The organism is Streptomyces sp. NPDC107471 (assembly GCF_055582845.1).
In genome coordinates this window covers 55,483-469,886 of the sequence record NZ_JBVJPC010000009.1, presented here as the reverse complement: position 1 = coordinate 469,886, position 414,404 = coordinate 55,483, and the positions used below count along the sequence as shown (strand labels likewise).

Sequence of the window (414,404 nt, the reverse complement as noted above, 5' to 3'; positions counted from 1 at the left end):
ACGGCTCGATCACCGCCCACGACTCATCAGTCAGCTCATGACGACGCACCACGAACAGACCAACGACACGGGCACTTTGCGGACACGACCTAGGGGATGTGGGGTTAACCCCACCCTCCGCCCCGTCCCGTCGGCCCCGGCGTCGGGCCCGGGGGCGGGTGACCGGGGTCAGGGCGAGGCGATCGTGGCGATGATCGCGATGACGACGAAGATGGCGAAGAACGAGCCGAAGACCAGCAGCATCTTCTTCTGGCCGTTCTGGGGGTTCGGATCGAGCACTGGCATACGGCCAGTCTCGCACCCCGGTCCCCTGCCGGGGCGACCAGGGTGGCTCTCCTGCCGAGACGCCGAGGCCACCGAGGTGACCCTCCTGCCGAGGCTCCCGGAGACGCCTCAGCGGGCGGCCTCCTCCTCCACCGTACGGTCGCGGCCCGCGAGCACGCCGACGGCCATCTGCGGGACCATCAGGCCGATCATGAGCGCGATGGGCAGGCCCCAGCCGCCGCTGTGCTGGTAGAGCACGCCCACCAGGAGCGGCCCCGGGATGGAGATCAGGTAGCCGGTGCTCTGCGCGAACGCGGAGAGCTGGGCGACGCCCGCGCCGGTCTTGGCGCGCATCCCGACCATGGTGAGGGCGAGCGGGAAGGCGCAGTTGGAGATGCCGAGCAGGACGGCCCAGGCCCAGGCGCCGGAGGCGGGGGCGAGGTAGAGGCCCGCGTATCCGGCGAGACCGCAGACGCCGAGGGCGATGACGATGGGGCCCTGGTGCGGCAGCCGGGTGGCCACGCGCGGGATGACGAAGGCGAGCGGGACGCCCATCACCATCGTGACGGCCAGCAGCAGCCCCGCGGTGCCCGCGGGCACGCCCGCGTCCCGGAAGATCTGCGCCATCCAGCCCATGGTGATGTAGGCGGCGGTGGCCTGGAGCCCGAAGAAGACGGCGAGGGCCCAGGCGGTCCGACTGCGGGTGATCCGCAGCGGGGCGTGGTCCTGGCGCGCGTGCACGTGCCGGACGGGTCCGGCGCCCTCCACGCGCGTGTGCACGTTCTGGACCACCTTCGGCTCCGCCGGCGCGGGCCCCCGGTCGCGCACGAGCGGGATCCACGGCACCACGGCGGCCGCGGCGAGGACCGCCCACACGGTCAGCCCGGACTGCCAGCTCCCGCCCAGCGCCTCGGTCACCGGGACGGTCACGGCGGCCGCCGCGGAGGTGCCGAGGGCCAGGGCCATCGAGTACAGGCCGGTCATGGAGCCGACCCGGTCCGGGAACCAGCGCTTGACGATGACCGGCATCAGGACGTTGCTGACGGCGATGCCCATGAGGGCGAGGGCGCTGGCGGCCAGGAAGCCCGCGGTGGAGCCCGTGTACGGCCGTATGAGCAGGCCTGTGGTGATGGCGACCATGCCCGCGCAGACCACCGCGCCCGCGCCGAAGCGGCGGGCCAGGCGGGGGGCCATGACGCCGAAGACGGCGAAGCACAACGGGGGCACCGAGGTGAGCAGGCCGGCCACGCTGCCGCTCATGCCGAGTCCGTCGCGCACCTCTTCGAGGAGGGCGCCGAGACTGGTGATGGCGGGGCGGAGGTTGAGGGCGGACAGCACGATGCCGACGACGACCAGGCGCACCGCCCACGCGCGCGGGGCGGGCACCGCGGCTCCCTCCTGCGGGCCGGGCGCGGAACCCTCCGCGATCGCGGAAGGGCGTGCCGTCGCGGGCTTCACGGTCCGGGTTTCCTCGCTTGCCATGTCCCCCATCATAGAATCATGGGATGATTGGTTGTCCATTCCCGGGGCGCCCGCTGTCGTCCCGGCCGTGCGAAGGTGTGCCATGCCCCTGAGCCATCCCCGCCGTTCGGCGCTGTCCGAGCAGGTCATCGCCGCGTTGCGCAACCAGATCACCTCGGGCGAGTGGCCGGTCGGCTCCCGGATCCCGACCGAGCCGGAGCTGGTCGAGCAGCTCGGGGTGGCCCGCAACACCGTCCGCGAGGCCGTCCGCGCGCTCGCCCACAACGGCCTGCTGGACATCCGCCAGGGCTCGGGGACGTACGTCGTGGCCACCAGTGAGCTGGCCGGCGTGATGCACCGCAGGTTCGCCGACGCGGATCCCCGGCACGTCGCCGAGCTGCGCTCCACCCTGGAGTCGTCCGCGGCACGGCTGGCCGCCGAGCGGCGTACCGAGAAGGACCTCAAGCAGCTCGACGCGCTCCTGGTGCGGCGCGAGGAGGCGTGGGCGTCGGGTGACGCGGAGGCCTTCGTGACGGCGGACACCACGTTCCACCTGGCCGTGATGGCCGCCTCGCACAACGACGTGATGACCGAGATGTACGCGGACCTCGGCGAGGTGGTGCGGGACTGGCTGCGCGAGGACGTCGGCGAGGAGCTGACGCCGGAGACGTACATGGACCACACCCGGCTCGTGGACGCGATCCGCGCGGGTGATGCGACGGCGGCCGCCGAGGAGGCGGCCGGCTACCCGTTCCTGTGCCGTCCGGGACGGTTCAGCGCGCCAGCTTCCGGTGGCTGACCCACACCGAGCGGACCTCTTTCCAGCACCGGCCGGTCAGCCGCACGGTCTGCGCGGGCCCGGCCTCGACCTCGGGGCCGTCGGTGTCGAGGTCCCACCAGCGGTCGCACTCGATGTGCAGACGGACGCCGTCGGTGCGCGGATAGGGGTTGTGGCAGTAGGTGGTCACCCGCGAGCCGGTGATCCTGCTGCGGCAGGAGGCGCCGAACAGCTCCGCGGGAGCGGCTCCGGGCTCCTCCACGCGTGTGTGCGACATCGCTTCGTACGACAGGGACATCACGAGACAGACGGCTGCGGTCGCTGAGGCCAGGCTGCGGGACAGGCGCACAAGGGGACCTCCTCGGCCGTACGGGGGAGGGAATCACGGGTGAACGCGTGATCCAGCGTGCCCAGTTGTGGCCGGTGGCCGCCCGACCTGGTGGGCCGAACGGGTGAGGGCCCGCGTCGACGAGGACACGGGCCCGGGCACCGGGAGGAGGGCGCGGCGTCAGGCGCCGATCGCGTGCAGGCCGCCGTCCACGTGGATGATCTCGCCCGTGGTCTTCGGGAACCAGTCGCTCAGCAGGGCGACGATGCCCTTGCCGGCCGGCTCCGGGTCCTTGAGGTCCCACTCCAGCGGGGAGCGGTTGTCCCAGACCGCGGCCAGGTCGCTGAAGCCCGGGATGGACTTGGCGGCCATGGAGGCGAGCGGGCCCGCGGAGATCAGGTTGCAGCGGATGTTCTGCTTGCCGAGGTCGCGCGCGACGTAGCGGCTGGTGGCCTCCAGGGCGGCCTTCGCCGGGCCCATCCAGTCGTACTGCGGCCACGCGTACTGCGCGTCGAAGGTCAGGCCGACGACCGAGCCGCCGTTCTGCATGAGCGGCAGGCAGGCCATGGTGAGCGACTTCAGGGAGTACGCCGAGACGTGCATGGCGGTGGCCACGGACTCGAACGGCGTGTTCAGGAAGTTGCCGCCGAGCGCGTCCTGGGGCGCGAAGCCGATCGAGTGCACGACACCGTCGAGGCCGCCGAGCTCCTCGCCCACGACGTCGGCCAGCCGGCCGAGGTGCTCGTCGTTGGTCACGTCGAGCTCGATGACCTTGGTGGGCTTGGGGAGCTTCCTGGCGATGCGCTCGGTCAGCGTGGGCCGCGGGAACGCGGTCAGGATGATCTCCGCGCCCTGCTCCTGGGCCAGCTTCGCGGCGTGGAAGGCGATGGAGGACTCCATCAGCACACCGGTGATCAGGACGCGCTTGCCCTCGAGAATTCCGCTCATGGTGTTCAGTGACCCATTCCCAGTCCGCCGTCAACGGGGATGACGGCTCCAGTGATGTACGAGGCGTCGTCCGAGGCGAGGAACCGCACCGTCGCGGCGACCTCCTCGGGCTGCGCGTAACGACCGAGCGGCACCTGCTTCACGATGCCCTCACGCTGCTCGTCGGTGAGCACCTTGGTCATGTCGGTGTCGACGAAGCCGGGCGCGACGACGTTGAAGGTGATGTTGCGCGAGCCCAGCTCACGGGCGAGCGAGCGGGCGAAGCCGACCAGGGCGGCCTTGGAGGCGGCGTAGTTGGCCTGGCCGGGGCCGCCGTAGAGGCCGACGACCGAGGAGATCAGGACGACGCGGCCCTTCTTGGCGCGCAGCATGCCGCGGTTGGCGCGCTTGACCACGCGGAAGGTGCCGGTGAGGTTGGTGTCGACGACCGAGGTGAAGTCCTCCTCGGACATGCGCATCAGGAGCTGGTCCTTGGTGATGCCGGCGTTGGCGATCAGGACCTCGACCGGGCCGTGCTGGGCCTCGATCTCCTTGTAGGCCTGCTCCACCTGCTCGGTGTCGGTGATGTCGCACTTGACGGCCAGGCAGCCCAATTCGGTCAGGGCGGCCGGCGGCTCACCCGAACGGTACGTGATGGCGACCTTGTCGCCGGCATCGGCGAACGCGCGGGCGATGGCGAGGCCGATGCCCCGGTTGCCTCCGGTGACGAGAACCGAGCGGCTCAACGGATCACCCTTTCCATTGGTCTGACACACCCGCCCGAACACCTGGATGACAGGCGGCTTCTCCGAAAACCTATCGGGCCGCTCCCGCCGAGGGACATTCGGGCACCGACAGTGGCTTACGGGACTCGCTGTCGGGTCCCTACAGAAAGATGCCGACAGCGGGCACAAACGTGTGGTCGGCACACGGGTCGCCGCGACATGATCGGGGCTACCGTCGCCCACCCCCGTGCCGACATGCCAACAGAAAGAGACCCAGGTGCCTCATACCATCGACGAAGCCTTCACAGCGCTTCCGCTACGCGCCCTCGCCGACGCCGCGCTGGCACGCGCGCGTGCGCTCGGCGCCGAGCACGCGGACTTCCGGTTCGAGCGGGTGCGCAGCGCGTCCTGGCGGCTGCGGGACGCCAAGCCGTCCGGGTCCTCGGACACCACCGACCTCGGGTACGCGGTGCGGGTCGTGCACGGCGGCACCTGGGGCTTCGCGTCGGGCGTGGACCTGACGATGGACGCCGCCGCCAGGGTCGCCTCGCAGGCCGTGGCGATGGCGAAGCTCTCCGCCCAGGTGATCCGCGCGGCCGGGTCGGACGAGCGGGTGGAGCTGGCCGACGAACCGGTGCACTCCGACCGTACGTGGATCTCGTCGTACGAGATCGACCCGTTCTCGGTGCCCGACGAGGAGAAGGCCGCGCTGCTCGCGGACTGGAGCGCCCGGCTGCTGGGCGCGAACGGCGTCAACCACGTCGACGCCTCGCTGCTCACCGTGCACGAGAACAAGTTCTACGCCGACACCGCGGGCACCGTGACCACGCAGCAGCGGGTCCGGTTGCACCCGTCCCTGACGGCCGTGTCGGTCGACGAGTCCAGCGGCGAGTTCGACTCCATGCGGACCGTCGCGCCGCCGGTCGGACGCGGCTGGGAGTACCTCACGGGCACCGGCTGGGACTGGGAGAGCGAGCTGGAGCAGATCCCCGAGCTGCTCGCCGAGAAGATGCGCGCGCCCAGCGTCGAGGCCGGCCTGTACGACCTCGTCGTCGACCCGTCCAACCTCTGGCTGACCATCCACGAGTCCATCGGACACGCCACCGAACTGGACCGGGCGCTCGGCTACGAGGCCGCCTACGCCGGCACCTCCTTCGCCACCTTCGACCAGTTGGGCAAGCTGCGCTACGGCTCCGAGCTGATGAACGTCACCGGTGACCGCACCGCCGAGCACGGCCTCGCGACCATCGGCTACGACGACGAGGGCGTCGCGGGCCAGTCCTGGGACCTGGTGAAGGACGGCACCCTGGTCGGCTACCAGCTCGACCGGCGGATCGCGAGACTGACCGGGTTCGAGCGGTCCAACGGCTGCGCCTACGCCGACTCCCCCGCCCACGTCCCGGTGCAGCGCATGGCCAACGTGTCGCTCCAGCCGGACCCGGCGGGCATGTCGACGGAGGACCTCGTCGGCAGCGTGGACCGCGGCATCTATGTCGTCGGGGACCGGTCCTGGTCGATCGACATGCAGCGCTACAACTTCCAGTTCACCGGCCAGCGGTTCTTCAGGATCGAGAACGGGCGGATCACCGGGCAGTTGCGGGACGTCGCCTACCAGGCCACCACCACCGACTTCTGGGGCTCGATGGCCGCGGTGGGCGGCCCGCAGACCTACGTCCTCGGGGGCGCCTTCAACTGCGGCAAGGCCCAGCCGGGGCAGGTCGCGGCCGTGTCGCACGGCTGCCCGTCGGCCCTCTTCAAGGGCGTCAACATTCTGAACACCACGCAGGAGGCCGGTCGATGAGCGCCCGCACCCACAAGCCGCACGAGATCGTCGAGCGGGCCCTCGCGCTGTCGCGGGCGGACGGCTGTGTCGTGATCGCCGACGAGCAGTCGACCGCCAACCTGCGCTGGGCGGGCAACGCGCTCACCACGAACGGCGTCACGCGCGGGCGCACCCTCACCGTCGTCGCGACCGTCGACGGCAAGGAGGGCACCGCCACCGGGGTGGTCTCCCGGTCCGCGGTCACCGCGGACGAGCTGGAGCCGCTGGTGCGGGCCGCGGAGGCCGCCGCGCGCGGTGCCGGGCCCGCCGAGGACGCCCAGCCGCTGGTCACGGGCGTACCGGAGTCCCCGGACTTCACGGACGCGCCCGCCGAGACCTCCTCGGCCGTCTTCGCCGACTTCGCGCCGGCGCTAGGCGAGTCCTTCGCACGCGCGCGTGCGGGCGGCCGGGAACTGTACGGCTTCGCCAACCACGAGCTCGTGTCGACGTACCTGGGCACCTCCACGGGGCTGCGGCTGCGCCACGACCAGCCCAACGGCACCCTGGAGCTGAACGCCAAGTCGCCGGACCGGACCCGCTCGGCCTGGGCCGGCCGCTCCACTCGGGACTTCAAGGACGTCGACCCGGCGGCGCTGGACGCCGAGCTCGCCGTACGCCTGGGATGGGCCGAGCGGCGGGTCGGGCTGCCCGCGGGGCGGTACGAGACGCTGCTGCCGCCGACCGCCGTGGCGGACCTGCTGATCTACCAGTTGTGGTCGGCGTCGGGCCGGGACGCGGCCGAGGGGCGGACGGTGTTCTCCAAGCCGGGCGGTGGCACCCGCGTCGGCGAGAGGCTGAGCGAGCTGCCGCTGACCCTGCGCAGCGACCCGCACGAGCCGGGTCTTGAGTCGGCGCCCTTCGTGGTCGCGCACTCCTCCGGAGGGGACCAGTCGGTGTTCGACAACGGTCTGCCGGTCGCCGCCACCGACTGGGTCCGGGAGGGGGAGCTCGCCCACCTGCTGACCACGCGGCACAGCGCGGGGTTGACGGGGCTGCCCGTCGCGCCGGCGGCCGGCAACCTCGTCCTCGACGGCGGCCAGGACATCTCCCTGGAGGAGATGGTCGCGAACACCACGCGCGGGCTGCTGCTGACCTGCCTCTGGTACATCCGCGAGGTCGACCCGGCCACGCTGCTGCTGACCGGGCTGACCCGGGACGGGGTGTACCTGGTCGAGAACGGCGAGGTCACCGGCGAGGTCAACAACTTCCGGTTCAACGAGTCGCCGGTCGGTCTGCTGGGGCGGGCCACGGAGGCGGGGCGGACCGAGAAGACGCTGCCGCGGGAGTGGAGCGACTACTTCACCAGGGCCGCGATGCCGGCGCTGCGGGTGCCGGATTTCAATATGAGTTCTGTCAGCCAGGGCGTATAACCTCGTAGCCGACAGTCACCCGACTGCCCGAGGACCTTTCGAGGAGATACGAGAACCGTGACGGACATCGTCGACGAGCTGAAGTGGCGGGGGCTGTGGGCCCTGTCCACTGACGAGGACGCTTTGCGCAAGGCGCTCGCGGACGGTCCCGTCACGTTCTATTGCGGTTTCGACCCCACCGCGGCCAGCCTGCACGTCGGGCACCTGGTGCAGGTCCTCACCATGCGCCGGCTCCAGCAGGCGGGCCTGCGCCCGCTGGCGCTGGTGGGTGGGGCGACCGGCCAGATCGGCGACCCGCGCCCCACGGCCGAGCGCACGCTGAACGACCCGGAGACGGTCGCGAACTGGGTGAGCCGGCTGCGCGCGCAGATCGAGCCGTTCCTGTCCTTCGAGGGCGAGAACGCCGCGGTGATGGTGAACAACCTGGACTGGACGGCCGGGATGTCGGCCATCGAGTTCCTGCGGGACATCGGCAAGCACTTCCGCGTCAACAAGATGCTCACCAAGGACTCGGTCGCGCGCCGGCTGGAGTCCCAGGAGGGCATCAGCTACACGGAGTTCAGCTACCAGCTCCTGCAGGGCATGGACTTCCTGGAGCTGTACCGGCGCTACGGCTGCACGCTCCAGCAGGGCGGCAGCGACCAGTGGGGCAACCTCACCGCGGGGCTCGACCTGATCCACCGGCTGGAGCCCGACGCCTCGGTGCACTGCCTGGCGACACCGCTGATGGTCAAGGCGGACGGCACCAAGTTCGGCAAGACCGAGGGCGGCGCCGTCTGGCTCGACCCGGAGATGACGACACCGTACGCGTTCTACCAGTTCTGGCTGAACGTGGACGACCGGGACATCTCGACGTACCTGCGCATCCTGTCCTTCCGGTCCCGTGCGGAGCTGGAGGAGCTGGAGAAGCAGACCGAGGAGCGGCCGCAGGCCCGGGCCGCGCAGCGGGCGCTGGCGGAGGAGCTGACGACGCTGGTGCACGGCGCCGACCAGACGGCCGCGGTGATCGCCGCTTCGAAGGCTCTCTTCGGGCAGGGCGAGCTGGCGGGTCTCGACGAGCGGACGCTGACGGCGGCGCTCTCGGAGGTGCCGCACATCCGGGTCGCCGAGCTCGGTGCCGTGGTGGACCTGTTCGCCGAGGTCGGGCTCGTGGCCAGCAAGTCGGCCGCGCGGCGCACGGTGAAGGAGGGCGGGGCCTACGTGAACAACGTCAAGGTCGCGGCCGAGGACGCGGTGCCCGCCGAGGCGGACCTGCTGCACGGTCGCTGGCTGGTGCTGCGCCGGGGCAAGAAGAACCTGGCCGCGGTCGAGGTCGCGTCCGCGTAGTCTCCTGGCACGTCGGAAGGGGGCGCTCTCCTCACGGAGGGCGCCCCCTTCGTCGTACGGCTGTCAGATCCGCCGTTTCCGCTTGCCCAGGGTCGCCATGTAGAGCATGTCGCCGACGGCGACGATGATGATCGCGGCGATGAGCTGGAAGACGTGTCGGCTCCAGTCGATGCCGGGGGTCTCGTCCACGCCGAACCCGCGCGCCATGGCGTTGCCGGCGATGGCGCCGAGCATGCCGAAGATGGTCGTCAGCCAGAGGGGACTGTGCTGCTTGCCGGGGATGATCGCCTTCGCGATGAGGCCCAGCACGAATCCCACGATGATCGCCCACAACCAGCCCATGGCTGCCTCCTCGTACGGCTCTACGTGAGCATTACGGCCAGTGTCGGTCCGTTCGCACTACGCCGCATGTCGGGTACGGCTGTACGTGCCGGGGGTGAGGTGGCCGGCCCCGGTGGGAGGTGCCCCGGTCTCGTAGGCGGCGCAGGCGCGGCGTACCGTGGAAGCTGTCCCGGCCCGGTGCTTCCACCGGGCGCGGAGCGGATGCGGGGCCGGAGAAGTCCGATGCGGGCGGATGGTGGAATGTGATGCGGAAGCAGCATGCCGGCGGCGGCGCCCAGGTGTTCCGGATCACCGGAGCCCGGACGAGCCTCCAGGAGGACGTGCGTGGACGTCAGCGCCGGTACGTCATCTCGATGACGGTCCGTACGCTGTCGGTGGTGCTCGCGGCCACGCTGTGGAACGTCGAACGGCACGTCGCGATCGTGGCGCTGGTGCTGGGGGCGGTTCTGCCCTACATCGCCGTCGTCATCGCCAACGCGGGGCGGGAGAACGCGCCCTCGCTGCCGTCGACCTTCGTGACCGTCCCGGTCCGGCCGATGATCATGCCGCCGCGGGCCGAGGACGAGGCCGCGGAACCCGCGCCGGAGGGCGGCACGGGCGGTGCCGCGTCGGGCGTCCGGGGGGAACCGCGCGAGCGGACATGACAGGTGTTCCCGGCATCAAGCTCAAGAAAAGCTCAGATCAATCATGTTGTTCCAGTGCCGGGCCAAGGGTCACCCGTGACATACTTCGTACGCGCTCCGCATCCCCCGTCGGAGCGACAGACCGACGCCGGGCAGCTCCCCCCGTGGCTGCTCGGCGTCGCCTTTTCCACCTCGCTTGTGAGACGAAATCCGTGAGTGACGAGACCCCGATCTGCTCCGCGAAGGGCTGCCGCGTCGACGCCGTGTGGGTGCTCGCGTGGAACAACCCGAAGATCCACACGCCGGAGCGCCGGAAGACGTGGCTGGCCTGTGAGGAGCACCGCGAGCACCTGTCGCAGTTCCTCGGGGTGCGGGGCTTCCTCAAGGACGTCGTGAGGTTCGAGGAGTGGCGGGCGCCCGAAGGGGCCTAGCCGCCGATCGCGGACATCGGCCGGTCCGGCTGGACGAACGTCGGGTCGTCGAGGCCCGCGCCGGCCTTCTTGCCCCACATCGCCTCGCGCCAGATCCGGGCGACCTCCTCGTCGCCGGCGTCGGAGCGCAGGGCCGCCCGCAGGTCCGTCTCCTCGCGGGCGAACAGGCAGGTGCGTATCTGGCCGTCGGCCGTGAGGCGGGTGCGGTCGCAGGCCGCGCAGAAGGGCCGGGTGACCGAGGCGATGACGCCCACCACATGGGGGCCGCCGTCGACGATCCAGCGCTCCGCGGGGGCCGATCCGCGCTTCTCCGCCCCTTCCTCGGTGAGGTCGAAGCGGGTGCGCAGGGAGGTCAGGATGTCCCCCGCGGTGATCATGCCGTCGCGCTTCCAGCCGTGCTGGGCGTCCAGGGGCATCTGCTCGATGAAGCGCAGTTCGTAGTCGTGCTCCACCGCCCAGGCGAGGAGGTCGGGGGCCTCGTCGTCGTTGAGCCCGGGCATCAGGACGGAGTTGACCTTGACCGGGGTCAGGCCCGCCTCGCGCGCGGCGTCCAGGCCGTCCAGGACGTCCTGGTGGCGGTCCCGGCGGGTGAGGGTCTTGAAGACGTCGGGACGCAGGGTGTCCAGCGAGACGTTGACCCGGTCCAGGCCGGCCGCCTTCAGGGCCTTCGCCGTGCGCTTGAGGCCGATGCCGTTGGTGGTGAGGGACATCTGGGGGCGCGGGTCCAGGGCCGCGACGCGCTCGACGATGCCGACGAGACCGGGGCGCAGCAGGGGCTCACCACCGGTGAAGCGGACCTCCTCGATGCCGAGGGAGGTGACGGCGATGTCGATCAGGCGGACGATCTCGTCGTCGGTGAGCAGATCGGGCTTGGCCAGCCACTGCAGGCCCTCTTCCGGCATGCAGTACGTGCACCGCAGGTTGCAGCGGTCGGTCAGCGAGACGCGCAGGTCGGTGGCGACCCGGCCATAGGTGTCGATGAGCACGTGGGCCCCCTCCCTCGTCGCGGATCAGTGCCGAGTCCATCGGTTTCCGTCACTTGAGAGCCTACGTGACGTCTCTGACAACGACAGTGCCCGATCCCACGACGTACGAAGCGGCCGCGTCGTAGGGATCTACGAGGCGGCCGCTCCGAAGGGGTGGGTCAGTGGGCGCCGGTGCCGGTCAGGGACCGGACCTCCAGCTCCGCGTACTTGCCCTTGTCGGGCTCCTCCTTGGAGAGGTAGGTGCCGATGATGCCGAGCAGGAAACCGACCGGGATCGAGATGAGGCCCGGGTTCTCCAGCGGGAACCAGTGGAAGTCGACGTCCGGGAACATCGAGGTGGGCTTGCCGGAGACGACCGGCGAGAACAGCACCAGGCCGACCGCGGTGACGAGGCCGCCGTAGATCGACCACAGGGCTCCGGAGGTGGTGAACCGCTTCCAGAAGAGGCTGTAGATGATCGTCGGCAGGTTCGCCGAGGCGGCGACCGCGAAGGCGAGGGCGACGAGGCCGGCGACGTTCAGGTCACGGGCGAGGGCGCCCAGCAGGATGGAGACCGCGCCGATGCCGACGGTGGCCCAGCGGGCCGCGCTCATCTCCTGCTTCTCGGTGGCCTGACCGCGCTTGATGACGTTGGCGTAGATGTCGTGCGCGAAGGACGACGACGAGGCCAGGGTCAGGCCGGCCACGACCGCGAGGATGGTGGCGAAGGCGACCGCCGAGATGGTGGCCAGCAGGATCGCGCCCCAGTTGGAGTCGACGCCGCCCAGATGCAGTGCCAGCAGGGGCGCCGCGGTGTTGCCCGCCTTGTTGGAGGCGATGATCTCGTCCGGCTTGATGAGGGCCGCCGCGCCGAAGCCGAGGGCGAGGGTCATCAGGTAGAAGGCGCCGATGAGGCCGATGGCCCAGATGACCGACTTACGGGCGGCCTTGGCGGTGGGCACCGTGTAGAAGCGGATCAGGATGTGCGGCAGACCGGCGGTGCCGAGGACCAGGGCGATGCCGAGCGAGATGAAGTCCAGCTTGGTGGTGCCCGTGGCGCCGTACTTCAGGCCCGGCTCCAGGAAGGCCGCGCCCTTGCCGCTGTTGTCGGCGGCGGAGCCCAGCAGGTCGGAGAGGTTGAAGTCGAACTTCAGCAGCACCAGGAAGGTCAGCAGCAGGGCGCCCGCGATCAGGAGGACGGCCTTGACCATCTGGACCCAGGTGGTGCCCTTCATGCCGCCGATGGTGACGTACACGATCATCAGGACGCCGACCAGGGCGACGACGCCGATCTTGCCGGCGTCGCTGGTGATGCCGAGCAGCAGCGAGACCAGGACGCCCGCGCCCGCCATCTGGGCCAGCAGGTAGAAGATCGAGACGACGATGGTGGAGGTGCCGGCCGCGGTACGGACCGGGCGCTGGCGCATCCGGTACGCGAGGACGTCACCCATCGTGTAGCGGCCGGAGTTGCGCAGCGGTTCGGCGACCAGGAGCAGGGCGACGAGCCAGGCGACCAGGAAGCCCACCGAGTAGAGGAAGCCGTCGTAGCCGAAGAGGGCGATGGCGCCCGCGATGCCGAGGAAGGACGCGGCGGACATGTAGTCGCCGGAGACGGCGAGGCCGTTCTGGAAACCCGTGAACTGCCGTCCGCCCGCGTAGAAGTCGGAGGCGTCCTTGGTCTGGCGTCCGGCCCAGACCGTGATGACCAGGGTCGCGACGACGAAGACCGCGAACAGGCTGATGATCAGCGGCCGGTGCTCGCTGGCCTCGCCGGCCGCCAAAGTGATCGCGGGGCTCATGCGCCGCCCTCCATCCGGGACTTGATCGCCTCGGCCTTGGGGTCGAACTTGGCGGCGGCCACGCGCGAGTACCACCAGGCGATGAGGAACGTGGTCAGGAACTGCGCGAGGCCCAGGACGAGGGCCACGTTGATGTTGCCGAAGAGCTTGGTGCCCATGAAGTCGCCCGCGTAGTTGGACAGCAGGACGTACAGCAGGTACCAGGCGATGAAGCCGACCGTCAGCGGAAAGGCGAAGGAGCGGTAGGAGCGGCGCAGTTCACCGAACTCCGCGCTCTCCTGCACCTCGGTGAACTGCTCGGTGGTGGGGAGTTGGTGCGTCTCTTTCGAGGGTGGCGGTGCGTCGGTGGCCACGGACTCTCCTCGTGGTGCGGGTGCGGTTGTGACGGGGATCGGGGGCGAGTGTCCTCGCGTTCCCTGTTCAAGGTCACGGCGCCGCGCTGGCGGCGGTTCAACGCACTTTGCTTCTTTCCGAACTCACCTTGGGGAAGTCATTGCTGGCCAGCGACTGCGGGAGATAGCTTCGGCCTGCACCACCCCGTCATGTACCTGCCCGAGCGACACCTGTGTCTCGGGCCGGTTTCGTTTCCGGATGATGTGGAGACCCCATGTCCCAGCCGCGTTCCAGACGTTCGAGACGCAGCCTGGCGCTCGCCGTGCCCGTCGCGCTGTCCCTGACGGCCTCGCTGGGCTTCGTGCCCGCGGCTGCCTCGGCCGCGACCTCCGCACCGGCCTCGGCGCGGGCGGCGGACGCGACGAACCTGTCGTACGTCGTCAACACCAAGGTGGACCACCGCACGATCGCCGCGGTGAAGAAGGCGATACCGACGGCCGGCGGCACCGCCGTGATCGCGTACGAGAGGATCGGCGTGATCGTCGTCCACTCCTCCGCCCCGGACTTCGCCCAGAAGATCCGCAAGGTGCGCGGGGTGCAGTCGGCCGGCGCCACCCGCACCGCTCCGCTGGCCCCCGCGGGCTCGACGGAGGAGGGCGCGGTCCAGGTCCTGTCGGACGCGCAGGCCGCGCAGGTCGCCAAGGCCTCGGCCGCCGCGCCGGACAGCGAGCCCCTCGAGGCGGACCAGTGGGACCTGCGGGCGATAGGCGCCGACAAGGCCGCCAAGATCAACCCGGGCAGCCGCAGGGTGACCGTCGCCGTGATCGACACCGGCGTCGACGACACCCACCCGGACATCGCGCCGAACTTCTCCGCCTCGCAGTCGGCGAACTGCGACGGCGGTGTCCCGGACACCAGCGCGGGCGCCTGGCGGCCGTACACCGCGGACGACTACCACGGCACCCATGTGGCCGGTGAGATCGCCGCGGCCCGCAACGGCATCGGCGTGGCCGGGGTCGCGCCCGGCGTCAAGGTGTCGGCCATCAATGTGACCGACCGGAACAACGGCCTCTTCTACCCCGAGAGCGTCGTCTGCGCGTTCGTGTTCGCGGCCGACCACGGCGTCGAGATCACGAACAACAGCTACTACGTTGATCCGTGGCTGTACAACTGCATGGACGATCCAGATCAGCGGGCCATTGTTGACGCGGTCAACAGGGCGCAGTTGTACGCCCAGAAGAAGGGCACGCTCAGCCTGGCGTCGGCGGGCAACTCCAACGACGACCTGGACTCCGACGCCCTCGTCGACGACTCGAGCCCCGACGACTCGACCCCGGTGCCGCGGACCGTCGACCCGCACGAGTGCTTCGACGTGCCGACGCAGCTCCCGGGTGTCGTCACGGTCAGCGCGACGGGCGTCAAGAACCTCAAGTCGTACTACTCCTCCTACGGCAAGGGCGTCATCGACGTCGCCGCCCCGGGCGGTGACCGGCTCTACCAGATCCCGGACACGCCCTCGCAGAACGGCCGCATCCTGTCGACCCTGCCGAACGGCGAGTACGGCTTCCTTCAGGGCACCTCGATGGCCTCGCCGCACGCCGCGGGCGTCGCCGCGCTGCTGAAGTCGACGCACCCCAAGGCGAGCCCGGCGCAGTTGCAGGCGCTGCTGAAGGCGCAGGCCGACGCCACGAGCTGCCCGGCCTCGTACGACCAGGACGGCGACGGCACGCAGGACGCGGTGTGCGAGGGCGGCACCCGGGCCAACGGGTTCTACGGCTTCGGCATCGTCAACGCGCTGCGCGCGGTCAAGTGACCCGCCCGCTCCGACACTTCGCCCGACCCGGCACCACCCGCACGGACCGCTTGTACCGAGAACGAACTGGAGAGATTCTCATCATGACTGGGGCTCACTCGCGCTACCGGCGCACGATCGCGATCCCGCTCGGCATGGCCATCGCCACGGCCATGGCGTTCCTGCCGGGCGCCACGGCGTCCGCGACCGGCCTGTCCGGCACCTCCGCCGGTGCCGTCAGCGACGTCCTCGCCGCCACCGCCACGGACGGGACGGCGCTCAGCTACGTCGTCAACGTCCGTCCCGGGCACGGTCCTTCCGCCCAGGTGAAGAAGGCCATCGCGAGGGCCGGCGGCACGATCGTGACGTCGTACGACCAGATCGGCGTGATCGTCGTCCACTCGTCGAACCCCGACTTCGCGAAGACGATCCGCAAGGTCCGCGGCGTCGAGTCGGCGGGCAACACGCGCAACGCGCCGCTGCCCGCGCAGTCGACGACCGACGAGGGGACGCCGAAGGCGCTCAGCTCGGCGCAGATGTCCGCCGCGCAGGCCGCCGCCGACGCCGGCCAGGACCCCCTGGAGTCCCTGCAGTGGGACCTGCCCGCCATCAAGGCGGACAAGGCGCACGAGAAGTCGCTCGGCAGCAGCAAGGTGACCGTCGCCGTCATCGACACCGGCGTCGACGACACCCACCCGGACCTGGCGCCGAACTTCGACCGGGCCGCCTCGGTCAACTGCGTGACGGGCAAGCCGGACACCACCGACGGGGCGTGGCGGCCGAGCGCCGAGGAGAGCCCGCACGGCACGCACGTGGCCGGTGAGATCGCGGCCGCCAAGAACGGCGTCGGCATGACGGGTGTGGCGCCCGGGGTGAAGGTCGCGGGCATCAAGGTGTCGACCACCGCCGGCTACTTCTACACGGAGGCCGTGGTCTGCGGCTTCATGTGGGCGGCCACGCACGGCGTCGACGTCACCAACAACAGCTATTACACCGACCCGTGGTACTTCAACTGCACCGACGACCCGGACCAGAAGGCCCTCGTGGACGCGGTCACCCGGGCCTCGCGGTACGCGGAGAAGCGGGGCGTGGTCAACGTCGCCGCGGCCGGCAACGAGAACTACGACCTCGCGTCCGACGAGATCACCGACCCGGTCTCGCCGAACGACGGCACGCCCTCGGACCGGGTGATCGACCCGTCGGAGTGCTTCGACATACCGACCCAGCTCCCGGGCGTGGTGACCGTCGCGGCGACCGGCGCCAAGGGCATCAAGTCGTCCTTCTCCAACTACGGCCTGGGCGTCATCGACGTCGCCGCGCCCGGCGGCGACTCGACGGCCTACCAGACACCCGCGCCGCCCGCGACCAGCGGTCTGATCCTGGGCACGCTGCCCGGCGGCAAGTGGGGCTACATGGCCGGTACGTCGATGGCCTCGCCGCACGCCGCGGCCGTGGCCGCCCTGATCAAGTCGACGCACCCGTACGCCCCGCCGGCCCTGGTGAAGGCGCTGCTGTACGCGGAGGCCGACGCCACGCCGTGCACGGACCCCTACGACATCAACGGCGACGGCAAGGTCGACGCGGTCTGCGAGGGCTCCAAGAACCGCAACGGCTTCTACGGCTGGGGCACGGTGGACGCACTGGACGCGGTGACGAAGTAGGGCTTCAGGACGATCAAGGGTCGTCCATGTATTGATTCGGTCAATACTGCATAGTGCAGTCATGACTGGAATCAAGTTGGTAGCGCGGGACGGCGTTCTTCAGGGGCGCCTTCCCGTGCTGCACCTGGCGCGAGCCTGCGTGGGCGAGTGCGCACGCGCCGCCGCCGCACTCGGGGCGCGACGGGCCGGGCTCGCCGAGGTGCCGTCGGTGCGCGTGGACGACGGGGCGGTCGCCACCGCCTTCCGGAGCGAGCGTCACCTGTTGATCGACGGCCGCGCTCCGGTCGGCTTCGCACCGCTGTCCCGGTTCTGGCGGACTGCGGACGGGTGGGTGCGGACACACGCCAACTACCCGCACCACCGGGCCCGACTGCTCGACGCGCTGGGCGTGCCGGACGACACGGCGGCCGTCGGGGCGGCGCTGGCCGAGCGGTCCGCCCTGGACGTCGAGGAGGCCGTGTACGCGGCCGGGGGACTCGCCGTCGCCCTGCGCTCCCCCGCACAGTGGGCCGCACATCCGCAGGCGGCCGAGGTGGCGACACGGCCCCTGGTCGAGCGAGGGCGGCTGGACTCGGCACGCGTGCGTGCGTTCCCCGCTGTCGGCCCCTCTCCCCTGCTGCCGGCCGCCGGTCTGCGCGTCCTGGACCTGACACGGGTGCTCGCGGGCCCGGTCGCCACCCGCACGCTCGCCCTGCTCGGCGCGGACGTCCTGCGCCTGGACGCGCCTGAGCTCCCCGAACTGCCGGACCAGCACGCCGACACCGGTCTCGGGAAGCGCTCGGCGACGCTCGACCTGGCCACCGACCGGCAGACCTTCGAGGAGCTGCTCGCGGCGGCGGACGTGGTCGTCACCGGGTACCGCCCGGGCGCGCTGGACCGCTTCGGACTGTCCGCCGAGGCCCTGGCGGAACGGCGGCCCGGCGTGGTCGTCGCCCAGTTGTCGGCGTGGGGCACCTACGGGCCCTGGCGTACGCGGCGGGGCTTCGACAGCCTCGTGCAGGCGGCCACCGGGATCGCGGTGCTGGAGGGGTCGGCGGAGCGGCCGGGCGCACTGCCCGCGCAGGCCCTCGACCACGGGACGGGCTATCTGCTCGCGGCAGCCGTGCTGCGGGCCCTGCACGAGCAGTCGTACGACGGCGGGAGCCGTCTCGTGCGGCTGGCGCTCGCGCGGACGGCCCAGTGGCTGACGGACGGCGTGGAGAGCACGGACGGCGTGGACGGCATGGTCGGCACGGGTGTGGTCGCGGAGGACGCCGAGGACGGTCCCTACGACGGTCCCGGGCCATGGCTGGCGGAGACGGACAGCGCGCTCGGACTGCTGCGGTACGCGCTGCCGCCGGTCTCCTTCGAGGGTGGCCCGGTGGACTGGCGCCGGCCGCCCGTGCCGTGGGGGACGGACACCGCGCGCTGGGAGTGAGCGGCCCCGGACCTACGGCGGCACCACGGAGACGGCTTTGGGTGGAATGCCGTACCACCACTTGTTTCCCGGCAGTTGCCCGGTTCTGTCCTTTGTCGCCAGGATCGTACGGTGACCCTGACAAGACCCGCCTCCGAGGTGGCCGACGTGACCGGTCACCCACGGCGTCCCGGCACCGGCCGGGCGGTCGCCGTCCTCGTTCTCGCGGTACTGGCCCTGGCGATACCGCCGCTCGGTCCGTCCGCGGCGCTGCACGGCACCGGGGAGGCCGCCGCGCCCGGGGCCGGCGGGGTGGCGCTGCTGCGGGCCGTGCTGTTCGCGGCGTTGTGCGTGCCGCTGGGCGAGCTGTTCGTGGGCCGACTGGCCCGCTCGGTGCCCGGCGCTCCCCCGGACGTGCCGCGCTCCTGGGCTGCGTACACGGCCGCCGCCGGGTTCCTCGCCGCCCTGGGCCTTGCGTCGGTCGTGGCGACCGGCAATCTGGTGCCCCGCACCCTCTCCGCGATCGATCTCGGCGGCCTGTACGCCTCGCGGGACGGGAAGTTGGCCCTGCTGGAGGTCAACGCGTTCCTGGTGGCCGGGCTGTGCGCCCGTTCGGGCCGCCCGGCCACCCAGGTGTGGCCCCTGTCCGCGGTGGCGGCGGCGGAGGCCCTGCGCGCGCATCCCGAGACCGAGCCCAGCCCGCTGGCCGGCTCCGCGCTGACGCTGGTTCACCTCGCGTGCGCGGCGCTGTGGGCGGGCGGGCTGCTGCACGTGCTGCGGACGCAGCGGCACTGGAGCCTTACGGCGCCGGGCGCGGCGCTGCTCGGGCTCTACGCGCGCGTGGCCGCCGTTCTGCTCGCCGCCGTCTCCGCGACCGGTGTGGCGAGTTCGCTGCGCCGCCTGCCGCCCGGCGCCGTCCTGGACGGCCTGACGGACACGGCCTACGGGCGTGTCCTGCTCGCCAAAGTGCTTCTGGTGGTGGTCGTCGCCGTGCTCGCCCTGGGGGCCAGGAACCGGCTGCGCCGCGCCCCCGACCCGCTGACCGCCTGCGCGCCCGCGCGCGCGGAGGTCGCCGCCCTGGGCCTGGTGGTCGTGGTGTCGGGACTGCTGACGGCGCTGCCGCTGCCGATCCACTGGTAGAGCGGAGCCGCGCGGGGACCTGGCCGCCGGCCGGTGACCGATGACTGGCGACCGGCGACTGGCAACCGCCGCGCGGAGACGGCCGGTTGGTGACGTCCAGTAGGTGACAGCCAGCCGGTGACCGCTAGTTGGTGACGAGGACCTTGAGTGCCGTGCGCTCGTCCATCGCCTTGTAGCCGTCGGGGACGCCCTCCAGGCCGACGGTCATGTCGAAGACGGGTGAGGCGTCGACGGTGCCGTCAAGGACGTCGGGGAGCAGTTCGGGGATGTAGGCCCGGACCGGTGCGACGCCGCCGCGCAGGGCGATGTTCCGGTCGAACATGACGCCGAGGTCGATGCCGGTGCCGCTGCCGTGCGGGACGCCGACGAAGCCGATGGCGCCCCCGTCCCGGGTGATGTTGACCGCCGTGCTCATGGACTGCTCGGTGCCGACGGCCTCCACGACGGCGTGCGCGCCCTGGCCGCGGGTGAGTTCGCGGACGGCTTCGACGGCGGCGTCCCCGCGCTCGGCGACCACGTCGGTGGCGCCGAAACGGCGGGCGATATCAGTGCGCACCTGGTGGCGGCCCAGGGCGATGATGCGTTCGGCGCCGAGCCGCTTGGCGGCGAGCACCGCGCACAGGCCGACGGCACCGTCGCCGACGACGGCGACCGTGGCACCCGGGCGAGCGCCGGCGCCGAGAGCCGCGTGGTGGCCCGTGCCGAGCACGTCGGAGAGGGTCAACAGGGACGACAGCAGACGGTCGTCGGAGGCCGCTTCCTTGGGCAGCCGTACGAGGGTGCCGTCGGCGTAGGGGACGCGGACGGCCTCGCCCTGGCCGCCGTCGTAGCCGACGGAACCCCAGAAGCCGCCGTGCTCGCAGGAGGTCGTCAGGCCCTCGCGGCAGTAGTCGCAGACACCGTCGGACCACATGAAGGGCGCGACGACGAGGTCGCCCCGCTTGAGGGTGCGGACCTCGGAGCCGGTCTCCTCGACGACGCCGAGGAACTCGTGGCCGATCCGCTGTCCCGGCCGGCGGGCCGCCTCACCGCGGTAGGCCCACAGGTCGCTGCCGCAGATGCAGGCGCGCAGCACCCGGAGCACGGCGTCGGTGGGCAGTTGCACCACGGGCTCGGGCACGTCCTCCACGCGCATGTCGTAGGGGGCGTGGATGGTGGTGGCGCGCATGGCGAGGGTCCTTCTCGTGCGAGGTCGTGACGGCGCTCAGGGGGTGGTCGAGCGCATCTCACCGTACGTCGCCGTGGGGCCCGGGCGCGCTTCGAGGGCTCGTCGTGTGCCGCCTGCCAGCAGGAACTGCGCGGCGACGTACGTGAGCATGATCCAGAAATCGGGTCGCGGGAGCTGGGGCCAGTCGGCGACGCCGGTCGCGATGAGGGTGTCCGAGAGGACGAAGAGGGCACCGCCGAGTCCGGTGGCGAGGCCGAGCCGGGCGGCGGTGTACGCCATGGCCACGAGCAGGGTGCTGTAGCCGGCCACGGGGACGCGGAGGTCCGCCGGCAGGTCCGGCCACAGGAGGGCGACCAGGGTGACGAGCGAGAGGGCGTAGGCGGGGGCCGGGAGGAGCGCACGCGCGCGTGACGTGCCGCGGCGCACGAAGAGCACGAGGTAGCAGACGTGTCCGGCGGCGAAGCAGGCCATGCCGGCGAGGAAGGCCGGGTCGCTGTCGGACAGCAGCAGGACGTCGCCGCCCCAGCCGCACAGGAGCGCGGCGACGAGGAGGCGTGGTGCGCCGCTGACCCCTGCCCAGGCGGCGAGGAGCGGCATGAGCAGGGGCTTGGCGACGGTGTGGCCGCCGTCGAGACCGACGGCCAGGGAGACCAGGTCGGTGAGGGTGGCGGCGGCGAGGCAGGCGAGCAGGAGGGCGGCGGCGGAACGCGTGCGCGGGGACGGTCCGGCAGGGGCCGTGGACGCCCGCCGCCCGGGGCGGCCTCTCACGCGGCCGCGCTTCCCTCGGCCGCAGCCGGTTCCGGTGACGCGGGCGGAGCCGTTTCCGGTGCCGTCGGCGTGGCCGATGCCGGCGGCGCCGACGGCTGCCAGCCCGGGCCGCCGAACACCCGCCCGGCCCGCTCACTCCAACTCCGGGCGTTCTTGACGTCCTTGACGATCGCCACGTACTCGTTCGTGGCCACCTTGATCGGGTTGAACGTGTTGATGTTCTTGGTCAACCCGTAGACGGGCCGTTCGGTCTCGGCGACGAACGAGCCGAAGAGCCGGTCCCAGACGATGAGGATCCCGCCGAAGTTGCGGTCCAGGTAACCGCCCTGGGAGGCGTGGTGGACACGGTGGTGGGACGGGGTGTTGAAGACGAACTCGAACCATCGGGGCATCTTGTCGATGCGTTCGGTGTGGATCCAGAACTGGTAGACGAGGTTCGCGGAGGAGCAGAAGGCGAGCGCGGCCGGGTGGACCCCCAGGGCGACGAGCGGGACGTAGAACGGCCAGACGGTCAGGCTCGTCCAGGGCTGGCGCAGCGCGGTGGTGAGGTTGAACTTCCGGCTGGAGTGGTGGACGACGTGACAGGCCCACAGGATGCGGATGACGTGGTGGCCGCGGTGGGACCAGTAGTAGAAGAAGTCCTGCCCGAGCAGCATCAGGGGGACCGTCCACCACAGGACGGGGACGCGGAGCGGGGTGAGTTCGTACAGGGCCGTGTAGAGGGCGACGATCGGGATCTTCCACAGGAAGTCGAAGAAGAGGCTGCCGAGTCCCATGCCGACGCTGGTGGCGGCGTCCTTGGCCTCGTAACCGGCGGCGTCCTCGTCGGGATGGACCCGGACGCTGATCATCTCGATGACGGTGAGCAGCACGAAAGCGGGAATGGACCAGACCACGACGTCGGGGAGGTTCGGCATGCGTGCACCGTAGAACCGCAGCGCGGGCGCGGCTAGACGTTGTTACTGACAAGTATTACCGGTGGTACGCGCTTGCTTCTTGGCGATCTCCGCCAAGGGGCGTCGGCGGCCGGGCAGAAGGGGGCGACGGCTGAACAGACCGCCGCCGCACCGGGCCATCAACCGACCCCGACCGCCGCCACGCCAGGACGTCAACCGACCCCGACCGCCGCCACGCCAGGACATCAACCGACCCCGGCCGCTCCCAGCAGCACTCCCACCGCGTAGGTGACCCCCATCGCCAGTACGCCGCCTCCCACGTTCCGCACCACCGCCCGCCCCGCGGCCGCCGCCCCCAGCCGGGCACTGCTCCACCCGGTCAGCACCAGCGCCGCCACCACCGACACCACGGTCACCGGCACCCGCCACCCCGCCGGGGGCAGCACGATGGCGAGCAGCGGCAGCAACGCCCCCGCCGTGAACGCCAGGAAGCTCGCCCAGGCCGCGTGCCAGGGGTTGGTCAGTTCGTCCGGGTCGATTCCGAGCTCCACGCGCGCGTGCGCCCGCAGCGCGTCCCGTTCCGTGAGTTGCTCCGCCGCCTCGCGGGCCACGTCACGGGACAGGCCCCGCTCCTCCAGAAGCTCCGTCAACTCCTCCAGCTCGGCCTCGGGCTGTTCGCGCAGTTCCCGCTTCTCCAGGGCCAGCGCGGCCATCTCGGAGTCGCGCTGGGTCGACACCGACACGTACTCCCCGGCCGCCATGGACATCGAGCCGGCCAGCAGGCCCGCCAGACCCGCCGTCAGCAGTGCCGCGCGGTCGCTCGTCGCGCCGGCCACGCCGACGACGAGGCCCGCCGTGGAGACGATGCCGTCGTTCGCGCCGAGCACGGCCGCCCGCAGCCAGTTGAGCCGGGCGCCCAGCCCACCGCCGTGCGCCTCGCCGTGCTCCGGTCCACCCACACCCTCTTCGGTCATCCCCGGAGGATCGCACCCAGCTCGCCGCGAGCCGCGTACCGACGCCACCGTGAGGGACTGTCAGTCGTGGCCCGTATCCTCGTGAACCATGCTCGAAGACCAGACGACCGCAGCGTCCTCCCCCACAGCGTGGCCGGCCGCGTATCCGCAGGGATACGCGGTCGTCGACGTGGAGACCACCGGCCTGGCCCGCGACGACCGGATAATCTCCGCCGCGGTCTACCGACTTGACGCCCTCGGCGAGGTCGAGGACCACTGGTACACACTGGTCAATCCGGAGCGCGACCCGGGTCCCGTGTGGATCCACGGGCTGACGAGCGAGGCGCTCGAAGGCGCCCCTCTCTTCCAGGACATCGCCGACGAGTTCTCCACCCGGCTCGACGGCCGCGTGCTCGTCGCGCACAACGCCGTCTTCGACTGGCAGATGATCGCCCGCGAGTACGCCCGCGCGGGCCGGGTGGCACCGGTGACGCAGCGGCTGTGCACCATCGTCCTGTCGAAGGAGCTCGGCCTGCCGCTGCCCAACCACAAACTGGAGTCGCTGGCGGCCCACTTCGGCGTCGTGCAGCAGCGGGCGCACCACGCCCTCGACGACGCGCGCGTGCTCGCGGAGGCGTTCCGGCCGAGCCTGCGGGCCGCCGCCGCGCGCAGCGTACGGCTGCCGCTGCACGAGTGCCGGCCGCTGACCGAGTGGACGGACCGGGCGGTGCCCCGGCAGTCGTCGTCGGCCTACGGCGGTTACCGGGCGACCAGTTGGCGGCCCGCGCGCAAGCGTCCCGCGTGCCCCTACCCCAACCCGGGGCGGTACGAGGACGGCAAACCACTCAAACAGGGCATGCGGATCGCCTTTTCCGGGGACACCTCGACCGAGCGCGATCTCCTGGAGGACCGGGCGATCGAGGCCGGGCTGCATGTCGCCACGAGCATCTCGCGACTGACCAGTCTGCTCGTCACCAACGACCCGGACTCGGGCACGTCCAAGGTGGTCAAGGCCCGGCAGTTCGGCACGCCGGTCGTCGACGAGGCGGCCTTCGGGCAGCTTCTCCGGGACGTGGCGCCGGCGTCGGAGGGCTGACCGCACGCACCCGGCGCCGGGTGCGCCGGGCCGGTCAGGCGAGGGCGATGCCGTCCAGTTTGCCCGACTTGGCCTCCGTCACCAGCGAGGCGAACTGCTCGGCGCTCATCTGGACTCGTTGACCGAAGTCGTCGGTGAGCAGGACCCGGCGCTCGGCCGGCGCGCTCGGGTCGACGAACAACTGCGGGCAGCCGCAGTCGCAGTCGCCGCAGAAGGTCGCCACCGGCTCCAGGGCGTGGCGGTGCAGCGGGGTGATGCCCGGTGCACCGGCACCCGGCGAGGTGGTGCCCGGTGCGGTGGTGCCCAGTGCGTCGGTGTCGCTCATCGTGGACTGCCTTTCACGGGGGACCGGACGTCGGCCCGCCAGGTGGGCGGGCGCGGCCAAGGCATACCCCGCGTGCGGGACGTGACGCGCCCGCGCGGGGACCGGCGGGAGCACGGCCCGGGCGGTCGTGCGCCGACGCACACCCGGTGCTTCCGCCCGCCCGCGAGCCGCGGGAACCAACGCGTTCGCCGCCCCGACTACGTGAGGGGGCCCGCTTCCGTTGAGGGGCCCCTCTTCCACGAGCGTGCCGGGGTCGGTCACACGGCGGAGCCGACCTTGTCCACGATGCCGACCTTGCCCTCCGCGCGGGCGCAGTGCGCGCCGCAGAACCAGTGGCCGTCCACCTCGACGCCCTGGCCGATGATCTGCACCCGGCAGTGCTCGCAGATGGGGGCCATGCGGTGGATCGCGCAGGCGAACGAGTCGAAGACGTGGCGGGCCCCGTCCTTGGTCTCGACGGTGAACGCCAGCTCGTAGTCGTTCCCACACACTTCGCAACGTGTCATAAGCCGAATCGTCAGGCGCGGGGCCGGCACCCGCAAGCCGACAGCGCTCCATCGGGTGCCCCGGCCCCCGGGGCCCGACCACACCCCTGTGCGAGCGTCCGGCGGTCCGAGTTGTACGGTCGTGGGGTGTACCGCTTCCTGTTGTCCCGGCAGTGGGTGATCCTCACGCTGGTCGCCCTCCTCCTCATCCCCACGATGATCAGGCTGGGCATCTGGCAGATGCACCGCTACGAGATGCGCACCGCCCGCAACCAGCTCGTCTCCGAGGCGCTGTCCGCGAAGCCGGTGCCCGTGGAGCGGATGACCTCGCCCGGACACACGGTCACCACCCACGACCGGTACCGCAGCGTGACCGCGAAGGGGCACTTCGACACCGCCGACGAGGTCGTCGTCCGGCGCCGCACCAACTCCGACGACGAGGTCGGCTACCACGTCCTGACCCCCTTCGTCCTCGACGACGGCAAGGTGCTGCTGGTCAACCGGGGCTGGATCCCCGCGAACGGTGCCAGCCAGACGGAGTTCCCCAGGATCCCCGCGCCCACGAAGGGCGAGATCACCGTCACCGGGCGGCTGATGCCCGACGAGACGACCGCGGCGAGCGGCATCAAGAACCTCAAGGGGCTCCCCGACCGGCAGATCATGCTGATCAACAGCGAGCAGGAGGCCGAGCGGCTGGGCGCCACGGTGCTCGGCGGCTACATCGCCCAGACGGCCCCCGAGCCGAAGGGGGACAGCCCGGAACTGATCGGCGCCAACCCCGGCAAGGAGGACGCAGCGCTGAACTACGCCTACGCCATCCAGTGGTGGCTGTTCTCCGCGGGCGTGCCGATCGGCTGGGTCGTCCTGGTCCGGCGTGAACTGCGTGACCGCCGCGAGAAGGCGGCCCAGGAAGCCACGGCGAAGGCGGAACCGGCGGCGGTGTGACCGGCGGGCGAGGCCGGCCCCGGCGCGCACGGACTCCGCGGCCACCGTCGTAGGACACTGCCGACCCGCCCGGCGTCACTCCCCCGGCCCCACCCCTGATTGCCCTCACGGCCCGCCGGGAAACCGCACTGCGTGCACCCCCGTATCGAGGACTACGCCCTCATCGGCGACGAACAGACGGCCGCGCTGATCGGCATGGACGGTTCCGTGGACTGGCTGTGCCTGCCCCGCTTCGACTCGGCGGCCTGCTTCGCCCGGCTGCTCGGGGACGAGGAGAACGGCCACTGGCGGATCGCCCCCGAGGGCGCGGACCGCTGCACGCGCCGCGCCTACCGCCCCGGCACCCTCGTCCTGGACACCGAGTGGGAGACCGACGACGGCGCCGTGCGGGTCACCGACCTGATGCCGCAGCGCGACGTGGCCCCCGACGTCGTACGGATCGTGGAGGGGCTCCGCGGCCGCGTCACCGTGCGCAGCACGCTCCGGCTGCGCTTCGAGTACGGCTCGGTCGTGCCGTGGGTGCGCAGGGCCGACGGGCACCGGGTGGCCGTCGCGGGCCCCGACTCGACGTGGCTGCGCAGCGTGCCCCCGGTGCGCACCTGGGGCGAACACTTCGGCACGCACTCGGAGTTCACCGTCGAGGCCGGCGAGAGGGTGGCGTTCGTCCTCACCTGGCACCCCTCGCACGAGCCGCGCCCCCCGCTGACCGACCCCTTCGAGGCGCTGGAGAGCAGCGTGGCCGACTGGCAGGCGTGGGCGGCGCGCTGCCGCTACGACGGTCCGCACCGGGACGCCGTGGTCCGTTCCCTGATCACCCTGAAGGCGCTCACCTACCGGCCGACCGGGGGCATCGTGGCCGCGGCCACCACCTCGCTGCCGGAGGAGATGGGCGGGGTGCGCAACTGGGACTACCGCTACTGCTGGCTGCGCGACTCCACCCTCACCCTGGCCGCCCTCGTGCAGTGCGGCTATCTGGAGGAGGCCGAGGCCTGGCGGAACTGGCTGCTGCGCGCGGTCGCCGGCGACCCGGCGGACCTCCAGATCATGTACGGCGTCGCGGGCGAGCGGCGGCTGCCCGAGTTCGAGCTGCCCTGGCTGTCCGGCTTCGGCGGCTCCCGGCCGGTGCGCATCGGCAACGAGGCCGTGAAACAGCTCCAGCTCGACGTGTACGGCGAGGTCATGGACTCGCTGTCGCTGGCCCGGCGCGCGGGTCTGCTCGCCAAGCCGCACATGTGGTCCCTGCAGCGGGTCCTGCTGGACTTCCTGCGGTCCTCCTGGCGGCAGCCGGACGAGGGGATCTGGGAGGTGCGCGGCGGCCGCCGCGACTTCGTCCACTCGAAGGTCATGGTGTGGGTGGCCGCCGACCGCGCGGTGCGCACCCTGGAGGCCTTCCCGGACCTGACCGGTGACCTGGAGGGCTGGCGCGCGCTGCGCGACGAGGTGCACCGCGAGGTCTGCGAGAAGGGCTTCGACCCCGACCGCAACACCTTCACCCAGTACTACGGCTCCCGCGAACTCGACGCGTCCCTGCTGCTGATCCCGCGCACCGGCTTCCTGCCGCCGGACGACCCCCGGGTGGTCGGCACCATCGACGCGATCCGCGCGGAGCTGGACCACGACGGGCTGGTGCGGCGGTACAGCGCCGAGGAGACCCCCGTCGACGGGCTGCCCGGCGGCGAGGGCACGTTCCTGGTGTGCTCGTTCTGGCTCGCCGACGCGCTGCACATGACCGACCGCAGGAAGGAGGCGCGGGACCTCTTCGAACGACTGCTGGGCCTCGCCAACGACGTGGGGCTGCTGTCCGAGGAGTACGACCCGGTGGCCGGCGCCCAGCTCGGCAACTTCCCGCAGGCGTTCAGCCACATCGGTCTGGTGAACACCGCCCTCACCCTGTTCGGGGGCGAGGAGGCAGGATAGGAGCCATGGATCTTGGACTGAAGGACCGTGTGTACGTCGTCACCGGAGCGACCCGCGGGCTCGGCAACGCGGCCGCGCGCGAGCTGGTCGCCGACGGGGCGAAGGTGGTGGTGACCGGACGCGAGGAGGAGCGGGCGGTCGCCGCGGCCGCGGAGCTGGGGCCGAACGCCGTGGGCGTGGCCGTCGACAACGCCGACCCGTCGGCGCCCGAGCGGCTGATCGCCACCGCGCGTGAGCACTTCGGCGGGTTCGACGGAGTGCTCATCAGTGTCGGCGGGCCCCCGCCCGGCTTCGTCGCCGACAACACGGACGAACAGTGGCAGGCCGCGTTCGAGTCCGTGTTCCTCGGGGCGGTCCGGCTGGCCCGGGCTGCCGCGGCGGAGCTGGAGGGCGGGGGCGTGATCGGGTTCGTGCTGTCGGCGTCCGTGCACGAGCCGCTCCCGGGGCTGACCATCTCGAACGGACTGCGTCCCGGTCTCGCCGGGTTCGCGAAGTCGCTCGCGGACGAACTCGGGCCGCGCGGAATCCGGGTCGTCGGCCTGCTGCCCTCGCGCATCGACACGGACCGGGTGCGCGAGCTGGACGGGATGTCGGCTGATCCTGAGGCAACCCGGGTTGCGAACGAGTCGCGGATTCCGTTGCGGCGGTACGGGACCCCTGAGGAGTTCGGGCGCGTGTCGGCGTTCTTGCTGTCGCCGGCTGCTTCCTATCTGACCGGGGTCATGCTGCCGGTTGATGGGGGCATGAGGCACGGCTTCTAGAGTGCCGGCCGATGGGGGCTGATCGCGCAGTTCCCCGCGCCCCCGAAAAGCTCAACTGACCCGTTCCGCCTTGTGCCTGACGCCGGTCATGCGCACCTCGGCCGGAAGCGAGTCGAGCCCCGCCGAGTTGCGGGCGTGGGCGAGCGCCTCGGTCGTCAGGTGGTGCAGGGCCGTCCCCGGATCCACATGGGGTTCCAGCAGGAGCCGCACGCGGGTCCCGGGGGCGTCCGGGCGGCCGGTCAGGTGGGCGTGCGCCCGGTGGACACCGTCCAGCCCGGCCGCGTCCCCTTCGAGTACGCCCTCCAGGGCCCGGCCCCGCAGGAGCGCGCCCTCGCCGTCACCGGTGTCGACGCGTACCTCCGTGAGGCGGCGCCTGCGCAGTACCGCCGTCAGCCACCACAGGGTCAGGAGCACCACGAGCGCCAGTGCGGCGATGACCGTGGGCCACCACCAGCCCTCGCCGTCCCAGCGGGTGCGCTCCGCGTCGCTCAGCAGGACGTCCTTCCTGCCGTCGTGGATCCACCAGGAGGGCGGCTGGAGGCCGAGGCCCACGGCGAGCACCGAGCCGCCGACGACGAGCAGGACCAGGCCCACCAGGCCGATAAGTACGCGGTTGACGGTCCTCAGCATCGGCCTCAGCCCTTCTTCCCGGTGGTCCGCACGACGTGCACCGACAGGGCGGGGGGCCGGGCCAGACCCAGTCCCCTGACCGCCTCGCCGAGGTTCGCGTCCAGGTCGGCGCGCACGTCGTCCTGTTCGCGGAAGTGCGAGACCGCGCGGACGTCGGCCTTGCGCCGCCTCATCCGTACCCGGGCGGACTGGACGCCGGCCACCTCCATGGCCCGGTCGCGCAGGACCATGGCGGCCGCGTCCCGGTGCAGACCCGCGCGGACGTCGGGGTGGGTGCGGCTCATCGGCAGGATGCCGCGCAGCCCCGGTGTGAGGGCCAGGACGAGCAGCCACAGGCCCAGGGCGGCGGCGACACCGGCGCCGGCCAGGACCCAGGTGTCGTCCAGGGGGCGGGCGGCGAGCTGCCGGGAGAGTTCGCGGCGCCAGTGCATGGCCGGCCGGTCGGCCCGGACGGCCGCGATGTCGTACAGGAAGATCCCGGCGACGAGCAGGAGCAGCAGGGCGACGAGGCCGGCCGGAACCCTGCGCGCCGACCAGAAGCGGTGTGCGCCGCCGCCCGCCTCGGCCACCGGGGCGGGTGGTGGCCCGTAGGCGGCCGTCGACGCGGAGTCGTCGCTCCGGTCCGGTTCCGCCTCCCGCTCGATGACCGGCAGTCGTTGTGTCGTGCCCTCGGAGCCCTGGGGCTCGCTCATCGCGTCCTCCCCTGTGCCGCGCCGTGTCCCTGTGCCGGGTACAGCCGCTCCACCTGGACCGCGACCTCCGGCACCTCCATGCCCACCAACGCGACTACCCGCTCGACCACTTGCTGACGCACCTCGCGGCAACGCGTGCCGATGTCGCCCGGGTAGCCCAGTTCGAGGTGCATGCGGATGCGGGCCACGTCGTGGTGGACGACGACGGTGGCGTACGGCGGCTCGGCATCGGCGGGAAGCTTCCCGAGCGCCTCGCGGGCCGCCTGTCCGGCGACCTTCGCGACCACCCGGTCGGCGATCCTCGTGGCCCCTCGGTCACCGGGGGGAACGGCGGTCGGGGTCAGGGGTCTGCGGAGCTCGTCCGCCGCACCGGCCGCACTGCTCACGGACGTCATCTCCGCCGGTCGTCACGGGTACGGAAGAAGTCGCCGATCTCCAGGTCCCCTTCCAGGAACCGGCCGACGACGAAGCCGATGGCGCCCAGCGCCGCCACCAGCAGAAAAGCGCCGAACCCGCCGAAATATCCCGCGAAGCCCAACGCCATGCCGGCGATCAAGCCGACCACGGCCATGCTCATCCTGCGCTCCCTCAAGGTCCCTGGGGCTGAGTGCGGTCACTGGATCCGGGGCTCCGGCTCCTCGTCCTCCTCGTCGGGCAGCTTCACGTCGCTCACCGCGATGTTGACCTCGACGACTTCGAGGCCGGTCATCCGCTCCACCGCGGTCACGACGTTCTCCCGCACGGCCTTGGCCACGTCCGCGATCGAGACGCCGTAGTCGACGACGATCTCCAGGTCGAGCGCGGTCTGCACCTCGCCGACCTCGGCCTTGACCCCGCGGGTGGCCGACTTCGAACCGCCGGGCACCCGGTCCCGTACGGCGCCGAAGGTGCGGCTGAGTCCGCTGCCCATGGCGTGGACGCCGAGGACGTCCCGGGCCGCGAGCCCGGCGATCTTCTCCACGACCCCGTCGGCGATGGTGGTCCGCCCTCGGGTCGCCGGGTCACCGCCGCCGCGCTTGACGGTCTTGCGCGCCTGCGACTCCACCTCGGTGTTCTGCGTCGTCTCGGTCATCGCCGTCACCCCTTTCGGTCGTCCTCCTTCGACCACCGTAAGCGCGGTTGCGCGAACGCGCGCCGGAGATGCGGCAGGCTGGAGGAATGACGGCGGAGCAGTGGGCACGGACGGTGCGGCGGCAGCTCGGGCTGGGCAGGCTGCTGCCGCTGGGCGGGCCGCGTGACGGCGCGTGGATCTCCGAGGAGGCGGCCCGGCAGGCGCTGCGGGCGGCCGCCGGGGGCCTTTCGGGCGTACGGCTGGGCGCGGTACGCATCGGGCTCGCCCGTCCGGAGGAGACGTACGAACCCGCCGTACCGCCGCCCCAGAGCGCGCTGCCGCCCGGACCGCTGCGGCTCTCGGCGGAGTTCGAGGCCACGCCGGCCGAGCCGCTGCCGGTGACCGCGGAGCGGCTGCGCGGCGTGCTCGCGGGGGCGGCAGCCGGGCGGCTGGGGCTGGAACTCGGCGAGGTGGACCTGCGGGTGACGGCCCTGCTGGAGGAGGACGCGGAGCGTTCCGCCGAACGGGCGCCGGAGCCGCCGCGTCCCGCGGAGGCGGGGCCGGGCGACGAGACCCTCGTGGCGGTCGCCGCGCTGGCGGTGCCCGGTGTGGACCGGCTGACCGGGATGCTGGGCCGGCCGGTGCACATCGAGGACCGGGAGTCCGGGGCCGGTGCGCTGCCGCGCCGCCATGTCCGCGTCGAACTGGCGGTGGGCGCGGACCGCCGGGCCCTCGACGTGGCCCGGGAGGTCCGTGCCGCGGTGGGCGCGGCGCTGCCGGACGGTCCGACGGTGGCCGTGCTGGTGACGGCCGTGCCGATTCCGGCCCTGCCCTAGTCGCCGACGCCGGCGAGGTCCCGCAGCCGGCGGGTCTGGGCCGCGCGCTCGGCGCCGCGCTGCTCGTCGTAGGTGCGGTCCTGGGCGCCGCGCAGCAGCGTCTTGGTCTCGATGACCGCGTCGCGGGGGGCGGCCAGGAGTGCGGCCGCCAGGTCCCGCACCGCGCCGTCGAGCTGGTCGAGCGGTACGGCGATGTTGGCGAGGCCGGTGCTCACGGCCTCCTCGGCCGTCACGAAGCGCCCGGTCGCGCAGATCTCCAGCGCCCGGGCGTATCCGACGAGGCCCACCAGGGGGTGGGTGCCGGTCAGGTCGGGAACCAGGCCGAGGCTGGTCTCGCGCATGGCGAACTGCACGTCGTCGGCGACGACGCGCAGGTCACAGGCGAGGGCGAGCTGGAAGCCCGCGCCGATGGCATGGCCCTGCACGGCGGCGACGGACACGAGGTCATTGCGCCGCCACCAGGTGAAGCCCTCCTGGAACTCCGCGATGGCGGCGTCGAGTTCGGCGTCACCACTGCGGGCGAGGTCGATGAACGACGGCTCGCCCTCGATCCCCTCGGGGGTGAACATCTGCCGGTCGAGGCCGGCGGAGAAGGACTTGCCCTCGCCACGCAGCACCACGACGCGGACGGAGCCCGGCACCAGCCGGCCCGCCTCGGCGAGCGCGCGCCACAGAGCGGGGCTCTGGGCGTTGCGCTTGGCGGGGTTGGTCAGCGTCACCGTGGCGAGGGTGTCCTCGACGGTGAGCCGTACGCCGTCCTTGTCGAGCAGGGGAACGAGTTCCTGGCCGTCCTGGCTGGGCGAAGCCATGGGGCGCCTCCGATGAGTGCGGTCATCCTCCGTGCCGCGGGACGGCACAGCTAAGTGACTGCACAGTAACCACCCGGCCAGTCGACCGACCGACCGGGTGGTCACCATCGAAGCCGATGGGCCGCCCGGTTCAGGACGAAGCGGCCTTCTTGCCCCGCGTCGCTCCGCCACGCCCACGAAGCGTGACGCCCGATTCGCTGAGCATCCGGTGCACGAAGCCATACGAGCGGCCGGTTTCCTCGGCCAGCGCCCGAATGCTCGCACCGGAGTCGTACTTCTTCTTCAGGTCTGCCGCGAGCTTGTCGCGCGCGGCGCCGGTTACCCGGCTGCCCTTCTTCAGAGTCTCGGCCACCCGTGCCTCCTCATGGGAAGTGCGCTCTGGTTCTCTCATGATCACCCCTCCGGGCGTTCATGGCCACCCATTCGGCAAGGTCCGTAAGACATGGTTTTGACGACAGGAGCGGGTCCCCACATACGGAATCCCTGATTCCATGCGGGCGCGTTCGTACCGCCGAACGGGTTCCTTTGTGAAGTGCCAGGTCAGAGACGCGCGACGGCCGAGCCCTTGTCGATAAAGGACTCGGCCGTGAAATCGATGTAGGACACACCTCGGTACGAGGAGATCTCACACAGATGGTGGATCACCGGTGGGCCGAATGATCCATACGCCGTTGATCACGCATTCGATCAAGCGGCACCGGCGGTCAGGCGAGGGCGACGAGATCCGCGTAGTCCGCGCCCCACAGGTCCTCGACGCCGTCCGGCAGCAGGATGATCCGCTCCGGCTGGAGCGCCTCGACGGCGCCCTCGTCGTGGGTGACCAGGACGACCGCGCCCTTGTAGGTGCGCAGCGCGCCGAGGATCTCCTCGCGGCTCGCGGGGTCGAGGTTGTTGGTGGGCTCGTCGAGCAGCAGGACGTTCGCCGAGGAGACGACCAGGGTGGCGAGGGCGAGGCGGGTCTTCTCACCGCCGGAGAGGACCCCGGCCGGCTTGTCCACGTCGTCGCCGGAGAACAGGAAGGAACCGAGCGTCTTGCGCACCTCGACGAGGTCGAGGTCGGGGGCCGCGGAGCGCATGTTCTCCAGGACCGTGCGCTCCGGGTCGAGGGTCTCGTGCTCCTGGGCGTAGTAGCCGAGCTTGAGGCCGTGGCCGGGCACGACCGCGCCGGTGTCCGGCTGCTCGGTCCCGGCGAGCAGGCGCAGCAGGGTCGTCTTGCCCGCGCCGTTGAGGCCGAGGATGACCACGCGCGAGCCCTTGTCGATGGCCAGGTCGACGTCGGTGAAGATCTCCAGCGAGCCGTAGGACTTCGAGAGGCCCTCCGCCATCAGCGGGGTCTTGCCGCAGGGCGCGGGCTCGGGGAAGCGCAGCTTGGCGACCTTGTCCTGCTGGCGGACCGCCTCCAGGCCGGAGAGGAGCTTGTCGGCACGCTTGGCCATGTTCTGCGCTGCGACCGTCTTGGTGGCCTTGGCGCGCATCTTGTCGGCCTGCGAGTGCAGGGCCGCGGCCTTCTTCTCGGCGTTCTGCCGCTCGCGCTTCCTGCGCTTCTCGTCGGCCTCGCGTTGCTGCTGGTAGAGCTTCCAGCCCATGTTGTAGACGTCGATCTGGGCGCGGTTGGCGTCCAGGTAGAACACCTTGTTGACGACCGTCTCGACCAGGTCGACGTCGTGGGAGATCACGATGAAGCCGCCGCGGTACGTCTTGAGGTAGTCACGCAGCCAGATGATCGAGTCGGCGTCGAGGTGGTTGGTCGGCTCGTCGAGGAGCAGGGTGTCGGCGTCCGAGAAGAGGATCCGGGCCAGCTCGATACGGCGGCGCTGACCACCGGAGAGGGTGTGCAGGGGCTGGCCCAGCACCCGGTCGGGGAGGTTCAGCGCGGCGGCGATGGTGGCCGCCTCGGCCTCCGCGGCGTACCCGCCCTTGGTGAGGAACTCCGTCTCCTGGCGCTCGTACTGCCGCATGGCCTTCTCGCGGGTGGCGCCCTGGCCGTTGGCGATGCGCTGTTCGTTGTCGCGCATCTTCTTCAGCAGGACGTCGAGGCCGCGCGCGGAGAGGATGCGGTCGCGGGCGAGCACGTCGAGGTCGCCGGTGCGGGGGTCCTGGGGGAGGTAGCCGACCTCGCCGGAGCGGGTGATCTGGCCCGCGGCCGGGATGCCCTCGCCGGCCAGGCACTTGGTGAGGGTGGTCTTCCCCGCGCCGTTGCGGCCGACCAGGCCGATGCGGTCGCCCTTGGCGACTCGGAAGGTGGCGGACTCGATGAGGACTCGGGCGCCGGCGCGCAGCTCGATACCGGAGGCGGAGATCACGGACAGACTCCAGGGCGGATTCAGGATTGACGGATGGGCGGCTGAGGACGTTCCCGCCGTCTAATGCGCGAGGAGAATGGCCATGGGCCAAGTCTAACGGGGCCGTGCAAGCACTTTTTCTGGGTTCGGGTGTTCGGTCGGTCTCGCTCCGGGTATCCGGTCGGTCCCGTCGCCGTCCCTCGTTCGGATGTCCGTCGAGGCCGGGGAGGGCCCGCCGGGCGAGGATGCCCTGCGGGGGCCGGTGAGCGCAGAGGGCGGTGTCCGCATGCAGTTCGACGACGACGCCAGGTTGGACACCTCCGAGGTGCAGGACGTGCGCGGCAGTCGCATCCCGGGCGGCCGGGCGACCGTCGGCGGTGGCATCGCCGGGGTGATCGCCCTGCTTCTCGGGCTCTTCCTCGGCGTCGGCCCCGACCAGCTCGGGCTCACCGACAGCGGCGCACAGCCCGCGGCCCCGGCCTCCGGCCTCGCCGAGGTCGAGCGGAGCTGCCGGACCGGGCAGGACGCGAACACCCGCGACGACTGCCGGACCGTGGCCGTGGTCAACAGCGTGCAGGACTACTGGGACCAGGAGTTCGAGCGGCGCGGCAGCACCTACACCAGCTCCCCCACGGTCCTCTTCGGCGAGCAGGTCGGCACGGCGTGCGGGTCGGCGACCTCGGCGGTCGGGCCGTTCTACTGCCCCGGCGACCGGAAGGTCTACCTCGACCTCGGGTTCTTCGACGAGCTGCACTCGAAGTTCGGGGCCACCGGCGGGCCGTTCGCGCAGGCGTATGTCGTGGCGCACGAGTACGGGCATCACGTGCAGGACCTGATGGGCACGCTGAGCCGGTCGCAGGACGGGCGCACGGGCGCCGACAGCAACGCGGTGCGGGTGGAGCTCCAGGCGGACTGCTACGCCGGGGTGTGGGCGCGCCACGCGACCACGACGAAGGACGAGTCGACGGGCCGCCCGCTCATCACGAGCCTCACCGACGCGGACATCGCCGACGGCCTGGACGCGGCGGCGGCCGTGGGCGACGACCGGATCCAGGAGCGGTTCCAGGGCCGGGTGACACCCGAGTCGTGGACGCACGGGTCGGCGCAGCAGCGGCAGAGCTGGTTCCGGCAGGGCTACGAGTCCGGCGACATGGCGCGCTGCGACACCTTCCGCTGAGGGCCCGGCCCGCCCGGGCGGGCGGTCCGGAGGGCCGCTGTCAGTGGTCGCTGCCAGACTGGACGGCAGAGAGATCCACGGCTACTGGTCACAAGGGAGTGATCGGCATGGCGGGCACGAGTGACGGACGTCCGAGCATCTTTCCGGCGCTGCTGTACGCGGACGCGAAGGCGGCGATCAAGCAGCTCACGGAAGCCTTCGGCTTCACCGAGCTCGCGGTGTACGAGGGCGAGGACGGCCTGGTGGCGCACGCCGAGCTGGTGCAGGGCAACGGCGCGGTGATGCTGGGCTCCAAGGGCACCGGCAGCGCCTACGACAAGCTGATGAAGGACGCGGGCCCGGCCGGGACGTACGTGGTCGTGGACGACGTCGACGCGCACCACCGCCGCGCCGTGGAGCACGGCGCGGAGATCCTGATGCCCCCGACGGACCAGGAGTACGGCTCCCGGGACTACATGGCCCGGGACGCCGAGGGCAATGTGTGGAGCTTCGGGACCTACGCGCCGCAGACCCGCCCCTGACTCAGCCGCCGGTGTGCACCTGGAAGGCGGCGCGGCGGACGGCCTTTGCGAGGGCCGGGTCGGGGTGCGCGGCGGCCAGCGCGACCAGGACCTGCACGGTGCGCGGGTGGCCCACGGCCCGTACCTCGTCGAGCAGTTGGGGCACGGTCGGCTGGAGGGCGGACTCCAGGTGCCGCACCAGCATCGGGGCCTCACCGTGGTCGGCGACGGCGGCAGCCGTGTCGACCCACAGCCAGGTGGCCTCCTCGCGGGTGAGGACCTCGTGGGCGTCCTCCGGGTCGATCCCGTCGTGCTCGGCCAGCCACAGCAGGGCGTACGGCCGCAGGGTGGGCTCGTCGGCCACCGAGCGCACGTCGGGCTCGGCGGGGGCGCCGACCACCCGCAGCGCCTCGAAGGCGAGGCCGCGCAGCAGGGCGTCGTCGCCGCGGGCGGCCCCGAGCAGCTCGGTGACGGCACTGCCGACGGGGCGGGCGGCGAGCCAGGCGCGGTACTCGGCGCGGGCCGCGTTGGGTCGGAGCTGGGCGCAGCCGCGCAGCATCTCCTCGGCGGCGACCTCGATGTTGCCGGCGGGGCTCTGGGCGGCCACGCAGATCTGCTCCAGCTTGACCCACACCGCCCAGTTGCCGAGCGGGGTGAGGGTGGCCTGGCCGTCGCCGTAGGTCAGGGCGCCGACGGAGGCGAGGGCGCGCAGGGCCCAGTCGAGGAGGGGGGCGAGGGGCGCGTCGGCCGTCTCCGGCTCCTCCACGGGCTCCGGCTGCGGGCCGTAGGGGATCTCGCAGCGCTCGGTGCGCAGTTCGGTGACGCGCTGCTCCAGGAGGTCCAGGAGCTGCTCGACGGGGACGGGACCGGCGGACAACTGGAGGAAGGAGAGCACCTGGGGCATGGCCGAGACGACCTCGGCGACGGTGGCGGGCTCCCGGTCGGCGGGTTCCGGGAAGGCGAGCGACCAGGCGTCGAAGAGCGCGACCCAGCCCCGCAGGACGGCGCTGTCGTCGCGGTCCCACGCGCGCAGCCGCCAGCCCGGGCGGGCGTTGTCGCCGTGCACCTCGACGAGGCCGGCGAGGCGGGCGGTGTCCCAGTCGGCGCGGACCTGGGCCGCGGTCAGGCCGAGGTCCGCGGCCGCGCGGGCGGCGGTCTCGTCGGAGAGCGTGCCGCTGCCGTCGGAGCCCGCGCCGTCCCGGCCGGGTCCCAGGGCGCCGTCGGCCCAGTGTGCGACGCGGGCCGCGGCGGCAAGACCCCTGCGCGCCATTCTGGCCAGCTCCGCGGGGGCCGGTGTGCCCTCCGGAGGGCGGGGCGCGGGGCGCCGTGGGCGCCGTTGGTTCACGGCTGTGGGGGCGGCGGCCAGGGGTCGCGGGCGGACGAGTCGAAGCCTGGAGTCGCGCGGGATACGGGACGTCACGGGTGCAGTCTTCCGGTTGACGGTCCGAAAACCCAAACGGAATGCCACGGCGGGCCCCGGGCGGGGCCCGCGCCGGGGCCGCGCTGCGGGGCATACGCCGAGATCAGGCCAGTGGTACGGGCTTAAACGGAAGCTCCGGGACCGGGGCGCCCGGAGGTCACATCAGCGGGGTGAGGAAACGGCGCAGTGCCTCTTCGTAGGCGCTCGGGTCGGCGTTCCACATCGCCGCGTGCGGGGCCTGACGGACCGTGTGGAGGGCGATCCGGTCGGGGTGGGCGTCGGCGAGCCGGCGGGAGAGCTCCCAGGGCGCGATCGTGTCGCTGGGGCCGTGCAGGATCAGGGTCGGCGGCGGGGGCCGGTCGGGGCCCATGTCGTCGGTCCGGTCCTCGTGGTCCTCGTAGGGGACGGTGCGGTCGGCGTACAGGCCGGAGTGGTCGCTGGGCAGGCCGGTGCGGCCCTGGGCCGCGCGCACCGCGAGCGGGAGGAGCACGCCGGGGGTGCGGCGGGCCGCGGCGAGGGCACGCAGGGTCAGCTCCCAACTGAGGACCGGGGAGTCCAGGACGAGCCCTTTGACGCGGTCGCGCACCCCGGAGTGCGCGGCGGCACGCAGGGCCATGGTGGCGCCGGTGGACCAGCCGAGCAGCACGAGTTGGCGGGCGCCGGCGCTGACGGCGTAGCGCATCGCCGCGTCCAGGTCGCGCCACTCGGTCTCGCCGAAGTGGTTCAGGCCGTCCGGCGGGCGGGGCGCGCCGACGTCGCCGCGGTGGACTGGGGCGAGCACCGGGAAGCGCTGGCGATGCAGGAACTCCATGACGTTCAGGGCCTGTTCGCGGGTCGTGCCGAGGCCGTGGACCGCGATGACCCAGGTGTCGCGCACCCCGGGGACGAACCAGGCGGGCAGGGTGCCGAGTTCGCCGGGGATCTCGACGTCGGTGTGGTCGAGGCCGAGGGCCGACCCCGGGTCGCCGACGTACGCGTTCGGGGTGAGCCACACCTTGTCGCCGGGGGCCAGGGTGCCGTGCGTGACGCGTTCCAGGCGGCGCACGACGGTGTCGGCGGAGTGCGGTTCCGCGGCGAGGACGGGCCCCACGACGGCGTGGGAGCCGTCGCCGGCGAGGCCGTAGGTGCCGGGACGCAGGGAGGCGAGGTCGCGGGTGAGGGTGATGCGGCCGGCGGCGGTGGAATGGACGGTGAGCCGCGGTTCGCCGGGCAGCGGGCGGCCCGCGGGCGCCCTCAGTCCGGCGTCGCTGGCGATCCGCCCGGCGACGATTCCGGCGGCGCCGGCGGCCAGGGCTGCGGTGACGGCAGCGGCCGTCGCTTTGACAGTGCGCACGACTCCCAGTCTCCTGTCGAACGCGCTGTCAGGCCAGTGGACGGGATACCTGCGGCGGCTGGGCGGGTTCAGGTGCGGGTGCGGGTTCGGTGGGGGCGGGGGATTTTGCGCAGTTCCCCGCACCCCTGAAGGCTTGCGGCTCGGTGGGGGCGGGCGTCTTCGCGCAGTTCCCCGCGCCCCTGAATGCCTGCGGCGGCTGGACGTACGTTCACCGTTCCCACCAGGGGCGCGGGGAACTGCGCGATCGGCCACAGCCTGCCCGCACCCGTCCGACGACCGAACCCGGCACCCCCCGCAAGGCCCGCTAGGCGCGCTGTCCGTACCCCCGCAACCGCTCCCCCACCTCCGCGAGCTGTTCCGGCGTCAGCAGGGTCGGGGTCAGGTCCGGGACCGAGCGGGCCGTCAGCCACAGGCGGCACATCCACTCCAGTTGGGCCGTGCGGTCGTAGGCCTGGGCGAGGGTGCCGCCGTAGGCGATCGTGCCGTGGTTCTGGAGGAGGCAGGCGGACCGGTCGGCGAGGGCGTGGAGCATGTTCCGGGCCAACTCGTCGGTGCCGTAGGTGGCGTAGGGGGCGACCCGGACGGGGCCGCCGAGGGCGCTGGTCATGTAGTGGATCGAGGGGAGCTCGGGGACGAGCGTGGAGACGGCCGTGGCGTGCACCGCGTGGGTGTGGACGACCGCGCGGGCGTCGGTGCTGCGGTAGACCGCGAGGTGCATGGGGAGTTCGCTCGTCGGCACCAGGGTGCCGAGGACCTGACGGCCCGCCAGGTCGACACCCGTCACGTCCTCCGGTCCGAGGCGGTCGTAGGGGACGCCCGACGGGGTGACCAGGACCGTGTCCCCGACGCGTACCGAGACGTTGCCGGAGGTGCCGACGACCAGTCCGTCGGTGACCGTCCGGCGGGCCGTGTCGACCAACTCGCCCCAGGCGTCCGCCTCCTCGGCCCGCACCTCGCGCGCGCCGCCCCCGGCACCCCGTACCTCTTGATCCTGCCGTCGCTCAGCCATGCCGTGATCCTGCCAGGGGGTGCCGGGGCGTCGCGAGGGCGGGACTTCGTCCTCCTTGTGCGTCTTGGCCGGAGATCATCCGTAATCCGGGGATCTTCCAGTATCCTCTGGGCTTTGTTCGCACGACGCCGTCCCGGGGGGACACATGGCCCGTGACCGCAGGACCGCCCGTCACCGCATCCGCGCCCTGGCCCTGTCCGTGGCCGTTCTCGCCGTGGGAGGCGCGGCGCTCGCCGGGACGCCCGCCCCGGCGGCGGGCCTGCCCAGGGGACACGACGTCTCCTCGCACCAGAAGACCGTCGACTGGCGCGGGGCCAGGGCCCAGGGCGCCCGGTTCGTCTACGTCAAGGCGACCGAGTCGACCGACTACCGCAACCCGCACTTCGGGCGGCAGTACGACGGGGCGCGGGCCGCCGGGATCCTTCGCGGGGCGTACCACTTCGCGCTGCCGGACAGGTCCTCGGGCCGGGCGCAGGCCGCGTACTTCGTGCGCAACGGCGGCGCCTGGTCGGCGGACGGCCGGACGCTGCCGCCCGCGCTCGACGTCGAGTACAACCCGTACGACAGGAAGCACCGGTGCTACGGCCTGAGCAGGGCGCGAATGGTCGGCTGGATCAGGTCGTTCAGCGACGAGGTCGAGCGGCGCACCGGGCGCCGGCCGGTGATCTACACGACCGCCCATTGGTGGAACGCCTGCACGGGCGGCAGCGGCGCCTTCGCCGCGGACCACGCGCTGTGGGTGGCCCGGTACGCGGCGGACGTGGGTGCGCTGCCCGGCGGGTGGTCGTACTGGACCATCTGGCAGTACGACCACAGCGGCAGCCTGCCGGGTGACCAGAATCTCTTCAACGGGTCCCTGCGGCAGCTCGAGAGGTTCGCCGCCGGGACCTAGCCGTGGGGCGCATGGGTCGAAAGGGGGCAGCGGTGTTCGGCAAAGCCATAGCCGAAGACTCCGGTCACCGAGCGGCCCGCCCCAGTTCACCTTCCGTTCATCCAGGTTACCTACCTTCAACGTGCCAATGACCTCGAACGATTGCCTGGGTAAATGGAAAACTTCTCGCTGATCCTCGCGATTGTGGTGGTAACCGCACTCGCGTTCGATTTCACGAACGGTTTTCACGACACCGCCAACGCGATGGCCACCACCATCTCGACCGGTGCGCTCAAGCCCAAGGTCGCGGTGGCCATGTCCGCCGTGCTGAACCTTGTGGGCGCCTTCCTCTCGGTGGAGGTCGCCAACACGATCTCCAAGGGTCTCGTCGACGAGACCGGCATCCGTCCCGAGGTCATCTTCGCCGCCCTGGTCGGCGCGATCCTCTGGAACCTGCTGACCTGGCTGGTGGGACTGCCCTCCAGCTCCTCGCACGCCCTCATGGGCGGTCTGATCGGCGCCACCATCGCCTCGGCCGGCTTCGGCGCCGTCCACGGCGACGCGCTCGTCACCAAGGTCCTGATCCCGGCGGTCGCCGCGCCGATCGTCGCGGGCGTCGCCGCCATGCTGGCCACCCGGCTCTCCTACTCACTGGGCAAGAAGGCCGACGGCAAGGCCGCCGCCAAGGGCTACCGCACCGGCCAGATCGCCTCGGCCGGCCTGGTCTCGCTCGCCCACGGCACCAACGACGCGCAGAAGACGATGGGCATCATCACCCTCGCCCTGGTCGCCGGCGGCGCCGTCGCCCCCGACTCCGACCCGCCCACCTGGGTCATCCTCTCCGCGGGTCTCGCCATCGCGCTCGGCACCTACCTCGGCGGCTGGCGCATCATCCGCACCATGGGCAAGGGCCTGACCGACCTCCAGCCGCAGCAGGGCTTCGCCGCCCAGACCAGCGCGGCCACGGTCATCCTGGCCTCCTCGCACCTCGGCTTCTCCCTGTCCACCACGCACTCCGTCTCCGGTTCGGTGATGGGCGCGGGCCTCGGCCGCAAGGGCGGGGTCGTGCGCTGGTCGACGGCCACCCGGATGTTCGTGGCCTGGGGCCTCACGCTCCCGGCGGCGGCCCTGGTGGGCGCGCTGGCCGAGTCGGTCACCGACCTCGGCGACTGGGGCACGGCGGTCGTGGCGGTCTTCCTCATCGCCTCCAGCGCGGCGATCTGGAAGATCTCGCGGCGCGAGGTCGTGGACGCGTCGAACGTCAACGCGACCGACGAGCCGGCCGGCGTGGTGACCACGGCCATCGCCGCCGTGATCCCGCCGCCCGCGGGTCCCGTGGCCGAGGAACTCACGGCCACGATCCCGGCCCCGCCCGCCACGACGGAACCGGCCGCCCCGCCGGCCGCCGTCTGAGCCCGCAGTCCTAAGGAAGCCTCACCATGCAGATCGACTGGGAAGCACTCGGTTCCGTCTTCGGCGTCAGCCTCGTCGTCACCGTGGGCCTCGTGGCCCTGTTCACCCTCGGCATCATGGGCCTCTCCCGTCAGGAGCGGGCCACGGCACAGGGCGGCTCGGCCGCCCTCGCGGTCACCGGCGCCTACGCCTGCTTCGCGGCGTGCACGGCGGCGGTGGCGTACGGGATCTATCTGATCGTGGCCTGACGGCACTCCCGTCACTCGACGGCCGGGCGGGCACGGAACCTCGGTTTCCGTGCCCGCCCGGCCGTCTTCCATGACCGGCGATGTGGGGTTCTGCACACTCCCCCGCCGCAGGTCAACAGCAAGTTGACGGGTCTCGAAGGCCCGTGGTGGACTGCCGGAGCCATATACGGCGGCAGAAGAGGAAGCCGGTGCGAATCCGGCGCGGTCCCGCCACTGTCACCGGGGTAGACACCCCCGGGAGCCAGGAACTCTCGCCGCCGGACTCGTCGAACCAGGGCGTGGACACCCTGAGTGAGGACATGACGCGATGCTCGCCTGCCGATCGACCAGCAGTACCAGGCACTTGAACGACCCCGCGATCGGCTGACCCGATGCGAGCCGATCGCGTTTTCGCGTACGGCGCTGCCGCCGGTCTGATCGGTGACCTCCTGCTCGGCGACCCCCGTCGCGGGCATCCGGTCGCCGCGTTCGGGCGGGCCGCCGGGGCCGTGGAGCGGGTGCTGTGGCGGGACCACCGGGGCTGGGGCGCGCTGCACACCGCCGTGTGCGTGGGCGGCGCGGTCGCCCTCGGCGCCGCCGCGGAGCACGCCGTACGTCCGTCCCGTGCCGCCTCCGTCGTGCTCACCGGCGCCGCCACCTGGGCCGTCGTGGGCGGGACTTCGCTGGTGCGGGAGGCCCGGCACATCGGACGGGCGCTGGCGGCCGGGGACGTCGAGGCGGCCCGGGCCCGGCTGCCCCATCTGTGCGGGCGGGACCCGCAGGCCCTGGACGCCGACGGGATCGCGCGGGCGGTCGTGGAGTCCGTTGCCGAGAACACCTCCGACGCCGTCGTGGGGGCCCTGGTGTGGGGGGCCGTCGGCGGGGTGCCGGGGCTGCTCGGGTTCCGGGCCGTGAACACGCTGGACGCCATGGTGGGTCACAAGTCGCCCCGGTACCGGCGTTTCGGGTGGGCCTCGGCCCGGCTCGACGACCTCGCCGGGTGGCCGGGGGCGCGGCTGACCGCCGTGCTCGCCACGCTCGCCGGAGACGATCCGCGGGGTGCCGTGCGGGCCTGGCGGGAGGACGCGCACCGGCATCCGAGCCCCAACGCCGGTCCGGTGGAAGCCTCGTTCGCGGGGGCGCTGGGCGTCAGGCTCGGGGGGACCCTCTCGTACGCGGGGCGGGTCGAGCACCGGCCGGTGCTGCACCGGGAGGGGCGTGCCGTCGCCCCGTACGACATCGAGCGCGCGGCGCGGTTGTCGCGGCGGGTCGGGCTGCTCGCGCTCGGCGTCGGTGCCGTGGCGCGGGCCTTGGTGAAGGGGCGCAGCGCATGACGGGTGGAGGGCTTCTCGTCGCCGGTACCACCTCCGATGCCGGCAAGAGCGTGGTCACCGCCGGGATCTGCCGGTGGCTCGTGCGGCAGGGGGTGAAGGTCGCGCCGTTCAAGGCGCAGAACATGTCCCTCAACTCCTTCGTCACGCGCGAGGGCGCCGAGATCGGGCGGGCCCAGGCCATGCAGGCGCAGGCCTGCCGGGTCGAGCCGACCGCGCTGATGAACCCCGTGCTGCTCAAGCCCGGTGGCGAGCAGAGCAGTCAGGTCGTGCTGCTCGGGAAGCCGGTGGGAGAGATGAGTGCCCGCGGGTATCACGGCGGGCGGCAGCAGAAGCTGCTCGGGACGGTGCTCGACTGTCTCGCGGAGTTGCGGGGCACGTATGACGCGGTGATCTGCGAGGGGGCCGGGAGCCCGGCCGAGATCAACCTGCGGCGGACCGACATCGTCAACATGGGCATCGCCCGCAATGCCCGCCTTCCGGTGCTCGTCGTCGGTGACATCGACCGCGGTGGGGTCTTCGCCTCGTTCTTCGGGACCGTCGCGCTGCTCAGTCCCGAGGATCAGGCGCTCGTCGCCGGGTTCCTCGTCAACAAGTTCCGGGGTGACGTCTCGTTGCTGGAGCCGGGGCTGGACATGCTCCAGGGCCTCACCGGGCGGTCCACGTACGGTGTTCTGCCCTTCCGGCACGGCCTCGGGATCGACGAGGAGGACGGACTGAGAGTGTCCCTGCGCGGGACGGTCCGGGAGTCCGCGGTGAGCCCTCCCGTGGGTGAGGACGTGCTGCGGGTCGCCGTCTGCGCGATCCCGCTGATGTCCAACTTCACTGACGTCGACGCCCTGGCCGCCGAACCGGGTGTCGTGGTGCGGTTCGTGGACCGGCCGGAGGAGCTGGCCGACGCCGACCTCGTCGTGATCCCCGGAACCCGCGGGACCGTCCGCGCGCTGGAGTGGCTGCGGGAGCGGGGGCTCGCGGACGCCATCGGACGCCGGGTCGCCGAGCGGCGGCCCGTCCTCGGCATCTGCGGCGGCTTCCAGATCCTCGGCGAGCACATCGAGGACGAGGTCGAATCGCGCGTCGGCGCGGTCGACGGACTCGGAGTCCTGCCCGTGCGGGTGCGGTTCGCACGGGAGAAGACCCTCACCCGGCCGGTGGGGGAAGCCCTCGGCGAGCGGGTCGAGGGGTACGAGATCCATCACGGGGTCGCCGAGGTCGGCGGCGGTGTCCCCTTCCTCGACGGCTGCCGCGTCGGCCAGACCTGGGGCACGCACTGGCACGGCTCGCTGGAGTCGGACGGCTTCCGGCGGGCCTTCCTGCGGGAGGTGGCGGCCGCCGCGGGCCGCCGGTTCGCACCGGCCCCCGACACGTCGTTCGCCGGGCTGCGCGAGGAGCAGCTCGACCGGCTCGGCGACCTGATCGAACAGCACGCGGACACGGACGCGCTGTGGCGGCTCATCGAGTCCGGCGCGCCGCAAGGACTGCCTTTCATTCCACCGGGAGCGCCCGCATGAGCACAGTGTTGTTGTTGTCGACCGCCGACACGGACCTGTTGGCGGCCCGGGCCGCTTCCGGTGCCTCGTACCGGATCGGGAACCCGACCCGGGTCGACGTCGCGCAGGAGCTGCCGGCGCTGATCGAGGGCGCGGACATCGCCGTCGTACGGCTGCTCGGCGGCAAGCGGGCCTGGGAGGACGGGCTCGCCGCGCTGCGGGCCTCCGGCATCCCGACCGTCCTGCTCGGGGGCGAGACCGTGCCGGACGCCGAGTTGATGGCCGAGTCGTCCGTGCCGGCCGGTGTCGTGGCCGAGGCGCTCAGGTACCTCGTCGAGGGCGGGCCCGCCAACCTGGCGGAACTCGCCCGGTTCCTGTCCGACACCGTGCTGCTGACCGGTGAGGGCTTCGTCGAGCCGCGGAAGATGCCGGAGTACGGCGTCCACGGCTCCCCCGTGCGGGACGACGGCCGCCCCACCGTCGGTGTGCTCTTCTACCGGGCCCACGAACTGAGCGGCAACACCGGCTTCGTGGACACGCTGTGCGAGGCCATCGAGGCGAAGGGCGCCAACGCCCTTCCGGTGTACTGCGGTTCACTGCGCGGGGCCGACCCCGGGCTCTACGAGATCCTCGCCGGGGCCGACGCCCTCGTGGCCACCGTCCTCGCCGCCGGCGGCACCCACGCCTCGCAGGCCTCGGCCGGTGGTGACGAGGAGGCGTGGGACATCGGAGCCCTGGCCGACCTCGACGTGCCGGTGCTGCAGGGGCTCTGCCTGACGACGTCCAGGGCGGCCTGGGACGAGTCCGACGCGGCCCTGTCCCCCATGGACGCGGCGATGCAGGTCGCCATCCCGGAGTTCGACGGACGCCTGATCACCGTGCCGTTCTCCTTCAAGGAGCAGGGCCCGGACGACGTGCCGGTGTACGTGGCCGACCCGGAGCGGGCCGCGCGGGTCGCCGGGATCGCCGTACGGCACGCGGTGTTGCGGCACAAGCCGAACGCCGAGAAGAAGCTCGCGCTGGTCTTCACCGCGTATCCGACCAAGCACTCACGGGTCGGCAACGCGGTGGGTCTCGACACGCCGGCCTCCGCGGTGCGGGTGCTGGACGCGCTCCGGGACGCCGGGTACCTCGTGGAGGGGTACCCCGACAACGGCGACGAGCTCATCCACCGGCTCATCGAGGCCGGCGGTCACGACGTCGAGTGGCTCACCGAGGACCAGTTGGCCGCCGCGCCCGCTCGGGTGCCGCTCGCCGACTACCGGGCGTGGTTCGACCGGCTGGACCCGTCGTTGCGGGACGCGATGCTGGAGGCGTGGGGCGAGCCGCCGGGCTCGCTGTACGTCGACGGGGACGACATCGTGCTGGCCTCCCTCCAGTTCGGGAACGTCGTCGTGATGATCCAGCCGCCGCGCGGCTTCGGGGAGAACCCGATCGCGATCTACCACGACCCGGACATGCCGCCGTCGCACCACTACATGGCCGCCTACCGGTGGCTGGACCACTCGTTCGGCGCCGACGCGGTCGTCCACATGGGCAAGCACGGCACGATGGAGTGGCTGCCGGGCAAGGGGCTCGGTCTGAGCGGGAGTTGCGCGCCGGACGCGGTGCTCGGTGAGCTGCCGCTGATCTACCCGTTCATCGTCAACGACCCCGGCGAGGGCACCCAGGCCAAGCGGCGCGGTCACGCCACCGTCGTCGACCACCTGGTGCCGCCGATGGCGCGCGCCGACACCTACGGCGACCTCGCCAAGCTGGAGCAACTGCTCGACGAGTACGCGCTCGTCTCCGACCTCGACCCGACCAAGGCCCCGGCCGTGCGCGCCCAGATCTGGACGCTGGTCAAGGCGGCCGAGCTCCACCACGACCTGCATGTCGACGAGCAGCCGGACGACGCGGCGTTCGACGAGTTCGTCATGCACATCGACGGCTATCTGTGCGAGATCAAGGACGTGCAGATCCGGGACGGCCTGCACGTCCTCGGTGGCGGCCCGGTCGACGAGGCCCGGGTCAACCTGGTGCTGGCCGTGCTGCGCGCCTCGCAGGTGTGGGGCGGCCGGGCGAACGCGCTGCCGGGGCTGCGGGCCTCCTTCGCCGCCCATTTCGGGCTGGTGGAGAAGGAGTTGCTCGCGGAGCCGGGTGCACCGGTGAAGGTGCCGGTCGAGCTGTCCGACCTCGTCGAGGGGCCCGCCCGTACGGCCGCCGACGCGATCGACCTGCTGGAGCAGCTCTGCCGGCGGGTCGCGGAGGGCATGGAGGCGGTGTCCTGGGACGCGGCGGCCGTGCCGGGTCTCGTCCGTGACGTCCTCGGCACCGAACTCCCCGAGGCCGTCGCCGTGCTGGAGTTCGCCTGCACCGAGGTCGTGCCGCGTCTCGCCCGTACGACCGACGAGATCGGGCACATCCTCAAGGCCCTGGACGGCGGGTACGTGCCGGCCGGGCCGTCCGGCTCCCCGACCCGCGGCCTGGTCAACGTCCTGCCGACCGGCCGGAACTTCTACTCGGTCGACCCCAAGGCCATCCCGTCCAGGCTCAGTTGGGAGGTCGGGCAGGCGCTCGCCGACTCGCTGGTGCAGCGGTACCTCCAGGACACGGGCGAGTACCCGAAGTCCGTCGGCCTGACGGTGTGGGGCACGTCCGCGATGCGCACGCAGGGCGACGACATCGCCGAGATCCTGGCGCTGCTCGGCTGCCGTCCGGTGTGGGACGAGGCCTCGCGGCGGGTCACCGGCTTCGAGGTGATCGGCCTGGCGGAGCTCGGCCGGCCGCGCATCGACGTCACCGTCCGGATCTCCGGGTTCTTCCGGGACGCGTTCCCGCACGTGGTCGGGCTGATCGACGACGCGGTGAGCACGGTGGCGGAGCTGGACGAGCCGGCCGACCGCAACTTCGTGAAGGCGCACGCCGACGAGGACACCGTCGAGCACGGTGACCGGCGGCGCGCGACCGCCCGGATCTTCGGGTCCAAGCCGGGGGCCTACGGCGCCGGGCTGCTGCCCCTGATCGACGCCCGCAACTGGCGCTCGGACGCCGACCTCGCCGAGGTGTACGCGGTGTGGGGCGGTTACGCCTACGGGCGCGGGCTCGACGGGCGGGCGGCGCGCGGGGACATGGAGACCGCGTTCAAGCGGATCAACGTGGCCGCGAAGAACGTCGACACCCGCGAGCACGACCTGGTCGACGCCGACGACTACTTCCAGTACCACGGCGGCATGGTCGCCATGGTCCGCCACCTCACGGGCGTCAACCCCGAGGCGTACGTGGGCGATTCGGCCACGCCCGACCAGGTGAAGACCCGGACGCTCGGCGAAGAGACCCACCGGGTCTTCCGGGCCCGGGTGGTCAACCCGCGCTGGATGGCGGCCATGCGGCGGCACGGCTACAAGGGCGCCTTCGAGATGGCGGCGACCGTCGACTACCTCTTCGGCTACGACGCCACCGCGGGCGTGGTCGACGACTGGATGTACGAGAAGCTCAGCGCGGAGTACGTCTTCGACGCGGAGAACCGGGACTTCATGAAGAAGTCCAACCCCTGGGCGCTGCGGGGCATCACGGAACGGCTCCTGGAGGCCGCCGACCGCGGACTGTGGGCCGAGCCGGACGCGGACACGCTGGAGCGGCTGCGGGCCACGTACCTGGAGCTCGAGGGCGACTTGGAGGGTGACGAGAAGTGAGTACCCCGTTTCCGTTCACGGCCGTCGTCGGCCAGGACGACCTGCGGCTCGCGCTGCTGCTGAACGCCGTCTCGCCGCAGGTCGGCGGAGTGCTGGTGCGCGGCGAGAAGGGCACCGCCAAGTCGACGGCGGTGCGCGCCCTGTCGGCGCTGCTGCCCGAGGTCGCGGTCGTCCCCGGCTGCCGGTTCTCCTGCGACCCGGCCGCTGCCGACCCCGCGTGCCCGGACGGCCCCCACGAACCGGGGCCGGGCACCTCGCGGGCGTCCCGCATGGTCGAACTCCCCGTCGGCGCCTCCGAGGACCGGCTCGTCGGCGCCCTCGACATCGAGCGGGCGCTCGCGGAGGGCGTGAAGGCCTTCGAGCCGGGACTCCTCGCCGACGCGCACCGCGGGATCCTCTACGTCGACGAGGTCAACCTCCTCCACGACCACCTGGTCGACCTGCTCCTCGACGCCGCCGCGATGGGGGCGTCGTACGTCGAGCGCGAGGGCGTCTCGGTGCGGCACGCCTCGAAGTTCCTCCTCGTCGGCACCATGAACCCCGAGGAGGGCGAGCTGCGGCCGCAGTTGCTCGACCGGTTCGGGCTGACCGTCGAGGTCGCGGCCTCGCGGGAGCCGGACCAGCGGGTGGAGGTCGTACGGCGACGGCTCGCCTACGACGACGACCCGGCCGGGTTCGCCGCGCGCTGGGCGGACGAGGAGGCGGTCGTACGGCAGCGGATCGTCGCCGCGCGGGAGTTGTTGCCGTCGGTGCGGCTGGGCGACGGGGCGCTGCGGCAGATCGCGGCGACCTGTGCCGCGTTCGAGGTGGACGGCATGCGGGCCGACATCGTGATGGCCCGCACCGCGACGGCGCTGGCCGCGTGGGCCGGGCGGACCGACGTGCTCGCGGAGGACGTGCGGCAGGCCGCGCTGCTCGCGCTGCCGCACCGCAGGCGCCGTAACCCCTTCGACGCGCCGGGGCTCGACGAGGACAAGCTCGACGAGACGCTGGAGGAGTTCAGCGGCTCCGGGGACTCCGGGGACTCAGAGGACGACGACGAGCCGGACCCGGACGGGTCCGGCGGGGGTGGTGGGCAGCCGCCCTCCTCCGACGGGCCGCGGGCCGACGGGGGCTCCGGCGCGCAGCCGGAGGCCGGCGACGGCGGCGAGCCGCAGCCGTCCGGCGCCGGGGAACAGGCCGCCGCACGGGCCTCCGAGCCCTTTCGCACCAAGGTGCTCAGCGTGCCGGGACTCGGCGACGGTGCCGCCGGGCGGCGGTCGCGGGCGCGGACCGAGTACGGGCGGACGACAGGGGCCCGGCGGCCCCGAGGGGCCCTGACCAAGCTGCACCTGGCGGCCACCGTGCAGGCGGCCGCGCCCCATCAGCGGGCGCGGGGGCGGTCGGGACGCGGTCTCGTGGTCAGGCGTGACGACCTGCGGCAGGCCACGCGTGAGGGGCGCGAGGGCAACCTCGTGCTGTTCGTCGTCGACGCCTCGGGGTCGATGGCGGCGCGGCAGCGGATGAGCGCGGTGAAGGGGGCCGTGCTGTCGCTGCTCCTGGACGCCTACCAGCGCCGGGACAAGGTGGGGCTGGTGACCTTCCGGGGGTCGGCGGCGGAGGTCGCGCTGCCGCCGACGTCGTCCGTGGACGCGGCGGCGGCCCGGCTGGAGACGCTGCCGACGGGTGGGCGCACCCCGCTCGCGGCCGGGCTGCTGCGCGCCCACGAGGTGCTGCGGGTGGAGCGGCTGCGGGATCCGGCGCGGCGGGCGCTGGTCGTGCTGGTGACGGACGGCAGGGCCACCGGTGGGCCCGAGCCGGTCGCCCTCGCGGGGCGTGCGGCCCGGCTGTTCGCCGCGGAGGGCGTCGCCTCGGTGGTCGTGGACTGCGAGTCCGGTCCGGTGCGGCTGGGGCTCGCCGGGCAGCTCGCCGGTGAACTGGGCGGGACCGCGGTGACGCTGGACGAGTTGCGGGCCGACTCGATCACCGGACTGGTGAAGGACGTACAGAGGAGGGCCGCGTAATGCCGCAGGGACAGCCGAGTGTGGTGCCGGACGACGGACTGACGACCCGTCAGCGACGGAACCGGCCGTTGGTCGTCGTGCACACCGGGGTCGGCAAGGGGAAGTCCACCGCGGCTTTCGGGCTCGCGCTGCGGGCCTGGAACCAGGGGTGGCCCATCGGGGTGTTCCAGTTCGTCAAGTCGGCGAAGTGGAAGGTCGGCGAGGAGAACGCGCTGCGGGTGCTCGGGGCGTCCGGCGAGGGCGGGTCCGTCGGCTGGCACAAGATGGGCGAGGGCTGGTCCTGGGTGCAGCGGGACCAGCAGATGGACAACGAGGAGAAGGCCCGGGAGGGCTGGGAGCAGGTCAAGCGGGACCTCGCCGCCGAGACGTACAGGCTGTACGTGCTCGACGAGTTCGCCTACCCGATGCACTGGGGGTGGGTGGACACGGACGAGGTCGTGGACGTGCTGCGGAACCGGCCCGGTACCCAGCATGTCGTGATCACCGGGCGGAACGCGCCCGAGAAGCTCGTCGACCTCGCCGATCTCGTCACCGACATGTCCAAGGTCAAGCACCCGATGGACGCCGGGCAGAAGGGGCAGAGGGGCATCGAGTGGTGACGTCCTCCGTCCCCCGGCTGGTCATCGCCGCGCCCTCCTCGGGCAGCGGCAAGACCACCGTCGCCACGGGGCTGATGGCCGCGTTCGCCGCGCGGGGGCTCACCGTGTCCCCGCACAAGGTCGGGCCGGACTACATCGACCCCGGGTATCACGCGCTCGCGAGCGGGCGGGTGGGGCGGAATCTCGACGCGTACCTGTGCGGTCCGGAGCTGGTGGCTCCGCTGTTCCTGCACGGGGCGCGGGGGGCCGACATCGCCGTCGTCGAGGGGGTGATGGGGATGTTCGACGGAGCCGCGGGCGAGGGTGAACTCGCGTCCACCGCCCATGTCGCCAAGCTGCTGCGGGCGCCCGTGGTGCTGGTGGTCGACGCGTCCTCGCAGTCCCGGTCGGTGGCCGCTCTGGTGCACGGGTTCGCCTCGTGGGATCCCGAGGTGCGGGTCGGGGGCGTGATCCTCAACAAGGTCGCCTCCGATCGGCACGAGGAGCTGTTGCGGGAGGCGTTGGACTCGGCCGGGGTGCCGGTGTTCGGGGTGCTGCGGCGGGTGGGACAGGTGGACACGCCGTCCCGGCATCTGGGGCTGGTGCCGGTCGCCGAGCGGCGGGCGGCCGCGGTGGACGCGGTGGCGGCGATGGCGGAGCAGGTTGCTCGAGGGTGCGATCTGGAGGCGTTGGTCGGGCTGGCGCGGGGTGCCGGTGCGCTGCCGTGTGCGGCCTGGGATGCGGCCGAGGTCCTGGGGGCCGCGCCCCCAGACCCCCATCGGCCCGAAGGGCCTCGTCCTCAAACGCCGGACGGGCTGGAAGATACGACCAGGTGGGCACGTCAGGGGCGCGGGGAACTGCGCGACCAGCCCCCACCGGACCCGCGGCCGAGCTCTCCCCTGGTTGCGGTGGCCGGCGGTCCCGCCTTCACCTTCTCCTACGCCGAGCACTCCGAACTGCTCACCGCCGCCGGAGCCGAGGTGGTCACCTTCGACCCTTTGCACGACGAGCAACTGCCCGACGGGACCGCCGGGTTGGTCATCGGGGGCGGGTTCCCCGAGGTCTACGCCGCCGAGCTGTCCGCCAACGAACCCTTGCGGAAGGCGGTCTCCGCCCTCGCGGAGACCGGCGCTCCCGTCGCCGCCGAGTGCGCCGGGCTGCTGTACCTGTGCCGGGAGTTGGACGGGCAGCCCATGTGCGGGGTCCTCGATGCCGACGCGCGGATGACGGAGAGGCTCACGCTCGGGTACCGCGACGCCGTGGCCGTCAGCGACAGTTCGCTGGCCGTCGCCGGGACCCGGATGCGCGGGCACGAGTTCCACCGGACCGTGGTGGAGCCTGGGGCGGGGGACGCGGCTGCCTGGGGTGTACGGGTGCCCCGGCGGCGCCTCGAGGGTTTTGTACAGCGTGGTGTGCACGCGAGTTATCTGCACACGCACTGGGCGTCCGAGCCCGGTGTCGCCCGTCGGTTCGTGGAGAGGTGCCGGACGTCATGAGCAGCAAGTTGATCGGGGTCGGGGTCGGGCCCGGGGACCCGGAGCTGGTGACCGTCAAGGGCGTCAACGCCCTGCGCGCCGCCGACGTGGTCGTGGTGCCGGTCATGGACACCGGAGAGCGGGGCCGGGCCGAGGCGACCGTGCTGCACTACGTGCCGCAGGAGAAGGTCGTACGGGTCGTCTTCGCCCTCAACGAGCGCACCGATCACGGTCGGCGCGAGGCCGCCTGGGACGCCGCCGGGGAGCGGGTGGCCCAGTTGCTCACCGCGCACCCGTCCGTCGCCTTCGCGACCATCGGCGACCCCAACGTCTACTCCACCTTCACCTATCTCGCCCACACCATCGGCGCGCTCGTGCCCGGTGTCGTCGTCGAGACCGTGCCCGGCATCACCGCCATGCAGGATCTCGCGGCGCGTTCCGGGGCCGTGCTGACCGAGGGCACCGAGCCGCTCACGCTGGTGCCCGTGACCGCCGGTTCGGCCGTGCTCAAGGACGCGCTCGCCGGGCCCGGGACCGTGGTGGCGTACAAGTTCGGGCGGCAGGCCGCCGAGGTGGCCGAGGTGCTCAGGGAGACCGGGCGGATCGAGGACGCCGTGTGGGGGTCGGCGCTGGGTCTCGAGGGCGAGTCCATCCGGTCCGCCGCCGAACTCGACGGGGCTCCCCTGCCGTACCTCTCCACGCTGATCGCGCCCGCGCGGCGGGACGGCACCCGGGGCGGCAAGTTGTGACCCCCTCGGCGAAACCCTCCGGGGCGGCCGGGTCAGCCGGCCAGGCCCACCACCAGCCAGATGAAGCCGACGCCCGCGACCGTGCACAGCAGAGTCGAGCGGGCGGGGTGTTCGTGGTGGGCCTCGGGGAGGATCTCGGCCGCCGCGAGGTAGAGGAGCGCGCCGCCGAAGAGGCCCAGATAGCCGCCGAGCAGGCCCTCCGGGATGGTCACGAACGTCGTCGAGGCGGCGCCCAGCACCGGGGCCACCGCGTCCGCGAACAGCATGGTCAGGGCTTTGCGGCGGGCGTTGCCGTACAGGCTCGTGATCGTGTACGTGTTGAAGCCGTCCGCGAAGTCGTGGGCCACGACTGCCAGCGCGACCGCCGTGCCCATGCCGCCGCCCACCTGGAAGGCCGCGCCGATGGCCACGCCGTCCATGGCGCTGTGGCCGACCATCGCGGCGGCCGCCGTGAGGCCGACCTCGGGCACCCGGCCGTCGTGCTCCTCCCCGCCGTGCGCGGCCTGGCGGGCGGCCAGCAGGCGTTCCACCAGATGGGCCAGCAGGAAGCCGGCCACGAACAGGAGCAGGGCCGCGGGCACGCCGAAGACCTCGTCGCCGGCCGCGTGCAGTGCCTCCGGCAGCAGGTCCAGGCCGACCACGCCGAGCATCAGTCCGCCGGCCAGGCCGAGGACCAGATGACGGCGGTCGGTCACCCGCTGTGCCGTCCAGCCGCCGGCCAGCGTCATCAGGAACGCGCCGAGCGCGACGAAGACCGCCATAGGGCCTTGGTATCCGATCAACCCCCGTTCGCGCACATCCGGCCACCGCGCCGACCCCAGCCGTAAGACCTTTTAAGACCTTTTGTGATGAGAGGACCGATTTCCATGGCCGATGCCCCCACCGGCAAGGTGACCTTCGTCGGTGCCGGCCCCGGCGCCGCCGATCTGCTGACGTTCCGGGCCGCGCGCGTCATCGCCGAGGCCGACGTCGTGATCTGGGCCGCGAGCCTGGTGCAGGCGGAGGTCCTCGAGCACGCGCGCGAGGACGCGGAGATCCTCGACTCGGCGACCATGTCGCTGGAGGACGTGGTCGCGGTGTACGAGCGGGCACGCGAGGAGGGTCTCCAGGTGGCCCGTATCCACTCCGGCGACCCCGCCCTGTGGGGCGGCACGCAGGAGCAGCTCGACCGGTGTGCCCGGATGGGCATCGCCACCGAGGTCGTGCCCGGCGTCTCCGCCTTCTCGGCGGTCGCCGCGCTCGCGCAGCGCGAGCTGACCATCCCCGAGGTCGCGCAGTCCGTGGTGCTCACCCGGCTCGGCGGCGGCAAGACGCCGATGCCGCCCGGCGAGGAGGTGCGGGAGTTCGCCAAGCACGGCACCACCATGGCGATCTTCCTGTCCGCCGCGCGCAGCGGGCAGTTGGTGCGGGAGCTGCTGGAGGGCGGCTACCCGACGGCCACGCCGGTCGTGGTCGCCTACCAGGCGACCTGGCCCGAGGAGCTGGTCGTGCGCTGCACGATCGAGACGCTGGAGGAGACCGTCAAGGAGCACAAGCTGTGGAAGCACACGCTGTTCCTGGTCGGTCCCGCGCTGGACGCCGAGGGCACCCGGTCGCACCTCTACCACCCCGGCCACTTCCACGGGTACCGCAAGGCCGACCCGGAGGCCCGGCGGGCGCTGCGGGCGTCGAAGGGCGCCGGAACATGATCACGGTCGTGGGTACGGGGACGGGGGCGGCGCCCGCGGAGTCCCTGGCCGGGGCCGAGCTGGTCGTGGGCGGGCGGCGGCACCTGGACGCGGCGGCGGTCCCCGCGGACGCCGAGCGGGTCGTCCTCGGTCCGCTGGCACCGGCGCTGGACGTCATCGGACGGCATCACGACAAGGGCAGCCGGATCGTCGTGCTGGCCTCCGGCGACCCCGGGTTCTTCGGGATCGTGCGGGTGCTGGCGGAGCGGTTCGGTGCGGCCGCGCTGGACGTCCGTCCCGGTGTGTCCTCCGTGGCCGCCGCGTTCGCCCGGGCCGGGGTGCCGTGGGACGACGCGGTGGTGGTCAGTGCGCACGGGCGGGATCTGCGGACGGCGGTGAACGTGTGCCGGGCCCGTCCGAAGGTGGCGGTGCTGACCGGGCCGGGGGCCGGGCCTGCGGAGCTGGGAGCGGCGCTCGCGGCGAGCGGCGCCGAGGAAGGTCGTCGGGCGGGTGCGGCGCTGTTGGGGCTGGCCGCGCAGTTCCCCGCGCCCCTGGAACGCGTACTCCTGGTTGCCTCCGCACTCGGTACCCGCGACGAACGTGTCGAACGCGTCACCCCCGCCGAAGCCGCCGCCCGGGACTGGGGTACGGCCGTGAGTGTCGTCCTCTGTCTTGACGAGCAGCGGGCCCTCGGTGCCGTGCGCACCGTCGCCGGGCCTGCCCCACTCCCGTCCCGATGGGCCCTGGAAGAAAGCGAGTTCGCGCACCGTGACTCGATGATCACCAAGTTCGAGGTGCGGGCGCTGGCGCTGGCCCGGCTCGGGCCGCGGCTCGGGGAACTGGTCTGGGACGTCGGTGCCGGGTCCGGGTCCGTGGCCGTGGAGTGCGCGCGGCTCGGGGCCGCTGTCGTGGCGGTCGAGAAGTCGGCCGACGGGGTCGAGCGGATCCGCGCCAACGCGGCCGCGCACGGGGTCGACGTACAGGTCGTGCACGGGTCCGCGCCGGACGCGCTCGCCGAACTGGACGATCCCGACGCCGTGTTCGTCGGCGGCGGCGGACGCGAGCTGCCGGAGATCGTCGCCGCCTGTGCCCGCCGGGCCCGGCGGAGCGTCGTCGTCGCCCTGGCCGCGCTCGACCGGGTGCCGGCCGTGCGCGCGGCCCTCACCGACGCCGGGTTCGACGGCGACGGCGTACTGCTCCAGTCGTCCCGGCTGGCGCCGCTGCCCGGGGACGTGACCCGGCTCGCGGCGACCAATCCGGTATTCCTGCTGTGGGGCCTCAGAAACCCCGTGTATCGAGAGGGAGTTGCTCAGTGATCGGCCTCATTTCCGCCACCGCGGCGGGGGCGGCGGCACGTGACCGGCTGGCCGCGGCCCGGCCGGACCGCACGCGCGTGTACGACGGACCCGTGGGGGACGCCGTGCGCCGGGCGTTCGCGGAGTGCGAGCAGCTCGTGTGCTTCCTGGCCACGGGGGCGGTGGTCCGCCTGATCGCGCCGCTGCTCGGCGACAAGGCGTCCGACCCGGGTGTGGTGTGCGTCGACGAGGGCGGCCGGTTCGCCGTGTCCCTGGTCGGCGGACACGGCGGCGGTGCCAATGAACTCGCCCGGGAGGTCGGCGAGTTGCTCGGCGCCGAGCCCGTGGTGACCACGGCGACCGACGCGGTGGGGGTGCCGGGGCTCGACACGCTCGGGCTGCCCGTGGAGGGAGCGGTGGCGGCCGTATCGCGGGCGCTGCTGGACGGCGAACCGGTCGCCCTGCACAACGAGTCGGGCTGGCCGCTGCCCCCGCTGCCGATCGCCGCCGAGGGGCCCTACGGCATCCGGGTCACGGACCGGCTCGTCGAGCCCTCCGGCCGGGAGGTCGTGCTGCGTCCGCCCACGCTCGTGGTCGGGGTGGGCGCCTCCAGGGGCGCGCCCGCCGAGGAGGTGCTGGAGCTGATCGAGGGGTCGTTGCGGGAGGCCGGGCTGTCCCCTCGTAGCGTCGCCGCGCTCGCCACCGTGGACGCCAAGGCCGAGGAGCCCGGGATCGTGGCGGCGGCCGAGGCGCTCGGCGTGCCCCTGGTCACCCACGCGGCGGCGGAGTTGGCCGCCGTCGAGGTGCCCAACCCCTCGGACGCTCCCCTGGCCGCCGTCGGCACACCCTCGGTCGCGGAGGCCGCGGCGCTCGTCCATGGCGGCGAACTCCTCGTCCCCAAGCGGAAGTCGGCCGCGACACCCGCAATGGCGACCTGCGCGGTCGTACGGCGTCCCGCGCGCGGCCGGCTCGCGGTCGTCGGGCTCGGTCCCGGCGCCCGGGACCTGCTCACACCCCGCGCGAAGGCGGAGCTCCAGCGGGCCGCGGTGCTGGTCGGGCTCGACCAGTACGTCGACCAGATCCGTGATCTGCTGCGGCCCGGGACCCGGGTCCTGGAGTCCGGCCTCGGGGCGGAGGAGGAGCGGGCGCGCACGGCCGTCGAGGAGGCCCGCAAGGGTCAGGCGGTCGCGCTCATCGGCAGCGGGGACGCCGGCGTGTACGCCATGGCCTCCCCCGCGCTCGCCGAGGCCTCCGACGACATCGACGTGGTCGGCGTCCCCGGGGTGACCGCGGCCCTCGCGGCCGCCGCGATCCTCGGCGCCCCCCTCGGGCACGACCACGTGTCCATCAGCCTGTCCGACCTGCACACCCCGTGGGAGGTCATCGAGCGACGGGTGCGGGCGGCGGCCGAGGCGGACATCGTGGTCACCTTCTACAACCCCCGCTCCCGGGGCCGGGACTGGCAGTTGCCCAAGGCGCTCGCGATCCTCGCCGAGCACCGGGAGCCGGCCACGCCGGTCGGGGTGGTGCGGAACGCGTCGCGGCCGGACGAGTCCGGCCGGCTGACGACACTGGCGGCGCTCGACCCGGCGACGGTCGACATGATGACGGTCGTGACCGTGGGCAACACCGCGACCCGTGACATCGCGGGGCGCATGGTGACCCCGCGCGGCTACCGCTGGCAGACGTCGGAGGAGGGCTCGAAGTGAACCGTGTCGTCCACCCCATCGAGGTGGAGTCCTACCGGCGGATGCGCGCCCGCCTGGACACCTCGCACCTCCCGCCGCTGACCCGGGCGGTGGTGGAGCGGGTCGTCCACTCCGCCGCCGACCTGGAGTACGCGACCGATCTCGTCATGGACGAGGGCGAGTTGGAGAGGGCGCACGCCGCGCTGCACGCCGGCGCGCCCGTCGTCACCGACGTGGAGATGGTCGCGGCCGGGATCACCCGCCGGGAGACCGTCTGCCGGCTGCGGGACGCCGAGTCGGGTCCCGGGCTGACCCGTTCGGCCCACGCGATCCGCCTCGCCCACGAGCAGGTCGGCGCGGGCGCGATCTGGGTGATCGGCAACGCGCCCACCGCGCTGGAGGAGTTGCTGACCCTGGACGCGGACCCGGCGCTCGTCATCGGGCTGCCCGTCGGCTTCGTCGGCGCGGTCGAGTCCAAGGCCGCGTTGCGCGAGAGCGGGCTGCCCGCCGTGAGCAACGTGTCCGAGAAGGGCGGTTCGGCGGTGGCCTCCGCCGCGCTGAACGCCCTGCTGTACCACCCCACCCACCCCTCTGAGGAGACATCGTGACCACCCCGCCGCCCGCCCTGCTCATCGCCGGTCATGGCACCCGGGACGAGGCCGGAGCCGAGGCGTTCCGCGACTTCGTCCGGGAGCTGGGGGCCCGCCATCCCGAACTGCCCGTCGCGGGCGGCTTCATCGAGCTGTCCCCGCCGCCGCTGGGCGATGCGGTGGCCGAACTGGTGGAGCGCGGTGTCCGCCGGTTCGCGGCCGTGCCGCTGATGCTGGTGTCCGCCGGGCACGCCAAGGGCGACATTCCGGCGGCGCTGTCCCGCGAGAAGGAGCGCCACCCCGGGATCTCGTACACCTACGGTCGCCCGCTGGGCCCGCACCCGGCGCTGCTGAACGTCCTGGAGCGGCGTCTGGACGAGGCGCTGGGCGCCATCGGGGGGCGCACCCCGCTGGACCGGGCGGACGTGACCGTGCTGCTCGTCGGCCGCGGCTCCACCGACCCGGACGCCAACGCCGAGGTGTACAAGGCGGCCCGGCTGCTGTGGGAGGGGCGCGGCTACGCGGGCGTGGAGACGGCGTTCGTGTCGCTGGCGGCCCCGGACGTGCCGAGCGGGCTGGACCGGTGTGCGGCGCTGGGGGCGCGCAGGATCGTCGTGCTGCCGTACTTCCTGTTCACCGGGATCCTGCCGGACCGGGTCAGGCAGCAGACCGAGGGCTGGGCAGCCGCGCACCCGGAGGTCGAGGTGCGGTCCGCGGACGTCATCGGTCCGGAGCCGGAGCTGCTGGACCTGGTGATGGAGCGGTACCGGGAGGCGGTCAAGGGCGATCTGCGGATGAACTGCGACTCGTGCGTGTACCGCATCGCGCTGCCGGGCTTCGAGGACAAGGTGGGCCAGGCCCAGCAGCCGCACTTCCACCCCGACGACGACGGCCACCATCACCACCACGGCCACCACCACGGCTCCCACAGCCATGCGCACTGACAGCACCCGCAGCGGCGAGGATCACGACCTGCGGCACCACGGCGACGCCGAGGTGCGGGACGCCGGTGCGCGGCTGACGGACCTCGCCGTGAACGTCCGCGCCGACACGCCCCCGGCCTGGCTGCGGGAGCGCGTCGCCGGCTCGCTGACCGGGCTCGCCGCCTACCCCGACGGGCGCGCGGCGCGGGCCGCGGTGGCGGCCCGGCACGAGGTGCCCGTGGAGCGGGTGCTGCTGACCGCGGGGGCCGCCGAGGCGTTCGTCCTGCTCGCCCGCGCCCTGACGATCCGTCACGCGGTGGTGGTGCACCCGCAGTTCACCGAGCCGGAGGCGGCCCTGCGGGACGCCGGGCACGCGGTCGACCGGGTGCTGCTGCGGGAGGAGGACGGTTTCCGGCTCGACCCGGCGGCCGTTCCCGAGGACGCCGACCTGGTGGTCGTGGGCAACCCCACCAACCCGACGTCGGTGCTGCATCCGGCCGCCACCATCGCGGCACTGGCCCGCCCCGGGCGGACGCTGGTGGTGGACGAGGCGTTCCTGGACGCGGTGCCGGGCGAGCGCGAGGCCCTGGCCGGGCGGACGGACGTCCCCGGACTCGTCGTGCTGCGCAGTCTGACGAAGACGTGGGGCCTGGCGGGGCTACGGATCGGTTACGTCCTCGCCGCCCCGGAGACCGTCACCGACCTGGAACGGGCCCAGCCCCTGTGGCCGGTGTCCACTCCGGCCCTCGCGGCGGCCGAGGCGTGCATGGAGCCGCGGGCTCTGGCGGAGGCCGCCCACGCGGCCCACCGCGTCGCCACCGACCGGGCCCATCTCGTCGCCGGACTGCGGGAGTTCGCTCCGGACGGGCTCCGGTTGGTCGAACCTGCCGAGGGTCCCTTCGTCCTCGTACGGCTGCCGCGGGCCGCGGAGGTACGACGGCACCTGCGCGACCTGGGCTTCGCGGTGCGGCGCGGGGACACGTTCCCGGGGCTCGGCGAGGAGTGGCTGCGGCTCGCCGTACGGGACCGGGCGACGGTCAACTCCTTCCTCCAGGCACTGGACCAGGCGGTGACGCTGGGCCAGGGCTGAGGCGGGTGCCGTCGCGCCGGCCGGGACGGCACCGCGACCGGGTCCGGATCCGTGCGGCACCGGGGCTCCCCCTCCGTGCCCCGGTCACCCGCGCTCATGCGGCACGGCTTCCCGGAGCCACCGCCTGCCCCGGTCACCCGCGCTCATGCGGCACGGCGTCCCGAGCCACCGCGTGATGCGGGCAGACCCGGCGCGGGTGCCACGTCCGCCGCCTGAAGCGAGGCACCCCACCTCCGCCCGGCCCGAGGGGCACTGCGGCCGGGGTCCGGATCAGCTTCGGCGGCGGGACACCGCCACTGCTCCCCCGCCTGCCACCAGCAGGGCGATCGCGCCGGTCATGAGGTACGACGTCATGGAGCTGGTGCCCGTCTCGGCGAGGCCCGCCTCCTTGGCGGGGCCGCCCTGGGGCTTGACCTCGGGTGCGGGGGTGTCCGGCGTGGCGGGGGCGGGCGGGGCCTCGCAGGTTGCCTTCGCGAGGGTCAGGGTGCCCTCGACCTGGGCGACTCCCAGCTTCAACGGGTCGACGGAGACGGTGAGTTCGAGCGCGGTGGCGGCGGCTGTGCGCGAGGTGGTCACGTTCTTCGACAGGTCGAGGCGGACCTCGCCGACCCCGGGCACCTTCACGTCGGTCGGGCCGCCGGTGGTCACCGTGACCTTCTTGCCGAGCACCGTGACCGCGCCGAGGAGGTTCGAGGAGGCGGTCGGGGTCCGGCCCGCCGCGCAGGTCGCCCGGGAGGTGACGCCCTCGATCTCGATGAGGGACAGCAGCGGAAGGCCCGGGACGTGGAGCCGGGCGTGGGTGAGACGGGTGGACGCCTCGGCCTTCCCGTCGGTGACGGTCGCCCCGGCGTCGGCCACCTCCGCGGCGAGCACGCTGAACGGCCGCCCCCCGTCCACGCCGTCCAAGGTCGCCGTCAGCGTGGTCTGCCGGGCACTGCGGGGCGCCTGGACCTCGTTGAGGGTGACCGCGAGGGGCACGTCGACGGTCTTGTCGAGCAGGCTGACGTCCAGCCCGGTGCGCAGGACGACGGCGCTCGCGCGCCCCTGGTCGCCGGTCGCGTGCGCGGCGCCCGCGCCGGCCAGCGCCACGGGACCGGCGGCGAGGACGGTGGCCGCCGCCACGGTGGCGAGACGGCGTGCGGGCATGCGGAAGTCGGTGCTGTTCAAGGTGGTGGGACCCCCAGAGAGGACTGGCTCGGGACCTCGAAAGGATGTCGCACCACCGGCCGTTCGACAGCGATCCGCGGGGAGTTCACACGATCGTGGCGCACCCGCGCACGCTTTCGAGCTCACCCCGCCGTCCGGGTCACTCGGCCCTACTGCACGACCCGGCCGTTCAGCACGACCCGGGCCGGGTCCGCGAGCACGCGCACGTCCGCGCGGGGGTCCTGGGCGTACACCACGAGGTCCGCGGTGGCGCCCTCCTCCAGCCCCGGCCGGCCCAGCCACTCCCGGGCCGCCCACGTCGTCGCCGACAGCGCGTCCAGCGGCGGGATCCCGGCCGTGACCAGCTCCGCGACCTCCGCCGCGACCAGGCCGTGCGGGAGGGTGCCGCCCGCGTCCGTGCCGACGTAGACCGGGATGCCGGCGTCGTAGGCGCCCCGGACGGTGTCGTAGCGGCGGGCGTGGAGTCGGCGCATGTGGGCCGACCAGCCGGGGAACTTGGACTCGCCGCCGTCCGCCAGCTTCGGGAAGGTCGCGATGTTGACCAGGGTGGGGACGATCGCGACACCGCGTTCGGCGAAGAGGGGGATCAGCTCGTCGGTGAGGCCCGTGGCGTGCTCGACGCAGTCGATGCCCGCCTCGACCAGGTCCGGCAGGGAGTTCTCGGCGAAGCAGTGCGCGGTGACGCGGGCGCCGAGGCGGTGGGCCTCCGCGATGGCCGCCTCGACCGCCCTCCGGGGCCAACTGGGCGCGAGGTCGCCCACCTCCCGGTCGATCCAGTCGCCGACCAGCTTGACCCAGCCGTCCCCCCGCCGGGCTTCCCGGGCGACGTACGCGACGAGGTCCTCGGGCTCGATCTCCCAGGCGTAGCCCCTGATGTAGCGGCGGGTGCGGGCGATGTGCCGGCCCGCCCTGATGATCTTCGGGAGGTCCTCGCGGTCGTCCACCCAGCGGGTGTCGGAGGGCGAGCCGGCGTCCCGGATCAGCAGGGTGCCGGCCTCGCGGTCGGCCAGCGCCTGCTTCTCGGCCACGTCCTGGTCGACCGGCCCGTGCGCGCCGAGGCCCACATGGCAGTGCGCGTCGACCAGGCCGGGCAGCGCCCAGCCGGACACCGTGCGGACGTCACGGGCGGCGACGGGACGGTCGTAGGAGATCCGCCCGTCGACCACCCACAGTTCGTCCCGGACGTCCTCGGGGCCGGCCAGGATCCGCCCCTTCACGTGCAGCACCGTGCGATCGTTCATGACCGCACCCTAGCCAGGCCGGGGTCACTGCTCCCAGGGCGGTGGTCCCTCGAAGGCGAGCTGGTGGACGTCGAACAGGACCGCCGCCTCGACGCCGAGCGCGGGGCCGCCCCGGCGGGCCGCCCAGGTCAGGAAGGGGCGCGGTTCGAAGGCTCCGGCGCCGAGGCCCTTGGTGTACTCGGCGTGCGCGTTGAGGGAGGCGATGCCGCGCTCCAGGGGTTCGCCGGAGACGTCGACGCCGTGGGTGGGGCGGTCGGTGCCGGCGACGGCCACGAAGCGGACCCCGCCCCAGGGTTCGAGGCCCTCGTCGGCGAGTTCGGGGAAGATCCAGCGGTTGCCGGCGTCGCGTGCCGCGTCGAGCGCGGCCAGGCCCACCACGCGGTGGTCGGCCTGGTTGACCACCCCGGCGACCATCCGCACGGTGTACGCGCCCGTCACCACGACCTCGGGCCGGTGCCGCCGGATCGCCCGCACGATGTCGCGGCGCAGGGCCGGCCCCTCCTCGATCATGCCGTCGCGGTGGTCGAGGAACTCCACCGTGTCCACGCCCACTTCGCGCGCGCCCGCCCGCTCCTCGCCCTCGCGCAGCGGGCCCGCCTGGTCCGGGTGCAGTCCGTCGATGCCGGCCTCGCCGCGGGTGGCCAGCAGGTACGTGACCCGCTTGCCCTGGGTGGTCCAGCGGGCCACCGCGGAGGCCGTGCCGTACTCGATGTCGTCCGGGTGCGCGGCCACGGCCAGGCAGCGCTCCCAGTCCTCCGGCAGCGGGGGCAGTGTGCCGCCCACCGCGAAGCCGCCCGTGTCGTCATGAGTCGTCATGCCCGAATGATGACGGTTGTCGGCCTCTGCGGGACAGAGGAACGTACGTCCCGTTTCAGGTGTCCTCTCAGGTGTCCTTCCCGAGGTTCCGTGCCGTGCCGTTCGCGGCGCCGTCCTCCTCCACGTCGGCCATCGCCGGGTCGAGGAGACGGGAGAGGAAGTGGCGGGTGCGCTCGTGGCTCGGGGCGCCGATGACCCGGTCCGGGGTGCCGTCCTCGACGATCGTCCCGTCGTCCATGAAGACGACCCGGTCGGCGACCTCGCGGGCGAAGGTCATCTCGTGGGTGACGACCATCATCGTCATGCCCTCCCGGGCCAGCATCCGCATGACCGCGAGCACGTCGCCCACCAGCTCCGGGTCGAGGGCCGAGGTCGGCTCGTCGAAGAGCATCACCTCGGGGCCCATGGACAGGGACCGGGCGATCGCGACGCGCTGCTGCTGTCCGCCGGAGAGGGAGGCGGGGTAGGCGTCGGCCTTCTCGGCGAGCCCCACCCGCTCCAGGTTCTCCGCGGCCACCTTCGCCGCCTCCGCCTTGCCCCGCCTGAGGACCCTGCGCTGCGGCAGCGTGAGGTTCTCGGTCACCGTGAGGTGCGGGAACAGGTTGAACTGCTGGAAGACCATGCCGATGCGGCGGCGTACGGCGTCGATGTCGACGTCGGGGTCCGTCAGCTCGGTGCCGCCGACGAAGACCTGCCCCCCGGTCGGCTCCTCCAGGAGGTTCACGCACCGCAGCAGCGTCGACTTGCCCGAGCCCGAGGGGCCGATCACACAGACGACCTCGCCCTGGCCGATCTCCAGGTCGATGCCCTTGAGGACCTCGTTGGCGCCGAACGACTTGCGCAGACCGCGTACTTCGATCTCGGGACGGCTGTCCGCAACGCTCATTTCACGGCCTCCTGGGCCTTGGCCTCCATACGGCGGACCACGAACCCGAGCGGGATCGTCACCAGCAGGTAGCACAGGCCCGCGACGAGGATCGGCGTGGAGTTGGCGGTCGTGCTGGCCAGGTCACGGCCGTACTTGGACAGTTCGCGCTCCTCCAGGGTGACGCCGAGGAACAGCACCAGGGAGGAGTCCTTGAAGAGCAGGACGAGTTCGTTGGTCAGCGGCGGGAGGATGATCCGGAACGCCTGCGGGATGATGATCGAGACCATCGCGCGGGCCGGTGAGAAGCCCAGTGAACGGGCCGCCTCCATCTGCCCCTTGGGCACCGCCTGGATGCCCGCGCGGATCGTCTCCGCCATGTAGGCCGCCGCCACCAGGCCGAGCGCGAGGGCGACCTTGCCGTAGGTGCCGCCGATGATCTCCGTGCCGGGGAACGCGAGCGGTACGGCCACGCCGATGAAGATGAAGATCAGCAGCGCGGGCAGACCGCGGAAGATCTCGATGTAGACACCGGCGAACCAGCGGTACGGGCCCACCGACGACAGCCGCATCAGCGCGATGACCATGCCGAGGACGAGTCCGACGACGAAGCCGGACAGCGTGTAGAGCACGGTGTTCTTCAGCGCCAGCGTGATGACGTCGGGGAACATCTGGCCGGCGATGTCCGCCTGCGCGAACTGGTTCTTCAGCCGCCCCCAGTCCGCCGAGACCGCGAAGGCGATCACGGCGGCGACGAAGACGACGTACTGGATGCCGCGGGACAGACTGCGCTTCTGACGTCGCGTCAGGCCCTTTTTGCGAGGCTGGAGTTGCGTGTCCGCCGCGGTCATGAGGCGGCGGGAGACGCGACCGACTCGTCGTACGGGCCGATCCACTTCTCGTAGAGCTTCTTGTAGGTGCCGTCCGCCTTGGCGTCCGAGAGCGCCTTGTTGATGGCGGTGCGCAGCTTGGTGTTGCCCTTCTTCACCGTGAAGCCGTACTGCTCACCGGTGTTGATGTTGTCGGCGACCTGGAAGGCGTCGGCGTTGGCCTTGTCCTTGAGCCAGCCCTGGACGACCGGGTAGTCGATGACGACGGCCTTGACCTGTCCGGAGCGCAGGCCGTTGAGGACGGCGTCGGAGGACTCGAAGGAGACCGGGTCGAAGCCCTGGCTCTTGACGTAGTCCTCGCCGGTGGTCTGCGCCTGGGCGCCGAGCTTCACCTTCTTCGCCTTGGCGTCGGCGAGCGAGGAGATCCCGCTGCCCTTGGCGACCAGGAGGGCCTGGGTGGCGTCGAAGTAGGGGTCCGAAAAGTCGACGTTCTTCTTGCGCTCGTCGGTGATGGTCATGCCGGCCGCGGCCAGGTCGCACTCGCCGGAGTTGAGGAACGCGCCGGTCTTGAAGTTCTCGAAGGGGGTGTCGAGGATCTCCTGCTTCACGCCCAGGTCCTTGGCGACCAGGTCGATGAGCGAGACGTCGAAGCCCTGGACCTTGCCGTCGATCTCGGACTGGAACGGCGGGTAGGGCAGGTGGGTGCAGGTGGTGAGCTGTCCGCCCTTGACCAGTTCGACCCCGCCCGCGGCGGTCTTCGAACCGCTGCCGCCGTCGTCGCTGGAGGTGCAGGCAGCGACGAGCAGGAGCCCGGCCGTCGCGGTGGTGGCGGCCAGGACGCGGGTCCGGCGCCCGGAGAGGGTGTTCACGGGAGGCCTCCTGTGGGGGAACTGAGAGTTCCGATTATAAGGAAAGGTTTGAGTGTCTCAAACCAAACCGATGGTCGCGAGGCCGTTCAGCCTAGGAAGTCGCCGGTCGTCGGGGGTTGATCGGAAACGGTTACGCTCGTTCACGTCTACCCCAGTGAGCGAAGAGAGCACCGTCGTGACGCACCCCTTCCTGGACCTGGCCCCGCTCGGCGCGGCGCAGTTCGCCTCGATCGAGGACCGTGTGGCGCGGCTGCTGCGCACCGAGCAGGACGTCGTGATCATGCAGGGCGAGGCGCTGCTGCCACTGGAGGGGGCGATCCGGGGGACCGCGGGTCCGGGCACGACCGCACTGAACGTCATCACCGGCCCGTACGGACAGACCTTCGGGAACTGGCTGCGGGACTGCGGCGCGACGGTGATCGACCTCGCGGTGCCGTTCCACACCGCGGTGACGGCGGAGCGGATCGCCGCGGCCTTCGAGGAGCACCCGGCGATCGACTTCGTGTCGCTGGTGCACGCGGAGGCGGCGACCGGCAACACCAACCCGGTCGCACGGATCGCGGAGGTCGTACGGCGGCAGGGAGCCCTCTTCTACCTGGACGCGGTCGCCTCCGTGGGGGCCGAGCCGGTGCTGCCGGACGCGTGGGGCGTGGACCTGTGCGTGATCGGGGCGCAGAAGGCGATGGGCGGTCCCGCGGGCGTGTCGGCGGTGTCGGTGAGCGAGCGGGCGTGGGCGCGGATGGCGGCGAACCCGGCGGCGCCGCGCCGGTCGTACCTCTCCCTCCTCGACTGGAAGGAGCGCTGGATCGACGGCGGCCGCAAGACCCTGCTGCACGCTCCGGCGCAGTTGGAGATGCTGGCGCTGGAGGCGTGCGTCGAGCGGATCGAGACGGATGGGCTGGAGACGGTGATGATCCGGCACCGGGCCGCGGCGGCGGCGACCCGGGCGGGTGCGCGGGCACTGGGCGGCGGCCTGGAGCCCTATGTGCACGAGGACCACGAGGCCGCACCGGTCGCCACGACACTGCGTTCCCTGTCCGGCACGGTGGCCTCGGAGCTCGTCGCCCGGGCGCTGTCCTGCGACCCCGCGCTGCCCCTGGCCGCGGGCGGGGGCACCCTGGCGGCGGAGATGGTCCGGGTCAACCACTACGGCGTGGACGCGACGTCCGGGGCCGTCCGGGCGAGCCTGGCCGCACTGGGGGCGGCGCTGACCGAGAAGGGGCTCGCGGTCGACGTGCCGGGCGCGCTGCGAACGGCCGAGGAGACCTTTGACCGGTTCATGAATGCACGCGGCACCGATGCATAATTCATAAAGACAATTCCGGGGTTTATCGAGAATAGCTTCCCGTATTCTTCTGCCCGCTTTCCCTCGACCTAAACGCAAAGATTCTGCGAACGCGAACGGGCGGAATTCGAGTAGATCCCGTGGTGGTCACCTGCTTGTGACGCGTTACACAACGTGATCAATTTGCCCCTTATTTGCTGGGCGTAATCGTACATAACGGTCACCGCTTGCGCGGTGGCGCGCGCCCGCGTGATAACACACGGAGCGCTCCGACGTAACCCCGTCCGGCGATGCAATTTTGAATTTCGCTCGGTAAATTCAATTCGCATGACTGCCGCACAAGCAGACCTGCACATCGACCGGCCGACGGTCGCGGACGGAGCCGCACTGTGGCGGATCGCCCGCGACTCCGAGGTTCTCGACCTGAACTCGTCGTACAGCTATCTGCTGTGGTGCCGCGACTTCGCCGCCACATCGGCGGTGGCACGGAACGACCGCGGGGAGGCGATCGGCTTCGTCACCGGGTACGTCCGCCCGGACCGGCCCGACACCCTCCTCGTCTGGCAGGTGGCCGTGGACTCGGCCCACCGCGGCCGCGGTCTCGCCGCCGCCCTGCTCGACGGACTGACCGCGCGCCTCGCCGCCGAACGCGGGACGACCACCGTCGAGACCACGATCACGCCGGGCAACACCGCCTCCGAGCGGCTGTTCACGTCGTTCGCCGAACGCCGTGGCGCCCGCCTGGAGCGCGAGGTGCTGTTCGACACCGGCCTGTTCCCCGACGGGCCGCACGACCCCGAGGTCCTCTACCGGATCGGGCCCCTCGCCCCCGGTTCCCCCACCCGCACCGCCTGACCCCCCACGCACCCCGAGGAGCGATTCGTCGTGACCATCACCCAGCCCGACCTCAGCGTCTTCGAGACCCTCGAATCCGAGGTGCGCAGCTACTGCCGCGGCTGGCCCACCGTCTTCGACCGCGCGCAGGGCAGCCGCATGTACGACGAGGACGGCCACGCGTACCTGGACTTCTTCGCCGGTGCCGGCTCGCTGAACTACGGCCACAACAACCCCGTGCTGAAACGGGCGCTGATCGACTACCTGGAGCGTGACGGCGTCACGCACGGCCTCGACATGTCGACCACCGCCAAGCGCACCTTCCTCCAGACCTTCCAGGACCTGGTGCTGCGCCCGCGCGACCTGCCGTACAAGGTCATGTTCCCGGGCCCGACGGGCACCAACGCCGTGGAGTCCGCGCTCAAGCTGGCCCGCAAGGTCAAGGGCCGCGAGGCCATCGTGTCCTTCACCAACGCCTTCCACGGCATGTCCCTCGGGTCGCTGGCCGTGACCGGCAACGCCTTCAAGCGGGCCGGCGCCGGCATCCCCCTCGTCCACGGCACCCCCATGCCGTTCGACAACTACTTCGACGGCACCGTCGAGGACTTCCTGTGGTTCGAGCGGCTCCTGGAGGACCAGGGCTCCGGCCTCAACAAGCCGGCCGCCGTGATCGTGGAGACCGTGCAGGGCGAGGGCGGCATCAACGTGGCCCGCAGGGAGTGGCTCCAGGCGCTCGCCGCGCTGTGCGAGCGGCAGGACATGCTGCTCATCGTCGACGACATCCAGATGGGCTGCGGACGCACCGGCGCCTTCTTCTCGTTCGAGGAGGCGGGCATCACGCCGGACATCGTCACCGTCTCCAAGTCCATCAGCGGCTACGGCCTGCCGATGTCCCTGTGCCTGTTCAAGCCGGAGCTGGACATCTGGGAGCCGGGCGAGCACAACGGCACCTTCCGCGGCAACAACCCGGCCTTCGTCACCGCCACCGCCGCCCTGGAGCAGTACTGGGCGGACGGTTCCGCGATGGAGAAGCAGACCCGCGGGCGCGGCGAGCAGCTCGAGCAGGGGCTCATCTCCATCACCGAGGAGAACCTGGCCGACATCAAGGAGTACCGCGGCCGCGGGCTGGTGTGGGGACTGGAGTTCCACGACAAGGAGCGCGCCGGACGGGTGGCGCACCGGGCCTTCGAGCTCGGGCTGCTCATCGAGACGTCGGGCCCCGAGAGCGAGGTCGTGAAGCTGCTTCCGGCGCTCACGATCACCCCGGACGAACTGGACGAGGGGCTCAGCATCCTCGCCCGCGCCGTCCGGGAAACCGTCTGAGCACCCGTCTCAGCAGACCGTCTAACTAGGAGGCATCGCAACACCGTGATCGTCCGTTCGTTCAAGGACATCGAAGGCACCGACCGCCATGTGAAGGCCGCCACCGGCACCTGGGAGAGCAAACGCATCGTGCTCGCCAAGGAGCGGGTCGGCTTCTCGCTGCACGAGACGATCCTGTACGCGGGCACGGAGACGTCGATGTGGTACGCGAACCACATCGAGGCCGTCGTCTGCGTCGAGGGCGAGGCCGAGCTGACCGACCACGAGAGCGGGCAGACGCACTCGATCACGCCGGGGACCATGTACCTCCTGGACGGTCACGAGCGGCACACACTGCGGGTCAAGGAGGACTTCCGCTGCATCTGTGTGTTCAACCCGCCCGTGACCGGCCGGGAGGACCACGACGAGAACGGCGTCTACCCGCTGCTCACCGAACCCGAGGAGGTGTGACCGCATGACCACCGTCACCGATCTCTACCCCAGCCGCGGCGCCACCGAGGTGTCCGTCCCGCGCAAGGACCCGGTCGTCTGGTCGGCGCCCGGCACGCCGGGACCGTTCGCCACGGCCGACCTGGAGTCGTTCGAGCGCGACGGCTTCCTCGCCGTCGACCAGCTCATCGGTCCGGACGAAGTCCCGGTCTACCAGCGCGAGTTGGAGCGGCTCATCACGGCTCCGGAGATCCGCGCGGACGAGCGCTCGATCATCGAGCCGCAGTCCAAGGAGATCCGCTCGGTCTTCGAGGTGCACAGGATCAGCGAGGTCTTCGCGAACCTGGTGCGCGACGAGCGGGTGGTCGGCCGGGCCCGGCAGATCCTCGGCTCGGACGTCTACGTCCACCAGTCGCGGATCAACGTCAAGCCCGGTTTCGGGGCCAGCGGCTTCTACTGGCACTCCGACTTCGAGACCTGGCACGCCGAGGACGGCCTGCCCAACATGCGCACGGTGTCCGTCTCGATCGCGCTGACCGAGAACCACGACACCAACGGCGGCCTCATGATCATGCCGGGGTCCCACCGCACCTTCCTCGGGTGCGCGGGCGAGACCCCGAAGGACAACTACAAGAAGTCCCTCCAGATGCAGGACGCGGGCACGCCCTCGGACGAGGCGCTGACGGAGATGGCCTCGGAGTACGGCATCAGGCTGTTCACCGGCAAGGCCGGTTCGGCGACCTGGTTCGACTGCAACGCCATGCACGGCTCCGGCGACAACATCACGCCGTTCCCGCGCAGCAACGTGTTCATCGTGTTCAACAGCGTGGAGAACCAGGCCGTGGAGCCGTTCGCGGCGCCCGTCCGGCGGCCGGAGTTCATCGGCGCGAGGGACTTCACCCCGGTGAGGTGACCCGGCGCAGTGACCCGGTGCAGTGACCCGGTGAGCTGATCTCACAGCCACGACAGCGACGCGGCCCGCTCCAGTACGTTCCGTACGGCGGCCGCGTCGCCCGTCGTGGTCCGGGGCACGGTGTCCGGGGCGTGCCGGCCCCCGACGAGCAGGCAGAAGTCCACCGGGTCCAGGGTGAGTTCGGCGGCGACGGGCTCGCTCTGCGAACCGAGGACCCACTGCTCGCCGCCCCTGACGGCGAACAGCACCGGCGCCGCCTCGGCCCCGAGGACCCCGCCGAGGATGCGCACGGCCAGCCCGACCAGCCGCCCCAGGTGCTCCTCGGGCGGCGGCGGCACGGCCAGGCCCAGGGCGCGGCCGAGGTCGTCGGTGTGGATCCAGGTCTCGAAGGCGCGCACCAGGAAGTGCTCGGTGACGGGCAGCCGGACGCCCATCGACAGCGTGGTCCGGGCGGCGAGTTCGGGGTCACGGGCATGCGCGGTGCCGAGCAGTCCGGCCGCCTGGGCGGACCAGTCGGCGACGGTCTCCCCGGGCGTACGGCCGTACTCGTGGGCGATGACCTCGGCGGTGCGGCGCTCCCAGGCCCGCGTCCAGTCCGCGTCCTCGTCGATCCGGGCACCCGGCACCCGGGCGGCGATCCCGAGCCGCAGGGCCAGGTGTTCGTCGGCGGCGAGCAGATGGGCGACGGTGGCGTGCACGTCCCAGTCGTGGACGACGGGGGTGGACCAGCGGCCCTCCAGCTCGGGCCGCAGCGCCTCGAACCCGGCGACCGCGGCCGCGTAGGGCGCGGCGTGCCGGGCCACCCGGGCCGGCGCGGCGCGGGCGCGGAGGGCTCCGGCCAGGACGGCGTCGAGGGCGGGCGGCGGCTCGTCGAGCGTCGGCCCGTCCAGCAGGCGTACGGTCGCGCGCAGGCGTTCCGCCTCCGCAGCGCAGCTCGCGCACTCGGTCAGGTGCGGGGCGACCAGCCGCTCCTCGGCCGGTTCCAGGGCGCCGCAGGCCCAGGCGGCCAGCAGGTCGCGCACGTCCTCGTGATCGGTCACCGCTCGCCCCCCTCCCTGTGTTCCCCTGCCGCCATCATGCGCCCTTCTCCCACGCCGGGTCGGGCGGGTCGGCCAAAGTCTCCGCCAAGGTGCGCAGCGCGGTGCGCAGCCGGGTCTTCGCGGTGCCCTCGGGGATGCCGAGCTCGACGGCGGCCTGCCGGTAGGTGCGGCCCGCGAAGTAGGCGAGGTGCACCACCTCCCGCTGGGGTTCGGGGAGTTCGGCGAGGGCGGTGTGCAGCAGGAGGGAGCGCTCCCGGTCGACGACCGCCTCGGCGGGGCCGGGTGAGGCGTCCGGGATGCCGTGCAGGGCGAGGTCGTCGGCGCGGACGTCCTTGCGGTGCCGGGCCTCGCCGCGCACCCAGTCCACGGCCCGCCGGTGGGCGAGCACCGACAGCCAGGTGCGCAGGCTGCCCCGGGCCGCGTCGAAGGCGTACGGCCTGCTCCACAGGTGGGCGAAGACCTCCTGCGCGACGTCCTCGGCCGCGCCCCGGCTGCGGGTCACGCGCAGGGCGACCGCCCGCACCAGCCCGCCGTACGCCCCGTACGCCTCGGCCAGCGCGGACTCGTCGCCGTACACCAGCCGCCGGTGCAGCTCCGCGTCTGCGGGTCGCTGCACGGACGTCGTCCCGTCCGTGGACTCCACGGCACCACCACCCCTTGGTGCCCTTCCTAGCGTCCCGGACGGCGCGGCGCCAGCGGTTCAGTCAGACAGGGCGTCCAGAAGCCGGTCGACATCCGCCGCCGTGTTGTAGAGGTGGAAGGAGGCGCGCAGGTTGCCGACGCGGTCGGACACCTCGATGCCCGCCGCGCTCAACTCGGGCTGCCGCCCGCCGAGTCGGGGCACGGACACGATCGGCGAGCCGGGCGCGGGCAGCGGTTCGTGGCCGAGGGCGGCGAGCCCGGCGCGGAAGCGGTCGGCGAGGGCGAGGTCGTGGGCGCGCACGGCGTCCACCCCGAGTTCCGCCAGGAGTTCGAGGGAGCGGCGGGTGCCCGCGTAGGTGAACAGGGCCGGGCTGACGTCGAACCGCCGGGCGGAGTGGGCCAGTTCGGCTACGGGGCCGTAGCAACTGTCCCAGGGGTTCTCCCCCGCGACCCAGCCGGCGAGCACCGGCCTCAGGTCGCCGAAGTCCTCCGGCACGACGAGGAAGGCCGCGCCGTGCGGGCCGAGCAGCCACTTGAAGGTGGTGGCGACGGTGTAGTCGTACGACCCCGCGTCCACCGGGAGCCAGCCCGCGGCCTGCGAGAAGTCGACGTAGGTGCGGGCCCCGTGGGTCTGCGCCGCCTCGCGCAGGGCGGGCAGGTCGGCGATCCGGCCGTCGGCCGACTGGGCGGCGCTGACGGCGACGAGGGCGGTGCCGGGGCGGACGGAGTCGGCGAGCCGCTCCAGCGGCACGGCGCGCACCTTGAGGTCGCCGCGGGTGTGGAAGGGGTTCACCACGGAGGTGAAGTCGTCCTCGGCGGTGAGGACTTCGGCACCCGGCGGCAGCGAGGCGGCGACCAGGCCGGAGTGGGTGGACACGGACGCGCCCGCCGCGACCCGGGCGACCGGGACGCCGGCGAGCTCGGCGAACGCGGCACGGGCCGCCTCCACGTCCGCGAACAGCGGATCCAGCGGCCTGCCCTCCGCCCGGATCAGCGCGGCCTCCTGGAGGGCGCTCACGGTGCGGGCCGGGAGCAGACCGCTGCTCGCGGTGTTGAGGAAGGTGTTCTTCGGGGCGAACTCGGCACGGACGAGGCTCTCGAAGGTCTCCATGGGTCCACTGTGGGGCCGCGAGACCTCCCGGTCCATTGCGATTTTCTACGTGGTTCCGCCAAGGAACGCTTATACGTCCGCCCCGACCTGCGCGTTCTCAGCCCTGCTGGGGTACCGCGCACCCGTCGGGGCCGCACACCTCCGCACCGGCGCCGCCCTGGTCGACCAGTCGCAGCGGGGAGCGGTCGCCCCAGGCCTTGGTGAGGGCCTGGGTGAAGACCTCGGCGGGCTGGGCGCCGGAGACGCCGTAGGTGCGGTCCAGGACGAAGAAGGGGACGCCGTTGGCGCCGAGCTCGGCGGCCTCGCGCTCGTCGGCGCGGACCTCGTCGGCGTAGGCGGTGGGGTCGGCGAGGACCGTGCGGACCTCGTCGGCGTCGAGCCCTGCCTCCACGGCGAGCTCGACGAGGCGCTCGTCGCCCTCGGTGAACAGGGACCGCTCCTCGGCGAAGTTGGCCCGGTAGAAGATCTGGACGAGCTCGTCCTGCCTGCCGTGCTCCTTGGCGAGGTGGAGGAGGCGGTGCAGGTCGAAGGTGTTGCCGTGGTCGCGGTCGCGGGTCCGGTAGGCGAGGCCCTCGGCGGCGGCCTGGGCGCCGAGGTTCTCCTCGCCGGCCTGGGCCTGGGCCTCGCTCATGCCGTACTTCTTGCTGAGCATGGCGAGGACCGGCTGGACGTCGTCCTTGGCCCGCCCGGGATCCAGCTCGAACGACCGGTGGACCACCTCGACCGCGTCACGGTGCGGGAAGGCCTCCAGCGCCTTCTCGAAGCGGGCCTTGCCCACGTAGCACCAGGGGCAGGCGATGTCGCTCCAGATCTCGACGCGCATGTGTACGGCTCTCTCCAGCTCGGACGGCGACGGAGACACCCTCCGCCTTATTGAATGAACGTTCAAGCAGAGGGTTCCATTCCCGTCGCCGCCCCTGTCTCACCTGCCGTCGCGCAGGTCGGCCGGCCAGTCGGGCCTGAACGCGAGGTGGTCGTACGTCACCACACAGCCCTCGCCCATCGGGGACTGCGCCATGAAGCCGACCAGGGCCGCGCCGGTCTCCTTCTCGTCGCCGAGGGTGAAGAGGCGGACGAAGGTCCAGCGGCTGCCGTCGCGGGAGGCGTGGAAGGCGAAGGCGCGGCCGGTGCGGCTGACCCGCAGCCACACCGAGGTGCCGTCCACGGTGAAGGAGTTGCAGTCGTCGGAGTGGCCCCGGGTGACCACCGTGCAGACGGTGGGCACGTCCGGGGAGTTCTCCAGGCAGAGCTTGGCCCAGGCCCGCTCACCGACGTGGACGTACAGCACGCCCGCGTCGAACGAGCCGTTGAAGCCGACGGTGACGCGGGCTATGAGCTGGAAGTCCCCCTCGGGGGCACCGAGCAGTCGCGGCGCGTCGGCGGCGGGGTCGAGGGACTCCCCGGTGGGCGGCACGAAGCGGTCCTGCCGCGGGCCGGCCCAGCCGGAGAGGATGCCGTCCTCGTAGGCCCAGTGCCCGTCGGGGCCGTAGGTGCGCAGGGAGAAGGGGAGTTCGGGAAGTTCGACGTCCATCGCCCGATTGTTTCAGGTCCGGTGGACATCCTCAGGGGTGCGGGGAACCGCGCGGCCGGCCACCCGCGACCGGCACCCCGCGGACGGCCCGCGCCCCTTCGGCGCTATCGCTCCAGCCGGCCGTTGAACCGACGGGGCAGCCCGAGCGGGTTCTCGTCCCGCAGCTCCGGCGGCAGCAGGGCCTCCGGCGCGTTCTGGTACGCCACCGGCCGCAGCCAGCGCTCGATCGCCGTGCCGCCGACGGACGTCGACGTGGACGTCGTCGCCGGGTAGGGGCCGCCGTGGTGCTGGGCCGGGGCCACCGCGACACCGGTCGGCCAGCCGTTGACCAGCACCCGTCCGGCCAGCGGGGTCAGCTCGGCGAGGATCTCCGCGCCGCGTCCCCGGCCGGCCGCCTCCTCGGTGGACAGGTGGACGGTCGCCGTGAGATTGCCGGGCAGCCGGGACAGCACGGTCCGCGCCTGCTCGTCGTCGTCGTAGCGGACCACCACGGTCACCGGGCCGAAGCACTCCTCCAGGAGCAGGTCGTACGCCCCCTCCTCGGTTAGCTTCTCCGCCGCCACCGTGAGGAAGCCCGGGCTGACGGTGTGCTCGCCGCCCGCGCCGGGCGTCACCGGCGATTCGACCTCGGGCAACTGCGCGCGCTCGGCGACGCCGGCGACGAAGTTGTCCCGCATGCGGTGGTCCAGGAGGACGCCCGCGTCGGTGTCGCTGACGGCGTCGGTCAGGGACTTCACCAGGCCGTCGCCCGCCGCGCCCGACGGCACGAGGACCAGACCCGGCTTCACGCAGAACTGGCCGACGCCGAGGGTCATGGAGCCGGCGAGCCCGGCGCCGATGGCCTCCGCGCGCTCGGCCGCGGCCTCCTCGGTGATCACGACGGGGTTCAGGGAGCCCAGCTCGCCGTGGAACGGGATCGGCACCGGACGCGCGGCCGCCGCGTCGAACAGGGCACGGCCGCCCTTCACGGAACCGGTGAAGCCGGCGGCGGCGACCAGCGGGTGCCTGATCAGCTCGATGCCGGCGTCGAAGCCGTGCACGAGACCGAGCACACCGGCGGGGATGCCGTGCTCGGCGGCGGCCCGGCGCAGCACGGACGCGACCAGCTCGGACAGGCCCGGGTGGTCGGGGTGGGACTTGACGACGACCGGGTTGCCGGCCGCCAGCGCGCTCGCGGTGTCGCCGCCCGCGACCGAGAAGGCGAAGGGGAAGTTGGAGGCCGAGTAGACGGCGACGACGCCCAGCGGCACCTTGTAGCGGCGCAGGTCCGGGATCGGCGGGGTCGCGGTGTCGTCGGGGTGGTTGATCACGACGCCGAGGAACTCGCCCTCGTCGACGATGTCGGCGAAGGCGCGCAACTGGTAGCAGGTGCGGGCGAGCTCGCCGGTCAGCCGGACCGGGCCGAGCGCGGTCTCGGCGTCCGCGGCCTCGACGAGGTGCTCCTTGGAGTCCTCCAGCCTGGCGGCGGCGGTGCGCAGGAAGGCCGCGCGGACGGTGCGGTCGGCGAGGGACGCGCGCGCGTCGTGCGCGGCGCGGACGGCGGCGTCCACCTCCTGGGCTGTGGCCTCCACCGCAACCTGCTCGCGCTGCTTCCCGGTTCGGGGGTCGACACTCCAGACTGGTGCTGCTGCCACCGCGGGTCCCTCCACGTGTATCAGGGTCATCCACCAGGACCGTTCGATATACTGAACGCTGTCCCTGATGGTGAATATGCTGTTGGAGACTATTTCCCGTCGAACGAAGGGGTCAAGGGCGATGTCGGCTGGCGAGACGGGCGGCGGGTCACAGGTCAAGTCCGCGGTACGGACGGTTGAACTGCTCGAATACTTCGCCGGACGTCCCGGCATGCACTCCCTCGCGGCGGTCCAGGAGGCCGTCGGATACCCCAAGTCGAGTCTCTACATGTTGCTGCGCACGCTGGTCGAGCTGGGCTGGGTGGAGACGGACGCGACGGGCACGCGGTACGGCATCGGGGTGCGGGCGCTGCTCGTCGGCACCTCCTACATCGACGGCGACGAGGTGGTCGCGGCGGCCCGGCCGACCCTGGACCGGCTCTCCGACGACACCACCGAGACCATCCACCTGGCCCGCCTCGACGGCACGAACGTCGTCTACCTCGCCACCCGGCAGTCCCAGCACTACCTGCGCCCCTTCACCCGGGTCGGCCGCCGCCTCCCGGCGCACTCCACCTCCCTGGGCAAGGCGCTGCTGAGCACCTACTCCGACGAGCAGGTCCGCAAGATGCTGCCGGAGACCCTGCCGGCGCTCACCGAGCACACCATCACCGACCGCGAGAAGCTCATCGAGGAGCTGCACCAGATCCGGGAGCAGGGCTTCTCGGTGGACCGCGAGGAGAACACGCTGGGGCTGCGCTGCTTCGGCGTCGCGATCCCGTACCGCACGCCCGCGCGGGACGCCATCAGTTGCTCGGTGCCGGTGGCACGGCTGACCCCGGCGCACGAGCAGATGGTGAAGGACGCGCTGTTCGACGCGCGGGACCGGCTGACACTGGCCACCCGTAGGCTCTGAGGCATGCAGATCGTTCTCCGCGAAGTCCACGACAGCGATCTGCCGGTCTTCTTCCGGCAGATGAACGACCCCGAGGCCCTGCACATGGCGGCCTTCACCCCGAAGGACCCGGCCGACCGGGACGCCTTCGACGCCCACTGGGTACGCATCCGCGCCACCGACGCCGTGCACCGCACGATCCTGGCGGACGGTGACGTGGTGGGCAGCGCCGCGGTGTACGGCGAGCCGGGCGAGCGCGAGGTGACGTACTGGGTCGACCGCGCCTACTGGGGGCGCGGCATCGCCACGGCGGCCCTGCGCGAGCTGGTCGCCCAGGTGCCCGAGCGCCCTCTGTACGCCCGCGCGGCGGCCGACAACACCGGCTCGCTGCGCGTCCTGGAGAAGTGCGGGTTCCGGGTGACGGCCCAGGCCTCCGGGTACGCCAACGCGCGCGGCGCGGAGATCGACGAGCTGGTGCTCGCGCTGGACGCGTGAGCCCGCCGCGGATGAACGTCCGATGAGAAAAGCGGACGCATGGGAACGATTCGCTCCCGCCTGATCGTCTTCTCGGTGGGATGAACAAGACGATCAGGCGCGCATCGGTCTTCGCGCTGCTCCTGGTGTTCGCTCTGCTGATCAGGGCGACCTGGGTGCAGTTCTACGAGGGCCAGGCACTCGCGGACGACAACGACAACCGGCGGAACGCGATCGAGACGTACTCCTCGCCGCTCGGGAACATCATCGTGGCCGGAAGGGCCGTGACGGGTTCCGCGAGGACTACGGACAGCGACCTCGCGTACAGACGCACGTACACGGACGGCAAGTTGTACGCGGCGGTGACGGGGTACGCCTCGCAGGCCTACGCCCCGACCCAACTGGAGGGCATCTACGCCGACCTCCTCAACGGCACGGACAGCCGGCTCAGGACCGTCATGGACACCGTCACCAACCAGCGGGCCGAGCCCGGTGATGTGATCACGACGATCGACCCGTCCGTGCAGAAGGCGGCGTACGACGCGCTCGGCGACAAGAAGGGCGCGGCCGTCGCGATCGACCCGGCGACCGGCAAGATCCTCGCCGTCGTGTCGACGCCGTCGTACGACCCGTCCTCGCTGACCGACGCCAACACCGCGGGCAGCGCCTGGAAGCAGCTCACCGCGGACTCCGACAAGCCGCTCACCAACCGCGCGCTGCGCCAGCCGCTGCCGCCCGGCTCGACGTTCAAGCTGGTGGTGGCCGCGGCCGCGCTGGAGGACGGCCTCTACTCCTCGGTGGACGAGAAGACCGTCAGCCCGGACCCGTACACCCTGCCGGGCACGGTGACCGAGCTGGGGAACGAAAGCGCCTCGGCGCCCTGTGAGAACGCCTCGATCCGGGTCGCGCTCGAGTACTCCTGCAACACCGTCTTCGCGAAGATGGCCGTCGACCTCGGCCAGGACAAGGTGCGGGCGATGGCAGAGAAGTTCGGCTTCAACGACGACGAGCAGGACGTGCCGGTGCGGGCCTACACCAGCGTCTACCCCTCCGGCATGGACAAGTCGTCCACGGCCCTGACCGGCATCGGCCAGTACGACGTCACGGCCACCCCCCTCCAGATGGCCATGGTCTCCGCGGCGATCGCCAACGGCGGCGAGCTGGTGACGCCCCACATGGTGTCGACGATCACCGACCACGGCGGCGACGTCCTGAAGAACTACGACGACGAGGCCGCCACGACCCGGATCGTCAGCTCCGACACGGCCGAGCAACTCCAGTCGGCGATGCAGTCGGTCATCACGGACGGCACCGGCACCAACGCCCGCATCGACGGGGTCACCGTGGGCGGCAAGACGGGCACCGCCCAGCACGGCGAGAACAACAGCAAGACGCCGTACGCCTGGTTCACGTCCTACGGCAAGGCCGGCGGGAAGCAGGTCGCCGTGGCGGTGGTCGTGGAGCAGTCGAACGCGGCCCGCTCGGAGGTGAGCGGCAACGGCCTGGCCGCCCCCGTGGCCAAGGCCATGATGGAGGCGGCCCTGAAGAACTGAGCCTGCGCGGCGGTCACTTGACGCCGAGTGCCTGCTCGATCGGGTCGATCGCGAAGTACACGAGGAACAGCGCCGAGGCGGCCCACAGCAGCCAGTGGACCTCCTTGGCCTTTCCCAGCAGCACCTTGATCACGACGTAGGCGAGGAACCCGGCCCCGATGCCGTTGGTGATCGAGTAGGTGAACGGCATCACGGCGATGGTCAGGAAGGCCGGGATCGCGATGTCGTAGCGCTCCCAGTCGATGTGCTTGACCTGGGTCATCATCAGGAAGCCGACGGCGACCAGCGCGGGCGCGGCGGCCTGGAGCGGGACGATGGTCAGCAGCGGGGTCAGGAACAGGGCCAGGCCGAAGAGGCCCCCGGTGATCAGGTTGGAGAAGCCGGTGCGCGCTCCCTCGCCGACGCCGGCGGCCGACTCGATGTACGACGTGGCGGAGGAGGCCGAGGCCGCGCCGCCGGCCACCGCCGCCGCCCCGTCGATCAGCAGGACCCGGCCGAGGTGGGGGACCTTGCCCTCCTCGTCCAGGAGTCCGGCCTCCGCGCTGATCCCGACGACCGTGCCCATCGTGTCGAAGAAGTCGGACAGGATCAGCGTGAAGACCAGCAGGACGACCGTGACGACCCCGACGCCGGGTGCGCTGAAGGAGCCGAACAGGCTGAAGTGGCCGAGCAGTCCGAAGTCGGGGGCGTCGACGACCTTGTCGGGCCACTGCGGGGTCGTCAGCCCCCAGGTCCTGATGTCGGCGACCGAGTTGATGACCATCGCGAGGACCGTCATGGTCACGATGCTGATCAGGATCGCGCCCTTGACCCCGCGCGCGAGCAGCCCGACCGTCAGCAGCACCCCGAGGCAGAAGACGAGGGCGGGCCAGCCGGTGAGCGCTCCGGCGCCGCCGAGCTGAACCGGCACGGTGGTGTTCGCGGCGTCGGGCACACGGCTCACGAACCCGGCGTCCACGAAGCCGATGAACGCGATGAACAGCCCGATGCCGACACTGATCGCCTGCTTGAGCGGTTGCGGGATGGCGTGCATGACGGCCTCCCGCAATCCGGTCACCACCAGCACGCAGATGAGCAGCCCTTCCAGGACGACCAGCCCCATCGCGTCGTCCCAGCTCATCAGAGGGGCGATCTGGAAGGCGACGACCGCGTTCAGTCCGAGTCCGGCGGCGAGCGCGAGGGGCAGGTTGCCGCCCACGCCCATGATGATCGTCATCACCGCGGCCACCAGAGCCGTCGCGGTGGTGAGCTGGACCGCGTCCAACTGGTGCCCGAACCTGTCCTTCGCGCTGCCGAGGATGATGGGATTCAGGACAAGGATGTAGGCCATCGTGAAGAAGGTGGCGAAGCCGCCGCGTATCTCACGGGCGAAGGTGGATCCCCGTTCGGAGATCCTGAAGTACCGGTCGACGGACATGGTCGCTGCTCCCTGGGGCCTGCGTGATCGGTGTGCGGATGCTGGCTGGATTGTTCCCGTGCTGAATGCGCTTCAGGTTTTCCCCGTGTTACGGAATTCGGGGGTCGCCCCGTCATACATTGTTCGAAGACCCGTACGAGAGCGCTTACCAGGTCGCTGCTACGCTTCCGGATCTCCGTCCGGCCACCCCCGGACGCTCACCTGTCATTCACATGACACCCGAAGGGGAGGGAGCCCGTGGGCACAGTCGTCGACGACGCCGCCTCCGTGGAGTTCCACGCCTTCTTCGAACGCCATTACGCCGAACTGTCCCGCCTCGCCCATCTGTTGACCGGCGAGCCGGACGCCGCCGACGACCTCGCGGCGGACGCCCTGCTGGCCCTGTGGCACCGCTGGGACCGGGTGCGCGCGGCCGACCACCCGGCGGCGTACGCCCGCGGGGTGGTCGCCAACCTGGCCCGCACCCGGATCCGCAGCGCGGTCCGCGAGCGCCGGCGGGTCGCCCTCTTCTGGTCGCAGCGCGAGGAGAAGGTCGAGAACCCCGACGTGGCGGGCGCGGTCGACGTCCAGGAGGCGCTGCGCAGACTGCCGTTCCGCAAGCGGGCGTGTGTCGTGCTGCGGCACGCGTTCGACCTCTCCGAGAAGGACACCGCGCTGGCCCTGGGCGTGTCGGTCGGTACGGTGAAGAGCCAGACCTCCAAGGGGATGGCCGAGTTGCAGCGACTGCTCGGCCCCCGGAACGCTCCGCTGAGGGTGCACGCCGCGATGGCGCGCACCGGTGACGCCGGAGGAAGGGACCGATGACCATGCGGCGGGACGTGCACGGCGAACTGCGCGCCCGACTGCAGGGCGCGGCCGAGGCCCACGAACCGGACCGCGAGCGGATGCTCGCCCGGATCGAGCGCGGTATGTCCGAGGAGGCCCACCCCGACCACCGGGCGACCCGGCCGCCGGTGTACGGCTGGGTGCGGGTGGTGAGCGCCACGGCGGCGGTCGCCTGTGTCCTGGGCCTCGGCGGATACGCGGTGGCGTCCGCGGTGAAGGACGAGCCGCCCGTGCGGAGGTCGGTCGCCGCCACGGGCACGCCCACCCCCTCGCCCGACGCGACGAGCCGTCCGCCCGCCCCGCCGGCGGATCCGGCACCGACCGGCAGCCCGACACACCGGACCGGGAAGCCGAGCGCCACGCCCTCGGGCGCCCCGAGCGCGTCCACCGAGGTACGGGCGCCGGGCGCCGAGGACGGTCCGCTGTGGTCGGACGGCTCGGTGGACCCGCACAGCAACGAGTTCTGGGCGCAGAGCAATCTGACCTTCAGGACCTCCGAGCAACTGACCGCGCTCACGGTCGAGTTGCGGATCGCGCAGACCGGCGGTGTCACCGACGCCGGCGCCTGGCGCTCGCTGCCCGAGGACGACTTCACCCTCACGGTCGCCGAGAAGGACGGTTTCCTCGTCTACACCTGGGAGCTCAGGGCCGGGCGTACGGTCCCGAAGGGCGAGTGGGTGTTCGCGGGGCAGTACAACCACGAGCGCGGCGGCCGGGACGCGAAGGACGACGGCTACACCGCGACGGCGGCCACGAAGTCCGACGACCTCACCGTGCAGGGCGGCTTCGCGGCCCAGGACGAGGGGGGCGTGGACGGGGACTCGTGACCCTTCGCCGGGTCCCGCCGAAAAGTTTTCGCCGACGCGGCAACCGTTTCCTCCGCAGCGGCGACCGGAGGGGTGCAAGGTCTCCCCGCGGGCCGTTCCCACGGCCCCAAGCGACACAGAACGCGCTTCCTCACCACGAGTTCACGGTGGGGGAACAACCATTCGGTCACCTTCGACGTCCCATGTAGTGCCGGGATCACGGAATCCGCGCGGAAGGACCCTGTCGGCCTGAGCCCCCCTCGGGCCGGCAGTTGCCGGCTGGAGCCCCCCTCGGGCCGGCACGAGGAACGCCCCGCCTGTGACGACAGGCGGGGCGTTCCGTCGTTTCCGGCTCGGTGCCTCGCCGTGCCGAGGGCGGTCGGCCGGTGGCCGGAAGGTCGCGGAGGGCCCCCGACGAGAACAACCGAAACTTTCGCTGCTCCTCATCGCGCGCTCATCGATTGACGTGCAGTTTCCCGCTCGCAACACTCCGAAGGCGCACACAGCCCCCAACAGAAACCCCCACACCCCCACACCTCCAGGAGCGACATGCGCCCTCGTATCCTCCTCGTCGCCTGTCTCTCGCTGTTGCTGGCCCTTCTCACCGCACCGCCCGGTTCCGCCCACCCAGGAGCACCATCCGTGAGCCACCCCGAGTACGCCGGTTATCTCTTCGCCTACTTCACCGGCGAGGGCACCGCGGACGGCGAGCAGATCCGCTACGCCCTCAGCCGCGGCAACGACCCCCTGCACTGGCGGGAGCTGAACCAGGGCAGGCCGGTCCTGACCTCGACGACCGGCGAGAAGGGCCTGCGCGACCCGTTCGTGATCCGCTCCCCCGAGGGCGACAAGTTCTATCTGATCGCCACCGATCTGCGCATGTACCAGAACAGCAGCGGCAGTTGGGACGAGGTCCAGCGGCACGGCAGCAAGTCGATCATGATCTGGGAGTCCACCGACCTGGTCCACTGGACCGACCGGCGGCTGGTGCGGGTGGCCCCGGACACCGCGGGCAACACCTGGGCGCCGGAGGCCTACTGGGACGACAGCCTCGGCGCGTACGTCGTCTTCTGGGCGTCGAAGCTGTACGCCGACGACGATCCCGGGCACACGGGATCGACGTACAACAAGATGCTGTACGCGACCACCCGGGACTTCCGCACCTTCAGCGCGCCGAAGGTCTGGGACGACCCCGGTCACTCGGTGATCGACTCGACGGTCGTGAAGTACGAGGACACCTACTACCGCTACACCAAGGACGAGCGGGACCCCACCTCCGGCTCGCCCTGCGCCAAGTTCATCACCGGCGAGAAGTCCACGAGTCTGACCTCGACCACCTACGACCTGGTCGCGGACTGCATCGGCAGCGGGGCGATGGACCGCGGCGAGGGGCCGACGGTGTTCAGGTCGAACACCGAGAAGAAGTGGTACCTGTTCATCGACGAGTACGGCGGCCGCGGGTACGTCCCCTTCGAGACCACCGACCTCGACTCGGGCCGGTGGACCCCGTCCGCGGACTACCAGCTCCCCGCCAGCCCCCGGCACGGCACGGTGCTTCCGGTGACGCGGGCGGAGTACCACCGGCTGCTGGCCGCCTACCCGTCGACGCCCACCTCGGTCGTGGACGCGACGGCTCCCGGCCAGAAGGGGTACGCGATCGTCACGGAGGCCGCGTCGAAGGTCGTGCTGCCGATGCGGCCGGGCACCGATCTCACGCGTCTGGCACCGGAGTTGGCCGTCGGCGCGGGCGCCACGGTCACTCCGCGGTCCGGCACCCGGCGGGACTTCCGCACGCCGCGGACGTACACCGTGACGGCGGCCGACGGGACGTCCCGCAGATGGACGGTCGAGGCCGTGCCGACCGGCAGCCCCGTCCTGCCCGGGCTCAACGCGGACCCGGACGTGCACTACCTGGACGGCGAGTACTGGATCTACCCGACGACCGACGGCTTCCAGGGCTGGGGCGGCACCCGGTTCAAGGCGTACTCGTCGAAGGACCTGGTCCACTGGAAGGACCACGGGGTGATCCTGGATCTCGGTCCGGACGTGGCCTGGGCGGACAAGTACGCCTGGGCGCCGGCGATCGCCGAGCGGGACGGGAAGTACTGGTTCTACTTCTGCGCCGAGCAGCAGATCGGCGTCGCGGTGGCGGACTCCCCCGCCGGGCCCTTCGAGGACGCGCTGGGCGAGCCGCTGGTGGCCAAGGGCGGTGCGTTCAAGGGGCAGATGATCGACCCGGCCGTCTTCACGGACGACGACGGGACGTCGTACCTCTACTGGGGCAACGGGCACGGGTACGTGGTGCCGCTGAACGACGACATGGTGTCGTTCGACGCCGCGAAGGTGCGGGACATCACGCCGGACAACTTCCGCGAGGGGTCCTTCGTGATCAAGCGGAACGGCACGTACTACTTCATGTGGTCCGAGGACGACACCCGCAGCGAGGACTACCACGTGGCCTGTGCGACGGGACCGTCCCCGCTCGGCCCGTGGACCGAGCAGGGGACGATCCTGTCCAAGCGTCCCGAGTACGGCATCCTCGCCACCGGCCACCACTCCGTGGTGAACGTCCCCGGCACCGACGACTGGTACATCGTCTATCACCGGTTCGCCCTGAACGGGCCGGGGAGGCCGGGCGGGGACGGCATGCACCGGGAGACCACCGTCGACCGCATGGAGTTCGCGGCGGACGGCACGATCAAGCCGGTGGTGCCGACCCTCGGGGGGATCCGGCCGGTGCGGGACTAGCTCACGAAGTACGTCGGGTTCGGGAGCTTGTACGTCCGGTCGGCGTAGCCGCCCTCCAGGTCCGAGTACTGGTCACCGAAGTTGGCGACGATCTCGTACCCGAGGTCCTTCTCGATGTGCGCACGGGTGCCGGACTTGTACTGCACGGTGGTGCAGGTCCAGGTGCCCGCGGATGCGCAACCGCTCAGGTACGACGGCGGGTTGGCGGTGTTCTTGAGGAACATGTGGTCGGCGTCGAGGTTCACGTCGGCGCCGACCTTCTTCAGGTTCTCCACCGCGGCGGAGCGCTGGGCCTCGCTCAGACCGGAGTTGTAGAAGACCTCGACGCCCTTCTTCTCGGCGTACTGCACGAGTTCGGGGCTGCCGAAGACCGCCGGGCGGTCGGCCTTGTTGACGTAGGCCGCCCAGGAGGCGGAGTTGTACGTGTAGTTGTAGCGCTTCTCGTAGTCGAGGCTGAGCAGCAGCGTGTCGTCGATGTCGAAGACGACGGCCGGCTTCTCGCCCTTGTGGCGCGCCTTGCGGGCGGCCTGGTCGATGTACTTGCGCGCCGCCTTGTCGATCGACGCCAGGTCCTTGGCGTAGGGGCTGGTGGGGGACGCCTGGTAGACACCGTTCGCGTCGGGCGCGGTGCCGTAGTAGGTGTCGATGTCCTTGACCAGGAGCCCGATGTTGTAGGGCTCGTGCGTGGAGTTCGCCGTGGACTGGCCGGCGGTGGCCGCCCCGGCGCCGTAGAGGGCGCCGGCGGCGACGGCACACGCCGCGGTGACGGCTGCGATACGCAGTGGCTTATGCATGACAGACGTTCTACGCGCGTCACCATGTCGGGCGCGAGACCCGCCCGGTAAAAAACGGGTCAAGCGCCCTGAACGTGCTAGTTCATGGTCGCGCCGATGGTGGTGCTGCCCGTCGTCAGGAACGTGGTGGCGGGCAGGGTGCCACTGGCGCTGCGCGCGTTGTACGTCGTCGAGGCGTCCGTCGACCTGAAGGCGGGCGTGCCGATCCCGCTGTCCCAGTTGTTGCCGGCCGAGGTGACCTTGGAGCCCTTGCTGACCGAGCCGCTGCCGTTGCTCACCGCGAGGTTCTTGCCGAGCTTCGCGGAGCTGGTGGCGAAGTAGTAGCCCCACTTGCTGTTGGCGTAGGCGGTGGTGCGGTTGATGACGATCGCGCCGGTGTTGGAGTTCTCGGTGAAGCCGTTGCCGGCGTTGCCCCAGGCGGCGGAGTTGTTGACGACGTGCGCGACGACCTCGCCGTCGCCGCCCAGCTTGTAGCCGTTGCCGTCGCCCGCGAAGGCGGAGTCGGACCAGCGGTTGACGCCGTTGCCGAAGGACCAGGTGTGCTCGACGGTGACCGGTGAGGAGAAGGACCAGAAGTCGATCCCGTCATCCGCGTTGTTGTAGAGGCGGGCCCCGGTGATGAGGTTGCCGGTGCCGGAGCCGAACTTCACGGCGATCCCGTCGGCGTTCTCGCCGTGGTTGGCGGCGTCGTAGTTGCCGTAACTGTCGATGTTCTTCACCGTGTTGTTCACGGTGCCGTCGCCGGTGAGCGTGAAGCCCGAGTCACCGCCGTTGATGGTCTTGATGTTGTTCCAGTTGGTGCCGGTGCAGGACGTGCAGACCACCGCGCTGTCCGGGGAGTTCTGGAAGGTCATGTTGGAGACGTTCCAGTAGTCCGCGGTCAGTTTGAGGATCCAGTCGCCGTCGGGCAGCGAGGAGCCGTCGATCTTCACGGTCTCCGAGCCGTACGCGGTGAGCGTGATCGGCGCGGCGGAGGTGCCGTTGGCGGTGGACTGGAGGGTGGCCGTCGGGTAGTAGGTGCCGCCGCGGACCTGGATGACGGTGCCCGCGGTGGCGTTCTTGACGGCGTTGGACAGGTCGGTCGAGTTGCTGACGACCACGGTGGCGGCCTGCGCCTGGGTGGGGAGGACGGCGAGCCCCGAGCCGAGGGCGAGGGCGGCCGTGGCGAGGAGCGCGGTACGACGAGACATGGCGAGCGGGTCCCTTCTCGTGCGGGTGGGGGGAGGGTTCACAGAACGGTGTCGAGCCAGGTGAGGACCTCGTCCTGCATGCGGTCGACGAACACGTGGCCGAGCTCGGGCCAGGTCCTCAGGTGCAACCGCTCCTCGGCGTGGCGGGAGCGCCAGACGGCGCGCAGCTTGTCGTGGGCCACGCGGACGCCGTCGGCGGGGAACAGCGGGTCGAGGCCGCCGTTGAAGAAGAGCATCGGCCTGGGTGCGGCGATGCTCGCCACGTCGGGGAAGTCGAGGAAGCGGGGCAGCCCCGGGTGGAGCATGTAGTAACTGGACTGTCCGCGCAGGGTGTTGTTGCCGGGCACCATCATCTCCTTGAGGCCCGTCATCCAGCAGACCGCGGCCGTGGCACGGACCGCGTCGGTCAGCGCGGCGGTCTGCCAGGCGCGGTAGGCGCCCATGGAGAACCCGACGGCGGCGACCCGGCTGCCGTCCACCTTCTTCAGTCCGGCCAGGAACTCGGCGGCGCGGGCGTCCTCGCGGGCCATGAGTCCGGCGAGCGAGGAGCCGAGGAGGTAGAAGTTGCCGGCCAGGGCCTGCTGCTGGTCGTAGGTGATCGGTCCGCGGTCGCCCCAGCCGAGCGCGTCCGCGCACAGCACGACATAGCCGCGCCGGGCCAGCTCGTCGCCGACGAACCTTCCGCTGAAGTACTTGTCGGCCCAGGCCTGCGCGGAGGCCAGCCGGGTGTCGTCGTACCAGGGCCGGACCAGTTTCTCCTTGCCGATGTCGAACTTCGCCCCGTGGTCGTGGAGCAGCAGCACGGCGGGGAAGGGGCCGGGGCCGTGCGGGGTGAGCAGGGCGGCGCGGACCCGTTCGTACCGGGTGAGGGAGAGGGTCACCAACTCCCGTGTGAAGCCGTCCCCTTGGGAGCGACCGGTGTAGGCGGGGGCGTACGGCGTGCCGTCCTCGCGGTCGACGAGGAGGTGCTCCTCGACCTTGGCGCGAGCGGCCCGTCGCCAGGCGCGGAAGTCACGGACCGGCGCGTTCCCCCAGGCCAGCGGGAAGGTCAGCGCGGCCTTGAGCGCGGGGTGGAAGTCGGGCAGCGGCCCGTCCACGACGCCGGCCCGCGCGGGGCCCGCCGCTCCCCCGGCCAGCGCGGCCGCCCCGGCGCCCACCACGAACGCCCGCCGCCCGAGCGGGTCACCGGCACGCATAGGGCCTCCAGTCGCCGAGATAGGTGCGCGGGGTGTGCGCCGCGGCCTCGGCGGCGGTGAGCTGCGGCCGGTTGTCCGGGACGGAGATCACCGCGCCGGGACCGGAGTTGGCGTGCTCGCGGAAGCGCATGGTCTGCCAGGGGTAGGCCGCGCGCATGTCGGTCCAGGGCGCGACCGGGTCGATCCCCGGGCCGAGCCAGGAGTCCCGCACGACGAGGGAGGGCCAGGCGGTCGTCTCGTACGAGGGCACCCAGGGCCGGGCCAGCTTGTACGCCCCGTCCTCGGCGCCGGAGGTGACGCGGGAGCGGACGGCGAGGATGCCGTACGGGTTGGCGCGGGCCGTGGAGGGCGCGAAGACCATGCCCTTGGGGGTGAAGTCGACGTCCCGCCGGAGGGTGTGGAAGTGGCAGTCCTCGAAGACGGCGGTGGCCCGGCCGAAGACGAAGTCGACGTCCCCCTCGATGTAGCAGCGGCGGAAGTACTGCCGGTCGAAGGAGGCGAGCGCGGTCGTCTCGACGAAGAGGGTGTCCTGGTGGGCGAGGAGCCGGACGTTGTCGAAGCGGGTGCGGTCTCCGTAGGTGTACGCGGCGACCGCCTGGGTGCCGGTGATGTCGGGATGGTCGGCGCGCAGCCAGTCGTTGGCGAGGGTGAGGTCGCGGACGGTGAGGCCGGGGGCCGCGGAGGTGAAGGTGGCGGACCCGGCGGTGCCGTAGGTGCCCGAACCGTCCGGCTTCTGCGTCCCGTTGGCGTTGTCGTGGACGATCACGGCGGCACGCGGATCGCGGCGGGCACCCCGGACGGTCAGCTCGGCCTTGTCGGCGGGGACGCTGACGACCTCGCGGTACGTCCCCGGGTGCACGACGATCGTCCAGCCGGGGCCGGTGACCGCGTCCACGGCGGCCTGGACGGAGTCGCCGGGGCGGACGTGGAGGACCCGGCGGGTGCCGGCGTGGGCCGGAGCGGCCGTCGCGGCGACGAGTCCCGCACCGGCGGCGAGGAAGGTCCTTCTGCGCATCTCAGCACGCCTCCTTCCACGGCTGCCAGGCACCGAGGTAGGTCTCGCGGGTCGCGGACGCGGCCTGCTCGCGGGTGAGCCGGGGCCGGTTCTCCGGGACGGTGACGCGGGCTCCGGGGCCGGTGTTGCGGTACTCGGCGAAGCGCTGGTCGTGCCAGGGATAGGTGTCCGACATGTTGGTGTAGGGGGCGGCCGCGTCGATCCCGGGCCCCAGCCAGGTGTCCCGCACCACGAGCGAGGGCCGGGCCGTGGGGTCGGAGCTCGGCACCCAGGGCCTGGCCAGCTTGTAGAAGGCGTCGGGGGCTTCGCTGGTGATCCGGCTGCCGGTGACGAGGTACCCGCGCGGGTTGGCGCCCGCCGTGGAGGGCGCGAAGACGAACCCGTACGGGGCCGCGGCCAGGTCGGTCCGGTTCAGGGTCCGGAAGTGGCAGTGCTCGTAGACCGCCGTGGCCCGGCCGAAGACGAAGTCGACGTCGCCCTCGGCGTAGCAGTGCGCGAAGTACTGGCGGGCGAAGGAGGTCAGGGCGATCGAGTCGGCGTAGAGGGTGTCCTGGTGGCCGAGGAAGCGGCAGTGGTGGAAGGCGGAGCGGTCGCCCTGGACCTTGAGGGCGACGGCCTGGGTGCCGGTGATGTCGGGATGGTCGGCGCGCAGCCAGTCGTTGGCGAAGGTGATCCAGCGGGCGGTGAAGCCGTCGGCCTGGACCGTGGTGGTGGCCGAACCGGTGGTGCCGTGGGTGCCGCCGCCGGGCTTGGGGGTGCCGGCTGCGGTGTCGTGGACGATGACGACGTCCCGGGGGTCCTCGGAGGCGCCGATCCAGGTGGCCTCGGTGCGGGTGGCGTCGACGGCGACGGTCTCCCGATAGGTGCCGGGGGCGAGGACCAGGGTCCGGCCGCTGCCGGTGGCGGCGGTGACGGCGTCCTGCACGGTGGTGTGGTCGCCGCGGCCGAGCGGGTCCACGTACAGGGTCAGGGGCGTGAGCCGGGCGGCGGGTGATCCGAACCGGCCGAACGGGCGCCTGCCGCCGTCCGCCCGGGCCTGTGCGGGGGCCGGGGTCAGTGCGAGCGCGGTTGCCGCTCCGGTGCTCGCGAGCAGGAAACCCCTTCTGGAGAGGGGAAGTCGGGTGTGGTGCGAGGACATGCGGGGGCTCCTTGGGGACGCGGCTCTGGGGGGTGGGGTGCCTCGCGTGGGGGGTTGGGGTGGGTGGCCGGGGCGGCCGCTGGATACCGCCCCGGCCGGTCCGGGGGCCGGCCTCGGGGACCCGGCCGGTCGGGAGGCCGGTGTCGGCCGATACGGCCGGTGAAGGGGCCGGTGTCAGCAGAGGCGGCCCGCGCCGGCGCCGCGGTCGACGATTCCCGGGACCTTCCTGGCCGGGTCGACCTTCGTGCGCAGGGTGGGTGTCCAGCCCGCGCCGGACTCCAGGGTCTCGGCGGGGATCTCGGCGTTGTGGACGGCGATCAGGTCGGTGAGCCTGCCGTTGACGTAGTTGTCGGCGGCGGTGAGCGGGGAGACGTTCCACCGCTTGAGCACCTTCGCCGCGCTGACGCCCTTGGGCAGGGTGAACGCGTTGTGCTCGGCGACGAGTTGGGACTCCTTGCCGATGCCGAAGCTGTAGGCGTAGTCGTCGTTCGCCACGAAGTGGTTGTTGTAGGAGTCGACCTGTCCGAAGCGCACGCGGGGCGCGCGCTCGACGAGGTTCGAGAACAGGTTGTGGTGGAAGGTGACCTTGAGCTTGCCGCGGTCCCCCACCGCCGTGGACTCGCTGTCGCTGTTGCCGATCAGGATCGTCTTGTCGTGCTCGGTGAAGACGTTCCAGGAGGCGGTGACATAGTTCGCGCCGCGGACGATGTCCAGTTCGCCGTCGTGCTGCTGGTAGAGCATCCCGAAGTAGGTCGGGGCCGCGCTGTCGGGGTGGCTGCCGTCGGTGAAGGTGTTGTGGTCCAGCCAGACATGGGTGGAGCCGTAGACGACGGCGGTGTCGTACTCGGAGTTCCAGTTGCCCTGGTCGCCGTCGGTGGGGTCCCACTGCGGGAAGCAGTCGATGGGGCTATCGAAGGTGAGGTTGCGGACGATGACGTTGTCGACGGCCTTGATCTGGAGGCTCGCGCCCTTGAACCCGGCGTTCTTGCCGACGCCGATGATCGTGGTGTTGGCCGGCACGTTCGCCTTGATGGTCTGGTCCTGACTTGCGGCCGAGGCGCGGCGCAGTCCCTCGGGGCTGTCGTCGGGCTCGGCGCTCAGGTCGGTGTCCAGGCCCCAGGCCTCCGGCGAGTACTTCGCCAGGTAGGCGTCGAAGTCGTAACCGGGCGCGGCCAGGGAGTCGCAGCCCTCGGAGACGGCGTCGATGGTCCCCTTCACCTTGATGATCTTCGGTGCGGTCCCGCCCGCGGCGAGGGCCGCCTTGAACCCGGCCCAGTCGGTGACGGTGTACACATGGGCGGCGTCGGCGGCCGCGCCGCCGGTGGTGCCGGTGCCCTCGGAGGCCCAGCCGTCACCGGCGGCGAGGGTCTCGCGGGCCGTGTCGTGGCCCTTGGCCTGGGCGGTGGTGCCGGTGACCGTGAGGACGAGGGCGGCGCAGCCCACCACGGCCAGCACCTTTGTTGTGACATGCCCATGCCATATCTGTGCGTTCATTGTGCGGCTCTCTTTCGACTGCGGAGAAGGAGGGGTCAGACGGTGGCCGGCGACGGCCAGGTGATCCAGGAGTCCGGGATCGCGGCGTCCAGCCGGCGCACGTCCCGGGGCGCCAGCACGCGGTGCCGCAGCAGTTCACGGGCGACCAGCCGCGCCACCGCGACGGCTCCGGGCGGGTTGAAGTGCGTGTTGTCCTGCTCGGTGTCGGTCCAGTTGAAGTACTTCTTGGTCTCCTCGACGCCGAGCTCCTGCCACAGGGCGAGCGACAGCGCTTGGATGTCGAGCAGCGCCACGCCCTCCTCCCGGGCGAGCGCCCGCATCGCCGCGGGGTACTCCCCGTGGGTCGGCACGGCGTCGCCGTCCGCGTCGAACTTCCGCCGCTCGACGGAGGTGGCGAGGACCAGCCGGGCCCCCTTAGCGCGGGCGCCGTCGACGTAGAGCCGGAGGTGGTCCTGGTAGGTCGTCCAGGGCTCGGTGTAGCGGGTCGGGTCGGCGGTCTTCTCGTCGTTGTGCCCGAACTGGACGAGGAGGAGGTCACCGGGCTTGATCAGCCCGAGGACGACGTCCAGTCGCCCCTCGTCGACGAAGGACTTCGAACTCCGCCCGTTCACCGCGTGGTTGGCGACCGGCAGATCCCTGTGCAGGAAGAAGGGCAGTGCCATGCCCCAGCCGGTCTCGGGAGCGGCGTCGGAGTACTTCTGGGCGGCGGTGGAGTCACCGGCGATGTAGAGCGTGCGGGTCCTTCGAGGGGCGGCTTGGGCGGTACCGGTCGCCGCGAGGGCGACGGGCACGGCGGCGAGCGCCGCCACGGTGACTTGTCTGCGGGTCAGAGCCATCTCAGGTGCACCTTTCTGTCTTCAGGGGCGCGGGGAACTGCGCGACCAGCCACAACCGGCCGGCAGCTCCCCCCAACCGGAACCACCCGGGCTCTCAGCCGGTCTGTTCCTTCCACTCCGCCTGGGCCTTGTTCAACTGGTCGGCCATGGTGTCCAGGAAGTCCTTGGCGCTCATGTCACCCAGCAGCACCTTCTGGAAGTTCGGCTCGTTGTCCGCCTTCGAGACGGTGTTCCAGTCGGGCAGGTAGTACGGCAACTGCACGATGGTCGTGGAACCGTCGCTCAGCGCGGCCGCCGCCAGCTTCGTCGGCTCCGCCTCGGAGACCCACGGGTCCTTCGCGGCCTCGTTGTTGGCCGGCACCTGACCGGCGGACTTGTTGAACTTCGAGTTCTCCGCGTGCGATATCGCGAACTCGACGAACTTCCACGCGGCGTCCTTGTTCTTCGAGCTCTTGAACACGCCGAGTCCGTCGACGGGGTTGGACACCTGGACCCGCTTGCCGGCGGACCCGATCGGCTGCGGAATGCCCCGGAACTTCTCGACGCCGAGCGCCTTCACGTGGTCCTGGTACGAGCCCAGGTTGTGGTTCAGCATGCCGATGGTGCCGGAGTCCCACTGCGCGACCATCTTGGTGAAGTCGTTGTTGAGGTCGGCCGCGGGCGTGTCCTTCTTGTACAGCGCCGCGTACTTCTCCAGCGCCGCCACGTTCTTCGGGTCGTTGACCGTGGTCTTGTCGCCGTTCCAGAACGAGGTGATCCCGCTCTGCCCGTACATCGCGTCCAGGGCCTGTGCGATGGAGCCGGCACCGCCCCGGATGGTGTAGCCGAACTCGTTCTTCTTGGCGTCGGTGAGCTTCTCGGCGGCCTCGTAGAACTTGTCCCAGGTGGTCGGCTCGTCCAGGCCGGCCTTCTCGAACAGGTCAGTCCGGTAGTACAGCACACCGTTGTTGGCGGAGGTCGGGATCGAGTACAGGGTCCCGTCGCCGCCCCCGGCCGCCTTCAGCGAGGCGACCATGTCCTCGTTGAGCTTGCCGCTCAGCGAGGAGTCGGCGAGCCGGTCGTCCAGCGGCTCCAGGGCGTTCTGCGCGGAGAACCCGGCGAGCATGGCCGCGCCGACCCCGCCGACGTCCGGCAGGCCGCCGCCCTGGATGGCGGTGTCGACCTTGGACTGGTACTCGGTGGACGCGATGCCGACGTACTCGACCTTGATGTCCGGGTTCGCCTTCTGGAAGTCGGCGATGATCTCCTTCCAGATGTCGGTGCGCACACCGCCGTTGTTGTCCCAGAAGACGATCTTGCCCTTGCCGCTGCCCTCGTCGCCCTTGTCACCGCCGGCACCGCTGCCGTCGTCACCGCAGGCGGTGGCGGTCAGCGCCAGGACGGACCCGAGGGCGACGGCTATGGCAGCGCGCCTGCTTCTGCGGATACTGATCTTCATTGATCGGCTCTCTTCTTCTTCTGATTCCAGCGGAGATGTGACGTCGTGGGGGGAAGTCAGTGGTGGGCGTGGGGGGCCCAGTCGTCCGTGCCCCGGAGGTAGTCCGTGACGGTGTACGTCCTCGCGTCGGCGGCGGCGAGCTGCGGACGGTCGGCGCTCGGGGCCGCGCCCGGTCCGAAGTTCCGGTACTCGGCGAACCGCGCGTCCTTCCACGAGAACCCGCTCATGTCGGTCCACGGCGAGGTCTTCACGGCGGCCGGGAGCGCGGTGTCGCGGATCAGCACCTGGGCCACGGCGGCGGGTTCACCGCCGGGGTGCCACGGCCGGCCCAGGTGGAAGGTCCGGTCCGGGGCGTCGCTCACGATCCTCGACCGGGTGATCAGGAACCCGTACGGGTTGCCCGTCCAGGTCGAGGCGGCCGTGATGTACCCGTTGTTGGAGTCCGAGCCGCGGCTCAGCGCCCGGATCACGGACCTGTCGATCACCGTGGTCGCCCGGCCGTAGACGAAGTCGACATCGCCCTCGATGTACGCGTCGCGGATGTAGACCCGGCTGATCACGTCCAGCCTGGGGCTGTCGGTCATGAGGGTGTCCTGGTTGCCCAGGAAGGCGGTGTCCTCGAAGACGATCCGGTCGCCGGTCGTCTTCATGGCGAGGGCCTGCTCGCCCTTCAGCTCGACCGCGGCCTCGTCGAAGTCGTTGCTGAAGGTGAGGTGGCGGGCGGTGACGTCGTTCGCGGCGATCCGTACCGTCGCGCTGCCCGTCGAACCGCCGTACTCGGCGGGGGTGTCGTGAACGATGACGGTGTCGGACCGGTCCCGTCCGGTCCCCTGGAGCACGATGTTCGGCTTGGTCACCGGGATGTACACCTTGGCCCGGTAGGTGCCCGGCGCGACGGCGATCGTCACCGGCACGGTGTTCCCGTCGGGCACGGCGTCAACGGCGGCCTGCACGGTCGGGTGGTCACCGGGGACGTGCAGGGTCACCCCGATCCGCCGCTGCGGGCCGGAGAGGCGGGACACCAGCGCGGGCACGGCGGCGGCCGGGTCCAGCCGGTAGTCGTAGAAGGACCGCGGGTCGAACGCCGTACCCCAGGCGTCGGTGCGCCCGGTCGTGTTCCGCAGGATCGACCCGCGCTGCACCAACTCGGCTGTGGCGTCGGCCTGGTAGGGATGCTGGACGCCGTCGTAGTAACTGTTCTCGATGACCATTCTGGTCCGGCCGCGCGACCAGTTCCCGTACGTCCACACCGGGTCCCCGTCGGCCACCTGCGCCGAGAGGTAGTTGTTGTACAGGTGGGCGTAGGCGCAGTTGTCGGCGGAAGGGTTGCGCTGCTTGGTCCCGGTGAACCAGTTGTGGTCGATGGTGATCTGGGTCAGCACCTGGGTCGTCCAGCCGATCCCGAACGCCTTGTTGTGGCTGCGGAACTGGTTGTACGAGACGGTGACGTACTGGCTGTCCTTGCGGATGTCGAGCAGCCCGTCGCCCATGTGCTCGAAGCGGTTGTGGTCGATCCAGACGTGGTCGGCGGTGTCCATCTGGATCGCGTCGAAGTCGGTCGTCTTGCCGTCCCAGTCGCCCTCGACGTACGAGTCGCGGATCGTCAGGTTGCGGATGATCACGTTGTGCGTGCCGGGATTCAGGTGCAGCTCGCCGTGGACGATCTCGCCGGTGTCACCGACGCCGATGATCGTCTTGTTCGAGGTCACGACGATGTCCGAGCCGAAGGGCTCGACGGCTATCGCGCCCGAGACCCGAATGACGTACGGCTCCTCGGCGGCCGCGTAGGCGGCCAGTGCGGCCTGGTCGGTGACGGTGACGACCTTGCCGCCGGCGCCTCCGGTGGTGCCGCCGGCGAGCGAGGCGAAGCCGTGCGCCCGGTCGCTCCAGCGGTCGGCGCGGACCTGGTCGCTCTGCCGCTCGGCCGGGGCCTGCTCGACGGAGGCGGCCCCGGCCTGCCCGATCGCCCCGAGGCTCAACGCGGCCACCAGACCGAGCACAGCGGCCAGGACCTTGCCGGGTCCCGGTCTCTGCAAGCGCTTGCTATGAAGGTGCTGCGTCATTGCGGCTCCCAACAGGCTTACGGGTTCGGTGCGTTACAGGGGGTCGATCCTGAAGTGCGAGAAGGTTGCCGCGCCGGCGTGTCCTCCTCCGCCGGGTGCCAGGGCGAACAGTCCGAGCAGGGCCCCGACCCAGCGCCAGGGCGTGGCGGCGAAGACGGGTCCGGAGGGCTGCGGGCCGTCGCCGAGGTCGTGGAAGAAGCGGCAGCGGGCGCCCGCGCCGATCTCGATCCGCAGCCGCGCCCGGCCGTCGGGGGCGAGCGAAGGATGGTCGGCGTCCCGCTCCCGCTCGGCGACGCCCTCGGCGAACCGGTGCACGAGGTGGACGCTCCCGTCGGTCCCCCGCTGGAGCCCGATCCATCCGAACGCGTCCCCGAGGACGGCAAGTCCGGCCCGTGCGCCCGGCTCCTCGCTGTGCAGCTCCAGTTCGACCTCGACGGCCGCGGGCGTGCCGGGCAGCCGCTGGGTGAGGATGTTCGGCAGTAGGCGCAGGTCGTGCGCGTCGGCCGAGCGGACACAGGTGAGCCGCAGCCCGTCACCGGAGTGATGGGTGGCCCAGCCGGGCTGCGGATTGGCGGTCCACTGCCACTGGCGGCCGAAACGGCCCCCGGGGAAGTCGTCGTCGGTGGCGGGTGCCGTGTCCGGCTGCACCGGCAGGGCGGGCCTTTCGTGGACGGCGACGGGGGCGCCCGCGTCGCCGAGCACCGGCCAGTCGTCCGGGCCCCAGCGCATCGGCTGGAGGTGGACGACCCTGCCGTAGGGGCCCCTCTGCTGGAAGTGCAGGAACCAGTCCTGGCCGGACTGGGTGCGCACCCAGCCGCCCTGGTGCGGCCCGTTGACGTCGGTGTCCTTCTGTTCCAGGACGATCCGCTCCTCGTACGGGCCGAAGAACCCGCGCGAGCGGAAGGCGCCCTGCCAGCCGGTCTCCACTCCCCCGGCGGGGGCGAGGATCCAGAACCAGCCGTCGTGCTTGTAGAGCTTGGGGCCTTCGAGGGTGAACCAGCCGGGGATCCGGTCGCCGTCGACGATCACCTTGCCCTCGTCGAGGAGTTCACGTCCGTCGAGGTCCATGCGGTGCCCGGTGAGGCGGTTCTTGACGCCGGAGCGGGACTTGGCCCAGGCGTGCACCAGATAGGCCTCGCCGCTCTCCTCGTCCCACAGCGGGCACGGGTCGATCAGGCCCTTGCCGGACTTCAGGAGGTGCGGGCGGGTCCAAGGGCCCCTGATCCCGGGGGCGTTGATCTGGAAGATGCCCTGGTCGGGGTCGCCCCAGAAGATCCAGAACCGTTCGTCGTGGTAGCGGAGGGACGGTGCCCAGACCCCGCAGTCGTGCCGGGGCCGGGTGAACTCCGCGGCCGGTTCCAGTCGTTCGAGGGCGTGGCCGATCAGGGTCCAGTTCACCAGGTCGCGGGAGTGCAGCAGCGGCAGGCCGGGGACCCGGCCGAAGCTGGAGGCGGTGAGGTAGAAGTCGTCGCCGACCCGGATGACGTCGGGGTCGGACCAGTCGGCGTTCAGCACGGGGTTCGTGTACGTCGTCGACGGGTTCGGGCGCGTGGGTGTCACTGGCTGACCGCCTTCCGTACCAGGGCGGCCGCTTCCAGCCTGGGCAGGCGTCCGTCGGCGACGACGGTGACGATCCGCCGTACGACGGTCTCCCCGGGCGGGATCGGCAGTCTCTCCCGGTCGGCGAGCGAGGAGCCCACCCCCGGGTACTCGTCGGCGCGCACGAACCACGGGTCGCGGCGGGTCCGGTCGGTGGCCCCGGCGAAGACGAGCGTCCAGGTGGCGCCGGAGAGGGCCACCCAGTCGGCGCGGGTGCCGTGGACCGCCTCCTCCCCCTCGCGGTCGACGGTGAAGACGTCCGGTGCGTCCGGTTCCTTGCGGGCCCGCCAGAAGAAGCCGCCGTAGGCCGCGCCCGGGCGGCCGTTGGTGGCCGGGCTGCCGATCGACAGGGGGTCCCGGGTCACATTGGTGAGGGAGAAGGTGAAGTCCAACGCCCAGGCGAAAGTGGTCAGTTCGGTGGCCGCGACAGTACGGCGCTCGCGCAGCAGCTCCGCTCCCGAGGCGACCCAGCGCAGCTCCTCCACGAAGCCGTCCGGGTCGCGGAGCTGGAAGGAGTGGTGGCGCTGGGCGCCGTGGTTGTCGAGCTCGGTGGGGCCCTGGTCGCGGACGTAGGTGCGCCCGCCCCAGAAGTTGTGCCCCTCGACGTCGGGAACGGCGACACCGACGCCGAGGTGGTGGATGTGGTCGGCGGGGCTGAGCTCGGTGACAGCCGTGCCGGCCAGGGTGGTGACCGGGTGCAGATAGGGGCGTGGGGAGAGCCGGTCGGGCAGCTCGGGCCGGGTGACGTAGCGGCCGACCGGGCGGCCCGCGACACGCAGGACCGGGGAATCGGGGGTCGTCATGTGCTCACCTCGTTCGCTTCGTGTGGCCGGGCCCAGTCGGCGCCCAGCTCGGAGTAGAGGGCGAGGTTGTCGGCGGCGGCCGCGACGAGTCCGTCGACGCCGGGGACGACACGGCGGTCCTCGTCGGGGAGCAGGTGCCAGGCGCTGGCCGGGAGCGCGGTGGGGTCCGGGGCCAGCCGGATCGCCTCGACGACCTTCATGAAGGCGCCCGTCGCCTCCGGGACGACCAGCAGGTCGTCGCCGTCGGTGACGTGGTCGGCCAGGTTCTCCAGCAGGTCGGTGCGGCCGTACTCGTACTCCTCGGGGCCGTGCCCGGCCCGCTGGAGCAGCACCCGGTCCTGCTTGTACCAGTAGGTGATCCGGCCGTGGCTGCCGTGCACGACGACGTACGGCTCGCCGGGGTCCTCGGCGCACAGGGTCGCGGCGACGGTGACCTTGCGGCCGTTCGCGGTGGTGACGCGGACGCAGGAGGTGTCGTCGGACTCGATGTCGTTGGCGCGCGCCAGCTCGGTCTCGATGCGGGTGACGTCCTCGGCGCGGGTGGTGCCGTTCAGGGCGAGCGCGGTGGCGACGGCGTGGGCGAGGGGGTTGGTCAGCACGCCGTCGATCACGTCGACGCCGTTCATCCGCCGCCTGCCCGCCCAGGGCGCCCGCCGGTAGTACGCCTCGGCACGCGCCCAGGCACCGGCCCCGCCGATCCCGGTCACCTCGCCGATCGCGCCTTCCTCGACCAGTTCGCGGATCGCGGGCACGGCGTGCGAGCCCAGCGACTGGAAGCCGATCTGGCAGGCGACCCCGGCCGCGGCGACCCCGTCGGCCATGCGGCGGAACTCCGCGTACGACGGCGCCGGGGGCTTCTCCAGCAGGATGTGGACACCCCTGCGCGCCGCCACGAGCGCCAGGTCCGTGTGGGTCGGGATCGGGGTGCAGATCACCGCGATCCGGGCGCCGGTGGAGTCGAGGAGCGCACCGAAGTCGGCGGACTGCTCGGGCGTGCCCAGCCCTTCGGGGATCTCCTCGCCGGTCAGCGGGGTCAGCTCGCAGATCCCCGCCAGTCGTACGATCCCCTTGTCCTGCAGCCGGCGGATGTTCTCCAGGTGCCAGCGGCCGTGTCCGCGCGCGCCCGCGAGGACGATGTCCACGGTGCCCGTGGTGTTGTCGGTGTTCATGGCAACCTCCCTGCGCCCGCGCCGCGCGCCACCTGTCGGTCGGCCGCTTCGGCGCTGTCGATCTCTGTGTGCAGGGTAGGCGTCCAGCCGACGTCCGCCGTGAGGTCGCGCTCGCTGCCGGAGTTGTAGGCGTTGTGGATGGCGAGCAGGTCCACCGGATAGCCGTTGAAGAGGCTGCCGGTCTGGTGCAGCGCGCTGCCGTTCCAGCTCTTGACCAGGTCGGCGACCTCTATGTGGCCGGGGGTGTGGAAGGCGTTGTTCTCGGCGAGGATCGCGGACTCGGTGGAGACGCCGAGGGAGTAGCGGTAGTCGTCGCCGGGGATGTCGTACCGGTTGTTGTAGACGTGCACCTGTCCGAAGCGGACGCGGGGGGCGCGTTGTACGACAGACTCGAACTCGTTGTGGTGCAGGGTGACCCGGAGCCTGCCGCGGTCGCCGGTGGCCGCGTCGCTGTTGCCGATGAGCATCGCCTTGTCGTGGTCGGCGAACCGGCTCCAGGAGACGGTGACCAGGTCGGAGCCGTTGGTGATGTCCAGCAGGCCGTCGTGGCGCAGGTAGTTGCGGGCGAAGTACGTGGGCTCGGCGGTGTCGGGGCGGCCCTTGTCGCTCAGGGTCACGTGGTCGACCCACACATGGGTGGAGCCGGTCAGCCAGATGTTGTCGTACGCCGTCTTCCAGTCGCCGAGGCCGCCGGTGTTGGGCTGCCAGACGGGGAAGCAGTCGTAGGCGTCGCGGATGTCGAGGTTGCGGACGATGACGTTGTTCGCGTTCCTGACCTGGAGGCTGCCGCCCTTGAGGACGGCTCCCTTCAGTCCGACGATCGTCGTGTTGGACCCGACGGGCAGCTCGATCCGCTCGGCCTGCTTCCGCGCGGACGCCTGCCGGGCCTCCTCCTGCGGTCCACCGGGCTTGGCGGAGCCCCAGGTGCGGGGGTCGTAGGCGGCGAGGTACTTCTTCAGGCCGTAGCCGTCGGTGGCGTAGTCGGCGCAGTCCAGGTGCTCGCCGTCGTCGTCGCTGTTGGCGTCGACGGTCCCGGCGATCCTGATGATCTTCGGCGTGGCACTGCCACCGTCGAGGGCCCGGACCAGCCCGGCCCGGTCGGTGACGGTGTACACATGGTCCGCGTCGGCGGCGGAGCCTCCGGTGGTACCGGCCCCCTCGGCGGCCCACCCGTCGTTCACGGGCAGGGTGTCCCGACCGATGTCCCGGGCGTCGGCCTGGGCGGGGAAACAGAAGAGCCCCACCATGCCCGCCGCCAACGCCATGTGACGAAGCCTCATGCGCGCGCCTCCTCAGGGGAGCCCGCGAGCCGCTCGACGGGGTCGTCGTGGCGGGCGGCGGGGGCGTCGAGGCGCGCGAGGGGGTCGTCGAGGCGCGCGCTGTCGGCAGTGAGTACCGCCTCGGGCACGGCGTCCGGGTCGTCGACCGGCGCGAGTTCGGCCGGCCACACCCCGTCCCGCACTCCGTCGCCCACCGCCTCGGCGGCCCCCTGCGAGAGCCGGGCCCCGCAAGCCGTCCGCCTCCGGATACCGGGACGCACGACAGCCTCGGCGCGAGCACGGACGGTCTGCACACGCACTGCCCCGGGGACGGGGAGACCGGAGGGCCCCGCCCTGCGCGAGTGGCACCTCATACGCTCACCCCCGCACCGGTACCAGAGGTGACCGACGCCCCCCTCGCCTCGGACATCCGGGCATCGCCCAGCCCCAGCAGGACACGGCCGACGGCACGTCCCTCGGCTCGGACGGCGATGCCCACGAGGCCCAGCACCAGGCCCGTCATGGCGATCCGACGGAGTCTCACCTCGCCGTCACCTCCTTGCTCTCCGTGCGGAAGTCGGCGGAGCCGAGCCGCCGGACAGGCAGCGCGTCCCCGTCGGCTCGGCCGACGTCAGCCGCCCTCGTCCGCGGACAGCCGGCCCGTCCCGCGGAGACCGTCCTGGGGCGGCTGACCGTGGGGACACAGCCGGTCCGGAGGCTGACCGTACGGTCACCGCCGAGGGCCGCACCCGGTCCGGCGGCCGAAGCCGAGCTCACCTCGGCGCACGGGCCCCGGAGGCCGGCCCAGCCGGGCGCGGTTCCGGTGCGGTCACAGCCTTCACCGGACGTCACCGAGGCCGTCGACGTCTGCGTTCCGCTGATCCGACGGAGTGTCATCCCTTCACCGCCCCCGCGCTGAAGCCCGTGATCAGCCACTTCTGGATGAAGGCGAACACGATGACCACGGGCACGGCGGCGATGATGCCGCCGGCGGCCAGCGCGCCGAGGTCGACGCTGTCCGCGCTCATCAGGGTGTTGAGGCCGACCGGGATCGTCTGCTTGTCCTGGTTGTTGAGGAACATCAGGGCGAACAGGAAGTGGTTCCAGGAGTGCACGAAGGCGAAGGAACCGACGGCGATGAGACCGGGACGCAGCAGCGGCAGGACGACGATCCGGAACGCCGTAAGCCGGTTGCAGCCGTCGACCCAGGCCGCCTCCTCCAGGGAGTACGGCACGTTCTTGATGAAGTTGCTGATCAGGATCATCGACAGGGGCAACTGGAACACCGTCTCGGCGATGATGACGCTGCCCAGCGAGTTGATCATCTTCAGCTCGGCGAAGATCTCGAACAGCGGCACCAGGAGCAGCGCGCCCGGCACGAACTGCGAGCACAGCAGCGCCAGCATGAACGCGTTCTTGACCTTGAAGTCGAACCGGGCGAGGGCGTAGCCGCCGGCCAGGGCGACGAGTGTCGTCACCACCAGGGTGGCGAGGCCGACGTACACGCTGTTCTCGAAGTAGGTGCCGAAGGCCCGCTCCGTCCACACCTTCTCGAAGTGGTCGAAGGTGATCGGCCAGGGCACCAGCGAGGTCGAGCCGGCCGGGCGCAGCGCGAAGAGCAGGATCCAGTAGAAGGGGATGAGCGTGAAGACGAGGTAGATCGACAGCGGCAGGTAGATGTGCCACCGCGGGACCTCGTCCCAGGCGCGGCGGTGCTTCACCGAGCGGGGCGGTTCCGGCGTCTCGCGCACCGGGGCGGGTGCGACCTCCGTGGCCTCCTTGGTGATCACTTGGAACCGCCTCCGAACTTGCTCAGCCGCAGGTACACCATCGAGCAGAAGAGCAGAATCACGAACGCGACCGTGGTCAGGGCGGACGCGTAGCCGAAGTTGTGGGCGTCGACGCTGGTGTTGGCGATGTAGAGCGGGAGGGTGGTCGTCTCCCCCGCGGGGCCGCCGCCGGTCAGGGTGTAGAGCAGGTCGACGTTGTTGAACTCCCACACCGCGCGCAGCAGCGTGGACAGGATGATCGCGTCCTTGAGGTGCGGGAGCGTGATGTGCCAGAACTGCTTGATCGTGCTGGCCCCGTCGACCTCGGCGGCCTCGTACAGGTCCTTCGAGACGGACTGGAGGTCGGCGAGGATGAGGATGGCGAAGAAGGGGACCCCGCGCCACAGGTCGGCGACGACCGCCGCCGAGAAGACGGTGGAGGTGTCCGAGAGCCAGCTCGTGCCGTAGGAGCCGATGCCCATGTCGGCGAGGTAACGGGTGATACCGGTCTGCGAGTTGTAGAGCAGCACCCAGATCGCGGAGGTCAGTACCCCGGAGACGGCCCACGGGGAGAAGACGAGCGCGCGGCCCATCGCCCGGCCCACGAAGGTCTGGTTGACGATCAGCGCGAGCGCCAGGCCGAACAGGAGCTGGAGTCCGACCTCGACGAAGACCCACTTGGCGCTGAAGGCCAGGGTGTCCCAGAACTGCGGGTCCTCGGTGAAGATGTGGACGAAGTTGTCGAAGCCCGCGTAGCCGTTGCGCCACGGCTTGGTGGGGTTGTAGTTCTGCAGGCTGTAGTAGAAGACGCTGATGACCGGGTAGGCGATGAAGCCCAGCATCAGCAGGGCCGCCGGTGCGATCAGCAGGTACGGCAGCCTGCGCGGCGTGGCGGAGGCACGGCGTCGCCGGGGTGGCGCGGGCGGTTTCGCCACGGCTGCGGCTTGGGCCATGACAGGTCTCCGTTCTGGGTACGTCGTGCGGTGGTCGTACGGGAAGCGCTTTCTCGTTGTGCAGGGGTCCGCCCCGGTTCTCGCGGTACGGGGTGCCTCGTGCTGCTGTGTGGCGAGTGCGGGTGCGTTGGGGCTTGTCGCGCAGTTCCCCCCGCCCCTGAGTGGGTTCAGTCAGCCCGCGTAGGGATCTGGGGCCTTGCCTGGGCGTGCCAGGAACTCGAAGTCGCAGCCTGTGTCGGCCTGGGTGATCTGGTCGTTGTAGAGGGCGCCGTAGCCTCGCTCGTAGCGGATGGGCGGAGGGGCCCAGTCTGTCCGGCGGCGCTCCAACTCCTCCTCGTCCACGTTGAGTTGCAGGGAGCGTGCCTCGACGTCGAGGGTGATGCTGTCCCCCGTGCGCACGAGGCCGAGCGGTCCGCCGACGTACGACTCGGGCGCCACGTGCAGCGCGCACGCGCCGTAACTCGTGCCGCTCATACGGGCGTCGGAGATACGGACCATGTCCCGCACGCCCTGCTTGAGCAGGTGGTCCGGGATCGGCAGCATCCCGTACTCGGGCATTCCCGGGCCGCCCTTGGGGCCGGCGTTGCGCAGCACCAGCACGGTGTCGGCGGTGATGTCCAACGCCGGGTCGTTGATGGTGCGTTGCATGGTCCGGTAGTCGTCGAAGACGACCGCGGGCCCGGTGTGCTTGAGCAGGTGCGGTTCGGCGGAGATGTGCTTGATGACGGCACCGTCCGGGCAGAGGTTGCCGCGCAGGACGGCGACCCCGCCCTCGCTCGCGACCGGGTTGTCGCGGGGGCGGATGACGTCGTCGTCGTGGACGACGGCCCCCTCGATCTGCTCGCCCAGCGTGCCGTTGACGGTGGGCCGGTCCAGGTGGAGCAGGTCGGTGATCCGGGAGAGGAAGGCGGGCAGACCACCGGCGAAGTGGAAGTCCTCCATCAGGTACGTCTGTCCGCCGGGCCGGACGTTCGCCAGCACCGGCACCGTCCGCGCGATGCGGTCGAAGTCGTCGAGGGTGAGCGGGACCTGGCAGCGTCCCGCCATCGCGATCAGGTGGATGACCGCGTTGGTGGAGCCGCCGAGCCCGAGCACCGTGGTGACGGCGTCCTCGAAGGCCTCACGGGTGAGGATCTCGGACGGCCTGAGCCCGGTCCAGGCGAGCTCGACCGCCCGGCGCCCGGAGGCCGCGGCCATCCGCTCGTGCGCGGAGTCCACGGCCGGGATCGAGGAGGCGCCCGGCAGGGTCATGCCGAGGGTCTCCGCCGCCGCGGTCATCGTGGACGCGGTCCCCATGGTCATGCAGTGGCCCGGGGAGCGGGCCAACCCGCCCTGGAGTTCGCGCAGTTCGCAGTCGGTCAGGTTGCCCGCGCGGTGCTCGTCCCAGTACTTCCACATGTCGGTGCCGGAGCCGAGGGTCTCGCCGCGCCAGTGCCCCGGCAGCATCGGCCCCGCGGGCACGAAGATCGAGGTGACGTCGGCCGAGGCCGCGCCCATGAGCAGTGCGGGGGTCGACTTGTCACAGCCGCCGAGCAGCACCGCCGCGTCGATCGGGTACGACCGCAGCAGCTCCTCCGTCTCCATGGCGAGGAGGTTGCGGTAGAGCATCGGGGTCGGCTTCTGGTAGGTCTCGGACAGGGTGGCGACCGGGAACTCCAGCGGGAAGCCGCCGGCCTGCCACACTCCCCGCTTGACCGCCTCCGCGCGCTCGCGCAGGTGGACGTGGCAGGGGTTGATGTCGGACCAGGTGTTGAGGACGGCGATCACCGGGCGGCCCCGGTACTCCTCGGCCTCGTAACCGAGCTGCCGCATGCGGGCGTTGTGCGACCAGGTGCGCAACTGGCCCTCGGTGCCGTACCACTGGTGGCTTCGGAGCTCTTCGGGGCGCTTCCTGTCGGTCATATGGACCACCCGGCGGCTATCGCGGCGACCTCGGCGCGGGCGCTCTCGGGCAACTCGCGGCTGGGCGGGCGCACTTCGCGGCGGCACAGGCCGAGGGAGGCGAGGGCCTCCTTGACGACGGTGACGTTGTCGGCGGAGCCGTTCGCGGCGCGGAGTTCCTCGAAGCGGCGGATCTGCTCCCAGACCTTCATGGCGGCCGGGTAGTCACCAGATCGAAGCGCTTCAATCATGTTCAGCGAAACGGCCGGGGCGACGTTCACGAGCCCGGAGGTGAAGCCGGTGGCGCCCGCGGAGAAGTAGGAGGGGGCGTAGGGCTCGGCGAGGCCCGCGACCCATACGAAGCGTTCCAGTCCCGCGTCCCGGGCGAAGGCGGCGAACTTGGCCGCGTCCGGGACGGCGTACTTCACGCCGATCACGTTGGGGCAGGCGTCGGCGAGTTCGGCGAGCCGGTCGCCGCCGAGCTGGGCGTTGCGGATGTACGGGACGACCCCGAGCTCCGGGACGGCCGAGGCGATCGCCCGGTGGTAGTCGATCCAGCCGGCCTGCGAGACGTAGGGGTGGACGGGCTGGTGGACCATGACCATGCCCGCGCCGAGCTCCCTGGCGTGCCGGGCGGAGGCGACGGCGGTGGGGACGTCGTGGCCGACGCCGACGAGGATGTCCGCCCGCTCCCCGGCCTCCTCGACGGTCGACTCCGTGACCAGGCGGCGCTCCTCGGGGCTGAGGGCGTAGAACTCGCCGGTGTTGCCGTTGGGGGTGAGGGTGGTGATCCCCGCGTCGAGCAGCCGGCGCAGCAGGGCCCGGTGGGTGGCCCGGTCGACGGTGCCGTCCTCGGCGAACGGGGTCACCGGGATCGCCACCACGTCGGCCAGGGCCGCCCGCTGGGTCTCGAAGCTCTCGCCGCTCATTCCTGGCCTTCCTGTTCCAGCACTCCGGGGAACGCTCGTTCCACGAAGGACGCGATGTGGGCGTGCAGGGCGCGGGCCGCGCCGTCCGCGTCGCCGGCCAGGGCGAGCCGCAGGATCTCCCGGTGCTCCCCCGCCTCCCGGTCCCAGGAGGGCGAGGCGGCCCAGGCGACGGCGGAGACCAGGGCAGCCTGGTCCCGGACCTCGTCGAGCATCCGGCCGAGCAGCGGATTGCCGCAGGGCAGGTAGAGGGCGCGGTGGAACTCCCGGTTGGCGAGGGAGCGTTCGGCGGTGTCGGTGGCGTCGTCGGCCCGGGTCAGGGCGTCCCGCGCGGCCTCCAGCGACGCCCCGCGCCGCACGGCCCGCTTCAGCGCCTCGGGTTCGAGGAGCAGCCGGACGTCGTAGACCTCGCGCGCCATGTCCGCGTCCACCATGCGCACCGTGACGCCCTTGTACTGGCTCATCACGACGAGCCCGGTCCCGGCCAGGGTCTTGAGCGCCTCGCGCACCGGGGTCTTGGACACCCCGAACTGGGCGGCGAGTTCGGTCTCCACCAGGGCCTGACCAGGCGTCAGGCGCCCGGTGAGGATGCGGCGTTTGATCTCCTCCAGCACGTACTGCGTGCGGGAGGGGATCGGCGTGGGCACAGAGGTCATGCGCGCCTCTCGGATCTCGCGTATCGGATCTTGCGTATCTGATCTCGCGTATCGCGTCTCATATATGACGTACGAAGTACGACGCGTTGAAGGTAGGAGGGGCGTGATGTTTCGTCAATGCTTCCGGCAAAGGAAGTTGAAGTCGCGGTGAGGACGAGGGGCGGACGAGCCGGGTGGCGCCCTCGAAGGCGGCGGCCGCACGCGTGGTCGCCGCCTACCTGGGTGAGCGTGGGCCCGATGTCACCGGGGTCCTAGGGGGTCAGGTGGACCTGTTCGCCTTCGCGATGCCGGTCGATGTCCGCCTCGCACAGGAACACGTCCGACTCCGCGGCGAGTTCGACCAGGGCCGCGCAGGGCCCGACGTCCCCGGGTACGCGAGGACGCGTCCGGCGCACTCGGCGCGCAGCCCGTACGCCTCGGTGTCGTGCGCGCCGGCCCGTGCGGCGGGCCGGAGGTTCCAGTGCCGGACGTCATGGCCGTCGTACAGGGGATGGCAGGCGGACTCACCCCGTCCGCCCCGATCCCGGTGTACGCGCCACCCGGCTGCGCCCACCGGCTCGCCGGGTTCTTCGGCACCGCCCGGTCGAGCGAGGCCGAGACCGGGGGAGGTCGGCGTGCGGGTGGGAGATCCGGATCGCCGTCAGGCGGGACGGATCCGTGTGCCGCTGCAACTCCGCGAAGGTTACGGGCCCGGCGTCCACCCACACCTCGGCGCCCCCGCCGCGCAGCAGACGGCCGGAGCAGGGGCGGCCGGCGCCGGGTGCGGGGAGGCGGTCCCGGCGTCTACGGCATCCAGCCCGGGTTCCGCCCGCTCAGGCCCAGGGCCCGGTCCAGCAGCGGCGCTTCCTGGGGCACCGGGACGATCGGGCCGAAGATGGCGTCCCGGCTCGGGTCCTCGGCGGAGGCCTCCAGGAAGTCGTACGTCGACCGGAGCGCGGCGGGGTCCGGGTCGTACGGCTGGCCGGTGGCCATGGCCAGGTCCCAGCCGTGGACGACCAGTTCGTCGACGGCGACGGCCGCGGCGATCTCGCCGGGCAGGTCGACACCGCCCGCGCGGGTCATGCCGGTCCAGGCGGCCGGGTCGCGCCAGGCCTCGGCGAGTTCGTCGAGGACCTTGGGGAGCTCCTCGCGCCAGCCCGGGCCGATGTCCGGGACGGAGTCGGTCGGCGGGGTGTCGGTGGTGGCGCCGAGGTCCTTGCGGCCGGCGTCGCGGAAGGCGACGGAGAGGCCGAGCAGGTGGCCGAGCAGGTTGCGCACCGGGTACTCGGGACACGGCGTGGCGTACCCGAGCTGTTCGTCGGTGACGCCCTCGGCCAGCAGGGCGATGACGCGGGTCTGCGGTCCGAGGTCCAGGGGCGGAACGGTCATGCGGTGCTCCTCAGGGTTCGCGATGTGACAAGAGGTGGACCGCCGCCGTCGCGAAAACTCATCGCCCGCGTTCGCCCGCGTTCTAGGGAACCTGCCCCATCCCGTCGCGGGGGCCTTAGACCCACGATGGGCAGGCATGACGAAGACATGGGCGGTGCTCCACGACCGCGACGCCAGGCTCTGTCTCAGCGGGGTGCTCGTCTCCGGCTTCGGCACCTCGGCCCTGTGGCTGGTGTCCGGCGTCTGGGTCAAGGACCTCACCGGCTCGGACGGTCTGGCGGCGCTGTGCATGCTCGCGATGTGGCTGCCCACCCTGGCGGGCCCGCTGCTCGGCACGATCGCCGACCGGGTCCGCCGCAAACCGCTGCTGATCGGCGGCAACCTGCTGCTGGCGGCCCTGCTCCCGGCCCTCCTCACCGAGCGGGTCACGGTCGTCCTCGCGGTCCTCCTCGTCTACGGCGCGACGGGCGTCGTCCTGGACGCCGTGGAGTCGGCCCTGGTCGCCGGCACGGTCGCCCCGGCCCTGCTCGGCGACTTCAACGGGCTGCGCATGGCGGTCAACGAGGGCATGAAACTGGTGGCCCCCCTGGCCGGAGCGGGCCTCTACACCCTCTACGGCGGCCCCGCGGTGGCCCTCCTGGACGCGTTCACGTTCGTGCTCGCCGCGCTCCTCTACCGCGGTCTGCGCGTCCGGGAGGACGGACCCGGCCCGTCCCCTCGCACCCCGTTCACGGAAGGCGCCCGCCACATATGGGCCCACCCCACGCTCCGCCCCCTGATCCTGGCGGGCGCCACCACCATGCTCTGCGCGGGGGTCAACGGCGCGCTGATGTACGCCGTGATCGACGGACTCGGCCACTCCCCCGCGTACGCCGGTGCGCTGTACGCCGTCCAGGGCGCCGGTTCGGTGGCGGTGGGGCTGCTCTCCGGGCCCGCCCTGCGCCGACTCGGCGGACGCCGGTTCGCCGCGTACGGCATCGCCCTGACCGCCGTGGCCGCCGGACTGCGGGCGGTCCCGTCCGACCCGCTGGTCCTGGTGTGCGGCGCGGCCGTCGGCCTGGGCCTGCCCTGTGTGCTGATCGCCGCGCTCACCGCCGTGCAGCGCGAGACCCCGGACGCCCTGCTGGGCCGTACGGTCGCCACCGCCAACACCCTGGTGTACGCCCCGAACGTGCTCGGTCTCGCGGTGGGCGCGGCCCTGGTCGAACTGGCCGACCAGCGACCACTGTCAGCCGTGCTGGGCACGCTGTGGCTCACCGCGACGATCCCGCTGCTCCAGAGGCGCCCCGGGGCCGACCGGACCGCACCCAGATCGCCGTCGGACGCCAACCCGGCGTAACACGACTCGCCGCCCGGGCCCCCTGCGTCAAAGGCGGCCCAGAGACGAGCGGACCACCTCCAGGCCCCCGACCCCCAACCCGGCGTCATACGGCTCGCCACCCGAACCCCCTGCCTCAGACGCGGGACAACCCCTCTCGGATCGCCTCCAGGTCGTCGTCCGACGCCAACCCGGCGTGGTACAGCCGGAGTTCGCTCGCGCCGGCCGCCCGCGCGCGGGACGCGTCCGTCGCGAGCGTGCCGGGGCTGCCGCCCATGCCCGACACGACCGTGAAGTTGGCGGCGACGACCGCGCCCTCGCGGACCCCGGCGAAGGGCGCAAGCAGGTCCGGGCCGCCCGCGCAGGGCACGACGACCCCGTCCGCGACGGACAGGATGTGCTCGGGGTCGACGCCCACGTTGGCGCCGACGTGGTAGGTCACGGGGTCGGCGTGCAGCAGGATCTGGAAGCCCTCGGGGGCGGCCGAGCGTACGGCCCGCACCGCGGTCTCCTGGAGCGTCCGGGCGGTCCCGTCCCGCCACGCGCGCGTGGCCGCCGCCTGTTCGAAGCCCAGGAGCTTCTCGACCCCGGCCCAGCCCCCGTCGTCCGGCGCCCCCTGCCACAACGGCTCCAGGGCGGCGCGGACGGCGGCGGCGAGCGCGTCGGCGTCCAGCCCCTGTTCGCCGTACCCCTCGCGGCACGTCCCGCAGAAGCAGAGCGCCATGAGGTACAGGCCGGCGTCGCCGAGCGGCACCCCGCCGGTCTTGTCGTGGGCGTGCAGGTGCTGGAGGCCGTACCAGCCGAGGGACTCCAGTTCGGTGCCGGCGGCGCCCGGGCGTACGGCGGCCTCGACGGCGAGGTCGACGAGGTACGCGCGCGTGGCGGGCTGCGCGATGCACGGGGCCCACGGGTAGCGGTCGCCGTAGGCGTTGACGACGGAGGTGTCCGGATGCTCGGCGCCCAGGCGGGAGTTGTGCGCGAGGACGACCCAGGTGTGCACGTCGAGACCCGCCCCCGCCAGGGCCTCCGCCGCCTCGCCGTAGGCGTCGCCGGGGGCCCAGTCGCCGGCAGGGTACGGCCGCAGGGCGCGCTTCTCCCAGCGGGAGTCCGTGGGGTACAGCACGGCCGCGTGCTCGGCGGTGACGATGCGGTGGCGCGGGTGACGGGGGGTCAGCGCGCGCGTGGAGTGGTAGGCGGAGGCGAGGGTCGCCTGCCGCACGCCGAGCCCGGCGATGCGGGCCGCGGCCTCGGGGTCCCCGTTGACGTCCCAGGGGTAGACGAAGGTGGACGCCTTCACTGTGCCTCCTCCAGCAGCGCGTACCCGCGCTCGATGATCTCGGCGAGCTGCTTCACATGGTCCTCGCCCGGTTCGTGCAGCGGCGGGCGGACCTCGCCCACGTCGAGCCCCCGCATGCGGACGGCGGCCTTGACGAGGGAGACGGCGTACCCGCGGCCCTGCGCGCGCAGTTCCACGAAGGGCCGGTAGAAGCCGTCGAGCAGCCGGTCGGCGGTCGCCCGGTCGCCGTCGACGAGCGCGCGGTGGAAGGCGAGGGCGATCTCGGGGGCGAAGCAGAAGACGGCGGAGGAGTAGAGGGGGACGCCGATGGCCTGGTAGGCGAGCTGGGTCTGCTCGGCGGTCGGCAGTCCGTTGAAGTAGAGGAAGTCGCCGGGGACCTCGGTGCGCACCGCGCTGACGGTCCGCTGCATCAGGTCGAGGTCGCCGAGGCCGTCCTTGAGGCCGATGATCCCCTCGGTGCGGGCCAGTTCGACGACGGACTCCGGGGTGAAGACGGCGTTGTCGCGCTGGTAGACGATCACCGGGAGCGCGGTCGCGGCGGCCACCTCGCGGTAGTGCCGCACCAGTCCCTCCTGCCCGGCCACGACGAGGTAGGGCGGCATGGCGAGCAGCCCGTCGGCGCCGGCCGCCTCGGCGAGCCGCGCGTACCGGACGGCGAGCGCGGTGCCGTATCCGGCGCCCGCGACCACCGGCACGCGCCCCGCCGTCTCCTCGACGGCCGCCCGGACGCACGCCTCGAACTCCTCGGGCGTGAGCGCGTGGAACTCCCCGGTGCCGCAGCAGGCGAACACGGCCGCGGCCCCCGCGTCCACGCCTCGGCGTACGTGCGCGCGGTACACGGCGAGGTCGAGGGATCCGTCGGGGCCGTAGGCGGTGACGGGGAAGAACAGCGGCCCGCTGGGGATGCCGAGTCGGTGGGCGAGGTCGGCGGACGGCGTCACAGGCTCTCCCTAAAGTGGCATGCAGAATACTGATCAGAGTTTATATTTATGAACACGCATCGCGCCACCCTTGACGAAGTCAAGAAGCGATCCCTAACTTGTCCACGCATGTGAATACCGTACTCATGAGCCCGTTCAAGGAGACTTGCGGATGCCCGCTCCCCGTACCGTTCTGCTCACAGGCGCCGCCGGCGGGCTCGGCACCCTGATGCGGGATCTGCTCCCGGCCTACGGCTACGAGCTGCGCCTGCTCGACCTGCGGCCCGTCGAGGGCGAGCCGGACGCGATCGTCGCGGACCTCGCCGACAGGGACGCGCTGCGCGAGGCCGTACGGGGCGTCGACGCGATCATCCACCTCGCGGGCATCTCCCTGGAAGCCCCCTTCGAGAAGATCCTGAAGGCGAACATCGAGGGCACCTACCACCTGTACGAGGCCGCGCACGCGGAGGGCGTCGGACGGATCGTCTTCGCCTCCTCCAACCACGCGGTGGGCTACACCCCGCGCCCCCGGGGCGACGACCCGCTGATCCCGATCGACGCGCCGCGCCGCCCGGACACCTTCTACGGTCTGTCCAAGTCCTTCGGCGAGGACCTCGCGCAGTTCTACTGGGACAAGCACGGCCTGGAGACCGTCTCCGTGCGCATCGGCTCCTGCTTCCCCGAGCCGACCAGCGTGCGCATGCTCTCGCTGTGGATGAGCCCGGCCGACGGCGCCCGCCTCTTCCACGCGGCCCTGACCGCCGAGCAGGTCGGCCACACCGTGGTCTACGGCTCCTCCGCCAACACACGCCTGTGGTGGGACCTCACCACCGCGCGCGCCCTCGGCTACGACCCGCAGGACGACTCCGAGCCCTACGCCGAGAAGCTGATCGCCGAGCAGGGCGAACTCCAGGAGGGCAACGAGGGCCACGCCTACCTGGGCGGCCCGTTCGTGACGGACCCGCCGATCTGGCCGTACTGAGACACCGACGCACGGACGGGCGGGCACAGAACGGGCCCGCCCTCAGTCGTTCCGGGCACGAGAGACAGCGTGGGGGGCAGGTGCGAAGCGCCGCCCCCAGGGGCGCGGGGAACTGCGCGACCAGCCACAACGCACCGGCAGCCGCCGTACGACCGAACCACCCGAACCAGGAGGCGCGCCCCGCCCGAACGGGCACACGCGGTCACTATCACCCGAGCAACAGACCTGGTCACCACACCCCACCCGCTGTACAACTTCCTGCATCGGCCCGAACGGGCAGCACACGACAGGAAGGCGGGTGACCGAATGACCAGAACCGCGGAAGAACGCCAGCGGGAGATCGTACGGACCGCCCGCACCACGGGCGCCGTGGACGTCAACACCCTGGCCGCACAACTCGGCGTCGCCAAGGAGACGGTGAGGCGAGACCTCCGCGCCCTGGAGGACCACGGCCTGGTCCGCCGGACGCACGGCGGCGCCTACCCCGTGGAGAGCGCCGGGTTCGAGACGACGCTCGCCTTCCGCGCCACCAGCCACGTGCCCGAGAAACGCAGGGTCGCGGCCGCCGCGGCCGAGCTGCTCGGGGACGCCGAGACGGTCTTCGTCGACGAGGGCTTCACCCCGCAGCTCATCGCCGAGGCCCTGCCCCGGGACCGGCCGCTGACCGTGGTCACCGCGTCCCTCCCGGTCGCCGGTGCGCTCGCGGAGGCCGAGAACACCTCCGTCCTGCTGCTCGGCGGCCGGGTCCGCCCCGGCACCCTGGCGACCGTCGACCACTGGACGACCAAGATGCTGGCCGGTTTCGTCCTCGACCTCGCCTACATCGGCGCCAACGGCATCTCCCGCGAACACGGCCTCACCACCCCCGACCCGGCCGTGAGCGAGGTCAAGGCGCAGGCGATCCGGGCCGCGCGCCGGACCGTGTTCGCCGGTGTGCACACCAAGTTCGGCGCGGTCAGCTTCTGCCGGTTCGCGGAGATCGGCGCACTGGAGGCGATCGTGACCAGCACGCTGCTGCCCTCCTCCGAGGCCCACCGCTACTCACTGCTGGGACCCCAGGTCATCCGCGTCTGACCCTCCGGCCGACGCGACCAGCAGGACTTCCGCGCCCCCGAGGCGCCCGTTATATCCCTCTATGTCCAGGAGCGATCCATGCGAACCCAGAGCCGACGACGGCCACCGCGAGCCACGCTCGCCATGGCCGCCGCAGGGACGCTGCTCGCCCCGCTGCTGTCCGGCTGCTGGGTCGGCGCGGGCGGGGCGGGGTCGGGCGGCGACGCCATCAACGTCCTGATGGTCAACAACCCCCAGATGACCGAGTTGCAGAAGCTGACCAGAGCCCACTTCACCAAGGAGACCGGGATCAAGGTCAACTTCACCGTCCTGCCCGAGAACGACGTCCGCGACAAGATCAGCCAGGACTTCGCCAACCAGGCCGGCCAGTACGACGTGGCGACCCTGTCCAACTACGAGATCCCGATCTACGCCCGCAACGGCTGGCTGCACGAGATGGACTCGTACGTCGCCAAGGACCCGGCGTACGACGAGAAGGACGTCCTGGCACCGATGCGCCAGTCGCTGACCGGCGACGACGGCAAGCTCTACGGCCAGCCCTTCTACGGCGAGTCGTCCTTCCTGATGTACCGCAAGGACGTCTTCGAGCAGAAGGGCCTGACGATGCCGGCCCGTCCCACCTGGCAGCAGGTGGCGGACCTGGCGGCGAAGGCCGACGGGGCCGAGCCCGGCATGAAGGGCATCTGCCTGCGCGGTCTGCCGGGCTGGGGCGAGGTCATGGCACCCCTCACCACGGTCGTGAACACCTTCGGCGGCACCTGGTTCGACAAGGGCTGGAAGGCCCGCCTCGACTCTCCCGCCTTCGAGAAGGCGACGAAGTTCTACGTCGACCTCGTCCGCGAGCACGGCGAGTCCGGCGCCGCCCAGTCCGGCTTCGCCGAGTGCCTCAACAACATGACCCAGGGCAAGGTCGCCATGTGGTACGACGCCACCTCCGCGGCCGGTTCCCTGGAGGCGAAGGGCTCCCCGGTCAAGGGCAAGGTGGGCTACGCCCCCGCCCCCGTGGAGAGGACGGAGTCCTCCGGCTGGCTCTACACCTGGGCCTGGGGCATCCAGGACGCCTCCCGCAACCCCGACAAGGCCTGGAAGTTCGTCTCCTGGGCCTCCAGCAAGCAGTACGAGCAACTGGTCGGCGACCAGATCGGCTGGTCCAACGTCCCGGCCGGCAAGCGGGCCTCGACGTACACCAACCCGGCCTACGCCAAGGAGGCCGCCGCCTTCCAGGAGATGACCAAGCGGGCCATCGAACAGGCCCGGCCGAACGACCCGGGCGTGCAGCCGCGCCCCGCGCCCGGCATCCAGTTCGTCGGCATCCCCGAGTTCACCGACCTCGGCACCAGGGTCTCCCAGGAGATCAGCGCGGCCATCGCCGGACGCCAGTCCGTCGAGTCGGCCCTGAAGAAGTCCCAGCGGATCGCCGAGAAGATCTCCGAGGAGTACGAGGGACGATGACCGCCACGACCATGGCCCCGCCGGCCACCACCCCCGTGAGCACCGCCCGCCGGCCCTCGGGCCGACTGCGCGCCTGGGCCACCCGCGCCCCGCTGCTCCCCGCCCTGATCTTCATGATCGTGGTCACCCAACTGCCCTTCGTGGCCACGGTGGTGATCTCGTTCTTCGACTGGAACGCCCTCTACCCCAAGGCCCGTCACTTCACCGGCGTCGACAACTACCAGGAGGTCCTCACCGACGCGGACCTGCGCCACTCGGTGTGGACGACGATCCTGCTGACGGTGACCGTGGTCCTGGTCAGCCTGGTCCTCGGGCTGCTCCTGGCCCTGCTGCTGGACCGCCGGTTCAAGGGCCGGGGCGTGGTCCGCACCCTGCTGATCGCCCCCTTCCTGGTGGTCCCGGTGGCAGCGGCGCTGCTCTGGAAGCATGTGCTCTACAACCCTGAATACGGCCTGCTCAACGGGTTGTTGCACTATGTGGGCGGCCCACAGCCGGACTGGATCTCCAACACCCCGCTGCTCGCGGTCGAGGCCTCCCTGGTCTGGCAGTGGACCCCGTTCATGATGCTCATCCTGCTGGCCGGCCTGCAGAGCCGCGACCAGCAGCAGATGGAGGCCGCGCGGGTGGACGGCGCGAGCGACTGGCAGATCTTCCGCTATCTGACGCTTCCGCACCTGCGCCGCTATCTCGAACTCGGCGCCCTGCTGGGCTCGATCTACATCGTGCAGAACTTCGACGCGGTCTTCACGATCACCTCCGGCGGCCTCGGGACCGCCAACCTGCCCTACACCGTCTACCAGAGCTTCTACCAGGCCCACGAGAACGGCCTCGCCTCGGCCGCCGGCGTCCTGGTCGTCATCGGCTCGATCATCATCGCGACCTTCGCCCTGCGCGTGGTGTCGTCCCTGTTCCGTGAGGAGGTCGGCCGCGCATGAGCAGCACCATCGCCGTGAAGCGCAAGGGACTTGGTCTGGGCCTGGTGGCCTGGCTGGTGGGGATCGTGTTCTTCCTGCCGATCGCCTGGATGGCCCTGACGTCCTTCCACTCGGAGTCGGACGCGGCCACCAACCCGCCCTCCTTCGGCGCCGCCCTCACCCTGGACGGCTACCGCGAGTTCTTCGGCACGGGCGGCGGCGCGAGCCCCTGGCCCGCACTCGTCAACTCGACCGTCGCCTCCCTGACCTCGACCCTCTTCGTCCTGCTCCTGGCCCTGCCGGCGGCGTACGCGCTCTCCATCCGGCCGGTCAAGAAGTGGACGGACGTCCTGTTCTTCTTCCTGTCCACGAAGATGCTGCCGGTGGTCGCGGGCCTGCTGCCCATCTACCTGTTCGCGAAGAACACCGACATGCTCGACAACATCTGGCTGCTGGTCATCCTCTACACCTCGATGAACCTGCCGATCGCGGTCTGGATGATGCAGTCCTTCCTCGCCGAGGTCCCGGTCGCGGTGATCGAGGCGGCGCGGGTGGACGGCGCGCGGCTCCCGACGATCCTCGCGCGCGTGGTCGCCCCCATCGCCCTGCCGGGCATCGCGGCCACGGCCCTGATCTGCTTCATCTTCAGTTGGAACGAACTGCTCTTCGCGAGGGTGCTCACCGGCGTGGTCGCCGAGACCGCCCCCGTCTTCCTGACCGGCTTCATCACCAGCCAGGGCCTGTTCCTGGCCAAGGTGTGCGCCGCGTCGCTCGTCATCTCCCTGCCGGTGCTCGCCGCGGGGTTCGCCGCCCAGGACAAACTGGTCCAGGGCCTGTCGCTGGGAGCCGTGAAATGAAGGCCGCCGTCATCGAGTCCGTGGGCCGCGCCGTCGTCGCCGAGGTCCCGGACCCGACACCCGGCCCGCGCGAGGTCGTCGTCGAGGTCGCCGCGTGCGGCCTGTGCGGCACCGACCTGCACATCCTCCAGGGCGAGTTCGCCCCCGAGCTGCCGATCGTGCCGGGTCACGAGTTCGCGGGCGAGGTGGTCGGGGTCGGCACCCAGGTCACCGAGCTCGCGGTCGGCGACCGGGTGGCGGTGGACCCGTCCCTGTACTGCCACGAGTGCCGGTACTGCCGTACGGGCCACAACAACCTCTGTGAACGCTGGGCCGCGATCGGCGTGACCACGGCGGGAGGTGCGGCGCAGTTCGCCGTCGCCCCGGTCGCCAACTGCGTACGGCTGCCCGAGCACGTCCGTACGCAGGACGCCGCTCTGGTGGAGCCGCTGTCCTGCGCGATCCGCGGGTACGACGTCCTCCAGTCCCGGCTGGGCGCCCATGTGCTGATCTACGGCTCCGGGACCATGGGCCTGATGATGCTGGAGCTGGCCAAGCGGACCGGCGCGGCGAGCGTGGACGTGGTCGACGTGAACGCGGCCCGCCTGGAGACGGCCCGCAAGCTCGGCGTCTCGGCCTCGGCCGGGAACGCGGACGAGCTGGACCGACCGCAGGGCTGGGACCTGGTGATCGACGCGACCGGCAACGCGGCGGCGATCCAGGACGGCCTGGACCGGGTCGCCAAGGCCGGCACCTTCCTGCAGTTCGGCGTGGCCGACTACGCGACACGGGTGACGATCGACCCGTACCGCATCTACAACCAGGAGATCACCATCACCGGCTCCATGGCGGTCCTGCACAGCTTCGAACGCGCGGCCGAGCTGTTCGCGACCGGGGTCCTGGACCCCGACGTCTTCATCAGCGACCGGCTGCCGCTGGACCGCTATCCCGAGGCGCTGGACCAGTTCGCCTCGGGGGTGGGCCGCAAGATCGTGGTGGTGCCGTAGAAGATTAAGGGAACGGTAAAGCGCCCTTGCTCGTTCACCGGGCATGACAGCTATGACCCCCGGCTCGAACATTCCCCTCCCCGTCGCCCGAGTGACGGTGGACGTCTCCGCCCCGGTGCGGCTCGACGTATCGGGCCTGCTGCTCACCGCCGACGGCAAGGTGCGCTCCGACGACGACTTCATCTTCTACAACCAGCCGACGGGACCGGGGGTCACCTACCGGTCGGGCGGCGGTACGGCGCCGGACGCGATCAGCGTCGACACCGCCGCCCTGCCCCCCGGCATCGAGAAGATCGTCGTCACCGCGAGCCCGGACGCCGCGGGCCAGACCTTCCAGGGCATCGAACCGACGGCCACGATCCGCAACGCGGACGACAACAGCGAGCTGGCCACCTTCACCCCGCCGCAGCTCGGCACCGAGACGGCACTGGTCGTCGTGGAGATCTACCTGCGCAACGGCGCCTGGAAGGCCCGTGCGGTGGGGCAGGGGTACGCCAACGGCCTGGCCGGGATCGCGACGGACTTCGGCGTGACGGTGGAGGAACCCGCCCCGGCGCCGGTGGCACCGCCGGTCGCGCCCGCGGTGCAGACCCCGGCGGCCCCGCCCGCCCCGCCCGCCCCGGCCGTGGACCCCCGGCTCGCCGCGCCGCCGGCGCCCGCCGCTCCCCCGGCGCCGCCGGCGCCGCCCGCTCCCGGCGCCGGGAAGATCAACCTCGACAAGGGCCGGGTCAGCCTCCAGAAGAACCAGACCGTCTCCCTGGTCAAGGGCGGACGGCCGCTGCTCTCCCAGGTCAAGATGGGCCTCGGCTGGGAGCCGGCGTACCGCGGCAAGGACATCGACCTCGACGCGTCCGTCATCGCCTACGGCCCGCAGCGCAACCACATCGACAGTTGCTACTTCGGCAAGCTGTCCATCGTCGGCGGCGCGATCAAGCACTCCGGCGACAACCTCACGGGCGAGGGCGGCGGTGACGACGAGGTGATCGTCGTGGACCTCGGCCGGCTCCCCCAGGAGGTCACCGGTCTGGTCTTCACCGTCAACTCCTTCTCCGGCCAGAAGTTCACGGAGGTCGCCAAGGCGTACTGCCGCCTCATCGACGCAGCGAGCGGGGAGGAACTGGTCCGCTTCGACCTCACGAACGCGGAGGCGCAGACGGGCGTGATGATGGCCAAGCTGATCAAGCAGTTCTCCGGCGAGTGGGAGATGACGGCGATGGGCGACTTCGTGAAGTCCCGCACGGTGCGCGGGATGGTGAAGCCGGCCGCCCAGGCGCTGTAGCCGGGGAACGGGTCGCGGGGAGCTGATCACACAGCTCCCCATGACCCGGGCAGCAGCCGCCGGCCTCCCGGCTAGAACAGCGCGCTGTACCCGTTGAGCGCGGGCTGCCCGCCGAGGTGGGCGTAGAGCACCGTGGACTCCGCGGCGATCTCCCCGCGCCGCACGAGGTCGATCATCCCGGCCATGGACTTGCCCTCGTACACGGGGTCGGTGACCATCCCCTCGGTGCGGGCGGCGAGTCGCATCGCCTCCAGCGTGGTCTCGTCGGGGATGCCGTAGACGCCCGCGTGGTAGCGCTCGTCCAGCTCCACGTCCTCCTCGGTCAACTCCTTCCGCACGCCGATGAGCTGCCCGGTACCGTGGGCGATCCGCGCGATCTGCTCCCGGGTGGCGACAGGCTTGGCGGAGGCGTCGATACCGAGGACGCGCCGGGGCCGGCCACCCGCCTCCTCCAGCGCCCGGAACCCGGCGACCATGCCGGCCTGGGTGGACCCGGTCACCGAGCAGACCACGACCGTGTCGAAGAAGACGCCCAGATCCCGCTCCTGGTCGGCGACTTCGTAGGCCCACGCGGCGAAGCCGAGACCGCCGAGCGGGTGGTCGGAGGCACCGGCCGGGATGGCGTACGGCGTGCCGCCCGCCTCCTCGACGTCCCTGAGCGCCTGCTCCCAGCTCTCCTTGAAGCCGATCCCGAACCCGGCCTTCACCAGCCGTACGTCGGCCCCGGCGAGCCGGCTGATCAGGATGTTGCCGACCTTGTCGTAGACGGCGTCCGGCCAGTCCACCCAGCTCTCCTGCACCAGCACGCACTTGAGCCCGGCCCGTGCGGCACAGGCCGCGACCTGCCGGGTGTGGTTGGACTGGACGCCGCCGATCGAGACGAGGGTGTCGCAGCCCTTCGCGAGCGCGTCGGCGACGAGGTACTCCAGCTTGCGGGTCTTGTTGCCGCCGTACGCGATCCCTGAGTTGCAGTCCTCGCGCTTGGCCCACAGCGCGGCTCCGCCGAGGTGCGCGGTCAGGCGTTCGAGGCGGTGGACGGGGGACGGCCCGAAGAGGAGCGGGTAGCGGTCGTAGGACGAAAGGGGCATGGGGTCCTCCCGGGTGGGTCGCTGGGGGCTCAGTCGCTGTCGGCGAGTTCGGCCAGTCCCCGCCAGATCTCGGCGGTGACCCGGACGGCCTCGGCCACGTCACCGGCCGCGCAGGCCTCGATCAGCCGGTCGTGCAGCCCGGCCGAACGGCAGGTGCCGCCCTCACCGAAGCGCCGGCGTTCGAGGCGGCGGATGAGGGGGGTGTAGCGGGCGGCGGTGGCGGCGGCCGCGCGGTTGCCGCTGACCCGGACGAGCACGTCGTGCAGGTCGTCGTCGGCGCGCAGGGCCTCGTCCACGTCCCCGGCGGTGACGGCGGCCGCGAAGCGTTCGTTGGCCGCGCGCATGGTCGCGATGTCGGCGGCGAACAGCCGTGGCACGGCGACCCGTGTCACCAGTTCGTGCATGGCCCCGACCACGGCGGCGGCGTCCCGCACCTCGGCGGCGACGACCTGGGTGACCCGGGTGTAGCTCTGCGGCTTGCTCTCCAGCAGCCCCTCGTCGACCAGCCGCGCGAAGGCCTCCCGCACGGGCGCCCGGGACAGCCCGAGCCGCTCGGCGAGATCGGCGTCCCGCACCACCGCCCCGGGCTCGATCTCCCCGGCCACGATGGCGTCCCGGATGGAGGCGTATGCCTGGTCCCGGAGCAGGGTGCGGGTGAGTGGTCGTATGGCCTTCACGAACTGAAATGTTAGATGTTAACCAGCGGGCATACAAGGGGCTCGGATGCAGGGCAGGGTGGGGTGCCGGTCAGCGGCCTGCATTCCCGCCAGGCCGCCAGACCTCCTGGTACCGGCGGCTCTGCTTCTGGCGTACCGGTTGAACACGTGGATTGTTCAGGTGTTGGTAATTGGGGGTCAGCGCATGGCAGTTCGGGCACAGCAGACGCACGTCCTCCGGACGGTTCTTCGTCCGGTCGCCACCGATATGGTCCACATGCAGTGGCACTCGCCCCGAGACCGGATTGACTTCGGCCCACCCACACTTCTCGCAGCGCTGCCCTCTCAGCAGGACGAGTCCCTGACGTACTCGCCCATCAGGTCTGCCGTCTTCTCGCGTGCCGCTGATCTCACCCGCCTGCCACGCGGCCAGCCACCGCGCGAAGGTGCCCGTGCGCTCGTAGCGGTCGTCGTTGAAACACTCCCAGGAGCAGTAAGGTCCGGCGGAACGGGGGCGCCGCCGTGTGGTCCCGCAGCGGAGGCACGGCGTGGGCCCCACGTCGTGCCTCCGCCTCCCGCCTGCGCGTCACGTTGGCACAAGCACGGCCGCAATGAACCGCGCCACGGGTCAGCACGGGCTTTCCGCACTGAGGGCACTGCGGCTTGGGCCTTCTGCGCGATTCGGCTCGTTGTCGCGCCGTCCCCAGGAGACTGCAGACGTTGCTGCAATAGCGTCTACGCGCATTCCTTACCGGCACACCGCACTGCTCGCACGACTTGGACATGCAGGGAAGGTATGTCCGGCACGCCGCATCATCAGCCGATTCGCACAGGCCCACCCGGACGAGTGATCCTTAGTTCTAGCGCTTCTGCCGCTTCCACGGCCCAGTGATCGCCAGCATGATCCCCGGCGTCTGGATGTTGGCGTACAGGGTCCTTCCGTCGGGTGAGAAGGTGACGCCGGTGAACTCGCTGTACTCCGGCTCCTCTTCGGTGCCGATGTTGAGTTCGTTGCGGGCGATCGGGTAGGTGCGGCCGCTCTCGGTGGCGCCGAACAGGTGCTGGACGCCCTCGCCGTCCTCGGCGATGACGAGGCCGCCGTACGGCGAGACGGTGATGTTGTCGGGGCCGTCGAAGGCGCCGTCCTCGGACGGGTCCGGGTTCACGCCGAGGAGGACCTTGAGCGTGAGGGTGCGGCGCTTGGGGTCGTAGAACCAGACCGCTCCGTCGTGCTGGACGGGGCTCTCGGTGCGGGCGAACGAGGAGACGATGTACGTGCCGCCGTCACCCCACCACATGCCTTCCAGCTTGCGGGCGCGGGTGATCTGGCCGGCGCCGAACTGCTTGCGGACGGAGGTCGTCCGCGCGTCGCGGTCGGGCACGTCCACCCAGTCGACGCCGTACACCGTGCCGATCTTCGTGGCGCGGGAGAGGTCGTCGACGAACTGGCCGCCGGAGTCGAAGCACTTGAAGGCCTGGAGGGTGCCCGCGTTCTCGGCGAGGGTGCGCAGTCGGCCGTGGCCGTGGCGGAAGCCCTCGGGCGGGGTCCAGCGGTACAGCAGACCGTTGGGGTTGGAGGCGTCCTCGGTGAGGTAGAGGTGCCCGCGCTTGGGGTCGACGACGACGGCCTCGTGGGCGTAGCGGCCGAGCGCCTTGATGGGCTGGGGGTTCCGGTTGGCGCGGCGGTCGCAGGGGTCGACCTCGAAAACGTAGCCGTGGTCCTTGGTGAAGCCGTTGGTGCCGGCCTTGTCCTCGGTCTCCTCGCAGGTCAGCCAGGTGCCCCAAGGGGTGTTGCCGCCCGCGCAGTTGGTGGCGGTGCCGGCGATGCCGACCCACTCGGCGACCTTGCCGCCGGGGCGTACCTCGACGACCGTGCAGCCGCCGGCCGCGGCCGGGTCGTAGACGAGGCCCTCGGTGAGCGGCACCGGGTGCGGCCAGTCGGCGCGGGGGCCGGCGAGTTCGTGGTTGTTGACGAGGAGGGTGGTGCCGCGGGGGCCGTCGAAGGTGGACGTGCCGTCGTGGTTGGAGGGGGTGAACTCGCCCGACTCCAGCTTGGTCTTCCCGCTGTAGGTGATGATCTTGTACTTGAATCCGGCGGGCAGCGCGAGGATGCCGTCGGGGTCGGGGACCAGCGGCCCGTAGCCGACTCCGCCGTGGGCGCCCGCGGTCTGCGCGCCCTCGCTCTCGACGTCGGTGGCGGCGAGGGCGTTGGGGGCGGTGGCGAGGGCGCCGACCGTGCCCGCCAGCGCGACACCGGCTCCGGTGAGCGCGGATTTCGCGGCAAAGTCCCTGCGGGTGAGCGACATGGTGTCTCCTGAGACGGTGGATGAACGCCGTGGAGGGTGGGGGACCTCGGGTCGGCGCAACCGTCTCGCCCATGTCTGAACACCGGTTGAACAGCGAGAGGATTCAGTGGAGCAGCTTCAATGAAACAACCAGGGCCGCGGAGACCCGGTCGGGGGCGCGGGGAACCGCGCGACCAGCCACGGTTCACCCGCACTCGACCGACCGGCCTCAACCCCCCTGCTGCGAGCGCGCCTTGAACGCGGCCTTGCGAGCCTCCTTGGCCACCTTCTTGTCGGGATGCAACCGCCCCATCGCCTCCAGCACGTCGGCCGTGGCAGGATGGTCGACCTTCCAGGCCGCCGCGAAGAACCCGCTGTGCTGCTGGGCCAGCCCCTCCACCAGCCCCTGGAGCTCCTCGGAGTGCCCTTCCGCGGCCAACTGCGCGGCCAGGGTGTCCACCGTCAGCCAGAACACCATGTCCTGGGAGGGCGCGGGCACGTCCCCGAACCCCCGCTCGACCAGCCAGACCCGGGCCAGCCCGCCCAGCTCGGGGTCGCCGAGGACCTCCCGCAGGGCCGGTTCGGCGACCGGGCCGACCAGCGACAGGGCCTGCTGGCAGCGCAGCCTGCGCAGCGGTGCCCCGGCGTCGCTCCCCCGGGCCGCCGCCAGCAGCTCCCGTGCGGCGGCCAGTGCCTCACGCCGGTCCAGCCACTGCTCGGTCTCGGCCTGGGCGGCCGAGGGCGGGAACGCGGCGGTCCCGTCGAGCAGCGCGTCCGCGCCCTTGTCGGCGAGGTCGCCGACGGCCGGTGCGGCGATGCCCGCCTCCAGCAGCCGGGACCGCAGTCCGTACAGTCCGAGCGGGGTCAGCCGGACCATGCCGTACCGGGAGACGTCGGTGTCGTCGACGGCCGCGGCGGGCTCCTCGTCGGCGTCGGCCATCAGCGCCTCGTCGACGGGCTGGTACTCGACGATCCCGATCGGCTCCAGGACGCGGAACTGGTCGTCCAGCCGCATCATCGCGTCGGACACCTGTTCAAGGACGTCGTTGGTGGGCTCGCCCATGTCGCTCGGCACGATCATCGACGCCGCGAGGGCGGGCAGCGGCACCGGCCCGTCGCCGGGGCCGTCCTCGCTGACCGTGAGCAGGTAGAGGTTGCCGAGCACCCCGTCGAGGAACTCCTGCTCGGCCTCCGGGTCCCAGTCCAGGGCGGCGAAGTCGACCTCGCCGTTCTCGTCCAGGGCGTCGACCAGGTCGTCCAGGTCCGGCACGCTCGCGTCGGCCAGCGCCGTCTCCAGCGCCGTCAGCCACACGCCGAGCACGTCCTGCGGGGAGCCGGAGAGCAGGGCCAGGTCCTCGCCCGTGGCGACGGTGCCCTCCTCCTCGTCGAGGATCTCGACGAGCCCGGTGTCGACGGCGACCCGCCAGGCCTCGCTCGCGAGGGCCGCGGCCTCGTCCCCGGTCAGGTCGAGGTGGGCGGCCGCCGCGGGCAGCAGTTCCTCGACGAGTCCGCCCCCGGCGTCGACCCGCGTGTCCTCGCCGGCCCAGCGGGCGAGCCGGGCGGCCCGGGCGAGCAGCGGCGTGGACAGGGCGTCCCGCGCCAGCTCCGCTTCGGGGTGCAGCCGCACGGGCGGCAGGGGGGAGCTGTCTGACATCGGCTGGTTCTCCTAGGACGCGTCGTGCCACTCAGCCGCTCAGCGTAGACGGATATCCACCTATGCCGCCCGGTTCATCTCCCCGACAGGGTGCGTACATGGCTGAAACCTTGACAAGTGGCCTGACCAGGCAGGAGATTGACGCGCGTAGAAATCCCGGCGGACACCTGTTCACCGTATTTTCTACGCGCGTCGCCACCGCCCCACAGGTCGCGGCTCCCACCGTTCCACGTTCACCCTCGTCCCGGCGTCTACGTTCGTCCCCGGAGGGATCCCGTTGCCGAGCAAGAAGTCCGCGCGTCTCGCCGCGCTCACCGTCGCCGCCCTGTCGGCGGCCTCCACCGTCGCCCTCGTCTCACCCGCGCACGCGGCCACCGTGAGCATCCACGACATCCAGGGCGCGACCCGGATATCCCCGTACGCCGGGCAGAAGGTCACCGATGTGGCCGGAATCGTCACCGGCGTGCGCACCTACGGCTCCTCCAAGGGGTTCTGGATCCAGGATCCGAACCCCGACGCCGACCCGGCCACCAGTGAGGGCGTCTTCGTCTTCACCAGCTCCACCCCGAAGGTCGCCGTCGGTGACGCCGTCACCGTCACGGGCACGGTCTCGGAGTACGTCCCGGGCGGCACGTCGAGCGGCAACCAGTCGGTCACCGAGATCACCAAGCCGACCGTCACGGTCGTCTCCAGCGGCAACGCGGTCCCGGCCGCCACGGTCGTCGACGCGAAGTCGGTACCGGCCGCGTACGTCCCGGCCGGCGACCCCGCCGCGGGCAACTCGGTCAACGGTCTGACCCTGGAGCCGAAGAAGTACGCCCTGGACTTCTACGAGTCCCTGGAGGGCATGAACGTCCAGGTCGCCGACACCCGCGTGGTCGGCGCGACCGACCCGTACACCGAGCTGTGGGTCACGGTGAAGCCGCGCGAGAACGCCACCCGCCGCGGGGGCACGCTGTACGGCTCCTACGACGCGCAGAACACCGGCCGGCTCCAGATCCAGTCGCTGGGCTCGACCTCCGCCTTCCCCGTCGCGAACGTCGGTGACGTGCTCACCGGCTCCACCGCGGGCCCGCTGGACTACAACCAGTTCGGCGGCTACACCCTGGTCGCCAACGAGATCGGCACGCTGAAGAGCGCCGGTCTCACGCGGGAGACCACGCAGAAGCAGAAGAACGGCGAGCTCGCGGTCGCCACGTACAACGTCGAGAACCTCGACCCGTCAGACGCCACCTTCGAGGAGCACGCCTCCGCGATCGTGAACAACCTGAAGTCGCCCGACATCGTGTCGCTGGAGGAGATCCAGGACAACAACGGCGCCAAGGACGACGGCACGACCGCGGCCGACGTGACGGTCACCAAGCTGATCGACGCGATCGTCGCGGCGGGTGGCCCGAGGTACGACTGGCGCTCGATCGACCCGGCCAACGACACCGACGGCGGCGAGCCGGGCGGCAACATCCGCCAGGTGTTCCTCTTCAACCCCGAGCGGGTCTCCTTCACCGACCGGGCGGGCGGCGACGCCACCACGGCGGTCGGGGTCACCAAGGTCCACGGCAAGGCGCAGCTCACGGTCTCCCCGGGGCGTGTCGCCCCCACGGACGAGGCCTGGAAGTCCAGCCGCAAGCCGCTGGCCGGCGAGTTCGTCTTCCGCGGCCGCACGGTCTTCGTGATCGCCAACCACTTCAACTCCAAGGGCGGCGACTACGGTCTGACCTCGGCGACCCAGCCGGTGCCGCGCAGCTCGGAGGTCCAGCGCCACCAGCAGGCGACCCTGGTCAACGCCTTCGTCAAGGACATCCTCGACACACAGAAGAACGCGGACGTCATCGCCCTCGGCGACATCAACGACTTCGAGTTCTCCGACACCGCGAAGATCCTGGAGGGTGACGGCGAGCTCTGGTCGGCGATCAAGTCGCTGCCGAAGAGCGAGCGTTACACCTACGACTACCAGGGCAACCAGCAGGTTTTGGACCAGATCCTGGTCAGCCCGTCGATCCGGCGCGGCTGCGACTTCGAGTACGACAGCGTGCACATCAACTCGGAGTTCAACGACCAGATCAGCGACCACGACCCGCAGGTGCTGCGCTTCAGGCCGTAGTCGGCAGGGGAGGTCAGGCCTGGCCGAACACGCCGTTCAGCCAGGCCTGCCACTCGCTCTCGCACTCCTTGATGTCGCTGTCCGCCGAGAAGTCGTGCAGGGAGATGCCGACCGGGTGGCCCCAGTGGTTGCGCCCGAAGACGCGGGTCATGCCCCGCTCGGTGCGCAGCCCGATGAAGTAGGTGTTGCGGAAGTCGACCACGGCCTCGAAGGTGTCGGGGCCGTGGACCGTGACGCGGGTGCCCGCGGCCACGTCCTCGCCGACGCCGAGCGCCCGGCCCACGACGGCCAGGGCGTCCGGTGCCTTGGACGCCTCGGGTCCGTCGAAGGTCGCGAAGGCGGCCGGGCGGGGCGCGAAGTGGGTCAGGTACTCGCGCAGGGTGTGCAGATAGAAGTCGGTGTGCTTGGCGGCGCCGTCGTACTGGTTGTCCCAGTCGTCGACGAAGATCCCGCTGTGGACGTAGCGCACCCAGGCCCGCCGGCCTTCGTCACGGGGTTCCACCGTGTAGTCGAGCTGGTTGAGGGTCTGCTGGGAGATGCCGTCGACGTCCTCGACGCGGTTGGTGTAGCGGTGCGGCGGGTCCCAGGCGATGACCTTGGACCCGAAGGGGCCGGTGCCGCCGACGCGCGGCTCGGGCGGCTCCATCGGCCACAGGTAGCCGCCGGTTCCGGTGGTGATCGCCTCCCACACCTGCTCCGGGGTGGCGTCGACCTCGAACTCGCGGGCGATCTCGAACTCCTTGGACATGATCTACTCCAACTCGGTCTGCTCGGTGGGTTCGCTCTGCCTGAGCGTGGGATGGACCGCCACGACGATCCGGTGGTCCCGGCCGCCCTCGGCGTCCGGGGCGTCGTACTTGCGGATCAGGGCGGTGACCCCGGCCGTCAACTCCTGGATGAACGCGGCTCGTTCGGCGGCGGAGGCGAAGCGCACCTCGCCGTCCAGCGCGTAGGTCGCCAGCCGCTTGCGGGCCTTGGCCGCCCCGGTGATCAACTGGCCGACGTCCCGCACCAGCCGGGCCCCCAGCGCCAGCAGCCAGCGCGCGGAGAGCTGGTCGCGGAAGCGGTCGGGGTCGGGCTGCACGGAGGCGAGGGCGAGCGGTGAGATCACGTACGAGGCCGCGGTCGCCCGCATCAGCCGCTCGGTGACGTTGCCCTTGCGGCGCTCGCCCGCGAGCTCGACCAGGCCGTGCCGCTCCAGCGCCTTGAGGTGGTAGTTCACCTTCTGGCGGGGCAGCCCGACCTTGCCGGCGAGCATGGCGGCCGACGCGGGGCCGGCCGCCAGCTCGGCCAGCAGCCTCGCCCTTATGGGGTCCAGGGAGACGGCTGCGGCCTCGGGGTCCTCGATCACGGTGACGTCCAGCATGCGTCCACCGTCTCACCGAAAACTTTTTTTGTCCAGGCAATCGAAGTGTTCGGTGGAAGGACTGGTGGAAGGACTATTCGGGAAGCAGGGCGAGGGCGTGGTCGTACCGGCTGACCACGCTGCTCTTCAGCCCGGGCCAGGTCTGCACGCGCTTCCAGCGGTCCGAGGCCGAGCCGATCCCGTCCCCCGGGGCGGCGAGCGCGTCGAGGTGGGCCTGGGCGCTCTCCCACTCGGCGTGGTTGAGGACGCGGGTGCCGTCGGTGCTGAGGTGGAAGTGGGCGCCGATGCCGCCGGGGTGCGGGTTCGGCTCGTGCTCCAGCGCGTCGATGACGGCGTCCACCCAGGCCCGCTGCCGGTCGGGGTCGGGACCGTCGAACTCGATGTCGACGATCACTGTGCAGCCCGGCACCCGCAGGTCCCCGTCCCGGACGACGCTGCGGTGATGCCGGTAGCGGCCGAGTCCGAGCCGCTCGATGTGGGGCACGGCGGTGTCGATCTCGTCGACGCGCTCCAGCCGCTGCGTCCGCGCGAAGGCCTCGTACGCCTGCTCGTCGGTCCACTGCGAGTAGTGCAGCAGGCTCGCGGTGTCGTGTCCGGTGTAGACGTGGTAGGCGAGCAGTCCGTCGGCGGGCCACGGCCGGCGTTCCCAGGCGGCGGCGACGGCCTCGACGGCCTGTCGTTGGCGCAACGGGTTGCCCACCCGCCAGGTGCTGAAGAGGGACGCTCCCACTCCGGGACGGGCGAGGTCGGGATGGGTGTCGGTACGACGGGTCATGCGTGAGGTCTCCTCGGTTCGCTGGTCGACGTGTTCGTCGGCCAGCCTCCGACCTCAACCAGGATTCAGGTCAAGTCGGCGGTTCGGGCGGTGGTTTCGGGAGACCCGCCAGGACATGGACGAGCAGGCGGACGACCAGCCCCGACGCACCGCCAAGTTGCCCGCGCGAGCCTGGCGCGCGGTGCTGGGACGTACGGCGAAGGAGTTGCTGGACGACGAACTCGCCGACCGCGCGGCGGCATTGACCTATTACGGCGTCCTGTCGCTGTTTCCCGCCCTGCTGGTGATGGTCTCCCTGCTGGGCGTGGTGGGGCAGCGCGCCACCGACAAGATCCTGGACAACATCGGGGACCTCGCACCGGGTCCGGCCCGGGACATCCTGCGGGACGCGGTGGTCCAGCTCGGCGACAGCGGCGGCACGGGCAGCATCCTCGCGGTCCTCGGCCTGCTGGCCGCGCTGTGGTCCGCCTCCGGGTACGTCGCCGCGTTCATCCGTACGTCCAACGCGGTGTACGACCTGCCCGAGGGGCGCCCCGTGTGGAAGCTGACGCCGCTGCGCCTGGCGCTGACCGTGACGCTGATGCTGATGCTGGCGGCGAGCGCGCTGATCGTGGTGTTCACGGGCCCGCTGGCCGAACGGGCGGGCCGGGCCGTGGGGTTCGGTGACGCGGCGATCGCGATCTGGGGCGTGGCCAAGTGGCCGGTGCTGCTGCTCCTGGTCGTCGTGATGATCGGGCTGCTGTACTGGGCCGCCCCCAACGTCCGCGGCCGCGGTTTCCGTTGGATCTCCCCGGGCAGTGTCATCGCCACCCTGGTCTGGGTCGCCGCCTCCGCGGGCTTCGCCCTCTACGCCGCCAACTTCGCCTCCTACAACAAGATGTACGGCGCTCTCGCCGGTGCCATCGTCTTCCTGGTGTGGCTCTGGCTGACGAACCTGGCGATCCTGCTGGGCCTGGAGTTCGACGCGGAGCTGGCCCGGGAGCGGGCGATCGCCTCCGGCGCGGCCGAGCCGACGGAGGAGCCCTACGTGGAACCGCGGGACACCCGGAAGTGGCCGCCGAGGCTGCGGGCGGCACGAGGGAAGGGACGCGCCTGAGGGCGGCACGCACACGCGGAGGCGGGCGGCACCCGTGCTCCCGGGTGCCGCCCGCCTTGGGCTCACGGATACCGCGGCCTGCTTCCTCGTCGGCCTCTTCGCCGGCTTCTTCAGTCGGCGTCTTCGGCCTACTTCTTCGGCCTGCTTCTTCGGCCTACTTCTTCGGGTACCGCCACGACACGACGACGATCGCGGCCAAGGCCGCGCCGACGATCAGCACCGGTCGCGGATGCCGGATCGCCGCCATGACCAGGGGCCGGGCCGGCTGGGGCACGCTGTGCTGCGCCCTGCGCTCCAGCGCGGCGCCCGTCTCGGTGGCCTTGCCCTGGGTGAGCCGGCCCGCCCGCTGCGTGCGTCCCTGGACCTTGTGGCCTGCCTGCGCGGCCCGGTCCTGGACCTTGTGGCCGGCCTGCGTGGCCTTGTCGTGCACGGTGTGACCGGCCTGTGCCGCGCTGCTGCGAAGCTGCACGGTCATCGCGCCGGCCTTGTCCCTGAGATCTGCCGCGCGGGCCCGCGCACGGCCCTTGACGTCCATCTTCCCTGCCAACTCCTCAACCGTGTCGCCGAGTTCACTGCGAGTCCGCTCGATCTGCTGCCGCAGCTCCTCGGGCCCCTTGGCCCCCGTCGCGGGGGGCTTGCCGCCCGTCCTGTCCGTCATCGGTGCGCCCTTTCCCTGATCTCCTCGACATCCGCCTTGACGCTGCCGAGGGCCTCCTCGGGCGTCGGGGGTGTGGCTCGGCGGAGCTGGGCGCGGCCGGTGGCGGCGAGCACCCCCGCGATCACGAACAGCACAGCCGTCACGATCAGCGCCGCGGCCCACACCGACAGCACCAGCGCGAGCGCGGCGATGCCGGTTCCGGCCAGGGCGAGCAGCCCCGCGTAGGCGAAGGCGCCGGCGGCACCGAGCAGCCCGCCGCCCTTGCCGGCCCGTCGGCCTTTCGCGGCCAGCTCCTCCTTCGCGAGGGCGACTTCCTGCCGCACCAGCCGGGAGACCTGCTCGGTGGCCTGTCCGACGAGTTCGCCCACCGAGTGATGTTCGTCGTGCGCCGGCCTGGGGGCCGTGGTTCCGGTCACGGTGTTCCGCCTCCTCTCGGTCGGAACATCCGGGTACCCGGCCCGCTCTTCTGCTACCCCCTCGGGGGACCGTCGTCCGGGCCGCGCTGTCCGAGCCGGGCCAACTGGCTCTGGAACCAGTCGAGCCGGGCCTGCAACAGGGCTGCCTCGGCGGCGAGTTCGGGCACCCCGAGCCCCTGGGGCAGACCGGGATCACCGGCTGCGGGGACGGCGGCGGGCCGGGCCACCACCCGCAGTCCCTCCCCGGCCAGCCGGGCGAACCCGGCGAGCGAGACGGCCGTACGTCCGCGCAGACAGCCCGCGCAGGAGGGGGCCAGGGCCCGCCAGCCGGGTCTGCCCCAGTCGGCGTCGGCGAGCGCCGCCGCGACCGTGCCGCAGGCGCAGGGTCCGACGGTCGCGGTCCGCACCCGCTGGCGGGCGTAGCGGAAGCCGCGCTCGAAGCGGAGGTAGCGGCCGAGGACCAGGACGTCGAGGAGGACGGCCGTGCGGTGCTCGGCCGTGCACAGCAGTGCCTCGGCCGCCGCGCGGTCGTGGACGCAGTGGAAGCCGCAGTCGCAGCGGCGGCTCGGTGCCCGGTGCCGCAGGCCGTAGACGCAGGACGCGTCGGCCAGGACGCCGTACGGCAGCGCGCCGCCGAGCGACACACCGGTGAACCCGGCCCGGGTGCCGTCCTGGGACAGCACCGGGTGGGCGATCTTGTATCCGGTCGGCGGCTCCGCAGGGCGTTCCTCCGGAAGCCGCAGTCTCATCGGGCCGCCGGAACCTCTTCGGGGGCCTTCAGTTCCTTGATCTCCTCGGGGAGTTCGAGCTCTTCCTCGGGGATCTCCGGCCGCTCCTCCGCGACTCCGGTGGCGAGTGCCTTGCCGAGCTTCATGACGCCTCCAGGACCAGGGGTCGTGCACCGTCCTGACCATGGTGACCCATCGGGGCCCTCTTTGGACATACCGCCTTTTCGCAGCATCGCTTAGCGATATACCGTAGAAGAATTAAGTGGAGCTTCACGGTTGGTGCGTCGAGACTACGCCCATGACCACTGCCGCCCCGCCCTTCGGCCGCGCCCTCTGCGCCATGATCACACCCTTCGAGGAGACCGGTGCCCTCGACCTCGACGGCGCGCAGACGCTCGCCGACCACCTGGTGACGGAGGGCTGCGACGGGCTCGTCCTGTCCGGCACCACGGGTGAGTCGCCGACCACGACGGACGCGGAGAAGTCCGCGCTGGTGAGAGCGGTACGGGAGGCGGTGGGCGGCCGGGCCTCGGTGGTGGCGGGGGTGGGCACCTCGGACACCCGGCACACCGTGGAGCTGGCCCGCGCCGCCGAGGAGGCGGGCGCGGACGGGGTGCTGGTGGTCAGCCCCTACTACAGCAGGCCACCGCAGGACGCGCTGGAGCCACACTTCCGCGAGGTCGCGGACGCCTGCGGACTGCCCGTCATGCTCTACGACATCCCGGGCCGCACCGGCACCCGCATCGAGCCGGAGACCATGATCCGGCTCGCCGAGCACCCCCGGATCGTCGCGGTCAAGGACTGCTCCTACGACTTCCTCGGCGCCCAGAAGGTCCTGGACCGCACGGAGTTGGCCTACTACGCGGGCTGCGACGAGCACATCCTCGCCCTGTACGCGGTGGGCGGAGCGGGCTACGTCAGCACCGTGGCCAACGTGGTCCCGGGCCGGCTCCGGTCGATCCTCGACCTGTTCGAGGCGGGCGACACCCCCGCGTCCGCCCGCCTCCAGCAACGGGCCACGCCACTGATCGAGGCGATGATGTCGGCGGGACTGCCCGGCACGGTCACCACCAAGGCCCTCCTCCACGCGCTCGGCCTGCCGGCGGGCCCGGTCCGCGCCCCCCTGCGCCCCGCCGACCACCGGACGACCGACGCTCTGCTGACGGAGTACGAACGCCTCATGACCACCTGACCGGGCTGGGCGAACGGCAAAAAGTCGCCGCGGAGGACACGTGGTCCTCCGCGGCGACTTGCTGCCGTGCGGGTCAGTTCCAGGAGTACCCGTCGCCGATCAGCAGCCCGTGCTCCAGGACGTCCTCCATCGGGTCGTCCACCTGGCCGATGTTGACCAGTCCGACCCGGGGGCCGTTGTGGGAGGCGGTGTTGGTCTCGTCGGCGTGTGCGCTGCCCGCGGGCAGCAGACACGTCACGGCCAGCGCCGCCAGCCCGCCCGTCACGGCCCTCGTCCGTACGTTCCTCATCGCTCGGCCCCTCGTTCGTCGTCTCGGCGTCTGATCGGACTCTTCGTCCACCCGTTCATCTGCCGAAACGACCCCGAGGTCACGCCGAGCAACCCGTACGTGATCTTCGAGGGGTCAGTTGTGGCTGTGCAGGACGTCGTTGAGGCCGCCCCAGACCGCGTTGTTCGGGCGGGCCTCGACCGTGCCGGTGACCGAGTTGCGGCGGAAGAGGATGTTCGAGGCGCCGCTGAGCTCGCGGGCCTTGACGATCTGCCCGTCGGGCATGGTGACCCGGGTGCCCGCGGTGACGTAGAGGCCGGCCTCTACGACGCACTCGTCGCCCAGCGCGATGCCGACGCCCGCCTCGGCTCCGATCAGGCAGCGCTCGCCGATGGTGATGCGGACGTTGCCACCGCCGGAGAGCGTGCCCATGGTGGAGGCGCCGCCGCCGATGTCCGAGCCGTCGCCGATCACGACACCGGCGGAGATACGGCCCTCGACCATCGACGTGCCGAGCGTGCCCGCGTTGAAGTTGACGAAGCCCTCGTGCATCACGGTGGTGCCCGCGGCGAGGTGCGCGCCGAGGCGGACCCGGTCGGCGTCGGCGATGCGGACGCCCTGGGGGGCCACGTAGTCCGTCATGCGCGGGAACTTGTCGACGCTCGTCACGGCGAGGTGCAGGCCCTCGGCGCGGGCGTTGAGGCGCACCTTCTCGATGTCGTCGACGGCGACCGGGCCGAGCGAGGTCCAGGCGACGTTGGGCAGGAGGCCGAAGATGCCGTCCAGGCTCTGGCCGTGCGGCTGGACCAGGCGGTGCGAGAGCAGGTGCAGACGCAGGTAGGTGTCGTGCGTGTCGAGCGGCTTGTCGTCGAGGGAGGCGATGACCGTGCGGACCGCGATCACCTCGACGCCGCGGCGGGCGTCCGGGCCGATCGCCTTGGCGGCGCCGTCGCCGAGCAGTTCCACGGCCCGCTCGGCGGAGAGCCGCTCGGTGCCGGCGGGGCCCGGTTCGGCGGAGAGCTCGGGAGCGGGGAACCAGGTGTCGAGAACGGTGCCGTCGGCGGCGACGGTGGCGAGGCCTGCGGCGATGGCGCCGGTGGTGCGCGGGGCAGTCGTGTCGGTCATGAGGGCAACCTAACCGGCGGGAGGCGCGGGACGCGAACCCGTACGCGGGCCATCTCGGCTACTGAGCGCCTCGCGCTACCCCACGCTCCCGGTCACCCCCACCGGCCCGCACGACACGTGCCGGGCCACAGGCGCCCACGCTCCCCCACGACACCCGTCAGAACAGCACGCACCCACCGGCAGCCAGGCACCGCCCCACGCGCCCCCACGACACCCGTCAGGACAGCACGCGCCCACAGACAGCCAGGCACCGCCCCACGCTCCCCCACGGCACCCGTCAGAACAGCACGCGCCCACAGACAGCCAGGCGCCGCCCCACGCTCCCCATGGCTCCGCCCCGGGCCGCACCCACCAACCACCCGACCGAGCCCACGCTCCCCGGCAGCACCGCCCAGGCAGCACGCACCCAACAGGCCCCCCGACTTCAGCCCCTCGTCGACGCCCCCGGCGGGATCACCCGCGCCAGCATCTCCCGCGCATAGGCCTCGTCGTACGGCGCCCCCGTCAGCAGTACCTGGAGGCAGATGCCGTCCATCAGGGCGACCAGCGCTCGTGCGGTGACCGGATCCGTGCGGTGGGTCAGGCGTTCGGCGAGGTCGTCGGCCCATTCGGCGGCGACGGGGCGCAGGGCGGGGCGGCGCAGGGCGGCGAGATAGAGCTCGTACTCCAGCTCGACGCCGGTGCGGTCGCCGCCGAGCCAGTCGCCGAGGACGCGGGCGAGGCCGGCCGCCAGGTCGCCGCCCGTGTCGTCCAGGGCGCCCTGCGCGGCGACCGCCTTGGCGAAACCCTCGCTGGCCTGGCGCAGCGCGGCGACCATCAGCTCGTCGAGGCTCCTGAAGTGGTACGTCGTCGACCCGAGCGGCACGTCGGCCTCGGCGGCGGCGCTGCGGTGGCTGAGCCCCGCGAGCCCTTTCGCCCCGACGACCCGGATGGCCGCGTCGATGATCCGCTGCCGGCGCTCGGGGTCGTGCCGGCGGGGCATCAGTGCGCCCCGCCCAGGTTCAGCACCACGACGCCCACGATGATCAGCGCGATCCCCGCGGCCTTGGTGGCGGTCATCGGCTCGTCGAGGAAGACCATGCCGATCGTGACGATGGCCGCGGTGCCCACCCCCGCCCAGATCGCGTAGGCGGTGCCGACCGACACCGTCTTCAGCGTCTGGGCGAGCAGCGCGAAGGACAGGACGTACCCGAGCACGGTCACCAGCGAGGGCCCGAGCCTGCTGAAACCCTCGGTGTACTTCATGGCCGTGGTCGCTCCGACCTCGGCGGCAATGGCTCCGGCGAGCAGCAGGTATCCCATGTGTACAAGCGTACATAACGGCTGGTTCAGGCGGCCGCCACCGGACCGGCCTCCCGTATCCGCGTCAGGCGGTCGAGGACGCGCCGCTTGGCGTGGGCGGCGCGGCGCAGGGCCGCGACCCTGCGGTAGCGCAGGAGTTCGGCGGGGTCGGGCGGCACGGCCCCGCTGAGTGCGTAGCCGTGGCCCAGCAGCTTCTCGCCCAGCACAGCGTCGCACAGCCGTATCTGGTCGGGTGTCAGCCGCTGCCGCCAACTGCCCGCCCGGGCGGCGTCCAGGACCCCGTGGGTACGCCGGTGCCAGGTCTTGCGGGCGGGGACGGCCCCCGCGGCCTGGCGGCGGGGCTCGGTCATCGCGGGCGCGTACTCCTCCCCCAAGTAGGCGCACAGTTCCCGCAGTCGCGGCTCGGGGTCGGCGACCAGGTCCTCGAAGCGCAGTTCGTGCCAGCTCTCCGGACCCAGCCGGCTCGCATACCGCCGGGTGACGTCCATGACCTGCGCCCAGGTGGCGACCGCCTCGTGGAAACCGCGGTGCCACCAGGGCATCCCCAGCAGCGAGGCCACACAGTCCCGCCCGTCCCGTACGAGGTGGACGAACTGCGCGTCCGGGAAGAGCCGCAGGATCTCCTCCACGTGCAGCGCGTATGCCGGCCGTTTGTCGCCCCAGCGGACCTTGCCGTGCCGTTCGGCGTACGACCTGAGCGGGACCCCCAGCGCCGAACCCAGCGTGGGCGGGCCGCTCTCGATGCGCCGGGCCACGGTGTCCGCGTCCAGGCCGAGTTCGTGGAAGCGGGTCTCCTCGCGCCGGGTGATCCAGGCGGCGAGCCGGGCCCGGTTGCCGGCGTCCCCGAGATCGCCGAAGCGCAGCCGGTCCGCGTAGGCGGGCAGCACGAACCGGGTCTCCGGGGGCAGGGCGATCCTCGGGTGCGCGTGCAGCATGAGCTGGAGCAGCGTGGTGCCCGAGCGGGGGCAGCCGAGGACGAAGACGGGCCGGACGGGACAAGGGGGTGCAGAGGTGACCACGTCCTCACCCTGCCGTCGCCGGATGGGACGGGGCTGGGAGCCCGCTGAGCGGGGAATGTGGAAACCGGTTGCTTCAAAGGGCTGCTGGCGAACGCCGGTTACCACTAGTGTTCCCCCCGGAACCACCTGTGGTTCACCCTTCACCTACCGCGCCACCACAGCAGCGGCACGTCGCCTCGCGCCGCGCCGGAGGAACCGCGCATGCCCGAAGACAAGTCCCGGCCGCCCCAGGACCGCCCCTGGGAGAACGGCTGGACGCTGGACACCTCCCGCACACCCGGCACCCGACGGCTCTATCTCGCCGGGGCGCTGGCGGTGGCCACGATCATCGCCTGTGTGGCGGCGACAGCGGCCACGGACCACGTGGCCGACGAGCCGTCGAAGACCTCGCGGGCCGAGGGGTCCGGCCTGATCTCGTTCTCCTCGCAGCCCGCGACGACCGTACCGCCGCGGGGCGACAGCGGCCTCTCGTCGGTGTCCCCCTCCCCCGGCAGCCCCCGGCAGCAGGGCGCCGACCCCACGGTCACGGTCACGGCGGTGCCGAAGCCCCCCAAGTCCACCGCGACCAGGGCGAGTTCGTCGAAGCCGCAGCCCTCCGCGAGCTACCGTTCGTTCCGCTCGGTCAACTACCCAAGCCGCTACTGGCACGTGGACGACGGCTATGTGGGCCTGGACCCGGTCAGCGGAGCGCAGTCCCGCGAGGACGCCACCTTCAGGCAGGTCGGGGGACTGGCGGACGCCTCCTGCCGCTCGTTCGCCACCCGGGACGGCCGGTACCTGCGCCACCGCTCCTTCGTCCTGCGGGCCGAACGCGACGACGGCTCGTCCCTCTTCGAGCAGGACGCCACGTTCTGCCCCCGGGACGCCGCCCACTCGGGCGCGACCATGCTGGAGTCAGTGAACTACCCCGGCTACTTCCTCCGCCACAAGAACTTCGTGGTCCGTCTGGAACGCTTCGCGTACGACTCCCAGTACCTCGCGGACTCGTCGTTCCAGCTCGTGGACGGTCTGGCCTGAGCCGCGTCCCGGCACACGGAAGCGGCGGCACCCGAGAGTGCCGCCGCTTTTTACGTCCGTACGTCCCTCAGACGTTGAACCCGAGCGCCCGCAACTGCTCGCGTCCGTCGTCCGTGATCTTGTCCGGCCCCCACGGCGGCATCCACACCCAGTTGATGCGCAGCTCGCTGACGAGGCCGTCCGTGGCGGACTTGGCCTGGTCCTCGATGACGTCCGTCAGCGGACAGGCCGCCGAGGTCAGGGTCATGTCGAGGGTCGCGATGTTCGCGTCGTCGACGTGGATGCCGTAGATCAGGCCGAGGTTGACGACGTCGATGCCCAGCTCGGGGTCGACGACGTCGTACAGCGCCTCGCGGATCTCTTCCTCCGAGGCCGGCTTCATCTCAACGGTCTCGCTCATGCCGTCTTCCTTTCGGCGTCGGCTCCGGCGTCCATCGCCTGGGCCGTCGCGTCCTTCCATGCCATCCAGCTCAGGAGGGCGCACTTGACCCGGGCCGGGTACTTGGAGACACCGGCGAACGCGACCGCGTCCTCCAGCACCTCCTCCATCGCGTCGTCCGGCTCGATCCGGCCCTTGGACTGCATCAGCTCCAGGAAGGTCTCCTGGATCTGCTGCGCCTGGTCCAGGTCCTTGCCGACCAGCAGGTCGTTCAGGACGGACGCGCTGGCCTGGCTGATCGAGCAGCCCTGCCCCTCGTAGGAGACGTCCTCGATCCTCGTGCCGTCGTACTTCACGCGGAGGGTGATCTCGTCGCCGCACGTCGGGTTCACGTGGTGCACCTCGGCGTCGCCGTCCCGGAGACCACGCCCGTGCGGGTGCTTGTAGTGGTCCAGGATGACTTCCTGGTACATCGAGTCCAGCTTCATGCGATAGCCCGTTCCCGTCAGCCGAAGAAGTTCCGTACGTGCTCCAGGCCCTCGACCAGTGCGTCGATCTCGGCCGGAGTGGAGTACAGATAGAACGACGCTCGCGTGGTCGCGGGAATTCCGTACCGCAGGCAGACCGGCCGCGCGCAGTGGTGGCCGACCCGGACCGCGATGCCCTGCTCGTCGAGGACCTGGCCCACGTCGTGCGGGTGGATGTCACCGAGCGTGAAGGAGATCGCCGCGCCCCGGTCCTCGGCCGTGCTCGGGCCGATGATCCTGAGGTCGGGGACCTCCGTCAGACGCCGGACCGCGTACTCGGTCAGCGCGTGCTCATGGGCGAGGATCTTGTCCATGCCGATCGACTGGAGGTAGTCGATCGCCGCGCCCAGGCCCACGGCCTGCGCGACCGGGGGCGTGCCCGCCTCGAACTTGTGCGGTGCCGGGGCGTACGTCGACGAGTGCATCGACACGGTCTCGATCATCTCGCCGCCGCCGAGGAACGGGGGCAGGTCCTCCAGGAGCTCCTGCCGGCCCCAGAGCACGCCGATGCCCGTCGGGCCGCACATCTTGTGGCCGGTGAAGGCCACGAAGTCGGCCTGGAGCGCCTGCACGTCCACCGGCATGTGCGGGGCGGCCTGCGAGGCGTCGATGCAGACCAGCGCACCGACCTCCTGCGCACGGCGGATGATCGCCTCGACCGGGTTGACGGTGCCCAGGATGTTGGAGACCAGCACGAAGGAGACGATCTTCGTCTTCTCGGTGATGACCTCCTCGATGTTGGAGAGGTCGAGGCGGCCGTCGTCGGTCAGCCCGAACCACTTCAGCTTCGCACCCGTGCGCTGCGCGAGGAGCTGCCACGGCACGATGTTGGAGTGGTGCTCCATCTCCGTGATGACGATCTCGGTCTCGGAGTCCACGCGGTAGGGCTCGTCGGCCCAGCCCAGCATGTTCGCCACGAGGTTGAGCGACTCGGAGGCGTTCTTGGTGAAGATCACCTCGTCGCGCGAGGGCGCGTTGATGAACTCGGCGACCTTGTCGCGCGCGCCCTCGTACAGCGCCGTGGCCTCCTCGGCGAGCACATGCACACCGCGGTGGACGTTGGCGTTGTAGCGCTCGTAGTACTCGCTCAGGGCGTCCAGTACCTGGCGCGGCTTCTGCGAGGTCGCCGCGTTGTCCAGGTAGACGAGCTTCCGGTCGTCGTGGACCAGGCGGTCCAGGATCGGGAAGTCCTTGCGGATCGCCTCGGTGTCGAGGAGGCCCGGCAACTGCGTCACGCTGATACGCCACCCTTCGTGTATGCCTCGTAGCCCTCGTTCTCCAGCTTGTCGGCGAGCTCGGCACCGCCGGACTCGACGATCCGGCCGCCGGAGAAGACGTGGACGAAGTCGGGCTTGATGTAGCGCAGGATGCGCGTGTAGTGCGTGATCAGCAGGGTGCCGACCTCGCCGGTCTCGCGGACCCGGTTGACGCCCTCGGAGACGACGCGAAGGGCGTCGACGTCGAGGCCGGAGTCGGTCTCGTCGAGGATCGCGATCTTCGGCTTGAGCAGTTCGAGCTGGAGGATCTCGTGGCGCTTCTTCTCACCGCCGGAGAAGCCCTCGTTGACGTTGCGCTCGGCGAAGGAGGAGTCCATGTGGAGGCGCTCCATGGCCTCCTTGACCTCCTTCACCCAGGTGCGCAGCTTGGGGGCCTCGCCGCGGATGGCGGTGGCGGAGGTGCGCAGGAAGTTCGACACGGAGACACCCGGGACCTCGACCGGGTACTGCATCGCGAGGAACAGACCGGCGCGGGCGCGCTCGTCGACCTCCATCTCCAGGACGTCCTCGCCGTCGAGGGTGACGGTGCCGCCGGTGATGGTGTACTTCGGGTGACCCGCGAGGGAGTAGGCGAGCGTCGACTTGCCGGAGCCGTTGGGGCCCATGATGGCGTGCGTCTCGCCCTGCCTCACGGTCAGGTCGACACCCTTGAGGATCTCCTTCGTGGCGTTGTCGGCCTCGACGGTGACGTGCAGGTCTCGGATTTCAAGCGTTGCCATGGGTGCCTCAGGACTCCTGGGTGAGGGAGACGAGCACGTCGTCCCCTTCGATCTTTACGGGGTATACGGGGACGGGGCGCGTCGCGGGTAGGCCGGACGGTTTGCCGGTGCGCAGGTCGAAGCTGGAGCCGTGCAGCCAGCACTCGATCTGGCAGTCCTCCACCTCGCCCTCGGAGAGCGAGACGTTGGCGTGGGAGCAGATGTCGTGGATGGCGAACACCTCCCCCTCGGTCCGCACGACCGAGACCGGCGTGCCGTCGAGTTCCACCCGCTTGGGGGTGTCCTCCTCCAGCTCGCTCAGCCCGCAGGCGCGTACGAAGTCGGCCATCAGACGGTGGCCTCCAGCTCCTCGTCGATCTTCACGAGAAGGCGCTCCTCGATGTCGTCGACACCGATCTGCTGGACCAGCTCGGCGAAGAAGCCGCGGACCACCAGACGCCGGGCCTCGTCGGCGGGGATGCCGCGGGCCATCAGGTAGAAGAGCTGCTCGTCGTCGAAGCGGCCGGTCGCCGAGGCGTGACCCGCTCCGACGATCTCGCCGGTCTCGATCTCCAGGTTCGGCACGGAGTCGACCCGGGCGCCGTCGGTGAGGACGAGGTTCCGGTTCATCTCGTAGGTGTCCGTGCCCTCGGCCTTGGCCTCGATGAGCACGTCGCCGATCCACACCGCGTGGGCGCCCTCGCCCTGCAGCGCGCCCTTGTAGACGACGTTGGACTTGCAGTGCGGGGTGTTGTGGTCGACCAGGAGGCGGTGCTCCTGGTGCTGGCCCTGGTCGGTGAAGTACAGCCCGAACAGCTCGGCCTCGCCGCCGGTGCCGGCGTAGGACACGCGCGGGTGCAGCCGTACGACGTCGCCGCCGAAGGTGACGACGACCGACTTGAAGGACGCGTCCCGGCCGATCAGCGCGTTGTGCTGGGCGACGTGCACGGCCTTGTCGTCCCAGTCCTGGACGGAGACCACGGTCAGCTTGGCGCCGTCGCCCAGGATGTAGTCGACGTTGGCGGCGAGCACCCCGTCACCGGTGTGGTCGATGACGACGACGGCCTCGGCGAAGGCGCCCAGCTCGATCACCTGGTGGCCGAAGCGGGTGCCGCCCTCGCCGTGCACGGCGATGCGGATCGGCTCGGTGAGGACCGTCTCCTTGGGGACGGTGACCACGCCGGCCTTCTCGAACGCCGAGTACGCCTGGGCGGCGATGCGGTCCACCGGGGTGCCGGCCCTGCCGATCCGGGCGTCGTCGCGGTCGACGGTCTCCACGGTCACGCCCTCGGGGGCCTGCACGTCGACCGTCACGCCGTCACCGGTCGCGACGGCGGTGCCGTCGTGCAGTCCGCGCAGGCGCTCCAGCGGGGTGAACCGCCACTCCTCCTCGCGGCCGTGCGGGACCGGGAAGTCCGCGACGTCGAAGGACGGGGGCGCGCTCATGCGCGTGGCGACGGTCGACTCGGCGGCCACCGCGATCTGGCCCGCGGTGGTGGACCCCACGGGGATGTTCTGAGCCTCAGCCATGGCTGTCGGTCTGCTCTCTTCCTACGTCAGAAATGTGCCGCTGCTTCTCGAAGGACGGGTCAGCCGACCGCGCCTTCCATCTGCAGCTCGATCAGCCGGTTGAGTTCGAGGGCGTACTCCATGGGCAGCTCCTTCGCGATGGGCTCGACGAAGCCGCGCACGATCATGGCCATCGCCTCGAACTCGGAGAGACCACGGCTCATCAGGTAGAAGAGCTGGTCCTCGGAGACCTTGGAGACGGTCGCCTCGTGGCCCATGGACACGTCGTCCTCGCGGACGTCCACGTAGGGGTACGTGTCGGAGCGGGAGATGGTGTCGACGAGCAGCGCGTCGCACAGGACGTTCGACTTGGAGCCGTGGGCGCCCTCGCCGATCTCGACGAGACCGCGGTAGGACGTACGACCGCCGCCGCGCGCCACCGACTTGGAGACGATGTTGGAGGAGGTGTTCGGCGCCATGTGGACCATCTTGGAGCCGGCGTCCTGGTGCTGGCCCTCGCCCGCGAAGGCGATGGACAGGGTCTCGCCCTTGGCGTGCTCGCCCATCAGGTAGACGGCCGGGTACTTCATGGTGACCTTGGAGCCGATGTTGCCGTCGATCCACTCCATGGTCGCGCCCTCGTACGCCACGGCGCGCTTGGTGACCAGGTTGTAGACGTTGTTCGACCAGTTCTGGATGGTCGTGTAGCGGCAGCGGGCGCCCTTCTTCACGATGATCTCGACGACCGCGGAGTGCAGGGAGTCCGACTTGTAGATCGGGGCCGTGCAGCCCTCGACGTAGTGGACGTAGGCGTCCTCGTCGACGATGATCAGCGTCCGCTCGAACTGGCCCATGTTCTCGGTGTTGATCCGGAAGTAGGCCTGGAGCGGGATCTCCACGTGCACGCCCTTCGGCACGTAGATGAAGGAACCGCCGGACCACACCGCGGTGTTCAGCGACGCGAACTTGTTGTCGCCGACCGGGATGACGGTGCCGAAGTACTCCTTGAAGAGCTCGGGGTGCTCCTTCAGGGCGGTGTCGGTGTCGAGGAAGATGACGCCCTGCTCCTCCAGGTCCTCGCGGATCTGGTGGTAGACGACCTCGGACTCGTATTGGGCCGCGACACCGGCGACGAGGCGCTGCTTCTCCGCCTCGGGGATGCCGAGCTTGTCGTACGTGTTCTTGATGTCCTCGGGCAGGTCCTCCCAGGACTCCGCCTGCTTCTCCGTGGAGCGCACGAAGTACTTGATGTTGTCGAAGTCGATGCCGGAGAGGTCCGAGCCCCAGTTCGGCATGGGCTTCTTGTCGAAGAGGCGCAGACCCTTGAGGCGGAGCTTGGTCATCCACTCCGGCTCGTTCTTCTTCGCGGAGATGTCGCGGACGACGTCCTCGTTGATACCGCGCCGCGCGGAAGCGCCAGCCGTGTCGGAGTCGGCCCAGCCGTATTCGTACTTGCCCAGGCCCTCGAGCTCGGGGTGGGCAGTCTCCGTGGGGAGAGTCATGCGGGGTTCCTCCCGGCCGTGCTTGCAGATGCGTGATGAGACATGTGGGAAATCTTGGGGATGAACGTCGTGCAGACGCCGTCGCCGTGCGCGATGGTCGCAAGTCGCTGGACGTGCGTTCCGAGCAGTTGCGAGAAGATCTCGGTCTCCGCCTCGCAGAGCTGGGGGAACTTCTCCGCGACATGGGCCACCGGGCAGTGGTGCTGGCAGAGCTGCTCGCCGACCGGTGCGCTTCGCGCCGTAGCAGCGTACCCGTCCGCGCTCAGGGCCTTGGCCAGGGCTTCGGTGCGCTCCTCGGGGGCGGCGGACTCGACGGCCTTGCGGTACACCTCGGCCTGTGCGGCGATCCTCGCGCGGGCGAAGGCGACGACCGCCTCGTCCCCGCCGAAGCGCTCCTGGATCCAGCGCAGGGCGTCCGCGGCGAGCTTGTCGTAGGACTGGTCGAAGGCGTCCCGGCCGCAGTCGGTGAGCGCGAAGACCTTGGCGGGACGGCCGCGCGTGCGCGCGCCGTAGACCCGCTGCTCGCGCGCCTCGACGACCTCGTCGGCCACCAGGGCGTCCAGATGGCGTCGTACGGCCGCCTGGGTGAGCCCCAGTCGTCCGGCCAGCTCGGCGACGGTCGACGGGCCGTGGTCCAGGATGGATCGCGCGACGCGGTTGCGGGTGGACCGCTCACCGGTCGCGAGCTCCTCCTGAGGGGCCCCCGTGGGGGTCTCCCGAGCCTCGCCGACGTTTTTCACAACGCCATTGTTGCGTAATTCCTCAGGACCGGGCAAGCCGCGTCCGCTCCGCCGGACGGTGCCCTGCGTCACTTAGGTCCACCTAACCTGACCTGGGAAAACGATCTTTGATCGATCAAAGCGGTGGCGGCGGACGGTCCTGTCAGGGACACTCCCGAACCATGCCGACACCACCTCCCACCGGCCCACTTGTCACGCGCGACACCCTCGCCGGGCATCTGCGCGAGCTGGGTGTCACCAGCGGCGAGACCCTGCTCGTGCACTCCTCCCTGAGCTCCCTCGGCTGGGTCTGCGGAGGCCCGGTCGCGGTGGTGCAGGGACTCCTGGACGCCCTCGGCCCGGACGGCACCCTGGTGGTCCCCACCCAGACCGGCGACCTCTCGGACCCGGCGGTGTGGAGCAACCCACCGGTGCCCGAGGAGTGGTGGGACACCATCCGCGCGACCATGCCCGCCTACGACCCCCTCGTCACACCCTCGCGCGGGGTCGGCGTGATCCCCGAGACCGTCCGCACCTGGCCCGGCGCCCTGCGCAGCGCGCACCCGCAGACCTCCTTCGCGGCGATCGGCTCCCACGCGCGTGCGGTCCTGGACGGCCACGCCCCCGACTGCCGCCTGGGCGAGCGCAGCCCCCTGGCCAGGCTGGAGGCCCTGCACGCGCGCGTACTGCTCCTGGGCGCGGGCTACGACACCTGCACGAGCTTCCATCTCGCCGAGTACCGCGTCCCGGCCCCGCGGGTGAAGGTGGGCCGCCCGGGACCGGACGGCTGGGAGGTGGTCACGGAGGTCTCGATCACCTCGGACCGCTTCGACGAACTCGGGCACGACTTCGAGCGGGACACCGGGGTGGTCGTACGGGGAAGGGTGGGCGCCGCCGACGCGCGACTGTTCCCCGTCGCCGACGCGGTGGCGTACGCCGAGCGCTGGTTGTCACTGCACCGCTCCCGCGAGGAGGAGGTCCCGCTCGCGGCGCGGGAGGAACTCGGGCGCACCGGGAGGGCCTGAGATGCGACTGAACCGCGTGCAACGCCCCGGCGGAACGCGCTCGAGAACACCCGAGCCGGTCCGGATGTCCCCGGACCGGTTCGAAAGGCCGCGCGTGGCGCGGTCCGCATGACGCCGGGCCGGTCCGGAAGGACCCGAGCCGGCCCCAGGACGCTGGACTGGACCGGAAGGACCCGGACCGGTCCGACAGGCCGCCTTCCGGCCCACCCCCGGCCAGGTCCCGGCCAGGTCCCGGCTAGGTCCCGAAGACTCCGGCCGGCCGGTCCCGAGACCCCGGGGACCCGTCTCGGGGACGCCCGGTACCGAAGACACCCGAGCGTGTCCGAGACCGCGAGCCGTCTCGAAGACCGCTGGACCGACCCCCGAGACCCCGTGACGACCCCGCTGAAACGCCACGACGGCCCCGGAAAGCCTCCCGGCGGTGGAGATCTCGCACCCGCCCGTCTGCGGCACGGGCCGCGAACCTAGACTCGGGCCCATGCGAAGTGAGCCCGTGGTCCAGGTCCACGCCCTGGTGAAGCGGTACGGCACGAAGACCGCCGTGGACGGCCTCGACCTGGTGACCCGGGCGGGCGTGACCGCCGTACTCGGGCCCAACGGCGCCGGCAAGACGACGACCGTGGAGACCTGCGAGGGCTACCGCAGGCCGGACTCCGGCACGGTCCGGGTGCTGGGCCTCGACCCGGTGCGCCAGGCCCGTGAGCTGCACCCGCGGATCGGCGTGATGCTCCAGTCCGGGGGCGTGTACTCGGGCGCCCGCGCCGACGAGATGCTCCGGCACATGGCGGGACTGCACGCGCACCCGCTCGACGTGGACGCGCTGATCGAGCGCCTGGGCTTGGAGAGCTGCGGCCGGACGACGTACCGCCGGCTGTCGGGCGGCCAGCAGCAGCGCCTGGCCCTCGCCATGGCCGTCGTGGGCCGCCCGGAACTGGTGTTCCTGGACGAGCCGACCGCCGGCCTCGACCCGCAGGCCCGCCGCGCGACCTGGGACCTGGTCCGCGACCTGCGCGCCGACGGCGTCTCGGTCGTCCTGACCACGCACTACATGGACGAGGCCGAGCAGCTCGCCGACGACGTGGCGATCATCGACGGCGGCCGGGTCATCGCCCAGGGCAGCCCGGAGGAGCTGTGCCGCGGCGGCGCGGAGAACACCCTGCGCTTCTCCGGCCGCCCCGGGCTCGACGTGGGATCGCTCCTGAAGGCCCTCCCCGCCGACTGCACGGCGGCCGAACTGACCCCCGGCTCCTACCGGGTGGTCGGCAAGGTGAACCCGCAACTGCTGGCGACGGTGACGTCCTGGTGCGCCCAGCACGGCGTGATGCCGGAGAAGATCTCGGTGGAACGGCACACCCTGGAAGACGTCTTCCTCGAACTGACCGGCAAGGAGCTGCGCGCGTGACCGCCACCGGTACGTACACCCCGAAGCCGGGCGCGGCACCCCTGGGACGCATGATCGCGTCCCAGGCGGTCCTGGAGACGAAGATGCTCCTGCGCAACGGTGAGCAGCTCCTGCTGACGGTGGTGATCCCGACCCTCGTGCTGGTCCTGTTCAGCTCGGTGGACATCATCGACACCGGTGCGGGCAGCGCGGTGGACTTCCTCACACCGGGCGTGCTGGCCCTCGCGGTGATGTCGACGGCCTTCACGGGCCAGGCGATCGCGACCGGCTTCGAACGCCGCTACGGCGTCCTCAAGCGCCTGGCCTCCTCCCCGCTCCCCCGCTGGGGCCTGATGACGGCGAAGACGGCGTCGGTCCTGGTGACGGAGATCCTCCAGGTGATCCTCCTGACGGTGATCGCGTTCGCGCTGGGCTGGTCCCCGCACGGCAACCCCTTCGCCGTCCTCCTGCTCCTGATCCTCGGCACCGCGGCCTTCTCCGGCCTCGGCCTCCTCATGGCGGGCACCCTCAGGGCGGAGGCCACCCTGGCCGCGGCCAACCTGGTCTTCCTGCTGCTCCTGGTGGGCGGCGGAGTGCTCGTCCCCCTGTCCAAGTTCCCCGCCGGAGCCCAGGACGTCCTCGGCCTGCTGCCGATCTCGGCACTGTCGGACGGACTGCGGGACGTGCTCCAGCACGGGACCGGGATGCCCTGGGGCGACCTGGGGACCCTGGCGGTGTGGGCGGTGGCCGGACTGGCCGTGGCGGGGCGCTTCTTCCGCTGGGAGTGAGGCCGGGCCCGCCGCCAGGAGGGGCCCTCGTGAACGCGTGCACAAGCGGCCCCCCTACGATGGAGGGCGTGCCGAACCTGACCCGCGCCGACGCCGTAGCGGCCGTCCGCAACCCGCTCGCCTTCATCGCCGCACGCTGGACCCCGACCCCCCGGACGGTTCAGCGGGCGGCTCTCTCCGCGCTCGTCATGGCGGTGGTCATCGTGGTCACCGGCGGGGCGGTGCGGCTGACCGGGTCGGGACTCGGATGCCCGACCTGGCCCAAGTGCACGGACGACTCGCTGACCGCGACCAGCGCGATGGGTTTCCACGGCGCCATCGAGTTCGGCAACCGGATGCTCACTTACGTGCTGTGCGCCGCCGTCGGGTGGGCGATCATCGCCGCCCGCTCGCAGAAGCCGTACCGGCGCAGCCTGACCCGGCTGGGCTGGGCGCAGTTCTGGATCGTGATGAGCAACGCGATCCTCGGCGGCATCGTCGTGCTGGTGGGTCTCAACCCCTACACGGTCGCGGCCCACTTCGTGGCGACGACGGCCCTGATCACGGTCGCCGCCGTGATGTGGCAGCGCACCCGCGAGGGCGACACGGCACCCCGTCCGCTGGTCGGCAAGCCGGTGCGGCAGCTCGTGTGGTTCATGGTCGCGGCCGCCGCCCTGCTGATCCTCGTCGGCACCGTGGTCACCGGCGCCGGACCGCACGCCGGGGACTCCAGCGAGGTCGAGCGGATGCCGCTGGACTGGGAGACCGTCAGCAAGGTGCACGCGGTGCTGGCCTGGATCGTGGTGTCGCTGACCTTCGCCCTGTGGTTCATCCTCAAGGCGGTCGACGCCCCCAGGGGCCCCCTGCACCGCACCCGCGACCTCTTCCTGGTCCTCCTCGCCCAGGGCGTCATCGGGTACGTCCAGTACTTCACCGACCTGCCCGAGTTCCTGGTCGGCCTGCACATGCTCGGCTCGGCCCTGGTGTGGATCGGGGTGCTGCGCGTCCTGCTGGCCCTGCGGGAGCGGTCCGAGGACGAGCTGCCCGAGGTGCCTGCTCAGTACGCGGCCACCAGCTCGTCGATCGCCGGCCCCAGGTAGCCGCGGGTCAGCTCCGCCCGGTTCTCGACGGCGGGTCCGGGTTCGCCGTAGCGACGCCCCCGGACGTCCTCGACGACCTCCTCGGGCGCCCCGAGCCGGGGCAGCAGGTCCAGTGCCTCGCGCTTCGAGATCAGCCGGCCCTCGCGGACGGTCACGGTCGCGCGGGCGAACGTCAGCAGCCCCAGGTCGACCCACACGTCCCGGTGCCACAGCGCCGCGTTGTCGAGCGCCGGCCGCCAGAAGTCACGCTGGTCGCGGACCACGAAGTCGGCCAGCTCCCGGTCCGACACCGGCGGCAGCAGGTCCGCGGGCGGCTCGCCGTGCAGCACCCGCCCGAAGGCGTGCAGTTCGCGCCGGGTCACCGGGGAGACCGACCGCCTGAACAGCTCCTCGTGGGCCCAGGTGAGGTGGCGGCGGTCCAGGTCGGCCGAGGGCGTCAGATAGGTGCAGTGGAGCTGCGCGGACAGCGGCTCGGCCCGCAGTCGGGCGTGCAGTTTCGCCAGACGCCACACCGTGCGCGGCGTGATCGAGGGCAGCACGGCGATCAGGTCCAGGTCGCTGCGGCCCTCCTGGTAGTCGCCGCCGGCCAGCGAGCCGTGGGCCCACACGGCGACGGGCGCGAGCGGGGTCAGGTCGGCGAGGAAGCGGTCCAGCAAGGCGTCGGTCTGCATGGGCCCATCCTGGACAGCTCACTCCAGTCCGTACACCCTGCGCGCGTTCCCCGCCGCGATCAGCCCGGCCACCCGCTGGGCGTCCGTCAGCGACCAGGCGCCCTCGGCGACCCAGCCGCCCAGCACCCGGGCCAGCGCCTCACGGAACAGACGCGCGCCCACGACGTGCAGTTCGGGCAGGCTGTGCGCCCCGCTGGAGAAGACGATCTTGCCGAAGGGGGCCAGTTCCAGGATCTCCGCGAGCACGGTCGCCGCGCGGGCGCCGGTGCGCACGAGGGCGGCCCCCGAGTCGGTGTAGACGTGCGGGAAGACACCGGCGAGATGGGCGGCGTGCCGGTGGTACGGGTAGCTGTGCAGCAGCACGAGGTCGGTGCCGAGCCCCGCGGTGGCCCGCACGAAGTCGGTGAGCAGGACGGGGTCGGTGCGGTCGATGCGCAGTCCCGGTTCGCCGAGCCCGGCGTGCAGTTGCAGGGGCAGTCCGGAGGCGGCCGCGATCCACAGCAGGTGCCGCAGGAGCACGGGGTCGGACAGCTCACCGCCGACCCGGCGGCCCGCCAGCCAGCGGCCGGCCGCGCCCCGCACCTCGCCGGGACCGGGCGGCTCGGGCGCGAGCGCGAGCCCGTGCCGTACGCCCGCCACCGAGGTGAAGGCGACCGCGTTCGCGGCGGCCCCGTGCACCGACTCGGCGAGGTTGGCCAGGAAGGACTCGACGGTGCCGGAGGTGTCGGCGACCTGTTCGGCGAGGAGTTCCAGGCGCACGATCTCGCGGGTCTGGGCGTCCGCGGCGGAGGCCAGCTCGGTGGGTCCGGTCAGGTCGCCGGGCAGCCCGGTGTCGACGAGGTAGGTGGTGATCCCGCTGCCGCGCAGCAGCCTGCGACCCGCTTCCAGCACCCCGAGCTCCCGGCGCCGGGCCAGGTAGCGTGCGGGCGGGCAGTGCGGTTCCAGGCCGAGCAGGGGCGGGCACCAGCGCCGTACGGCGAAGCCCGTCTGGGTGTCGAACAGCGTGGTTCCCGGGGCGGGCGGGCCCTCGGTGCGGGCGAGCTGGGCCTCGAAGGTGCCGAGCCCCAGCTCCGTCCTCAGTACGCCGTGGCAGTACTGGTCCACGAGGGACGGCGTTTCGATCATCCGGACTCCCCGTGTGGTGGACCGTGTCGCTCTAACAGGTCCTAACGGGTGAACCGGGCATCAGGTGTTGGGGTCGCACACCCCGGGTGAAAGGCCGACGGATCTCAGCCGTTCGAGGGACCGCCGACCTGGATGCCGGCCATGCGGCTCCACTCGTACGGCCCGGTCCTCACCTTGGCCGCGAACTCGCCGTCGAACTCCTCGTGCACGGTGATGCCGGACTTCTCGACGGCCTTCTCGGCGATCTCGTACGAGGGGGCCACCAGGTCGCCCCAGGTGCCGTCCTCGCCGACGAGGACGATCCGGGTGCCGCGCTCACCGATGTAGGCGAGCTGGCCCTCGGCGCCGCCGTGCTCCTTGGAGAAGGCGCTGATCTGCTTGGCGAGCCGGGCGACCGTGCGCTCGGCCTTCGCGTCAACCTGCTGGGTGTCTGCCATGACCAGGATGCTACCGACGAGTAGAGAGGACGGCGACGTGACCCTTACCTCAGGAAGGGGTCGACCGCCACCGCGAGGAAGAGGATCGACACATAGGTGATCGACCAGTGGAACAGCCGCATCTCCTTGAGCTTCGCGCCCGTCACCTCGGCCTTGGCGCGGTTCTGCAGGCCGTGTGCCTCCCACAGCCAGAAGCCGCCCGCGAGGAGCGCGACCGCCGTGTAGAACCAGCCGGTGTAGCCGAGCGGGGTGAGCAGCAGCGAGACCGCGACCATCACCCAGCTATAGATGACGATCTGCTTGGCGACGACCTTGTTGGAGGCGACCACCGGCAGCATCGGCACGCCCACACGCGCGTAGTCCTCGCGGACCTTCATGGACAGCGGCCAGTAGTGCGGCGGCGTCCAGAAGAACATGACGAGGAAGAGGACGATCGGCGCCCACGACATGGAGTTCGTGACCGACGACCAGCCGATCAGGACGGGCAGGCAGCCGGCGATCCCGCCCCACACGATGTTCTGCGAGGTGCGGCGCTTGAGGATCATCGTGTAGACGACGACGTAGAAGAGGAGCGCTCCGAGGGAGAGCCAGGCGCTCAGCCAGTTGACGGTGAGGCCGAACAGCAGTGTCGACACGACCGCCAGCGTGATGCCGAAGGCGAGGCACTCGCGCGGCGACACCATGCCGGTCACCAGGGGACGCTGCGAGGTGCGGTCCATGAGCGCGTCGATGTCACGGTCGATGTACATGTTGAGCGCGTTGGCGCCGCCCGCGGACAGGTAGCCGCCGACGCAGGTGAGCAGCACCAGCGTCAGGTCCGGCACGCCCTGCTGGGCGAGGAACATCACCGGAACGGTGGTGATCAGCAGCAGCTCGATGATCCGGGGCTTGGTCAGCGCCACGAATGCCTTGACACGGGCCCCGAACGGCCGGTGACTCGAGCTCTTGCTCTCCCCCAGCACTCCGGCTGGACGGGATTCGACGGCCGTCACGCACACCCCTACAGAGACATCCCAGCGAGCCTCTCCCGTGTGAAGTCCCGGTAAAGGCTCGCGCGTACCACGCCACTGTAGACGTTGCCCATACCCCGATATTCGCGGGGGTCGGGTCGTGTCCGCGGACACCCCCGGAAGAGCTGTGTCCCACTCGGTTGAGCACTCGGACGAGCGGCTGCGTATTCAGTTGCCGAATGCGGTACGGGCCAGTCGGGAGGCGGATCCCCGAAAGGCCCGGCAGTCTGGAATGACTCGAAAAAACGCACGTACTTGCGGGGGTAGGCTCGACAACGGCCGGGCGTCCCGTGCACCGGCATTTCGACATGTGTGACATGTGGAGAGGAGCCCTGACCCAGGGTGAGCACCAAGCCGACCACCACAGACCTCGAGTGGACCGAGTTGGACCAGCGGGCCGTCGACACCGCCCGCGTCCTGGCCGCCGACGCCGTACAGAAGGTCGGAAACGGCCATCCGGGTACGGCGATGAGCCTGGCTCCCGCCGCCTACACCCTCTTCCAGAAGGTGATGCGGCACGACCCGGCCGACCCCGACTGGGTCGGGCGCGACCGCTTCGTGCTGTCCGCCGGCCACTCGTCCCTGACCCTCTACACCCAGCTCTACCTGGCCGGTTTCGGCCTGGAGCTGGACGACCTCAAGGCCTTCCGCACCTGGGGCTCGAAGACCCCGGGCCACCCGGAGTACGGCCACACCAAGGGCGTGGAGACCACCACCGGTCCGCTCGGCCAGGGTGTCGCCAACGCGGTGGGCATGGCGATGGCCGCCCGCTACGAGCGCGGTCTGTTCGACCCCGAGGCCCCCGAGGGCACCTCCCCCTTCGACCACTTCGTCTTCGCCATCGCCGGTGACGGCTGCCTCCAGGAGGGCATCTCCGCGGAAGCCTCCTCGATGGCCGGCCACCAGAAGCTGGGCAACCTCGTCCTGCTGTGGGACGACAACCACATCTCGATCGAGGGCGACACCGAGACGGCCGTCTCCGAGGACACCGCCAAGCGCTACGAGGCGTACGGCTGGCACGTCCAGCGTGTCGCGCCGCAGGCCAACGGCGACCTCGACCCGGTCGCGATCTTCGAGGCGATCCAGAAGGCCAAGGCGGTCACCGACAAGCCGTCCTTCATCGCGATGCGCTCGATCATCGCCTGGCCCGCCCCCAACGCGCAGAACACCGAGGCCGCCCACGGCTCGGCGCTCGGCGACGACGAGGTCGCGGCCACCAAGCGGGTCCTCGGCTTCGACCCGGAGCAGTCCTTCGAGGTCTCCGAGGAGGTCATCGGCCACACCCGCCAGGCGCTGGAGCGCGGCCGGCAGGCCAAGGCCGAATGGGAGAAGTCCTTCCAGGAGTGGCGCAACAACAACCCCGAGCGCGCGGCCGACTTCGACCGCATCGCGGCGGGTGAGCTGCCCAAGGACTGGGAGTCGGCGATCCCCGTCTTCGAGCCCGGCAAGGGCGTCGCCACGCGTGCCGCGTCCGGCAAGGTGCTCCAGGCGCTCGGCGCGGTGGTCCCCGAGCTGTGGGGCGGCTCCGCCGACCTCGCCGGCTCTAACAACACCACCATCGACAAGACCAGCTCCTTCCTCCCGGCGGACAACCCGCTGCCGGAGGCGGACCCGTACGGCCGCACGATCCACTTCGGCATCCGCGAGCACTCCATGGCCGCGGAGATGAACGGCATCGCGCTGCACGGCAACACGCGCATCTACGGCGGCACCTTCCTGGTGTTCTCCGACTACATGCGCAACGCCGTACGCCTCTCGGCGCTGATGCACCTGCCGGTGACGTACGTGTGGACGCACGACTCCATCGGCCTCGGCGAGGACGGCCCGACCCACCAGCCGGTCGAGCATCTGGCCTCGCTGCGCGCGATCCCCGGCCTGAACGTGGTCCGCCCGGCCGACGCCAACGAGACCGCGATCGCCTGGCGCGAGATCCTCGGCCGCTGGACCAAGGAGTTCGGCAAGGGCGCCCCGCACGGCCTGGCGCTGACCCGTCAGGGCGTGCCGACGTACGAGCCCGACGAGGACGCGGTCAAGGGCGGTTACGTGCTGTTCGAGGCCGAGGGCGGTGCGCCGGAGGTCATCCTGATCGCCACCGGTTCCGAGGTGCACGTGGCTGTCGAGGCGCGTGAGCAGCTCCAGGCCGACGGCGTGCCGACGCGTGTCGTCTCCATGCCGTGCGTGGAGTGGTTCGAGGAGCAGGACCAGGGGTACCGGGACAGCGTCCTGCCCCCGTCCGTGAGGGCCCGTGTCGCGGTCGAGGCGGGGATCGGTCTGACCTGGCACAAGTACGTCGGGGACGCCGGTCGCATCGTTTCCCTGGAGCACTTCGGGGCTTCGGCGGACGGCAAGGTCCTCTTCCAGGAGTTCGGCTTCACCGGCGAGAACGTGGCCGCCAAGGCGCGGGAATCTCTCGCCGCCGCCCAGCGCTGACGCTCACATACGACACGTAGGAGATGTAATTCCATGACAGACGCACTCAAGCGCCTCTCCGAGGAAGGCGTCGCGATCTGGCTGGACGACCTGTCGCGCAAGCGGATCACGTCCGGCAACCTCGCCGAGCTGATCGACCAGCAGCACGTCGTGGGCGTCACCACCAACCCCTCGATCTTCCAGAAGGCGATCTCCGAGGGCGACGGCTACGACCAGCAGCTCTCCGACCTCGCGTTCCGCAAGGTCACGGTCGAAGAGGCCATCCGCATGATCACCACGGCGGACGTCCGGGACGCCGCCGACATCCTGCGCCCGGTCTACGACGCCACCGGCGGCCAGGACGGCCGCGTGTCGATCGAGGTCGACCCGCGCCTGGCCCACAACACCAAGGCGACGGTCGCCGAGGCCAAGCAGCTCGCCTGGCTGGTCGACCGCCCCAACACCCTCATCAAGATCCCGGCCACCCGTGCCGGCATCCCCGCCATCACCGAGGTCATCGGCCTCGGGATCAGCGTCAACGTCACGCTGATCTTCTCGCTCGAGCGCTACCGCGAGGTGATGGAGGCGTTCCTGGCCGGTCTGGAGAAGGCCAAGGAGCGGGGCCTGGACCTGTCGCAGATCCACTCCGTGGCGTCCTTCTTCGTGTCCCGCGTGGACACCGAGATCGACAAGCGCATCGACGCGCTCGGCACCGACGAGGCCAAGGCCGCCCGCGGCAAGGCGGGCGTGGCCAACGCGCGTCTGGCCTACCAGGCGTACGAGGAGGTCTTCTCGGGCGAGCGCTGGGCGCAACTGGAGAACGCCGGCGCGAACAAGCAGCGTCCGCTGTGGGCCTCGACCGGCGTCAAGGACAAGGCCTACAAGGCCACCCTGTACGTCGACGAGCTGGTGGCGCCCAACACGGTGAACACCATGCCGGAGGCCACCCTCCAGGCGACCGAGGAGGGCGGCGAGATCCGCGGCAACGCGATCGCCGGCACGTACGAGCAGGCCCGTGCCGATCTCGACGCCGTCGAGAAGCTCGGGATCTCGTACGACGAGGTGGTCCAGCTCCTGGAGGACGAGGGCGTCGAGAAGTTCGAGGCGTCCTGGAACGACCTGCTCAAGTCGACCGAGGCGGAGCTCCAGCGCCTCGCCCCCTCGGAGGGCTGAAACCTTGTCGAGCAGCAACCCGCTGCGTGACCCTGCCGACCGACGGCTCCCGCGTATCGCGGGGCCGTCGGGCCTGGTCATCTTCGGCGTCACGGGCGATTTGTCACGAAAGAAGCTCATGCCCGCCGTGTACGACCTCGCGAACCGGGGTCTGCTGCCGCCGGGCTTCTCACTGGTCGGCTTCGCCCGGCGGGACTGGGAGAACGAGGACTTCGCCGAGGTCGTCCACGACGCCGTCAAGGAACACGCCCGGACCCCGTTCCGCGAGGAGGTCTGGCAGCAGCTCATCCAGGGGATGCGCTTCGTCCAGGGCACCTTCGACGACGACGACTCGTTCGAGCGGCTGCGCGACACCATCGACGAACTCGACAAGGCGCAGGGCACCGGCGGCAACTTCGCCTTCTACCTGTCCGTGCCGCCGTCCGCCTTCCCCGTGGTCATCCAGCAGCTCAAGAAGCACCGGCTGGCGGACCAGTCGGGCGGCTCCTGGCGGCGCGCGGTCATCGAGAAGCCCTTCGGTCACGACCTGAAGTCGGCCGAGGAGCTCAACGCGACCGTCGAGGAGGTCTTCGCCCCGGACCAGGTCTTCCGCATCGACCACTACCTGGGCAAGGAGACCGTCCAGAACATCCTGGCGCTGCGCTTCGCCAACACGATGTTCGAGCCGATCTGGAACCGGTCCTTCGTGGACCACGTGCAGATCACGATGGCCGAGGACATCGGCATCGGCGGCCGGGCCGGCTACTACGACGGCATCGGCGCCGCCCGTGACGTCATCCAGAACCACCTGCTCCAGCTCATGGCGCTCACCGCCATGGAGGAGCCGGCCTCCTTCGACGCGGACGCGCTGGCCGCGGAGAAGACCAAGGTGCTCGGCGCGGTGCGGCTGCCGAAGGACCTGGGCCGGGACACCGTGCGCGGCCAGTACGCGGCGGGCTGGCAGGGCGGCGCGAAAGCGGTCGGCTACCTCGAAGAGGACGGCATCGACCCCCAGTCGAAGACCGACACGTACGCGGCCATCAAGGTGGAGATCGACAACCGCCGCTGGGCCGGGGTGCCGTTCTACCTGCGCACCGGCAAGCGGCTCGGCCGCCGGGTCACCGAGATCGCGGTGGTCTTCCAGCGGGCCCCGCACTCCCCCTTCGACACGACGGCCACCGAGGAGCTGGGCTCCAACGCGATCGTCATCCGGGTCCAGCCCGACGAGGGCGTCACCGTCCGCTTCGGCTCCAAGGTGCCCGGCACCTCGATGGAGATCCGGGACGTGTCCATGGACTTCGCCTACGGCGAGTCGTTCACGGAGTCCTCGCCCGAGGCGTACGAGCGCCTGATCCTCGACGTCCTGCTCGGCGACTCCAACCTCTTCCCCCGCACGGAGGAGGTCGAGCTGTCCTGGAAGATCCTCGACCCGATCGAGGAGTACTGGGACACGCACGGCAGGCCCGCCCAGTACCCCTCCGGTACCTGGGGCCCGGTCGAGGCGGACGAAATGCTCGCACGAGAGGGACGGAGCTGGCGCCGGCCATGAAGACAGACCTCACGGACACCACGGCCAGCAAGATCAACAAGGCCCTGGTCAAGGGGCGCCGCGCCATCGGCACCCCCGCCGTCGGCATGGTGCTCACCCTGGTCATCGTCACGGACGAGGAGAACGCCTACGACGCCCTCAAGGCCGCCAACGACGCGTCCCGCGAGCACCCCTCGCGCACGCTGGTGGTCATCAAGCGGGTGTCGCGCAGTCCTCGTGACCGCACCCAGTCCCGCCTCGACGCCGAGGTGCGGGTGGGCGCGGAGGCGGGCACCGGCGAGACGGTCGTGCTGCGGCTGTACGGCGAGGTCGTGGACCACGCCCAGTCGGTGGTCCTCCCGCTGCTGCTGCCGGACGCGCCGGTCGTCGTCTGGTGGCCGGTGGACGCGCCGATCGACCCGGCCGGGGACCCGCTCGGTGCGCTCGCCCAGCGGCGGGTCACCGACACGTACTCCTCCGAGCAGCCGGTGCGCGAGCTGACGGCGCGCGCCGACACCTACACGCCGGGCGACACCGACCTCTCCTGGACCCGGATCACCCCGTGGCGCTCGATGCTGGCCGCCGCGCTCGACCAGGTCACCTGCAAGGTGGAGGCCGTCGAGGTGGAGGGCGAGGAGTTCAACCCGAGCTGCGAGCTGCTGGCGATGTGGCTGGCGGACCGGCTGGACGTGCCGGTGAAGCGGTCCCTGTCGAACGGCCCCGGCCTGACGGCGGTCCGCCTGCACACGGACAGCGGTCCGATCGTCCTGGACCGCGCGGACGGGTCGCTCGCCACGCTCTCCATCCAGGGGCAGCCCGACCGTGCGGTGGCGCTCAAGCGCCGGGACACGGCCGAGCTGATCGCGGAGGAGCTGCGCAGGCTGGACCCGGACGACACGTACGCCTCCGCACTGCGCTTCGGCGTGGAACGCCTGAACCCGTCGGCGCCCTTCCCGGAGACGGGTGGTGACGCCGGAAAAGGTGACGACAGTTCGGACGCCAAAGGAGAACCCGTCTCCGAAGCCCCTGTCGAGGGCACTGCGGAAACTCCCGGGGCGCAAGGGCCGCAAGAGTCGGCACCGGAATCGCTGAAGCCGGTCCCCTCCGGTCTGTCCGGCGGCGGGAAGGCGGCGAAGTGAGCACTCCGCAGCTCGTCGTGCACCACGACAAGGAACTGATGGCGCAGGCCGCCGCGGCCCGGCTGATCACCAAGATCGTGGACGCGCAGGCCTCCCGGGGCTCGGCGTCGGTGGTCCTCACCGGCGGCCGCAACGGCAACGGCCTGCTCGCCGCCCTGGCCGCGGCGCCCGCCCGGGACGCGATCGACTGGGGCCGGCTGGACCTGTGGTGGGGGGACGAGCGCTTCCTGCCCGAGGGCGACCCGGAGCGCAACGTCACCCAGGCCCGCGAGGCCCTGCTCGACTCCGTACCGCTGGACCCGAAGCGCGTGCACGCCATGCCCGCGTCGGACGGCCCGCACGGCGAGGACGTCGAGGCCGCGGCGGCCGCGTACGCCGAGGAGCTGGCCCGTGCGGCCGGCCCCGAGAACCACGGCGCGGTCCCGACCTTCGACGTCCTGATGCTGGGCGTCGGCCCGGACACCCACGTGGCGTCCCTGTTCCCGGAACTCCCCGCGGTACGGGAGACCGAGCGCACGGTCGTGGGCGTCCACGGCGCGCCGAAGCCGCCGCCCACCCGGGTGTCGCTGACCCTGCCCGCGATCCGCGCGGCCCGCGAGGTCTGGCTGCTGGCCGCCGGTGAGGACAAGGCACAGGCCACGGCGATCGCCCTGTCCGGCGCGGGCGAGATCCAGGCCCCGGCGGCGGGCGCCCGGGGCCGGGCCCGCACCCTGTGGCTGCTGGACTCGGCGGCGGCCTCCCAGCTCCCCAGGTCGCTGTACCCGCCGGCGTCCTCGTAACGGCGCTCTCGCACACGGCAGTCGACGCCGGGTCCCTCCCAGGAGGGGCCCGGCGTTCGCTCAGAAGGAGCCCGGTGTCGCGGCGACCTCGGGGAAGTCGTACCCCTCCCAGTTCTCCGGCGACAGTCTGATCTCCCGCAGCAGGTCCGAGAACACCTGCCCGTCGTACAGCACACCGCTGTATGCGGCCGGGATCCGTACGGCGTTGATCACCGCGGTCGGGGTGCCCGGTCCCTCCGGCTGCGTGCTGTCACCGGCGCTCTCGTAGGCCTTCTCGGACGCCGTCACGAAGGCCGCGTACTCCATGTCCCGCACCGCCGAGTCGAAGGCCGGGCCCCGCAACCCGTCGACCTGCCCGGCCAGTTCGAGCAGACGGTCGTCGGTGTAGCCGTCCTCGGACTCCTCGGGCTGGTGGCGGTAGAGCACCTGGTGGTACTCCGCGAACCTGCCCTCCGCCAGCGCCGCCCGCAGGGCGTTGACCGCCTTCTTCGAGCCGCTGCCGCCGAGCCTGTCGTCCAGGAAGGACGCCATGGTGTACTCGGTCTTCGCCTCACCCCGCAGGGTCGCTTCCTGGAGCTGCGGACCACCGCCGGTGGACTCGAACTCCTCGCAGTACGGGCAGCGCGGATCCTCGTACATGTGCACCGTCACCGGCGCGCGCGGGTCTCCGACCGTGATCGTCGTGCCGTCGGAGCCGAGCTTCTCCGGCACCTTCTCCAGACTGCTGTACGCGCCTCCGTGCTCGTAGGCCCGTTGACCGCAGCCCGCGAGCGCCGCTCCCAGAAGGGCCGCCGTGAGTGCCACGGCGACCCGCCCCCCATGCTTCATCCGTACCTCTCGTCTCCCCCAGGTTCAGCGCGACCCTAGGGCATGGGCACAGAAAGCGCACAGCAGTTCCCGTCCGGGGGCCTCACTACCGGCCGCGCAGCTCCCGGTACGTCGCCACCAGGGCCTTCGTCGAGGCGTCCAGGCCCGGCACCTCGACGCCCTCGGTGAGCGCCGGTTCGACGCGCTTGGCGAGGACCTTGCCGAGCTCGACGCCCCACTGGTCGAAGGAGTCGATGTTCCAGATCGCGCCCTGGACGAACACCTTGTGCTCGTAGAGGGCGATGAGCTGGCCGAGCACGGACGGGGTGAGCTCCTTGGCGAGGATCGTGGTCGTCGGGTGGTTGCCGCGGAACGTCTTGTGCGGGACCAGTTCCTCGGCCACGCCCTCCGCGCGCACCTCCTCGGCGGTCTTGCCGAAGGCGAGCGCCTGTCCCTGCGCGAACAGGTTGGCCATCAACAGGTCGTGCTGCGCCTTGAGTTCGTCGCTCAGCTCGCCGACCGGACGGGCGAAGCCGATGAGGTCGGCCGGGATCAGCTTGGTGCCCTGGTGGATCAACTGGTAGTAGGCGTGCTGCCCGTTGGTGCCGGGCGTGCCCCACACCACCGGTCCGGTCTGCCACTGCACCGGGTGGCCGTCGCGGTCCACCGACTTGCCGTTGGACTCCATGTCGAGCTGCTGGAGGTAGGCGGTGAACTTCGACAGGTAGTGCGAGTAGGGCAGGACCGCGTGCGACTGGGCGTCGTGGAAGTTGCCGTACCAGACGCCGAGCAGGCCCAGCAGCAGCGGCACGTTGGACTCGGCCGGGGCGGTGCGGAAGTGCTCGTCGATGATCCGGAAGCCGTCGAGCATCTCCCGGAACCGGTCCGGGCCGATGGCGATCATCAGGGAGAGGCCGATCGCCGAGTCGTAGGAGTAGCGGCCGCCGACCCAGTCCCAGAACTCGAACATGTTGTCCGGGTCGATGCCGAAGTCGGTGACCTTCTCGGCGTTCGTCGACAGCGCCACGAAATGCTTCGCGACGGCGTCCTGGCCGGCCTTCAGCTCGCCGAGCAGCCACGCGCGGGCCGAGGTCGCGTTGGTGATCGTCTCGATCGTGGTGAAGGTCTTGGAGGCGATGACGAACAGCGTCTCGGCGGCGTCCAGGTCGCGGGTGGCCTCGTGCAGGTCGGCGCCGTCGACGTTCGACACGAAGCGGACGGTGAGGTCGCGGTCGGTGAAGGCCCGCAGCACCTCGTAGGCCATGGCGGGGCCGAGGTCGGAGCCGCCGATGCCGATGTTGACGACGTTCCTGATCCGCTTGCCGGTGTGGCCGGTCCACTCGCCGGAGCGGACCCGGTTCGCGAAGTCGCTCATCTTGTCCAGCACGGCGTGCACACCCGGGACGACGTTCTCCCCGTCGACCTCGATCACCGCATCACGCGGGGCGCGCAGCGCGGTGTGCAGCACCGCCCGGTCCTCGGTGAGGTTGATCCGCTCACCGCGGAACATCGCGTCCCGCAGCCCGAACACGCCGGTGGCGGCGGCGAGTTCGCGCAGCAGCCGCAGGGTCTCGTCGGTGACCAGGTGCTTGGAGTAGTCGACGTACAGGTCACCGACCCGCAGTGTGTATGCGGTGCCGCGCCCGGGATCGGCGGCGAACAGCTCCCTCAGTGCCACCTCGCCGACCTCCTCGCGGTGCTCGGCGAGCGCGGTCCACTCGGGTGTGCGGTTGAGCCTGGTACGGCCGTCTGCGTTCATGTCCGACTTCAGCCTTCTTTCGTGCCTGTCCCAGCGGTTCCCACCTATTTGATCAACGCGGGGCACGAGCCGTGGTGGCCTCGGCGTCCGGCGCACCCACAGGTACGTGCGCAGGGGGCACGGGTATCAGCCGGGACGGCGGACGGCACGGAGAGGGCGGCTGCGCACCGGGCAGCCCGGCACCGGCCGTGGAGGGCACGCGGACCCCGCACAGCCGTGAAACCGCTCCGGCCAGGCACCCCTCGGTACCCGGCCGGTTTCGACGTCTAGATCTCGCCTCGCAGCTTGGCGAGCGCCTCGGCGAGGATCGCCTCGCCGTCCGCGTCGCTGCGCCGCTCCCGTACGTACGCGAGGTGCGTCTTGTACGGCTCGGTGCGCGGCGGGTCCGGCGGGTTGTCCCGGTCCTGTCCGGCGGGGAAGCCGCAGCGCGGGCAGTCCCAGGTTTCGGGGACCTGCGCGTCGCTGGCGAAGCTGGGCTGCGTCTCGTGCCCGTTGGAGCACCAGAAGGAGATGCGCAGACGGGGCGCGGACTCGCCCCGCTCGGCCTCGCCCATCGGCCCCGCCCCGACCCGGCTACCTCGGATCGCGTTGCCACTTGCCACGGTCGTAACTCCCTGCGTGATGGTGCCGCGAAGCGAGTCGACGTGTCGCTTCGTTGCGAGCGCCTCAGTCTACGTAAGGCCCAACGCGCGTCCAGTGATTGGAGTTACAGCCCCCACACCTAGACGCAAGCCCCATGATAGGCCGCGCTCAGGTGCGCGTACCGAACATGGGGCCTTACGTGCGGAATGGACGTGCTGTGTGGGGCGTCGCCGCTCAGTTGTTCGTCTTCATGAGAAGACCGAGTACGACAATGCACGCGAACCACAGCAGACCGATCACCACGGTGATGCGGTCGAGGTTGCGCTCGGCGACCGAAGAACCACCGACGGACGACTGCATGCCGCCACCGAACATGTCGGAGAGGCCGCCGCCCTTCCCCTTGTGCATCAGCACCAGCAGCATCAGCAGCCCGCTGAAGACGATCAGGGCGATCGAGAACCCCAAAACCACGGCTGGACCAACTCTCTCGGATTCGGATGAACGACGGGGGCACGGCCTTCAGGGCCATGCCCCCGCAAGGGTACGACGGATCGCCGCCAGGGCCTACTTACTGGTCCCGGAAGCGCACGATCTTGACGAACTCGTCGGCGTCCAGCGAGGCACCGCCGACCAGGGCGCCGTCGATGTCGGCCTGCGCCATGATCTCGGCGACGTTGCCGGCCTTGACGGAGCCGCCGTACTGGATGCGGACCTTGTCGGCCAGCTCCTGCGTGTACAGCTCGGCGATCTTGCCGCGGATGGCGGCGCAGACCTCCTGGGCGTCCTCGGCGCCGCAGACCTTGCCGGTGCCGATGGCCCAGACGGGCTCGTAGGCGATGACGACGGACTCGGCCTGCTCGGCCGGGACGTCCTTGAGGCCGCCCTCGACCTGGGTGAGGGTGTGGGTGACGTGGTTGCCCGCGTCGCGGACCTCCAGCTCCTCGCCGACGCACAGGATCGGGGTCAGGCCGTGCTTGTAGGCGGCCTTGACCTTGGCGTTGACGATCTCGTCCGTCTCGGCGTGGTACTGGCGGCGCTCGGAGTGGCCGATGGCCACGTACGTGCACTTCAGCTTGGCCAGCATCGATCCGGAGATCTCGCCGGTGTAGGCGCCCGAGTCGTGCGCCGAGAGGTCCTGGGCGCCGTACTTGATCTTGAGTTTGTCGCCGTCGACCAGGGTCTGCACGGAACGCAGGTCGGTGAAGGGCGGCAGGACGGCGACCTCGACGGCCTCGTAGTCCTTGTCCGCGAGGGCGAAGGCGAGCTTCTGGACGTGCGCGATGGCCTCGAGGTGGTTGAGGTTCATCTTCCAGTTGCCCGCCATGATCGGCGTGCGAGTGGTCATGCGGGGTCAGTCCTCCAGTGCGGCGAGGCCGGGGAGCGTCTTGCCCTCGAGGTATTCGAGGGAGGCGCCGCCGCCGGTCGAGATGTGTCCGAAGGCGTTCTCGTCGAAGCCCAGGATGCGGACGGCCGCGGCGGAGTCGCCGCCGCCGACGACCGTGAAGGCCGAGGAGTCGAGGAGAGCCTGGGCGACCGCCTTGGTGCCCTCGGCGAACTCGGGGTGCTCGAAGACGCCCATCGGGCCGTTCCAGAAGACGGTGGCGGCGTCGGTGATCTTCGAGGCGTACAGCTTGCCGGACGCCGGGCCGATGTCCAGGCCCATCCGGTCGGCCGGGATGGCGTCGGCGGCGACGGTGGTGGCGTCGGCCGGGGCCTTGGTCTTCAGGTCCGGGAACGCCGGGGCGACCACGGCGTCGACCGGCAGGACCAGCTCGACGCCGGTCTTCTCGGCGCGCTCGATGTACTCCAGGACCGCGGGGATCTGGTCCTCCTGGAGGAGGGAGGCGCCGACCTCGTGGCCCTTGGCCTTGAGGAAGGTGAAGGCCATGCCGCCGCCGATGAGGATGCGGTCGGCCTTGCCGAGCAGCTCGTCGATGACGGCGAGCTTGTCGGAGACCTTGGCGCCGCCGAGCACGACCACGTAGGGCCGCCGGACCTCGTCGGTGAGCTTCTTCAGGACGCCGACCTCGGTGGCGATGAGGTAGCCGGCGTAGTGCGGCAGCCGGGCCGGGAGGTCGAAGACCGAGGCGTGCCCCCGGTGGACCGCGCCGAAGCCGTCACCGACGTAGACGTCCGCGAGGGCGGCGAGCCGGTCGGCGAACTCGCCGCGCTCGGTGTCGTCCTTGGAGGTCTCGCCGGCGTTGAAGCGCAGGTTCTCGATGACCGCGACCTGGCCCGGCTGGAGGCCGTTCACCGCGTCGTGGGCGGCGGGGCCGACGGTGTCCTGGGCGAAGGCCACGGGGGCGCCCAGGAGTTCGCCGAGCCGCTCGGCGGCCGGAAGCAGCGAGAAGGCCGGGTCCGGGGCGCCCTTGGGGCGGCCCAGGTGCGAGGCCACGACCACCTTGGCGCCCGCGTCCGCGAGGGCCTTGACGGTGGGCAGGACGGCGCGGATGCGGCCGTCGTCGGTGATGAGGCCGTCGGCGAGCGGCACGTTGAGGTCGGCGCGGACGAAGACCCGCTTGCCGTCCACGCCTTCGGCGAGAAGTTCGTCGATCGTCTTCATGAGGGAACTCCTGGTGAGGGTGCTCTGATCGTACGAGAGCTGATCTGCACGCGAGTCAGGGCCCGGACGGCGCGTCCCTGCGCCGCCCGGGCCCTGCTCTCACGTCAAGGTGTCTGCTCTGTGGATCAGAGCTGGTTGCCGACGAAGACCGTGAGGTCGACGAGGCGGTTGGAGTAGCCCCACTCGTTGTCGTACCAGCCGAGGATCTTCACCGACTTGCCCTCCTGGACCATGGTCAGGGAGGAGTCGAAGGTGCAGGACGACGGGTCGCTGACGATGTCGGAGGAGACGATCGGGTCCTCCGTGTAGGACAGGTAGCCCTGCAGCTCGCCCTCGGAGGCCTTCTTGAACGCGGCGTTGACCTCGTCCTTGGTGACCTCGCGCTCCAGCTCCACGACCAGGTCGGTGGCGGAACCGGTGGGGACCGGGACGCGCATCGCGATGCCGTCGAGCTTGCCCTTGAGCTGCGGGAGGACCAGCGCGGTGGCCTTGGCGGCACCCGTGGTGGTCGGGATGATGTTCTCCGCGGCGGCGCGGGCGCGGCGCAGGTCGGAGTGCGGGAAGTCCAGGATGCGCTGGTCGTTGGTGTACGCGTGGACCGTCGTCATCAGGCCCTTGACGATGCCGAAGTTCTCGTCGAGGACCTTCGCCATCGGCGCCACGCAGTTGGTGGTGCAGGAGGCGTTGGAGATGACGTGGTGGTTGGCCGCGTCGTACTTGTTCTCGTTGACGCCCATCACGATGGTGATGTCCTCGTCCTTGGCCGGAGCCGAGATGAGGACCTTCTTGGCGCCGCCGGCGATGTGCTTCTCGGCGTCGGCCTTCTTCGTGAAGATGCCGGTCGACTCGATGACGATGTCGACGCCCAGCTCGCCCCACGGGATGTCGGCGGGGTTGCGCTCGGACAGCACCTTGATGGTGTGGCCGTCCACGGTGATCGTGTCTGCGGTGTGCGAGACCTCGGCCTTCAGACGGCCCAGGATGGTGTCGTACTTCAGCAGATGCGCGGTGGTCGCGGTGTCACCCAGGTCGTTGACAGCCACGATCTCGATGTCAGCACCCTGCTCCAGCAGCGCGCGGAAGTAGTTACGACCGATGCGGCCAAAGCCGTTGATGCCTACGCGGATCGTCACGAACCGATCTCCTCGTTGGTACGCCGGTTGTGAGACCGGCGAGCTGTATGGGATGTCCCCGACCACCCCCGACCCTACCTCCCTGAGCCTTTCGAGGTGACATCGAGACGCCCCATACACGGCAGGGCGGTCCGTACCCGCCAGTAGGGGTACGGACCGCCCCGGACCGAAGGCTCCGGTCACCCGGAATCACCACTCCGGGTCACCCCGGGTTCACCCGCCGACGGCCGCGAGTGCCTTGCGGATCAGGGCCGTGCGGTCGGCCGCCGCGGTGACGTGCTCCAGGCCGAAGCCCAGCAGCACGGTGTCGTCCGTGGTGACCGCGCCGTACGTCTTGAACAGCTCTCCGGCGCGCCCCCAGTCCTTCACGACCGCGGGGCTGCCCGCGGGCGGCCCGGGCACGCTCCACGCGCCGAGCGAGGTCTCGAAGCCCTCGGTCTCGGTGGCCTGGCCGCCGACGACCACGGAGGCGTTGTCCGCGAGGACACCGCGACCGCCCGAGCCCGGGTCGGTGATGTAGCTGAGGGACACCTCGACCTTCTTGCCGGCGTACGCGGAGAGGTCGAAGGAGACCTCCTGCCAGCCGGCCGACGCCCCGGTGAGGCTGTTCCACTGGCCGCTGGTGCCGGCGGCGGTGCAGCCGTCGGCGCCCTGCGTCAGATACCGCTTGAGCGCGGGGTGGGCCGCGATGAAGAACCCGGCCTCGCACTCGGCGGGCACCGCGTTGCTGGTGGCGCCGTTCTTCTCGGGGAGCGTGGTCCAGTCGTCCGCCCCGGCGGTGTGCGCCTCCAGGACGGCGTGGTCGTAGCCCTCCTCGGTGTCCCACAGCAGCCGGGTGCGCAGCATGGGCGCCTGCGCGGCGGTCACCTGGGTGAGGTCGATCGTGCGGGTGAGGCGGTTCCAGGCGTAGTCGCTGTGCGTGACGGCCGCCATGGAGGCGCCCTCGTACGGCCCGTACGGGTTGGGCGTGCCCGGGTACGTGCCCGCTCCCGCGCTCGCGAACTGCGGGAAGGTCGCCACGGGCAGGTTGTCCGAGGTGACGCTGAAGGAGCCGGCCGTGTCCAGCGGGTTGCCGGGGGCGGCGCCGAGGGTGCCGGCGGTCCCGGCGAGCTTGCCGGTGCCCTGGAAGGCGGTGGCGCCCGGCAGGGTCGTCCGGGTGTAGGCGCCCAGGTAGTACTGGCTGAAGTCGTTGGACAGCGTGCCGCCGCCCAGGTCGACGCTGCCGCCGGCCCGCTCGCCGGCCTCGATCAGCTTGCCGCCCTCGTTGAGGAAGGCGCGCAACTGGAGCTGGGTGGGGTTGCCCGGCACGGCCGCGCCCGTGTAGTGGACGACCGACCTGAAGTGGTCCAGGACCCCGAGCGCGTCGGGCGCGCCCTGGGTGGCGACGTTCCAGACGATCGCCGTGCGGCCGGCCGCCTTCAGCGCGTCGACGTAGGTCTGCGCCTGTGCGGCGGTCGCACCCTCCTCGGCGACCACGAGCACGTCCGCGCGCGGCCGCTGCGCCACCGTGTACGTGAAGTGCGTGCTGGAGACGGGCTTGCCGCTCCTCGCCCGGCCGGTGAACCAGACCTCGACCTTGTCGCCCGGGTCGGCGTCCTCGACCTCGGCCCGGTACTCGTCGAAGTAGAGGTTGTCCTCGCCGCCGTAGGTCTCGCCGCCCTTCCAGGCCCTGAGGTCCCGGTCGTGCGTACGGCCGCCGTTGACGCGGTACTTGAGCTCCTTGTCGCGCACCGACCTGCGGACGACGACGGAGACCTCCTGGTCGGCGCCGCGCGCGTAGGACGTGGCGAAGGTCTTCGGGGTGAAGTCGGCGGCCTGCAGTCCGAGCGAGGACTTGGGCTGGTCGGGCCGGGCCGCGGACTCGGCGACGGAGAGCGCGAAGGGGATGTTCTTCTCGAACTCCTGCTGGATCAGCTTCTCGTCGTCCGGGAAGTTGAAGACCGACTGGCAGTCGGCCGCGTTCCACTGGTCGTTCGGGTCGAGGTCCGAGGCCGTCTGGCAGGTCGACATCTCGGGGGTGAACATCGCCAGGCCGTTGACGTTCGACGCGTGGCCGTCCGCCTCGCCGTTGGTGGTGTACAGCTCCGAGGAGACCTGCGGGCGGTAGCCGGGGATCGCGGAGTTCTCCGGGGTGCCGGCGAGCGCCTTGTAGAGGACGTCGTCGGGCGTGTCGGTGGCCACCTGCCAGCCGACTCCGTACAGCAGGAGTTCGGCCGCGGAGTGGTAGTTGATGCCGTACGTGAAGCCGATCCGCTTCTCGAAGGCGTCCAGGGCCTTGGTCTCGGGCTCCGAGGAGGGGGCCGGGCCGCGGTAGGTCTCACTGGTGGGGTTGGGGGACGAACCCTCGTTGTCGTAGCCCCACTTGTAGGAGAAGTTGCGGTTCAGGTCGACGCCGTCGCCGACGCCGACGGTGCCGTCGCCGTTGTTGTCGCGCAGGTTCTTGCGCCACAGGCGGTTGTCGGCGTTCTGGAAGGTGTAGTCGTAGCCGTCGGGGTTGGCCGACAGGACGAACCACAACTCGGTGGTGTCGACGATCTTCTTGAGGCGCTTGTCGGTCTTGTAGCCGTCCACGTAGTGGTGGAGCAGCCGCCGTGTCATCTCCGGCGTGATCCACTCGCGCGCGTGCTGGTTGGACATGTAGAGGACGGAGGGTTTGGCGCCGTCCTTGGACTTCTTCGCGTTCTTGGTCAGCTTGAGCGCGAGGATGTCCTGGCCATTGACCGTCTTGCCGATGGAGACGACCTTGGTGAGAGCGGGGTTGGCGCGGGCGGTGGCGAGGAGTTCCTCCCTGAGCCCGCCGCTTCCGCTGTAGGGCCGGAACACCCCCTCGGCCGCCTTGTCCACGCGGGCCTCGGCCTTGGCGGTCAGGGTGTGCTCGGTGAGCTCGACACCCTTCGCCTCGAGCTTCGCCGCCTCCTGGTCGGTGAGGTAGACCTCGACGGTCGCGGTGCCCTTCGCGGGCACCTGCTCGCTCAGTTCGTGGCCGTCCTGCCCGGCCGCCAGCAGCAGGGGTACCTGCCCGCTGGTGACCTCGGCGCGGAAGACCTTGACTTCGTTCGGATCAGGAGAACCTGGGCCCTGCGCGGCTTGGGCGACGGGTGCGATGCCCGCGCCGCCGAGCAGGAGCGCGCCAACAGCGAGGATCGGTCTCGCTCTTCGTCTCATGAGCCCCCCTTGCGGTGGTCCGCCACAGCAGCGAACAGATGCCAGGCTCATGACAGTTCATGATCCAGTCAAGGGTGCCTCACGGATACGTAAACGCCGGTGCCGACCACCCAAGTGGGCGTCGGCACCGGCGTGCTGAGGAGAGGTCAGCCGACGAGGTTGTCGGCCATCTCCTCGGTGATGCTGGACTCCGTACCCGGGATGCCGAGGTCGGAGGCGCGCTTGTCGGCCATCGCGAGCAGCCGGCGGATACGGCCGGCGACGGCGTCCTTGGTCAGCGGCGGGTCGGCGAGCGCGCCCAGCTCCTCCAGCGAGGCCTGCTTGTGCTCCATGCGCAGCCGCCCGGCGGCGGCGAGGTGCTCGGGCACGTCGTCGGCGAGGATCTCCAGGGCCCGCTGGACCCGGGCTCCGGCGGCGACCGCCGCGCGCGCGGAGCGGCGGAGGTTGGCGTCGTCGAAGTTGGCGAGGCGGTTCGCCGTGGCCCGCACCTCGCGCCGCATCCGGCGCTCCTCCCAGGCGAGCACCGACTCGTGGGCGCCGAGCCTCGTCAGCAGGGCGCCGATCGCGTCACCGTCCCGGACGACCACGCGGTCCACCCCGCGCACCTCGCGGGCCTTCGCGGCGATCGACAGGCGGCGGGCGGCGCCGACCAGCGCGAGCGCGGCCTCCGGGCCCGGGCAGGTCACCTCCAGGGAGGAGGAGCGGCCGGGCTCGGTCAGCGAGCCGTGCGCCAGGAAGGCCCCGCGCCAGGCGGCCTCGGCGTCACAGGTGGCACCGGAGACGACCTGCGGGGGCAGACCCCGGATCGGTCGGCCCCTGCCGTCCACCAGGCCGGTCTGGCGGGCGAGCTGGTCACCGCCGGCGACGACCCGGACGACGTACCGCGAGCCGCGGCGCAGCCCGCCCGGGGCCATCACGATCAGCTCGGAGCTGTGGCCGAAGATCTCCAGGATGTCCCGTTTGAGGCGGCGGGCCGCCATCGCGGTGTCCAGCTCCGCCTCGATCACAATGCGCCCGCTCACCAGGTGGAGGCCGCCGGCGAACCGCAGAATGGCGGAGACCTCCGCCTTTCTGCAGCAGGTCCGGGTGACGGGGAGCCGGGAGATCTCGTCCTTCACCGCTGCCGTCATCGCCATGGGCCGATCCTTCCATGCATCCGAAAAATACGGTCGTACGCGGCGGCCAACAGCTCCGGGTCGTGCCTCGGGGTTCCGTCGGGCCGGGCCACCGGCGCCAGCTCGACCGCGGCGCCGAACCGCTTGGCGGCATCGGTCAGCGAATCGCGGTCGGGCACGGCGGCCTGGTCGGCCAGCACCACGTCCAGGGCGAGTTTAGGGGCGTGTCGTCCCAAAACCTCCAAATGACGCTGCGGGGAGAAGCCATCGGTTTCTCCCGGCTGCGGTGCGAGGTTCAGGGAGAGTACCCGGCGCGCCTTCGTCTGCGTGAGCGCGTCCAGCAGTTCGGGCACGAGCAGGTGCGGGATGACCGAGGAGAACCACGAGCCGGGGCCGAGGACCACCCAGTCCGCGTCCAGGACCGCCTCGACCGCCTCGGGGACCGCCGGCGGGTCGTGCGGCACGACGTGCACCGACTGCACCTCGCCCGGCGTCAGGGCCACGGTGGCCTGGCCCCGTACGGTGTCCACGTCCTCGGGCCGCTCCGGGTCGTGCCCCTTGACCAGGGCCTGGAGCTCCAGGGGTACGGCGGACATGGGCAGCACCCGGCCATGGGCGCCCAGGAGCCTGCCGACCAGGTCGAGGGCCTGGACGTGGTCGCCGAGCTGCTCCCACAGGGCGACGATCAGCAGGTTGCCGACCGCGTGTTCGTGCAGGTCGCCCTTGGACTGGAAGCGGTGCTGGATGACCCGGGCCCAGGTCTGGCCCCAGTCGTCGTCGCCGCACAGCGCGGCCAGCGCCTTGCGCAGGTCGCCGGGCGGCAGGACGCCCAGCTCGTCGCGCAGGCGCCCGCTGGAGCCGCCGTCGTCGGCCACGGTGACGACGGCGGTGAGGTCGCCGGTGATCCGGCGCAGGGCGGCGAGCGAGGCGGACAGGCCCATGCCGCCGCCGAGCGCGACCACCTTGGGCTGGGCACCGCGCCGGCGGGGCCGTGCCCCACGGGTCTCGACGGGCCGGGCCGCCCGCCCTTCGGGGACGGCCCGTCGCAGCCTGCTCAGCCGCGGACTACGTGCGGTCATTCCCGTCCCATGTCCCGGTGCACGACCACCGTCTCCACACCCTCGGCCGCGAGGCGCGCGGCGAGCTTCTCCGACGTGGCGACCGAGCGGTGCTTGCCGCCGGTGCAGCCGATGGCGATGGTCACGTACCGCTTGCCCTCGCGGCGGTAGCCGGCCGCGATGAGGCGCAGCAGCTCGGCGTAGCGGTCGAGGAACTCCTTGGCGCCGGGCTGGTTGAAGACGTACGCCGACACCTCCTCGTTGAGGCCGGTGAAGGGGCGCAGCTCCGGAACCCAGTGCGGGTTGGGCAGGAACCGCATGTCCGCGACCAGGTCGGCGTCGACGGGGAGGCCGTACTTGAAGCCGAAGGACATGACGGTGGCGCGGAGTTCGGGCTCCTCCTCGCCGGCGAACTGGGCGTCCATCTTGGCGCGCAGCTCGTGCACGTTGAGGCTGGAGGTGTCGATGACCAGGTCGGCGTCGCCGCGCAGCTCGCGCAGGAGTTCGCGCTCGGCGTCGATGCCGTCGACGATCCGGCCGTCGCCCTGGAGGGGGTGCGGGCGGCGCACGGACTCGAAGCGGCGCACGAGGGCCTCGTCGGAGGACTCCAGGAAGACGATCCGCCGGGTGACGTGCTTGGCCTCCAGGTCGGCGAGGGACTCGCGGAGGTTGTCGAAGAAGCGCCGGCCGCGGACGTCGACGACCACCGCGATCCGGGCGACATTGCCCTGGGAGCGGGCGCCGAGCTCCACCATGGTGGGGATCAGGGCGGGCGGGAGGTTGTCGACGACGAACCAGCCGAGGTCCTCCAGACACTTGGCGGCGGTGGAGCGGCCGGCGCCGGACATCCCGGAGATGATCACCAGCTCGGGGATGGCGGCCTCCGGGACTCCCGCCGTGTCGTGGGGCGCGCCCGTGCTCACCTGTGCGTCTTCTCCGCCCTGGTCCTGTCGTTCTTCGTGCTCGTTCACATTCATGTCTCCTGCCCCCGTCGTTCGTCCGGGGCGCCCGCCGTCACGGGGTCCCCGTCGGAACCCGTGGTACCGGGTTCCTCGTCATCCATGATCTCTCCAGTCGCCGTGTTGACGGCGGGCGCGGCCGGGGCCGCCTGGGCGAGGGCCACGGCGATCGTCTCGGCCGTCTTGCGGCCTATGCCGGGGACCTCGCAGATCTGGTCGATGGTGGCGGATCGTAGTTTCTTCAGGGAACCGAAGTGTTTCAGCAGGGCCTGCTTGCGCGTGTCCCCGAGGCCAGGGACGTCGTCGAGCGGGCTCGACCGGAAACGCTGGGACCGCTTGGTGCGCTGGTAGGCGATCGCGAAGCGGTGGGCCTCGTCACGGACCCGTTGCAGAAGGTACAGGCCTTCGCTGGTGCGGGGCAGCACGACCGGGTCGTCCTCGCCCGGCACCCAGACCTCCTCCAGGCGCTTGGCGAGGCCGCAGACGGCGATGTCGTCGATGCCGAGCTCGTCCAGGGCCTTCTTGGCGGCGGCCACCTGGGGCTGTCCGCCGTCGACGACGACGAGCTGGGGCGGGTAGGCGAACTTCTTGGGACGGCCGTCGTCGTCCTTCAGCCCGATCTCCGGGAGGCCCTGGGGGGCACCGTCACGGGAGGTGCCGTCCTGGGAGCCGTCCTGGGAGCCGTCCTGGGAGGTCTCTCCCTGGGCGGTCCCGTCCTGGGGGACGCCGCCCTGGGAGGCGTCGTCCACCCACTCGCCGGTCTTCTCCTTCTCGGTGAGGTACCGCCGGAACCGGCGGGAGATCACCTCGTGCATGGACCGGACGTCGTCCTGTCCCGCGAAGCCCTTGATCTGGAAGCGGCGGTACTCGCTCTTGCGCTGGAGGCCGTCCTCGAAGACGACCATGGACGCGACCACGTCGTCCCCCTGGAGGTGGGAGATGTCGTAGCACTCGATCCGGAGCGGGGCGCTGTCCAGGTCGAGGGCCTCGGCGATCTCCTCCAGGGCACGCGAGCGCGTGGTCAGGTCGGAGGCGCGCTTGGTCTTGTGCAGGGCGAGCGCCTGGAGGGCGTTGCGCTGCACGGTCTCCATCAGGGCCTTCTTGTCGCCGCGCTGCGGGATGCGCAGCGAGACCCCCGACCCGCGGCGCTCGGCGAGCCACTCCTGGACCGGCTCGACCGGCTCGGGCAGGGCGGGGACCAGGACCTCCTTGGGGACCGAGTCGCCCTTCTCCTCGCCGTAGAGCTGCTGGAGGGCGTGCTCGACGAGGGCGCCGGTGGTGATCTCCTCGACCTTGTCGGTGACCCAGCCGCGCTGGCCGCGGACGCGTCCGCCGCGGACGTGGAAGATCTGGACGGCGGCCTCCAGCTCGTCCTCGGCGACCGCGATCAGGTCGGCGTCGGTCGCGTCGGCGAGCACGACGGCGCTCTTCTCCATGGCCTTCTTCAGGGCCCCGATGTCGTCGCGCAGGCGGGCCGCCCGCTCGTACTCCATCTCCTCGGCCGCGTCCGCCATCTGCTGTTCCAGACGGCGGATGTAGGTCCCGGTGCGGCCGGCCATGAAGTCGCAGAAGTCCTCGGCCAGGTCGCGGTGTTCGTCGGCGGAGACGCGGTCGACGCAGGGCGCCGAGCACTTGCCGATGTAGCCGAGGAGGCAGGGGCGGCCGGTGCGGGCGGCGTTCTTGAAGACGCCGGCGGAGCAGGTGCGGACCGGGAAGACGCGCAGCAGGAGGTCGACGGTGTCGCGGATCGCCCACGCGTGCCCGTACGGCCCGAAGTACCGCACGCCCTTGCGTTTGTGGCCGCGCATCACCTGTACGCGCGGGAACTCCTCGTTCATCGTCACGGCGAGGTACGGGTAGCTCTTGTCGTCGCGGTACTTGACGTTGAACCGGGGGTCGAACTCCTTGATCCAGGAGTACTCCAGTTGCAGGGCCTCGACCTCCGTGGACACCACCGTCCACTCCACGGACGCGGCCGTGGTCACCATCGTGCGGGTGCGGGGGTGCAGGCTCGCCAGGTCCTGGAAGTAGTTCGCCAGGCGCTGGCGCAGGCTCTTCGCCTTTCCGACGTAGATCACCCGGCGGTGCTCGTCGCGGAACCTGTACACCCCGGGAGTGTCAGGGATCTCCCCTGGTTTGGGGCGGTAGCTGGAGGGGTCGGCCATGTCTCACACCCTACTGGCGTGCGCTGACACTCCGGTGAGCCTGTGGACAACGACAGGACGACGACAGGAGCCGCCGACCTGCCAGTGTGATCTGGGACTCCAGGAACGTGTGTACATCGGAGCGGCCCCTGGGAGCGGCTCGGCGGTTGACCCCGGTCCTGCTCGCCCGGCCCGCGCGGAGCGGCGTCGGCGCTGTTCGCGAGCGCGATCCGGGAGCTGCTAAAGGGCGGCGGGCGGGCCGGCGCCGGCCGGGCGGGCGGGTCTCATACCGGCCGGGAGTGCATCACCGTTCGGCGGCAGGTGTTGTCGGGAATTGGTCAACACGCTTCAATGCGGGGGAACTCGGGGCCGGGAACGACGGCGTACGGATGTGAAGCCTCCCCCCGGCCTGCCACGGACGGCCCCGAGACACACCCTCGCGGACGGCCTGACCAGCCGGCCGGACCTGTACAGAAAGGCCCCTGCATGCCGCACGCCACACAGCACGCGGACGACGTGAGCGTCGCCGACGCGGAACTGGACTCGGCCCTGCGCGGCGGCCCCTTCCACGTCGCGCTGCGCGCGGCGATCGCCGCGCGGGGGCTGCCGCTCCAGCGCGTCCAGCACCATCTGTCGCGCTACGGAGTCAAGGTCGGTGTCACCAGTCTGAGCTACTGGCAGCAGGGCGCCCGGCGCCCGCAGCGCCCCGAGTCGCTGCGGGCCGTACGCGCGCTGGAGGAGATCCTGCAACTGCCGGAGGAGTCGCTGATCCGGCTGCTCGCCGAGGACGAGGACCGGTCGGCCGCCGAGCGGCCCGCGGCCCGCTCCTACCGCTCCCTCATCGCGGCCACGGACGTCCTCGGACAACTGCTGGGCGAGCTGGACGCGCCGCCCGACGGCGGGCTGCACACCCTCGGTCATCACGAGCGCATAGACATCGGGACGCGCCGCGAGCTGCGCGGCGTCGAGTCGCACCACATCGTGCGCGCCCACCGCGAGGGCGTCGACCGTTTCATCGCCGTCCACCACGGCGACCCGGGGTGCGTGCCGGAGCTCATGACCGTGCACGCCCTGGAGAACTGCCGTACCGGGCGCGTCCGTTCGCACCACGACACCGGAGTGCTGGTGGCCGAGCTGCTGCTCGACGCCCGGCTGCGGGCCGGGGACACCTTCCTGTTCCGCTACGCCGTCGAGGACGGCACGGGCGGGGTGTCGCGCGAGTACGTCCGCGGCTTCGGTTCGCCCGGCGGGCAGTACGCGCTCCAGGTCCGGTTCGACGAGAAGGCCCTGCCGGTGCGCTGCCACCGCTTCGCCCAGCACTCCCCCGCCGCGCCCCGCAGCGGCCGCCGGGACCTGTCCCTCACCGGCCACCACCACTCGGTGCACCTGGTCGAGCCGCGGGTGCGGTCGGGGGTCGTGGGGATCGGGTGGGACTGGGAGTGAGCGGGACGACGTATCGGGTCCCCCGCGGCGCGTAAACGCTTGCGCAAGCGTTTACGCGGGCCTGCGGATGGGATACCTTCCCGGCCGTGGGCCCTCGACGTACGGGGGTCGCGCACGCCGTTCCGGAGGGGGAGCCGATGCCGACCATGGCCGACGTGGCCCGCAGCGCGGGAGTGTCCGTGGCGACCGTCTCGCACGTCCTCAACGGCACCCGGCCGGTCCTGCCCCACACCCGCCAGGCCGTCCTGGACGCCGTCGACGAGCTCGGTTACACCCCCAACACCCTCGCCCGTTCGCTGGTGACCTCCCGCACCCGTTCCATCGGGCTGGCGGTGTCGGCGATCAGCAACCCGTACTTCACCGAGATCCTCCAGGGCGTCGAGGCGGGCGCGCTGGAGCACGGCTACAGCCTGCTCATCGCCGATCCGCACGACGATCCCGACCACGAGCGCAAGGTCGTCCAACTCCTGCACGAGCGGCGCGTGGACGGCATGATCGTCGCGCCCTCGCCGGACCCGCGTGAGCTGGTCTCCTACCTCGGCCGCCACGGGGTGCCGACGGTGTTCCTGGACCGGGTGATCGACGGTGTCGGCGTCGGTGTCGGCGAGGGGGCGGATTCGGGGACGAGCGGGGACGGGGGTGCTGCCCCGGCGGACGGACTCCCGCGGTTCGACCAGGTCTGCGCCGAGAACACCGAGCCGATGGCCCGGCTGGTCACCCATCTCACCGGACTCGGTCACCGGCGCATCGGCCTGGTGGCCGGCCTGCCCGGGCTGAGCACCACGGCCGAACGGATCGCCGGGTACCGGCAGGCCCTCACCGCCGCCCGCCTCCCCTACGACGGCCGCCTGGTCGTCCACGGCGACTCCGCGTCGGCCGGGGCCGAACGGGCCACGGCCGCCCTGCTCGCGCTCGACACGCCGCCCACGGCCCTCGTCACCGCCAACAACGCGATGACCATCGGCACCCTGCGGGCCCTGCGCGAGCACGGCCTCTCGGTACCGGACGACCTCGCCCTGTGCTGCTTCGACGACTTCGCCTGGGCCGATCTGTTCTCGCCCCGGCTCACCGCCATCGCCCAGCCCAGCAGGGAGATCGGCGCGCAGGCGGTCCGGGTGCTCCTGGAGCGCCTCGACGAGCCGGACCGGCCCGCCCGGACCGTGCGCCTCGACTGCACGTTCGTGCACCGCTCGTCGTGCGGCTGCCCCGGCTCCGGGGAGGGGGCGGCGCGGTCCGGTCGGGCCGCCAGGTCCTCGCTGCCCTCCGAACGCCCTTGACCGCGCACTTCTCTCAGCCCTCCGTCCCTCGCAGTTCGAGAAAGGACCCGTTTCGTGATCGTCGTCGCCGGTGAGGCCCTCATCGATCTCGTCCCGCAGGGCACGGGTGCCCTCGCGGCTCTCAAGCCGGCGCTCGGCGGCGGCCCCTACAACACCGCGGTGGCCCTCGGCCGGCTCGGCTCCCCCACCGCCTTCTGCTCCCGCACCTCGCTCGACGCCTTCGGCGAGGCCCTGCTCGACGGGCTCCGGGAGGCGGGGGTGGACGTGTCGGCCGTGCAGCGCGGCACCGAACCCACCACCCTGGCCGTCGCCACGATCGACACCGACGGCTCGGCCGCGTACTCCTTCTACGTCGACGGCACCGCCGACCGCCTGTTCGCCGCCCCGGCCCGACTCCCCGCCGGTACCCGCGCGGTGTCGTTCGGCACCTGCTCGCTCGTCCTGGAGCCGGGCGCGAGCGCCTACGAGGAGCTGATGCGGACCGCGGCCGCGCAGGGTGTGTTCACCGCGCTCGACCCGAACATCCGGGCCGGGCTGATCGCCGACGCGGACGCCTACCGGGCCCGGTTCAAGAACTGGCTGCCGTCGGTGTCGCTCCTCAAGCTCTCCGAGGAGGACGCGCTGTGGCTGGGCGGCACCCCGCAGGAGTGGCTGGCCGCGGGGCCGGCGGCCGTGGTGATCACCCACGGCGGTGACGGGCTGACCGTGTTCACCCGGGGCGGGGCGGTGTTGCCGGTGCCCGGCGAGAAGGTCGACGTGGTGGACACGATCGGCGCGGGCGACACGGTGAACGCGGCCCTGCTGCACGGCCTGGCCGCCCTCGACGCGCTGTCCCCGGAGGCGCTCGCCGCTCTGGGCGTCGAGGACTGGACCCGGCTGCTGCGGTTCGCGGCCCGCGCGGCGGCGATCACCTGCTCACGCGCCGGGGCGCAGCCGCCGTACGCCTCGGAACTGGGCGAGCTGTAGGGGCGAGGCTGGTGACGAAGCGAGCGGTGCCCCGCGGGACGTCCCGCGGGGCACCGCTCGCTTCGTCGTCCGGCTCAGGCCTTGCGGGCCCGGGTCGTCTTCTTGGCGGGCGTGGCCTTCCCGGTGGCTCCGGTGGCCTTCTTCGCCGCCGTCGTCCTGGCCGTCGCCGTCTTCTTCGCCGTCGTCGACTTGGCGGCAACCGTCTTCTTCGCCGTCGTCGACTTGGCGGCGACCGTCTTCTTCGCCGCGGCCGTCTTCCGGGCCGGTGCCTTGCGCGGGGCCTTCACCGAGGTCCCGTCGCTGATCCGGTCGGCGCCGAGGATCTCCCTGAGGAACTTGCCGGTGTGGCTCGCCGGGACTCCGGCGACCTCCTCCGGGGTGCCCTCGGCGACCACGAGTCCGCCGCCCGCACCGCCCTCGGGGCCCATGTCGACGACCCAGTCGGCCGTCTTGATCACATCGAGGTTGTGCTCGATGACGATCACGGTGTTGCCCTTGTCGACCAGGCCGGACAGGACCTTCAGCAGCTTGCTGATGTCCTCGAAGTGCAGACCGGTGGTCGGCTCGTCCAGGACGTAGACCGTGCGGCCGGTGGAGCGCTTCTGGAGCTCGCTGGCGAGCTTCACGCGCTGCGCCTCGCCGCCGGACAGGGTGGTCGCGGCCTGGCCGAGACGGACGTAGCCGAGGCCGACGTCCTTGAGGGTGTTGAGGTGGCGGGCGATCGCGGGGACGGCGTCGAAGAACTCCGTCGCCTCCTCGATCGGCATGTTCAGGACGTCGGCGATGGACTTGCCCTTGTAGTGGACCTCCAGGGTCTCCCGGTTGTACCGGGCGCCGTGGCAGACCTCGCACGGGACGTAGACGTCCGGGAGGAAGTTCATCTCGATCTTGATGGTGCCGTCGCCCGCGCAGTTCTCGCAGCGGCCGCCCTTGACGTTGAAGGAGAAGCGGCCGGGCATGTAGCCGCGGACCTTCGCCTCGGTGGTCTCGGCGAACAGCCTGCGGACGTGATCGAAGACGCCGGTGTAGGTCGCCGGGTTGGACCGCGGGGTGCGGCCGATGGGCGACTGGTCGACGTGCACGACCTTGTCGACGAGGTCGTCGCCGTCCACGCGCGTGTGGCGGCCCGGGACGCTCCTGGCGCCGTTGAGCTCGCGCGCCAGGTGGGTGTAGAGGATGTCGTTGACCAGGGTCGACTTGCCGGAGCCCGAGACGCCGGTGACCGCGGTGAAGACGCCCAGCGGGAAGGACACGTCGATGTCCTGGAGGTTGTTCTCCCGGGCCCCGTGCACGGTGAGCTGCCGGGTCGGGTCGAGCGGGCGGCGGATGTCGGGCAGCGGGATGGCCTTCTTGCCCGACAGGTACTGGCCCGTCTCCGACTCGGCGTTGTCCAGCAGCTCCTTCAGGGAGCCGCTGTGCACGACCTTGCCGCCGTGCTCCCCCGCGCCGGGGCCGATGTCGACGATCCAGTCGGCGACCTTGATGGTGTCCTCGTCGTGCTCGACGACGATGAGCGTGTTGCCCATGTCGCGCAGCCTGACCAGGGTCTCGATCAGCCGGTGGTTGTCGCGCTGGTGCAGGCCGATGGACGGCTCGTCGAGGACGTACAGCACGCCGACGAGTCCGGAGCCGATCTGGGTGGCCAGGCGGATGCGCTGGGCCTCGCCGCCGGACAGGGTGCCGGCCGCGCGGTTCAGCGAGAGGTAGTCCAGGCCGACGTCGACCAGGAACTTCAGCCGCTCGTTGACCTCCTTGAGGACCCGCTCGGCGATCTTCTTGTCCCGGGCGCTGAGCTTCAGCTCGCCCAGGAAGTCCGCGCAGTCGCTGATGGACATGCCGGAGACCTCGGCGATCGACTTGCCCATGACGGTGACGGCGAGGACGAGCGGCTTGAGGCGGGTGCCCTCACAGGTGGGGCAGGGCACCTCGCGCATGTAGCCCTCGAAGCGCTCGCGGCTGGCGTCGCTCTCGGACTCGCTGTGCCGGCGCTTGACGAAGGGGACGGCCCCTTCGAAGGGGGTCGTGTAGACCCGCTCGCGGCCGTACCGGTTGCGGTAGCGGACCTCGATCTGCGTCTTGTGGCCGTAGAGCAGGGCCTTCTTGGCGCGCTGCGGCAGTCCCGCGAAGGGGATGTCGGTGCGGAACCCGAGCGCGTCCGCGAGGGCGCCGATCAGACGGCCGAAGTAGTCCTTGGTGTGCCCGTGCGACCAGGGGTGGATGGCGCCCTCGTCGAGGGACTTGTCCTCGTCCGGGACGATCAGCTCCGGGTCGACCTCCATGCGGGTGCCGATGCCGGTGCACTCGGGACAGGCGCCGAAGGGCGAGTTGAAGGAGAAGGAGCGGGGCTCCAGCTCCTCGAAGGACAGGTCGTCGTACGGGCAGTACAGGTGCTCGGAGAACATCCGCTCGCGCTCGGGGTCGTCCTCGGGGAGGTCGACGAAGTCGAGCACGACCATGCCGCCGGACAGTCCGAGGGCGGTCTCCACGGAGTCGGTGAGCCGGCGCTTGGCGGAGTCCTTCACCGTGAGGCGGTCGATGACCACCTCGATGGTGTGCTTCTCCTGCTTCTTCAGCGTGGGCGGGTTGGAGAGCTGGACGGTCTCGCCGTCCACCCGCGCGCGGCTGTAGCCCTTGGTCTGGAGGTCCGCGAAGAGGTCGACGAACTCTCCCTTGCGCTCCCGCACCAGCGGCGAGAGCACCTGGAAGCGGCTGCCCTCCGGCAGCTCCAGGACCCGGTCGACGATGGCCTGCGGCGACTGGCGCGAGATCGGGCGGCCGCACTCGGGGCAGTGCGGCTTGCCGATGCGCGCGAAGAGCAGACGCAGGTAGTCGTAGACCTCGGTGATGGTGCCGACCGTCGAGCGCGGGTTGCGCGAGGTCGACTTCTGGTCGATGGAGACCGCGGGCGAGAGGCCCTCGATGAAGTCGACGTCGGGCTTGTCCATCTGGCCGAGGAACTGGCGGGCGTACGAGGAGAGCGACTCCACGTAGCGCCGCTGGCCCTCGGCGAAGATGGTGTCGAAGGCCAGGGAGGACTTGCCCGACCCGGACAGGCCCGTGAAGACGATGAGCGAGTCGCGAGGCAGGTCGAGCGAGACGTTCTTCAGGTTGTGCTCGCGCGCGCCACGGACGATGAGACGGTCGGCCACGCCGGTCCGCACCTTTCTTGAGAGAAGTGACAGGGGCGGGGCCCCCGTGCTTCTTCAGACTAGGGGGAGCCACTGACAACGCCGGTCGGATTCCCGGATGCATAACAATCCCCGGCCTTCCAGCATGCCCGACGCCGCACCCGACCATATAGCACGTGCATTCGATTTACGGCACTCCTTCACCACCTTCACCCGAAGGTGTGGCGGCACTAGGGTCAGGAGCATGATTGATCACGCTCATGACCTGGAGTCTGTACGTGGTGCGACCGAGCGGCTGCTGACCGCAGCCGCCACGATGGACAACGCGACCGTGACGCAGTCGTCACGGCTGCCGGGCTGGAGTCGCGGCCATGTCCTCGCACATCTGTCCCGCAATGCCGACGCCCTGGTGAACGTTCTGCGGGGTCGGCCCATGTACCCCTCCGCCGAGGCGCGCGACGCCGACATCGAGCGCGACGCCCCGCGCCCCCTCGACGTCCAGCTCGCCGACCTCCGTGAGAGCGCCGCCCGCTTCCAGGAGGCCGGGGCCGCGCCGGCCGACTGGTCGCGCACGGTCGAGCTGCGCAACGGAGTCACCGACTCGGCGTCCCGGGTGCCCTTCCGGCGGTGGGTCGAGGTGGAGCTGCACCATGTGGATCTCGGGACCGGGTACGAGCTGGAGGACCTCCCCGAGGATTTCACCCGGCGCGAGATCGACTTCCTGGCCGAGCGGTTCCGGGGCCACCCCGACGTACCCGCGCTCGTGATCGAGCAGGACGACGGCCGGCGGATCCCGACCGGCGGTGCCGGGGAGCCCGCGCTCGTGGTCACGGGCCGTCCGGCCGACCTCCTCGGCTGGCTCGCCGGCCGCCGCGACGGCTCGGCACTGACGGTCCACGGCGGCACCCTTCCCCCGCTGCCCCCGCTATAGGCTGACGGCCATGACGTACAGCGGACAGGTGACGGTCGGCGGGCCCGCCGACGTGCACGAGCTCAAGGACCTGATGATCACCAAGATCGCGGTCGGCCCGATGGACAACAACGCCTATCTGCTGCGCTGCCGGGCCACCGACGAGCAACTGCTGATCGACGCCGCCAACGAGGCGGACACCCTGCTGGGCATGATCGGTGACGACGGCATCGCCTCCGTCGTCACCACGCACCGGCACGGCGACCACTGGCAGGCCCTCGCGGCGGTCGTCGCGGCCACGCGTGCGCGTACCTACGCCGGCCGGGACGACGCCGAGGGCATCCCCGTCCCCACCGACGTCCTGGTCGACGACGGCGACGTCATCCGCGTCGGCCAGGTCGAACTGACCGCACGCCACCTGGTCGGCCACACCCCGGGCTCGATCGCCCTCGTCTACGACGACCCGCACGGCCATCCCCATGTGTTCACGGGGGACTGTCTGTTCCCTGGGGGCGTGGGCAACACCCGCAAGGATCCCGAGGCGTTCACCGGCCTGCTCCACGACGTCGAGACGAAGATCTTCGACGCACTGCCGGACGAGACGTGGGTCTACCCGGGGCACGGGAACGACACGTCGCTGGGCGCGGAGCGGCCGCACCTGCCGGAGTGGCGCGCGCGGGGATGGTGAACTCCGGGGCGTGCGCCCCGCGTACACCGCTTCGCACGCGCCCCGTGTGAACTCTTCGCACGCGCCGGTGTCACGCGCGCGCTCCCGGCGTACTTGGTTGCGCAGTCAACTGGGAGCAGCCCCGCACAGGATGACGGCTCCTGCGCGGTACGGGCCGCCGGTCTTTCATCCCCGCCCTCGACCGGCGGCCCCGGCAAGCTGTCCGAAAACAGTTCACAGGAATGCAACGCCCGTTCCCAATATGCGGACGATTGCCGTCGTGACCTCGACAAACGGGACAGTGGACTGTCACCCTCCCGCCATGCACCCTGCCCCTCGCGCCCTGCGCCGCGCCGTCGCCGCGGCATCGATAGCCCTGCTCGCCACCGCTGTCGGCTGTGCTCCGCAGTCCGACGACGACGCGACCGCCAAGGCCTCGGGGTCCACCGGAACCACCTGTGCCAAGGGCGAGTTGGCGACCGAGACCTCCGGCAAGCTGACGATCGCGACCGACGAGCCGGCGTACGAGCCCTGGTTCAAGGACGACAAGCCCGCGAACGGTAAGGGCTTCGAGTCGGCGGTCGCGTACGCCGTGGCGAAGCAGCTCGGTTACGACAAGAGCGCCGTCGTCTGGCAGAGCGTCCCCTTCAACAAGGCCTTCGCACCCGGGGAGAAGACCTTCGACTTCGACATCAACCAGGTGTCGATCAGCGCCGAGCGCAAGAAGGCCGTGGACTTCTCCTCCGGCTACTACGACGTGCGCCAGGCCGTCATCGCGCTGAAGGGCACCAAGGCCGCGAAGGCGACGAGCATCGCGGACCTGAAGGGCCTCAAGCTGGGCGCCCAGGTCGGCACCACGAGCCTCGACTACATCGAGAACGTGGTGAAGCCGAGCCGGGAGGCCGCCGCGTACGCGAAGAACGACCAGGCCAAGTCCGCGCTCCAGAACCGCCAGGTGGACGCCGTCGTCGTCGACCTGCCCACCGCCTTCTACATCACCGCGGCCGAGGTCACGGACGGCACGATCGTCGGGCAGTTCGAGAACCAGGGCGGCACGCCCGAGCAGTTCGGGCTCGTGCTCGACAAGGGCAGCGCGCTCACCTCCTGCGTGACCGGCGCGGTGGACGCGCTGCGCAAGGACGGCACGCTCGCCAGGCTGGAGCAGGAGTGGCTGTCGGACGCCGTCGACGCCCCGGTGCTGAAGTGACGCTCACGAAGGACGAGGCAGGCCGGGAAGGCACCGGTGACGCCTACACGCCGTCGCAGCGGCGGATCGAGCGGGAGCGCCTCAAGCGCACCCGTGCCCGCCGCGCGACGGCGATCGCCGCCGTCTCGACCCTGGTCACCGCCGTCGTCCTGTACCTGGTCGTCGTCAGCGCGCCCGGCTGGCCGCGCACCAAGGAGACGTTCTTCAACGGGCAGTACGCGCGCGAGGCGTTCCCCAAGGTCCTCGAAGGACTGTGGCTGAACATCCGGCTGCTGCTGATCTGCGGTGTCGCCGTGCTGGTGCTCGGCATGCTGATCGCCATCGCCCGCACCCTGCGCGGCCCGGTGTTCTTCCCGCTGCGCTTCCTGGCCGCCGCCTACACGGACTTCTTCCGCGGCCTCCCGCTCATCATCAACCTCATGATCGTCGTCCTGGGCGTCCCGGCGCTGCGGCTCCAGGGCGTGACGGTCGACCCGGTGTGGCTGGGCGGCACGGCCCTCACGCTGACGTACTCGGCGTACGTGGCCGAGGTGTTCCGCGCCGGCATCGAGTCCGTGCACCCCTCGCAGCGCGCCGCGGCCCGCTCGCTCGGGCTCTCCAACCGGCAGGCGCTGCGGCACGTGGTGCTGCCGCAGGCGGTGCGCCGCCAGGTGCCGCCCCTGCTGAACGACCTGGTGTCCCTCCAGAAGGACACCGGCCTGGTGTCGATCGGGGGTGCCGTCGACGCCGTACGGGCCGCCGACATCATCGTCGGACGGAGCCTCAACTACACGCCGTACATCGTCGCGGGCCTGGTGTTCGTGGCACTGACCATCCCGATGACCCGCTTCACGGACTGGGTGACGGCACGGATGGACCGCCGGCGGGCCCAGGGAGGAATCGCATGAGCGACGCAGACGGACCGGTGCTGCGGATGGAGTCCGTCCGCAAGACCTTCGGCGACTCGGTCGTGCTGCGGGACGTCGACCTGGAGGTCGCCCCGCACACGGTGACCGCGCTGATCGGCGCCTCCGGCTCCGGCAAGTCGACGCTGCTGCGCTGCGCCAACCTCCTGGAGGAGATCGACGACGGTGCCATCTGGCTGGACGGCGAGGAGATCACCGACCCGCGCGTCGACCAGGACGCGGTACGCCGCCGTATCGGCGTGGTCTTCCAGGCGTACAACCTCTTCCCGCACATGACCGTGCTGGAGAACATCACGCTGGCCCCGCGCCGGGTGCACGGCGTGGCCCGCGCGGAGGCCGAGGAGCGCGCACGAGAGTTGCTGGAGCGACTCGGGCTCGGCGGGAAGGCCGGCGAGTACCCGGACCGGCTCAGCGGCGGTCAGCAGCAGCGGGTGGCGATCGTACGGGCCCTCGCCGTACGTCCCCGTCTGCTGCTGCTCGACGAGATCACCGCGGCCCTCGACCCGGAGCTGGTGGGCGAGGTGCTGAACGTCGTGCGGGACCTGAAGGGCGACGGCATGACCATGGTGCTCGCCACGCATGAGATGAGCTTCGCGCGGGAGGTCGCCGACCAGGTCTGTTTCCTGGACGGAGGCGTGGTGCTGGAGCGCGGGACCGCCGAGCGGATCTTCGGCGACCCGCAGCAGGAGCGGACCCGGCGCTTCCTGCGGCGGATCGTGGAGGCGGGGCGCCTGTAGTCGGTGTAAGGGGCGCCCGCCATTGCGGGCGCCCCTTACAGCCCTAGGCCTCGGCCCGGGCGGGTCCCGCCAGCGCCGCGACCCGCTCCACGCCGAACACGTACCCCTGCACCCCGCAGCCGGCGATGACCCCGTCCGCGCGCAGCGAGACGTAGGAGTGGTGCCGGAAGGACTCGCGCTGGTGGATGTTGGAGATGTGCACCTCCAGCACCGGCAGCCCGTCACAGGTGTTGAGCGCGTCCAGGATCGCGACCGAGGTGTGCGAGTAGGCGCCGGGGTTGATGACGATCCCGCAGTGGTTCAGCCGCGCCTCGTGGATCCAGTCGACCAGTTCGCCCTCGTGGTTGGACTGCCGGAAGTCGATGGTGCCGCCGTGCGCGGCGGCGGCCTTGACGCACAGGGCCTCGACGTCGGCCAGGGTGTCCTTGCCGTAGATCTCCGGCTGCCGCTGCCCCAGCAGGTTCAGGTTGGGGCCGTTGAGGATCATGATCGGGGCGTTGGCCAGGGTGCGGGGCACGGTTCCTCCGGTCGGTGAAGACGGGCTGCTCGGACCCGGTTTATCACGGTGCGCCGCGCGCGGCGGGGCCCGTACCCTCCGGGCATGACGACGATCTCCTACCCGCCCAAGCCCGTACCCGGCGACCGTATGGCCGTCATCTCCCCCGGTGCCGGTCTGCCGGGGCTCTTCCCGCGCCCCTACGAGCTGGGACTCGAGCGGCTGCGCAAGGAGTTCGGGCTGGAGCCGGTGGAGTACCCGTCGACCCGCAGGATGGGCGCGACGCCCCGGGAGCGCGCCGACGACATCCATGCCGCGTTCGCCGACCCGGACGTCAAGGCGGTCATGGCGTCCATCGGCGGTGACGACCAGATCACCGTGCTGCCCTTCCTGGACCGGGAGTTGATCCTGGCGAACCCGAAACCGTTCTTCGGGATGAGCGACAACACCAACCTGCTGGCCTACCTGTACAACACCGGGATCGTCGGCTATCACGGCGCGACCGTGATGACCTCGCTGGGCCGGCCGGTGGCCATGAGCGCGCTGACCGCCGACTCCCTGCGAGCGGCCCTGTTCACCTCCGGCGCCTACGACCTCGCGCCCGCCGACCGCTGGCGGGACGTCGACCGCGACTGGGCGGACCCCGCCACCTTCACCACCGAACCGGAGACCCTCCCCGGCAACGGCTGGACCTGGGTGAACGCCGACCGGGTGGTGGAGGGCCGCAGTTGGGGCGGCTGCCTGGAGATCCTCGGCTGGCTGCTGATGGCCGACCGCGAGATCGCGCGCGACCTCAGCGAGTACGACGGCGGGGTGCTGCTCCTGGAGACCTCCGAGGAGATGCCGAGCGACGTCGAGGTCTTCCGCACCCTGCGCAACATGGGCGAGCGCGGCCTGCTGGAACGCTTCTCCGCGCTGCTGATGGGCCGCCCGAAGTCCTGGTCCTTCGAACGCCCCAACAGCCCGGCGCAGGCGGATCGTTACGCCGCCGCCCAGCGCGAGGCCGTACTGCGCGCCATGCGCATCTACGCCCCCCGCACCACCGTCGTCCTCGACGTGGACTTCGGCCACACCGATCCCCAACTCGTCATCCCCTACGGCGGTCTCGTCCGTGTCGACGGTCCCGCCCGGCGCATCACCGTCACGTACTGATCACCCCGTGCGCGCCCGCACGCCCCCGTAACCCGTGATCACTGTGGGTAGTTGACCCAGCATGCACGACGTACGCTCCGTGAGGACGCCCTCCATGCCGCGACTCGCGGCCGCCTCCCTCGCCGGGACGGCCATCGAGTTCTACGACTTCTTCGTCTACGGGACGGCCGCGGCGCTGATCCTCGGGCCGCTGTTCTTCCCGACCTTCTCGTCGGTCGCGGGGACACTGGCCGCGTTCGGGACCTTCGGGGTGGGGTTCGTCGCGCGGCCGCTCGGCTCGGTGCTGTTCGGGCACATCGGTGACCGGCACGGCCGGCGGCCGGTCCTCGTGGCCTCACTGCTGCTGACCGGCGCCGCCACGGTCGCGGTCGGGTGTGTGCCGACGTACGACACGATCGGTGCGGCCGCCCCGCTGCTGCTCCTGGTGCTGCGCTTCCTCCAGGGGCTCGGGCTGGGCGGGGAGTGGGGCGGGGCGGTGCTGCTGACCGCGGAGCACGCGCCCGCCGAGCGGCGCGGGCTGTGGACGAGCTTCCCGCAGGTGGGCCCCGCGCTGGGCTTCCTGCTCGCCAACGGGGTGGTGCTGGCGCTGTCGGCGACGCTGTCCGAGGCGCAGTTCGCCGCGTGGGGCTGGCGGGTGCCGTTCTGGGCGGCCGGGGTGCTGGCGGCGGTGGGGCTGTGGCTGCGCTCCTCGCTCCCGGAGAGCCCCGGGTTCCTGGAGATCGACGACCACGCGCGCGTGCCGCTCGCCGTGGTGGTGCGCGAGCACGGTCGGCTCGTCCTGGTGACGGCCGGCGCGCTCGCGGTCGGGTACGCGATCTTCTACGCCGTGACGACGTGGTCGCTCGCCTACGGCACCGAGCGGCTCGGGGTGAGCCGTACCGTCATGCTGACCTGCATCATGGCCGCGGTGCTGGTGAAGGGCGCGCTCACGCCGGTGGCGGCGCTGCTCGGGGACCGGTACGGGCGGCGGCCTCTGTGTCTGGCGGGATGTGCGGGGGCCGCGTTGTGGATGTTCCCGATGGTGGCGTTGCTCGCCACCGCGGAACCGCTGCTGATGTTCCTAGGCTTCCTGGGCGCGATGGTCGCGTTCATCACGATGTTCGCGGTGATCGCCGCCTATCTGCCGGAGCTGTACGAACCGCGGGTGCGCTGCACGGGGGCCGCGGTCGGCTACAACCTCGGCGGGGTGCTCGGGGGCGCGCTCACCCCGATCGTGGCGACGGCTCTGGTGGAGCACGGCGGGCGGGTGCCGTGGGGCGTGGGCGCGTATCTGACCGGGATCGCCCTGCTGAGCCTCGGGTGCTTCGCCTTGCTGCCGGAGACGCGGCCGGGGTCCGTAGCGGTGGCGGAGCCGGCTCTGGAGCGGCCCGTCACGGGTTGATCGCCAGCTCCAGGTAGGCCGCGAACACCACAAGGTGGACGCCGCCCTGGAGCGGTGTGGCCCGCCCGGGAACCACCGTCAGGGAGCTCACCACCACCGTCAGGGCCAGCAGCACCATATGGGTGGCGCCGAGACCGAGGACGAGCGGGCCGGAGAGCCACACGGAGGCCAGGGCGACCGCGGGGATGGTCAGGCCGATGCTGGCCATGGCGGAGCCGAGGGCGAGGTTGAGGCTGGTCTGCACGCGGTCGCGGCGCGCGGAGCGCAGTGCGGCGATGGTCTCGGGGAGCAGCACCAGCAGCGCGATGATCACGCCGACGACGGCATGCGGAAGGCCGGCCTTGGCCACCCCGGACTCGATGGTGGGCGAGACGCCCTTGGCCAGTCCGACCACCCCGATCAGGGCCAGGCCCAGCAGGCCCAGGCTGATCAGCGCGGCCCGGGCGGTGGGCGCGTGGGCGTGGTCGTCGACGGTGATCACCTCGCCCTGCCGGGTGATCGGGAGGAAGTAGTCGCGGTGCCGTACGGTCTGGGTCGCCACGAACAGCCCGTACAGGATCAGTGAGGACAGCGCGGCGAAGGTGAGCTGGGTGGTGGAGAACTCCGGGCCCGGTTTGCTCGTCGTGAACGTCGGCAGCACCAGGCTCAGCGTGGCCAGGGTGGCGACCGTGGCGAGGGCGGCGCCGGTGCCCTCGGGGTTGAAGACGGCGGTGCCGTGCCGCAGTGAGGCCACGAGCAGGCTGATGCCGACGATGCCGTTGCAGGTGATCATCACGGCCGCGAAGACCGTGTCCCTGGCCAGGGTCGCGCTCTTGTCGCCGCCGTCCACCATCAGGGTGACGATCAGGGCCACCTCGATGATGGTGACGGCGACGGCGAGGACCAGCGAGCCGAACGGTTCGCCGACCCGGTGGGCGACCACCTCGGCGTGGTGCACGGCGGCCAGCACGGCCCCGGCGAGCACCAGGGTCACCAGCACGACGACCGCCCCGGGCAGGTCACGGCCCCAGGTGAACACCAGCAGGACGACCGCGAGCACCGGCACGACGGACGTCCAGCTCGTGGCGAGCGACCTCAGCCGGGCGGTCATGCGGCGATCGTCGCAGAGGCACGCGGCCCTCGCACCACGCCGGGACTACTTGATTTCACCGGATTCCAGGACGTCGCAGTTGGTGTAGACGCGGTCGCCGATGGTCAGCGCGCCCAACTGCTCCGCGAGCCTGCCGGTCTCGGGGGCGTCGCTGTTGCGCATGGCCTCGTCGTACGAGTCGAACTCGATCAGGGCCAGATAGTGGTTGGGCTTGTCCCGGTCCTTGAGGAGCATGCGGTGGGTCGGGCCGCCCGTCCCGCCCGCGCTGCGCTGTCCGGCCTCCTCCATCAACTGCCGCATCTCGTCCAGGCGCTCGGTCTCGAAGCCGATGATCTGCACGAACTTCATGGCGTCTCCAGCCGGCCGCGGCGCCCCCGGGCCGGGGAACGCGCTCTGGAACAAAACAAGCACCGGGAGCGATACCCGGCAATTCGCCGCGCATCGCTCCCGGTGGTGGTTCTTCCTACGTCGGCCGTGGTCAGGCCTCGATGCTGTCCTTCGGGGCGCCTTCGCTCTTCTCCTGCGCCGCCTCGGCAGCCGCCTGCTTCCTGGAGGCCATCAGGCTGGTGACCGTGGTGACGATCAGGACCGAGCAGATCACGCCGAGCGAGACCGGGATGCTGATCTCCGGGACATGCACCCCGGACTCGTGCAGGGCGTGCAGCACCAGCTTGACGCCGATGAAGCCGAGGATGATCGACAGGCCGTAGCTCAGGTGGACCAGCTTCCTCAGCAGGCCGCCGATGAGGAAGTAGAGCTGGCGCAGACCCATCAGGGCGAACGCGTTGGCCGTGAAGACGATGTACGGGTCCTGGGTCAGACCGAAGATCGCGGGGATCGAGTCGAGCGCGAACAGCACGTCGGTGGAGCCGATGGCGAGCATCACGACGAGCATCGGGGTCATGACCCGCTTGCCGTTCTCCACGATCCACAGCTTGGTGCCGTGGTAGCGGTCGGCCACGCCGAACCTACGCTCGGCGGCCTTGAGCAGCTTGTTCTCCTCGAACTCCTCGTCCTCCTCGTCCGCCCGGGCCTCCTGGATGAGCTTCCAGGCGGTCCAGATGAGGAAGGCGCCGAAGATGTAGAACACCCAGGCGAAGCTGGCGATGATCGCGGCGCCGGCGGCGATGAAGATCGCGCGCAGCACCAGGGCGATGAGGACACCGACGAGGAGCACCCGCTGCTGGTACTGCGAGGGCACCGCGAACTTCGCCATGATCAGGACGAAGACGAAGAGGTTGTCCACGCTCAGGGACTTCTCGGTGATGAAGCCCGCGAAGAACTCACCGGAGGGCTGACCGCCGGCGAAGAGCATCAGGCCGAGGCCGAAGAGGCCGGCCAGGGCGATCCAGACGACCGTCCAGATACCGGCTTCCTTGATCGACACGTCGTGCGGCTTGCGGCCGATGAAGAAGTCGACCGCGATGAGGGCGGCGAGGCCCACGATCGTCAGGACCCACAGGGTCACGGAAACATCCACAGTTCCTCCGGCAATACGTAACGGCAAGTAACCAGCGTCGTCGCGCTGCCGGAGGTCTCTTCCACCCACGGTGGGCCGACGCCCCGGGATCAGGCCTGATCCGTATTGACGGGTACGCCGCGGTCGACAGGGAGTACTCCCCTCCGTGCCACCAACCGTACCCCAATCACCAAGGAAAGGTAAAGCGATTGGCAAAAGAAAGGTCAAAATCCCTGGTGGAGGTGGCTTTACGTGTACTTGGTATGGGCCTCCGCGACCTGGTTGAGGACCTGCTGGAGCACCTGGCTGCCGGGCGGCGGAAGCGGCGGTTCGTAGGTCCAGGCATGGCCGACCCAGGGGTCGGCGAGGTGGTCGTCGGGCACCGGGGTCAGCCGCATCAGCGAGCGCCACAGGGGGTCGAGAAGGGGCCCGTAGCCGGAGGCCTGCTCACGGTCCGCGACCATCATCAGATGGACTCCGACGGACGGTCCCTCGTCCGCGAGGTAGCGGAGCCGGGTCACGGCACGGTCGTCGAAGCCGTGCGGGAAGTCGTTGACGATCAGGAGCTGCTCGGCGGTGTCGAGGCCGGGCGGGAGGGCGTCGGCCGCTCCGCCGCGCACCGCCATCTGCACGAGGTCGACGCGTTCGGTGAGACGGGCCAGTACGTCCGTCACGCCCGCGGCGCCGACGGCGGGCGGGGCGGCGAGCACGCCGGACCACACCAGCGGGGCGAGCGCCTGCGTCCCCGAGCCGGCCGGGTCGATGACGTGCAGGGTGTAGTCCCCGGCGGGGTGGACGGCGAGCAGCCGGGCCGCGAGCGCCACGGCCGTGTCCATGGCGAGGCGGTGCAGTTCGTGGGAGTCGAGGAACGAGCCGTCGAGGGATCCGGCCGCCCCGCTGTCGATCCACAGGCCGCGCTCCAGGGGCAGCCGGACCAGCATGGGGATGCGCAGCTCGGCGCTCTCGGGCAGATGCAGGTCGCCCAGGCGCACGGCCATCGGCACCTCGAACGGCACCCGGTAGCCGTGCCAGACGGGGTTGTCCCAGCGGGCGTAGGCCGGCGGGAGGGCGGGTTCGACCACGTCCGACTCGGCGGTGAGCTGGCCGAGGTCCCGGTCGTAGGCCGCGCGGGCCTGTTCGACGAGCTGGGCGTGCTTGGCGCGGGCCGCCTCCCGTGCGGCGTCGCCCTGTCCGCCGATCCGGTTGCGCGGGTCGGCGAGGGCCGCGTCCAGCTCCTTCTCCATGCGTGACTCCGCGAAGTCCACGGCACTGCGGTAGGCGGCCGTGGAGCGGGCCAGGTCCTCGAACATGCCCCACACCTGGTTGTAGAGGCGCTCCTCCATGGACCAGCCGGTGGCGTCCCCGGCGACGGGCCGCGCGGGCTGCCCCGGCTGTGCGGGGGGTGCGGCGGGCGGGGGCGGCGGCGGGGCGGTGTTCTGCCGCCGGGGGTGGCTGTAGTCGATCGGACCGCCGGCGGTCGGCGGCTGCCCGGTCGGGTCCGCGGGACCCTGGGTGGGTCCGGGCTGCGTCGGACCTGCCGCCGGAGTGCCCGGTGCGCCGTATGGGGAGGCGGGCTGCGGTGTGCCGGGGACCGGCCCACCGCTCGGGGGCTGTGTGCCGTACGGCGACAGCGGCTGCGTACTGCCGGGGGACGGTGACTGCGGTACGGCACCGGGGGCGCCCTGGGCCGCGGACGCGCCCTGGTCCGGGCCCGGCGCCGGGGTGGCCGTCTGCCGGGGGCGGTCGCCGTCCGCGGTGAGCGGTGGTGGCATCGGCACCGCGCGGGCCAGGCCGCGGGCCACCGCCTCGTGGATGTCGTGGGCGAGCTGCTGGGCCTGGGGAAGGCCCTGGTCGGTGAGGAGTTCGGCGAGGCCGCCCGCGTACCCCTGCCCCACGGCACGTACCTTCCAGGCGCCCTGGCGGCGGTAGAGCTCCAGCGCGACGACCGCCGACTCGGCGTCCAGGCCGGTGAGGGTGTAGCTGGCGAGCTCGGTGCCGTCGAGGCCGGTGACCGCGACGAAGGGGGCGGCGACGGCGCCGAAGCGCACGGGGCCGCCCGCCGCGGGCAGCGCGAGCAGCACATGGACCCGGTGGACGGTCTCGGGCAGCGCGCCGAGGTCGACGGCGAGGCGGTGGTCGGCGGCCGCCTGCCGGGAGACCTCCAGCCCCGGCAGGGTGGGCGCGCCCGGGTGCAGGACCCATTCGACGCCGTGCACCCTGCCCTGCTCGTCGCCGAGCGTGGCTCCGGCCACGACCGGCGTGCCGGCCGCGATCCGGATCTCGAGTCGGGCCTGGGAGAGCGGGTGGTTCTGCCCCCGCACCAGCTCGGCCGTCATCGCCTTCTCCCCCCGTGTCGTGGTGTCGGTCGGATGCCGCTCGGCCGGCCGGTTACAGGTGCGGCAGGATCGCCGGCATCAGGTCCTGGAAGGTGCGGCCGTTGGCCGGGGTGCCGAGGGCCGTCATGCTCCAGCCCGAACCCGCCCGGTGCACCTTCGCCATGATCTGGGCGGTGTAGGCGCCGCCGCCGGCGAGCGTGTAGCGGGCGAGCTCGTCGCCGTTCGTCTCGTCGACCAGTCGGCAGAAGGCGTTCTGCACCTCCTGGAAGGTCTGGCCCGTGAAGGAGTTCACGGTGAAGACGATCTGGTCGATGTGGACCGGCACGCGGGAGAGGTCGACGAGGATCGCCTCGTCGTCCCCGCCCTGGCCGACGCCGCCGACGAGGTTGTCACCGGTGTGCTTGACCGAACCGTCGTCGCTCACCAGGTGGCGGAAGAAGACGACGTCGACGGGCTGCTTGTCCGCGAACAGCACGGCGGAGGCGTCCAGGTCGACCTCCCGCGTGCGCGAGCCGAACAGGCCGCGCCGGGGAGCCGCCTGCCAGCCGAGGCCCATGCGCACCGCGGTCAGGCTGCCTCCGTCGTTCTTCTGCAGACTGATGGCCTGACCCTTGGTCATGTTGACGGTCACGCGCCGAACCCCTCTCGCTGTCCCCTGTTGCCGCGGCCCCCGCGGTTGTCCAGAACCCTACGCAGGGCCGCCGACGGTGACGCACCCCGAAGCGCACTTTGTGTCGGTCTTGCAACACAGCGCGATGCGGTCAGGCCAGGCCCGCCTCCTTCATCTGCCGGAGCTCCTTCTTCATCTCCGAGACCTCGTCGCGCAGCCGGGCCGCGATCTCGAACTGGAGGTCCGCGGCGGCGGCACGCATGCGTGCCGTCATCTCCTCGATCTGCTCGGTGAGTTCGGCGGCGGGACGGTCCGTCGGGACGGTCTCCTTGGCCTTGCCCTTGGCGGCCTTGGTGCCGGCCGCCTTGCCGCCGAGGGCGGGCACGGGCGCCTTGGCCGGCTTGCCGTCCTTGCTCTTGCGGTAGCCGGAGCCGAGCAGTTGCTCGGTGTCCACGTCCTCGCGGGCGATCTGCGCGACGATGTCGTTGATCTTCTTGCGCAGCGGCTGGGGGTCGATGCCCCGCTCCTTGTTGTACGCGACCTGCTTCTCCCGGCGGCGGTTGGTCTCCTCGATGGCCTTCTCCATCGCCGGGGTGATCTTGTCGGCGTACATGTGGACCTGGCCGGAGACATTGCGTGCCGCGCGGCCGATGGTCTGGATCAGGGAGGTGCCGGAGCGCAGGAAGCCCTCCTTGTCGGCGTCGAGGATCGCGACCAGGGACACCTCGGGCAGGTCGAGGCCCTCCCGCAGGAGGTTGATGCCGACCAGGACGTCGAACTCGCCGGAGCGCAGCTCGCGCAGCAGCTCCACGCGGCGCAGGGTGTCGACGTCGCTGTGCAGATAGCGGACCTGGATGCCGAGCTCCAGGAAGTAGTCGGTGAGGTCCTCGGCCATCTTCTTGGTGAGCGTGGTGACCAGGACACGCTCGTCCTTCTCGGTGCGGGTACGGATCTCGTGCACCAGGTCGTCGATCTGGCCCTCGGTGGGCTTGACGACGACCTCGGGGTCGACCAGGCCGGTGGGGCGGATGATCTGCTCGACGACGCCGTCCCCGCGCGAGAGCTCGTACTTGCCGGGCGTGGCCGACAGGTAGACGGTCTGGCCGATGCGCTCCGTGAACTCCTCCCACTTCAGGGGGCGGTTGTCCAGGGCGGACGGGAGGCGGAAGCCGTGGTCGACGAGGGTGCGCTTGCGGGAGGCGTCGCCCTCGTACATCGCGCCGATCTGGGGCACGGTGACGTGCGACTCGTCGATGACGAGCAGGAAGTCGTCCGGGAAGTAGTCCAGCAGGGTGTTCGGCGGGGAGCCGGGCAGGCGGCCGTCGAAGTGCATCGAGTAGTTCTCCACGCCGGAGCAGGAGCCGATCTGGCGGAGCATCTCGAGGTCGTAGGTGGTGCGCATCCTCAGGCGCTGGGCCTCCAGGAGCTTGCCCTGCTTCTCCAGCTCGGCCAGGCGCTCCCCGAGCTCCTTCTCGATGTCGTTGACGGCCCGCTCCATGCGCTCGGGACCCGCGACGTAGTGGGAGGCCGGGAAGACGTACAGGTGCTCGTCGTCGCTGATGATCTCGCCGGTGAGCGGGTGGAGCGTCGAGAGGGCCTCGATCTCGTCGCCGAACATCTCGATGCGGACGGCGAGCTCCTCGTAGACCGGGAAGATCTCGATGGTGTCGCCGCGGACGCGGAAGGTGCCGCGGCTGAAGGCCAGGTCGTTGCGCGTGTACTGGATGTCCACGAAGCGGCGCAGGAGCTGGTCGCGGTCGATCTCGTCGCCGACCCTGAGGGGGACCATGCGGTCCACGTACTCCTGGGGCGTACCGAGGCCGTAGATGCAGGAGACGGACGCGACCACGACGACGTCACGGCGGGTGAGCAGCGAGTTGGTCGCGGAGTGGCGCAGCCGCTCGACCTCCTCGTTGATCGAGGAGTCCTTCTCGATGTAGGTGTCCGACTGCGGGACGTAGGCCTCGGGCTGGTAGTAGTCGTAGTACGAGACGAAGTACTCGACGGCGTTGTTCGGCAGCAGCTCGCGGAACTCGTTCGCGAGCTGGGCGGCCAGCGTCTTGTTCGGGGCCATCACGAGGGTCGGGCGCTGGAGCTTCTCGATCATCCACGCGGTGGTGGCGGACTTTCCGGTGCCGGTCGCGCCGAGCAGGACGACGTCCTTCTCACCTGCCTCGATGCGCTTGGCCAGCTCGGCGATCGCCGCGGGCTGGTCGCCGCTGGGCTGGTAGGAACTGACGACCTCGAAAGGCGCCACCGTACGTTCGATGTGGGAAACGGGCCGCATGGAGTCAACCGTACGACTCCCCACTGACAACGCGGTGGGATCTGGGGGGTGTGGGGGCTTAGGGAGGGGTGGGGTGGGGGCTGGGGGGGGACGTACGACGGTCTGGGGTGGGTCGGGGACGAGCGGGGCGCCGGCCGAGGAACCGGGCAGCGGTGGCGCAGCCTGCCCCGGCCGTGAGGACCGTACGCCGCGGCAGCGGGAGGGGGGCACGTCAGGCAGGCGGGCCGTGCGGCGTCGGTCTCCGTGGGGTCAGCGGTTTTGTGGGGTTCGGGAATCTCGGTGGGGGGTGTTGCGGTGGGGGCGGAGTGACGGGCGGCGGGTCGGGGGGTGGTGGACGACCTCGCGGGCGGGGACGCCGGGCTTGTTCTCGGCGGGGGACCACACGGGCTTGCCCATGACCATCAACGGATCGAACATCACGACGACGCCGGCGAGCAGCAGGAAGGCCAGCGGGCCGACCATCATCGGCGCGAGCAGGGAGGCGGGCGAGTCACCGGCGACGGGGGCGGACGTGTTGTGCAGATGGACGCTGAGGGCGGCCATGCCGGTGTAGTGCATGCCCGTGACGGCGAGGCCCATGACCAGGCTCGCGCCCACGGTCCACAGGAATCCCCTGACCTGCCCGGCGGCCCACAGGGCGGCGGTGGCGGCGACGACGGCTATGACCACGGAGACGGCGACGGTGACCGTGTTGTACTCCAGTTGCCCGTTCAGGCGCATGCCGGCCATGCCCAGGTAGTGCATCGAGGCGATGCCCAGGCCGGTGACGGCACCGCCGGTCATCAGGGGGGTGCCGGTCGCGCCCCGGTAGCCGACGATGAAGACCCCGATGCCCACCATGACGATGGCGACGCCCAGGCTCGCGAACGTGATCCCCCGGTCGTAGTGGATCGGCGCCTGCTCGACCTTGAACCCCATCATGGCGACGAAGTGCATGGTCCAGATGCCGGAGCCGATCGCCGTCGAGCCGAGAGCCAGCCAGCCGGGTCGCCAGGACCGGCTGACCAGCATGGATCTGGTGGTGCAACGCAGGCCGAGGGCACCGCCGAGGCAGGCCATGAGGTAGGCCACCAGCGGTGTGACGAGTCCGTAGCTGAATCCGTCGACCGTGCCTTGCATGCGCGGCTGCCCTTCCGCCCTCTTACGTCCCGGAATTCCCTGAAAAGTGCCCCTTCCCAGCACCGCCCGAACGGTCAGGGCTGAGGCAGAGAGTATGACTGCCACCGGAATGGTCGAACGATTTTCCGGCAAAGAAACACGCCCTTGCCCCAGTTGTGCGGCACCAGTGAGCGGACTCGGGACACGCCCGTTCAGGATGTGTCCATTCTGTACCCCGCTGCTGTTGACCCGGTGCTGTCACAGTTGTGCTGTACGTGATCGCTCGACGCGAGGAGTACGTATGCACGCGCGCGCCGCGGCCGCCCTGACCACCGCCCTCCTGGGGACCGCCGCCCTCCTGCTTCCCGCAACCGACGTCCGGGCCGTCGAGGACGGCACCCCGCCCACCCTCATCGCCCACCGGGGCGGTTCCGCCTACGCCCCCGAGAACACCCTTGCCGCCGTCGACAAGGCCGCCCGGCTCGGTGCCGTCTGGGTCGAGAACGACGTCCAGCGCACCAAGGACGGCGAACTCGTCGTCCTCCACGACGACAGCCTCCAGCGCACGACCGACGTGGAGCAGGTCTTCCCCGGACGGGCGCCCTGGAAGGTGAAGGACTTCACCGCCGCCGAGATCGCCCGGCTGGACGCGGGCGGCTGGTTCAACGCCGCCTACGCGGGCGCGCGCGTGCCGACGCTGGAGCAGTACGTGCGCCGCGTCGATCTCCACCATCAGAAACTGCTCCTCGAACTCAAGAACCCGGAGCTCTACCCGGGCATCGAGCGGGAGACCCTCAAGCTCCTCGGCAACGAAGGGTGGCTCGACGGGACGCACCGGGGCCGGCTGGTCGTGCAGAGCTTCAGCGCCGCCAGTCTGCGAACCGTCCACGACCTCGCCCCCGCTGTGAAGACCGGCTTCCTAGGCACGCCGTCCGTGGCGGACCTGCACACGTACGCGTCCTTCGCGGACCAGATCAACCCGTCGTACACCACCGTCTCCACGGCGTACGTCTCCGCCGTCCACGCCTTCACCGGTCCGCACGACAAGCCGCTGGAGGTCTCCGTCTGGACCGTCAACACCGCGGAGGCCGCGCGCAGGGTCGCCGGGTACGGCGTCGACGGCATCATCACCAACAAGCCGGACGTGGTGCGGGACGCGCTGTCCGGCTAGCGGGCGGTTCGCCCAGGTCACCGCGTGTTGTCAGTGGCGGCTCGTACGGTGGTGGCATGAACAGCCATGGGCAGGGCGAGCAGCGGATCGTGTGGACCGTCGTCGGCACCGACATCGGCCCGCTGCTGCTGGCCGCGACCGACGAGGGTCTGGTCAACGTGGTCTTCCACGCCACCGACCCGGTCCGTGACAAGGCGCTGGAGCGGCTCGCGTCCCGGCTGGGCACCGAGCCCGTCGAGGCGCCCGGCTCTCCGCTCCTGGCCGAGGCGATACGCCAGGTCGAGGCGTATTTCGCGGGCGAGCGGCACGACTTCGAGTTGCCCCTGGACTGGTCGCTGATCTCCGGCTTCAACCGGCAGGTGCTGCGCGAGCTGGCGTCCGGCGTGCGGTTCGGCCAGGTCGTCGGGTACGGCGATCTGGCCGGGCGGGTCGGTCAGCCGGGTGCCGCGCAGGCCGTCGGGGTGGCCATGGGCTCCAACCCGCTGCCGGTCGTCGTGCCCTGCCACCGGGTGGTCGAGAGCGACGGCGGCATCGGGGGCTTCGGCGGGGGTCTGGAGACCAAGCGGAAGTTGCTGGCTCTGGAGGGTGTGCTGCCCGAGCCGCTGTTCTGAGGCGGTGCCGCCTGGCGCCCCTGAGAGGTCCTGTCCGGCGCTCCGGATGCCGCCTCGACCGGCGCTCCGCAGGAGTCTCGTCCGGTCCGCGCGCGACGGCTGGCCGGAAGGCCGACGCGGTAGCAGACTCCGCCGTGCGCACAGCCACTGGCATCCGAGGGCTCGGAGCCGAAGGGACGGCGATCAGACATGAGCGGAAACAGGGCAGTCGCGTATCTCAAGCCGGGTGCGGTGGAGGTCAGGACCGTCGACCACCCCACGCTCGAGCTCCAGGACGGGCCGGGGGTGTCTCCCGAGGCGGTCGGCAGGAAGTGCCGGCATGGGGTCATCCTCAAGGTCCTCGCCACCAACATCTGCGGCAGCGACCAGCACATGGTGCGCGGACGGACGACCGCGCCCGAAGGGCTGGTCCTGGGACACGAGATCACCGGCGAAGTCGTCGAACGGGGCCCGGACGTCGAGTTCGTCGACGTCGGCGACATCGTCTCCGTACCGTTCAACATCGCCTGCGGGCGGTGTCGTAACTGCAAGGAGGGCAAGACAGGGATCTGCCTGAACGTCAACGCGTCCCGCCCCGGGGCGGCCTACGGCTATGTCGACATGGGCGGCTGGGTCGGCGGCCAGGCCGAGTACGCCATGGTGCCGTACGCCGACTTCAATCTGCTGAGGTTCCCCGACCGGGACGAGGCCCGCGAGAAGCTGCTCGACCTGACCATGCTGTCGGACATCTTCCCGACCGGCTTCCACGGTGTGGTGACGGCCGGCGCGGGCGTCGGTTCGACCGTGTACGTCGCAGGGGCGGGCCCGGTGGGCCTGGCGGCGGCCGCCTCGGCGCAGCTCCTCGGCGCCGCCGTGGTCATCGTCGGCGACCTCAACGCCGAGCGTCTCGCCCAGGCACGGAGCTTCGGCTGCGAGACCGTCGACGTGTCGCAGGGCGCCGTGGAGGACCAGATCGCCCAGATCCTCGGGGAACCGGAGGTGGACGCCGCGGTCGACGCGGTGGGCTTCGAGGCCCGCGGCCACGGCAAGGACGCCCAGGAGGCGCCCGCGACCGTCCTCAACTCGCTGATGGGTCTCACGCGCGCGGGCGGTGCGCTGGGGGTCCCCGGCCTGTACGTCACCGAGGACCCCGGCGGGGTCGACGAGGACGCGAGGAGCGGGACGCTGAAGGTGCGGCTCGGGCTCGGCTGGGCCAAGAGCCACCGCTTCACCACCGGACAGTGCCCGGTGATGAGGTACCACCGGAGCCTGATGATGGCGATCCTGCACGGCCGTGTGCACATCGCCAAGGCGGTCAACGCGACGGTCATCGGACTGGAGGACGCGCCGCGCGGCTACGCCAAGTTCGACCAGGGCGCCAGCCGCAAGTACGTGCTCGACCCGCACGGGGCGCTGAACGGCGTACGGCCGGTCTGACACCGTGGGCGAGGGGGCCACGCGTGCGCGTGCGCCCCCTCGCGCGGTCAGTCGTAGTGACGTGCCTCGAAGACGTTCCCGTCCGGATCACGGAAGTAGAAGCTGCGCCGGGCCATTCCGCGGGCGCCGAAGGAGTCGTGGGAGAAGTCCGAGACGGGCACGGAGCGTTCCTCCAGCCGGGCCCGGAGTGTCTCGAACTCGCCGGCGGGCATGGCCAGGCAGACATGGTTGACGGGGTGTCCCGCGCTCTCGGCGGCGCCGGGGACCATGGACATTCCGCCCGCCAGGGTGAGCGGCATGAGGTCGAGGATGGTCTCGTCGTTGAGCCGTACGGAGGGGAAGGACACCGTTCCGGCGGCGTAGTCGGTGAGCCGCACGGGCTCCGTGCCCAGGGTCTTCTCGTAGAAGTCGGCCGATGCCACCGGGTCGCGCACCCAGAGGACGACATGGTCGAGACGTGTCGAGTTGTCCGTCATGCACCCCAGGCTGGGGTCCTCCTCCCCGGCTCGCAAGGGTTTGACCGGACGTGCCGCCCGCCAGAGATGAGGGAAGACCGATCGACAGGAGGCAGGCCGTGGTGCTGGTGGTGTCCGAAGAGGTGCGCGAGGCGATCGACGCGCGTCGACCCGTGGTGGCCCTGGAGTCCACGATCATCGCGCACGGGCTGCCGCGTCCGCGCAATCTGCAGGTGGCGCTGGAGCTGGAGGACGTCGTACGGCAGGAGGGGGCCGTGCCGGCGACGATCGCCGTACTGGACGGCCGTCCCCATGTCGGCCTCGACAAGCAGCAGTTGGAACGGGTCGCGAACGAGGACGGGATCCGCAAGCTGGGGCACCGGGATCTGCCGCTCGCGGTGGCCGCGGGGGTGAGCGGGGCGACCACGGTGTCCGCCACGGCCCAGCTCGCGGCGCTGGCCGGGGTGGAGGTGTTCGCCACGGGCGGGCTCGGCGGGGTGCACCGGGAGTGGACGACGACCCAGGACGAGTCGGCCGACCTCGGCCTGCTGGCGCGTACGGCGATCACCGTGGTGTGCGCGGGCGTGAAGTCCATCCTGGACGTGCCCGCGACGCTTCAGCGCCTTGAGACGCTGGGGGTCGCGGTCGCCGGTTACGGCACGGACCGCTTCCCCGGCTTCTACCTGTCCGACTCCGGTTTTCCGGTGGAGTGGCGGCTGGACTCCCCCGAGCAGGTGGCGGAGGTCATGCGCGCGCGTGAGGCGCTCGGCGCGCCCGGCTCGGCGCTGATCGTCGCCAACCCGGTGCCCGAGGAGGAGCAACTGGATCCCGACTTGCACGCGCGCGTGCTCGCGGAAGCGCTCCAGGCCTGCGAGGAGGCGGGCGTCACCGGTCAGGGGGTCACGCCGTTCCTGCTGAGCCACCTGATGCGGCACACCGACGGCGCGTCCCTGAGCGCCAACCTGGCGGCGGTGCGGGGCAACGTGCGGCTGGCGGCACGGATCGCGGCCGCGCGGGCTGGGGCGTGACGACGGACGGGCTCGACACCGCCGCGGCCGTCCGGGGTGGCGCCCTCCTGGTCGTCGGGGACGTCATCACGGACGTCGTCGCCCGGCACCGGGGACCGCTCGCCGCCGGAACGGACACCGCCGCCGCGATCCGTACGGTGCCGGGCGGGGCGGGGGCCAACGTGGCCTGCTGGGCCGCCCGCGGCGGCGGTGCGGAGGTACGGCTGCTGGGGCGGGTGGGCGCGGACTCGGCCGCCTGGCACGAGCGGGAGTTGGTCGCCTGCGGCGTACGACCCAGGCTGGTCGTCGATCCGAAGGCGCCGACCGGGACGGTGATCTGCCTCGTGGACAACGGGGAGGCCGCCGAGCGGACGTTCCTCACCGACAGCGGCGCCACGCTGCGGCTGGAGCCGGACGACTGGTCGGACGCGTTGCTCGACGGCGTGGCGCGGCTGCACGTGTCGGGCTACCTCCTGTTCTCGGAGCCCAGCCGGGCGCTGGTGGCCGTGGCCCTGGAGTCGGCACGCGCGCGTGGAGTCCGGGTCAGTCTGGACCCGGCCTCGGCGGGCTTCCTGCGCGAGGCGGGACCGGGCCGCTTTCTCTCGCTGGTCGAGGGGGTGGACGTCCTGCTGCCGAGCCGGGACGAGGCGTGCCTGCTCACCGGCCTGCCCGACGTGGCCGACGCCGCGGCCGAGTTGAGCCGCCGCTTCCCGCTGGTGGTGGCCAAACAGGGGGCGCAGGGTGCGCTGATCGCCCGGTCCGGAGCGGTGTACGCCCACGTGCCCGCGGTGGCGGCGACGCCCCGGGACACGACGGGGGCGGGTGACGCCTTCACGGGCGCGTTCCTGGCGTCCCTGCTGGCGGGCGCCAGACCTGAGGAGGCGGCGGCGGAAGGATGCCGGGCGGGCGCGCTGGCGGTCGAACGGGTGGGCGGGAGACCACCGGTTCCGGAATGAGGGCCGGGTGGGGCCGGGTGGCTGGGCTGAGTCGGGCAGATGGCCGATCGGCGGGTCGCCGGCCGCCGGAGTGACGGCCGGCGGGTGGGCCGACGGCTCGGGACCGACGACCGGTCGTTCCGCTGGCGGACACTGGATTGACGGAGCGTCAGCGGGCGCCCGGGGCGGCAGATGCTGCTGGAAGCTCCAAGCTCCGGACTCCGGCCCGCTGAGACGACTCCCGCTCCCCCGCTACGCTTTGCGCCCCCAGGCCGAGATCAGCGGGGCCGTGGCCAGATCCATCGTGCCGGTGGCGACATTGGCGAGGTGACGGTCGATGTCCTCGTCCGTGGCGAGGCCCGCCTTGACCAACTGCGCGCGGATCTGGCGGATCGTGGCGGACTCCAGGGCGGCGCAGGCAGGCGAGGCGAGCGGGAAGTACGCGTCGGCGGCCACCTGGCGCAGACCGGCCTCGCGAAGCAGACGCGGGAGGGTGCGTCCGTAGGAGAGGTCGGCGCCGCGGTCGGCGAGCAGTCGGCGAAAGCCCTGGCGCAGCCGGTTCGCGAGCTGTTGCTCGGGGCCGTGCTCGTCGGGGCAGGTCAGCGGTTGCAGGGCGGGGTCGCCGTCCTCCAGCAGGAGCCGCCCGCCGGGACGCAGGGACTTGATCATCGAGCGCAACGCCCTTTCCCGGTCCGGCACATGGACCAGGACGAGCCGGGCGTGCACCAGGTCGAAGCCGTCCCCGGGCGGTTCCTCGGCGCTCACGTCGTGGACGCGTACGTCCACCGGCGGGCGGGCCGCCGCGGTGAGAAGGGTGGTGTCGATGTCCGTGGCGACGACCTTGCCGGTCGGGCCGACCTTCTTCGCCAGCCAGGACACCACGGACGTGCCGCCCGCGCCGACCTCCCAGCAGCGCCAGCCGGATCCGATGCCGAATGCTTCGAGGTGCCGGAAGGTCGTGGGGTCGAAGAGGGTGGCGAAGGCGTCGAAGCGCTCTGCCGCCTCCGCCTGCCGGTTGTCGAGGAGGTACCCGTCGGTTGGTGTCATGTCGCGATGATCCCAGTCGTCGGGCTTGTCCGAACGGACGACGCGGTTCCTACGAGGAGAGGGTCGCAGTCCGTCCACCGGACGACCGGCGCGACAGCCGGGGCGAGGGGTTTTCCACAGGCGGGAACCAAGCGGAACGGGCCCTGTCCACAGGCTCACCCGGTGCTTGCGTCGACCTGGCAAACTGGCGCGCCAGGACGCAGAACCGCGTCGCACGGAGGTCCACGCGAGGAGATCCAGATGTCCATGGCAGGGAATCTGCGAAAGGTCACGAGCTTCGGCAGGGTCGGTGGCCTGCGCAAGGTGGCCCGGTTGGCCAGGCGGCGTCCGCGCGTCGACCTGAGCCACCACGCCCGCTCCCCGCTGGGCACCTCGGTGGTCAACTGCGTGACGTACAAGGAGGGCGCCCGCATCCCCGTCGACGGCGATCTGGTCGACACCGTGGAGCGGGTGCGCGACAGCCGTGACGGTTTTGTCTGGCTCGGTCTGCACGAGCCGTCGGACATCGAGTTCGAGGGCATCGCGGACCTCTTCGACCTGCATCCGCTGGCCGTCGAGGACGCGGTCGAGGCCCATCAGCGCCCGAAGGTGGAGCGCTACGGCGAGACGCTGTTCGCGGTGTTCAAGACGGTCTGCTATGTGGAGCACGAGGAGCTCACGGCGACGAGCGAGGTGGTCAACACCGGCGAGATCATGGTGTTCGTCGGCGAGGACTTCGTGATCACGGTGCGGCACGGCAGCCACGGTTCGCTGGGTCCGCTGCGCGAGGAGCTGGAGTCCGACCCCGCGCAGCTCGCCAAGGGGCCTGCCGCGGTCCTGCACGCGATCGCGGACCACGTGGTCGACGACTACCTGGACGTCACCGACTCCATCCAGTCGGACATCGACCTGGTCGAGACGGCCGTGTTCGCGGACAACGGCGCGCGGGTCGACCCGGGCCGCATCTACCAGCTCAAGCGCGAACTCCTGGAGCTGAAGCGGGCGGTGGCCCCGCTCAGCCGCCCGCTGGAGGAGCTCTCCGCCCGGCCGATCCACGTCATCGCCCCGGAGATACAGGCGTACTTCCGGGACGTCTCCGACCATCTGCTGCGCGCCAAGGAGCAGATCGCCGCGTTCGACGAGCTGCTCAACTCGATCCTCCAGGCGCACCTCGCGCAGGTGACGGTCGCGCAGAACGAGGACATGCGGAAGATCACGGCCTGGGCCGCGGTGATCGCCGTCCCGACGATGGTCTGCGGGGTCTACGGCATGAACTTCGAGCACATGCCGGAGCTGCACTGGACGTTCGGCTACCCGTTGGTCATGGGCGTGATAGCCGTCGGCTGCGGTGTCCTGTACCGCGGTTTCCGGCGCAACGGCTGGCTGTGATCGGAGGCCTACGCGGGACGGGTGCGTGGACGGGTCAGTGGGTGGTGGAGGAGCGCGCGTAGACGCTCTCGGCCCAGCCGGCGATCTGCTCGTCCGTCAGGTGCCGGGCCAGGTCGGACTCGCTGATCATGCCCACCAGGCGCTTGTTCTGGATGACGGGGAGCCTGCGGATCCGGTGCTCCTGCATCTCGTGGAGGACATCGCTCACGTCGGCGCCGGCGTCGATCCAGCGGGGGGTGCCCTGGGCCATCTCGCCGGCGGTGACCGCGGCCGGGTCGCGGCCGACGGCGACACAGTTGATGACGATGTCGCGGTCGGTGAGGATGCCGCACAGCCGTTCGTCGGCATCGCTGATGGGCAGGGCTCCGACGCCGAGTTCACGCATCAACTGGGCGGCGCGGTCGAGGGTCTCGTGGGCGGGGATCCACTGGGCACCCCGGTGCATGATGTCTCCGGCGGTGGTCATGGAGTACCTCCCGGTGCCTGACGGCCGGCGCGGCGCGGGCGGCACCGCAAGTCCCGGCGCCCTACATTCTCGCGGCGCCGGAAGGGGCCCGCACCTGGAACCGGGCGGTAACGGAGCCGGGGGGTAACGGGGGCGGGCGGTAACGGGCCGGGGCCGGGCAGCGGCGCCACGCCCCTCGGATCACCGGGATCGGCCGGAGCAGCCCGAACAGCCCGGACAACCGGATCGACCGGAACAGCCGGAGCAGCCGAACGGTCGGATCGGCAGGGTCAGCCAATCGGCAGGACAGGCAGGACAGGCCGGTTCACCCGTTCCACGCAGGGTGGCGGGGATCGTCGGCGCGGACGAGGACGTCGGCCGTGCCGGCCGGGTCGGTCTCCTCGCCGTAGCGCTCGTAGGCGGGGAGGGTCCAGTGGTCGGGCTCGGGGGTCCGGCGACGGAGGGCGCCCTCGGAGAGGAGGACGTGGACGGTCAGGTCGAAGGGGAACCAGTGGCGCAGCAGGAGGGGGCCGTGGAGCAACAGGACGCCGCCGGGCGGGAGTTGGACGTAGGGGCTGCGGGTGGCGCGGTCGGTGACCGGGTCCCACAGGTCGGGCAGGATCCGTCCGTCGCCGCCGGGTTCGAGGGGGCCGAAGACCTCGCGCCAGAGGGCACCGGTGTCGAACCAGCCGTTGTAGTAGGCCTCCAGATCGTGGTGGCCGTATTCCAGGCGGAGGGAGGCGGGGCGCAGGAAGCCCTCGACGCCGACGACGAGCGAAGGACGGCCGCGTATCCGGAGGGCCTCGGCCACGCGGTCGGCGAGTTCGCCCGGGCGGGCCGCGGGGGCGCCGTCGAGGGCGACGCGGGGCCAGGGGCTGCCGTCGGCCGGCTTCAGGTCGAGGAGGCGGTCGGCCAGCCGCTCGCCCAGTCGGTCCCAGGTGATCGCTTCGAGTCGCACGTGGCCATGATGCGTCAGACGAGGATCAGGATGCCGCGGGCCTGGGTGGCGGGGCTGACATCCGCGCTCGACGCCCTCCCACGGACACCCGCACCCCGCCGTGCCGCGTCGGCGACACCATCCCTGCGCCCACTGCACCCGGTGCGGCGGGCTGCGGGCGTGGGTGTCGGTGAGGGGTGCGGCCGGGGAATGAATCCCTCATGACCGGCCTCGCGACTCCTCCGGCCCGTGGCGGGCTTCTCGTGGTCCAGCCGTTGCGGAGGCGGCACTGTGCGGAGTGCCGGGGCGGACCGTTGCCGCTGCTGGTGGTCGAGGGCGGGGCGCCTCGGTGTCTCGACTGCGCCGACCTCGGCCACCTGGTGTTCCTGCCGCGCGGGGACACGGCGCTGACGCGTCGGTCGCGGGAGGAGAGCGGCCTGTCGGCGGTGGTGGTCCGGTTCAACCGGCGCAAGGGCCGGTACGAGCGGCAAGGCGTCCTCGTCGAGGAGGCGGGGCTGGCCAAGGCCGAGGGGCGGTGTCTGGCCGACGCGGAGGCGCGACGGCGGCGTCGGGTGCGGGACGCGCGGCGGCGGGCGGCGGAGGACGTGCGGTTCGCGGAGGCGTTCGCCGCGGAGATACGGAGGCTGTTCCCTGGGTGTCCCGACGGGCGGGCCCGGGCCATCGCCTCGCACGCGTCCCTGCGGGGCAGTGGGCGGGTGGGGCGCAGTGCGGCGGGGCGGGCCCTGTCGGAGCGGGCGGTGGTGTCGGCGGTGGTGGCGTCCGTACGGCACGTGGACACGCCGTACGACGCGTTGCTGATGAGCGGGGTGGCGCGACACGAGGCGCGGCGGCGGATCGCGGGGCGGGTGGAGGCGGTACTGACGGGGTGGCGGGAACCGGGGCTGGTGGTACGGGAGGAGGCGGGCTGACGATCCCACGTCTGACGATCCACGCCTGGCGATCCCACGTCTGGCGATCCCTTCTCGGCGACCCTTTCTCGGCGACCCCTTCTCGGCGCCCCCTGCTTGGCGACCCGGACAGCGGCTCCTTGGCGTCCCCGGTTGCGAGCCGGCCGAGGTCCTGACAGCCGGCCGAGGTCCTGACAGCCGGGGCGCATCCCTCCCCCACTCCCCAGCCCCACCTCCCGCGCGCACCCGGTGTGAAGGGCTTCTGGGCGGATCGTGGGGATGGACGGCTGGTTATGCGGGTGCGCGGAATGGCCATGGTCCGTGGGGCGGGGGCGGGATTCACTGGTGGGGACGGGTGGTGCCGGGCCGGACGTGGGAGCTGGTGTTGAGATGATCGATGGGCCTTACTTCGTGCTGGTCGTGCTCGGGGTGCTGGGGACCGGGCTGGTGGCCGGGGTGTTCTGCGCGTTCTCGACGTTCGTGATGAGAGGGCTCGCCGCGTTGCCGCCCGCACAGGGCGTCGCCGCGATGAACGCCATCAACGTGAGCGCGGTGCGGCCGCCGTTCATGGCGGTGTTCGCCGGGTCCGCGGTGCTGTGCTCGGTGATCGCGGTGGTGACGTTCGTGCTGTGGCCGGACGAGGGGACCGTGGAGCTGCTGGTGGGCAGCGCGCTGTATCTGTTCGGCGCGTTCGGGCTGACGATGGTGGCGAACGTGCCCCGCAACGACGCCCTGCTGCGACTGGACCCGGGCACCGCGGAGGCGACGGCGTACTGGCCGACGTACGTGCGCGAGTGGACGATGTGGAACCACGTGCGCGCGGTCGCCTCCGGCGCGGCGGCGCTGGCGTACCTGCTGGCCCTCACCTGAGCGCACAAGCACCCCCTCCCCGGGACACGTCCTGCGAACCCGACCTTCACAGCCCCGGGAAAGCGCTGTCCCGTACCGCTCACCGGCACTCTGCGCGAGTGGCCGAGGAGTCGTATCGTGGCCGAAAGGAGTTCCGCAGGGGTGCCGCCCGATGACGCACGTCCGTGTCGGACGCGTCAGCGTCACCAGCGCGAGCGAGGAAGACGGCCATGGCCGATCCCAAGGGATTCATGACCACCCCGCGCCAGGACTGGCCGCGTCGGCCGGTCGGGGAGCGGGTCCGGGACTGGGACGAGGTGTACGTCCCCGGTGCGCTGCTGCCCATCATCAGCAAACAGGCGGATCGCTGCATGGACTGCGGCGTCCCCTTCTGCCACCAGGCCTGTCCGCTGGGCAACCTCATCCCCGAGTGGAACGACCTGGTCTCACGGGAGGACTGGCGGCAGGCCGCAGACCGGCTGCACGCGACGAACAACTTCCCCGAGTTCACCGGCCGGTTGTGTCCGGCGCCGTGTGAGGCGGGGTGCGTGCTCGCCATCAACCAGCCGGCCGTCACCATCAAGAACGTCGAGGTGGCCGTCGCGGAACGGGCCTGGGAGCTCGGGTTCGCGCCACCGCGCCCGCCGGACCGGCTGTCCGGGCGGACCGTGGCGGTGATCGGGTCGGGGCCGACCGGGCTCGCCGCGGCACAGCAGTTGACGCGGGCGGGACACACCGTCGCCGTCTACGAGAAGGACGACCGGCCAGGCGGGCTGATGCGGTACGGCATCCCCGAGTTCAAGATGGAGAAGCACCATCTGGAGCGACGGATCGAGCAGATGCGGGCCGAGGGGACGAAGTTCCGTACGTCGACGGCGGTCGGGCGGGATGTCGGGGCGGCGGAGTTGCGGACCCGGTACGACGCCGTGGTGATCGCCACCGGGGCCACGGCCTGGCGTGAACTGGACGTGCCGGGGCGGCAGTTGGCCGGAGTGCGGCAGGCCATGGAGTATCTGCCGTTGGCCAACCGGGTCCGCGAGGGGGAGCTGGCGGTGTCCCCGCTGTCGGCCGCCGGGAAGCATGTCGTGATCGTGGGCGGGGGTGACACGGGGGCCGACTGTCTGGGGACCGCGGTGCGTGAAGGGGCCGCCTCCGTGACCCAGTTGGACATCTACGCCCAGCCGGGAGGTGCGCGGGACGAGGATGTCGAGCCGTGGCCGACGTACCCGAAGATCTACCGGCTGTCGGCGGCGCACGAGGAGGCCCGCGATCTGGTGACGGCACCCGCGGCGGATGCGGACGCGCGCCTGTTCGCGGCGTCCACGCTGCGCTTCACCGGGGACGAGGACGGGCATGTGCGGTCGTTGCACCTCGTCGAGGTGGACGCGGCGCGGCGGCCGGTGACGGGCACGGAACGGACGCTGCCCGCCGACCTCGTGCTGCTGGCGCTCGGGTTCTCCGGGCCGGACCGGGAGGACGGGCTGGTGGATCAGTTGGGACTGGAGCTGGAGCCCCGGGGGACGGTCGCGCGGGACGCGGGGTTCGGGACGAACGTGCCGGGGGTGTTCGCCGCGGGGGACGCCGCCCGGGGGCAGTCGTTGATCGTGTGGGCGATCGCGGAGGGGCGGGCGGTCGCGGCGGCGGTCGACCGTTATCTGACGGGGAGTTCACAACTCCCGGCGCCGATCGGCCCGTACGACCGGCCGATGACGGTGTGAGCCGGCGCAGAGGTCGACACGAAGGTCAGCGCAGAGGGCGACACGAAGGTCAGCGCAGAGGTCGACACAGGGAAACTCCCCGGCCCCTCACCTCCGTGCACCCCCAGCCCCTCACCCCCGTTCATCCGTCCCCGCCACCTTCCCCGTCGCCAGGGCCACCCTGTTCCACGTGTTGATCGTGAGGATCAGGGACAGCACGTGGGCCAGTTCCTGTTCCTCGAAGCAGGCCGCGGCCCGGGCGTAGACCGCGTCCGGGACTCCCCCGTCGGCCACCAGCGTGACGGCCTCCGTGAGGGCGAGGGCCGCCTGTTCCCTCTCCGTGAAGAAGTGCCGGGCCTCGCGCCAGACCGGGACCATGTGGAGGCGGTCCTCGGACTCGCCGGCCTTGCGGGCGTCGTTGGTGTGCATGTGGAGGCAGTACGCGCAGTGGTTGAGGTGCGAGGCGCGGATCTGGATCAGCTCGACGAGGGCGGGGTCGAGGCCCTCGCGGGCCGCCGTGTCGAAGCCGATCAGCGCCCGGAAGACCTTCGGGGCCGCCTTCGCGAGGTTCAGTCGGGCGGTGTCCGTCACGTGCTGGTTCGTCGTGGTCATACAAGGAATCTACGGCCCGGAAAGACCGGTTGTAGGGTGCATTTCCGTGGCGGAAACGTGGGTCAATTACGCGCAGCGGATCGGCTCCGACCTGCATCTGGAGCTGGTCGGGCCGGGGAGTGGACGGGCCGTGCTCATCACGGCCCTGCGGGACGCCGTCCGCAGCGGGCGGCTCGCCCCGGGCACCCGGCTGCCGCCGTACCGCTCGCTCGCCGCCGACCTCGGGGTGGCGCGCAACACCGTGGCGGACGCCTACGCCGAACTCGTCGCCGAGGGCTGGCTCACCGCCCGTCAGGGGTCCGGCACCCGCGTCGCCGAACGGACCCGGCCGCTCGCCGCCGCCGTACGCCCGAAGGCACCCGCGCGGGCCCCGCGCCACGACCGGCCCGTTCTGCACGACCTGCGCCAGGGCACCCCCGATGCCTCCTCCTTCCCCCGGTCCGCCTGGCTCGCCTCCTACCGCCGGGCCCTCCACCAGGCGCCCAACGAGGTCTTCGGACCCGGCGACCCCGCCGGGCGGCCGGAGTTGCGTGCGGCCCTCGCCGACTACCTCGCACGCGCGCGTGGCGTGCGCACGGAGCCGAGCCGGATCGTCGTCTGCTCCGGGTTCGCGCACGCCCTGCGACTGCTCTTCGGACACGGAGCCGGAAGCGGAAACGGAGGGGGAGGCGGAAGCACCAGCGGACGCAGGCGCGGAACCGGAGAACGAGCCGGCGACCGGGTCGGCGGTGGACGGATCCTGCGCGGACCGCTCACCGTCGAGGCGTACGGACTCCCCTTCCACCGGGAGCTGCTCGCGGCCCAGGGCGTACGGACCGTGCCGCTCCCCCTCGACGCAGACGGCGCGCGCGTGGACCGGCTGGGCCGCGAGCGGGTCGTACTGCTCACGCCCGCCCACCAGTTCCCCACCGGCGGCCCGCTGCACGCCGAGCGGCGGGCGGGGGTGGTCGACTGGGCACGCGCGCGGGGCGCGGTGGTGCTGGAGGACGACTACGACGGGGAGTTCCGCTACGACCGCAAGCCTGTCGGCGCCCTCCAGAGCCTCGACCCCGAGCGGGTGATCCTGATCGGCTCGGTCAGCAAGAGCCTGTCGCCCGCGGTGCGGCTGGGCTGGATGGTGCTGCCCGAGCGGTACGTCGACGACGTGCTCGCGGCCAAGGGCGAGCGGGAGGCCTGGGCGAGCGTGCTCGACCAACTGGCCCTCGCCGACCTGATCGCCTCCGGGTCCTACGACCGTCACGTACGCCGGATGCGTCAGCGCTACCGGAGTCGCCGGGACCGGCTCGTCGCCGCGCTGGCCGAGCACGCGCCGCACATCGAGGTCAGCGGGGTCGCGGCGGGACTGCACGCGGTGCTGCGGCTGCCGCCGGGGACCGAGCGGTCGGCCGTCGAGACCGCCGTACGGCACGGGGTCGGGCTCGACGGGCTCGCGGGGTTCCGTCACCCGGACACCGACATGCCGGCCCACGACGGCCTGGTCGTGGGGTACGCGACGCCTCCCGAGCACGCGTACGGAGCGGCCCTGGAGGCACTGTGCGCGGTGCTGGCGCAAGGAGGCCCGCCTCTGTAGGAACCTCCCGCCCCTCTTCACAGGGCCCTTGAAAAGCGGAACAGCCACCCCTGCCGGTGGTGGCTGTCAGCAGGATGGTGGCTGCTCCGCGTCGTACGGCGTCCTGGTTCCGAGCCCTCTTCTCAGTCGGTCCCGACGATTCAGTGCTTAGCAATGGCGCAACGAGTCAGGAGAGCAGGAAGTCGGCCACCCCCGCCTTCGCGCCCTCGATGAAGGCGGTCATCTCGTCGGTCGTGTAGATCAGTGCCGGTCCGTCCGGATCGGTGGACTGGCGCACGGCGATCCGTCCGTCGGCGAGCTTCATCGCCTCCAGGCAGTTGCCGCCGTTGCCGCCGCTCCACGGCTTGTGCCAGCCTTCGCTCCCCAGCTCCCGGGCGGGCATGCCGTTGTAGACGGGGAGACGGGGCTTGATGCGATTCATTCACAGCTCCTTGCGGAGATCCCGGAGGATCTCCTTCGTGCGATGTGCCGTAGCGGCCTGCGCCGCCATGCGGTCCATGACCTCGAGGTGGGTCGCCACCTCGACACGCGCGTCCAGGTAGACCGCGCCGGTCAGGTACTCGCTGTAGACCATGTCCGGGAGTTCCGGCATGGCGAATCGGAAGAGCACGAAGGGCCCGTACGTCCCGGGGTGCGGCCCGTTGGCGAACGGGGCGACCTGGAGCGTCACGTTGGGCAGCTTCGTCGCCTCGAGCAGCTTGTCGATCTGCGCACGCATCACCTCCGGGCCGCCGACGGGGCGGCGCAGCACGGTCTCGTCCATGACCACCCACAGCCGGGGCGCGTCCTGACGGGTGAGCAGTCCCTGCCGTTCCATGCGCAGGGCCACATGGCGCTCGATGTCCTCGGGGCTGGTCTGGCCGATGGCGCCCGAGCGCAGGACGCCACGCGCGTAGTCCTCGGTCTGGAGCAGACCGGGCACGAAGTGCGGCTCGTACTCGCGGATGAGCGCGGCCGCGCCCTCCAGGCTGACGTGCATCGAGAACCAGCCGGGCAGCACGTCGTGGAAGCGCTGCCACCAGCCGGGGCGGTTGGCGTCCTCGGCGAGCTGGACGAAGTCCTCGGCTTCCTGGTCGGAGACGCCGTAGGCCTTCAGCAGCAGTTGCAGGTAGGGGATCTTGAGCCCGACCTCGGCCATCTCCATACGGCGGACGGTGGCGGGGGCGACCCGGAGGATGCGGGCGGCCTCCTCGCGCTTGAGCCCGGCGCGTTCCCGCAGGTCCAGCAGGCGCCGACCGAGGACGACCTGCCCGACCGTCGGCGCGGACCGCGGTTCGCTCACGCTCCACCTCCACTGAGTCACATTCGGCGCGTCAAGGCATGTACGGGCGTCACCGCCACCAGCATGCTGACAGGCCAGCGGCGCCATTCGAAGACCTGAATCGAAGATCTGTACGAATACGAATATCGCTGCGTACGGATCTCCGGTGATCCCAACTGGCGCCGCTCGACATGCTGTTGCGAGCAGTGTGCCACGGCCTCTCACCGCGTCACACAGCACTCTGCATTTTTCAGAGTGACACTTGCCAAGTGTTCACGACGGGGCGATAGTGGCAAGCGTGATTCCGTCCCCGCCCTTAGGAACAGACGCTGCCGAAGACCGTCCCCAGGGTCTCGGTGCTGTCGCGGGACTGGGGCCCGACAGGGCCGCTGCCCGGCGCCGGTTCCGTTTCGAGCTGGCCGCGCACCCGGGTTCTCCCGCGCAGGCCAGACGCCTGACGAGGGCGCGGCTGACCCATTGGTCCGTCTGTGAGGACACCTGCGACTCGGCCGCCCTGGTGGTCTCCGAGCTGGTGACCAACGCCATCGTGCACACCGCGAGCAGCCGTGTGGTCTGCGAGCTGCACGACAACGACGACCTGGTGCGGATAGCCGTCCGTGACGAGGGCTGCGCGCCGGGTGAACCGCATCCGTCCCCGCAGCGCGGCGAAGAGGAGCACGGGAGGGGACTGCTCCTCGTCGACTCCCTCTGCCACGCGTGGGGCGCCCATGAGCACGGCCCCGGGCTGCTGGTCTGGGCGGAGCTGCCCCGCAAGGCGGACGAGCCCCGCACGGACACCGCTCCGCGCAACGACCTGGGCTGGGGAGCCCGCCCCAAGCCGGTGCCCTCCGGGGAGCCGGGCCAGGGGGACGAGGCCGAGGAACACCACAGAGCGGCGCCCGAGGGGACGGCCCGCGAGCACGGATCGGGGGGCGCGGACGCATGGGCGTGAGGAGCGGGTCCGGCGGCCAGGTGCTGAGCCTGGACACGCTGGTCCGCCTCGGTCGCGGACTGCGGACACCGGGGACACCGCACCGGCTGGCCGTGCCGGAGGGGATGACGGCACCGCTGGGCTGCGACGCGGTGCGGATACCGGCGCCGCTGAGCGAGCAGCTCGTGTCCCGGTTGCCACGGGCCGGGTGCGTGTACGCCGATGACACGCACTGGTGGTGGCTCGTTCCCGCCGACTCCGACTACGCGCTCGAATGGCCCGTGCCCGCCCAGTACGCCACCGGGGCGCTTGTTCCGGACGCCCCGGTGGTGCCGTCCCTCGTGCACCGGGGCGAGGGGACGCTGCCCTACACCCCGCCGATACCGCTGTACCTGGCGCTGTGCCGGCTGACGGGGACGACACCCACGTGGTCCCGGCCGGTCAGCCCGGCGGGACAGGTTCCCTGAGGCGGATCGCCCGCCGGGTCCCGTGAAGGGGCTCGCCCGGACGGCCCGCCGGGTCCCGGGTCCCTTGGAGGAATCGCCCCGAGGCGTGCGCCCGCTTGTTCCGCCCGCTTTCCTCTGCGCCCTGCCCTGCTCCCGTCCGCCCCGCCATAGTTGCCCCGTCCACGATCGGGGGGAGGCCGGCGGTGGGGAAACGGCGTGGTTCCGAGCAGCCCGGCGTCTCCGAGTCGGAGCGGCTGCTCTTCGGGGGGCCGTTGCGCTACGACGCGGGGTGGAACTCGCACTCCGACGCGTTCCTGGAGCTGGGGTTCCGGGCCATGGTCGGCCGGTTGCCCGCGCTGCTCTCAGGGAGTCTGCGGCTCGCCTGGCAGGCCGACCGGCGGGCCGCGCGGATCGTGCTGGTCGCCGAGGTCGGCCGGGGACTGACGCAGGCCGTGAGCCTGCTCGCCGTGAACAGCGTGCTGGGGCGGCTGATCGGCGGCGGCGCCCTGGAGGACCGGCTGCGGGGGGCCGTGCCCGCGCTGGTGACGATGGCCGCCGTCATGCTCGTGGGAGCGGTGCTGCGGGCGGCGTCGACGTACGCCACGGGTCGACTCGAACCCAAGGTCGAGCGGGTGGCGACCGAGCGGTACCTGGAGCAGGCGGCCACCGTGGAGCTGGCCGCGATCGAGGACCACGCCTTCCACAAGCTGCTGGACACCGCGCAGTACGGCGCCTCCTCGGCCCGCCGGATGATCTCGTTCGCGACCCGTGTGGTGAACGCGATGATCTCGCTGATCGCGGCGGCGGGCGTGCTGACCGTGCTGCACCCCGCACTGCTGCCGTTGCTGGTCACGATGACGATCCCGAGCGGCTGGGGCGCGCTGACCATCGCGCGCCGGCAGTACGAGTCCTTCCACACCTGGGTGCAGCACGCGCGGGCGGGCCGGCTGCTCGGCGCCCTGCTGATCGAGCCGGAGTCGGCGCCGGAGATCCGGGTGCACGGGGTGGGCCCGTTCCTGCTCAGGCACTACCGGGCGATGGCGGAGACGGCGGAGGCGGAGCAGGCCCGGCTGGCCCGGCTCGCCGCCCGCACCGGGCTGATCGCGGCCGCCTGGACGGGCCTGGCCACGGTGGCGACGTACGCGACGCTCGGCGGGCTGCTGCTGGGGGGCGCGATGGCACTCTCGGTGGCCGGAACGGCCGTGATCGCCGTGCGCACCGGCTCGCAGAGCCTGAACACCCTGGTCGTCGAGATGAACGCGCTGCACGAGGAGGCCCTGTTCGTCGGGGACCTCCAGCGGCTCTACCGGGAGGCCGCCAAGTGGGCCGTCCCGACGGGCGGGGAGGCGCTCCCGGACGAGCCGCGCGAGATCCGCTTCGAGAACGTCACCTTCGGCTACCCGGGTGACACCCGCCCCGCGCTCGACGACGTGACGCTCACCCTGCCGCTCGGCAAGATCATCGCGCTGGTCGGTGAGAACGGCTCGGGCAAGACCACCCTGGTCAAGCTGCTGGCCGGGCTGTACGCCCCGGACCGGGGCCGGATCCTGTGGGACGGGGTGGACGCGGCGCACGCGGACCGGCGGCTGCTCGCGGAGCGGGTCGCGATGGTCGCCCAGGACTTCAAGCGGTGGCCGTTCACCGCCCGCGTCAATGTGGCGGTGGGCCGCACCTCGGCGCCGCTGACCGACGAACGGGTGTCCGGGGCGGTCGCGGAGGCCGGGGCCGGGGAGGTGCTGGCCGATCTGCCGCGCGGTCTGGACACCCTGCTGGCCCGCAACTTCAGCGGCGGGCACGAGCTGTCGGGCGGGCAGTGGCAGCGGCTCGGGATCGCCCGGGCCGCCTACCGGCGCGGCCACATCCTGATCGTGGACGAACCGACGGCCGCCCTGGACGCCCGGGCCGAGCTGGAGGTGTTCGAGAAGATCCGCGCGCTGGCCGGTACCGGTCAGACGGTCGTCCTGATCACCCACCGGCTGGCGTCCGTACGGCACGCGGATCTGGTGCACGTCCTGGAGCAGGGCCGGCTCGTGGAGTCGGGCACGCCCGACGAGCTCCTGGCCTCCGGTGGTGTCTACGCGGAGCTGTACTCGCTCCAGGCCGAGCAGTTCACGGCAAGGGTGCCCGCCGAGGAGGCGGGCTGACCTCATGCGAGGGCGTCGACCGCTGCCTCTCCACTGCGGACGATCACCAGGAACATGTCGGACGCGAGGTCCATGACGACCTCCGCCTGCAGCCCTTCGAGACGCCTCGCCTGCGCGAACTCCTCCGCGGGCCACGATCCACGCGGCCCGCCAGCGGGAAAGCGTTCGAGCACTGTTCGCCCGTTCACCACCCTGCACCTCCAGAAAGCGTGTGCTCACCCGTAGGAGCACTTGTAGGAGTTAACGCCTTCCGTGGCCCGAAAGCCTCGGTGAGTTGCCGTACTGAGACGTAGTTGACACGCGTTCAGCGCGAAGCGTGAGATTCCGACTACTCACCGGTCACTTCCGTCGCTTTATGTGTCAGTCCTCGTACTCATCGTGATAACGCATGCGCACACTGCCCGCAGGCGCCCCAAGAGCCGACGCACGCCCCTTGGGTTCCTCCCACTCCTCCTGCCGGCCCAGGGCGGTCAGGTCGAGGAGGGTGGTGGTGGAGCCGAGTCCGTCGAGGCCGCGCTCATAGGTCGAGTAGGTGTGGAAGACCCGGTCCCGGTCGCGCAGGAAGCAGCTCATCCCGGGCCGCTCGGCCGGCTCCCCGTCGATCTCCAGGGTGACCTCGAAGTCGCGGTTGAAGTCGCTGTCGTACGACGAGTACCAGGGCACGGTCCATCCCATCCGCGCCTTGAACGGCAGGATCCTCGTGTACGGCGCTCTCGACACGGCCGCGAACGTCGTCCCCCGCGCCTTCAGATGCGCCAGGTGCCCGATCTGGTCCAGGAAGGCGGAGCAGCTCCGGCAGCCCGCTTCCCATTCCGGGGCGAACATGAAGTGGTAGACGACGAGCTGGCCGCGACCCTCGAAGAGGTCCAGCAGGGTGGCCTTGCCGTCGCCGCCCTCGAAGACGTACTCCTCCTCCACCTCGACCATGGGCAGTCTGCGCCGCTCGGCGTTGAGGGCGTCCCGCGCGCGCGTGGCCGCCTTCTCCCTGACCAGCAACTCCTCGCGCGCCGCGCGCCATTCGTCCCGCGAGACGATCTCCGGTAGCGCCATGGGGTCCCTCCTGTGCAACGGTCCGTCCGGGGTGGTGACCGCGGGGAGGGGCGGAACTCATCGGTGGCGCGGAGATTTTTTCCGTACGGCGCCCGGGGCGCGGGGCCTTGACGCCCGAGTCCGGTTACTGGCCGGTACGAAAGGTTTGTAAGATCCACTTCGACCAATGCAAGCCCACCATGGGGGAAACAGCACATGACCAAGCGCTACTCCGTTCTGGCCGTCTCCGCGGCCGTCGTCGGCGGCTTCTTCCTCACGTCCGTGCCCGCTCACGCCGCCGTCTCGGCGGACCGGGGCGCGGTGACGGTCAAGGCCACCGTGACCTGCGACAAGAACCGGATGCGGCAGCAGATCGCCTCCCTGAAGAGCAAGGCCGCCAAGCTGAAGCAGTTGGGGGAGACCGCGGCGGCCAGGAAGGCGCTCAGCGACGCGGCCGCCCTCCAGAAGAAGCTCGACGCCTGCATCAGGGCCGAGGAGGACACGAGCAAGCCGTTCCCCGGCTAGGTTCCGCCTTCCGGCGCTCGGTGCCGTCCGCCCCGTTCAGCGGGCGGGCGGCGCCGTCGCGGTCAGGGGCTGCCCGACTCCGTGACACCTTGGGCGAGTTGACCGACCACGTCCACGACTCCGTGCCCGAAGGCCGTCGGAGCGATCAGGATCCCGAAGATCAGCACGATGGCCACGGTCAGCTTCTCGTCGTTCCGGCTCCGCGCCTGCGTCCGTCGGCGCAACCGCAGGACGATGATGACAGCGAGCAGTACGGCGACATTGATCGTCAGCTCCATCCGGCCGGCCCTCCCCGTCAGGCGGATGTTCCCACTGTCATATGTAACGTGGAATGACCCGGCGCGACCGTCCGATCACCCGTGGTTGGCGCCAAAGTGCTTCTGTACGACCGGATTTCAAGTGTCGTAGTCCTGGATGCGCCGCCCGTGGCTCCGGTCCAGCAACGCGGGCATCCGCTCCGCCAACTCCCCCACGACCGCGGCCACGTCGACGGTCAGCAGCTCCCGGTCCCGCATCAGCACACGGCCGTCGACGATCGTCGTCCGGACGTCGGAGGAGCGGGCGCTGTGGACGAGGGTCGCGGCGAGGTCGTGGACGGGCTGGGTGTGCGGGCCGGTGAGGTCGACCAGGACGATGTCGGCGCGGCGGCCGGGCGCGATGCTGCCGACGACGTCACCGAGTCCGACCGCGCGGGCGCTCTGCAGGCTCGCGTGGTGCAGTGCCTGACGGGACGTCAGCCAGCGTGGGTCGCCGGTGGTGGACTTCTGGATCAGCGCGGTGAGCGCCATCGACTCCCACACGTCGAGGGAGTTGTTGGAGGCCGCCCCGTCCGTGGCGAGTCCCACCGGGATGCCGAGGTCGTGCAGGGCGCGCACCGGTGTGGTGGTGGGCCAGGCGAACTTGAGGTAACCGCGCGGGGCGGTCGCAACGGCCGTACGTCCCGCGGCACTTGCCAGCAGGGGCAGGTCGCGGTCGAGGATGCCGCTGCCGTGGGCGATCAGGACGTCCGTGTCGAGGACGCCGGTGCGCCGCAGCACCTCGATGGGCGTGACGCCGTGCTTGGCGAGGCTCGCCTCGGCCTGGTCCCGGTTCTCGGAGGCGTGCAGGTGGACGGGCAGGCCGTGCTCGTGGGCCAGCGAGGCGGTCGCGGCGAGGTCGGCGTCGTCGACCGTGTAGGGGGCATGCGGGGCGAGTGCGGTGGTGATGCGGCCACCGGCGGCACCGCGGTGCCGCAGCGCGAACTCCAGTGACCGCTCCCGCCCTTGGGGTCCCTGGGAGGAGAAGTACGCCTGGCCGAGGTGGGCGCGGATGCCGCACTCCTCGACGACCGCGGCGACGGCGTCCATCGAGAAGTAGTGGTCGGCGAAGCAGGTGACCCCGCCCCGGATCATCTCGGCGCAGGCCAGCCGCGCCCCCAACTCCACGTCCCTCTCGGTGAGGTTGGACTCGATCGGCCAGACGACGTCGTTGAACCACTCCTCGGTCGGGAGGTCCTCGGCGATCCCGCGCAGGGCGACCATGGGCGCGTGGGTGTGGCAGTTGACGAGCCCGGGCAGGGCGATCTGCCCCCGCGCGTCGATGCGTTCGGCCGCGGGCAGTTCCCCGGCTCGCGCACTGCTGGTCACCGAGGCGACGACACCGTCCCGTACGACGATCGCCGCGTCCCGCTCGAACCCGATCCGCTCTTGATCGTCGTGCGTGAGCACGGTGCACGGAGAGATGATGAGACCTGCGGGAGAAGGCGTCATACAGGCACCGTACGACGCGGTCGTGCCCTCGCAGTGGGTGGACCGCGCATCCCGTCGCCGCTCTGTCGCGGCGGCGCGGGCGCGTGCACCCTGGCCTCACCACCGCCCGTCGTACGCCTTCCGAAAGGGGTCCGGCATGCTCGTCGGCACCTGGAACCTGGAGAATCTGATGCTGCCGCTCAGCGGCGACGGCGCTCCGGCGACCGAGGCCGAGTACGAGGCGAAGGTGGCGGCCCTCGCCTCCGTGATCGCCGCGCTCGACCCGGCGCTGCTCGGTGTGCAGGAGGTCGGGCAGGAGGAGGCGCTCGCCGATCTGGCCAAGGCCGTCGGCGGCGAGTGGCACATCGCGCTGTCCCGGCACGCGGACCGCAGGGGCATCCGGGTCGGCTTCCTCAGCCGTACACCTCTGCGGACCCGGCGGGACACCCATGTGTTCGCGGACGGGCTGCGCCCCGTGCAGGGCGACGACGGCACCGGGCCCGACCCGCACGACCACGAGACCAGCCGTGGCTTCCTCGCGGTGGAGACGGACACCGGGGACGGGGTGCTGCACGTGGCGGTCGCCCATCTCAAGTCGAAGCTGCTGTCGTACCCGGCGGCGCCGGGCAAGAGCCGCTTCCAACCGCACGACGAGGCCGAACGGGCCCGCTTCGGCGCCTACGCCCTCTACCGGCGGGCGGCCGAGGCGACGACCCTGCGTGCCCTCGCGGACTTCCTGCTCGAAGGCGCCGGGACGGAACGGGACGTGATCGTCCTCGGTGACATGAACGACGTCGTCAACGCCGCCACCACACAGATCCTGCTCGGCCCGCCCGGCTCCGAGCTCGACAGGCCGCGCGCGTTCCACAAGTCCGACCTGGGCGATCCGTTCCGGCTGTGGGACATCGCCCCGTGCATACCGGAGGAGCGCCGCTTCTCCCGGGTCAGCTTCGGACGCGCCGAACTGATCGACCACGTCCTGGTGAGCCACCGTCTGGCCAAGCGCATCGAGGAGGCGGGGACGGGACTGCCCGAGCACCGGGACGACACCCTCGTCCTGCCGTCGGTCGACGAGGACCCGAGGAAGCGGGTCGGCACGCCCGGCTCGGACCACGCCCCGGTGTGGGTACGGGTGTGACTCCTAGCGGACGAGCGGGAGTTCGGGCCGCCTCAGCCCGACCCGCACACGCCCCCGGTCGAGTCGGCCGAGTTCGTCGAGGAGTTCGGCGAGCCGACCGACCTGTTCCGAGGTGAGCCGCCCGGAGTCGTCGAGGTGGACGGCGCACGCGGTGGTCGTGTCGACGATCCGCTCCAGCACGGCCACGATCTCGTCGGCACCCTCCGAGTGCCGGGCCAGCGCGGGCAGTTCGGCGGCGGCGACGGCGATGGCGGTACGGGCCTCGGCGAGCGCGCGGTAGGCCTCGCGACGCAGGGACCAGCGCAGGGGACGGGTGTCCGTGTCCTCGGTGAGGGTGTTCCGTACGACGGCCCGGGGGAGCGACCGCGTGACCTCCCGTGTCTCTGGTCGCCGCCCGGTCTCCTCCAGAACGTGCGCGAGGTACGCCTGCGCGGCCGCGCCCGCCGCGGCCAGCCGGGACCGCACTCCCCCGCCCCGCTGCCCCGGCATCGGCAGATGACCCACGAGCAGCACGATGGCGCAGGCGAGCAGCGTCTCGGTGATCCGGCCCGCGGAGGCCTGCGGCTCGCCGCCGACCATGACGAGCGCCAGGACGAGGACGGTGACGACGGCGGTCTGCGCGGCGAAGTGCCGGGTGGCCACCGGGATGAGCGCCCCGCTGACCGCGACCAGCGCGACGAGCCCCTCGGGCCGCGGCAGCACGAGCGCGAACCCGGCGAAGACCAGCGCGCCCAGGACGGTCCCGGCGGCCCGGCACAGCACCCGGGAGGCGAGCGGTCCGAGGTCGGGCTTGACGAGGAAGACGGCGGTGGCGGGCAGCCAGTACCAGTGCGCGTGCGCCCCGTACCAGTGGGCGTGGTGCAGGGCCTGCGCGACGGCCGCGCTGGCCCCGAAGCAGAGGGCGACCCGCAGCCCGTACTCCCGTCCGCCGGCCCCGAGGACGGACCGCAGCAGGTCCCGAACGCTGCGTCGGCGGGCGTGCAGGTCCCCGCCCCGCCCGCGGTCGAACGCCTCGGCGGCCCGCAGCAGGGCGTCGTCCAGCGCCCGCAACGCGGGCCGGGACCGGTCGGGCGCGGGCAGCGGGCCGGTCCGCGTGTTCTCCCGTACGGCGGCGGCGAGCCGCCGGGGCCCCGCGGAGGCCCGCCCGGGCACCGGTTCCGCCGCCCAGGCGAGCGCGGTGGCGGCCTCCGCGAGCGGCAGCGCGGCCGCGTACTGCGCGTGCAGCCGCCGCTCCGCGCTCGAACTGGCGTACCGCCGCAGCCGGGGCCCGGTGAGCGCGTCCTGGGCGTGGTCGAGAGCGGCGGTGAGCGCGACGCGGCGGGCGGTGCCGTGGTCGGTGCCCACGGCGTCGAGCAGGTCGGCGACGGCGTCGTACACCCCGGCGACGGCCGCCCGCTCCCCGTCGAACCGGAAGTCCCCGGCGAGGGCGCCGGGGGTGGGCAGCACGAGCCGCAGCGCGAGCAACCAGCAGGCCCCGCCGAGGTAGGCGACGGCCCGCAGCCATCCCTCCGCCGGCAACGGCATGCCCGCTCCGATCGCCGACGCGACGAGCAACTGCGTACCGGCCGCGGAGGCCACGGGCCCGACGGCGCTGATGCCGCCGGCGACCAGCCCGACGAAGGTGAGCAGGATGGTGAGGGTCACGGCGCCCGCGTACTCCCCCGCGTACGTCCCGACGACCATGCCGACCGCGCCCGCGAGCGCGGGCACCCCGATCCTCGTCACGGAGACCCGCCGGCTCCCGGGCCGGTCGTTGATCCCGGCGAGCATCGCGGCGATGGCGGCGACGACACCGACCGAGGTCTGCCCGACGAGCACGGCGAAGAGAAGGACGGGCCCGGCGGACAGGGCTCCCCGCACGACCGCGTTCCACGGGATCGGCCCCCGCTGCGCACGGAGGGCATGGGCGAGCCAGGGCGGTGGGGCGAGCGACACGGGGCTCCTGTCGTCTGGTCGAGGCGGGGCGTGCCTCCGGACGACGGTGGCCGGGCGCTGGGCTGTGAACCCCACGGTAGACGGCGTTCCCGGACGAGTCGGGGCGCTGGTGTTACCTGCGTGTGACGATGCATGCAAAAGCCACGTTCTTTATGAACGCAACGCGTCCCGGGCTCGGGGAGGCCGCTCAGCCCGCCCTGTCGAACAGCTCCCGCGTCGCCGCGACCGCGCGGGCGGCCGACTCCGACGCGGCTGAGGCCGTCAGGGACTCGACGATCCGGTCGACGTCCCGCAGCCCGGCCCGTTCCAGCAGCCGCTTCTCGTTCGTCACCCACTCCCCTCGCGACGCCAGCACGGAGTGCCCCATCTGGACGGCGGCCGTGGCGACGGCGCCGGCGGTCTCGGTGAGGCGACCGGCCGGGGCGTGGTTGGCCTCGGCGTAGGCGAGGGTGAGACGGGCGGTCTCGCGCCAGCGGGCGGCGGCGGATTCCCGGAGCTTGTCCGGGTAGGCCGCCGGGCGTGGCAGGTCACCCCTGAGGACCCGGTTGACGGCGAGTTCGGCGACGATCAGGTAGGTGGGGATGCCCGCGAGGTGGAACAGCAGCGGCTCCACCCGGAACCGGCCCTCCACCGCCTCCGCCAGCTCCCGATCCACCACGTCGAGGTCGCGGTAGTGCACGTCCACCCGTCGGCCGTCGATCGTCAGCCAGGCGCCGCCGTTGAACACCCCGCCGCCCCAGCCGCCGACCTCGGACACCTCGCCCTCCCAGCCGACGGCCCGCAGGTCGGCGGGGTCGAAGTCGCCGAGGTAGTAGACCGCGAGGTCCCAGTCGCTGTCCGGCCGTGCGGTGCCCTGGGCGCGGGAGCCGCCGAGGGCCACGGCCCGGACGGCGGGGAGGGCGGCGAGGCGGTCGGCGGCGGTGTCGAGGAAGGCGTCGTCGGAGAGCTCGGGGCGCATGGGCGCAGCCTACGAAGGCCCGTTGTCAGTGGCACGCGTTATCAATGAAGTCGTCACTCAGTGTTACGACGACGGGGGATCGGCGATGACGACGGGCGAGAGGGACCAGGACCCGCGAGCGCACCGCACACACCTGTCCGCGGCCGGGCTCCGGGCGCGCGGCTGGACGGCCGGGATGATCCGGCGGCTGCTCGGTGAGCCGGATCTGCGGCGGGCCGACCCGTTCTTCGGTACGGCCCCGCCGACCCGTCTCTACCGCGTCGAGCGGGTCGAGGCGGCCGAACGCAGCGAGGAGTTCAGAGCGGGGTCGGCGGTCGCCGTCCGACGGTCCGCCGCGGTGCGGGCGGCGGTGTCGCGCAGGCGGCGGGAGGTTCTCGCGCGGATCGCGGCGGAACCGATCGACGTGCCCGCGCTCACCCCGGAGGAACGGGCGGCCCTTGCCGCCGAGCACCGCGAACGCCCGCGCGAGGCCACGGAGTTCCCGTCGGCGCCAGGGAACGCCAACTGTCTCTGCGGTCGACTGACCCGGTACGACGACATCCTCGACGAGCTGTCCGGCCGCACCGGACACGCGGCCGCGGAGGAGCTGCTGCGGCTCAGGGTCTGCGCGGCCGTCTGCGCGGCGTACCCGGACCTCGCCCAGGAGTGCGCACGCCGGTCGGGCCCGGAAATTGAGATGCGGTCCCGTCCGCCCGCCCCCGATGATCGAAAGGTTGTCCGCTCTTCGCCTCAGGAGTCCACGTGATCCAGCGAGTCACCGCCCCGGGTCTTTTCCCGCCGCCGACCTACTCCCACGCCTCCGTCGTCGAGGCGGGCACGAAGCTCGCGTTCCTCGCCGGTTCCGTTCCGCTCGACGCCCGGGGGAACCTCGTGGGCGAAGGGGATCCCGCCCGGCAGGCCGAGCAGGTGATCGCCAACCTGCGGGAGCAACTGCACGCCGTCGGCAGCGACCTGGAGCACGTGCTGGCGACCGACGTGCATGTCGTGAGCAGCGAGCCCGCGGTGCTGTCCGCGGTCTGGGAGGTCGTCGAGGCATCCGGCCTGAGCAGCGGTCCGCACTCCTCGACGCTCATCGGGGTCGCCTGCCTCGGGTACACCGGCCAGTTGGTGGAGATCACGGCGACGGCCGTGGTTCCGGAGGTGCCGGCGCGGTGAGCGCGGTCGTCATCCGCCGGGCCGCCGCCCCGGACGCCTCCGCCGCGGCCGACGTGTACCTGCGCTCCTTCGCCGCCGCGCTGCCGACGGTGGTACGGCCGCGGTCCGACGACGAGGTGCGCGCCTACATCCGGGACGTCGTCGTGCCGCTGCGGGAGACCTGGGTCGCCGAGGACTCCGGGACGGGCGGGATCGTCGGGCTGATGGTCCTCGCCGGGGACCTGCTGTCCCAGCTCTATCTCGACCCCGGCTGGCGGGGCCGCGGCATCGGCGACCGGTTCGTCGCGCTCGCCAAGGAGCGCAGCCCGCGGGGGCTGACCCTGTGGACCTTCCAGGTCAACGAACCGGCCCACCGCTTCTACGAACGGCACGGCTTCGTGGAGGCCGAACGCACCGACGGCAGCGGCAACGAGGAGCGGGAGCCGGACGTGCGGTACGTCTGGCTCCCCTGAGCGGGACCGGATCAGTCCGCCCTCGCTCCCCACACCCGCCGCTTCGGCACCGGCTTGGCATAGCCGCCCACCCGGCTGGTGCTGAGCCCCAGGTCCACCAGTGACTCCGCCAGCTTCACCGCCGCGCCCACGCCGTCGACCACCGGAAGGCCCAGCTTCTCCCCCACCGTCCGCTGCAGTCCGGTCATCCCGGCGCAGCCCAGCACGAGCACCTCGGCGCCGGCCTCCCGGGCCCGTTCGGCCGCCGCGAGGAAGGCGGTCTCGGTGCGTTCCTCGTCGCCCAGGTCGAGCACGCCGAGTCCGGTGCCGACCACCGCCGCACAGTTGCGGCCCACCCCGGCCAGCTCCAGGCTGTCCTCGATCTGCCCGCAGGACCGCTCCAGGGTGGTGACGACCCCGTAACGCCGGCCGAGCAGACAGGCCAGATGGGCGGCGGCCTCGGTGATGTCGACGACCGGTACGTCCGTCAACTCCCGGACACCCTCCCGTCCGTGCTCGCCGAAGCCGGCCATGACGACGGCGTCGTAGGACGGACCCTCGTACGTACGCAGCAGGTCGATGACGGCCGCCGCGGAGAGGTAGCTGTCGAGCCAACCCTCCGCGGACTCGGGGCCCCACGCGGGAGTGAGACCGAGCACGGTGGTGCCCGGGCCTGCGGCGGCCCGGGCACCTCGCACGATCTCCTCGGTCATCTCCTGCGTGGTGTTGCAGTTGGTGACGACGATCCGCACGTTTACCGGACCTCCACAGCCTCGGGGACCGTACGAGCCGCTCGCTCGTTCCGGCACAGCAGCGCGTACAGGCCGGCCGCGAGGGCCGTGCCGATGAACCAGGAGTACGGGGCCACGTCGCTGAACGTCTTCACCAGGGCGAGGACGCCCGCGACGCCGGCCGCGGGCAGGAACGCCCACAGGGCCTTCGGGTTGACGCCCCGTCGGTAGTAGTAGCGGGAGCCGGGCTCGGCCCTGAACAGCTCGTCGACGTCGACGCGGCCCTTCTTGACCCAGTAGTAGTCGAGCATGATCACGCCGAACAGCGGGCCGAGGAAGGCCCCGAGGCCGCCGAGGAAGTAGTTGACGACCGTGGGGTTGGAGAAGAGGTTCCACGGGGTCACGACCAGCGCGGCGACCGTACTGATCATGCCGCCGACCCTGAAGGTGATCTTCTGCGGCCAGACGTTGGCGAGGTCGTACGCCGGGGAGACGAAGTTGGCGACGATGTTGACGCCCATGGTGGCGATGGCGAAGGTGAGCGCGCCGAGGACCATCACCCAGGTGTTGCCGACCTTGGCGACCAGCTCGGCCGGGTCGGTGATGGCCTGGCCCCAGACCTCCAGCGAGCCCGCGGTGACGATCACGGAGACCACCACGAAGGCCGTGGAGTTGATCGGCAGGCCCCAGAAGTTGCCGCGGCGAACGGTCGGGTAGTCCGGTGCGAAGCGGGAGAAGTCGCAGAAGTTGAGCATCAGCGTGCCGTACGTGGCGAGGATCAGGCCGATCGCGCCGAACCACTGCCGCCACTGCTCCCCGACGGAGACCGGGTGCGGGGTGGTGGTGAGCGAGATGCTCCAGCCGGCCTTGGCCAGCACCCACAGCGCCAGCGCGATCATGACCAGCCAGATCGCCGGGCCGCAGAAGTCCTGGAACTTCCTGACCGACTCCATGCCCTGGCTGATGATCAGCGCCTGGATCAGCCACAGGGAGAGGAAGGAGACCCAGCCGAGCGCGTCCAGGCCGAGGAAGGAGCTGTGCGTCCAGGACTCCAGTCCGGGCCAGGCGGCCAGCAGCATCACGTTGACCGCGACGGAGGCGAGGTAGGTCTGGATGCCGTACCACATGATGGCGATCACGGCCCGGATCAGGGCCGGGATGTTGGCGCCCCACACTCCGAAGCTGATGCGGCTGACCACGGGGAACGGCACGCCGTGGCGCTGGCCGATCCGTCCCATCCAGTTCATGCCGACGTAGATGAGCACGAAGCCGACGAGCAGGGACGTGAAGACCTGCCAGACATTCATACCGAGGACGAGCAGACCGGCCGCGAAGGTGTAGTTGCCCAGGTTGTGGACGTCGGACATCCACATGGCGAAGAGGTCGAAGACCTTCCAGTTGCGCTTGCCCGCGGGCGCCAGGTCTTCGTTGGTGAGCCGGGGATCGGGGACGAACGCTGGTGCGGCGGTGGCTTCGGCGCGGTCGGCGAGGGACACAGGGCCTCCAAGGACGGGGGACAGGAGGATGGCGGCCGCCTGGCATCCGGTTTTGGTATACCAAACTGCCGACATGGTCCCGCCGTCAAGAGTCCTGACCGATGTCGCGTTCGTTAACGCCGCGTAAAACAGCTCCGGCGCCGACGACGGCTCACGCGTCGGAGAAGATGGCTCCATGAGCTCCACGACGAACACCGAGCCCCTCGGCGCCGTCCGCGAACGCGTCCTGGCCACCCTGCGGCAGGAGATCATCGCCGGTGGACTGCGGCCGGGCGACCGACTCGTCGAGCGGGAGCTCGCCGACCGTTTCGGGGTCTCCCGCGTGCCGGTCCGCGAGGCGATCCGCGCGCTGGTCGCCGAGGGCTTCGTCCACTTCGAGACCCCCCGCCGCACGGTCGTACGGCGGCTGACCCCGAACGACGTCAAGGAGCTCTTCGAACTGCGCGAGGCGCTGGAGGTCTACGCCGCCGGTCTCGCCGCGGCCCGGGCGACCCCGGAGGATCTCGCCGAGGTGGAGCGGCTCCTCGACCTCGCGGCGACCGCGACCGAGGCGGGCGACGCGGAGACCATCACGGACGTCAACAGCCGTCTGCACGACAGCATCGTGGCGATGGCCCGCAACAGCCTGCTGGTCGAGGCCCTGGAACCGGTTGCGGGCCGACTGCGCTGGATGACCCGGCGCAACGAGGAGTGGCCCCAACTCCTCGTGGAACACCGGGACTTGTACGAGGCCATCGCCTCCGGCGACCCCGACCGGGCCCGCGCGCACGCCCTCGCGCACGTGCGGACCAACTACGAGTCGACGGTACGGCAGTTGTTCGGGGACGCCGCCGAGATGATCTAGGAGCGCGAGCGGCGGGCGTATCTGTCGGTCGCCGCCACCAGCGTGGCCGTACCCAGTTCCCCGGCGTTGTGTCCGCCGCCGTCGATCACCGTCAACTCGCTGCCCGGCCAGGCGTGGTGGAGCCGCCAGACGGTGCCGAGGAGGTTGCCGAGGTCGAGGCTGCCCTGCACGAGGGTGCCGGGGATGTCCTTCAGCAGGGGCGCGTCACGCAGCACGACACCCTCGTCGTTGCCCTCGCCCAGGAAGTGGTCGTTGCCCCAGTAGTGGGTGACGGTCCGGGCGAACCCCTGGCGGAACACCGGGTCCTCGTACCGCGGCACCGAGCGCGGCGGCGCGGGCTCGATCGCGGTCTCCCAGTCGGTCCACGCCCGCGCCGCCCGCGCCCGCACCTCGGGATCGGGCGATTCGAGCAACCGGTTGTAGGCGGCGGCGAGGTTCCCGGACCGCTCCTCGACGGGCAGCTCCCCGACGAACCGCTCGAACGCCTCCGGGAACATCTTCCCAAGTCCCCTGGTCAGCAAGGCCACTTCGGGATTCGAACCGGTCGCGACCCCGGTCAGCACCAGCTCCGTCACCACGTCCGGATGCGTCTGCGCGTACCGCAACCCGAGCACCGACCCGAACGACACACCCCACACCAGCCACCGCTCGATCCCCAGATGCCGCCGCAGCAGCTCCAGATCCGCGATGAGACGCGGAACGGTGTTGACGCTCATGTCGGTCTCGTACGCGCTCGCGGGCGGGGTCGACCGCCCGGCGCCCCGCTGGTCGAGCAGCACGATCCGGTACACGGCGGGATCGAACAGCCGCCGCGCCCACGGCGAGCAGCCGGACCCCGGCCCCCCGTGCAGCACCACCGCCGGCTTCCCGCCCGGGTTTCCGCAGGTCTCCCAGTACACGCGGTTGCCGTCGCCGACGTCGAGCATCCCGTGGTCGTACGGTTCGATCTCCGGGTAGAGAGGCATCCGGCGACCCTAACCGTCGTACGGCGGCCCCGTCGCCCCGTTTTCAGGCGGTACGGCCCCGCAGTCCGGCCGCGTCGGCCGCCGTGCCCAGCACGTCCCTCAGCATCTCGGGCGTGAGCTTGCCGGTGAAGGTGTTGCGCTGGCTGACGTGGAAGCAGCCGAAGAGTTCGAGTCCGTCGAGCGGAACGCGCACCCCGTGTCCGAAGGCGGGCCGTGGCCGGGGCACGTTCCAGCCCGCCTCCGCGAAGGCGGGCAGCGCGGCCTGCCACCCGAAGGCGCCGAGCACGACCACGGTACGCAGGGTGGGCCTGAGCAGGTTCAGCTCCTGGACCAGCCAGGGCCGGCAGGTGTCACGTTCGCCGGGGGTGGGCTTGTTGGCGGGCGGTGCGCAGTGCACGGGCGAGGTGACCCGTACGCCGTACAGCTCCAGTCCGTCGTCCGCGGTCACGGCGGTCGGCTGCGAGGCGAGCCCGATGTCGTGGAGCGCCTGGTACAGCACGTCCCCCGAACGGTCGCCGGTGAACATCCGCCCGGTCCGGTTCCCGCCGTGCGCGGCCGGAGCGAGCCCGACGATCAGCATCCGCGCGTCCGCAGGACCGAAGCCGGGCACGGGCCGTCCCCAGTACGTCCAGTCGGCGAAGGCGGCCCGCTTGGTCCGGGCCACCTCCTCCCGCCACTCGACCAACGGCGGGCAGGCACGACAGCCGGAGATCCGTCGGTCGAGATCGTCCAGGGCGTTCACGGGTCCACGGTACGGGCAGGGCGCGGGGGCGGTGGTGAGCGGGTGGGGAAGTGCGGTCTGCTGACGGGCGCCGCCCCAAAAACCCACCCGGGGTGCAGGGTCCCGAGTACTAAGGTCGGAGCCATGGCTGTGGAACGTACGGACGACAACGAGACCGGTGGGACGGGCCGGGCCGACGTGGCTGCCGACGGTCCCGGCACGGAGGTCACCGCCTCGGACGCCACCGCTCCCGGTGACCCGGCTCCCGGTAATTCGGCCCCCGAGGCGCCGGACCCCAAGATCGCCGCCGCTGTCGCCGCCGCGGAGGCCGCGGGGCCGCAGAACGGCGAGAGTGTGCGCACCGACAGTTGGATCTGGTCGGTGCGGCTGGTCAAGACCCGTTCCGCGGGAGCCACCGCCTGCCGGGGCGGGCATGTGCATGTGAACGGCGAGCGCGTGAAGCCGGCCCACTCCCTGCGCGTCGGCGACGAGGTGCGCGTCCGGCAGGAGGGACGGGAGCGGATCGTCATCGTCAAGCGGCTGATCCGCAAGCGGGTCGGGGCCCCCGTGGCCGTCCAGTGCTATGCCGACAACTCTCCCCCGCCCCCGCCCCGCACTGCCGTCGCCCCCGCCGGTATCCGCGACCGCGGCGCCGGCCGCCCGACCAAGCGCGACCGCCGTGAGCTGGAACGCCTGCGCGGTCTCGCCGAAGGCAACCGCCGGACCCGCTTCGGCGGACCCAGCGGGTTGAGCGGGCCGGACGCTGTGAGCGGACCCGACGCTCCGGAGGGTGCCGGCGGCTCGGATGCGGCGGGCGACTCGGGCAGGGCACGCCGTTCGGACCGGACCCGCCGTGCGGACCGGGGCGGGAACGCGGGCAGAGGCGGGCGCTCGCGCTGATCCGGCCGCCGGCACAGGCAAAGGGCACCAGGCATCAGGAACCAGGCACCAAACACCGAGCACCCTGCGTCAGGTCCGACGCTGAACCCGGCACCCGTCGGTCAGCACGCTGAGGCCGGTCCCCTCCCCGAAGGGCAGGGCACCGGCCTCAGCGCAGTGACCGTGGGCGGTGGCGCTCCTCACGCCCGTCGTCGCACCAGCCGCAGCAGGTCCGCGTTGTGCCCGCGCCGGGCCCAGGCGATCAGGGCGAGCGGGATGATCAGGATGAGCGGAGTCGCCGCGTTCTCCCCGTCGAAGTAGGTGAGCTGGACGACGAACGCGCCGACCATCAGCCCGCTCAGCGCCATGGCCGCCACCGACTGCAGCACCGGGATCAACAGTGCGATCCCTCCGGCCACTTCGAGCACACCGATGGTGTACATGCCCGCGCTGCCCCAGCCCATCTTGTCGAAGCCCTCCGCGGCCGAGGGGTGTGCGATCAGCTTGGGAAGCGCGCTGGCGATCACGTAGAAGAGGGCGAGCACGACCTGAAGGGTGCGCAGGGCGATCCGGGCGCGGCGGCCGCGGACGGTCGGGGACTCGGCGATGACGGGAGAGGCGGTGGAGGCGGCGGTGCGGGTGACGGGGACGGTGGTCTCGGACATCGGGGTCTCCTGTGGGAAGCGGTCCGTGGTGCTGTCACAGGGGTAGACCCGGACCCGCACCCGAACTCATCGCCGCCACGTGACCGATTTCCCGCCGACCCCGGGCCTCAACTCACCCCGCTCCGCCCGCTACCGGCACGGCCCGCACCCATATCCGGTCCTCCGTCAGATACCGGTCACCGCGCAGCCCCGCCTCCCCCAGTGCCTCCTCGAACTGCTCCTGGGTCAGGGGGCGGGCCCGGAACGTCTGGGTCCAGGTGGCGTCCGGGAACTCGTACTCCACGTGGACCGAGTGGACGCCCGGCGCCACCGGTTCCGACGACACGATCCGCACGGTGAACCCGCCCGGGTCGACCCGCTCGCGCGGCAGAGCGGTGTGGTAGTCCTCGCCCTCCCGCTGGATCAGCACACAGCCGTCCGCCGCCACATGCCGGGCACAGGCGCGCAGCATCCCGCGCCGCACCTCCGGGTCGGCGTTGTGCACGAGGAACGACGCGAGCAGCACCACGTCGAAGGTCTCGCCCAGGTCCAGGCTTTCGATCGGCCCGCACACCGTGCGCGCCCCCCGCACGCGCTCCAGCATCTCGGCGGACTCGTCCACCGCGGTGACCGTGAACCCCCGCTCCAGCAGCGGTCCCGTCACCCGCCCCACACCACTGCCCAGCTCCAGGATGCGCGCCCCCGCCGGCACCGCCGCCGCGATGATGTCCGGCTCCGCTCCCACGGGCAGCCGCGAGTAGAGCTCGACCGCGCATCCGTCCGGGGTGATCGCCCCGGGTCCCGTCCCCTGATGTCCCGCTCGCCTCTTCAACTCCATACCCGTCCAACGGCCCACCTCCGCACGGCCGTTCCCCCATCGCACAGGTTCACCCGTCCGAGCGACGGGAGAACCAGCCACGCGCTACCGCCGGCGTCCGCCCTCCGACAGAACCACCGAAGCCCGGCCCACTGGCGGAATGACCTCGCCCGCCCCTAGGCAAATCGCTGACGCCCACCCACAGCCGAGCCCTCGCCCGTCGGCCCCGGCGGAGCCGCCCCCGCCCTACAGCCAGAAGAACCCATGCCCGATGTACCAGTGCCCTCCACCCCGCAGGTGATCCCCCACAGCCCGTTCCAGCGCCGTTCGCCGCGGCAGGGTCTCCGGGGGCAGGTCCGGGTCGCCGAACACGAACTGCACCGGCTCGGTGTCCTCCGGCTCAGGGTCCTGGGGGGCAATCCGGAAGCGTTCCTGGAAGCGGACGATGTTGGAGTCCGCGGGCAGGTACTCCTTCAACTGCGCGTCGAGCAGCCAGGAATGGCACAGCGCGGCACGGTACGGCTCGTCCGCGAAGTGGCGGGCGAAGAACTCGGCTGCCAGGGCCAGCGAGCGATCGCAGGCCGCCGGTGACAGCGGGCCGAGGAAGTCGGGGATGTGCAGGCTCAGACAGGGTGTCCCGGGAGCGAGGTCCAGTCCGGCCGCCGCGAGCGATCGGCTGTTCCACACCCCGTACCGCGTCCGCTCGAACTGGAGTCGCCCCAACTGGTACAGCTCGCCCCGCGCGTGCCGGGTCAGCCAGCCCGGTGACTGCACGCCCGCCCTGCCGTACCGCCTGCGGTGCACGGCCATGTTCCGCCCTAGGTCGGCGAGGGTGCGCCGGGACACCTCGTCCGGGATGCCGCGTGAACGGTGGTACGCGCGCGTGTGGGGCAGCGCCGCGACGAACACGTAGGCGGGGAAGCAGCGCTGGAGGGCGCCGGCCGGCCAGTCGAGCTCGGGCAGGACGACCGGGTCGTCGGCCTTGCCTATGTCCCGGACCAGTTCGTCCACGGAGTGCTCCAGGAACCGCCGCAGCTCCGGGTCGTCCATGACCCGTCGGCCCATCCGCACGAGTTCGTTGACGTCCTCGTGCGGTACGGCGAGCTCCACCAGCACCTCGGCCAGTTCGTCGGCGTCCGGCAGCACGCGGTCCCCCTGTTCGGCCCTGTGGTCGGCGTCTGTTCCGAAGAGTACGTTGCAAGGGAGGAGTGGTGATCCCGATGCGTACGGGCAGTGAGCCGACGACAGCGCGCAGCGCACTGCGGGCGCGGTTCTGGCTGAGCGTGTGGGGACTGGTCTGGGCGATCTTCGGCACGGCCGCGTTCGCACTGGCCGGTCGCCCCGGGTGGGCGATCGCCTGCGGTGTGCTGTGGCTGGTGATCACCGTCGACACGACGATGATCCTGCGGCACATCCGCCAGGGCCCGCACTACCAGCCGGGCCCCGACGTCCCGCCGTACCGCCCACCGGAGAGCCGCCCCCGGTAGTCCCACCGCGGACGGAAGGAGAGCCTCCACCGCCGGCCCCAGCAGACAACCGCGAAGCCAACATGGAGCATCTGGGAGCCGTCCCGGCAGCCACCGCGCCCCGCAGGCACCCCTGCATGCCCCGGCAACCGATCAGACACCCCTCCGCGCCGCACAGCCCCGTCACGAGTCGAAGCGGGCCGCCTTCAGGAACTCCGGGTTCGGGTCCAGCGCGGCCGCGAGGCGGAAGTGGCGCCTGGCCTGGTCGGGCCGCCCCTGTCGCTCATAGGTGCGGGCGAGCGCGAAGTGGGCGAAAGCGTTGTCCGGCTCGCGCTCCAGGACGATGGTGAACTCCAGCTCGGCGGGGCGCAGTTGCGCGGCGGCGAAGAAGGCTCGCGCGCGCAGCAGCCGGGCGGCGGTGTTCTCCGGGTGGGCGGCGATGACGGAGTCGAGCAGCTTCACCGCGCCCCGCGGGTCCCGCGCGGAGAGCAACTGCTCGGCTGCGCGGTAGTCGATGACATGCGTCTCCGGAGTACGTCCGGTCGATCCGCTGATCTCGGGCACGGCACAGTCCTTCCCTCACTGGAAGGGTTCAACGCCCGGACGGGGGGACGCTATTCCTGAGGCGCCCCGGTGGCACGGGCCCGGCGCACGAGCTCGTCCCACACCTCCCGCACCCGTCGGTGCAGCTCATCGAGGGGTACGTCGTTGTCGATCACGAGGTCCGCGATCTCCAGGCGCTTCTCGCGCGTCGCCTGGGCGGCCATACGCGCGCGTGCGTCCTGCTCGGTCATGCCGCGCAGCCGGACCAGCCGGTCGAGCTGGGTCTCGGGGCTCGCGTCCACGACGACGACGAGGTCGTAGAGCGGCGCGAGGGCGTTCTCCGCGAGGAGCGGGACGTCGTGGACGACGACGGCGTCCTCGGCGGCGGCGGACTCCAGTTCCTGGGAGCGGGCGCCCACCAGGGGATGGACGATGGAGTTCAGTACGGCGAGCCGGTCGGGGTCGGCGAAGACGATGGAGCCCAGCCTGGGCCGGTCGAGGCTGCCGTCCTCGGCGAGCACCTCCTCGCCGAAGGCCTCCACGACCGCGGCGAGGCCGGGCGTGCCCGGCGCGACGACCTCGCGTGCGATGCGGTCCGCGTCGATCAGGACGGCGCCGTGCTCCACGAGGAGCCTCGACACCTCACTCTTGCCGGCGCCGATACCGCCGGTCAGGCCCACCTTCAGCATGACCGGAAGCCTAGACGCTCGGTGCCGCGGGTCAGTTGTCGCCTTCCCGCTCCGCGAGGAAGCGTTCGAACTCCAGGCCGATCTCGTCCGCCGACGGGATGTCCACGGGCTCGGCGAGCATGTTGCCCCTGGTCTCCGCGCCGGCCGCCGCGTCGTACTGGTGCTCAAGGCCTTGGACCAGAGCCACGAGGTCCTCGTCGCCCTCCTGGATCTGGCGGTCGATCTCGGTCTGGGTGCGGTGGGCGTCGGTGCGCAGGGCGTGCGCGATGCCGGGCAGGACCAGTCCGGTGCCGGACGTGATGGCCTCCAGGACGGTCAGGGCGGCGTCCGGGTAGGGCGAGCGGGCGATGTAGTGCGGGACGTGCGCCGCGACGCCCAGGACGTCGTGCCCGGCCTCCATGAGCCGGTACTCGACCAGGGCCTCCGCGCTGCCGGGCACCTGGGCTTCGTCGAAGGGGCTGCGGTGGCCGGGCACGAGGTCGTGGCGGTTGCCGTGCGGGGTGAGGCCCACGGGGCGGGTGTGCGGGACGCCCATGGGGATGCCGTGGAAGTTCACGGACAGCCGGACCCCGAGCCGTTCCACGATCTGCTGGACGGCCGCGGCGAAGCGCTCCCACTCCACGTCCGGCTCCGGGCCCGACAGCAGCAGGAAGGGCGCTCCGGTGGCGTCCTGGACGAGCCGCACCTCGATGGTGGGCTCCTCGTAGTCCGTCCAGCGGTCGCGCTTGAAGGTGAGCAGCGGGCGGCGGGCGCGGTAGTCCACGAGCCGGTCGTGGTCGAACCGGGCCACGAGCTGGTGGGGCAGCGAGTCGAGCAGCCGGTCGACGATCTGGTCGCCGGTCTCGCCCGCGTCGATGTATCCGTCGAAGTGGTAGAGCATGACCAGACCGGCCGACTCCTGCGCGAGCGCCATGTCGACGACGGCGAGGCCCTTGGGCTCCCATGCGTACAAACCCTGCGGATCAAGCACAGTGACCGCTCCTCCTCGTGTTCATACGCTTCAACACGCCCTGGAACAGCGGCATTCCCACCCGAGCACCTGATCAGCCAACATCTGGGCCCTTTTCATGGCGGGCCTGAAGCGCAACGCGCCCCCGAAGGGGCGCGGGGAACTGCGCGCCCAGCCCCCACCGGCCGAGCAGCCGAACTACGAGCGAGGACAACACCGAGGGGCCGCACCTCGAAAGGTACGGCCCCTCAGTTACCGAGTTACCGGCTAAGCCTCAGCGGCAAGCGTTCAGCTCTGGCCACCGGCAAGCTTCTCGCGAAGCGCGGCGAGCGCCTCGTCGGAAGCCAGCGCGCCGGAGGTGTCCGCACCCTCGGAGGAGTACGAACCGCCACCGCCGCCGCCACCCGCGGCCGGAGCCGCACCGGCGGCGTCCCCGCCCTCGGCGGCAGCAGCCGCGTCGGCCTCGCGGGACTTGATGACCTGCTGCTGGTGCTGCTCGAAGCGGGTCTGCGCCTCGGCGTACTGGTTCTCCCACACCTCACGCTGGGACTCGTAACCCTCGAGCCAGTCGTTGGTCTCGGGGTCGAAGCCCTCGGGGTAGATGTAGTTGCCCTGGTCGTCGTACGACGCGGCCATGCCGTACAGGGTCGGGTCGAACTCGACCGAGGCCGGGTCGGAACCGAAGGCCTCGTTGGCCTGCTTCAGCGAGAGGCTGATGCGACGGCGCTCGAGGTCGATGTCGATGACCTTGACGAAGATCTCGTCGTTGACCTGGACGACCTGCTCCGGGATCTCCACGTGGCGCTCGGCCAGCTCGGAGATGTGGACCAGACCCTCGATGCCCTCGTCCACGCGGACGAACGCACCGAACGGAACCAGCTTCGTGACCTTGCCGGGCACGACCTGGCCGATCTGGTGGGTGCGGGCGAACTGCTGCCACGGGTCTTCCTGGGTCGCCTTCAGCGACAGGGAGACACGCTCGCGGTCCATGTCGACGTCGAGGACCTCGACGGTGACTTCCTGGCCGACCTCGACAACCTCGGAGGGGTGGTCGATGTGCTTCCAGGAGAGCTCGGAGACGTGGACCAGACCGTCGACGCCACCCAGGTCCACGAAGGCACCGAAGTTGACGATCGAGGAGACCACACCGGAGCGGACCTGACCCTTCTGCAGGGTCGTGAGGAACGTCTGGCGAACCTCGGACTGGGTCTGCTCGAGCCAGGCGCGGCGGGACAGGACCACGTTGTTGCGGTTCTTGTCCAGCTCGATGATCTTGGCCTCGAGCTCCTTGCCCACGTAAGGCTGGAGGTCGCGAACACGACGCATCTCGACGAGGGAGGCCGGCAGGAAGCCACGGAGGCCGATGTCGAGGATGAGACCACCCTTGACGACCTCGATGACGGTACCGGTGACGATCCCGTCCTCTTCCTTGATCTTCTCGATGGTGCCCCAGGCACGCTCGTACTGGGCGCGCTTCTTCGAGAGGATCAGGCGGCCTTCCTTGTCCTCCTTCTGGAGAACAAGGGCCTCGATCTCATCGCCCACGGCGACGACCTCGTTGGGGTCGACGTCGTGCTTGATGGAGAGCTCGCGGCTCGGGATAACGCCTTCGGTCTTGTAACCGATGTCGAGCAGGACCTCGTCCCGGTCGACCTTCACGATGACGCCGTCGACGATGTCGCCGTCGTTGAAGTACTTGATCGTCTCGTCGATCGCGGCGAGGAAGGCTTCCTCGTTACCGATGTCGTTGACCGCTACCTGCGGAGTGGTAGAGGTGGTCTCGGTGCTGCTCGTCATGTGGGAAAGGGCTCCGGTACGGACAGTGAGTCGTAGGTACTGCTTACGCCGGGAGCCTGTTTCGCTCTGAAGAAGCCGGACAGCCAAGGAAGCGCCACACAAAACCACTGGTGGCGCCTCGACAACCGAGGGGACATACAACAGATGCGAGCGCAGCCTGCTACGTCTGAGGAGCGCAGGCCCGCAGCGCAACTTGTAGCATACGGGGGCAGCCGGACAGGGTCAATGCGCGAAGGCGCACACCCGGGGCGGATCGCCGCATACCCGGCACAAAACCTGTCTCACGAGGCCACGCGCGCGTGACGGCGCCCCATTTATGACGGCCGCCGCGACGGGTTGGACGGAAGAGTACGACGAGGGAGCCGATCATCCAAGAGCCCGCATCACACCCGCAGGAGTCCGGCCCGGATGCCGACTCGCAGGCCACCCGCCGTGAGGCGGACGTCACGGAGAGCGCCCGCGCCAACCGTGGCTGGTGGGACCGCAACGCGGACGAGTACCAGGTCGAGCACGGCACCTTCCTCGGCGACGACCGCTTCGTGTGGGGCCCCGAGGGTCTCGACGAGGTGGAGGCGGAGCTGCTCGGGCCGCCCGAGGACCTCAAGGGCAGGGACGTCCTGGAGATCGGCGCCGGCGCGGCCCAGTGCGCGCGCTGGCTGGCCGCGCAGGGCGCCCGTCCCGTCGCCCTGGACATCTCCCACCGCCAGCTCCAGCACGCCCTGCGCATCGGCGCCTCCTTCCCCCTGGTGTGCGCCGACGCGGGAGCGCTGCCCTTCGCGGACGGCTCCTTCGACCTGGCGTGCTCGGCGTACGGCGCCCTGCCGTTCGTCGCCGACCCCGTGCTGGTGCTCAAGGAGGTGCGCCGCGTCCTGCGCCCGGGCGGCCGCTTCGTCTTCTCGGTGACGCACCCCATCCGCTGGGCCTTCCCGGACGAGCCCGGCCCCGAGGGCCTGTCCGTCTCCGCCTCCTACTTCGACCGCACGCCCTACGTCGAGCAGGACGAGGAGGGCCACGCGGTCTACGTCGAGCACCACCGCACGATCGGCGACCGGGTCCGTGACGTGGTGGCCGGCGGTTTCCGCCTGGTCGACCTGGTGGAGCCGGAGTGGCCGGCCTGGAACACCTCGGAGTGGGGCGGCTGGTCCCCGCTGCGCGGCAACCTGATCCCGGGCTCGGCGATCTTCGTGTGCGAACGGGACTGACGTACGAGGGCGGCCGCGGCCGTACGACACTGGGGACGTGATCCGTTACGACGCCCTGGACGCCCTTCCCGTACGCAGTGCCCTGCCCGCGCTGGGCGACGCCCTGGAGGGGCGCGGCAGCGCGGTGCTCGTGGCGCCGCCCGGCACCGGCAAGACGACTCTCGTCCCGCTGGTCCTCGCGGGCCTGCTGGACTCCGGGGCGCCCGCGCGGAGCGTCGTCGTCGCCGAGCCCCGCCGGATCGCCGCCCGCGCGGCCGCCCGGCGGATGGCGTGGCTGCTGGGCGAGCGGGTCGGCGAGAGCGTCGGCTGGACCGTGCGCGGCGAGCGGGTGGTCGGAGCGTCCACGCGCGTGGAGGTCGTCACGACGGGTGTGCTGCTCCAGCGGCTCCAGCGCGACCAGGAGCTCGCGGGCGTCGACGTGGTCGTCCTCGACGAGTGCCACGAGCGGCATCTGGACGCGGACACCACGGCGGCCTTCCTGTGGGACGTACGCCAGACCCTGCGGCCGGAGCTGAGGCTGGTGGCCGCGTCCGCGACGACCGACGCGCAGGGCTGGGCGCGGCTGCTGGGCGACGCGCCCGTCGTCGAGGCGGAGGGTGTCTCGCACCCGGTGGAGGTCGTCTGGGCGCCGCCCGCGCGTCCGGTACGGCCGCCGCACGGCATGCGGGTCGATCCCGCGCTGCTCACGCACGTGGCGTCGGTGGTGCGGCGGGCGCTGTCCGAACGGCCGGGGGACGTGCTGTGCTTCCTGCCCGGGGTGGGCGAGATCGCGCGCGTGGCCGGGCAGTTGGGCGGTCTCGGTGACGTGGAGGTGCTCCAGGTGCACGGGCGGGCGCCGGCGGCCGTGCAGGACGCGGTGCTGGCGGGCGGGGAGCGGCGCCGGGTGGTGCTCGCGACCGCCGTCGCGGAGTCGTCCCTGACCGTGCCGGGGGTGCGGGTGGTCGTCGACTCGGGGCTCGCGCGGGAGCCGCGTGTGGACCACGCGCGCGGACTGAGCGCGCTGGCGACCGTGCGGGCCTCGCAGGCCGCCGGGCGGCAGCGGGCGGGGCGGGCCGGGCGGGAGGCGCCGGGCGCGGTGTACCGGTGCTGGGCGGAGGCCGAGGACGCCCGCCTGCCGCGGTTCCCGTCGCCGGAGATCAAGGTGGCCGACCTGACGGCGTTCGCGCTCCAGGTGGCCTGCTGGGGTGATCCGGACGCGTCCGGTCTCGCGCTGCTGGATCCGCCGCCGGGCGGGGCGATGGCGGCCGCGCGGGCCGCTCTCGCGGCGGTGGACGCGGTGGATGCGGCCGGGCAGGCCACGGAGCGGGGTGTCCGACTGGCCCGGCTGGGGCTGCACCCGCGGGTGGGCCGGGCGCTCCTGGACGCGGCCGCGACGGTCGGCGGCGAGCGTGCCGCCGAGGTGGTCGCGCTGCTGAGCGAGGAGGCGCCGCGGGAGTACGGGGACGACCTCGCGGGCGCGTTGCGGGCCGCCCGGCGCGGAGGTGACGCCTACGCGGGGCGGTGGCGCACGGAGGTGCGCCGGCTGCGGGGCCTCGCGTCGGAGTCCCGGCGCCCGCAGGGCCCTGGCGCTCCCCGGCCGGTGGCGCCCGGGGAGGACGGGGTCGCCGGGCTCGTGGCCGCTCTGGCGTTCCCCGAGCGCGTGGCCAGGGCCGACGGCGGCTCCTGTCTCATGGCCTCCGGGACCCGCGCCGAACTTCCCGCCGGATCCCCGCTGCGCGGCGCCCCCTGGATCGCCGTGGCGGTCGCGGACCGTCCGGTCGGCAAGGGGCACGCACGCGTGCAGCTCGCCGCCGTGATCGACGAGGACACGGCCAGGTCGGCGGCGGCCTCCCTGCTCTCCGAGCGGCAGGAGGTGCACTGGGCGGACGGGGACGTCGTGGCCCGCCGGGTGGAGCGGCTCGGGGCGATCGAGCTCGCGGTACGGCCGCTGCGGGACCCGGACCCCGCGCTCGTACGGCAGGCCCTTCTGGAAGGGCTGCGCCAGGACGGGCTGCGGCTGCTGCGGTGGACGCCCGACGCCGGGCTCCTGCGGCAGCGGCTGGCGTTCCTGCGCCACCACCTCGGCGAGCCGTGGCCCGAGGTCTGCGACGAGGCGCTGCACGCGCGCGTGGACGAGTGGCTGGAGCCCGAGCTGGGCCGTGCCCGGCGCCGGGCCGACCTGGCGCGCATCGACGCCGGGCAGGCGCTGCACAGGCTGCTGCCCTGGGCCTCCGGTGAGGCCACGCGGCTCGACGAGCTGGCGCCGGAGCGGATCGCCGTACCGAGCGGGTCGCGGATCCGGATCGACTACGGCTCGCCGGAACAGCCGGTCCTCGCGGTGAAGTTGCAGGAGATGTTCGGGCTTCAGGAGTCGCCGCGGGTCGCCGGTGTGCCGCTTCTGGTCCATCTGCTCTCCCCCGCCGGGCGGCCCGCCGCGGTCACGGCCGACCTCGCCTCGTTCTGGCGGGACGGCTACAAGGGCGTGCGGGCGGAGCTGCGCGGCCGGTATCCGAAGCATCCGTGGCCGGAGGACCCGGCGGGCGCGGAGCCGACGCGGCACACCACCGCGCGGCTCAGGCGGTGACCGGTTCGGGTTCGTCGGCCTTCGCGGGGGCCGGGTGGCGGCCGCGGGCCTCCAGCAGCAGCGCGAGCGCCAGCAGCAGGACGCCCAGGACCAGGAAGCCCCACGGCAGGTACGAGGTCATGAGGAGGACGAGGGTGCGGTTCGACTTGACCAGGTCGACGGTGTGCCGGATGTAGTCCTCGCGCATCTTCACGTCGCCGGCGAAGACCGTCACCTTGTCGCGGTCGCCGAGCAGGGTGCCGCCGCGCAGTTCCTCCTTGTGGAGTTCCTCGCCGTAGACGGGGGCGCCGGTGAGGGGTTCGACCCAGAACCTGCGGACCGTGGTGTACCAGCGGGTGGTGCCGGTCTCGGCGATGGACTCGGGGGTGATGCCCTGGACCGGCATGGTCTTCGGGAAGGGCACCTTGGTCCAGGGGATGGTCTGCTCGAAGTAGTAGACGTCGAGGCCGCGGAAGTCCTGGGTGCCCTTGTAGTGGATGGGGGCCGAGGTGCGGGCCTGGGCGTCGAAGTACTCGTAGTCGCGTTTCTCGGTGAGGAAGGGCCACTTGAACTCGATGCCCTCGCGTTTCACGGGGTCGCCGTCGACCATCTCGCCGGTGGCGTGCACGGGGTCCTGGGTGTGGGCGTCGAAGATGTACCGCTCGGGGATCTTGGAGACCATCCTGCCGTCGGGTCCGACGACGTAGGACAGGCCGTCCCAGACGACGACGTCCTTCCCGGCCGTCTTCTCGATCTTCTCGGAGGCCTCCACGTTGCCCTTGAGGGTCTGCACGATGGTGACCTTGGAGACCTTCTTCGCGGTCATCGAGCCGTAGTCGATGAGGGTCGCGTCCCTGGCCTCCAGGACCATGTCCTGGTACTGGTTCGCGGGGATCTTCGCGAGGCGCGGGAAGGCGTACCAGCGCAGCAGCGGGGACAGCGCCGCGAAGAACACGGCGAGGGCGAGCAGGACCAGGCTGGTCTTGCGGCGCATCTCGGCCTCCCGGGGGTCACGGGTGTGCGGGCACCGTGGTCAGCAGCGGCTTCGGGGACGTCCCGCCGGTCGGCGTGCCGAGTGCGGTGATGGTGAGGACCAGCGCGAACGCGAGGGCGAGACCGGTCGCGGCGGCGATGAGGGCGCGCATGTCCACCTCCCGGCGCTCAGGAACTGATACATCGTCAGGTCCCGGCACGGTAGCAACGGGCGGGCGAGATGAGAACAGCTCGCGCATGCACGGAGGGCGCCCTGTCCGCCGTGGCGGAAAGGACGCCCTCCGAGGTGGGTCCGGTGCTTACGAACTCGCGCTGGGACTGGGCGAGGGGCTCGCCGGGGTGTCGGTGGAGGTGTCCGTGGCGGCCGCCACGGTCAGCGTCACGTCGAGCGTCGCGCCGCCCGCGGTGGTGATGCGGAGCACGAAGGTGCCTGTCGTGTCGTCGCCGTAGAGCTGCGGCAGTTTCAGCAGGCCGTCCGCGTCCGTCGTCAGACCCGTCAGGGTGCGGACGGTCTTGCCGTCGGCGTCCTTGAAGTAGGGGCCCTTGTCGTTGGCGGTCGCGTCGTCGGCCGACTTGATCAGGGTCGCGGTGGCGGCGACCTTGTCGGCTGCGGCGCCCTTGTAGGTGGCCTTGACCTGGATCGCGTCGGCGAACTGGCCGCCCGGGGTGCAGGTCGGCGCGGTGTCGCTGGTGCGCACGAGGGCGTCGGCGACGCGCTGGGTGACGGTGGCCGAGTAGATCGGGCCGGTGACGGTACGGCCGATGAGAGTGGCGCGGACCGCGAAGGTGCCGGTGGTCTCGCCGGCCTGGAGCGCGGGCGCGGTGGCCACGCCGGAGGCGTTGGTGAGGGCGGTGGCGACCTTCTCGCCGCCGGTGAAGGTGGCGTCGGTGTCGCCGACGATCGTGTAGCGGATCCGGACCTTGGCGACGCCCTTGCCGGCCGCGTTCTCCGCCTTGGTGCTGATCTTCTCGGTGAACGCGTCGCCCGCCGTGGCGGTGAGCTTCGCGGTGCCCGAGTCCTCCAGGTGGTCGACGGTCTGGGTGGGGGTGACCGGCGTCGTGGGCGGCGGGGTCGTCGGGGTCCCCGACGGGGGCGTGGTCGACGGCGGGGTCGTGCTCGGGGAGCCGGGCGTGCTCGGCTTCGGCGTGTTCGGCGTCGAGGGCGAGGACGGGGAGGAGGTCGAGCCGCCGCTGCCGGTGCTGCCGTCGCTGCGGCTGTCCGGGACGGTGCCGGTGCCGTCGGGGATCTCGTGGGTGCCCTTGCGGAAGTACTCCAGCCACGACAGGACCGTGTTGAGGTAGTCCCGCGACGGGTTGTAGCTGAGGATCGCTTGTTCCATGTCGCCGGCGTCCGACAGGTTCCAGCCGTTGCGGCACAGGTAGTGGCCGGCGGCGAGGGAGGCGTCGTAGATGTTGTTCGGGTCCTTCACGCCGTCGCCGTTGCCGTCGCGGCCGGCCCACGCCCAGGTGGACGGGATGAACTGCATGGGGCCGACGGCCGAGTCGTAGGCGCTGTTGCCGTCGTAGGCACCGTTGTCGGTGTCCTTGATGAGCGCGAAGCCGTTGCCGTCGAGCTGCGGGCCGAGGATCTTGGAGGTCGTGGTGCCGTCCGCGTCGACCTTGCCGCCGCGGGCCTGGCCCGACTCGACCTGACCGATGGCGGCGAGGAGCTGCCAGGGCAGGTTGCAGCCGGGCTTGGACTCCTGGAGTTCGGCCGCCGCCTTCTTGTAGGCGTCGAGGACGGTCGCCGGGATGCCCGCCTCGGACTGGACCGGGGAGATGGTGGCGGTGCCGTCGGTCGGCGCGGGGCTCGGGGTGTTCAGCGGCGGCAGGTCCGTGTAATAGGGCGAGTTGCCGGTCGCGCCGTCGTCGGTGGCCGCCGCGTCGGGAGTGGGCTGGGCGTCGGCGGCGGTGGATCTGCCGTGGTCGTCGACCGTGGCCCCCGGGGCCTGGGAGGCGGACAGTGCCGCGACCGCGGCCGCGGCCACGGCGGTGGTCACCGCTCCCTTGCGCAGCCTCCTGCCGAATTGCGCCGCCATAAAGTGAACCCCTCCTGTGGACGCCCGAGCGCCCTCTTCCGTCTGTCGCTCTCGTCCAGTAGTGACAGTCGAACCGTCCTGGAGGTTGCCCCTGGGACGCGCGGTAATTCCTGGTTCGCACGTTCGACCGAGCTCTCCAGCGCGGTGACCCGTGTGACCCTACGACAACTTCCTTTTCTCGGACACCGGTTCGTGCCCGATATTCACCGGTTGGCCATGTTCGATCGGTGCGGGATCGCGTCGCCCATACTGGACGGGACCGATCAGCCGGGCCGCCGCCCGGCCAACACCCCCTGCGAGGAGCCCCGTTGCCGTTCACCCTGAGCCACGCGGCGGCGGTGCTGCCCGCGGTGCGCACCGACGGAATGGGCCGGGGCCGACTGGTTCCGGCCGTGCTCGTGGCCGGATCCTTCTCTCCCGACATGACCTACTACGCGGCAAGTGTCGTGTCCGGGGCGATGGAGTTCGGCACCGTGACGCACTCGTTCCCGGGCGTCTTCACGGTCGACGTGCTCGTGGCCTGGGCCCTGGTGGGCCTGTGGCTGGTGCTGCGCGAACCGCTGGTGGCCCTGCTGCCACGGGGGCGGCAGGGCGGGGTGGCGGCGCTGCTGCGCTGCGGGGCGCCACGCGCACGCGTGCGCACGTCACTGGTCGTGCGCTGGTACGCCTCCGCCGTCGTCGGGGCGCTGACCCATGTCGTGTGGGACGCGTTCACGCATCACGACCGGTGGGGGATGCGGCTGTTCCCCGTCCTCGGCCGGGAGGTGGCCGGCTCCCCCGTGTTCTGGTACCTGCAGTACGGCGGTTCGGCGCTGGCCGCGGTGGTGATCGCCGTGTTCTGCGGGCGCGCGTTGCGCCGGGCCCCGGTGGCGGTCGGCCCGCGGGGCGTGCCCGTGCTGTCGGCGCGGGACAGGTGGGGGGCCGTGGCCGTGATCGGCGGCTGCATGGCGGTGGGGGCGTTGCAGCGGGCCTCGCGGTGGTGGGAGTACTGGGGTTCCACCGCGAAGCCCTGGGAACTGATCCCGACCCTCTGCTTCGGCGCGGGCGCCGGGCTGCTGCCCGGAGTGCTGCTGTACGCCGCCGGGGTCAGGCTGTGGCGCCCGGCCCCGGTGTCCGACGCCCCGGAAGAGGAGGCCGGTCTCCCGCTCGCCCGCTGACGCCGTCCGGGGCCGCGACGAACACCGTCATGGTGGGCATCGGACGGGACCGGGGCAGCAGGGTGAGGGCGAGAGCGAGATAACTCAGGGCCAGTTCGGCCCACAGCCTCGGACCGGACGGCTCTTCGCGTCCTACGACGTCCCGCTCGCGGCGGGCGACGCGGTGCCGTAGCTCGGTGGCGGCGTGGCGCAGGGAGGTGGTGAGGCGGGCGCCCGCTCGCGCTCGGCGCAGGAGTGTCGCCAGGTCGAAGGGGATGCGGGCGGTGCTTGCGGCGGCCGCGTGGGCCGGAACCGGGGGCCGTACGGACGGGGCCTTGTCGGCGTGCGCCTGTGCCTGCGTCCGTCCGGGGACCGCCCGGCCGTGGAGCATGCGTATACCCATGACGGCATCCTGGCCGGGGCGGCGAGCGGGGGCGCGGCGATGGGAGCCACGCGAGTGACGGTGCCTGCGGCGCTTGCGCGGATGCCGGGTCGGGGTCTCGGGTGGGTGCCGGTCGGTGGGGGCTGGTCGCGCAGTTCCCCGCGCCCCTGGGGAGCTGCAGTCACCCTGCGCCACAATGGACCCGCCGTGTCGCGCGGGCCGCCGCAGGCATCAGGGGCGCGGGGAACTGCGCGACCAGCCCCCACGCACCCGCACCCGCCGTATGCGACGCCCCACCCGGGCCGCGCGGGCCGCCGCAGGCAGGGGCGCGGGGAACTGCGCGACCAGCCCCCACGCACCCGCACATGCACGTGTAGCCGCACCCGCACAGACCCCCCGCCCAACCGCCGGAGGCTAGTGCGCTGCGGATTCCCAGTCCGTGCCGTCGCCCACCGAGACGCCCAGCGGGACGTTCAGCCGCACCGCGTCGGACATCTCGCGGCGGACGATCTCCTCCGCGGCCTGCCGCTCCCCCGGCGCGACCTCCAGCACGATTTCGTCGTGCACCTGGAGCAGCATGCGGGAGGCGAGACCGGCGTCCCGCAGGGCGCCGTCCACCTTGAGCATCGCGATCTTGACGATGTCGGCCGCCGTGCCCTGGATCGGCGCGTTGAGGGCCATCCGCTCGGCCGCCTCACGCCGCTGCCGGTTGTCGCTGTTGAGGTCGGGCAGATACCGCCGGCGCCCGAAGAGCGTCGCCGTGTACCCGGTGGCCCGCGCCTCGTCGACCGCCCGGCGCAGATAGTCCCGCACCCCGCCGAACCGCTCGAAGTACGCGTCCATGAGGGCCCGCGCCTCCCCCGCCTCGATGTTGAGCTGCTGCGAGAGCCCGAACGCGGACAGCCCGTACGCCAGCCCGTACGACATCGCCTTGATCTTGCGCCGCATCTCCGCGTCGACCGCGTCGGGCTCGACCGCGAAGACCTGCGCGGCGGCCGTGGTGTGCAGGTCCTCCCCGGAGGTGAACGCCTCGATGAGGCCCTCGTCCTCGGACAGGTGGGCCATCACCCGCAGCTCGATCTGGCTGTAGTCAGCGGTCATGAGGGACTCGAAGCCGTCCCCCACCACGAACCCGCGCCGGATCGCCCGGCCCTCGTCCGTGCGGACCGGGATGTTCTGCAGGTTCGGGTCCGTCGACGACAGCCGGCCCGTCGCCGCGACCGTCTGGTTGAACGTCGTGTGGATACGGCCGTCCGCGGCGATCGTCTTGATCAGGCCCTCCACGGTCACCCGCAGCTTGGCCTGCTCTCGGTGCCGGAGCATGATCACCGGGAGTTCGTTGTCCGTCTGGGTCGCCAGCCAGGCGAGCGCGTCGGCGTCGGTGGTGTAGCCGGTCTTCGTCTTCTTCGTCTTCGGCAGGCCCAGCTCTCCGAAGAGGACCTCCTGGAGCTGCTTGGGCGAGCCGAGGTTGAACTCGTGCCCCGCCGCCGCGTGCGCCTCCTTCACGGCCTGCTGGACCGCCCCGGCGAACATCTGCTCCATGGCCTCCAGGTGCGCCCGGTCGGCCGCGATGCCGTGCCGCTCCATGCGGGCCAGCAGGGCGGAGGTGGGCAGCTCCATGTCCCGCAGCAGATCGGCGGCGCCGACCTCCTCCAGGCGGCCCTCGAAGGCGATGCCCAGGTCGAGCACGGCCCGCGCCTGGATCATCAGCGCATCGGCCTCGGCCCCGTCGTCCGCGCCGAAGGCGAGCTGCCCGTCGGCCGCGGCGGCGGGCGCCAGCTCCCGGCCCAGGTACTCCAGCGACAGCGCGTCCAGGTCGAAGGAGCGGCGCCCCGGCTTGACGAGGTACGCGGCGAGCGCGGTGTCCATGGTGACGCCGGCGACGCTCCAGCCGTGCTCGGCGAAGACCCGCATGGCGCCCTTGGCGTTGTGCAGCATCTTGGGCCGGTCGGCGTCGGCGAGCCAGGCGGCCCAGGCCCTCTCGTCGGCCTCGTCCAGCTCGGAGGGGTCGAACCAGGCGGCGGCCCCGCCGGACGCGGCGAGCGCGACCTCGGCGACCGAGCCGGTGCCCAGGCCCCAGGTGTCGACCGTGGCGAGACCGAGGGGCTGCCCCGAACCGTGCTCGGCGAGCCAGCCGGCCAGCTCGCCGGTGCCGAGCACCGTGCCGTCCACCGCCACGCCGGGCGCGGCGACCGGGGCGCCCTCGGCCTCCTCGGCGCCCGGGTCGACGGCCAGGAGCCGCTCCCGCAGGGACGGGTTCCTGATCTCCAGGGTGTCGAGGATCATCGCGAGCGTCTTGCGGTCGTACGGGGCGCGCTCCAGGTCGGTGACCGTCTTCGGCAGCTCCACCGTGCGCACCATCTCGGTGAGGCGGCGGTTGAGCTTGACGGCCTCCAGGTGGTCGCGGAGGTTCTGCCCGGCCTTGCCCTTGACCTCCTCGACGCGCTCGACCAGCTCCGCGAACGAGCCGAACTGGTTGATCCACTTCGCGGCGGTCTTCTCGCCGACGCCGGGGATGCCGGGGAGGTTGTCGGACGGGTCGCCGCGCAGGGCCGCGAAGTCGGGGTACTGGGCGGGCGTCAGGCCGTACTTCTCGAAGACCTTCTCCGGGGTGAACCGGGTCAGCTCCGAGACGCCCTTCGTGGGGTAGAGCACGGTGGTGTGCTCGGAGACGAGCTGGAAGGAGTCGCGGTCGCCGGTGACGATCAGCACGTCGAAGCCCGCGGCCTCGGCCTGGGTGGCGAGGGTGGCGATGACGTCGTCGGCCTCGAAGCCGTCGACCGCGAAGCGCGAGACGTGCATCGCGTCGAGGAGCTCGCCGATCAGCTCGACCTGGCCCTTGAACTCGTCCGGGGTCTTGGAGCGGTTGGCCTTGTACTCCGTGAACTCCTCGGAGCGCCAGGTCTTGCGGGACACGTCGAAGGCCACCGCGAAGTGGGTGGGGGCCTCGTCGCGCAGGGTGTTGGCCAGCATCGACGCGAAGCCGTAGATCGCGTTCGTCGGCTGGCCGGTCGCGGTGGTGAAGTTCTCCGCGGGCAGCGCGAAGAACGCGCGATAGGCCAGCGAGTGCCCGTCCATGAGCATCAGGCGCGGGCGGCTGCCGCCGGGGCTGTTGTCGGTCTTCTTCGCTGCTGTCTCTGCCACGCCCCCGATCCTGCCACGCCCCACTGACAGTCAGGCCCGTCCGCCGCCGACGGCACGCACGGCGCACGCTGTGCCGACGCTTCCCGTGGGCCCGGCAAACGTCGTTGTCAGCCGCGCGTGCGAGGATCGGAGACGTACCTCACATGTGTGCGCGAAGGAGAGAGTCCGATGGCCACGAAGCCGCCCAAGGGTGATCCGGTTCAGGACGCTCCACAGGTCACCGAACCGAAGCACGCGGCGGCCGGCCTCCCCGCCATCGGCCACACCCTGCGGATCGCCCAGCAGCAGATGGGCGTGAAGCGCACCGCGCTGACCCTGCTGCGCGTCAACCAGAAGGACGGCTTCGACTGCCCCGGCTGCGCCTGGCCGGAGCCCGAGCACCGGCACTCGGCCGAGTTCTGCGAGAACGGCGCGAAGGCGGTCGCCGAGGAAGCCACCCTGCGCCGCGTCACCCCCGAGTTCTTCGCCGCGCATCCCGTCGCCGACCTCGCGACCAGGAGCGGCTACTGGCTCGGCCAGCAGGGCCGGCTCACCCACCCCATGTACGTCCCCGAGGGCGGCACCCACTACGAACCGGTGACCTGGGAGCGCGCCTTCGACATCGTCGCCGAGGAGATCGCCGCCCTCGGCTCCCCCGACGAGGCCGTCTTCTACACCTCGGGACGCACCAGCAACGAGGCCGCGTTCCTCTACCAGCTCTTCGCCCGCGAGCTCGGCACGAACAACCTGCCGGACTGCTCCAACATGTGCCACGAGTCGTCCGGTTCGGCACTCAGCGAGACCATCGGCATCGGCAAGGGCAGCGTCCTGCTCGACGACCTCTACAAGGCCGACCTGATCATCGTCGCCGGACAGAACCCGGGCACGAACCACCCCCGGATGCTCTCCGCCCTGGAGAAGGCCAAGGCGAACGGCGCGAGGATCATCAACGTCAACCCGCTGCCCGAGGCCGGCCTGGAGCGCTTCAAGAACCCGCAGACCCCCCAGGGCATGGTCAGGGGCGCCGCGCTCACCGACCTGTTCCTCCAGATCCGCATCGGCGGCGACCAGGCCCTCTTCCGCCTCCTCAACAAGCTGATCCTCGACACCGAGGGCGCCGTCGACCGGGCCTTCGTCGACGAACACACCCACGGCTACGAGGAGTTCGCCGCAGCCGCCCGCGCCGCCGACTGGGACGAGACACTCGCCGCGACCGGTCTCACGCGCGCGGAGATCGAGGAAGCCCTCTCCATGGTCCTCGCCTCCGAGCGGACCATCGTCTGCTGGGCCATGGGCCTCACCCAGCACAAGCACTCCGTGCCGACCATCCGCGAGGTCGTCAACTTCCTCCTCCTGCGCGGCAACATCGGCCGCCCCGGCGCCGGCGTCTGCCCGGTCCGCGGCCACTCCAACGTCCAGGGCGACCGCACCATGGGCATCTTCGAGCGCCCCGCGCCCGCCTTCCTGGACGCCCTGGAGAAGGAGTTCGGCTTCGCCCCGCCGCGCGAGCACGGCTTCGACGTGGTCCGCGCCATCCGCGCCCTGCGCGACGGCGAGGCCAAGGTCTTCTTCGCCATGGGCGGCAACTTCGTCTCCGCCTCCCCCGACACCGACGTCACCGAGGCCGCCATGCGCCGGGCCCGCCTGACCGTGCACGTGTCGACCAAGCTCAACCGCTCGCACGCGGTCACGGGCGCGCGTGCCCTGATCCTGCCCACCCTGGGCCGCACCGAGCGCGACCTCCAGGGCAGCGGCGAGCAGTTCGTGACGGTCGAGGACTCCATGGGCATGGTGCACGCCTCCCGGGGCCGACTGGAGCCCGCGAGCGGGCAGTTGCTGTCCGAGCCCGCCATCGTGTGCCGCCTGGCCCGCCGCGTCCTCGGCGAGAACAGCGCCACGCCCTGGGAGGAGTTCGAGAAGGACTACGCCACCGTCCGCGACCGCATCGCCCGCGTGATCCCCGGCTTCGAGGACTTCAACGCGCGTGTGGCCCGCCCCGGCGGCTTCACCCTGCCGCACGCCCCGCGCGACGAGCGCCGCTTCCCCACCGCCACCGGCAAGGCCAACTTCACGGCCGCGCCCGTCGAGTACCCCGAGCTGCCCGAGGGCCGGCTGCTGCTGCAGACGCTGCGCTCGCACGACCAGTACAACACCACGATCTACGGCCTCGACGACCGCTACCGCGGCATCAGGAACGGCCGCCGGGTCGTCCTGGTCAACCCCGAGGACGCGTCCGGGCTCGGGCTCGCCGACGGGTCGTACGTCGACCTCGTCAGCGAGTGGAAGGACGGCGTGGAGCGGCGGGCCCCCGGGTTCCGGGTCGTGCACTACCCGACCGCCCGGGGCTGCGCGGCCGCCTACTACCCCGAGACCAACGTCCTGGTGCCGCTGGACGCCACCGCCGACACCAGCAACACCCCGGCCAGCAAGTCCGTCGTCGTACGTCTGGAACAATCGACTACCGACTGAGCGTTTGCTCAGCGCAGGCAGTCGTAGCTACCAGGACGAACGGAGCCCGCCCATGGGTGAGCAGCAGCACGCCACGTTCCCGCAGGAGGTCATCGACGAGTACGCCGCGCTCGGCGTCGACCTCGTCGCCATGTTCTCGGCCGGGCACCTGGGCACCCGCATGGGCGTGCAGATCGTCGAGGCCTCCGCGGACCGCGTCGTCGGCACCATGCCCGTCGAGGGCAACACCCAGCCGTACGGCCTGCTGCACGGAGGCGCCTCCGCCGTGCTCGCCGAGACCCTCGGGTCCGTCGGCTCCATGCTGCACGCCGGCAGCTCCAAGATCGCGGTCGGCGTGGACCTGAACTGCACCCACCACCGCGGAGTGCGCTCGGGACTGGTCACCGGCGTGGCCACACCCGTGCACCGGGGCCGGTCCACCGCCACGTACGAGATCGTGATCAGCGACGAGGAGGGCCGCCGGGTCTGCACCGCCCGACTGACCTGCCTGCTCCGGGACACCCCGACCCGCTAGGGCCTCCGGCGGACCGGGCCGACATCACGGGCCCCGGAAGCCACCCAATTGACCGGGACCTGTGGACCGGCAGCACGGGTGCGGAGAGCTGTCCGGCGGGCCGGCGGGCCGGCATCACAAGTGCCGGTAGCTGCCCGGCGGACCGGCACCACAGGCGCCGCAAGCCGTCCGGCCCATCGGCATCACAGGTCCCGAAAGCCCCGGCGGGCTGGCGGGCCAGCAACACAGGGCCGAAAGCCGTCCGGCGGACCGGCATCACGGGAGCCGGAAGCTGTCCGGCGGACCGACAACACAGGTGCCGGTAACCGCCCGGCGAACCGGCACCACAGGTGCCGAAAGCCACCCGGCGGGCCGGCGGGCGGCATCACAGGGCCGCAAGCCGCCCGGCGGACCGGCACCACGGGAGCCGGAAGCTGTCCGGCGGACCCGCACCACAGGTGCCGGAAGCCGCCCCGCGGACCGGCGGACCGACACCACGGACACCGGACGCCGCCTGGCCGACCGGCATCACAGGTGCCGGAAGCGCCCGGCCGACCGGCATCACAGGGCCGCAAGCCGTCCAGCCGACCGGCACCACGGGTGCCGGTGCACCGGTCCGCAGCCCCGTCCCCGCCCGGCGTCCCGCGCCCGGGCGCCCGCCTCGGCGCCCCCTCCGCCTCGCGCCCCGACCCACCAGCCCGCGCGCTCCGACGGCCCCGCACAGATCCCGCCGCACGCCCGGCCCGCCCGCCGCTCGGCCGGGCGTCCCCTCCGCCTCGCACCCCCACACCCCAGCCCCCGCACGCCGACGGCCCCGCACAGACCCGCCGCACGCCCGGCCCGCCCGTCGTCCGGCCGGTACACACCGACCCCTGACTCTCCCGACATGCACCGCTCCCCTCCGCCGCCCCGCAGAGATCCGCGCCGGACAGCCCCCGAGGCGCCCCCCGGCTGGGCACGCCCCCCCCCGGACCCCCTACCGTTCTCCCATGACCGGTATCGGCCCCGTCGAGCCCGTCGACTCACCGGATTCCGGGGAGACTTACGACGTCATCGGCACCGACGGGCCCCGACTGACGGACCGTTGGAGCGCCCGGTGGCGCGGACTGACGCCCCGCGCCCGCAGAACCACCCTCACCGCCACCGCAATCACCCTGCTGGCAGCCGGAGTTCTGGTCCCCCGCAACCTCTCCGCGGACCCCCGCCCCGAGCCCGAGCGCACCCCCGTCCCCTGGCCCGCCAACGTCACCGCCTGGCGCTACCTCGGACCCGCCGGACTCCCCCGACCCCCCGGCACCCACCCCACCAGCGGCCGCTTCCGCTTCGCCGTCGACGTCCACAGCGGGCCCCCCGTCACCCTCCAGGTCACCGGCGCCGCCTTCACCGGCCTCACCGCCCACGCGCTGCCCGACGCCTTCACCGTGCACCCCGGCACCACACGCCGGGTCACCGTCGAGATATCGGTTTCCGACTGTTCGGGCCTGCCCCGTAATGCGGACCTACCTTTTCTTGACGTAACGCTCCGTAACGCGCGCGCAATACAGCATCACAGCTTCATCTTCGGCCAGGCCTATTCCCGCGACCTTTTCCGGCTCCTCCGGGGCGCCTGCGCCCCGGCACCGGCGCCACAGCCCGGACGGCCAAGCGGAAGTGCAGGTTCTCAAAATGCGGACTGAGGGAGTAACCCGCCAAACCGGCCGAGAGTCCCCTCCGCGGAAGCCCGCCATCCATCACGTCATAACAAGAAAGTCACAAGCCCGTGCACAGCGATGCCGCTGCCCGCAAACCGGGCTTAGAGTCACGGCCAGTCACCGCTCCATCGGGAGTTCGGTAAAGCGCGGGCACCAGCCGCACCCACGAGGGCGCGCGTGCCTGCGGAAAGGACTGATTGTGCGACGTTCCATGGTGATCCTGACCTCCGTCATGGCGACGGGGGCTCTCACACTCACCGCCTGCGGCTCCCGAGACGACAAGGGCGGCGACAGTGACAGCGGGGGTGGCACCACCCTCACCATCGGCGTGGACGCCCCGCTCTCCGGCGAGAACTCCACCACCGGTCTCGGCATCCAGTACGGCGCCCAGATCGCCGTCGACGACGCCAACAAGAACAAGCTCGTCCCGGGCGTGACCTTCAAGCTGAAGGCCTTCGACGACAAGGCGCAGCCGGCCACCGGCCAGTCCAACGCCACCACCATCACCGGCGACAAGACCGCCGTCGGCGCTGTCGGCCCCCTGAACTCCGGCGTCGCCCAGTCGATGCAGCAGGTGTTCGCCTCGGCCAACATGGTCCAGATCTCCCCCTCGAACACCAACCCCGAGCTGACCCAGGGCAAGAACTGGCAGACGGACAAGAAGCGGCCGTACAAGACGTACTTCCGCACCGCCACCACCGACGAGCTCCAGGGCAGCTTCGCCGCCGACTACGCGTACAACGGCCTCAAGAAGAAGAAGGTCTTCGTCGTCGACGACAAGCAGACCTACGGCGCCGGCCTCGCCAAGATCTTCACCGAGCAGTTCAAGAAGCTCGGCGGCACCGTGGTCGGCTCCGACCACATCAACACCGGCGACAAGGACTTCGGCTCCCTCGTCACCAAGATCAAGAACGCCAAGGCCGACCTGCTCTACTACGGCGGCCAGTACGACGAGTCCTCCCTCATCACCAAGCAGATGAAGGACGGCGGAGTCAAGATCCCGCTCTTCGGCGGCGACGGCATGTTCGCCTCCACCTACATCGAGACCGCGGGCGCGGCCTCCGAGGGCGACCTCGCCACCGCCGTCGGCGTCCCCGCCGACACCCTGCCCGCCGCCAAGACCTTCATCGAGACCTACAAGGCCAAGGGCTACAAGGGCGACTACGGCGCCTACGGCGCGTACTCCTACGACGCCACCACCGCCATCATCAAGGCCGTCAAGGCCGCCGTCGACGCCAACGACGGCAAGGTCCCCAGCGACATCAACGCCCTGCGCTCCTCCGTCGTCGACGGCGTCCAGAAGTCCGACTTCGAAGGCATCTCCGGCAAGGTCGCCTTCGACCAGTACGGCGACACCACCAACAAGCAGCTCACCGTCTACCAGGTCACCAAGGGCGAGTGGAAGGCTGTGAAGACCGGCACCGCCGACCTCGGCTAGTCCAGGCCCCAGCAGCAGACAGCACCACCACAACGGGCCGCGCGGGAGGGGACCCCGACCGCGCGGCCCTTGCCACACCCCACCCCGGCACGCAATACGTGCACACGACCACCAGCGACAATGGAGGCCACGCGGTGAACACCCTGCCGCAGCAGCTGGCCAACGGGCTGCTCCTAGGCTCGATGTACGGGCTGATCGCCATCGGCTACACGATGGTGTACGGCATCGTCCAGCTCATCAACTTCGCGCACGGCGAGATCTTCATGACCGGGGCCTTCGGCGCCTTCACGGTCTACTTCTACATCCTGCCCGACGGCACCTCGATGGCCCTCGCCGTCCCCCTGATGCTGATCGGCGGCGGCCTCGTCGCCATCCTCATCGCCGTCGGAGCCGAACGGTTCGCCTACCGGCCCCTGCGCGGAGCCCCACGGCTCGCACCGCTCATCACCGCGATCGGTCTCTCCCTGGCCCTCCAGGAAGTCGTCCGCAACTTCTACCCCCGCGCCGACCGCGCCGTCGCCTTCCCCGGCCTCGACGCCACCCACGACATCGGCTCCGTCACCATCAAGGACGCCGACATCTTCCTCGTCGTCGCCGCGATCGTCTGCATGTCCGCCCTCGCCTTCTTCGTCCGCAAGTCCCGCACCGGCCGCGCCATGCAGGCCACCGCACAGGACCCGGACACCGCACAGCTCATGGGCATCGACACCAACCGCATCATCGTCATCGCCTTCGCCATCGGCGGCTTCTTCGCCGCCGTCGCCGCCGTCGCCTACGGCCTCAAGTACGGCAGCATCGACTACCGCATGGGCTTCCTGATGGGCCTCAAGGCCTTCACCGCCGCGGTCCTCGGCGGCATCGGCAACATCTACGGCGCCATGCTCGGCGGCCTCGTCCTCGGCGTCGCAGAGACCCTCGCCTCCGCCTACATCGACGACATCCCCGGCATGCACCTCTTCGGCGGCGGCTCCTGGAAGGACGTCTGGGCCTTCTGCCTGCTCATCATCGTCCTCCTCGTCAGGCCACAAGGCCTGCTCGGCGAACGCGTAGCGGACAGGGCGTGATCACCATGACCGACAACACCACCCGCGGCCTGATCCCGCTGCCCCTCCCCGCGGCCCGCGCACTCAGCCTCGTCGGAGGCATCGCCACCGCCGCCTCCGCCTTCCTCGCCTGGACCTGGACCAGCGAGTTCCCCGGCGACCTCACCATCACCGGCTACCCCGGCGGCCTCCAGTGGCTGACCCTCATCGCCGGCCTCCTCACCACCCTCTTCGCGCTCTCCGCCTACGGCGTCCGCGGCCTCGGCTGGCTCATCCCCGCCCGCAACAACGCCCCCCTGGTGCTCACCGCACTCGGCGGCTTCGGCGTCACCTGGTACACGGTCGTCTCCATCGCCGCCGAACTCGGCGGACTCGCCAACCTCGAACCCGGCGGCTGGGTCGCGGCCATCGCCTCCCTCCTCCCCGTCCTCGGCGCCTTCGCGCTCCCCGAACCGCGCTCCGAGAACACCAAGGAAAACCTCAAGGCGTACCTCGCCAAGCCCGACGGCATCCCCGCCCCCGCACCCCTCAGCCCCTGGCTGGAGCGCGCGGTCATCACCGTCGTCACCATCATCGGCCTGGCCGTCTTCACCTACGGCATCGACACCGAGTACGGCGAACTCTTCGTCGGCTTCCTCATCGTCGTCGTCTTCGCCGTCTGGGCCCTGCACACGGCCGGCCTCAACGACCGCTTCTCCCGCATGGTCGCCCGCAACCGCAGCTTCACCCTCGCCATGGGATTCGCCGCGGCCATCGCATTCCCCTTCACCCAGACCAACGACCACTACGCCAACATCGGCGTCAACATCCTGATCTTCGGCACGGTCGCCCTGGGCCTCAACATCGTCGTCGGCCTCGCGGGCCTCCTCGACCTCGGATACGTCGCCTTCCTCGGCGTCGGCGCCTACACCGCCGCCCTCGTCTCCGGCTCCGAGTTCTCCCGCTTCTCCGGCGTCCACTTCCCCTTCTGGGCCGCCGCCCTCACCGGCGCCGCCGCCTCGCTCGTCTTCGGCGTCCTCATCGGCGCCCCCACCCTGCGACTGCGCGGCGACTACCTCGCCATCGTCACCCTCGGCTTCGGAGAGATCTTCCGCATCGCCGTCAACAACCTCGACGGCGACTCCGGCCCCGACCTCACCAACGGCCCCAACGGCATCCCGGCCATCCCCGACCTCAAACTGTTCGGGTTCAACCTCGGCGAAGCCCACGACATCGGCAGCTTCACCCTCGGCCGCTTCGCCAACTACTACCTGCTCATGGTGCTGATCATGGCCATCGTGGTCCTGGTCTACACCCGCGCCGCCGACTCCCGCATCGGCCGCTCCTGGATCGCCATCCGCGAGGACGAGACCGCCGCCACCGCCATGGGCATCAACGGCTTCCGCGTCAAACTCATCGCCTTCGCCCTCGGCGCCACCCTCGCCGGCCTCGCCGGCACCGTCAGCGCCCACGTCACCTACAGCGTCGTCCCCACGCCGTACCAGTTCGCGGGCTCGACACCCCCCAACTCGGCCTTCCTCCTGGCCGCCGTCGTCCTCGGCGGCATGGGCACCGTCGCCGGCCCCATCCTCGGCGCCGCCCTGCTCTACCTGCTCCCGGAAAAGCTCGTCTTCCTCCAGGACAAGTCCCTGCTCGCCTTCGGCATCGCCCTCATCCTGCTGATGCGCTTCCGCCCCGAAGGCATCATCGCCAACCGCCGCCGCCAACTCGAATTCCACGAGACCGGCCAACTCGACGTACCAGAAACAACCACACTCACCGGCGAACCGGCCGCCGTCACCAAGGCGGGGGCGTGAGCACCATGACCACACCTGTACTCGAAGCACGCAACGTCACCATGCGCTTCGGCGGCCTCACCGCCGTCCGCTCGGTCGACTTCACCGTCAACGCAGGCGAGATCGTCGGCCTCATCGGCCCCAACGGCGCCGGCAAGACCACCTTCTTCAACTGCCTCACCGGCCTCTACGTCCCCACCGAGGGCACCGTCTCCTACAAGGGCACCGTCCTCCCGCCCAAGCCCCACCTGGTGACCAAGGCCGGCATCGCCCGCACCTTCCAGAACATCCGCCTCTTCGCCAACATGACGGTCCTCGAGAACGTCCTCGTCGGCCGCCACACCCGCACCAAGGAAGGCCTCTGGTCCGCCCTCCTGCGCGGCCCCGGCTTCAAGAAGGCGGAACGAGCGAGCGAAGACCGCGCCATGGAACTCCTCGAGTTCATCGGCCTCGCCGGCAAGCGCGACCACCTCGCCCGCAACCTCCCCTACGGCGAACAGCGCAAGCTCGAGATCGCCCGCGCCCTGGCCTCCGAACCCGGCCTGCTCCTCCTCGACGAGCCCACCGCCGGCATGAACCCCCAGGAGACCCGCGCCACCGAGGAGTTGGTCTTCGCCATCCGCGACAAGGGCATCGCCGTCCTCCTCATCGAGCACGACATGCGCTTCGTCTTCAACCTCTCCGACCGCGTCGCCGTGCTCGTCCAGGGCGAAAAACTCGTCGAAGGCACCTCCGAGGTCGTCCAGGCCGACGAACGCGTCATCGCCGCCTACCTCGGCGAACCCTTCGAAGGCGACCCCGACGCGGCCGAAGCGCACAGCACCACCAGCACCAAGGGAGAAGGCCAGTGACCGCACTCCTCGAAGTCGAGGACCTCCGGGTCTCCTACGGCAAGATCGAAGCCGTCAAGGGCATCTCCTTCAGCGTCGAAGCAGGCCAGGTCGTCACCCTCATCGGCACCAACGGCGCCGGCAAGACCACGACCCTCAGGACCCTGTCCGGCCTCCTCAAGCCGACCTCCGGCAAGATCCTCTTCGACGGCAAGCCCCTCAGCGGCGTCCCCGCCCACAAGATCGTCTCCTTCGGACTTGCCCACTCCCCCGAAGGCCGGCACATCTTCCCCCGCCTGACCATCTTCGAGAACCTCCAGCTCGGAGCGTTCCTGCGGAAGGACAAGGAAGGGATCGAAAAGGACATCCAGCGCGCCTACGAGCTCTTCCCGATCCTGGGAGAGCGCCGCAACCAGGCGGCGGGCACCCTGTCCGGCGGCGAACAGCAGATGCTGGCCATGGGCCGCGCGCTCATGTCCCAGCCCAAGCTCCTGATGCTCGACGAGCCCTCCATGGGCCTGTCCCCCATCATGATGCAGAAGATCATGTCGACCATCGTGGAGCTGAAGTCCCAGGGCACGACGATTCTGCTGGTCGAGCAGAACGCCCAGGCCGCCCTCTCCCTGGCCGACCAGGGACACGTCATGGAGGTCGGCAACATCGTCCTCTCCGGCACCGGTCAGGACCTCCTCCACGACGAGTCCGTCCGCAAGGCATACCTCGGCGAAGACTGACCGTCCGGCCGTACGACGAGGCCCGCGCCCCCTACTGGGGACGCGGGCCTCTGTCTGTCACGGCTACTGCTCTCAGCCCTTGTTGGCCTTCTTCTCGTCCGCGTCCTGAATGACCGCCTCAGCCACCTGCTGCATGGACATCCGCCGGTCCATCGACGTCTTCTGGATCCACCGGAACGCGGCCGGCTCGGTCAGACCGTACGACGTCTGCAGAATCGACTTCGCCCGGTCCACGAGCTTGCGCGTCTCCAACCGGAGCGTCAGGTCGGCGACCTCGTTCTCCAGCTCCCGCAGCTCCGTGAACCGGGAAACGGCCATCTCGATCGCCGGCACGACATCACTCTTGCTGAACGGCTTCACCAGGTACGCCATCGCACCGGCGTCCCTCGCCCGCTCGACCAGGTCACGCTGCGAGAAGGCCGTGAGCATCAGCACCGGGGCGATGCGCTCCTCCGCGATCTTCTCGGCCGCGGAGATGCCGTCCAGCTTGGGCATCTTCACGTCGAGGATCACGAGGTCCGGCTTGTGCTCACGGGCGAGCTCCACGGCCTGCTCGCCGTCGCCCGCCTCGCCCACGACGCTGTAGCCCTCTTCCTCCAGCATCTCTTTGAGGTCGAGCCGGATCAGGGCCTCGTCCTCGGCGATGACGACACGGGTCGTCAGCGGAGGCACGTGCGACTTGTCGTCGTCGGGCGCGTCTACGGGCTGGGGCGACTCGGGGGAGGTCACGGGGGCTCCTCGTTCAGGGGCAGGGGTACTGCTGACAAGAGCCTACCTAGCTGCAGCTCGGGCAGGTCACCCGGTACACTCCTCTGGGGTTGGCCAGCCGGGTTGGCGGAATGGCAGACGCTGATGTCTCAAACACATCTGTCCGAAAGGACGTGCGGGTTCGAATCCCGCACCCGGCACCTCTGAAAGCGGATGTCCACGTTCTCGTGAACATCCGCTTTTTGCTGCACGCAGTCGCGATCACTCACTCAGGGTAGTCGCATGCATTTTCACGGCACTGAGGTTCGACAGAAGGCGCTCGCACTGCTGCGTGGCGGTGCAAGAAACGCGGAAGTCGCTCGCGCGTTCAGCATTCCACCAGGGACCGTCGCCTACTGGAAGCATCTGGACAGAGCGAAGCGCGGTGAGTGCCCGGGTAAGCACGACCCGACGTGCCCGCGATGCGACGGCCGGGAGCTCGACCCCGCGGCATACAGCTACTTGCTCGGCCTCTACCTGGGTGATGGCCATATCAGCCGCTACTCCGCGCACCGGGTGCCCAATCTCATGATCACGTGTGACGAGTCATGGCCCGGGCTGATGGACGCGTGCGAGCAGACCATGCGCAAGGTGTTCCCCGACAATGCCGTGTGCCGCGTTCGCAAGACCGGCTGCCGCAACGTGAAGGTCTACTCGAAGCACCTGCATTGTCTGTTCCCCCAGCACGGCCCCGGCAAGAAGCACGAGCGCTCGATCGTCTTCGCTTCCTGGCAGCAGGACATCGTCATCGACCACCCCTGGGAGTTCATCCGTGGCCTGATCCACTCCGACGGGTGCCGCATCACCAACTGGACGACCCGGCTCGTAGCCGGTGAGCGGAAGCGCTATGAGTACCCGCGGTACTTCTTCGCCAACAAGTCCGATGACATCCGGCGCCTCTTCACCGACGCCCTCGACCTCGTCGGTGTCGAGTGGACGACTCTCGCCCGGGGCAGCGACCCGTTCAACATCTCGATCGCCCGAAAGGCCTCAGTCGCCCTGATGGACACCCACGTGGGCCCCAAGCACTGACCCCTCCCTACTTGGGGCTGTCGTCCTCGCCGACGTGGTGGACTCGGACCAGGTTCGTCGAGCCGGAGACGCCGGGTGGGGAGCCGGCCGTGATGACGACGACGTCGCCCTTCTCGCAGCGGCCGTACCGCAGGAGCGCCTCGTCCACCTGGTCGACCATCGCGTCCGTGGAGTCGACCTGCGGGCCGAGGAAGGTCTCCACGCCCCAGGTGAGGCTGAGCTGGGAGCGGGTCGCCGGTTCCGGGGTGAAGGCGAGGAGGGGGATCGGCGAGCGGTAGCGGGACAGGCGGCGGACGGTGTCGCCGGACTGGGTGAAGGCGACCAGGAACTTCGCGCCGAGGAAGTCGCCCATCTCGGCCGCCGCGCGGGCGACGGCGCCGCCCTGGGTGCGGGGTTTGTTGCGTTCGGTGAGCGGGGGCAGGCCCTTGGCGAGGATGTCCTCCTCCGCGGCCTCGACGATCTTCGCCATGGTGCGGACCGTCTCGATCGCGTACTTTCCGACGCTCGTCTCGCCGGACAGCATGACCGCGTCCGTGCCGTCGATGACCGCGTTGGCGACGTCGGAGGCCTCCGCTCGGGTGGGGCGGGAGTTCTCGATCATGGAGTCGAGCATCTGGGTGGCGACGATGACGGGTTTGGCGTTGCGCTTGGCGAGTTTGATGGCGCGTTTCTGGACGAGTGGCACCTGTTCGAGGGGCATCTCGACGCCGAGGTCGCCGCGGGCGACCATGATGCCGTCGAAGGCGGCCACGATGTCGTCGATGGCCTCGACGGCCTGCGGCTTCTCCACTTTGGCGATCACCGGGACCCGGCGTCCTGCCGAGTCCATGATCCGGTGGACATCCTCGATGTCCCGTCCGCTGCGGACGAAGGAGAGGGCGATGATGTCGAAGCCCATGCGCAGGGCCCAGCGGAGGTCTTCTTCGTCTTTGTCGGACAGTGCGGGGACCGATACCGCCACTCCGGGGAGGTTGAGTCCCTTGTGGTCGGAGATCATGCCGCCTTCGACCACTCGGGTGTGGACGCGGGGTCCGTCGACCGAGGTGACCTCCAGGCAGACCTTGCCGTCGTCGACGAGGATGCGTTCGCCTGCGGAGACATCGGCGGCGAGGCCGTCGTACGTCGTTCCGCAGGAGCGCTGGTCGCCTTGTGCGCCTTCTTCGACGGTGATGGTGAAGGTGTCGCCGCGTTCAAGGAGTACGGGGCCTTCGATGAAGTGGCCGAGGCGGATCTTCGGGCCTTGAAGGTCGGCGAGGAGGCCGACGCTGCGGCCGGTTTCGTCGGAGGCCTTGCGGACGCGGTGGTACCGCTCCTCGTGCTCGGCGTGGCTGCCGTGGCTGAGGTTGAAGCGGGCTACGTCCATTCCGGCGTCGACCAGGGCTTTGATCTGGTCGTATGTGTCGGTGGCGGGGCCCAGGGTGCAGACGATCTTTGCTCGGCGCATGTTTCGACCCTAGACCTTACCGATGGGTAGGGAATTGGGTGGGTGTGACCACTCAACCACCTTTGGGTTAAGGGCTGTTGACAAGGGTTGAAGTGTGCGGCTCCCCGCTCGGATGAGCATTTCGATCGCAAATACGCTGGTCGCTCACAGGGTGGGGGGTGTCATGGTGAAGCGGGCGTTGACCTGGGCGTGGACGTGTTGGCGTTGGGGTTCGAGGTCGAGGGGGGCGGCTGCGGTGTCGGCTTCGTAGGCCATGGAGCGGGCGCGGCTGGCTTTGCCGACGAAGCGGGGTTCGGGGTCCTCCGCTCCGATGTCGGCGAGTTCGAGCAGGGAGGCGAGGGAGGTGTCGAGGGCCTCGGCGTACTCCTTGGCGCGTTGGACGGCGTCCCGTACGGCTTGCCGGCGGGCTTCCCGGTGGGCGGGTGAGGTGCGGCGCAGGGCCCACCAGGGGCCGTCGACGGTGGTCAGTTCCTGGTCGGCCAGTCGGGTCGTCAGTTCGCCGAGTGCGGTGAAGTCGTTGAGTTCGGCGGTGATGTGGACGCGGCCGTGGTAGGCGTGGACGCGTTCGCCGCGGCCGTGTTCCTTGAGTTCGGGGGTGACGGAGAAGGAGCCGGTTTCCAGGTGTTCGACGGCGTCGCCGTAGGACTTGAGCAGGTCGAGGGCGTGTGCGTTGCGGCGGGTGAGGTCGTCGAGGGTGGTGCGGCGGTCCTTGCCGCGGCTGGTGACGGTGATGCTGATGCGGGCGATCTCGGGGTCGACTTCGAGGTGGGCTTCGCCGCGGACGGCGATGCGGGGGGCGTCGGGGGTGCCGTAGGGAACGGAGTCGGTGGCCATAACGACCCACTGTGTCAGTTGTTGGCCGGTTACGGACCTGGTCGGTCGTGGTCGGGTCATCAGATCGCAACCTGCGGGGACTGTTGCCGTTCGACATGTGCGGGTCAGAATCTACGCGCGTTGTTGACCGTTCCCCGAGGAGATCAAGAGATGGCCTTGAACCGCAGGAAGTTCCTGGAGAAGTCCGCCGTGACCGGTGCGGGTGTCGCGCTGGCCGGTGCCGTGGGGGCGCCGGCCGCCCAGGCCGCGGCGGCCGGAAAGGGGCGTGCGAAGCGCTACTCGCTGACGGTGATGGGCACCACCGACCTGCACGGTCATGTCTTCAACTGGGACTACTTCAAGGACGCGGAGTACAAGGACGCGGCGGGCAACGCGCAGGGTCTGTCGCGGATCTCGACGCTGGTGAACCAGGTCCGCAAGGAGAAGGGCCGCTGCAACACGCTGCTGCTGGACGCGGGTGACACGATCCAGGGGACGCCGCTGACGTACTACTACGCGAAGGTGGACCCGATCACCGCGAAGGGTGGTCCGGTCCATCCGATGGCGGCGGCGATGAACGCCATCGGGTACGACGCGGTGGCGCTGGGCAACCACGAGTTCAACTACGGCATCGAGACGCTGCGGAAGTTCGAGGAGCAGTGCGACTTCCCGCTGCTGGGCGCGAACGCGCTGGACGCGAAGACGCTGAAGCCGGCTTTCCCGCCGTACTTCATCAAGAAGTTCCAGGTGAAGGGTGCGCCGCCGGTGAAGGTGGCGGTGCTGGGGCTGACGAACCCGGGTATCGCGATCTGGGACAAGGCGTATGTGCAGGGGAAGCTGACGTTCCCGGGGCTCGAGGAGCAGGCGGCGAAGTGGGTGCCGAAGCTGCGGTCGATGGGTGCGGACGTCGTGGTGGTGTCGGCGCACTCGGGTTCGTCGGGGACGTCGTCGTACGGTGACCAGTTGCCGTACGTGGAGAACTCGGCGGCGCTGGTGGCGCAGCAGGTGCCGGGGATCGACGCGATCCTGGTGGGGCACGCGCATGTGGAGATCCCGGAGCTGAAGGTCACCAACGCGAAGACGGGGAGGACGGTCGTGCTGTCGGAGCCGCTGGCGTTCGCGGAGCGGCTGTCGCTGTTCGACATCGAGCTGGTCTTCGAGAGGGGGCGCTGGTCGGTCGAGTCGGTGTCGTCCAAGGTGCTCAACTCGAACGCGGTGGCGGACGACCCGAAGATCACGAAGTTGCTGAAGGACGACCACGACGTGGTCGTGAAGTACGTGAACCAGGTGGTCGGTTCGGCGACCGAGACGCTGACGACGGTCGAGGCGCGGTACAAGGACGCGCCGATCATCGATCTGATCACGAAGGTCCAGGAGGACGTGGTCAGGGCGGCGCTGGCGGGCACGGAGTACGCCTCGCTGCCGGTGATCGCGCAGGCGTCGCCGTTCTCGCGGACGTCGGAGATCCCGGCCGGGGACGTGACGATCCGGGATCTGTCGAGCCTGTACGTGTACGACAACACGCTGGTGGCGAAGTTGCTGACGGGTGCGCAGGTCAGGGCGTACCTGGAGTACTCGGCGGAGTACTTCGCGCAGACGGCCGCGGGTGCGGTCGTGGACGTGGAGAAGCTGACGAACGCGGGCAACCGGCCGGACTACAACTACGACTACGTGTCGGGTCTTTCGTACGACATCGACATCGCGCAGGCGGCGGGGTCGCGGATCAGGAACCTGACGTACAACGGTGCCGCGCTGGACGACGGGCAGAAGTTCGTGTTCGCGGTGAACAACTACCGGGCGAACGGTGGCGGGGCGTTCCCGCACGTGGCCTCGGCCCCCGAGCTGTGGTCGGAGTCGACGGAGATCCGGACGCGGATCGCGGAGTGGGTGACCGCGAAGGGTGTGCTGGACCCGAAAGACTTCGCGTCGGTGGACTGGAGGCTCACGCGCGAGGGCACGCCGGTCTTCTAGAGGTCGAGCAGGGTCACGTCCACGGCGTCGGCGATGGCTTTTGCGCCGGCGTCGTTGACGTGGAGGCCGTCGCCGGCGTTGTAGTCGGGGTGGATCCGGTCGGGGTCGGCCGGGTCCGCGACGGCGGCGGCCACATCCACGATCCCGTCGAAGGGATGGTCGTCGCCGAGCAGCCAGGCGTTGACCTCGGCGCGCACGGCCTGTCCGGTCGCGGTGTCGTAGCCGTCGTGGACGGTGCCCTTGTAGGGGCCGATGGTGGAGCCGATGACGGTGAGTCCGGCGGTGTGGAGGCGGTCGGCGAGGGTGGTGAGGCCGGCCTTGAACTCGGCGGCGGTGGGCCCTTCGGCGGGTTCGGGGTAGGCGAAGTGGCCGGGCAGGCCGAGGTCGTTGAGGCCGATGTGGGTGATGACGTGGCTGACGCCGGGGACGGCGAGGACGTCGTGGTCGATGCGGGCCAGGAGGTGTTCGCCGATGGCGTCGGTGAGGAGCCGGTTGCCGGAGATGCCGGCGTTGACGATCCAGCCGTGCTTCAGGCGGCGGCTGAGCCGGCCGGGGAAGCTGTTGTCGGTGCCGGGGGTGGTGGCGGCGCCTTCGATCCAGGAGTCGCCGAAGGCCACGGCGATGCGGGTGCCGGCCGGGGCGAGGACGTCGGCGCCGGCGAGGAGGTGTCCGGTGGCGAACTCCTCGGGGTCTTCGAGGAGTTGGGCGGACAGTTGGTTGCCGGGGACGGCGTGTCCGGTGTCGTAGGGCACGGCGGTGTAGGTGGTGAGTCCGGTGTCGCCGGGCAGGTAGAGGCTCAGCGCGAGCTCTTCTCCCGCGGTCACGGGTAGTTCGACGGGGTCGCTGAGGGTTTCGCCGCCGGCGGGGACGGTGACGGTGGGGGCGCCGGAGAAGTGGAGCGGGGTGTCGCTGCCCGGGTCGATGCCGCTGCCTTTGGTGCGCAGGGCGAGGTGGGCGCCGCCGATCTCCAGGGGTTGGTCGCCGTAGCGGTTGGTCAGGCGGATGCGGACGGCGTCGCCGCCGCCTGCCAGGCGCAGGTACTGGCGGACGGTCTGGTCGGTGAAGCCGCGGGACTCGAAGAGGGCGGGGCTCTCGTGGGGGCTGATGGCGGCGGCGCGGTGGGCGGCGGTCCAGGTGGTCGTCATGTGGGGGCCAACCGGCCCGGTGCCGGGGTTCTTCCGCCGCCGCCGGTTTTTTACCGTCCCTCGACGAGGGGGGTCAGGGCGGGGGCGGTGCGGGCGGGTGGGATGCGGGGCAGCCGGTCCTCGAGGCCGAAGGTGGTGAAGGCGGTGCGGGTGGGCAGCGGGTAGGTGTCCTTGCCGGTGACGGCGTTGAGGATGGTGGCGCTGCGCCAGGCGGCGAGGCCGAGGTCGGGGGTGCCGACGCCGTGGGTGTGGCGTTCGGCGTTCTGGACGTGGATGTGGCAGTCGGCGCCGGTGACGGACGGGTCGAGGACGAGCCGGAAGTGTTCGTCGACGCGGGGGCGTTCGCGGCTGTCGCGGCGCATGTAGGGGTCGAGTCCGGCGAGGATGCGGTCGAGGGGGCGTTCGCGGTGGCCGGTGGCGAGGACGACCGCGTCGGTGGTGAGGCGGGAGCGGCTGCCCTGCTGGATGTGTTCGAGGTGGAGTTCGATCTTCGTGGTGGCGATCCTGCCCGCGGTGCGGACGCGGACGCCGGGGGTGAGGACGGCGTCGGGCCAGCCGCCGTGCAGGGTGCGGCGGTAGAGCTCGTCGTGGATGGCGGCGATGGTGTCGGCGTCGATGGCGCGGTGGAGCTGCCACTGGGTGGTGCCGAGGCGGTCGCGGACGCTTTCGGACAGGGCGTGGAAGTAGCGGGTGTAGTCGGGGGTGAAGTGTTCGAGGCCGAGCTTGGAGTACTCCATGGGTGCGAAGGCTTCGGTGCGGCCGATCCAGTGGAGTTGTTCGCGGCCGGTGGGGCGGTTGCGGAGGAGGTCGAGGAAGACCTCGGCGCCGGACTGTCCTGAGCCGACGACGGTGACGTGGTCGGCGGTGAGGAGGTGGTGGCGGTGGTCGAGGTAGTCGGTGGCGTGGATGACGGGGACGCCGGGTGCTTCGACGAGGGGTTTGAGGGGCTCGGGCACGTAGGGCTCGGTGCCGATGCCGAGGACGATGTTCTTGGTGTAGGTGCGGCCCAGGGCCTCGGCTTCGCCGTCGCTGTCCAACTGGGTGTAGTCGACTTCGAAGACGTCGCGTTCGGGGTTGAAGCGGACGGCGTCGACCTGGTGGCTGAAGTGGAGTCCGGGGAGGTTCTCGGCGACCCAGCGGCAGTAGGCGTCGTACTCGGCGCGTTGGATGTGGAAGCGCTCGGCGAAGTAGAAGGGGAAGAGGCGCTCGCGGGTCTTGAGGTAGTTGAGGAAGGTCCAGTGGCTGGCGGGGTCGGCGAGGGTCACCAGGTCGGCGAGGAAGGGGACTTGGACGGTGGCGCCGTCGATGAGGAGTCCGGGGTGCCAGCCGAAGGCGGGGCGCTGTTCGTAGAAGACGGCGTCGAGTGCGGTGAGGGGCTGGGCGAGGGCGGCGAGGGAGAGGTTGAAGGGTCCGATGCCGATGCCGACGAGGTCGCGGGGTGCGTCGGGCTCGTGGTGTGGGGGGTGGGGGTTCATCGGGGGGTGGTTCCTTCCACGAGGTGCAGGAGTCCGGCGAGGTCGGCCGGCCGGGTGGTGGGGTTGAGGAGGGTGACCTTGAGCCAGAGCCGGTTCGCCGCGCGGGCTCGGCCGAGGACGGCGCGGCCGTCGGTGAGGAGGTGGCGGCGTACGGCCGCCACGGCGTCGTCGGTGGCGTGTGCGGGGCGGAACAGGACCGTGCTGATGGTGGGGGGTGCGTGGAGTTCGAAGCCGGGGTGTTCCTCGACGGCTCGGGCGAACTCCTCTGCCTGTGCGCAGACTTGGTCGACGAGGGCGGCGAGTCCTGCCCGGCCCAGGGTCTTGAGGGTGACGGCGATCTTGAGGATGTCGGGGCGGCGGGTGGTGCGCAGGGAGCGGCCGAGGAGGTCGGGGAGGCCGGCCTCGGTGTCGTCGTCGGCGTTGAGGTAGTCGGCGCGGTGGGTCAGGGCGGCTAGGTCCTGGGCGTCGCGGACGGCGAGGATGCCTGCGGCGACGGGTTGCCAGCCGAGTTTGTGGAGGTCGAGGGTGGCGGTGGCCGCGGCGCTCAGGCCGGTGAGCTTGGCTCTGTGCCGTGCACTGAGGAGGAGCCCTCCGCCGTAGGCCGCGTCGATGTGCAGCCGTGCGCCGTGTTGTGCGCACCGGGCGGCGATCTCGGGGAGGGGGTCGATCAGGCCGGCGTCGGTGGTGCCCGCGGTGGCGGCGATGAGCAGCGGGCCGGGCGGGAGTGTGTCCAGGGCGGCGGGGTCGAGGGTGCCGTGGGGGGTGGGGATGATGAGCGGCTCGGGCAGGCCCAGGAGCCAGGCGGATCTGGGGAGGGAGTGGTGGGCGTTCTCGCCGCAGACGAGGCGGACGTCCTGGCCCAGGGTTTCCCGGGCCAGGAGGATGGCGAGTTGGTTCGATTCCGTGCCACCCGTAGTGACCAAAGCGTCGGGCCGGTGGGGGCTTGTCGCGCGGTTCCCCGCGCCCCTGAGTGTCTCGCCGTACACCTCGTCTGCCAGTGCCCGGGTTACCTGGGCCTCCAGCTCTGACGCTGCCGGGGCCTGGTCCCAGGAGTCGAGGGACGGGTTCAGAGCTGAGGCGGCCAAGTCGGCGGCTGCGGCCACCGCGAGCGGCGGACAGTGCAAGTGGGCCGCGCAGAAAGGGTCCGCCGGGTCCGCTGAGCCTTCTGCCAAGGCGCGCACCAGGCGTCGTAGAGCCTCCGGATCGCCCTCCTCCGGGAGTACGGTCCCCAGCGCCTCGCGCACCCGGGCTGCAACCGGCTCCGGCCCACCCGCCGGCAGTGGGCCTCCCCTCGCCCGCGTCCCCTCCCCCAGCGCCTCCAGGACCGTGTCCAGCAACGGGCGCAGCGAGGAGGGGCCTTCGGGGCCCGAGGCCAGGGGCGGCGTGTGCATCGTCGACCTCCGGGGGCGCTGGGGACTTCCAGCTTGGACGCGGTTGCCTGGGCGCGCCCGGAGAGTTCAACGATCCTGACCCGAAAGGGGGTACTGCCGTACGGGGAAAATCCGCTCTACAGGCCCGCTCTACCGGCCCCGCACGCGCAGGGCCCGTGCCAGGTCGTCGAGTTGGTCGACCAGTTTGCGGCGCAGGGCGGGGATGGGGTCGGCGTCGCGCAGGCAGGCCTCGCCGAGGTGCAGGTTGTCCTCGTCGACGGCGTGGTCGGGGAAGGCCCAGCGGCCGGCCGCGTCGGCGATGGCGGGGCCCCGGCGGGCGGCGAGGGCGACGGCGTCCTCGTAGTAGCGGGGTACGTACTGCCGTACGAGGTCGGCCTGTTCGGGCTGCCAGAAGCCTCGGGCGGTGGCGGTGAACAGGTAGTTGGAGAGGTCGTCGCGGCTGAACATCGCCTCCCAGGCCTGTGCCTTGGCCTCCTCGGTGGGCAGGGCGGCGCGGCAGCGGGCGGCGCCTTCCTGGCCGGTGGCGGAGGGGTCGCGGGCCAGTTCGGCGGCGATGGCGCTCTCGTCGGTGGCGCCGAGGGCGGCGAGGCGGGCGAGGACGCGCCAGCGCAGTTCGGGGTCGAGTTCGGGGCCGCCGGGGACGGTGCCGTCGGCGAGCCAGGCGGCGATGGTGTCGGGGTGGGCGGCGACGTCGATGCAGTGGCGGACGGCGATCAGGCGCAGGCCGGGGTTGTCGCCGTCCTCGGTGCGGCGGATGAGGTCGCGGCACAGGGAGGAGAGGGTGGTGAGGGCGGCGGGGCGCTGCTCGGGGGTGACGTAGCGGTCGGCGACGTAGGTGGAGGCGAAGGCGAGGACGCCCTGGACGAGGGCGAGGTCGGTCTCGTGCGGGAGGTGGGTGCGGGCCGTGTCCAGGTAGGCGGTGGGCGGGAGTTCGCCGTCGCGGACCGCGTCGCGCAGGGCGTTCCAGACGACGGCGCGGGTCAGGGGCGAGGGCAGGCCGGACAGGCACTCGGTGACGGCCTTGAAGGAGTCGGTGTCGAAGCGGACCTTGGCGTAGCTGAGGTCGCCGTCGTTGAGGAGCAGGAGGGTGGGGCGCTTGCCGATGGGCTGCGGGGTGTGCTGCGGGACGTCGAGGTCGAGGCGGTCGCGCAGGACGAGGTGGCGGCCCTCGTCGGTGACGTCCTGGTCGTAGAGGCCGACGGCGATGCGGTGCGGGCGGCTGCCCTCGTGCTCGACCTGGAGGGTGTAGGTGCCTTCCTCGCCGCGGGTGACGGTGGGCCTGAGGGTGTCGACGCCGGTGGTGCGCAGCCAGGCGTCGGCCCAGGCGTGGACGTCGCGTTCGGTGGCGGAGGCGAGGGAGTCGATGAAGTCGGCGAGGGCGGCGTTGGCGAACTTGTGGCGGGCGAAGTGGGTGTTGATGCCGGCGAGGAAGTCCTTCTCGCCGAGCCAGGTCACCAACTGCCGCAGGGCGGAGGCGCCCTTGGCGTAGGAGATGCCGTCGAAGTTGAGGAGGGCTGCGGCGGTGTCGTCGACGGCGTCGGGGGCGACGGGGTGGGTGGAGGGGCGCTGGTCCGCGTCGTAGCCCCAGCCCTTGCGGACGACGCCGAAGTCGACCCAGGTGTCGGTGAAGCGGGTGGCCTCGGTGAGGGTCTGGTAGCCCATGTACTCGGCGAAGGACTCGTTCAGCCAGATGTCGTCCCACCAGCGCAGGGTGACGAGGTCGCCGAACCACATGTGGGCCATCTCGTGGGCGATGACCATGGCGCGGGTCTGGCGCTCGGTGTCGGTGACGGCGGAGCGGTAGACGAACTCGTCGCGGAAGGTGACGAGGCCGGGGTTCTCCATGGCGCCGGCGTTGAACTCGGGGACGAACGCCTGGTCGTAGGAGTCGAAGGGGTAGGGCTCCTCGAACTTCTCGTGGTAGCGGTCGTAGCACTGCTTGGTGATCTCGAAGATCTCGTCGGCGTCCGGGTCCAGGTAGGGCGCGAGGGAGCGGCGGCAGTGGATGCCGAAGGGCAGGCCGCGGTGTTCGGTGCGCACGGAGTGCCAGGGGCCGGCGGCGACGGCGACGAGGTAGGTGGAGATCAGAGGGGTGGTGGCGGCCTGCCAGTGGCCGTCGCCGAGGTTGCTGGTGATGCCGTTGGCGAGGACGGACCAGTTCTCGGGGGCCGTCACGGACAGGTCGAAGACGGCCTTCAGGTCGGGCTGGTCGAAGGCGGCGAAGACGCGCTGCACGTCGTCCAGGAAGAGCTGGGTGTAGACGTAGGTCTCGCCGTCGGTGGGGTCGGTGAAGCGGTGCATGCCCTCGCCGGTGCGGGAGTACCGCATGACGGCGTCGATGCGCAGTTCGTGCTCGCCGGCGGTCAGCCCGGTGAGGGGCAGCCGGTTGTCCTCGAGGGTCTCCGGGTCGAGGGGGTGGCCGTCGAGGGTGGCCTCCCGCAGTTCGGCCGGCTTGAGCTCGACAAAGGTGTCCGCCTGCGTGCGCGCGGTGAACCGGATGACCGTCCGGGACGCGAAGGTCTCGTCACCGGTGGTGAGGTCGAGCGCGATGGTGTAGCGGTGAACGTCGAGGAGCTTGGCACGGGTCTGCGCTTCGTCGCGCGTCAGTACGGACATGCAGGACATGCTGCCTGATGGCACGGGCAACTCACAGAGGCGGATCGGTACACGCCTTATGTCCGGTCCTGTTCGAGCTCCCCGGTGTGCGCCCCGTTGCCGCGCTGCACCGGTACCCGGGCGTCGGGGTGGGGCAGGGCCAGGTGGGCGGCGGGTTCCTCGTCCTCGTCGTGGCCCTTGTCCTCGGTGTGGTCCTTGACGAGGGCGCGTAACTCGCGGACCTCGTGTTCGAGGGCGAGGTGGCGGCGGTGGGCGTCGAAGAGGTAGCGGACCTTGGTGCGCAGGGCCCAGGGGTCGATGGGTTTCATCACGAGGTCGGCGACGCCGAGGCCGAAGGCGGCGGAGGTGAGTTCGTGGTCGGGGCCGAAGCCGGTGACCAGGACGACGGGGATGTGCTGGGTCTGCTCCAGGCGCCGCATGTAGCGGACCACGTCGAGTCCGCTGACGCCGGGCATCCGCACGTCGAGGAGCAGGAGGCCGACCTGGCCCCGGAGCACCTGCTTGAGGGCCTCGTCACCGCTGGTGGCGCGGCCGAGCCGGTAGCCCAGCGGGGCGAGGGCGCTCTCCAGGGCGTAGAGCGTGTCCTCGTGGTCGTCGACGATGAGGATCTTGGCATCCGAAGGCATGGCCCGACGTCCCTCCCTCGCGGACAGCCAGCCTACGCCCGTGCGCTGACACGGAGTGCTCGCGGGCTGACGAGGAGTGCACAGCGCAGCATGCCGGGTGCGGGCGCCCGTGTCACCTCCCCGGGGTCGCGGGCGGGCTCAATCGGCCAGGGGCGCGGGGTCGTTGACGGTGTCCTCGGCGATGCGCTCGTGGTGCCGGATCACCTCGGCGATGATGAAGTTCAGGAACTTCTCGGCGAAGGCCGGGTCGAGTTTGGCGTTCTCGGCGAGGGTGCGCAGCCGTTCGATCTGGCGGGCCTCGCGGGCCGGGTCGGCGGGCGGCAACTGGTGGCGGGCCTTGAGGTGGCCGACCTGCTGGGTGGCCTTGAAGCGCTCGGCGAGCATGTGGACGACGGCCGCGTCGATGTTGTCGATGCTGTCCCGCAGCCGGTTGAGCTCTTCGCGGACGGCGGGGTCGACGTCACCGGATCCGGTGTTGCTGGTGGTCATGGGCGACAACCCTAGACGGACGGCCCAGCACCCCGGGCCCCGGACCTGCGACCGACGCCGCCGTACCCGACTGGTCAGCCCCTTTCCCGTGGCCGGCACGCCCCTTGGCCGACGCCTCCGTGGCCGACACCCCCGCGTCCAGCGCCCCCTTGCCCGACACCCTCCGCCTCCCCCCCTCCTCAGATCCGCGGTGGATCGTCCGGGTCCGGTACCTGGTTGCTCCAGCCGCCCGGTACGGTCCGGCTCTCCTGGGCGCGGAAGCGGACGGGGGCCATGCCGACGCGGCGGGTGAAGAGGCGGGAGAAGTAGGCGGGGTCGTCGTAGCCGACGCGGCGGGCGACGGAGGCGACGGGGAGTTCGGTGGCGGCGAGCAGTTCCTTGGCGCGGCCGAGGCGGATGCCGAGGAGGTAGTCCTTGGGGCTGCACCCGGCGCCGCGGCGGACGGCGGTGCGCAGTTCGGCGAGGGTCATGCCGTGCCGGGCGGCGTGGTCGGCGACCGACATGGGTGTGCAGGCGTCGCGGGCGAGGGCCTTGAGGACGGGGTCGCCGTCGGGGGCGAGGTCGGCGCGGGCGCGGCGCAGGGCGACCAGCAGTTCGTGGACGGCGGCGCCGGTCTCGACCTCCAGGAGGGGGTTGTCGCGGCGGGCGGCGCGGGCGATGCGGGCGATCACCGCGCGCGGGCCGGTGGCGTCGGACAGGGGCACGACGGGGCGGTCGGGTTCGATGTAGCCGAGTTCGGTGTAGGTGGCGGTGGCGGGCCCGGTGAAGCCGACGAACCCCTCGTCCCAGCCGTTCTCCGGGTCGGGCGCGTAGTGGTGGGGGATGCCGGGGGTGAGCCACAGCAGGCAGGGCGCGGTGACCGTCGTACGGCGGCCGTCGGGGGTCTCGTACCAGCCGGTGCCGGTGCTGATGACGACGGCGACGTGGCTGTCGAGGATGCGGGGACCGACGGTGGGCAGCGCGCCGTACTGGAGTCCGACTCCCAGGCAGACCAGGCCCAGGCGGTGGTGGACGGGGCTGGGGCTGAGGAATCGCATCCAGGTGTGGTACATCGCGCTCCTTGCATGCGCTTCGGTCCAAGCAGCGCCGATCTTTGTCCATGGACGTGATCGCCGCCAGTGGTGAGGGTGGAGCCTATGAGCGAGTTCACGGTGGGTGAAACCGATTTCCTGCTGGACGGACGGCCGGTGCGGCTGCTGTCCGGTGCGCTGCACTACTTCCGGGTGCACGAGGCGGCGTGGGGGCACCGGCTGGCGATGCTGCGGGCGATGGGCCTCAACTGCGTGGAGACGTACGTGCCGTGGAACCTGCACGAGCCGCACCCGGGTGACGTCCGGGACGTGGAGGCGCTGGGCCGGTTCCTGGACGCGGCCCAAGAGGCGGGGCTGTGGGCGATCGTGCGCCCCGGCCCCTACATCTGCGCGGAGTGGGAGAACGGCGGGCTGCCGCACTGGCTGGAGGGGCACGCGCGCACGAGCGACGAGCGGTACCTCGCGCAGGTCGGGCGCTGGTTCAGGCGGCTGCTGCCGCAGGTCGTGGAGCGGCAGGTCGACCGCGGCGGCCCGGTGGTCATGGTGCAGGCGGAGAACGAGTACGGCAGCTACGGTTCGGACGCCGCCTACCTGCTGCGGCTGACGGAGCTGCTGCGCGCCGAGGGCGTGACCGTCCCGCTGTTCACCTCGGACGGCCCCGAGGACCACATGCTCACCGGCGGCTCGGTCCCCGGTGTCCTCGCCACGGTGAACTTCGGTTCCGACGCCCGCACGGCCTTCGAGGCGGTGCGCCGGTACCGGCCGGACGGCCCGCTGATGTGCATGGAGTTCTGGTGCGGCTGGTTCGAGCACTGGGGCGGCCGGCCCGTCGTGCGGGACGCCGGGGACGCGGCCGCGGCGTTGCGGGAGATCCTGGAGTGCGGTGCCTCGGTGAACCTGTACATGGCGCACGGGGGCACGAACTTCGCGGGCTGGGCGGGCGCCAACCGGGGCGGGGGCGCGCTGCACGACGGTCCGCTGGAGCCGGACGTGACGTCGTACGACTACGACGCGCCGGTCGACGAGTACGGCAGGCCGACGGAGAAGTTCTGGCGTTTCCGCGAGGTGCTGTCCGAGTACGGCCCGGTCGCGGACCTGCCGCCCGCGCCGGAGGTGCTCGGTGCCGTCAGAGATGTGGAGCTGACCGAGTGGGCCTCGCTGTCCGCCGTGCTGGAGGAGCGCGGCGGTCCGCCCCACGAGGGTCCCGTGCCGCCGACCTTCGAGGAGCTGGACGTCGACCGAGGGCTGGTGCGGTACGAGGTGACCGTGCCGGGGCCGCGGCAGCCGTACCCGCTGATCGCGCGCGGGCTCAGGGACCTGGCGGTGGTGTACGTCGACGGGAAGCGGGCCGGGGTGCTCACCGAGGAGGACGTGCAGCTCAAGGAGCCGGTCGCGGGGCACGCGCGCGTGGAGCTGTGGGTGGAGTCGCTGGGGCGGGTCAACTACGGGCCGCGGAGCGGGGAGGCCAAGGGGATCACCGGGGGGCTGCTGCACGAGCGGCAGTTCCTGCACGGGGTGCGGGCGCGGGGGCTGCGCCTCGACGCGCTGGACTCGGTGACGGGGATCGGCTTCGGCGCGGTCCCCGGGGACGGCTCGCCGGGCCTGTACCGGGGTGCGGTGGAGGTGCGGGGCGCCGGGGACGCGGTCCTGGAGCTGCCGGGCCTGACCCGGGGGTTCGTGTGGGTCAACGGCTTCGGTCTCGGCCGGTACTGGTCCGCGGGCCCGCAGCGCACGCTGTACGTGCCCGGTCCCGTGCTGCGGGAGGGCCGCAACGAGGTGTGGGTGCTGGAGCTGGAGGAGGCGCCGGCGCACGGGCCGGCGCTCCGGCTGCGTGCCCCGGATCCGGCCCACGAGAATCCGGCCGCGACCTCGTAGAGTGGAATCGGGTTCAGGGCGTCTTGGGGGTACGGGCGTGACGAACGACGGACCGGTCCAGCACGGCTACCCGCACCTGGAGACGGTGCGGGCCTCGATCAACGCGCTCTACAGGCGGCTCTCCTACGACACCGTCCAGACGTTCGCGACGAGCGTGGCCCCGGTGGACGTGGCGTTCTGCGACACCGACGACCTCCATCTCGGGGCGCAGCGGGTGGCCCGGGAGCTGGTGCGGCACTACCGGCTCCCGGACGCCCGGCTCGTGGTCGGCTTCCGCGAGATGACGCACGCGGCGAACATCGAACTCACCGCGGGCCCCGAGTACTTCGTCGAGCTGAACGACCGGTTCCGCACGCATCGGCGGGACATCGGCGCGGCGCTGGCCCACGAGGTCATGCACGTGTACCTGCACCGGCTGGACCTGTCCTTCCCGGGGGTGCGCGAGAACGAGATCCTCACCGACACGGCGACGACGTACCTGGGCGCGGGCTGGCTGCTGCTGGACGCGTACCGGGAGGACGCGGCGTCCTCGCAGAAGCTGGGGTACCTCACGCCGGAGGAGTTCGGGTACGTGCTGGCGAAGCGGTCGCTGGTGTTCGGGGAGGACCCCTCGGTGTGGTTCACCAGCGCGCAGGCGTACACCGCGTACGAGAAGGGCATGGCGCGGGCCCGGCAGGACTCCGAGCAGCCGCCCCTCACCGCGGCGGGCTGGGCGGGCCGCCGCCGCTACGCGCGGGACCGCCGTCATGCCCCCGGCCCGCAGCCGGGCGTCCCCTACACCTTCACCCCGGACGGCCCGGGCCGGCTGCGGGTCTCCTTCCCGTGTCCCACCTGCCACCAGCGGATCCGGGTGCCGGTGCGGGGGCGGGTACGGGCTCGCTGCGCGTTGTGCAGGACGGTGCTGGAGTGCGACACGTAGGGTGGCGCGTTACGTCCCGTACACCGGTCGGGGTGTCCCGGCCTCCCCCAACAGCTTCCGCGCCGTGTCTCCTGCCTCCGCCGGGGTCCACCTCGCGCCTCTGTCCGCCGTCGGGCCGGGCCGCCAGCCCTCCATCACCGTGATCCGGCCGCCCTCGGCCTCGAAGACCCGGCCGGTCACGCCCGCGCTGGACTGCGAGCCCAGCCAGACGACGAGCGGGGACACGTTCTCCGGGGCCATCGCGTCGAATCCGTCGGCCGGGGCGGCCATGGTGTCGGCGAACGTCCGTTCCGTCATCCTCGTCCGGGCCGCGGGGGCGATCGCGTTGACCTGGACGCCGTAGCGGGCGAGTTCGGCCGCCGCGACCAGGGTGAGGCCGAGGATCCCGGCCTTCGCGGCGCTGTAGTTGCCCTGCCCGACCGAGCCCGACAGGCCGGCGCCGCTGGACGTGTTGACGATCCTGGCCACCGGGGCGCGGCCCGCCCTGGTCTCCGCCCGCCAGTGCGCGGCCGCGTGCTTCAGCGGCAGGAAGTGGCCCTTGAGGTGCACCCGCAGCACCGCGTCCCAGTCCTCCTCGTCGAGGTTGACGAGCATCCGGTCGCGCAGGAAGCCGGCGTTGTTGACCAGGGTGTCGAGCCGGCCGTACGCCTCCAGGGCCGCCCGGACGAGGGAGGCGGCACCGTCGGAGGTCGCGATGTCGCCGCCGTGGGCGACCGCCTCGCCGCCCGCCGCGCGGATCTCCTCGGCGACGAGGTGGGCGGGGCTGTCGGGGTCCGGGGTGCCGTCGAGGCCGACGCCGAGGTCGTTGACGACGACCCGTGCCCCCTCGGCGGCGAAGGCGAGCGCGTGGGCGCGGCCGAGACCGCGGCCGGCGCCGGTGACGACGACGACCCGGCCGTCGCAGATTCCGGTCATCTCACGTCTCCTCGGGGGCGGTTGCGGCGTCCAGGAAGGCGGGGCGCTCGCCGCCGCCGTGCACCGGCAGCGAGGCGCCGCTGATGTAGGCGGCGGCGTCGGAGGCGAGGAAGACGGCTGCCGCGCCCACGTCGGAGGGTTCGGCCAGACGGCCGAGCGGGACCGTGCGGGAGACGGCGGCCACGCCCTCCTCGTCGCCGTAGTGCAGATGCGAGCGCTCGGTGCGCACCATGCCGACGACCAGGGTGTTCACGCGCACGTGGGGCGCCCACTCCACGGCCATCGAGCGGGCGAGGTTCTCCAGGCCCGCCTTGGCCGCCCCGTACGCGGCCGTGCCGGGCGAGGGCCGGCCGCCGCTGACGCTGCCGATCATGACGATCGAGCCCCGGGCCCGCTTGAGGTGGTCGTACGCGGCCAGGGACACCGTCAGCGGGGCGAGGAGGTTCAACTCCACCACACGCGCGTGCCGTTCGGGGCTCGCGTCGGCGAGCAGCCGGTAGGGGGCCCCGCCCGCGTTGTTGACCAGGACGTCCAGGCGCGGCAGGGCGGCGAAGAAGTGCCGTACGGCGTCGCCGTCCCGGACGTCCAGCGCCACGAACCGCCCTGTCGGCGACGGGACTTCGGGCGGTCTGCGCGCGCAGACGACGACGTCCGCCCCCGCCCGTGCGAAGGAGCGGGCGATCCCGGCGCCGACTCCGCGCGTGCCGCCGGTGACGACCACGACCCTCCCGCTCAGCTCCATTCGCCGCTACCCTTCACCTAACAAACGTTTGGTGGAAAGGTAGCTGATGCGGCCATGGGTGTCTCCACCTCGTCCCCGGAAAAGGGCATCGTCCTGGTCGGGGTCGACTTCCCGCCGGTGAACGCCCTTCCGGTGGACGGCTGGTTCGCCCTGGCCGACGCCGTGCGCGCGGCCGGCCGCGATCCGCAGGTCAGGTGTGTGGTGCTGACCGCCGAGGGGCGCGGTTTCAACGCGGGCGTGGACATCAAGGAGATCCAGACCCGCGGCCCGGCCGCCCTCGTCGGCGCCAACCGCGGCTGCTTCGAGGCCTTTTCGGCGGTGTACGACTGCGAGGTGCCCGTGGTGGCGGCCGTGCAGGGGTTCTGCCTGGGCGGCGGCGTCGGCCTGGTGGGCAACGCGGACGTGGTCGTGGCGAGCGAGGACGCCGTCTTCGGCCTGCCCGAACTGGACCGCGGGGCCCTCGGCGCGGCCACCCACCTGGCCCGGCTGGTCCCCCAGCACCTCATGCGCGCCCTGTACTTCACCTCCCGCACGGTCACCGCCGCCGAACTGCGGCAGCACGGCTCGGTGTGGAAGGTCGTCCCGCGGGACGAACTCGCCGCGACGGCCCTGGAGTCGGCCCGCGAGATCGCCGCCAAGGACGGCGAACTGCTGCGCCTCGCCAAGGCCGCCATCAACGGCATCGACCCGGTCGACGTCCGCCGCAGCTACCGCCACGAACAGGGCTTCACCTACGAGGCGAGCGTCAGCGGGGTCGCCGACCGGGTCCGTGACACGTTCGGCAGGGAGGCCGAGTGAGCGACAAGACCATGACGGCCGACGAGGTCGTCTCCCGGCTGCGCAGCGGCATGACCCTCGGCATCGGCGGCTGGGGCTCGCGCCGCAAGCCGATGGCGCTGGTGCGCGCGGTGCTGCGCTCGGACCTCACCGACCTGACGATCGTCTCGTACGGCGGCCCGGACGTCGGCATGCTCGCCGCCGCCGGGCGCATCCGCAGGCTCGTCACCGCCTTCGTCACCCTCGACTCGATCCCGCTGGAACCCCATTACCGGGCGGCCCGCGAGGCCGGTGCGTTCGAACTGACGGAGATCGACGAGGCGATGTTCATGTGGGGCCTGCACGCGGCCGCGAACCGGCTGCCGTTCCTGCCGGTGCGGACGGCGATCGGCTCGGACGTCCTGCGGGTCAACCCCGGCCTGCGGACGGTGACCTCGCCCTACGACGACCGGGAGACGTTCGTCGCCGCGCCGGCGCTCCGCACGGACGCCGCCCTGGTGCACATGAACCGCGCCGACCGGCTGGGCAACGGCCAGTGCCTCGGCCCCGACCCCTACTTCGACGACCTGTTCTGCGAGGCGGCCGACACCGCGTACGTCTCCTGCGAACGGATCGTGGACACCGCGGAGTTGACGAAGGACGCGCCGCCGCAGTCACTGCTCGTCAAGCGGCACACGGTGACCGGCGTGGTCGAAGCCCCCGGCGGCGCCCACTTCACCTCCTGCGCACCCGACTACGACCGGGACGAGACCGTCCAGCGGGAGTACGCGACCACGCCCTGGCCGGAGTTCGCCGCACGGTATCTCGGGGGACCTGCATGACCGCGACCCGGAGTGAGTACTGCGTGATCGCCTGCGCCGAGGCATGGCGGGACGCGGGGGAGATCCTGGCCAGCCCGATGGGCCTGATCCCCTCGGTCGGCGCCCGGCTCGCCCGCCTCACCTTCTCCCCCGACCTGCTGCTCACCGACGGCGAGGCCCTGCTGGTCCGCCCGGACGGCACACCCGAGGGCTGGCTGCCCTACCGGCAGCACCTCGCCCTGGTCACCGGCGGGCGGCGGCACGTGATGATGGGCGCGAGCCAGCTCGACCGGTACGGCAACCAGAACATCTCCTGCATCGGCGACTGGTCGAGACCGGCACGCCAACTGCTCGGGGTGCGCGGCGCCCCGGTCAACACCCTGAACAACCCGACCAGTTACTGGGTGCCCAGGCACTCCCGCCGGGTGTTCGTCGAGAAGGTCGACATGGTGTGCGGAGTGGGGTACGACCGTGCCGCCGGGGCGCGTTTCCACCGCATCCCGCGCGTCGTCTCCGACCTGGGTGTCTTCGACTTCGCGGGCCCGGACCGCTCGATGCGGCTGGCCTCGCTGCATCCGGGGGTCACCGTGGCACAGGTGCGGGAGGCCACCGGTTTTGAACTGGCGGTCCCTGACGAGGTGCCGTACACCCGCGAACCGACCGCCGGTGAACTGGAGTTGATCCGCGAGGTGCTCGACCCGCACGACACCCGGTCCCGGGAGGTGGCCGGCTGATGGAGACCGCGCTCACCCGGCTGACCGGGGTCCGCCGTCCGATCGTGCAGACCGGGATGGGATGGGTGGCGGGACCCCGCCTGGTCTCCGCCGCGGCGAACGCGGGCGCGCTCGGCGTCCTGGCCTCCGCGACCATGACCCTCGACCAGCTCCGGGACGCCGTGCGGGAGGTGAGGTCCCGTACCGACGCGCCCTTCGGGGTCAACCTGCGGGCCGACGCGGCGGACGCCGGGGACCGGGTGCGGGTGATCATCGACGAGGGCGTGCGGGTGGCGTCGTTCGCCCTGGCGCCCTCGGCCGAGCTGATCGGCACGCTCAAGGAGGCGGGGGTGGTCGTCGTCCCCTCCGTGGGGGCCCGGCGGCACGCCGAGAAGGTCGCGGCCTGGGGCGCCGACGCGGTGATCGTGCAGGGCGGGGAGGGTGGCGGGCACACCGGGGAGGTGGCGACGACGGTGCTGCTGCCGCAGGTGGTGGACGCGGTCGACATCCCGGTCGTGGCGGCGGGCGGCTTCTTCGACGGGCGGGGCCTGGTCGCGGCACTGGCGTACGGGGCGGCGGGCGTCGCCATGGGCACGCGGTTCCTGCTCACCTCGGACTCGACGGTGCCGGACGCGGTGAAGGCCCGCTATCTCGCGGCGACGGTCCGGGACGTGACGGTGACCCGGGCGGTCGACGGCCTTCCGCACCGCATGCTCCGCACCGACCTGGTGGACGCCCTGGAACGGGCGGGGCGGGCGCGCGCCCTGCTGCGGGCCGCCCGGCACGCCGCCGCCTTCCGCCGCCTGTCCGGTCTGACCTGGCGCCGGCTCCTGCACGACGGCCGCGCGATGCGCCACGGCAAGGACCTCACCTGGAGCCAGGTGCTGCTCGCCGCCAACACCCCCATGCTGCTCAGGGCGGCGATGGTGGACGGCCGTACGGATCTCGGCGTGATGGCCTCCGGGCAGGTCGCCGGGGTCATCGACGACCTGCCGTCGTGCACGGAGCTGGTGGAACGGATCATGAGGGAGGCGGAGGAGGTCCTGGCGAGCCTCAAAGCCTCTCAGTGACCGTCACTTCGCCTGCCCCGTCGTCACAGCCTCTCGATGACCGTCACGTTCGCCTGTCCCCCGCCCTCGCACATGGTCTGGAGGCCGAACCGGCCGCCCGTGCGCTCCAGTTCGTGCAGCAGGGTCGTCATCAGGCGCACGCCCGTCGCGCCCAGGGGATGGCCGAGGGCGATCGCGCCGCCGTTGACGTTGACCTTGTCCGGGTCGGCTCCCGTCTCCTTCAGCCAGGCCAGCACCACCGGCGCGAAGGCCTCGTTGATCTCGACTAGGTCGATGTCGCCGATGGTGAGGCCGGTCTTCTTCAGGGCGTGCGCGGTGGCCGGGATGGGAGCCGTGAGCATGCGGATGGGGTCCTCGCCGCGCACCGAGAGGTGGTGCACGCGGGCGCGGGGGGTCAGCCCGTGTTCGCGCACCGCCCGCTCCGAGGCCAGCAGCATGGCCGCCGCCCCGTCGGAGACCTGCGAGGAACAGGCCGCGGTGATGGTGCCGCCCTCGATCACCGGCTTCAGCCCGGCCATCTTCTCCAGGGAGGTGTCCCGGCGCGGGCCCTCGTCGACCGCGACCGGGCCGTAGGCCACCGTCTCGCGCTCGAAGCGCCCCTCGTCGATGGCCCGCAACGCCCGCCGGTGGGACCGCAGCGCGAACTCCTCCTGGTCCGCGCGGCTGATCCCCCACTTCCCGGCGATCGTCTCCGCGCCGACGAACTGGTTCACCGCCCGGTCCCCGTACCGCGCCCGCCACCCCTCGCTGCCCGCGAAGGGCCCCTGGGTCAGCCCGAGCGGCTCGGCGGCCTGCCGGGTCGCGAACGCGATCGGGATCATCGACATGTTCTGCACCCCGCCGGCGACCACGAGGTCCTGCGTGCCGGACAGCACGCCCTGCGCGGCGAAGTGCACGGCCTGCTGCGAGGACCCGCACTGCCGGTCCACGGTCACCCCGGGCACCTCCTCGGGCAGCCCGGCCGCCAGCCACGCGGTCCGCGCGATGTCCCCGGCCTGCGGCCCGACCGCGTCGAGGCAGCCGAAGACGACGTCCTCCACGGCGGCGGGGTCGATCCCGGCCCGCTCGACCAGCGACTTGAGCACGTGCGCGCCCAGGTCGGCCGGGTGGACCCCGCTCAGTCCTCCGCCGCGCCGCCCGACGGGCGTACGGACCGCTTCGACGATGTAGGCCTCGGCCATGGCAACTCCCTCATCCGTCAGGGCTGTTCGCGTACGGCGATCCCGTCCAGCACCATCGACAGGTACTGCCGGGCGATCTCCTCCGGGCTGTGCTGTCCGCCGGGCCGGTACCAGGACGCGGCGACCCACACGGTGTCACGCACGAACCGGTAGGTCAGCCGCACGTCGAGGTCGGCCCGGAACACCTCGGCCGCGACCCCGCGCTCCAGCGTGGACAGCCAGGCCTTCTCGAACCTGCGCTGCGAGTCGGCGAGGAACGCGAACCGCTCCTGCGCCACCAGGTGCCTGCTCTCCTTCTGGTAGATCGCGACGGCGGCCCGGTGCCGGTCGATCTCCCGGAACGACTCGGTGACCAGGGCCTCCAGCGTCCCGCGCGGGTCGAGTTCGGCGCTCAGGACGGTGTCGTAGCCGTCCCAGAGCTCGTCGAGGAAGGTCCGCAGGATCTCCTCCAGCATCGATTCCTTGGAGTCGAAGTGGTAGTAGAGGCTGCCCGCGAGCATGCCCGCGTGGTCCGCGATCTTGCGTACGGTCGTGGCGTTGTAGCCCTGTTCGGCGAAGACCTCGGCGGCGGTGTCGAGGAGTTCGCGACGGCGCGCGGGGGCGGCGGCGCTCACCTGGGGCTTCTTCTTGGTCGGCACATCGTCCATTGTCCTAGGCGTGCTGGCTGCTGACGGCGACGACCTCGCCCGTCATGTACGAGGAGTAGCCGGACGCGAGGAACACGATCACGTTGGCCACCTCCCAGGGCTGCGCGTACCGCCCGAGGGCCTCGCGCGCGGTGAGCTCCTCCAGCAGCTCGGCCGAGGTCACCTTCACCAGGTGCGGGTGCATGGCGAGGCTGGGCGACACGGCGTTGACGCGGACGCCGTACCGGGCCGCCTCCAGTGCCGCGCACCGGGTGAGCGCCATGACCCCGGCCTTGGCGGCGGCGTAGTGCGCCTGTCCGGCCTGGGCGCGCCAGCCGACGACGGAGGCGTTGTTGACGATCACCCCGCCGGAGTCCCGCATCCGCCGCAGGGCCGCCCGGGTGCAGCGGAAGGTGCCGTTCAGCGTGACGTCGAGGACGCGGGTCCACTGGTCGTCGGTCATGTCGACGAGCTCCGAAGTGCCGCCGAGGCCGGCGTTGTTGACGACGATGTCGAGCCGTCCGTGGTCCCGGACGGCGGTGTCGAGGAGCGCCTCCACCTGGGCCTCGTCGGTGACGTCGCACGCCAGGGAGGTCACCGCGCCCGGGAACTCGCGGGCCAGGACCGTCTCGTGCTCCTTCAGGCGCCGTGCGTGCGCGTCGCTGATCAGGACGTGCGCGCCCTCCTCCAGGAAGCGGCGTGCGGTCGCCCCGCCGATGCCCGCGCCGGCGGCGGCGGTGATGACGGCGGTGCGTCCCGCCAGCAGCCCGTGCCCCGGCTCGTAGGCCGGACTCTCGACGCCTGTCATGGCGCCACGCTAACCTACCAAACACTTGTTAGGGAAGGACGGGTGTCCATGGATCTGGCGTTCACGCGGGAGGACGAGGCCTTCCGTGCGCAGGCCCGGGCGTGGCTGCGCGCGCATGTGCCCGCCTCGCCCCTGCCCTCCCTGGAGACCCGGGAGGGCTTCGCGGCCCACCGCGCGTGGGAGGCGGAACTCGCCGCGGACCGCTGGTCGGTGGTCGACTGGCCCGCCGAGTACGGCGGCCGGGACTGCGGGCTGATCCGCCGGCTGGTCTTCGAGGAGGAGTACTACGCGGCGGGGGCGCCCGGCCGCGTCGGCCAGAACGGCGTCAGTCTGCTCGCCCCGACCCTCTTCGACCACGGCACGCGGGAGCAACGCGCGCGCGTGCTGCCGCCGATGGCCACCGGCGAGGTGGTCTGGGCGCAGGCCTGGTCGGAGCCGGAGGCGGGCTCCGACCTGGCCTCCCTGCGCTCCAAGGGGGTGCGCACGGACGGTGGTTGGCTGCTCAGCGGCCAGAAGACCTGGTCCTCCCGGGCCGCGTTCGCGGACCGCGCCTTCGGGCTCTTCCGCACTGACCCGGACACTCCGAGACCCCATCAGGGCCTGACCTACCTGATGTTCGACCTTCGGGCCCCCGGCGTCACCGTCCGCCCGATCCGCCGCCTCGACGGCCGACCGGCCTTCGCCGAGCTCTTCCTGGACGAGGTGTTCGTACCGGACGAGGACGTCATCGGCGAGCCCGGCCAGGGCTGGCGGATCGCGATGTCTGCGGCGGGCAACGAACGCGGTCTGATGCTGCGCTCACCGGGCCGCTTCCTGGCGGGCGCCGACCGGCTGTGCGCGCTGTGGCGGGCGCAGGGCTGCCCGTCACAAGCGCGGACCGGGGTGGCGGACGCCCTGATCGGCGCCCGCGCCTACCAGCTCTTCACGTACGCGGCGGCAGCCCGGGCCCTGGACGGCGAGAGCCTCGGCCCGGAGTCCAGCCTGAACAAGGTCTTCTGGTCCGAGTACGACATCGCGCTCACCGAGACGGCCCTGGACCTCCTCGGCGAGGAGGAGGACCCGGACTGGTCCGAGCGCTACGTCTTCGCCCTCGCCGGCCCGATCTACGCCGGCACGAACGAGATCCAGCGCGACATCATCGCCGAACGCCTGCTGGGCCTGCCGAAGGGACGTCGTTGATGCGCTTCCTCCTCGACCCCGAGCAGCGGGACTTCGCCGCCTCCCTGAACGCCCTGCTGACCGCCGCGGACACCCCGTCCGTCGTCCGGGACTGGAGCCGCGGCGACCACGAGAGGGGCCGCGCGCTGTGGCGCCGTATCGCCGAGGCGGGCGTCTTCGCCCTGGCGGTGCCTGAGGCCTACGAGGGACTGGGGCCGCGCCCCCTCGAACTCGCGCTCGCCTTCGTGGAGTTGGGGCGGCACGCGGTGCCGGGCCCCTTGGTGGAGACCGTGACGGCGGCCGCGTTGCTCACCGAACCGGCGGCGGCGAAGCGACTGCTCCCGGCGCTGGCCTCGGGAGCGACGATGGCCACCGTGGCGCGTGCCGGCGGACACGCCCTGGACGGCGAGGCCGCGGACGTCCGCCTCGCCCTGACCGCCGACGGCCTGTACCTCGCCCCCGGCCACGGCCCGGTACGCCCCTCGCTCGACCCCGCCCGCCGTCCCACCCCGCTGGCGCCGGGCGGCGAACTGCTCAGCGCGGACCCGCCCGTCGCCGCCGCCCTCCTCATGGCCCGCCTCACCACCGCCGCCCAGGCCCTCGGCGTGGGCCTCGCCCTCCTCGACAGGACCGTCACCCACGTGCGGCGGCGCACCCAGTTCGGCGTGCCCATCGGTTCGTTCCAAGCGGTCAAGCACCAACTGGCCGACGCGAAAATCGCCTTGGAGTTCGCGCGTCCCCTGCTCCTCGGCGCCGCCCTGACGATGACCGCGCAGGACGTCGCCGCCGCCAAGGTCACGGCATGCGAGGCGGCGTACCGGACGGCCCGTACCGCGCTCCAGCTCCACGGCGCGATCGGGTACACGGCGGAGTACGACCTGTCCCTGTGGCTCACCAAGGCCCGTGCCCTGCGCACCGCCTGGGGCAGCCCCGACGAGTGCCGTGCCACCGTCCTCAGTGGTGACGGTCGCCGCTGCTGATCTCCCGGTACTCCTCCGCCGTCGGCTTGGCGATCCGCGTGTCGGGCCCGAACATGGCCCGCGCGAGCCCGGCCCGCATCCGCTGGGCGCGCCTGACGGGCCGTCGCACCCCGTTGGCGTCGACCGACGGGCCGATCTCGTACGGCGGTTGCTGCTCGTGCTGGGTGAGGGTGTGGAGCTGCGCCTGCGAGAGGGGCTCGTGGAGCTCGACGAACTCCCCGTGCGGCAGCCGCCTGATGGTGCCGCTCTCCCGCCCGTGCAGCACCTTGTCCCGGTCCCGGCGCTGGAGCCCGAGGCAGACACGCTTGGTGATCACGAAGGCGAGCACCGGCACCACGAACACGGAGACCCGCACGAACCAGGTGATCGCGTTGATGGACAGGTGCAGATGCGTGGCCACGATGTCGTTGCCGCCGCCGATCAGCAGCACCACGTACAGGCTCAGCCAGGCGACCCCGAGGCCGGTGCGGACGGGGGCGTTGCGCGGCCGGTCCAGGATGTGGTGCTCGCGCCTGTCGCCGGTGACCCACGCCTCGACGAAGGGGTACACCCCGATCGCGAGCAGGATCAGCGGGAAGAGGGAGAAGGGGATGAAGACGCCGGGTTCCAGGGTGTGGCCCCAGAAGTTGATCTCCCATCCCGGCATCACCCGGATCAGCCCCTCGGAGAAGCCGAGGTACCAGTCGGGCTGGGCGCCGGTGGTCACCAGGTGCGGGCTGTACGGCCCGAACGCCCACACGGGGTTGATCTGGGCGAGCCCGCCCATGAGCGCCAGCACGCCGAAGGTGAGGAAGAAGAAGCCGCCCGCCTTGGCCATGTAGACCGGCAGGAAGGGCATGCCGACCACGGACCTGTTGTCGCGGCCGGGCCCCGGGTACTGGGTGTGCTTGTGGTAGAAGACCAGGATCAGATGGGCGACCACCAGGCCGAGCATGATCCCGGGCAGCACCAGGACGTGGATCGGGAAGAGCCTCGGGATGATGTCGTGGCCCGGGAACTCCCCGCCGAACAGGAAGAACGACAGGTACGTCCCGACGATCGGGATCGACAGGATGGCCCCGTCGGCGAACCGGATGCCGGTGCCGGAGAGCAGGTCGTCGGGGAGGCTGTAGCCGGTCAGGCCGGTGATGATGCCGAGGAACAGCAGGGTCCAGCCGAACACCCAGTTGAGCTCGCGCGGCTTGCGGAAGGCGCCGGTGAAGAACACCCGCATCATGTGCACGAGCATGCCGGTCACGAAGACCAGGGCCGCCCAGTGGTGGATCTGCCGGATCAGCAGTCCGCCGCGCACGTCGAAGCTGATGTCGAGCGTGGACTCGTAGGCCCGGGTCATCACCACGCCGTTGAGGGGCTCGTAGGAGCCGTGGTAGACGACCTCGACGCCGCTGGGCTCGAAGAACAGCGTGAGGTAGATGCCGGTGAGGATCAGGATGAGGAAGCTGTAGAGACAGACCTCGCCCAGCATGAACGACCAGTGGTCCGGAAAGACCTTGCGCATGTTGGCCTTGGCCAGCGCGTACAGGCCGAGCCGCCCGTCCGCCCAGTCGGCGATCCGCTCGCCCTTGCCGGCCTCCGCGCCCCGGGCCGTCCGCTCCACCGATCGTGCGCCGTCCATACGTCGTCGCCTCCCCGTCGGATCACTGTCAGGGTGCCACGGCGGTACGGCTGAGCCAACGGGGCCGACAGGGCGTAACGGATGATCACGGCCGGGGCCCCGCCGCTCTCCCCCCTCCCCCGCGTTCGCTATTTTGTTCGCCGCCGACCCCACCGGCTCGATCATCGTCCCCGCCACTTCGAGGAGCCGGCCGTGGAGCCCGAATCCACCGTCACCACCTGCTACCGCCATCGCACGGTGGAGTCCCATGTCCGCTGCACCCGCTGCGAGCGGTACATCTGCCCGGACTGCATGCGGGAGGCGGCCGTGGGCCACCAGTGCCCCGAGTGCGTCCGGGAGGGGGCGCGCTCGGTGCGGCAGGCCCGGACCGTGTTCGGCGGCCGGATCACGGCCGTCCCCCTGGTGACGTACGTCCTCATCGGCCTCAACGTGCTCGCCTACCTCGGTGAACTCGTGCGCCCGGCGATCGTGGACCGGTTCGAGATGCTGGGCGTCGGTCTGGTGGGGACGGACGGCGGCCACTACGTGTGGCAGGCCGTCCACCCCGCCGCCTTCCACGCCGAGGGCGTCGCCGACGGCGAGTGGTACCGGCTGCTGACCGGCGCCTTCCTCCATCTGCCGCCCACCGAGGGCACGTTCGGGATCCTGCACATCGTGATGAACATGGTGTCGCTGTGGAACATCGGCCGCGTGGTCGAGACCCAGCTCGGGCGGGTCCGCTACCTCGCCCTCTACCTGCTGTCGGCGCTCGGCGGCTCGGTCCTCGTCCTGCTCGTCTCCCCCACCACCCCCACGCTCGGCGCGTCCGGCGCGATCTTCGGGCTCGGCGCCGCGTACTACGTGATGGCCAGGCGTCTCGGCGCGGACATGGCCCAGGTCAACCGCTTCATGGCGGGTCTGCTGCTGTGGCTGCTGATCTCCGCGGGCCTGACCTCCTGGCAGGGGCATCTGGGCGGTCTGCTCGCCGGCGGCGTCGTCACCCTCGCCTACGCGTACGCCCCCCGGGACGGCCGTCGCACCCTGGTGCAGGCGGGCGCCTGCGTGGTCCTGCTGGTGGTGCTCGTGGTGTCTACTTGGGCCAAGGTCACCGAACTGACGGGAAACCCGTGAAACGCCCCCGCCTGCTGCTCCTCGCGGCCGTCCCCGTCCTCGTCACGGCGTCGGTCTATCTCCTCGTGCCCGAGGACTCCGACGCGGGACGGGCCGGCCCCGACCTCTCCTCCGCCTACCGGTCGCAGGCGGCCCAGGACGCCGCCGCCGCCAAGGCCCGCGCCGAGGAGGCGGAGAACGCGGCGGACGACAAGATGCTCGCCGACCTGCCGCCCGGCCTGGCCGCCCCCGCCCGGAAGGAGCTCGCGCAGCAGCTCGTGGCCAGCGCCGAGAACTCCACCCTCGACTGGCGCAGCGCCTACGCCTACATCGAGGACATCGGCGACGGCCGGGGCTACACGGCCGGCCCGGTCGGCTTCTGCACCGGCACCCACGACCTGCTCACCCTCGTCGAGCGCTACACGAAGGCCCACCCGGGCAACGGGCTGGCGCGCTACCTCCCCGCCCTGCGCGAGGTCGACGGCACCGACTCCCACGAGGGCCTGGACCCCGGCTTCACGGCCGCGTGGAAGGCGGAGGCCGCCCGGCCGGCCTTCCGCAAGGCCCAGGACGCGGAGCGCGACCGCGTCTACTTCGATCCCGCGGTCCGCCTCGCCAAGCTCGACGGACTCGGCACCCTCGGCCAGTTCGTCTACTACGACGCCATGGTCTTCCACGGCCCCGGCACCGACGCCACCAGCTTCTACGGCCTGCGCGAACGCGCCCTGCGGAAGTCCCACAGCCCGACCGAGGGCGGCTCGGAGAATGCCTACCTGGACACCTTCCTGGACCTCCGCGTGGACGCCATGCGCGCCCGCGACGCGGACATCGACACCACCCGCGTCGACACCGCGCAGCGGCGCTTCCTCGACGAGGGCAACCTGGAGCTGCGCACACCGCTGACCTGGCAGGTGTACGGGGAGACGTTCGAGGTGCCCTAGGAGAGGTGCCGTAGGAGAGGTGCCGTAGGAGCGCATGCGACGGCGCCCGCCTCCGGTCCGGTCGGGGACGTGGAGGCAGGCGCCGTCAGTGTTCCGTACGCCTTTGTACGGGACGTTCGGGGGCCGTCAGACCATCAGGGAGCGGTCGGTCGGCCGGATCGGGGCGGGCAGTTCGCTCGCGCCGGTCAGGAAGCGGTCGCAGCCGCGGGCGGCCGAGCGGCCCTCCGCGATCGCCCACACGATGAGCGACTGGCCGCGGCCGGCGTCACCGGCGACGAAGACGCCCGGCACGTTGGTCTGGAAGTCGGCGTCGCGGGCGATGTTGCCGCGCTCGTCGAGCTCCAGGCCGAACTGCTCGACCAGGCCGTTCTCGCGGTCGGTGCCGGTGAAGCCCATCGCGAGGGTGACGAGCTGGGCGGGGATCTTGCGCTCCGTGCCCGGCTTCGAGGTCAGCTTGCCGTCGACGAACTCGACCTCGCTCAGGTGCAGCCACTGGACGTTGCCGTCCTCGTCGCCCTCGAAGTGGGTGGTCGAGACGGAGTAGACCCGCTCGCCGCCCTCCTCGTGCGCGGAGGTGACCTTGTACAGCATCGGGAAGGTCGGCCACGGCTGGTGCGGGGCACGGTCCTCGCCCGGACGGGGCATGATCTCGAGCTGCGTCACCGAGGCCGCGCCCTGGCGGTGGGCGGTGCCCACGCAGTCGGCGCCGGTGTCGCCGCCGCCGATGACCACGACGTGCTTGCCCTCGGCGGAGATCGGGGAGGAGACGTAGTCGCCCTCCTGGACCTTGTTCGCCAGCGGCAGGAACTCCATGGCCTGGTGGATGCCCTTGAGCTCGCGGCCGGGGACCGGGAGGTCACGCGCGGTGGTGGCGCCGGCGGCGATCACGACGGCGTCGTACCGCTTCTTCAGGTCGGTCGCCTTGAGGTCGCGGCCGATCTCGATGCCGGTACGGAAGCGGGTGCCCTCCGCGCGCATCTGCTCGATACGGCGGTTGATGTGCCGCTTCTCCATCTTGAACTCGGGGATGCCGTACCGGAGGAGGCCTCCGACGCGGTCCGCGCGCTCGTAGACGGCGACGGTGTGACCGGCCCGGGTGAGCTGCTGGGCGGCGGCGAGACCGGCGGGTCCTGATCCGATGACCGCGACGGTCTTGCCGGACAGGCGCTCGGGGGCCTGCGGCTCGACGTCACCGCTGTCCCACGCCTTGTCGATGATCGAGACCTCGACGTTCTTGATGGTGACCGGCGGCTGGTTGATGCCGAGCACGCACGCCGACTCGCAGGGAGCCGGGCACAGCCGCCCCGTGAACTCGGGGAAGTTGTTCGTCGCGTGCAGACGCTCCGAGGCCGCGGCCCAGTCCTCGCGGTAGGCGTAGTCGTTCCACTCGGGGATGAGGTTCCCGAGCGGACAGCCGTTGTGACAGAACGGGATGCCGCAGTCCATGCAGCGGCTGGCCTGCTTGCTGATGATCGGCAGCAGGGAGCCGGGGACGTAGACCTCGTTCCAGTCCTTCAGACGGACGTCGACGGGGCGGGACTTGGCGACCTCGCGGCCGTGGTTCAGGAAGCCCTTCGGGTCAGCCATTGATCGCCGCCTCCATCATCTTCTCGGTGATCTCGGACTCGGAGAGTCCCGCCTGCTCGGCGGCGTCCTTGGCGGCGAGCACTGCCTTGTACGTGCTGGGGATGATCTTGCTGAAGCGCTCGACGGCGGTGTCCCACTCGGCGAGCAGCTTCTCGGCGACCGTGGAGCCGGTCTCCTCCTGGTGGCGGCGCACCACGTCGTGCAGCCACTGCTTGTCGGCGTCGTCGAGCGCCTCGACGGCGTTCACGTTGCCGACGTTGACGTTCTCCTTGGCCAGATCGATGACGTACGCGACGCCACCGGACATGCCGGCCGCGAAGTTACGGCCCGTCTCGCCGAGGACCACCGCGTGACCGCCGGTCATGTACTCGCAGCCGTGGTCGCCCACGCCCTCCGAGACCACCAGTGCACCGGAGTTGCGGACGCAGAACCGCTCACCGGTACGACCGCGCAGGAACAGCTCGCCGCCGGTCGCGCCGTAGGCGATGGTGTTGCCCGCGATCGTCGAGTACTCGGCGAGGTGGTCGGCGCCCCGGTCGGGACGGACGATCACCCGGCCGCCGGAGAGGCCCTTGCCGACGTAGTCGTTGGCGTCGCCCTCCAGGCGCAGCGTGACACCGCGCGGCAGGAAGGCGCCGAAGGACTGGCCCGCGGAGCCGGTGAAGGTGATGTCGACGGTGTCGTCGGGCAGGCCCGCGCCACCGAACTTCTTCGTCACCTCGTGGCCGAGCATGGTGCCGACCGTGCGGTTGATGTTGCGGATCGCGACCTGGGCGCGCACCGGCTGGGCGTCGGTCGCCGAGTCGGCGGCCAGGGCGTCGGCGGCGAGCTTGATGAGCTCGTTGTCGAGCGCCTTCTCCAGGCCGTGGTCCTGCTCGACGACCTGGTGCAGCGCGGCGCCCTCGGGCAGTTCGGGCACGTAGAACAGCGGCTCCAGGTCCAGGCCCTGCGCCTTCCAGTGGTTGACCGCGCGGGTCACGTCGAGGGTCTCGGCGTGGCCGACGGCCTCCTCGATGGAGCGGAAGCCCAGCTCGGCGAGGATCTCGCGGACCTCCTCGGCGATGAACTTGAAGAAGTTCACGACGTACTCGGCCTTGCCGGTGAACCGGTCGCGGAGCACCGGGTTCTGGGTGGCGATGCCGACCGGGCAGGTGTCCAGGTGGCAGACGCGCATCATGACGCAGCCGGAGACGACGAGCGGCGCGGTCGCGAAACCGAACTCCTCGGCGCCGAGCAGCGCGGCGATGACGACGTCACGGCCGGTCTTGAGCTGGCCGTCGGTCTGGACGACGATCCGGTCGCGCAGGCCGTTGAGCAGCAGGGTCTGCTGGGTCTCGGCGAGACCGAGCTCCCAGGGACCGCCCGCGTGCTTCAACGACGTGAGGGGCGAGGCACCCGTACCTCCGTCATGGCCGGAGATGAGCACGACGTCCGCGTGCGCCTTGGAGACACCCGCGGCGACCGTGCCGACGCCGACCTCGGAGACCAGCTTCACGTGGATCCGCGCCTGCGGGTTCGCGTTCTTCAGGTCGTGGATGAGCTGCGCCAGGTCCTCGATCGAGTAGATGTCGTGGTGCGGCGGCGGGGAGATCAGACCGACACCCGGGGTCGAGTGGCGGGTCCTGGCGACCCACGGGTAGACCTTGTGGCCGGGGAGCTGGCCGCCCTCGCCGGGCTTGGCACCCTGGGCCATCTTGATCTGGATGTCGTCCGCGTTGACCAGGTACTCGGAGGTCACGCCGAAGCGGCCGGAGGCGACCTGCTTGATCGACGAGCGCCGGGCCGGGTCGTACAGCCGGTCCGGGTCCTCGCCGCCCTCACCGGTGTTGGACTTGCCGCCCAACTGGTTCATGGCGATGGCGAGGGTCTCGTGCGCCTCCTTGGAGATGGAGCCGTACGACATGGCGCCGGTGGAGAAGCGCTTGACGATCTCGGAGACCGGCTCGACCTCGTCGACGGGGATCGAGGGGCGGTCCGACTTGAAGCCGAAGAGGCCGCGCAGGGTCATCAGGCGCTCGGACTGCTCGTTCACGCGGTCCGTGTACTTCTTGAAGATGTCGTAGCGGTTCGCACGCGTCGAGTGCTGGAGGCGGAACACCGTCTCCGGGTCGAACAGGTGCGGCTCGCCCTCGCGGCGCCACTGGTACTCGCCGCCTATCTCCAGGGCGCGGTGGGCCGGCGCGATGCCGCTCGCCGGGTACGCCTTGGCGTGCCGGGCGGCGACCTCCTTGGCGACGACGTCGATGCCGACGCCGCCGATCTTGGAGGCGGTACCGCTGAAGTACTTCCGGACGAAGCCCTCTTCGAGACCGACGGCCTCGAAGACCTGGGCGCCGCGGTAGGAGGCGACGGTCGAGATGCCCATCTTCGACATGACCTTGAGGACGCCCTTGCCCAGGGCGTAGATCAGGTTGCGGATGGCCTGCTCGGCCTCGATGTCCGACAGGAAGGTGCCCGCCCGGACCAGGTCCTCGACGGACTCCATGGCGAGGTACGGGTTCACGGCCGCGGCGCCGAAGCCGATCAGCAGGGCGACGTGGTGGACCTCGCGGACGTCACCGGCCTCGACCAGCAGGCCCACCTGGGTGCGCTGCTTGGTGCGGATGAGGTGGTGGTGGACGGCCGCGGTGAGCAGCAGCGACGGGATCGGCGCGTGCTCGGCGTCGGAGTGCCGGTCGGAGAGCACGATCAGCCGGGCGCCGTTGGCGATGGCGGCGTCGGCCTCGGCGCAGATCTCCTCGATGCGGGCGGCGAGGGAGTCGCCGCCGCCGGAGACCCGGTACAGGCCGGAGAGGGTCGCGGCCTTGAAGCCGGGCATGTCGCCGTCGGCGTTGATGTGGATGAGCTTGGCCAGCTCGTCGTTGTCGATCACCGGGAAGGGCAGCACGACGGAGCGACAGGAGGCGGCGCTCGGGTCGAGCAGGTTGCCCTGCGGGCCCAGCGAGGAGCGCAGGCTGGTCACCAGCTCCTCGCGGATGGCGTCCAGCGGCGGGTTGGTGACCTGCGCGAAGAGCTGGGTGAAGTAGTCGAAGAGCAGCCGCGGACGCTCGCTGAGCGCGGCGATCGGCGAGTCGGTGCCCATCGAACCGATCGGCTCGGCACCGGCCTTGGCCATCGGCGCGAGCAGGACGCGCAGCTCCTCCTCGGTGTAGCCGAAGGTCTGCTGGCGGCGGGTGACCGAGGCGTGGGTGTGCACGATGTGCTCGCGCTCGGGCAGGTCGCCGAGCTCGATCTCGCCGGCCTCCAGCCACTCCGCGTAGGGCTGCTCGGCGGCGAGGCCGGCCTTGATCTCGTCGTCCTCGATGATGCGGTGCTCGACGGTGTCCACGAGGAACATCCGGCCGGGCTGGAGACGGCCCTTGCGGACGACCTTGGCGGGGTCGATGTCGAGGACGCCGACCTCGGAGCCGAGGACGACGAGGCCCTCGTCGGTGACCCAGTAGCGGCCGGGGCGAAGGCCGTTGCGGTCGAGGACCGCGCCGACCTGCTTGCCGTCGGTGAAGGTGACACAGGCCGGGCCGTCCCAGGGCTCCATCAGGTTGGAGTGGAACTGGTAGAAGGCGCGGCGGGCCGACTCCATGGAGTCGTGGTTCTCCCACGCCTCCGGGATCATCATCAGCACGGAGTGCGGCAGCGAACGGCCGCCCAGGTGCAGGAGTTCGAGGACCTCGTCGAAGGACGCGGAGTCGGAGGCGTCCGGCGTGCAGATCGGGAAGACCCGCTCAAGTGCCTTGCTGTCGTTGCCGAACAGGTCGGAGACGAGCTGCGACTCGCGGGCCGCCATCCAGTTGCGGTTGCCCTTGACGGTGTTGATCTCACCGTTGTGCGCGACGAAGCGGTACGGGTGCGCGAGCGGCCACGACGGGAAGGTGTTCGTGGAGAACCGGGAGTGCACGAGCGCGATCGCGGAGGCGAAGCGGCGGTCGGACAGGTCCGGGAAGAAGGGCTCGAGCTGACCGGTGGTCAGCATGCCCTTGTAGACGATGGTCCGCGCGGACAGCGACGGGAAGTAGACGTCGACCTCGCGCTCGGCGCGCTTGCGCAGCACGAACGCCTTGCGGTCGAGGGCGATGTCCGTGGCGGGCGCGGCGGCGCCGTCGGTCACGAAGACCTGGCGGAAGGCGGGCATCGTCGAGCGGGCGGTGGCGCCCAGCAGCCCGGGGGCGACCGGGACCTCGCGCCAGCCGAGGACGGTGAGGCCCTCCTCGGCGGCGATCGTCTCGATCCGCGAGACGGCGTCCTCGGTGCCGTCCTCCGGCAGGAAGGCGATACCGACCGCGTACGCACCGGCCGCCGGCAGCTCGAAGCCGACGACGTCACGGAAGAAGGCGTCCGGAACCTGGGACAGGATGCCCGCGCCGTCACCCGAGTCGGGCTCGGAGCCGGTGGCACCGCGGTGCTCCAGGTTGCGCAGAACCGTGAGCGCCTGCTCGACCAGCGCATGGCTCGCCTCGCCGGTGAGGGTGGCCACGAAACCGACGCCACAGGCGTCCTTCTCGTTGCGGGGGTCGTACATACCCTGCGCAGCAGGGCGAGCATCCATGAAGGACCACTTCTGGCCATTCGTGGAGTGCTGGGACGGCTGGCGCGGCGTACGCATCGGCTCTCCCGTCGTCGTCATTGGCATGTTTCAAATTGCCGAGGGACGACGTTGGCCCTCTGCGTGAGTGCAAAATTTCGTGCAGGTTACATGATGGAGCGGATCTCGGGAACCGGATACTCCGTTCCAACATGCGGACGCCACGCGGTGCGAGGGGGGTGCCGCACACGTGGCCTGAAGTATGTGGGGGTCGATCCGGACCGATCGGTCAGATCATGGTCCGTCGACCCATGGGCGGTGAAGGCGTCGTCGCCGACCCCGCGGGTGCGCCGCAAGCGTCATTGCCCACAGTGCTTACGGCTCATTCCCAACGGTGATGCCGCCGAAACCAGCGAGTAACGGCTACTTATGCGGCCCAACGCATAAGTAGCAGTCGCACTATCCTACGGCCGTTCCGAAGAAACTGCCCAGGGCGTACGTCACACCGGCTGCCGCACCTCCCAGAGCGAGCTGCCGCAGTCCGCTGTACCACCAGGTCCGCGCGGTCACCCTGGCCACCACGGCACCGCAGGCGAACAGTCCGACGAGGGCGAGCAGCACGGCGGGCCACAGCGCGGTCGCGCCGAGCAGGTACGGCAGTACGGGGAGCAGGGCGCCCAGGGCGAAGGAGCCGAAGCTGGACACGGCGGCGACGAGCGGCGAGGGCAGGTCGCCCGGGTCGATCCCCAGTTCCTCCCGGGCGTGGATCTCCAGAGCCTGCTCGGGATCCTTCGACAACTGCCGGGCGACCTCCCTGGCCAGCTCGGGTTCGACGCCCCGGCCCTCGTACAGGGCGGCCAGCTCGGCCTCCTCGTCCTGCGGGTGCTTGCGCAGCTCCCGGCGCTCCACGTCCAGCTCGGCCTCGACCAGCTCACGCTGGGAGGCGACGGAGGTGTACTCGCCGGCCGCCATGGAGAAGGCGCCGGCCGCGAGCCCGGCCAGCCCGGTCAGCACGATGGTGTGCTGACCTACGGCCCCGCCGGCGACTCCGGACATCAGGGCGAGGTTGGAGACCAGTCCGTCCATGGCGCCGAACACGGCGGGCCTGAGCCAGCCGCCGTTGACGTCCCGGTGCGTGTGGTTGTCGCGGTGCGCCTCGTGGAGGGGCGCTTCGATGTCGATGACGGCCATTCCGGTCCCCCAGGGAAGCTAAGCCAAAGCTAACTTTGGACACGTTCTAATTCTTAACAACGCTCACAGTACGTCGGTCCATTCCTCGTCGCCAGCAAGGAAAGGCTGGGCTAACCTGCGGTTTTACCTTGCGCACGCGCAGACGATCATGACTCCGCTCAGATGTCGACCGGGTGACGTTGGGGGCAGGGAGGCTGAGGTCAACCGCCGATGGTGGGACATATGCGGCACAAGGTTCCGTTGTGGAGAGGCCGCGCATGACATCGATCGCCCGCGTTCCCTCGGTCCCGACACCCCAGGACACCGCCGAACTCCGCGAGCGGGCCCGCGGCGCCCTGCTGGGCCTGGCGGTCGGGGACGCCCTCGGGGCCCCCGCCGAGAACATGAAGCCGTCGCAGATCCGCGCCCGCTGGGGCCGTATCGAGGGCTACGTCATGGACGAGCCGACCGGCACGGACGACACCGAGTACGCGATCTTCTCGGGTCTGCTCCTCGCCCGTCACGGCTCGGCCCTCACCGCCGCCCACGTGGAGGCGGCCTGGCACGAGTGGATCGCGGACCGCGACGAGGGCCCGTTCCGGGGCGCCGGCTTCAGCGAGCGCGGCACCCTGGAGAACCTGCGCCGGGGCCTGGCCGCCCCCATCTCCGCCCAGCACCGGCACGCCTGGAGCGACGGCCTGGCCATGCGGGCGGCCCCCTTCGGGGTCTTCGCGGCGGGCCGCCCCGCGGAGGCCGCCCGCCTGGTGGCCGTCGACGGCTCGGTGAGCCACGACGGCGAGGGCATCTACGGCGGCCAGGCGGTCGCGGCGGGAGTGGCGGCGGCGATGGCGGGCGCCCCCACGATCGCCGTCGTCGCCTCAGCGCTGGCGGTGATCCCGGACGACAGTTGGACCGCCCGGTCCCTGCGCCGGGCCGTGGCGGTGGCCCACCGGGGCGAGCGGGCGGTCCGCTCCGCGGTGGTGATCGGCGGCTATCCGTGGACCGACCTGGCCCCGGAGGCGGTGGCCCTCGCCTTCGGCGCGTACGCGGCGGCGGACGGCGACTTCCGGGAGGCCGTGCTGACGGCGGTGAACATGGGCCGGGACGCCGACACCACGGCGGCGGTGGCGGGGGCGCTGGCCGGAGCGACGAGGGGCGCGTCGGCGATCCCGGCCGACTGGGCCGCGGCGATCGGCCCGGCGAAGGGCAGTTGCCTGCCGTCGATGGCGGGCCACCACGTGCTGGACGTGGCCGAGTTGCTGGTGCCGGGCGAGGCCGAGAAGTGGACCACGACCGGCCTCCCCCAGAACTGGCCCCCACCGACCCCGAACGCCTTCACCCTGGCCCCGGACGCCCCGGACGCCTTCGCCTTGCCGGCGGGCGACCCGGACACCTTCACCCCGACACCGGGCGCCCCGGACACCTTCACCTTGGCAGCGGGCAACAACACGGGACCGAACCGATGAGGCCGCCGGGCCCCTGGGGCGAGACCACACCAGACCTGCCGACACCGCTCGTCCTCGCCCCCACCGACGGCGAACGCGCCACGGAGGAACCGCCCACAGCCGCCGAGGAAAGTGGCACGGGCGATGCCGACGAGACCACCCCACAGGCCCCACCCACACCCGACGACGAGACCTCCACGACCACCCCCACCAGCACGACTAAGCCGACGGCCCCTGTAGCCGCCGCCGCAGCCGCGACCACCCCCCAGGCGCCACCCACACCCGCCGACGAAAGCCGCACGCCCACCCCCGCGGCTCCCAATAACACCCCACAACGACCCCCCGCCCCCCACCACGAAACCCGCACGACGACCCCCACCCCCACGTCAAACCCGCCCACCCCCGCAGCCGCCGACGACGAGAACACCCCACAGGGGCCACCCGCACCCGACAACGAAAGTCGCACGGGTGGTGCGGGTGGGAACAACCAGGCCGAAGGCGAAGCCGAGGCAACCCTCACCGCACCCCCACTCCCGCACACCACACCCCACCCACCCCCCCGCCAACACCCCCACCCCGGCCAGAAAATCCAGGGCCTCCTCCTCGGCCTGGCCGCAGGCGACGCCGCCGGCTGGCCCGCCGCCCGTCACAGAGCCGCCCGTATGCCCGACTGGACCCGCCGCCTCACCCGCGAACTGGACACCTTCGCCGAACAGAACGCCACCACCACCCTCCCCGTCCCCATCGCCCTCAACCAGCCCCCCGAACCCCTCCGCCTCGGCCCCTCCGACGACGCCGAATGGGCGGCCTTCACCGCGGAGGCCCTCCTCAGGGCGGGCGACGACACCGCCCTGGGCGACCTGACGAGACAACGCCGTACGAGAGCCGCCATCGACCTCGCCTGGAACGCCCTCGCCGCCGAAGTCGCCGCGGCAGCGGACCGCGCCCCCGAGATCGAGTCCGCCGTCCTCCCCCTGCGCGCCCGCATCTCCGTACGGGCCGGACTCGGCAACCTCGCCACCGGCCTGCGCCCACCCGCGACCGGCCATGACAACCCGCACTACTTCGACGACGCGGCCTGCGTCAGGGCCTGCGTCCTCGCGGTGGCCCACCCCGGCGACCCCGGACTCGCCGCGGAACTCGCCGAGTTCGACGCCCGCTACACCCAGGACGGCGACGGGGTGCACGGAGCGAGGGCGATGGCCGCGGCCGTCTCCGTGGCCCTGGCCGGCGCCCCCGTCGACGCCTGCGTGACCGCGGCCCTCGCCGAACTCCCCGAGGAGACGGAGATCGGCCGCAACGCCCGCCACGCCCTGCACCTCGCCCGGACCGCCGACGGCACCTTCGCCCTGATCCCGGCCCTGGAGCACGAGATCGTCGACCACGTCTACAGCTACGGCATCGCGGCCGCCGAGACCGTCCCCGTGGCCCTCGCCCTGGCCACCGCCGCCCGGGGCCGCATCGCCGAGGCGGTCCCCGCGGCGGCCTGTCTGTCCCGGGTGGCCGACTCGGCCCCGGCCCTGGCGGGCGCCCTGACCGGCGCGCTCGGCGGTGCCGGCGCGATCCCCGCCGCCTGGCGGGACACCTGCCGCACCCTCTCCGGCTGCGCACTGCCCCGCCTCACCGGCACGGACCTCGTGGAACTCGCCGGACTCCTGGAAGCCGCACAACCGCCCCTCCCGGGAGGATGATTCGGGCATGACGCCCAAAAACTCAGAAAGCAGCCTTGAGGACCGGATCACCGGAGCCCTCGTGGGCGCGGCGGTGGGCGACGCCCTCGGCGGCCCGGTCGAGGGCTACTCCCCCGACCAGATCCTCGAACGGCACGCCGGCCGCGTCCACGGCATCGTCGGCCCCTGGAACGGCGACGCCTGGCGCACCGCCCGCCCCATCGCCCCATACCACAAGGGCGACGGCCACGTCACCGACGACACCTTGATGACCCACGCGCTGATCCGCGTCTACGACCGGGTCCGGGACCACCTCGACGCCTACGCGATCGCCGACCACCTGGTCCCGGACCTGATGACGAACCCGCGCTGGATCCCGGAACTGGAGGCGGAGGCCCTCCCCCTGCACCGGATCTTCCTCGCGGAGAAGTGGCTGGTCACCCGTCTCCACTACGGTCACGTCGACCCGCGGGAGGCGGGCGTCGGCAACATCGTCAACTGCGGTGCGGCGATGTACATGGCCCCGGTGGGCCTGGTCAACGCGGCGAACCCGCGGACCGCCTACACCGAGGCCCTGGACGTCGCGGGCGCCCACCAGTCGTCGTACGGCCGTGAGGCGGCGGCGGTCTTCGCGGCGGCGGTGGCGGCGGCATGCGAGCCGGGCGCGACCCCGGACTCGGTCGTGACGGCCTGTCTGAAGCTGGCGAAGGACGGCACCCGGGCGGCGATCGAGAAGGTCTGCGAAGCGGCCGCCCCCCACACGGACTTCGAGTCGGCCCTGCGGCCGCTGCGGGACGCCGTGGCTCCCTACGACACGGTCGGACCCGACTACCGCGCCCCCTCCCTCGGCGCCCGCCGCCCCTCCCGTCTGCACACGATCGAGGAACTGCCCGTCGCGCTCGGGATGTTGCTGGTGGCCGGGGGCGACTACCGGCACGCGGTGCTCGGCGCGGTGAACTACGGCAGGGACTGCGACTCGATCGCCACGATGGCCGGGGCGATGGCGGGCGCGCTGGGCTCCCCGGTCCCGGACGACTGGGCGAAGACGGTCTCGGAGGCGAGCCGGCTGGACCTGTGGGAGCCGGCGGTGACGCTGACGGCCGTGACCCGGGAGGTTTTCGAGCGGGACCTGGCGGGGCGCAGGACCCACGAGGCGGCCTTCGCGGAGCTCGGAGGCCCCAGATGCTGCGACTGACCTGGGTCCAGCCGGAGGACCTGATCGGCCACGAACTCCGTCAGGCGGCCCAGGACGGCAGGGAGCCGTCGGCGATCGCGGCACGCTGGCGCGCGGCGGGCGGTGGCCAGGCACCGGCCCGGGCGGGCGCCTCGGCGGAACCCGCGTCCAGGTATCTGCGGCAGCTCGCGGAGGACCTGCTGGACGAACTGGCGGACCTGCCGAGCGCGTTGGAGGACGACGAGCCCACCGACCTCGCACGGATCAAGGCCCGCTGCCGGACCTGGCCCGCGCACGCCTCCCCGGCCACCCTCACCCAGGGCGCCCTGGAAGCGGCCTGGCTGGGCCGGGCCGTGGGCTGCCTGCTCGGCAAACCCGTGGAGAAGCTCCCCCTGGAAGCCATCCGCGCACTCGCCCGTGCCACCGGCAACTGGCCCCTGCACACCTACTTCACGGCGAAGGGCGTCCCCGCCGAACTCCTCGCCGCCCACCCCTGGAACCGCCGCTCCGCCGCCACCTCCCTCGCCGAGAACATCGACGGCATGCCCGAGGACGACGACCTCAACTACCCGCTGCTGAACCTGCTGTTGCTGCAACGCCACGGCAAGGGCTTCACCACCGCGGACGTGGCGCGCCTCTGGCTCGACGAGCTTCCCGCCGGCCGCACCTTCACCGCCGAACGGATCGCCTACCGCAACCTCCTCCAGGGCCTGGAACCCCCGAGAACGGCCCGCCACCGCAACCCCTTCCGCGAGTGGATCGGAGCCCTGATCCGCGCGGACGTCCACGGCTGGACCAACCCCGGCGACCCGGCCGCCGCGGCCGAACAGGCCCACCGGGACGCCACCCTCACCCACACGGCGAACGGCGTCTACGCGGCGATGTTCACGGCCGCCGTGATCGCCCAGGCGGCGGCGACCCCCGACATCCGCACCTGCCTGCGCACCGGCCTCGGCGTGATCCCCCCGAACTCCCGGCTGGCGCAGGCGATCACCCACGCCGTCCGACTGGCCGAGCGGCACGACGACTTCGACAGGGTCGTGGACGAACTCCACGCCCTCCACGCCCCCACCCACCACTGGGTCCACGCGATCCCCAACACCGCCCTGATCGCCGCCGCCCTCACCCACGCGGACGGCGACTTCACCGGCTCCGTCTGCCGGGCGGTCGCCGGCGGCTGGGACACCGACTCCAACGGCGCCACGGCCGGCAGCGTCGCCGCCCTCCTGGCGGGCGCCCCGGAACACCTCCCCGACCACTGGACCAGCCCCCTCAAGAACCGCCTGGCCACCTCCGTGGCCGACCTCAACGGCACCGGCTTCGACACCCTGGCCCGTCTCACCCACCGGGAGGCTGCTCGCCCATGACCCACATCGCCGTGCTCGGCAGCACGAACATGGACCTGGTCGCCTACGTCGAGAAGGCACCCCGGCGCGGAGAGACCGTCACCGGGAGGGAGTTCCGTACGATCCCCGGCGGCAAGGGCGCCAACCAGGCGATCGCCGCGGCCCGCGCGGGCGCCACCGTCTCGATGATCGGCGCGGTCGGCAACGACGGCTTCGGCACCCGCCTGCGCTCCACCCTCGAACATTCCGGCGTCACCACCGACCACCTGCGCACCATCGAGGGCCCCTCCGGCACCGCGCACATCGTGGTGGACGACGAGGGCGGCAACGCGATCGTCGTCATCCCCGGCGCGAACGGCACCGTCGACCACCTCGCCCCCGGCGACGAGGGCCTGATCGCCTCGGCCGACGCCCTCCTGCTCCAACTGGAGATCCCCGTGGCAGCCGTCCTCGCGGGCGCGCAGACGGCCCGCGCCCACGGCGTCCGTACGATCCTCACGCCCGCCCCGGTCCAGTCCCTGCCGCCCGAACTCTTCGCCGCCACCGACCTGTTGGTGCCCAACGAGCACGAGGCGGCCACCCTCACCGGCCTGGCCGACCCGTTCGCCGCGGGTGCCGCCCTCCTCGACCGGGTCCCGCGCGTGGTGATCACCCTGGGCGAGGCAGGCAGCCTGTATCTGACCCGGGACGCCGAACCCCTCGTCGTCCCCGCCCCGCGGGTCGCCGCGGTGGACTCCACCGGTGCGGGCGACACGTACGTGGGCGCCCTCGCCGTCGCCCTCGGCGAGGAACGGCCGATCCGGGAGGCGATGGTCTGGGCCGCCGCGGCCGCCGCACTGTCCGTCCAGCGGGAAGGCGCCTCGGCGTCGATGCCCTACCGCTCCGAGATCGAGGCCCGGTACACGTCATGACCCAGACCCCCCTGCACGGCCTGCGCGTGCTCGACACGGCCACCCTCTTCGCCGGCCCTCTCGCCGCCACCCTGCTCGGCGACTTCGGCGCCGAGGTCCTCAAGATCGAGCACCCCACCAAGCCCGACCCCTCCCGCGGCCACGGCCCCTCGAAGGACGGCATCGGCCTGTGGTGGAAGGTCCTGGGCCGCAACAAGCGCACCCTCACCCTGGACCTGTCCAAGGCGGGCGGCCGGACCACCTTCCTCAGGCTGGCCGCCTCCGCGGACGTGGTCATCGAGAACTTCCGCCCCGGCACCCTGGAGAAGTGGGACCTCGGCTGGCCCGAGCTGTCCGCCGTCAACCCCCGGCTGGTCCTCACCCGCGTCACCGGCTTCGGCCAGTTCGGCCCCTACGCCCACCGCCCCGGCTTCGGCACCCTCGCCGAGGCGATGAGCGGCTTCGCGGCGATCACCGGCGAGCCGGACGCGCCCCCGGTCCTGCCGCCCTTCGGCCTGGCCGACTCCATCGCGGGCCTGGCCACGGCGTACGCGGTGATGACCGCGCTCGCGGCCCGGGAACGCACCGGCGAGGGCCAGGTCGTCGACATGGCCCTCATCGAGCCGATCCTGACGGTCCTAGGACCCCAGCCGACCTGGTACGACCAGCTCGGTCACGTCCAGGAGCGCACCGGCAACCGCTCCGCCAACAACGCCCCGCGCAACACCTACCGCACGGCCGACGGCACCTGGGTCGCCGTCTCCACCTCGGCGCAGTCCGTCGCGGAACGCGTGATGCACCTGGTGGGCCGCCCTGAGCTGATCGACGAGCCGTGGTTCGCGACCGGCGCCCAGCGGGCCGCCCACTCCGACGTCCTGGACGCGGCGGTCGGCTCGTGGATCGCCGCGCGCACCCGCACCGACGTGCTCGCCGCCTTCGAGAAGGCGGAGGCCGCGATCGCCCCGATCCAGGACGTCCGGGACGTCCTGGCCGACCCGCAGTACCAGGCGCTCGACACCGTCACCACGGTCGACGACCCCGACCTCGGCCCCCTGCGCATGCAGAACGTCCTCTTCCGGCTCTCCTCGACCCCCGGCGCGATCCGCTGGGCGGGCCGTGCGCACGGCGCGGACACGGACCAGATCCTCACCGAACTGGGCCTGACACAGGACGAGTTGGCGGCCCTGCGCGCGGAGGGCGCCCTGTGAGGCCGTACCCTCTGACCTGGCTCTACGTGCCGGGCGACCGCCCGGAGACCGTCAGCAAGGCGCTCGTCGCCGGTGCCGACGTCGTGGTCGTCGACCTGGAGGACGCGGTCGCCCCCGAGCGCAAGCGGTACGCCCGCGAGGCCACCGCCGAACGGCTCGGCGACCCCCAGCCGGTCCCGGTCCACGTCCGGGTGAACTCCCTGGCCGGCCCCCTGGCGGCGGCGGACCTGGCGGCCGTCGCCGCCCTCCCGGGCCTCGCCGGCCTGCGCCTGCCCAAGGTCACCGCCCCCGCCCAGATCACCCGCGTCGCGGCGGCGGCGACCCGGCCCGAAGGAGGCGTCCCACCCCTGTACGCCCTCCTGGAATCGGCCCTCGGCATCGAGCACGCCCACGCCATCGCCACCGCCCACCCGGGTCTGCGCGGCATCGCCCTCGGCGAGGCGGACCTGCGCGCCGACCTCGGCGTACGGCACGACGGCGGCCTGGACTGGTGCCGCTCCCGGGTGGTCGTGGCGGCGCGCGCGGCGGCCCTGCCTCCCCCACCGCAGTCGGTCCACCCCGACATCCGGGACCTGGAGGGCCTGCGGGCCTCCTGCGCCCACGGCCGGGCCCTGGGCTTCCTGGGCCGGGCGGCCATCCACCCCCGCCAGCTCCCGGTGATCGAGCGCGCCTACCTTCCCACGGAGGAGGAGATCGAGCAGGCGGAGACGGTCCTCAAGGCGGCGGAGGCCCACCAGGGGGCCCAGGCCCTGCCGGACGGCACCTTCGTCGACGCGGCGGTGGTGGCCCAGGCCCACCGCACCCTGTCCCTGGCCCACCGCGGCTGACACACGACGAGGGCGCCCCGACAGCTCGGGGCGCCCTCGTCGACGTACGTACGACCGACCGTCAGCTCTTCTTGGCCGACTCGGCCTCGTCGGCGGTCTCGGCGTCGGCCTTCTCGTCGGCGTCGGTGTCGCCGTCGGCCTTCCCGTCGGCGTCGGTCCTCTCGGCCTCGCCGGGCTCACCGTCGTCGGTGTCCGCGCCCGGCTCGACGACCTCCTCGCGGCCGGGCCGCTTCTTCGCCGAGACCACGATGTACGTGACGGCGAGCAGGAACACGATGATCGCGGTCCAGACGTTGAGCCGGAGCCCGAGGATGTGGTGGGCGTCGTCGATGCGCATGTACTCGATCCAGCCGCGGCCCGTGCAGTACGCGGCGACGTACAGCGCGAACGCCCGTCCGTGCCCGAGCTTGAAGCGGCGGTCGGCCCAGATGACGAGGAGCGCGACACCGACGCACCACAGCGACTCGTACAGGAACGTCGGGTGGTAGTAGCCCGGCACCCGTCCGTCCGTGGAGGACGTGATGTGCAGGGCCCACGGCAGGTCGGTCGGCTTGCCGTACAGCTCCTGGTTGAACCAGTTGCCCCAGCGGCCGACGGCCTGCGCGAGGGCGATGCCGGGGGCGATGGCGTCGGCGTAGGCCGGCAGCGGGATGCCCCGGCGGCGGCAGCCGATCCACGCGCCCACCGCACCGAGCGCGATCGCGCCCCAGATGCCGAGGCCGCCCTCCCAGACCTTGAAGGCGTCCACCCAGTCACGGCCCTCGCTGAAGTACAGCTCGTAGTCCGTGATCACGTGGTAGAGGCGGCCGCCGAGCAGTCCGAACGGCACGGCCCAGACCGCGATGTCGGCCACCGTGCCGGCCCGCCCGCCACGGGCGATCCAGCGCCTGTTGCCGAGCCAGACGGCAACGAAGACGCCGATGATGATGCAGAACGCATAGCCACGCAGCGGGATGGGACCGAGGTGGATCACCCCGCGCGACGGGCTGGGAATGTAGGCAATTTCCATGGCAGGGTCGACGCTACCCTGCCGGGCCGGGCCCACGGCAGGCGGCCCGGCAACGGGTCCATAACAGGCGGGTGAGAGGCACCGGCCCCCGTCTTACCGGCCGTCAGCCCTTGTTGGCGGCCTCCACCTGCTGCTTCAGCTTCGCCGGGGTCATCGACTGGTCCTGGTAGATGTTCTTGCCGTCGAGCAGCACGGTCGGGGTGCCGGAGAAGCCGCCGTTGCGGAAGGCGGCCGCGGACTTGTCCACCCAGCCGTTGTGGGTGCCCTTCTCGACGCAGGTGCGGAACGCGGGCGTGTCGAGGCCGTCGACCTTCTTCGCCAGTTCGAGCAGTCTGTCGTTGTCGGCGTAGTCGTCGCTGGTCTCCACGGGCTGGTTCTCGAACAGCACGTCGTGGTACCCCGGGAACTTCCCGGCGTCCTGGGCGCAGGCCGCCGCGTTGGCCGCGTTGCGGGAGCCGGTGCCGCCCATGTTGCCGTCGATGATCGTGGCCAGGTGGTACTCGACCTTGAGCTTCCCGGAGCCGGTGAGCTCGTGGATCGTCGGGCGGTACGCCGTCTCGAAGGCCTTGCAGGCCGGGCAGCGGAAGTCCTCCCAGACGACGAGCGTCGACCTGGCCCCCTCCTTGCCGACCGGGATGGCGAGACTGTCCTGGCCGTTGGCCCCCGACGGCACCACGACCGGGCCCGAGGAGCTGTCCTTCTTGTCCTTGCCGGAGTTGGCCGCGACGACGCCGACCACCGCGGCGAGACCGAGGACGCACACGACACTCGCACCCACGATCAGCACCCGGCGCCGCTTCTCCGCGGTCTTCTGCTTCGCGCGCTCCTCCGCCAGCCGCTCGCGGGCGGTGCGCTTTCCCTCACGGTTCTTCTCGCTCACACCCGCAGAACGAACCGGGGAGGCGCACCGCGCCTCCCCGGCCCCAGGTCCACCCGTTCGAGTGACCGAATTCTCCGGCACGCCCTGACAGGCGCGCGGCAGACCTACACCTGTCGGCGCACGCCCTTCGCCAGCTCGCCCGCTAGCCCGCGGACGGCCTCGGCGCCGGCCTTGTCGTCCGGCGCGTCCAGCATCCGCTTCACGAAGGCCGAGCCGACGATCACACCGTCGGCGAAGCCGGCCACCTCCGCGGCCTGTTCGGCGTTGGAGACACCGAGCCCGACGCAGACGGGCAGTCCGGTGCCGGTGGCCCGGGTGCGCTCGACCAGGTCCTGGGCCTGCGCCCCGACCGACTCGCGGGTGCCCGTGACGCCCATGAGCGAGGCGGCGTACACGAACCCGCTGCCCGCCGCGGTGATCTCGGCGAGCCGCGCGTCCTTGCTGCTGGGCGCGACCACGAAGACCGTGGCGAGCCCGTGCTTCTCGGCGTGCTCCCGCCACAGCGCCGACTCCTGCACGGGCAGGTCGGGCAGGATGCAGCCCGCGCCGCCCGCCTCGGCGAGCTCGGCGGTGAAGCGCTCGACGCCGTAGCGGTCGATGGGGTTCCAGTACGTCATCACGAGCACCGGCTTGCCGGTGGCCTCGTAGGTCTCCCTGACCGTCCGCATCACGTCCGCGATCCTGACGCCGCCGCGCAGGGCGATGTCGTCGGCGGTCTGGATGACGGGGCCGTCGAGGACGGGGTCGCTGTGCGGCAGACCGACCTCGACGATGTCCGCGCCGCCGTCGAAGGCGGCCTTGATCGCCTCGATGCCGCCGTCCACGGTCGGGAACCCGGCCGGGAGGTAGGCGATGAGCGCGGCGCGGCCCTCGGCCTTGGCGGCGGCGAGGGTGTCCGACAGCAGTTGGCCCTTCTTGCTGTTCAGCCCGGTCCCGCTCACTTTGCGTCCCCCTCGATCTCCGCGCCGGTGCCGGCCTCGTCCGCCGCGACGGCGGCGTCGGTGTCGTAGAGGCCGAAGTAGCGCGCGGCCGTGTCCATGTCCTTGTCGCCGCGACCGGACAGGTTGACGACGATCAGCCCGTCCTTGCCGAGCTCCTTGCCGACCTCCAGGGCGCCGGCCAGCGCGTGCGCGCTCTCGATTGCCGGGATGATGCCCTCGGTGCGGGACAGCAGGCGCAGGGCCTGCATGGCCGCGTCGTCGGTGACCGCGCGGTACTCGCCGCGGCCGGAGTCCTTGAGGTAGGAGTGCTCGGGGCCGATGCCCGGGTAGTCCAGACCGGCCGAGATCGAGTACGGCTCGGTGATCTGGCCCTCCTCGTCCTGGAGGACGTAGGAGCGGGAGCCGTGCAGGATGCCGGGCTCGCCCGCGGTGAGGGTCGCCGCGTGCTCGCCGGTCTCCACGCCGTGCCCGGCCGGCTCGCAGCCGATGAGGCGTACGCCGGTGTCGGGGATGAAGGCGTGGAAGAGGCCGATGGCGTTGGAGCCGCCGCCGACGCAGGCGATGGCCGCGTCGGGCAGCCGGCCGGCCCGCTCCAGGAGCTGGCGGCGGGCCTCGACGCCGATGACCCGGTGGAAGTCGCGGACCATGGCCGGGAAGGGGTGCGGGCCCGCGACCGTGCCGAACAGGTAGTGCGTGCGGTCGACGTTGGCGACCCAGTCGCGGAACGCCTCGTTGATCGCGTCCTTCAGGGTGCGGCTGCCGGACTTCACGGCGATGACCTCGGCGCCGAGCATCCGCATCCGGGCCACGTTGAGCGCCTGGCGCTGGGTGTCGATCTCGCCCATGTAGATGGTGCACTCGAGGCCGAACAGCGCGCAGGCGGTGGCCGTGGCGACGCCGTGCTGGCCGGCGCCGGTCTCCGCGATGACCCGGGTCTTGCCCATGCGCTTGGTGAGCAGGGCCTGACCGAGGACATTGTTGATCTTGTGGGAGCCGGTGTGGTTGAGGTCCTCCCGCTTGAGGAAGACCGTGGCGCCGCCGGCGTGCTCGGCGAACCTGGGCACCTCGGTGAGTGCCGAGGGCCGGCCGGTGTAGTGCACGAGCAGGTCGTCGAGCTCGCGGGCGAACTCGGGGTCGTGCTTGGCCTTGTCGTACTCGACGGCGACCTCGTCCACGGCGGCGACGAGGGCCTCCGGGATGAACTTGCCGCCGTAGGCGCCGAAGTAGCCTTCGGCGCTGGGAACTTGACCCTCGGGGTCGGGGATGAAGAACTCGCTGGGCATGGCTGAACCTCACGGTGAGTGCGTGAAAAAGACACTGAGCGCCGTGGGGGGCGGAGAAGTCAGTTGGCTGCGGGACCGTTTGGGCTGGTCGCGCAGTTCCCCGCGCCCCTGACGGGGCGCTGCCATCGCATGCCGTTCACCTGACCGGGTTCGTCCCCGATGACGTAGCGCACTCGACGCCCGTGCACCCTGCGTGCGGGCGCGCGGCAACCACGGGGGCGGCAGCCGCGCGCGAGGCGGGCGTACCGGTCCGTGGCTGTCGTGAAGGTCGTCGGAGTCATCGCGGACAAGCCTAGCGGGTGATCATCCGCGCCCGTGGCGCAGTGCGGGATGCTCGCCCGCCGCCACCAGGTCCGCGACCGCCGTCTTGGGATCCTTGCCGGTGACCAGGGACTCGCCCACCAGGACCGCGTCGGCGCCGGCGTTGGCGTAGGCGATCAGGTCGTGCGGGCCGCGGACTCCGGACTCGGCGACCTTGACCAGGTGGGCGGGGATCTCGGGGGCGATGCGCTCGAAGGTGCCGCGGTCGACCTCGAGGGTCTTGAGGTTGCGCGCGTTGACACCGATGATCTTCGCTCCGGCGTCCACCGCGCGCTCGATCTCGTCCTCGTCGTGGACCTCGACGAGCGGGGTGAGCCCGATGGACTCGGCGCGCTCGATCAGGGACTCCAGGGCGGGCTGCTCCAGGGCCGCGACGATGAGCAGCGCGAGGTCGGCGCCGTAGGCCCGGGCCTCCCAGAGCTGGTACGACGTGACGATGAAGTCCTTGCGCAGGACCGGGATGTCCACGCGCGCGCGGACGGCCTCCAGGTCGGCCAGCGAGCCGCCGAAGCGGCGCTGTTCGGTGAGGACGGAGATGACGGCCGCACCGCCCGCCTCGTAGTCGGCGGCGAGGCCCGCCGGGTCGGCGATCGCGGCCAGCGCGCCCTTGGAGGGGCTGGAGCGCTTCACCTCGCAGATGACCTTGACGCCGTCGCCGCGCAGTGCGGCCACGCCGTCCTTGGCCGCGGGAGCCTTCGCCGCGCGCTCCTTGAGCTCGTCGAGGCTGACGCGCGCCTGCCGTTCCGCGAGGTCGGCACGGACTCCGTCGATGATCTCGTCGAGCACACTCACGCGAGCGGCCCCCTTCCAGACGGTTGACAGTTCCAGCGACCGATGAAAACAGGTGGTCACTGCGATGGTATCCGCAGGAGGGCGTAGCCCTCGCATCCGGTTGACGCCGGTACGTTCCCCACCCTCGAACAAGCTTCGCACGCTCGGGCGGGAGGTGCCCCCGTACTGGACGTTCGCCGGTTGATCAAGGATGGAGCCAGCCACCGAAGGGCAGGTTCCGGACAACCGTGAAGACCAGCAGCAACGCCCCCGCCGTCCACAGGTGCACCGGTCCGAGACCGAGCCGCAGCGGCCGTCCGCGCGCCGCGCGGACCACCCAGACGGTCCACAGCACGGCGAAGCCCAGATAGCCCACGACGGCGAGCGCGTTGTCCTGGAGGGCGGCCATGAGGTCACCGTGCACGAAGGCGTGCGCGCTGCGCAGTCCGCCGCAGCCGGGGCAGTACAGGCCGGTGATCCGGTAGAGCGGGCAGACGGGGTAGTGGCCGGGCTGGTTCGGGTCCACGGTCCCCACGTACGCGAAGGCCCCGGCCACGGCCGCGAGGATCCCGCCCGGGACGGCCAGGCGTCCGGACAGACCGGTCCGGGACGGCATGCGCTCAGTGTCGGCGTTCACGTCCGGCATTGTCCCCCGTCCTCCCGTGGAACGCGTGAGGGGCGGCCCCGGCACTTCCGCCGGGCCGCCCCTTCACGAGGTGCTGGGTCAGCTCTTGGCGTCCGCCGACTCGGGCTGGGCGGTGGCGAGCGGCTTGTGGGTGTCCTTCGGCATGCCCATCCCCATCGCGCTCATGATCCAGCCGACGATGCCGCCGACGACCACGATCGCCATACCGGCCCAGAAGCCCGCCGGCTGGGCCATCACCATGAAGGCGCCCGCGACGCAGAAACCGATGAAGGCGATAGTGACACCGGTCCAGGCGGCCGGGGTGTGACCGTGGCTGCTGCCCGCCATTGCTTGCTCCTAGGTGCTGAAGTACGTGACTGAGCCGGACGCTCGGGGTCCATTGTTCCGCACGCGAGGACGCGACGTGTGCGGGGGTCGCCCGGACGCGCCCCGCAGGGGCGCGGGGAACTGCGCGCGACAGGCCCCCACGGACCCGCGGCCGGGATCCGACCGCTACGCCCCCGTCGGATCCTCCCCACGATCCAGCGCCTTCCAGATGTCCTCGGGCCGGTCGGGATCCACCGGCACAGGCTTGCGCCGCACCCGGGGCGCCCCGTCCCGCTCGTAGCGCCCCGACATCGCGGGCCACAGCCGCCCGTACCGCAGAGCGAGCAGTCCGGCCAGGAGGATCAGCGCGCCCCCGACCACGGCCGCGTAGGGCCAAGCGGTGTGCGAGAGCTCGGAGACCGTCGCCGACGTGTCCCCGGACGCCTTCGCGGCCTGCTCGTCCAGCGCCGAGGAGTCACCCGCGCCGATCAGGGCCGCCACCACGATCCCCGCGCCGGAGAGCGCCAGCACCGCGGAGACGAGCAGCCGTCCCGCCTTGCGCACGGCGAAGACGGCGACGAGCGCGGCGAGGCCCACTATGGCCAGCGCGGCCGGCACACCGGTCACGTCGCTGCCCTTGGCGGTCAGGGGAAACGCGCCGCCGGCCACCGTCGCGGTCCCCTCCGACCAGCGCTGACGGGTCGCCAGCAGTGCCACGGCCGCGCCGAGCGCACCGGCCAGCAGGGCTGTGGCGAGACTGATGCGGCCGGCCCTGGCGGGTCCTGCGGCTTCTGAACGGGGGTGAGGTACGGCAGTCACGTACCCCACTATCACCCGAACCGGGGGCGAACGGTCACCCGGGGCCGCGTGAGAATCGCCCTACTCGCCGAGTCGGTTCGCCGTGTGGACCGCCCGCAGGACCGCCGCCGCCTTGTTGCGGCACTCCGTGTCCTCGGCGACCGGGTCGGAGTCGGCGACGACGCCGGCGCCCGCCTGGACGTAGGCCGTGCCGTCGCGCAGGAGGGCCGTACGGATGGCGATCGCGGTGTCGGAGTCGCCCGCGAAGTCGAGGTAGCCGACGCAGCCGCCGTACAACCCGCGCCGGGACGGCTCCAGTTCGTCGATGATCTGCATCGCGCGGGGCTTGGGGGCGCCGGAGAGGGTGCCCGCGGGGAAGCAGGCGGTGAGGACGTCGAAGGCGGTGCGGCCGGGGGCGACCTTGCCGGTGACCGTGGAGACGATGTGCATCACGTGGGAGTACCGCTCGACGGACATGAAGTCGACGACCTCGACCGAGCCGGGCTCGCAGACCCGCCCCAGGTCGTTGCGGCCGAGGTCGACGAGCATGAGGTGCTCGGCGCGCTCCTTGGGGTCGGCGAGCAGTTCGTCGGCGAGGGCCTGGTCCTCCTGCGGGGTCGCGCCGCGCCAGCGGGTGCCGGCGATGGGGTGGACCATGGCGTGTCCGTCCTCGACCTTGACCAGGGCCTCGGGGGACGAGCCCACGACGTCGAAGCCGTCGAAGCGGAACAGGTACATGTACGGGGAGGGGTTGGTGGCCCGCAGGACCCGGTAGACGTCCAGCGCGCTCGCCGTGCACGGCGTCTCGAAGCGCTGCGAGGGGACGACCTGGAAGGCCTCACCGGCCCGGATGCGCTCCTTGATGTCCTCGACGGCCCGCTGGAAGTCGGGGCCGCCCCAGAGCGCGGTGTACTCGGGCAGTTCGGAGGGCGGGAGGACCGCCGGGGGCTGGGCCACCGCGCGGGACAGGTCCGCCTCCATGGCGTCCAGGCGGGCCACCGCGTCCGCGTGGGCCTCGTCGACGCCGGTGTCGAGGTCGTTGTGGTTGATCGCGTTGGCGATCAGCAGGACCGAGCCCTCCCAGTGGTCCATGACGGCGAGGTCGCTGGTCAGGAGCATGGTCAGCTCGGGCAGCCTGAGGTCGTCGCGCTCGCCGGGGCCGATCTTCTCCAGGCGGCGGACGATGTCGTAGCCGAGGTAGCCGACCATGCCGCCGGTGAACGGCGGCAGGCCCTCCTGGTGGGGGGTGTGCAGGGCCTCGATGGTGGCGCGCAGGGCGGCCAGCGGGTCGCCGTCGACGGGGACGCCGACCGGCGGGGTGCCGAGCCAGTGGGCCTGGCCGTCACGGGCCGTCAGGGTCGCGGCGGAGCGGACGCCGACGAAGGAGTAGCGGGACCACGAGCGGCCGTTCTCCGCGGATTCCAGCAGGAAGGTGCCGGGGCGCTCGGCGGCGAGCTTGCGGTAGAGGGCGACCGGGGTGTCGCCGTCGGCCAGGAGCTTGCGCGTGACGGGGATGACACGGCGGTCGGTGGCCAGCTTGCGGAAGGTCTCGAGGTCCATGGCGGCTGACCTTACTGACCCGGGGCGGTGGCGCCGGAATCGGCGCCGTCCTTGCGGAGCACGTCCTCGTCGAAGCAGGTCCGCGCGCCGGTGTGGCAGGCGGCGCCGACCTGGTCGACCTTGACGAGCACGGTGTCGGCGTCGCAGTCGAGGGCGACGGACCTGACCCACTGGACGTGGCCGGAGGTGTCGCCCTTGACCCAGTACTCCCCGCGGCTGCGCGACCAGTAGGTGCAGCGGCCGGTGGTCAGCGTGCGGTGCAGCGCCTCGTCGTCCATCCAGCCGAGCATGAGCACCTCACCGGTGTCGTACTGCTGGGCGATGGCGGGGACGAGCCCGTCGGCGCTGCGCTTGAGGCGCGCGGCGATCTCGGGGTCGAGGCTGCTGGGCGGGGGCGTGCTGGTCATGGGAGCCATTGTGCCGCGCGCCACTGACAGTGACCGTGGGTGTCCACTGTGCGGACCCGGAGTGCGGTCGTAGGCTGACTGCATGTCGACTTTCGCCAAGCGTGAACGACTTCTCCTCGCCGACCTGTTGGAGGCCGAGGGTCCGGACGCCCCCACTCTCTGCGAGGGCTGGCTCACCCGCGATCTCGCGGCGCACGTGGTGGTGCGCGAGCGCCGTCCCGACGCCGCCGGGGGTCTGCTGATCAAGCAGCTCGCGTCCCGCCTGGACCGGGTGATGGCCGAGTTCTCCGAGAAGCCCTACGAGGAGCTGATCCAGCTCATCCGTACGGGCCCGCCGCGTTTCTCGCCGTTCCAGCTCAAGCAGGTCGAGGAGCTGTCGAACACGGTGGAGTTCTACGTCCACACGGAGGACGTCCGCCGGGCCCGTCCCGACTGGGCGCCGCGCGAGCTGGACCCGGTCTTCCAGGACGCCCTGTGGTCCCGCCTGGAGCGCACCGCCCGACTGATGGGCCGCGGTGTCCCGACCGGTCTGGTGCTGCGCCGCCCGGACGGCCAGACCGCGGTCGCCCACCGGGGCACCCCGGTCGTGACGGCGACGGGTGAGCCCTCGGAGCTGCTGCTGTTCCTGTACGGGCGGCAGAGCGCGGCCAAGGTGGATCTGGACGGCGACAAGGAGGCGATCGCCAGACTGCACGAGGCAAAGGAACTCGGGATCTGACCCATCCGACGGGTCTGACGGGTAAGACGGTCAGGCGGGGCGGGCGGATCAGGCGGGTCGGCCACGTCTAACGGGCCAGGCGGGTCGGGCGGATCCGACGGGCCAGGCGGATCCGACAGATCAGGCGGACCAGGCGGATCCGACGGGTCTGACCGGTCAGGCGGGTCAGGTGGGGAGTTCGGCGCGGCGCAGGTCGGGGGCGCACAGCGCGACCACCCCGCCGAGCCCGCACACCGCCGCGCTGGTCACGAAGACCGGCCCGGTGCCCCAGACGCCGATCGCGGCGGCCGACAGCGGCATGCTGAGCGGTGCGAGGCCGAGGCTCACCAGTGAGGCGACGGCGGTCACGCGGCCCAGGCGGGCGGGGTCGGCCTGGGTCTGGAGCAGGGCGACGCACAGGGCGCCGCTGAGCCCGGCGAGCACTCCGATCAGCAGGGCGGTCCCGGCGGCCGCGACGACGTCCGGGACGAAGGCGAGCGCGCCGATGGCGACCGCCCCGCAGAGACAGGCGTACGCCATCACGTGCCCGGCGTGCGGCACGCGCCCGCGTACGGCCAGCAGCAGCGAGGCGAGCCCGGCTCCGGCCCCGAACCCGCCCAGCACCCAACCCATCCCGGAGGCGCCCCAGCCGCGCTCGTCGGCCAGCAGGCTCAGACCGACGTTGAGGGGCCCCACGAAGCCGAGGTCGCCGAGGGCGATGGCCAGCATCAGCGGGGCGAGGACGCGGTGGCGGCGGATGTACCCCAGTCCGGCACGCAGGTCGTGCCACGGAGTGCTCTCGGCCTCTTCGTCGTCGTCGCCCGCGGGCAGGGGCCGTATGCGCACGGCGATCAGCAGGGGCACGGACACCGCGATCAGCGCTCCCGCGAGGGCGAACGCGGCCGCCGCTCCCCCGACCGCCACCGCGAGGCCGCCGAGCGGGCCGCCCACCACGCTCGCGAAACGGATGCCGAGCCCCCGCAGGCCCTGCACGCGCGCGAGCTGGCCGCGACTCGTCACGCGCGCGGGGAGGGCTCCCACGGCCGGCACGAACACGGCGTCGACGGTGCCGAAGACGAGCCCCAGCACGGCCAGCGGCCACAGCCCGGGAGTGGTGAGGAACAGCAGCCCCGCCACGGCGAGCACGGCCGCGCAGCGCACCGCGTCGCTGCCGATGACGACCCGGCGCGGTCCGAACCGGTCGGCGATCACTCCTCCGCCGAGCATGAGCAGGGCCCGTGGGAGCGCGCTGACGGCCGTCACGATCCCGGCCTGCGCGGGTGTGCCGGACTGGACGGCCGCCCAGGACAGCGCGAGGTAGTAGACGCTGTCGCCGGTCATCGAGGCGGTGTAGGCGGCGAGCCAGCGCAGGACGTTGCCGTCGCGGTGGGCGGGGGTGCCGAGGACGTCGCCCTGGGCGGTGAGCGCGGCGGTCACGGGAGCGGGTCCTCTCGGAGGCGGAACGGGAAGCCGTACGTGTGCGGCGCGACCTTCTCGCGCCTCCCGGTGCCTCCCGCGGCCCCGCCCTTCTCGTCGTGCTTCCTGGCGAGCGCGGGCAACTCCGCGCGCGGCTCGACCGCGCGGCGGGGACCGCCGCCGTCCACGCCCCGGGGTGCGATCAGCGGACGGGGTGTCCCGCCCCCCGCAGCGTCTCCTTCACCTCGCCGATCCGCAGATCGCCGAAGTGGAACACCGAGGCCGCCAGCACCGCGTCCGCGCCCGCTCCGACGGCAGGCGGGAAGTGGTCGAGCCGGCCCGCGCCGCCGGAGGCGATCAGCGGGACGGTGACGTGCTTGCGGACGGCCTCGATCATCTCCAGGTCGTAGCCGTCCTTGGTGCCGTCCGCGTCCATCGAGTTGAGCAGGATCTCCCCGGCGCCCAGCTCGGCGGCCCGGTGCGCCCACTCGACGGCGTCGATGCCGGTGCCCTTGCGGCCGCCGTGCGTGGTCACCTCGAAGGAACCCGTCTCGGTGCGCCGCGCGTCCACCGAGAGCACCAGCACCTGTCGGCCGAAGCGTTCCGCGATCTCGCGGATCAGGTCGGGACGGGCGATCGCCGCCGTGTTGACGCCCACCTTGTCCGCGCCCGCCCTCAGCAGCCTGTCCACGTCCTCGGCCGTACGGACCCCGCCGCCGACCGTCAGCGGGATGAACACCTGCTCGGCGGTGCGGCGCACCACGTCGTAGGTGGTCTCGCGGTTGCCGGAGGAGGCGGTGATGTCCAGGAACGTCAACTCGTCGGCGCCCTCGGCGTCGTACACCTTGGCCATCTCGACGGGGTCGCCCGCGTCACGCAGGTTCTGGAAGTTGACGCCCTTGACGACCCGGCCGTTGTCCACGTCCAGGCAGGGGATGACTCGTACGGCGAGGGTCATGCTGCGGGGTCTCCTCGGAACGCCTCCACCTCGACCTCGACGACCAGGCTGGGGTCCACGAAGCCGGAGACGATGATCAGTGATGCGGCGGGCCGGACGGTGTCGAACAGCTCCTTGTGGGCGCGTCCGACCTCCTCCACGTCCCGGGCGTGCGTGATGTACAGGCGCGTGCGCACCACGTCCTCCCGGCCGAGCCCGAGCTCCTTCAGCGCCTCGAAGGCGACGTTGAAGGAGTTGACCGTCTGCTCGTACGGGTCGCCCGCGGCGATCTCCCCGTCCACCACCGAGGTGCAGCCGGAGACCAGCACCAGGCCGTTGGGGAGTTCCACCGCGCGGGAGTACCCGAAGGTGTCCTCCCAGGGCGCACCGGTCGTGACGCGTCGCAGATCGCTCACTGAGCCACCGCCTCCAAGGCCTCTTCCAGGGTGAACGCCTTCGCGTAGAGCGCCTTCCCGACGATGGAGCCCTCGACACCGAGCGGGACCAGTTCGGCGATGGCCCGCAGGTCGTCCAGCGAGGACACCCCGCCGGAGGCCACCACCGGGCGGTCGGTCGCCGCGCAGACGTTCCTCAGCAGCTCCAGGTTGGGGCCCTGGAGCGTGCCGTCCTTGGCGATGTCGGTGACGACGTACCGGGCGCAGCCCTCCTTGTCGAGCCGCTCCAGCGCCTCGTAGAGGTCGCCGCCCTCGCTGGTCCAGCCGCGGCCCTTGAGGGTCGTCCCGCGCACGTCGAGACCGACGGCGATCCTGTCGCCGTGCTCGGCGATGACCTTGGCGACCCACTCGGGGCTCTCCAGGGCGGCGGTGCCGAGGTTCACGCGGGTGCAGCCGGTGGCGAGGGCGGCCGCCAGGGAGGCGTCGTCGCGGATGCCGCCGGACAGCTCGACCTTGATGTCCATGGCCTCGGTGACCTGGCGGACCAGCTCGCGGTTGTCGCCGGTGCCGAAGGCCGCGTCCAGGTCGACCAGGTGCAGCCATTCGGCGCCCGACCGCTGCCAGGACAGAGCGGCCTCCAGCGGGGAGCCGTACGAGGTCTCGGTGCCGGACTCGCCGTGCACGAGCCGGACCGCCTGACCGTCGCGGACGTCCACGGCGGGGAGGAGTTCGAGCTTGGAAGGCATCAGAGGGTTCCGATCCAGTTGTTCAGAAGCTGCGCACCGGCGTCGCCGGACTTCTCGGGGTGGAACTGCGTGGCCCACAGGGCGCCGTTCTCCACGGCGGCCACGAAGGGCTTGCCGTGCGTCGACCAGGTCACCTTGGGGGCGGTCATCGCCTTGTTGTGTGTCTCCAGGGTCCAGTCGTGGACGGCGTAGGAGTGCACGAAGTAGAAGCGGGCGTCGGCGTCCAGGCCGGCGAACAGCCGGGAGTCGGCCGGCGCGTCGACGGTGTTCCAGCCCATGTGGGGCACGACGTCGGCCTGGAGCGGCTCGACCGAGCCGGGCCACTCGTCCAGGCCCTCGGACTCCACGCCGTGCTCGATGCCGCGCGCGAAGAGGATCTGCATGCCGACGCAGATGCCCATGACCGGCCGGCCGCCGGACAGCCTGCGGTCGATGATCCAGTCGCCGCGGGCCTCGTGCAGGCCCTTCATGCAGGCGGCGAAGGCTCCGACGCCCGGCACCAGCAGGCCGTCGGCGTTCATGGCCTTGTCGTAGTCACGGGTTATCTCGACGTCGGCGCCCGCGCGCGCGAGGGCGCGCTCGGCGGACCGCACGTTGCCGAAGCCGTAGTCGAAGACGACGACCTTCTTCGAAGGAGAAGTGCTCAATTCCACACCTCCAGCCTCAGGACCCCGGCGACCAGACACATGCCGGCGGCGATGGAGAGCAGCACGATCAGGCCCTTGGGCATCTGCTGCTTGACGAAGGAGTAGATGCCGCCGGCCAGGAAGAGGCCGACGACGATCAGCAGGGTCGACAGGCCGTTCACAGCGCGCCCTTCGTGGAGGGGAGGATGCCGGCCGCGCGCGGGTCGCGCTCGGAGGCGTAGCGCAGGGCTCGCGCCAGCGCCTTGAACTGGCACTCCACGATGTGGTGGGCGTTGCGCCCGTAGGGCACGTGCACGTGCAGGGCGATCTGGGCCTGGGCCACGAAGGACTCCAGGATGTGCCGGGTCATCGTGGTGTCGTACTCGCCGATCATCGGCGCCATCTTCTCGGGCTCGGTGTGCACGAGGTAGGGGCGGCCGGACAGGTCGACGGTGACCTGGGCGAGGGACTCGTCCAGCGGGACCGTGCAGTTGCCGAAGCGGTAGATGCCCACCTTGTCGCCGAGCGCCTGCTTGAAGGCGGCGCCGAGCGCGAGGGCGGTGTCCTCGATGGTGTGGTGGGAGTCGATGTGCAGGTCGCCCTCGGTCTTCACGGTGAGGTCGAACAGACCGTGCCGGCCGAGCTGGTCGAGCATGTGGTCGTAGAAGCCGACGCCGGTCGACACCTCGACCTTCCCGCTGCCGTCGAGATCGATCTCGACGAGCACCGAGGTCTCCTTGGTGACCCGCTCCACGCGTCCTACGCGGCTCATGTGCTCTGCTCCTTCGTCAACTCACGGACCGCGTCGAAGAACGCGTCGTTCTCTTCAGGGGTTCCGGCGGACACCCGCAGCCAGCCCGGGATGCCGTTGTCCCGGACCAGGACGCCCCGGTCGAGGATCTTCTGCCAGGCCGCGTGCGAGCCGCCCTCACCGTCGAACCGCCCGAACTGCACGAAGTTCGCGTCCGACTCCACGACCTCGAAGCCGAGCGCGCGCAGCTCGCTCACCAGCCGGTCCCGCTCGGCCTTGAGCTGCTCGACGTACTTGAGCAGCGTGTCGGTGTGCTCCAGGGCGGCCAGCGCGGTCGCCTGGGTGACGGCCGACAGGTGGTAGGGCAGCCGTACGAGCTGTACGGCGTCCACGACCGCCGGGTGCGCGGCGAGGTAGCCGAGGCGCAGGCCCGCCGCCCCGAACGCCTTCGACATCGTCCTGGAGACGACGAGATTCGGCCGTCCTTCGAGGAGCGGCAGCAGGGAGTCGCCGTGGCTGAACTCGATGTACGCCTCGTCGACCACGACCATGGAGGGCTTGGCGGCCTGCGCGGCCTCGTAGAGCGCGAGGACCGTCTCGGGCGGGACCGCGTTGCCCGTGGGGTTGTTGGGGGTGGTGACGAAGACGACGTCGGGCCGGTGCGAGGCGATCGCCCGCTCGGCCGCCTCGACGTCGATGGTGAAGTCCTCGTTGCGGGGGCCCGAGATCCAGCCCGTGCCGGTGCCGCGCGCGATGAGCGCGTGCATCGAGTACGACGGCTCGAAGCCGATCGCCGTGCGGCCGGGTCCGCCGAAGGTCTGCAGGAGCTGCTGGATGACCTCGTTGGAGCCGTTCGCCGCCCAGACGTTGGCGAGACCGACCTGGTGGCCGGAGGTGTCCGTCAGGTACGCGGCGAGCCGGGTGCGCAGCTCGACGGCGTCCCGGTCCGGGTAGCGGTTGAGGTGGCGGGCGGTCTCGCGGACGCGCTCGGCGATCCGCTCGACCAGCGGCTCGGGCAGCGGGTAGGGGTTCTCGTTGGTGTTCAGCCGGACGGGGACGTCCAACTGGGGAGCGCCGTAGGGGGACTTGCCGCGCAGCTCGTCCCGTACGGGGAGATCGTCGATTCCGAACGTCACTTGCCGGGCACCTTCCAACCGAACCTGGCCTTGATCGCCGCCCCGTGGGCCGGCAGGTCCTCCGCCTCCGCCAGCGTCACCACGTGGTGCGCCACGTCCGCGAGCGCGTCCTTCGTGTAGTCGACGATGTGGATGCCGCGCAGGAAGGACTGGACGGACAGACCCGAGGAGTGGCAGGCGCAACCGCCGGTGGGCAGGACGTGGTTGGACCCGGCCGCGTAGTCGCCGAGGGACACGGGGGCCCAGGGGCCGACGAAGACCGCTCCGGCGTTGCGCACCCGGTCGGCCACCGCGGCGGCGTCGGCCGTCTGGATCTCCAGGTGCTCGGCGCCGTAGGCGTCGACGACCCGGAGGCCCTCGTCGATGCCGTCGACGAGGACGATCGCGGACTGCCTGCCCTTGAGCGCGGGCACGATCCGGTCCTCGATGTGCCGGGTGGCCGCGACCTGCGGTTCCAGCTCCTTCTCGACGGCGTCCGCGAGCTCGACGGAGTCGGTGACCAGGACGGCTGCGGCCAGCGGGTCGTGCTCGGCCTGGCTGATCAGGTCCGACGCCACGTGCACCGGGTCGGCGGTGGAGTCGGCGAGGACCGCGATCTCGGTCGGGCCCGCCTCGGCGTCGATGCCGATCTTGCCGGTGAAGTACCGCTTGGCGGCGGCGACCCAGATGTTGCCGGGGCCGGTGACCATGGTGGCGGGCGGGCAGGACTCGGTGCCGTACGCGAACATCGCGACGGCGGTCGCGCCACCGGCGGCGTAGACCTCGTCGATGCCGAGCAGGGCGCAGGCGGCGAGGATCGTCGGGTGCGGAAGCCCGCCGGCCGGGTCATTCTCAAAAGCGGGGGCCTGGGCGGGCGAGGCGAGCGCGACGGACTCCACTCCCGCCTCCTGGGCAGGCACCGCGTTCATGATCACGGAGGACGGGTAGACGGACCGGCCGCCCGGGACGTACAGCCCGACCCGGTCGACCGGAACCCACTTCTCGGTCACGCTGCCGCCGGGCACCACCTGGGTCGTGTGGGTCGTGCGGCGCTGTTCGCGGTGGACGAGGCGGGCGCGGCGGATGGACTCCTCCAGGGCCGCCCGCACCTGCGGGTCGAGTTCCTCCAGCGCGCGCGTGAGGGCCTCCGCGGGCACCCGCACCCGCTCCAGCCGCACGCCGTCGAACTTCTCGGCGAAGTCGATCAGCGCCGCGTCGCCCCGATGATGCACGGCCTCGCAGATCGGACGCACCTTCTCCAGGGCGGCCGAGACGTCGAAGTCGGCTCGGGGCAGCAGGTCGCGCAGGGCGGGGCCCTCGGGGAGGGCGTCGCCGCGCAGATCGATTCGGGAGATCACGTGGTCAATTCTCTCAGACCGCCGACAGCGCCCGTCCGGGCATTCCAGTGGCTGATACGGCACCCCGGCGGAACCCGGAAGATCAGGGGGCGTCCCCCCACAAGGCACAGTACGTCTAGTGTTCCGTGCGTCACTCAGCGGGCATGAACGGTTGTACGAAACCCGCGAGTAGATGAGGGGGATGGAAGAGACGTGACCGAGGGGGCCGGCATCCGGGACATCCGCGACGGAGACCTGCCGGACGATCTGACCGCCGCCGAGGCCGGCATGTGGCAGGCCTTCCGCAACGGCACCGTGTACGACCTGAGCAGCGGCGACACCGTCGTCGACGATCCGCACGGCGGGCACCCCTGGGGCCCCGAGCGGACGGTCCGCGCGCGGATCGTGTGCTGGCTGCTCCTGGACGGTCCGCCGGCCCTCGCCGGCCGGGTCTCGTCCCTGAAGCTCACCGGCGTGCAGATCAGCGGCACCCTGGACCTCGCGGGCGGCACGGTGGTGCCGTACATGGAGATGAAGGGCTGCCGCTTCGAGCGGGAGATCCTGCTGCCGGAGGCCCGCTTCACCACCGCGCGGTTCGTCGACTGCTCGGTGCCGCGCCTGGAGGCGGCCCGGGTGCACACCGAGGGCGATCTGCACCTGCCCCGCTGCCGCTTCCACAACGGCGTCCGGCTGACCGACGCGCACATCGGCACGGACCTGCTGATGAACCAGGCGATCGTCTACCGCGACCGCAGCGGCCGTTCCATCGCCGCCGACGGCATGACCGTCGGCCAGGACCTCCAGGCCGAACTGCTGGAGTCGCACGGCGAGCTGAGCCTGCGCAGCGCCACCATCGGCGTCTCGCTGAGCCTGCGCGGCGCCCGCCTGAACAACCCGTACACCCGGCTCGCGCTGAACGCCCCGCAGCTCACCGTCGAACGCACCCTGTACCTGACCCCGGCGGGCGTCGGCGCGTCCATGCTGAGCGGGGCCACTCCCGCGCGCGGGACCCGCATCCAGCGCTTCGAGTGCCAGGGCGGGGTGCGGCTGGACGACGGGCGGTTCGGAGACGCCCTGGACCTGGAGCGGGCCCGCTTCACCTTCACCGACGAGCAGGAGCTGTCGCTGCGCCGCATCCAGGCGCCCGAGCTGCGCTTCCTCGGCGAGAGACCGCAGCGCGGCAAGGTGGTGCTGTCGGGCGCGCGGGTCGGCAACCTAGTGGACCGGGCGAGCGCCTGGCCGGGGCCGGGCAATCTGCACATGGGCGGCTTCGCCTACGAGAACCTCGTGCCGCACGGCCCGTTCCCGCTGGCCGAGCGCCTGGACTGGGTGGCGGCCGCGACCGCCGAGTACAACCCGGAGCCGTACGAGAGGCTCGCCGCCGTGCTGCGGGCCGGCGGGGAGGACGAGGACGCCCGCGAGGTGCTGCTCGCCAAGCAGCGCCGGCGCCGCGAGAGCCTGCCGCCGGCCGCCAAGCTGTGGGGGTACGTCCAGGACTGGACCGTCGCCTACGGGTACCGGCCGGGCCGGGCCGCCGTGTGGATGGCGGTGCTGTGGGCCGCGAGCTCCGTGGCGTTCGCACACGCGAGCCATCCGCCGCTCAAGGGCGGCGACCATCCGGCCTGGAACCCCGCCCTGTTCGCCCTGGATCTGCTGCTTCCGGTGATCGACCTGGGACAGGCCGGGTTCTGGCAGTTGCGCGGCGGCTGGCAGTGGCTGGCGGCGGCGATGGTCCTCCTCGGCTGGATCCTCGCGACGACCGTGGCGGCGGGCGCCACCCGGTTGTTGCGGCGGAATTAGGGAGGTTTGCGGGGCAGAAGGTGAACGTCGGTCACGTCTTTACCGCGCCTTGACCTTCCGGCGTACAACTTTGTGTGAGTTGCACGTGCGCACTGGCGCGAGGCTGAGCCTCGGTCTTTCAATGGTCGACACCATGGCTCTGCTGCCCCCCTTCATCCGCGCCTCGCGGGTGCCCCCGTACCTCGCCGGCGGACTGCCCGCCGACGACGAGGTACTGCTCGACGCGCCCGACGAGCGACTCGGACCCGCGCTGGTCGCCGCCGGCCAGGGCGCGCACGGGCGCGCGGCCGAGCTGCTCGCCATGACCCGCGAGGACGCCGCCTGGGAACTGCGCGACCGGTACGTACGGCGGCTGTCCGCGTTCGCCCGCTCGCGCCCCGAGTGGTACGACGCCTGGCGCGCCGAGGCCCCGCACGACCCCGACCAGCTCCTGCTGGGCGCCCAGCTCGCGGTGGACCGCGCGTGGGACTCACCGGCCCGCGCGGAGCTGCTGCGCGAGGTGAGCCCGCTGATCACGGCCGCGGCCCGCGGCGAGAACCGGGACCCGGTGCCGTGGCGGATCGCGCTGGACCACGCACGCGGCTCACAGGCCGGCCACACCTACTTCGGGGAGCTCTGGGAGGCGGCCCTGCGGCGGGCCCCGCTGCACTACGGCTGCCATGTCGCCGCCCTGCGCTATCTGGCGACCTCCTGGCGGGGGTCGTACCGCGAGTGCTTCGACTTCGCCGACCGGGCCGCCCAGGACGCCCCGGCAGGCTCCCTCGTCCAGGCGCTGCCCGCGCGGGCGGCCCTCGCCTGCCTCACCGGGCCCGGCGGCGACGCGGTGCCCCGCGAGCGGCTGGACGCGGCGGCCGACCGGGCCATCGAGCTGTCGGCCACGTTCACCCCGGCCGACCCCTGGCCCGCCGAGATCCGCAACAAGCTGGTGTACGTCCTGGTCCGCCTCGGACGCTGGACGGACGCCCTGGAGCAACTGCGCATGCTCGGCCCCTACGCCACCTCGTTCCCGTGGAGCAGGGAGTCGGAGGACCCCCTGGGCCGCTTCCTGGAGGTCCGTGAGGAGGTCCGCCGGCACGCCCTGATCCATCCACGGAGTGGGCTCGGGGGACGTGTCCGCTCCAGGGGCCATTAGGCTTTGGCGCCGTGACCACCGTGCGGCTCCCGCTCTTCCCCCTGAACTCTGTGCTGTTCCCGGGGCTCGTGCTTCCTCTCAACGTCTTCGAGGAGCGCTATCGCGCCATGATGCGCGAACTGCTGAAGACCCCTGAGGAGGAACCGCGCCGGTTCGCCGTCGTGGCGATCCGCGACGGGCACGAGGTGGCGCCCAGCGCCCCCGGCCTGCCGGACCTCACGGCCGTGCCCGACTCCGGCCCCGCGGCCGGCTTCGGCGACGACCCCGTCAAGGCGTTCCACGCCGTCGGCTGCGTCGCGGACGCGGCGACGGTCCGGGAGCGGGCCGACGGCACCTTCGAGGTCCTGGCGACGGGGACGACCCGCGTCCGACTCCTGTCCGTCGACGCCTCCGGCCCGTATCTGACGGCCGAACTGGAGGAGCTGCCGGAGGACGCGGGCGACGAGTCCGGGCCCCTGGCGGAAGGGGTCCTGCGGGCCTTCCGGCAGTACCAGAAGCGCCTGGCGGGCGCCCGGGAACGCTCGCTGTCGTCCGGTGCGGACCTGCCGGACGAGCCGTCGGTCGTCTCCTACCTGGTGGCGGCCGCGATGATGCTGGACACCCCCACCAAGCAGCGCCTGCTCCAGGCCCCCGACACCGCGTCCCGGCTCCGCGACGAACTGAAACTCCTGCGCGCGGAGACGGCGATCATCCGTAATCTTCCGTCGTTGCCGGCGTCGGAACTGACGCGCGGCCCGACGAGTCTGAACTGAGGCCGGAACCCGTCAAGATGGCGAAGAAGTCGAAGAAGCAGCAGCAGTCCGCAGGCACCCCGGCGACGGTGGCCCTGACCGCCGCGGGCGTGCCCTTCACCGTGCACGCCTACGACCACGACCCCTCGCACCCGTCCTACGGCGAGGAGGCGGCCGAGGCGATGGGAGTCTCCCCGGACCGCGTCTTCAAGACGCTGGTGGCGGACGTGGACGGCGCGCTGACGGTGGCGGTGGTCCCGGTGGCGGGCTCCCTGGACCTGAAGGCCCTGGCGACGGCCGCGGGCGGCAAGCGGGCGGCGATGGCCGACCCGACCCTCGCGGAACGCACCACGGGCTATGTCCGGGGCGGCATCTCCCCGCTGGGCCAGCGCAAGAAGCTCCCCACGGTTCTGGACGCCTCCGCGTCCGCCCACGAGACGATCTGCGTCTCGGCCGGCCGCCGTGGCCTGGAGGTGGAACTGGCCCCGCAGGACCTGGCCGACCTCACGAACGCGGTCCTGGCACCCGTCGCCCGTGCGTGACCCCTCGACGAAGGCCCCTTCCTGGACTAAGCAGAAGGGGCATGTCGAAGAGAACCCGCAAGCGCAAGTGGCGCACGAAGAAGGGCCGCTCAAACCACGGCAGGCGCCCCGCGTAACGGATCGCCTCCACCCCGGACAACTCGAAACAACCCGACCGAACATCCACGACCACCTCCACAGCGACCTCCACGGGCACCTCCGTAGCGGCCTCCATGGGCCCTCAGCGGGGGCCTCGCCGGGGATCTCAGTCAGATCGTCCACAGGCTCATCCCTGTGGGCATCCGCGGGTCCCCCGCCAGGCGTCCGCAGGGCCCTCCGCGCGGGCCTCGCCGGGAATCTCATCCGTCAGACCGTCCCCAGGCGCATCCTGGGGACGTCCGCGGGTCCTCCGGTAGGACGTCCGCTAAGGCTTTCGCGGGTCCTCCGCCAAGGCCTCAGCCAGGCCGTCCGCAGACGCCTCGCCGCGGGGCGCCGCGGGTCCTCGGTCAAGGCGTTCTCAGGGGCCTCCGCGGGCCCTCGTCCGCAGCGCATCCGTGGAAACGTCCGCGGGTCCTCAGCCTGCGCATCCGCTGGGGCGTCGCCAGGGGCCTCCGTAGCGGCCTCCTCGTGTCCGCCGCAGAGGCCGCGCCAGAGGTCTCAATTATGGCGTCCGCGGGGACGTCCACAGGCCCAACGCCAGGGCGTCCACAGGGGCTTCCGTGGGTCCTCCGTCGAGGCCTCCGCCAGGCCGTCCGCGGGCGTGTCCGCGGGTTCTCCAGCCAGCACCTCCGCAGGAGCCTCCGCGGGCCCTCCGTCAAGGTGTCCGCAGGGCATCCGTGGGCGCATCCGCGGGCGCATCCGCCCCAGCGGCCGTTAAAGACCTACCGCACCGGCGCCCCGTACCCGTCCTTCGGGGTCGGTCGGCCGTGGGTCGGGTCGGGGTCTCGGGGGCCGAACAGGCCCGTGAGGCCCAGGTGCACGACGAGCGCGGCCAGCGACCAGGCGAGCAGCGCCCCCTTCGCCCCGAGCTTCAGCGGCGCGGAGAAGGTGACTCCCTTCCCGACGTCCTTGGCGTGGGCGAGCACGTCGGACGTGGGCCCGAGCCACATTCCCACCCGCCACGCGACGAGGGATGCCAGGACTCCTCCGACGGCCAGCCCCACCACCAGCGGGACCCCGCCGCGGCGCCGCCACAGGAACACCACGAGCGCGCTCACCAGACCGAAGGCCAGCGCCAGCAGCGTGAGCGTCCCGTCGACGCCGATGGCCTGCTCCCCCTCGGTGTCCTTGAGGTAGACGGCCCAGTTCCCCTGCCCGTCCACGTCGCCGACGAGCGGCACGTGCGGCGCGAGCCACCACCACAGCACGCCGAGCAACACCCCGGCGAGCGCCACGGCGACCATGATCACCAAGCCCTCCAGCAGCTCGGTCTTCATCCCGGGCCCGCCGTCCCCGTACCGGACTTCGGCGGGGGTCGCGTAGCCGGTGGCAGGGGCCTGCCACGCATCGTGCGGGGACGGTTCGTGCGGCGGCGGAGGAGGCGTCAACGGAGCGGTCACCCTGACATCGTGCCAGGCCCGCCTGTGCGGCGCGTCACCGGACGGCCGCCCGGCGATAGGCCCAGGTGGCGACGGCCAGCGAGACCACGCCCACGCACCCGCACACGGCGAGGTCGCCGAGCACGAAGGCCCAGTCGGGATGCGGCCCGAAGGTCCGCGCGAAGGCCTCCACGCCGTAGGTCGAGGGCAGCAGGTCCCGGGCGAACCGCACCGCCTCGGGCATCCGGTCGGCGGGCAGCACCCCGAGCAGCAGCGCGGCGGACATGCCGAGCTGGCCCAACAGGGTGGCCAGTTCCGGCCGGGGCGCGAGCAGCCCGAGGGCCGCGCCGAGGCCCGCCAGAGCGGCGCCCGCCAGCGGGATCACGGCCACCAGCACCCACAGGTGCGCCAGCGGCAGCCCGAACAGGACACACCCGAAGACGGCGGTCACCACGGTCCCGGGCACGGTGAAGGAGGCGTACGCCCCCGCGGCGCCGAGCACCACGGCGGCGGGCGGCACCGGCAGCGTGGCGTAGTGGTCGAGCCCGCCGCTCGCCCGCAACTGCCCGAAGTACTGTGCGAGCAGATTGAGCGCGACGAAGGCCACGACCAGCACGGACGCCCCGGCGACCACGGACTGCGCCTCACCGCCGCCGTCCACGACCCCCCGCATCAGGACCATGATCCCGACCGACTGGAAGGTCGCCACGAACAGCAGCGGGATACGGGCGACCCGGGCACGGGACAACTGCGCCCGGTACACGGCCACCAGCGACGGCCACAGCCGCGCGCGCGGCCCGAGCTCGGCGGCCGCGTCCCGGCCCGTCTCCACGACGGCCGGCGCGCCGCCCGGCAGCACCTCGGCGGGTACGACACTCACGTGGCTCGGCTCCTCTTCGCTCCGACGGTCGCCCTGTGACGTACGGACACGGCCGTCCGCGTACTCAAAGTGCTCACGCCTTCACCAGCCCCTGCTGCGCGGCCCCGCCCAGCGCGAGGTACACGTCCTCCAGGCTGGGCGTGGCGAGCGTGAAGTCGTCCAGCGCGGCGAACGCGGCCCCGCCGGTGACGGTGGCCACGACCGCGCGGGCCTCCTCGGGGGCCAGCCGCAGCGTCCAGCGGCGCCCGGCGGCCACGGCCCGGTCCTGAAGCGCGGCGACCTCGGGGACGTGCAGCGGGGCCGCCTCGCGCCACACGAGGTCGACGCGGACCTCCCCGGCGACCTGCTCCTTGAGCCCGGAAGGCGTGTCGCAGGCGATGACCCGTCCCTGGTCGAGGACGGCGACCCGGTCCAGCACGGTCTCCGCCTCGATGACGTTGTGGGTGACGAGGAGGACGGTGGTCCCCCGCTCGGCCCGCCGCCGGTCCACCGCGGACCACACCGCGCGCCGGGCCACGGGGTCCATCGCGGTGGTCGGTTCGTCGAGCACGAGCAGCGGCCGCTCCCCCACGAGCGCCGACGCGAGGCACGCGAGCCGCCGCTGTCCGCCGGACAGCTTCTTCAGCGGCCGTCCGGCGATCGGCGTGAGCCCCAGCTCGTCGAGTACGGCGTCCCGCTCGGCCCGGGCCCGCCTGGCCTCCAGTCCGCGCAGCCGGCCGGTGGTCTCGGCGGCGAGGGAGACGGTGAGTTCGTCGAGGGCGGTGGACTCCTGGCCGAGGTAGGCGAGGATCCGCGAGGCCCGGTCCGGGTGGCGCACGATGTCGTGCCCGAGGATCTCGACACTGCCGCTGTCGGGCCGCATCAGCCCGGTGAGCTGCCGTACGAGCGTGGTCTTCCCGGCGCCGTTCGGCCCGAGCAGCCCGAAGATCTCACCGCGCCGGATGTCCAGCCGTACGTCGTCGGTGGCCCGCACCTCGGGGGTCGCCGGCGTCCCGCGCCGCCCGCGCACCGCGGGATAGGTCTTGGTCAGCCCGCGCACCGCACACACGACATCCCCACTGTGTCGAAGTGCCGGTGCAGCGCGCGTACTCACAAGGGACGAGCCTACGGGGTCGGGCGGCCCCGCTCGCCCTTGGGGCGGGGTATGTGCCGTTTCACTCCCCGGCGGGGGCGTGCTCCGCCGCCGTCCGCACGTCGATCTCCCGCCAGAACCCGGCGCGGATCGCATAGCGGTCGTGCTCGTCGATCTGGTCGTCCTTGTGCGCGAGCAGCCCGAACCGGGCGGCGTACCGGAGCAGCTCCCCGTCGATCCGGTGCGGGACCCGCGGGTACATCCCGGACAGCCGCTGCAGGTGGGCCTGGTCGCCCAGCCGCTCCATCCACCGCCGGGCGAAGACCTGCCCGACCTCGTACGGGTCGCCGCCGACCGTGGTGATGTCCTCCTCCCGGTCGGCCCAGCGCTGCTCCGCCGTGGTGAGCTGCGCGAGCGTGGGCATGGAGGCGACCTCGGGCGGCTCGGCGGCACCCCCGGGCCGGTCGACCCAGCCCTTGTCGGAGGACCAGCGCAGGGTCGCGCTCGCGGGGTGCTGGGCGGGCTGCGCGCCGGGCGCCCGCAGCGCGGCGAGGTCCTTGGGCGTCGGCACTCCCTTGGGCGCAGGGACCCGCTCCTGCGTGCCGTTCTCGGAGGCGGCCGCCGGGGCGTGCTCGCTCTCCTCGGAGGTCCGCTCGGGCGCCTGCGAGAGGGCGGACTCGGGCAGCGGCGCCGAGAGGATCGCGGCGATCTCGGGCCGCGGCACCGGCTGCGGCGCGCAGATCCCGCCGAGCTCCTTCGCCCAGACGGCCTTGGTGATCCACGCACGGTCCAGCACCCGCCGCTCGTCCGCCTCGGCGACCAGGTCCTCCGACTGGTTGTAGTCCCCGTCGGCGGCCTGCACGGCCCACAGGTGTACGGCGACCCCGTGCTCCTTGGCGGCCATCATGCCCGGCAGCAGGTCCCCGTCGCCGGTCACGAGCACGATGTCGGAGCAGGCGCGGTTGCGGGCCAGCTCGGTGAGCTCGGCGTGCATGGCGGCGTCCACGCCCTTCTGGGCCCAGCGTCCGTCGCTGCGGGTCAGGGCGCCCAGCCGGACGGTGACCCGGGGCATCACCCGGAGTCGGCGGTGCTCGGGCTGCGGGACGCGGTCGGGGGCGCCGTCGAACCAGTAGATGCGCAGCAGGGGTCGTTCCGTGTCGGACTCGGCCCGGTCGCGCAGCCCCTGGACGAGGGCGGCGTGGTCGACGGTGATACGGGAACGGGAGGGCTCCCCGGCAAGGAGACTGGCGGCGGCCCCCAGCAGATACCCGGCGTCCACCAGGACGATGCAGCGGTCCACGCGATCCACCCTCTTTCCGGGAGGTTTGCTTCGGGCTTCCTTCGAGTCTGCCCGACCACGCCGGGGTTAACGGCCCGAACTCGATCTTCGGCGTGGCGTTTCGGGGCATTGCCCGGCGACATCCCCTGTCACGCACGGTAATTATCCGAAATGCGCCTGTTGTCAGCCTATGTGAATCTGGTCCCGGCCCTGGCCCCTAGATCCCCACAGGAGGCACCACCATGGCCAAGAACAAGAAGCAGAACCGTAAGCCGTCGCAGTCCGAGCGTGCCGGGCAGGAGCCCCAGCACTCCTCGATGGAGACACAGACCGAGCAGCACGGTCCGCAGGTCACTCCCGGCGACATGGCACGCAAGGGCCGGCAGAAAAGCTTCGGCCACAACTGACATGTGCATAAAGGGTTGTTGAGACCCGGATACACGGAAGGGCGCACCCCCTCGGGAGTGCGCCCCTCTGCATGTCCGGTCCGCCCGGTCGCTCAGCCCGCCAGGCAGGACGGTCCGAGCAGCACCTTGAGGTCGCCGAAGAGCGCCGGGTCCGGCTTCACCCGGTGCCGGTCCAGCCGCAGGACCGTCGTCCTGCTCGGCCCCTGGAGACGGATGCGGACCTCACTCTCCCCCTTGTGGTGGCTGAGGATCTCACCGAGCCTGCTGACCATCGGCGGAGTGACCTTCAGCGCCGGGATGGTGAGGATCACGGGCGCGTTGGTGCCCGCGTTGGACAGATCGGGGACCTGGAGCTCCATCGCGACCAGCCGGGGCACGTCCTCCCGCTTGTCGAGGCGGCCCTTGACGAACACCACCGCGTCCTCGACGAGTTGGGTCGACACGAGCTGGTAGGTCGCCGGGAAGAACATGCACTCGATGGAACCGGCGAGGTCCTCGACGGTGGCGATCGCCCAGGCGTTGCCCTGCTTGGTCATCTTGCGCTGGAGGCCGGAGATGATGCCGCCGATGGTGACGACCGCGCCGTCCGCGTGCTCACCGCCGGTGAGCTGGGCGATGCCCGCGTCGGCCTTGTCGGACAGCACGTGCTCCAGACCGAACAGCGGGTGGTCGGAGACGTACAGACCGAGCATCTCCCGCTCCTGGGCAAGCAGATAGGTCTTGTCCCACTCGTCCTCGGTGAACTGCACGTCGAGCCCGAAGCCGGGTTCGCTGCTCTCCTCCTCGCCCATCCCGCCGAAGAGGTCGAACTGGCCCTCGGCCTCCTTGCGCTTGACCGCGACCACGTTGTCGATCATCGGTTCGTACTGCGCGGTGAGGCCCTTGCGGGTGTGCCCGAGGGTGTCGAAGGCGCCCGCCTTGATCAGCGACTCCGTGGTGCGCTTGTTGCAGGCGACCGCCTCGACCTTGTCGAGGTAGTCGGGGAAGGAGACGTACTTCCCCTTGGCCTTGCGGCTCTTGATGATCGACTCGACCACGTTGGTGCCGACGTTGCGCACCGCCTCCAGGCCGAAGAGGATCACGTCGTCGCCCTGCGCGGCGAAGTTGTGCACCGACTCGTTGACGTTCGGCGGGAGCACCTTGATGCCCATGCGCCGGCACTCGTTGAGGTAGACGGCCGACTTGTCCTTGTCGTCCTTGACGGAGGTCAGCAGGGCGGCCATGTACTCGGCCGGGTAGTTGGCCTTCAGGTAGGCGGTCCAGTACGACACCAGTCCGTACGCGGCGGAGTGCGCCTTGTTGAACGCGTATCCGGCGAACGGGACCAGTACGTCCCACAGGGCCTGGATCGCCTCGTCGCTGTAGCCGTTCTTCTGGGCGCCGGCCTGGAAGATGGTGAAGTTCTTCGCCAGTTCGTCGGGCTTCTTCTTGCCCATCACGCGGCGCAGGATGTCGGCCTCGCCGAGCGAGTAGCCGGCGATGATCTGCGCGGCCTTCTGCACCTGCTCCTGGTAGACGATCAGGCCGTAGGTGACGTCCAGGACCTCCCGGAGGGGCTCTTCGAGCTCCGGGTGGATGGGGGTGATCTCCTGGAGCTTGTTCTTGCGCAGCGCGTAGTTGGTGTGCGAGTCCATGCCCATCGGGCCGGGACGGTAGAGCGCGGAGACGGCGGAGATGTCCTCGAAGTTGTCGGGCTTCATCAGGCGCAGCAGGGAGCGCATGGGGCCGCCGTCGAACTGGAAGACGCCGAGGGTCTCACCGCGCTGGAGGAGTTCGAAGGTCGTCGGGTCGTCCAGCGGGAGGCTCAGCAGCTCCAGGTCGATGCCCTTGTTGGACTTCACCATCTTGACGGCGTCGTCCATGATCGTCAGGTTGCGCAGGCCGAGGAAGTCCATCTTCAGCAGGCCGAGCGACTCGCAACTCGGGTAGTCCCACTGCGTGATGGTCACGCCGTCGGTGTGCCGGACCCAGACGGGCACGTGCTCGGTGATGGTCTCGCTGGACATGATCACGCCGGCGGCGTGCACGCCCATCTGCCGGACCAGGCCCTCGACGCCCTTGGCGGTGTCGATGACCTTCTTCACGTCCGGTTCGTTCTCGTACATCCCGCGGACCTCGCCCGCCTCCGAGTAGCGGGGGTGCGAGGGGTCGGTGATGCCGTTGAGGTCGATGCCCTTGCCGAGGACGTCGGCGGGCATGGCCTTGGTGATGCGGTCGCCCATCGCGTACGGGTAGCCCAGCACGCGCGCGGAGTCCTTGATCGCGTTCTTGGCCTTGATCTTGCCGTAGGTGCCGATCATGGCGACCTTGTCGGCGCCGTACTTCTCGGTCACGTACCGGATCACCTCGACGCGCCGACGCTCGTCGAAGTCGATGTCGACATCGGGCATGGAGACGCGCTCGGGGTTGAGGAACCGCTCGAAGATCAGACCGTGCGGGATCGGGTCGAGGTCGGTGATGCCCATGGCGTAGGCGACGATCGAACCGGCCGCGGAGCCTCGGCCGGGGCCGACCGCGATGCCGTTGTTCTTGGCCCACATGATGAAGTCGGCGACCACGAGGAAGTAGCCCGGGAACCCCATCTGGATGATGACGTCCATCTCGTACTCGACCTGGCGCTGGCGGTCCTCGGGGATGCCGCCGGGGAAGCGGCGCTCCATGCCGCGGCGGACCTCCTCCTTGAACCAGGTGACCTCGGTGTAGCCCTCGGGGATGTCGAACTTCGGCATGAGGTTCCTGGCCTCGAACATGCCGGTGGTGTCGACCATCTCGGCGATCAGGAGGGTGTTGGCGCACCCCTCCTGCCAGGCGTCCGAGGAGTCGATGGCGTACATCTCCTCCGTGGACTTCAGGTAGTAGCCGGTGCCGTCGAACTTGAAGCGGTCGGGGTCGGAGAGGTTCTTGCCGGTCTGGATGCACAGCAGGGCGTCGTGGGCGGTCGCCTCGTGCGCGTACGTGTAGTGCGAGTCGTTGGTGACCAGCGGGGGGATGCCGAGCTTCTTGCCGATCTCCAGGAGGCCGTCGCGGACCCGGTGCTCGATCTCGATGCCGTGGTCCATCAGCTCCAGGAAGTAGCGGTCCTTGCCGAAGATGTCCTGGTAGTCGGCGGCCGCCTTCAGGGCCTCGTCGTACTGGCCGAGGCGCAGCCGGGTCTGGAGCTCGCCGGAGGGGCAGCCGGTGGAGGCGACGATCCCCTCGGACCACTGGGAGATCGTCTCCTTGTCCATCCGGGGCCACTTCTGCAGCCAGCCCTCGGCATAGGCGTCGGAGGAGAGCCGGAAGAGGTTGTGCAGACCGGTCGAGTTCACGGCCCACATCGTCTTGTGGGTGTAACCACCCGAACCGGAGACGTCGTCCCGCTTCTGGTGCGGCTGGCCCCACTGGATCTTGCGCTTGTTGCGCCGGGACTCGGGCGCGACGTACGCCTCGATCCCGATGATCGGGGTGACCCCGGCCTTCTTCGCAGAGTGGAAGAAGTCGTACGCCCCGTGGAGGTTGCCGTGGTCGGACATGGCGATGTGGCTCATGCCCATCTCGTTGCACGCGTCGAACATGTCCTTGAGCCGCGCGGCACCGTCCAGCAGGGAGTACTGGGTGTGGACGTGCAGGTGCGTGAACGGCGGCTTTGACACGGCGTGGCCTCCATGGAAAACACTCGACGACAGGCGGGCGGACAGTTCGGGGGACAGCGTCGAAGTCTATGCCTCGGCACTGACACTCAGGGGGCCGCCCCGCGTACCTTCACAACGAGGGTCGCGGGCACTTTCACCCGGGCCCGCCCGTTGGACAGACGGCAGAAACGCTGTCGTACACATGCACCAGGAGGCACCCCGCGATGTCGGTACCGCAGCTCAACGACGAGCACCGCGGCGAGGAGATCCTCGCTGTCTTCGACACCGCCTTCGGCGAGCTCCTGGCCGCCGATCCGGCCGCGTTCCGTGTGAAGTTCCGCAAGATGGCGGCCTCGGCGTTCGCGTTCTACCGGGGTACGGCGTGCCTCTTCTACCACGACCTCGACGCGGAGAAGCGGGGCGGGCCGTACCTGGACGAGCGCACCTCGCGGGTGTGGATCCACGGCGACCTGCACGCGGAGAACTTCGGCACGTACCTGGACGCCAACGGCCGGCTGATCTTCAACGTCAACGACTTCGACGAGGCCTACGTCGGCCCGTTCACCTGGGACCTCAAGCGCTTCGCCGCCTCCGTCGCGCTGATCGGGTACGCCAAGGCGCTCGGCGACGAGCAGATCACCGAGCTCGTGGAGGTGTACGCGGGCGCGTACCGAGAGCGGATCCACGCCCTGGCCACCGGCGCCAAGAGCGACGAGGTGCCGCCCTTCACCCTGGACACCGCCCAGGGCCCCCTCCTGGACGCACTGCGCGACGCCCGCTCCCTGACCCGCTTCGGCCTCCTGGAGTCGATGACGGAGATCCGCGACTTCGAGCGCCGCTTCGCGCCGGGCGGCGGCTCCATCGAGCTGGACGCGGCCACCCGCTACAAGGTGCTCGCGGCCTTCGACGGCTATCTGGAGACCCTCCCGGAGGCGTCCCTGGCCCGCCCGGACTCCTACCGCGTCAAGGACGTCGTGGGCCGCCGCGGCATCGGCATCGGCTCGGCCGGGCTGCCGTCGTACAACATCCTGCTGGAGGGACACACCGACGCCCTGGAGAACGATGTGGTGATCTACATCAAGCAGGCCCAGACCCCGGCCGTCTCCCGGCACATCACCGACCCGGCGATCCGCGACTACTTCCAGCACGAGGGACACCGCACGGTGATCTCCCAGCGCGCCCTCCAGCAGCACGCGGACCCGTGGCTGGGCTGGACCGAGCTGAGCGGCGCGGGCCAGTTGGTCGCGGAGATCTCGCCGTACGCCGTGGACCTGGACTGGGGCGACATCGACGACCCGGAGGAGATCGCGGGCGTCGTCGCCGACCTCGGCCGGGCCACGGCCACCATGCACGCGGCGGCGGACGACACCTCCGGCGAGTCCCTGGTGCCCTTCTCCACCGAGCGGGCCATCGACGCGGCCATCGCCGCCGACGAGGACGGGTTCGCGGGCCTCCTGGTCGACTTCGCGCACAGCTACGGCGCACGCGCGCGTGCCGACCACCAGACCTTCGTCGACCTGTTCCGCAACGGCCGCATCCCGGGCCTGTGACGCCGACCCTGCCACCGCTCATAACGATAGGGCCGCTCACAGGGATCCTTTAGGGGTCCCTTACAGGCCCACGTGACACACTCTCCACGCTATGGACATATCCGGGACCCAGCTACGAGCGCTCCGCGCGGCGCTGTTCACGGCACTCGTCGTGACGCTCAGCACCGCGTCGCACGTGCTGCTGTCCCGGGCTCCCCTGCCGCTCAACACGGTGGCGGTGGTCGCCGCCGCCGTGTTCGCGCTCACCTTCGCGCTGGCCGGCCGGGAGCGCGGCTTCGGGCAGATCGCCGCCGTGCTGATCCCGCTGGAGCTCGCCGCCGACACCGTCTTCACCACCGGGCAGCACGTCTGCTACGGCGCCGCGGGCGGCCCGGTGGCGGGCCCGCTGCGCTCGGTCGGCTGGGACGTGTTCTGCGGCGACGGCACCAGCGTCGGCTCGCCGCTGGCCCAATTCAGCCGGGGTGGCGCGCAGCGCCTCCGTGAGGGGTGGTGGTCGGGCGGCGGGTGGGACGGCACCGACCCCGACCGGCTCGGCGGCCTGCTCGCCCACGCCGACCCGCGGACCGCCTGGCTGCTGCTGGGCGCCCATGTCCTCGTCGGGCTCCTCGCGGCCGGCTGGCTGCGCCGCGGCGAACGGGCCCTGGCCCAGTCGCTGCGCGCCATGGCCGCCACGACCTTCCGGCCGCTGCTCCTCGCGGCCGCCGCGCTGACCGCGCGGTCGGCGCCGGAGCCGGCCCGTCCGGTGCGTCCCGGCCGTCGTACGGCCGCCGTGCTCGACGAGATCCTCGTGCACTCCCTGGGACGGCGTGGACCGCCGTGCTCGCCCGCCGCAGCCTGAACCGGCCGGCATCCGAGCACCACCAGTCCCGACCCACGTATCCCCGCACACGACGTGTGCGCGTCCCCTCGATGGAGAACACCACCATGAGCAAGCGGAACAGCCAGGCCGCGAAGACCGCCGCCCGCGAGCGGCTGCGGCAGGAGCGCGAGCGCCAGGCCAAGCGCGACAAGATCAAGCGGCAGGTCATCGTCGCCTGCTCCATCGTCGGCGTCCTGGCGATAGCCGGCGGCATCAGCTACGCGGTCGTCCAGAGCAACAAGCCCGGTTACTGGGAAGAGGCCAAGAACGACAAGCTGGTCAAGCCGGCCAACAGCACGGGCACCAACGGCACGACCGTCGTGATCGGCAAGAGCACCGCCAAGAAGACCCTGGTCATGTACGAGGACCCGCGCTGCCCCGTGTGCGCGCAGTTCGAGGAGACCGTCGGCTCGACCGTCGACAAGGACGTCGCGGACGGCAAGTTCAAGCTCCAGTACGTCGGCGCCACCTTCCTCGACGGCAACCTCGGCGGCGAGGGCTCCAAGAACGGCCTCAGCGCCCTCGGCGCGGCACTGAACGTCAGCCCCGAGGCGTTCCTGAAGTACAAGACCGCGATGTACTCCACGAAGTGGCACCCCTCCGAGGACACCGACAAGTTCAAGGACGACGCCTACCTCATCAAGATCGCGCAGACCGTCCCGGAGCTGAAGGACAACAAGACCTTCCAGAACGCCGTGAAGAACGGCACCTACGACAAGTGGGCCCTGGTCATGTCCGAGAAGTTCAACAAGGACGGCGTGACCGGCACCCCGACGCTGAAGATGGACGGCAAGACGCTGACCGGTTCCGACGGTCAGAGCGCTCCGATGACGGTCGCCGACTTCAACACCGCGCTGACGGCGGCCCTGAAGGCCTGATCCCGCACTCTTCGGGCAAAGAGCGGGCGAACTTTCACGGGTTCGCCCGCTCTCGTTCATACCGATCAGTAACCTGATCGGCCGTGACTACTAGTAGACAGAGAACAGCCGAGAGCAACTCCCTGTCCCCGCGCCGCCGTACGGTCGTCAAGGCCGCGGCGGCCACCGCCGTCCTGGCCGCCCCGCTCGCCGCCGCGAGGCCGGCCGGCGCGGTCGAGGCCCCCGCCTTCCTGCACGGTGTGGCCTCCGGCGACCCGCTCCCCAACGGCATCCTGCTGTGGACCCGGATCACCCCGACCGCCGAGGCCGCACCCGGCTCCGGGCTCGGCCCGGACACCGAGGTCGGCTGGGTCGTCGCCGCGGACAAGGCCTTCACGAACATCGTCGCCAAGGGCTCCGTCACCGCGACCGCCGCCTCCGACCACACGGTCAAGGCGGACGTGCGCGGTCTCACGCCCGCGACCGACTACTGGTTCCGCTTCTCGGCGGGCGGCACCGACTCCCCGGCGGCGCGCACCCGCACCGCGCCGGCGGCGGACGCGGCCGTCGCGGGCCTGCGCTTCGGCGTGGTCTCCTGCGCCAACTGGGAGGCCGGCTGGTTCTCGTCCTACCGCCACCTCGCGGCCCGCGGCGACCTGGACGCCTGGCTCCACCTGGGCGACTACGTCTACGAGTACGGCACCGGCCAGTACGGCACCCGCGACACCGTCGTACGGCAGCACGCGCCGACCCACGAGATCCTCACCCTCGCCGACTACCGGATCCGGCACGGCAAGTACAAGACGGACCCCGACCTCCAGGCGCTGCACGCGGTCGCCCCGGTCATCGCGATCTGGGACGACCACGAGTTCGCCAACGACGCCTGGTCGGGCGGCGCCGAGAACCACACCGAGGGCACGGAGGGCGCCTGGTCGGCCCGTCAGGCCGCGGCCAAGCAGGCCTACTTCGAGTGGATGCCGGTCCGCACGGCGACCGCCGGCACCACCTACCGGCGGCTGCGCTTCGGCAAGCTCGCCGACCTCTCGCTGCTCGACCTGCGGTCCTACCGCTCGCAGCAGGTCGGCGTGGGCAGCGGCTCGGTCGACGACCCGGACCGCACCCTCACCGGCCGGGCCCAACTGGACTGGCTCAAGGCGGGGCTGAAGTCCTCCGACACCACCTGGCGGCTGGTCGGCAACTCCGTGATGATCTCGCCGTTCGCGATCGGCTCGCTCTCCGCCGAGCTGCTCAAGCCGCTCGCCGAGCTGCTCGGGCTGCCGCAGGAGGGCCTCGCCCTCAACACCGACCAGTGGGACGGCTACACGGACGACCGCCGCGAACTCCTCGCCCACCTGCGCTCCAACGCCATCCGCAACACCGTCTTCCTGACCGGTGACATCCACATGGCGTGGGCCAACGACGTGCCCGTGGACGCCGGCACCTACCCGCTGTCGGCATCGGCCGCGACGGAGTTCGTCGTCACGTCGGTGAGCTCCGACAACCTCGACGACATCCTGAAGGTCCCCGAGGGCACGGTCACCGCGCTCGCCGCCCCGGTCATCCGGCTCGCCAACCGGCACGTCCACTGGGTGGACACCGACCGCCACGGCTACGGCGTCCTGGACATCACCGCCGACCGGGCGCAGATGGACTACTACGTGCTGTCCGACAAGACGCAGCAGAACGCGACCTCGTCCTGGGCGCGTTCGTACCGCACGCGGACCGGCACGCAGAAGGTCGAGCGGACCTACACCCCCGTCTAGAGCGCGGGCCGCGTCTAGAGGGTCTCCAGGAAGCCGAGGGCCACCCGCCAGGTGGCCTCGGCGGCCTCCTCGTCGTAGTCCGGCAGGTCGGGGTCGGTGTAGAGGTGACCGGCCCCGGCGTACCGGTAGATCTCGACGTCGGCGCCGGTGCGGCCCATCTGGAGGTACCAGGCGCTCAGCCAGTCGTCGGTCTCGAAGGGGTCGGGCTCGGCCACGTGCAGTTGGACCGGCAGGTCGTCCGCGGTCGCGGTCGGCGCGATGTCCGACGTGCCGTGCAGGAGCAGCAGCCCGCGGGCCTTCTCGTCGCCGAGGGCGAGGGTCTGCGCGACGGAGGCGCCGAGCGAGAACCCGGCGTAGACGAGGCCGCGCTCGGAGTAGGGAGCGGCGGCCAGGACGGCCCGCTTGAGCAGTTCGTCCTTGCCGATCTCCTCGTTGAAGGCCATGCCCTCCTCGACCGTGTCGAACGTGCGCCCCTCGAAGAGGTCCGGCGTCCACACCTCGTGCCCGGCCTCCCGCAGCCGGTCGGCGGCCTGGCGGACGGCGGGCCTGAGGCCGTAGGTCGAGTGGAAGAGCATGATGTTCATGAGGCCATGGTGCCAGCCCGCACCGACAGCGCCCCGCCGCGGGCCGGGCGGCCCGTACCCACTTCGCGGCGGAAGTCACATGTTCATGCCCCGCCCGGGCCGGTTAGGTTCGGGGTCATGGAGAACGTACTCCGCCCACTGATCGTGGTCGGCGGCTCGGTGCTGCTCACACTGCTGATCGGCTGGGCCACCGACCGTCTGCTGCGCAAGGCCGACGACCGTCACAGCGAGACCCCGATGTGGGGTCTGCTGCGCCGTGGCCGCATCCCCTACATGCTCGTGCTGTGCGCGGCGATGCTGAGAGGTTCGTACGACGAGGCGCAGGTGCTGGAGGGGCACAGCGCCGGCATCGGGCAGACGCTGACGCTGGTCCTGATCGGGGCGACCGCCTGGCTGGTGATCCGGATCGCCGCCGCCATAGTGGAGACGACGTACACCCGTTACGCGCGCGCCCACCACGACGCGGCCCGGGTCCGTCGGGTGCGCACCCAGGTGACGCTGATCACCAGGGTGGTCGCCGCGGTCGTCGGGGTGATGGCGGTGGCCGCGATGCTGCTGACGTTCCCGGCGATGCGCGCGGCCGGTGCCTCACTGCTGGCCTCGGCCGGAATCCTCGGCATCGTCGCCGGTGTGGCCGCCCAGTCGACGCTGAGCAACATGTTCGCCGGGCTGCAGATCGCCTTCGGTGACATGGTGCGCATCGGTGACACCGTGGTGGTGGACGGCGAGTGGGGCACCGTCGACGAGATCACGCTGACCTTCCTGACGGTACGGACCTGGGACGAGCGCCGGATCACCATGCCGGTGTCGTACTTCACCTCGAAGCCGTTCGAGAACTGGTCGCGCGGCACCCCGCAGATGACCGGCATCGTCTACTGGCACGTCGACCACACGGCCCCGGTGGAGCTGATGCGGGAGCGGCTGCGGGACATCCTGCGCGAGTGCCCGGCCTGGGACGGCCGCGACTACGGTCTCGCCGTCACCGACACCACCCCGAACACCATGCAGGTGCGGGCGCTGGTGACCGCCAAGGACGCCGACGACATCTGGACGGTCCGGGTCACGGTCCGCGAGCAGATGATCCGCTGGCTCACCGACAACCACCCCTACGCCCTGCCCCGGGTCAACACGGCGGACGCGACGCTCGCTCCGGGGTTCCGGCGGCTCAACGGCCACGAGAGGGACGGCGAGACACCCCGCCGCGCCCACGAGTCCCCGCGAACGGGGCGCGGCTAGACGGTCCGTCGTGGCGCCGGTGCCCGCACTGACTCAGGGGCGCGGGGAACTGCGCGACCGGCCACGACGGACCCGCACCCGCCAACGGCCGCGCAGCCCCCGTCACCTCCCGCGCTCAGCACCACCATTGACCTGCACGACCTGAGAAGTCACATGCCCCGCCCCGGCCGACGCCAGCCAGTGAAGCGTGGCCGCGATGTCCCCCGGCGTCCCGGCCCGCCCGGTGGACGTGTCACCGACCAGCCGCTCCCGGCGAGCGGGATCAATGGCCGGTCCGAAGAACTCCGTGTCCTCGATGTACCCCGGCGCCACCACGTTCGCCGTGATCCCGCGCGGCCCCAACTCCCGTGCGAGATCATGGGCGTACGGGTGCAGCCCGGCCTTCGCCGCCCCGTACGCCCCGCTCCCGGACCCCCGGTAGGCGGCGATGGAGCTGACGAACAGGACCCGCCCGCCGGGTGAGGCGAGCCGGTCCTTCAGTCCCTCGGTGAGCAGGGCCGCGGTCAGCAGGTTGAGCCGGAAGTTCACGGTCCAGTTGTGCGCGACGGCGTCGAGCGGGTCGGAGCTGTCGGCGGGCGGTTCGAGCTGTCCGGTGCCCCCGGCGCTGTGGATCAGCACGTCCACGGCGCCGAGTTCGCGCGCCACGAACCCGACGACCCCGCGCACCTGGTCGGCGTCGGCGAGATCGGCGGCGTACGTCAGCGCCCCGGGCACCCCCGCCTTCTCCAGCACCCCGGCGCGCCGCCCGAGCAGCAGCACCCGGTCCCCTTCCGCGGCGAACACCTGCGCCGCCGCGAGCCCGATTCCCGTACCGCCACCGCTGATCACCACGTTGCGAGCCATGACCGCAGCCTACAAAGACGCGGTTGGCGCGTTCACCCCGCGTTCGCGGACTCAGCGCAGACTGCGGACGTCCAGATGCCGCAGCACCCGGTCCACGACCTCGGGGTCGGCCCCCGGCTCGCTGCGTGCCGCCAGCACCTCGTGCCGTGCCGCGCTCAGCAGCTCGCCCTGGATGCGCCGCACCCGCTTGAGCCGCCGCCGGGCCTCGCGCCGCTCCTCGTCCCCCATCTCGGGATGGATCCGCACGCCGATCTCGAACGCCCGCCGCTGCATCTGCTCGGCCAGCTCCTCCGGCAGCTCCTCGACGGTCTCGATCTCCCGCAGCCGCCGTTTCGCCGCCTTCGCCGCACGGACGGCGAGGGCCTTCTCGAACTCCTTCTCCCGCTCGGTGTCGGCCCGCACCCCCAGCCGCTTCACCAGCCACGGCAGGGTCAGCCCCTGGAGCACCAGCGTGGCCATGATCACCCCGAAGGCGATGAAGATGATCTCGTCCCGGTCCGGGAAGCCCGCCCCGGACTCGGTCTCCAGCGGAATGGCCAGCGCCAGCGCCACCGAGGCCACGCCCCGCATCCCGGACCACCACATGATGACGGTCTCCCGCCAACTGGTCGGGATCTCCTCGCTGTAGTCCCGTTTCGCGTGCATCCGCTTGGTGAGCCAGGTGGCCGGCAGCAGCCACGCGAGGCGTACCAGGACGACCACGGCGACGATCGCCGCGGCCCAGCCGAGCATCTCGCCCCAGCGCCCGGACGCGGTCCGGATGGCGTTGTGCAGTTCGAGCCCGATGAGCCCGAAGGCCACGCCGGTGACGAGCGTGTCGACGATGTCCCAGAAGGTGTGCCCGGCGAGCCGGGTCATCACGTCGTCGGCGTCGGTGCCGTACTCGGCGAGGAACAGGGCGGTGGTCAGCACGGCGAGCACACCGGAGCCGTGAAGCTCCTCGGCGAGCACGTAGGAGGCGTACGGCACGAGGACCGTCAGCCCGATCTGGAGGGTGGCGTCGCCCAGCAGGTCCATCAGCTTGTTGGCGCCCCAGCCCAGCGCGAGTCCCACGACGACGGCGACCACCGCGGAGAGCACCAGCTCCAGACCGGCCTCCCCGGCCGTGAACGAACCGCTGACGGCCGCGGCGACGGCCACGTGGTAGAGCACGATCGCCGTGACGTCGTTGAACAGGCCCTCGCCCTCCAGGATGGACACCAGCCTGCGGGGCAGCCCGAGTTGGCCCGCGACGGCGGTCGCGGCGACCGGGTCGGGCGGTGCGACCAGCGCGCCGAGCGCGACGGCGGCCGCGATCGGCAGTCCCGGCACGATCGCGTGGGCGACGACGGCGACGCACAGGGTGGTCACGAAGACGAGCGCGACGGCGAGCAGGAAGATCGGCCGCTTGTTGGCGGTGAACTGCCGCCAGGAAGTGCGCCGCACCGCCGCGTACAGCAGCGGCGGCAGCAGGATCGGCAGGATCAGTTCGGGCGGGATGTCGACATTCGGTACGAAGTCCAGCACCGCGAGCAGTATGCCGAGCAGTGTCATCAGCACCGGCGCCGGCAACCCGAACCGGTCCCCCACCGGGACACTGATCAGAGCCCCCAGCAACAACACGAACAACAGGGCCAACTGATCCACGGTCAGGACTCCGGGCAGATCGACGAACCAACGGTCACTTCAGTCTGCCCGTAAATCGCCCGGACGCTCCCGACCGCCGCTCCCGCCGAGCCTCAGAGAACGCGCCGCATGGCCCGGTGCGGTATCCCCGCGTCCGGGAACTCCGGCCCGTACGCCACGTACCCGAGCCGCTCGTAGAACCCCAGCGCGTGCGTCTGGGCGTGCAGGTCCACCGCGGCCAGCCCACGCGCGCGTGCCGCGTCCTCGATGGCCCGCACCAGGGCCGCCCCCACCCCGAGGCCCCGAGCGGCCTGCGTCACCGCGAGCCGCCCGAGCGAGCCCACCGAGGGGTCACCGCCGGTCTTGCCGGCCGCCGCGTCCCCGGACAGCAGCCGCCCGGTCCCGAGCGGCACCCCGTCCTCCCGCACGGCCAGCACATGCACGGCCACGGCGTCGTAGGCGTCGTACTCGATGTCCTCGGGCACGCCCTGCTCGCCGACGAAGACCTCCTTGCGCACCCTGAAGCACGCCTCACGGTCGGCGGGGTCCTCGGCGACCCGCACCTCGTACGCGCGCGTGCTCACCCGTAGGTCTCCTCACGCACCAGGTCCAGGGCCTGCTGGAGGTCGTCCGGGTAGTCACTGGCGAACTCCACCCACTCGCCGTCCCCGGGGTGCTCGAAGCCGAGCCGCACCGCGTGCAGCCACTGCCGGGTCAGCCGCAGCCGCTTGGCGAGCGTCGGGTCGGCGCCGTACGTCAGGTCGCCGACGCAGGGGTGGCGGTGGGCCGCCATGTGGACGCGGATCTGGTGGGTGCGCCCGGTCTCCAGCTTCACGTCGAGCAGGGAGGCCGCGCGGAACGCCTCGATCAGGTCGTAGTGCGTGACGGACGGCTTGCCCTCGGCGGTGACCGCCCACTTGTAGTCGTGGTTCGGGTGCCGGCCGATGGGCGCGTCGATGGTGCCGCTGGTCGGGTCCGGATGGCCCTGGACGAGCGTGTGGTACCGCTTGTCGACCGTGCGCTCCTTGAACTGGCGCTTGAGCGAGGTGTACGCCCGCTCCGACTTGGCCACGACCATCAGCCCCGAGGTGCCCACGTCGAGCCGGTGCACGATGCCCTGGCGCTCGGCGGCCCCGGAGGTCGAGATGCGGTACCCGGCGGCGGCGAGCCCGCCGATCACGGTGGTCCCGGTCCAGCCCGGCGAGGGGTGCGCGGCCACGCCGACCGGCTTGACGATCACGACCACGTCGTCGTCGTCATGGACGATCTCCATGCCCTCGACCGGCTCGGCGACGATCTGCACGGGCGCGGGCGCCTGCGGCATCTCGACCTCCAGCCAGGCCCCGCCGTGCACCCGCTCGGACTTCCCGACCACCGACCCGTCGACCGTGACCTTCCCCGAGGCGGCGAGCTCGGCCGCCTTGGTCCGGGAGAAGCCGAACATGCGGGAGATGGCGGCGTCGACGCGCTCGCCCTCCAGGCCGTCGGGCACGGGCAGGGTACGGATCTCGGGAATGGTGCTCACCCGTCGAGTATGCCGGACGGGTGAGACAGCCCCGACCGAGCCTGTGGAAAACCCGGGCTCAGTCCTTGTGGACGGTGCCGTCCGGGTCGAGGCCCCGGAAGGACAGCAGCACGATCAGGATGCCGCCGCACACGATCGCCGAGTCGGCGAGGTTGAACACCGCGAAGTGCTTGGGCGCGATGAAGTCGACGACCGCGCCCTCGAAGACGCCGGGCGAGCGGAAGAGCCGGTCGGTGAGATTGCCGAGCGCGCCGCCCAGCAGCAGACCGAGCGCGATCGCCCACGGCAGGCTGTAGAGCTTGCGGGCGAGCCGGGCGATGACCACGATCACGGCCGCCGCGATCACCGTGAAGATCACGGTGAAGGCCTCGCCGAAGCCGAAGGCCGCGCCCGCGTTGCGGATCGCCTCGAACTTCAGCCAGTCCCCGATGATCTCGATCGGCTCGTGGTGCTCCAGCCGGGCGACCACGATCATCTTGCTGACCAGGTCGAGGGCGTAGGCGAAGGCGGCCACCGTGAACAGCACGGCGATCCGACGCCTGCCCCGGGGCCGCGCCGTCTGGTCCTGCTCCGGCTCGGCCCCCGCCGCCTCTGGGGTATCCGGCGTACCGATGATGCGCTCCGCCTCTGCCACGTGAGTCCCTCGACCTAGGTACCTGACTGAGGACGAGGGTACGACACGCCGCCGAGCACCCTCAGTACCGGCGTTCCTGCTTCTGCTTGCACTCCACGCACAGGGTCGCGCGCGGGAAGGCCTGCATGCGTGCCTTGCCGATGGGATTGCCGCAGTTCTCGCACAGCCCGTAGGTGCCGGCGTCGAGGCGTCCGAGGGCGCGCTCGGTCTGGGTGAGCATCTCGCGCGCGTTGGCCGCGAGGGCCATCTCGCTCTCGCGCGTGATGTTCTTGGTCCCGGTGTCGGCCTGGTCGTCGCCCGCGCCGTCCCCGGAGTCCCGCATGAGCCCCACCAGGGACTCCTCGGACGTGGAGATCTCGGTGCGCAGCCGCAGGGCCTCGGCCGTCAGCTCCGCGCGGGCCTCCGCGACCTCCTCGGGCGTCCACGGGTCCTCACCCGGGCGCACCGCGAGTTCGCCGGGCTCCGCCGCGGCGACACGCGCGTTGGGTAGGGCGGACTTCGCCGCTGTGGCCGTGCCAGGGGTCTTCTTCGCAACCACGGTCGTGGCTCCCGTCTGCTTCGCGGCCTCGGCCGCGCCCGCCTTGTTGGCCGTGCTCTTGCCGGCCGCCCTCTTCGTGGGGGTGTGCTTCCCGGAGGTGCCCTGCCCGGCGTCCCCCTGCGGGACACCGGCCTCCGTGGCGACCGTCTCCTCGACCGCGCTGTCCTTCACGGCCGTCTTCTTCCCCGCGGCCTTCGCCGCAGCCGCGCTTTTGGACGCGGCCGTGCTCTTGGCCACGCCCTTGGCCGCACCCGTGCTCTTCGGCGCGGCCGTGCTCTTGGAGGCTGCCGCGCTCTTGCTCGCGGCCGTGCTCTTGGACGCGCTCTTCTTGGTGACCGCCTTCTTCTTAGTGGCCGCTGCCTTCTCGGCCACGGCGGCTTCCCCGGCCGCGGGCTTCCCCGCAGCCGCCGTCTCCGTGACCGCGGCCGCCTCGGGTCCCCCCTTGGCGCCCGCAGCCGTCTCACCGACCGCCTTCTTGGCCGCCGCGGTCTTCCCGGCGACCAGCTTCTCCGCAGCCGCCGTCCCGGCACCCCCGCTCTTCTTGGCCGCCCTCTTGGCGCCCGCAGCCGTCCCGCCGACCGCCTTCTTGGCCGCCCGCTCGACGCCCGCAGCCGTCTCACTCACCGTCTTCTTGGCGACGGCGGCCTTCTCGCCCACCGCCTTCTTCGTGACCGCCTTCTTGCCGGCCGTCTTCCTCGCTCCCCCGGTCTGCTTCGTGACCGAGGCCCTGCCGACGCCCTTGGTGGTCTCCGCCGTCCCGCCGACCCGCGGCTCGGCCGCCGGTCTCCCTGCCGAGACCTCTTCCTCGGCCGTCTTCGCCATAGCCTTCTCGGCATCCGCACGCGTGCCCCCGGCCCCGGCACCCGCACGCGTGCCCTCCCCCTCGCCTCCCGCCCGCGTGCTCTTCACGGCGGCCTTCTTCGCCACGCTCTTCGCGGCTGCCCCGACCGCCTTCACGGCCTTGGCCGCCACGCCCTTGCCGGAGGACGTGGAGGACGCAGACCCCCCGCGCGCGCTCTTCTTCCCGCCCGCGTCCTTGGCCTCGCCACCGGAGGCACGGGCATGTGTGGACCGGCCCGACGCCGACTGCTGTACGGCGGTCTTCTTAGCCACCATGCCGCGGCCCCTTCACATATTGTGATCTTGCTCGCGAATCGTGCTGGGACGATAAATCGACTTGAGTCCCGCGGCAACGGGGCACGCCGCCCGATTCGCCCGCCCCACGCGCGCGGGGCGGGAAGCATGCATGCGTTGTGCCCAGCTCCCCGCCGGGTAATCCGCCGGACCGTCCGTCCCGGAATCCGAACAGCCGTGCCGCTCCATTCGGGTCACCCCGGGCCCCGCGAAGGCCCCCGCCCCCGGCCCCGGAAATCCGGTCGGCCACTGTCCCCGGGGCGCCGTACACTGGGCGCAGCGAGAAGCGTGGATGGGGACGAGTAGCGGCGTACGCAGCCCAGAGCGACCCGGGGACGGTGGAAGCCCGGGGGCGAGCGCGACGTGAAGATCACCCCGGAGCCGCCGGAAGAACCCCCAGCAGGGGGCGTAGACCCGGCATCGCGACCCCAATGAGGGGGTCCACCGACGCACACGAGGCGTCGGCGGGCCAAGGAGGGTGGTACCGCGGGAGCGCGCCGAGACCGGCGTAGAGACAGAAGCTCTCGTCCCTCCGGACGGAAGGCAGCACATCCGCCGGAGGAAGACTGATGACGCAGTACCGCCAGGTGCCCGCCCAGGTCGACCTGCCCGCGCTCGAGCACGCGGTGCTCGACTTCTGGCGCGAGCAGAAGATCTTCGCCAAGACCCTGGAGCAGTCCGAGGGCCGCCCCGAGTGGGTGTTCTACGAGGGCCCGCCCACCGCCAACGGCATGCCGGGCGCCCACCACATCGAGGCCCGCGTCTTCAAGGACGTCTTCCCCCGCTTCCGCACCATGCGCGGCTACCACGTGGCCCGCAAGGCCGGCTGGGACTGCCATGGCCTCCCGGTGGAGCTGGCGGTCGAGAAGGAACTCGGCTTCACCGGCAAGAAGGACATCGAGGCGTACGGCATCGCCGAGTTCAACGCCAGGTGCCGCGAGTCCGTGACCCGCCACACCGACGCCTTCGAGGCGCTCACGACCCGCATGGGCTACTGGACCGACCTCCAGGACCCGTACCGCACGATGGACCCCGAGTACATCGAGTCCGTCTGGTGGTCGCTCAAGGAGATCTTCAACAAGGGCCTGCTGGTCCAGGACTACCGCGTGGCCCCCTGGTGCCCCCGCGACGAGACGGGCCTGTCGGACCACGAGCTGGCGCAGGGCTACGAGACGATCGTGGACCCTTCCGTGTACGTCCGTTTCCCGCTCACCTCCGGTCCGCTCGCCGGCCAGGCCGCGCTCCTGGTCTGGACGACGACCCCCTGGACCCTGGTGTCCAACACGGCGGTCGCCGCGCACCCGGAGGTCACCTACGTCGTCGCCACCAACGGCGAGGAGACGCTCGTCGTCGCCGAGCCGCTGCTCGCCAAGGCGCTCGGCGAGGGCTGGGAGACCACCGGCCAGTCCTTCACCGGCGCGGAGATGGAGCGTTGGACCTATCAACGTCCGTTCGAGCTCGTGGAGTTCCCGGAGCCGGCCCACTACGTGGTCAACGCCGAGTACGTCACGACCGAGGACGGTACGGGCCTGGTCCACCAGTCCCCCGCCTTCGGTGAGGACGACCTCAAGGTCTGCCGCGCCTACGGCCTGCCCGTCGTGAACCCCGTCCGCCGTGACGGCACGTTCGAGGAGGACGTCCCCCTGGTCGGCGGCGTCTTCTTCAAGAAGGCGGACGAAAAGCTCACCGAGGACCTCCAGCAGCGCGGCCTCCTCTTCCGGCACGTCCCGTACGAGCACAGCTACCCGCACTGCTGGCGCTGCCACACCGCGCTCCTCTACTACGCGCAGCCGTCCTGGTACATCCGCACCACCGCCGCCAAGGACCGTCTCCTCCAGGAGAACGAGAACACCAACTGGTTCCCGGAGACGGTCAAGCACGGCCGCTTCGGCGACTGGCTCCAGAACAACATCGACTGGGCGCTGTCCCGCAACCGCTACTGGGGCACCCCGCTGCCGATCTGGCGCTGCGAGGACGACCACCTCACCGTCGTCGGCTCGCGCGCGGAGCTCACCGAGCTGACCGGCACGGACCACTCCGAGCTGGACCCGCACCGCCCGTTCATCGACGACGTCACCTTCGCCTGCCCGCAGTGTCGGAAGACGGCCACGCGCGTGCCGGAGGTCATCGACGCCTGGTACGACTCGGGTTCGATGCCGTTCGCGCAGTGGGGCTACCCGTACAAGAACAAGGAACTCTTCGAGTCCCGCTACCCGGCGCAGTTCATCTCCGAGGCCATCGACCAGACCCGCGGCTGGTTCTACACGCTGATGGCCGTCGGCACCCTGGTCTTCGACAAGTCGTCGTACGAGAACGTCGTCTGCCTCGGCCACATCCTCGCCGAGGACGGCCGCAAGATGTCCAAGCACCTCGGCAACACCCTGGAGCCGATCCCGCTGATGGACCGGCACGGCGCGGACGCGGTGCGCTGGTTCATGGCGGCCGGCGGCTCCCCCTGGGCGGCCCGCCGGGTGGGCCACGGCACCATCCAGGAGGTCGTCCGCAAGACGCTCCTGACGTACTGGAACACGGTCGCCTTCCAGGCCCTGTACGCCCGTACGTCGAACTGGGCGCCCAGCGAGGCGGACCCGGCCCCGGCCGACCGCCCGGTCCTGGACCGCTGGCTGCTGTCCGAACTGCACGCGCTGACCGACCAGGTGACCCAGTCCCTGGAGGCGTACGACACCCAGCGCGCCGGCAAGCTCCTGTCGGCGTTCGTCGACGACCTGTCCAACTGGTACGTACGCCGCTCCCGGCGCCGCTTCTGGCAGGGCGACAAGGCCGCGCTGCGCACCCTGCACGAGGTCGTCGAGACGGTCACCAAGCTGATGGCCCCGCTCACCCCGTTCATCACCGAGCGGGTCTGGCAGGACCTGGTGGTGCCGGTCACGCCGGGCGCCCCCGAGTCGGTGCACCTGGCCACGTGGCCGGAGGCGGACCTGTCCGCCATCGACCCGGAGCTGTCGAAGCAGATGGTCCTGGTGCGCCGGCTCGTCGAGCTGGGCCGCGCCACGCGCGCGGAGTCGGGCGTGAAGACCCGTCAGCCGCTGTCCCGGGCGCTCATCGCCGCGATCGGCTTCGACGCCCTCGACCGTGAACTGCACGCGCAGATCACGGACGAGCTGAACGTGAGCGCGCTCGCCTCGCTCAGCGAGGTCGGCGGCAGCCTGGTCGACACCACGGCGAAGGCCAACTTCCGCGCCCTGGGCAAGCGGTTCGGCAAGCGGGTCCAGGACGTGGCCAAGGCCGTCGCCCACGCCGACGCGGCCGCGCTCTCCCTCGCCCTGCGCGAGGGCACCGCGTCGGTCGAGGTCGACGGCGAGAAGGTCACGCTCGCGCCCGACGAGGTGATCATCACGGAGACCCCGCGCGAAGGCTGGTCGGTGGCGTCCGACTCCGGTGCGACGGTCGCCCTGGACCTGGAGATCACCGAGGAGCTCCGCCGAGCGGGCCTGGCCCGTGACGCGATCCGGCTGATCCAGGAGGCCCGCAAGAACAGCGGCCTCGACGTGGCCGACCGCATCGCCCTGCGCTGGACGGCCACCGATCCGGCGGTGATCGCGGCGCTCGACGAGCACGCGGGGCTGATCTCCGACGAGGTCCTGGCGACGGACTTCGCCCAGGGGGAGGCGGACGACACCTACGGTACCCCGTTCACCGACGAGGGCCTGTCGCTGACGTTCCGTCTGCGCAAGGCGTAGCAGGCACAGCACGACGAAGAAGGCCCGGTCCCCCGCGTGGGGGCCGGGCCTTCCGCATGCCGCCGACACCGTGATCAACCCGCGTAAAAGGGCGAGACCCCGGATCGGAATCCGGGGTCTCGCCCTGAACGCTGCCGACGCCTAAGGCGTGGGGGAGGCCGTCAGTTGTCGTCCTCGTCGATGAGGAAGCCACGCATGGGCGAGGGAGCCTGGCCCATCGGACCGGGACCCTGCGGCCGCACCGGCGCCATCGGCTGGGTCATCGCGGGCGACATCTGCTGCTGGCCGCCGTAGGACGGAGCGGCCGGTGCAGGACCGCCGCCCATGCCGCCCGGGTTGCCGCCGTACGACGGGGCACTGGCACCGGCCGGAGCCATGGAAGGCGCCGGGGACGGCGGCAGCGACGCGGTCGCCGGGGTGCGCGGGGGCGCCAGCGAGTCGTCGGCCTGCGTTTCGAGCTGACGCAACTGGGACTCCAGGTACGACTTCAGACGCGTGCGGTACTCGCGCTCGAAGCCGCGCAGGTCCTCGACCTTGCGCTCCAGCGTGGCGCGGGCGGACTCCAGGGAGCCCATCGCGACGCGGTGCTTCTCCTGCGCGTCCCGCTCCAGGGCGTCGGCCTTGGCACGGGCGTCGCGCTCAAGACCCTCGGCACGCGAACGCGCCTCGCCGACGATCTTGTTGGCCTCGGAACGGGCCTCGGCGATCGCCTGGTCGGCGGTCTGCTGGGCCAGCGAGAGGACACGGGCGGCGCTGTCGCCACCGGGGCCCTGACCGGGGCCGCCCATCGGACCGCCCATGGGGCCGCCCATCGGGCCACCCATCTGCTGCTGCATGGGCGGCTGACCGCCCATGGTGCCCTGACCCATCGGGCCCTGGCCCATCGGACCCTGACCCATCGGACCCTGGCCCATCGGACCGGGACCCTGCGGGCCGCCCTGGCCGCCGCCGGGACCGGCGGGCAACTGCGGCGCACCGCTCGGCAACTGGGGCGGGCCACCCATGGGGCCACCCATCTGCTGCTGCGGCGGACCGGATATGCCGGCGGGGACGGGGGCGCCGGGACCGGGCCCACGCATGCCCTGCTGCGGCATGCCCTGTCCGGGCATGCCACCCTGCTGCTGGTCCTGCTGCTCGGGAGGCTTGCGCATGTTCTGCTGGTTCTGGGCAGCAGCACGCGTCGCCGCGGCCAGCTTGGCGCGCAGGTCCTCGTTCTCGCGCAGCAGGCGCGTCAGTTCGGCTTCGACCTCGTCGAGGAAGGCATCGACCTCGTCCTCGTCATAGCCTTCTCGGAGGCGGACGGTCGTGAACTGCTTGTTCCGCACGTCCTCGGGGGTCAACGGCATCTCTTCACCTCAACGTAGTCATCGGCAGTCGGCAAGACCGTATCGTCCACAGTCACCTCGCCAGGTTTCCCATGATGGAGATGAGGATGTAAACGATGATCATCAGCACGAAGAAGGACAGGTCGAGCGCCACGCCCCCGAGACGCAGCGGCGGGATGAACCGCCGCAGAAGCTTCAACGGTGGATCGGTGACAGTGTAGGTGGCCTCCAGAACGACCACCATCGCCTTGCCGGGTTGCCACGAGCGGGCGAACTGGAAGACGTAGTCCATGACCAACCGGAAGATGAGCACGATGAGGAACACCATCAGCGCGATGTAGATCACCTGCGCGAACACGCTCATGGTCTGTCTTTCCCTCTCCCCTGTTCATACTTCGTTCCGGTTGTTGCTTCTCAGCTCTGGTTGAAGAACCCGCCCTCTGCGATGCGGGCCTTGTCCTCCGCCGTGACATCGACGTTAGCAGGCGACAACAGGAACACCTTCTGCGTCACCCGCTCGATGCTGCCGTGAAGACCAAACACCAAACCGGCCGCAAAGTCGACAAGTCGCTTGGCGTCTGTGTCATCCATCTCAGTCAGATTCATGATCACCGGGGTGCCCTCACGGAAGTGTTCCCCGATGGTACGGGCCTCGTTGTAGGTCCGGGGGTGAAGTGTGGTGATCCGGTAAGGCTCTCGTTCCGACACGACCTTGGGCATGATCACCGGTGCGTTCTTCTCCAGGCTTGCGCGCTCTTGTGTGATGGATGCCACGGGCGCGATGCGCGCTGGACGCACCGATTCCGCGGCGAGCGAAGAGGATCGGGGCACCGGCTCGCGCGGCACAGAGGACTGCACCACTCTGACCGATTCATCCCTTTCAGGCTGAAGTGCCTGATGTGACTGGTGAGACGGCTCATGCCGTCGACGGTCCCGCTCGGGCTCCGGGTCCAGTTCCGGTTCGAAGTCGTCGTCGGGGTCGAAACCGCGGCCGTCGTACCCATCGTCCTCCACGAGGCCGAGGTAGACCGCCATCTTGCGCATCGCGCCGGCCATTCTCTGAGTCCTCCGCTCTGTGGTGGATCGGCTGACGACTGCCAAGTGCCCGCGATCCACGAGGTCGTTATGACCGCCTTTCGGCGGTAATGACCATATTTTCTGCTGTGGTCCGACTTCCTGGCGACGTTACCCGAGCCTGGGGCGGACTCCGAGTACCGCGGTGCCGACGCGCACATGTGTCGCTCCTGCCGCCACGGCCTGTTCGAGGTCCGCGCTCATCCCTGCCGAGACCATGTTCGCAGCCGGATGGGCTCGGCGCAGGTCGGTCGACAAATCCATCAACCGCTCGAACGCCGCCTGTTCGCGTCCCGCGTACTCCCCGGTGAGCGGAGCGACGGTCATCAACCCGTCGAGCCGCAACCCCGGAGCCCGGGCCACGAGATCGGCCAACTCCTCGACTCCGCCCGGCGCCACGCCACCGCGCTCCCCTCGCTCGCTCGCACCCGCGTCGAGGGCGACCTGGATCAGGCAGCCCACCTCGCGCTCGGCCTTCACGGCCTCCTTGGAGAGAGCCGTCACCAACTTCGAACGATCGACGGACTGCACGAGATCCGCGTAACCCACAACAGATCGCACCTTGTTGGTCTGCAATTGGCCAACAAAATGCCAAGCAAGGGGCAGATCCGAGCATTCGGCGGCCTTGGGGGCCGCGTCCTGGTCCTTGTTCTCGGCGACATGGCGCACACCGAGCTCGGCGAGGATCCGCACATCGCTCGCGGGGTAGGTCTTGGTGACCACGATGAGGGTCACCTCCTCCCGCCCGCGCCCGGCGGCCGCACACGCGGCGGCGATGCGCTCCTCCACCTTCGCCAGATTGGCGGCGAGTTCGTCCTTACGGTCCGTCATGCCCCATCAGTCCAGCCAGACATATCCCGCGAGTCGCCCCGTGGTGCGATCGCGGCGGTACGAGAAGTGGTCGCCCGACTCCCTGGTGCACACCGGCGACTGCCGCCGGTCGCGCACCCCGAGCCGGTCGAGCTGGGCGTGCACGCCGGCGGTCACGTCGACCGCCGGAGTGCCCCAACTCGTCTCGGCGTGCGCCGCGGGTTCGACGGCGGCGACCTCGGCGCGCATCTCCTCGGGCACTTCGTAGCACCGGCCGCACACGGCGGGGCCGGTGCGGGCGACGATCCGGGCGGGATCGGCGCCGAGTCCGGTCATCGCGCGTAGCGCGGCCGGCACGACTCCGGCCACCATGCCGGGCCGGCCGGCGTGGGCCGCCGCGACGATCCCGGCGACCGGGTCGGCGAGCAGCACCGGGGTGCAGTCGGCGGTGAGGACGGCGAGGGCGAGACCGCGCTCGGCGGTGACGACCGCGTCGACCCGGGGCACCGGCTTGTCGCCCCACGGCTCCGAGACCACCACGGCGTCCGCCCCGTGCACCTGGTTCATCCAGACCACCCGGGCCGGGTCGAGACCGAGCGACTTGGCGGCCAGTTCCCGGTTGGTCCCCACGGCCTCGGGGTCGTCGCCGACCGCCCCGCCGAAATTGAGCTCCGCATACGGAGCGGCGCTCACCCCGCCCCACCGGTCGGTGAAGGCGAAGTGCGCGCCGCTCACGCTCTCGCGCTGTCCTATCACTTCAGGAAGTCCGGCACGTCCAGCTCTTCGGCCGCGCTGTCGGAGTAGCTCCGCGACGGCGGGACCGGCGGGGCGACCGGGAGGTCGGCGGCCGGCTCGGGCGCGGGCTCCGGGTCCTCCTTCGGCGTGACGCTGCCGAGCGAGCCGAAGGACGGACGGCTCTCGGTCGGCCGTACCGGAGTGGGCTCCTCGCGGCGGGGTGCGGCCGAGGAGGAACCCATGACCGTCTCGCGGCGGGCGGGCGGCTGGCCCCCGTCGAAGCCGGCGGCGATCACGGTGACGCGGACCTCGTCGCCGAGGGCGTCGTCGATGACCGCGCCGAAGATGATGTTGGCCTCGGGGTGGGCGGCCTCGCTGACGAGCTGGGCCGCTTCGTTGATCTCGAACAGGCCGAGGTCGCTGCCGCCGGAGATGGAGAGCAGCACGCCCCGGGCGCCGTCGATGGACGCCTCAAGCAGCGGCGAGGAGATCGCCATCTCGGCGGCGGCCACCGCGCGGTCGTCGCCGCGGGCCGAGCCGATGCCCATGAGCGCCGAACCGGCCTCGGACATGACCGACTTGACGTCGGCGAAGTCGAGGTTGATCAGGCCGGGCGTGGTGATGAGGTCGGTGATGCCCTGGACACCGGAGAGCAGGACCTGGTCGGCCGACTTGAAGGCGTCGAGCACCGAGACCTGGCGGTCCGAGATGGACAGCAGCCGGTCGTTGGGGATGACGATGAGGGTGTCGACCTCTTCGCGGAGCTCCGCGATGCCGTCCTCGGCCTGGTTGGCGCGGCGCCGGCCCTCGAAGGTGAACGGGCGGGTGACCACGCCGATGGTGAGGGCGCCGAGCGAGCGGGCGATGTTGGCCACGACGGGCGCGCCGCCGGTGCCGGTGCCGCCGCCTTCACCGGCCGTCACGAAGACCATGTCGGCCCCCTTGAGGACCTCCTCGATCTCCTCGCGGTGGTCCTCGGCGGCCTTGCGGCCGACGGCCGGGTTGGCGCCGGCGCCGAGTCCGCGGGTGAGTTCGCGGCCGACGTCGAGCTTGACGTCGGCGTCGCTCATCAACAGCGCCTGCGCGTCGGTGTTGATGGCGATGAACTCGACGCCCTTGAGACCGACCTCGATCATCCGGTTGATGGCATTGACACCACCGCCGCCGACACCGATGACTTTGATGACTGCGAGGTAGTTCTGCGGTGCTGCCACGTCGAAGGCCTCTCGCCTCGAGTTACGTGTCGTCGGACCGGTGAGGCACTGCTGCCTCGCGATCCGCCGACTGATGCCGAATGGGACGGTCCGTAGCGCCGACCCGAACCCTAACGCTGAAGTTTAGGGTTACCAGTGTGTCTGTTCCCTGGAGTCTTCTGAACAGGACACTAAGTCGACAAGTGGCGCACGTTCAACGAACACGCCGAACCTCCCGTTTTTCTTTTCACCCTATGTGATCAGCCGTAGCAGTGCCCAACCAGGGTGCTGGCCTGCGCTGATGTGCGTCAACTCCCCGCTGACGCAGGGGCGGTGGGAACGCTGACGTCGAAGTGCCGCGCATCGGGGGCGGCTTTCATGAGAGCGGTGAGCGTACGGGCCTTCGCAACGCCCTTCTCGCTGCTCCCCCACGAGACGGTGCGACCGCCTCTCAACTCCAGCGAGATGTCGTCGTAGGAACGCACCTTGACCGACCGGGTCGCGCGCGCGACGTCGACCGGGATGTCTCCCGCCACCAGCACCGCCTCGCGCACCAGCCGGGCCTCGCCGAAGCGGCGCAGGCTCGCGGCGCGGGTGTCCGGCCGGGAGAGCGCCAATTCCAGTGCGGGGACGCCTTTCGGGGCCTCGGAAACCGTGGCGAATCGGACACCGTCATCGTCCACTTCGACAAAGTTTCCGCCCTTTTGGACAAGCAGAACCGGAGTACGCTCAGTCACTTTCAGCTCGATTCCATGGGGCCAGGATCGAGTGACGTCAACCGCGTCAATTCGGGGCAATTTCCGGCGAAGTCGGGCCTCGATCGCCTCGGTGTCGACGGAAATCAGCGGCGAGCCCTCCGGGACGTCGGCGGCCTCGCGGACCTGTTCCGGGGTCAGCACCAGGGTTCCCGAGACGGAGACGCGTTCGACGCGCAGCCACTGGGAGCCGTACAACAGCCAGACGGTGCCCGCGGAGAGCAGCACGAGCGCCACCGCGAGGATGATGATCGTACGAAGCCGACGCAGCCTCAACCGCCGGACGGGAGGCGGGCCGGACGACTCCTGCTGGCGTTCACCGCGCTCGGCGGTCGTCGATCCGGCCACGCGCACTCCCTCTTCCTGGCTACTGGCGTCGGTTCGAGGCGATCGCCTCGTACACCATGCCGACGAGCAGGTCGTCGGCGTCCCGGCGGCCGAACTCGGCGGCGGCGCGGGACATCTCGTACAGCCGGTGCGGATCGGCGAGCACGGGCAGGACCTGCGCCCGTACCCAGTCGGGCGTCAGTTCCGCGTCGTCGACCAGCAGTCCGCCGCCGGCCTTGACCACCGGCTGGGCGTTCAGCCGCTGTTCGCCGTTGCCGATGGGCAGCGGGACGTAGGCGGCCGGAAGCCCGACGGCGGAGAGTTCGGCGACGGTCATCGCGCCCGCGCGGCAGAGCATCATGTCGGCCGCGGCGTACGCGAGGTCCATCCGGTCCAGGTAACTTACCGGGATGTAGGGGGGCATCCCCGGCATCTGCTGCACATGCGGCAGTTCGTTCTTCGGGCCGACCGCGTGCAGGATCTGGATCCCGGCCTGCTGGAGCCAGGGCGCGACCTGCTGGACGACCTCGTTGAGGCGCCGGGCGCCCTGCGAGCCGCCGGAGACCAGCAGCGTCGGCAGGTTGGGGTCCAGGCCGAACAGCGCGCGGGCCTCGGGGCGGGCGGCGGCACGGTCCAGGGTGGCGATGGTGTGGCGCAGCGGGATGCCGATGTAGCGCGAGTTGCGCAGCTTGCTGTCCGGCGTGGCGACGGCGACCTGGGCGGCGTACCGCGAGCCGATCTTGTTGGCGAGGCCGGGGCGGGCGTTCGCCTCGTGGATCACGATCGGCACGCCGAGCCGCTTGGCGGCCAGGTAGCCGGGCAGCGCCACATAGCCGCCGAAGCCCACCACGGCGTCGGCCTTGGTGCGCTCCAGGATCTGCTCGGTGGCCTTGATCGTGCCGCGCAGCCGGCCCGGGACGGTGATCAGCTCGGGAGTGGGCTTACGGGGCAGCGGGACGGCCGGGATGAGCGCGAGCTCGTAGCCGCGCTGCGGGACGAGCTTGGTCTCCAGGCCCCGCTCCGTGCCCAGGGCCGTGATCCCCACGGTGGGGTCCTGCCTGCGCAGGGCGTCCGCGAGGGCGAGCGCGGGCTCGATGTGGCCGGCGGTCCCCCCACCGGCGAGTACGACATGCACCGAAATTCACCGCTCTCCGGACGAACGCGCCGTTCGGGCACGCCGTCGCATCGTGTTCCATCTCCGAGGCCCCCGTGCCGGCACGGCGCCTCCCGCCCGCTTTCTACCAAAGCGGGGTTGCCGCATCGAAAGCGCCGCCCGCGCAGCGGGATCGTCACGCGCGAACGCGATCAGCAACCCGATGGCGAACATGGTCGGCAGCAGGGCGGACCCTCCGTAGGAGAACAGCGGGAGCGGGACGCCGGCGATCGGCAGCAGACCGAGCACCGCACCGATGTTGATCACTGCCTGAGCGGTGATCCAGGTGGTCACGCCTCCCGCGGCATACCTCACGAAGGGGTCCTCCGTGCGTCCGGCCACGCGGATACCCGCATAGCCTAGAGCCGCGAAGAGAGCGAGTACCGACAGCGTCCCCGCGAGGCCCAGTTCCTCACCGGTGACGGCGAAGATGAAGTCGGTGTGGGCTTCGGGGAGTTGGCCCCATTTTTCCACACTCGCGCCGAGCCCGGAGCCGAAGATCCCGCCGGAGGCGAGGGCGTAGATGCCGTGCACGGCCTGCCAGCAGTCGGCGGCCCCCGCCTTGGGCTCGGTGGCGCCGATGCAGGCGAGCCGGGCCATCCGGTTGGGGCTGGTCTTGATGAGGACGAACCCGATGAACGCGGCGACCGACAGCACCCCGACGAACAGCCGGGTCGGCGCCCCCGCGAGCCAGAGCAGGCCGAACAGGATCGCCGTCAGGATGATCGCGGTGCCCATGTCACCGCCGAGCATGATCAGCCCGAGCAGCAGGAAGGCGACCGGGACGAGCGGCACCAGCATGTGCTTCCACTGGGTCAGCAGCTTCTTGTCCTGCTTGCGGGCGAGCAGGTCGGCCGCCCACAGCACCAGGGCGAGCTTGCCGAACTCGCTGGGCTGGATCTGGAAGGAGCCGCCGAGCGAGATCCAGTTCTGGTTGCCGTTGACCGACATCCCTATCCCCGGCACCTGCACCAGGGCCATCAGGAAGACCGCGCCCGCCAGGATCGGGTAGGCGAGGGCCCGGTGCAGCTTGACCGGCATCCGGGAGGCCACCAGCAGCAGGACGGTGCCGATGACGGCGGCCAGGAACTGCTTGCGGAAGAAGAAGGATCCCGGCAGCGACATCTGCAGGGCGGTGATCTGGGAGGCCGAGTACACCATCACCAGGCCCAGCACGGTGATCAGCAGGCTGCCGCCGAGGATCAGGTAGTAGGCGGTCAGCGGCCGGTCCCAGGCCTTCCGCGCACGCGTGTAGAGCCGCTGTACGGCGTTCTCGGGCGAGGACCGGGCGGCGGCGGGGCGCCGGGACGCCCGCTGCACGGGCGGCCTGCCGGTACGGCTACTGGGCATCAACGCCTCCGCTACGTCGGTCAGGAGCCGAGTTCGCGAACCGCCTCCGCGAACGCGTCACCGCGCTTGTTGTAGTTGGCGAACATGTCCATCGAGGCACAGGCCGGGGCCAGCAGCACCGTGTCACCTGCGACGGCGAGGCGTGAGGCCTCCTGGACAGCCGCGAGCATCGCCCCAGTGTCGGTCCGGTCGAGGTCCACCACGGGTACTTCCGGGGCGTGTCGCGCGAGGGCTTCACGGATCAGGGCGCGGTCCTGGCCGATGAGCACGACCCCGCGCAGCCGCTTCGCCGACTTGGCGACCAGCTCGTCGAAGGTCGCGCCCTTGGCGAGGCCGCCCGCGATCCACACGATCGACTCGTAGGCCGCCAACGAGGCTTCCGCCGCATGGGTGTTGGTGGCCTTGGAGTCGTCGACGTAGGCCACCGAGTCCACGTCGGCCACGTGCGAGATGCGGTGGGCGTCCGGGGTGAAGTCCCGCAGCCCGTCCCGTACGGCCCTGGCGGGCACCCCGAAGGCCCGGGCGAGGGCCGCCGCGGCAAGGGCGTTGGCGATGTTGTGCGGGGCGGGCGGGTCGACGTCGGTGACCTCGGCGAGCTCCTGGGCGTTCTTGTGCCGGTCCGCCACGAAGGCCCGGTCGACCAGGATGCCCTCGACGACGCCGAGTTGGGACGGCCCCGGGGTGCCGAGGGTGAAGCCGACGGCCCGGCAGCCCTCCTCGACGTCCGCCTCGCGCACCAGGTCCTCGGTGGCCTTGTCGGCGACGTTGTAGACGCAGGCGACCCGATTGCCCTCGTAGACGCGGCCCTTGTCGGCGGCGTACGCCTCCATGGAGCCGTGCCAGTCGAGATGGTCGGGGGCCAGGTTGAGCACGGCCGCGGAGTGGGCGCGCAGCGAGGGCGCCCAGTGGAGCTGGTAGCTCGACAACTCCACGGCCAGGACGTCGTACTGCTCGTCGCCGAGGACCGCGTCCAGCAGGGAGACGCCGATGTTGCCGACGGCGGCCGTGCGCAGCCCCGCGGCCTTCAGGATCGACGCCAGCATCTGGGTGGTGGTCGTCTTGCCGTTGGTGCCGGTGATCGCGAGCCAGGGGGCCGCGTCGGGGCCGCGCAGCCGCCAGGCGAGCTCCACGTCGCCCCAGATCTCCAGACCGGCCGCACGGGCCGCCGTGAAGAGCGGCTTGTCCGGCTTCCAGCCCGGCGCGGTGACGACGAGTTCGGTGCCCTCGGGCAGGGTCGCGCCGTCGCCGAGGCGCACGGTGATGCCGAGCGCCTCCAGTTCGGCGGCCTGCTCACGCGCGCGTGCGTCGTCGCCGTCGTTGACGACCGTGACGTGCGCCCCGCGCGCGTGCAGCGCCTTCGCCGCCGGGATGCCGGAGACACCGAGCCCGGCGACGGTGACGTGCTTGCCCTGCCAGTCGAGGTGCTCCGAGGAGGTCACTTTTCTGCTGCCCATCCCGCGTAGAAGAGACCCAGGCCGACGATCACACAGATGCCCTGGATGATCCAGAAACGGACCACGACGAGGACTTCGGACCAGCCCTTGAGTTCGAAGTGGTGCTGGAGCGGGGCCATCCGGAAGACGCGCTTCCCGGTGAGCCGGAAGGAGCCGACCTGGATGACCACCGACATGGTGATGAGGACGAACAGACCGCCCATGATGGCGACCAGGAGTTCGGTGCGCGACAGGATCGCGAGACCGGTGAGGACACCGCCGAGGGCGAGCGAACCGGTGTCGCCCATGAAGATCTTGGCCGGCGAGGTGTTCCACCACAGGAAGCCGAGGCAGGCACCCATCAGCGCGGACGCGATCACCGCGAGGTCGAGCGGATCGCGCACCTCGTAGCAGGCGTTCGGGTTGGTCAGGGTGCCCGAGTTGGCGCAGGACTCCTGGAACTGCCAGACGCCGATGAAGGTGTAGGCGCCGAAGACGAGGACCGAGGCGCCGGTGGCGAGGCCGTCCAGACCGTCGGTGAGGTTCACGCCGTTCGACATCGCGAGGATCATGAACAGCGCCCAGACCACGAACAGGATCGGGCCGATCTTCCAGCCGAAGTCCGTGATGAACGACAGCTTGGTGGAGGCCGGGGTGTTGCCGCGGACGTCCGGGAACATCAGCGCGAGGACCGCGAAGCTGATGCCGACGATGAGCTGGCCGGCCATCTTCGCCTTGGCCCGCAGGCCCAGCGAACGCCGCTTGACGATCTTGATGTAGTCGTCGAGGAAACCGACCAGGCCCATGCCGCACATCAGGCCGAGCACCAGCAGGCCCGAGTAGGTGGGCGGGTAGCCGGTGATGACCTTGGACAGGAAGTAGGCGACGACGGTCGCCAGGATGAAGGCGATACCGCCCATCGTCGGCGTACCGCGCTTGCTGGCGTGCTCGCGCGGGCCGTCGTCCCGGATGTACTGGCCGTAACCCTTGCGCGCGAGCAGCTTGATCAGCAGCGGGGTGCCGACCAGGGTCAGAAACAGGCCGATGACTCCTGAGAACAGGATCTGCTTCATCATCGGGCGGCAACCTCGCCCTCGGCGTCGAGCAGCGCCTGGGCGACGCTCTCCAGGCCGACCGACCGCGACGCCTTCACGAGGACGACGTCTCCCGGGCGCAACTCACTGCGCAGCAGGTCGACCGCCGCCTGTGCGTCGGACACGTGCACCGACTCCTCACCCCACGAACCCTCGTTATATGCGCCCAGTTGCAGCCAGGACGCTTCCCTGCCCCCGACCGCGACGAGCTTGCCGACATTGAGCCGGACGGCGAGCCGTCCGACCGCGTCGTGCTCGGCGAGCGCCTCGTCCCCGAGCTCGGCCATCTTGCCGAGCACCGCCCAGGTCCGGCCCCCCTTTGCCTGTGAGGCTTTGCCCATCGCTGCGAGTGCGCGCAAGGCCGCTCGCATGGACTCGGGGTTCGCGTTGTAGGCGTCGTTGACGATGGTCACGCCGTCCGGGCGCTCGGTGACCTCCATACGCCAGCGGGAGAGGGAGCCCGCCTCGGAGAGCGCGGTGGCGATCTCGGTTGCGGACATGCCCAGCTCATGGGCGACGGCGGCCGCGGCGAGCGCGTTCGACACGTGGTGCTCACCGTACAGGCGCATGGTCACTTCGCTTGCACCGGAGGGTGTGCGAAGGCTGAAGGCGGGCTGTCCGGTGTCCGTGAGTCGCACGTTCTCGGCGCGAACGTCCGCTTCGTCGGACTCTCCGAAAAGGAGCACCTTCGCCTTCGTACGGGACGCCATGGCCCGTACGAGCGGATCGTCGGCGTTGAGCACCGCGGTGCCGTCCTCCGGCAGGGCCTCCACGAGTTCGCCCTTGGCCTGCGCGATCTGCTCGCGGCCGCCGAACTCGCCGATGTGGGCGCTGCCGACGTTCAGGACGAGACCGATCTTCGGGGGCGTCAGATCCGTGAGGTAGCGGATGTGGCCGATCCCGCGGGCGCCCATCTCCAGGACGAGGAACCTCGTCTCCTCGGTGGCGGTGAGCGCGGTCAGCGGCAGCCCGATCTCGTTGTTGAGCGAGCCGGGCGTGAACACCGTCGGGGCCTTGCTCCGCAGCACCTGCGCGATCAGGTCCTTGGTGCTGGTCTTGCCGGCCGAGCCGGTGAGGGCGACGAGGGTCGCGCCGAGCCGTCGTACGACATGGCGCGCGAGGGCGCCGAGGGCCGTCTGGACGTCCTCGACGACGATCGCGGGCACGCCGACGGGGTGCTGGGCCAGCACGGCCACCGCGCCCGCCCGGACGGCCTGTTCGGCGTAGTCGTGGCCGTCGACGCGCTCCCCCACGAAGGCGGCGAACAGACTGCCGTCCGCCACCTGCCGGGAGTCGATGACGACGGGCCCGTGCACCTGCGCCGACGGATCCGGTATGTCGTGGGTCTGCCCGCCGACGACTGAGGCGATCTCGGCGAGAGAGAGGGCGATCACAAGTTCATCCCTGGGTCTTCTGGATGGCTTCTCGAAGCACCTGGCGGTCGTCGAAGGGACGGACCACCCCGGCGATGTCCTGGCCCTGCTCGTGGCCCTTGCCCGCGACGAGCACGGTGTCACCGGGCTGCGCGCGGGCGACGGCTGCGGCGATCGCGGCGGCCCGGTCCTCGAAGACCTGGACCTCGCCGCGTTCGTGTGCTGGTACGGACGCCGCGCCCTCGAGCATGGTTGCGAGGATCGCGAGCGGGTCCTCGGAGCGGGGGTTGTCGGAGGTCAGTACGGCGGTGTCGGCCAGGCGGGCCGCGGCCGCGCCCATGGGCCCGCGCTTGGTCGTGTCGCGGTCGCCGCCGCAGCCGAGCACCACGTGCACCCGGCCCTCGGTGACCTTGCGGAGCGCCTTGAGCACCGACTCGACCGCGTCGGTCTTGTGGGCGTAGTCCACGACCGCGAGATAGGGCTGCCCGGCGTCCACGCGCTCCAGGCGGCCCGGCACCCCCGGGACGGCGGCGACGCCGTCGGCGGCGGTCTGCGGGTCCAGGCCGGCCGCGGCCAGGGCGACGATCGCAGCGAGGGAGTTCGCCACGTTGAAGGGGCCCGCGAGCGGCGACCGGGCGCCGATCCGCTCGCCCTTGGGGCCGATCACGGTGAACGTCGAGTCCATGGGGCCGACTTCGACGTCCGCGGCACGCCAGTCGGCGTCGGGGTGGCCCTCGGCCGAGTAGGTGACGACCGGGACCGTGGCCTCCTTGACGAGCCGGCGGCCGTACTCGTCGTCGAGGTTGACGACGCCGAGACGGCTGCGTCTCGGCGTGAAGAGCTGAGCCTTGGCCTGGAAGTAGTCCTCCATGTCGGAGTGGAACTCCATGTGCTCCGGGCTGAGGTTGGTGAAGACGCCGATGTCGAAGACGCAGCCGTCGACCCGGCCGAGGACCAGCGCGTGGCTGGAGACCTCCATGGCGACCGCCTCGACACCGCGCTCGCGCATGACCGCGAACAGGGCCTGGAGGTCGGTGGCTTCGGGCGTGGTGCGCTCGGACTTGATGCGCTCGTCGCCGATGCGCATCTCGACGGTGCCGATCAGACCGGTGGACCTGACCGCCTTCAGACCACCCTCGACGAGGTAGGCGGTGGTGGTCTTGCCGGAGGTGCCGGTGATCCCGATCTGGAGCAGGTCCTCACCGGGGTGGCCGTAGATCGTGGCGGCCAGTTCGCCCATGCGCGCCCGGGGGTCCTCGACGACCAGCACCGGGAGCCCGGTCCCGGCGGCGCGCTCGGCTCCCGTCGGGTCGGTCAGCACCGCGGCCGCGCCGAGGCCGAGGGCCTGGGTGACGAAGTCGGCGCCGTGCAGACGGGCTCCGGGCAGGGCGGCGTACAGGTCGCCGGGGCGGACGGCGCGCGAGTCATGGGTGATGCCCGTGATCTCGACCGTGTCCTTCGGGGGCTCCGGCGCGGCGGCACCCAGTTGATCGGCGAGCTCCGCGAGGGGTGTGGCGGAGACCCGGACCGGCCGGGGCGGTCCCGGATAGGTCACGGGTGCGCCCTTCTGGGTGGTTTGGGACTGATCAGCGTGTGGCACGGCGGTGAGCGTACCGGGCGCACCCGCCTCGGAGCGAAGTGAGGGGCGGCGGCCGCCCTGGTTCCCGGAATCGGAGGTGATCGTCGTCACGAGGTGGTTCCTGGTGGCCTTTCCGAGGTGCTGAGGTGTGCTGCTGAGCTGCTGACGGTGTGCTGGGGCGCCGACGAGGCCGGCACCCCCGTCGGTCAGGGCGTGTAGGTCACGGGCAGCTTCGCGGCCTTCGCTCCCGTGGGCGGGACCTGGAGGGTCTTCAGGGCGAACTCCATGACCTGCTTGTAGACGGGTCCGCAGATCTGGCCGCCGAAGTAGCTGCCGCTGGTGGCGTTCTGGATGGCGCAGTAGACGGTGATCCGGGGCTTGTCGGCGGGCGCGAACCCGGCGAACGACGACGTGTAGCCCTTGTACTTGCCGGTGGCCGGATCCACACGGTTGGCCGTGCCCGTCTTGCCCGCGACCCGGTAGCCCGGGATGCGCGCCTTGGTGCCGGTGCCCTCCTCGTCGTCCACCACCGACTCCAGCATCTGGGCCAGCGTCTTGGCCGTCCTGGCGCTGATGACCCGTGTCTGCTTGGGCTTCGCGGCGGGCGTGAAGCGTCCGTCGGGCCCCTTGGTGCCGCGGACGAGCGTGGGTTCGACCCGGACGCCGCCGTTGGCGATCGTCGAGTAGACGGACGCGGCCTGCATGGCGTTGAGGGACACGCCCTGGCCGAAAGGAATCGTGTACTGCTGCGAGGTCGACCAGTCCGCGGGCTTGGCGAGGATGCCCGGGGTCTCGCCGGGGAAGTCGAGCCCGGAGTACCGGCCGAGGCCGAACTTGCGCAGGTAGGAGTAGAGGACCTGGTTGGACTGCGCCTGGGTCTTGCCGAGCTGGCCGGTGGCCAGGATGGTGCCGATGTTGCTGGACTTGGCGAGCACGCCGTTGAGCGTGAGGTACCAGGTCTCGTGGTCGATGTCGTCCTTGAAGAGCCGGTCGCCGCGGTGCAGCCGGTTGGGGACGATCACATGCGTCAGCGGGGTCGCCACGCCCTGTTCCAGCACGGCGGCCATCGACATGACCTTGGCGGTGGAACCGGGCTCGTAGGCGTCCTGGAGGGCCGCGTTGCCCATGTTCACCGAGCTCGCCTTCGACAGGTCGTTCGGGTCGAAGCCCGGCGAGTTGGCCATGGCGAGGACCTGGCCGGTCCGGGTGTCCTGCACTATCACGTACCCGCGGTCCGCCTTGGACTCCTTCACCTGGTCGGTGATGGCCTGCTGGGCGGCCCACTGGATGTCGCGGTCGATGGTGAGCTCGACGTCGCTGCCGGGCACCGCGGGGGTCTCGGTGGAGCCCACGGTGGGCACCTGGCGGCCGCCGGACTGGGCGTAGCGGACCTTGCCGTCCTTGCCGGCCAGCAGGGAGTTGAGCTGCTGCTCGACACCGCCGCCGCCCTTGCCGTCGGCGTTGACCCAGCCCAGTATCCCGGCGGCGAGCTCGCCGTTCGGGTACACGCGCTTGGTCGTCGGCACGGACAGCACGCCCGCGAGGACGTTGGCCGTGCCCGGGTCGGTCTCGCTCTTGGTGGCGAGCGCGGACTTCAGGTCCTTGATCTGCTTCCAGACCTGCGGGGTCTGCCGGTTGGCGAGCAGGACGTAGCGGAGCTTCCGGTCCTTGGGCCGCAGCTTCTTGACGAGCGTCTCCTGCTCCTGCCCCAGGATCGGGGCGAGCAGCGCGGCGGCCTGCTCGGGACCGTCGTCGATCTTGAGCTGCTCGCGGGTGAACAGGGTCGGGTCGGCCGTGATGTCGTACGCGTCCTCGCTGGTCGCGAGGGCCACGCCGTCGCGGTCGGTGATCCCGCCGCGCTCGGCGGCCAGCGTGTAGCCGACGTACCGGTTCTGCTCGGCCTTGGCCGCGTACGTGCTCGCGTCGACGGCCTGCACCTGGAGCAGTCGTACGACGAAGGCGGCCAGCACCAGCGTCAGCGCGACGCCGACCAGGCGCAGCCGGGGGCGGGGGCTGCCCAGGCGGATGGTCTTGGGGGCCGCCTGGCGGGGCGCCGACGGGCGGCGGGCCGGGCGGGCGCCGGGGCCCGGGCGCGGTCGGCCGACGGGGCGGCCGGAGCGCTCGGGGCGCGCGGGGCCCGGCACGCGGCGGCGCGGCGGCTGCCTGCCGAAGTCGTCGGACACTTCCGTCACCTGCCGGGGGTCGTGGTCGTGGGGAGCGGGACGTCCGAGGGGACGGCCCCGGGAACCTGTTCGACGGTCTCGGGGGTCGGTACGGCGTCCTCGGCCGGGGTGGTGCCGGCCGTCGCCGTCGGCGCCGGCGTCGCGACGGCCGTGCTGTCGAACGCCTCGGGCGCGAGGACGAGCGGCATCCGGTAGGACAGCGGTTCGGCGTCCCCGGCGGGAGAGGGGACGCCCTTGACGGTGCCGTCGGGGTCGAGGAAGGCCGGGTCGCCGCCGGGGACCATGCCGAGTTCCCGGGCGCGGCGCACCAGGGCGTCGGGCGCGGAGTAGGCGTCGATGTCGCGTTGCAGGGCCTGCTGCTCGTCGGTCAGGCTCTTGGTGTCCTTCTGGAGGTCGCTGAGCTTGAAGGACCCCTCGCTCACCGCGGAGTTCAGCACCAGCAGCCCGATGAGGCCGCCGCCGAGCAGGAGGACCACGAGGAGTACGAAGGGGGTGCGGGCCGCCTGTCCGGGGCTCGCGGTGCCGGGGAGGAGACGTGCGAGACGAGCCGCCCTCCCCCTCAGTTCGGGTTTCCTGCTCACACACCCTCCAGTGAGTCCGGTTCCCCAACCCACTGACGCGGCTCACGCGCCTCACGCATCATTCGATGGACTCCCTGATTCGCTCGGCGCCCCTGCAACGCGCCGGTGCGGCCCGCCGGTTCTCGGCGATCTCTTCCTCGGTGGGAAGTTCGGCACCGCGCGTGAGCAGCTTGAGCCGGGGCTGGTACTGCTCGGGGACGACGGGCAGCCCGGGCGGGGCGGTGTTGGCGGCACCGGCCGCGAAGACCTGCTTGACCAGCCGGTCCTCCAGCGAGTGGTACGACAGCACGGCGATCCGGCCGCCCACCGCGAGCGCCTCCACCGCGGCCGGGATCGCCCGCTCAAGCACGGAGAGCTCGCCGTTGACCTCGATGCGCAGCGCCTGGAAGGTGCGCTTGGCCGGGTTGCCGCCGGTGCGCTTGGCGGCTTGCGGCAGCGAGTCCCGGATCAGCTCGACGAGCCGCGCGCTGTTGGTGAACGGCTCCTTCTCGCGCTCCCGCACGATCGCGGCCACGATCCTCTTGGCCTGCTTCTCCTCGCCGTACGCCCGCAGGATGCGGACGAGCTCGCCCGGCGGATAGGTGTTGAGGACCTCGGCGGCGCTGATGCCGGTCGTCTGGTCCATGCGCATGTCGAGCGGGGCGTCCTGGGCGTAGGCGAAGCCGCGGTCGGCCTCGTCGAGCTGCATGGAGGAGACACCGAGGTCGAAGAGGACGCCCTGCACGCGCGCGATGCCGAGCCGGTCGAGGACGTCCGGGAGTTCGTCGTAGACCGCGTGGACGAGGGTGGCGCGCTCACCGAAGGGCGCGAGCCGCTCGCCGGACAGGCGCAGGGCCTCCTTGTCGCGGTCGAGGGCGACGAGCCGGGCCTCCGGGAACCGCTGGAGCAGGGCCTCGCTGTGGCCGCCGAGACCGAGCGTGCAGTCGACGACCACCGATCCGGGCCGCTCCAGGGCGGGGGCCAACAGGTCCAGGCACCGCTGGAGCATCACCGGGACGTGTCGACTCTGGCTCAAGGGGCCCTCTCAGGTCCGGCGCGGGCCGTACGCACCGCCGGGTCCCCGCCCTGTCCCAGCGAGCTGGGAGGACCCCCGGTGAAGGGGAGGCCTGCCGGCGCCGGAAGCGTCAGCCGACCGGGAGCGGGAGGAGGCCGAGCCGTACGTACGCGCCGCGCACGTGTTGAGACCGTCCGGGCGCGAGCCGGGGCCTCCGGGAGTGTCAGCAGGGAGGCCTCGCCTCCCGCTTCGCGTCACTTTAGTCCACGGTGTCTCGCGGTCAATCAACCGGCCTGCGCGTCGCGCAGCGGCGCGGACCCGACGCACGAAAAGGACGGAAAACACCCGTTCGGGCGCACCCGATCCCCTTGTGGGGTACCTCACACAGAAGGCGTGATGACGCTCTTTTTCCCTTCTCACCGCAGGACCGCGACGCCGGTGACCAGTAACGTCATGGTTATGACGACTTCCGCATCCGTACCCACCGAAGGCGCCATATCCCGCGACGGCGGTGTCACCGACCGCCTGGTCGACGCCAACGAGCGGTACGCCGCCGCGTTCACCGACCCCGGAATGGACGCCCGCCCGGTCCTGCACGTCGCCGTCGTGGCCTGCATGGACGCCCGTCTCGACCTGCACGCCGCGCTCGGCCTGGAGCTCGGCGACTGCCACACCATCCGCAACGCGGGCGGCGTGGTCACCGACGACGTGATCCGCTCCCTCACCATCAGCCAGCGCAAGCTCGGCACCCGCAGCATCGTCCTCATCCACCACACGGGCTGCGGTCTGGAGGCGATCACCGAGGACTTCCGCACCGAGCTGGAGATGGAGGTCGGCCAGCGTCCCGCGTGGGCGGTGGAGGCCTTCCGTGACGTCGACCAGGACGTACGCCAGTCCATGCAGCGGGTGCGCACCTCGCCCTTCCTGCTGCACACCGACGACGTACGCGGCTTCGTGTTCGACGTGAAGACGGGCCTGCTGCGCGAGATCGACCCGGCGTAACGGCCCGCCGGAGCTGTCGTTTCGCTGTTGATTTCGGCCCTCGGGGTACCCAAAACACCGCAAGGCCCGACATAGTGCAGCCAGTTGTCCACAGTCGAGTGACACGAAACGGTAACGGCAGCAAGAATGCGGGTGTGGCGTCACGCGGAACTTTTCGCGCGTGGTGTCCGTGATTCGGGGTGGGCCGGTTACGCATCACAGAGCGTCGGCCCGGAAAGTTTTCGGGCCGAGGAGGGCCGGGTGACCACCTATGACGATCGAGCGAGCCTCACTGATCTGACCGCCGTTGTCGAGCGGGTACGCAGTTCGGTGGAGGGCGTGATCGAGGGGAAGCCCGAGGTCGTTCGGCTTTCACTGACCGTGCTGCTCGCCGAGGGACATCTTCTGATCGAGGATGTCCCCGGTGTCGGCAAGACCATGCTGGCCAAGGCGCTGGCGCGGTCCATCGACTGCTCGGTGCGCCGCATCCAGTTCACCCCCGACCTGCTGCCCTCGGACATCACGGGCGTGTCCATCTGGGACCAGCAGCGCCGGGACTTCGAGTTCAAGCCAGGTGCGATCTTCGCCCAGATCGTGATCGGCGACGAGATCAACCGCGCCTCGCCGAAGACCCAGTCCGCGCTCCTGGAGTCGATGGAGGAGCGCCAGGTCACCATCGACGGACAGACCTACGAGCTGCCCAGCCCCTTCATGGTGGTCGCCACGCAGAACCCGGTCGAGATGGAGGGCACCTACCCGCTGCCCGAGGCCCAGCGCGACCGCTTCATGGCCCGGGTGTCGGTGGGCTACCCCAGCGCCGAGGCCGAGCTGCAGATGCTCGACATCCACGGCGGGGTGAGCCCCCTGGAGGACCTCCAGCCGGTGGCCCACGCGCACGACATCGTCAAGCTCATCGAGGCCGTCCGCGGCGTCCACGTCGCCGAAACGGTCCGGCGGTACGCCGTCGACCTGGTCTCCGCCACCCGCACCCATCCCGACCTCAGACTCGGGGCCTCCCCGCGCGCGACCCTGCACCTGCTGCGCGCCGCCAAGGCCTCCGCCGCCCTCAGCGGCCGCGAGTTCGCCCTGCCGGACGACATCCAGGCACTCGCCGTCGCCGTCCTCGCCCACCGTCTGCTGCCCACCGCCCAGGCCCAGCTCAACCGGCGCACCGCGGAACAGGTCGTGCAGGAGATCCTCCAGCGCACCCCGGTCCCCGCCGCACCCCAGCAGGGCGGGCTCGGGATCGGCCGCACCGCGCCCGCGTACCCGCAGCAGCCGCCGCGGAGCCTGTGATGTCCGGCGGGGTGCCCTCGGCCGGCGGCCCCGAGGCCGACCGCGGCGACAAGGGCGGAATCCGCACCGCACTGGCCGGTCTGACCACCCGGGGCCGCTCCTTCTTCGCCGCGGGCATCGCCGCGGCCGTCTGTGCGTACGTCCTCGGCCAGTCCGACCTGCTGCGGGTCGGCCTGCTGCTGGCCGCACTGCCCCTGGTCTGCGCCACCGTCCTCTACCGCACCCGCTACCGGGTCGCGGGCAGCCGCCGGCTCTCACCCGCGCGCGTGCCCGCCGCCAGCGAGGCCCGGGTCCATCTGCGGATGGACAACGTCTCCCGCCTGCCCACCGGCCTGCTGATGCTCCAGGACCGGGTCCCCTACGTCCTCGGCCCGCGCCCGCGCTTCGTGCTCGACCGCGTGGAGCCGGGCGGCCGCCGCGAGGTCTCCTACCGCGTCCGCTCCGACCTGCGCGGCCGCTACCCGCTGGGCCCCCTCCAGCTCCGCCTGACCGACCCGTTCGGCATGTGCGAGCTGACCCGCTCCTTCTCGACGTACGACACCCTGACCGTGATCCCGCGCGTGGAGGCGCTGCCCCCGGTGCGGCTGAGCGGCGAGGCCAAGGGGTACGGCGACGGACGGCAGCGCTCGCTGGCCCTGGCCGGCGAGGACGACGTGATCCCGCGCGGCTACCGCTACGGCGACGACCTGCGCCGGGTCCACTGGCGCTCCACCGCCCGCTACGGCGAGCTGATGGTCCGGCGCGAGGAGCAGCCCCAGCGGGCCCGCTGCACGGTGCTCCTGGACACCCGGGGCCTCGCCTTCGCGGGCGCGGGCCCGGACTCGGCCTTCGAGTGGGCCGTCTCGGGCGCCGCCTCCGTCCTGGTCCACATGCTCGAACGGGGCTTCTCGGTGAGGCTGCTGACGGACACCGGCAACTCCGTGCCCGGCGAGGGCGCCGACGGGTTCGCGGGGGCGAGCCAGGGGACCGCGGACGCGGCCGGGCTGATGATGGACACGCTCGCGGTGGTCGACCACTCCGACGGCACGGGCCTGTCGCGCGCGTACGACGTGCTGCGCCGCGGGAACGAAGGGCTGCTGGTGGCCTTCTTCGGCGACCTCGACGAGGAGCAGGCCACGGTGGTGGCCAAGATGCGGCAGCGCAGCGGGGGCGCGCTCGCGTTCGTCCTCGACAGCGAACTCTGGGTGCGGGAGCCCTCCGAGGTGCCGGGTGCCCTGGAGGAGCGCGAGGAGCGGCTGCGGATGCTGCGCGAGGCGGGCTGGACGGCACTGGGCGTGCCGCGGGGCGCCTCGCTGGAGGCGCTGTGGCGTCTCGCGGACCGCGAGCGCACGGGCGTGGGCACGGCCGGGGAGGCATCGTGTTGAGCGGCCGGGGACGACTGGCGCTGTGCGCGTGGGCGGCCACGCTGATGGCCGCGTGCGCCCTGCTGCCCCTGGTGGAGCCGGTCACCTGGATCGTGCAGGCCGCCTTCCTGCTCGGCGTGCAGACGGTGGTCGGCGCGGCGACGCGGCGGATCCCGCTGGCCCGTCCGCTGACGGTGGCGGCGCAGGCGCTCGTCACGCTGATGATGCTGACCCTGATCTTCGCCCGCGACCAGGCCTTCCTCGGGCTGTTCCCCGGCCCGGACGCCGTCGTGCACTTCGGGGACCTGCTCCGGCAGGGCGGCGACGACATCGCGCGGTACGCGATCCCGGCGCCCCTGGCCTCCGAGGGCATCAAGCTGATGGTCTTCGGCGGTGTCCTGGTCGTCGGTCTCGTGGTGGACACCCTCGCGGTGACCTTCCGCAGCGCGGCCCCGGCGGGTCTGCCGCTGCTCGCGCTGTACTCCGTCGCCGCGGGGCTGTCGGAGGGCCACGGCGACTGGTTCTGGTTCCTGGTCGCGGCCGTCGGCTACCTGATGCTGCTGCTGGCCGAGGGGCGCGACCGGCTCTCGCAGTGGGGCCGCGTCTTCGGCGGGGCGTCCCGCTCCCCCGGCGTCGACTCCGGGCCCGTGGCACCGGTGCGCACCGGCCGCCGGATCGGGGTGGCGAGCCTCGGCATCGCCCTCGTGGTGTCGGCCGGCCTGCCCTCGATGAACGGCGGCCTCCTGGACGCCACCGGAGCGGGCGTGGGCGCGGGCAACGGCAGCGGGGGCACGATCTCCGCGGTGAACCCGCTGCTCTCGCTGCGCGACAGCCTGAACGTCGACGAGGACCGCCAGGTCCTGTCCGTGCGCACGCAGAGCAACGACACCGCCGACCTGTACCTGCGGATCGTATCCCTGGACGACTTCGACGGCCGGACCTGGAAGCCGTCCAAGCGGTCCATCGGCGCCGTGCCGAGGGACTTCCCGACCCCGATCGGCCTCGGCGCCGACGTCCGGCGCACCGAGGTCGAGACGACCATCTCGGCGGCGAACTGGTACGAGCAGAGCTATCTGCCCATGCCGTACCCGCCCAGTGGCGTCCAGGTCCGCGGCAACTGGCGCTACGAACCCGAGGGCATGGCGCTCGTCGGCGACCACGGGCAGAGCACGCGCGGGCTGACGTACGACGTGAAGAGCCTGGACGTGCAGCCGACGGCCGAGCAGCTCGCCGCGGCGCCGGCCGCGCCCCCGGCCATCGAGCGCGAGTACACCGACCTGCCCGACTCGCTGCCGGAGGTGGTGGCCAAGACCGCCCGCGAGGTCACCGCGGGCGCGAAGAACCCCTACGAGCAGGCGGTCGACCTCCAGGACTACTTCGCGATCAACGGCGGCTTCGAGTACGACACCCAGGTGGAGGTCGGTGACGGGCCCAACGCCATCGCCAACTTCCTGCGGGACAAGCAGGGCTTCTGCGTCCACTTCTCCTTCGCCATGGCGGCGATGGCCCGCTCCCTGGGCATCCCGGCCCGGGTCGCGGTGGGCTTCGCGCCGGGCACCCCGCAGGCGGACGGCTCGGTGTCGGTGGGGCTCAAGGACGCCCACGCCTGGCCCGAGCTGTACTTCGAGGGGGTGGGATGGACCCGCTTCGAGCCCACCCCGACCCGGGGCACGGTCCCCTCGTACACCATCCCGGACGCCGGCGGCAGTGTGGACCCCGGTGTGGCGCGGCCCTCCGCGGGGTCGTCCACGGCGCCGTCCGCCTCGCCCTCCGCGAGCGAGAGCTGCGCGCCCCAGTTGCGGAAGCTGGAGGCGTGCGACAGCGCGTCCCCGGCGGCCGCGGCGGCCAAGGACGGCGGCGGCCCCTGGTGGGCCGTACAGGGCTCCTGGTGGTACCTGAAGCTGCTGCTCTGGGTGCTCCTCGGACTGGCCGTGCTCGCGGTCCCGCTGGCGCCGATGCTGTGGCGGCTGCGCACCCGTTCGGTACGTCTGGGCGGGCACGGCCGCAGTGACGCGGACGCCGCCGCGCACACCCTGGCGGTCTGGCAGGAGCTGACCGACACGGCGTGGGACTTCGGGATCGCGCCGGACGACTCGCAGACCCCGCGCAGGGCGGCCGCGCGGATCGTACGGCTCGGGCATCTCGACCCGGCGGTCGCGGCCTCGGTGCACCGGGTGGCGGACGCCGTGGAGCAGGTGCTCTACGCCCCGCGCCCCCGGCTGACGGCCGGCCTCGCGCAGGACGTCCACCGGGTGATCGGCGGCCTGAGGGGTTCGGTCAGCCGGCTCACGCGGGTGCGGGCGCTGGTCGCCCCGCGTTCCACCGCGCGGGCGGCCTGGGCGGTCTCGGAGTGGTGGGCGGGGGTCAGGACCCGCCTTGCGGCGGCCCGGCCGACGCTGCGCAAACCGTCCGGTCAGCAAGGCTGAGAAACGCCGCCCCGCGTGCGGCGGCACAACCGTGGCCCGGGCCTCTCGGAGGCCCGGGCTACGGTGCTGCGCGGGGTGGGAGCGCCCTGGGGGACGTGTCGGCCAGGGCTTCAGGACATGCGTGAGGGGGTGAGCACCCGATCGAGTGCTCACCCCCTCAGAACATCTGTGAGAGCCGGGGTGCTACTGGCCGCCCTGCTCGTCGCGGCGCTTCTGCCAGCGCTGCTCGATCCGGTCCATCATCGAGCGCTTCTGCCGTCCCTGGCGACGGGCGTGCGGGGCGCCAGCGGCGGGCTGCTCGCCCGGTTTGGGGGCCTTGCGCCAGCCGGTCACGGCGAGCACCGCGCACCCCAGCATGACGAGGAAGCCCACCACGCTGAGCCACACCTGCTTGGCGACCATACCGGCCATGAGGAGCGCGATACCCACGAGGAAGCCGGCGACCGCCTGGTAGACCCGCCGCCGGGTGTACGTACGCAGCCCGCTTCCCTCGAGCGCCGACGCGAACTTGGGATCTTCGGCGTACAGCGCTCGCTCCATCTGCTCGAGCATGCGCTGCTCGTGCTCCGAGAGCGGCACGGAGTCCTCCTCATCGTGCAGTCGCCGGGGCGACTCGGGGGGTCCCTTCAGGATAGGCAGGGAATCGCCCCCGTGAAACCCGCCCCTCTGCGCCAATTGGCCAACCGGATTCCGCCATGAACGCTCCGGCTGCTGAATCTTGTCATTCCCCAGCGGCCGTCCCGTCATGCCGGGCGGTCTCCCTCGATCATACGGCGCTGGAGGCGCGATCGGGGGGCCTGTGGCGTACTCCATGTGCCGTCAAGTACCTGATCAGCACTCCGGCACAGGGGGCGACTCAGGCCCCTGCGGCCTCTCGTGTCTCACCCAGCACATGGAGCTGTGTGGCCACGGAGTGGAAGGCGGCGAGCTCGGCGGCCGCTTCCTCCAGCTTCAGCAGGGCCTCCAGGGCACCGGGCTCGGTGTCCACGAGCACACCGGGGACGAGGTCGGCGAAGACCCGTACGCCGTGCACGGCGCCCACGGTGAGGCCCGCGCCCTCGACGAGCGCGGTGAGCTGGTCGGCGGTGAAGCGACGCGGGACGGGGTCGCCGTCGCCCCAGCGGCCGTTCGGGTCACCGAGGGCCTGCCGGGCCTCCTTGAAGTGGCCGGCGAGGGCCCGCGCGAGCACGGCACCGCCGAGGCCGGCGGCGAGCAGGCTGAGGACGCCCTCGGGGCGCAGGGCGGCCACCACGTTGCGCACGCCCTCGGCCGGGTCGTCCACGTACTCCAGGACGCCGTGGCACAGCACCACGTCGTAGGCACCGCGCTCGGCCACGTCGAAGAGGCCGTGGGCGTCTCCCTGGACGCCCCGCACCCGGTCGGCGACGCCGGCCTCGGCGGCCCGGCGCTCCAGCGCGAACAGCGCGTTGGGGCTGGGGTCGACGACGGTCACCTGGTGGCCGAGGCGGGCGACGGGCACCGCGAAGTTGCCGCTGCCGCCTCCGGTGTCGAGGACGTCCAGCGCCTGCCGTCCCGTGGCCTTGACCCGGCGGTCGAGGGCGTCCTGGAGGACGTCCCAGACCACGGCGGTACGGAGGGAGGCGCGGGGTCGCAGCGGGTCCGACACGACAGTTGACTCCTCGGCGCAAAAGGGAAGGCTTCAGGCGCCCTCCACCCTATTGCCTCCGGTACCCCACCTGGTCACTCCGGTGCCGCGCCCGGCCGCTCGTCTCGTACGACGGACTCCGGAGAACCCTGACGGACCGCGCAGAACCCGGACGCACCCTGGTGGTCCGGCGGAGCCGAGTGGTCCCGACGGACCCGGGTGGTCCCGGCGGGCCCAGTTGGCCGATGGCGGACTCCGGCGACCCAGCAGGTCCCGGCGGACCCAGCAGGTCCCGGCGGACCCAGGTGGTCCCGGGCGAACCCTCGTGGGTCCGACGGCCTCAGGTGGCCGATGGCTCCGACGGACCTGGTGGTCCCCGGCGGACCCAGTTGGCCCCGGCGGCCCAGGTGATTTTGGCGGACCCAGTTGGCCTCGGCGGACCCAGGAGGTCCCGGCGGACCCAACGGTCCCGGCGGACCCGGAAGTCGAGATGCGGTACCCGGCGGCGGCGAGTCCGCCCGCCCGCCGATCACGGTGGTCCCGGGCGGTCCCGGCGGACCCAGGGGTCCCGGGTGGACCTGGATGTCCCGGCGGACCCGGCGGACCCGGCGGACCCAAGGAACCATGGCGCGGCGCGCCGGTCACCCGGCGTCCGGGTAGTCGCGGTCGGTGCCGCGGCCGGTCTCCTCCGGGGCCTCCGCGTCCTGGCGCGGCTGCGGCAGGACCGGCTGGAGGACCAGCATCCGCTCGACGAGGCGCAGGAACATCGCCACGTCGCGTATGAGGTCGTCCGCGTCCCGGCGGCTCGCCGCGCCCTGGATGCCCGCCTCGGCCCGGGCCCGACGCCGGGCCCCGGAGGCGAACAGCGCGCTCCACTCGGTGAGCTCGGGCGCGATCTCGGGGAGCACTTCCCAGGCGCTCCGGATCTTGGCGCGGCGTCGGGGCGTGGGCTCCGGGCGCCCCCGGGCGGCGAGCACGGCGGCCGCGGTGCGCAGGGCGGCGAGATGGGCGGTCGCATAGCGCTCGTTCGGCGTCTCCAGCGCCGAGGCCTCGTCCAGGCCGGCGCGGGCCTGGGCGAGCAGGTCGAGGGCGGCGGGCGGGGCCGTCGCCCGGCGCAGCACGGGGTGCACGTCGCTCGCCGGGCCGGTCAGTGAGGGGGCAGGGCCGGTGGCGCGGCGCCGACGGGCGGCGGCTGCGTGATAGCTGGCCATGACGAACCTCCTGTCGTCTGGTTGACGGCAGCTCCCGCTACGGAGTGCCGTATGTGCCCATCGTGAGGTATGCCACTGACAATCCGTTCTGACCTGGGCTTTTGCTTCGATCGAAAGTTCGGGCTACTTTTTGCACTGACCAGTCAGTTCAAAAAGTTCGCGATTCAAGAAGATCAGGGGGTGGCCGTGGACGGAGTCGCTGTCACGGCCGAGGGGTTCGGCCTGAAGGGGCCTCGCGGCTGGGCGTTCCGCGGGATCGACCTCGCCGCGGAGCCCGGTGCGCTGATCGCCGTGGTGGGACCCTCGGGGTCCGGCCGTACGAGCCTGCTGCTCGCGCTGACCGGGCGGATGAGGGCCACCGAGGGGACGGCGACCGTGGGCGGGGCCCGGCTGCCGAAGCAGCTCGCGGCGGTGCGCCGGTTCAGCGCGCCGGCGAACGTCGACGGCGTCACCGACCTCGACCCGGCCCTGACCGTCGGCGAGCACCTGCGCGAACGGGCGCTGCTGCAGAGCCGGTTCGGGGACTCCGTGCGCGCCCTGCTGCGGTCGCGCGAGGAGCGGACGGCCGCGGCGAGGCTGCGAATCGACACCGCGCTGACGGCCGCCGGGCTCGACATCGACGCGCTGCCCAAGGGCGCGCGGACCGCCGTACGCGATCTGGAACGCCTGGAGGCCCTGCGGCTGTCGATCGCCCTCGCGCTGATCGGCCGGCCCCGGCTGCTGGCCGTCGACGACCTGGACCTGAAGCTGTCGGACGCCGAACGCACCGAGGCCTGGGAGCCGCTCAGGTCCCTCGCCGCGGCCGGGACCACGGTCGTGGCGGTGTGCAGCGAGGCCCCCGAGGACGCCGTGACCGTGTCCACGCGGCCGGAGGCCGGGACGGACGAGACCAGTGAGGAGACGACCGATGCGTTCGCCGAGACTGGCCGCGCTTGAGCTGCGCCGCTTCGGCAGGGGGAAACTGCCGCGCGCGGCCCTGGTGGCCCTGCTGGTGCTGCCCCTGCTGTACGGCGCCCTGTACCTGTGGTCCTTCTGGGACCCGTACGGCCGTCTGGACCGCATCCCCGTCGCCCTCGTGAACGACGACAAGGGAGCCACCGCCGACGGCAGGCGACTGACCGCGGGCGACGACCTCACCAAGGGGCTGCGCGAGAGCGACACCTTCGACTGGCACGAGGTGGACGCCGCCGAGGCGCGCGAGGGCGTCGAGGACGGCACCTATTACCTGTCGCTCACCATGCCGGCCGACCTCAGCCGGCGGATCGCCTCCAGCGCGGGCGACTCCCCCGAGACCGGCGCGCTCCAGGTCCGTACGAACGACTCCAACAACTACATCGTCGGGCAGATCTCGCGGACGGTGTTCGCCGAGGTGCGCCAGGCCGCGTCCACCAAGGCGTCGCGGTCCTTCCTGGACCGGATCTTCATCTCCTTCTCCGACATCCACGGCGCAACGGTGAAGGCCGCGAACGGCGCCGACGACCTGGAGGGCGGCATCGGCAAGGCCGAGAAGGGGTCCCAGGACCTCGCCGCGGGCCTGAAGCAGGCCCAGGCGGGCAGCGGCAGGCTCGCCGACGGGCTGGCGAGGCTCGACACCGGCTCGCGGGACCTCGCGGACGGCGCCCGGCAGGTCGCCGTCGGCACCCAGAGCCTCGCCGAGAAGGTCCACGGGCTCGCGGGCAGGGCGGGCCCCTTCCTCAAGGACAACGAGAAGACCATCGGCGACACCGCGCGGCTGGTCGCCGACTCCGCCGTGGCCGTGCGGCACAACCTCGACACCCTGGTGAGGACCGCCCCGGCGGCCGCCGAAGGAGCGCACAAGGCCTCCCAGACGCTCGACGCCGTCTACAGGACGCGCTGCACGGACCCGGTGCTGCCGGACCCGGCCTGCGCCGACCTGAAGAAGGCCCGGCAGGCGGCCGCCGACGTGGCGCGGGTCGCCGACGACGTCAACGCCCTGGTCGCCGACCAGGACGGCGACCTGAAGCAGCTCGACGGCCGACTCGCCACCCTCCAGGAGCAGGCCCGGGCCCTCGCCGAGCGGGCGCCCCGCCTCTCCGAGGACCTCGACGACGCCGTGGCGAAGATCAACGAGCTGAACCGGGGCGCCGGCAAGGTCGCCGCGGGCGCCAGGACGCTGCACTCCGGCCTCGGCACCGCGAGGACCGGCGCACAGGACCTGGACGAGGGTGTCGGCAGGCTCAGGACCGGCGCCGACACCCTGAGCGGCGGCATGTACAAGCTCGCCGACGGCTCCGGGAAGCTCTCCGAAGGGCTGCACGACGGCGCCTCGCGGATCCCCGACTACGACAAGAAGGACCGCGACCGGCGCACCGACGTGATGTCCGACCCGGTCCAACTGGTCTCCAAGGACCTCCACAAGGCACCGAACTACGGCACCGGGTTCGCCCCGTACTTCATCCCGCTGTCCCTGTGGGTGGGCGCGATGGTGGCGTACATGCTGATCACCCCGATGAACCGGCGTGCCCTCGCCGCCGGTGCCGCGGCCTGGCGGATCGCGCTGGCGGGCTGGCTGCCCGTGGTGGCGATCGGGGTGCTGCAGACGGTGGCCCTGATGTCGGTGCTGCACTGGGCGATCGGCCTCCGGATGGCGCGGGCTGCCGGGACCGTGGGCTTCCTGTTCCTGGTGACGGCCTGCTTCGCGGCGATCGTGCAGTGGCTGAACGCGCGCTTCGGGGCGGCGGGTCGGATCCTCGTCCTCGCCCTCCTGATGCTCCAGCTCACCTCCGCAGGCGGCACCTACCCCGTCCAGACCAGCCCGGGCTTCTTCAACGCGCTCCACCCCTTCCTGCCGATGAGCTACGTCGTCGAGGCCCTGCGCAGGCTCATCACGGGGGGCGGGCTCACTCCGGTGTGGCACGCGTGCGTGGTGCTCCTCGCCTTCACCGCGGGCGCCCTCGCGCTGACCGCCCTCTCGGCCCGCCGCCGGCAGGTGTGGACGCTGGACCGGCTGCACCCGGAGCTGACCCTGTGAGCCCTTCCGCCACCTCGGGGGCGGTCTCGCCTGTGAGAATCAGGACCATGGAAAGCAGCAGCGCCCCGGCGGGCTTCAGCACACGCCGCGAGGCCACCCGGCAGAAGCTCTACGAGGCGGCCGTCACGCTCATCGCCGAGCAGGGCTTCTCCGCCACCACGGTCGACGAGATCGCCGAGCGCGCCGGAGTCGCGAAGGGCACGGTCTACTACAACTTCGCGAGCAAGTCCGTCCTCTTCGAGGAGTTGCTGCGGCACGGCGTGGGTCTGCTCACCGCCTCGCTGCGGGAGGCGGCGGAGGCGACGGCCCGCGCGGGCGGCGGCAAGGTGGACGCCCTGGACGCGATGATCCGCGCGGGTCTCGTCTTCATCGACCGCTACCCGGCGTTCACCCAGCTCTACGTCGCCGAGCTGTGGCGCACCAACAGGGCCTGGCAGTCCACGCTCATGGTGGTCCGTCAGCAGGCCGTGGCGGTCGTGGAGGACGTGCTGCGCGAGGGCGTGGAGAACGGCGAGTTCAGCGACGAGATCGACGTCCCGCTGACCGCGGCCGCCCTGGTCGGCATGGTCCTGGTGGCCGCCCTGGACTGGCAGTCCTTCCAGCCCGAGCGCTCCCTGGACGACGTGCACGCGGCGCTGTCACGGCTGTTGCAGGGGCGGGTGAGCGGGCGCAGGGGCTGAGCCGGGAGACACGCGAAAGCGCCGGTCCGTCGTGGCCGCGTCCCCCGCGGGCCACCTCGAACCGGCGCCTTCTCCCCCGTACCCCCCGTGTGCCCCCCGTCCCCCCGTTGGGCCCCCGTTCGGTCGTTCCCCCGCTCTCCGGGTTCCCCCGTGCCTCGCTCCCGCCGACCTCGGTCGGCGGAAGGAGCGGGTCCGGGGCGGCTCCGTTCCGGCGCCCCGTGTCGCCGGTGCCGGAGCCGTTCCCCTTCGCCGTGCCTCCACTCTCTCGTTCACGCAGGTCGGGGCCCATCCGCGCGCGTACTCATCTAGGCCCCTAGGTACGGATACTCAGGCTTGGGCACTCAACCCCAGGACGGCCTGTGGCGGACTGGTTACGATCGCGTCCGTGTCCGTACTCCCCTTGGTGTTCACCAGTGGCTGGGCCAGCGGCGTCAACGCGTACGCGGTGGTGCTGCTGCTCGGCGTGTTCGGCGCGACGGGGCTGAGCGACGACGTCCCCGAGACCCTCCAGCGGCCTGAGGTGCTCGTCGTGGCCGGGGTGCTGTTCCTGTGCGAGGCGGTCGCCGACAAGATCCCGTACGTCGACTCGGCGTGGGACTCCGTGCACACCGTGGTCCGGCCGGTCGCCGGCGCCTGGGTGGGGGCGCTGCTCGCGGGGCAGAGCGGTTCGCTCAACGACGTGGTCGCGGGCCTGGTGGGCGGCTCGACGGCGCTGGCGAGCCACGCGGTCAAGGCGGGCACGAGAATGGCCGTCAACACCTCCCCGGAGCCCTTCAGCAACATCGCCCTGAGCCTGGCGGAGGACCTCGGCGTGGCCGGCGTCGTCACGTTCGCGGTGTTCCACCCCGAGGCGGCGGCGATCATCGCGGGCACACTGCTGGTGGCGGGCTTGGCGGTGCTGTACTTCCTGATCTCCCGGATCCGCAGATTCCGCAGACGCAGGGCCCAGCGCCGCGAGGAGAGACGACTGGCGGCGCGACCCCCTGCCTAGAGGGAATCCCGCGGCCACCACCCGACCGGACTGTCAGTGGTGGCCGATAAAGTCGCAGGCATGGCACGGATTGCGGTGATCGGCGCCGGGATGGGCGCGATGGCGGCCGCTGCCCGGCTGGCCGTCGCGGGCCACCGGGTGGCGGTGTACGAGCGTACGGAGACGTACGGCGGTGCGGTGCGCCGCCTCGAGCGGGACGGGTTCGGGTTCGACACCGGGCCGGGCCTGCTCACGCTTCCCGCGGTCTACCGCGATCTGTTCGTCAAGACCGGCAAGGAGCCCCTGGAGTCGGTCGTCGACCTGGTCCAGGTCGACCCGTCGTCACGGCACGTGTTCACGGACGGCACCGAGGTGTCCCTGCCGAACGCCTCGCGCGCGGGAGTGGTCGCCGCTCTGGAGGAGGCCCTCGGCGCGGGCGCGGGGGCCCGATGGGGCGACTTCCTCGTCCGGGCCCGCGAGGCCTGGGACCGCACCCGCAGACCGCTCCTGGAGGAGCCCCTGTGGCCCAACTGGCAGGTGCTGGCGCGCGAGCCCTATCCCGCCGTGCCGCACAAGCGGCTGCTGCGCACCCGGCGCGCCGTCACCCTGGCCGAGATCGGCGCCTGGGAGCTGCGCGACCCCCGCCTCGCGGACCTGCTGTACGGCCACGCGCTCGCGTACGGCGTCGACCCCGGCACCGCCCCGGCGAGCGCGGCCGTCCTGCCGTACATGGAGCACGCCTTCGGGACCTGGTATGTCCGGGGCGGCGTACGGGAGTTGGCGCGGGCGGTGTACGAGCGGTGTCTCCGGCGCAAGGTCGAGTTCCACTTCGGCGCCGAGGTGACGGGCGTCCTGGAGAAGGACGGCCGCGCGGCGGGCCTGGAGCTTGCCGACGGGACGGTGGTGGAGGCGGACACCGTCGTCGGCACCGGCCCCTGGCGGCTGCGCGCCCTCGTACCGGGGCGTGAGCTCTACGGCGCGAAGGACGTGCCTCCCGACGCCGAGGACCTGCACCCGGGCCGGGTCGTGGTCTGCCTCGCCCTGCGCGGCGCGCGCGACGCGGACGCCGTGCACCGCACGGTGGTCTACGGGCCTGATCCGGAGGGCGAGTTGGACCTGTTCCGGCACGGGGAGACACCCGAGCCGACGGTCCGGGTCGACCGGCCGGACGATCCCGCCCTGCGGCCCGACGCGGAGCACGAGTCCGTGGTGCTGACGGCGACCGTGCCCTGCGGACGCGGGCACGACTGGGCCGCACCGGAGATCGCCGAGATTTTCGCGGACCGGATGGTCGCCGCCGCCGAGCGCGCGGTGCCGGGCCTGCGCGAGCGGATCCTGTGGCGAGAGGTGCGCACGCCGGTGCACACCGGGCAGGAGACGGGGGCCGTGGGCGGAGCCGTCCCGCCGCCCTCCCTGGCCGGCGGCGAGGGCACCCTGCACCCGTCCAACAGCACGGCGGTACCGGGTCTGTTCACGGCCGGCGGCTGGGCGCATCCCGGCGGCGGCCTCGCCCACGCGGGCATGTCGGGCGCGCTGGTGGCCGGACTGATCGTGGAGGGACCGGAGTTCCGCGGTTCCCAGTGAGCCGGCCGCCCGGCGTCAGAAGCGGTACTGCTCGTCGTACCCGTGGCCCTGGTTCTGCTGCCCCTGGCCGCCGTTGTCCTGGTAGTAGCCCTGCTCCGGCGGGAGTTCACCGCCGTAGGACTCGTCGGTGCGCTGCTGCGGCACCCACACCCCGCCGGCCGGGGTCTCGCCGTACGCCCCGGCGTACTGGTCGTAGCCCTGCTGGACGAACTGCTGCTGGCCGCCGTAGGAGGTGTCGTACGACCCCGCGCCGTAGGTCTGCGTGCCGATGTACGGGTCGGAGTAGGCGGCGTACTGCTGCTGTCCGGCCTGGTCGTAGCCGTACTGCTGCTGGTCGTAGCCGGTGTAGCCGTCGTAGCCGTAGCTCTGGTCGGCGGCGGCCGTCGCGTACTGGTCCTGGGCCTGGCCCGCGGACGCGTAGGACGGGTCACCGGCGTAGCCGGAGTCGTTGTAGACGCCGTAGGAGCCGGTGTCGTCGGGCAGGGGCTGCGGCTCGTAGACCGCGTTGGTCTCGGCGGCGGAGCGCGTCGGAGTGAAGACGTCGTCGCGGTCGTAGTCGTCCTCGCGGCCGAAGCCGGCGGTGTCCTGGCGGCCCCGGTCGTAGCCCGACTCGTCGCCGTAGGCCGCGTCACCCGCCTCCAGGTCGGAGACCTCCAGGGCGGGCTCCTCGTGCCCGCGCTCCCGGCGGCCCTTCTTGCCGCCGGTCAGACCGCCCAGCGCGGCAGGCGGGTTGACCGCCCAGCCCTGCTCGAAGCCACGGCGGAACGACAGGGTGACGTAGGTCTGGCCGACGGCGAAGGCGATCGCGCCCAGGCCGATGACGATCACCGAGGGGATCAGCACACCGAGGACCACGCCGAGGAAGCCGACGAAGGCGAGCAGCCGCCAGCGCAGTCGCGCCTTGTACTGCAGCAGTACCTCGCCGAGCAGCCACAGCGCGACGAATCCGAACGCGATGTAGAGGACCGTCCAGCCCATGTACGCCCCTCTCCCAGTGACCGCTACGCAGTGTGTCGTATATCCGTGCGGCCGGTCTAGGCCTGCGGTGGATGGTGCAGACCCAGGTTTTCGTAGATTTCCAGCGTCGCCGTGGAGTTGTTGAGCGTGATGAAGTGCAGTCCGGGCACTCCCTCGGACAGCAGCCGTGCGCAGAACTCCGTGGCGAACTCGATCCCGATCGAGCGTACAGCGGCCGGATCGTCCTTTGCTGTGAGGATCCGCTCTTTCAGGACGGAGGGGATGTCCGCGTTGCTGAGCTGCGGGAGCCGCTCCAGCATCCGCACGCTGGTCACGGGCATGACCTCGGGGATGACGGGGGTCTCGCAGCCGGCCGCGTGGACTCGGTCACGCAGCCGCAGATACGACTCCGGCTGGAAGAACATCTGGGTGATGGCGTAGTCGGCGCCGGCGCGGCACTTGTCGACGAAGTGCGCCACGTCGGTGTCCCAGTCGGCGGAGCGCGGGTGCATCTCCGGGAAGGCGGCGACACCGACACAGAAGTCGCCCGACTCCTTGATGAGCCGGACGAGTTCGGCGGCGTAGGTCAGGCCCTGCGGATGCGCCAGCCAGTCGCCCATGGGGTCGCCGGGCGGATCGCCGCGCACGGCCAGCATGTTGCGGATGCCCGCGTCGGCGTACTGGCCGATGATGTTGCGCAGCTCGGCGATGGAGTGGTTGACCGCGGTGAGGTGGGCGACCGGGGTCAGGGTGGTGTCCGCGACGATCTGCTGGGTCTCCTTGACGGTGCCCGCGCGGGTGGAGCCGCCGGCGCCGTAGGTGACGGAGACGAAGTCCGGGGCGACCGCCTCGACCCTCCGGAGCGCGCTCCACAGGTTCCGCTCGCCCTTGGGGGTCTTCGGCGCCGAGAACTCGAAGGAGTACGTCGTCTTGCCCGCGGCGAGCATGTCACGCACGGTGCGTGCGCGGTCCGTCCTGGTGGATGCGGTTCCTAGGGCCATACCGGCAGGTTAGCCAGGGGGCAGCGGTCACCCAACCAGATCAGGGAAATTTGCCCGTTTTGTCGACTTGTTGTCCACCCCTCGGACACCGGGCCGATCATGCGACCGGCGATCGACGGCCCGTCACCGGGTGTCACGCAGCCGCTTCGCGAACTCCGCGGCGGCGGCGCCCGGATCGTCCGCCTCGGTGATCGCCCGGACGACGACGACCCGGCGGGCGCCCGCCTCCAGGACCTCGTCGAGGTTGCCGAGGTCGATGCCGCCGATGGCGAACCAGGGGCGGTCGGTGCCGAGCGCGGCGGTGCGCCGGACCAGGTCGAGTCCGGGGGCGTGCCGGCCGGGCTTGGTGGGGGTCGGCCAGCAGGGACCGGTGCAGAAGTAGTCCACGCCGTCCTGCACGGCGGCCGCGGCGGCCTCGTCCTCGGCGTGGGTGGAGCGGCCTATGAGGACGTCGTCGCCGAGGATCGCGCGGGCGGCGGGGACGGGCAGGTCCCCCTGGCCCAGGTGCAGTACGTCGGCGGCGGCCGCGTGGGCGACGTCCGCCCGGTCGTTGACCGCGAGGAGCTTGCCGTGCCGGGCGCAGGCGTCCGCGAAGACCTGGAGGTGCTCCAGCTCCTCCGCCGCCTCCATGCCCTTGTCCCGCAACTGCACGATGTCGACACCGCCGGCCAGGACCGCGTCCAGGAACTCGGCCAGGTCGCCCTGGCGCCTGCGGGCGTCCGTGCACAGGTAGACGCGGGCGTCGGCGAGCTGGGTGCGGGCGGTGTCGGGCATGCGTGAGTCTCCCCCGGGGTCGGGTGGCGTACGGGCCGTGCCGGACCGTGGCCGTGGCCTCGGCGGTCACGGCCCGTACACCGGTGTGGTTCGGATCAGACGGCGAGCGCCTGGGCCCGGCGCTTCACCTCCGTGCCGCGATTCTCGCTCAGGGCCTGCGCGGGGGTGCCGGGCAGGCTGTCATCGGGCGTGAAGAGCCACTCCAGCATCTCTTCGTCGGAGAAGCCGTCGTCCCTCAGGAGCGTCAGGGTCCCGGTCAGGCCCTTGACGACCTTCTGCTCGACCCCGTCGATGAAGGCGGCGGGGACGTGCAGTGCGCGGTTCTCACCACGGCGTACGGCGATGAGCTGGCCCTCCTTGACCAACTGCCGCACACGCGTCACCTCGACGTCGAGCATCTCTGCGATGTCGGGGAGGGTGAGCCAGGCGGGGACGAGAGCATCGATCTTTGCGTCAATCTCGGTCACGGGATTAAGCGTGCCATCCCGCACTGACAGTCGGAAGCCGGGGAGCCTCCGGCGGGGGAACGGGGGGTATGCGTCCCCGGCTACGGCCGGCCACGGAACCAGGCGGGTCCGCCCGCCGGAACCATGCGGGCCCAGCCGTCGGTATCAGGCAGATCACCGCCCTTCGCGGCAGAGCCCCGGCAGGGCGTGCCAGCCGGGCCGTGCCGGCCGCCGTCGCCCCTGCCACCACCCACGCGCGCCGGCCAAGGCGGACCCCCGCCCTCAGGAACCGGCAGATCCCGGCCTGTCGGCGCCGGCAGGATCAGCCCGGCTGCTCTGGGCGGAGCCCTGCGGGCCGAGCCGTTCGACCGTTCGCCACGCGACGCCACCGCCCGGGCCCCGCAACAAACCGCCCCGCTACTCCGCCGGGCAGGGTCGCAGTGCCCGGCCGAGACGCCCGGGCCCCGCCTACGCCGTCGCCGCCTTCAGGGGCCTCGCCGGGTCGGCCAGCAGCTCCGGGGCCATCTCCGTGCCCGCCTCGATCAGGCGGCGGCCCTGGGCCAGGTCGCGGGGCCGCCCCACGGCCAGGAGGGCCACCAGGCGGTTCTCGCGCAGCCAGCACACCGTCCAGGCCGGGCCGGACGGCTCGCCGCGCCACAGGGTGGTGTCGGCGGACGCGTGGTGGCCGACGTACTGGACGAAGCGGCCGAACTGCTCGGACCAGAAGTACGGCACCGGGTCGTACACCGTGGGCGTCTCGCCCAGGATGTCGGCGGCCACCGTGCGGGGGCCCTGGAGGGCGTTGTCCCAGTGGTGGACGAGCAGGCGCTCGCCGTACCGGCCCGAGGGGAAGGAGGCGCAGTCGCCGACCGCGTAGACGTCCGGTACGGAGGTGCGCAGCCGGTCGTCGGCGACGACCTCGCGGTGGGCGCCGAGCTCGATGCCCGAACCGGCGAGCCACTCCGTGGCGGGCCGGGCGCCGATTCCCACCACGACCGCGCCCGCGGCCACCCGGGAGCCGTCGTCCAGGACGACCGCGCCGGGCTCGACGCGCTCCACACGCGCGCGGGTGCGCAGCTCGGCCCCCGCGTCGGCGTACCAGGAGGTCATCGGCGCGGCCACCTCGGCGGGGAGCGCGCCCGCGAGGGGCCGGTCGGCGGCCTCCACGACCGTCACCGCGCAGCCCGCCTCGCGCGCGGCGGTGGCGAACTCGGCGCCGATCCAGCCCGCGCCGACGACCACGATGTCGTGCTGCCGGGCGAGCACGGGCCGCAGCCGCTCGGCGTCGTCCAGGGTGCGCAGCAGATGCACGCCCGGCACGCCCTCCGTGCCGGGCAGCCGGATCGGTTCGGCGCCGGTGGCGAGGACCAGGACGTCGTACGGGAAGGGCCCGGCCTCGGTGTCCAGTTCGTGCGCCTCGGGGCGGACGCCCAGCACCTCACGGCCCAGCAGCAGTTCGATGCCGAGGGCCTCGAAGTCGACGTCGAAGGCGGAGCCCTCGGCCTTGCCCAGCAGCACGGCCTTGGAGAGCGGCGGTCGGTCGTAGGGCTGATGGGGTTCCGCGCCGATCAGGGTGACGGTTCCCGTGAAGCCCTGTTCGCGCAGGGCGACGGCGGTCTGGACCCCCGCCATGCCCGCGCCGACCACGACCACCCGCCGCTGCGCCTGCGTCTGCTCGCTCATTTGATCACCATAGACACCTGACAATCAGTCAGTCAGGAGTCGTGCGCAGTGACCTGCTCCACAACGCTCGTCCCGCTGCCCTGCTGCGACTCCCACTCCCACGTCTCCTGAAGTCGCACCCGGCCGTCGGGAAGCTCCACCACCGTCGACACGCAGTGCCCCGATGACGTCGTCCCGTCCTGCTTGAGCTGGACGTACCGGAAGTCGAGTCGGTCCCCCGCGCGCGTGCCGACGAGATGGCCGCGCACGACGTCGCCGCCCGCGTACTCGGCCCAGATCTCCCCGTCCTTCTCGTGGTAGGTGAACCGGGTCCGCGTACCCACCTGGCCCGGGGCCTGATCGGCCACCGGGGCGAGGACGAGACCGTCGAGCGAGCGGGGCATGCGGAAGGCTCCCTTACAGAGGCGCACGGGCACGGGCTAGGGTGGCCAACGTAGAGCACTCGCGGGAGCCCGGACGCACCGGGCTGAGAGGGAGGCTGGCGGCCTCCGACCGTACGAACCTGATCCGGGTCATGCCGGCGAAGGGAGGGGCTGGACGCCCATGTCCTCACGTACGTCAGACGTCCTCGTCATCGGGGGCGGCATCATCGGCCTGGTCACGGCCTGGCGGGCCGCGCAGCGCGGGCTCGCCACGGCCGTCGTGGACCCCGAACCGGGCGGCGGGGCCGCCCAGGTGGCCGCCGGGATGCTGGCCGCGGTCACCGAACTGCACTACGGCGAGCAGACCCTGCTGGGCCTGAACCTCGCCTCCGCCCACCGTTACCCCGACTTCGCGGCCGAGCTGACCGAGCTGACCGGCCTCGACCTCGGCTACCGCCGGTGCGGCACGCTCGCCGTCGCCCTGGACGCCGACGACCGCGCCCACCTGCGCGAACTGCACGCGCTCCAGCGGCAGTCGGGGCTGGAGTCGGAGTGGCTGTCCGGCCGGGAGTGCCGACGCCTGGAGCCGATGCTCGCGCCGGGGGTGCGGGGCGGGCTGCGGGTGGACGGCGACCACCAGATCGATCCGCGCCGCCTCACGCGCGCGTTGCTGACCGCGTGCGAGCGGGCGGGCGTGGTGTTCCACCGCGCGTGGGCCCGGTCCCTCCGGGTGGTACGGGACCGGGCGGCCGGGGTCGCCACGACCGACGGCGCGGAACTGGCGGCGGACCAGGTAGTGCTCGCCGCCGGAAGCCTCAGCGGCCGCCTGGAAGGGGTCCCCGAGGCCCTCCTGCCTCCCGTACGGCCCGTGAAGGGACAGGTGCTGCGTCTGACCGTGCCGCAGCGCCACGCGCCCTTCCTGAGCCGTACCGTGCGGGCGGTGGTGCGCGGCGGCCAGGTCTACCTCGTGCCGCGCGAGAACGGTGAGCTGGTGATCGGCGCGACCAGCGAGGAGCTGGGCTGGGACACCACGGTGACCGCGGGCGGGGTGTACGAGCTGTTGCGGGACGCCCACGAGCTGGTCCCCGGCATCACCGAGCTGCCGCTGACGGAGACCCGCGCGGGACTGCGCCCCGGTTCCCCGGACAACGCCCCGCTGCTCGGCCCGACGGACCTGCCCGGCCTGCTGCTGGCCACCGGGCACTACCGCAACGGCGTGCTGCTGACGCCGGTCACCGGGGACGCGCTGGCGCACGCGCTGACCACCGGTGAACTGCCGGAGGTGGCCCGCCCGTTCACCCCGAGGCGGTTCCTGGAGTCCGTGGGGCAGCCGGCATGAACATCTCCGTCAACGGGGAGCCGCGGGAGTTCGCGCCCGGCACGGCCCTCGACACCGTCGTACGGGCGCTGACGCCGGCGCCCTCCGGAGTGGCCGCCGCGCTCAACGAGACCGTCGTCCCGCGCGCGCAGTGGTCCTCGACCTCCCTCGCCGAGGGAGACCGCGTGGAAGTCCTCACCGCCGTCCAAGGAGGCTGACCCATGGCCGACGATCCCTTCCTCATCGGCGGTACGCCCTTCTCGTCCCGGCTGATCATGGGCACGGGCGGGGCGCCCAGCCCGGACGTCCTGGAGCGGGCGCTGATCGCCTCCGGCACCGAGCTGACCACGGTCGCGATGCGGCGCGTGAACCCCTCGGTGCACGGCTCGGTGCTGTCCGTCCTGGACCGGCTCGGCATCCGGGTGCTGCCCAACACCGCGGGCTGCTTCACCGCCGGGGAGGCCGTCCTGACCGCCCGCCTCGCGCGCGAGGCGCTCGGCACCGACTTGATCAAGCTGGAGGTCATCGCCGACGAGCGCACCCTGCTGCCGGACCCCGTCGAGCTGCTGGACGCGGCCGAGACCCTGGTCGACGACGGCTTCACGGTCCTGCCGTACACGAACGACGACCCGGTGCTGGCGCGGAAGCTGGAGGACGTGGGCTGTGCGGCGGTCATGCCGCTGGGCTCGCCGATCGGCTCGGGGCTCGGCATCCGCAACCCGCACAACTTCCAGTTGATCGTCGAGCACGCGCGTGTGCCGGTGATCCTGGACGCGGGGGCGGGCACGGCGTCGGACGCGGCCCTGGCGATGGAACTGGGCTGCGCGGGTGTGATGCTCGCCTCGGCGGTGACACGGGCGCAGGAGCCGGAGCTGATGGCGCACGCCATGCGGCACGCGGTGGAGGCGGGGCGGCTGGCACGTCGGGCCGGCCGGATCCCCCGGCGGCACTTCGCCGAGGCGTCCTCGCCGACGGAGGGCAGGGCGGCCCTGGACCCGGAGCGACCGGCCTTCGAGTGACCCCGCACGGGGCCGCCGGGCGGGGCCGCCCGGCCCGGCGGCCCCGTGCGATCCGCGTCACAGGTCGGCTGCAGAAGGGCCCCTGTTCCGGTCGAACCGGATGGACTGTCAGCCACGGCTCGTACACTCGCCTGCGTGGATACGACCCTTCAGGACCCGCTGGTCGGGCAGGTGCTCGACGACCGCTATCGCGTGGACGCGCGGATCGCGGTCGGCGGGATGGCCACGGTCTACCGGGCCCTGGACACCCGTCTGGACCGCGTGCTCGCCCTCAAGGTGATGCACCCCGCGCTGGCGGCGGACGGGACCTTCGTCGAGCGGTTCATCCGGGAGGCCAAGTCCGTCGCCCGGCTCGCCCACCCCAATGTCGTGCAGGTCTTCGACCAGGGCACCGACGGGTCGTACGTCTACCTCGCCATGGAGTACGTCGCCGGCTGCACCCTGCGCGACGTGCTGCGCGAGCGCGGGGCGCTCCAGCCGCGCGCCGCCCTGGACATCCTGGAGCCGGTGCTCGCCGCGCTCGGCGCCGCGCACCGCGCCGGCTTCGTGCACCGCGACATGAAGCCGGAGAACGTCCTGATAGGGGACGACGGCCGGGTGAAGGTCGCCGACTTCGGTCTGGTGCGGTCGGTCGACAACGTCACCAGCAGCACCGGGGCCGTCCTCGGCACCGTGTCCTATCTCTCCCCCGAGCAGGTCGAGCAGCCGGGCGCCGCCGACGCCCGCGTCGACGTGTACGCGTGCGGGGTCGTCCTGTACGAGATGCTGACCGGCAGCCGGCCGCACGAGGGCGACTCCCCCGCGATAGTCCTCTACAAGCACCTCCACGAGGACGTCCCGCCCCCCTCGGCATTGGTCCCGGGCCTGCCGTACGAACTGGACGAGCTGGTCGCCTCCGCCACCGCCCGCACCCCGGACCTGCGCCCGTACGACGCCGTGGCGCTGCTCGCGCTGACCCGTGAGGCCTGCGCCGGGCTGAGCGCCGAGCAGCTCGACGCGGTGCCGCCGCAGGCGCTCGCCACGGAGCACGCGGGCGCCGAGAACCGTACGAGCGTGATCCCGCGCTCGCTGACCGTGCCCCGCCTGCTGCCGGTCAACGAGGACGAGCCGGTGTACCACCGGACCACCCGTCTGGAGAGTTCTCCGCCGCTGCCGCCCCGCAGGGGCCGCTCCACAGGCGGTCTCCGGCGCGGCCCGCTCCTGCTCGTCGCCGCCGTCCTGCTGGCCCTCGGGCTCGGTGCGGGCGTCTGGTACATCAATTCCGGCCAGTTCACCCAGGTCCCGGCGCTCCTCGCGAAGACCGAGGCGCAGGCCCGTGACCGGCTGGACCAGGCCGGCCTGGAGACCGGCAAGGTCTCGTACGCCTACAGCGACACCGTGAAGCGCGGCACCGTCATCAGCACGGACCCCGAGGTCGGCGCCCGGATAAGGAACAACGACTCCGTGGCGATCACCGTCTCCAGGGGCCCGCAGACGGTGAAGGTGCCCGACGTGGACGGGTGGGTGCTGAGCAAGGCGAGAGCCCGGCTGAAGACGGAGGGTCTGGAGCCGGGCATGGTCACCCGGGAGTTCAGCGAGGACGTCCCCAAGGGGTTCGTGATCGGCACCGACCCTGAGGGCGGCACCACCCTGCGCGCCGGTTCGGCCGTCGCGCTCACCGTCAGCAAGGGCGCTCCGGTCGACGTCCCGGACGTCACCGGCGAGGACCTGGCCGACGCCAAGGCCGATCTGGCGGAAGCCGGGCTGAAGGTCGAGGTCGTCACCACCCGGGTCAACTCCGAGTACGACGTGGGCCAGGTCGCCAAGCAGACCCCGGCCCCCGACAGCCAGGCGGCGGAAGGCGACACCGTCAAGCTGACGATCTCCAAGGGCCCGGTGATGGTCGAGGTCCCGGACGTCACGGGTGACAGCGTCGACGACGCGAAGGCCGCGCTGGAGGACGCCGGGTTCGAGGTCGACGAGGACCGCGGCCTGCTCGGCCTGTTCGGAGACACGGTGAAGAAGCAGTCGGTGGACGGCGGCGACACAGCCCCCAAGGGCTCGACCATCACCATCACGATCCGCTGACGGGCGCCCCTCAGGGGCGCGGGGAACTGCGCGACCAGCCCCCGACGGCCCGCGGCTGTGGACGGCGAGAAGCGACACCCCGCCCGTTCGAGCGCGCCGCGGGCAGTGGCACCCTTGACCGGTGACAACTCAGCGCAATCCCGTCGGCGGCCATGTCCCCGTGGCCGGCGGCCTCCACTCGGTGGGCCTGTCGTACGCCCAGGACCTCGACGCCGAGACCGTGCAGGTCTTCGTCGCCAACCCGCGCGGCTGGGCCACTCCCCTGGGCAATCCCCGCCAGGACGAGGCGTTCCGCGAGACCTGCGCGGAACGGGCGATCCCGGCGTACGTCCACGCGCCCTACCTGATCAACTTCGGCTCGCACACCGAGGCGACCGTGGAGAGGTCGGTCGACTCGCTGCGGCACTCCCTCCGGCGCGGGCGGGAGATCGGCGCGCTCGGTGTCGTCGTGCACACCGGCAGCGCGACGGGCGGCCGGGACCGTTCCGTGGCCCTGAAGCAGGTGCGCGAGCATCTGCTGCCGCTCCTCGACGAGCTCACCCACGACGACGACCCGTATCTGCTCCTGGAGTCGACGGCCGGCCAGGGCTCCTCGCTGTGCTCACGGACCTGGGACTTCGGCCCGTACTTCGAGGCCCTGGACGCCCACCCGAAACTGGGCGTCTGCCTGGACACCTGCCACATCTTCGCCGCCGGCCACGACCTGACCGGTCCGAGCGGGATGCAACAGACGCTGGACCTGCTGGTGGACACGGTCGGCGAGGGCCGGCTGAAGCTCATCCACGCCAACGACTCCAAGGACGTGGTGGGCGCCCACAAGGACCGCCACGAGAACATCGGCTCCGGCCACATCGGCGAGGACCCGTTCCGCGCCCTGATGACCCACCCCGCCACCGAGGGCGTCCCCCTGATCATCGAGACACCCGGCGGCAAGGAGGGCCACGCGGCGGACGTGGAGCGGCTGAAGAAACTCCGGGACGGATGACGCGACGGACCGATAACGCGACGGACGGATAGCGCGAAGGACAGTACGGGAATACCCCCAGGGGGTATACGGTTCCTACTGCACACAGGAACCGTCGCCTGACATCGGGGGCACTCATGCAGCACCAGTCGCACGGATGGTCCGTCGCCGTCCAGGCCACCCTCCACTGCCTCACCGGCTGCGCCATCGGCGAGGTGCTCGGCATGGTCATCGGCACCGCGCTGGGCTGGGGCAACCTGCCGACGACCGTCCTGGCCGTCGTCCTGGCCTTCTTCTTCGGCTACTCGCTCACCCTGCGCGGGGCCCTGAAGGCCGGCCTGGACTTCCGGGCCGCGCTGCGGGTGGCACTGGCCGCCGACACCCTGTCCATCGCCGTGATGGAGCTGATCGACAACGGCGTGATCGTCCTGTGGCCGGACGCCATGGACGCGGAACTCGCCGACCTGCTGTTCTGGGTGTCGCTGGCGATCTCGCTGGCCGTCGCTTTCGTCGTCACCGTGCCGGTCAACAAGTGGATGATCGGCCGCGGCAAGGGGCATGCCGTGGTGCACCGGCACCACGCCCACTGAGCGTCACAGCTCGGGACCGTCCCCCGGCTCCTCCTGGTAGGAGTAGCGCTGTTCCTTCCAGGGGTCGCCGACGTTGTGGTAGCCGCGCTCCTCCCAGAAGCCGCGCCGGTCGGCGGTCATGTACTCCACGCCACGGACCCATTTGGGCCCCTTCCAGGCGTACAGATGGGGGACGACCAGCCGCAGCGGGAAGCCGTGCTCCGCGGTCAGCAGCTCCCCGTCCTTGTGGGTGGCGAAGATGGTGCGCTCGGACGCGAAGTCGGCGAGCCGCAGGTTGGAGCTGAAGCCGTACTCGGCCCACACCATCACATGGGTGACGGCCGGCGCGGGCGGGGCGATCTCCAGGATGGTGCGGGCGGGAATGCCGCCCCACTCGGCGCCGGGCATGCTGAACTTCGTCACACAGTGCAGGTCGCCCACGACGGTGGTGTACGGCAAGGCCGTGAACTCCTCGTGGTTCCAGCAGTGCTTCTCGTCGTCCGCGGTGGCGCCGAAGACCCGGAACTCCCAGCGCTCGGGCCGGAACTTGGGGACCGGTCCGTAGTGGGTGACGGGCCAGCCGCGCTGCAGTCGCTGCCCCGGCGGAAGCTCGGAGTGCGCCGCTTCTCCACTCTCCCGCTCCACCGGCTGACCCATGCCTTCCATCCTGACAGACCGGAGGGGATGCACCTGACCAGGGACCGTCCAACACGTACCAAATCGGACTAAGCATGCCCTAACTTACTAAGTGAAGACTTACTGGACGATCTTCTTCACCGGTGCAAGGATGCGGCGCAGCCTGCCAGTTCCCCACGGTTGGAAGGAGCCTCTGCGATGCAGGGCGACCCCGAGGTCATCGAATTCCTCAACGAGCAGCTCACGGGCGAGCTCACCGCGATCAACCAGTACTTCCTGCACGCGAAGATGCAGGAGAACTTCGGCTGGACGAAGCTCGCGAAGTACACGCGGCACGAGTCGTTCGACGAGATGAAGCACGCCGAGGTGCTCACCGACCGCATCCTCTTCCTGGAAGGGCTGCCGAACTACCAGCGGCTGTTCCATGTGCGGGTGGGCCAGACCGTCAAGGAGATGTTCGAGGCCGACCGGCAGGTCGAGGTCGAGGCCATCGACCGCCTCAAGCGCGGGATCGAGGTAATGCGCGCCAAGGGCGACATCACGTCGGCGAACATCTTCGAGTCGATCCTCGAGGACGAGGAGCACCACATCGACTATCTGGACACCCAGCTCGACCTGCTGGAGAAGCTCGGTGAGGCGCTCTACATCGCGCAACTGATCGAGCAGCCGGAGAGCTAGGCGGCCTCGTCCAGAGCGGCGAGGGCGGGCTTGGTCTGCTCGGTGAGCTCGCCCCGCGGGCACGCCCCCCGGCCGAGCAGAGCCTGGATGCGGCGTACACAGGAACCGCAGTCGGTGCCCGCCTTGCAGGCGGAGGCGATCTGGCGGGGGGTGCAGGCACCGTCCGCCGCGTGCTGCTTGACCTGCTGCTCGGTGACACCGAAGCAACTGCAGATGTACACGCGGTTCACCTCCCGACGGGCTGAAAAGGTCGTGCCGTCCCGATTAATCGGTGAGGCTAACCTAACCTTACCCGGCGCTCAGAAGCCGCAAAAGTGGAGTGGGGCGCGGATCGTATGTGATCCGCGCCCCATTCACATGCGGGTAACAGGTGCCCCCGTCACTGGTCCCTGTACATCTCCGCGACGAGGAACGCCAGGTCGAGCGACTGGCTGCGGTTGAGCCGCGGGTCGCAGGCCGTCTCGTAGCGCTGGTGCAGATCGTCGACGAAGATCTCGTCGCCGCCACCCACGCACTCGGTGACGTCGTCACCGGTGAGCTCGACGTGGATGCCGCCCGGGTGGGTGCCGAGGCCCTTGTGGACCTCGAAGAAGCCCTTGACCTCGTCGAGCACGTCATCGAAGCGGCGGGTCTTGTGGCCGGAGGCGGCCTCGTAGGTGTTGCCGTGCATCGGGTCGGTGATCCAGGCCACCGTCGCGCCGGACGCGGTGACCTTCTCGACCAGCTCGGGCAGCTTGTCGCGGACCTTGTCGGCGCCCATGCGCACGATGAAGGTCAGCCGGCCGGGCTCCCGGTCGGGGTCCAGGCGCTCGATGTACTGCAGCGCCTCCTCGGCCGTGGTCGTCGGGCCGAGCTTGATGCCGATCGGGTTGCGGATCTGCGAGGCGAACTCGATGTGCGCGTGGTCGAGCTGCCGGGTGCGCTCACCGATCCACACCATGTGCGCGGAGACGTCGTACAGCCGCCCGGTGCGCGAGTCCACGCGGGTGAGCGCCGACTCGTAGTCGAGCAGCAGCGCCTCGTGCGAGGAGTAGAACTCGACGGTCTTGAACTCCTCCGGGTCGGTCCCGCAGGCCCGCATGAAGTTCAGCGCCTGGTCGATCTCCCGGGCGAGCTGCTCGTAGCGCTGGCCGGAGGGGGACGACTTCACGAAGTCCTGGTTCCAGGCGTGCACCTGGCGCAGGTCGGCGTAGCCGCCGGTGGTGAAGGCGCGCACCAGGTTGAGCGTGGACGCGGAGGCGTTGTACATCCGCTTCAGGCGCTCGGGGTCCGGGACGCGGGCCTTCTCGTTGAACTCGAAGCCGTTGACGGAGTCGCCGCGGTAGGTCGGCAGCGTCACGCCGTCGCGGGTCTCGGTGCCCTTGGAGCGCGGCTTGGAGTACTGGCCGGCGATACGGCCGACCTTCACGACCGGCACCGAGGCGGCGTACGTCAGCACGGCGCCCATCTGGAGCAGGGTCTTGAGCTTGTTGCGGATGTGGTCCGCGGACACGGCGTCGAAGGCCTCGGCGCAGTCGCCACCCTGGAGGAGGAACGCCTCTCCCTTGGCGACGGCCGCCATCCGGGCGCGCAGCAAGTCGCACTCGCCCGCGAAGACGAGCGGCGGATACGACTCGAGGTCCGCGATCACTGCGCGCAGAGCCTCGGTGTCGGGGTACTCGGGCTGCTGCGCCGCGGGCAGGTCTCGCCAGGTGTTGCCAGCGCTGGGGCTGGTCTTAGCGTTCACGGTCACGACCTCAACCCTAAGGGGTCGGGTCAGGGCTCCAGCGCCGTGCCCAGCAAGTGAGACACCGGAAACACTCCCTGGACATGGGGTAGGGTGCGGCCCATGTTCGCGCACTCGACCCAGAACTGGTGGTGGACCGCTCATCCGGCGGCCCACTGACTGCGCGTACGCAAGACTTCGCGAAGGCCGCCCGAGGGGCGGCCTTCGGCGTTTCCGGGGTCGTTCCTCACCGACATCGAGTCGTTGACTCATCGAGAGCCGAGGAACCATGGACCTGACCCGTCTGCCGGATGACGACCGCCCGTTCGCACTGATCCGCCGCCGCACCCCCGGCCACGACGAGAACACCGTCGAGCTGCTCGTCGGCCCGGTCAGGGACTACGACCGGCTCGCCGACCTGCCCGACGAGGGGCTCGCGCTCGTCCCCTTCCGCCAGATCCGCGAGCGCGGCTTCGACGTACGGGACGACGGGACCCCGCTCACGGTGCTGACCCCCGAGGAGACCTGCTCGCTGTCCCTGCGGGAGGCCCTCGACCAGCTCCCCGCGCACGACGTCCGCGTCGAGAACGGCGGCTTCGACGTCCCCGACGAGGAGTACGCCGGGATCGTCGGGCGGGTGCTGCACGAGGAGATCGGGCGTGGTGAGGGCGCCAACTTCGTGATCCGGCGGACGTACGAGGGCGAGATCCCGGGGTTCTCCCGCGCGGACGCCCTCGCGCTGTTCCGGCGGCTCCTGGTGGGCGAGCGGGGCGCGTACTGGACCTTCGTCGTCCACACCGGTGAGCGCACCCTGGTCGGCGCGAGCCCCGAGGTGCACGTCCGGATGACCGGCGGGACCGTCGTCATGAACCCGATCAGCGGGACGTACCGCTATCCGGCCGAGGGCCCCACGCCGGAGCATCTGCTCGGCTTCCTCGCCGACGGCAAGGAGATCGAGGAGCTGTCGATGGTCGTCGACGAGGAGCTCAAGATGATGTGCACGGTCGGCGACATGGGCGGGGTCGTGATCGGACCCCGGCTCAAGGAGATGGCCCACCTCGCGCACACCGAGTACGAGCTGCGCGGGAAGTCCTCGCTGGACGTCCGCGAGGTGCTCAGGGAGACCATGTTCGCGGCGACCGTCACCGGATCGCCCGTGCAGAACGCCTGCCGGGTCATCGAGCGGCACGAGGTCGGCGGGCGCGGCTACTACGCGGGCGCGCTGGCGCTGCTCGGCCGGGACTCCGGCGGGGCGCAGACACTGGACTCCCCCATCCTCATCCGCACGGCGGACATCTCCGCCGGGGGACGTCTGAAGGTGCCGGTCGGCGCGACGCTCGTGCGCGGTTCGGACCCGGCGAGCGAGGTCGCGGAGACCCACGCGAAGGCGGCGGGGGTGCTGGCCGCGCTCGGCGTACGGCCGTCCCGCCCCCGTGCGGAGCACGCGCGCGTGAGTCTCGCCGACGACCCACGCGTGCGTGCCGCGCTCGACGGGCGGCGCACCGGCCTGGCCCCCTTCTGGCTGCGGATGCAGGAGCGGTCGGACGACCTGGAGGGGCACGCCCTCGTGGTCGACGGCGAGGACACCTTCACCTCGATGCTCGCCCATGTGCTGCGGTCGGCCGGGCTGGAGGTGACGGTCCGGCGCTACGACGAACCCGGCCTCAGGGACGCCGTGCTCACCCACGAGGGGCCCGTCGTGCTCGGCCCCGGTCCCGGCGACCCGTCCGACCTTGACGATCCCAAGATGCGGTTCCTGCGCGCCCTGACCGCCGACGTCCTCCGCGGGCACCGGCACGGGGTGCTCGGCGTCTGCCTCGGGCACGAGCTGGTCGCGGCGGAGCTGGGGCTCGGGATCGTCCGCAAGGACGTGCCGTACCAGGGGGCGCAGACCACCGTCGACCTGTTCGGGCGGCCGGAGACCGTCGGCTTCTACAACAGCTTCGTGGCGCGCTGCGACGACGAGGCCGCCCGGGAGCTGGCCGCGCACGGCATCGAGGTGAGCCGGAGCGACACGCACGAGGTGCACGCGCTGCGCGGCCCGGGCTTCGCCGGCGTGCAGTTCCACCCGGAGTCGGTCCTGACGCTGAACGGCGCCGCCGTCGTACGGGAGCTGGTGGCTCAGCTTCGGGGCACCAGTACGTTCTCGGAGCGGCGGCCCGCCTCGTAGTCGAGGACGTTCCGGACCGTGGCGTCGATGATCTGGCCGACGGCGTCCTCGGTGTAGTAGGCCTGGTGGGAGGTGACCAGGACGTTCGGGAAGGTGACCAGGCGGGCCAGGGTGTCGTCCTCGATCGCCTCCAGGGAGCGGTCGACGTAGAACAGGCCCGCCTCCGCCTCGTACACGTCGAGGCCGACGCCCGCGAAGCGGCCGCCGCGCAGTTCGGTGACGAGGGCCGCGGTGTCGATGAGGCCGCCGCGGCTGGAGTTGACCAGGATCGCGTCGTCCTTCATCGACTTCAGGGCGTCGGCGTCGAGGAGATGGGTGGTCTCAGGCATCAGCGGGACGTGCAGGGTGATCAGGTCGGACTCGGCGAGAAGCTGTTCCTTCGGGACGTACCGCATGCCGAGCTCCCGGCAGGCCGGGTTCTCGGCGACGTCCCAGCCGAGCAGCCGCATGCCGAAGCCGTGGGCGATCCGGGTGAAGGCCTCGCCGATCTTGCCGGTGCCGAGGACGCCGACGGTACGGCCGTGCATGTCGCGGCCCATCAGTCCGTCGAGGCGGAAGTCGAAGTCACGCGTGCGCGTGGAGGCGCGCACGACACGGCGGTTGACCGCCATGGCGAGGGTCCAGGCGAACTCGGCGACCGAGTACGGCGAGTAGTACGAGACGCGGGCGACGGTCAGGCCGAGGCGCTCGGCGGCCTTGAGGTCGATGTTGTTGTAGCCGGTGGAGCGCTGGGCGATCATCCGTGTGCCGCCGGCCGCGAGGGCCTCCAGGACGCGGGCGCCGAGCTCGGCGTTGACGCTGGTGGAGACGGTCTCGTAGCCGGCCGCGATGGGGGCGGTGTCCTCGTTGAGGAAGACGTCCAGGCAGCGGACCTCGTGATGGCCGGCGAACGCGCGCTCGATCAGGGGCTGCTCGTCGGCCTGCACACCGAATGCCAGGATCTCCACGGACACGGCTCCCCTTCTGGTGGGTTATGGGCCGAATATACGGCCCACAACCGCACCGTGCCGGGTCGGCCTCAGCCGAAGAAGACCCCGACCTCGTCGTACAGCCTCGGGTCCACCGTCTTGAGCTTCGCCGTCGCCTCCGCGATCGGCACGCGCACGATGTCGGTACCGCGCAGGGCGACCATCTTGCCGAAGTCGCCGTCCCGGACCGCGTCGATGGCGTGCAGTCCGAAGCGGGTGGCGAGCCAGCGGTCGAAGGCGCTGGGGGTGCCGCCCCGCTGGATGTGCCCGAGGACGGTCGTGCGGGCCTCCTTGCCGGTGCGCTTCTCGATCTGCTTGGCCAGCCACTCGCCGACGCCGGACAGCCGCACATGGCCGAAGGAGTCGAGCGACTCGTCCTTCAGCACCATGTCGCCGTCCTTCGGCATGGCGCCCTCGGCGACGACCACGATCGGGGCGTACGAGGCCCGGAAGCGGGAGGTGATCCAGGCGCACACCTGGTCGACGTCGAAGCGTTGTTCGGGGATGAGGATGACGTTGGCGCCGCCCGCGAGACCGGAGTGCAGGGCGATCCAGCCGGCGTGACGGCCCATCACCTCGCAGACCAGGACGCGCATGTGGGACTCGGCGGTGGTGTGCAGCCGGTCGATGGCCTCCGTGGCGATGCCGACCGCGGTGTCGAAGCCGAAGGTGTAGTCGGTGGCGGACAGGTCGTTGTCGATGGTCTTCGGTACGCCGACACAGGGCACGCCGTGCCGGTCGGACAGCTCGGCCGCCACGCCCAGCGTGTCCTCGCCGCCGATCGCTATGAGCGCCTCGATCTCCCGCGCGGCCAGGTTCTCCTGGATCCGGCGGATGCCGCCCTCCTGCTTGAGCGGGTTGGTGCGGGAGGAGCCGAGGACGGTGCCGCCGCGGGGCAGGATGCCGCGGACGGCCGGGATGTCGAGGGGGACGGCCGCGTCCTCCAGTGGACCCCGCCAGCCGTCCCGGAAGCCGGTGAAGTCATAGCCGTACTCCTGTACGCCCTTGCGGACTATGGCCCGGATGACGGCGTTGAGGCCGGGGCAGTCGCCGCCTCCGGTCAGTACTCCGACGCGCATGGACAGTTCCCTTCGCCGCAGGTGCCTGACGAAGGGTCAGTGTGACGCCCGTCTCACTCGTCGTCGAGGCCCCGTTCGATGGCGTACCGGACGAGTTCCACCCTGTTGTGGAGTTGCAGCTTGCCGAGGGTGTTCTGGACGTGGTTCTGGACCGTGCGGTGGGAGATCACCAGCCGCTCGGCGATCTGCTTGTAGCTCAGGCCCTTGGCGACCAGCCGCAGCACCTCGGTCTCGCGCTCGGTGAGCTGCGGGGCCTTCGGCTGGTCGGGGTCGGAGGCGGGCGCGGGGTCGGAGGCGAGGCGGCGGTACTCGCCGAGCACCAGGCCGGCGAGGCCGGGTGTGAAGACCGGGTCGCCGACGGCCGTACGGCGGACCGCGTCGAGGAGTTCCTCCGTCGACGCCGACTTCAGCAGGTAGCCGGTCGCGCCCGACTTCACGGCCTCCAGGACGTCGGCGTGCTCGCCGCTCGCCGACAGGACGAGGACGCGCAGGGCCGGGTTGTGGCCGACGAGCTCCTTGCAGACCTGGACGCCGGGCTTCACCGGCAGGTTCAGGTCGAGCACCAGCACGTCGGGCCCGGCCGCCTTGGCGCGGCGCACGGCCTGGTCGCCGTCGCCCGCGGTGGCGACCACGTCGAACCCGGACTCGGCCAGGTCCCGGGCCACCGCGTCTCGCCACATGGGGTGGTCGTCGACCACCATCACCTTGATCGGGTCCTTGTCGTTCATCGCTGTCCTGCCTTCCCCCGGGAGACCTTCGGTACCTTCAGCTCGACCTCCGTGCCCTGCCCCGGAGGCGAGATCAGCTCGGCGCTGCCGCCGAGGTCGCGCAGCCGGCCCCGGATCGACTGGGCCACCCCGAGCCGCCCCTCCCCCTCGGCCTGCGCGAGCCGGCCCTCGGGGATGCCGGGGCCGTCGTCCCGCACGGTCACGATCACCTCGTCGGGTTCGTCCTCGACGAGGATCCACGCGCGCGCGTGGTCACCGGCATGCCGGTGCACGTTGTCCAGGGCGGCCCCCACGGCCGCGGTCAGCTCGCGGGCGGCGGGCGGGGGCAGCGGGACGGGGGCGCCGGGCTCGACCAGGGAGACCTTCGCCGAGGCGTAGGGGGCCAGCAGGGCGCGCAGGTCGAGTGACCCGTCGACCGGCCCGCCGTCCGGCTCGTCGTCGACGACGTGGACGACCGCCCCCTGGGACGCGTCCGACGACACCCGGGACACGGAGGTCAGACCGCCGGAGACCAGGGTGCGCAGGGCCACCTCCTGCTCGCCGGCCATGCGGCCCAGCTCGGCCGCCTCGCCGCCCATGACCGCGCCCCGGCGCTGCACCATGGCGAGCACCTGCAGGACGCTGTCGTGGATGTCCCGGGCCAGCCGCTCGCGCTCCCGGGTGGCCGCCTCGATCTCCAGGGCGCGGGCCAGGGTGCGCTCGGAGGCGCGGGCGACCTCGACGACGTAGCCGATGGCGATGGAGGCGACCCAGACGAGGATCACGTTGTGGACGGTGTCGCGGGCCGGCTGGCCGCGCTCGAACAGGTTGGCGGCGGCGACCGGCGTGGAGGCGAGCGCGGCCCAGCGCCAGCCGCCCTTGATGGCGAAGGCGAGGACGGAACCGGCGGTCCATATCGACGGCAGGGTGGGGCCGCCGCTGTCGATGTGGTGCTGGTTGACGACCAGCGGGGTCAGGACGATGCCGGTGAGCGCGATCGCGAGGTCGACGGCGAGGAAGCGCTTGGTGCACGCGGCCGCGTTCTGGACGCGGGGCAGCGTGGCGAGCGTCCATCCGCACAGCACGACGAAGTAGACGACGGCGATGCCGGGCCGGTCGAACTGGTCGTACTCGGTGGCGAAGAGCCCGACCGCGTACAGCATGGTGAGCACGCGGTAGCCGGTCAGGGCACGCCACAGCGGCTGCTCGACCGACATGCGCATGACGCGTACTTGTTTGGCCATCTCCCCCACCCCCGGGCCCGGACCGCCGTGTCCCAGGATCCTAGGACGCGGAGGTACCGGGCTTGTCCTTCTCGGCCTTCGTCACAGCCGCCTTGGCCGCCTTCTCCGCCTTGGCGGCCTTGTCGGCCTTGGCCGCCTCCGAGAGCTGCCGCTTGGCCGCGGTCGCGTAGATGTCGACGTACTCCTGGCCGGAGAGCTTCATGATCTCGTACATGACCTCGTCGGTCACCGCGCGCAGCACGAAGCGGTCGTGCTCCATGCCCTGGTAGCGGCTGAAGTCCAGCGGCTCGCCGATCCGGATGCCCGGCCGCATCAGCTTCGGCATGACCTTGCCGGGCGGCTGGATCTTCTCGGTGTCGATCATGGCGACCGGGATCACCGGGGCGCCGCTGGCGAGCGCCACGCGCGCGAGGCCGCCGGGCTTGCCGCGGTACAGGCGTCCGTCGGGCGAGCGGGTGCCCTCGGGGTAGATGCCGAACAGCTCGCCGCGCTCCAGGACGTCGAGGCCGCTCCTGATCGCCGCCTCGCCCGCGCCGCGCGCGCCGGAGCGGTCCACCGGGAGCTGGCCGACGCCCTTGAAGAAGGCGGCCGTGAGGCGGCCCTTCACACCGGGCGTGGTGAAGTACTCGGCCTTCGCGATGAAGGTGACCTTGCGGTCGAGGACCGCGGGCAGGAAGAACGAGTCGGAGAACGACAGGTGGTTGCTCGCCAGGATTGCGGGGCCCTCGGCGGGAATGTTCTCGAGGCCTTCCACCCAGGGCCTGAAGGCGACCTTCAGTGGCCCTCCGATGGCGACCTTCATCGTGCCGTACAACAACCGAGTGCCTCCTGTGTCTGTCGTTGAGACCTTAACCCGGAGCCCTGTCGAACAGCCCGACGGCCCTGGTCGGTGTCAGTGCGGTCGCGTACGGTGAACCACACCTGGACTTGCTCACGCTTCTTTCATGAACAGGAGACCTAGGTGCCGGTCCTCCCCGGAGCCGAGCCGTTCCGCCATGAGGGCGGGGAGGCCGGTGTCCTTCTGTGCCACGGCTTCACCGGTTCCCCCCAGTCGCTGCGGCCCTGGGCCCAGCACCTCGCCGACCACGGCCTGACGGTGTCCCTGCCGCTGCTGCCCGGCCACGGCACCCGCTGGCAGGACATGGCCCTCACCGGCTGGCAGGACTGGTACGCCGAGGTGGACCGCGAGCTGCGCGCCCTGACCGAGCGCTGCACCTCCGTGTTCGTGGCGGGTCTGTCCATGGGCGGCACCCTGGCCCTCAGGCTCGCCGCCAAGCACGGGGACGCGGTGCGCGGTGTCGTGGTCGTCAACCCGGCGAACCGCCTGCACGGCCTCGCGCCGTACGCCCTTCCGGTGGCCCGTCACTTCGTCCGTACGGCTCCGGGGATCGCGAGCGACATCAAGAAGGAGGGCAGCGTCGAGCTGGGGTACGACAAGGTGCCGCTGCACGCGGCGCACTCCCTGCGGACCTTCTTCCGCCAGGTCGACGGCGAGCTGCCGCAGGTCACCCAGCCGCTGCTGGTGCTGCGCAGCACCCAGGACCACGTGGTGCCGGCGGCCGACTCCGCGCGCGTGCTGAGCCGGGTGTCGTCGACGGACGTGACCGAGATCGTGCTGGAACAGAGCTACCACGTGGCGACGTTGGACCATGACGCGGAGCGGATTTTCGACGAGAGCCTCGCGTTCATCGGCCGGCACACCACCGGCATCGGCAGTGAAGGGACGGCCGCCCGTGGCTGAGCACGACTCCGACCGCGAAGACCGCGAGGGCCACGAGCCGGAGGAGCAGGGCGTCCCGTTCGACGAGGAGGCCGCGTGGGCGGCCATCGTCGCCGGGTACGGCGAGGAGCCCCAGGACCCGCCGGGCACCAAGCCGTTCAAGTCGGTCGAGGACCTCGCGCTGCTGGAGACCGAGACCAACGACGAGCCGACAGCGGCGGAGAAGACCGAGCCCAGGGCCAAGAAGGACGAGAAGCCGGCGAAGCCGCTGGGCGGTTCCGTCTCCTTCGCGCCCGGCGTCGGCCCGCGTGACTACAGTGCGCCGGAGCCGTCCGAGGACGACTTCGAGGAGGACGACGAGGGGCACTTCGTGCCGCCGGAGCCGCCGCCGCTGCCCGCCGCCGACACCACGGCGAAGTTCGCCTGGCTGGGGGTGCTGGGCGGACCGCTCCTGCTGCTCGTCGCGGTGCTGCTCGGCTGGGAGATGACGTGGTGGCTGGCCACGGTCGGGATCGGCGGTTTCCTGGGCGGCTTCGTGACGCTGGTGACGCGGATGCGGGCCGACGACGAGGACGACGAGGATCCCGGCCGGGGAGCCGTCGTCTAGCCGGGATCAGCTCGCGGGCACATCGAGGGTGGCCAGGACCGGAAGGTGGTCGGTGGCCGCCCTCAGGTCTGTCTCCGCGACGCCGGGCAGATCGAGCGGAACCCCGCAGCCGAGCACCTCGATGCCCTTCGTGGCGAAGATCGCGTCGATGCGCTGGTGGGGTGCGGTGCGGGTCCAGGTGTGCTCGCCGCCGGTGGGGCTGGTCGCCCAGCAGTCCTGGAGGCCGTCCGCGATCCGGGCGAAGGCGGGGCCGTCGGGGCGTTCGTTCAGGTCGCCGCCAGCGACGGCGTGGTCCACGCCCAGGCCGGCGAGGCGGTCGAGGAGCATGCCTGCCTGGTCGTAGCGCTCGTCCTTCTGCAGGGACAGGTGGCAGCTCAGGACGCCGAGACGGGCAGCGCCGAGACGGACGACGGCCGTGGCGAAGCCCCTTCGGTGCTGGCCGGGGCTGAGGGGGAGCAGGACGTCCTCGGTGCGCTCGACGGTGGCGCGGAGGTCGCAGAGGATCGCGGGGCCCGCGGCGGTGCCGCCGCCGGTGAGGACGACCAGGCCCGAGGCCGAGGCCAGCCGGGCGAGCTTCTTGCGCCAGCGGAAGAAGCGGGGGGCTTCCTGGATCAGGACGAGGTCGGGCTCGCAGGCGGTGATGACCCGGGCCAGCGCGTCTGTGTCGTCCCGCATCGAGCGGATGTTGTAGCTCAGGACTTTGACCGGAACCATGTGGATCAATCTACGCCCATGAGGGAGGGGCGCGAGGACCGAGCGCGACTGCCATGCCTTCGTGGCAGGTCGCGCGGTTCCCGCGCCCCTCGACCGTCACCGTCACATGATCGGGTCGGGCTCCCTCGCCAGGTCCGCCGCGCCCACCAGGCCCGCCTTGTTGCCCAGTTGGGCCGCGATGACGTCCGCCACCGGGCGCCAGTTGCCGCCCACCAGCCAGCGCTTGTAGGACTTGCGGATCGGGTCCAGGACCAGTTCGCCCTCGTCGGAGAGGCCGCCGCCGACGATGAAGGCGGACGGGTCGAAGAGGGAGGCCAGGTCGGCGAGGCCCGCGCCGGCCCAGCGGGCGAGCTCGCGGTAGGAGTCGACGGCGACCGGGTCGCCCTGCCGGGCGGCCATGGAGATGTGCTTGCCCTCGATGCCGTCGGGGCTGCCGTCACCGAGACCGAGGAGGATCTCGGCGTTCTCCGGGGTGGCGTTGGCGCGCTGCTTGGCGTACCTCACCAGCGCCCGACCGGAGGCGTACTGCTCCCAGCAGCCCTGTGAGCCGCAGCCGCACAGCAGGCCGTCCGGGACCATGCGGATGTGGCCGAACTCGGCCGCCACCCCGAAGTGGCCGCGGCGCAGCTTGTTGCCGATGATGATGCCGCCGCCGAGGCCGGTGCCGAGCGTGATGCAGATGACGTTGCGGTGGCCCTTGCCCGCGCCGAACTTGTACTCGCCCCAGGCCGCCGCGTTGGCGTCGTTCTCCACGACGACCGGAAGGCCGACACGGGTCTCGACCTTCTCCTTCAGCGGCTCGTTGCGCCAGTGGATGTTGGGGGCGAAGTAGACCTCCGAGCGCTGGCGGTTGACGTATCCGGCCGCACCGATGCCCACGCCCACGATGTCGTGCCCGGCACGCGCGCCCTCCACCGCCGAGGCGATCGCGTCCACGATGCCCTCGGCCGTGCCCGGGGTCGGCACCTTGTGGGTCGAGAGGATGTTGCCTTCCTCATCGACCACGCCGGCCGCGATCTTCGTGCCGCCGATGTCGACGCCGATGGTGAGTCCCATGAATCCCTCAGTTTCGGTCGAGCCCCGCTACGGCCAACCGTACCCGAGGCCCTGCCGTCAGGGGGTTTCAGTCCAAGTCGATGCGCTCGGGGCCGGGATCCTCGCCCTTGCCGCGCAGGGTGTCGTCCCGCCGGCTCCAGCGCTGTTCCTGCGCCTGGACCGCGGAGCGGTACGCGGCGAGGAGTTCGCCACCGGCGGCGGCGAGGTGGTCGAAGACGTCCGGGTTGCGCTCTATGACCGGCTCGACCGCGGCCTTGGCCTGCTGCACGACCTGCCTGACCATCTGCTGCGCGGCGGGTCCGGCGATGCCCCCGAGCAGCGGGGACTGGAGGCCGGACAGCTTCTCGGCGACGTTGTCGACGAGTTTGCGCAGTTCCTCGGCGGCCGAGCCCGGGGGCGGGCCGTACTCGGTGCGGCGGCGGGCCTTCTCCGCCGCGAG

Annotated in this window: 386 protein-coding genes, 1 tRNA gene, 1 pseudogene and 2 riboswitches (1 of these 390 running past the window's edge); of the genes and pseudogenes, 159 read left to right on the top strand and 229 right to left on the bottom strand. The window is 71.5% G+C overall.

Annotation, left to right across the window (positions count from 1 at the left end):
• Window positions 1-168 precede the first annotated feature (168 nt).
• Both ACZ66S_RS30325 and ACZ66S_RS30320 read right to left on the bottom strand, forming a co-directional pair.
• Window positions 169-285, bottom strand: coding sequence for an SGM_5486 family transporter-associated protein (locus ACZ66S_RS30325; protein ID WP_086724758.1), 117 nt, complete (start codon window positions 283-285; stop codon window positions 169-171).
• A gap of 108 nt (window positions 286-393) precedes the next feature.
• Window positions 394-1,755, bottom strand: a complete 1,362-nt coding sequence (locus ACZ66S_RS30320) for a CynX/NimT family MFS transporter (protein WP_469904724.1) — start codon at window positions 1,753-1,755, stop codon at window positions 394-396.
• Between the two features lie 73 nt (window positions 1,756-1,828).
• Here ACZ66S_RS30320 and ACZ66S_RS30315 point away from each other — a divergent pair, with 73 nt between their 5' ends.
• Window positions 1,829-2,524, top strand: a complete 696-nt coding sequence (locus ACZ66S_RS30315) for a FadR/GntR family transcriptional regulator (protein WP_469904723.1) — start codon at window positions 1,829-1,831, stop codon at window positions 2,522-2,524.
• Here the strand turns inward: ACZ66S_RS30315 and ACZ66S_RS30310 are convergent.
• The 3 genes from ACZ66S_RS30310 to fabG all read right to left on the bottom strand — a co-directional run bounded on the left by ACZ66S_RS30310 (window position 2,499) and on the right by fabG (window position 4,504).
• Window positions 2,499-2,852 carry a hypothetical protein gene (locus ACZ66S_RS30310; protein ID WP_469904722.1) on the bottom strand — a complete coding sequence of 118 codons (354 nt, stop codon included), beginning with the start codon at window positions 2,850-2,852 and terminating at the stop codon, window positions 2,499-2,501. The two genes, ACZ66S_RS30315 and ACZ66S_RS30310, sit on opposite strands and share 26 nt — an antisense overlap.
• Window positions 2,853-3,011: 159 nt before the next feature.
• Window positions 3,012-3,779 carry an enoyl-ACP reductase FabI gene (gene fabI / locus ACZ66S_RS30305; protein WP_469904721.1) on the bottom strand — a complete coding sequence of 256 codons (768 nt, stop codon included), beginning with the start codon at window positions 3,777-3,779 and terminating at the stop codon, window positions 3,012-3,014.
• A gap of 5 nt (window positions 3,780-3,784) precedes the next feature.
• Complete coding sequence (fabG, locus tag ACZ66S_RS30300; protein ID WP_469904720.1) at window positions 3,785-4,504, bottom strand: 3-oxoacyl-[acyl-carrier-protein] reductase; 720 nt, start codon at window positions 4,502-4,504, stop codon at window positions 3,785-3,787.
• Window positions 4,505-4,760: 256 nt separating this feature from the next.
• Here fabG and ACZ66S_RS30295 point away from each other — a divergent pair, with 256 nt between their 5' ends.
• The 3 genes from ACZ66S_RS30295 to tyrS are packed head-to-tail and all read left to right on the top strand — an operon-like array spanning window position 4,761 to window position 9,001.
• Entirely contained in the window at window positions 4,761-6,284 is a 1,524-nt protein-coding gene (locus ACZ66S_RS30295) for a TldD/PmbA family protein (RefSeq protein ID WP_469904719.1), read from the top strand.
• Window positions 6,281-7,675 (top strand): metallopeptidase TldD-related protein, encoded by a 1,395-nt coding sequence (locus tag ACZ66S_RS30290; RefSeq protein ID WP_469904718.1) that lies wholly within the window; start codon window positions 6,281-6,283, stop codon window positions 7,673-7,675. Before ACZ66S_RS30295 ends, ACZ66S_RS30290 begins: the two co-directional genes overlap by 4 nt.
• Window positions 7,676-7,732: 57 nt before the next feature.
• Complete coding sequence (tyrS, locus tag ACZ66S_RS30285) at window positions 7,733-9,001, top strand: tyrosine--tRNA ligase (RefSeq protein ID WP_469904717.1); 1,269 nt, start codon at window positions 7,733-7,735, stop codon at window positions 8,999-9,001.
• Between the two features lie 63 nt (window positions 9,002-9,064).
• Here tyrS and ACZ66S_RS30280 read toward each other — a convergent pair whose 3' ends face one another.
• The gene (locus ACZ66S_RS30280) at window positions 9,065-9,343 is read right to left on the bottom strand and encodes a GlsB/YeaQ/YmgE family stress response membrane protein (protein ID WP_365465319.1); all 279 of its coding nucleotides are present in this window, start codon (window positions 9,341-9,343) and stop codon (window positions 9,065-9,067) included.
• Between the two features lie 245 nt (window positions 9,344-9,588).
• Between ACZ66S_RS30280 and ACZ66S_RS30275 the strand changes: the two genes are divergently transcribed.
• Both ACZ66S_RS30275 and ACZ66S_RS30270 read left to right on the top strand, forming a co-directional pair.
• Entirely contained in the window at window positions 9,589-9,987 is a 399-nt protein-coding gene (locus tag ACZ66S_RS30275; RefSeq protein ID WP_469904716.1) for a DUF3099 domain-containing protein, read from the top strand.
• Window positions 9,988-10,178: 191 nt separating this feature from the next.
• Window positions 10,179-10,397 carry a hypothetical protein gene (locus ACZ66S_RS30270; protein ID WP_469904715.1) on the top strand — a complete coding sequence of 73 codons (219 nt, stop codon included), beginning with the start codon at window positions 10,179-10,181 and terminating at the stop codon, window positions 10,395-10,397.
• On the opposite strand, the gene moaA is transcribed toward ACZ66S_RS30270, so the two are convergent.
• From moaA to ACZ66S_RS30255, 3 genes are all read right to left on the bottom strand, one after another.
• Window positions 10,394-11,383 (bottom strand): GTP 3',8-cyclase MoaA, encoded by a 990-nt coding sequence (gene moaA, locus ACZ66S_RS30265; protein WP_469904714.1) that lies wholly within the window; start codon window positions 11,381-11,383, stop codon window positions 10,394-10,396. The genes ACZ66S_RS30270 and moaA overlap by 4 nt on opposite strands.
• Before the next feature lie 158 nt (window positions 11,384-11,541).
• On the bottom strand, window positions 11,542-13,161 hold the full coding sequence (locus ACZ66S_RS30260) for a solute symporter family protein (protein ID WP_469904713.1): 1,620 nt from the start codon (window positions 13,159-13,161) through the stop codon (window positions 11,542-11,544).
• Window positions 13,158-13,514 (bottom strand): DUF485 domain-containing protein, encoded by a 357-nt coding sequence (locus ACZ66S_RS30255; protein WP_469904712.1) that lies wholly within the window; start codon window positions 13,512-13,514, stop codon window positions 13,158-13,160. The genes ACZ66S_RS30260 and ACZ66S_RS30255 overlap by 4 nt, the downstream gene beginning before the upstream one ends.
• Window positions 13,515-13,768: 254 nt before the next feature.
• Between ACZ66S_RS30255 and ACZ66S_RS30250 the strand changes: the two genes are divergently transcribed.
• The 4 genes from ACZ66S_RS30250 to ACZ66S_RS30235 all read left to right on the top strand — a co-directional run bounded on the left by ACZ66S_RS30250 (window position 13,769) and on the right by ACZ66S_RS30235 (window position 19,483).
• A complete protein-coding gene (locus tag ACZ66S_RS30250) occupies window positions 13,769-15,307 on the top strand; it encodes a S8 family serine peptidase (RefSeq protein ID WP_469904711.1) in 1,539 nt (512 codons plus the stop codon).
• Between the two features lie 83 nt (window positions 15,308-15,390).
• Window positions 15,391-16,947 (top strand): S8 family peptidase, encoded by a 1,557-nt coding sequence (locus tag ACZ66S_RS30245; protein WP_469904710.1) that lies wholly within the window; start codon window positions 15,391-15,393, stop codon window positions 16,945-16,947.
• Window positions 16,948-17,008: 61 nt separating this feature from the next.
• Window positions 17,009-18,364: a CoA transferase gene (locus ACZ66S_RS30240; RefSeq protein ID WP_469904709.1), complete on the top strand. Its 1,356-nt coding sequence runs from the start codon at window positions 17,009-17,011 to the stop codon at window positions 18,362-18,364.
• Between the two features lie 111 nt (window positions 18,365-18,475).
• A complete protein-coding gene (locus ACZ66S_RS30235) occupies window positions 18,476-19,483 on the top strand; it encodes a CopD family protein (protein WP_469904708.1) in 1,008 nt (335 codons plus the stop codon).
• Window positions 19,484-19,607: 124 nt separating this feature from the next.
• On the opposite strand, the gene ACZ66S_RS30230 is transcribed toward ACZ66S_RS30235, so the two are convergent.
• From ACZ66S_RS30230 to ACZ66S_RS30215, 4 genes are all read right to left on the bottom strand, one after another.
• The gene (locus ACZ66S_RS30230; protein ID WP_469904707.1) at window positions 19,608-20,651 is read right to left on the bottom strand and encodes a zinc-dependent alcohol dehydrogenase family protein; all 1,044 of its coding nucleotides are present in this window, start codon (window positions 20,649-20,651) and stop codon (window positions 19,608-19,610) included.
• A gap of 36 nt (window positions 20,652-20,687) precedes the next feature.
• Complete coding sequence (locus ACZ66S_RS30225; protein WP_469904738.1) at window positions 20,688-21,341, bottom strand: lysoplasmalogenase; 654 nt, start codon at window positions 21,339-21,341, stop codon at window positions 20,688-20,690.
• Window positions 21,342-21,415: 74 nt separating this feature from the next.
• A complete protein-coding gene (locus ACZ66S_RS30220; RefSeq protein WP_469904706.1) occupies window positions 21,416-22,336 on the bottom strand; it encodes a sterol desaturase family protein in 921 nt (306 codons plus the stop codon).
• A 224-nt stretch (window positions 22,337-22,560) separates the two neighbouring features.
• Entirely contained in the window at window positions 22,561-23,289 is a 729-nt protein-coding gene (locus ACZ66S_RS30215; protein WP_469904705.1) for a VIT1/CCC1 transporter family protein, read from the bottom strand.
• Window positions 23,290-23,377: 88 nt separating this feature from the next.
• Between ACZ66S_RS30215 and ACZ66S_RS30210 the strand changes: the two genes are divergently transcribed.
• A complete protein-coding gene (locus ACZ66S_RS30210; RefSeq protein ID WP_469904704.1) occupies window positions 23,378-24,364 on the top strand; it encodes a DEDDh family exonuclease in 987 nt (328 codons plus the stop codon).
• A 34-nt stretch (window positions 24,365-24,398) separates the two neighbouring features.
• Here ACZ66S_RS30210 and ACZ66S_RS30205 read toward each other — a convergent pair whose 3' ends face one another.
• Both ACZ66S_RS30205 and ACZ66S_RS30200 read right to left on the bottom strand, forming a co-directional pair.
• Entirely contained in the window at window positions 24,399-24,611 is a 213-nt protein-coding gene (locus ACZ66S_RS30205; protein ID WP_469904737.1) for a hypothetical protein, read from the bottom strand.
• A gap of 335 nt (window positions 24,612-24,946) precedes the next feature.
• Window positions 24,947-25,195 (bottom strand): hypothetical protein, encoded by a 249-nt coding sequence (locus ACZ66S_RS30200; protein ID WP_469904703.1) that lies wholly within the window; start codon window positions 25,193-25,195, stop codon window positions 24,947-24,949.
• A 126-nt stretch (window positions 25,196-25,321) separates the two neighbouring features.
• On the opposite strand from ACZ66S_RS30200, the gene ACZ66S_RS30195 reads away from it, so the two are divergent.
• From ACZ66S_RS30195 to ACZ66S_RS30185, 3 genes are all read left to right on the top strand, one after another.
• Complete coding sequence (locus ACZ66S_RS30195) at window positions 25,322-26,119, top strand: SURF1 family cytochrome oxidase biogenesis protein (protein WP_469904702.1); 798 nt, start codon at window positions 25,322-25,324, stop codon at window positions 26,117-26,119.
• Window positions 26,120-26,251: 132 nt separating this feature from the next.
• The gene (locus tag ACZ66S_RS30190; protein ID WP_469904701.1) at window positions 26,252-28,036 is read left to right on the top strand and encodes a glycoside hydrolase family 15 protein; all 1,785 of its coding nucleotides are present in this window, start codon (window positions 26,252-26,254) and stop codon (window positions 28,034-28,036) included.
• Between the two features lie 5 nt (window positions 28,037-28,041).
• Window positions 28,042-28,797, top strand: coding sequence for an SDR family oxidoreductase (locus ACZ66S_RS30185; RefSeq protein ID WP_469904700.1), 756 nt, complete (start codon window positions 28,042-28,044; stop codon window positions 28,795-28,797).
• A 51-nt stretch (window positions 28,798-28,848) separates the two neighbouring features.
• Here ACZ66S_RS30185 and amaP read toward each other — a convergent pair whose 3' ends face one another.
• Genes amaP through ACZ66S_RS30160 form a run of 5 tightly spaced genes read right to left on the bottom strand, consistent with a single transcriptional unit; the run spans window position 28,849 to window position 31,191 of the window.
• The gene (gene amaP, locus ACZ66S_RS30180; RefSeq protein ID WP_469904699.1) at window positions 28,849-29,427 is read right to left on the bottom strand and encodes an alkaline shock response membrane anchor protein AmaP; all 579 of its coding nucleotides are present in this window, start codon (window positions 29,425-29,427) and stop codon (window positions 28,849-28,851) included.
• Window positions 29,428-29,432: 5 nt separating this feature from the next.
• Window positions 29,433-30,119: a DUF6286 domain-containing protein gene (locus tag ACZ66S_RS30175; RefSeq protein ID WP_469904698.1), complete on the bottom strand. Its 687-nt coding sequence runs from the start codon at window positions 30,117-30,119 to the stop codon at window positions 29,433-29,435.
• Window positions 30,116-30,514, bottom strand: a complete 399-nt coding sequence (locus ACZ66S_RS30170) for a hypothetical protein (protein WP_469904697.1) — start codon at window positions 30,512-30,514, stop codon at window positions 30,116-30,118. The genes ACZ66S_RS30175 and ACZ66S_RS30170 overlap by 4 nt, the downstream gene beginning before the upstream one ends.
• Window positions 30,511-30,696, bottom strand: a complete 186-nt coding sequence (locus tag ACZ66S_RS30165; protein WP_053849811.1) for a hypothetical protein — start codon at window positions 30,694-30,696, stop codon at window positions 30,511-30,513. The genes ACZ66S_RS30170 and ACZ66S_RS30165 overlap by 4 nt, the downstream gene beginning before the upstream one ends.
• A gap of 36 nt (window positions 30,697-30,732) precedes the next feature.
• Window positions 30,733-31,191 carry an Asp23/Gls24 family envelope stress response protein gene (locus ACZ66S_RS30160; protein WP_053849810.1) on the bottom strand — a complete coding sequence of 153 codons (459 nt, stop codon included), beginning with the start codon at window positions 31,189-31,191 and terminating at the stop codon, window positions 30,733-30,735.
• Between the two features lie 86 nt (window positions 31,192-31,277).
• Here ACZ66S_RS30160 and ACZ66S_RS30155 point away from each other — a divergent pair, with 86 nt between their 5' ends.
• Window positions 31,278-32,006 (top strand): nucleopolyhedrovirus P10 family protein, encoded by a 729-nt coding sequence (locus ACZ66S_RS30155; protein ID WP_469904696.1) that lies wholly within the window; start codon window positions 31,278-31,280, stop codon window positions 32,004-32,006.
• Here ACZ66S_RS30155 and ACZ66S_RS30150 read toward each other — a convergent pair.
• From ACZ66S_RS30150 to ACZ66S_RS30140, 3 genes are all read right to left on the bottom strand, one after another.
• Window positions 32,003-32,815 (bottom strand): enoyl-CoA hydratase/isomerase family protein, encoded by an 813-nt coding sequence (locus ACZ66S_RS30150; protein ID WP_469904695.1) that lies wholly within the window; start codon window positions 32,813-32,815, stop codon window positions 32,003-32,005. The genes ACZ66S_RS30155 and ACZ66S_RS30150 overlap by 4 nt on opposite strands.
• A gap of 130 nt (window positions 32,816-32,945) precedes the next feature.
• Window positions 32,946-33,167 (bottom strand): helix-turn-helix domain-containing protein, encoded by a 222-nt coding sequence (locus ACZ66S_RS30145; protein ID WP_004002281.1) that lies wholly within the window; start codon window positions 33,165-33,167, stop codon window positions 32,946-32,948.
• A gap of 352 nt (window positions 33,168-33,519) precedes the next feature.
• Complete coding sequence (locus tag ACZ66S_RS30140) at window positions 33,520-35,118, bottom strand: ABC-F family ATP-binding cassette domain-containing protein (protein WP_469904694.1); 1,599 nt, start codon at window positions 35,116-35,118, stop codon at window positions 33,520-33,522.
• Window positions 35,119-35,383: 265 nt separating this feature from the next.
• Between ACZ66S_RS30140 and ypfJ the strand changes: the two genes are divergently transcribed.
• Together ypfJ and ACZ66S_RS30130 are read left to right on the top strand one after the other, a co-directional pair.
• Window positions 35,384-36,274, top strand: coding sequence for a KPN_02809 family neutral zinc metallopeptidase (ypfJ, locus tag ACZ66S_RS30135; protein WP_469904736.1), 891 nt, complete (start codon window positions 35,384-35,386; stop codon window positions 36,272-36,274).
• 107 nt (window positions 36,275-36,381) lie between these two features.
• Window positions 36,382-36,795 carry a VOC family protein gene (locus ACZ66S_RS30130; RefSeq protein WP_469904693.1) on the top strand — a complete coding sequence of 138 codons (414 nt, stop codon included), beginning with the start codon at window positions 36,382-36,384 and terminating at the stop codon, window positions 36,793-36,795.
• 1 nt (window position 36,796) lies between these two features.
• Here ACZ66S_RS30130 and ACZ66S_RS30125 read toward each other — a convergent pair whose 3' ends face one another.
• From ACZ66S_RS30125 to ACZ66S_RS30115, 3 genes are all read right to left on the bottom strand, one after another.
• Window positions 36,797-38,194 carry a hypothetical protein gene (locus ACZ66S_RS30125; protein ID WP_469904692.1) on the bottom strand — a complete coding sequence of 466 codons (1,398 nt, stop codon included), beginning with the start codon at window positions 38,192-38,194 and terminating at the stop codon, window positions 36,797-36,799.
• 157 nt (window positions 38,195-38,351) lie between these two features.
• Window positions 38,352-39,527, bottom strand: a complete 1,176-nt coding sequence (locus tag ACZ66S_RS30120; protein WP_469904691.1) for an alpha/beta hydrolase — start codon at window positions 39,525-39,527, stop codon at window positions 38,352-38,354.
• A gap of 304 nt (window positions 39,528-39,831) precedes the next feature.
• Window positions 39,832-40,536 carry a class II aldolase/adducin family protein gene (locus ACZ66S_RS30115; protein WP_469904690.1) on the bottom strand — a complete coding sequence of 235 codons (705 nt, stop codon included), beginning with the start codon at window positions 40,534-40,536 and terminating at the stop codon, window positions 39,832-39,834.
• A 145-nt stretch (window positions 40,537-40,681) separates the two neighbouring features.
• Between ACZ66S_RS30115 and ACZ66S_RS30110 the strand changes: the two genes are divergently transcribed.
• The 10 genes from ACZ66S_RS30110 (at window position 40,682) to cobI (ending at window position 54,347) form a co-directional block, all read left to right on the top strand.
• On the top strand, window positions 40,682-41,428 hold the full coding sequence (locus ACZ66S_RS30110; protein ID WP_469904689.1) for a lysozyme: 747 nt from the start codon (window positions 40,682-40,684) through the stop codon (window positions 41,426-41,428).
• 153 nt (window positions 41,429-41,581) lie between these two features.
• Window positions 41,582-42,820 carry an inorganic phosphate transporter gene (locus tag ACZ66S_RS30105; protein ID WP_469904688.1) on the top strand — a complete coding sequence of 413 codons (1,239 nt, stop codon included), beginning with the start codon at window positions 41,582-41,584 and terminating at the stop codon, window positions 42,818-42,820.
• 26 nt (window positions 42,821-42,846) lie between these two features.
• A complete protein-coding gene (locus ACZ66S_RS30100) occupies window positions 42,847-43,068 on the top strand; it encodes a hypothetical protein (RefSeq protein WP_469904687.1) in 222 nt (73 codons plus the stop codon).
• Window positions 43,069-43,198: 130 nt separating this feature from the next.
• A riboswitch (cobalamin riboswitch) is annotated at window positions 43,199-43,338 on the top strand.
• A gap of 101 nt (window positions 43,339-43,439) precedes the next feature.
• A complete protein-coding gene (locus tag ACZ66S_RS30095; protein WP_469904686.1) occupies window positions 43,440-44,381 on the top strand; it encodes a cobalamin biosynthesis protein in 942 nt (313 codons plus the stop codon).
• Window positions 44,378-45,889 carry a cobyric acid synthase gene (locus ACZ66S_RS30090; protein WP_469904685.1) on the top strand — a complete coding sequence of 504 codons (1,512 nt, stop codon included), beginning with the start codon at window positions 44,378-44,380 and terminating at the stop codon, window positions 45,887-45,889. The genes ACZ66S_RS30095 and ACZ66S_RS30090 overlap by 4 nt, the downstream gene beginning before the upstream one ends.
• Window positions 45,886-49,542: a cobaltochelatase subunit CobN gene (gene cobN / locus ACZ66S_RS30085; RefSeq protein WP_469904684.1), complete on the top strand. Its 3,657-nt coding sequence runs from the start codon at window positions 45,886-45,888 to the stop codon at window positions 49,540-49,542. Before ACZ66S_RS30090 ends, cobN begins: the two co-directional genes overlap by 4 nt.
• On the top strand, window positions 49,539-51,545 hold the full coding sequence (locus ACZ66S_RS30080) for a putative cobaltochelatase (protein WP_469904683.1): 2,007 nt from the start codon (window positions 49,539-49,541) through the stop codon (window positions 51,543-51,545). Before cobN ends, ACZ66S_RS30080 begins: the two co-directional genes overlap by 4 nt.
• Window positions 51,545-52,144, top strand: coding sequence for a cob(I)yrinic acid a,c-diamide adenosyltransferase (gene cobO, locus ACZ66S_RS30075; protein WP_469904682.1), 600 nt, complete (start codon window positions 51,545-51,547; stop codon window positions 52,142-52,144). Before ACZ66S_RS30080 ends, cobO begins: the two co-directional genes overlap by 1 nt.
• Complete coding sequence (locus ACZ66S_RS30070; protein ID WP_469904681.1) at window positions 52,141-53,619, top strand: cobyrinate a,c-diamide synthase; 1,479 nt, start codon at window positions 52,141-52,143, stop codon at window positions 53,617-53,619. The genes cobO and ACZ66S_RS30070 overlap by 4 nt, the downstream gene beginning before the upstream one ends.
• Window positions 53,616-54,347 carry a precorrin-2 C(20)-methyltransferase gene (cobI, locus tag ACZ66S_RS30065; RefSeq protein WP_469904680.1) on the top strand — a complete coding sequence of 244 codons (732 nt, stop codon included), beginning with the start codon at window positions 53,616-53,618 and terminating at the stop codon, window positions 54,345-54,347. The genes ACZ66S_RS30070 and cobI overlap by 4 nt, the downstream gene beginning before the upstream one ends.
• Window positions 54,348-54,379: 32 nt before the next feature.
• Here the strand turns inward: cobI and ACZ66S_RS30060 are convergent, their stop codons facing one another.
• Window positions 54,380-55,108, bottom strand: coding sequence for a ZIP family metal transporter (locus ACZ66S_RS30060; protein ID WP_469904679.1), 729 nt, complete (start codon window positions 55,106-55,108; stop codon window positions 54,380-54,382).
• Between the two features lie 105 nt (window positions 55,109-55,213).
• Here ACZ66S_RS30060 and cobM point away from each other — a divergent pair, with 105 nt between their 5' ends.
• The 6 genes from cobM to cobC are packed head-to-tail and all read left to right on the top strand — an operon-like array spanning window position 55,214 to window position 61,600.
• Window positions 55,214-56,035, top strand: coding sequence for a precorrin-4 C(11)-methyltransferase (cobM, locus tag ACZ66S_RS30055; RefSeq protein ID WP_469904678.1), 822 nt, complete (start codon window positions 55,214-55,216; stop codon window positions 56,033-56,035).
• A complete protein-coding gene (gene cbiE / locus ACZ66S_RS30050; RefSeq protein WP_469904677.1) occupies window positions 56,032-57,330 on the top strand; it encodes a precorrin-6y C5,15-methyltransferase (decarboxylating) subunit CbiE in 1,299 nt (432 codons plus the stop codon). The genes cobM and cbiE overlap by 4 nt, the downstream gene beginning before the upstream one ends.
• On the top strand, window positions 57,327-59,018 hold the full coding sequence (gene cobJ, locus ACZ66S_RS30045) for a precorrin-3B C(17)-methyltransferase (RefSeq protein WP_469904676.1): 1,692 nt from the start codon (window positions 57,327-57,329) through the stop codon (window positions 59,016-59,018). Before cbiE ends, cobJ begins: the two co-directional genes overlap by 4 nt.
• Entirely contained in the window at window positions 59,015-59,605 is a 591-nt protein-coding gene (locus ACZ66S_RS30040; protein WP_469904675.1) for a precorrin-8X methylmutase, read from the top strand. Before cobJ ends, ACZ66S_RS30040 begins: the two co-directional genes overlap by 4 nt.
• The gene (locus ACZ66S_RS30035; RefSeq protein WP_469904674.1) at window positions 59,602-60,531 is read left to right on the top strand and encodes a sirohydrochlorin chelatase; all 930 of its coding nucleotides are present in this window, start codon (window positions 59,602-59,604) and stop codon (window positions 60,529-60,531) included. The genes ACZ66S_RS30040 and ACZ66S_RS30035 overlap by 4 nt, the downstream gene beginning before the upstream one ends.
• Window positions 60,521-61,600 carry an Rv2231c family pyridoxal phosphate-dependent protein CobC gene (cobC, locus tag ACZ66S_RS30030; RefSeq protein WP_469904673.1) on the top strand — a complete coding sequence of 360 codons (1,080 nt, stop codon included), beginning with the start codon at window positions 60,521-60,523 and terminating at the stop codon, window positions 61,598-61,600. The genes ACZ66S_RS30035 and cobC overlap by 11 nt, the downstream gene beginning before the upstream one ends.
• Before the next feature lie 270 nt (window positions 61,601-61,870).
• On the opposite strand, the gene ACZ66S_RS30025 is transcribed toward cobC, so the two are convergent.
• The 6 genes from ACZ66S_RS30025 to ACZ66S_RS30000 form a co-directional block, all read right to left on the bottom strand.
• Window positions 61,871-62,767 carry an SCO1860 family LAETG-anchored protein gene (locus ACZ66S_RS30025; protein WP_469904672.1) on the bottom strand — a complete coding sequence of 299 codons (897 nt, stop codon included), beginning with the start codon at window positions 62,765-62,767 and terminating at the stop codon, window positions 61,871-61,873.
• Window positions 62,768-62,916: 149 nt separating this feature from the next.
• A complete protein-coding gene (locus tag ACZ66S_RS30020) occupies window positions 62,917-64,008 on the bottom strand; it encodes an amidohydrolase family protein (RefSeq protein ID WP_469904671.1) in 1,092 nt (363 codons plus the stop codon).
• A 24-nt stretch (window positions 64,009-64,032) separates the two neighbouring features.
• Complete coding sequence (locus ACZ66S_RS30015; protein WP_469904670.1) at window positions 64,033-64,824, bottom strand: PIG-L deacetylase family protein; 792 nt, start codon at window positions 64,822-64,824, stop codon at window positions 64,033-64,035.
• 67 nt (window positions 64,825-64,891) lie between these two features.
• Window positions 64,892-65,710 carry an amino acid ABC transporter ATP-binding protein gene (locus ACZ66S_RS30010; RefSeq protein WP_469904669.1) on the bottom strand — a complete coding sequence of 273 codons (819 nt, stop codon included), beginning with the start codon at window positions 65,708-65,710 and terminating at the stop codon, window positions 64,892-64,894.
• Window positions 65,707-66,540, bottom strand: a complete 834-nt coding sequence (locus ACZ66S_RS30005) for an amino acid ABC transporter permease (RefSeq protein ID WP_469904668.1) — start codon at window positions 66,538-66,540, stop codon at window positions 65,707-65,709. The genes ACZ66S_RS30010 and ACZ66S_RS30005 overlap by 4 nt, the downstream gene beginning before the upstream one ends.
• Complete coding sequence (locus tag ACZ66S_RS30000) at window positions 66,537-67,388, bottom strand: transporter substrate-binding domain-containing protein (protein ID WP_469904667.1); 852 nt, start codon at window positions 67,386-67,388, stop codon at window positions 66,537-66,539. The genes ACZ66S_RS30005 and ACZ66S_RS30000 overlap by 4 nt, the downstream gene beginning before the upstream one ends.
• Before the next feature lie 175 nt (window positions 67,389-67,563).
• Between ACZ66S_RS30000 and ACZ66S_RS29995 the strand changes: the two genes are divergently transcribed.
• From ACZ66S_RS29995 to thpD, 5 genes are all read left to right on the top strand, one after another.
• Window positions 67,564-68,694, top strand: a complete 1,131-nt coding sequence (locus ACZ66S_RS29995; protein WP_469904735.1) for a pyridoxal-phosphate-dependent aminotransferase family protein — start codon at window positions 67,564-67,566, stop codon at window positions 68,692-68,694.
• Window positions 68,695-69,000: 306 nt separating this feature from the next.
• Window positions 69,001-69,528: a diaminobutyrate acetyltransferase gene (ectA, locus tag ACZ66S_RS29990; RefSeq protein WP_469904666.1), complete on the top strand. Its 528-nt coding sequence runs from the start codon at window positions 69,001-69,003 to the stop codon at window positions 69,526-69,528.
• A gap of 30 nt (window positions 69,529-69,558) precedes the next feature.
• Entirely contained in the window at window positions 69,559-70,830 is a 1,272-nt protein-coding gene (gene ectB / locus ACZ66S_RS29985) for a diaminobutyrate--2-oxoglutarate transaminase (protein ID WP_469904665.1), read from the top strand.
• 45 nt (window positions 70,831-70,875) lie between these two features.
• Window positions 70,876-71,280 (top strand): ectoine synthase, encoded by a 405-nt coding sequence (locus ACZ66S_RS29980; protein ID WP_469904664.1) that lies wholly within the window; start codon window positions 70,876-70,878, stop codon window positions 71,278-71,280.
• A 4-nt stretch (window positions 71,281-71,284) separates the two neighbouring features.
• Window positions 71,285-72,172 (top strand): ectoine hydroxylase, encoded by an 888-nt coding sequence (thpD, locus tag ACZ66S_RS29975; protein ID WP_469904663.1) that lies wholly within the window; start codon window positions 71,285-71,287, stop codon window positions 72,170-72,172.
• Between the two features lie 41 nt (window positions 72,173-72,213).
• Here the strand turns inward: thpD and ACZ66S_RS29970 are convergent, their stop codons facing one another.
• From ACZ66S_RS29970 to ACZ66S_RS29945, 6 genes are all read right to left on the bottom strand, one after another.
• Window positions 72,214-73,212: a maleylpyruvate isomerase family mycothiol-dependent enzyme gene (locus tag ACZ66S_RS29970; protein WP_469904662.1), complete on the bottom strand. Its 999-nt coding sequence runs from the start codon at window positions 73,210-73,212 to the stop codon at window positions 72,214-72,216.
• Between the two features lie 34 nt (window positions 73,213-73,246).
• The gene (locus ACZ66S_RS29965; RefSeq protein WP_469904661.1) at window positions 73,247-73,855 is read right to left on the bottom strand and encodes an RNA polymerase sigma factor; all 609 of its coding nucleotides are present in this window, start codon (window positions 73,853-73,855) and stop codon (window positions 73,247-73,249) included.
• Between the two features lie 57 nt (window positions 73,856-73,912).
• Window positions 73,913-74,965, bottom strand: coding sequence for an aminotransferase class V-fold PLP-dependent enzyme (locus ACZ66S_RS29960; RefSeq protein WP_469904660.1), 1,053 nt, complete (start codon window positions 74,963-74,965; stop codon window positions 73,913-73,915).
• 97 nt (window positions 74,966-75,062) lie between these two features.
• A complete protein-coding gene (locus ACZ66S_RS29955) occupies window positions 75,063-75,788 on the bottom strand; it encodes a DsbA family oxidoreductase (protein WP_469904659.1) in 726 nt (241 codons plus the stop codon).
• A 99-nt stretch (window positions 75,789-75,887) separates the two neighbouring features.
• Window positions 75,888-76,496 carry a DUF1349 domain-containing protein gene (locus ACZ66S_RS29950; RefSeq protein WP_469904658.1) on the bottom strand — a complete coding sequence of 203 codons (609 nt, stop codon included), beginning with the start codon at window positions 76,494-76,496 and terminating at the stop codon, window positions 75,888-75,890.
• Between the two features lie 104 nt (window positions 76,497-76,600).
• On the bottom strand, window positions 76,601-78,130 hold the full coding sequence (locus ACZ66S_RS29945; RefSeq protein WP_469904657.1) for an aldehyde dehydrogenase (NADP(+)): 1,530 nt from the start codon (window positions 78,128-78,130) through the stop codon (window positions 76,601-76,603).
• A 121-nt stretch (window positions 78,131-78,251) separates the two neighbouring features.
• Between ACZ66S_RS29945 and ACZ66S_RS29940 the strand changes: the two genes are divergently transcribed.
• The 3 genes from ACZ66S_RS29940 to ACZ66S_RS29930 all read left to right on the top strand — a co-directional run bounded on the left by ACZ66S_RS29940 (window position 78,252) and on the right by ACZ66S_RS29930 (window position 81,031).
• The gene (locus ACZ66S_RS29940; RefSeq protein ID WP_007381154.1) at window positions 78,252-79,025 is read left to right on the top strand and encodes an IclR family transcriptional regulator; all 774 of its coding nucleotides are present in this window, start codon (window positions 78,252-78,254) and stop codon (window positions 79,023-79,025) included.
• 3 nt (window positions 79,026-79,028) lie between these two features.
• Complete coding sequence (locus ACZ66S_RS29935) at window positions 79,029-79,499, top strand: GNAT family N-acetyltransferase (protein ID WP_469904656.1); 471 nt, start codon at window positions 79,029-79,031, stop codon at window positions 79,497-79,499.
• Window positions 79,500-79,579: 80 nt separating this feature from the next.
• Window positions 79,580-81,031, top strand: a complete 1,452-nt coding sequence (locus ACZ66S_RS29930; RefSeq protein ID WP_469904655.1) for a peptidoglycan D,D-transpeptidase FtsI family protein — start codon at window positions 79,580-79,582, stop codon at window positions 81,029-81,031.
• A 13-nt stretch (window positions 81,032-81,044) separates the two neighbouring features.
• Here ACZ66S_RS29930 and ACZ66S_RS29925 read toward each other — a convergent pair whose 3' ends face one another.
• Entirely contained in the window at window positions 81,045-82,448 is a 1,404-nt protein-coding gene (locus tag ACZ66S_RS29925) for an NCS2 family permease (protein ID WP_469904654.1), read from the bottom strand.
• A gap of 237 nt (window positions 82,449-82,685) precedes the next feature.
• On the opposite strand from ACZ66S_RS29925, the gene ACZ66S_RS29920 reads away from it, so the two are divergent.
• The 3 genes from ACZ66S_RS29920 (at window position 82,686) to ACZ66S_RS29910 (ending at window position 86,827) form a co-directional block, all read left to right on the top strand.
• A complete protein-coding gene (locus tag ACZ66S_RS29920) occupies window positions 82,686-83,252 on the top strand; it encodes a SigE family RNA polymerase sigma factor (protein WP_469904653.1) in 567 nt (188 codons plus the stop codon).
• Window positions 83,249-84,100 (top strand): hypothetical protein, encoded by an 852-nt coding sequence (locus tag ACZ66S_RS29915; RefSeq protein WP_469904652.1) that lies wholly within the window; start codon window positions 83,249-83,251, stop codon window positions 84,098-84,100. Before ACZ66S_RS29920 ends, ACZ66S_RS29915 begins: the two co-directional genes overlap by 4 nt.
• A 528-nt stretch (window positions 84,101-84,628) precedes the next feature.
• The gene (locus tag ACZ66S_RS29910; protein WP_469904651.1) at window positions 84,629-86,827 is read left to right on the top strand and encodes a glycoside hydrolase family 43 protein; all 2,199 of its coding nucleotides are present in this window, start codon (window positions 84,629-84,631) and stop codon (window positions 86,825-86,827) included.
• On the opposite strand, the gene ACZ66S_RS29905 is transcribed toward ACZ66S_RS29910, so the two are convergent.
• From ACZ66S_RS29905 to ACZ66S_RS29800, 22 genes and pseudogenes are all read right to left on the bottom strand, one after another.
• Window positions 86,824-87,621: an HAD family acid phosphatase gene (locus tag ACZ66S_RS29905; protein ID WP_469904650.1), complete on the bottom strand. Its 798-nt coding sequence runs from the start codon at window positions 87,619-87,621 to the stop codon at window positions 86,824-86,826. The two genes, ACZ66S_RS29910 and ACZ66S_RS29905, sit on opposite strands and share 4 nt — an antisense overlap.
• Before the next feature lie 77 nt (window positions 87,622-87,698).
• Window positions 87,699-88,811 carry a right-handed parallel beta-helix repeat-containing protein gene (locus ACZ66S_RS29900; RefSeq protein WP_469904649.1) on the bottom strand — a complete coding sequence of 371 codons (1,113 nt, stop codon included), beginning with the start codon at window positions 88,809-88,811 and terminating at the stop codon, window positions 87,699-87,701.
• A gap of 38 nt (window positions 88,812-88,849) precedes the next feature.
• Entirely contained in the window at window positions 88,850-90,007 is a 1,158-nt protein-coding gene (locus ACZ66S_RS29895; protein ID WP_469904648.1) for a dienelactone hydrolase family protein, read from the bottom strand.
• Window positions 89,994-91,022, bottom strand: coding sequence for a pectinesterase family protein (locus ACZ66S_RS29890; protein ID WP_469904647.1), 1,029 nt, complete (start codon window positions 91,020-91,022; stop codon window positions 89,994-89,996). The genes ACZ66S_RS29895 and ACZ66S_RS29890 overlap by 14 nt, the downstream gene beginning before the upstream one ends.
• 1 nt (window position 91,023) lies before the next feature.
• Window positions 91,024-92,160: a pectinesterase family protein gene (locus ACZ66S_RS29885; protein WP_469904646.1), complete on the bottom strand. Its 1,137-nt coding sequence runs from the start codon at window positions 92,158-92,160 to the stop codon at window positions 91,024-91,026.
• Window positions 92,161-92,334: 174 nt separating this feature from the next.
• Window positions 92,335-93,654 carry a pectate lyase family protein gene (locus ACZ66S_RS29880; protein ID WP_469904645.1) on the bottom strand — a complete coding sequence of 440 codons (1,320 nt, stop codon included), beginning with the start codon at window positions 93,652-93,654 and terminating at the stop codon, window positions 92,335-92,337.
• 35 nt (window positions 93,655-93,689) lie between these two features.
• Window positions 93,690-94,490 (bottom strand): rhamnogalacturonan acetylesterase, encoded by an 801-nt coding sequence (locus ACZ66S_RS29875; protein WP_469904644.1) that lies wholly within the window; start codon window positions 94,488-94,490, stop codon window positions 93,690-93,692.
• A gap of 94 nt (window positions 94,491-94,584) precedes the next feature.
• A complete protein-coding gene (locus tag ACZ66S_RS29870; RefSeq protein WP_469904643.1) occupies window positions 94,585-95,928 on the bottom strand; it encodes an ABC transporter substrate-binding protein in 1,344 nt (447 codons plus the stop codon).
• A 56-nt stretch (window positions 95,929-95,984) separates the two neighbouring features.
• Window positions 95,985-97,991, bottom strand: a complete 2,007-nt coding sequence (locus ACZ66S_RS29865) for a pectinesterase family protein (RefSeq protein ID WP_469904642.1) — start codon at window positions 97,989-97,991, stop codon at window positions 95,985-95,987.
• Window positions 97,992-98,024: 33 nt separating this feature from the next.
• Entirely contained in the window at window positions 98,025-99,551 is a 1,527-nt protein-coding gene (locus ACZ66S_RS29860) for a glycoside hydrolase family 43 protein (protein WP_469904641.1), read from the bottom strand.
• On the bottom strand, window positions 99,548-100,393 hold the full coding sequence (locus ACZ66S_RS29855; RefSeq protein WP_469904640.1) for a DUF6807 domain-containing protein: 846 nt from the start codon (window positions 100,391-100,393) through the stop codon (window positions 99,548-99,550). Before ACZ66S_RS29855 ends, ACZ66S_RS29860 begins: the two co-directional genes overlap by 4 nt.
• Window positions 100,390-101,562: a Gfo/Idh/MocA family protein gene (locus ACZ66S_RS29850; protein WP_469904639.1), complete on the bottom strand. Its 1,173-nt coding sequence runs from the start codon at window positions 101,560-101,562 to the stop codon at window positions 100,390-100,392. Before ACZ66S_RS29850 ends, ACZ66S_RS29855 begins: the two co-directional genes overlap by 4 nt.
• Window positions 101,559-102,842, bottom strand: a complete 1,284-nt coding sequence (locus ACZ66S_RS29845; RefSeq protein ID WP_469904638.1) for a pectate lyase family protein — start codon at window positions 102,840-102,842, stop codon at window positions 101,559-101,561. Before ACZ66S_RS29845 ends, ACZ66S_RS29850 begins: the two co-directional genes overlap by 4 nt.
• Window positions 102,839-103,036: a hypothetical protein gene (locus ACZ66S_RS29840; RefSeq protein WP_469904637.1), complete on the bottom strand. Its 198-nt coding sequence runs from the start codon at window positions 103,034-103,036 to the stop codon at window positions 102,839-102,841. The genes ACZ66S_RS29845 and ACZ66S_RS29840 overlap by 4 nt, the downstream gene beginning before the upstream one ends.
• A 155-nt stretch (window positions 103,037-103,191) precedes the next feature.
• Entirely contained in the window at window positions 103,192-103,365 is a 174-nt protein-coding gene (locus ACZ66S_RS29835; protein WP_469904636.1) for a hypothetical protein, read from the bottom strand.
• Between the two features lie 349 nt (window positions 103,366-103,714).
• Window positions 103,715-104,611 carry a carbohydrate ABC transporter permease gene (locus ACZ66S_RS29830; RefSeq protein WP_469904635.1) on the bottom strand — a complete coding sequence of 299 codons (897 nt, stop codon included), beginning with the start codon at window positions 104,609-104,611 and terminating at the stop codon, window positions 103,715-103,717.
• Entirely contained in the window at window positions 104,608-105,543 is a 936-nt protein-coding gene (locus tag ACZ66S_RS29825) for a carbohydrate ABC transporter permease (protein ID WP_469904634.1), read from the bottom strand. Before ACZ66S_RS29825 ends, ACZ66S_RS29830 begins: the two co-directional genes overlap by 4 nt.
• Before the next feature lie 171 nt (window positions 105,544-105,714).
• Window positions 105,715-107,445: an L-arabinonate dehydratase gene (gene araD, locus ACZ66S_RS29820; RefSeq protein WP_469904633.1), complete on the bottom strand. Its 1,731-nt coding sequence runs from the start codon at window positions 107,443-107,445 to the stop codon at window positions 105,715-105,717.
• Complete coding sequence (locus tag ACZ66S_RS29815) at window positions 107,442-108,353, bottom strand: dihydrodipicolinate synthase family protein (protein WP_469904632.1); 912 nt, start codon at window positions 108,351-108,353, stop codon at window positions 107,442-107,444. The genes araD and ACZ66S_RS29815 overlap by 4 nt, the downstream gene beginning before the upstream one ends.
• The gene (locus ACZ66S_RS29810) at window positions 108,350-109,006 is read right to left on the bottom strand and encodes a GntR family transcriptional regulator (protein WP_469904631.1); all 657 of its coding nucleotides are present in this window, start codon (window positions 109,004-109,006) and stop codon (window positions 108,350-108,352) included. Before ACZ66S_RS29810 ends, ACZ66S_RS29815 begins: the two co-directional genes overlap by 4 nt.
• Before the next feature lie 163 nt (window positions 109,007-109,169).
• Window positions 109,170-109,802 (bottom strand): annotated as a pseudogene (locus ACZ66S_RS29805) (MBL fold metallo-hydrolase); the annotation flags it as partial.
• The gene (locus tag ACZ66S_RS29800) at window positions 109,790-110,374 is read right to left on the bottom strand and encodes a TIGR03086 family metal-binding protein (protein WP_469904630.1); all 585 of its coding nucleotides are present in this window, start codon (window positions 110,372-110,374) and stop codon (window positions 109,790-109,792) included. The pseudogene ACZ66S_RS29805 and the gene ACZ66S_RS29800, both read right to left, overlap by 13 nt.
• A 136-nt stretch (window positions 110,375-110,510) precedes the next feature.
• Between ACZ66S_RS29800 and ACZ66S_RS29795 the strand changes: the two genes are divergently transcribed.
• Window positions 110,511-111,713, top strand: a complete 1,203-nt coding sequence (locus tag ACZ66S_RS29795; RefSeq protein WP_469904629.1) for an MFS transporter — start codon at window positions 110,511-110,513, stop codon at window positions 111,711-111,713.
• A 115-nt stretch (window positions 111,714-111,828) separates the two neighbouring features.
• Here the strand turns inward: ACZ66S_RS29795 and ACZ66S_RS29790 are convergent, their stop codons facing one another.
• Together ACZ66S_RS29790 and ACZ66S_RS29785 are read right to left on the bottom strand one after the other, a co-directional pair.
• Window positions 111,829-112,989 carry a hypothetical protein gene (locus tag ACZ66S_RS29790; RefSeq protein WP_469904628.1) on the bottom strand — a complete coding sequence of 387 codons (1,161 nt, stop codon included), beginning with the start codon at window positions 112,987-112,989 and terminating at the stop codon, window positions 111,829-111,831.
• Window positions 112,986-113,930 (bottom strand): 5-dehydro-4-deoxyglucarate dehydratase, encoded by a 945-nt coding sequence (locus tag ACZ66S_RS29785; protein ID WP_469904627.1) that lies wholly within the window; start codon window positions 113,928-113,930, stop codon window positions 112,986-112,988. Before ACZ66S_RS29785 ends, ACZ66S_RS29790 begins: the two co-directional genes overlap by 4 nt.
• A 151-nt stretch (window positions 113,931-114,081) precedes the next feature.
• Here ACZ66S_RS29785 and ACZ66S_RS29780 point away from each other — a divergent pair, with 151 nt between their 5' ends.
• The 7 genes from ACZ66S_RS29780 (at window position 114,082) to ACZ66S_RS29750 (ending at window position 121,453) form a co-directional block, all read left to right on the top strand.
• A complete protein-coding gene (locus tag ACZ66S_RS29780; protein WP_469904626.1) occupies window positions 114,082-114,891 on the top strand; it encodes an NAD-dependent epimerase/dehydratase family protein in 810 nt (269 codons plus the stop codon).
• 306 nt (window positions 114,892-115,197) lie between these two features.
• A complete protein-coding gene (locus ACZ66S_RS29775; RefSeq protein WP_469904625.1) occupies window positions 115,198-115,965 on the top strand; it encodes a DeoR/GlpR family DNA-binding transcription regulator in 768 nt (255 codons plus the stop codon).
• Window positions 115,966-116,043: 78 nt separating this feature from the next.
• Window positions 116,044-117,417, top strand: coding sequence for an ABC transporter substrate-binding protein (locus tag ACZ66S_RS29770; RefSeq protein WP_469904624.1), 1,374 nt, complete (start codon window positions 116,044-116,046; stop codon window positions 117,415-117,417).
• On the top strand, window positions 117,414-118,352 hold the full coding sequence (locus ACZ66S_RS29765; RefSeq protein ID WP_469904623.1) for a carbohydrate ABC transporter permease: 939 nt from the start codon (window positions 117,414-117,416) through the stop codon (window positions 118,350-118,352). Before ACZ66S_RS29770 ends, ACZ66S_RS29765 begins: the two co-directional genes overlap by 4 nt.
• On the top strand, window positions 118,349-119,188 hold the full coding sequence (locus ACZ66S_RS29760; protein WP_469904622.1) for a carbohydrate ABC transporter permease: 840 nt from the start codon (window positions 118,349-118,351) through the stop codon (window positions 119,186-119,188). The genes ACZ66S_RS29765 and ACZ66S_RS29760 overlap by 4 nt, the downstream gene beginning before the upstream one ends.
• The gene (locus ACZ66S_RS29755) at window positions 119,185-120,174 is read left to right on the top strand and encodes a zinc-dependent alcohol dehydrogenase family protein (protein WP_469904621.1); all 990 of its coding nucleotides are present in this window, start codon (window positions 119,185-119,187) and stop codon (window positions 120,172-120,174) included. Before ACZ66S_RS29760 ends, ACZ66S_RS29755 begins: the two co-directional genes overlap by 4 nt.
• A gap of 52 nt (window positions 120,175-120,226) precedes the next feature.
• A complete protein-coding gene (locus tag ACZ66S_RS29750; protein ID WP_469904734.1) occupies window positions 120,227-121,453 on the top strand; it encodes a TerD family protein in 1,227 nt (408 codons plus the stop codon).
• 71 nt (window positions 121,454-121,524) lie between these two features.
• On the opposite strand, the gene ACZ66S_RS29745 is transcribed toward ACZ66S_RS29750, so the two are convergent.
• The 4 genes from ACZ66S_RS29745 to ACZ66S_RS29730 all read right to left on the bottom strand — a co-directional run bounded on the left by ACZ66S_RS29745 (window position 121,525) and on the right by ACZ66S_RS29730 (window position 127,136).
• On the bottom strand, window positions 121,525-122,541 hold the full coding sequence (locus tag ACZ66S_RS29745) for a 1-aminocyclopropane-1-carboxylate deaminase (RefSeq protein WP_469904620.1): 1,017 nt from the start codon (window positions 122,539-122,541) through the stop codon (window positions 121,525-121,527).
• A 29-nt stretch (window positions 122,542-122,570) separates the two neighbouring features.
• Window positions 122,571-123,218, bottom strand: coding sequence for a GntR family transcriptional regulator (locus ACZ66S_RS29740; protein ID WP_469904619.1), 648 nt, complete (start codon window positions 123,216-123,218; stop codon window positions 122,571-122,573).
• Window positions 123,219-124,057: 839 nt separating this feature from the next.
• Window positions 124,058-125,503, bottom strand: coding sequence for an alkaline phosphatase PhoX (locus ACZ66S_RS29735; RefSeq protein ID WP_469904618.1), 1,446 nt, complete (start codon window positions 125,501-125,503; stop codon window positions 124,058-124,060).
• Between the two features lie 208 nt (window positions 125,504-125,711).
• The gene (locus tag ACZ66S_RS29730; protein ID WP_469904617.1) at window positions 125,712-127,136 is read right to left on the bottom strand and encodes a hypothetical protein; all 1,425 of its coding nucleotides are present in this window, start codon (window positions 127,134-127,136) and stop codon (window positions 125,712-125,714) included.
• A 277-nt stretch (window positions 127,137-127,413) separates the two neighbouring features.
• Here ACZ66S_RS29730 and ACZ66S_RS29725 point away from each other — a divergent pair, with 277 nt between their 5' ends.
• On the top strand, window positions 127,414-129,237 hold the full coding sequence (locus ACZ66S_RS29725) for an endonuclease/exonuclease/phosphatase family protein (protein ID WP_469904616.1): 1,824 nt from the start codon (window positions 127,414-127,416) through the stop codon (window positions 129,235-129,237).
• A 13-nt stretch (window positions 129,238-129,250) separates the two neighbouring features.
• Here ACZ66S_RS29725 and ACZ66S_RS29720 read toward each other — a convergent pair whose 3' ends face one another.
• From ACZ66S_RS29720 to ACZ66S_RS29710, 3 genes are all read right to left on the bottom strand, one after another.
• Entirely contained in the window at window positions 129,251-129,985 is a 735-nt protein-coding gene (locus ACZ66S_RS29720; RefSeq protein ID WP_469904615.1) for an SRPBCC family protein, read from the bottom strand.
• 3 nt (window positions 129,986-129,988) lie between these two features.
• A complete protein-coding gene (locus ACZ66S_RS29715; RefSeq protein ID WP_469904614.1) occupies window positions 129,989-130,603 on the bottom strand; it encodes an ArsR/SmtB family transcription factor in 615 nt (204 codons plus the stop codon).
• Between the two features lie 73 nt (window positions 130,604-130,676).
• Window positions 130,677-131,378, bottom strand: coding sequence for an antibiotic biosynthesis monooxygenase (locus tag ACZ66S_RS29710; RefSeq protein ID WP_469904613.1), 702 nt, complete (start codon window positions 131,376-131,378; stop codon window positions 130,677-130,679).
• A 115-nt stretch (window positions 131,379-131,493) separates the two neighbouring features.
• On the opposite strand from ACZ66S_RS29710, the gene ACZ66S_RS29705 reads away from it, so the two are divergent.
• Window positions 131,494-132,474 (top strand): YihY/virulence factor BrkB family protein, encoded by a 981-nt coding sequence (locus ACZ66S_RS29705; RefSeq protein WP_469904612.1) that lies wholly within the window; start codon window positions 131,494-131,496, stop codon window positions 132,472-132,474.
• Window positions 132,475-132,628: 154 nt separating this feature from the next.
• Here the strand turns inward: ACZ66S_RS29705 and ACZ66S_RS29700 are convergent, their stop codons facing one another.
• From ACZ66S_RS29700 to ACZ66S_RS29685, 4 genes are read right to left on the bottom strand one after another with little or no spacing between them, the layout of a single operon-like run.
• Complete coding sequence (locus tag ACZ66S_RS29700; RefSeq protein WP_469904611.1) at window positions 132,629-133,132, bottom strand: DUF3618 domain-containing protein; 504 nt, start codon at window positions 133,130-133,132, stop codon at window positions 132,629-132,631.
• A complete protein-coding gene (locus ACZ66S_RS29695; RefSeq protein WP_469904610.1) occupies window positions 133,129-133,548 on the bottom strand; it encodes a phage holin family protein in 420 nt (139 codons plus the stop codon). Before ACZ66S_RS29695 ends, ACZ66S_RS29700 begins: the two co-directional genes overlap by 4 nt.
• A 53-nt stretch (window positions 133,549-133,601) precedes the next feature.
• Complete coding sequence (locus tag ACZ66S_RS29690) at window positions 133,602-134,297, bottom strand: hypothetical protein (RefSeq protein ID WP_469904609.1); 696 nt, start codon at window positions 134,295-134,297, stop codon at window positions 133,602-133,604.
• Window positions 134,294-134,422, bottom strand: a complete 129-nt coding sequence (locus ACZ66S_RS29685; RefSeq protein ID WP_469904608.1) for a hypothetical protein — start codon at window positions 134,420-134,422, stop codon at window positions 134,294-134,296. The genes ACZ66S_RS29690 and ACZ66S_RS29685 overlap by 4 nt, the downstream gene beginning before the upstream one ends.
• Window positions 134,423-134,574: 152 nt before the next feature.
• Between ACZ66S_RS29685 and dapA the strand changes: the two genes are divergently transcribed.
• Window positions 134,575-135,468 (top strand): 4-hydroxy-tetrahydrodipicolinate synthase, encoded by an 894-nt coding sequence (gene dapA, locus ACZ66S_RS29680; protein WP_469904607.1) that lies wholly within the window; start codon window positions 134,575-134,577, stop codon window positions 135,466-135,468.
• A 73-nt stretch (window positions 135,469-135,541) separates the two neighbouring features.
• Here dapA and ACZ66S_RS29675 read toward each other — a convergent pair whose 3' ends face one another.
• The 5 genes from ACZ66S_RS29675 to ACZ66S_RS29655 all read right to left on the bottom strand — a co-directional run bounded on the left by ACZ66S_RS29675 (window position 135,542) and on the right by ACZ66S_RS29655 (window position 139,182).
• Window positions 135,542-135,757, bottom strand: a complete 216-nt coding sequence (locus tag ACZ66S_RS29675; protein WP_469904606.1) for a hypothetical protein — start codon at window positions 135,755-135,757, stop codon at window positions 135,542-135,544.
• Between the two features lie 114 nt (window positions 135,758-135,871).
• Window positions 135,872-136,861: a 2,3,4,5-tetrahydropyridine-2,6-dicarboxylate N-succinyltransferase gene (gene dapD / locus ACZ66S_RS29670; protein ID WP_469904605.1), complete on the bottom strand. Its 990-nt coding sequence runs from the start codon at window positions 136,859-136,861 to the stop codon at window positions 135,872-135,874.
• Between the two features lie 424 nt (window positions 136,862-137,285).
• Window positions 137,286-137,843, bottom strand: a complete 558-nt coding sequence (locus ACZ66S_RS29665) for a TetR/AcrR family transcriptional regulator (protein ID WP_469904604.1) — start codon at window positions 137,841-137,843, stop codon at window positions 137,286-137,288.
• A complete protein-coding gene (locus ACZ66S_RS29660) occupies window positions 137,843-138,163 on the bottom strand; it encodes a DMT family transporter (protein WP_469904603.1) in 321 nt (106 codons plus the stop codon). Before ACZ66S_RS29660 ends, ACZ66S_RS29665 begins: the two co-directional genes overlap by 1 nt.
• A 26-nt stretch (window positions 138,164-138,189) precedes the next feature.
• Complete coding sequence (locus ACZ66S_RS29655; protein WP_469904602.1) at window positions 138,190-139,182, bottom strand: sulfotransferase family protein; 993 nt, start codon at window positions 139,180-139,182, stop codon at window positions 138,190-138,192.
• Window positions 139,183-139,383: 201 nt separating this feature from the next.
• Here ACZ66S_RS29655 and ACZ66S_RS29650 point away from each other — a divergent pair, with 201 nt between their 5' ends.
• Entirely contained in the window at window positions 139,384-140,199 is an 816-nt protein-coding gene (locus ACZ66S_RS29650) for an AbfB domain-containing protein (protein WP_469904601.1), read from the top strand.
• Window positions 140,200-140,266: 67 nt separating this feature from the next.
• On the opposite strand, the gene ACZ66S_RS29645 is transcribed toward ACZ66S_RS29650, so the two are convergent.
• Genes ACZ66S_RS29645 through ACZ66S_RS29610 form a run of 8 tightly spaced genes read right to left on the bottom strand, consistent with a single transcriptional unit; the run spans window position 140,267 to window position 146,831 of the window.
• Window positions 140,267-140,599, bottom strand: coding sequence for a metal-sulfur cluster assembly factor (locus ACZ66S_RS29645; protein ID WP_007381214.1), 333 nt, complete (start codon window positions 140,597-140,599; stop codon window positions 140,267-140,269).
• Window positions 140,596-141,066: a Fe-S cluster assembly sulfur transfer protein SufU gene (gene sufU / locus ACZ66S_RS29640; RefSeq protein WP_469904600.1), complete on the bottom strand. Its 471-nt coding sequence runs from the start codon at window positions 141,064-141,066 to the stop codon at window positions 140,596-140,598. Before sufU ends, ACZ66S_RS29645 begins: the two co-directional genes overlap by 4 nt.
• A gap of 17 nt (window positions 141,067-141,083) precedes the next feature.
• Window positions 141,084-142,340, bottom strand: a complete 1,257-nt coding sequence (locus ACZ66S_RS29635) for a cysteine desulfurase (RefSeq protein ID WP_469904599.1) — start codon at window positions 142,338-142,340, stop codon at window positions 141,084-141,086.
• Window positions 142,337-143,101: a Fe-S cluster assembly ATPase SufC gene (gene sufC, locus ACZ66S_RS29630; protein ID WP_469904598.1), complete on the bottom strand. Its 765-nt coding sequence runs from the start codon at window positions 143,099-143,101 to the stop codon at window positions 142,337-142,339. The genes ACZ66S_RS29635 and sufC overlap by 4 nt, the downstream gene beginning before the upstream one ends.
• A 7-nt stretch (window positions 143,102-143,108) precedes the next feature.
• Window positions 143,109-143,429, bottom strand: a complete 321-nt coding sequence (locus ACZ66S_RS29625; RefSeq protein WP_469904597.1) for a non-heme iron oxygenase ferredoxin subunit — start codon at window positions 143,427-143,429, stop codon at window positions 143,109-143,111.
• A complete protein-coding gene (sufD, locus tag ACZ66S_RS29620; protein ID WP_469904596.1) occupies window positions 143,429-144,610 on the bottom strand; it encodes a Fe-S cluster assembly protein SufD in 1,182 nt (393 codons plus the stop codon). The genes ACZ66S_RS29625 and sufD overlap by 1 nt, the downstream gene beginning before the upstream one ends.
• A 59-nt stretch (window positions 144,611-144,669) precedes the next feature.
• Entirely contained in the window at window positions 144,670-146,091 is a 1,422-nt protein-coding gene (gene sufB / locus ACZ66S_RS29615; RefSeq protein ID WP_125190079.1) for a Fe-S cluster assembly protein SufB, read from the bottom strand.
• Window positions 146,088-146,831: a helix-turn-helix transcriptional regulator gene (locus ACZ66S_RS29610; RefSeq protein WP_469904595.1), complete on the bottom strand. Its 744-nt coding sequence runs from the start codon at window positions 146,829-146,831 to the stop codon at window positions 146,088-146,090. Before ACZ66S_RS29610 ends, sufB begins: the two co-directional genes overlap by 4 nt.
• A 161-nt stretch (window positions 146,832-146,992) precedes the next feature.
• Between ACZ66S_RS29610 and ACZ66S_RS29605 the strand changes: the two genes are divergently transcribed.
• The 4 genes from ACZ66S_RS29605 to ACZ66S_RS29590 all read left to right on the top strand — a co-directional run bounded on the left by ACZ66S_RS29605 (window position 146,993) and on the right by ACZ66S_RS29590 (window position 151,083).
• Complete coding sequence (locus tag ACZ66S_RS29605) at window positions 146,993-147,835, top strand: AAC(3) family N-acetyltransferase (protein ID WP_469904594.1); 843 nt, start codon at window positions 146,993-146,995, stop codon at window positions 147,833-147,835.
• Between the two features lie 478 nt (window positions 147,836-148,313).
• The gene (locus tag ACZ66S_RS29600; protein WP_469904593.1) at window positions 148,314-149,237 is read left to right on the top strand and encodes an ABC transporter ATP-binding protein; all 924 of its coding nucleotides are present in this window, start codon (window positions 148,314-148,316) and stop codon (window positions 149,235-149,237) included.
• On the top strand, window positions 149,234-150,004 hold the full coding sequence (locus ACZ66S_RS29595; protein WP_469904592.1) for an ABC transporter permease: 771 nt from the start codon (window positions 149,234-149,236) through the stop codon (window positions 150,002-150,004). The genes ACZ66S_RS29600 and ACZ66S_RS29595 overlap by 4 nt, the downstream gene beginning before the upstream one ends.
• Before the next feature lie 59 nt (window positions 150,005-150,063).
• Window positions 150,064-151,083 (top strand): COX15/CtaA family protein, encoded by a 1,020-nt coding sequence (locus tag ACZ66S_RS29590; RefSeq protein ID WP_469904733.1) that lies wholly within the window; start codon window positions 150,064-150,066, stop codon window positions 151,081-151,083.
• On the opposite strand, the gene ACZ66S_RS29585 is transcribed toward ACZ66S_RS29590, so the two are convergent.
• The 4 genes from ACZ66S_RS29585 to ACZ66S_RS29570 form a co-directional block, all read right to left on the bottom strand.
• Window positions 151,041-151,754 carry a nucleotidyltransferase domain-containing protein gene (locus tag ACZ66S_RS29585; protein WP_469904591.1) on the bottom strand — a complete coding sequence of 238 codons (714 nt, stop codon included), beginning with the start codon at window positions 151,752-151,754 and terminating at the stop codon, window positions 151,041-151,043. The two genes, ACZ66S_RS29590 and ACZ66S_RS29585, sit on opposite strands and share 43 nt — an antisense overlap.
• Window positions 151,755-151,772: 18 nt before the next feature.
• On the bottom strand, window positions 151,773-152,879 hold the full coding sequence (locus ACZ66S_RS29580) for an amidohydrolase family protein (RefSeq protein ID WP_469904590.1): 1,107 nt from the start codon (window positions 152,877-152,879) through the stop codon (window positions 151,773-151,775).
• Between the two features lie 104 nt (window positions 152,880-152,983).
• A complete protein-coding gene (locus ACZ66S_RS29575) occupies window positions 152,984-153,316 on the bottom strand; it encodes a hypothetical protein (RefSeq protein WP_469904589.1) in 333 nt (110 codons plus the stop codon).
• 44 nt (window positions 153,317-153,360) lie between these two features.
• Entirely contained in the window at window positions 153,361-154,314 is a 954-nt protein-coding gene (locus ACZ66S_RS29570; protein ID WP_469904588.1) for a heme o synthase, read from the bottom strand.
• 354 nt (window positions 154,315-154,668) lie between these two features.
• Here ACZ66S_RS29570 and tkt point away from each other — a divergent pair, with 354 nt between their 5' ends.
• The 5 genes from tkt to pgl are packed head-to-tail and all read left to right on the top strand — an operon-like array spanning window position 154,669 to window position 161,333.
• Complete coding sequence (gene tkt, locus ACZ66S_RS29565) at window positions 154,669-156,756, top strand: transketolase (RefSeq protein WP_469904587.1); 2,088 nt, start codon at window positions 154,669-154,671, stop codon at window positions 156,754-156,756.
• A 33-nt stretch (window positions 156,757-156,789) separates the two neighbouring features.
• Complete coding sequence (tal, locus tag ACZ66S_RS29560) at window positions 156,790-157,908, top strand: transaldolase (RefSeq protein WP_469904586.1); 1,119 nt, start codon at window positions 156,790-156,792, stop codon at window positions 157,906-157,908.
• Between the two features lie 4 nt (window positions 157,909-157,912).
• Window positions 157,913-159,436 carry a glucose-6-phosphate dehydrogenase gene (gene zwf / locus ACZ66S_RS29555; protein ID WP_469904585.1) on the top strand — a complete coding sequence of 508 codons (1,524 nt, stop codon included), beginning with the start codon at window positions 157,913-157,915 and terminating at the stop codon, window positions 159,434-159,436.
• A complete protein-coding gene (gene opcA / locus ACZ66S_RS29550) occupies window positions 159,433-160,554 on the top strand; it encodes a glucose-6-phosphate dehydrogenase assembly protein OpcA (RefSeq protein ID WP_469904584.1) in 1,122 nt (373 codons plus the stop codon). Before zwf ends, opcA begins: the two co-directional genes overlap by 4 nt.
• Entirely contained in the window at window positions 160,551-161,333 is a 783-nt protein-coding gene (pgl, locus tag ACZ66S_RS29545; protein ID WP_469904583.1) for a 6-phosphogluconolactonase, read from the top strand. The genes opcA and pgl overlap by 4 nt, the downstream gene beginning before the upstream one ends.
• 60 nt (window positions 161,334-161,393) lie before the next feature.
• On the opposite strand, the gene ACZ66S_RS29540 is transcribed toward pgl, so the two are convergent.
• The 12 genes from ACZ66S_RS29540 to uvrC all read right to left on the bottom strand — a co-directional run bounded on the left by ACZ66S_RS29540 (window position 161,394) and on the right by uvrC (window position 176,639).
• Window positions 161,394-162,137, bottom strand: a complete 744-nt coding sequence (locus tag ACZ66S_RS29540; protein ID WP_469904582.1) for a DsbA family protein — start codon at window positions 162,135-162,137, stop codon at window positions 161,394-161,396.
• Window positions 162,138-162,246: 109 nt separating this feature from the next.
• Window positions 162,247-163,899 (bottom strand): glucose-6-phosphate isomerase, encoded by a 1,653-nt coding sequence (gene pgi, locus ACZ66S_RS29535; protein WP_469904581.1) that lies wholly within the window; start codon window positions 163,897-163,899, stop codon window positions 162,247-162,249.
• A 266-nt stretch (window positions 163,900-164,165) separates the two neighbouring features.
• On the bottom strand, window positions 164,166-164,501 hold the full coding sequence (locus tag ACZ66S_RS29530; protein ID WP_003976875.1) for an RNA polymerase-binding protein RbpA: 336 nt from the start codon (window positions 164,499-164,501) through the stop codon (window positions 164,166-164,168).
• 214 nt (window positions 164,502-164,715) lie between these two features.
• Window positions 164,716-164,946 carry a preprotein translocase subunit SecG gene (secG, locus tag ACZ66S_RS29525; protein ID WP_053847429.1) on the bottom strand — a complete coding sequence of 77 codons (231 nt, stop codon included), beginning with the start codon at window positions 164,944-164,946 and terminating at the stop codon, window positions 164,716-164,718.
• Window positions 164,947-165,049: 103 nt separating this feature from the next.
• Window positions 165,050-165,826, bottom strand: coding sequence for a triose-phosphate isomerase (gene tpiA, locus ACZ66S_RS29520; RefSeq protein ID WP_469904580.1), 777 nt, complete (start codon window positions 165,824-165,826; stop codon window positions 165,050-165,052).
• A gap of 6 nt (window positions 165,827-165,832) precedes the next feature.
• Complete coding sequence (locus ACZ66S_RS29515) at window positions 165,833-167,044, bottom strand: phosphoglycerate kinase (protein ID WP_469904579.1); 1,212 nt, start codon at window positions 167,042-167,044, stop codon at window positions 165,833-165,835.
• Window positions 167,045-167,169: 125 nt separating this feature from the next.
• On the bottom strand, window positions 167,170-168,177 hold the full coding sequence (gene gap / locus ACZ66S_RS29510; protein WP_469904578.1) for a type I glyceraldehyde-3-phosphate dehydrogenase: 1,008 nt from the start codon (window positions 168,175-168,177) through the stop codon (window positions 167,170-167,172).
• 213 nt (window positions 168,178-168,390) lie between these two features.
• Window positions 168,391-171,342, bottom strand: a complete 2,952-nt coding sequence (locus ACZ66S_RS29505) for a M14 family metallopeptidase (protein WP_469904577.1) — start codon at window positions 171,340-171,342, stop codon at window positions 168,391-168,393.
• A 146-nt stretch (window positions 171,343-171,488) separates the two neighbouring features.
• A complete protein-coding gene (whiA, locus tag ACZ66S_RS29500) occupies window positions 171,489-172,478 on the bottom strand; it encodes a DNA-binding protein WhiA (RefSeq protein ID WP_031057649.1) in 990 nt (329 codons plus the stop codon).
• The gene (locus ACZ66S_RS29495) at window positions 172,469-173,536 is read right to left on the bottom strand and encodes a gluconeogenesis factor YvcK family protein (protein WP_469904576.1); all 1,068 of its coding nucleotides are present in this window, start codon (window positions 173,534-173,536) and stop codon (window positions 172,469-172,471) included. Before ACZ66S_RS29495 ends, whiA begins: the two co-directional genes overlap by 10 nt.
• Entirely contained in the window at window positions 173,533-174,492 is a 960-nt protein-coding gene (gene rapZ, locus ACZ66S_RS29490; RefSeq protein WP_469904575.1) for an RNase adapter RapZ, read from the bottom strand. Before rapZ ends, ACZ66S_RS29495 begins: the two co-directional genes overlap by 4 nt.
• Window positions 174,489-176,639: an excinuclease ABC subunit UvrC gene (gene uvrC, locus ACZ66S_RS29485; protein ID WP_469904574.1), complete on the bottom strand. Its 2,151-nt coding sequence runs from the start codon at window positions 176,637-176,639 to the stop codon at window positions 174,489-174,491. Before uvrC ends, rapZ begins: the two co-directional genes overlap by 4 nt.
• Window positions 176,640-177,104: 465 nt before the next feature.
• On the opposite strand from uvrC, the gene ACZ66S_RS29480 reads away from it, so the two are divergent.
• The 3 genes from ACZ66S_RS29480 to ACZ66S_RS29470 all read left to right on the top strand — a co-directional run bounded on the left by ACZ66S_RS29480 (window position 177,105) and on the right by ACZ66S_RS29470 (window position 180,304).
• Window positions 177,105-178,061: a hypothetical protein gene (locus tag ACZ66S_RS29480; protein ID WP_469904573.1), complete on the top strand. Its 957-nt coding sequence runs from the start codon at window positions 177,105-177,107 to the stop codon at window positions 178,059-178,061.
• A gap of 137 nt (window positions 178,062-178,198) precedes the next feature.
• Window positions 178,199-179,338, top strand: coding sequence for a LacI family DNA-binding transcriptional regulator (locus ACZ66S_RS29475; RefSeq protein WP_469904732.1), 1,140 nt, complete (start codon window positions 178,199-178,201; stop codon window positions 179,336-179,338).
• 54 nt (window positions 179,339-179,392) lie between these two features.
• The gene (locus tag ACZ66S_RS29470) at window positions 179,393-180,304 is read left to right on the top strand and encodes a carbohydrate kinase family protein (RefSeq protein WP_469904572.1); all 912 of its coding nucleotides are present in this window, start codon (window positions 179,393-179,395) and stop codon (window positions 180,302-180,304) included.
• Between the two features lie 74 nt (window positions 180,305-180,378).
• Here ACZ66S_RS29470 and uvrA read toward each other — a convergent pair whose 3' ends face one another.
• Window positions 180,379-183,453 carry an excinuclease ABC subunit UvrA gene (gene uvrA, locus ACZ66S_RS29465; RefSeq protein WP_469904571.1) on the bottom strand — a complete coding sequence of 1,025 codons (3,075 nt, stop codon included), beginning with the start codon at window positions 183,451-183,453 and terminating at the stop codon, window positions 180,379-180,381.
• A 223-nt stretch (window positions 183,454-183,676) separates the two neighbouring features.
• Here uvrA and ACZ66S_RS29460 point away from each other — a divergent pair, with 223 nt between their 5' ends.
• The 5 genes from ACZ66S_RS29460 to ACZ66S_RS29440 all read left to right on the top strand — a co-directional run bounded on the left by ACZ66S_RS29460 (window position 183,677) and on the right by ACZ66S_RS29440 (window position 187,858).
• Window positions 183,677-184,363, top strand: a complete 687-nt coding sequence (locus ACZ66S_RS29460) for a maleylpyruvate isomerase family mycothiol-dependent enzyme (RefSeq protein WP_469904570.1) — start codon at window positions 183,677-183,679, stop codon at window positions 184,361-184,363.
• Window positions 184,364-184,373: 10 nt separating this feature from the next.
• Window positions 184,374-185,030, top strand: a complete 657-nt coding sequence (locus tag ACZ66S_RS29455; RefSeq protein WP_469904569.1) for an MBL fold metallo-hydrolase — start codon at window positions 184,374-184,376, stop codon at window positions 185,028-185,030.
• Window positions 185,031-185,331: 301 nt separating this feature from the next.
• Window positions 185,332-186,216, top strand: coding sequence for an ABC transporter substrate-binding protein (locus ACZ66S_RS29450; RefSeq protein WP_469904568.1), 885 nt, complete (start codon window positions 185,332-185,334; stop codon window positions 186,214-186,216).
• The gene (locus ACZ66S_RS29445; RefSeq protein ID WP_469904567.1) at window positions 186,213-187,103 is read left to right on the top strand and encodes an amino acid ABC transporter permease; all 891 of its coding nucleotides are present in this window, start codon (window positions 186,213-186,215) and stop codon (window positions 187,101-187,103) included. Before ACZ66S_RS29450 ends, ACZ66S_RS29445 begins: the two co-directional genes overlap by 4 nt.
• A complete protein-coding gene (locus ACZ66S_RS29440; protein WP_469904566.1) occupies window positions 187,100-187,858 on the top strand; it encodes an amino acid ABC transporter ATP-binding protein in 759 nt (252 codons plus the stop codon). Before ACZ66S_RS29445 ends, ACZ66S_RS29440 begins: the two co-directional genes overlap by 4 nt.
• A 43-nt stretch (window positions 187,859-187,901) precedes the next feature.
• On the opposite strand, the gene aroQ is transcribed toward ACZ66S_RS29440, so the two are convergent.
• A complete protein-coding gene (aroQ, locus tag ACZ66S_RS29435) occupies window positions 187,902-188,375 on the bottom strand; it encodes a type II 3-dehydroquinate dehydratase (protein WP_469904565.1) in 474 nt (157 codons plus the stop codon).
• Between the two features lie 84 nt (window positions 188,376-188,459).
• Here aroQ and ACZ66S_RS29430 point away from each other — a divergent pair, with 84 nt between their 5' ends.
• Complete coding sequence (locus tag ACZ66S_RS29430; RefSeq protein ID WP_469904564.1) at window positions 188,460-189,506, top strand: S66 family peptidase; 1,047 nt, start codon at window positions 188,460-188,462, stop codon at window positions 189,504-189,506.
• A gap of 94 nt (window positions 189,507-189,600) precedes the next feature.
• Entirely contained in the window at window positions 189,601-190,887 is a 1,287-nt protein-coding gene (locus ACZ66S_RS29425; protein WP_469904563.1) for an MFS transporter, read from the top strand.
• Here ACZ66S_RS29425 and ACZ66S_RS29420 read toward each other — a convergent pair.
• From ACZ66S_RS29420 to ACZ66S_RS29390, 7 genes are all read right to left on the bottom strand, one after another.
• On the bottom strand, window positions 190,877-191,977 hold the full coding sequence (locus ACZ66S_RS29420) for a calcium:cation antiporter (RefSeq protein WP_469904562.1): 1,101 nt from the start codon (window positions 191,975-191,977) through the stop codon (window positions 190,877-190,879). The genes ACZ66S_RS29425 and ACZ66S_RS29420 overlap by 11 nt on opposite strands.
• Window positions 191,978-192,022: 45 nt before the next feature.
• Window positions 192,023-192,325, bottom strand: a complete 303-nt coding sequence (locus tag ACZ66S_RS29415) for a hypothetical protein (protein WP_469904561.1) — start codon at window positions 192,323-192,325, stop codon at window positions 192,023-192,025.
• Window positions 192,326-192,455: 130 nt separating this feature from the next.
• On the bottom strand, window positions 192,456-193,457 hold the full coding sequence (locus ACZ66S_RS29410; protein WP_469904560.1) for a TerC/Alx family metal homeostasis membrane protein: 1,002 nt from the start codon (window positions 193,455-193,457) through the stop codon (window positions 192,456-192,458).
• A 227-nt stretch (window positions 193,458-193,684) separates the two neighbouring features.
• Entirely contained in the window at window positions 193,685-195,772 is a 2,088-nt protein-coding gene (locus ACZ66S_RS29405) for a TerD family protein (protein WP_469904559.1), read from the bottom strand.
• Between the two features lie 52 nt (window positions 195,773-195,824).
• The gene (locus ACZ66S_RS29400) at window positions 195,825-196,403 is read right to left on the bottom strand and encodes a TerD family protein (RefSeq protein ID WP_053853069.1); all 579 of its coding nucleotides are present in this window, start codon (window positions 196,401-196,403) and stop codon (window positions 195,825-195,827) included.
• Window positions 196,404-196,533: 130 nt separating this feature from the next.
• Entirely contained in the window at window positions 196,534-198,669 is a 2,136-nt protein-coding gene (uvrB, locus tag ACZ66S_RS29395) for an excinuclease ABC subunit UvrB (protein ID WP_469904558.1), read from the bottom strand.
• Between the two features lie 249 nt (window positions 198,670-198,918).
• Window positions 198,919-199,788, bottom strand: coding sequence for an MHYT domain-containing protein (locus ACZ66S_RS29390; protein WP_469904557.1), 870 nt, complete (start codon window positions 199,786-199,788; stop codon window positions 198,919-198,921).
• Window positions 199,789-200,068: 280 nt separating this feature from the next.
• Between ACZ66S_RS29390 and ACZ66S_RS29385 the strand changes: the two genes are divergently transcribed.
• The 3 genes from ACZ66S_RS29385 to fdhA all read left to right on the top strand — a co-directional run bounded on the left by ACZ66S_RS29385 (window position 200,069) and on the right by fdhA (window position 202,965).
• Complete coding sequence (locus ACZ66S_RS29385; RefSeq protein WP_469904556.1) at window positions 200,069-200,938, top strand: glycerophosphodiester phosphodiesterase; 870 nt, start codon at window positions 200,069-200,071, stop codon at window positions 200,936-200,938.
• Window positions 200,939-200,994: 56 nt separating this feature from the next.
• On the top strand, window positions 200,995-201,549 hold the full coding sequence (locus ACZ66S_RS29380) for a methylated-DNA--[protein]-cysteine S-methyltransferase (protein WP_469904555.1): 555 nt from the start codon (window positions 200,995-200,997) through the stop codon (window positions 201,547-201,549).
• 189 nt (window positions 201,550-201,738) lie between these two features.
• Window positions 201,739-202,965 carry a formaldehyde dehydrogenase, glutathione-independent gene (fdhA, locus tag ACZ66S_RS29375; protein WP_469904554.1) on the top strand — a complete coding sequence of 409 codons (1,227 nt, stop codon included), beginning with the start codon at window positions 201,739-201,741 and terminating at the stop codon, window positions 202,963-202,965.
• Window positions 202,966-203,012: 47 nt separating this feature from the next.
• On the opposite strand, the gene ACZ66S_RS29370 is transcribed toward fdhA, so the two are convergent.
• A complete protein-coding gene (locus tag ACZ66S_RS29370; RefSeq protein ID WP_469904553.1) occupies window positions 203,013-203,441 on the bottom strand; it encodes a VOC family protein in 429 nt (142 codons plus the stop codon).
• A 98-nt stretch (window positions 203,442-203,539) separates the two neighbouring features.
• Between ACZ66S_RS29370 and ACZ66S_RS29365 the strand changes: the two genes are divergently transcribed.
• Window positions 203,540-204,448 carry a pseudouridine-5'-phosphate glycosidase gene (locus tag ACZ66S_RS29365; RefSeq protein WP_469904552.1) on the top strand — a complete coding sequence of 303 codons (909 nt, stop codon included), beginning with the start codon at window positions 203,540-203,542 and terminating at the stop codon, window positions 204,446-204,448.
• Window positions 204,445-205,383, top strand: a complete 939-nt coding sequence (locus tag ACZ66S_RS29360) for a carbohydrate kinase family protein (protein ID WP_469904551.1) — start codon at window positions 204,445-204,447, stop codon at window positions 205,381-205,383. Before ACZ66S_RS29365 ends, ACZ66S_RS29360 begins: the two co-directional genes overlap by 4 nt.
• A gap of 231 nt (window positions 205,384-205,614) precedes the next feature.
• On the opposite strand, the gene ACZ66S_RS29355 is transcribed toward ACZ66S_RS29360, so the two are convergent.
• On the bottom strand, window positions 205,615-206,409 hold the full coding sequence (locus ACZ66S_RS29355; protein WP_469904550.1) for a methyltransferase domain-containing protein: 795 nt from the start codon (window positions 206,407-206,409) through the stop codon (window positions 205,615-205,617).
• A gap of 240 nt (window positions 206,410-206,649) precedes the next feature.
• Here ACZ66S_RS29355 and ACZ66S_RS29350 point away from each other — a divergent pair, with 240 nt between their 5' ends.
• Window positions 206,650-207,777, top strand: a complete 1,128-nt coding sequence (locus ACZ66S_RS29350; RefSeq protein WP_469904549.1) for a magnesium and cobalt transport protein CorA — start codon at window positions 206,650-206,652, stop codon at window positions 207,775-207,777.
• A 34-nt stretch (window positions 207,778-207,811) separates the two neighbouring features.
• On the opposite strand, the gene ACZ66S_RS29345 is transcribed toward ACZ66S_RS29350, so the two are convergent.
• Entirely contained in the window at window positions 207,812-208,243 is a 432-nt protein-coding gene (locus ACZ66S_RS29345) for a CBS domain-containing protein (protein ID WP_469904548.1), read from the bottom strand.
• A gap of 304 nt (window positions 208,244-208,547) precedes the next feature.
• The gene (locus ACZ66S_RS29340) at window positions 208,548-209,180 is read right to left on the bottom strand and encodes a nucleoside/nucleotide kinase family protein (RefSeq protein ID WP_469904547.1); all 633 of its coding nucleotides are present in this window, start codon (window positions 209,178-209,180) and stop codon (window positions 208,548-208,550) included.
• Between the two features lie 200 nt (window positions 209,181-209,380).
• Between ACZ66S_RS29340 and ACZ66S_RS29335 the strand changes: the two genes are divergently transcribed.
• From ACZ66S_RS29335 to ACZ66S_RS29325, 3 genes are all read left to right on the top strand, one after another.
• Window positions 209,381-210,088, top strand: coding sequence for a DUF2293 domain-containing protein (locus tag ACZ66S_RS29335; protein WP_469904546.1), 708 nt, complete (start codon window positions 209,381-209,383; stop codon window positions 210,086-210,088).
• Between the two features lie 369 nt (window positions 210,089-210,457).
• Window positions 210,458-210,937, top strand: coding sequence for an anthrone oxygenase family protein (locus ACZ66S_RS29330; protein ID WP_469904545.1), 480 nt, complete (start codon window positions 210,458-210,460; stop codon window positions 210,935-210,937).
• Between the two features lie 209 nt (window positions 210,938-211,146).
• Complete coding sequence (locus ACZ66S_RS29325) at window positions 211,147-212,634, top strand: glutamate synthase subunit beta (RefSeq protein ID WP_469904544.1); 1,488 nt, start codon at window positions 211,147-211,149, stop codon at window positions 212,632-212,634.
• Window positions 212,635-212,745: 111 nt separating this feature from the next.
• Here ACZ66S_RS29325 and ACZ66S_RS29320 read toward each other — a convergent pair whose 3' ends face one another.
• A complete protein-coding gene (locus ACZ66S_RS29320; RefSeq protein WP_469904543.1) occupies window positions 212,746-213,225 on the bottom strand; it encodes a carboxymuconolactone decarboxylase family protein in 480 nt (159 codons plus the stop codon).
• A 46-nt stretch (window positions 213,226-213,271) separates the two neighbouring features.
• On the opposite strand from ACZ66S_RS29320, the gene ACZ66S_RS29315 reads away from it, so the two are divergent.
• On the top strand, window positions 213,272-214,795 hold the full coding sequence (locus ACZ66S_RS29315) for an aminotransferase-like domain-containing protein (protein ID WP_469904542.1): 1,524 nt from the start codon (window positions 213,272-213,274) through the stop codon (window positions 214,793-214,795).
• A gap of 166 nt (window positions 214,796-214,961) precedes the next feature.
• On the opposite strand, the gene ACZ66S_RS29310 is transcribed toward ACZ66S_RS29315, so the two are convergent.
• Both ACZ66S_RS29310 and ACZ66S_RS29305 read right to left on the bottom strand, forming a co-directional pair.
• Window positions 214,962-215,216, bottom strand: a complete 255-nt coding sequence (locus tag ACZ66S_RS29310) for a DUF397 domain-containing protein (protein ID WP_007381290.1) — start codon at window positions 215,214-215,216, stop codon at window positions 214,962-214,964.
• Window positions 215,217-216,077 carry a helix-turn-helix domain-containing protein gene (locus ACZ66S_RS29305; RefSeq protein WP_053851854.1) on the bottom strand — a complete coding sequence of 287 codons (861 nt, stop codon included), beginning with the start codon at window positions 216,075-216,077 and terminating at the stop codon, window positions 215,217-215,219. It abuts the gene before it with no gap.
• Between the two features lie 268 nt (window positions 216,078-216,345).
• Between ACZ66S_RS29305 and ACZ66S_RS29300 the strand changes: the two genes are divergently transcribed.
• The 3 genes from ACZ66S_RS29300 to ACZ66S_RS29290 all read left to right on the top strand — a co-directional run bounded on the left by ACZ66S_RS29300 (window position 216,346) and on the right by ACZ66S_RS29290 (window position 219,577).
• A complete protein-coding gene (locus ACZ66S_RS29300; RefSeq protein ID WP_469904541.1) occupies window positions 216,346-217,008 on the top strand; it encodes an ATP-binding protein in 663 nt (220 codons plus the stop codon).
• Window positions 216,999-217,454 carry a hypothetical protein gene (locus ACZ66S_RS29295; RefSeq protein WP_469904540.1) on the top strand — a complete coding sequence of 152 codons (456 nt, stop codon included), beginning with the start codon at window positions 216,999-217,001 and terminating at the stop codon, window positions 217,452-217,454. The genes ACZ66S_RS29300 and ACZ66S_RS29295 overlap by 10 nt, the downstream gene beginning before the upstream one ends.
• 182 nt (window positions 217,455-217,636) lie before the next feature.
• The gene (locus ACZ66S_RS29290) at window positions 217,637-219,577 is read left to right on the top strand and encodes an ABC transporter ATP-binding protein (RefSeq protein ID WP_469904539.1); all 1,941 of its coding nucleotides are present in this window, start codon (window positions 217,637-217,639) and stop codon (window positions 219,575-219,577) included.
• Window positions 219,578-219,579: 2 nt separating this feature from the next.
• Here the strand turns inward: ACZ66S_RS29290 and ACZ66S_RS29285 are convergent, their stop codons facing one another.
• Window positions 219,580-219,765, bottom strand: coding sequence for a hypothetical protein (locus tag ACZ66S_RS29285; RefSeq protein ID WP_356585990.1), 186 nt, complete (start codon window positions 219,763-219,765; stop codon window positions 219,580-219,582).
• A 172-nt stretch (window positions 219,766-219,937) separates the two neighbouring features.
• Complete coding sequence (locus ACZ66S_RS29280; protein WP_469904538.1) at window positions 219,938-220,627, bottom strand: DUF899 domain-containing protein; 690 nt, start codon at window positions 220,625-220,627, stop codon at window positions 219,938-219,940.
• Window positions 220,628-220,822: 195 nt separating this feature from the next.
• Between ACZ66S_RS29280 and ACZ66S_RS29275 the strand changes: the two genes are divergently transcribed.
• The gene (locus tag ACZ66S_RS29275; protein ID WP_469904537.1) at window positions 220,823-221,131 is read left to right on the top strand and encodes a hypothetical protein; all 309 of its coding nucleotides are present in this window, start codon (window positions 220,823-220,825) and stop codon (window positions 221,129-221,131) included.
• Between the two features lie 62 nt (window positions 221,132-221,193).
• Here the strand turns inward: ACZ66S_RS29275 and ACZ66S_RS29270 are convergent, their stop codons facing one another.
• Entirely contained in the window at window positions 221,194-221,409 is a 216-nt protein-coding gene (locus tag ACZ66S_RS29270) for a hypothetical protein (protein ID WP_469904536.1), read from the bottom strand.
• 117 nt (window positions 221,410-221,526) lie between these two features.
• Entirely contained in the window at window positions 221,527-222,879 is a 1,353-nt protein-coding gene (locus ACZ66S_RS29265) for an amidohydrolase (RefSeq protein ID WP_469904535.1), read from the bottom strand.
• Window positions 222,880-223,015: 136 nt separating this feature from the next.
• Between ACZ66S_RS29265 and ACZ66S_RS29260 the strand changes: the two genes are divergently transcribed.
• Complete coding sequence (locus tag ACZ66S_RS29260; protein ID WP_469904534.1) at window positions 223,016-223,996, top strand: endonuclease/exonuclease/phosphatase family protein; 981 nt, start codon at window positions 223,016-223,018, stop codon at window positions 223,994-223,996.
• Window positions 223,997-223,999: 3 nt separating this feature from the next.
• Here the strand turns inward: ACZ66S_RS29260 and ACZ66S_RS29255 are convergent, their stop codons facing one another.
• Entirely contained in the window at window positions 224,000-225,931 is a 1,932-nt protein-coding gene (locus ACZ66S_RS29255) for an FUSC family protein (RefSeq protein ID WP_469904533.1), read from the bottom strand.
• A gap of 187 nt (window positions 225,932-226,118) precedes the next feature.
• Window positions 226,119-226,889 carry a nucleotidyltransferase domain-containing protein gene (locus ACZ66S_RS29250; protein ID WP_469904532.1) on the bottom strand — a complete coding sequence of 257 codons (771 nt, stop codon included), beginning with the start codon at window positions 226,887-226,889 and terminating at the stop codon, window positions 226,119-226,121.
• 85 nt (window positions 226,890-226,974) lie between these two features.
• On the opposite strand from ACZ66S_RS29250, the gene ACZ66S_RS29245 reads away from it, so the two are divergent.
• Genes ACZ66S_RS29245 through ACZ66S_RS29235 form a run of 3 tightly spaced genes read left to right on the top strand, consistent with a single transcriptional unit; the run spans window position 226,975 to window position 228,496 of the window.
• Entirely contained in the window at window positions 226,975-227,634 is a 660-nt protein-coding gene (locus ACZ66S_RS29245) for a hypothetical protein (protein ID WP_469904531.1), read from the top strand.
• Window positions 227,631-228,044 (top strand): RidA family protein, encoded by a 414-nt coding sequence (locus ACZ66S_RS29240; protein WP_469904530.1) that lies wholly within the window; start codon window positions 227,631-227,633, stop codon window positions 228,042-228,044. Before ACZ66S_RS29245 ends, ACZ66S_RS29240 begins: the two co-directional genes overlap by 4 nt.
• Entirely contained in the window at window positions 228,041-228,496 is a 456-nt protein-coding gene (locus ACZ66S_RS29235) for a GNAT family N-acetyltransferase (RefSeq protein ID WP_469904529.1), read from the top strand. The genes ACZ66S_RS29240 and ACZ66S_RS29235 overlap by 4 nt, the downstream gene beginning before the upstream one ends.
• Before the next feature lie 11 nt (window positions 228,497-228,507).
• Here ACZ66S_RS29235 and ACZ66S_RS29230 read toward each other — a convergent pair whose 3' ends face one another.
• Together ACZ66S_RS29230 and ACZ66S_RS29225 are read right to left on the bottom strand one after the other, a co-directional pair.
• Window positions 228,508-229,227, bottom strand: a complete 720-nt coding sequence (locus tag ACZ66S_RS29230; RefSeq protein ID WP_469904528.1) for an aspartate/glutamate racemase family protein — start codon at window positions 229,225-229,227, stop codon at window positions 228,508-228,510.
• A 2-nt stretch (window positions 229,228-229,229) separates the two neighbouring features.
• Window positions 229,230-230,702 carry an NCS1 family nucleobase:cation symporter-1 gene (locus ACZ66S_RS29225; protein WP_469904527.1) on the bottom strand — a complete coding sequence of 491 codons (1,473 nt, stop codon included), beginning with the start codon at window positions 230,700-230,702 and terminating at the stop codon, window positions 229,230-229,232.
• Window positions 230,703-230,877: 175 nt separating this feature from the next.
• Between ACZ66S_RS29225 and ACZ66S_RS29220 the strand changes: the two genes are divergently transcribed.
• Window positions 230,878-231,546: a GntR family transcriptional regulator gene (locus ACZ66S_RS29220; RefSeq protein ID WP_469904526.1), complete on the top strand. Its 669-nt coding sequence runs from the start codon at window positions 230,878-230,880 to the stop codon at window positions 231,544-231,546.
• Here ACZ66S_RS29220 and pip read toward each other — a convergent pair.
• Both pip and ACZ66S_RS29210 read right to left on the bottom strand, forming a co-directional pair.
• Window positions 231,543-232,511 carry a prolyl aminopeptidase gene (gene pip / locus ACZ66S_RS29215; protein ID WP_469904525.1) on the bottom strand — a complete coding sequence of 323 codons (969 nt, stop codon included), beginning with the start codon at window positions 232,509-232,511 and terminating at the stop codon, window positions 231,543-231,545. The genes ACZ66S_RS29220 and pip overlap by 4 nt on opposite strands.
• Before the next feature lie 43 nt (window positions 232,512-232,554).
• A complete protein-coding gene (locus ACZ66S_RS29210; protein WP_469904524.1) occupies window positions 232,555-233,253 on the bottom strand; it encodes a uracil-DNA glycosylase in 699 nt (232 codons plus the stop codon).
• Between the two features lie 123 nt (window positions 233,254-233,376).
• Between ACZ66S_RS29210 and ACZ66S_RS29205 the strand changes: the two genes are divergently transcribed.
• Entirely contained in the window at window positions 233,377-234,132 is a 756-nt protein-coding gene (locus tag ACZ66S_RS29205; protein WP_469904523.1) for an RNA-binding S4 domain-containing protein, read from the top strand.
• Window positions 234,133-234,311: 179 nt separating this feature from the next.
• Here the strand turns inward: ACZ66S_RS29205 and ACZ66S_RS29200 are convergent, their stop codons facing one another.
• The 3 genes from ACZ66S_RS29200 to ACZ66S_RS29190 form a co-directional block, all read right to left on the bottom strand.
• The gene (locus tag ACZ66S_RS29200; RefSeq protein ID WP_469904522.1) at window positions 234,312-234,776 is read right to left on the bottom strand and encodes a DoxX family protein; all 465 of its coding nucleotides are present in this window, start codon (window positions 234,774-234,776) and stop codon (window positions 234,312-234,314) included.
• A gap of 112 nt (window positions 234,777-234,888) precedes the next feature.
• Complete coding sequence (locus tag ACZ66S_RS29195; protein WP_469904521.1) at window positions 234,889-235,593, bottom strand: class I SAM-dependent methyltransferase; 705 nt, start codon at window positions 235,591-235,593, stop codon at window positions 234,889-234,891.
• Between the two features lie 225 nt (window positions 235,594-235,818).
• Window positions 235,819-236,718, bottom strand: coding sequence for an acyltransferase domain-containing protein (locus tag ACZ66S_RS29190; protein ID WP_469904520.1), 900 nt, complete (start codon window positions 236,716-236,718; stop codon window positions 235,819-235,821).
• Between the two features lie 74 nt (window positions 236,719-236,792).
• On the opposite strand from ACZ66S_RS29190, the gene ACZ66S_RS29185 reads away from it, so the two are divergent.
• Window positions 236,793-237,059, top strand: a complete 267-nt coding sequence (locus ACZ66S_RS29185; RefSeq protein ID WP_469904519.1) for a DUF6343 family protein — start codon at window positions 236,793-236,795, stop codon at window positions 237,057-237,059.
• A gap of 162 nt (window positions 237,060-237,221) precedes the next feature.
• Here the strand turns inward: ACZ66S_RS29185 and ACZ66S_RS29180 are convergent, their stop codons facing one another.
• From ACZ66S_RS29180 to rpsA, 4 genes are all read right to left on the bottom strand, one after another.
• Window positions 237,222-237,602, bottom strand: a complete 381-nt coding sequence (locus tag ACZ66S_RS29180) for a tetratricopeptide repeat protein (RefSeq protein WP_031050570.1) — start codon at window positions 237,600-237,602, stop codon at window positions 237,222-237,224.
• A gap of 50 nt (window positions 237,603-237,652) precedes the next feature.
• Complete coding sequence (gene coaE, locus ACZ66S_RS29175) at window positions 237,653-238,270, bottom strand: dephospho-CoA kinase (protein ID WP_469904518.1); 618 nt, start codon at window positions 238,268-238,270, stop codon at window positions 237,653-237,655.
• Window positions 238,271-238,301: 31 nt separating this feature from the next.
• Window positions 238,302-239,240: a PAC2 family protein gene (locus tag ACZ66S_RS29170; RefSeq protein WP_469904517.1), complete on the bottom strand. Its 939-nt coding sequence runs from the start codon at window positions 239,238-239,240 to the stop codon at window positions 238,302-238,304.
• A gap of 267 nt (window positions 239,241-239,507) precedes the next feature.
• Window positions 239,508-241,016: a 30S ribosomal protein S1 gene (gene rpsA / locus ACZ66S_RS29165; RefSeq protein WP_020120009.1), complete on the bottom strand. Its 1,509-nt coding sequence runs from the start codon at window positions 241,014-241,016 to the stop codon at window positions 239,508-239,510.
• Between the two features lie 365 nt (window positions 241,017-241,381).
• Between rpsA and ACZ66S_RS29160 the strand changes: the two genes are divergently transcribed.
• Together ACZ66S_RS29160 and hrpB are read left to right on the top strand one after the other, a co-directional pair.
• Window positions 241,382-242,218 carry a class I SAM-dependent methyltransferase gene (locus ACZ66S_RS29160; RefSeq protein ID WP_469904731.1) on the top strand — a complete coding sequence of 279 codons (837 nt, stop codon included), beginning with the start codon at window positions 241,382-241,384 and terminating at the stop codon, window positions 242,216-242,218.
• A 37-nt stretch (window positions 242,219-242,255) separates the two neighbouring features.
• Complete coding sequence (hrpB, locus tag ACZ66S_RS29155; RefSeq protein WP_469904516.1) at window positions 242,256-244,781, top strand: ATP-dependent helicase HrpB; 2,526 nt, start codon at window positions 242,256-242,258, stop codon at window positions 244,779-244,781.
• Here the strand turns inward: hrpB and pgfA are convergent.
• The 3 genes from pgfA to ACZ66S_RS29140 form a co-directional block, all read right to left on the bottom strand.
• A complete protein-coding gene (gene pgfA, locus ACZ66S_RS29150) occupies window positions 244,771-245,754 on the bottom strand; it encodes a cell envelope lipid trafficking protein PgfA (protein ID WP_469904515.1) in 984 nt (327 codons plus the stop codon). The two genes, hrpB and pgfA, sit on opposite strands and share 11 nt — an antisense overlap.
• A 16-nt stretch (window positions 245,755-245,770) precedes the next feature.
• A complete protein-coding gene (locus tag ACZ66S_RS29145; protein WP_106409822.1) occupies window positions 245,771-245,905 on the bottom strand; it encodes an SPW_0924 family protein in 135 nt (44 codons plus the stop codon).
• A gap of 147 nt (window positions 245,906-246,052) precedes the next feature.
• Window positions 246,053-247,792 carry a lytic transglycosylase domain-containing protein gene (locus ACZ66S_RS29140; RefSeq protein WP_469904514.1) on the bottom strand — a complete coding sequence of 580 codons (1,740 nt, stop codon included), beginning with the start codon at window positions 247,790-247,792 and terminating at the stop codon, window positions 246,053-246,055.
• Between the two features lie 308 nt (window positions 247,793-248,100).
• On the opposite strand from ACZ66S_RS29140, the gene ACZ66S_RS29135 reads away from it, so the two are divergent.
• The gene (locus ACZ66S_RS29135; protein WP_469904513.1) at window positions 248,101-248,949 is read left to right on the top strand and encodes a DUF4184 family protein; all 849 of its coding nucleotides are present in this window, start codon (window positions 248,101-248,103) and stop codon (window positions 248,947-248,949) included.
• Here ACZ66S_RS29135 and ACZ66S_RS29130 read toward each other — a convergent pair.
• Complete coding sequence (locus tag ACZ66S_RS29130) at window positions 248,879-249,331, bottom strand: hypothetical protein (protein WP_469904512.1); 453 nt, start codon at window positions 249,329-249,331, stop codon at window positions 248,879-248,881. The genes ACZ66S_RS29135 and ACZ66S_RS29130 overlap by 71 nt on opposite strands.
• Window positions 249,332-249,724: 393 nt before the next feature.
• On the bottom strand, window positions 249,725-252,454 hold the full coding sequence (gene polA, locus ACZ66S_RS29125; RefSeq protein ID WP_469904511.1) for a DNA polymerase I: 2,730 nt from the start codon (window positions 252,452-252,454) through the stop codon (window positions 249,725-249,727).
• 168 nt (window positions 252,455-252,622) lie between these two features.
• On the opposite strand from polA, the gene ACZ66S_RS29120 reads away from it, so the two are divergent.
• The 8 genes from ACZ66S_RS29120 (at window position 252,623) to ACZ66S_RS29085 (ending at window position 262,906) form a co-directional block, all read left to right on the top strand.
• On the top strand, window positions 252,623-254,902 hold the full coding sequence (locus tag ACZ66S_RS29120) for an FdhF/YdeP family oxidoreductase (protein ID WP_469904510.1): 2,280 nt from the start codon (window positions 252,623-252,625) through the stop codon (window positions 254,900-254,902).
• 52 nt (window positions 254,903-254,954) lie between these two features.
• A complete protein-coding gene (locus tag ACZ66S_RS29115) occupies window positions 254,955-255,416 on the top strand; it encodes a hotdog fold thioesterase (RefSeq protein WP_469904509.1) in 462 nt (153 codons plus the stop codon).
• Between the two features lie 968 nt (window positions 255,417-256,384).
• Window positions 256,385-257,071 (top strand): hypothetical protein, encoded by a 687-nt coding sequence (locus tag ACZ66S_RS29110; protein WP_469904508.1) that lies wholly within the window; start codon window positions 256,385-256,387, stop codon window positions 257,069-257,071.
• Between the two features lie 226 nt (window positions 257,072-257,297).
• The gene (locus ACZ66S_RS29105; RefSeq protein ID WP_469904730.1) at window positions 257,298-258,524 is read left to right on the top strand and encodes a branched-chain amino acid ABC transporter substrate-binding protein; all 1,227 of its coding nucleotides are present in this window, start codon (window positions 257,298-257,300) and stop codon (window positions 258,522-258,524) included.
• A 134-nt stretch (window positions 258,525-258,658) separates the two neighbouring features.
• The gene (locus ACZ66S_RS29100) at window positions 258,659-259,588 is read left to right on the top strand and encodes a branched-chain amino acid ABC transporter permease (RefSeq protein WP_469904507.1); all 930 of its coding nucleotides are present in this window, start codon (window positions 258,659-258,661) and stop codon (window positions 259,586-259,588) included.
• Window positions 259,589-259,593: 5 nt separating this feature from the next.
• Window positions 259,594-261,363, top strand: a complete 1,770-nt coding sequence (locus ACZ66S_RS29095) for a branched-chain amino acid ABC transporter permease (RefSeq protein WP_469904506.1) — start codon at window positions 259,594-259,596, stop codon at window positions 261,361-261,363.
• A gap of 5 nt (window positions 261,364-261,368) precedes the next feature.
• Complete coding sequence (locus ACZ66S_RS29090) at window positions 261,369-262,193, top strand: ABC transporter ATP-binding protein (protein WP_469904505.1); 825 nt, start codon at window positions 261,369-261,371, stop codon at window positions 262,191-262,193.
• Window positions 262,190-262,906: an ABC transporter ATP-binding protein gene (locus tag ACZ66S_RS29085; RefSeq protein ID WP_037719274.1), complete on the top strand. Its 717-nt coding sequence runs from the start codon at window positions 262,190-262,192 to the stop codon at window positions 262,904-262,906. The genes ACZ66S_RS29090 and ACZ66S_RS29085 overlap by 4 nt, the downstream gene beginning before the upstream one ends.
• Before the next feature lie 72 nt (window positions 262,907-262,978).
• On the opposite strand, the gene ACZ66S_RS29080 is transcribed toward ACZ66S_RS29085, so the two are convergent.
• Window positions 262,979-263,635, bottom strand: coding sequence for an ANTAR domain-containing response regulator (locus tag ACZ66S_RS29080; RefSeq protein WP_469904504.1), 657 nt, complete (start codon window positions 263,633-263,635; stop codon window positions 262,979-262,981).
• A 96-nt stretch (window positions 263,636-263,731) separates the two neighbouring features.
• Here ACZ66S_RS29080 and ACZ66S_RS29075 point away from each other — a divergent pair.
• Both ACZ66S_RS29075 and ACZ66S_RS29070 read left to right on the top strand, forming a co-directional pair.
• A tRNA-Leu gene (locus ACZ66S_RS29075) sits at window positions 263,732-263,814 on the top strand.
• Window positions 263,815-263,896: 82 nt separating this feature from the next.
• Window positions 263,897-264,685 carry a transposase gene (locus ACZ66S_RS29070; RefSeq protein WP_469904503.1) on the top strand — a complete coding sequence of 263 codons (789 nt, stop codon included), beginning with the start codon at window positions 263,897-263,899 and terminating at the stop codon, window positions 264,683-264,685.
• Window positions 264,686-264,692: 7 nt separating this feature from the next.
• Here the strand turns inward: ACZ66S_RS29070 and pyk are convergent, their stop codons facing one another.
• The gene (pyk, locus tag ACZ66S_RS29065; protein ID WP_469904502.1) at window positions 264,693-266,129 is read right to left on the bottom strand and encodes a pyruvate kinase; all 1,437 of its coding nucleotides are present in this window, start codon (window positions 266,127-266,129) and stop codon (window positions 264,693-264,695) included.
• A gap of 144 nt (window positions 266,130-266,273) precedes the next feature.
• Window positions 266,274-266,963 (bottom strand): SIMPL domain-containing protein, encoded by a 690-nt coding sequence (locus ACZ66S_RS29060; RefSeq protein WP_469904501.1) that lies wholly within the window; start codon window positions 266,961-266,963, stop codon window positions 266,274-266,276.
• A 150-nt stretch (window positions 266,964-267,113) separates the two neighbouring features.
• On the opposite strand from ACZ66S_RS29060, the gene ACZ66S_RS29055 reads away from it, so the two are divergent.
• A complete protein-coding gene (locus tag ACZ66S_RS29055; RefSeq protein ID WP_469904500.1) occupies window positions 267,114-268,913 on the top strand; it encodes a bifunctional metallophosphatase/5'-nucleotidase in 1,800 nt (599 codons plus the stop codon).
• On the opposite strand, the gene ACZ66S_RS29050 is transcribed toward ACZ66S_RS29055, so the two are convergent.
• The 7 genes from ACZ66S_RS29050 to ACZ66S_RS29020 form a co-directional block, all read right to left on the bottom strand.
• Window positions 268,910-270,058 carry a GDSL-type esterase/lipase family protein gene (locus tag ACZ66S_RS29050; RefSeq protein WP_469904499.1) on the bottom strand — a complete coding sequence of 383 codons (1,149 nt, stop codon included), beginning with the start codon at window positions 270,056-270,058 and terminating at the stop codon, window positions 268,910-268,912. The two genes, ACZ66S_RS29055 and ACZ66S_RS29050, sit on opposite strands and share 4 nt — an antisense overlap.
• 50 nt (window positions 270,059-270,108) lie before the next feature.
• Window positions 270,109-271,533 carry a lysine N(6)-hydroxylase/L-ornithine N(5)-oxygenase family protein gene (locus ACZ66S_RS29045; protein ID WP_469904498.1) on the bottom strand — a complete coding sequence of 475 codons (1,425 nt, stop codon included), beginning with the start codon at window positions 271,531-271,533 and terminating at the stop codon, window positions 270,109-270,111.
• Window positions 271,530-272,924 carry a pyridoxal phosphate-dependent decarboxylase family protein gene (locus ACZ66S_RS29040; protein WP_469904497.1) on the bottom strand — a complete coding sequence of 465 codons (1,395 nt, stop codon included), beginning with the start codon at window positions 272,922-272,924 and terminating at the stop codon, window positions 271,530-271,532. Before ACZ66S_RS29040 ends, ACZ66S_RS29045 begins: the two co-directional genes overlap by 4 nt.
• A 129-nt stretch (window positions 272,925-273,053) precedes the next feature.
• Entirely contained in the window at window positions 273,054-275,540 is a 2,487-nt protein-coding gene (gene pepN, locus ACZ66S_RS29035) for an aminopeptidase N (RefSeq protein WP_469904496.1), read from the bottom strand.
• A gap of 56 nt (window positions 275,541-275,596) precedes the next feature.
• On the bottom strand, window positions 275,597-276,166 hold the full coding sequence (locus tag ACZ66S_RS29030) for a response regulator (RefSeq protein WP_469904495.1): 570 nt from the start codon (window positions 276,164-276,166) through the stop codon (window positions 275,597-275,599).
• Between the two features lie 138 nt (window positions 276,167-276,304).
• Window positions 276,305-276,655: a chorismate mutase gene (locus tag ACZ66S_RS29025; RefSeq protein WP_469904494.1), complete on the bottom strand. Its 351-nt coding sequence runs from the start codon at window positions 276,653-276,655 to the stop codon at window positions 276,305-276,307.
• 179 nt (window positions 276,656-276,834) lie between these two features.
• Entirely contained in the window at window positions 276,835-277,707 is an 873-nt protein-coding gene (locus ACZ66S_RS29020) for a helix-turn-helix domain-containing protein (protein ID WP_469904493.1), read from the bottom strand.
• Between the two features lie 84 nt (window positions 277,708-277,791).
• Here ACZ66S_RS29020 and ACZ66S_RS29015 point away from each other — a divergent pair, with 84 nt between their 5' ends.
• Window positions 277,792-279,561, top strand: a complete 1,770-nt coding sequence (locus tag ACZ66S_RS29015) for a glycoside hydrolase family 35 protein (protein WP_469904492.1) — start codon at window positions 277,792-277,794, stop codon at window positions 279,559-279,561.
• Window positions 279,562-279,598: 37 nt separating this feature from the next.
• Window positions 279,599-280,480, top strand: coding sequence for a hypothetical protein (locus ACZ66S_RS29010; protein WP_469904491.1), 882 nt, complete (start codon window positions 279,599-279,601; stop codon window positions 280,478-280,480).
• 9 nt (window positions 280,481-280,489) lie between these two features.
• Here ACZ66S_RS29010 and ACZ66S_RS29005 read toward each other — a convergent pair whose 3' ends face one another.
• Both ACZ66S_RS29005 and ACZ66S_RS29000 read right to left on the bottom strand, forming a co-directional pair.
• Window positions 280,490-281,395, bottom strand: a complete 906-nt coding sequence (locus tag ACZ66S_RS29005; protein ID WP_469904490.1) for an SDR family oxidoreductase — start codon at window positions 281,393-281,395, stop codon at window positions 280,490-280,492.
• Between the two features lies 1 nt (window position 281,396).
• Window positions 281,397-282,137, bottom strand: a complete 741-nt coding sequence (locus tag ACZ66S_RS29000) for an SDR family oxidoreductase (protein WP_469904489.1) — start codon at window positions 282,135-282,137, stop codon at window positions 281,397-281,399.
• 54 nt (window positions 282,138-282,191) lie between these two features.
• On the opposite strand from ACZ66S_RS29000, the gene ACZ66S_RS28995 reads away from it, so the two are divergent.
• From ACZ66S_RS28995 to ACZ66S_RS28980, 4 genes are read left to right on the top strand one after another with little or no spacing between them, the layout of a single operon-like run.
• Complete coding sequence (locus ACZ66S_RS28995; protein WP_469904488.1) at window positions 282,192-282,935, top strand: enoyl-CoA hydratase family protein; 744 nt, start codon at window positions 282,192-282,194, stop codon at window positions 282,933-282,935.
• On the top strand, window positions 282,932-283,735 hold the full coding sequence (locus ACZ66S_RS28990) for a CoA transferase subunit A (RefSeq protein ID WP_469904487.1): 804 nt from the start codon (window positions 282,932-282,934) through the stop codon (window positions 283,733-283,735). The genes ACZ66S_RS28995 and ACZ66S_RS28990 overlap by 4 nt, the downstream gene beginning before the upstream one ends.
• Entirely contained in the window at window positions 283,732-284,448 is a 717-nt protein-coding gene (locus ACZ66S_RS28985; RefSeq protein ID WP_469904486.1) for a CoA-transferase subunit beta, read from the top strand. The genes ACZ66S_RS28990 and ACZ66S_RS28985 overlap by 4 nt, the downstream gene beginning before the upstream one ends.
• A complete protein-coding gene (locus ACZ66S_RS28980) occupies window positions 284,448-285,497 on the top strand; it encodes an NAD(P)H-dependent flavin oxidoreductase (protein ID WP_469904485.1) in 1,050 nt (349 codons plus the stop codon). Before ACZ66S_RS28985 ends, ACZ66S_RS28980 begins: the two co-directional genes overlap by 1 nt.
• A 23-nt stretch (window positions 285,498-285,520) precedes the next feature.
• On the opposite strand, the gene ACZ66S_RS28975 is transcribed toward ACZ66S_RS28980, so the two are convergent.
• From ACZ66S_RS28975 to ACZ66S_RS28965, 3 genes are read right to left on the bottom strand one after another with little or no spacing between them, the layout of a single operon-like run.
• Window positions 285,521-286,678, bottom strand: a complete 1,158-nt coding sequence (locus ACZ66S_RS28975; RefSeq protein WP_469904484.1) for an acetyl-CoA C-acetyltransferase — start codon at window positions 286,676-286,678, stop codon at window positions 285,521-285,523.
• Window positions 286,679-286,695: 17 nt separating this feature from the next.
• The gene (locus ACZ66S_RS28970) at window positions 286,696-287,316 is read right to left on the bottom strand and encodes a TetR/AcrR family transcriptional regulator (protein WP_469904483.1); all 621 of its coding nucleotides are present in this window, start codon (window positions 287,314-287,316) and stop codon (window positions 286,696-286,698) included.
• Between the two features lie 13 nt (window positions 287,317-287,329).
• Window positions 287,330-288,112 carry an SDR family oxidoreductase gene (locus tag ACZ66S_RS28965; protein WP_469904482.1) on the bottom strand — a complete coding sequence of 261 codons (783 nt, stop codon included), beginning with the start codon at window positions 288,110-288,112 and terminating at the stop codon, window positions 287,330-287,332.
• A gap of 48 nt (window positions 288,113-288,160) precedes the next feature.
• On the opposite strand from ACZ66S_RS28965, the gene ACZ66S_RS28960 reads away from it, so the two are divergent.
• Together ACZ66S_RS28960 and ACZ66S_RS28955 are read left to right on the top strand one after the other, a co-directional pair.
• A complete protein-coding gene (locus ACZ66S_RS28960; protein ID WP_469904481.1) occupies window positions 288,161-289,291 on the top strand; it encodes an acyl-CoA dehydrogenase family protein in 1,131 nt (376 codons plus the stop codon).
• The gene (locus tag ACZ66S_RS28955; protein ID WP_469904480.1) at window positions 289,291-290,250 is read left to right on the top strand and encodes an acyl-CoA dehydrogenase family protein; all 960 of its coding nucleotides are present in this window, start codon (window positions 289,291-289,293) and stop codon (window positions 290,248-290,250) included. Before ACZ66S_RS28960 ends, ACZ66S_RS28955 begins: the two co-directional genes overlap by 1 nt.
• On the opposite strand, the gene qcrB is transcribed toward ACZ66S_RS28955, so the two are convergent.
• Window positions 290,225-291,865, bottom strand: coding sequence for a cytochrome bc1 complex cytochrome b subunit (gene qcrB, locus ACZ66S_RS28950; protein ID WP_469904479.1), 1,641 nt, complete (start codon window positions 291,863-291,865; stop codon window positions 290,225-290,227). The two genes, ACZ66S_RS28955 and qcrB, sit on opposite strands and share 26 nt — an antisense overlap.
• A 192-nt stretch (window positions 291,866-292,057) precedes the next feature.
• On the opposite strand from qcrB, the gene ACZ66S_RS28945 reads away from it, so the two are divergent.
• On the top strand, window positions 292,058-292,975 hold the full coding sequence (locus tag ACZ66S_RS28945; RefSeq protein WP_469904478.1) for a rhomboid family intramembrane serine protease: 918 nt from the start codon (window positions 292,058-292,060) through the stop codon (window positions 292,973-292,975).
• Window positions 292,972-293,895, top strand: coding sequence for a chitosanase (locus ACZ66S_RS28940; protein ID WP_469904477.1), 924 nt, complete (start codon window positions 292,972-292,974; stop codon window positions 293,893-293,895). Before ACZ66S_RS28945 ends, ACZ66S_RS28940 begins: the two co-directional genes overlap by 4 nt.
• Before the next feature lie 126 nt (window positions 293,896-294,021).
• Here the strand turns inward: ACZ66S_RS28940 and ACZ66S_RS28935 are convergent, their stop codons facing one another.
• The 3 genes from ACZ66S_RS28935 to ACZ66S_RS28925 all read right to left on the bottom strand — a co-directional run bounded on the left by ACZ66S_RS28935 (window position 294,022) and on the right by ACZ66S_RS28925 (window position 301,192).
• The gene (locus tag ACZ66S_RS28935; RefSeq protein WP_469904476.1) at window positions 294,022-295,482 is read right to left on the bottom strand and encodes a glutamate synthase subunit beta; all 1,461 of its coding nucleotides are present in this window, start codon (window positions 295,480-295,482) and stop codon (window positions 294,022-294,024) included.
• Window positions 295,475-300,082: a glutamate synthase large subunit gene (gltB, locus tag ACZ66S_RS28930; RefSeq protein WP_469904475.1), complete on the bottom strand. Its 4,608-nt coding sequence runs from the start codon at window positions 300,080-300,082 to the stop codon at window positions 295,475-295,477. The genes ACZ66S_RS28935 and gltB overlap by 8 nt, the downstream gene beginning before the upstream one ends.
• Before the next feature lie 378 nt (window positions 300,083-300,460).
• A complete protein-coding gene (locus ACZ66S_RS28925; RefSeq protein ID WP_469904474.1) occupies window positions 300,461-301,192 on the bottom strand; it encodes a VIT1/CCC1 transporter family protein in 732 nt (243 codons plus the stop codon).
• Between the two features lie 257 nt (window positions 301,193-301,449).
• On the opposite strand from ACZ66S_RS28925, the gene ACZ66S_RS28920 reads away from it, so the two are divergent.
• Genes ACZ66S_RS28920 through ACZ66S_RS28890 form a run of 7 tightly spaced genes read left to right on the top strand, consistent with a single transcriptional unit; the run spans window position 301,450 to window position 309,731 of the window.
• A complete protein-coding gene (locus ACZ66S_RS28920) occupies window positions 301,450-302,637 on the top strand; it encodes an ADP-ribosylglycohydrolase family protein (protein ID WP_469904473.1) in 1,188 nt (395 codons plus the stop codon).
• Window positions 302,634-304,307 carry an ADP-ribosylglycohydrolase family protein gene (locus ACZ66S_RS28915; protein WP_469904472.1) on the top strand — a complete coding sequence of 558 codons (1,674 nt, stop codon included), beginning with the start codon at window positions 302,634-302,636 and terminating at the stop codon, window positions 304,305-304,307. Before ACZ66S_RS28920 ends, ACZ66S_RS28915 begins: the two co-directional genes overlap by 4 nt.
• A gap of 7 nt (window positions 304,308-304,314) precedes the next feature.
• Window positions 304,315-305,481 carry an ADP-ribosylglycohydrolase family protein gene (locus ACZ66S_RS28910; protein ID WP_469904471.1) on the top strand — a complete coding sequence of 389 codons (1,167 nt, stop codon included), beginning with the start codon at window positions 304,315-304,317 and terminating at the stop codon, window positions 305,479-305,481.
• The gene (locus tag ACZ66S_RS28905) at window positions 305,469-306,827 is read left to right on the top strand and encodes an ADP-ribosylglycohydrolase family protein (RefSeq protein WP_469904470.1); all 1,359 of its coding nucleotides are present in this window, start codon (window positions 305,469-305,471) and stop codon (window positions 306,825-306,827) included. The genes ACZ66S_RS28910 and ACZ66S_RS28905 overlap by 13 nt, the downstream gene beginning before the upstream one ends.
• The gene (rbsK, locus tag ACZ66S_RS28900; protein ID WP_469904469.1) at window positions 306,824-307,717 is read left to right on the top strand and encodes a ribokinase; all 894 of its coding nucleotides are present in this window, start codon (window positions 306,824-306,826) and stop codon (window positions 307,715-307,717) included. Before ACZ66S_RS28905 ends, rbsK begins: the two co-directional genes overlap by 4 nt.
• Complete coding sequence (locus tag ACZ66S_RS28895; RefSeq protein WP_469904468.1) at window positions 307,714-308,904, top strand: CaiB/BaiF CoA transferase family protein; 1,191 nt, start codon at window positions 307,714-307,716, stop codon at window positions 308,902-308,904. The genes rbsK and ACZ66S_RS28895 overlap by 4 nt, the downstream gene beginning before the upstream one ends.
• Window positions 308,901-309,731, top strand: a complete 831-nt coding sequence (locus ACZ66S_RS28890; protein WP_469904467.1) for an HpcH/HpaI aldolase/citrate lyase family protein — start codon at window positions 308,901-308,903, stop codon at window positions 309,729-309,731. The genes ACZ66S_RS28895 and ACZ66S_RS28890 overlap by 4 nt, the downstream gene beginning before the upstream one ends.
• 61 nt (window positions 309,732-309,792) lie before the next feature.
• Here ACZ66S_RS28890 and lgt read toward each other — a convergent pair whose 3' ends face one another.
• The 11 genes from lgt to hisI all read right to left on the bottom strand — a co-directional run bounded on the left by lgt (window position 309,793) and on the right by hisI (window position 318,653).
• Window positions 309,793-310,740: a prolipoprotein diacylglyceryl transferase gene (lgt, locus tag ACZ66S_RS28885; RefSeq protein ID WP_469904466.1), complete on the bottom strand. Its 948-nt coding sequence runs from the start codon at window positions 310,738-310,740 to the stop codon at window positions 309,793-309,795.
• Between the two features lie 103 nt (window positions 310,741-310,843).
• On the bottom strand, window positions 310,844-311,620 hold the full coding sequence (locus ACZ66S_RS28880) for a DsbA family protein (RefSeq protein WP_469904465.1): 777 nt from the start codon (window positions 311,618-311,620) through the stop codon (window positions 310,844-310,846).
• Window positions 311,621-311,724: 104 nt separating this feature from the next.
• Window positions 311,725-312,561, bottom strand: a complete 837-nt coding sequence (trpA, locus tag ACZ66S_RS28875; protein WP_469904464.1) for a tryptophan synthase subunit alpha — start codon at window positions 312,559-312,561, stop codon at window positions 311,725-311,727.
• Window positions 312,558-313,844: a tryptophan synthase subunit beta gene (trpB, locus tag ACZ66S_RS28870; protein WP_469904463.1), complete on the bottom strand. Its 1,287-nt coding sequence runs from the start codon at window positions 313,842-313,844 to the stop codon at window positions 312,558-312,560. The genes trpA and trpB overlap by 4 nt, the downstream gene beginning before the upstream one ends.
• A gap of 59 nt (window positions 313,845-313,903) precedes the next feature.
• On the bottom strand, window positions 313,904-314,125 hold the full coding sequence (gene trpM / locus ACZ66S_RS28865) for a tryptophan biosynthesis modulator TrpM (RefSeq protein WP_436844100.1): 222 nt from the start codon (window positions 314,123-314,125) through the stop codon (window positions 313,904-313,906).
• Between the two features lie 22 nt (window positions 314,126-314,147).
• Window positions 314,148-314,957 carry an indole-3-glycerol phosphate synthase TrpC gene (trpC, locus tag ACZ66S_RS28860; RefSeq protein ID WP_053853133.1) on the bottom strand — a complete coding sequence of 270 codons (810 nt, stop codon included), beginning with the start codon at window positions 314,955-314,957 and terminating at the stop codon, window positions 314,148-314,150.
• Window positions 314,958-315,141: 184 nt separating this feature from the next.
• Window positions 315,142-315,582 (bottom strand): DUF2752 domain-containing protein, encoded by a 441-nt coding sequence (locus tag ACZ66S_RS28855; RefSeq protein ID WP_469904462.1) that lies wholly within the window; start codon window positions 315,580-315,582, stop codon window positions 315,142-315,144.
• A gap of 78 nt (window positions 315,583-315,660) precedes the next feature.
• Window positions 315,661-315,909 carry an HGxxPAAW family protein gene (locus tag ACZ66S_RS28850; RefSeq protein WP_280852056.1) on the bottom strand — a complete coding sequence of 83 codons (249 nt, stop codon included), beginning with the start codon at window positions 315,907-315,909 and terminating at the stop codon, window positions 315,661-315,663.
• Window positions 315,910-316,074: 165 nt separating this feature from the next.
• Window positions 316,075-316,716: a TIGR02234 family membrane protein gene (locus ACZ66S_RS28845; RefSeq protein ID WP_469904461.1), complete on the bottom strand. Its 642-nt coding sequence runs from the start codon at window positions 316,714-316,716 to the stop codon at window positions 316,075-316,077.
• A gap of 51 nt (window positions 316,717-316,767) precedes the next feature.
• Complete coding sequence (locus tag ACZ66S_RS28840; RefSeq protein ID WP_469904460.1) at window positions 316,768-318,246, bottom strand: anthranilate synthase component I; 1,479 nt, start codon at window positions 318,244-318,246, stop codon at window positions 316,768-316,770.
• Window positions 318,247-318,257: 11 nt separating this feature from the next.
• Window positions 318,258-318,653 carry a phosphoribosyl-AMP cyclohydrolase gene (hisI, locus tag ACZ66S_RS28835; RefSeq protein WP_469904459.1) on the bottom strand — a complete coding sequence of 132 codons (396 nt, stop codon included), beginning with the start codon at window positions 318,651-318,653 and terminating at the stop codon, window positions 318,258-318,260.
• Between the two features lie 82 nt (window positions 318,654-318,735).
• On the opposite strand from hisI, the gene ACZ66S_RS28830 reads away from it, so the two are divergent.
• Window positions 318,736-319,371 carry a TIGR03085 family metal-binding protein gene (locus ACZ66S_RS28830; protein WP_469904458.1) on the top strand — a complete coding sequence of 212 codons (636 nt, stop codon included), beginning with the start codon at window positions 318,736-318,738 and terminating at the stop codon, window positions 319,369-319,371.
• Between the two features lie 165 nt (window positions 319,372-319,536).
• On the opposite strand, the gene ACZ66S_RS28825 is transcribed toward ACZ66S_RS28830, so the two are convergent.
• From ACZ66S_RS28825 to hisD, 9 genes are all read right to left on the bottom strand, one after another.
• A complete protein-coding gene (locus ACZ66S_RS28825) occupies window positions 319,537-320,787 on the bottom strand; it encodes an MFS transporter (protein WP_469904457.1) in 1,251 nt (416 codons plus the stop codon).
• 181 nt (window positions 320,788-320,968) lie between these two features.
• Window positions 320,969-321,724, bottom strand: a complete 756-nt coding sequence (hisF, locus tag ACZ66S_RS28820) for an imidazole glycerol phosphate synthase subunit HisF (RefSeq protein ID WP_469904456.1) — start codon at window positions 321,722-321,724, stop codon at window positions 320,969-320,971.
• Entirely contained in the window at window positions 321,721-322,119 is a 399-nt protein-coding gene (locus tag ACZ66S_RS28815) for a RidA family protein (RefSeq protein WP_469904455.1), read from the bottom strand. Before ACZ66S_RS28815 ends, hisF begins: the two co-directional genes overlap by 4 nt.
• Window positions 322,116-322,844 (bottom strand): bifunctional 1-(5-phosphoribosyl)-5-((5-phosphoribosylamino)methylideneamino)imidazole-4-carboxamide isomerase/phosphoribosylanthranilate isomerase PriA, encoded by a 729-nt coding sequence (priA, locus tag ACZ66S_RS28810; protein WP_053850461.1) that lies wholly within the window; start codon window positions 322,842-322,844, stop codon window positions 322,116-322,118. Before priA ends, ACZ66S_RS28815 begins: the two co-directional genes overlap by 4 nt.
• The gene (gene hisH / locus ACZ66S_RS28805) at window positions 322,844-323,491 is read right to left on the bottom strand and encodes an imidazole glycerol phosphate synthase subunit HisH (protein ID WP_469904454.1); all 648 of its coding nucleotides are present in this window, start codon (window positions 323,489-323,491) and stop codon (window positions 322,844-322,846) included. The genes priA and hisH overlap by 1 nt, the downstream gene beginning before the upstream one ends.
• The gene (locus ACZ66S_RS28800) at window positions 323,488-323,652 is read right to left on the bottom strand and encodes a hypothetical protein (protein ID WP_053850463.1); all 165 of its coding nucleotides are present in this window, start codon (window positions 323,650-323,652) and stop codon (window positions 323,488-323,490) included. Before ACZ66S_RS28800 ends, hisH begins: the two co-directional genes overlap by 4 nt.
• Window positions 323,649-324,242, bottom strand: coding sequence for an imidazoleglycerol-phosphate dehydratase HisB (gene hisB / locus ACZ66S_RS28795; protein WP_123988567.1), 594 nt, complete (start codon window positions 324,240-324,242; stop codon window positions 323,649-323,651). Before hisB ends, ACZ66S_RS28800 begins: the two co-directional genes overlap by 4 nt.
• Complete coding sequence (locus ACZ66S_RS28790) at window positions 324,239-325,357, bottom strand: histidinol-phosphate transaminase (RefSeq protein WP_469904453.1); 1,119 nt, start codon at window positions 325,355-325,357, stop codon at window positions 324,239-324,241. The genes hisB and ACZ66S_RS28790 overlap by 4 nt, the downstream gene beginning before the upstream one ends.
• Window positions 325,354-326,694: a histidinol dehydrogenase gene (gene hisD, locus ACZ66S_RS28785; RefSeq protein ID WP_469904452.1), complete on the bottom strand. Its 1,341-nt coding sequence runs from the start codon at window positions 326,692-326,694 to the stop codon at window positions 325,354-325,356. Before hisD ends, ACZ66S_RS28790 begins: the two co-directional genes overlap by 4 nt.
• Window positions 326,695-326,886: 192 nt before the next feature.
• On the opposite strand from hisD, the gene ACZ66S_RS28780 reads away from it, so the two are divergent.
• The 4 genes from ACZ66S_RS28780 to ybaK all read left to right on the top strand — a co-directional run bounded on the left by ACZ66S_RS28780 (window position 326,887) and on the right by ybaK (window position 330,878).
• Complete coding sequence (locus tag ACZ66S_RS28780; protein ID WP_469904451.1) at window positions 326,887-328,473, top strand: oxidoreductase; 1,587 nt, start codon at window positions 326,887-326,889, stop codon at window positions 328,471-328,473.
• A gap of 121 nt (window positions 328,474-328,594) precedes the next feature.
• Entirely contained in the window at window positions 328,595-329,605 is a 1,011-nt protein-coding gene (locus tag ACZ66S_RS28775) for a hypothetical protein (protein WP_469904450.1), read from the top strand.
• Between the two features lie 11 nt (window positions 329,606-329,616).
• The gene (locus ACZ66S_RS28770; RefSeq protein WP_469904449.1) at window positions 329,617-330,357 is read left to right on the top strand and encodes an LON peptidase substrate-binding domain-containing protein; all 741 of its coding nucleotides are present in this window, start codon (window positions 329,617-329,619) and stop codon (window positions 330,355-330,357) included.
• 17 nt (window positions 330,358-330,374) lie between these two features.
• On the top strand, window positions 330,375-330,878 hold the full coding sequence (gene ybaK, locus ACZ66S_RS28765; RefSeq protein WP_469904448.1) for a Cys-tRNA(Pro) deacylase: 504 nt from the start codon (window positions 330,375-330,377) through the stop codon (window positions 330,876-330,878).
• 860 nt (window positions 330,879-331,738) lie between these two features.
• Here the strand turns inward: ybaK and ACZ66S_RS28760 are convergent.
• From ACZ66S_RS28760 to ACZ66S_RS28745, 4 genes are all read right to left on the bottom strand, one after another.
• Window positions 331,739-332,416 (bottom strand): AAA family ATPase, encoded by a 678-nt coding sequence (locus ACZ66S_RS28760; protein WP_469904447.1) that lies wholly within the window; start codon window positions 332,414-332,416, stop codon window positions 331,739-331,741.
• A 34-nt stretch (window positions 332,417-332,450) separates the two neighbouring features.
• On the bottom strand, window positions 332,451-333,275 hold the full coding sequence (locus tag ACZ66S_RS28755; protein ID WP_469904446.1) for an ABC transporter permease: 825 nt from the start codon (window positions 333,273-333,275) through the stop codon (window positions 332,451-332,453).
• A gap of 73 nt (window positions 333,276-333,348) precedes the next feature.
• Window positions 333,349-334,323 carry an ABC transporter ATP-binding protein gene (locus ACZ66S_RS28750; RefSeq protein WP_469904445.1) on the bottom strand — a complete coding sequence of 325 codons (975 nt, stop codon included), beginning with the start codon at window positions 334,321-334,323 and terminating at the stop codon, window positions 333,349-333,351.
• 106 nt (window positions 334,324-334,429) lie between these two features.
• Window positions 334,430-335,647, bottom strand: a complete 1,218-nt coding sequence (locus ACZ66S_RS28745) for an NYN domain-containing protein (RefSeq protein ID WP_469904444.1) — start codon at window positions 335,645-335,647, stop codon at window positions 334,430-334,432.
• A 221-nt stretch (window positions 335,648-335,868) separates the two neighbouring features.
• On the opposite strand from ACZ66S_RS28745, the gene ACZ66S_RS28740 reads away from it, so the two are divergent.
• Window positions 335,869-336,033: a hypothetical protein gene (locus ACZ66S_RS28740; protein WP_185092792.1), complete on the top strand. Its 165-nt coding sequence runs from the start codon at window positions 335,869-335,871 to the stop codon at window positions 336,031-336,033.
• 92 nt (window positions 336,034-336,125) lie between these two features.
• On the opposite strand, the gene dnaE is transcribed toward ACZ66S_RS28740, so the two are convergent.
• A complete protein-coding gene (gene dnaE, locus ACZ66S_RS28735) occupies window positions 336,126-339,665 on the bottom strand; it encodes a DNA polymerase III subunit alpha (protein ID WP_469904443.1) in 3,540 nt (1,179 codons plus the stop codon).
• A 203-nt stretch (window positions 339,666-339,868) separates the two neighbouring features.
• On the opposite strand from dnaE, the gene ACZ66S_RS28730 reads away from it, so the two are divergent.
• The 4 genes from ACZ66S_RS28730 (at window position 339,869) to ACZ66S_RS28715 (ending at window position 344,673) form a co-directional block, all read left to right on the top strand.
• Window positions 339,869-341,194 (top strand): DUF2252 domain-containing protein, encoded by a 1,326-nt coding sequence (locus tag ACZ66S_RS28730; protein WP_469904442.1) that lies wholly within the window; start codon window positions 339,869-339,871, stop codon window positions 341,192-341,194.
• A gap of 91 nt (window positions 341,195-341,285) precedes the next feature.
• Window positions 341,286-342,032 carry a hypothetical protein gene (locus tag ACZ66S_RS28725; protein ID WP_469904441.1) on the top strand — a complete coding sequence of 249 codons (747 nt, stop codon included), beginning with the start codon at window positions 341,286-341,288 and terminating at the stop codon, window positions 342,030-342,032.
• Window positions 342,033-342,118: 86 nt separating this feature from the next.
• A complete protein-coding gene (locus tag ACZ66S_RS28720; RefSeq protein WP_469904440.1) occupies window positions 342,119-342,931 on the top strand; it encodes a thioredoxin domain-containing protein in 813 nt (270 codons plus the stop codon).
• A gap of 83 nt (window positions 342,932-343,014) precedes the next feature.
• The gene (locus tag ACZ66S_RS28715) at window positions 343,015-344,673 is read left to right on the top strand and encodes an alkaline phosphatase D family protein (RefSeq protein ID WP_469904439.1); all 1,659 of its coding nucleotides are present in this window, start codon (window positions 343,015-343,017) and stop codon (window positions 344,671-344,673) included.
• Window positions 344,674-344,687: 14 nt separating this feature from the next.
• On the opposite strand, the gene ACZ66S_RS28710 is transcribed toward ACZ66S_RS28715, so the two are convergent.
• A complete protein-coding gene (locus tag ACZ66S_RS28710; RefSeq protein WP_469904438.1) occupies window positions 344,688-345,257 on the bottom strand; it encodes a dienelactone hydrolase family protein in 570 nt (189 codons plus the stop codon).
• Between the two features lie 117 nt (window positions 345,258-345,374).
• Here ACZ66S_RS28710 and ACZ66S_RS28705 point away from each other — a divergent pair, with 117 nt between their 5' ends.
• Complete coding sequence (locus ACZ66S_RS28705; RefSeq protein WP_469904437.1) at window positions 345,375-346,493, top strand: mechanosensitive ion channel family protein; 1,119 nt, start codon at window positions 345,375-345,377, stop codon at window positions 346,491-346,493.
• A gap of 102 nt (window positions 346,494-346,595) precedes the next feature.
• Here the strand turns inward: ACZ66S_RS28705 and ACZ66S_RS28700 are convergent, their stop codons facing one another.
• From ACZ66S_RS28700 to ACZ66S_RS28675, 6 genes are all read right to left on the bottom strand, one after another.
• Window positions 346,596-347,336 (bottom strand): SDR family NAD(P)-dependent oxidoreductase, encoded by a 741-nt coding sequence (locus ACZ66S_RS28700; protein ID WP_469904436.1) that lies wholly within the window; start codon window positions 347,334-347,336, stop codon window positions 346,596-346,598.
• 51 nt (window positions 347,337-347,387) lie between these two features.
• The gene (locus ACZ66S_RS28695; RefSeq protein WP_469904435.1) at window positions 347,388-348,962 is read right to left on the bottom strand and encodes a Na+/H+ antiporter; all 1,575 of its coding nucleotides are present in this window, start codon (window positions 348,960-348,962) and stop codon (window positions 347,388-347,390) included.
• A 92-nt stretch (window positions 348,963-349,054) separates the two neighbouring features.
• Window positions 349,055-349,525 carry a GNAT family N-acetyltransferase gene (locus ACZ66S_RS28690; protein WP_469904434.1) on the bottom strand — a complete coding sequence of 157 codons (471 nt, stop codon included), beginning with the start codon at window positions 349,523-349,525 and terminating at the stop codon, window positions 349,055-349,057.
• Entirely contained in the window at window positions 349,522-350,466 is a 945-nt protein-coding gene (locus tag ACZ66S_RS28685; RefSeq protein WP_356586200.1) for an RluA family pseudouridine synthase, read from the bottom strand. Before ACZ66S_RS28685 ends, ACZ66S_RS28690 begins: the two co-directional genes overlap by 4 nt.
• Window positions 350,467-350,524: 58 nt before the next feature.
• Entirely contained in the window at window positions 350,525-351,100 is a 576-nt protein-coding gene (lspA, locus tag ACZ66S_RS28680; protein WP_469904433.1) for a signal peptidase II, read from the bottom strand.
• A 61-nt stretch (window positions 351,101-351,161) separates the two neighbouring features.
• Window positions 351,162-352,754, bottom strand: coding sequence for a TraR/DksA family transcriptional regulator (locus ACZ66S_RS28675; protein ID WP_469904432.1), 1,593 nt, complete (start codon window positions 352,752-352,754; stop codon window positions 351,162-351,164).
• A 587-nt stretch (window positions 352,755-353,341) separates the two neighbouring features.
• Between ACZ66S_RS28675 and ileS the strand changes: the two genes are divergently transcribed.
• A complete protein-coding gene (ileS, locus tag ACZ66S_RS28670) occupies window positions 353,342-356,473 on the top strand; it encodes an isoleucine--tRNA ligase (RefSeq protein ID WP_469904431.1) in 3,132 nt (1,043 codons plus the stop codon).
• Between the two features lie 161 nt (window positions 356,474-356,634).
• On the opposite strand, the gene ACZ66S_RS28665 is transcribed toward ileS, so the two are convergent.
• The 16 genes from ACZ66S_RS28665 to rsmH all read right to left on the bottom strand — a co-directional run bounded on the left by ACZ66S_RS28665 (window position 356,635) and on the right by rsmH (window position 374,453).
• Window positions 356,635-357,819, bottom strand: a complete 1,185-nt coding sequence (locus tag ACZ66S_RS28665) for a DivIVA domain-containing protein (protein WP_469904430.1) — start codon at window positions 357,817-357,819, stop codon at window positions 356,635-356,637.
• A gap of 52 nt (window positions 357,820-357,871) precedes the next feature.
• Window positions 357,872-358,162, bottom strand: a complete 291-nt coding sequence (locus ACZ66S_RS28660) for a YggT family protein (protein WP_053847334.1) — start codon at window positions 358,160-358,162, stop codon at window positions 357,872-357,874.
• Between the two features lie 50 nt (window positions 358,163-358,212).
• Window positions 358,213-358,854, bottom strand: a complete 642-nt coding sequence (locus tag ACZ66S_RS28655) for a cell division protein SepF (RefSeq protein ID WP_469904429.1) — start codon at window positions 358,852-358,854, stop codon at window positions 358,213-358,215.
• A gap of 129 nt (window positions 358,855-358,983) precedes the next feature.
• The gene (locus tag ACZ66S_RS28650) at window positions 358,984-359,703 is read right to left on the bottom strand and encodes a YggS family pyridoxal phosphate-dependent enzyme (RefSeq protein WP_469904428.1); all 720 of its coding nucleotides are present in this window, start codon (window positions 359,701-359,703) and stop codon (window positions 358,984-358,986) included.
• Between the two features lie 6 nt (window positions 359,704-359,709).
• Complete coding sequence (gene pgeF, locus ACZ66S_RS28645) at window positions 359,710-360,438, bottom strand: peptidoglycan editing factor PgeF (protein ID WP_469904427.1); 729 nt, start codon at window positions 360,436-360,438, stop codon at window positions 359,710-359,712.
• Window positions 360,435-361,631, bottom strand: coding sequence for a cell division protein FtsZ (gene ftsZ / locus ACZ66S_RS28640; protein ID WP_469904426.1), 1,197 nt, complete (start codon window positions 361,629-361,631; stop codon window positions 360,435-360,437). Before ftsZ ends, pgeF begins: the two co-directional genes overlap by 4 nt.
• Window positions 361,632-361,918: 287 nt before the next feature.
• The gene (locus ACZ66S_RS28635) at window positions 361,919-362,713 is read right to left on the bottom strand and encodes a cell division protein FtsQ/DivIB (RefSeq protein ID WP_469904425.1); all 795 of its coding nucleotides are present in this window, start codon (window positions 362,711-362,713) and stop codon (window positions 361,919-361,921) included.
• A 19-nt stretch (window positions 362,714-362,732) separates the two neighbouring features.
• Window positions 362,733-363,827: an undecaprenyldiphospho-muramoylpentapeptide beta-N-acetylglucosaminyltransferase gene (murG, locus tag ACZ66S_RS28630; RefSeq protein ID WP_469904424.1), complete on the bottom strand. Its 1,095-nt coding sequence runs from the start codon at window positions 363,825-363,827 to the stop codon at window positions 362,733-362,735.
• Window positions 363,828-363,833: 6 nt separating this feature from the next.
• Complete coding sequence (gene ftsW / locus ACZ66S_RS28625; RefSeq protein WP_469904423.1) at window positions 363,834-365,195, bottom strand: putative lipid II flippase FtsW; 1,362 nt, start codon at window positions 365,193-365,195, stop codon at window positions 363,834-363,836.
• A gap of 20 nt (window positions 365,196-365,215) precedes the next feature.
• Entirely contained in the window at window positions 365,216-366,649 is a 1,434-nt protein-coding gene (gene murD / locus ACZ66S_RS28620) for a UDP-N-acetylmuramoyl-L-alanine--D-glutamate ligase (protein ID WP_469904422.1), read from the bottom strand.
• Window positions 366,631-367,704 carry a phospho-N-acetylmuramoyl-pentapeptide-transferase gene (gene mraY, locus ACZ66S_RS28615; RefSeq protein WP_469904421.1) on the bottom strand — a complete coding sequence of 358 codons (1,074 nt, stop codon included), beginning with the start codon at window positions 367,702-367,704 and terminating at the stop codon, window positions 366,631-366,633. Before mraY ends, murD begins: the two co-directional genes overlap by 19 nt.
• Complete coding sequence (locus ACZ66S_RS28610) at window positions 367,701-369,116, bottom strand: UDP-N-acetylmuramoyl-tripeptide--D-alanyl-D-alanine ligase (RefSeq protein WP_469904420.1); 1,416 nt, start codon at window positions 369,114-369,116, stop codon at window positions 367,701-367,703. Before ACZ66S_RS28610 ends, mraY begins: the two co-directional genes overlap by 4 nt.
• A 4-nt stretch (window positions 369,117-369,120) precedes the next feature.
• On the bottom strand, window positions 369,121-370,650 hold the full coding sequence (locus tag ACZ66S_RS28605) for a UDP-N-acetylmuramoyl-L-alanyl-D-glutamate--2,6-diaminopimelate ligase (protein ID WP_469904729.1): 1,530 nt from the start codon (window positions 370,648-370,650) through the stop codon (window positions 369,121-369,123).
• 230 nt (window positions 370,651-370,880) lie between these two features.
• Window positions 370,881-372,857, bottom strand: coding sequence for a peptidoglycan D,D-transpeptidase FtsI family protein (locus ACZ66S_RS28600; RefSeq protein ID WP_469904419.1), 1,977 nt, complete (start codon window positions 372,855-372,857; stop codon window positions 370,881-370,883).
• Window positions 372,858-372,862: 5 nt separating this feature from the next.
• A complete protein-coding gene (gene ftsL, locus ACZ66S_RS28595) occupies window positions 372,863-373,438 on the bottom strand; it encodes a cell division protein FtsL (RefSeq protein WP_469904418.1) in 576 nt (191 codons plus the stop codon).
• 58 nt (window positions 373,439-373,496) lie between these two features.
• On the bottom strand, window positions 373,497-374,453 hold the full coding sequence (gene rsmH / locus ACZ66S_RS28590) for a 16S rRNA (cytosine(1402)-N(4))-methyltransferase RsmH (RefSeq protein WP_469904417.1): 957 nt from the start codon (window positions 374,451-374,453) through the stop codon (window positions 373,497-373,499).
• A 438-nt stretch (window positions 374,454-374,891) separates the two neighbouring features.
• Here rsmH and ACZ66S_RS28585 point away from each other — a divergent pair, with 438 nt between their 5' ends.
• From ACZ66S_RS28585 to ACZ66S_RS28570, 4 genes are all read left to right on the top strand, one after another.
• Window positions 374,892-375,434: a beta-class carbonic anhydrase gene (locus tag ACZ66S_RS28585; protein WP_469904416.1), complete on the top strand. Its 543-nt coding sequence runs from the start codon at window positions 374,892-374,894 to the stop codon at window positions 375,432-375,434.
• A gap of 240 nt (window positions 375,435-375,674) precedes the next feature.
• Complete coding sequence (locus ACZ66S_RS28580) at window positions 375,675-376,709, top strand: AAA family ATPase (RefSeq protein ID WP_469904415.1); 1,035 nt, start codon at window positions 375,675-375,677, stop codon at window positions 376,707-376,709.
• The gene (locus ACZ66S_RS28575) at window positions 376,709-378,073 is read left to right on the top strand and encodes a DUF58 domain-containing protein (RefSeq protein WP_469904414.1); all 1,365 of its coding nucleotides are present in this window, start codon (window positions 376,709-376,711) and stop codon (window positions 378,071-378,073) included. The genes ACZ66S_RS28580 and ACZ66S_RS28575 overlap by 1 nt, the downstream gene beginning before the upstream one ends.
• Window positions 378,070-380,478 (top strand): transglutaminase TgpA family protein, encoded by a 2,409-nt coding sequence (locus tag ACZ66S_RS28570; protein ID WP_469904728.1) that lies wholly within the window; start codon window positions 378,070-378,072, stop codon window positions 380,476-380,478. The genes ACZ66S_RS28575 and ACZ66S_RS28570 overlap by 4 nt, the downstream gene beginning before the upstream one ends.
• 183 nt (window positions 380,479-380,661) lie before the next feature.
• Here the strand turns inward: ACZ66S_RS28570 and ACZ66S_RS28565 are convergent, their stop codons facing one another.
• The 3 genes from ACZ66S_RS28565 to ACZ66S_RS28555 form a co-directional block, all read right to left on the bottom strand.
• Complete coding sequence (locus ACZ66S_RS28565) at window positions 380,662-381,057, bottom strand: DUF3040 domain-containing protein (RefSeq protein WP_053846972.1); 396 nt, start codon at window positions 381,055-381,057, stop codon at window positions 380,662-380,664.
• Between the two features lie 277 nt (window positions 381,058-381,334).
• Window positions 381,335-382,105 (bottom strand): methyltransferase, encoded by a 771-nt coding sequence (locus ACZ66S_RS28560; RefSeq protein ID WP_469904413.1) that lies wholly within the window; start codon window positions 382,103-382,105, stop codon window positions 381,335-381,337.
• 620 nt (window positions 382,106-382,725) lie between these two features.
• Window positions 382,726-383,295 (bottom strand): SAV_6107 family HEPN domain-containing protein, encoded by a 570-nt coding sequence (locus ACZ66S_RS28555; RefSeq protein WP_469904412.1) that lies wholly within the window; start codon window positions 383,293-383,295, stop codon window positions 382,726-382,728.
• A 180-nt stretch (window positions 383,296-383,475) separates the two neighbouring features.
• Here ACZ66S_RS28555 and ACZ66S_RS28550 point away from each other — a divergent pair, with 180 nt between their 5' ends.
• The 5 genes from ACZ66S_RS28550 (at window position 383,476) to ACZ66S_RS28530 (ending at window position 389,521) form a co-directional block, all read left to right on the top strand.
• Window positions 383,476-384,231: an ATP-binding cassette domain-containing protein gene (locus tag ACZ66S_RS28550; protein ID WP_469904411.1), complete on the top strand. Its 756-nt coding sequence runs from the start codon at window positions 383,476-383,478 to the stop codon at window positions 384,229-384,231.
• Window positions 384,203-386,287, top strand: coding sequence for a YhgE/Pip family protein (locus ACZ66S_RS28545; protein WP_469904410.1), 2,085 nt, complete (start codon window positions 384,203-384,205; stop codon window positions 386,285-386,287). The genes ACZ66S_RS28550 and ACZ66S_RS28545 overlap by 29 nt, the downstream gene beginning before the upstream one ends.
• 47 nt (window positions 386,288-386,334) lie before the next feature.
• The gene (locus tag ACZ66S_RS28540; protein WP_469904409.1) at window positions 386,335-386,967 is read left to right on the top strand and encodes a TetR/AcrR family transcriptional regulator; all 633 of its coding nucleotides are present in this window, start codon (window positions 386,335-386,337) and stop codon (window positions 386,965-386,967) included.
• 385 nt (window positions 386,968-387,352) lie between these two features.
• Entirely contained in the window at window positions 387,353-387,958 is a 606-nt protein-coding gene (locus ACZ66S_RS28535) for a DUF4126 domain-containing protein (RefSeq protein WP_469904408.1), read from the top strand.
• A gap of 60 nt (window positions 387,959-388,018) precedes the next feature.
• Complete coding sequence (locus tag ACZ66S_RS28530; protein WP_469904407.1) at window positions 388,019-389,521, top strand: phytoene desaturase family protein; 1,503 nt, start codon at window positions 388,019-388,021, stop codon at window positions 389,519-389,521.
• Between the two features lie 15 nt (window positions 389,522-389,536).
• Here ACZ66S_RS28530 and ACZ66S_RS28525 read toward each other — a convergent pair whose 3' ends face one another.
• The 6 genes from ACZ66S_RS28525 to ACZ66S_RS28500 all read right to left on the bottom strand — a co-directional run bounded on the left by ACZ66S_RS28525 (window position 389,537) and on the right by ACZ66S_RS28500 (window position 394,765).
• Entirely contained in the window at window positions 389,537-390,499 is a 963-nt protein-coding gene (locus ACZ66S_RS28525; protein WP_469904406.1) for an SCO2102 family sporulation regulator, read from the bottom strand.
• 56 nt (window positions 390,500-390,555) lie between these two features.
• On the bottom strand, window positions 390,556-391,479 hold the full coding sequence (gene metF, locus ACZ66S_RS28520; protein ID WP_469904405.1) for a methylenetetrahydrofolate reductase [NAD(P)H]: 924 nt from the start codon (window positions 391,477-391,479) through the stop codon (window positions 390,556-390,558).
• A 123-nt stretch (window positions 391,480-391,602) separates the two neighbouring features.
• Entirely contained in the window at window positions 391,603-392,253 is a 651-nt protein-coding gene (gene thiE, locus ACZ66S_RS28515) for a thiamine phosphate synthase (protein WP_469904404.1), read from the bottom strand.
• A gap of 95 nt (window positions 392,254-392,348) precedes the next feature.
• Complete coding sequence (locus ACZ66S_RS28510) at window positions 392,349-392,720, bottom strand: Rv2175c family DNA-binding protein (protein WP_399959325.1); 372 nt, start codon at window positions 392,718-392,720, stop codon at window positions 392,349-392,351.
• Between the two features lie 447 nt (window positions 392,721-393,167).
• Window positions 393,168-394,382, bottom strand: coding sequence for an NAD(P)/FAD-dependent oxidoreductase (locus tag ACZ66S_RS28505; RefSeq protein WP_469904403.1), 1,215 nt, complete (start codon window positions 394,380-394,382; stop codon window positions 393,168-393,170).
• A gap of 32 nt (window positions 394,383-394,414) precedes the next feature.
• The gene (locus ACZ66S_RS28500; RefSeq protein WP_469904402.1) at window positions 394,415-394,765 is read right to left on the bottom strand and encodes an avidin-fold protein; all 351 of its coding nucleotides are present in this window, start codon (window positions 394,763-394,765) and stop codon (window positions 394,415-394,417) included.
• A 51-nt stretch (window positions 394,766-394,816) separates the two neighbouring features.
• A riboswitch (TPP riboswitch) is annotated at window positions 394,817-394,928 on the top strand.
• Between ACZ66S_RS28500 and thiO the strand changes: the two genes are divergently transcribed.
• The 6 genes from thiO (at window position 394,926) to ACZ66S_RS28470 (ending at window position 400,702) form a co-directional block, all read left to right on the top strand.
• Window positions 394,926-396,083 carry a glycine oxidase ThiO gene (gene thiO / locus ACZ66S_RS28495; RefSeq protein ID WP_469904401.1) on the top strand — a complete coding sequence of 386 codons (1,158 nt, stop codon included), beginning with the start codon at window positions 394,926-394,928 and terminating at the stop codon, window positions 396,081-396,083. (Overlaps the previous riboswitch by 3 nt.)
• Window positions 396,080-396,280, top strand: coding sequence for a sulfur carrier protein ThiS (gene thiS / locus ACZ66S_RS28490; protein ID WP_330267517.1), 201 nt, complete (start codon window positions 396,080-396,082; stop codon window positions 396,278-396,280). Before thiO ends, thiS begins: the two co-directional genes overlap by 4 nt.
• 3 nt (window positions 396,281-396,283) lie before the next feature.
• Window positions 396,284-397,081: a thiazole synthase gene (locus ACZ66S_RS28485; protein WP_469904400.1), complete on the top strand. Its 798-nt coding sequence runs from the start codon at window positions 396,284-396,286 to the stop codon at window positions 397,079-397,081.
• A 135-nt stretch (window positions 397,082-397,216) separates the two neighbouring features.
• Window positions 397,217-399,148, top strand: a complete 1,932-nt coding sequence (gene pknB / locus ACZ66S_RS28480; protein ID WP_469904399.1) for a Stk1 family PASTA domain-containing Ser/Thr kinase — start codon at window positions 397,217-397,219, stop codon at window positions 399,146-399,148.
• Window positions 399,149-399,269: 121 nt separating this feature from the next.
• Window positions 399,270-400,133: a deoxyribonuclease IV gene (locus ACZ66S_RS28475; protein ID WP_469904398.1), complete on the top strand. Its 864-nt coding sequence runs from the start codon at window positions 399,270-399,272 to the stop codon at window positions 400,131-400,133.
• A 116-nt stretch (window positions 400,134-400,249) separates the two neighbouring features.
• Window positions 400,250-400,702 (top strand): DUF4396 domain-containing protein, encoded by a 453-nt coding sequence (locus ACZ66S_RS28470; RefSeq protein ID WP_469904397.1) that lies wholly within the window; start codon window positions 400,250-400,252, stop codon window positions 400,700-400,702.
• Between the two features lie 3 nt (window positions 400,703-400,705).
• Here ACZ66S_RS28470 and ACZ66S_RS28465 read toward each other — a convergent pair whose 3' ends face one another.
• Window positions 400,706-401,338, bottom strand: a complete 633-nt coding sequence (locus ACZ66S_RS28465) for a sulfite oxidase-like oxidoreductase (RefSeq protein ID WP_469904396.1) — start codon at window positions 401,336-401,338, stop codon at window positions 400,706-400,708.
• Between the two features lie 177 nt (window positions 401,339-401,515).
• Between ACZ66S_RS28465 and bfr the strand changes: the two genes are divergently transcribed.
• Complete coding sequence (gene bfr, locus ACZ66S_RS28460; protein ID WP_469904395.1) at window positions 401,516-401,995, top strand: bacterioferritin; 480 nt, start codon at window positions 401,516-401,518, stop codon at window positions 401,993-401,995.
• On the opposite strand, the gene ACZ66S_RS28455 is transcribed toward bfr, so the two are convergent.
• Window positions 401,992-402,225 (bottom strand): (2Fe-2S)-binding protein, encoded by a 234-nt coding sequence (locus ACZ66S_RS28455; RefSeq protein ID WP_469904394.1) that lies wholly within the window; start codon window positions 402,223-402,225, stop codon window positions 401,992-401,994. The genes bfr and ACZ66S_RS28455 overlap by 4 nt on opposite strands.
• A gap of 149 nt (window positions 402,226-402,374) precedes the next feature.
• A complete protein-coding gene (locus tag ACZ66S_RS28450) occupies window positions 402,375-403,727 on the bottom strand; it encodes a class II 3-deoxy-7-phosphoheptulonate synthase (protein ID WP_469904393.1) in 1,353 nt (450 codons plus the stop codon).
• Between the two features lie 96 nt (window positions 403,728-403,823).
• Here ACZ66S_RS28450 and ACZ66S_RS28445 point away from each other — a divergent pair, with 96 nt between their 5' ends.
• Window positions 403,824-403,880, top strand: coding sequence for a trp operon leader peptide (locus ACZ66S_RS28445; RefSeq protein WP_071528813.1), 57 nt, complete (start codon window positions 403,824-403,826; stop codon window positions 403,878-403,880).
• Window positions 403,881-403,989: 109 nt separating this feature from the next.
• A complete protein-coding gene (locus ACZ66S_RS28440) occupies window positions 403,990-405,870 on the top strand; it encodes an anthranilate synthase family protein (protein ID WP_469904392.1) in 1,881 nt (626 codons plus the stop codon).
• Here the strand turns inward: ACZ66S_RS28440 and ACZ66S_RS28435 are convergent.
• The 5 genes from ACZ66S_RS28435 to ACZ66S_RS28415 form a co-directional block, all read right to left on the bottom strand.
• Complete coding sequence (locus ACZ66S_RS28435) at window positions 405,822-406,817, bottom strand: 2-hydroxyacid dehydrogenase (RefSeq protein WP_469904391.1); 996 nt, start codon at window positions 406,815-406,817, stop codon at window positions 405,822-405,824. The genes ACZ66S_RS28440 and ACZ66S_RS28435 overlap by 49 nt on opposite strands.
• A gap of 71 nt (window positions 406,818-406,888) precedes the next feature.
• Window positions 406,889-407,917, bottom strand: a complete 1,029-nt coding sequence (locus ACZ66S_RS28430) for a 6-phosphofructokinase (RefSeq protein WP_469904390.1) — start codon at window positions 407,915-407,917, stop codon at window positions 406,889-406,891.
• A 53-nt stretch (window positions 407,918-407,970) separates the two neighbouring features.
• Entirely contained in the window at window positions 407,971-408,645 is a 675-nt protein-coding gene (locus ACZ66S_RS28425) for a response regulator (RefSeq protein WP_469904389.1), read from the bottom strand.
• Window positions 408,642-409,868, bottom strand: coding sequence for a MacS family sensor histidine kinase (gene macS / locus ACZ66S_RS28420; protein ID WP_469904388.1), 1,227 nt, complete (start codon window positions 409,866-409,868; stop codon window positions 408,642-408,644). Before macS ends, ACZ66S_RS28425 begins: the two co-directional genes overlap by 4 nt.
• 40 nt (window positions 409,869-409,908) lie before the next feature.
• Complete coding sequence (locus ACZ66S_RS28415) at window positions 409,909-410,682, bottom strand: lysophospholipid acyltransferase family protein (RefSeq protein WP_469904727.1); 774 nt, start codon at window positions 410,680-410,682, stop codon at window positions 409,909-409,911.
• A 147-nt stretch (window positions 410,683-410,829) separates the two neighbouring features.
• On the opposite strand from ACZ66S_RS28415, the gene ACZ66S_RS28410 reads away from it, so the two are divergent.
• Window positions 410,830-411,609, top strand: a complete 780-nt coding sequence (locus ACZ66S_RS28410; RefSeq protein ID WP_469904387.1) for an alpha/beta hydrolase — start codon at window positions 410,830-410,832, stop codon at window positions 411,607-411,609.
• Window positions 411,602-412,195 (top strand): hypothetical protein, encoded by a 594-nt coding sequence (locus ACZ66S_RS28405; protein ID WP_469904386.1) that lies wholly within the window; start codon window positions 411,602-411,604, stop codon window positions 412,193-412,195. Before ACZ66S_RS28410 ends, ACZ66S_RS28405 begins: the two co-directional genes overlap by 8 nt.
• A 6-nt stretch (window positions 412,196-412,201) precedes the next feature.
• Here the strand turns inward: ACZ66S_RS28405 and ACZ66S_RS28400 are convergent, their stop codons facing one another.
• From ACZ66S_RS28400 to ACZ66S_RS28390, 3 genes are all read right to left on the bottom strand, one after another.
• On the bottom strand, window positions 412,202-412,909 hold the full coding sequence (locus ACZ66S_RS28400; protein ID WP_469904385.1) for an endonuclease/exonuclease/phosphatase family protein: 708 nt from the start codon (window positions 412,907-412,909) through the stop codon (window positions 412,202-412,204).
• Window positions 412,910-413,011: 102 nt separating this feature from the next.
• Window positions 413,012-413,965, bottom strand: coding sequence for an ROK family glucokinase (locus tag ACZ66S_RS28395; protein ID WP_007381458.1), 954 nt, complete (start codon window positions 413,963-413,965; stop codon window positions 413,012-413,014).
• A gap of 67 nt (window positions 413,966-414,032) precedes the next feature.
• Window positions 414,033-414,404 carry the 3' portion of a DUF5304 domain-containing protein gene (locus ACZ66S_RS28390; protein WP_469904384.1) on the bottom strand. 108 nt of this gene lie beyond the right edge of the window, so only the last 372 of its 480 coding nucleotides appear in the window; its start codon lies off the right edge, out of view — the gene reads right to left on this strand; it ends in the stop codon at window positions 414,033-414,035.

Excerpts from the sequence above, each read along its gene's own strand:
- ACZ66S_RS29855 (WP_469904640.1), bottom strand. The coding sequence starts at position 100,393 with ATGACGACCCCCGATTCCCCGGTCCTGCGTGTCGCGGGCCGCCCGGTC.
- ACZ66S_RS29745 (WP_469904620.1), bottom strand. The coding sequence starts at position 122,541 with ATGCCCCTTTCGTCCTACGACCGCTACCCGCTCCTCTTCGGGCCGTCC.
- thiS (WP_330267517.1), top strand. The coding sequence starts at position 396,080 with ATGAACATCTCCGTCAACGGGGAGCCGCGGGAGTTCGCGCCCGGCACG.
- ACZ66S_RS29060 (WP_469904501.1), bottom strand. The coding sequence starts at position 266,963 with ATGGCCACCGACTCCGTTCCCTACGGCACCCCCGACGCCCCCCGCATC.
- ACZ66S_RS28830 (WP_469904458.1), top strand. The coding sequence starts at position 318,736 with ATGTCGACTTTCGCCAAGCGTGAACGACTTCTCCTCGCCGACCTGTTG.
- ACZ66S_RS29455 (WP_469904569.1), top strand. The coding sequence starts at position 184,374 with ATGACGTACAGCGGACAGGTGACGGTCGGCGGGCCCGCCGACGTGCAC.
- ACZ66S_RS29185 (WP_469904519.1), top strand. The coding sequence starts at position 236,793 with ATGCGTACGGGCAGTGAGCCGACGACAGCGCGCAGCGCACTGCGGGCG.
- ACZ66S_RS29440 (WP_469904566.1), top strand. The coding sequence starts at position 187,100 with ATGAGCGACGCAGACGGACCGGTGCTGCGGATGGAGTCCGTCCGCAAG.
- cobO (WP_469904682.1), top strand. The coding sequence starts at position 51,545 with ATGCCGCAGGGACAGCCGAGTGTGGTGCCGGACGACGGACTGACGACC.
- ACZ66S_RS29050 (WP_469904499.1), bottom strand. The coding sequence starts at position 270,058 with ATGACGACCACCTGGACCGCCGCCCACCGCGCCGCCGCCATCAGCCCC.
- ACZ66S_RS28655 (WP_469904429.1), bottom strand. The coding sequence starts at position 358,854 with ATGGCCGGCGCGATGCGCAAGATGGCGGTCTACCTCGGCCTCGTGGAG.
- ACZ66S_RS29330 (WP_469904545.1), top strand. The coding sequence starts at position 210,458 with ATGATCGATGGGCCTTACTTCGTGCTGGTCGTGCTCGGGGTGCTGGGG.
- ACZ66S_RS29475 (WP_469904732.1), top strand. The coding sequence starts at position 178,199 with ATGCCGACCATGGCCGACGTGGCCCGCAGCGCGGGAGTGTCCGTGGCG.
- ACZ66S_RS29460 (WP_469904570.1), top strand. The coding sequence starts at position 183,677 with ATGATTGATCACGCTCATGACCTGGAGTCTGTACGTGGTGCGACCGAG.
- ACZ66S_RS28675 (WP_469904432.1), bottom strand. The coding sequence starts at position 352,754 with ATGGTGGCTAAGAAGACCGCCGTACAGCAGTCGGCGTCGGGCCGGTCC.
- ACZ66S_RS30020 (WP_469904671.1), bottom strand. The coding sequence starts at position 64,008 with ATGAACGATCGCACGGTGCTGCACGTGAAGGGGCGGATCCTGGCCGGC.
- ACZ66S_RS30280 (WP_365465319.1), bottom strand. The coding sequence starts at position 9,343 with ATGGGCTGGTTGTGGGCGATCATCGTGGGATTCGTGCTGGGCCTCATC.
- ACZ66S_RS29755 (WP_469904621.1), top strand. The coding sequence starts at position 119,185 with ATGAAGGCCGCCGTCATCGAGTCCGTGGGCCGCGCCGTCGTCGCCGAG.
- ACZ66S_RS29030 (WP_469904495.1), bottom strand. The coding sequence starts at position 276,166 with ATGCCTTCGGATGCCAAGATCCTCATCGTCGACGACCACGAGGACACG.
- ACZ66S_RS29390 (WP_469904557.1), bottom strand. The coding sequence starts at position 199,788 with ATGCAAGGCACGGTCGACGGATTCAGCTACGGACTCGTCACACCGCTG.
- ACZ66S_RS29515 (WP_469904579.1), bottom strand. The coding sequence starts at position 167,044 with ATGAAGACGATCGACGAACTTCTCGCCGAAGGCGTGGACGGCAAGCGG.
- ACZ66S_RS29760 (WP_469904622.1), top strand. The coding sequence starts at position 118,349 with ATGAGCAGCACCATCGCCGTGAAGCGCAAGGGACTTGGTCTGGGCCTG.
- ACZ66S_RS29110 (WP_469904508.1), top strand. The coding sequence starts at position 256,385 with ATGACCGGTATCGGCCCCGTCGAGCCCGTCGACTCACCGGATTCCGGG.
- ACZ66S_RS29350 (WP_469904549.1), top strand. The coding sequence starts at position 206,650 with ATGTCCATGGCAGGGAATCTGCGAAAGGTCACGAGCTTCGGCAGGGTC.
- ACZ66S_RS29730 (WP_469904617.1), bottom strand. The coding sequence starts at position 127,136 with ATGTCAGACAGCTCCCCCCTGCCGCCCGTGCGGCTGCACCCCGAAGCG.
- ACZ66S_RS29795 (WP_469904629.1), top strand. The coding sequence starts at position 110,511 with ATGACGAAGACATGGGCGGTGCTCCACGACCGCGACGCCAGGCTCTGT.
- ACZ66S_RS28960 (WP_469904481.1), top strand. The coding sequence starts at position 288,161 with ATGGATCTGGCGTTCACGCGGGAGGACGAGGCCTTCCGTGCGCAGGCC.
- fdhA (WP_469904554.1), top strand. The coding sequence starts at position 201,739 with ATGAGCGGAAACAGGGCAGTCGCGTATCTCAAGCCGGGTGCGGTGGAG.
- ACZ66S_RS28935 (WP_469904476.1), bottom strand. The coding sequence starts at position 295,482 with ATGGCTGACCCGAAGGGCTTCCTGAACCACGGCCGCGAGGTCGCCAAG.
- ACZ66S_RS29090 (WP_469904505.1), top strand. The coding sequence starts at position 261,369 with ATGACCACACCTGTACTCGAAGCACGCAACGTCACCATGCGCTTCGGC.
- ACZ66S_RS29045 (WP_469904498.1), bottom strand. The coding sequence starts at position 271,533 with ATGAACCCCCACCCCCCACACCACGAGCCCGACGCACCCCGCGACCTC.
- ypfJ (WP_469904736.1), top strand. The coding sequence starts at position 35,384 with ATGCAGTTCGACGACGACGCCAGGTTGGACACCTCCGAGGTGCAGGAC.
- ACZ66S_RS29930 (WP_469904655.1), top strand. The coding sequence starts at position 79,580 with ATGAACAAGACGATCAGGCGCGCATCGGTCTTCGCGCTGCTCCTGGTG.
- whiA (WP_031057649.1), bottom strand. The coding sequence starts at position 172,478 with ATGGCGATGACGGCAGCGGTGAAGGACGAGATCTCCCGGCTCCCCGTC.
- fabI (WP_469904721.1), bottom strand. The coding sequence starts at position 3,779 with ATGAGCGGAATTCTCGAGGGCAAGCGCGTCCTGATCACCGGTGTGCTG.
- ACZ66S_RS29645 (WP_007381214.1), bottom strand. The coding sequence starts at position 140,599 with ATGAGCGAGACCGTTGAGATGAAGCCGGCCTCGGAGGAAGAGATCCGC.
- trpB (WP_469904463.1), bottom strand. The coding sequence starts at position 313,844 with ATGCCCAGCGAGTTCTTCATCCCCGACCCCGAGGGTCAAGTTCCCAGC.
- sufC (WP_469904598.1), bottom strand. The coding sequence starts at position 143,101 with ATGGCAACGCTTGAAATCCGAGACCTGCACGTCACCGTCGAGGCCGAC.
- ACZ66S_RS30010 (WP_469904669.1), bottom strand. The coding sequence starts at position 65,710 with ATGAGCGTTGCGGACAGCCGTCCCGAGATCGAAGTACGCGGTCTGCGC.
- ACZ66S_RS28505 (WP_469904403.1), bottom strand. The coding sequence starts at position 394,382 with ATGAGCGAGCAGACGCAGGCGCAGCGGCGGGTGGTCGTGGTCGGCGCG.
- ACZ66S_RS29960 (WP_469904660.1), bottom strand. The coding sequence starts at position 74,965 with ATGGAGACCTTCGAGAGCCTCGTCCGTGCCGAGTTCGCCCCGAAGAAC.
- ACZ66S_RS30290 (WP_469904718.1), top strand. The coding sequence starts at position 6,281 with ATGAGCGCCCGCACCCACAAGCCGCACGAGATCGTCGAGCGGGCCCTC.
- ACZ66S_RS29600 (WP_469904593.1), top strand. The coding sequence starts at position 148,314 with ATGCGAAGTGAGCCCGTGGTCCAGGTCCACGCCCTGGTGAAGCGGTAC.
- ACZ66S_RS29870 (WP_469904643.1), bottom strand. The coding sequence starts at position 95,928 with ATGAAGATCAGTATCCGCAGAAGCAGGCGCGCTGCCATAGCCGTCGCC.
- ACZ66S_RS28895 (WP_469904468.1), top strand. The coding sequence starts at position 307,714 with ATGACCCAGACCCCCCTGCACGGCCTGCGCGTGCTCGACACGGCCACC.
- dapA (WP_469904607.1), top strand. The coding sequence starts at position 134,575 with ATGACCACTGCCGCCCCGCCCTTCGGCCGCGCCCTCTGCGCCATGATC.
- ACZ66S_RS29295 (WP_469904540.1), top strand. The coding sequence starts at position 216,999 with ATGGGCGTGAGGAGCGGGTCCGGCGGCCAGGTGCTGAGCCTGGACACG.
- ACZ66S_RS29380 (WP_469904555.1), top strand. The coding sequence starts at position 200,995 with ATGAACAGCCATGGGCAGGGCGAGCAGCGGATCGTGTGGACCGTCGTC.
- ACZ66S_RS29850 (WP_469904639.1), bottom strand. The coding sequence starts at position 101,562 with ATGAACACCGACAACACCACGGGCACCGTGGACATCGTCCTCGCGGGC.
- rbsK (WP_469904469.1), top strand. The coding sequence starts at position 306,824 with ATGACCCACATCGCCGTGCTCGGCAGCACGAACATGGACCTGGTCGCC.
- ACZ66S_RS29495 (WP_469904576.1), bottom strand. The coding sequence starts at position 173,536 with ATGACCGCACGTAGTCCGCGGCTGAGCAGGCTGCGACGGGCCGTCCCC.
- ACZ66S_RS29070 (WP_469904503.1), top strand. The coding sequence starts at position 263,897 with ATGCATTTTCACGGCACTGAGGTTCGACAGAAGGCGCTCGCACTGCTG.
- ACZ66S_RS28910 (WP_469904471.1), top strand. The coding sequence starts at position 304,315 with ATGACGCCCAAAAACTCAGAAAGCAGCCTTGAGGACCGGATCACCGGA.
- ACZ66S_RS30090 (WP_469904685.1), top strand. The coding sequence starts at position 44,378 with ATGACGGGTGGAGGGCTTCTCGTCGCCGGTACCACCTCCGATGCCGGC.
- pepN (WP_469904496.1), bottom strand. The coding sequence starts at position 275,540 with ATGTCCGTACTGACGCGCGACGAAGCGCAGACCCGTGCCAAGCTCCTC.
- ACZ66S_RS29195 (WP_469904521.1), bottom strand. The coding sequence starts at position 235,593 with ATGGAGTTGAAGAGGCGAGCGGGACATCAGGGGACGGGACCCGGGGCG.
- ACZ66S_RS29575 (WP_469904589.1), bottom strand. The coding sequence starts at position 153,316 with ATGGCAGACACCCAGCAGGTTGACGCGAAGGCCGAGCGCACGGTCGCC.
- ACZ66S_RS29900 (WP_469904649.1), bottom strand. The coding sequence starts at position 88,811 with ATGTCTCGTCGTACCGCGCTCCTCGCCACGGCCGCCCTCGCCCTCGGC.
- ACZ66S_RS28965 (WP_469904482.1), bottom strand. The coding sequence starts at position 288,112 with ATGACAGGCGTCGAGAGTCCGGCCTACGAGCCGGGGCACGGGCTGCTG.
- ACZ66S_RS29650 (WP_469904601.1), top strand. The coding sequence starts at position 139,384 with ATGCCCGAAGACAAGTCCCGGCCGCCCCAGGACCGCCCCTGGGAGAAC.
- ACZ66S_RS29325 (WP_469904544.1), top strand. The coding sequence starts at position 211,147 with ATGGCCGATCCCAAGGGATTCATGACCACCCCGCGCCAGGACTGGCCG.
- ACZ66S_RS29430 (WP_469904564.1), top strand. The coding sequence starts at position 188,460 with ATGACGACGATCTCCTACCCGCCCAAGCCCGTACCCGGCGACCGTATG.
- ACZ66S_RS30060 (WP_469904679.1), bottom strand. The coding sequence starts at position 55,108 with ATGGCGGTCTTCGTCGCGCTCGGCGCGTTCCTGATGACGCTGGCCGGC.
- ACZ66S_RS29715 (WP_469904614.1), bottom strand. The coding sequence starts at position 130,603 with ATGCTGGACGTCACCGTGATCGAGGACCCCGAGGCCGCAGCCGTCTCC.
- ACZ66S_RS28775 (WP_469904450.1), top strand. The coding sequence starts at position 328,595 with ATGGTCGACACCATGGCTCTGCTGCCCCCCTTCATCCGCGCCTCGCGG.
- ACZ66S_RS28720 (WP_469904440.1), top strand. The coding sequence starts at position 342,119 with ATGAGCAAGCGGAACAGCCAGGCCGCGAAGACCGCCGCCCGCGAGCGG.
- hisB (WP_123988567.1), bottom strand. The coding sequence starts at position 324,242 with ATGAGCCGCGTAGGACGCGTGGAGCGGGTCACCAAGGAGACCTCGGTG.
- ACZ66S_RS29415 (WP_469904561.1), bottom strand. The coding sequence starts at position 192,325 with ATGAAGTTCGTGCAGATCATCGGCTTCGAGACCGAGCGCCTGGACGAG.
- ACZ66S_RS28740 (WP_185092792.1), top strand. The coding sequence starts at position 335,869 with ATGGCCAAGAACAAGAAGCAGAACCGTAAGCCGTCGCAGTCCGAGCGT.
- ACZ66S_RS28705 (WP_469904437.1), top strand. The coding sequence starts at position 345,375 with ATGGAGAACGTACTCCGCCCACTGATCGTGGTCGGCGGCTCGGTGCTG.
- ACZ66S_RS29140 (WP_469904514.1), bottom strand. The coding sequence starts at position 247,792 with ATGGCGGCGCAATTCGGCAGGAGGCTGCGCAAGGGAGCGGTGACCACC.
- ACZ66S_RS30275 (WP_469904716.1), top strand. The coding sequence starts at position 9,589 with ATGCGGAAGCAGCATGCCGGCGGCGGCGCCCAGGTGTTCCGGATCACC.
- ACZ66S_RS29810 (WP_469904631.1), bottom strand. The coding sequence starts at position 109,006 with ATGACCTCTGTGCCCACGCCGATCCCCTCCCGCACGCAGTACGTGCTG.
- ACZ66S_RS29265 (WP_469904535.1), bottom strand. The coding sequence starts at position 222,879 with ATGACGCCTTCTCCCGCAGGTCTCATCATCTCTCCGTGCACCGTGCTC.
- ACZ66S_RS30130 (WP_469904693.1), top strand. The coding sequence starts at position 36,382 with ATGGCGGGCACGAGTGACGGACGTCCGAGCATCTTTCCGGCGCTGCTG.
- ACZ66S_RS30100 (WP_469904687.1), top strand. The coding sequence starts at position 42,847 with ATGCAGATCGACTGGGAAGCACTCGGTTCCGTCTTCGGCGTCAGCCTC.
- ACZ66S_RS28400 (WP_469904385.1), bottom strand. The coding sequence starts at position 412,909 with ATGGTTCCGGTCAAAGTCCTGAGCTACAACATCCGCTCGATGCGGGAC.
- ACZ66S_RS28525 (WP_469904406.1), bottom strand. The coding sequence starts at position 390,499 with ATGGGCTGGACGGTCCTCTACATCGCGTTCGGATTCGTCGCGCTGTGG.
- ACZ66S_RS29825 (WP_469904634.1), bottom strand. The coding sequence starts at position 105,543 with ATGGCCCAAGCCGCAGCCGTGGCGAAACCGCCCGCGCCACCCCGGCGA.
- ACZ66S_RS30175 (WP_469904698.1), bottom strand. The coding sequence starts at position 30,119 with ATGAGCGAGCCCCAGGGCTCCGAGGGCACGACACAACGACTGCCGGTC.
- ACZ66S_RS29200 (WP_469904522.1), bottom strand. The coding sequence starts at position 234,776 with ATGTCCGAGACCACCGTCCCCGTCACCCGCACCGCCGCCTCCACCGCC.
- cbiE (WP_469904677.1), top strand. The coding sequence starts at position 56,032 with ATGATCACGGTCGTGGGTACGGGGACGGGGGCGGCGCCCGCGGAGTCC.
- murD (WP_469904422.1), bottom strand. The coding sequence starts at position 366,649 with ATGGGCAGCAGAAAAGTGACCTCCTCGGAGCACCTCGACTGGCAGGGC.
- ACZ66S_RS30250 (WP_469904711.1), top strand. The coding sequence starts at position 13,769 with ATGTCCCAGCCGCGTTCCAGACGTTCGAGACGCAGCCTGGCGCTCGCC.
- ACZ66S_RS29875 (WP_469904644.1), bottom strand. The coding sequence starts at position 94,490 with ATGGCTCTGACCCGCAGACAAGTCACCGTGGCGGCGCTCGCCGCCGTG.
- ACZ66S_RS29720 (WP_469904615.1), bottom strand. The coding sequence starts at position 129,985 with ATGTCCAAGGAGTTCGAGATCGCCCGCGAGTTCGAGGTCGACGCCACC.
- ACZ66S_RS30215 (WP_469904705.1), bottom strand. The coding sequence starts at position 23,289 with ATGACCGAAGAGGGTGTGGGTGGACCGGAGCACGGCGAGGCGCACGGC.
- ACZ66S_RS29270 (WP_469904536.1), bottom strand. The coding sequence starts at position 221,409 with ATGGAGCTGACGATCAATGTCGCCGTACTGCTCGCTGTCATCATCGTC.
- sufU (WP_469904600.1), bottom strand. The coding sequence starts at position 141,066 with ATGAAGCTGGACTCGATGTACCAGGAAGTCATCCTGGACCACTACAAG.
- ACZ66S_RS30005 (WP_469904668.1), bottom strand. The coding sequence starts at position 66,540 with ATGACCGCGGCGGACACGCAACTCCAGCCTCGCAAAAAGGGCCTGACG.
- ACZ66S_RS29505 (WP_469904577.1), bottom strand. The coding sequence starts at position 171,342 with ATGAGACGAAGAGCGAGACCGATCCTCGCTGTTGGCGCGCTCCTGCTC.
- ACZ66S_RS30160 (WP_053849810.1), bottom strand. The coding sequence starts at position 31,191 with ATGACCGAGACGACGCAGAACACCGAGGTGGAGTCGCAGGCGCGCAAG.
- cobM (WP_469904678.1), top strand. The coding sequence starts at position 55,214 with ATGGCCGATGCCCCCACCGGCAAGGTGACCTTCGTCGGTGCCGGCCCC.
- ACZ66S_RS30115 (WP_469904690.1), bottom strand. The coding sequence starts at position 40,536 with ATGGCTGAGCGACGGCAGGATCAAGAGGTACGGGGTGCCGGGGGCGGC.
- tal (WP_469904586.1), top strand. The coding sequence starts at position 156,790 with ATGACAGACGCACTCAAGCGCCTCTCCGAGGAAGGCGTCGCGATCTGG.
- ACZ66S_RS28470 (WP_469904397.1), top strand. The coding sequence starts at position 400,250 with ATGCAGCACCAGTCGCACGGATGGTCCGTCGCCGTCCAGGCCACCCTC.
- ACZ66S_RS29885 (WP_469904646.1), bottom strand. The coding sequence starts at position 92,160 with ATGTCCTCGCACCACACCCGACTTCCCCTCTCCAGAAGGGGTTTCCTG.
- ACZ66S_RS29585 (WP_469904591.1), bottom strand. The coding sequence starts at position 151,754 with ATGCAGACCGACGCCTTGCTGGACCGCTTCCTCGCCGACCTGACCCCG.
- ACZ66S_RS29385 (WP_469904556.1), top strand. The coding sequence starts at position 200,069 with ATGCACGCGCGCGCCGCGGCCGCCCTGACCACCGCCCTCCTGGGGACC.
- bfr (WP_469904395.1), top strand. The coding sequence starts at position 401,516 with ATGCAGGGCGACCCCGAGGTCATCGAATTCCTCAACGAGCAGCTCACG.
- ACZ66S_RS29890 (WP_469904647.1), bottom strand. The coding sequence starts at position 91,022 with ATGCGCAGAAGGACCTTCCTCGCCGCCGGTGCGGGACTCGTCGCCGCG.
- ACZ66S_RS29345 (WP_469904548.1), bottom strand. The coding sequence starts at position 208,243 with ATGACCACCGCCGGAGACATCATGCACCGGGGTGCCCAGTGGATCCCC.
- ACZ66S_RS28430 (WP_469904390.1), bottom strand. The coding sequence starts at position 407,917 with ATGCGCGTCGGAGTACTGACCGGAGGCGGCGACTGCCCCGGCCTCAAC.
- pip (WP_469904525.1), bottom strand. The coding sequence starts at position 232,511 with ATGCCTCTCTACCCGGAGATCGAACCGTACGACCACGGGATGCTCGAC.
- ACZ66S_RS28710 (WP_469904438.1), bottom strand. The coding sequence starts at position 345,257 with ATGAACATCATGCTCTTCCACTCGACCTACGGCCTCAGGCCCGCCGTC.
- ACZ66S_RS30155 (WP_469904696.1), top strand. The coding sequence starts at position 31,278 with ATGACGGCGGAGCAGTGGGCACGGACGGTGCGGCGGCAGCTCGGGCTG.
- uvrB (WP_469904558.1), bottom strand. The coding sequence starts at position 198,669 with ATGCGGCCCGTTTCCCACATCGAACGTACGGTGGCGCCTTTCGAGGTC.
- ACZ66S_RS29935 (WP_469904656.1), top strand. The coding sequence starts at position 79,029 with ATGCAGATCGTTCTCCGCGAAGTCCACGACAGCGATCTGCCGGTCTTC.
- ACZ66S_RS29450 (WP_469904568.1), top strand. The coding sequence starts at position 185,332 with ATGCACCCTGCCCCTCGCGCCCTGCGCCGCGCCGTCGCCGCGGCATCG.
- ACZ66S_RS28555 (WP_469904412.1), bottom strand. The coding sequence starts at position 383,295 with ATGGCCAGCTATCACGCAGCCGCCGCCCGTCGGCGCCGCGCCACCGGC.
- ACZ66S_RS28665 (WP_469904430.1), bottom strand. The coding sequence starts at position 357,819 with ATGCCGTTGACCCCCGAGGACGTGCGGAACAAGCAGTTCACGACCGTC.
- hisI (WP_469904459.1), bottom strand. The coding sequence starts at position 318,653 with ATGACCAGCACGCCCCCGCCCAGCAGCCTCGACCCCGAGATCGCCGCG.
- sufD (WP_469904596.1), bottom strand. The coding sequence starts at position 144,610 with ATGGCTGAGGCTCAGAACATCCCCGTGGGGTCCACCACCGCGGGCCAG.
- ACZ66S_RS29865 (WP_469904642.1), bottom strand. The coding sequence starts at position 97,991 with ATGACGCAGCACCTTCATAGCAAGCGCTTGCAGAGACCGGGACCCGGC.
- ACZ66S_RS29040 (WP_469904497.1), bottom strand. The coding sequence starts at position 272,924 with ATGCACACGCCGCCCCTGGCCTCGGGCCCCGAAGGCCCCTCCTCGCTG.
- cobN (WP_469904684.1), top strand. The coding sequence starts at position 45,886 with ATGAGCACAGTGTTGTTGTTGTCGACCGCCGACACGGACCTGTTGGCG.
- rpsA (WP_020120009.1), bottom strand. The coding sequence starts at position 241,016 with ATGACGAGCAGCACCGAGACCACCTCTACCACTCCGCAGGTAGCGGTC.
- ACZ66S_RS28725 (WP_469904441.1), top strand. The coding sequence starts at position 341,286 with ATGGACATATCCGGGACCCAGCTACGAGCGCTCCGCGCGGCGCTGTTC.
- ACZ66S_RS29905 (WP_469904650.1), bottom strand. The coding sequence starts at position 87,621 with ATGCATAAGCCACTGCGTATCGCAGCCGTCACCGCGGCGTGTGCCGTC.
- rapZ (WP_469904575.1), bottom strand. The coding sequence starts at position 174,492 with ATGAATGTGAACGAGCACGAAGAACGACAGGACCAGGGCGGAGAAGAC.
- metF (WP_469904405.1), bottom strand. The coding sequence starts at position 391,479 with ATGGCCCTAGGAACCGCATCCACCAGGACGGACCGCGCACGCACCGTG.
- ACZ66S_RS28855 (WP_469904462.1), bottom strand. The coding sequence starts at position 315,582 with ATGCCGGACGTGAACGCCGACACTGAGCGCATGCCGTCCCGGACCGGT.
- ACZ66S_RS28540 (WP_469904409.1), top strand. The coding sequence starts at position 386,335 with ATGGAAAGCAGCAGCGCCCCGGCGGGCTTCAGCACACGCCGCGAGGCC.
- tpiA (WP_469904580.1), bottom strand. The coding sequence starts at position 165,826 with ATGACCACTCGCACGCCGATCATGGCGGGCAACTGGAAGATGAACCTC.
- ACZ66S_RS29015 (WP_469904492.1), top strand. The coding sequence starts at position 277,792 with ATGAGCGAGTTCACGGTGGGTGAAACCGATTTCCTGCTGGACGGACGG.
- ACZ66S_RS29710 (WP_469904613.1), bottom strand. The coding sequence starts at position 131,378 with ATGACCCGTCGTACCGACACCCATCCCGACCTCGCCCGTCCCGGAGTG.
- ACZ66S_RS29775 (WP_469904625.1), top strand. The coding sequence starts at position 115,198 with ATGACCAGAACCGCGGAAGAACGCCAGCGGGAGATCGTACGGACCGCC.
- uvrC (WP_469904574.1), bottom strand. The coding sequence starts at position 176,639 with ATGGCCGACCCCTCCAGCTACCGCCCCAAACCAGGGGAGATCCCTGAC.
- ACZ66S_RS29845 (WP_469904638.1), bottom strand. The coding sequence starts at position 102,842 with ATGAGGCTTCGTCACATGGCGTTGGCGGCGGGCATGGTGGGGCTCTTC.
- ACZ66S_RS28975 (WP_469904484.1), bottom strand. The coding sequence starts at position 286,678 with ATGGCCGAGGCCTACATCGTCGAAGCGGTCCGTACGCCCGTCGGGCGG.
- ACZ66S_RS28585 (WP_469904416.1), top strand. The coding sequence starts at position 374,892 with ATGACGACTTCCGCATCCGTACCCACCGAAGGCGCCATATCCCGCGAC.
- ACZ66S_RS30315 (WP_469904723.1), top strand. The coding sequence starts at position 1,829 with ATGCCCCTGAGCCATCCCCGCCGTTCGGCGCTGTCCGAGCAGGTCATC.
- ACZ66S_RS30210 (WP_469904704.1), top strand. The coding sequence starts at position 23,378 with ATGCTCGAAGACCAGACGACCGCAGCGTCCTCCCCCACAGCGTGGCCG.
- mraY (WP_469904421.1), bottom strand. The coding sequence starts at position 367,704 with ATGATGAAGCAGATCCTGTTCTCAGGAGTCATCGGCCTGTTTCTGACC.
- macS (WP_469904388.1), bottom strand. The coding sequence starts at position 409,868 with ATGGCCAAACAAGTACGCGTCATGCGCATGTCGGTCGAGCAGCCGCTG.
- ACZ66S_RS29280 (WP_469904538.1), bottom strand. The coding sequence starts at position 220,627 with ATGGCGCTACCGGAGATCGTCTCGCGGGACGAATGGCGCGCGGCGCGC.
- gltB (WP_469904475.1), bottom strand. The coding sequence starts at position 300,082 with ATGCGTACGCCGCGCCAGCCGTCCCAGCACTCCACGAATGGCCAGAAG.
- ACZ66S_RS28395 (WP_007381458.1), bottom strand. The coding sequence starts at position 413,965 with ATGGGACTCACCATCGGCGTCGACATCGGCGGCACGAAGATCGCGGCC.
- ACZ66S_RS28660 (WP_053847334.1), bottom strand. The coding sequence starts at position 358,162 with ATGAGCGTGTTCGCGCAGGTGATCTACATCGCGCTGATGGTGTTCCTC.
- ACZ66S_RS28465 (WP_469904396.1), bottom strand. The coding sequence starts at position 401,338 with ATGGGTCAGCCGGTGGAGCGGGAGAGTGGAGAAGCGGCGCACTCCGAG.
- ACZ66S_RS29105 (WP_469904730.1), top strand. The coding sequence starts at position 257,298 with ATGGTGATCCTGACCTCCGTCATGGCGACGGGGGCTCTCACACTCACC.
- dapD (WP_469904605.1), bottom strand. The coding sequence starts at position 136,861 with ATGACCGACACGACTGCCCCGCGCACCACCGGCGCCATCGCCGCAGGC.
- ACZ66S_RS29815 (WP_469904632.1), bottom strand. The coding sequence starts at position 108,353 with ATGAGCGGCGAGAGCTTCGAGACCCAGCGGGCGGCCCTGGCCGACGTG.
- ACZ66S_RS29950 (WP_469904658.1), bottom strand. The coding sequence starts at position 76,496 with ATGGACGTCGAACTTCCCGAACTCCCCTTCTCCCTGCGCACCTACGGC.
- pyk (WP_469904502.1), bottom strand. The coding sequence starts at position 266,129 with ATGCGCCGAGCAAAGATCGTCTGCACCCTGGGCCCCGCCACCGACACA.
- ACZ66S_RS29145 (WP_106409822.1), bottom strand. The coding sequence starts at position 245,905 with ATGCGCGCCCTCATCGCCGCCGCGACCGGTCTCGCCCTCGCGTTCGCG.
- ACZ66S_RS29765 (WP_469904623.1), top strand. The coding sequence starts at position 117,414 with ATGACCGCCACGACCATGGCCCCGCCGGCCACCACCCCCGTGAGCACC.
- ACZ66S_RS29665 (WP_469904604.1), bottom strand. The coding sequence starts at position 137,843 with ATGCCCCGCCGGCACGACCCCGAGCGCCGGCAGCGGATCATCGACGCG.
- ACZ66S_RS29245 (WP_469904531.1), top strand. The coding sequence starts at position 226,975 with ATGACGACGGGCGAGAGGGACCAGGACCCGCGAGCGCACCGCACACAC.
- ACZ66S_RS28925 (WP_469904474.1), bottom strand. The coding sequence starts at position 301,192 with ATGGCCGTCATCGACATCGAAGCGCCCCTCCACGAGGCGCACCGCGAC.
- ACZ66S_RS29690 (WP_469904609.1), bottom strand. The coding sequence starts at position 134,297 with ATGAGACTGCGGCTTCCGGAGGAACGCCCTGCGGAGCCGCCGACCGGA.
- ACZ66S_RS29735 (WP_469904618.1), bottom strand. The coding sequence starts at position 125,503 with ATGTCGCTCACCCGCAGGGACTTTGCCGCGAAATCCGCGCTCACCGGA.
- ACZ66S_RS29320 (WP_469904543.1), bottom strand. The coding sequence starts at position 213,225 with ATGACCACGACGAACCAGCACGTGACGGACACCGCCCGACTGAACCTC.
- ACZ66S_RS29685 (WP_469904608.1), bottom strand. The coding sequence starts at position 134,422 with ATGAAGCTCGGCAAGGCACTCGCCACCGGAGTCGCGGAGGAGCGGCCG.
- thiE (WP_469904404.1), bottom strand. The coding sequence starts at position 392,253 with ATGCCCGACACCGCCCGCACCCAGCTCGCCGACGCCCGCGTCTACCTG.
- ACZ66S_RS29020 (WP_469904493.1), bottom strand. The coding sequence starts at position 277,707 with ATGTACCACACCTGGATGCGATTCCTCAGCCCCAGCCCCGTCCACCAC.
- ACZ66S_RS29420 (WP_469904562.1), bottom strand. The coding sequence starts at position 191,977 with ATGACCGCCCGGCTGAGGTCGCTCGCCACGAGCTGGACGTCCGTCGTG.
- ACZ66S_RS29915 (WP_469904652.1), top strand. The coding sequence starts at position 83,249 with ATGACCATGCGGCGGGACGTGCACGGCGAACTGCGCGCCCGACTGCAG.
- ACZ66S_RS29275 (WP_469904537.1), top strand. The coding sequence starts at position 220,823 with ATGACCAAGCGCTACTCCGTTCTGGCCGTCTCCGCGGCCGTCGTCGGC.
- ACZ66S_RS29800 (WP_469904630.1), bottom strand. The coding sequence starts at position 110,374 with ATGACCGTTCCGCCCCTGGACCTCGGACCGCAGACCCGCGTCATCGCC.
- ACZ66S_RS30110 (WP_469904689.1), top strand. The coding sequence starts at position 40,682 with ATGGCCCGTGACCGCAGGACCGCCCGTCACCGCATCCGCGCCCTGGCC.
- ACZ66S_RS28575 (WP_469904414.1), top strand. The coding sequence starts at position 376,709 with ATGTCCGGCGGGGTGCCCTCGGCCGGCGGCCCCGAGGCCGACCGCGGC.
- ACZ66S_RS28700 (WP_469904436.1), bottom strand. The coding sequence starts at position 347,336 with ATGGCTCGCAACGTGGTGATCAGCGGTGGCGGTACGGGAATCGGGCTC.
- ACZ66S_RS28915 (WP_469904472.1), top strand. The coding sequence starts at position 302,634 with ATGAGGCCGCCGGGCCCCTGGGGCGAGACCACACCAGACCTGCCGACA.
- ACZ66S_RS28440 (WP_469904392.1), top strand. The coding sequence starts at position 403,990 with ATGGACCTGACCCGTCTGCCGGATGACGACCGCCCGTTCGCACTGATC.
- ACZ66S_RS28840 (WP_469904460.1), bottom strand. The coding sequence starts at position 318,246 with ATGGACCTCGAGACCTTCCGCAAGCTGGCCACCGACCGCCGTGTCATC.
- opcA (WP_469904584.1), top strand. The coding sequence starts at position 159,433 with ATGAAGACAGACCTCACGGACACCACGGCCAGCAAGATCAACAAGGCC.
- ACZ66S_RS29660 (WP_469904603.1), bottom strand. The coding sequence starts at position 138,163 with ATGGGATACCTGCTGCTCGCCGGAGCCATTGCCGCCGAGGTCGGAGCG.
- ACZ66S_RS29780 (WP_469904626.1), top strand. The coding sequence starts at position 114,082 with ATGCCCGCTCCCCGTACCGTTCTGCTCACAGGCGCCGCCGGCGGGCTC.
- ACZ66S_RS28905 (WP_469904470.1), top strand. The coding sequence starts at position 305,469 with ATGCTGCGACTGACCTGGGTCCAGCCGGAGGACCTGATCGGCCACGAA.
- ACZ66S_RS29000 (WP_469904489.1), bottom strand. The coding sequence starts at position 282,137 with ATGGAGCTGAGCGGGAGGGTCGTGGTCGTCACCGGCGGCACGCGCGGA.
- ACZ66S_RS29925 (WP_469904654.1), bottom strand. The coding sequence starts at position 82,448 with ATGTCCGTCGACCGGTACTTCAGGATCTCCGAACGGGGATCCACCTTC.
- ACZ66S_RS29675 (WP_469904606.1), bottom strand. The coding sequence starts at position 135,757 with ATGAGGAACGTACGGACGAGGGCCGTGACGGGCGGGCTGGCGGCGCTG.
- qcrB (WP_469904479.1), bottom strand. The coding sequence starts at position 291,865 with ATGGACGGCGCACGATCGGTGGAGCGGACGGCCCGGGGCGCGGAGGCC.
- ftsW (WP_469904423.1), bottom strand. The coding sequence starts at position 365,195 with ATGCCCAGTAGCCGTACCGGCAGGCCGCCCGTGCAGCGGGCGTCCCGG.
- ACZ66S_RS29705 (WP_469904612.1), top strand. The coding sequence starts at position 131,494 with ATGGACGAGCAGGCGGACGACCAGCCCCGACGCACCGCCAAGTTGCCC.
- ACZ66S_RS30325 (WP_086724758.1), bottom strand. The coding sequence starts at position 285 with ATGCCAGTGCTCGATCCGAACCCCCAGAACGGCCAGAAGAAGATGCTG.
- ACZ66S_RS29025 (WP_469904494.1), bottom strand. The coding sequence starts at position 276,655 with ATGACCACCAGCAACACCGGATCCGGTGACGTCGACCCCGCCGTCCGC.
- ACZ66S_RS29700 (WP_469904611.1), bottom strand. The coding sequence starts at position 133,132 with ATGACGGACAGGACGGGCGGCAAGCCCCCCGCGACGGGGGCCAAGGGG.
- ACZ66S_RS29770 (WP_469904624.1), top strand. The coding sequence starts at position 116,044 with ATGCGAACCCAGAGCCGACGACGGCCACCGCGAGCCACGCTCGCCATG.
- ACZ66S_RS29335 (WP_469904546.1), top strand. The coding sequence starts at position 209,381 with ATGACCGGCCTCGCGACTCCTCCGGCCCGTGGCGGGCTTCTCGTGGTC.
- lgt (WP_469904466.1), bottom strand. The coding sequence starts at position 310,740 with ATGGAAATTGCCTACATTCCCAGCCCGTCGCGCGGGGTGATCCACCTC.
- ACZ66S_RS28955 (WP_469904480.1), top strand. The coding sequence starts at position 289,291 with ATGCGCTTCCTCCTCGACCCCGAGCAGCGGGACTTCGCCGCCTCCCTG.
- ACZ66S_RS30015 (WP_469904670.1), bottom strand. The coding sequence starts at position 64,824 with ATGACGACTCATGACGACACGGGCGGCTTCGCGGTGGGCGGCACACTG.
- ACZ66S_RS29955 (WP_469904659.1), bottom strand. The coding sequence starts at position 75,788 with ATGCGCGTCGAGATCTGGAGCGACATCGCCTGCCCCTGGTGCTACGTG.
- thiO (WP_469904401.1), top strand. The coding sequence starts at position 394,926 with ATGTCCTCACGTACGTCAGACGTCCTCGTCATCGGGGGCGGCATCATC.
- ACZ66S_RS29910 (WP_469904651.1), top strand. The coding sequence starts at position 84,629 with ATGCGCCCTCGTATCCTCCTCGTCGCCTGTCTCTCGCTGTTGCTGGCC.
- thpD (WP_469904663.1), top strand. The coding sequence starts at position 71,285 with ATGACCACCGTCACCGATCTCTACCCCAGCCGCGGCGCCACCGAGGTG.
- ACZ66S_RS28985 (WP_469904486.1), top strand. The coding sequence starts at position 283,732 with ATGACCGCGACCCGGAGTGAGTACTGCGTGATCGCCTGCGCCGAGGCA.
- ACZ66S_RS29425 (WP_469904563.1), top strand. The coding sequence starts at position 189,601 with ATGCCGCGACTCGCGGCCGCCTCCCTCGCCGGGACGGCCATCGAGTTC.
- ileS (WP_469904431.1), top strand. The coding sequence starts at position 353,342 with ATGACGCAGTACCGCCAGGTGCCCGCCCAGGTCGACCTGCCCGCGCTC.
- ACZ66S_RS30230 (WP_469904707.1), bottom strand. The coding sequence starts at position 20,651 with ATGCGCGCCACCACCATCCACGCCCCCTACGACATGCGCGTGGAGGAC.
- ACZ66S_RS28650 (WP_469904428.1), bottom strand. The coding sequence starts at position 359,703 with ATGACGGACCGTAAGGACGAACTCGCCGCCAATCTGGCGAAGGTGGAG.
- ACZ66S_RS29370 (WP_469904553.1), bottom strand. The coding sequence starts at position 203,441 with ATGACGGACAACTCGACACGTCTCGACCATGTCGTCCTCTGGGTGCGC.
- ACZ66S_RS29895 (WP_469904648.1), bottom strand. The coding sequence starts at position 90,007 with ATGCGTGCCGGTGACCCGCTCGGGCGGCGGGCGTTCGTGGTGGGCGCC.
- ACZ66S_RS29590 (WP_469904733.1), top strand. The coding sequence starts at position 150,064 with ATGGAGGGCGTGCCGAACCTGACCCGCGCCGACGCCGTAGCGGCCGTC.
- ACZ66S_RS29750 (WP_469904734.1), top strand. The coding sequence starts at position 120,227 with ATGACCCCCGGCTCGAACATTCCCCTCCCCGTCGCCCGAGTGACGGTG.
- ACZ66S_RS30260 (WP_469904713.1), bottom strand. The coding sequence starts at position 13,161 with ATGAGCCCCGCGATCACTTTGGCGGCCGGCGAGGCCAGCGAGCACCGG.
- ACZ66S_RS30170 (WP_469904697.1), bottom strand. The coding sequence starts at position 30,514 with ATGACGTCCGTGAGCAGTGCGGCCGGTGCGGCGGACGAGCTCCGCAGA.
- ACZ66S_RS29355 (WP_469904550.1), bottom strand. The coding sequence starts at position 206,409 with ATGACACCAACCGACGGGTACCTCCTCGACAACCGGCAGGCGGAGGCG.
- ACZ66S_RS30150 (WP_469904695.1), bottom strand. The coding sequence starts at position 32,815 with ATGGCTTCGCCCAGCCAGGACGGCCAGGAACTCGTTCCCCTGCTCGAC.
- ACZ66S_RS29625 (WP_469904597.1), bottom strand. The coding sequence starts at position 143,429 with ATGGCCGACTTCGTACGCGCCTGCGGGCTGAGCGAGCTGGAGGAGGAC.
- ACZ66S_RS30245 (WP_469904710.1), top strand. The coding sequence starts at position 15,391 with ATGACTGGGGCTCACTCGCGCTACCGGCGCACGATCGCGATCCCGCTC.
- ACZ66S_RS29115 (WP_469904509.1), top strand. The coding sequence starts at position 254,955 with ATGGGTGAGCAGCAGCACGCCACGTTCCCGCAGGAGGTCATCGACGAG.
- ACZ66S_RS28545 (WP_469904410.1), top strand. The coding sequence starts at position 384,203 with ATGCGTTCGCCGAGACTGGCCGCGCTTGAGCTGCGCCGCTTCGGCAGG.
- ACZ66S_RS29405 (WP_469904559.1), bottom strand. The coding sequence starts at position 195,772 with ATGACGGCCGAGCTGGTGCGGGGGCAGAACCACCCGCTCTCCCAGGCC.
- araD (WP_469904633.1), bottom strand. The coding sequence starts at position 107,445 with ATGACCGACAGGAAGCGCCCCGAAGAGCTCCGAAGCCACCAGTGGTAC.
- ACZ66S_RS30320 (WP_469904724.1), bottom strand. The coding sequence starts at position 1,755 with ATGGGGGACATGGCAAGCGAGGAAACCCGGACCGTGAAGCCCGCGACG.
- priA (WP_053850461.1), bottom strand. The coding sequence starts at position 322,844 with ATGCCTTCCAAGCTCGAACTCCTCCCCGCCGTGGACGTCCGCGACGGT.
- cobC (WP_469904673.1), top strand. The coding sequence starts at position 60,521 with ATGCGCACTGACAGCACCCGCAGCGGCGAGGATCACGACCTGCGGCAC.
- ACZ66S_RS29095 (WP_469904506.1), top strand. The coding sequence starts at position 259,594 with ATGACCGACAACACCACCCGCGGCCTGATCCCGCTGCCCCTCCCCGCG.
- ACZ66S_RS30165 (WP_053849811.1), bottom strand. The coding sequence starts at position 30,696 with ATGAGCATGGCCGTGGTCGGCTTGATCGCCGGCATGGCGTTGGGCTTC.
- ACZ66S_RS28485 (WP_469904400.1), top strand. The coding sequence starts at position 396,284 with ATGGCCGACGATCCCTTCCTCATCGGCGGTACGCCCTTCTCGTCCCGG.
- coaE (WP_469904518.1), bottom strand. The coding sequence starts at position 238,270 with ATGCTGAAGGTGGGCCTGACCGGCGGTATCGGCGCCGGCAAGAGTGAG.
- ACZ66S_RS30200 (WP_469904703.1), bottom strand. The coding sequence starts at position 25,195 with ATGACACGTTGCGAAGTGTGTGGGAACGACTACGAGCTGGCGTTCACC.
- ACZ66S_RS28500 (WP_469904402.1), bottom strand. The coding sequence starts at position 394,765 with ATGCCCCGCTCGCTCGACGGTCTCGTCCTCGCCCCGGTGGCCGATCAG.
- ACZ66S_RS28980 (WP_469904485.1), top strand. The coding sequence starts at position 284,448 with ATGGAGACCGCGCTCACCCGGCTGACCGGGGTCCGCCGTCCGATCGTG.
- pgi (WP_469904581.1), bottom strand. The coding sequence starts at position 163,899 with ATGAACGCAGACGGCCGTACCAGGCTCAACCGCACACCCGAGTGGACC.
- ACZ66S_RS29130 (WP_469904512.1), bottom strand. The coding sequence starts at position 249,331 with ATGGGTATACGCATGCTCCACGGCCGGGCGGTCCCCGGACGGACGCAG.
- ACZ66S_RS30240 (WP_469904709.1), top strand. The coding sequence starts at position 17,009 with ATGACTGGAATCAAGTTGGTAGCGCGGGACGGCGTTCTTCAGGGGCGC.
- cobI (WP_469904680.1), top strand. The coding sequence starts at position 53,616 with ATGAGCAGCAAGTTGATCGGGGTCGGGGTCGGGCCCGGGGACCCGGAG.
- ybaK (WP_469904448.1), top strand. The coding sequence starts at position 330,375 with ATGGCGAAGAAGTCGAAGAAGCAGCAGCAGTCCGCAGGCACCCCGGCG.
- ACZ66S_RS29055 (WP_469904500.1), top strand. The coding sequence starts at position 267,114 with ATGGCCTTGAACCGCAGGAAGTTCCTGGAGAAGTCCGCCGTGACCGGT.
- ACZ66S_RS29580 (WP_469904590.1), bottom strand. The coding sequence starts at position 152,879 with ATGATCGAAACGCCGTCCCTCGTGGACCAGTACTGCCACGGCGTACTG.
- ACZ66S_RS30185 (WP_469904700.1), top strand. The coding sequence starts at position 28,042 with ATGGATCTTGGACTGAAGGACCGTGTGTACGTCGTCACCGGAGCGACC.
- trpM (WP_436844100.1), bottom strand. The coding sequence starts at position 314,125 with ATGACTCCGACGACCTTCACGACAGCCACGGACCGGTACGCCCGCCTC.
- amaP (WP_469904699.1), bottom strand. The coding sequence starts at position 29,427 with ATGCTGAGGACCGTCAACCGCGTACTTATCGGCCTGGTGGGCCTGGTC.
- ACZ66S_RS28850 (WP_280852056.1), bottom strand. The coding sequence starts at position 315,909 with ATGGCGGGCAGCAGCCACGGTCACACCCCGGCCGCCTGGACCGGTGTC.
- pgfA (WP_469904515.1), bottom strand. The coding sequence starts at position 245,754 with ATGCGCCGCAAGACCAGCCTGGTCCTGCTCGCCCTCGCCGTGTTCTTC.
- ectA (WP_469904666.1), top strand. The coding sequence starts at position 69,001 with ATGACTGCCGCACAAGCAGACCTGCACATCGACCGGCCGACGGTCGCG.
- ACZ66S_RS29880 (WP_469904645.1), bottom strand. The coding sequence starts at position 93,654 with ATGAACGCACAGATATGGCATGGGCATGTCACAACAAAGGTGCTGGCC.
- ACZ66S_RS28530 (WP_469904407.1), top strand. The coding sequence starts at position 388,019 with ATGGCACGGATTGCGGTGATCGGCGCCGGGATGGGCGCGATGGCGGCC.
- ACZ66S_RS30095 (WP_469904686.1), top strand. The coding sequence starts at position 43,440 with ATGCGAGCCGATCGCGTTTTCGCGTACGGCGCTGCCGCCGGTCTGATC.
- ACZ66S_RS30220 (WP_469904706.1), bottom strand. The coding sequence starts at position 22,336 with ATGCCGAACCTCCCCGACGTCGTGGTCTGGTCCATTCCCGCTTTCGTG.
- ACZ66S_RS29120 (WP_469904510.1), top strand. The coding sequence starts at position 252,623 with ATGGCCACGAAGCCGCCCAAGGGTGATCCGGTTCAGGACGCTCCACAG.
- ACZ66S_RS28425 (WP_469904389.1), bottom strand. The coding sequence starts at position 408,645 with ATGAACGACAAGGACCCGATCAAGGTGATGGTGGTCGACGACCACCCC.
- ACZ66S_RS29005 (WP_469904490.1), bottom strand. The coding sequence starts at position 281,395 with ATGACCGGAATCTGCGACGGCCGGGTCGTCGTCGTCACCGGCGCCGGC.
- ACZ66S_RS29260 (WP_469904534.1), top strand. The coding sequence starts at position 223,016 with ATGCTCGTCGGCACCTGGAACCTGGAGAATCTGATGCTGCCGCTCAGC.
- ACZ66S_RS30105 (WP_469904688.1), top strand. The coding sequence starts at position 41,582 with ATGGAAAACTTCTCGCTGATCCTCGCGATTGTGGTGGTAACCGCACTC.
- sufB (WP_125190079.1), bottom strand. The coding sequence starts at position 146,091 with ATGACTCTCCCCACGGAGACTGCCCACCCCGAGCTCGAGGGCCTGGGC.
- hisF (WP_469904456.1), bottom strand. The coding sequence starts at position 321,724 with ATGACCCTCGCCGTACGAGTCATCCCCTGCCTGGACGTGGACAACGGC.
- ACZ66S_RS29605 (WP_469904594.1), top strand. The coding sequence starts at position 146,993 with ATGCCGACACCACCTCCCACCGGCCCACTTGTCACGCGCGACACCCTC.
- ACZ66S_RS28730 (WP_469904442.1), top strand. The coding sequence starts at position 339,869 with ATGTCGGTACCGCAGCTCAACGACGAGCACCGCGGCGAGGAGATCCTC.
- ACZ66S_RS29250 (WP_469904532.1), bottom strand. The coding sequence starts at position 226,889 with ATGCGCCCCGAGCTCTCCGACGACGCCTTCCTCGACACCGCCGCCGAC.
- ACZ66S_RS29220 (WP_469904526.1), top strand. The coding sequence starts at position 230,878 with ATGAGCTCCACGACGAACACCGAGCCCCTCGGCGCCGTCCGCGAACGC.
- ACZ66S_RS29310 (WP_007381290.1), bottom strand. The coding sequence starts at position 215,216 with ATGAATCGCATCAAGCCCCGTCTCCCCGTCTACAACGGCATGCCCGCC.
- ACZ66S_RS28995 (WP_469904488.1), top strand. The coding sequence starts at position 282,192 with ATGGGTGTCTCCACCTCGTCCCCGGAAAAGGGCATCGTCCTGGTCGGG.
- ACZ66S_RS29480 (WP_469904573.1), top strand. The coding sequence starts at position 177,105 with ATGCCGCACGCCACACAGCACGCGGACGACGTGAGCGTCGCCGACGCG.
- ACZ66S_RS29940 (WP_007381154.1), top strand. The coding sequence starts at position 78,252 with ATGTCGGCTGGCGAGACGGGCGGCGGGTCACAGGTCAAGTCCGCGGTA.
- ACZ66S_RS29205 (WP_469904523.1), top strand. The coding sequence starts at position 233,377 with ATGGCTGTGGAACGTACGGACGACAACGAGACCGGTGGGACGGGCCGG.
- ACZ66S_RS28920 (WP_469904473.1), top strand. The coding sequence starts at position 301,450 with ATGACATCGATCGCCCGCGTTCCCTCGGTCCCGACACCCCAGGACACC.